This window comes from Verrucosispora sp. CNZ293, from assembly GCF_002754655.1.
This window is the reverse complement of record NZ_PEFR01000001.1, coordinates 3,605,115-4,064,977: the sequence shown is the minus strand read 5'-3', so window position 1 is coordinate 4,064,977 and position 459,863 is coordinate 3,605,115. Positions and strand designations below refer to the sequence as shown.

The window sequence follows — 459,863 nt, the reverse complement described above, 5'->3', positions numbered from 1 at the left end:
GTGCTGCACCTGCTCGCCGAGCTGCCCAGCCTCCGGCACGGGCTGGTGATGGTGCAGAAGGAGGTAGCCGACCGGCTCGTCGCCGGTCCCGGCTCCAAGGTGTACGGCATACCGTCGGTCAAGCTCGCCTGGTACGCGTACGCCCGCGCCGCCGGGAAGGTGCCGCCGAACGTGTTCTGGCCGGTGCCCAACGTCGACTCCGGCCTGGTCGCGTTCACCCGCCGCGAGCCACCCCGCGCCGACGTGCCCCGGGCGCAGGTCTTCTCGGTGGTGGACGCCGCCTTCGCGCAGCGGCGCAAGACGTTGCGGGCCGCGCTGGCCGGCTGGGCCGGCGGCGCCGACCGGGCCGCCGCCGCACTCACCGCCGCCGGTGTCGACCCCGGTGCACGCGGCGAGTCACTCACCGTCGAGCAGTTCGCCGCCGTCGCCGCGTCGGCCCCGAGCCGTACGCCGGCAGCCCAGTAGGCTGAGCCCGTGCCCGCCGAGGAGGTGTACCAGTGACCGCCCAGCTGATCGATCCCGACGGGTCCGGCATGTGGGGCCCGGACCCGGTTCGGCAACGCCTGGCCAACCACACGATCGAGGACGTGCTGGCCCTCCCCGACGACGCCCCCCGAAATCCCGTGCACGTGTACGCGTACGACCTCGTCGACGGCCGCTACGAGCTGGTCGCCGACTCCGCCGAGGAGCTGATCGTGACCAAGCCGTTCGACGTGCGGTTGCCCGTCCGGGACATCACCCCGTGACCGAGGCCTGGCGACCGGACGACGACGAGCCGCGCGGGGCGACCGGTCCGGTCCGGGTACGGGTGCCCGCCAAGGTCAACCTGCACCTGGGGGTCGGCCCGCTGCGCCGGGACGGCTACCACGAGCTGAACACGGTCTACCACGCGATCTCGATCTACGACGAGCTGACCGCGCGGCGCGGCGACACGCTGACCCTCACCATGGAGGGCGAGGGCACCGGGGAACTCGCCCTCGACGACTCCAACCTGATCATCCGGGCGGCGCACGCTCTCGCCGGTTACGCCGGGGTGATGCCGCACGCCCGGCTGCACCTGCGCAAGCAGATCCCGCTGGCCGGCGGGCTCGCCGGCGGCAGCGCCGACGCGGCTGCCGCCCTGGTCGCCTGCGACGCCCTGTGGGGCACCGGCCTGTCCCGTGACGAGTTGGCGAGCATCGCCGCCGACCTCGGCTCGGACGTGCCCTTCCTGGTCCACGGCGGCACCGCCCTGGGCACCGGCCGCGGTGAGGCGGTCAGCCCGGTGCTGGCCCGGCCCACCTCCTGGCACTGGGTGGTCGCCATCGCCGACGGTGGTCTGTCCACCCCGGAGGCGTACCGGGAACTCGATCGGCTCCGCGAGACCGGGGCCGCCGGGCCGCCCCTGGGCAGCACCGACGGCCTGCTGGCCGCGCTGCGACAGCGCGACCCCCGGGTGCTCGCACCGACCCTCGGCAACGACCTTCAGGACGCCGCCCTGGCCATGCGACCGTCGCTGGCGGGCACCCTGAAGGCCGGCGAGGCGGCCGGGGCGCTGGCCGGCATCGTCTCCGGGTCGGGGCCCACCTGCGTGTTCCTCACTGCGGACGCCGCTGACGCCGAACGCGTCGCCGCCGAGTTGGCGGCCGCCGGGGTGTGCCGGCAGGCCCGCGTCGCCCACGGTCCGGTGCACGGCGCCCGGATCACCTGAGTCCACCCGCCGACCCGGCGCGGGTCAGGTGGTGCTCGGTTGGGTCCGCCGGGGCCCGGTGTCCGGGACACCGCCGAGCAGCGCGGCCGTTTCACGCAGCGCCTCGTCCAGCGGCTGCGGACGTCGGCCGAAGGTGGCGGTGGCGGCGGTGGAGTCCATGACGAACGGTCGGGCTGGGCGCTGTCCAACCCCGCCGAGTACGCCCTGCTCTTCGGCAGCCCGGTGCCCGGGTACGCGGCCCCGCAGGAGACCACCACCGCGGCGGCCCGGACCCCGGCCGCACTGATCGGCATCCTCACCGACGGCCTCGCCACCGGCGCGCTTGCCGATCCCGGCCCGGGAGACTGCCCGGACCGGTCCGATCCGACCTCGCCGCCGTCCGCGACCGACTCTTCCCCGGACTACCCGAAGCGCTGCTGGCCCGAGCCACCACCGCCTGGATCCACTGCTTCGGAGCTGTCAGTTTCGAGGTCTTCGGCCAGCTCAACGGCGTGATCGAAGCCCGTGAGGAGTACTTCGACCAGCAGAGCCGCCAGATGGCCGACCTGATCGGCCTGCCCGACCCGGGATAACCGACCCGCAGCAACGGCGACCCGCCCGCGTACCCTGGAATGACAGGCGTCCCCAGGTGCCCCCGGCACCGGGACGCCTTGATCATGGAAGGTGGGTACGTGGCCAACATCGTCAACCTGGACCGGGTGTCCAAGGGCTACGGCGCGGCCGGGCCGCTGCTCACCGAGGTCTCGCTCGGCCTGGAGGACGCCGACCGGATCGGCGTCGTCGGGCTCAACGGCGCCGGCAAGTCCACGCTGCTACGCATGCTGACCCGTATCGAGGAACCCGACGACGGCCGGGTCACCCACCGCCGCGACCTGCGGGTCGCCTGGCTGCCACAGAACCTCACCCTCAGCCCCGAGGCCACCGTCCGCGACGTCGTCCTGGGCACCGAGTGGCTCGCCGAGAGCATGGGCGCGGAGCACGAATGGGCCGGCGACGCCGGCGTACGCGCCATCCTCGACGGGCTCGGCATGCCCCACCTGGGTCTGGACGCCCCGGTCGGGCCGATGTCCGGCGGCGAACGCCGCCGGGTCGCACTCGCCGCGCTGCTGGTCCGCGACGCCGACCTGCTCATCCTCGACGAGCCCACCAACCACCTCGACGTCAGTGGCGTCGACTGGCTGGCCCGGCACCTACTCAACCGCAAGGGCGCCCTGGTCGTGGTGACCCACGACCGCTGGTTCCTCGACGCCGTCTGCACCACCACCTGGGAAGTCGCCGACCAGAGCGTGCGGGCCTACGAGGGTGGCTACGCCGCCTGGATCCTCGCCCGCGCTGAGCGGGAACGCATCGCCGCCGCCACCGAGGCGCGCCGGCAGAACCTGCTCCGCAAGGAGATCGCCTGGCTGCGCCGTGGCCCCCCGGCCCGCACCTCGAAGCCGAAGTTCCGCATCGACGCCGCCAACGCGCTCATCGCCGACGTGCCGCCACCGCGCGACACCATGTCGCTGCAGCGGCTCGCCACCGCCCGGCTCGGCAAGCAGGTGTACGACCTGGAACACGTTCGGCTGCACGCCGGCCCCAAGACCATCCTCGACGACGCCACCTGGCAGGTCGGTCCCGGTGACCGGGTCGCCATCCTCGGCGCCAACGGCGCGGGCAAGACCACCCTGCTGCGGCTGCTCGCCGGTGTCACCCGCCCCGAGAGCGGGCGGCTGATCACCGGCAGCACCGTACGGGCCGCCTTCCTCTCCCAGGAACTCGCCGAACTCCCCAGTGAGCTGCGCGTCCTCGAAGCCGTCGAGGAGGTCGCCCGACGGGTCCGCCTCGGCGACCGGGAGATCTCCGCCGCCCAGCTCGCCGAGGTGTTCGGCTTCGACGACAAGCGTCTCTGGACCCCGGTCGGAGACCTCTCCGGCGGCGAACGGCGTCGACTCCAGATGCTGCGGCTGCTCGCCGCTGAACCGAACGTGCTGCTGCTCGACGAGCCCACGAACGACCTCGACACCGACACCCTGGCCGCGTTGGAGGACCTGCTCGACTCCTGGCCCGGCACCATCGTGGTGGCCAGCCACGACCGCTACCTCATCGAGCGGGTGACCGATTCGGTGTACGGCATGTTCGGCGACGGCCGGCTGGTGCACCTGCCCGGCGGTGTCGACGAATACCTCGCCCGCGCCAACGACCGGCCGGGACCCGGCCGTACCCCCGCGCCCACGGCGCCGACCACCACCCCGGCCGGCGGCGGAATGAGCGCCGCCGAGGCCCGGCAGGCCCGCAAGGAACTGGCCCGCCTCGAACGACAGGTCGGCAAGCTCGAACAGAAGGAAGCGGCGCTGCTCGACCAACTCGCCGCGAACGCCACCGACTACACCCGGGTGGCCGAACTGGACGCCCAGCTCACCCAGGTACGCGGCGAACGGGAGGAGGCCGAGCAGGCCTGGCTCACCCTGGCCGACGACATCCCCGCGAGCTGAACCGCCCTGCCCGACGGCGACGCCGTCCGGACGCGGCGTCCCCGGTACCCGTGTGCGGCGTCACACCGCCGGATGCGGGAGAATCGCCGTCGACCCTCACCCAAACGGCGTTGGAGACACAGACATGGCCCACACTCCCGTCAACCACCCCGCGCGGCCGATCTACCGGGCGATCGGCGGACTGATCGGTCTGTACCTGGTGGCCTTCGGTGTGATCGGCCTCCTGACCAGCACCGGCGAACCCTTCTTCAGCCAGGGCGACACCCAGGCCCTGGGGCAGGGCACGAACCTCGGCTTCTCCCTGTTCAACATCGTGGTCGGCGCGATCGTGCTGGCCGGCACCGCCATCGGCCGCAACCTCGACGTGCTGATCAACCAGTGGTCGGCGTACCTGATCATGGCGGTCAGCCTCGCGGGTCTCGCCTTCATCCGGACCGAGGCCAACATCTTCAACCTGAGCGTCGCCACGGTGATCGTCCACATGGTGCTCAGCCTGGTACTGCTGATGGCCGGTATGTACGGCAAGGTCGGCACCGACGACGAGCACGAGGCGTGGCAGAAGGCTCGGCTCGTGCTCTGAGGTTCTGCTTCTGGTTCCGGTTGTGGTTTTCGCCGGAGCCCGACCCGCTCCGGGCGGTCAGGCTTGATCCCTGCGCGGGTCGGGCTCCGGCGAGAACCTGTCGGGATTGCGCATCCGTCCGGAGCGCCCGGCCGGGGCGGGGGATCTTGAGGTGCATGGGTGCGTCTCGGTCAGCCTCGCGGTCGCTTCGGGCGGTGGGGCCGCAATTGGCGTTTGAGGGACGCGAAGCGCGTGATTGGGGGACAATGTCGTTGTTGTCCCGCTTTGCGTGGAGGAGCCGATGCCGCACTTTCCGGTCAACCATCCGGCGCGGCCGTTCTACCGGGCGCTGTCCGGTCTGGTCGGGCTCTACATCCTGATCTTCGGCGTCTGGGGCACCGCGCTCACCTGGGGCGACCCGCTCTTCGGCCGGAACGGCACCTGGGCGCTCGGCCTCCGCACCAACCTGGCCTTCTCGCTGGTCTCCATCGCCTTCGGCATCGTGCTCATCGTCGGTGCGTCGAGGAGCACCAACCTGGGCCACTACATGAACCTCACCGCCGGAGCCGTCTTCCTGGTCACCAGCATCCTGATGATGTCGGTACTCCAGACCGACGCCAACTTCCTGAACTTCTCCATGTCGACGGTCATCGTCTCGATGCTCTTCGGGCTGATCCTGCTCGGCACCGGCCTCTACGACAAGATCGGCCCGCACGAGGACGCCGAGGCCGAGCGGAACCGCCGGAGCCACCCCGTCGCCGAGATCCACCGCCGCCGCTGACCGGGCGCGGTGGACGGGTCAGCGTCCGCCCACGGTGATCAGGCCCGGCCTGGCCTCCAGATGCGACAACCCGTTCCAGGAGAGATTCACCAGGTGCGCGGCCACCGTCTCCTTGCGCGGCTTACGCACCTCCAGCCACCAACGGCCGGTCAACGCCACCATGCCGACAAGCGCCTGCGCGTACAACTCGGCAAGCTTCGGGTCGTAGCCACGACTGGAGAACTCCGCGCCGAGAATGTGCTCCACCTGGTGCGCCACGTCGTTCATCACGCTGCTGAAGTTGCCTGTCGCCGACAGCACGGGCGACTCCCGTACCAGCACCCGGAACCCGCTTGTCTCCTCCTCGATGTAGCCGAGCAGGGCCAGCGCGGCCTGCTCCAGCAACTCCCGCGGATGACCCGCGGTCAGCGCCGTCGTGATCCGCTCCAGCAGCGACCGGACCTCCCGGTCCACCACCACCGCGTAGAGCCCTTCCTTGCCACCGAAGTGCTCGTAGATAACCGGCTTGGAAACCTTCGCCCGCGACGCCACCTCCTCGATGGAGGTGGCGTCGAAGCCGCGCTCGGCGAAGATCTGTCGACCGATCGAGATCAACTGCTCCCGCCGCTGAGCCGCGGACATGCGTACCCGTGACGTCGGCTTGGCCGCGGCGGCGGGCACCGCCCGCCGCCGTTTGCCACCCACCTCGCGGGGAACCTCGGCCATCTCGTCACCTCGCTGGCGCTCGGTGACGCCCTGTTGTGGGATGCTGCCTGTTTTCCGACCGGTCACCCGAACATACTGCCAGGTAACTTGCGGGTTGGTCGCCCGATCACCCGGAGGCCGCCGGCTTCACCAGCTTCGCCGCGATCCGGTCCGGCTTCGGCCAGCGCACGTCCCACGCCGCGCCCACCTTCTCGAACAGCCAGATCACCCGGGCCGAGATGTCGATCTGCCCCCGCAGGACACCGTGTCGGGCGCTCGTCGGATCGGCATGGTGCAGGTTGTGCCAGCTCTCCCCGAAGGACAGCAGCGCCAGGGGCCAGAAGTTCGCCGCCCGGTCGCCGTGACGCATCATGAACGGCCGCTCCCCGTACACATGGCACACCGAGTTGATCGACCAGGTGACGTGGTGCAGCAGCGAGATGCGGACCAGGCCGGCCCAGAACAGCGCGGTCAACGCCCCCTGCCAGGACCACGTCAACAGCCAGCCCATCACCGCCGGCCCGAGCACCGAGACGATCACCAGCACCGGGAAGAACCGGTCCATCCGGCGGATGTCCCGGTCGGCCAGCAGGTCCGGCGCGAAGCGCTCCCGGTTGGACAACTCCCGGCCGAACAACCAGCCCATGTGCGCGTGGAACAGTCCCTTGATCAGACCCCGCACCGTGGTGCCGAACCGCCACGGGGAGTGCGGGTCGCCCTCCAGGTCGGAGAAGGCGTGGTGCCGCCGGTGGTCGGCCACCCACTGAATGATCTCGCCCTGCACGGCGAGCGAGCCCGAGGCGGCCAGCGCGATGCGCAGCCACCGCTTCGCCTTGAACGAGCCGTGGGTGAAGTAGCGGTGGTAGCCGACCGTGATGCCCAGGCCCGACACCACGTACCAGAACGCCGCGATGCCCACGTCGACCCAGCTGAGCCAGCCACCCCAGGCCACCGGTACGGCGGCGATCAGTGCCGCGAACGGGATCACCACGAAGGACCACAGCGCGATCAGGATGCCGCGTGACTGGGTGCCCTGGGTGAGGGGCTTGGGGCCGGTTGAATGAGGGTCGAGAACGGCGGCGGACATGGCACCTCGCAGGGGACGATCGGGTTCACGAATCTACGCCTACGTCACCGTAACTTACGGCCCTGGTAGATCGCATCAGACAGCGACACCAATGGATGCTGGACGTGTCGTACGCTCGTCCTAACCTGCTCCGCATGACTGGTTTCGACGCTGCCGAGGTGCGCCGGCTACGCACCGAGGAGCAGCTCTCGGTCCGCGAGATCCGGGCCCGTACCGGCCTCGGCCGGAACCGGATCCACGAGATGCTGCGGGGCGTCCCCGCGCCGGAACGGACCCGGCGCGTCAGGGCGAAGGACGACCTCCGGGCGGAAGCGGTGGCGCTGCGCTCGACGGGTCACCCGGTGCCGGAGATCGCGGGACGGCTCGGGGTGAGCCGGTCGACGGCCTACCTCTGGGTCCGGCACATCCCACTCAACCGCGACCCTGAGGAGGAGCGGGAACGCCGACGCGCGCACTCGAAGGTGATGACGGACGCGCAGTGGGAAGAGCATCGCCAGGCCCGCGATGCCGCCGGGCTACGACTGTCGACGCTACCGCTGCCTGGGTCAAGGGCCTGAGGTATCGCGAGCTTGTGCTGGTCGGGGCGGCCCTCTACTGGGCCGAGGGTGCCAAGGCCAAGCCCTGGCGACCGCACGACTGCCGGGTCCGCTTCGTGAACAGCGATCCGGGGCTGGTCGCCCTGTTCGTTAAGTTCGTGGAGGCGCTGGGTGAGCGACGTGAGGCATTGCGCTATCGGGTCGCGATTCACGAGTCCGCCGATGTCGCCGAGGCGGTCAGGTGGTGGGCTGAGCAGGTCGGCGTGTCGGCCGCATCGTTCCAGCCCACGACGATGAAGCGCCATCGCCCTACCACCGTGCGTCGTAACACGGCAGAGGCTTATCGCGGCTGCCTGAGTGTCGAGGTGCCGCGGTCCCGTCGGTTGTACTGGAAGATCGAAGGGATCATGAAGGGTATGACCGATGGCATCAGGACGGCGGGACGCTAAGGTGTAGGGGTCCAGCTAGCGACAGCTTTTGTCCGTTTAGCCCGTCCCGGGTCGTCTAATGGCAGGACGTCAGGTTTTGGTCCTGATTATAGGGGTTCGAATCCTCTCCCGGGAGCTTCCGCTGATCTGTGGTTGATGTCCGGTTAGCATGGCCGCGAGACTGTCCGCGTTCCGACGGGAGCCACGTCGTGTCCGAGCCCCACCCCCGTACCGTCGTCGTACTCGCCGCCGGTGAGGGCAAGCGGATGAAGTCCTCGTTGCCCAAGGTTCTGCACCCGCTGCTCGGCCGGACGCTTGTGGGTCACGTGCTCAACGCGGCCGACCCGCTGGGCGCGGCGCGCACCCTGGTTGTGGTCGGGCACGGCGCGGACCAGGTCCGCGCCCACCTCGCCGGGATAGCCCCGGCGGCCACTGCGGTGCACCAGGCGGAACAGCTCGGCACCGGCCACGCGGTCCGAATCGCGCTGGAGGCCGCCCCGGAGGTCACCGGGACCGTGGTGGTGCTCAACGGCGACGTGCCGTTGCTGCGCCCTGAGACGGTCGTCGAGCTGGTGACGGCGCACGAGAGCGAGGGTGCCGCAGCGACAGTGCTGGCTGCGGAGGTGCCGGATCCGACCGGGCTCGGACGCATCGTGCGGGACGCGGCGGGTCGGTTGGAGCAGATCGTCGAGCAGCGTGACGCGAGCGCTGCCCAGCTGGCGGTTCGGGAGATCAACGCGGGCATCTACGCGTTCGACGCGGCCCGGCTGCGGGACGTGCTCGGCAAGCTGTCGACCGACAACGACCAGGGCGAGGAGTACCTCACCGACGTCTTCAAGATGCTGGTGTCGGCCGGCGAACCGGTGGGCGTGCACCTGGCGGCCGACCACACCGAGACGCTCGGCTGCAACGACCGGGTGGAGCTGGCGGCGTTGCGCCGACTGCTGCGCGACCGGGTCAACGAGCGTTGGATGCGGGCCGGGGTCAGTCTGCTCGACCCCGCGACGACCTGGATCGACGTGACAGTGGCTTTGGACCGTGACGCGGTGGTGGATCAGAACACCCAGCTGTGTGGCGGTTCGGTGGTCGGCAGCGGTGCCGTGGTCGGGCCGGACGTGACACTGATCGACACGGTGGTCGGGCCGGGCGCGACGGTCCTGCGCAGCCACGCGGTGGGCGCCGAGGTGGGCCCGGGCGCAAGCGTCGGCCCGTACGCCTATCTGCGGCCGGCCGCGCGGCTGGCGGAGCGGTCGAAGGTGGGCACGTTCGTCGAGGTGAAGAACTCGGAGATCGGCGCCGGCTCGAAGGTGCCGCACCTGACGTACGTGGGTGACGCGACGATCGGCGAGCAGAGCAACATCGGTGCGGCGTCGGTGTTCGTGAACTACGACGGTGTGCAGAAGCACCGCACGGTGATCGGCAGTCATGCCCGTACCGGTGCGGACAACATGTTCGTCGCCCCGGTGCGGGTGGGTGACGGGGCGTACACCGCGGCCGGTTCGGTGATCATCGAGGATGTCCCGTCGGGTGCGATGGGCGTGGCTCGGGCGCGGCAGCGCAACATCGACGGCTGGGTACTCAAGCGGCGGGCCGGCACTGCCGCCGCCGAGGCGGCCGAGCGTGCCCTTCGGGGCGCGCAGGGTGCTCCGGCCGCGGCTCCGTCCGCAAGCGAAGGTGAGGCAATCCACGGCACCGCCGAGTCGGTGGGCGGTGCGCCCGGGGCGGGAGATACTGCAACCGAATAGTCCCCGGCCGACCACCACCGCAGGCCGGGTACCACCGACCAAAACGGGAGCAGACGGGCCCATGGGCAGCATCGTCGCCGAAAACCGCAAAAGCCTGATGCTCTTCTCCGGACGTGGTTTTCCGGAGCTGGCCAGAGAGATCGGTGAGGTGCTCGGCGTGGCGCCGACGCCGGCCGATGCGTACGAGTTCGCCAACGGCGAGATTTTCGTACGGTTCAAGGACTCGGTACGTGGTTCGGACGCCTTCGTGGTGCAGTCGGTCACGCACGGGGTGAACACATGGGTCATGGAGACCCTGATCATGGTCGATGCGTTGAAGCGTGGTTCGGCCAAGCGGATCACTGTCGTCCTGCCGTTCTATCCGTACTCCCGGCAGGACAAGAAGCACCGTGGTCGGGAGCCGATCTCGGCGCGGCTGGTCGCTGACCTGCTGAAGACGGCGGGGGCGAACCGGATCCTCACCGTGGATCTGCACACCGCGCAGATCCAGGGCTTCTTCGACGGCCCGGTGGATCACCTCTTCGCGATGGACATTCTCGCCGAGTACGTGGAACGCAAGTACGCGGGGCGGCCGATGACCGTGGTCGCGCCGGATTCGGGCCGGGTGCGGGTGGCCGAGCGGTGGACGGACCGGCTGGGTGGTTGCCCGCTGGCGTTCATCCACAAGACCCGTGATCCGATGAAGCCGAACCAGGTGGTGGCGAACCGGGTGGTCGGTGAGGTCGAGGGTCGGGTCTGCCTGATCGTCGACGACATGATCGACACGGGTGGCACGATCTGCCGGGCGGCGGACATCTTGAAGGAGTCGGGGGCGGCGGACGTGATCGTGGCGTCCACCCACGCGTTGCTGTCGGATCCGGCCACGGAGCGGTTGAAGAACAGCCCGATCAGCGAGGTGGTGGTGACGAACACGCTGCCGTTGCCGCCGGAGAAGCAGCTCGACAAGCTGACCGTGCTGTCGATCGCGCCGCTGCTGGCCCGGGCGATCCGTGAGGTTTTCGACGATGGTTCGGTGACCACCCTCTTCGGTGGGCTGAGCTGAGCGCGGTTCACGACTGAGTCGTCCGGCGGTGGCCGGGCGGGGGAGTGTGGGCGGGGTACGGGGACTGCCGGAAACCCGGGAAATCGCTCGGGTAGACTGGTGCGGTTGCCACGGCGAGGGTGCCCTGCGGGCCGCTGAGAAGCGCCGCACGGAGGCACCGTGATCGACGCGGTGCTCCGGGCAGTCTTCTGACGCATGAGCCCCTGCGAGCCCCCCGCCCAGCACCGCCAGACGACAAGCTGCCGCAGCGAAGCATCAGGAGTTTCCCCGTGTCCGAGGTAAAGATCAGCGCCGAGCCCCGCACCGAGTTCGGCAAGGGTGGTGCCCGTCGTACCCGCCGGGCCGGCAAGGTGCCCGCCGTGCTGTACGGCCATGGCGAGAAGCCCAAGCACATCGCGTTGCCCGCCCGCGAGTTCGCCGCCGCGATCCGCAAGGGTGGCGCCAACCAGCTCTTCGCGATCGACGTCAGCGACGGCACCCAGGCGCTGGCGCTGCCGAAGGCGATTCAGCGTGACCCGATCAAGGACACGTTCGAGCATGTCGACCTGCTGCTGGTGCGTCGCGGTGAGAAGGTCACCGTGGAGGTGCCGGTTCAGCTCACGGGTGAGGCGGCGCGCGACACCCTGATCGTGCACGACCACGACACCATCTCGGTGACCGCCGACGCCACGAAGGTGCCGGATCACCTGGATGCCTCGATCGAGGGTGCCGAGGCGGGCTCCCAGATCACCGCCGCCGACGTGGCGCTGCCGGCGGGTGTGGAGTTGGCCGTCGACCCGGAGATGCTCGTCGCCTCGATCACCGCCGCGCCGACCGCCGAGCAGCTCGAGGCGACGCTGCCCGAGGTCGAGGAGGCCACCGAGGAGGCCGAGGCCGAGGTCGGCGAGGTCACCGAGGGCGCTGCCGAGGCGCCGGCCGCCGAGGGCGAGGCGGACACCGAGGCTCGTACCGAGGCCTGATCGTCTCGCGGTTCAGTTTGCGGCAGGCGTCCCCGGTTCCACGGGGGCGCCTGTCGGCGTATCGGATGATCGGCGGCGCGGGCGGGTGGTGGACCGCCGGTGTGAGCGGGAGGGGCGGGCGGTGACGGACGAGACCGGGCCGTGGCTGGTGGTCGGCCTGGGTAATCCGGGCCGGGAGTACGCGGGCAACCGGCACAACGTCGGGTTCATGGTCGCCGAGCTGCTGGCCGGCCGGCTGGGCGGGAAGTTCGGCCGGCACCGGCGGGCGGTGGCGGAGGTCGCGGAGGGGCGGCTGGGGCTGGGCGGGCCGAAACTGGTGCTGGCCAAGCCGCTCACCTACATGAACCTGTCAGGTGGGCCGGTGGCCAGCCTGGCGCAGTTCTACAAGGTGCCGCCGGGGCAGGTGGTCGCGGTGCACGACGAGCTGGACATCGGTTTCGGTCAGGTTCGGGTGAAGTGCGGCGGCGGTGAGGGCGGGCACAACGGCCTGCGGTCGATGTCGAAGTCGTTGGGCACGAAGGATTACGTGCGGGTGCGGTTCGGGATCGGTCGACCGCCGGGGCGGCAGGATCCGGCGGACTACGTGCTGTCGGATTTCGGCACGGTGGAGCGCAAGGAGTTGGACTTTCTGGTGGACCGGGCCGCCGACGTGGTGGAGTCCGTGGTCGTTCGGGGTGTGGAGCCGACGCAGAACCTCTACCACGGGGTTTAGGCCCGGTGTCGAAGTCCCTGGCCGCTTACGGCGGGGTCCGGGGCGACGACCGGGTACTTCGACGTCTGTGTCAAGGGGCGGACTGCGGCAGTCGGGTCCGCCGATGGCCCGGTAGTGTGCGGGTTCGGCGGTCGGGCCGGGACCGGCCGCTCGGCGTACGCGGATCGTGGCGACGGGAGCGGGAGCATGAGCGGTCCACCGATGATCGACGGGGCGTTCGCGCGGTGGTTGGCGGATCGTGCCGGGCAGGCGTTGCTGGGCCTGCGGGCGGAGATGGGTTTCGCCGATGCCGGTGCGTTGAAGTCGGCGGGAGACAAGGTCTCGCACGACCTGATTCGTACCGAGCTGGCGCGGTGGCGCCCGGGCGACGCGGTGCTCTCCGAGGAGGACGAGGGGTCCCGACTGGCGTGGGCGGCCGAGGTGAACGCCGGTGCGGTCTCCCGGTTGACCGCCGACCGGGTCTGGATCATCGACCCGTTGGACGGTACGCGGGAGTTCAGCGAGGAGGGGCGCGCCGACTGGGCGGTGCACGTGGCGCTCTGGGCCCGTAACGCGACTGCCTCGCATGGTCTGGTCGCCGGTGCGGTCGGGCTGCCGGCGCAGCATCGGGTGCTGGGTACGGACCTTCCGCCGGCCTATCCGCCGATGACGCCGGAGGCGGCGAGGGCGGGTGGTGCTGGGCGGTTGAGGTTGGCGGCGAGTCGTAGCCGTCCGCCGGTTTTCCTTACCGATCTCGCTGCGGAGGTCGGGGCGCAGTTGGTGCCGATGGGCTCGGCCGGGGCGAAGATCGCCGCTGTGGTCACCGGTGAGGTGGACGCGTACATCCACGCGGGCGGGCAGTACGAGTGGGACTCGGCGGCGCCGGTGGCTGTGGCGACGGCCACCGGACTGCACGCTTCCCGGATCGATGGTTCTGCGCTGAAATACAACGAGGCGGATCCGCGCCTGCCTGACCTGTTGGTGTGCCGCAAGGATCTCGCCAGCCGGTTACTTGCGGCGTTGCAGCGGCATTGCGGGTAGCCTGTCGCTACTTCCTGACATCCCCGACCGGAAAGGTCTGGAAAGCGGATGACCGAGCGAATCGAGCCGGTGTCATGACCAGTGCTGCGTACCAGGTCACCCATCTCGACGCGCTGGAGGCGGAGAGCATCTTCGTGATGCGCGAGGTGGTCGCCGAGATGGAGCGGCCGGTGCTGCTCTTCTCCGGTGGCAAGGACTCGATCGTCATGCTCCGGCTGGCGCAGAAGGCGTTCGCGCCGGGCCACATTCCGTTTCCGGTGATGCACGTCGACACCGGGCACAACTTCCCCGAGGTGCTGGACTACCGGGACCGTCGGGTGGCCGAGCTGAGCCTGCAACTGGTGGTGGCGAGCGTGCCGGAGGCGTTGGCCAGCGGCCTGGTCCGGGAGGCCGCTGACGGCACGCGTAACCGGATCCAGACGCCGGTGCTGCTGGAGGCGGTGGAGAAGCACCGCTTCAACGCCCTCTTCGGCGGGGCCCGGCGGGACGAGGAGAAGGCCCGGGCGAAGGAGCGGATGTTCAGTTTCCGTGACGAGTTCGGTCAGTGGGATCCGAAGAACCAGCGGCCGGAGCTGTGGTCGCTCTACAACGGCCGGCATCACCCGGGCGAGTCGATCCGGGTCTTCCCGCTGTCCAACTGGACCGAGTTGGACGTGTGGCATTACATCGCCCGGGAGCGGATCGAGTTGCCGTCGATCTACTACGCGCACGAGCGTGAGGTGGTCGAGCGGGACGGGATGCTCTACGCGGTGAACGAGTTCCTGCCGGCGCGGGCCGGTGAGGACCGGTTCAAGGCGCGGGTGCGGTACCGCACCGTGGGCGACGCCTCCTGCACGGCGGCGGTGCGCTCCGACGCGGACACGGTCGAGAAGGTCATCGAGGAGGTCGCCGCGACCCGGATCACCGAGCGTGGCGCGACCCGGGGCGATGACCGGGTCAGCGAGGCCGCGATGGAGGACCGCAAGCGGGAGGGCTACTTCTGATGAGTACCGAGACGCTGGCCACGGCTTCCGTCGCCGAGGGCCGGCCGATGGACTTGTTGCGCTTTGCCACCGCCGGGAGTGTGGACGACGGCAAGTCGACGCTCATCGGTCGGCTGCTCTATGACACGAAGTCGCTGTTCACCGACCAGTTGGCGGCTGTCGAGGCGGTGAGCGCGGCCCGGGGCGACGAGTACACGAACCTGGCGCTGCTCACCGACGGGCTGCGGGCGGAGCGGGAACAGGGCATCACGATCGACGTGGCGTACCGCTACTTCGCCACGCCCCGGCGCAAGTTCATCATCGCCGACACTCCCGGGCACATCCAGTACACCCGGAACATGGTCACCGGGGCCTCCACCGCCGACCTGGCGCTGATCCTGGTGGACGCGCGTAAGGGCCTGGTCGAGCAGTCCCGCCGGCATGCGTTCCTCTGCTCGCTGTTGCGGGTGCCGCACCTGGTGCTCTGCGTCAACAAGATGGATCTGGTCGACTTCTCGCAGGAGGTCTTCGATCGGATCGCCGACGAGTTCACCGCGTTCGCCGCGAAGCTGGACGTGCCGGATCTGACGGTGGTGCCGATCTCCGCGTTGCGGGGCGACAACATCGTCAGCCGTTCGGAGAACATGCCCTGGTATGAAGGTCCGGCGTTGCTGCACCACCTGGAGCGGGTGCACATCGCCAGCGACCGCAACCTGGTCGATGTCCGCTTCCCGGTGCAGTACGTGATCCGGCCTCAGTCGACCACGGTGACCGACTACCGGGGTTACGCCGGTCAGGTGGCCTCGGGGGTGCTCAAGCCGGGTGACGAGGTGATGGTGCTGCCCTCGGGCTTCACCAGCCGCATCGCCGCGGTGGAGACCGCCGACGGGCCGGTCGCGGAGGCGTTCCCGCCGATGTCGGTGACGGTACGCCTGGAGAACGAGATCGACATCTCGCGCGGTGACATGATCTGCCGGCCGAACAATGCGCCAGCGGTGGCTCAGGACATCGAGGCGATGGTCTGCTGGATGGACGAGACCCGTCCGTTGCAGGTGGGTGGCAAGTATTCGATCAAGCACACGACCCGCGCGGCGCGGGCCATCGTCCGGGGCCTGCACTACCGTCTCGACATCAACTCGCTGCACCGCGACGAGTCGGCGAACGAGCTGGGGCTCAACGAGATCGGCCGGGTCCGCCTGCGGACCACGATTCCGCTGCTGGCCGACGAGTATCGCCGCAACCGCACCACCGGCGGCTTCATCATCATCGACGAGGCCACCAACCGCACCGTCGGCGCCGGCATGATCGTCGAAACCCCCTGAAACCCTGATTGATCAAGAGGTTCTGGTCGGGATCCAGCGCGATCCCGACCAAACCTCTTGACCAACGGGTACGGGGTCAGTCCAGGCGGGTGGCGCCGGAGGCGGGGGTGGCGGTGGTCATGGTTGGGGCGGGGAAGGCGCGGTCGGCGTAGGCGGTAGCGACGGCCGCGCCGACCCGGTCGGACTGGTCCGCCTCGACCAGGGCCAGCACGCAGCCGCCGAAGCCGCCACCTGTCATCCGGGCGCCGAGTGCCCCGGCGGCCAGTGCGGCCTCGACTGCGGTGTCCACCTCGGGAACGGTGATTTCGAAGTCGTCCCGCATGGACGCGTGCGAGGCGGTGAGCAGCGGCCCGATCTGCCGGACCTGACCGCTGCGCAGCAGCGCCACGGTGTCGAGTACCCGCTGGTCCTCGGTGACCACGTGGCGGACCCGGCGGCGGGTCTCGTCGTCGGGCAGCCGGGCCAGCGTCTCGTCGAGACGGACGGCCGGCACGTCACGCAGGGCGGGTACGCCGAGCAGCGCCGCCGCCTTCTCGCAGCTGGCCCGGCGGGCCGCGTACTCACCGTCGGCGTGCCGGTGCGGTGCTCGACTGTCGATCACCAGGATCGCGAGGCCGGCGCCGGCGAGGTCGAAGGGGATGTGTTCGACAAGCTCGGTGCGGCAGTCGAGGAAGAGGGCGTGCCCGCTGCGGCAGCGGATCACCGCCGACTGGTCCATGATGCCCGTGGGCGCGCCGACGTAGTGGTTCTCGGCGCGCTGGGCCAACCGGGGCTGCTGTTCGGGGGGCAGTTCCAGCCCGCCCAGGTCGACCAGGGCGGCGAGCACCGCGGCCTCCAGCGCGGCGGAGGAGGAGAGCCCGGCGCCGAGCGGTACGTCGGAGGCGACGGCCAGCCGGACGCCGGGCACCTGGTGGCCGGCCGCGCGCAGCGCCCACACCACCCCGGCCACGTACGCCGCCCAGCCGGTGACCTGGCCGGGGCGGGTCACCTCGTCGTCGCCGAAGCTGACCGTCTCGCCTGTCAACTCGGAGCAGACAGTCCAGCTTCCGAATGGCTGCGGCGCAGCCGCGACGACGGTACGCAGCGGCAGGGCGAACGGCAGCACGAACCCGTCGTTGTAGTCGGTGTGCTCGCCGATCAGGTTCACCCGGCCGGGAGCCGCCCAGCGGCCGGCGGGCGCCTGGCCGTACGCGTGCTGAAAGCAGGTGGTGGCGCGGTCGGCCACGTCGTCGGGACGGGTGGTCACCGGCGGTCCAGAACCTGCGCGCGGTAGAAGGCCCAGGCGTCGGTGACCATGTCGTGCAGGGTGGGCTTGCGGGGTTGCCAGCCCAGCTCGGCGCGGGCCAGTGCGGAGGAGGCGACCAGTTCGGCCGGGTCGCCCTCGCGGCGGGGTGCCACCTCGACCGGCACCGGGTGCCCGGTGACCTCGCGGACGACCTCGACCACCTGGCGGTTGGTGAAACCGTTGCCGTTGCCGAGGTTGTAGATGCGGTGCTGCCCGCCGGTGGCGGCGTCGAGGGCCAGCAGGTGGGCCCGGGCCAGGTCGGAGACGTGGATGTAGTCGCGGACACAGGTGCCGTCGACGGTGGGGTAGTCGTCGCCGAAGAGTTGCAGTTTGTCCCGCCGGTCGGCGGCCACCTCCAGCGCGATCGGGATGAGGTGGGTCTCGGGGTCGTGCCGCTCGCCAAGGAGCACGTCACCGTCGAGGTGGGCGCCGGCGACGTTGAAGTAGCGCAGTGAGACGGCGGCCAGGCCGTGCCCGACCGCTTCCGAGGTGAGTGCCATGTCGGCGGCGAGCTTCGTCGCTCCGTACGTGTTCGTGGGCGCCTTGACGGCGGTCTCCGGGATGGGCAGCTCGGTGGGGTTGCCGTAGACGGCGGCGGTGGAGGAGAAGACCAGCCGAGGTACCCCGGCCGCCCGCACCGCGTCGAGCAACGCCAGGGTGCCGGCCGTGTTGTTGTGCCAGTACCGCTCGGGCGCGACCATCGACTCGCCGGCGGCGATCAGCGCGGCGAAGTGCAGTACGCCGTCGAAGCCGGCCTGCGGGGTGAGCACCCTGGCCGCGTCGTGGATGCCGGCCTCGACGTGGGTGGCGTCGGGGGCCAGTGCGGCCCGGTGGCCGGTGCGCAGGTCGTCCAGCACGACCACCTCGTGCCCGGCGTCGAGCAGCATCCTGGTCACCACGCTGCCGATGAAGCCGGCCCCGCCGGTGACGAGCAGTTTCACGTCGCTTCCTCCTGCCTGGCCGGCGCGGTCGCGGCCTCGTGGTGGTCACCCTACGTGGCGCGGCTGGCTACCATCATTGCCATGCGGGCCTCGCGTCGGCGCGTGCCTCGGCGGCGTGGCCACGACCTGCACCGCCGTCAGCCAGGACCGCTGGCCCGAGCGGTGGCCCGGGTCGTGGTCCGGGCCGCCGACGGTGCCGTGCGGCTCGTCACCGACCTGCTCGGTGCCGGTCCGGCCGCCGGTCGGGAACGGATCAGCGAGGCGGAACTGCGGGATCTGGTCGCCGCCAACACGGTCCTCGACCCGGTGGGGCAGCGCATCATCGACGAGGTGCTGGTGGCCGGCGCGAGCCTGGTACGCGAGGTGATGATGCCCCGCACCGAGGTGGTCTTCCTCTCCGCGGCGCTGACGATCGGCGAGGCGGAACCGCTGGTACGGGCGGGCCCGCACACCCGTTATCCGGTGATCGACGGCACCCACGACGACGTGGTCGGCGTCGTGCACCTGCGGGACCTGCTGCTCGGCCCGGACCGGGAACGCGGCACCACTGTCGGGCAGTTGGCCCGCGAGGTCAAGCGCCTGCCGGCCAGCAAACGGGTGCTCGCCGCGTTGACCGAGATGCGACGGGAGGGGCACCACCTGGCCGTCGTCGTCGACGAGTACGGCGGCACCGCCGGCATCGTCACCTGTGAGGACCTCATCGAGGAGTTGGTAGGTGAGATCCACGACGAGCACGCGGAGCCTCCCGAGCCCGCGTACACCGGGCTGCCGGCGGTGGTGGACGGTCGGCTCAACCTCGCCGACTTCGCCGAACGCACAGGCGTGCCCCTGCCGGCCGGACCGTACGAGACGGTGGGCGGGTTCGTGATGGCGGCGCTGGGGCGGCTGCCGGCGCCGGGCGACGAGGTTCCGGTGGGCGCCGAACCGGCCGGCACGGCGCCGGGCGGCTGGCTGCTCCGGGTGTTGACCCTGGAAGGTCGGCGGGTGGCCCGGCTCGCGGTCACTGTCGCGCGCCTGCCCGAGCAGCGACGTGAGGTGCTGTCGGCCGTCGATCGGATCCGACCCGCCGGCCCGTCATGACGTGCGCCGGACGTAGCTGACAGAATTGCCGGCATGTCCGACGTTCCCGTCCGCCCCCGCGTCTTTTCCGGCATCCAGCCGACGGCCGAGTCGTTCCATCTCGGCAACTACCTCGGGGCGGTGCGGCACTGGGTGGCGTTGCAGGAGTCGCACGACGCCTTCTACTGCGTGGTCGACCTGCACGCCATCACCGCCGGGCACGACCCGAAGGTGCTGCACCAGCGTTCCCGGGTGGCCGCCGCGCAGCTGCTCGCGGTCGGGTTGGACCCGGATCGCTGCACCCTGTTCGTGCAGTCCCAGGTGCCCGAGCACGCCCAGCTGGCCTGGGTGCTCGGCTGCCTCACCGGCTTCGGTGAGGCGAGCCGGATGACCCAGTTCAAGGACAAGTCGCAGAAGCAGGGCAACGAGCGGTCCAGCGTCGGCCTGTTCACCTACCCGATCCTGCAGGCCGCCGACATCCTGCTCTACCAGGCCAACGCCGTACCCGTGGGCGAGGACCAGCGTCAGCACCTGGAGCTTTCCCGCGACCTGGCGCAGCGGTTCAACTCGTTGTTCGGCCGGACCTTCACGGTGCCGGCGCCGCACATCGTCAAGGCCACCGCGAAGATCACTGATTTGCAGGATCCGACCGCCAAGATGTCGAAGTCGTCCTCGTCGCCGGGGGGCATCGTCGATCTGCTCGACGACCCGGCGCGTTCGGCGAAGAAGATCCGGTCGGCGGTGACCGACACCGGCCGGGAGATCGTCTTCGACGAGACGACCAAGCCGGGGATCTCCAACCTGCTCACCATCTTCTCGGCGTTGAGCGGGCGGGGCATCGACGACCTGGTCGCGGCGTACGACGGTAAGGGTTACGGCGACCTGAAGAAGGACCTGGCCGAGGTGGTCCGGGAGTTCGTCAGCCCCATCCAGCAGCGCACCCGGTCGTACCTCGACGATCCCGACCAGTTGGACAAGCTCCTCGCGACCGGCGCGGAGAAGGCCCGCGCGGTGGCGGCGCCGACGCTGCGCACCGCGTACGAGCGGGTGGGCTTCTTCCCGCCGATTCGCGGCGAGTGACCGCCCGATCGAGGGTGGTGGTGCGGGCAGGGGTCGATGGCCGGAGGGGTGGCGCGGAGCGTGGATCAGGGGACCGGAGCGCCGGTGGTCGGCGACAGCGTCCAGATCGGCATCGCGGTGGACATTCCGGAGCCGTGGGGCAGCCTGCTGACCCGACGCCGGCTGGAGGCGGGTGACCCGAACACGGTGCCGGCCCACGTCACCCTGCTCGGGCCGACCGAGATTCCGGTGACCGCGTTGCCGGAGGTGGAGCGGCACCTCGCCCGGGTCGCCGCGGCGCACCTGCCGTTCACCCTGCATCTGCGGGGCACCGGCACCTTCCGGCCGGTGACCCAGGTGGTCTTCGTGGCGGTCGCCGCCGGCATCAGCGAGTGTGAGCTGCTCGCCGCCGCGATAAATGCCGCTCCCGAGCTGGGCCGGGAGCTTCGGTTCCCCTACCATCCGCACGTGACCGTCGCGCAGGACGTCGCGCCGGAGGCGCTGGACCGGGCGTACGAGGATCTCGCCGACTTCTCCGCGATGTTCGAGGTGGACCATTTCACCCTCTTCTCGCACAGCGGACAGGCGCGGTGGCAGCCGCGTCGGGACTTCCGGCTGGGCGGCTGACCGTCCCGGCCGACACGTCGGGTACCTCTGACACGGCGACGACGGATCGGTGAGGATGACGACGTGAACGTTCTGGGTCGGGTCGAGGCGGCCATCGACACTCGGCTCACCGCCGCGCGCCGCCGCTCCCCGACCTTCGGTCACCTGTGGCGTGCCGGGGTGCTCTACACCGATCTGCAGGGGGGCCGGCTGGCCGCCGCTATCGCCTACTACGGCTTCTTCGCGGTCTTCGCGTTGGCCCTGGTCGCGTACGCGATCTTCGGCGCGATCCTGGAGGACAACGACGAGGTGAGCGCGGCGGCGGATGAGTTCCTCGGTGAGAACCTGCCGTTCCTCGATCCGACCCAGGTCGCCGACAGCAGCGGCACCGCCGGGCTGGTCGGTCTGCTGATCCTGGTGTTGACCGGGATCGGGTGGGTGGAGACGATCCGTTCCTCGCAGCGGCTGATCCACGGGCTCAACCAGCACCCGGGCAACCTGGTCGTGCGTCGCCTTGTCGATCTGGGTGTGCTGGTGGTCGTCTTCGTGCTGCTCGGCCTCTCGGTGGCGGCCGTGGACGCCCTGGAGTCGCTGCTGCGGTTCCTGCTGCGCAGCACCGGCTCGTTCGCGCTGACCACGGTCAGCGCGCTGCTCAGCGTGCTTGTCAACGCGGTGCTGGCCACGTTGCTGCTGGTCGCGGTGCCCCGGGTGCGGATGAGCCGGTCCCGGCTGCGGCCGGTGGTGCTGATCGTCGCGGTCGGCATCACCCTGCTCAACACCGTCGGCCGGTACTGGGTGGGTCGGGTCGAACACAACCCGGCGTACACGGTGGTGGCCACCGCCGTCGGGCTGCTCGTCTATCTGTACCTGCTCAATCAGCTGGTGCTCTTCGGCGCGGCGTTGGCGGCGACGAGCCGACGCGGACAGACCGTGGACCTGGCCGGGCGGCGTCCACCTGTCGACCTCGACGTGGACACCGGTCCGGGCACCCCGGGCGGGGCGGGTTGAGGCACCCGGCACCGCCGGGCACCCGTTGGGCCGAACCCACCCCGACCTGGCCGAACAGCGACGATGATGGGCCCGTGGGGGCACTCGTGACGTTGGACCTGCCGGCCGACTCGCCGATGCTGGAGCTGCCGTGGATCATCACGTTCGGTCCGCTCAGCGACGCCGACGAGTGGGAGCCGGTGGTGTGCGGCCCGTACGAGCGAGCGCACGCGTTGGCCTTGGCCGAGGCGCTTGTCGCTGACGAGCAGCTGATGGCGGTGGTGGAGCCGCTGGTGCCGGCGGTGTCGGTGGAGCAGATCCGTGGTGAGATCGCCGCGGCGCAACTCGCCGCCCAGGACGAGGTGGCGCGGGTGGACCAGGCCGACCTGTACGGCGACTACGAGGACACCATCGACGAGGAGGAGCTGGAGGCGGCCGAGCACGACCGGGCGACCGGCCCGCTGCCGGCACCGGACGTGGCGGAGCTGCGTGCCGGGTTCGCCCGGATCGCGGCCCAGCTCACCCGCGGCTGACCCGGTCCGCCGGCGGTCGGCGGTGGGGCGGACGGTCCAGCACGCAGAACTCGTTGTCCTCCGGGTCGACAAGCACCACGAAGCCCTCGTCGCCCCGCTGCCCCACGTCGGCGTGTCGGGCACCGAGTCCGATGAGTCGGCGGATCTCCGCTGCCGGGTCACCGTCGGCGACCAGGTCCAGGTGTAGCCGGTTCTTTCCGTGCTTGGGGGTGCCCGAGCCCTGCAACCAGACGGTCGGGGACTCCGGCGGGCTGTCCGGCGGCGGGTAGAGCTTGGCGCTGCCGTCGTCGCCGCTGTCGACCCGGTAGCCGAGCGCCGCCGACCAGAAACCGGCCATCAGCTCAAGATCGGTGACGTCCAGGGTGTACTGCGCGACATGAAGGCCCATGGCCTGCCGGTACCCAGCGGGGTGATCGTCGACACCGACGACCGCCCGGTGCCGGTGCCCGGGGGATCGCCCTGGACACCGGCACCGTCGCACCCCCCACCACAAGGGGTCGTGCCCAGCCGCCCGGCGGCGCGCAGCACGCCGGACGGCCGAGTCGATGACGGGCGTACCCGTTCAGTACCGCTCGAACCACACAGCCGCGTCGACCGGCAGCAGGTGCCCGCCGTCGCGTTCGGTGAGCGGCGCGCTGGCGACGAGCGGTGTGCCGTAGCCGTCGATCACGACAGGTGCGTCGCTGATGTTCACCGCGCAGGTCAGCACGGTGCCGTCGGCCTCGCGCTGGAAGGCGAGCACCCCGGGGCCGGTCTCCAGCCAGGTGATGCCGCCGACGCCGGCCAGCGCCGGGTGGGTGTGGCGGATCCGCAGCGCCGCGCGGTACAGCTCCAGCGTGGAACCGGGCGTGCCGGTCTGTGCGGCCACCGAGAGGGCCTGCCAGGTCGTCGGGGCCGGCAGCCAGCTCAGCTCGCTGCCGGCGGGCCCGAAGCCGTACGGCGCGAGTTCTCCGCTCCACGGGATCGGTACCCGGCAGCCGTCCCGGCTCTCGCCGGTGCGCAGGAAGGCCGGATCCTGACGTAGCTCGTCGGGCAGGTCGAGCACCTCGGGCAGGCCCAGCTCCTCACCCTGGTAGAGGTAGGCGCAGCCGGGCAGGGCGAGCATCAGCAGCGCGGCGGCCCGGGCCCGGCGCAGGCCGACCTCACCGTCGCCGTAGCGGGTGACGTGCCGTTGCCGGTCGTGGTTGGACAGCACCCAGGTGGTCGGGGCGCCGACGATCGTCGACTCGGCGAGTGCCGTGTCGATCACCTTCCGGAACGAGTCGGCCGACCAGGTGGCGTCGAGGAAGTCGAAGCTGAAAGCCTGGTGCAGCTCGTCCGGGCCGATGTAGCGGGCCAGCCGCTGCGGGGTCTCGGCCCAGGCCTCGGCGACGGCCATCCGACCGCCCGGGTAGCTGTCCAGGATGGGCCGCCAGGCGCGGTAGATGTCGTGCACCTCGTCCTGGTCGAAGTAGGGCAGCCGACCCTTGCCGAGCAGTTCGGACTGGCGCTGGCCGGTGGTCATCGAGTTGAAACCGACGTCCGGCAGCCCTTCGGCCTTGATCATGCCGTGGGCCACGTCGATCCGGAATCCGTCGACGCCCCGGTCCAGCCAGAAGCGGAGGATGTCCTCGAACTCGGCGCGTACCTCGGGGTGCCGCCAGTTCAGGTCGGGTTGCGCGGGGTCGAACAGGTGCAGGTACCACTGGCCGTCGGGGACCCGGGTCCAGGCCGGGCCGCCGAAGATGCTCTCCCAGTCGTTGGGGGCTGCTCGCCGTGGTCGCCCTTGCCGTCGGCGAAGAGGTAGCGCGCCCGTTCGGGTGAGCCGGGGGCGGCGGCCAGCGCCGCGGCGAACCAGGGGTGCTTGTCGGAGGTGTGGTTCGGCACGATGTCGACGATGATCCGCAGGCCGAGCGTGTGGGCGTCGCCGATCATCGCCTCGAAGTCGGCGAGGTTGCCGAACATCGGGTCCACGTCGCGGTAGTCGGCGACGTCGTAGCCGCCGTCGACCATGGGCGAGGTGTAGAAGGGGGTCAGCCAGAGCGCGTCGACACCCAGTTCGCGCAGGTAGGGCAGGCGCTCCCGGATGCCCCGGAGGTCACCGATGCCGTCGCCGTCGGAGTCGGCGAAGCTGCGGACGTAGACCTGGTAGACGACGGCGGAGCGCCACCAGTCGGCGTCGGAGGTCAGCGGCGAGGGGGTGCTGACGGTCATCGGGTGTTCCCCGTTCTGTGGCGCGGGACGGCGGTACCCGGCGCGTGGGCGAGGTGGGGACGCACGGGTGTCTGAGAAGAATGCCGGGCCAGCCTTGCAAGAGTCAAGCATTTCTTGCGCAAGAGGGGCGGCGATACCCCTGGTGCGGGTTACGTCACGTCGGGACCGTCGGTGCGGTGGGGCGACGTCATGCCGGGACCGCGAGTGCGGGCGGTGCCGGCCGTTGCCGGCCCGGGCCACTCGGCGCGGACGCACTGTCCTGCCGTGCCACGGCGGTGGACCCCCGCACCACGAGCTCCGGCCGGAACAGGTACTCCGAGCGCGGGGCGCCGTGGCCGTTGATCTCGTCGACGAGCGACCGCACCGCGGCGACAGCCATGGCGGCCACCGGTTGACGCATGGTGGTCAGCGGTGGGTCGGTGAAGGCCATCAGCGGCGAGTCGTCGTAGCCGACCACCGAGAGGTCCTCCGGTACCGACATGCCCCGCTGTCGGGCGGCCCGGATCGCGCCGAGTGCCATCAGGTCGGAGCCGCAGACGATGCCGGTGGCGCCGCGCTCGATCAGCCGACCGGCCGCCGCCTCGCCGCCCTCGACACCGAACAGCGACAGCTCGGTCAGCTCGGCCAACTCGCTCTCGCCGACACCGGCGAGCCGTTCCATCGCCGCCTTGTAGCCGCTGACCTTGCGCTGCACCGGCACGAAGCGGTCGGGACCGGTGATCAGACCGATCCGCCGGTGGCCCAGGGCCACCAGGTGGGCCACGGCCAGCTCGGCGGCCTCCCGGTCGTCACAGGAGACGAAGGGCGCGGGGATGCCGGGCGCGTACCCGTTGATCATCACGATGGGCAGCGGGCGGGCGAGCAGGGTCCGGTACCGGTCGTGGTCGGCGGCGGTGTCGGCGTGCAGGCCGGAGACGAAGACGATCCCGGAGACCTGCCGGTCCAGGAGCATCTCGACGTACTCGTCCTCGCGGACTCCGCCGGGGGTCTGGGTGCAGAGCACCGGGGTGTAGCCGGTGGGGGCCAGCGCCGACTCGATGATCTGGGCGAACGCCGGGAAGATCGGGTTGTCCAGCTCCGGAACTACCAGCCCGACCAGTCCGGCGCTGCGCTTGCGCAGTCGGGCGGGGCGCTCGTAACCGAGCACGTCGAGGGCGGTCAGGACGGCCTGCCGAGTCTCGGGTGCCACGCCGGGGCGGTCGTTGAGCACCCGCGACACCGTGGCCTCACTGACATCGGCCTGCTGGGCGATGTCGGACAGACGAGCGCGCATGGCGGCACTGTAGCTCACCGCCAAGTTCTTGCGCAGTGGCCAGCAAGAACTTGCAGGATCGAGCAGCGGGCGTCGGGAGCGTGCCCACGGGGCTTGCCGGAGGTGCCTCATCCGGGGACGATGAGTGCGCGGCAGGTGTGCGAAGAGTGACCGTGTTTGGGAGTTCGGTCACCCCAGCCGGGGATGAAATGCCCAGACAGCGACACTTGTCGGCCATCGAAGTTGCGGATGGGGCACGGTTGTTGCAGGGGTGTTCGCAAGGGGTTTCTAGTTACGAAACTTCTTGCTACTGTCCCGCCGTTACCCGGCAGGCAACTTAGGAGCGAACATGCGCCGCACAGCCAGGGGTATCGCCGTACTCGCCTCTGCCACCCTCGCCCTTTCCGTCGCCGCGTGCGGCGGGGAGGACAAGGCGGCCGAGGAGCAGCCGGCGGTCGACCCCGCTTCCCTCACCGCAGAACTGACCTGGTGGGACACCTCGGATCCGAAGAACGAGGGTCCGGCGTTCCAGGAGCTGATCGCCAAGTTCAACCAGACCTACCCGAACGTGAAGATCAACTACCAGTCGGTCCCGTTCGGTGAGGCGCAGAACAAGTTCAAGACCGCCGCGCAGGCCAAGACCGGCGCCCCGGACATCCTGCGGGCCGAGGTCGCCTGGGTGCCCGAGTTCGCCTCGCTGGGCTACCTGTACGCGCTTGACGGCTCCGAGCTGCTCGCCGACGAGTCCGACTTCCTGGAGACCCCGCTCGCCTCGAACAAGTTCGACGGCAAGACCTACGGCGTTCCGCAGGTCACCGACAGCCTCGCCTTGATGTACAACAAGGAGCTGCTGAGCGAGGCCGGGATCAGTGCCCCCCCGACCACCTGGGCCGAGCTGAAGACCGCGGCGCAGACCATCAAGGAGAAGACCGACGCCGAGGGTGTCTACATCAACCCGGCCGGCTACTTCCTGCTGCCGTTCATGTACGGCGAGGGCGGCGATCTGGTCGACACCGCCAGCAAGAAGATCGTCATCAACTCGGAGCAGAACGCGGCCGGGCTGGCGATCGCCAAGGATCTGATCGACAGCGGTGCGGCCGCCAAGCCGTCCGCCAACGACGCCTACGGCACCATGATGACCCTCTTCAAGGAGAAGAAGGTCGCTATGATCATCAACGGTCCGTGGGAGGTCAACAACGTCAAGCAGGCGCCGGGCTTCGGTGGCCTGGAGAACCTGGGCATCGCCCCGGTGCCGGGTGGCTCGGCGAAGGCCGGTGGCCCGGTCGGCGGCCACAACTACGTGATCTGGTCCGGCATGCCGCAGGAGAAGGTCGACGCCGCCGTCGCGTTCGTCAAGTTCATGAGCTCCGCCGAGTCGCAGGCCTTCCTGTCGGAGAAGCTCGGTCTGCTGCCGACCCGTACCTCGGCGTACGACCTCGACGCGGTCAAGAACAACGCCACGGTCGCCGCGTTCCAGCCGGTCGTGGAGGCCGGTGTGGGCCGTCCCTGGATCCCCGAGGCCGGTCAGTTCTTCGGCCCGCTCGACCAGATGGCCACCGAGGTCCTGATCCAGAACAAGGACCCTAAGGCCGCGCTGGACACCGTGGCCAAGAAGTACAAGGCCGAGGTCGTCCCCTCCTACGAGAACTGATCTCACCGCCGGCTCTCCGCCGGTGACCTCTCGGCACCCGGCAGGGTCGCGTGACCGTCTCCGGTCGCGCGGCCCTGCCGGACCTCCCCGCATGGAGCGCAGCTGATGACCACCGTGACAGCCGATCCGGCGCCGCCCTCGCCGCCGTCCGGCCGATCCGCTCGTCCCTCCCGGCTGCGTCGCAGCTGGGAGAAGCACTGGTACGCCTGGGCGATGGTGCTGCCCGTCGTCATCGTCCTGGCAGTTCTGATCTTCTACCCGCTGTTCCGCGGGATCTGGCTCTCCTTCACCAACCTCACCGAGGCCAACCAGGTCGCCGAGATCTGCACCCGGTCGATCACCGGTGGTGAGGTCTGTGCCGAGAACCCCAACAAGTGGGAGTTCGTCGGCCTCGACAACTACGTCCGGGTACTGACAGGTGAGGTAGGCGACTTCTGGCAGTGGACCGGCACCACGCTGATCTGGACCTTCGTCTGCGTGGCCTTCCACTTCGGCCTCGGCCTCGGCCTGGCCACCATGCTCAACCGCCCGATGCGGTTCCGGAGCCTGTACCGGGTACTGCTCGTGCTGCCCTGGGCGGTGCCGGCCTTCGTCAGCGCCTTCGCCTGGAAGTTCATCTTCAACGAGCGCTTCGGCCTGGCCAACGCGCTGCTCACCGCGGTCGGCATCGACCCGGTGTCCTGGTTCGCCGACCGGTGGACCGCGCTGCTCACCGCAATCGTCACGAACATCTGGCTCGGCGTGCCGTTCATGATGGTGGCGCTGCTCGGTGGCATGCAGACCATCCCGTCGGAGCTGTACGAGGCAGCCGAGATCGACGGTGCCTCCGCCTGGCAGCGGTTCCGGAACATCACCCTGCCCGGCCTGCGGCCGGTAAGCATGACGGTGATCCTGCTCGGCACCATCTGGACGTTCAACATGTTCCCGATCATCTTCCTGGTGACCGAAGGTCAGCCGGCCGGGCAGAGCGAGATCCTGGTGACCGGCGCCTTCCGGGCGGCCTTCGAGGGCATCCGTAACTACTCGCTGGCCTCGACCTACGGCGTACTGATCCTGTCCATCCTGCTGGTGTTCTCGGTGTTCTACCGCCGAGCGCTACGCAAGCAAGGCGAGGTGTGGTGAGCATGAGCCAGGTGACATCGCCACCCCCGGCGGTCCCGGCGGTCGCCGGCCCGGCGCCGGTCAGCACCCGCCCGGCGAAACGGCCCGGGCGCAGTGGGCGCAGCCCGGCGCGGTCCCTGCTGCTGCACGGCACGCTGATCGTGGCCTCGTTGATCGCGATCGGTCCGATCGTCTGGGTGCTGCTCTCCTCACTGAAGCCCGGGTACGCGATCCAGAGCAGCGAGCTGACCCTGTTCCGGGACACCACGCTCGCCAACTACAGCTACGTGCTGACCGAGACGAACTTCCCCAGGTGGTTCCTGAACTCGGTGGTCGTGGCGGCCTTCACCATGAGCATCGGCATCTTCCTGTCGGCCACCACCGGGTACGCGGTGTCCCGGTTCAACTTCCCGGGCCGCCGGCCGCTGATGATGGTCTTCCTGGTCACTCAGATGTTCCCGGTGGCCATCCTGATCGTGCCGATCTACACGATCATGGCCCGGCTCGGGTTGATCAACACGATGCCCGCGCTCGTCATCGCGTACCTGACCATCGCGGTGCCGTTCTGTGCCTGGATGTTGAAGGGCTACTTCGACTCCATCCCGACCTCACTGGACGAGGCGGCGGCGCTGGACGGCTGCGGCCCGTTCGCCACGTTCTGGCGGGTGGTGCTGCCGCTGGCCCGCCCGGCCGTGGCGGTCACCGCCTTCTACACCTTCCTCACCGCGTGGGGTGAGGTGGCGTACGCGTCGGCCTTCATCCAGACCGACAACAAGTTCACCCTCGCGTACGGGCTTCAGCAGTTCGTGCCGCAGTTCAACCCGCAGTGGGAGTACCTGACCGCCGCGGCCGTGCTTGTCACCCTGCCGGCCGGCCTGGTCTTCTTCTTCGCCCAGAAGCACCTGGTCTCCGGCCTGACCGCCGGCGGCACGAAGGGCTGACCGGCGCAGCCGCGGGCGGGCGCGGGTGACGGCGGCGCCCGCCCGCGCCGACGGTGGTGGTCAGCGCTGTCGACCGAAAAGGACGCGGACACCGGAGAGGTAGGTCGCCACGTCCGGGCCGCCGGTGATGATGCGTTGCAGGAACCAGCCCGGCAAGAGGCCGAACAGTGCTGCCGCCACGGCCGCCGGGTCGGCGTCGGCGGGCAGCTCGCCGGCTTCCTGGGCCCGTCTGACCAGCACCTCGAAGTGACCGCGAAGCTTGGTGTACCTGCTCGCCGCGAATTCGCCAAGCGCCGGGTCCCGTTGAGCCTCGCCCCACACCTGGATCGCGATCCGCAGCATTCCGTCGTCGCCGGCCTGGCTCTCCATGTACGCCAGCGCGTACTCCAGCGCCTTGTCCAGCGGTAGCGGCGGATCCTGCCGGGCCATCTCGTCGAGGACCTGTTCGGCGCCGCCGATCGTCTCCTCGGCGATGGCGCTGATCAGGGACGCCTTGCTCGGGAAGTAGCGGTAGACCGCGCCGACCGAGAGCCCTGCCTCGGCGATCACGTCCTGCATCGTCGTGCGGTGGAACCCCTCACGCAGGAAGCAACGGCGTGCCGCCTCGACGATCTGGCGGCGGCGGGCGGCGAGATGTTCCTCCGAGACACGTGGCACGGCTTACATCCTAGAACGAGCGTTCGTTCTTGACAGGAATCGACGAGCGAGAGGACCCTGAGGATATAAAAGAACGAGCATTCGTTTTGGAGAGTGGAGCGATGTCGTCCAGGAAGCCGTCACCCCTACTGCTAGCCGTCCTCGTCGCCGCCCTCGCGGTCGTCGGGCAGGCGCTGCTCGTACCCCTGTTCGCGGCTCCGGCGGCGAACCTGGCCCCGCGCGATCTGCCGGTCGCCGTCGCGGGTCCCGCGCCCGCCGTGGCCGAGCTGGCCGGGCGGCTCACCGCCGCGCGTCCCGGCGCCTTCGCGGTGGCCAGGCTGCCCGACGCGGTCGCGGCTGACCAGGCGCTGCGCGACCGGACGGTGTACGCCGCGTTCGTGGTCGGGCCCGACGGTGTCGCCCTGCACACCGCGCCGGCGGCCAGTCCCACGGTTGCCGCGCTGCTCACCGAGGCGGCCGGTCAGGTGAGCGCGGGGCACCCGGTCACCGTGGTCGAGGTGGTGCCGACCGCCGCCGACGATCCCCGGGGCGCCGGGTTCGCCGCCGGATTCCTCCCTCTGGCGATGACGAGCCTGCTCGCCGGCGCATTGCTCGTCCTGCTGGTCGCCGGCAGCCTGGCACGCCTGGTCGGGCTGGCGGCGACCGGTGTACTGGCGGGTCTGGTCGGCGTGGTGGTCCTGCACGGCTGGCTGGGCGTCATCGACGGCGACTGGCGCACCGAGGGTGCCGCCATCGGGCTCTTCGCCATGGCCGCGTCGGCCGTCGTGGCCGGTCTCGGTGCACTCCTCGGGCGGCCCGGCATCGGACTGGGCGCGCTGCTGGTCTTCCTGGTCGGCAACCCGCTCTCCGGGGTCGGTGCCGCGCCGGAGCTGCTACCGCAGCCGTGGGGCGCGCTCGGGCAGTGGCTGCCGGTGGGTGCCGGTGGCACGCTACTGCGCTCGGTGGCGTTCTTCGACGGTGCCGGTGCCGGTCGCCCGCTCGCGGTGCTCGCCGGCTACGCGGTGGTCGGGCTGGCGCTGGTGCTGGTGGCATCCCGGATTCACCCGGGTGCCTCTACTACGAACCGTCGTTGATAGGGCAGGATGGGTCGGGTGGAAGCACTTCGACTCATCCTCCTCTACGTCCATCTGATCGGGTTCGCGCTGCTGTTGGGTGGCGCGCTGACCCAGTACCTCAGCGGCAAGATCCGGATCAACGCTGCCATGCTGTGGGGTTCGGTGATCGGTCTGCTGAGCGGCATCGGCCTGAGCGCGCCGCTGCGCGACGGTGACGAGCCGGCCCCCGCGAAGCTTGTGACGAAGCTGGTGCTCGCGCTGCTGATCTTCGTCATGGTTTTCTTCTCCCGCAAGCGTGCCGAGGTCAACCGGGGGCACTTCCTGGCCATCGTGGGATTGACCCTGGTCAACGCGGCAGTGGCGGTCTTCTGGCGGTAGCCGGTGGCCAGCGCGGTCGACGGAGAAAAAGGGCCTTTCCGGCACGCGTACGCCCGCCTGCCGGCACCCTGAGTGATGTGGCCCACCCAAGCATTACGTAGGGGTAACAGGCCTCCAACAGTCCTGCACGATTGTCGGTCGGCAGGTGGGCGCGGGCGTACGCTCTGCTCCCGTAACGTGGGACGCCGGCGGCAAGGCGCAGGCCGGCTCAAGGGCTGCCACCGCGTACCCCGCGGTGTGCAATGGGAAGGAGACGTCTTGCGCTCGGTGCGTGGGATGCGGATCGCCTCGATGATCGCGGCGGGTGGGCTCGTACTGAGCGCCGCCGCCTGTGGCGAGGCCCCGGATGAGGAGAACAACGCCGGCTCCGGCGGCGAGAAGTACACCGCCTGCATGGTCACCGATGTCGGCGGCATCGACGACAAGTCGTTCAACGCCTCCGCCTGGAAGGGCCTGGAAGACGCCAAGGCGGAGAACAGCAACATCGACATCAAGTACGTCGCGTCCAAGGCCGAGGCGGACTACGAGCCGAACCTCACCCAGTACGTGAACCAGGACTGCGACTTCATCCTGGCGGTCGGTGGCCTGATGGGTGACGCGACCAAGAAGATCGCCGAGGCGAACCCGGACCAGCAGTTCGGCATCGTCGACGCCGACCCGGGCGTGTCCAACGTCTACCCGATGCAGTTCGACACCGCCCAGGCCGGCTTCCTCGCCGGCTACGTCGCCGCCGGCATGACCGAGAGCGGCAAGGTGGGCACCTACGGCGGGCTGAAGATCCCGCCGGTGACCATCTTCATGGACGGTTACGCCGACGGCGTCGCCTACTACAACGAGGCCAAGAGCAAGGACGTCCAGGTTCTCGGGTGGAACAAGGAGACCCAGAACGGCTCCTTCACCAACGACTTCGTCAAGCAGGACGAGGGCAAGAAGGTGAGCGACGCGCTCGTCGCCCAGGGTGCGGACATCATCATGCCGGTGGCCGGCGGCGCCGGCCTCGGCACCACGGGCGCGGCCCAGGCCTCGGGTGGCAAGTACAACACCATCTGGGTGGACGTCGACGGCTGCGAGAGCACCCCGAACTGCCCGGCGATCATCACCACCGTGGTGAAGAACATCCCGGGCGCGGTCAAGGAGGCAGTGCTCAAGGCCGCCGGCGGCGAGCAGCTCCAGGCGGACCCGGGCTTCATCGGCACCCTGGCCAACGAGGGTGTCTCGATCGCCCCGTACCACGACTTCGACAGCAAGGTTCCAGCCGAGCTGAAGGCCGAGGTCGACAAGCTGAAGGCGGACATCGCCGGCGGCACCGTCAAGGTCGAGTCGGCAGCCCAGCCGAAGTGACCCGTCGCCGGCCGTCCCCGGTGAGACGATCACCGAGGGCGGCCGGCGAGCAGAGCCACACCTGATCCGGCCGCTGCGGCGCGGGGAGACCCGCCGTGCCGCAGCGGCCGATCCGCGCCACCGGTCCGGCCGACGCCGGGCCCGCTCGCCAGCAGCTACGCTGCACCATCGCTTCGCACTCCAGGAGGTTGCGCTGAGACTCGAACTGCGCGGCATCACCAAGCGGTTCGGTGATCTGGTCGCCAACGACCACATCGACCTGACGGTGGAGCCTGGAGAGATCCACGCCCTGCTCGGCGAGAACGGCGCGGGCAAGTCGACCCTGATGAACGTGCTGTACGGGCTCTACCAACCCGACGAGGGCGAGATCCTGGTCGACGGGAAGCCGCTGAAGCTGCGCGGCCCCTCCGACGCGATCGCGGCCGGCATCGGCATGGTGCACCAGCACTTCATGCTGGTGCCCGTCTTCACCGTCACCGAGAACATCATGCTCGGTGCCGAGCAGGTGCGCGGCGGCATCGCCGGGTTCCTGGACCGGCGCCGGGCCCGGCGCGAGGTCGCCGAGGTCTCCCAGCGGTACAACCTGCGGGTCGACCCGGACGCGGTCATCGAGGACCTGCCGGTCGGCGTCCAGCAGCGGGTGGAGATCGTCAAGGCGCTCACCCGGGACGTCGACCTGCTCATCCTCGACGAACCCACTGCCGTGCTCACCCCGCAGGAGACCGAGGAACTGCTCACCGTGATGCGGTCGCTCAAGGCCGCCGGCAAGTCGATCGTCTTCATCACCCACAAGCTCGGCGAGGTCAAGGCGATCGCCGACCGGATCACGGTGATCCGGCGCGGGAAGACGGTGGGTACGGCGTCGCCCGAGGCGAGCCGGGACGAGTTGGCCGCGCTGATGGTCGGCCGCACCGTCCGGCTCACCGTGGACAAGACCCCGGCCACCCCCGGCGAGCCCGTCCTGGAGCTGTCCGGCCTGGTCGTCGACGACGACCGTCAGGTCCGCGCGGTGGACGGAGTCGACCTGACCGTACGCGCGGGTGAGGTGCTCGGCGTCGCGGGCGTGCAGGGCAACGGCCAGACCGAACTCATCGAAGCCATCATGGGGCTGCGTCCGCTGCTCGCCGGCACGATCACGCTCGACGGGCAACGGATCGACGGCTGGTCGACCAAGAAGGTGCTCCGGGCGGGCGTCGGTTACGTGCCGGAGGACCGCAGCGTCGACGGTCTGGTCAAGGAGTTCACCGTCGCGGAGAACCTGGTGCTGGACATGTACGACAGGCCGCCCTTCGGCCGGGGCCTGTCGCTGCGGCCGGACGAGATCGGCAGGTCGGCACGGGAACGCATCGAGCAGTTCGACGTGCGTACCTCGTCGGCGGACGCGCCGGTCGGCACCCTCTCCGGCGGCAACCAGCAGAAGGTGATCGTCGCCCGGGAGCTGTCCCGGCCGCTGAAGCTGTTCATCGCCGCCCAGCCGACCCGGGGGGTGGACGTCGGCTCGATCGAGTTCATCCACAGCCGGGTCGTCCACGAGCGCGACATCGGTACCGCCGTGCTTGTCGTCTCCAGCGAACTCGACGAGGTGATCGGGCTGGCCGACCGGATCGCGGTGATGTACCGCGGGCGGATCATCGGTGTGGTCGGTCCGGACACGCCCCGCGAGGAGATCGGCCTGCTGATGGCCGGCATCATCCCGGACGCGACGGGTGGCTCCCCGGCCGACGGGACCGGGCCGACGGCGACCACCGACCCGGACATGGTGGCCACCACCGACGCGGATGTCGTGTCCGACACGGGGACCCCGGCGACCACCGACCGGGACGTCCCGGCCACCACCGACGGCGTGGTGTCGGCCGAGGGGCCAGGCAGCGAAGACGAGAAGGACCGATGAGCGAGCGAACCATCAGGCACGGCGGCCCTGCGGCGGCACGGAGCGGAGCGGAGTTGCCGGCATGAGTGACCCCAACGCCCAGCCGGGTTCCCCGGACAAGGAACCGGCGAGTGAGGACCAGGCCGCCCGGACCGCGCTCGGCAACACCGAACGCGCGGAGGCGGACACCACCCCCGGTGGGCCGGGACCGCGCCCCACGCTGGGGCGGCTCTTCCTGGAGAACCTGTGGGCCGCCAACACCTTCACGGTGACCCTGCTCTCGCTGGTGCTGGCGATGATCGTCGGCGCCATCCTGATGATCATCTCCGACCCGGAGGTGCTGGCCACCTACAGCTACATCACCGCCCGCCCCTCGGACGCGATAAACGCCAGCTGGACGCTTGTCAGCGAGGCGTACGCGAACCTCTTCAAGGGCTCGGTCTTCGACCCGGCCGCGAACAGCTTCAACTCGGCGCTGAGCCCGATCTCGGAGACGCTCACCTACACCGCGCCGCTGGTCTTCACCGGCCTGTCGGTGGCGCTGGCCTTCCGCGGTGGCCTGTTCAACATCGGCGCGCAGGGGCAGGCGACGATGGGTGTCATCCTGGCCGCGTTGGCCGGCTTCCTGCTGCCGCTGCCGCCCGGGCTGCACCTGCTGGTCGCCGTCCTGGCCGGCGCGATCGGCGGGGCCATCTGGGGTTTCATCCCGGGCATCCTCAAGGCGCGGACCGGCGCCCACGAGGTGATCAACACGATCATGCTCAACTACATCGCCGTCTACTTCCTCACCTGGTTGATCGTGCAGAACGGGGTGCAGGACCCGAACCGCACCGACGCGATCAGCCGGCCGGTGGAGGCCTCCGCCCAACTGCCGCGACTCTTCGGTGACGGGCTGCGCGCCCACGCCGGCATCATCCTGGCCGTGCTGGCCACCTGGGCGGTCGCCTGGCTGCTCAACCGCTCCACGCTCGGCTTCGAGCTGCGGGCGGTGGGCGCGAACCCGGACGCCGCCCGCACCGCCGGCATGAGCGTCACCCGGACGTACGTGTTGATCATGGTCTTCGCCGGAGCGCTTGCCGGTCTCGGCGGCTCGCAGATGGTGCTCGGCACCACCGCCGCCGCGCTGACCCCCCTGGTGGTCGCCCAGATCGGCTTCGACGGCATCCTGGTCGCCCTGCTCGGTCGGGTGAAACCCTGGGGCGTGGCGCTGGCCGCGCTGCTGTTCGGCGCGTTGCAGGCCGGCGGCAACCGGATGCAGTCGTACTCGGGGATCTCGCTGGAGCTGGTCACCGTGCTCCAGGCCCTGATCGTCATCTTCATCGCCGCGCCGGCACTGGTCAAGGCGATCTTCCAGCTCCGGGCCGCGCGGGCCGCCCGGTTGCAGACGAGCCTCGCGAAGGGCTGGTGAGGCATGTCCACCACGGCTGTTCCCGACGTCGCGGTCGCGGCGGTCGACGAAGGCTTCTGGACCCGTACCCGCAAGGTCGGTCTGGTGCTGGTGGCCCTCGGTCTGGTGGCCACCGTGCTGTTCGGCGCGTTGGCCACCGGCGAACAGGCCCGCTTCACGCTCAGCGAGGACGCCGCAGGTGCCGCGCTGGAGGTCAACGGCACCGTCGGCGCGATCGTCTTCGGCCTGATCGCGCTGGCCGCCGGTGCGGCAATGCTGGCCGGCCTGCCGAAACGCCTGTTCATCCCGGTGCTCGCCGTCGGCCTGGTCGCCTTCGTGCTCTCCTTCCTGTGCTGGCAGGTCTCCGCCGCGCCGACCGGGCAGAACTTCATGCCGCTCGTCAACATCGTGCGGGGCACCTTCCTGCTCGCCCTGCCGCTGATCTTCGGATCGCTGGCCGGCGTCCTCTGCGAACGATCCGGCGTGGTGAACGTGGCCATCGAGGGGCAACTGCTGATGGGCGCCTTCAGCGGCGCGCTTTTCGGCAGCATCTCCGGCAGCGTCTGGGCGGGCCTGCTGGCCGCCGCCATCGGCGGGTCGTTCATCTCGCTGCTGCTGGCCGTGTTCAGCATCCGCTACCTGGTCGACCAGGTGGTCATGGGCATCGTGCTGAACCTGCTCGCGGTCGGCATCACCGGCTTCCTGTACGAGCGGCTGATGCAGACCGACGCCGCCCGGTACAACAGCGCGCCACGCTTCAGCAACTGGGAGATTCCGCTGCTGTCGGACATCCCGGTGCTGGGCCCGGCGCTGTTCCGGGGCAACATCTTCCTCTACCTGGCGCTGCTGCTGGTGCTCGTGATCCACATCGCGCTGTTCCGTACCCGGTGGGGTCTGCGCACCCGGTCGGTGGGTGAGCACCCGACGGCGGCCGACACCCTCGGCGTGCGGGTGCTCGGCCTGCGCTACCGCAACGTGATCATGGCTGGTGCCGTCGCCGGCATCGGTGGTGCCTCCTACACGCTCGCCCTCTTCTCGTTCACCAAGAACATGATCGGTGGCAAGGGCTTCATCGCGCTGGCCGCGCTGATCTTCGGCCGGTGGAGTCCGACCGGCGCGCTGCTCGCCGCGCTCTTCTTCGGCTTCGCCGACCAGTTGGCCACCTACCTGGGGGCGATCAACAGTGTGATCCCCGGCCAGTTCCTGGCCATGCTGCCCTACCTGGCGACGATTCTGGCCGTGGCCGGACTGGTCGGCCGGGTACGGGCACCGGCCGCCGACGGCAAGCCGTACATCAAGGGCTGACCCAGGGGAGCGGACCATGGAGATCGACTGGGAGCGGCTGCGGACCGCCGCCACCGAGGTGATGCGGCACGCGTACGTGCCGTATTCGAAGTTTCCGGTCGGAGCCGCGGCGCTCGTCGACGACGGCCGGGTCGTGGTCGGCTGCAACGTCGAGAACGCCGCGTACGGGGTGGTGCTCTGCGCCGAGTGCGGGGTGGTCTCCTCGCTGCACGCCACCGGCGGGGGCCGGATCGTCGCGCTGTCCTGCGTCGACGCCACCGGCGAGCCGTTGATGCCGTGCGGACGCTGCCGGCAGTTGCTGTGGGAGCAGGGCGGGCCGGAGTGCCTCGTCGAGGCCAAGGGCGGTCCGCTGCGGATGGCCGAACTGCTCCCGCACGCTTTCGACGTGGCCGACATCGAGGCGGTCACCGGGGAGCGGCCGGTGCCTGTGGTGCCCGACCGGCTGGCCGCCTGGCGTGGCCGGGGCACCGTCTTCGTGCACCCGGACCTTTCCGACGGCCAGCAGGTCTGGACGGCCTACTGGGAGCGTTCGGCCGGTGACGACATGGGCGCCCAGACCGGGGTGCTGGAGGAGGGCCCGAGCTGGGACGATCCGGCGGATGCGATCGGCTGGGGGCTGGCGCGCACGCCCCGGGTGGTGGTGGTCGACGCGTCCGGCACGATCTTCTGGGCCGGCGAGGGTGAGCCGCCGTCGGAGATTCCGGTTCGCTGGGGTGGCTGAGCTTGGGGGATGGGCCGACCGTACCCGGCTCCGGGCGGTCAGGCTTGATCCCTGCGCCGGGCACGGTCGGCCCATCCCCTCGGTGGGCACGGTGCGCGAACCGGTATCGCCAAACGACGAGAAAAGATCGATCTGATGAGTGGTTTTGCGGCTGTTGATGTGATTCGGGTCAAGCGGGACGGGGGGGTGTTGTCGGACGGGCAGATCGACTGGGTGGTGGACGCGTACACCCGGGGGTGGTGGCCGACGAGCAGATGTCGGCGCTGGCCATGGCGATCCTGCTCAACGGCATGACCGGCCCCGAGATCGCCCGCTGGACGGCCGCGATGATCGCCAGTGGCGAACGACTCGACCTGTCCGCGGTGACCCGGCCGACGGTCGACAAGCACTCGACAGGCGGGGTCGGTGACAAGATCACTCTGCCGCTCACCCCCCTCGTCGCGGCCTGCGGGGCCGCGGTCCCGCAGCTGTCCGGGCGCGGGCTCGGGCACACCGGCGGCACGCTGGACAAGCTGGAGTCGATACCGGGTTGGCGGGCAGCGCTGAGCAACGAGGAGTTCACCGCGCAACTGCGTGACGTCGGCGCGGTGATCTGCGCTGCCGGCTCGGGGCTCGCCCCGGCCGACCGCAAGCTGTACGCGCTACGTGACGTCACCGGCACCGTCGAGGCCATCCCGCTGATCGCCAGCTCGATCATGAGCAAGAAGATCGCCGAGGGAACCGGCGCGCTGGTGCTGGACGTGAAGGTGGGCTCCGGCGCGTTCATGAAGTCGGTCGACGACGCCCGGGAACTGGCCCGGACCATGGTCGAGCTGGGCGGCGCACACGGCGTGAAGACAGTCGCCCTGCTCACCGACATGTCCACCCCCCTCGGCCGGGCCATCGGCAACGGCATCGAGGTGACCGAGTCGGTGGAGGTGCTCGCCGGTGGCGGGCCGGCCGACGTGGTGGAGCTGACCCTGGCGTTGGCCCGGGAGATGCTCGACGCGGCCGGGCTGCCGGACGCCGACCCCGCCGCCGCGCTGCGCGACGGGCGCGCGATGGATGCCTGGCGGTCGATGATCCGGGCACAGGGCGGCGACCCGGACGCGCCGATGCCGACGGCAGCCGAGGTCGAGGTGGTCCGGGCCGACACGGACGGTCACGTCGCGGCGGTCGACGCGTATGCCATGGGGGTGGCCGCGTGGCGACTCGGCGCGGGTCGGGCGCGCAAGGAGGACCGGGTCAGCGTGCCGGCCGGCGTGCTGCTGCACAAGCGTCCCGGTGACCCGGTGCGTGCCGGGGATCCCCTCTACGAGCTGCGGGCCGAGCGGGCGGAGCTGATCCCGGCGGCGCTGACGGAGGCGGCTCGGGCGGTGACCGTCGCGGCCCGACCGCCGGCCACGACGCCCTTGGTGATCGAACGCGTCGAGTGACGAAACCCTGGTCCCGCCCATGGTGTCGGAGCGTGAGGGCCGCTATTCTCGCAGGCCAGGGGGGACCGTCGGCGTCGAGCCAATGTGACCAGACAGGGATTTTGCCGTGATCGTGCCTGCCCCTGACCCCCGCGAGGTGCGTGAGGCGAGCCTGGACGAACTGTCCCGGTTGCGGCTGCCGCTGCCGCCGCCCCAGTTCCCGCTGGTCTGGGAGCCGGGCGATGACATCGAGTTGCGGCCGACGGCGGAGATCGAGGCGCGGATCGCGGTGCTGCACCTGATCCTGGCCCGGTGTTTCGGCATGCCGCCCCAGGCCGCGATGAGTTGGCTGCTCGCCTCGCATCTGGTGGAGATGGTCACGCCGCCGGAGTTCAAGTTCGTCACCGGGGCCAAGGGTGACCACCGCTCCTTCGTGCTGCACCATGACGCGCTGTTCTCGCTGGCCTGGGTGCTCGGCCTGACCAAGCAGCTGGACCCCACCATGCCGACCGACGACCGGCTGGTGGAGCGGCTGCCGCACATCGCCGAGGGGGAGACCTTCCGGCAGTGGCGGTCCCGGATCCTGGCCGCGCCGCAGCACCCGGCGGACGCGGCGGCCCTGCTCGACCTGCACTACTGCCTGGACTGGTCGTACCTGGAGGTGAGCCGCGCCGGCCGGACCCTGCCGGGCCTGGTGGACGCCAACGCGATAGGTCAGCGGCGGTGGGCGCTGGAGTGGGCGGTCATCCTGCGCGGGCCGTACCACGACGAGCCCCCCGGCTGGGAAGAGGTCGACCTCTCCACCTAGGCGGGACGGTATGCCCCGAGCCGGACCGCCACGGTCACCCGGACCGGCTCGCCGAGGGCGTCGATCCGGGCGGCCAACCCCGCCGGGTCGGTGTGCCAGGCGCTCGGACCCATGCCGACCAGGGTGGCCACCTCCCTGCCGGACAGCGCCAGCTCCTGCCGGTGCACTGTCGTCGACTCCTCGGTGAAGTGCCCGGCCAGGCTGGCCGCCACCCGGTCCGCCTTGGCCGGATCGACCCGGAGCAGGCCGAGTGCGGCGACAAGTTCGGTGAGATGGTCGGTGGCCGGGGTCACCACCAGCAGCCGGCCGTCGGGGGCGAGCACCCGGCGGAACTCGGCACCGTTACGGGGTGCGAAGACGTTGAGCACAAGCGCCGCCGAGGCGTCCGCCAGCGGTAGTCGCTGCCAGGTGTCGGCCAGCGCGGCGGTGACCCGTGGGTGCGCCCGGGCGGCCCGACGTAGCGCGGGTTTGGCGATGTCCAGCGCGAGACCCACGGCCGTGGGCACGGCCGTCAGCACCGCCGCGAGGTGCCGGCCGGTGCCCGCGCCCGCGTCCACCACCAGGGGGTACGCGTCGTCGGCCGCCTGGGCGGCGTCGGCGAGGGCGGCGGAGATGACGTCGTAGTGACCGGCAGCCAGGAAGTCCGCCCGGGCGGCGACCATCTCGGCGGTGTCGCCGCTGTGCGGGGCGCGACCGGTGAGCAGGTTGACGTAACCCTGCCGGGCGATGTCGAAGCTGTGCCGACGCGGGCAGCGCAGCGCCTGGCTGGTGCCGGCCGGGGCGAGGCGGAGCCCTTCGCCGCAGACCGGGCACCGCAGTCGTTCGACCACCTGTGGGTCCGGTCCTGCTGCGTTCACCTGGCCATTGTCCCTACCGCTCAGGTGTCGGCGCAGCGGCGGGGACTAGGGTCGACCCATGACCACGAGTCTGCGGTACGAGGACATCGTCAGGGCACCGAAGGCGCTGCTGCATGATCACCTGGACGGCGGCCTGCGCCCCGCGACGATCGTCGACCTGGCCGCGGAGGTCGGTCACGAGCTGCCCACCACCGACCCGGCGGAGCTGGGGCGCTGGTTCGTGGCGGCGGCCGACTCGGGTTCGCTGGAGCGTTACCTGGAGACCTTCGCGCACACCGTCGCCGTCATGCAGACCGCCTCCGCGTTGCGCCGGGTGGCCCGGGAGTGTGCCCTCGACCTGGCCGCCGACGGGGTGGTCTACGCCGAGGTGCGGTTCGCCCCGGAGCAGCACCTGGAGAAGGACCTCACCCTCGACGAGGTGGTCGAGGCGGTGCTGGCCGGCTTCGTCGAGGGCAGCACGCTCGCGGCCGAGGCCGGCACGCCGATCCGGGTCGGCACGCTGCTCACCGCGATGCGGCACGCGGCCCGTTCGCAGGAGATCGCCGAACTGGCCGTACGACACCGTGATCACGGTGTGGTGGGCTTCGACATCGCCGGCGCGGAGGCGGGTTTCCCGCCCACCCGCCACCTGGACGCCTTCGAATACCTGCAGCGGGAGAACTTCCACTTCACCATCCACGCAGGTGAGGCGTTCGGATTGCCCTCCATCTGGCAGGCGATCCAGTGGTGCGGAGCCGACCGCCTCGGCCACGGCGTACGCATCGTCGACGACATCACCCCGGGCTCGCCGCCGCAGCTCGGCCGGCTGGCCGCGTACGTGCGGGACAAGCGGATCCCGCTGGAGCTGTGCCCGTCGTCGAACGTACAGACCGGCGCCGCCCCGTCCATCGCGGAGCATCCGATCGGGTTGCTGCGGGACCTGCGCTTCCGGGTGACGGTCAACACCGACAACCGGTTGATGAGCGGCACCTCGATGTCCCGGGAGATGGCGCTGCTCGTCGACGCGTTCGGCTACGGCTGGCGCGAGATGCAGTGGTTCACGATCAATGCGATGAAGTCCGCCTTCATCCCGTTCGACGAGCGACTGCGGATCATCGACGACGTGATCAAGCCGGCGTACGCGAAGCTGCTGGGCTGACCGACCCGCGGCCGGTGGTCAGCCGGTCTGCGGCGGGTGGCCGGCGGCGAGCAACCGGGACACCCGGCGCAGTACGTCCCGGCCACGGGCGGCCTCCGCGCCGAGCCCGGTCTGCCGACGCAGCACCGCCGGCTCGGCGCGCAGCAGGGCGACCCCGCGCAGCAGCAGCATCCGTGGGCCCTTGCGCTGCTCGGCGAGGTCCCGGGCCAGCCGGCGGAGGAATGTCGCGCTACGCGGCCGACGCAGGGCGTACGCCCCGGCGAGGAGACCGCGACGCCGGCACTCCTCGACTATCTCGGCAGCGAAGATCCCTTCGGCCACGAAAAGTGGCGAACTGGCCAGCTCGAAGCACCGAGTGGCCACCCGCCGGTCCCCGTTGATGGCATACACCGGCACATCCGCCCGGCCGTGCCGGACCAATTGGTCAATAACCTCCACCGCCGCCTCGGCGTCCCACGAATCGGGCGACTCCCAATCGATCTGACCGTTCCGTGTCGGTAACGTTGGGTCATCGCCGTCCTTGTAGAAATCGTCCAAACAGAGCACTGGCAGCCCGGTTTGCTGGGCTATATACGACTTTCCGGAGCCGGAAGGGCCGGCCAGGAGGACGACTCGGTGCGGATGAATCATTACTTCCAGTAACTCCGAACAGACGGTCCGCGATCAAATTGCATCAACATCTCATCACACCTCCGGCTGGGGCCAACCTGGGCTTTCTCTTTCCGTGGCGGCGTGATGGAATCTCGGATGGTCCGACCCGCCGGGTCGGCTGCTGGGCGTTGTCCGGGGGCAACGCGGACGCTGCAATCACGAGGGCGGTGACGTGAGCAAACGGCCGAAGACGGCAGGTTCTCTCCTGTCGCGTCTACGCCGGCCGGCAGGTCGGCTCCGCGACATGCCGATCTGGTCCAAGCTCGGTCTCATCATGATCGTGCCGACCATCGCCACGGTCGTCGTGGGTACCAGCGGTCTGGTCGACCACCTGGACGCGCTCAACGACGCGAACCGGGCCGGCGACCTCGCCGAGCTCATCGGCCACTCCGGTGAGCTGGTGGACGGCCTTCAGGATGAGCGGACCGCAGCCGTGCTGCTGCTGGGCCTGGATCCGCAGCGCAGCACCGCGGCGCAGAAGGAGGCGGCGGCCAGCCGCTACAACGAGGTCTCGGCGCGGGTCGACCAGGACAAGGCCCCCTACTCGCAGCAGCGGTCCGACCTCAGCGATCTGCCCGTCAGCCTGAACGGGCTGCTCGGCCAGATCGATCAGGGGCTCGGTGACCTGCCCGGCGCCCGCAGCCAGGTGCTGAACGGAAAGTTCCGGATCACCGACGCGCTCCAGTCCTACGACGAGCTGATCAACCAGCTGCTCACCGTCCGGGACTCGGCCAGCCAGCTGGCCGGTGACAACGACCTGAGCGACCGGATGCGAGCCGCCGCAGCGGTGGCCCGGGAGAAGGAATGGCTCTCCGTCCGCCGGGTGGTCGTGCACCGGACGCTGATCCTGGGCGGCATGAGCTCGACCCTGCGGACCGACTACATCTCCAGCGAGACCGGTCAGCAGCAGGCGCAGCAGAGCTTCGACGCGGTGGCCACCGAGGCGGAGGCGGAGTTCCACGCCCAGACCATCGGCGGTGGTGACCGCCGGCAGGCGACGATCTACATCAGCCAGGTCAACGCCGACAACTCCCAGAACCTCGCCGGCATCTCGTTCACCCCTCAGCAGTGGGACGAAGCGCTCGTCGCCAACGGCAAACTGATCCGCGCGGTCGAGTCGAAGTTCGACTCCGACGTGGTGGATCAGGCCGGCGACCTCCGCTCCGAGGTGCAGCGCACGGTGTTCCTGGAGACCGGCCTGCTGCTCACGATGCTGCTGCTGGCCATCTTCCTGGCGTTCCTGGTGGCCCGCTCGATGGCCCGCTCACTGCGTGAGCTGCGTCAGGGTGCCCTCTCCATCGCCCAGTACGGGCTGCCCCAGGCGGTGGCCAGGCTGCGCGACCCGCAGGTCACCGGGCAGCTCTCGCCGGTGCAGCTGGCCAACCAGATCGCCGAACCACTGCCGGTCCGCAGCAAGGACGAGTTCGGCCAGGTGACCGAGGCGTTCAACGCGGTCCACCTGGAAGCCGTCCGTACCGCCGCCGAGCAGGCCGCGCTGCGGTCGTCGGTCGCGACGATGTTCGTCAACCTGGCCCGCCGGTCCCAGATCCTGGTCGACCGGCTGATCGGCCACCTCGACCGGCTGGAGCGCGGCGAAGAGGACCCGGACCGGCTGGCGGAACTGTTCCAGCTGGACCACCTCGCCACCCGGATGCGTCGTAACGACGAGAACCTGCTGGTCCTCGCCGGTGCCGACTCGACCCGTGTGCAGCGCGAGCCGGCCGCACTCATCGACGTGCTGCGGGCCGCCCAGTCCGAGGTCGAGCACTACACCCGGATCGAGTTCGGGGTGATCGACCGGGACATCGAGGTAGCCGCGCACGCGGTCAACGACCTCGTCCACCTCGTCGCCGAGCTGTTCGACAACGCGACGGCCTTCTCGCCGCCGGACTCGCAGGTGCTGGTCGAGGCTCGCCGGGTCGGTGACCGTGCCTCGCTGTACGTGGAGGACCGGGGTATCGGCATCAGCGGCGAGCAGTTGGCCGACCTGAACGAGCGGCTGGCCACGCCGCCCCAGGTGGACGTCGCCGTCTCCCGGATGATGGGCCTGGTCGTGGTCGCCCGCCTGGCCTCCCGGCACGGCGTCAAGGTGGAGCTGCGCCCGGGTAGCGATCGGGGCACGGTCGCCGAGGTCACGCTGCCGCCCACCGTGCTGGTGCCCCGGGCACTGTCCGGCCGTGGGCAGCTGCACCCCGCGCTGCCGCCGGCAGCCAGCCCATCGTCCGGGCCGAGCCCGGCGTTCGGCGCGCTGGCCGCGCTCGGTAACGGCGCGCACCCGCCGGCTCCGCCCGCCGCGCGCACTCCGGCTGGTTCGGGCAACCAGGTGACCCTGGGTGGCCGGCCCTTCGACCCGGCCAGCCGTAACGGTTCCGGTACGCCGACGACCGTGGGCAGCGGCGGCAACCTGCCCGCCTGGTCGGACCTGACCGGTGCCAGCGGCACCACAGGTGGCAACGGCAACGGCAACGGCTTCGCGCCACTCACCTCCAACGGTCACCCGATCGACCCGCTGCCGCAGCGCCGGTCCACCGACGAGCCCGGCGGCCAGCCGCCGGCGATCCCGCGTCAGCTGCCGAGCAGCCCCGAAGCCGGGCCGTACGCTCCGCCTGCGGTGTCCGCTCCGCCGGTGCCGCCGGTGTCGTCGCCGCCAGTGTCCGGTACGCCGTACTCCGCTCCGCCGGTCTCGGCGGCCCCGGTCTCCGGTCACCCGGTGTCGGCCTCCCCTGTCTCGGGCTCGCCCGTCTCGACGCCGCCCGGTGGGCAACTGCCGCAGCGGCCCGTGTCGGCGCCGAGCGCGGGTGCGGCCTCGGCGCCTCCGGCCTGGCCGCCGGTGGCTGGCGAGCCGGCCGCCCCGGCGGTGCCCGAGCGGCTGGCCGCCGCTCTGGACATGACCACCGAACTGCCTCGGGTGCAGCGTCAGACTCCGGCCCCCCGGCCGGCGCAGAACCAGCCGACCGCCCCGACGCCGCCGCAGGCCCAGAGCCGGCAGCGGTACGCGGACGAGACGATGGAGCTGCCGATCTTCCGCGAGCTGGAGTCGGCGTGGTTCCGTACCCGTCGCCCGGGCCCGGAGGAGTCGGCCGCTGCGCGTCAGCCGGCCACGGCCGGTGCGACGACCCAGCAGCTCTCCACTGTCGACGTCGGCAAACGGCCGGCCCAGCAGCAGACCCCGACCGGGACGACAGGTAACGCACCGATGGCACAGACTCCGACGGGGGCGGGCGCGTCCGGCGGGAACGGCGCGGCAGCGAGCGGCGGGCCCCGCCCCGGCGCTGCCGACAGCGCGCCCTCGCACCGCCCGACACCGCAGGAGAACATCTGGCGGACCGCGGCCGACGACGGTTGGCGGGCAGCCAGCGCCGCCAGCCAGGCGCCGCCAGCCGGTACCACCGAGACCGGGCTGCCGAAGCGTACGCCGATGGCACAGCTCGTGCCGGGCGCCGTGGAGAAGCCGACCACCTCGGTGCAGCGCCGTAACCCGGAATCGGTACGCGGTCTGCTCTCCGCGTACCACCGGGGTGTCCAGCGGGGACGCAGTCACCCCTCGGACAGCAACCCGACCGGCCCGGAGGGAACTCCGGGCGGGCAGCAATCCTCGCAGTCTGGCTCTGGCCCGGTGGCCGGGAGCGGGCAGAAGGAGCAAGAAGGATGACTAGTACGCAGGATCTCGGTTGGCTGCTGGCCAACTTCGCCGATCGGGTACCCGGTGTCGCGCACGCGGTCGCCGTCTCCGCGGACGGCCTGCTCCTGGCGTCGTCACGAGACCTTCCGCGGGACCGGGCGGACCAGTTGGCGGCGATCGCCTCCGGCCTGGTCAGCCTGACCCAGGGCGCGGCCCGCTGCTTCGAGGGAGGCGCCGTGCTGCAGACCGTGGTCGAGATGGACAATGGCTTCCTGTTCCTGATGTCGATTTCCGACGGCTCGTCGTTCGCGGTTCTCGCCGCGCGTAGTTGCGACGTGGGACAGGTCGGTTACGAAATGGCCCTGCTCGTTGACCGGGTGGGCGACGCCCTGACCCCGCAGCCGCGCACGGCTGTGGGGATGATGGGCTGATCGTCGCGCCGGCCGGTGGGGGCAGGCGGGGCGAAAACATTGCATACGACGGGTAGCACCGGTCCAACCGGTGCCGGGTACGAAGGAGGTGAGCGGCAACATGGCTGATCGTGACGAGCCGACCGGCGCGCTGGTCCGTCCATACGCCGTGACCCGCGGTCGTACCCGTCCCCGCCTCGACATCGCCCTGGAGGCGCTTGTCGAGACGACGGTGCGCGGTCGGGCCGCTGCCACTGGCAATGGTGGCCAAGGCCGTGAGCACCAGTACATCGCCGCGCTGTGTGACGGACGCGTGCAATCGCTCGCGGAGATCGCGGCGCGGATGCAGCTTCCGCTCGGCGTGGCCCGGGTGCTCATCGCCGACATGGCGACGGACGGCCTGGTCGCGGTCCACGAGCCGACCATCCTGGACGACTCGGACGACGCGGTGGGCACTGAACTGCTGGAGAGGGTGCTGAGTGGACTTCGCAGGCTCTGACATGTCGCACCGGCCGCCGGCCCCGAGCGGGCGCGTGACGTCGGCGAAGATCGTTATCGCCGGTGGATTCGGCGTCGGCAAAACGACGCTGGTCGGCTCGGTCTCGGAGATCACGCCGCTGACCACCGAGGCCATCATGACCTCCGCCGGAGTCGGCGTCGACGACACCCGGCAGGTGCCGGGCAAGACGACGACCACGGTGGCCATGGACTTCGGCCGCATCTCGATCGATCGTGACCTGATCCTGTACCTGTTCGGTACGCCGGGTCAGACCCGTTTCTGGTTCATGTGGGATGAGCTGGTACGGGGAGCGATCGGCGCGGTCGTGCTGGTGGACACCCGCCGGCTGGCTGACTGCTTCGCGGCGATCGATTTCTTCGAGCACCGGCGGCTGCCGTACCTGGTGGCCATCAACTGCTTCGACGGGATGCAGTACCACGACCCGCAGGACGTCCGGGATGCGCTCGCCATCTCCAGCGACGTGCCGGTGGTGGCCTGCGACGCCCGGAACCGGGAGTCGACGAAGCACGTACTGATCTCGCTTGTCGAGTACGTGCTCACGATGCGTCGCTCCCGGGCCGTCGCGCCCGCCTGACGATCGGCACCAGCGCCCGGTGACGGCCCCGCCGACACCGGGCGCTGGTTGGTGACCGGATCCACTCGGTGGGCACCCCATGGTGCCCACCGACGTCAGCTGAGCCGGTTCCAGGCACCGCCGTCGACGCGGTAGACCCCGAGAGAGTGGCGGTCCATGCCGCTGTGCCGGATCGGCGTGAACGAGTACATCCCGGCCATCCCGTCGGTGACCTGGTTCTGCAGGTACGCCCGCAGCCGGCCACGGTCCACACTGTCGGCCATCCGGGCCGCCGTGCTGATCAGCAGCAGGGCGTCCGAGGCGTACGGGGCGAACCCACGGTAGGCGCCGTGCGCGCGGATGTACGCCGAGACGAGATCGCGGTAGGCGCGCCCGGCGGCGCTGCTGTTGTTGGCGATCGTGGAGCCGCCCAGCGAGGACGGGTGGACCGCGTAGGAACCCTCGACGGCGGGCAGGTTCGGGGCGTCCAGGGTGTCGTCGGCCACCGCCCCGGCGTCGAAGAACAACTCGCCGTCGTGCCCGGCGGCGCGCAGCGCCCGAGCGGCGGCACCGGAGTTCGGCGCGGTGGCCCACACCACCACACCGTCCGCGCCGGCCGCGACGGCCTGTTCTGCGGCGCGGGCCACGCCGTCCTTCCCGGTGGGTAGCCGTACGGTGCGTGCCAGACCTACCTCGGCGGTGCGCAGCGCGCCCCGCATGGCCCGTACGCCCGAGTCGCCGTGCAGCCCGTCCTCGGCCAGCAGCACCACCCGGCGCAGCCCTTCGGCGCTCATCAGTTGGGCGAGCCGGCGGGCCACGTCCCCGGCGTCCGGGGTGACCTTGTAGATGAAGGCCCGCTGCGCCAGCGGCACCGCGATGGAGTCCCCGAACGCCAGTGACACGAACGGCAGCCGAAGCTTCTGTGCCACCCCGATGACCGACATCGAGGTCTCCGCCAGGGTGGCGCCGAGCAGGGCGTGCACGTCGTCGCGGCGGCCCAGCTCGGTCGCCTGTCGGGCGGCCAGCCGGGGATCGCTGCGGTTGTCCAGGACCTCGACGCGTACCGAGCGGCGTTGGTTGCCGACCGCCACGCCCTTCTCGTTGAGGGCTGCGACGCTGATGTCCAGCGCCCGCTGCTGAAGCACGCCCAGCGCCGCACCGGGGCCGGTCAGCTCCAGCGTGGCGCCGACGACCAGCTCGTGACCGGGGGTGGGCCGGGCGACGGCGTTCTCCCGCTCGCCGTCGCGCCCGCAGCCGCCCAAGAGAAGCGTGCCCGCAGCCGCGGCCAGTACGCCGCGTCGGGTGATCACGGATGGGCCGGTTACCGGTGTCGCCATGAGTCGCCTTCCCGCCCGGCGACCTGCCGCCGGCTGTTCCGCGGGTATGCTCCCGGCCCCGTCGACCCGGCGTCAAATTATCCGGGTGTGGGCATAAACACGCAGGTGAAGGCCTGTGCGGGAGCGCCGGTGGGCGTGGTGGGCACCGCCCCTGCCGACGTCGTCCTCAGGTCAGGAGCGGTAGCCGGCGGAGCGGTATTCGTACTCCCGATCGTCGTCGCGTTCGCCGGTGTCCCGGGTGAAGTCCCAGCCGCCGGCGGCTTCCCGCCCGGGGCGCCCGCCGACCGCGAAGCCACCGATCTCCTGCCCCCGGCGCCAGCCGCGGAAGTAGCCGGTGGTGTTCTCGGCCAGGCTGGCCGCGTCCCGGACTATCCGCAGTGGCCGCTCCTCGCGCAACGGCGAGCCGGGCACCAGGTTGGCCTGCGGCACGCGCTTGGGCAGCCCGGCGTTCGTCTCGGCGCCCACCGCGGGGCGGGCCGCCTGTTCGGCGGCCTGCCAGCCGCTGTCGGCGGTGGTCGACCAATCCAGGTCGGCCTCTTCGCCGTGTCCCACGAACCAGGCCGAGCGGGCCTGCGCGAAAATCAGCAGGTCGCCGTCGCCCTCGTCGGAGACCGGCGGTGTCCGGTGCTCGATCGGCGGCTCGGCCGCGCGACGGGCCGGTGGCAGGTCCAACCGCTCGGGTGCCCGGTTGCCGCGTTCCGGGCCGCCCCGATCGACGAGCCGTAGCGGCGGCGTCTCAGGTGACGGCTCGGTACCGTCGCGCAGCGCCCGGTCGGCAAGCGGTGGCGGCTCGACCAGCCGCAGCACGGGAGGCTCCGGCGGCAGGTCGTCGGCGAGCCACGGCGGGGTGACCCGGCGGTCGGCACTGTGCTCGGTCGGAGCCTCGGAAGCACTGCGCCGACCCCGGTCGTCGTACGAGCCGACGACGGGATTGCGGGGCGAGGTGTCCGCCGGGTTCTCCGGGTTGTTGACGAGCGGCCAGTTCGAGCGGGAACCAGGGGGAGCGGTCTTGTCCTGCTCCGGACGGGGCGTCGGCACCGGGACGCTGAGGTCGGTGGCGCTGAAGCCGCCGGCAGGTGCCGGTGGTTGGCCGTTGGTCTTCGGCCGGGGCGGGATCACCGTGCGCTGGCGCTCGGCCCGCGCGTGGTTGATCGCCGCGGTGGTGAGCGTCGGTCGGAACGGCTCGCCCGCCTCGGCGGGCGGGATCGAACCGCGCTGCGTCGGCGCGATCGGGGTGATCCCGGGCGGCGGCGGAGGCGGCGCGGAGATCGGTCGGTTGGTCGGGCCGTCGCCGCGGGCGGGAAGCGACTCGGCGCGCGATGGCGAAGCGGGCGGGCCGGCCACGGCGGCTGGCGTCATCGGGGCTGGCGCGACCGGCGGCGGAGCGACAGGCGCGGGCGCCACAGGTGGTGGCCCGAGCGGGCGCGGAGATGGCGGTGGGGCAGCGCCCGGCACCGGCTCCGGCCGGCTACGGCGGCCACCGGCCGGCTCGGGGCCGTTGGGACGTACCGAGCGAAGACCGGCCGTGGTGCCCGGGGCGCTTGCCGACAGTTCGCCGACCTGCTCGCCACGTCGCGCGGCGGCCCGTCGACCGGACGCCTGCACCGGCCCGGCGGTGCGGGCACGCAGGGCACCGACAAGCGCCTCGCAGCCGGCGTCACAGGCCCGCACCGAGGCGACCGCCTGCCGGATGGTCTCGGCGGCGGCGGAGGTGAGGGCTCGGTTGACAGTGGCCCGTCGGGGGGTCTCGGAGATGGCGACGCGCAGTGCGGTGACCGCCTCGTCGATCGCCTCCGCGTCACCCGCTCCTTCGGTGGCGAGCTGGGCGGCGACCGCGTCCGCCGTGACCGCGGCATCGCGGCCACGGCCGGCCGCGTCGGTCAACATCCCCGCCTCGGGCAGCGCGTCCAGCACGGCCAGCGGGATCGACTCGGCCGGGTCGGGGTAGGCGCGCAACGCGGCCGGGTAGAGCTCGCGGAGCACCTCGCGCAACGCGACAGCGGCGGAGTGCCGGCCGCTGGCCAGCGCGGCGTGCGCGGCGAGGACCTGCTTGTACCCGGCGAGGTCACGGGGGGCCGGCAGGGTCACCGCCGACAGTGCCCCGGCCTGCAACGCCCGGGCGAGACCGATGGCGCGCCGAACGGCGGGCGGTGACTGCATCTCGTCAAGCGAGTCGTCGTCAGCGAACCGCTCGGCGAAGTCGTCGACCGAGTCGTCGTCGGCGATCGCCAGGGGGCGACCGGCGGCACTGAGCAGAGAAGTGATCGTGTGGTCGTCGCTGTCGGCGGCTATCGCCGCACCGCTCGGCCCGCCTGAGCGTTCCACGAGCAGCGTGACCAGCCGGGCGTAGCCCGTCGGGTCGTCGCCGATCTCGCAGACATGCAGCAGACGGCCTGCGTCGTCGACCACAGCGGACGTCAGCGCCGATCCGGTCGAGACCGGTCGGTCGGCCGGGTCCGCCGAGGTCAGACCGCAGTACACGCGCACGAGCGCCACGGCGTCGTCCTCCTCCCGGGACACAGAGCTTTCTCTGCCAGAGACTGATGCTCCCTGGTGTGGGTCAGTCGCGCCAGTCCACGACCGCAGAGATCTTCCCGACAATGGTCCGCCAACCCAGACTTGCGGTTTGTGCCCCAATTTTCTTCAGCCTACGCCGTCCCATGAAGCCGCCGATGCCGCCGCCGACCGACGCCCGCAGCGCTTCGTCCAGGTCGTCGAGACTGGAGCCGGCGGAGAGCATGTCCAGCACCGCCGGCAACCGCAGGGCGTACGCCAGGTCGCGGGCCACCTCGCCGGCCTCGATGAGCAGCGTCGGGGCCCAGGAGTCGTGCCCGCCGCGGAGGTTCTCCACGACGAGATCGAGTTCGTAGACGTCATCGTCCAGCGGCGCGATGTCGGCCGGTTCCACCCGTTCGGACAGTTCATCCCAACTGTCCAGCTGGGACAGATCGTTGGGTGCGCCGGAGCGGACGAAACTGACAAGGGACTCGGGCGTCTTGAACAGCAGCAGCCGGCCCCGGTGGGTCAGGAAGATCGGCACCTCCTCGTCGCCCGCCTGGTCGGCGGCGACCTCGTCGGCCTCGTCCTTCCCGTCCTCGGTGTCGTCGTCGCCCTGTGCCCGCTTCTCCTCGTCCTCGCTCTCGGCGAACTCCCGGGCGACGTCCTCGTCGAGGATCACGACGTCACCCTCTTCCTCCTCGTCGTCGTCCGCAGCCGTGTCGACCTGCCGGCGGGCGAGGAAGGGATCGTCGGCGTCGCGCTCGGCCACGTCGGTCGGGGTCAGTTCACTGGCCGGCCGGTACGCCCGCAGAGTGAAACCGGTGCCGGCGGGCAGCGCGATCTCCACCGGATCGATCCGCAGCTCCTCCCAGAGCGCGCGGTTCGCGGTCTGCGCCGTGGCGACGTCGGGCTCGGCGTCGGCCGGCTCGGCGACGTCCGGCTCGCTGATGCCGGTCGTGTCGTCGAGCTCGGGCTCGGCGTCCGGCCGTTGGGGCGACTGGCGGGCCACGGTGACCTCCGTGTGCGTCGGGCTACCACCCCCGGCGCTGATGCCGGCGAGTGACTCTGGGCACATACCCTAGTTGGCTGCGCTCGGTAACCGCTGGCCGCACCCCGGTGGCCCACCACCCGGATAACAAGTAGCGTGTCTACCTATGAATGCGCAGGCGCTGCACGGACACCTCGACGCCCTGCTGCTGGCGGTGCTGGAACGGGGGTCGCTGCACGGCTACGCCATCATCGAGGCCCTGCGGGCGCGCAGCGACGGCCACCTCGACCTGCCCACCGGCACCGTCTACCCGGCGCTGCGGCGGCTGGAGCGCGCCGGACACGTGGTCAGCGCGTGGAGCACAGTCAACGGGCGGGAACGGCGGACCTACGAGTTGACCGACACCGGCCGGCGGGCCCTGGCCGACCAGCGGTCCGGATGGCGCGAGTTCAGCACGACGGTCGGCCGATTCCTGGACCCGGGCACCGCACCCACTGCGACGGGCTGAACGTCAACGGGTGGCCAGCAGCCAGGTGCGGGCGGCGCTGCCCAGCCAGGTGTGGGCGGCGGCGCCGACGACCATTCCGATGATCATCGGTGGCCAGGTCAGGGCGGCGTCCCACAGCAGGATGGACCAGGCGAACAGCCCGACGCCGGCCACCGCACCCAGCAGGGCGGCCCCGGTCAACGCGACACCGGAGCTGTGGGCCAGCACGGTCAGGGCGGGCCGCGCCGATCGGGCGGTGGCCGTGACCAGCACCAGCCCGGCCAGCCCGAGCAGGAACGCCCCTGCCCAGATCCACTCCACCGCCTGCGACAACAGCAGGTATCCGGCAGGCGGTCGCGGGCCGCCGCTCCAGCTCGACCCGTGCCAGGTGAGGTCACCGGCGATCGAGCCGGTCGCGGCGATGGCGACCACGCGCAGGGACAGCCCGCGCAACGCGGCCACCGCGAGTTCGGCCTGGTACGCCGGGGCAAGCTGATCCGGCGTACCGAAGTCGGCAACTGCCTGGCGGGCCGCCTCACGCGGCGGCAGGCCGCTGTCCCGGTACGCCTCGACGGCGTCGAGCAGCCCGTGCCGGGCCTCGGTCATCAGGTCGGCTCGCAGCCGGCGCGGCCCACGGAGCCGACTGCCGAGCTGCCGCAGATGCTCCTCGACACACACGTCGTCCCTGACCGGCATGGCCCCACCCTGCCATGCGGGTAGGCGTTCCGGCCTCGGGGACATCCCGGAGGCGCCCCCGACGGATCAGCCCGACACCGCGAGGTAGCCGTGCTCGGCGGCCTGCTGCAACACCCACTGTTCCCGGTACCAGCCGGGCGCCGCCACGAGCGCGGCGTGTCGGCCCCGCTGCACGACCCGGCCGGCGTCCAGCACCACGATCTCGTCGACGTCGGCGAGCCCGCTGAGCCGGTGGGTGATCAGCAGCACCGAATGCCCGGCCGGGGTCGCGGCCAACGCGGTGGCCAGCACCTGGTCGGCGGCGACCGGGTCGAGGCCCTCGGTGGGCTCGTCGAGCACCAGTACCCCGGGCGCGGCGAGCAGGGCGCGGGCCAGCGCGAGCCGCTGCCGTTGGCCACCGGAGAGCTGTGCGCCCTCCTCACCGACCACCGTGTCCCAGCCGTCCGGCTGCGCCCGGACCCAGTCCGCCAGCCCGGCGGCAGTGGCGGCGGCGGCCAGCGCGTCCTCGTCCGCACCTGGACGGCCGAGCAGCATGTTCTCCCGGACGGTGGCGTGAAAGACGTACGCCTCGGCGAGCAGCCCGCCGACCAGATCGGGCAGTTCCCGGGGCGGGTACGCCGACACGTCCCGCCCGGCCAGGGTTACCCGGCCGCTGGCGGGGGACACCGCACCGGTCAGGAGGGCGGCCAGGGTGCTCTTGCCCGCGCCACTCGGGCCGACGACCGCGACCCGCCGTCCGGGTGGCAGCTCAAGGTCGAACCCGTCGAGCGCGGCGGGAGCACCGACCCGGTACCGGACCGTCACCCCCTCGAACCGGACCGTCGCGGCCCGCCGCCCACCGGCGGCGTCACCCGGGTCGACCGGCCCGGCCACGCTCGTCCCCGCGGTCTCGGTTCTGGCGAGGTCGGTGGTGAGCAGCTGGGCCACCCGCGTCAGTCCGGACCGCAGACCGGTCCACTGGCGGGCGGCACCGACGAGCGCGAGGGCGATCTCCACGGCGGCCAGGGTGCCGACGGCCAGGACGCCGACAAGTACCCCGTCCACACCGGCGTCGAGGGCCACGATCACCACCGCACCGGCGGTGAGACCGGCCACCAGCACACCGGCCGCGTCGACGGCGAAGCCGAGCGCGGCGAGTCGCCGTTCCAACCGGGCCAGCCGGCGGGCCCGGCGATCGGCTGCCGTCAGCGCGTCCGAGGTGGCGCCGAAGGCGGCCAGGTCGGCAGCGCCGTGGGTGAGATCGATCGCGTCGGTGGCGAGCGCACCACGCAGCGGCGCCACCTCCGCACCGGCCCGTCGGGTCAACGCGGTCGCCAACGCCGGCAGGGCCACGGCGGCCACCAGCAGCCCGGCGGCGAGAACGAGCGCGGCCGGCAGCGAGACAAGCGCGGTCAGCCCGACGGCCAGTACGCTCACCAGCCCGGCCGCGGCCGCCGGCACGACCACCCGTAGCAACAGGTCCTGTACCGCCTCCACGTCGGAGACCAGTCGACTCAGCGCGTCTCCGCTGCGGGGCGGGTCACCACGGCGGGTCGCCAGGGTGTCGAAGACCCGGGCCCGGACGTCGGTGACCAGGCGCAGCACGGCGTCGTGCCCGGCCAGGCGTTCGGTGTAGCGCAGCACGCCCCGACTCACCGCCAGCGCCCGTACCGCGACGATCGCCACGGTGAGCCGATCCAGTGGTGGCTGACCGGCGGCGGTCATCAGCAGCCAGGTCGCGGTCGCCATCAGGGCGAGCCCGGCGAACTCGGTGGTCGCGGCGAGCAGCCCGGCGCCGATCAGGCGCTTCAGGTACGGCCGGGCCAGCCGCAGCACGACCAGCTCGGGCGGGTGTCCGCCGCTCATCGCGCCACCTCGCATCGCTCGGCGCGGCGACGAGACACCAGCGCGCTGGTGCGCCCGCTCATCGGCGCTCCCCGGCAGGCGCCGGAGTGAGTTCGGTGACCCGCCCGTCCTCGACCCGCAGGATCCGGTCGACCTCGGTGAGCAGCGCGGGCCGGTGGGCCACCAGGAGCGCGGTACGGCCGGCGACCAGCTCACGGGTGGCCGACAGCACCGCCGCCTCGGCGGCGGCGTCGAGGCGCGCGGTCGGCTCGTCGAGCAGGACCACAGGTGCGTCCCGCAGGAACGCCCGGGCCAGGGCGACCCGTTGCCGCTGCCCGCTGGACAGGCCGTGCCCCCGCTCGCCGAGCAGGGTGTCCAGCCCGTCGGGCAGGGCGGCGACCACCTCGTCCAGCGTGGCGGCGCGGACCGCGGCGGCCAGATCGGCGGCTGTGGCGTCGGGGGTGCCGAGCCGGATGTTGTCAGCGAGCGACGTGGCGAACAGGTGGGCCCGTTGGGGCACCCACGCCACCTGTCGCCGCCAGTCGTCGAGGTCGGCGCCGGCCAGGTCGACCCCGCCGACGGTGACCCGGCCGTCGGTCGGGCTCACGAAGCCGAGCAGCAGGTTGAGCAGGGTGCTCTTGCCGGCACCACTCGGCCCGATGATCGCGATGCGCTCGCCGGGCCGGATGGTCAGCGTCACGTCCCGCAGCGCCGTGGTGCGCTCGTACGCGACGGTTACCGACTCGAAGCGGATCTCGGCGCGCCCGTCCGGTCGCGGGCCCCGGTGGCCCGCCGGTGCCGGGGGCGCCGAACCGGAGAGGGTGAGCGCCTCGTCCAGCGCGGTGAGCCCTTCCATGCTCGCGTGGAACCGGCTACCGGCGGCCCGCAGCGGCAGGTACGCCTCCGGGGTCAGCAGCAGCACCAGCAGCGCGGTCTGCAGCGCCAACCCGCCGCCGAGCAGCCGGATGCCGACCGGCACGGCGACCAGCGCCACCGACAGGGTGGCGACGAGTTCCAGCACCAGCGCGGAGAGAAAGGCGATCCGCAGCGTCTTCATGGTGGCGATCCGGTGACCGTCGGCCATCCGTCGTACCGCGTCGGTCTGCGCCCGGGCCCGGCCGAACGCGCGCAGCGTGGGCAGACCGGCCACCATGTCCAGGAAGTGCCCGCCGAGCAGGGACAGCCGTCGCCACTGGCGCTCGGTGGCCGCCTGCGCCTGCCAGCCGAGCAGCGCGCCGAAGATCGGGATGAGCGGCAGCGTCAGCGCGATGATCACCGCCGAACTCCAGTCGGCGAAGAGGACCCGGCCCAGCACCGCGACCGGCACGGTGATGCTCAGCACGAGTTGCGGCAGGTAGCCGGTGAAGTAGGCGTCGAGCGCGTCCAGTCCCCGACCGGCGAGCGTGGCCAGCTGCCCGGCCCGCTGCCCGGCGACCCAGCCCGGCCCGTGTCGGGCGACCGCACCCAACAGGTCGGCCCGCAGTGCCGCCTTGACCGTCGCGGCCACCCGCGCGGACACCGCGCCCTGTGCCCAGACCACGAGCGAGCGGGCCGCGACGGCGGCCAGCAGACCGACGAGCGCGGCCCGGTCCAGTCGCCCGGTGAAGGCCGTGGCCAGCAGCACGGCCAGGGCGGTGGCCTGCGCCACGACCAGCCCGGCGGCGAGCACGCCGAGCAGCGCGAGCACGGCGAGGTCACGTCGGGCAGCGGGAACCCGACGCAGCAGCCGCGGGTCGAAGGGGCGGCGGCTCACCAGTACACCGGTGCCCTGCCGTCGGCCCGTCCCCGGAAAATCCACACGCACATCGCCTGGAAGCCTAGTAGGGCCGGCAGCAGCGGTACCGTCAGCCAGCCCAGCAGACGCAGGGTCGGCCCGCTGGCTGCCGCGTCGGTCACCGTCAGTGACGCGTTTTGCTCCACGGTCGACACCAGCACGTACGGCCAGAGGGTCGCGCCGATCAGCAGCACCGGGAGTGCGAGCGCCGTCGCGGTGGCCGCGAAGGCCACGCCGGGCCGTCGCCGCCCGAGCGCCACCCGCGCCGCCAGCAGGGCCGTCACCAGCAACGCCGCCAGCAGTACGCCGACCGCGGGGCGCTGCGCGGCGGCGCGTACCCGGTCGGAGAGCAGGCCGGCGACGGTGGCCGCGCCCACCGCGACGATCGCGGCGAGGAGCAGCCGGCGGGCCAACGGCCGGAGCAGGTCGCCCTCGACTGTGGGTAACCGGAGCGTGAGGAAGGTCGCACCGTGCGCCACGATCAGCGCCAGCACGGCCAGCCCGGTGGCGGCGGCGAACGGAGTGAACAGGTGCGTCACCCCGGCGACGTGTCCGTCGGCGCGCAGCGGTACGCCCTGGAGCAGTCCGGCGAGCACCACACCCCAGCCGAGCGCGGCGAGCAGGCTGCCGACCACGATCACCCGGTCCCAGGCGGCGCGGGCCCGTGTGCTGTCCGGCCGGCTGCGGAGTTGTACCCCGGCGGTCACCAGGATCACTCCGACGAGCGCGGCGGCCACCGCCGGGTAGCTGCCGGCGAGCAGTTCCCCCTCCAGCACGGGAAACGCGCCGAACAGGATGCCGGCGGCGGCCACCAGCCACACCTCGTTGCCGAGGAAGAACGGACCTACCGCGTTGAGGGCGGCGCGTCGGCGTGGCGCGTCGACGCCACGGGCGAGCAGCAGGCCGACGCCGTAGTCGTAGCCGCCGAGCACCAGGTAGCCGGCGAAGAAGAGGCCGAGCAGGGCGTACCAGGCGAGTTCCATCTCCGGCTCCTCAGGCGAAAGCGGGTTCGGGGCGTGGGTCGTCGGCCGGCGGTTGGGCCGGCGGGCGGCCGAGAGCGGGGTCTGCGGCACCCCGGGCGGCGTACCGGGCGAGCAGCATCCAGTTGGTGACGGCGAGCGTGCCGAGCAGCAAAGTGAAGCCGACAAGCGAGGCCGCCATCAGCCAGGGGCTGATCGGCGAGACCGCCTGCTCCACCGGCAGCAGCCCGTACGCCACCCAGGGATGGCGGCCCACCTCGCGGGCGATCCAGCCGAGGATCAGCGCGACGAACGGCAGGGGCAGGGCGAGCATCAGCAGCCACAGTGGGAATCGGAGGCGGATGATCCAGTCCCGCCACAGCAGCGGGACGAGCAGCCAGAGCAGGCCGAGGGCGAAGCCGATAAGGATCATGAAGCCGAGGCCGACGCTCGACAGCGCGGGAGGCAGGTAGTCGCCGGGGCCGAACCGGCTGGTCCAGTCGGCGATCAGCGCCTCGGCCTGCGGGCTGTCGCCGCCGAACTTGGTGGGTTGCACGCCGGCCACCGGCCCGAACTGGGCGAAGCCGAACCCCTGCACGAGGGTGATCGCCAGCGCGGCGGTGACCAGACCGATCCGCAGCGAGCTGCGGAACAGCGCATGGTCGGGGGTACGGCGGTTGAGGTGCCAGGCGCTTATCGCCGCCATCAGCAGGCCGCCGGTGAGCAGGGCGGCGGACACCACGTGCCCGAGGGCCATCCACAGGGCCGGGTTGGTCAGCAGCGCCGCGAAGTCGGTCAGGTGGGCGACGCCGTCGCGTACCTCGTAGCCGACCGGGTTCTGCAACCAGGAGTTGGCCACCATGATCCAGAACGCCGAGGCGTACGCGGTGATCGCGACCCCGTAGAGCAACGCGAGGTGCGCGCCACGGCGCAGCCGGTGCCAACCGAAGATCCACATGCCGAGGAATGTCGACTCCAGGAAGAAGGCGACAAGGGTCTCGATCGCCAGTGGAGCGCCGAAGACGTTGCCGACGTAGCGCGACAGCCCGCTCCAGTTCAACCCGAACTGGAACTCCATCACGATGCCCGTCGCGATGCCGAGCACGTAATTGATCACGTACAGCTGGCCCCAGAAGCGGGTCAGCCGCTCCCACCTGTGGTTCCCGGTGACCACCCAGGCGGTCTGCATCCCGACGAGCAGGGTGACCAGGCCGAGCGTGACGGCCACGAAGAGGAAGTGGACCGAGGCGGTGGTGGCGAACTGCAGGCGGGCGAGGAGCAGGGTGTCCATGGCGGCTCTCCCGGGACAGGATTCGATGCGAATAGGGAGCCTACACGTAGCGACGCTACCTATAGGTCCACGCTGCGGTCCGGGCCGACACGATCAGGGTTAGTTCAGGGTTGTCAGCTGAGGAAGAGCGATACCGGCAGGGCGGCCACCGTCACGGTCACGGTCAGGGCGGTGGCGCCGAGCAGCCGAGCCGGACGCTCGGTGACAAGCAACCGCTGCACCCGTACGTCCAGATCCCGGTCGCCCAGGCCGAGCGCACCGGCCGGCGTGATCCGGTTTCCGGCGGCGGCGAACCGGCGCAACGCACCGGCCAGCGGGGCCTCGGCGTGCAGTTCGCGGGCCTTGTCGTCGGCGCGCATCTCGACAAGCAGGGACACCCGCTCGTGGGCCTCGCGGACCCAGCGGAACCAGGGCAACGCTCGGCAGAGCGCGGTGAACGGCAGCAGCACCAGATCGTGTCGCTCCTGCGCGTGCGCCCGCTCGTGGGTCAGCACCGCCTCCAGTTCGGCCCGGTCGAGCAGGCTGAGCGTGCCGGCGCTGACCACCACCCGGGGCTTCACCCCCGGAAGGCAGTACGCGGCCGCACCCGGGTGGTCGAGGACAAGTGCCCCGGGCACCGTCGGATCCCGCCGGGCGACCAGGGTGAGCAGGTCCCGGTGCCGACGCTGGGCGCGTACCGTGCCGTGGATGCTGCGTACCGTCGTGGTCAGCAGCACCGCACCGATGCCGAGACCGACGCCGACCAGCCCCAGGTGCAGCGCACCGAGATCGGCGGGCAGGGTGCCGTGCCAGAGATCGTCGACCAGGGCCAGCAGGGCGCTGCCGGTGCCCCGCTGGTACGGGGCGAGGCCCAGCGCGATCGGTAGGCCCATCGCGGAGAGACCGACCCCGAGGCCGATCGCCTGCCAGCAGAGGATCGCCACCCGAGGGCTGCGCCACGTCCAGGTGGAACGGGCCAGCACCTGAGCGATCAGCCAGCACGCCACCATCGAGGCGGCGAAGTGCAGGGTGTGCGCCACGGCGTCGCCCCTACCGCTCTGCGGCCTCGTCGGCCAGGCCGGGGCGCGACGCCCGGTCGGCCTGCGGCGACTCGACCCGGTCGGTCAGCCCGCGACCCGGGCCGTCGGCCGATCCAGGTGCGTCGGCTGCCATCCCGGCCTCCGCCGCGAGCGCGGCACGCAGCACATCGGCCTCGGTGCCGGTGACCGAGTGGGCGAACCGGACAAGCGCCGCGTCGCGGCTGCCACCCAGGTCGAGCGCATCGAGCATGAGCTGGGCGATGTACGCCTCGCGGCTGGCCGAAGCGCGGTAACGCCAGGCCCGACCCTCCCGCTCGCGCTGCACCATGCCCTTGCCGGCCAGTCGGTCCAGCACGGTCATCACGGTGGTGTAGGCCAACTCCCGCCCGTCCAGGGCGTCGGCCACCTCGCGCACGGTGACACCATCCGACGTGGCGGGCACCAAGTCCCACAGCACGTCCATCACCGCACGCTCAAGATCCCCCAGCCGAGTCACCCCCGAATCCTACCCCCTGTAGTAGACCCACCCCACACGGGCGGGGCTCCCCGGAAACCCCAAGAGCAAGGGAAGTCAGACCCCTTTGGGATGCCAGACCGTCTTCGTCTCCAGCAGGGCCGTCATCCGACCGAGCCCCGGATCCGCCGACCAGTCGTGAGTTTCCGGCACCGGGCGGAGCACCCGCTTGAGGTTCTCCGCCGCCTTGACCTCCAGGTCGGCGGCCAGTTCCGGGTCGGTCACGCCGGTCAGGTCGATGGCGTTGACGTCCATGTGCGCGGCCAGCGTGGGTACGGTCTCCGACAGGCGACCGGTGAGGATGTTGACCACGCCACCCGGCAGGTCCGAGGTGGCCAGCACCTCGGCCAGGGTCACCGCGGCCAGCGGTGCCGCCGGCGAGGCGGCCACCACCACCGTGTTGCCGGTGACGATCGCCGGGGCGATCACGCTGACCAGACCGAGCAGCGCCGGTGCCTCGGGAGCCACCACCGCCACCACCCCGGTCGGCTCGGGCGCCGACAGGTTGAAGTACGGCCCGGCGACCGGGTTCGCGCCCCCGTACACCTGTGGGAGCTTGTCCGACCAGCCGGCGTACCAGACCCAGCGGTCGGTCGCCGCGTCCACCTCGTCGGCCGGCACGCCGAGCGCGACGAACTGCTCACGGCGGCCTTCCAGCATCTCGGCGACCCGGTACAGGATCTGACCCCGGTTGTACGCGGTCGCTCCGGCCCAGCCCTTCACTGCCGCGCGGGCGGCCAGCACGGCGTCCCGCGCGTCCTTGCGCGAGGCCAGTGACACGTTGGAGTCCTGCACGAGATACGACCGTCCCGACTCGCTACGCGGGAACTTCCCGCCGATGAAGAGCTTGTACGTCTTGCGTACCGCGACCCGCTCAGACATTGAGGTACGCCTCCAGCCCGTGCCGGCCGCCCTCGCGACCGTAGCCCGACTCCTTGTAGCCGCCGAACGGCGAGGTCGGGTCGAACTTGTTGAACGTGTTGGCCCACACCACTCCGGCGCGCAGCCGGTCGGCCATCCACAGGATCCGGGAGCCCTTCTCGGTCCAGATTCCGGCCGACAACCCGTACGGCGTGTTGTTGGCCTTCTCGACGGCCTCGGCCGGGGTGCGGAAGGTCAGCACGGACAGCACCGGGCCGAAGATCTCCTCGCGGGCGATCCGGTGGGCCTGGGTGACGCCGGTGAAGATGGTCGGCGCGAACCAGAAGCCCCGTTCGGGCAGTTCACAGGGGGGCGACCACTGCTGCGCACCCTCGGCGGCGCCGGCCTCGGTCAGTTCCCGGATGCGGGACAGCTGCGCGGCGGAGTTGATCGCTCCGATGTCGGTGTTCTTGTCCAGCGGGTCACCGAGACGCAGCTGGGCCATCCGCCGCTTGAGCGACTCCAGTACCTGCTCGGCGACGGACTCCTGGATCAGCAGCCGGGAACCGGCGCAGCAGACGTGCCCCTGGTTGAAGAAGATGCCGTTGACGATGCCCTCGACGGCCTGGTCGACCGGGGCGTCGTCGAAGACGATGTTGGCGGCCTTGCCGCCGAGTTCCAGGGTGAGCTTCTTGCGGCTGCCGGCGACCGCGCGGGCGATGGCCCGGCCGACGTCGGTGGAGCCGGTGAAGGCCACCTTGTCCACGCCGTCATGCTCGACAAGCGCCCGGCCGGTCTCGCCGGCACCGGTGACGATGTTCACCACGCCGGCCGGCAGGTCGGCCTGTTGGCAGATCTCGGCGAAGAGCAGCGCGGTGAGCGGGGTGGTCTCGGCCGGCTTCAACACCACGGTGTTGCCGGCGGCGAGGGCCGGGGCGATCTTCCAGGCCAGCATCAGCAGCGGGAAGTTCCACGGGATGACCTGCGCGGCCACGCCGAGCGGCTGCGGGTTGGACCCGAAGCCGGCGTGCGGCAGCTTGTCGGCCCAGCCGGCGTAGTAGAAGAAGTGCGCGGCGACCAGCGGCAGGTCGACGTCCCGGGATTCCCTGATCGGCTTGCCGTTGTCCAGCGACTCCAGCACGGCGAGTTCGCGCGAGCGCTCCTGGATGATCCGGGCGATACGGAACAGGTACTTGGCCCGGTCCCGGCCCGACATCGGCCCCCAGACCTTCTCGTACGCCCTGCGGGCTGCCCGGACGGCGCGGTCCACGTCCTGCGCGCCGCCCTCGGCGACCTCGGCCAGCACCTCCTCGGAGGCCGGGTTGATCGACTTGAAGCTGGACCCGTCGGCCGGGTCCACGAACTTCCCGTCGATGAAAAGCCCGTACGAGGGCTTGAGGTCTACCACCGAGCGTGACTCGGGGGCGGGTGCGTATTCGAACATCGCGGTCAGTCCAGGGTGAAGTAGTCGGGGCCGGCGTACACGCCGGTCGTCAGCTTGGTGCGCTGCATCAGCAGGTCGTTGAGGAGGCTGGAGGCGCCGAAGCGGAACCAGTCCGGGTGCAGCCAGTCCGGGCCGACGGTCTCGTTGACCATGACCAGGTACTTGATCGCGTCCTTGGTGGTCTTGATGCCGCCGGCCGGTTTCACGCCTACCTGCCGTCCGGTGGCGGCCCGGAAGTCACGTACCGCCTCCAGCATCACCAGGGTCACCGGCAGCGTGGCGGCGACCGGGACCTTGCCGGTGGAGGTCTTGATGAAGTCACCGCCGGCCAGCATCGCCAGCCACGAGGCGCGGCGCACGTTGTCGTAGGTGGCCAGCTCGCCGGTCTCCAGGATCACCTTCAGATGGGCGTCACCGCAGGCTTCCTTGGTAGCGACGATCTCGTCGTACACCTCGGAGTAACGGCCGGCCAGGAACGCGCCCCGGTTGATCACCATGTCGATCTCGTCGGCGCCCGCCTCGACGGCGGCGCGGGTGTCGGCGAGCTTGATCTCCAGCGGTGCCTGGCCCGACGGGAACGACGTCGCCACGCTGGCCAGATGAACTGCGCTGCCGCGCAGCACCTCGGCCACGTACGGGACCATCGCCGGGTAGACGCAGACCGCGCCGACGTGCGGGCAGGACGGATCGGCCGGATCGGGTCGCAGCGCCTTGGCGGCGAGCGCCCGCACCTTGCCGGGCGTGTCCGCGCCCTCAAGGGTCGTCAGGTCGACCATCCGGATGGCGAGGTCGATCGCCTGGGCCTTGGCGGTGGTCTTGATGGATCGGGTGCCGAGTTGGGCTGCCCGCTGCTCCGCGCCGACCTGGTCCACGCCCGGTAGGCCGTGCAGGAAGGTCCGCAGAGCGGTCTCGGATCGTCCCAGCTCGGAGAGGTCCGAGCGGGCCGACGTCGCTGTCGCCGTCATGCCCCGAAGTCTACGCAGGTTCCTGTCGCATGATCTTGGTCACCGTGGTCGTCGGAGCGCTCCCGGGTGAGCGACGTCGCTGGTCGTGCCCGGGGGCCGCGCGCCGGTGTCCGGGGCGGGTAGGTTGAGCGATCGTGGACGTACTCGTCATTGACCACCCGCTCGCCCAGTCCCGGCTGACCGCCATGCGGGACGAACGCACCGACTCCGCCATGTTCCGGGCGGCGCTGCACGAACTCACCACCATGCTGGTGTACGAGGCGGCGCGCTCCTTCCCGGTGGAGACGTACCCGGTGCAGACGCCGGTGACCGGCACCGAGGGCACCCGGCTGGCCAACCCGCCGCTGCTGGTGCCGGTGCTGCGGGCGGGCCTCGGCATGGCCGACGCCGCGCTCGGGCTGCTGCCCGAGTCCTCGATGGGCTTCGTCGGGCTGGCCCGGGACGAGGAGACGTTCGAGCCGCGCGCCTACATGGAGTCGCTGCCCCGGGATCTCGCCGGCCTGCCGGTGCTGGTCCTCGACCCGATGTTGGCCACCGGCGGCTCACTGGAGCACTGCTGCCGGCTGCTGGCCGAGCGCGGCTGCACCGACATCACGGTGCTCTGCGTGCTCGCCGCGCCGGCCGGCATCCAGCGGTTGGAGCGTTCCGGACTGCCGCTGCGCCTGGTCACCGCCGCCATCGACGACGGCCTCAACGACAGCATGTTCATCGTGCCGGGCCTCGGCGACGCCGGTGACCGGCAGTTCGGCGGCATGCCCCGCTTCTGAGCGGCGACCCCGCCGCCGACGCGGCCGACAACGTCGGCTGTGGGCCGACAACGCCGGCTGTGGGCCGACAACGCCGGCTGTGGGCCGACAACGCCGGCAGTGGACGACGGCCGTTCATCCGGCGGCGGTTTGTGCTGCGGGCGGTGGCGTCCAGCGGCTAGCGTCTCGGGCCATGACTGGTGTTCCGCTCGCCGAGGAACTGCTCCTGCTCGCCTACGACGACGAAACCGGCAAGGCGACCCTGCCGAGGATCAGCCTCGACCTGGGCATGGCCGCCGCAGTGCTCATCGAACTGGCCCTGGCCGGCCGGATCGCGTACGCCGACGGCGCCCTGACGGCTGTGGACCCGACGCCGACCGGTGAACCGGTCACCGACGCGGTACTGGCCAAGATCGTCGCGGACACGCCGCACAGCCCGTCGTCCTGGGTACAGCGGCTACGGCACGGCCTGCGCGACCGGATCCTCGGCGACCTCTGCGAGCAGGGCGTCGTCCGGGACGTCGACGAGACGGAGCTGGGCTTCATCCACGTGCACAGGTACCCGGTGGTGGACCCGTCGGTGGAGGAGGAGACCCGGCAGCGGCTCGCCGTGGTGCTCACCGGTGCCGCTCCGGACGAGCGGACCGCCGCCCTCGCGACCCTGGTCGCCGTGCTCCGGATGGAGTCCGCCCTCGGGGTCACCGGCGAGGACGCCGACGCCGCCCGCCAACGGCTGGAGGAGATCGCCAGCGGCGCCGGCTTCTCCGGCGAGGTCAGCCTGGAGGACTCGGTGATCCGCCCCTCGGTCGCCCTCGTGGTGGCCGCCCTGGGCCGCGCCGTAGAGCACGCCCTCGGCCCCCGCCGCTGATCAACCAGGGGAGTTGCTAGATGCCGAGGGCGTTCGCGATCTCGGTGCGTAGGGCCGCAACGGCGCTCGCGGCGCGGGTGCGGGCTGCGGTGGTGTCGCCGTCGGTGACGGGTTCCACGACTTCCAGGTACGCCTTGAGCTTCGGTTCGGTGCCGGAAGGGCGGATCACCACCCGGGCCGTTGCGGTACGCAGGATCACCACGTCGGCGTCGGGGAGCAGATCCTGTGTCTCGGTGACCGGCTGGCCGAGCAGGGTGGTGGGGGTGGCCGCGCGGATCCGGGCCATCGCGTCGGCGATCAGGCGCAGGTCGTCCACGCGTGCCGAGAGCTGGTCGGTGTGGTGCACGCCGAATTCGGCAGCCAGCTCGTCCAGCCGGTCGGTGAGCGTGCGCCCCTCCGCCTTGAGGCCGGCGGCCAGTTCGGCCACGGTCAGCGCGGCGGTGATGCCGTCCTTGTCGCGTACGTGGTCCGGGGCGACGCAGTAGCCGAGCGCCTCCTCGTAACCGAACACCAGCGGCTCACCGCCGTCACCGGCCCGGACGATCCACTTGAACCCGGTGAGCGTCTCCCCGTACGGCAACCCACGCGCGGCGCACATCGCCCGCAGCAGTGACGACGAGACGATCGTGGTGGCGTACAGGCCGGTGACCCCGCGTCGCATCAGGTGGTCGGCGAGCAGCACGCCCACCTCGTCCCCGCGCAGCATCCGCCAACCCGACCCGTCGGCGCCGCCGGCCGCGTCGCGGACCGCCACGGCGCAGCGGTCGGCGTCGGGGTCGTTGGCGATGGCCAGGTCGGCGTCCGTACGTTCGGCGAGCGCGACCAGGCGGTCCACCGCGCCCGGCTCCTCGGGGTTGGGGAAGCTGACCGTCGGGAAGTCCGGGTCCGGCTCGGCCTGGTCCGGCACCACCCCGGGCACCGGGAAACCGGCGGCGGCGAACGCGGCGGTGAGCACCGCCGCTCCGACACCGTGCAGCGGGGTGTACGCCACGGTCAGCTCCCGGGGGCCACCCGGCGTGACGACCTCGACCGCCCGTGCCACGTACGCGGCGACCAGGTCGTCACCGAGCACCTGGCCGGCGGGGCCGAGCGGTACCTGGGCCAGCGGCCCCACCGCGCGGATCGCGGCCTCGATGCCGGCGTCGGCCGGCGGCACGATCTGCGCTCCGGCGCCCAGATCGCCGCCCAGCTCAGCGCCGAGATACACCTTGTAGCCGTTGTCCTGTGGGGGTTGTGGCTGGCGGTCACCATCACCCCGGCGACCGCCGACAGGTGCCGCACCGCATACGCGAGCACCGGGGTGGGCAGTGGGCGGGGCAGCAGCAGCGCCGGGCGTCCCGCCCCGGTGGCCACCTGCGCGGTGCGCGCGGCGAACTCGCGGGAACCGCGCCGGGCGTCGTACCCGATCACCAGCGGACCGGTGCCGCCCTGAGCGGCGAGCCAGGCGACCAGCCCGGCGGCGGCCTGGGTGACCACCGCGAGGTTCATCCCGTTGGGACCGGCGCGCAGTGGCCCACGCAGCCCGGCCGTGCCGAAGGTCAACGGCCCGGCGAACCGGTCCGCCAGCTCCGGCGCGCTCGCCGGCAGCCGGTCGAGCACCGCCCGCAGTTCCGCCCGGCCGGCCGGGTCAGGATCGTCGGCGAGCCAACGTTCGGCCCGCTCGCGGATGGTGTCGAGGTCAGTGTGCTCCGCCGCCATGGCCTCTTGATAGCACGGCGGCGGATCTCCCCGGGCGTGCGCCCCGGCTCAGCCGGCCGCGGTGAGCTGGAAAGACTTGAGCATCTCCGCGTAGATCGGCTTGCTCTCCTCGAAGCGGGCGTCGTTCGAGGTGAGGTAGAACGAGTAGAGCCGCCCGTCGTGCGCGACTCCGTGCCAGATGCCGTGCCGCATGGCATCGCCGTCGCCGCAGGTGTACTCGAACTCTGCCGAGGGCTTGCCGGCGAGTTCCTTCTCGGCCATGGCGATCTGGGTGTACGGCTTGGCGCAGGAGGTCGACCGGGTCTTCAGGCCGTTCTCGGCGACCTCTGCCCAGCGGACCGAGGTGCCGCTCCACTTCTCGTTGAGGATGCGCACCCGGCGGCCGCTGTCCTCCGGGTCGGTGTAGTCGATGTAGACGCCGCCGGCGGCCCGTTTCCAGCCCTTGGGCACCAGCATCTGCACCCCACGCGCCGAGTGCTCCTGCATTTCGAGGCCGGGGCCCTCGTCCGCCGAGCTGGACGGCTCGGCGACCGGGGTGGTGGGCGTCTCGTCGCCACCGCTGGAGAAGGCCACTATGCCGATCAGCAGGAGCACCGCGAGGCCGCCGGCCGCCGCCAGCTGCATCTTGCGCGGCCAGCCCTTCACCGTGGAGACCACCCGGGTGCCGGCGGCCTTCGCCCGGTCGACCGGGCTGCCGCCGCCGTCGGGAGCGGGGGTCGGGGTGCCGTACGGCTGGTTCGGCGCGGCCGGCCACTGGGCGCCGCCGTAGCCACCGATCTGCTGCGTCGCCTCGGGTCGGCTGCCGTAGCCGCCGAGCTGCTGGGTGGCATCGGGCCCGGCGCCGTAGCCGCCGACCCGCTGGGTCGCGTCGGACGGCGCGCCATAGCCGAACACCTCCGGCCCGACACGCTGGGTGGCGTCCGCGCCGATGCGCTGGGTCGTCTCGGCGCCACCGTAGGTGCGGCCGGCGGGCGGGGACATCGCCGCGCCCCGTTGCCCCGGTCGGGCCAGTGCGTCGGCGCTGGTGTCCTCCATCGCGGCGGCGCTGGCCGCCGCAACCTGGCCGGGGCGCTCGCCCCGGCGCAGCGCGGCCAGCCGGTCGGTGAGCGACTCACCGGGGCCGAGCATCGCCCGGCCGCCGATCTGCCCGGACGGGACCGGCTTCGCCGGGGCGGCCGGCGCGCTGATCGGGATGGGCTGCGGCACCGGCATCACGGAGTACTGGTCGGTCATCGAGTTGACCCCGGCGGCACTGCTGCTCAGCGGGCCGGCCAGCAGCTCGCGCAGCATGGCGCGGGCGGTGTGCACGTCCAGCCGGCGGGCCGGGTCCTTCTCCAGCAGGCCCATCAGCACCCGGGTCAACGGGCCACTGCGCTGCGGCGGGGCGGGCGGATCCTCGACCACTGCGTGCATGGTCTCGATCGGGTCACCCCGGTCGAAGGGCGGCCGGCCCTCCACCGCGGTGTACAGCGTCACGCCGAGCGAGAACAGGTCGCTCGGCGGGCCGAACTCCTGCCCCATGGCCCGCTCGGGGGAGATGAAGTGTGGTGAGCCCAGCACCATGCCCGGGGTGGTGAGCTGCACGTCGGTGGGCATCCGGGCCACGCCGAAGTCGGTGAGCACGCAGCGGCCGTCCGAGCAGATAAGCACATTGGCCGGCTTGACGTCGCGGTGCAGCACGCCTATCGCGTGCGCCACCTCGAGCGCGCCGAGCAGCGCAATGCCGATCTTCGCGACCACCCGCTGGGCGATCGGCCCGTCCTCGATCACCATGTCGGCGAGGCTGCGGGCGTCCAGCAGCTCCATCACGATCCACGGCCGGCCGGCCTCGGTGACCACGTCGTACACCTGGACCACCGCCGGGTGGGCGATGGCGGCGGCGGCGCGGGCCTCGCGCAGAGTGCGTTCGTACATCGCGTCGCGGTCGCTCGGTGCCAGGCCGGGCGGGAGGATGACCTCCTTGACCGCCACGTCGCGGCGCAGAAGTGTGTCTGTGGCCCGCCAGACCGTACCCATGCCACCATTGCCCACCGCCGAGCGCAGCGAGTACCGGTCACCGATGACGGTGCCGGATGTCGCGCGTCCGTTGGTGGGAGTGCTGACTGGTCCGCCGCTCCACGTCGGGATCTGAGTCACAGAAAAGCCACCGGGGGAAGTCGAGAGGGCTGGGACACAACCCCCCTATCTTGCTGGTTCATACGCCCGATGCGAAAGCCGGCGCGGCGGACGTTTCCAGTACTCGACGGTACGTGTGCAGGTACTCACCTCTTGTCGCGGCAGGCGACGCGGTGTGCGGTATCCCTCACCCGGCACCTTTACCGCGCGTCCTACCATCCGTGGATGAGCGAACGGCGGTCAAGCGAGTCCGGTTTCCCGATCAAGGGCGTCTACACGCCTGCTGATCTTCCCGGCGACCTGGACTCCCGACTCGGCGCACCGGGCGAGTTCCCGTACACCCGTGGGGTCTATCCCACCATGTACACCTCCCGGCCGTGGACCATGCGTCAGTATGCCGGCTTCGGTACCGCCACCGAGTCCAACGCGCGCTACCACCAGTTGTTGCGGGCCGGCACGATGGGTCTGTCGGTCGCCTTCGACCTGCCCACGCAGATGGGCTACGACTCCGACGACCCGATCGCGCACGGCGAGGTGGGCAAGGTGGGCGTGGCCATCGACTCCATCGAGGACATGCGGCTGCTCTTCGACGGCATACCGCTGGACAAGGTCTCCACCTCGATGACGATCAACGCACCCGGTTCGGTGCTGCTGCTGCTCTACCAGCTCGTCGCCGAGGAGAACGGGGTGCCGGGCTCGGCGCTGAACGGCACCATCCAGAACGACATCCTCAAGGAGTACATCGCCCGGGGCACGTACATCTTCCCGCCCAAGCCCTCGCTGCGGCTGGTCGCCGACACCTTCGGCTACTGCCGTACCGAGGTGCCGAAGTGGAACACCATCTCCATCTCCGGCTACCACATGGCCGAGGCCGGTGCCTCGCCCGTGCAGGAGATCGCGTTCACGCTGGCCAACGGCGTGGAGTACGTCCGGGCGGCGATCGCCGCCGGGCTGGCCGTGGACGACTTCGCCCCTCGGCTGTCGTTCTTCTTCGTGGCCCGCACCACGCTGCTGGAAGAGGTGGCGAAGTTCCGGGCGGCCCGACGCATCTGGGCCCGGCTCATGCGCGACGAGTTCGGCGCCAGGAACCCGAAGTCGATGATGCTGCGCTTCCACACCCAGACGGCGGGCGTGCAACTGACCGCCCAGCAGCCCGAGGTGAACCTGGTGCGGGTGGCGGTGCAGGGGCTCGGCGCGGTGCTCGGCGGCACCCAGTCGCTGCACACCAACAGCTTCGACGAGGCGATCGCGCTGCCCACCGAGAAGGCGGCCCGGCTGGCGCTGCGGACCCAGCAGGTGCTCGCGTACGAGACGGACCTCACCGCCACCGTCGACCCGTTCGCCGGCTCGTACGTGGTGGAGGCGATGACCGAGGAGATCGAGACGGCGGCGGACGCGCTGATGGCCCGGGTCTTCGAGCACGGTTCGGCGGTGGACGCGATCGAGGTCGGCTTCCAGAAGCGGGAGATCGAGCAGTCCGCGTACCGGATCGCGCAGGAGATCGACTCGGGCGAGCGGGTGGTGGTCGGGCTCAACCGGTTCGCCATCGACGCCGAGGAGCCGTACGAGCCGCTGCGGGTCGATCCGTCGATCGAGGCGGCACAGGCGGAGCGGCTGGCGAAGCTGCGGGCCGAGCGGGACTCCGCGGCTGTGCAGCGGGCCCTTGTCGAGTTGCGGGAGACCGCCTCGGGCACCGGAAACGTGCTCCACCCGATGAAGGCGGCGCTGCGCGAGCGGGCCACCGTCGGCGAGGTGTGCGGGGCGCTCCGCGAGGTCTGGGGTCGGTACCAGCCCACTGACCGGTTCTGAGGACGGATCCTCAGTCGGCGGCCGGCCGACCGCGCAACCGGGGGTCCGGCCCTGTCGCGCGCGCGGTCCGGAGTGTCGACAGTTGCGCAGCGTGTCGAACGGCCCGTCCCCGGGTACTCCGCTTCCGGTGATCACGTGAACGCACACGGTGTGCGGTCGGACGGCTTCCGTGCGTGTGAATGTCCACTGGTGCACGTTGCCGGGAGTGGTCGGGTAATTGTCGTACCGTCAGTTCATTGGCGCGACTAATGCGACAATTCGGAACGACGACGATGGTTCCGAGAAGATTCTCGGCACCCGGGACGCGATTACGCGTTGTAGGAGGTGAGAGGTGGATGACGGCGTACGACCGCGATCTACCTGCTGTGCCGCTCACCTACGGACGCTCTCAGCAGGGCATACGTGACGCTGTGCTGTCCGATCATCACCGGAACGAGGTTGCGCAGAGTCACCGTCGGGGGTCTACGCTGTCTGCTGATCCCGATGATCCATCCATTTCTAGTGATCGAAGAGAATTCGACGTGACGAGTGCGTTGACGATGCCTACCGGTCACCAACTGGCGCCGTCCTGGCCGGAGGTGCCGACCGGTTCCCAGCCCCTGCCCTTCGAGTTGGATCACCTGCTCGCCCTCCGGGTACCGGGCCTGATCGCCACGCGCCGTCACATCCACTCGCACCCGGAGCTGTCCGGCGCGGAGTTCGAGACCGCCGCCCTGGTCGCCCGGGAACTCTCGTTGGCCGGGTTGCAGCCGCGGATGCTGCCCAAGGGCAACGGGGTGATCTGCGACATCAACGGCCGTCCGGACGGTCCCGTGATCGCGCTGCGGGCCGACATCGACGCGCTGCCGCTCACCGACGTCAAGGATGTGCCCTACCGCTCCACTGTCGACGGGGTCTGCCACGCCTGCGGGCACGACGTGCACACGACGATCATGCTGGGCGTCGGCATGCTGCTCGCGCAGCTGGCCGACCTGGGCGAGCTGCCCGGCCGGGTCCGGTTGATCTTCCAGCCCGCCGAGGAGATCCTGCCCTGCGGCTCGCTTGAGGTGATCGAGGCCGGCGGCCTCGACGACGTGGTGCAGATCTTCGCGCTGCACTGCGACCCGAACCTGCCCGTCGGCCAGGTTGGGCTGCGGGTCGGCCCGATCACCGCTGCCGCCGACAACGTCACGGTCCGTCTGACCGGCCCGGGCGGCCACACCGCCCGCCCGCACCTGACCGTGGACCTGGTCGACGCGCTCGGCCGGCTGATCACCGAAGTCCCGGCCCTGGTCAGCCGCCGGGTGCCGGCCAACAGCGGGCTGCTGCTGGTCTTCGGTCACGCCTCCGCCGGCACCCGCTACAACGTCATCCCGTCCGAGGCGTCCGCCTCCGGCACGCTGCGGGTGATGGACCGTGACGCCTGGGAGTCGGCCCCGAAGATCGTTTCGCAGGTGGTCCGGGACGTCATCGCACCTACCGGCGCCACTGTCGACCTGGAATACCTACGTGGTCGCCCGCCGGTCTGCAACGACGCGCGGGCCATCGGGGTGCTGAACGCGGCCACCGCCGCCGCGCTCGGCCCGGAGGGCGTCGCGGAGACCCCGCAGAGCATGGGCGGCGAGGACTTCTCCTGGTATCTGGAGTACGTCCCCGGTGCCCTGGCTCGGCTCGGGGTCGGCCGCTCCGGGCCGAACGTCGATCTGCACCGGGCGTCGTTCGACGTGGACGAACGAGCCATCCCGGCGGGCGTCCGACTCATGGTGCAGACCGCGCTCCAGGCACTGGCGGCGGCACGCTGACCCCCGGCGGTGGCGGCGCGCCGACCGGAGCGACAAGCGCCGGTGCCGCCGGTCGGTTCCGGCGGCGACGGCGGGCCAGCCACCACAGCGCACCCAGCGGTACGCCGAAGACCAGCAGCCACGGCAGGACCGCACCCAGCACGGTGAGCAGGACGGTCATCGAGGCCAGGAAGACCTGCCAACCGCCCTTGAGCCCCACCAGGAAGCCGATCTGGTCCTCCTCATCGGCGACAGTGACACCCGGCCCCACCAGGGTGACCGTGATGGTGGACAGTGCCGTGAGGTCGGCCAGCCGCCGCTTCTTCGCCTCCAGCGAAGCCAGGTCGGCCTCCCGCCGGGCCAGTTCGTTCTCGATGTTGACCAGATCAGTTATCGAGTCGGCCTGGGCGAGCAGCCGCCGGGCGCTCTCCACCCGGGCCCGCTGGCTGGCGATCCGGGCGTCGAGGTCGATGGTCTCCTCGGTGACGTCCTGCGTGCCGATCTCTCGACGCTCCTGCCGGCCGAGGCCGGCTAGCTCCTCCACCACCGCGTAGAACCGCGGCGCCGGCACCCGCAGTTCGAGATCGGCCACCGCGTCGGCGTCGGAGCTGCGGCGTTGGTCCCCGCCGACGAAGCCGCCGGCCCGGGTGGCCGCGGCGGCGGCGTCCCGGGCGGCGACGTCCACATCGTCCACCTGCACCCTCATCGATCCGGTGTAGATGATGGACCGCTGGTCGACCTGGGTGTCCGTCGCCGCGCCGGCACCACCCTGCGCCTCGGCGGCACCACCCTGTGCCTCGTCCGGGGCACCTGCGCCCTCCGGCGCCGCCGCGGGTGCCTCGGCCATCGAGCCGTCGGAACCCGAGTCGCTGCCACTGCCGCAGCCGGCGAGCATCAACAACGCGGCAAGCGTCGCCACAGTGGTGGTCGCGTGACGGCGGGCTCTTCGTGTTCTCATCCCCGTTCCCCTCTCTGTTGCCCGGGCGGGCAATGGCTCGGACGCCACACGACACCGCACAGGTTCCGGCAGACTGCGCTCAGGACGTCACGAATCGATATGGGAGGCATCACGATGCGGCTCACCAAGTACGCCCACTCGTGCCTGCGGGTCGAGCACGACGGGGGAGTGCTGGTCATCGACCCGGGGATGTTCAGTGAGCCGGCGCTGGCGTTGGACGGTGCCGACGCGGTCCTGGTCACCCACGAACACCCGGATCATCTCGACGTGGCCGCGGTGAACCGCCAGTTGGCCCGGCGTCCCTTCGTCATCCACGGTCCGGCGTCGCTGGCCGGCACCCTCGGCGACGCCGCCGACGTGCTGCACCCGGTGGCCCCCGGAGAGTCGTTCACCGCCGCCGGAGTCCCGGTACGCGCACACGGCGGTCGGCACGCGGTGATCCACCCCGACATCCCGGTGATCGACAACCTCGGCTACCTGCTGAACGATGTCGTCTACCACCCGGGGGACGCCCTGTTCGTCCCGGACGACGTCCAGGTCGACACCCTCTTCGCTCCGATCCACGCGCCCTGGTCGAAGTTCTCCGAGGTGGTCGACTTCATCCGGGCGGTGGCCCCACGCCGGGTCTTCGCGCTGCACGATGCCCTGCTCAACGACAACGGCTACGCGGTGCTCGACCGGCAGTACACGGCACTGTCCGGCAGCGAGTACCGGCGGCTGGAGCCGGGCAGTCGGATTGACGGCTGAGCCGATGCCCGAGCCCCCAGCCGACCTCGTCGAACAGCTGTACCGCACCCCACCGGACCGGTTCGTCGCCGCCCGGGACGACGCCGCCGCGCAGGCCCGCCGGGCCGGCGATCCACGTACCGCGCGGGAGATCGCCCGGTTGCGTCGGCCCACGGTGGCCGCCTGGCTGGTGAACCTGCTCGCACTGGAGCGACCGGAGCTGGTGTCCGAGCTGGCGCAGCTGGCCGAGGCGCTCCGGGAGGCCCAGCGCGAGCTGCGCGGCCCGCGCCTGCGGGAACTGTCCGCGCAGCGGCGGGCGGTGGTCGGCGCGCTGGTCACCGAGGTACGCCGGCTCGCCGCTGGCGTCGAGGGCGCTCCGGTGGGCGGGAAGTTGCCGCTGGCCGAGGTCGAGGCGACCCTCAACGCCGCGCTCTCCGACGTCGAGGTGGCCGAGCAGGTGCGTTCCGGGCGGCTGCTGCGACCGGCCCACTACGCGGGGTTCGGCGAGGTGCCCCGCCCGCAGTTGCGCCTGGTCACCGGTGGGGAGGAACCGCCACCCGCCGCTGCGGTGCGACAGCGTCCACCGGACCGGGGCGCGTTGCGGGCCGAGCAGGCGCAGCGGGCGGCCCGGGCCGAACGGACCCGTCGCCGCCAGGCGTTGGCGAAGGAACTGGACCGGGCGCGTAGCGACCAGGAACGGGCCGAGACGGACCTGGACGGCGCGGTGGCGGCCGAACGCGACGGTACGGCCGCGCTGGACGCCGTCGAGGCGGAACTGGCCGAACTGGAACGCCGTCGGGCCGTCGCCGAGCAGGAACTCAGCCGCTGCCGGCTGGCCCGCCGGGCCGCCGAACGGACGCTGAGCACCGCCCGGCGACGTGCCGGCGAGGCCGAGGCCGCGATGGAGGCGCTGGACGCCGAAGAGGGGGATGCCGACACCGACGGTTGACCGGCAGACTGGTCCCTCATGGACGGACCTTCGGGCGGATCCTTCACGTACACAGCGTCGAATGGACCTCGCGCGGGCGGGGCGGGATGACGCCGGAGCAGGTCGCGGCGGCGAGCAAGCCGGCGGTGCTCGCCCTCGGCGAGGCGTACAACAGGTGCCCGACCACGCTGCGCCGGGCGCGGCTGCTCGGCATCTCCGGATGGGCCTTCTACGTCACAGGTCGGGCCGGCGCGTTGGGTGACGTACGGGCGGAGACCGTCGCGGCCGCGCTCGGCTTCATCGCCCCCGAGGCCGTGGCCGACGGCTGGGACGCCGCCGCCCGCACGGTCCGGCCGTCCGAGGTGGCCGCTGCCAGCCTGGCGGAGTGCTGCCGGTGGGGCGAGGAGGTGCTGGGTGACCTGTCCCGTGTCGACCGACTCGCAGTGCTCGTGGAACGGGCTGTCGCGGCGGCCGACGCCAGCGCGATGCCGCTCTTCGCGGCCTGGCGCGCCATGCCGCTGGACGCGGCGACCCCGGGCGCCCGGGTCGCCGCCGGCCTACGCCTGCTGCGCGAGCACTTCACCGGCGCGCATCTGGTGGCCGTACGCGCCAGCGGGATGACGCCGTTGGAGGCAGTGCTGGCCGGGCCCGAGGGAGCCAGCGGCGCGATGGCCTGTGGCTGGCCGCCGCCCTACCCGCCGGTCGGACCGCTGGTGCGGCGGCGGTTGTGGGCCGAGGCGATGACCGACCGGCTCGTCGCGCCGGCCTTCACCGCGTTCGGGCCGACCGAGGGCGCGGAACTGGTCGAGCTGGTGACAGTGGCGCGGACCCACGCAGAGGGCTGAGAACCAGCCATCCCGGGACGATTCACCCCGGACCCGGGGTCGGCGCCCGGCACCACGACGACCGGTAGCAGACTGGGCAGGTGGGAGACGCGCTACGCCGAAGCGGTGCCGGTGGGCCGGGACCGCAGCTCGATGACGTAGTCGTCCGGCGCGCCGGCCTTCTCGGCGGCGTTCGCGATCTCCGAGAGGTACCAGGACGTGGGCAGGCCGCCCTCGTAGCCGTCGAAGACGTAGACCCAGGCGGTCACGTCGCCGTCAAGCGTCGAGACGCGGACGGTCAGCTTCCGGTACGTGCCGGCGGTGACGCCCTCGATCTCGTCCAACTGGGCCGCGTCGTAGGGGTGGATGTCGTAGAGCGCCACGAACACCCGGTCGCCGGGCGACTCGACAACTGTGCTGACCGCGCCCTCCCAGCCGATGACGTCCTCACCGGCGAAGGTGAGCCGCCAGCCTTCCAGCCAGCCGATGCCCACCATCGGCGAGTGCGGGCAGTAGGCACGCATTCGAGCGGGGTCCAGGTTCGAGCCGTAGGCGGCGTAATGACGCACGGCGATGACGATAGCCCGGCCGGAGCGTGGGGGAGAATACGACGGTGCGTGTCGGACCCGTCGGGGAGAAGAAAGTCACTGTGAGCATGGAGGAAGGTCGATCGTGGTGAGCCGGATCGTGATCATCGGCGGGGGGCCGGCGGGCTACGAGGCGGCACTTGTGGCGGCTCAGCTGGACGCCGACGTCACAGTCGTGGAGGCCGAGGGCGCGGGGGGTGCCTGTGTGCTGTCCGACTGCGTGCCGTCGAAGACCTTCATCGCCAGCTCGGAGGTGGTGACCAGCTACCGGGACACCGAGGTGTTCGGGGTGCACTCCGACGGGTTGGAGGCGGTAACCGTCGACGCGCGGGCGGTCAACGACCGGGTCAAACGGCTCGCTCTGGCGCAGTCCGGTGACATCCACGCGAAGCTGGTCAAGGCCGGGGTCACCTTCGTGTCCGGGCGTGCCCGTCTCGGCGAGGACACGCTCGGTCACACCCACCGGGTCATCGTCACGCCCGACGGTGAGGAGGCGGCGTACGCCATCGACGCCTCGACGGTGCTGATCGCCACCGGCGCCACGCCCCGCCAGCTACCCACCGCGCTGCCTGACGGCGAACGCATCCTGACCTGGCGACAGGTCTACGACCTGCCCGAGCTGCCGGAACACCTGATCGTTGTCGGTTCCGGCGTGACCGGCGCGGAGTTCGCCAGCGCCTACCTCGCGATGGGTGTCGAGGTGACCCTGGTCTCCAGCCGTGACCGGGTGATGCCGCACGAGGACGCGGACGCCGCGCAGGCGATCGAGCGGGTCTTCCGGACCCGGGGCATGAGCATCCTGAACAACTCCCGCGCCGAGAGCGTCCGGCGCGTCGGCGACGGCGTCGAGGTCGAGCTCTCCGACGGTCGTACGGTTTCCGGGTCCCACGCCCTCATCGCTGTCGGCTCCATCCCCAACACCGCCGAGCTGGGCCTGGCCGAGTACGGCGTCGAACTGGCCCGGGGCGGCTACGTGACGGTGGACCGGGTCTCCCGGACCAACGTGCCCGGCATCTACGCGGCCGGCGACTGCACCGGGGTGCTGCCGCTGGCCAGCGTCGCCGCGATGCAGGGGCGGATCGCCATGTGGCACGCGCTCGGTGAGGCGGTGCGACCGCTGCGGCTGCGTACCGTCTCCGCGAACGTCTTCACCGACCCGGAGCTGGCCACCGTCGGGGTCTCGCAGGACGAGGTGGACGCCGGAAAGGTGCCGGCACGTCAGGTGATGCTGACGCTGGGCGGCAACGCCCGGGCGAAGATGGACGAGATCGCGGACGGTTTCGTGAAGCTGTTCTGCCGTCCGGCCAGCGGTCAGGTGATCGGCGGCGTGGTGGTGGCTCCGAAGGCCAGTGAGCTGATCATGCCGATCACGCTGGCGGTGGAGAACAACCTCACGGTCAACGAACTGGCCCAGACCATCACCATCTACCCCAGCCTTTCCGGCTCGGTGACCGAAGCGGCCCGCCAGTTGATGCTCCACGAACTGGAGTAGGCGGCGACGACGGTGAGCAGGCCCACCTCAGCGAGGATGAGGCCACGTTCGATCAAGCCGTAGTAGGCGCGGTCGCCGGGATAGGCGGACCAGGCCATCACGACGGCCAGCAGCAGGCTGGTCACGGTCAGGGCGCGCAGCCAGCGACCGGCACGGGCGCCGGTGGGCAGCCGGGCGGCGAGCAACCAGCCGGCGATCGGCAGCGCCAGGAAGGCGACCACCGAGGCGTACCTGTGCACGTAGGCTGCCGTACCCATGTCGGTGCCGGGCGGATTTGTCGGCACCAGGCCGGACACCAGCAGCCCGCCCGCCCAGACCGCCAACAGCCACTCGGCCGCCCGGCCCCGGTGCTCGACCGGGGTGGGCCCACCCGCCGGCCGACCCGGCTCCCGGTGATTCAGCCGACCCAACGCCGGAATGAGCACTGCGGAAGCGCCGGCGAGCAGCAGCATCGCCACGTGGATGACCTCGCCGGAGTCGGAGACGGCGTAGTCGCTGACGGTCAGACTGACCGGGTCCAGGTCGCTGACGCCGGCATGACCGATGACGGTGAGCACCGCCGCGAGGAGGATCCCACCGAGGGCCAGTGCACCGCTGTTCCGGATTCCAGGCATGTCTCAGCCTGTCGTCGTCGGCACCTCAGGCGGATCCGGGACGAGCACCGAATTCCGACCCCGGGACCACCCCGACAGGACATCCGGCTTTTCCCCCCGGATGACCGACTCGACCGGGTGGTCGGCGGTCAGTCGACGGGGGCCTCCGCCGGGGTCAGCCGTGCGGTGACGGCCGCCAACGCCCAACCGGTCAACGCGAAACCGGCGGCGGCCACCGCCGCGACGACCACCATCCGCCAGGCGGACCCGGTCAACGCCGCGCCGCCCAGGTGGCCCACCAACCCGCCGTACGACGCCCAGCCCGCCGCCGCGACCCCGGCACAGGGCACGAAGAACCGCACCGGGTACCGGCTGCGGCCGGCGGCGAAGCAGGCGGCCATCCGGCCACCGGGCACGAAACGGCAGAGCAGGATCATCATCGGCCCGGGACGGCGCAGGCCCCGGGTGAGCCGGCCGGCCATCCGCCGGGCGGCACCGGTGCCCGGCGGTCGGGGCGGCCGGCGTCCCGACGCGTACCGGCCGAGCAGGTAACAGGCCAGATCCCCGGCGAGTACGCCGAGCGCGCCGACGGTGACTGTCGTGGGCAGGCTCAGTCCGCCGTACACGGTGAGTGCGCCGCCGGTGAGCATCAGGAGTTGGGTGGGCACCACCGGGACGAAGGCGTCCACGGCCAGCAGGGTGAACAACGCGAGGTACGCCAGGTCGGGCGATGCCACCTGGGTGAGCAGTTCAGGCACCGGGTCACCTCGCGGAGTTTCCGAACGAATACGTACCGAGCCTGACGCGGTGTCCGGCGTCACCCGAACCGGCCCTGCCCGGCCGTGACCAGTGACACCTCGACCCGGGCGGCGGAACAACGTCGGTACCGTCCGGTCCACCTGAGCATATCGATGAAGGTTGACGGCGAGGCACGGTCGCCGAAATCTCCTTCGGCGGCGTACCGTTGTCGACGCGCGGCCCGGCGAGCGTCGGGTCCCCCGTTCCTGATGCCCGGGCCGCCGCCGGGCCGCTGGCAGGTCCCGTGCCAGCGGCCCGGTTTTAACGAGGTGCGGCGGTGCGCGGGACGGGCGTACGCTCCGCGCATGAGCAGTGCGGTGCTGACGACGACGCCGGGGAAGCCTGGCGCGCCGCACTGACGTCTTCGTCTACGCAAGTGCCCCGGGCGATCCGCCCGGGGCACTCGTGCGTCGTGGGTGAAGGGTCGCGTCGGGGCATCCCCGTCAAGGAGCCTGACATGATCGACCATCGCCGACTCGGCCGTGACCTGGACCTGTTCGCCACCGACCCGCTCTCCGGCGCCGGCCTGCCGATCTGGCTGCCGGCCGGCGCCGCCGCCCGGCACGCCGTCGAGGAGTACCTGCGCGAGCTGGAACGCCGGGCCGGCTACCAGCAGGTGTACACCCCGCCGCTGGGCCGGCGGGAACTGTTCGAGGTCTCCGGGCATCTCGGCTACTTCGCCGCCGAGATGTTCCCTCCGATGCGGCCGGGGGAGGCCGACGACGAGTTGATGCTCCGCCCGGCGCTCTGCCCGCACCACGCGCTGGTCTACCGGTCCCGGGGGCGCTCGTACCGGGAACTGCCGCTGCGGATCTCGGAGATCGGGGGCATGTACCGGGCGGAACGCTCGGGGGTGCTCGGTGGGCTCTCCCGGGTACGCGCCATCACCCTCAACGACGCGCACAACTTCTGCGCCCTGGAGCAGGTCGACCAGGAGGTCTCGGAGATCCTGCGGCTGATCCGGGCCGCACACGCCGCGTTGGGCGTACGGCCGGCGGGGGTACGGCTGTCGCTGCGCGGGCCGGGGGAGAAGTACGTCGGCGACGACGCGCAGTGGGCGCGGGCCGAGGACCTGCTCCGCGCCGCCCTCGACGGGGTGTCGTACACCGAGGCGCCAGGTGAGGCCGCGTTCTACGGCCCGAAGATCGACATTCAGGTGCGGGACGCGGCCGAGCGCGAGTACACCCTCTCCACCGTCCAGCTCGACTTCGACAAGCCGGAGCGGTTCGATCTGTCGTACACCGACGCCGACGGTGCCCGACGACGTCCCGTGATGGTGCATCGCAGCCTGGCCGGCAGCATGGAACGCCTCTTCGCGTACCTGATCGAGGTGCACGCGGGTGCCTTCCCGCCCTGGTACGCCCCGGTGCACCTGGTCGTCCTGCCGGTCGGCGACGACCAGGCGGAGGCCGCTGCCGACCTGGCCCGACGGGCCACCGAGGCGGGGCTGCGGGTCGAGGTCGACCACGGCGGATCGCTCGGTGCCCGGATCCGCGACGCGGTACGCCGCCGGATCCCGTACGCCGCGGTGGTGGGTGCCCGGGAGGCGGTCGACGGCCGGGTGGCGTTGCGGCTGCGGGACGGACGCCTGCTGGAGCCGCAGCCGGTGGCGGCAGCGATCGGGCTGATCAACGCCGTGGTGGCCGCCCGCTCCGGCGATCTGCTGCCGGCCCGCTGAGATTGCCGGGTCGCGGTCGCGGTCGCGTCCGGGCGCGACCGCGACGGCGGCGGGTCCGGCTCATGGTCCGACCGCGACCGCGACGGCGGCGGCGAGAAACACGACCTGCAGCACGGTACGGATGCCGAGCGGTGTGACCGGGCGGCCGGCGAGGGTGAGTCGGCGGCGGGCGGCGGAGACGTTCGCGGGGAACATGACCAGCAGCAGCAGGGCCAGTCCGACTGCGGCCCAGCGGGCGGTGGCCGGCACGAGCAGCCCGACCGCGCCCGCGATTTCCAGCACCCCGGTCACCGTGACCAGCAGTTCCGGCCGGGGCAGCCGGGGCGGCACCATGGCGATCAGGTCCCGCCGACGAACGCCGACGAAGTGCACGATCCCGGTGGTGACGAACATGAGCGCCAGCCCGACGCGCAGTGCCGGATGCCATCCGTCGAGCGCGGAGAGCCCGGCCAGGCCGACCAACCGGGCCAGCGCGGTGCCGGTGATCAGGGCGATCAGCGGAGCCATCGATACCTCCCTCGAACCGCAAATCTTGTCGATGTCAAGATTGCCACCGAGCGTGCATCTTGTCAACGACAAGATAGGATGGGGTGATGAGCGACACTCGCGGCTACCACCACGGCGACCTGCGCCGCACTCTGCTCGCCGCCGCCGTGCAGGCGATCGAGGAGTCAGGTCCGGCGGCGCTGAGCCTGCGCGATCTGGCCCGCCGCGCCGGCGTGTCGCACGCCGCGCCGGCGCACCATTTCGGCGACCGTGCCGGACTGTTCACCGCGATCGCGGTGCAGGGCTTCGACACCCTCGCCGAAGCGCTCGCCGGGGCCGGCGACGAGCTGCTGGATCTCGGCGTGGCCTACGTGGAGTTCGCCGTCCGGCATCGCGCGCACTTCGAGGTGATGTTCCATCCCGATCTCTACCGGGCCGACGACGCCGAGCTGCGGGCCGCCCGGGAACGGTCCGGTGCCGTCCTGCGCGCCGGGCTGGCGCACCGGTCCGCCCGCCCCGCGCCAGCCGCCGGACCGTCGGTCGCCGCCGACCGGCGAGCCGGCGGCGACGACCGGGGCGGTGGTCCTGCCGGGGCGCAGGGGGACGTCCTGGCGGCCTGGTCGATAGTGCACGGTTTCGCCACCCTCTGGCTGGCCGGCGCACTCCCCGCCGGGCTGGGCGAGGACCCGGGTGACGCCGCCCGGTCGGTGATCCGGCACCTCTTCACCCCGGCGGCGGGCACCGACCGACCGTGAGCGGTAGCCCGCCCCGACCTCACCAGCTGGTCGGCAGAGGCATCCCCTCGGTGTAGCCGGCGGTGCTCTGCACACCGACAAGCACCCGCTCGTGGAACTCGTCAAGGGTGCGTGCACCGGCGTAGGTGAACGCGCTACGCACCCCCGAAATGATCTCGTCGATCAGGTCCTCCACGCCGGGGCGGGTCGGATCCAGGTACATCCGGGCCGACGAGATGCCCTCCTCGAAGATCGCCTTGCGGGCGCGGTCGTAGGGGCTGTCGTCACCGGTACGCGCGCTCACGGCCCGCGCCGAGGCCATGCCGAAGCTCTCCTTGTAGCGCCGACCGTCCTCGTCGGTGTAGAGGTCACCGGGGGACTCGTAGGTGCCGGCGAACCAGGAGCCGATCATCACGTTCGACGCCCCGGCGGCCAACGCCAGCGCCACGTCCCGGGGGTGCCGCACGCCGCCGTCGGCCCAGACATGGCGGCCCAGGCCCCGGGCGGCCGCCGCGCAGTCCAGTACCGCCGAGAACTGCGGCCGACCGACCCCGGTCATCATCCGGGTGGTGCACATCGCGCCCGGACCGACCCCGACCTTGATGATGTCGGCCCCCGCGTCGACCAGATCGCGTACCCCGTCGGCGGTGACCACATTGCCGGCCGCCACCGGGACGCCCGGGTCGAGGCCGCGCACCGTCCGCAGCGCCGAGATCATCCGTTCCTGGTGGCCGTGCGCGGTGTCCACGACCAGGGTGTCCACCCCGGCTTCCAGCAGGGCCTTCGCCTTGCCCGCCACGTCGCCGTTGATGCCCACCGCCGCCGCGATCCGCAGCCTGCCCTGGGCGTCCACCGCCGGCCGGTAGAGCGTCGCCCGCAACGCACCGGGCCGGGTGAGCACGCCGACCAGCCGGCCCGCGTCGTCGACCACCGGAGCGAGTCGCCGCCGGCCCGCCGAGAGCCGGTCGAAGCCGGTACGCGGATCCGCGTCGACGGGCACCGTGTGCAACTCGGTCGACATCACGTGCCGCAGCTGCGTGAACCGGTCCACGCTCACGGTGTCGGCCTCGGTCACCACGCCCATCGGCCGGCCGTCGTCGTCGACCACGATCACCGCACCGTACGCCCGCTTGGGCAGCAGGTGGATGGCGTCACCGACGGTGTCGTTGGGGCCCAGCGCGATAGCCGTGTCGTGCACCAGGTGCCGCTGCTTGACCCAGGCGACCACCTCCGCCACCACGTCTATCGGGATGTCCTGCGGGATCACCACGATGCCGCCACGTCGGGCCACCGTCTCGGCCATCCGTCGGCCGGCGACCGCTGTCATGTTCGCCACCACCAGCGGGATGGTGGTACCGGTGCCATCGCCGGTGGCCAGATCCACGTCGAGCCGCGAACCCACCTCCGAGCGGGCCGGGGCCATGAAGACGTCGTTGTAGGTCAGGTCGTATCCGGGCATCGCGCCATTGAGGAACCGCACCCGGCCATCATGACTCAGCCCAGCACCAGGGCCACCGCCACTGCGACCATCACCACCGCGATCACGCCGTCGAGCACCTGCCAGACCCGCCGGCGCGCGAGCAGCGGAGCGAGCCGGTACGCGCCCGCGCCGAGCACGGTGAACCAGAGCACACTGGCCACCGTCGCACCGACGCCGAACAGCCAACGGTGCGCATGCTGCTGGGCGATGCCGCCGAGGAGCAACACCGTGTCGAGGTAGACGTGCGGGTTGAGGTAGGTGAAGGCGAGGCAGGCCAGCAGGGTCGGGCCGAGCCGGGCCGGCGGCCGGTCGGCCGGCGTGAGTGCGGCGGGCCGCAACGCCCGACGGGCGGCGAGTGCCGCGTACCCGAGGAGGAAGGCCGCCCCGCCCCAGCGGATCGCGGTGAGCAGGACCGGGCGTCCGGCCACCACCGAGCCCACCCCGGCGATGCCCACCCCGATCAGCAGCGCGTCAGAGAGCGCGCAGGTCAGCACCACCGGCACCACGTGTTCCCGGCGCAGGCCCTGGCGCAGCACGAAGGCGTTCTGCGCGCCGATGGCGACGATGAGGGCGATGGACAGGGAGAAGCCGGCGACGACGGAGGTGAGCATGACGGTGACGGTAGAAGCGTCGCTGTTGATGAGTCCAGCTAAAGATTCTTCATCTGGTTAAGCTCAGCTACGTGAGCGGTCTCGACTCCACCCAGCTCCGTACGCTCGCGGCGATCGTCAGCGAGGGCAGCTTCGAGGCGGCGGCCCGACTGCTGCACGTCACGCCGTCAGCGGTCAGCCAACGGATCAAGGCGTTGGAGGAGACCGTCGGGCAGGTGCTCGTCCGCCGCCACCGACCCTGCGACGCCACCGAGGCCGGCCGGCCGCTGCTCCGCCTCGCCGGGCAGCTCGCACTCCTCGAACGGGAGGCGCTGGCCGATGCCCGAGGACCGCTCGGCGGCGACCGGGGCCGTACCCGGGTCGCCATCGTGGTCAACGCCGACTCGCTGGCCACCTGGTTCCCGGCTGCCCTGGCCCGGCTGCCCGCACAGCCGGAACTCTCCTTCGACATCCGGCAGGACGACCAGGACCACACCGCCGAGCTGCTGCGCGCCGGCACCGTCACCGCCGCGGTCACCGCCCAGCGCGAGGCGGTGCAGGGCTGCCGGGTACGCCGTCTCGGCGCGATGCGCTACCGGGCCCTGGCCACGCCCGCGCTTGCCGACCGCTGGTTCGCCGACGGGCTGACCCGCACGTCGGCAGCCGCCGCGCCGGTGGTGGTCTTCGACCGCAAGGACCGCATCCAGCACCGCTTCCTGCGTGCCGTGACCGGGCGTGCCCTCGACCCGCCCGTGCACTACGTGCCGTCGGTGCCGGCCTTCAACGAGTCGATCCGGCTCGGGCTCGGCTGGGGGCTGATGGCCGAGCAACTCGCCGACGCCGATGTCGCCGCCGGCCGCTGCGTCGACATCGCACCCGGCCGGGTGCTGGACGTCCCGCTCTACTGGCAGCACTGGCGACTCGACTCGCCGGTGCTGACCGCGCTGACCGCCGCCGTCTGCGGCGTCGCCGCCGAAACCCTCCGCTGAACCTTCCCGCCCGGGGCCGTCGTCAGGGTCGTCGTCGGCCTCGATCAGGTGGCCGTGACCGGCACACCTCAGGCGATGGTGCAGATCGCCGCACCAGCGGTGATCACCGCACCGACCTCGGCCGAGAGTCCGCTGACCGTGCCGGTCTTGTGGGCGTACAGGGGCTGCTCCATCTTCATCGCCTCCAGCACCACGACCAGGTCGCCCTCGGCGACCGTGTCGCCGTCGGCGACCGCGATCTTCACGATGGTGCCCTGCATGGGCGAGGCGAGCGAATCACCACTCGCCGCCGCGCCCGCCGTGGTCCCGCCACCCCGGCGGGTGGGCTTCCGCGCGGCCGGCGTGGCGGCGACCGTGCCGGCGCCGAGGCCGGCGGGAAGGCTCACCTCCAGCCGCTTGCCGCCCACCTCGACCACGACGGTCTCGCGCTCGGCCGGGCCGGCGAGGGCCCCGGCGACGGCGGTGAACGGCGGCACGGTGTTGTCGAACTCCGTCTCGATCCACCGGGTGTGCACGGTGAACGGTTCGGCGGTGAACGCCGGATCGCGCACCACCAGACGGTGGAACGGCAGCGCGGTGGCCATTCCCTCGACCACCATCTCGTCAAGCGCCCGGCGAGCCCGCTCCAACGCCTCGGTCCGGGTCTCACCGGTGACGATGACCTTGGCCAGCAGGGAGTCGAAGTTGCCGCCGATCACGTCCCCGGCCGAGATGCCGGTGTCCACCCGTACCCCGGGGCCGGTGGGCAGCCGCAGCGCGGTGACGGTGCCGGGGGCGGGCAGGAAGTTGCGGCCCGGATCCTCGCCGTTGATCCGGAACTCGATGGCGTGCCCGCGCGGGACCGGATCCTCGGTGAACCGCAGCTTCTCGCCGTCGGCGATGCGGAACTGCTCGCGGACCAGGTCGACGCCGGCGGTCTCCTCGGTGACCGGGTGCTCCACCTGGAGTCGGGTGTTGACCTCCAGGAAGGAGATGGTGCCGTCGTTGCCGACCAGGTATTCGACAGTGCCGGCACCGTGATAGCCGGCCTCCCGGCAGATCGCCTTGGCGCTGTCGTGGATCTGGGCCCGCTGGGCGGCGGTGAGGAACGGCGCCGGTGCCTCCTCGACGAGCTTCTGGTGCCGGCGCTGCAACGAGCAGTCCCGGGTGCCCACCACGATCACGTTGCCGTGCTGGTCGGCGAGGACCTGCGCCTCCACATGGCGGGGCTGGTCGAGGTACCGCTCGACGAAGCACTCGCCCCGCCCGAACGCGGCCACCGCCTCCCGGGTGGCCGACTCGAACAGTTGCGGAATCTCCTCCATCGTGCGGGCCACCTTCAGCCCGCGCCCGCCACCGCCGAAGGCCGCCTTGATCGCCACCGGCAGCCCGTGATCGATCGCGAAGGCCATCACCTCGTCGGGGCTGCCGACCGGGTCCGCGGTGCCGGGGACCAGCGGAGCGCCGGCCCGCTGGGCGATGTGCCGGGCGGTCACCTTGTCACCCAGGTCACGGATCGCCTGCGGGGTGGGACCGATCCAGGTCAGAGCGGCGTCGATGACCGCCTGGGCGAAGTCGGCGTTCTCGGAGAGGAAGCCGTACCCGGGATGTACCGCGTCCGCGCCGGAACGGCCGGCGATATCGATCAGCTTGTCGATGCGCAGGTAGGAATCCGCAGCGGTGTCACCGCCCAGTGCGTACGCTTCGTCGGCGAGCGTGGCGTGCAGGGCGTCCCGGTCGGAGTCGGCGTACACCGCGACGCTGCCCAGGCCCGCGTCCCGGCAGGCGCGGATGACCCGGACGGCGATCTCGCCACGGTTGGCGATGAGTACCTTGCGCACCTTGGTGGCTCCTCCCGGCGGGTTACTGACCGGGAGTTTATCGGTCACCCCGACGGCCCTAACGATCGCTCAGTGTGGGATGGCGCACTGTCGGGGCCAGGTAATTGAGCGGCGTGGTGTCGTACCGATGTGGTCGAGTGCCGGTGACGATGATGGCCGACACTGGCCACGAGCGGGGAGCAGGACATGATCGAGACCAGAGGGCTGCGGAAGTCGTTCCGCAGCCGGGCCGGTCGGGAGACGAAGACCGTCGAGGCGGTACGCGGCGTCGACCTGGACGTGCCGGCCGGTGAGATCTTCGGATTCCTCGGCCCGAACGGCGCCGGCAAGACCACCACGCTGCGGATGCTGGCGACGTTGATCGAGCCCGACGGCGGCCAGGCCACGATCGCCGGCGCCGACCTGCTCAAGGACCCGGGCGAGGTGCGTCGCCGCATCGGCTACGTCGCCCAGGGCGGGAGCACCTGGGACGAATCCACAGGCCGCGAGGAACTGGTGCTCCAGGCCCGGATGTACGGTATCGGCAAGGCCGAGGCGCACCGACGGGCCGCCCGCGCGCTGGAGGCGTTCCAGCTCGCCGAGTTCGCCGACCGCAAATGCAAGACCTATTCAGGTGGCCAGCGGCGTCGGGTCGAGATCGCGCTCGGCATCATCCACGAGCCGAAGATCGTCTTCCTGGACGAGCCGACCACCGGGCTCGACCCGCAGAGTCGGGCCCACATGTGGGACGAGATCCGGCGGCTGCGCGCCGACGGGATGACGGTCTTCATCACCACCCACTACCTGGACGAGGCCGACGCGCTCTGCGACCGCATCGCGATCATGGATCATGGCGAGGTGGTCGCCGAGGGCACCCCGACCGACCTCAAGCGGGAGATCTCCGGCGACGTGGTGCAGGTCGGCCTGGACGTCACCGCCACCGGCGAAGCCGAGAAGCTGCTCGACGGCGAGGAGTACGTGAACCGGTTGGAACTGCTTGACGAGGGCGGCCTGCGGCTCTTCGTCGACGAGGGCGCCACCGCCATCCCGCGGATCCTGCGCCGGATCGACGCGGCCGGGCTCGACCTCAAGTCGATCGAGCTGCACCGCCCGAGCCTCGACGACGTCTTCCTCACCAAGACCGGCCGCTCGCTGCGCGAGTCCTGACCCGACCCGGAGATCTCATGAAGCTCGCTCGCGACACCTGGCTGATCTTTCAACGGCAGCTCAACCTGCTGCTGCGCAACCCCGTGTGGGTCTTCGTCGGCGTCTTCCAGCCGGTGATGTACCTGCTGCTCTTCGCCCCGCTGCTCAAGCCGGCGCTGGGCGCGCCCACCCAGGCCGAGGCGTACAAGATCTTCGTGCCCGGTCTGCTGGTCCTGCTGGCCATCTTCGGCGGTCTGTTCCAGGGCTTCGGCCTCATCGCCGAGCTACGGGCCGGGGTCATCGAACGCTCCCGGGTCACCCCGGTCAGCCGACTCGCCCTGCTGCTCGGCCGGTCGCTGCGCGACGTGGTGTCGCTGATGACCCAGGCCGTCATCATCACGCTGCTCGCGCTCCTGTTCGACCTGCGCGTGTTCATCGGTGACCTGCTGCTGGCGTACCTGATGCTCGCCCTCATCGCGCTGATGACCTCGGCGGTCTCCTACGGCGTCGCGCTGAAGGTGAAGAGCGAGGACGCCCTGGCCCCGCTGATGAACACGGTGGCGCAGCCGGTGCTGCTGCTCTCCGGCATCCTGCTGCCGCTCGCCTTCGCGCCGGGCTGGTTGCAGGGCGTCGCCAAATGGAACCCGTTCTCCTGGGCGGTCGACGGCACCCGGGCACTGTTCAACGGCGACATCGGCAACGACCGGGTCTGGCAGGGGCTGACCATCATCGCGATCCTCGCTGCCGCAGGCGTCTACTGGGCCGCCCGCCAGTTCGCCCGTAGCGTCCGCTGACCCCGCGCCCGGCGCCGGCCGGTGGGCCGGGTTGCGTCGCGGCGGGGCGGGTTGCGGCATGTTGGGGTTTCCCGTCGACCGGAGGCCGCGACATGCCGCAACCGGAGTGGATCGACGCCTCCGTGGTCGGCGTCAGTGCACGTGGGCGAGGGTCAGGCCGTCGGCGATCGGCAGCATCACGGCGTCCACCCGTACGTCGGCCAGCACGTCCTCGTTGAACGCCGCGATCGCCCGGTCGTCGGCGCTCTGTGGCGCCACCACCCGGCCGTTACGCAGCACGTTGTCGACCGCGATCACCCCACCGGGCCGCATCCGAGGCACCAACTCGGCCCAGTAGACCGGGTAGCCCGTCTTGTCCGCGTCGATGAAGGCAAAATCCAGGTAGCGGTCGTGCGGCAGTTCCCGCAGCGTGTCGCCGGCCGGCCCGATACGCAGGTCGATCCGGTCGTCGACACCGGCCCGCGCCCAGTAGCGTCGGGCGACGCTTGTGTACTCCTCGGAGATGTCGAAGCAGGTCAACCGCCCACCCTCGGTCAACCCCCGGGCGATCGCCAGCGACGACAGTCCGGTGAAGGTGCCCACCTCCACCGCCTGCCGGGCACCGAGCAGCCGGGTCAGGAACGTCAGGAAGGCGGCCTGTTCCGGCGCGACCTGCATCGAGGCATGCTCGGGGAGCAGCGCCAACGTCTCCCGCGCCAGATCACTGACGATCTCGTCCGGCGGCGCGCCGTGCGCCACGAGGTAGCGGTGCAGATCGTCGGTGAGTGGAATCGACTTCAACGTCATGCTTCGGAACCTAACCGAGCGGTTCGACGATCTGGTTACCAGGCGCGACCTTCGTCCACAGATCGGTGATCCGCAGATCCAACTCGGCGAGCAGACTCCGCAACAACGGCAGGGAGAGCCCGACGACAGTTCCCGGATCCCCCTCGATCCGCTCCACGAACGGCCCGCCCAACCCGTCAATCGTGAACGCACCAGCCACCGCGAGCGGTTCACCTGTGGCGACATACGTGGCGATCTCGTGGTCGCTGATGTCGGCGAAGTGCACCACAGTGGAGGCCACCGCCTCGGCACGCCGCCCAGCCACAATGTCGAGCAGACAGTGACCGCTGTGCAGCACCCCGCTACGCCCCCGCATCCGCTCCCACCGCCGGGTAGCGTCAGCCTCGTCGTCGGGCTTGCCGAGAATCTCCCCGTCGAAGGCGAGCACCGAGTCGCAGCCGAGCACAAGGGTGCGCTCATCGTCGGTCGGACGCAGCCGACCCAGCACGGCCTGCGCCTTGAGCCGGGCCAGCTCCAGACAGAGATCCTCCGCCCGGTCCGTCACCACGAGCGATTCGTCAACCCCGCTTACCAGGACGTCCGGTTCGATGCCGGCAGACTGGAGAGACTTGCGGCGGGCAGGGCTCGCCGAGGCGAGCACGAGGCGGAGCGGCAGGGCATCAGGCACCCCGCCGACGTTACCGCCTGCCTGCGTGCGCCACGCCGCGCACCACCCACTCACCCGGTGGGAGAGTAGCGCCGCCGATGCGTCAACGAGTGATCCGAGGGGGAGGGTCATCGGAGCGCCGTCGACGCCTGATGAACAGCACCCACGTGACGCCCGCCGCCACCAGCACCCCCAACGTGACCAGCCCGCGGACCGTCGCCGCCCGCTCCCCGCCGCCGCGCGGCCCATCAGCCGCCGCCGTGGTTGGCCCAGTCCCGTCCGGCCCGGCCGTCGACCCGGGCCCGAAACCCCTCGGCGGTACGTCTGCCGTCAGCGCCGCCACCAGATCAATGACCCCGTAGCCGTACTGGTCATCCCGTCCCGGCGGCCCCTTGTCAATCGCGGTCGCAGTCAACCGATGAACCACCTCGTCAGCCGGTAGGTACGGGTACTTCGCCCTCACCAGCGCCGCCGCCCCCGCCACAATCGCCGCCGCCCCCGAAGTCCCCGTGCCTTTCGAGTAGAGGCCGTCGTAGCTCGTGCTGTAAAGATCGGTAGCGGGGGCTGCCAGGGTTATCTTCGGTCCTGTGACGGAGATGACGGCGTGATCGCCTGCTTGATCAACTCCTCCGACCGCAATGACGCCAGGATGCGATGCCGGATAGCTTACCTCTGAGTCTCTCGGCTCATTTCCTGCGCCCGCGACTACTACTATGTCTGCCGCGATGGCGGCTTCAAGTGCCCGAATTAGCTTCGAATTGGTGCCGCCAGCGCTGGATATACTGATGACATCGACCCCTGCGTCAACCGCAACTTCGATCGCATCGGCAAGGGCGTCGGGATGGCCTTCACCGTTCGCTGGCGTGCTAAACACTGGCAGGATCTTGGCTCCGGGGGCAATGCCAAGAGCGCCCTTTTGGGGGCCCTGGCCGTGTGCCGCAATCAGTCCTGCCATCGCCGTCCCGTGGCTGTCTCGGTCCTCCCTGCCGTCGCCTTTTCCGCCGGGTATGACATCTGTGCCGGAGAGGAGGTTATTCTCCAGATCGGGATGGGGAAACACTCCCGTGTCGGGTACGGCGACAATCGAACCATGGCCCTGGGTTAAGACGTGCGCTTTTTCTACCTTCAGGTATCGAAGGTGCCACTGGTCGCCCCGAATGCGATCCACGCTTTCTTGTCTCGATGTCCCTATTGCGCTAGCTGTAGGCGTGGTCGAAACGGCGATTGCCGCAATCAGGAATAACGCGGCGATGAGAAGAGATCTCCTTCTCACCTGTGCAGGCCGATGGCGGGTCCGGGATCGATTGGTCCATCCTCGTCCGGAGGCGTGACTATCGGGGCAACTCCATTTGTAGTGGCCCACGGATGGTCTGGGTCCCAAGTTCGTGAGGCACTGTCGCCCTGGGCGCATCGTGTTGAGAGACCTGGCCTTTCACCAGCACCTGTCACGTGAATAGTTCCGGGTGGGCTGCCGATGGGTGGCAATAAAGGGGTTCCTCCTGATGAGCCTCTTCCTCCACCGGGTCTGGATCCGGCTCCCCCCGTGGGGGCTGTGCCTGCTGATCCACCACCGATTAGGCCCCCAAAGGGGTTGACTCGACTGGCGGGCCCATTGTTTGGTGCCGGATGGCTAAAACCCATGGCAGGCGAACCGCCTATCAGGCCGCTAGTTGGTGTCGGGCGGGACCAAATGGCCCCTCCAGTCTTCGGGAGTTGGCTATCGGAATAGCTTTGCTTGTTTCGACCATTCCGCGGGACCATGGGCGGGCTGGCACTCTTCGGCAGCGGCGTCGGATAGGTATCGGTGTTTGGTGGCGGATTTGAAGCTGGAGCAGTCGGGCTGCTGAGTGAAGGACTATTCGGTGAGGACGTTGGACCTGGGACTACTGCCCCGAGAATTGGTCCTACTGGGCGGCCTGCTTCGGGTTCAAAGTATTGTGAACGGGATGAGCGTGGAGTGGGTCGTGCTGCCGTCCCAGTGGCCGATGTTGGAATGACTGGAGGAATAGCGGGAACCGGTAGGTTCACCGAATACGCGTCGGGATCGTTTGCCTGAATGTTAGCCCGAGGGGTGGGAGGTGGGTGGCGGAGTTGGGTTTGGGCTTGTTGGAGTTCGGTGCTGAGGCCGTACATGATGGTGCGGGCCTGGGCGTTCAGTCTTTCCAGGTCGGAGTCGCTCACCGGTGGCTGGATGGCTCGGCTGGCCGCAGCGGCTTTCGGGTCGGCGGCGGTTTGTTCCCAGGATCGCTTCTGTTGCAGTTTGCTGGCGTACTCGTCGTAGATTTCCTGAATCTTGGCGCGGCTGCTGCTGAGGGCCTGGGTCGCGGCGGACAACGCCGTCTGGTTGGTGGCGGCGGCGTCGTGCGTACGGCGCACCTGCTCGATCAGTTCGTCGAGTTTGGCGAGGTAGGCGTGGGAGGCCGCGTTCGTCTCGGGGGGCCAGGCATGGGCGAGGCGCTCGCGGTAGTGGCGCAGCCGTCCGAGGTGCTGGCCGGACAGCTCGGCGACCTTGCGCCAGCCGGCGACGTGACGCCAGTGGTTGTCGGTGGGGTGGCTGTGGAGGCAGGCCCACATGTCGGCGACGTTCATCAGGTGCCAGTCGGTCAGGCCGCCGGTGCGACCGATGCCTGGTTCCCTCACGGCATCACCGCCGGGTCGGTGCCGGTGGGGTCGAAGAGCGCTGGCGATGCCACGGCCGGCTGCGGCGACGTGCCGCCGGTCTGCGGGAGTGCCTGTTGGTTGCTCGGTGTGGGCGGGACGGCGTGTTGACCGAGTGCCCGGTGGATGTCGGCCACGCGGGCCGCGACGAAGGCGTCGGTGTCGGCGTACTGCTCGGCCACGAGTTTGGCGGCCTCGGCGAGGTGGCCGGTGGCGTCACCGACACCCCAGACCGCGTTCGTGGTCGCCTGCTGGGTTTCCCAGTGGGTACGCAGAAAGTGGACCAGCTCGATGAACGCGTCGGCCGGGTTGGGCACCGTGGTGAGCATGTCGTCGGCGATGTACCGCAGGTGCGGTGCGTAACTGCTCTCCACCTCGGCGCGGAGCTGCTCGGCGAAGTCTCGTAGCTGACGGATGTCGACCTCGACGCCCCCGGAACCGCTTAGCCAGGACGCTTGTCGATCCTCCTCAGGGATCATCGGCCCTCCCAATCTGTCACGGGCTCGCTCCCCTGAGTGAGGTTAGACGGTCGGCGCCCCCTCCGGCAGCCCCGGCGGGCCGAGGCCGCGTGGCCGCGTATCAGATTGGGTCAGCGAGGTAGGCCGGAGGCGCGCCAGGCGGCGGCACCGGGAGTCGGTGCCGCGCCCATCGGACGGCCGCTGCGCGCCCAGATCGACGCCGGAGCCGGCGCGGGTCGGGCTGCCGGGCGGGACCGCACGGCGATCACACCCACCAACGCGGCAAGTTCCTCGACGGTCGGCACGCCGCGCACGATCCGGAACAGCGGCTCCTCGACAGACATGGGCCCAGAGTACGCGCCGTGACCTTGATCTTCGTTGCAGAGTGGCGTGCCGGCGGTGTGACCGTCTGCGCTGCCGGGTACCGTCTCAGCGATGTCAGAAGCGTCCCCCCAACTCGTCGCCGACCGGTACCGGCTCATCTCGCCGCTCGGTCAGGGCGGCATGGGTCGGGTTTGGAGGGCGCGCGACGAGGTGCTGCACCGCGATGTCGCGATCAAGGAACTGGTTCCGCCGCCGGGCCTGACCAGCGACGAGCGCCGCGAGATGCGCGAGCGCTCGCTGCGCGAGGCACGCGCCATCGCGCGGCTCAACAACATAAACGTGGTACGCATCTTCGACGTCCTCCGCACCGACGGTGACCCGTGGATCGTCATGGAGTACGTGGCGTCCCGATCGTTGCAGGACACCATCGCCGAGGACGGTCCGGTGTCACCGGCGCGGGCGGTGGAGATCGGTCTGGGCGTGCTGAACGCGTTGAAGGCCGCGCACAAGGCCGGCATCATGCACCGCGACGTCAAGCCCGGCAACGTGTTGCTCGGTACCGACGGTCGGGTGGTGCTCACCGACTTCGGGCTGGCCACGATTCCTGGCGACCCGAACGTCACCCGTACCGGCATGGTGCTCGGCTCGCCCGCGTACATCGCGCCGGAGCGGGCCCGCGACGGCACCTTCGGGCCGGAGGCCGACCTGTGGTCGCTCGGTGCCACCCTGTACGCCGCAGTGGAAGGCAAGTCTCCCTACGCGCGTCCCTCCGCGATCAGCACCCTGGCCGCGCTGGCCACCGAGCCGGTGCCGCCGGCCCGTAACGCCGGTCCGCTCAAGCAGGTGCTCGCCGGGCTGCTCCGCAAGGATCCGCAGGAACGGATCACCGCCGAATCGGCGGAGCGCATGCTGCGCCGGGCCAGCGGTCGCCGCGCCCGGGGCATCTCACTGCTCGACGGCGTACGCCGGCCGGGGCCGAACGGGCCGCGCGAGCCGCGCCCGCCGCTGGTGCCGGCGCCGCGCCCGTCCGGCGAGCGACCGTCGACCCCGGTCACCCCACCCGCGCCCCGCACGCCACCCACCTCCGGGCTGCTGGCCGGTGGCGCGGCGGCAGCCGGCGCCGCAGCCGACCGTTCGACAGGTACCCAGTCCGGCTCGGACGTCGACCCGACGGCGAAGGTCGCCGGCCCGGCCGGCGGTGACGATGCCGCGCCACCGGCGAAGGTCGCCGCCCCGGGCGGTAGCGCCGGTACCGACCCGACGGCAAGGGTCACCCCGACCAGCCCAGTGGACGCCGCGCCGGAAGACCTGGACAACGGCCGATCCGGTACCGCCACGTCGAGCCCGGCTGAGGAACGGGACACCGCCCTGGCCGCCGCTGCGGGTACCGCCTCGACGGCTGGGGCAGCAGCCGGAGGGCCGGGGGAAGGCGCTGCTGACGGGCAGGCCGCGCCCCCGAACGACCACGCCGGATCGGACGCCACCATCGGTGAGCGGACCGACCCGGGTCAGACGGGACCGGACGTCGACGCCACGGAGAGCACCGGCACCGGGGACGGGTCCGCCGCAGCGACGCCTACCGCGACGGAGACCGGCACGACCGGTGGCGGGGCCGCGCAGGCGGAAAGGCCGGCGGTCGAGGGTACGCGGCGTACGTCGCAGCCGACGTCGGTCATGCCGGCCGCGCCGGTGAGTCCGGCCCCGAACCGCGGCAACGTCTTCAAGGCCGGGCAGTTCCGTTCCGAGCGGACCCGGCGTGCGGTGCTGGTCGGTGCCCTGGTCGCGCTGCTGCTGCTCGGCCTGGTGGTGGCGGTACCGCTGCTCACCAGCGGCGACGAGGACGGCAGTACCCCGCCGGCCACCGGTGGCACCAGTAGTGCACCGCCGCCGGCCAGCTCGGAGCCGGCCGCCCCACCACCGAGTGACCCACCGGCCAGCCCGTCGGCGTCACCCAGCCCGTCGGCCTCGCCGAGCCCTTCGCAAACAGCCGGTGGCCTGCCCGAGGGGTGGACGCTGAAGACCGACCCGGTGGGCTTCAAGCTGCCGGTACCCGACGGCTGGCGGCGCAGCGCCAGCGGCACGTCGGTGATCTACCGGGAGCCGGGCGGGGTCGGGGAACTGCTCATCGACCGTACCGACACGCCGAAGCGGGACGCCGAAGCCGACTGGCGGTCGCAGGAGCCGAACCGGAAGAACCTGGTCCGCAACTACGAGTACATCGACATCTCGTCGTTCGACTGCAAGTGGCGGACCTGCGCGGACTGGGACTGGCGGGAAACCCGCGACAACACCCGGATCCGGGTCCGGAACCGGGCCTTCGTGCCCGCCAGCAACCGGGGCTTCGCGCTGCGCTGGGAGGTCGCGGACCGGGACTGGGACGCGCAGCTGGAGAACTTCGAGATGATCTTCCGCGAGTTCGTGCCGGACCGGCAGGACTGATCGACAGGCATGGCCTCCGGTCGTTCGGGGTATCTGATCTTCGACGACGGAAGGGAGGCCCGAGATGGGTTACCGAGGAAGGGACGCCCGGCCCCGGCTGGCACTGTGGACGGCCGTGGTGCTGGGCAACGTCGTACTGCTTGTCGCCACCGTCGGAGTCGCGGTGCTGGCGACCATGTTGAGCCTCGTGACGCTCGCCGGGGCCGCGTTCGCCGGCTGGCACCTCACCCGCCGGGGCAGTGTGTCCCGTGGCGCGGGGATGAGCGCGCCGGTCGCGCTGGCCGCGCGGCGGCGGGCCTGAGCTTCCCGGCGACACCCGACGCGGCGACAGCGGTCCGGGTACGGCGCGACGGCAGGCTGACGTCCGCTCCGAGCGAAGGACGCCGGCCCGCCGTCGCGGCGTACGTCAGGTGTTGTTGGCCAGTGCGATCAGCCGGCTGCGGTCGCCGTTCCAGTAGTTGCGGTCGACGCGCCGCTGATGCCCGGGACAGTGCCGGAGTCGGTGTACTGCCAGAAGCTCCAGAACGGTGCGCCGGCCGGCAGCGCGCCGACGGAGGACGACCAGCGGGCCACCCACAGCGGGTGGTTGTTCCACGGTCCGCTCCAGGAGCCGGTGCACTGGTTCCAGAAGCTCGTGGTGGTGTAGATGACCGCGTAGCGGCCGGTGCGGGACCGGTAGGTGTTCAGGAAGTCCTGCACCCAGTTGCGCATGCCGGTGGTGCTGAGGCCGTAGCAGTAGCCGCCGCTGTACGGGTTCGCCTCCAGATCCAGCGCGGCCGGCAGGGTGCGGCTGTCCGCCGACCAGGCGCCTCCGTTGGAAGCCAGGAAGTTCGCCTGGACCGCGCCGGAGGAGATGTTGGGCCGGGCGAAGTGGTACGCGCCGCGGATCACCCCGGCGTGGTACGCGTTCACGTAGTTGGTGTTGAAGTTCGGGTCCTTGTAGCTCGTACCCTCGGTGGCCTTGATGAAGGCGAACTGGATGCCGGAGTTGCGGACGCTCGTCCAGTTGATGGTGCCCTGGTAGCGCGAGACGTCGATGCCCGGCACGGTGGCGGCGGCGGCCGGGGTCGCGGTGGCGACGAGACCGGCGGCAGCGGTGGCGAGTACGGCGAGTGCGGCGGCGGTCAGCCGGCGCAGCGTTCTGGTTCGACCCATGGCGTCCTCCTGAGACGACTGTCGATAGACAGACATCTTTGAAGGCGCCCGCCCGTCGGGGCAAGAGGGATCACGATAACTTTCGATGTCCCGGTTGTGGCGACGACCCACCTGGTGATCAACGCAGCGTGGCCGGATCAATCTGCCAGCGGAACGGCTCGGTGAGGGTGAGCGTCTCCCCGCCCTTGGCCACCCGGTCCTCGACGTAGTGTCCGCCGTCGAGGTGGTACAGCCGCAGCGACTGGGTGTCGCCGTCCTGCTCGACAAGCAGATACCAGGGGATCCGGGCGATCGCGTAGAGCTGCATCTTGAGCACCCGGTCAGCGGCGGCGTTACCCGGCGACACGATCTCTCCGACGAGGTAGACCCGGTCCGCGTCAAGCACGGTTCCCTCGTCACCGGCATCGGTCACCACGAGGTCGGGGATGACGATGCGGTCGACGCCCAGTCGAACGTTGATCGCGTCGTATACCAGGAGGCCGCTGCTTTCTGCGGCGGCCTCGATGCTGTTCGCCAGCCTCCGGGCCACTCTCTGATGCCTCAGGCTCGGGGCAGGGCTCACGATCAGGCTCCCGTCGAGCAACTCGATCCGGTCACGGGTTTCGCCCATGGCGAGGTATTCGGCCTCCGTCCAGAGGCCGATGTGGGGTTCCAGGGGGGCCGCGCTCACCTGCGTTCACCTCCCGCTCCGATCGCCACCCGGTCAGTCTCACACGATACGACCGGTTGGCCCGGCATCGACAGCGGAACTGTCGCCCGGCCCAGGGTCGATGCCGGAACGCGGGCGGTAGGCTCGCGCCTCATGGTGTCGATCGAGGGCATGACCGAGTTCTGGGACCGCCTGTTCGGCGCGCAGCCCGACCCACCGCCGCTGCTCGTGGTGCTCACCGGCCTGGTCGCGCTGCTCGTCGTCGTCACCCGGCTGCCGTGGCGGGTCGCCCGCAACGCGATCACCATCGCCCACGAGGGCGGTCACGCGCTTGTCGCCGTGCTCACCGGGCGCAAGCTGCACGGCATCCGGCTGCACTCGGACACCTCCGGACTGACGCTGTCCGCCGGTCGTCCCAGCGGCCCGGGCATGGTGCTGACCCTGCTCGCCGGGTATCTGGCCCCGCCCCTGGTGGGCCTCGGCGGGGCGTGGCTGCTCGCCGGCAACCGGATCACCCTGCTGCTGTGGATCGCGGTGATCCTGCTGCTGGCCATGCTGGTCATGGTCCGCAACCTCTACGGCGCGTTGACGCTCGTGGTGACCGGTGGTGCGGTACTCGCCGTCTCCTGGTACGCCAGCCCGCAGGTCCAGGCCGCCTTCGCGTGGACCGGAGTGTGGTTCCTGCTGCTCGGCGGCGTACGCCCGGTGGTGGAGTTGCAGCGGCTGCGCGCGCGGCGCGGAATGCCGGCCTCCGACGCCGACCAGTTGGCCGGGATCACCCCGCTGCCGGCGTTCTTCTGGGTGGTCCTCTTCGGCCTGGTCAACCTCGCCGTGCTGGTGACCGGCGGCCTGATGCTGGCCGGACCGCTGCTCGCCGAGGCCGGCCTCACCTGATTCCGTCGGCCGGTCGGCAACCAGACCCACCCCCCGGTGCGTGTGCTCTGTCAGGTACGGGGAGGTGCGGGTGGCGGACGTCGAGGGGTTCGACGAGTTCTACCAGGGCAGCCGGCAGCGGTTGCTCGGCTACGTCTACGTGTTGACCGGTGACCTCACCGAGGCTCAGGACGCGGTGCAGGAGGCGTTCATCCGGGCCTGGCAGCGCTGGTCCACCGTGGGCGGCTACGACGACCCGGAGGCATGGGTACGCGTGGTGGCCGCCCGGATCGCGGTCAGCCGATGGCGCAGCCTGCGCAGCCGGGCCCGGGCCTACCTGCGGCACGGCGCGGTCGACAGCGTGCCAGGACCCACCACCGACACCGTCGAGGTGGTCGCCGCTCTGCGCCAGCTCCCCGAGGAACAACGCGTCGCGATCGCGCTGTACTACCTGGTGGGTATGCCCGTCGCCGATGTCGCCCGGGAGACCGACGCGCCGGTCGGCACCGTCAAGGCCCGACTCGCCCGGGGACGTGCCGCGTTGGCCGGACTGCTGACCGTGTCCGATCTGGAGGAGGCCACCGATGCGGCCTGACGACGACATCCGCCTGGTGGAACGGGTGCAACAGGAGCTGCGGGCCGTCCGTTGGCTGGACACCGCAGAGGTGCGTGCCGTGGCGCGGCGACGCAGCCGGTTCAGGGCGGCGGCCGTCGCTGTCGGCGTTGCCGTGCTGTCCATCCCACTGGTGGCAGTCGTCGCACTGCCGTCTCGGCAGGCGACGATGCCGGGGGAGGGCGGTGCGATCACGCGGGCGGAGATTCCGTTCGAGGCGCTGTTGCAGCCCGAGGATCTGCCGATGGAGGTCGACGCCCCGATCGTCGAGGCGGGCCTGGCCGAGCCGATCGTGATCAATCCTGAGTTGGCGAGGTGTCTGCAGGCGAAGGGAGCGTCTCCCGACTGGGAAACGTCCCGTTACTCCCGTTCGCAGTTCATGCATCGTCCGGCGGATATCCGGGTCGAGGACGGGATGGCGCTGGGACGCGGCATATCGATCGTGCTCATGCAGGACGTCTACCGCATCACTCCGGAATCGGAACGGACCCTCTTCGCCCGCATCGATCGTCAGGTGAGCACCTGTCTGAACTGGGAGAGCATCGAGGTGGGCTCGATCGACGACATGACGGAGTGGGCCGACTTCCACGCGATGCAGAGCTGGGCGGTGGTCGACAGGCAGTTCGCCGGAGACGAGTCGGTTCTGATCCGCCACACGGTCGGTGAGACGCGTCGAGGCGACGCCAACGGTGAGGTGCTCGCCGCGCCGATGCCGCCGAACGTCATCGCCGTGGTGCGGGTCGGTGACCTGGTCACGGTCGTCGGGGTCGAGTCCGGCGCGAGCGAGTCGGAGCTGAGACGGCTGGCGACCATAGCCGCCGGGCGAATGTGCGTGGCGGCCAACCCACAGTGCTGACCGGCCCCTCCCGACGGGCTGACGTGCGGGAGGGGCCCGTACGTGGCGACTACAGCGGGATGTTGCCGTGCTTCTTCGGCGGGAGGGTCTCCCGCTTGGTCCGCAGCACCCGCAGCGCCCGGACGATCTGGGTACGGGTCTCGTGCGGCGGGATCACCGCGTCGACGTAGCCACGCTCGGCGGCCACGTACGGGTTGGCGAGGGTGTCCTCGTACTCGGCGATCCGCTCGGCCCGGACGGCGGCCGGATCCTCGGCGGCGGCCAGCTCCTGCCGGTAGAGGATGTTCACCGCGCCCTGCGCGCCCATCACCGCGATCTGGGCGGTCGGCCAGGCGAAGTTGAGATCGGCCCCCAGGTGCTTGGAGCCCATCACGTCGTACGCCCCGCCGTACGCCTTGCGGGTGATCACTGTGACCTTCGGGACGGTGGCCTCGGCGTACGCGTAGATGAGCTTGGCGCCCCGGCGGATGATGCCGTCCCACTCCTGGCCGGTGCCGGGCAGGAAGCCGGGCACGTCCACGAAGGTGAGTACCGGGATGTTGAAGGCGTCGCAGGTGCGGACGAAGCGGGCGGCTTTCTCGCTGGCCGCGATGTCCAGGGTGCCGGCGAAGTGCATCGGCTGGTTGGCCACCACGCCTACCGGCCGGCCCTCGACCCGGCCGAAACCGACCACCATGTTCTGCGCGTAGAGCGGCTGGACCTCCAGGAACTCCCCGTCGTCGAGCACGTGCTCCAGCACCCGGTGCATGTCGTACGGCTGGTTGGCCGAGTCGGGGATCAGCGTGTCCAGTTCCCGGTCGGAGTCACTGATCTCCAGGTCGGCCGGCGCGTCGAAGACCGGCGGCTCGTCCAGGTTGTTCGACGGCAGGTGGGACAGGAGCGCCCGGACGTAGTCGATCGCGTCGGCCTCGTCGGTGGCGAGGTAGTGCGCGTTGCCGCTGCGGCTGTTGTGGGTCCGGGCACCACCCAGCTCCTCCATGCCGACGTCCTCGCCGGTGACGGTCTTGATGACGTCCGGGCCGGTGATGAACATGTGCGAGGTCTGGTCGACCATCACCGTGAAATCGGTGACCGCGGGGGAGTAGACCGCGCCGCCCGCGCACGGGCCCATGATGAGCGAGACCTGCGGGATGACGCCGCTGGCCCGGACGTTTCGGAAGAAGATCTCGCCGTAGAGGCCGAGCGAGGCCACGCCCTCCTGGATACGGGCGCCGCCGGAGTCGTTGATGCCGACGACCGGGCAGCCGATCTTCATGGCCAGGTCCATCACCTTGACGATCTTCTCGCCGAAGACCTCGCCGAGGGAGCCGCCGAAGACCGTGAAGTCCTGGGCGAAGACGCAGACCTGCCGGCCGTCGACGGTGCCGTAGCCGGTGACCACGCCGTCGCCGTACGGGCGGGTCCGGTCCAGCCCGAAGTTCGTGGACCGGTGCCGGGCGAACTCGTCCAGCTCGACGAACGACCCCTCGTCGAGCAGCATCTCGATGCGCTCCCGGGCGGTCTTCTTGCCGCGCGCGTGCTGCTTCTCCACGGCGCGGGCCGACCCGGCGTGCACCGCCTCGTCGACCCGTCGTGCCAGGTCCGCCAGCTTGCCCGCGGTGCTGTGGATGTTGGTCCCGGTCTCGGTAGTCACCCTGGGAATATAACGATGGTTCAGGTCGCCGCCGCTGTGCACTTCGCCTCACCGGCCTACCCGTAGGCTGGTGGGGTGCCGGGTTCTCCGTACACCGATCTGGATCGCCCGCCGCTGTCGGTGGTCCGGCTGCGTCGGGCGCTTGTCGAGCCGTACGGTCCGTGGTCCCGGCTGGAACTGCGCACGGAGACCGGGTCCACGAACGCCGACGTCGCCGACGCGGCGCGCAGCGGCGAGGCGGAGGGCCTGGTGGTGGTGGCCGAACGGCAGACCGCCGGTCGGGGACGGCGCGGGCGGGTGTGGCAGTCGCCGCCGCGCGCCGGCATCGCCACAAGCGTGCTGCTGCGACCCGGCGAGGCCGTGCCGGCCCGCGGCTGGTCGCCGGCACCACCTGCGGGGTACGGCTGGTTGCCGTTGCTGGCCGGTGTGGCGCTGGTCGAGGCGGTGACGCTGCTGGCCGAGCTGGACGCCACCCTGAAGTGGCCCAACGACCTGCTCATCGGGGGCGCCAAGTGCGCCGGGATCCTCGCCGAGGGGGTGCCCGGACCGGGGCTGAACGACCCACCCGCGGTGGTCCTCGGCATCGGGCTGAACGTGACACTGCGCGCCGACGAACTGCCCGAGCTGCCGACCGGCCTACCGGCCACCTCGCTGCAACTGGCCGGCGCGACGGCCACCGACCGTGATCCGCTGCTACGGGCCCTGCTCCGCTCGGTCGCCGACTGGTACGCCAGGTGGCGGGACGCCGGTGGAGACGCGACGGCAAGTGGGCTGCGCGAGGCGTACCTGGCGGTGTGCGGCACCATCGGCCGCGAGGTCAACGCCCTGCTCCCCGACGGCACCACCCTCACCGGCACCGCCACCACCATCGACCCCCACGGCCAACTCCTCCTCACCACCCCCACCACCCAGCACCCCCTAGCCGCCGCCGACATCCGCCACCTCCGCTGACCCTCCCTCCCACCCCCACTCTCGCCCCCGCGATCTTGCACTTCTGGTCGGGCCAGAGGGGTGCAAAAGGGGCATTGCGGCGACCGTAAGTGCAAGATCGCGGGGGCTTGGGGTGGGTGTAGGCGCTGGGGCTGGGTGGACGAGCCGCGTGGCGGATGTGGGGCGGTGGCGGTGGGGGGTTACGGTCTGCGCGTCCGTTCCTGCGAGGAGGTTTCCGTGGCGTTCCCCGAAGACGTGCTCACCGAGGATGAGCACGTCGTGTTGCACCTGCACCCGCACTGGAAGGCGCTGATCCGGCCGGTGGCGGTGCTGGTGCTCGCCATCGCCGCGGTGGTGGCCGGCGTGCTGTTCCTGCCCTCGGGCGGGAGCGGTTCCGTGACGCTCGCGGTGATCGGCGGGCTGGCCCTGCTGGCCGTGATGATCCTCGCCGTGTGGCCGTACGTCTCCTGGCGCACCACGCACTACCTCTTCACAAACGAGCGGGTCCTGCTCCAGCACGGCGTGTTCTCCCGGGAGCGTCGGGACATCCCGTTGAGCCGGGTCAACGACCACTCGATGAGCCAGCAGTTCGCCGGGCGGGTGCTCGGCTACGGCACGCTCACCATCGAGTCGGCCGGTGAGCGTGGGCAGTCGGTCCTGCACGACGTGCCCAAGGTCGACCGGGTCCAGACAAAGCTCTACGAACTCGTGGAGGCGTTCCACGACCGGCACTCGCTCGGTGACGGTGAACTGCGCGAGATCCTCAGCGAGCGCGACAAGAGCGCCGGAGCGTAGCTGCCGGGATCTCCCGGCACCGTCGGAACGACCGGTCAGCGGCGGCGGAGACGGCGGGGGGCCGGGGCGGGCTGCAACTGGGCCTCCAACTCGGCCTCCAGCTCGGCGTCCAACGCCGCCGCCAGCTCGGCTTCGTCGGGCAAGGACGCGGACCTCGGCTGGAGCGGCCGGGGAGTCACGCCGGGCCGGGCGGCTGGTGGTTGCTCCTCTTCCAGCTCCGTCACGGACTCGGCCAACTCGGCCACCGGGTCCATGCCGGCCATCGTGTCCCACTCGTCGCGGGGCAGGCCGTGCCAGCGCTGCGTGGCCTCGACAGGCGCGGCGGGCTGGAAGACGAAGGTCCGGTACGACCAGAAGCGGAACAGGGTGGCCAGCACCACGCCACCGGTCTTCGCGACGTTCAGGGCCAGCAGCCCGGTCACGCCCAGGCCGTACTTGGCGGCGGCGAGCACGCCGAGTTCGATGAGCAGCCCAGCCCCGTTGAAAAGGAAAAACAGGGCGTATTCCCGCTGCATCGCAGATTTCGGACGATCACGGTACGTCCAGTGTCGATTCATCAGATACGACGTGATCGTGGCGACGATGGTGGCGACGACTGTCGCCTTCAGCTGACCGTCAACGAAAACCGTGAGTGCGAGCGCGTTGAACACGGCGTAATTGATGACCGTGTTGATGCCACCGACCAGGCCGAATTTGAGTGCCTCGTGGATGAACTTCTGCCAGCGCTCAGGTAGCAGACGGACGAGAGGCATGCGCAACACCTTAGGGCAGTGGGTCGGGGTCGGCTGGCTCCGACCGAACGAGTGGGCGGCAGGTCACGCCCGGCGGTCCTGGTTCGCTTCCGCGACCGGTGGCGTTCCCGCTTCGACGAAGACGAACCGTCGGTACGACCAGAATCGGAACAGCGTGCCGAACCCGGTGCCCACGATGAAGCTGGCCACGTTGTCGGCCAGTCGGGTCTGGAAGACGGCCGGCCAGATGCTGCCGAGCCCGTAGTGGCTGATGGCGAGGCAGGCCACCGCGATGCCCAGCCCCACCGTGTTGAAGAAGAAGAACAGCGCGTACTCGCGGGCCGGGTGGGAGCGCTTGCGGTGCCGCCAGGTCCAGAACCGGTTGCCCAGGAAGGCGAAGGTCGCGGCGATGACCGTGGCGATGGTCTTCGCGGTGATCTGCTCGACGCCCTGCGGGCCGATCAGGTAGTTGAACAGGGCGAAGTCGATGAGGAAGGCCACCCCGCCGACGGTCGCGAACTTGCTCATTTCCCGGATGAGGTGACCGAAGCGGTCGATCAGGGAGTGAACCAGACCCGGGCGGGTCTGCCGGGAGCCTGGCTCCCCGGTCATTGTGGCGGCCACCGTGCGAGCGTACCGGTTGGCCGCCCCGGGAGCGGGTAGCAACGGGCACCGGGGTGCACCGGTGCGGCGGCACGGACGGGCACGAACGGAGCGTAACCGGATCCGTGCGATCGGGTGTTCTTTTCCGCTTCGGTACTCCGGGTCGTAAATCGCCGTCGCCGGTTCGGCCCGGGTGCCGTCACCAGGAGGTCCGCCGAAGGATTTGCGTGAAACTGCGCGTGAAAGCGGGTAAAGGCTCGTGATGCCGCAGCGTGACCGCACCTTGTGCAGTTCTTCACAACCAGTCCCACTGACTGGAGAGGTCCTCCGGTTTACGCTGAGGCCAATCCCAGGTTTCCACGAAGGCGACGCGCATCGCGCCGCTGAGACTCGTGCACTCCATAGACCGGTCAGCGTCGACCACAAGGAGATGTGTCATGGTTGCTCCGGCCACCGTTCGGGGTATCGATCAGGCCCCTACGTCCCACCCGAAACTGCTCGCCTGGGTCCGTGAGGTCGCTGAACTGACCACCCCTGACCAGGTCGTCTGGGTGGACGGGTCCGACCAGGAATGGCGTCGCCTCACCGACGAGCTGGTCGAAGCCGGGACACTCGTCCGGCTGAACCCCGAGAAGAAGCCCAACTCCTTCTACGCGCGTACCGACCCGACGGACGTCGCCCGGGTCGAGGAGCGCACCTTCATCTGTTCCGTGGACGAAGCGGACGCCGGGCCCACGAACAACTGGATGGCGCCGGCCGAGATGAAGCGGACCATGACGGATCTGTACCGCGGCTCGATGCGCGGGCGCACGATGTACGTCATCCCGTTCTGCATGGGCCCGATCGAGGCGGAGAGCCCGATGTTCGGCGTCGAGATCACCGACAGCCCGTACGTGGTCGCCTCGATGCGGATCATGACCCGGATGGGCGCCTCGGTCCTGCAGGCGATGGGCGACGACGCCGACTTCGTGCACGCCCTGCACTCGATCGGCGCCCCGTTGGCCCCCGGTCAGCAGGACGTGGCCTGGCCGTGCAACGAAACCAAGTACATCTCCCACTTCCCGGAGACGAGGGAGATCTGGTCGTTCGGCTCCGGGTACGGCGGCAACTCGCTGCTCGGCAAGAAGTGCTACTCGTTGCGGATCGCCAGCGTGATGGGGCGCGACGAGGGCTGGCTCGCCGAACACATGCTGATCCTGAAGATCACGTCGCCGGAGGGGCAGGTCTACCACATCGCCGGGGCCTTCCCATCGGCCTGCGGCAAGACCAACCTGGCCATGCTGGAGCCGACCATCCCGGGTTGGAAGGTCGAGACGATCGGTGACGACATCGCCTGGATGCGGTTCGGCCCCGACGGACGGCTCTACGCGATCAACCCGGAGTACGGCCTGTTCGGCGTCGCCCCGGGCACCGACTGGAAGACAAACGCCAACGCCATGCGGACGCTGGAGCGGGGCAACTCCATCTTCACGAACGTGGCCCTCACCGACGACGGCGACATCTGGTGGGAGGGCATGGGCGAACCGCCGGCCCACCTGATCGACTGGAAGGGCAACGACTGGACGCCGGAGAACGAGAACCTCTCCTCGCACGCGAACAGCCGGTTCTGCACCCCGATCACCCAGTGTCCGATCCTGGCGGAGGACTACTACAACCCGAACGGCGTACCGATCGACGCGATCCTGTTCGGTGGCCGGCGTCGCGACACCGTGCCGCTTGTCACCGAGGCACGGGACTGGGTGCACGGCGTCTACATGGGTGCCACGCTCTCCTCGGAGACCACGGCCGCCGCCTCCGGTGCGGTGGGCGTGGTCCGCCGCGACCCGATGGCGATGCTGCCGTTCATCGGCTACCACGGTGGCGACTACTTCCGGCACTGGATCGAGATGGGCAAGGGCGCCGACGGCGACGAGTCGAAGCTGCCAAAGGTCTACTACGTCAACTGGTTCCGTAAGGACCCGGAGGGCGGTTTCCTCTGGCCGGGCTTCGGCGAGAACTCCCGGGTGCTCAAGTGGATCATCGAGCGGATCGAGGGCCGGGCCGATGCCGTCGAAACCCCGATCGGCATGGTGCCGACCCTGGACGCCCTGGACGTCGAGGGGCTGGACATGACGCCGGAGGACGTCCGCATCGCGCTGAAGGTGGACCCGGACGAGTGGCGCAACGAGTTGCCCCTGGTCACCGAGTGGTTCGAGAAGTTCGGCGACAAGCTGCCCGGTGTCCTCTGGGCCGAGCTGGACGCCCTGCGCGCCCGACTCGACGCGGAGCAGCCGCAGCGAGGGGTGTGATCGACGACGGATCCGGGCATCATCGGATCCCATGAGGACGGCCGCCGAGACCGAGGTCCGGCGGCCGTTCGCCGTCCGGACGCTTACCGCACTGTTGGCGGTGACGGCCGCGGCCACCGTCGTGGTCGAGGTGCTCAACTGGTGGTACGCGCCGGAGCAGGGGTTCGGGCTCGCCGTGCGTACCGGCTGGGCGATGCTGCGCTCGTTCGGCTTCCTGCTGCTCATCGGGCATGTACGTCGCGGCCGGACAGTGGCCCGTCCGTTCGGTCTGATCCTCGCCGTCACCACGGTCTTCGCTGTCGGTCGGCTGATCGTGCCCCGCCAGGGCGTACCACCGTTGCCCGGCCTGCTCGGCTTCGCCCTGCTCACCGCGCTCTGCGCGACAGTCGTCTGGCTGTTGTACAGGTCGTCGGCGCTCGCCGGGCACCTGGTGCGGCACCGCTCCCGGCTGGTCATCGACCGTTCCGGCATCTCCTGGCGGGAAACGCCGCCGAGCCGGCCGGAGGCGAGCGCCTGGCTGCTGACCAGCCGGGTAGCGGCGTTCACGTACAGCCCGCTGATGCTGGTGCCGGCGCTTGTCGCCACCGCCGCGATCCTGGACGGACAGTTGCTCGCCGTACCCGCCGTGCTGCTCTGGCTGGGTGCCGGCATCGCGACCAGCTACCTGGTGCTGTTCTGCACGGCGTTCCTCCTGCGCGGTAGCCGCTGGGCGGGCACGCTGCTGATCGTGGTGACGGTCGCCGTGCTCGCCGTCGATCTGCCGTTGTGCTGGTGGCTGCTCGGCGTCGACGGCCTGATACGCGACGGTGCGCCGCTTGTCGTCGCCGCCGTCCTCACCGTCTACGGCATCCGCCGCGCCGCCCGCCCCACCCCACTCCCTGCCTGACCCATCCCCGGCGCCCCTCCCGTCCGCCGCCACCTCCCGCCATGCCCCTGCCCTGCTTCAAGATCCGAGCAACTTCGGCGATATTGCTGCCTCAGCCCGAGGTGGAGGCAGCAGCATCAGGGAAGTTGCTCGGATCTTGAAGGCGCCAGCAGACGCGCGGGGAGCTCCCTGCTTGCTCTGCTTCAACTGGCGCACTGGATCCGGGACGATCGCAGTGCGTCAGTTGAAGCAGAGCTGAGGGGGCGGAGCAAGGGGGAAGGCAACAAAGGCAGAGCCGGCAGTGCAGGGCAGGCAGGGCGGGAGGAGAGGCTGTGCGCGACGAGTTCGACGTGGTGGTGGTCGGGGCCGGGCCGGCGGGGTGGCTGCCGCTCTGGCGGCCCGCCGGGCGGGTGCCGAGGTGTTGCTGTTGGACCGTGCCGAGTTTCCCCGGGACAAGGCCTGCGGCGACGGTATCGCCGCGCACGCGTTGGACGTACTCGCCGAACTGGGTGTGCGCGACGCGGTGGCCGGCTTCTCGCCGGTGCCGGCGTTGCGGCTGGTGGCACCGGACGGCGGTGCCGTGGCGCGGACGTTGCCCAGACCGGCGTACACCGTGCCGCGGCAGGTGTTCGACGCGCGGCTGGTGGCGGCGGCGGTCGGGGACGGCGTGCCGTTGGGCCGGCGGGCGGTGCGCCGGGTGGAGGTGCGCGCCGACCGGGTCGTGCTGGACGGGGAGATCTCCGCCGGGGTGGTGGTGGGTGCCGACGGCGCCGGGTCCGTCGTGCGCCGGGCGTTGGGCGAGCCGAACAACCCGGACCGCCATCTGGCGCTGGCCATCCGAGGGTACGCACCCGCGCCGCCCGGACCGCCGGCCCAGCTCATCGTCACCTCGGCCGCCCGCTGGCCGGCGTACGCCTGGTCGTTCCCGATCGGTGACGGTCGGGCGAACGTCGGGTACGGGGAGGTGCTGCGGGGCGAGTCGCTGACCCGCGCGCACCTGCTCGACCGGCTGGCGGCGCTGTTGCCGGGCACGGATCCGGCGGCGGTCAGCTCGCTGCGTGCCCATCACCTGCCGCTGTCCACCTTCCGGCCGACGCCGGGACGGGGCCGGGTGGTGCTCGCCGGCGACGCGCTCTCGCTGATCAACCCGCTGACCGGTGAGGGGATCTTCTACGCGTTGCGCTCCGGGGCGCTGGCCGGGCAGGCCGCGGTCGGTGCTCCTGAGCATGCCGCGCGGCGGTACGCGAGCGAGCTGCGTAGCCGACTCGGCACCCACCTGCGGCACAGCTCGGCGGCGGCCTGGCTGGCCCGACGGCGGCGGGTGGTGGACGCGGCGGTGCGGGCGGCCGATCGGGACGGACGGGTCTTCGGCAGGGTGGTCGAGCTGGGACTGGGCGATGGTCTGCTGGACGGCCGGACGCTCGGTCTGATCGCCCTCGGCCTGCCGGTGCGGCATCGGCCACCGGCACACTGATCCGTAGGGCGGCTCGCTACCCTGCTAGGTGATGACTCTGCGGAAACTTCTCTACTCCGTCTACGAGCGGCGGCTGACGGCCAAGCTCGCGGGCCGTCCGGTGCCCCGCCACGTGGGTGTGATGTGTGACGGCAACCGCAGATGGGCCCGGGAGATGGGCTTTGTCGATCCGAACGACGGGCATCGGATGGGTGCCGAGCGGATCAAGGAACTGCTGCGCTGGTGCGACGCCGCGGGTGTGGGGCACGTGACCCTGTGGCTGCTCTCCACCGACAACCTCTCGCGCCCGGCGGCGGAGCTGGACCCGCTGCTCCAGATCATCGAGGATCTCACCACCGAGCTGGCCGCGGATGCCAACCCCTGGCGGCTGCGGATGGTCGGCGCACTCGACGTGCTGCCGACGCGCCTCGCCACGGCACTCAAGGCCGCCGAGGAACGGACCAGGGAACGTACCGGCAGCGCTCAGGTCAACATCGCCGTCGGGTACGGCGGCCGGCGGGAGATCGCCGACGCGGTGCGCTCGTTGCTGCTGGAGCGCGCGGCGAACGGCGGCACGCTTGAGGAACTGGCCGGGTCGCTCGACGTCGACGACATCTCCGAGCACCTCTACACCCGTGGGCTGCCGGATCCGGATCTGATCATCCGGACCAGCGGGGAGCAGCGCCTCTCCGGCTTCATGCTCTGGCAGTCGGCGCACTCGGAGTTCTACTTCTGCGAGCTGAACTGGCCCGATTTCCGGCGCGTCGACTTTCTCCGCGCGCTGCGCTCCTACGCCACCCGCCAGCGCCGCTACGGGGTCTGAGAGCGGCGCCGGACGGGGTCGGTTGCTCAGCTGAGGCGGTGGGTGGCCTCGGTGAGGAAGTCACCCAGGTCGGCCGGGGAGTCGATGGTGAGGTCGGCGGCTTCGGCGACCTCGTCGCCGGTCTCCGGGTTGGCGACGGCGACGCAGACACCGAGAAAGTCCGGGTCGGCGGCGGCGCGGGCCCGCAGCGCGGCGAAGGCCTTGATGTCGGAGACGTCGTCGCCGAAGTACCAGGCCGCGCGTACCCCCTGCACCAACTCGTCGATCACCATGCCCTTGTCCCGGTCGACCGGTGGCTTGATCTCCAGGACCATTCGTCCGACCTGTACCCGCAGGCCGAGGCGCTCGGCCTGATCGCGGCCCCACTGCTCGACGGTGTCGGCAAGTTGCGGCGCGGTACGCCAGTGCAGGGCGACCGACAGCCGCTTGTACTCCACAAGGGTGCCGGGCGGCAGTTCGGTGCGGGCCAGTTCGGCGAGTTCGGACATTGTGGGCACCCACGGCAGGGCGGCCGGCTCGGTGACCGTGTCGCCGCCGGAATGGCTGTGCTCCAGGCCGTAGAGACCGTACAGGTCGACACCGGTGAGCCCGTCGAAGTGCTCGCGCAGGAACTCCACAGGTCGGGCCGAGACGATCGCGATGCGCCGCACGACCGGGGCGAGTGCCTCGATGGCGGCCAGCACCTTCGGCGCGGGCTGTACCTGTGTCGGATCGTCGGCGACCGGCGCGAGGGTGCCGTCGAAGTCGAAGAAGAGGACGGTCTCGGCCGCCCGGTCGGCGGTCGCCCGCCAGGCATGGTCGGCGTTCAGCGGGATCTTCGGCTGCTGGTTGCCCAGATTCAACGGCGGCACGCGCGACAGCGTACCCCGGGTTCGGTCGGTCAATCCTGACGTGAATCCGGTGTGGGCGACAGGTGTGATTCAGCGTTCGGCGGCTCCACGTCCCCGGCGTCCGAACGGCACCACCGCCGCTTCCTGGCCGTGGCTCAGCAGGTAGCCCTCCACGAAGCCGGAGTTCCGGTCGCCGGTGTGTGCCTCGATTTCCCGCAGCCGCTCCACCAGGAACTCGGTGAGCGCGGTGAGCCGATCGTTGAGCCGGTCGTGCAGTTCGGCGACGACGGCCAGGACGATCGCGGTGCCCGCGGTGGCGAGCGCGAAGAGGTTGACGAGCAGCGGAAGCTGCCCGCCGTTCAGGGTCAGGGTCACCGCGTTGCCGGTGACGCACAGCGTCACCGAGACCGTCGCGACCACGACAGCCAACCATTTCAGGGTCATGGAGAGACCCCTTTCTGTCCCGCAGGGCTGGGTTCGGCCTTGTCCCGTCCCCCCGCCGACGACGAGCCCAAGCAGTACGAATACGGACGCTAGCGCGCCCGATCCCGCCCCGTAGCGAAACGAATCAGGCTGACCTGCCGTTCTTTCGCCATCTGAGGAACTAGCTGGCCGCGTCTCCTCGTTTTCGGACACTCAGCGGCAGCGTCGGGCGATATGCGAGGTAACGAATGGTTTCCCGGATGTGGAACTTCTCCGCGTCCGAGACGTCGGGGTCGACCAGCCGGCGGAGCAGCGCCTCGACGTCGGGGTCCATCGGCGGTGGTGACGGCGAGGTTCGGCGCGAGGTCGTCCGGTCCCAGCCCAGCGCCGCGAAGGCCACGGCCGGGTCGAGCCCGAGGCCCTCGCAGAAGGCCACCACCCGTTCCGCTTCCGGGTCGCTGGCCCAGTCGCCGCGTACCCACCGGTTGATGGTCTGTCGGGAGACGCCGGTGCGCCGGGAGACCTCGGTGCCGCTCCACGCCCGGGTCGCGCGGGCCTCGTCGAGGGCGCGCCGGACGAAGGTGGCGAAGGCGATCTTCCGCGCGTTGGCCGTCTCGGTCACCTCGTGACCGTACGACCGTTGAGCCTGGGTGACAGCGCCTGCCACGCGTCTGTCACGCTTGCGTGACGTCGTTGCAATGTGGCCGGAGGGGGGTCCGGCGCTCTTCCTGAGGGGTGCCACCTGGGCAGGATAGATGTACGTAGGTGCGGAGGCAAACGAACGAAAAGCTGATACTGTCACGTTCATGGGACAACCTACGGTGTGTCACGTGCATGAGACGACCAGTGCTCACCTGCGTCACGCGCCCGGTGCGAGGGGGACGCGGTGACCGAACTCGCAACCCGTGCTCAGGCGTTCAGCCTGGTGGCCGAGGGGGTCGCCGCCGGGCTGAGCGCGCCGTGGCGCCTCTACCTCGCCCACGGCTGCCGCTACCTGTCGCTGAGTGTCGGTGACCGAGCCGAGTGGAACGCCTGGCGGACCCACCTCGGCTGCCCGGAACTGAGCGTCCGGGTCTACGACGCCGGCGGCGAGATCCGCCGTTCGTCAATGGCTGAGGTGGTCATGGACGGCTGCCGGATCAGCGTCGAACTGGTCGAGGAGATCGGCACCGACGACCTCGACCGGCTGCTGGTGGCCGACCCCACCACCGTCGAACCGGAGGAACGATGACGTCCGCGCGGGGAACCGGAGCCGCCGGATGAGTCCGTTCCTGGCGATCTTCCTGGTGCTCGTGCTCGCGGCGACGAGCTACGCCGCAGGGCGGCTGCACGGGCAGCTCAGTTACCGGATCGGTTACCGCTTCGGCTACCGGCAGGGCTACTTCGACGGGGACCGTGGTGCGTGGAACCGGCGTCGCCGGGACGCGCAGGCGGCCATCGCCTCCGCTCTCGCGGTCGCGGCACCATCGTCGCCGCCGGCCCGGGTCACCGCCACCGTGAACCCGCTCCCGCCACGCGGCGCGAGCCCGGCGCCGTCAGCCCTACGGTCCGAGGGACCGCAGGGGGAGATCGAGAAGGCCGGGGCAGCCCGGCCGGGCACCACGTACACGGGTTCGTCCTTCGCGGAGCCGGCCGCCTCGGTCACCGGGCGGCACCCGACCGGCACTCTCGTACGACGGACCGGCTGAACCGGTCGACGGGCCCAGGCCCGTCCACAGGCGCGGCGCGTACGCCCTTCCGGGTGGCGCCGCTGGGGCCACGTCAGACCGGTGGCGGTGGTCCCACCGGCCGGGATGCGCGCAGGGGGCATGCATCCCGGCCGGTTCGTTCCCGGCCTCGCCGTCCGGCGGTGTCGCGGCACCGCCCGGCGCTGCCGGATGGCCGTGGGGTCCGCAGTGGCACCGCCGCAGGCCGAGTCCGGGGGCGTCCGGGCACGATCTTTGAAACGTGACCTAGCCGGGACGGGTGCGGGGAGCTAGCGTCTAGGCATGGCGCGGGGTTGTCCCGAGCCAGCCGGCCCGCCCGGCCTGCGACCTCGCGCACGGGGCCCGCATCCGACCCCGTGTCAGCCGGGCATCCGGAGGAGGCGGACCGCGGGTGGCCGGGTGCCCATCCGCCGGAGCAGGCCTGTGACGACTCGCCGTACGACCGCCGGTGCCGACCAGGGCCCGGCCGCGACTACCACGACCCGCCGCAGCACCCGGAGCCGCCGTACGGCGGCCTCCGGTTCGGCCGACCCCAGGGAGCCCCGACCAGCGGGCCAGTCCTTCGTTCTGGACACCTCCGTACTGCTCAGCGACCCGGCGGCGTTCCACCGCTTCGCCGAGCACGAGGTGGTGCTTCCGCTGGTGGTGATCTCCGAGCTGGAGGGCAAGCGGCAGCACCCGGAGCTGGGCTGGTTCGCCCGACAGTCGCTGCGCATGCTGGACGAGCTGCGGGTGCGCCATGGTCGGCTGGACCGGCCGGTGCCGGCCAACGATGTCGGTGGCAGCCTGCGGGTGGAGTTGAACCACACCGATGACGGGGTGCTCCCGCCCGGCTTCCGCAACGAGTCCAACGACGCTCGGATCCTTTCCGTCGCGCTGAACCTCGCCGCTGAAGGACGGGAGGTGACGCTGGTCAGCAAGGACATGCCGTTGCGGGTCAAGGCCGCCTCCGTGGGGTTGCGCGCGGACGAGTACCGGCACGGCCAGGCCAGCGACCCGACCTGGACCGGGATGGCCGAGTTGGAGCTGGCCGAGGACGACATCGCCCGGCTCTACGCGGGAGAGGTCGTCGACGTGGACTCGGCGGCCGGTCTGCCCTGCCACACCGGTCTGGTGCTGCACTCGTCCCGGGGGTCGGCGCTCGGCCGGGTGCTGCCGGACAAGACCGTGCGGCTGGTCCGTGGTGACCGGGAGGCGTTCGGCGTGCACGGCCGCTCGGCCGAACAGCGGATCGCGCTCGACCTGCTGCTCGACGAGTCGATAGGCATCGTCTCGCTCGGTGGCCGGGCCGGCACCGGCAAGTCCGCCCTGGCGTTGTGCGCGGGGTTGGAGGCGGTGATGGAACGTCGCCGGCACAAGAAGGTGATCGTCTTCCGCCCGCTGTACGCCGTCGGCGGGCAGGAGCTGGGTTACCTGCCCGGTTCGGAGTCGGAGAAGATGTCGCCCTGGGCCCAGGCGGTCTTCGACACCCTCGGTGCGGTGGTGCACGAGAACGTGCTGGAGGAGGTCACCTCGCGCGGTCTGCTGGAGGTGCTGCCGCTCACCCACATCCGGGGCCGCAGCCTGCATGACGCCTTCGTCATCGTCGACGAGGCGCAGTCGCTGGAACGTGGCGTACTGCTGACCGTGCTCTCCCGGATCGGCCAGGGCTCCCGGGTGGTGCTGACCCACGACGTCGCGCAGCGGGACAATCTGCGGGTCGGGCGGCATGACGGTGTCACCGCGGTGATCGAGGCGCTGAAGGGTCACCAGCTCTTCGCGCACGTGACGCTCAGCCGTTCGGAGCGTTCACCGATCGCCGCGATGGTGACCGACCTACTGGAGGACGTGCCGACCTGACAGCCGTTTTGGGCGGATTGCGTTGATATTTGGCGTGACCCACGTCACAGTTGAGGTCCGTGGTTTCCCATCGGCCTCACTGTGCGCGATGGTGTCCCACGGGCGCCCACGCACCGGGCGCATCGTTGGTCGTCGTTCGTCACTCCAGCAGAGGAGCGGGCGACGCCGGCAGGCGACGCGGTGCGTCCACGGTGGCCGGCACGCCGGCCACGGGCGCCCGTGGCGCGCCACGACCCAGTGGGTCGCGGCACGCCACGTCCCTGAACCCGACGAAGGGATCACTTCGTGAGTCGGCCGTGGAGCCGGTTCGCCGCCCGCACCGCAGCCGTCGCGCTGCTCTCGGTGGGCGTAGCCGGCGGCTTCTATCTGAGCGAGGACCGCCAGTCGCAGCGCTCAGGCCCCGGCGCACAGGTGGCCGGCAGCGTCAGCGAACTCGACGTCAACGTCGAATACCGGCAGCAGGAGGCGGTCTCCCGCCAGGTCCGCACCGCCCGGCAGCAGGCCACCGAGGTCAGAAAGCAGGCCAAGGCCGCCGCCGAGAAGGCCCGCAAGGCCGAGGAAGCGGCTCGCAAGAAGGCCGCGGAGAAGGCTGCCAAGGAGGCCGCGGCCCGGGCCGCGAAGCCGTACGACGGCCCGATCCCCGAGTCCTGCGAGGAGTACAGCGGCAACCGTAAGGTCGGCTGCGCCCTCATGATCGACGCCGGCTTCAAGATCGACCAGTTCCCCTGCCTGGACCGCCTCTGGAACAAGGAGAGCGGCTGGAACCACAAGGCCCGTAACCCGTCCTCCGGGGCGTACGGCATTCCGCAGGCGTACCCGGGGAACAAGATGTCCTCCGTCGGTGACGACTGGCAGACCAACCCGGTCACCCAGATCAAGTGGGGGCTCGGCTACATCAAGGGTCGCTACAGCACGCCCTGCGCGGCGTGGAACCACTCACAGGCCAAGGGGTACTACTGAGCTGAGTCACGGCGGCGGGGCGCGGGCGACCGACCCCGCCGCCGTGTGTCTCGTACCGGGAAAAGTGGCGGCTGTCGGCGTTTACTGATAGCTGTTGACGGGTGACCCTGCTCCCCGGAAGTGGCGACCCGCACCGGTTCGGCACCGTGGCCTTCTATGCGTCCATCGGCCGGGCGTTCGTCGCCATGTGCGCGGTGGTGCCGGTCCTCTTCCTGATCGAGGGCCTCGACGTCTGGCTCGGTGCCGGCTTCGACTCCGCCGCCGGGATCATCCCGCAGCGCATCGACGGGCTGGACGGTGTCTTCTTCTCACCGTTCCTGCACCACGGCTTCGACCACCTCTACAGCAACAGCATCCCGCTGATCCTCCTCGGCACCTTCGTGCTGGCGGCGGGTGCCCGGCGTTTCCTCTGGTCCACCCTGGTGATCGTCCTGGTCAGCGGGCTCGGCGTGTGGTTCACCGGCTCGCCCGCCACGATCGTCGTGGGTGCCAGCGGGGTCATCTTCGGCTACCTCGGCATCCTGCTCACCCGGGGCATCTTCGAGCGGAGCTGGTGGAACTTCGCCGTCTTCCTGCTGGTCGGGCTCCTCTACGGCGGCCAGTTGGTGGGCGTGCTGCCGACCGACGAACGGATCTCCTGGCAGGGGCACCTGTTCGGGCTGCTCGGCGGTATCGTGGCCGCCATCATCTTCCGTCGACGCCGGTCCGACCTCGACGGGCCGTACCGTTCCGAGTCCCCGATGACCATGCCCTGACGCGTCCGCCGAGCGCGGCGACCGCCACCGCGACCAGGGTCAGGAGGGCGCCGAGCAGGGTCGTCGCGTCCGGATGCGCGGCCGCCGAGGGCAGCAGCATGTCCAGCAGGACCGCACCCACCACCTGCCCGGCGACGGTGGCCAGGCCGAGCAGCAGCACGCCGGTGAGACGGACCACCGCGGCGGCCACCGCGATGAAGGTGACACCGATCGGCCCGCCCAGGTAGAGCCAGAGGTCGGTGGGCAGCCCACCGGGCGGCAGCCCCCGCAGCACGAGGCTGACGACGAACGCGACGAGCAGCACCGCCGTACCGACCGCGAAGTTGACAAGGGTGGCGGTGAGCGTGCTCTCGGTGACCACCCGGACCCAGCCGTTCACCGCCTGCTGCCAGGCCACCGCGACCCCGGCGAGCAGCGGCAACACGGCCAGACCGAGGGTCGCCGGTTCAGCGAACCGGTCGCTCACCGCCAGCAGCACCGCGATGACGGTCAGCACCGCCCCGGCCAGCCGGGCACCGGTCACCGGTCGCCGGCCACCCGGGCCGACCCCCGCCCGGTCGACGAGCAGGCTGCTGGCGGACTGCCCGGCCACGATCGCCACCGTGAACACCGCGACTCCCAGGGTGCCGACAGTGGCGCCCTGGGTGAACACCAGGAACGCGCCACAGGCACCGCCGAGACACTGCCAGGGGCGAAGCGTCCCCCGGCTGAGGCCGGTACGCAGCGTCGCCAGGCCGCGCCGCCCGGCGCCGGTGGCCGGCACCAGGATCAGCAACAGCAGCAGGCCCGACCCGAACGAGATGACGGCGGCGGTAACCCCGTCACCGAGGCGTACGCCCAGCTCGCCGTTTATCCGTGACTGCGTCGCCACGGCGATCCCGGCCACGGCGGCCAGCGCCACCGCGCCGAACCGGCGACCCGCCGACACCGTCGGCCGGGTCGCCGTCGGGGCACTCAAGCCTGTTCGTCCAGCGGCCGGCCGTCGAAGTCCACGGCCGAGTAGAGCGCGAGCTTCTCCAACCGGTGGTACGAGTCGATCACCCGGATCGTGCCGCTCTTGGAGCGCATCACGATCGACTGCGTGTACGCCCCACCGGCCCGGTACCGCACGCCGCGCAGCAGGTCACCGGAGGTGACGCCGGTGGCCACGAAGAAGCAGTTGTCGCCGGTGACCAGGTCGTCGGTGGTGAGCACCCGGTCGAGGTCATGGCCGGCGGCGATCGCCTTCTCGCGCTCGGCGTCGTCCTGCGGCCAGAGCTTGGCCTGCATCATCCCGCCCATGCACTTCAGGGCGCAGGCGGCGGTGATGCCCTCCGGGGTGCCGCCGATGCCCATCAGCACGTCGACGTCCGACTCGCCGCGCGCTGCGGCGATCGCACCGGCGATGTCACCGTCGGAGATGAAGCGGATGCCAGCCCCGGCGCGGCGGATCTCGTCGACCAGGCCGTCGTGCCGGGACCGGTCGAGCACGCAGACGGTGACCTCGGAGACGCTTGTGCCCTTGGTCTTCGCGATGCGGCGCAGATTCTCGACGGTGCCGGCCTCGATGTCGACCACGTCCGCGTAGGCCGGGCCGACGGCGAGCTTCTCCATGTAGAAGACCGCGCTGGGGTCGAACATCGCGCCCCGTTCGGCCACCGCCAGCACCGCGAGGGCGTTCGGCATCCCCTTGCTCATCAGCGTGGTGCCGTCGATCGGGTCGACCGCGACGTCCACCTCGGGGCCGTCTCCGTCGCCGACCTCCTCACCGTTGAAGAGCATCGGGGCGTTGTCCTTCTCGCCCTCGCCGATCACCACGATCCCCTTCATCGGGATCGAGTTGATCAACTTACGCATCGCGTCGACGGCGGCCCCGTCGCCGCCCTCCTTGTCGCCCCGGCCGACCCACCGGCCGGCGGCCATCGCTGCCGCTTCGGTGACCCGGACAAGATCGAGGGCGAGGTTACGGTCGAGGTTCTGTGGGGTTCGCGTCCTGGCGGTGGTCATGAAAACGGCTCCTCCTCGCGGCGGTGCGGGGCGGGCCGGCGCTGCCGGCTTCGTTGCTGATCCTCACACGATGGCGGACGCAGAGCCGGGTCGGGGCGGTGATGGCACGGATACCGCCGGTCGGGCGGCTGCGAGAATGGCCGGGTGGAACCTGCACAGCCTGCCGACCGCGCACCCGCCGATGAGCCCGTGCCACCGCCCGCAGCCGCCGCGAAGTCCGAACGGTCGCCGCGGGACATGGCCATCTCGCTGCTGGTGCTGCTGATCCCGATCGCCCTGCTCCTCGCCTTCTACCGGGGCTTCCTGGGCGGGGACGAGCCGAACACCGTCGATCCGGCACCGGCCTTCGAGCAGGCGAAGTCGGCAGGTGCCTTCCCGGTGAGCGAACCGGCCGAGCTGGGCGACGGCTGGCGGGCGATACGCGCGGCCTACCGGACGGCCGAGGACGGGGCGATCCTGCGGGTGGGATATGTCACCCCGGAGGGGCGTGGCCTGCAACTGGTGCAGAGCAACGTCCCGCCGGAGCGGCTGCTGCCGGCCGAGCTGACCGACGAGGGACGGCCCCAGGGGCAGACCGATCTCGGCTCCGGCACCTGGCAGCGCTACACCGCCCGGGGCAACGAGCAGGCGCTGGTGCTGCTCCAGCCGGAGCGCACGGTGATCGTGGTGGGCGACGCCCGGGACAACGAACTGCGGGCCCTCGCCACCGCCGTGGATTGACAGTCCTCGGCCCGGCCGGGCATCCGCCACATCAGCGTGAGCGTGACCGGCGGCGCGGTGCGGGTGCCCCCTGCATGTCGGCCCGATCCGCTACGCTCCCCGGGTTCGATGCCTGGCCGGCCCCGGTCGGTCGGGCTTTCCTGCTTGAAGAGAGACGATCTGTGAACATTCGACGGTGGAGCGTCGGCCTCATCGCCGCCACGCTGCTCGTTCCCGGCCTCGCCGCCTGCAACAACTCCGGCGGCGACTCGCCGTCCACGGGCTCCTCGCCCGAGTCGGTCATCCCGGCCGACCCGAAGGCGGCGCTTGTCGCCTCCACCAAGGGGCTGGCCGAGGGCAACTTCACGTTCACCATCGCGGCTGACTCGATGACGGGCAAGGGCACGTTCCACAAGCCCAGCAACAGCGCCCAGATGTCGATGACCATGGGTGGCGAGGACTTCACCATGGACTTCGACCTCATCCAGATCCAGCCGGACACCTGGGTGAAGGTCGACCTGGGCGAACTTTTCGCCGGCATCCCGGGGATGGAGGCGATCAAGGACAAGTACCAGCACCTCGACGCCGCCAAGGCCAAGGACGCCAAGAACCTCGACATCTTCAAGGACGGCACCGACCCGGCCGACGCCGCCGGCATGTTCGAGGGCCTCGCCGAGGTGCAGAAGACCGGCGAGGGCACCTACAGCGGCACCTTCGACCTGACCACGGTGAAGGACTCGGTCGCCGCCGACGAGGACATGCTCAAGGAACTGGGCGACAAGGCGAAGGCGATCCCGTTCACCGCGAAGCTGGACGCCGAGGGCCGGCTGAGCGAGCTGGTCATGTCCCTCCCGGGGGCGGGTGAGACCAAGGCACAGGACATCAAGGTCACCTACGCCGACTACGGTGCCGCGACGGCGGTGCAGAAGCCGCCGGCGGACCAGGTCATCGAGGCGAGTGAGCAGACCTACGAGATGTTCAAGTAGGTCGAGCGGTAGTGCTGCGGGGGTGGGCTCAGCCCGCCCCCGTTCGCGTTCCGGCGGACGGTCCCCGCCGGATCAGGGGGATGTCGCTGGTTTCGGGTGATTGCGTGGGCGGGCGGCAGGGAACAGAAGAGAGGAGCCTCCGGCGCGAGAACGCACCGGATGACCCTGCTGGGAGACACCGATGACCGTTCGACGACTGAGCGCCGGCCTCGTGGCCGTCGCCCTCTTCACGCCCGGAGTCGCCGCCTGCACCGCCAACGGTGACGCCGGGCCGACCGCCACACCGTCCGCCACCGCATCCGGTGCCGCACCCGAGGCCGACACCGATGCGAAGCAGGCGTTGCTGGACTCGACCCGGGAGATTCGCAACGGCAACTTCAGGTTCACCATGTCCGGTGCCGGCTCGGTGGCGGAGGGGCAGGTGCACCAGCCGAGCCAGAGCGCCGAGATCCGGGTACGCCTCGGCGAGTCGACCGACGACCTGGCGATCAGCCTCGACCTCATCCACGCGAAGCCGGACAGCTGGGTGAAGCTCGACCTCAAGGGCCAGGCGGCGACGAGCGTGCCCGGGGTGGACCGACTCAACCTCGGCAAGTACCAGCACCTCGACCAGAACCGGATCAAGGGCAACCGCAGCCTCGGCTTCGACTTCGAGAAGGTCGACCCGGCCGGCAGCGAAGCGTTGACCCAGGCTGTCACCGACGTCCAACGCACCGGCGACGGCGCGTACGCCGGCACCCTCGACCTGTCCAAGGCAGCCGACGCCGGGTCGCTCGACCCGACGCTTGTCACCGCGCTCGGCGCGGAGGCGAACTCCGTACCGTTCACCGCGACCACCGACGCCCAGGGGCGACTCACCGAGCTTGTCATCAAGCTGCCCGAGGCTGGCCGGGCTGCCGGTCAGGAGATCAAGGTGACGTACGCCGACTACGGCAACGCGACCGAGGCGACCAAGCCGTCGGCCGACCAGGTCGTCGAGGCGCCGCCGGAGCTGTACAACCTCCTCGACTGAGCGCGGAGGGCGGCGACGCGCGGCCGACCGGCGGACGCCGACCCACCTCGCTGATCATGAACGTACGCATCGCGGCGGGAGCCCACCGGCTCCCGCCGCGCCCTACCGGTGGCCCTGCTCGTAGCTTCGGCGGGCGGGTCGGTCAGTGAGGCGGCCCGGCTCGTCGCTTCGGCGGCCTGGTTGGTTGCTGAGGCGGCCGGGTCGTCGCGCTGAGGTGGATCGGGGAGCGGCGGCGCTGCTCGGCCTGAGTCAGCTGGCCGGGTCCGGTCGCGCGGCGTCGATGCGGGCGCGGGCCCCGTCGAGCCAGCGCTGGCAGATGACCGTCAGGGCCTCGCCGCGCTCCCACAGCGCCAGCGACTCCTCCAGCGACGTGCCGCCGGCCTCCAGCCGCTCCACCACCGAGGCGAGTTCAGCGCGGGCCTGCTCGTAGCTGAGTCGCTCGTCCGACCCGCTGGTCTTCTCGTCAGTCATCGCACCCATCTCAGCACAACCGCCTGACACCCCGGACGACCGCACCGCCGTTCACGCGCGCCGGACGGCAGGGTCGGGCTGCCACCCGGTGCGGGATCACCAGGCGGGGCCGGTCAGGTGTCGACAGTGGCGGCCAGTTCGCCGTCGGCGAGGCGTACCCGCAGCGGGTCGCCGGGAGCCACCTCGGTGGCCGCGCGTACGACGTGACCGTCGGCGCGTTGCACGATGGCGTAGCCGCGGTCGAGGGTGGCGGCCGGGGAGAGCGCGCGCAGCCGGGCCAGGGTGTGCCGGAGGTCGTCGTCGGCGGCGGCGAGGCGGTGGTCCAGGCAGCGGCCGGCGCGCTGGCGCAGCGCGGCCAGCTCGGCGGCGCGCTGCTCGACCATCACCTGCGGGCGGGCCAGCACCGGCCGGGAGCGTAGCGCGTCGATCCGGTGGGACTCCCGATCGACGAGGTTGTGCACGGCCCGATGCAGCCGGTGCCGGGCCTGCTTGATCAGGCGTACCTCCTCGGCCAGGTCGGGCACCACCCGCTTGGCCGCGTCGGTGGGGGTCGACGCCCGGACGTCGGCCACGTAGTCGACGAGCGGTGCGTCCGTCTCGTGGCCGATCGCACTGACCACGGGCGTACGACAGGCGAAGACGGCCCGGCACAGCGCCTCGTCGGAGAAGGGGAGCAGATCCTCGATGCCGCCCCCGCCCCGGGCCAGGATGATCACGTCGATGCTCGGGTCCGCGTCCAACACCTTGAGTGCGTCCACGATCTGGGGGACGGCGCTCGGGCCCTGGACTGCCACGTTCACCGTCCGGAACTCCACAGCAGGCCAGCGGCGGCGGGCGTTCGTCAGCACGTCCCGTTCGGCTGCGCTGGCCCGACCGGTGATGAGCCCGATGCGCTGCGGCAGAAACGGTGGACGGCGCTTGCGGGCCCGGTCGAACAGTCCCTCGGCGGCCAGCAGCTTCTTGAGCTTCTCCAGGCGGGCGAGCAGTTCACCGAGGCCGACCTGGCGGATCTCGTCCGCACGCAGGCTGAGCGTGCCCCGGGCGGCGTAGAACTCGGGCTTGGCGTGCAGCACCACCCGGGCGCCCTCGCGCAGCTCCGGCGCGCCGGAGTCGAGGACGTCACGGTTGGTGGTGACGGTGAGACTCAGGTCGGCGGACGGGTCACGCAGCGTCAGGAACACCGTGCTGGCGCCGGGGCGTCGACTGATCTGCGCCACCTGCCCGTCGACCCACACCCACCCGAGCCGGGCCACCCAGGCGCCGATCTTCTGGCTGACCACCCGCACCGGCCACGGCTCATCCGAGCTGCTCTTCCCGACCGCCCCGCCATTCTCACCCGCACTCACCCGATCACCCTACGGTCCGCCACCCCGACAGCGTTGATCATGAGGTTGTTGTTGCCGGCACGGCGTGTCGCGGGTGACAACTTCATGATCGACGGGCGGTGGGCGTCGTCTCGCGCGCTGCTGGGTCGGGGAGCGGCACGTACGATGGGGGGGTGATTGAGGCTGAGGTGACTTCCCGGACCGGCAAGCGCGTGCTCCTGGCCAAGCCCCGTGGCTACTGCGCGGGCGTGGACCGGGCGGTGCAGACCGTCGAGGAGGCGCTCAAGCTCTACGGTGCCCCCATCTACGTCCGCAAGCAGATCGTGCACAACAAGCACGTGGTGCGGACGCTTGAGGCCCAGGGCGCGATCTTCGTGGAGGAGAACGAGGAGGTGCCCGAGGGCGCCACGGTGATCTTCTCCGCGCACGGCGTCGCACCCGAGGTCTACGAGCAGGCGAAGCAGCGGTCGCTCAAGGCGATCGACGCCACCTGCCCGTTGGTGACGAAGGTGCACCACGAGGCGAAGCGGTTCGCCGCCGAGGACTACGACATCCTGCTCATCGGCCACGAGGGGCACGAGGAGGTCATCGGCACGGCCGGCGAGGCGCCGGAGCACATCCAACTGGTGGACGGCCCCGAGGACGCCGACCGGATCACCGTGCGCGACCCGAACAAGGTCGTCTGGCTGTCGCAGACCACGCTGTCGGTGGACGAGACGATGGAGACCGTGGCCCGGCTCAAGAAGCGACTGCCGATGCTCCAGTCGCCGCCCAGCGACGACATCTGCTACGCCACCAGCAACCGGCAGCACGTGATCAAGGAGATCGCACCGGAGTGCGACGTGGTGATCGTCGTCGGCTCCCGCAACTCGTCAAACTCGGTACGCCTGGTCGAGGTGGCCCTGGACGGCGGTGCCCGTGGCGGTCACCTCGTCGACTTTGCTCACGAGATCGAGGACGCCTGGCTCGCCGACGCGCGGACCGTGGGTCTGACCTCGGGCGCGAGCGTGCCGGAGGAACTGGTGCAGGAGGTGCTGGCACACCTCGCCGAGCGTGGCTTCACCGACGTCGAGGAGGTGGTGACCGCGAACGAGCGGCTGACCTTCTCCCTCCCGCAGGAGCTCAAGCGCGACATGAAGGCCGCTGCCGCTGCCGCGGCGCGCGACTGAGCGCGATGGAACTGTTCACCGCTCCGGTGCGTCAGAGCTTGGTATGAGGACCCTTCGGATCGCCGCCACCGCGTTGATCGTCTGCACGGCGCTCGCCGCCTGCGGCGGCCAGGATGCGGGGGACGGCACCACCACCCCCACCCCGACGGGAGCGTCACCCGTGACCGAGCTGCCGACCCCGGACCCGAGCCTGCCCGCACCCTCGCCCTCCGATCCGGTGGACCCGACGGCACCGACCACCCGACCGACGGTTCGGCCCAGCGCCCCGTCCAAGCCGCCGACTACCGGCGAGATGACCCTTACCGGTCGGATCGAGTCCGGCGTCGAGCCCGGCTGCCTGCTGCTCGACGGCTACCTGCTGCTCGGCGGCCCCCGCGACGTGCTGACCGCGGGCTCGTCGGTGACGGTGACCGGCCGTCCCGACCCGACCATGATGTCCACCTGCCAGCAGGGCACCCCGTTCGTGGTGGCTTCCGCCAAGCGCGGCTGACCGAGGATCCGGGGGACCTCGCCGGCACGGGACGATGAGCTTGATCAGTTGATGGCAGGATGCCCCGGTGCGGTACCGACCGATCCTTGCTGCGGCGGCCGGTGCTCTCGCCGTCGTCCACGTCGTCGGCATTCTGACCGGTGTGCCCCTGCTACGCCAGGCCGAGCTGGCCGCGTTGCTGCTGCTGTCGGCGTACGCGTTGACCGCGCGGCCACCGGGCCGGTCCTGGGTGGTGCCGGTAGCGCTCACCGCGCTGGTCGTCGACGCCTGGGTCACGATGCCCGCCGAATCCGCCGACCAGGGCTGGCAGGTGCTTCGGCCCGGTGCGGCTGACGCCACCCAGGGATTCGTCACCGGCGCCCGCCTGAGCTGGGCGGCGCTGGTCTTCGTCCTGGTTCTACTGCTGACCGTGCGGTGGCGGGAGGCCCGCCCGAGCCGTCCCACTTTCGCCGGGACGGTGCTGGCGGCGGTCCTGGTGACCGGGTACGCGGTGGTCCGGCTGGTCGAGATCCATCGTGCGGTACCGGACGCTCAGCGGCTCCGGCCCGGCTTCGGCGGCCAGCCCGACCTGGCGGTGACCGCCGCTGTGCTGGCACCCCTCACCCTCGCCCTGGGTGCGCTCGTCCTGGCCGCCCTCCTGTCCGGACGCCGGCAGCGGCTCGCCGCCGGTGGTGCCGCACTGCTGGCCCTGGTCGCCCTGACGTACCTGGATGCGGCGCTGTCCCTGACGCCGCTACCGTCGTACCTCGAACGAGGCACGCTGTCCACTGCCGCGTTCCAGGGCACCGAGAGGCTGCCCGCGCTCGGACCGGCAATCGTCGCCGCCGTCGAGTTGAGCGCGTACCTGCTGCTCGTGGTGGGTGTGAGCGCCCGTCAGGCGGTACCGGCCGGGCCGGGCGGCCGGTCGCACCGGTAGTCATCCCGCAAGGACGGAAGCCCGTCTCCGGGGGACCGGAGACGGGCTTCCTGGTGGTGCGGGTGGTGGGTCAGTTCACCGCGCCGACGGAGACCGCGCCGCGGCCGACGACCGCGCCTTCGGTGGTCACCACGGCCAGCTCACCGAAGAGTGTCCGGCCCGCGGGCGGGGCCGCCAGGGCGGTCACCGTACCCGAGATGGTGCCGGTGGCGCCGTGCGCCAGGGTGAGGGTGCCGCCCGACGCCGCGAGGGTGCCGAGCGCCGGGGAGGAGAACGAGTCCCGGTAGTCGTACTCGGTGCTGCCACCGGCACCGTCGACCGAGTACGCCTCCACGACGACGGTGTAGGTGCCCGCCGGCGGGTTGGCGATGGTCACGAACTCCTCGGAGTCGCCGTCGGCGTTGTACTGGACCAGTGCGCCGTCCCGGTACACGAACAGGTCGAGGTCGGCACCGGCGTTCGACGGGTTACCGATGCGGGCGGTGAAGCTGGTGGCTCCCGCCGGCACCTCCACGGTGAACTCCTGCGTCGCGTACTCGACGATCGTCGGCCGCTCAGAGTGCGAGCTGGCCAGTGCGCCACCCTGACCGGTCACCGTGACCGGGCCGAAGGTGTTCTTCAGTGTCCAGGTGACCGGGGTCGGGGTGCCGGTGGTCACCGACGGCAGTTCGACAACTGCCGGTTCGACGGCGACGCCCTGCACCCGTGCCTGGAGCTGGTACGGGTTGTTCAGCGCCGGTGAGGTCCGCCGGGACTCGACCTCGATCTCCCAGACACCCGGCATCGGGTTCTGGTAGTCACGCTCGAAGGCGTTGCAGGCGCTGGCGAAGTTGGTGTAGCAGGTCAGGCTTGAGGTGCTCTCCACCGGAACGCCGTACGGGTTGAACGCGATGAAGCGGGTCTGCGAACCGGTGGCGATGCCGGAGAGGTTCACCTGCAGCGCACCGGCACCCGGGGGAACCGTCACGAAGTACGACGTGGTGCTGTTCCGGTCCACCGAGCCCTGCGCCGAGTAGGCGAAGTTGGGCTTGCTGACGTCGTTCGAGGCCACCACGACGGCGGAGACCTCGAAGTCGATCGTGTTGGTGGCCGGGTCGTCGACGGTCACGATCGTGCCGTGCGCGCCGGCGGTCTTCGGCTTGGCGGTGATCGTGATGGTGACGGTGCTGTTCAGCGGCAGCGTGACATTCTTCGGCGCCGAGAAGGTGCCGTCGTTGCCGCGCAGGCCGACGTTGTGCTTGACGTTGCCGGCCGGGCCGCTGGTCCGGGTCAGCTTGACCTGGTACGACTTCGACTGGTTGACCTTGTGGCCGCCGTCGGCGGAGCCGCAGCGGTTGTAGACGCCGGTGCCGCGGTGCGGGGTGGCCAACTGGCCGGAGAGCACCGTGCAGACCGGGGCGTCGGAGGTGTACGAGCGGGTCTGCACACCCTTCTTCAGCAGCTTCCAGGCACCCGGCACGTCGAACATTCCGTAACCCTGCCCGTAGGTCGGGGTGTCGGCGATCGGCTTGGCCGAGGTGTAGATCGCCCGGCGCAGCATCTCCGGGGTGATGCCCTTGTCGGTCGCCTTGGCGGCCGAGAGCAGCAGCGCGGCGGCGCCGGCGGCCTGCGGAGAGGCCATCGACGTGCCGTTGAACATGCCGTAGCCCGGCGGCAGCGCGTAGCCGGCCTCGGCGACGGGGCTGCCGGCCTGCCACACCGGGGTGGTGGAGATGGCCGAACCCGGCGCCGCGATGTTCGGCTTGGCGCCACCATCCTCACGCGGGCCGCGCGAGGAGAAGTTGAACAGGGCGTTCTTCTTCTTGACCACCGAGCCGTAGTTGGCCAGCCAGGTGTCCTTGCTGACGCTCGCGGCGACACTCACCACGTTCGCCGACGCGGACGGGTCGCCGATGGTGTTCACACCCGGGCCGGAGTTGCCGGCCGAGATGAACATCTGCACCCCGTACGTGGTGATCAGGTTGTTGTAGAGGGTGGCGCGGGCGTTGTTGCCGTCGTTGAGCGCGGGCAGGCCACCGATCGACATGTTGATCACGTCGACCCCGCGGTTGATCACCAGATCGGCCATGCCGGTGGTGAGTGCGGCGGCCGTGCAGCCACCGCCCCAGGAGCAGGCACGGGAGGAAACGATCTTGGCGCCGGGGGCGGCACCGTCGAACGCGCCGTTGCCCAGCATGTCGTTGGCGGCGGTGATGCCGGCGACGTGCGTGCCGTGCGCGCTCTCGATGATGCCGATGTTGACGTAGTCGACCAGGCCGGGGCCGCCGATCGGAGTGGTGTTGACGTTCTTGCGGTACTCGACGACGAACGACATCCGCTCCTTGACCGGAGTCGCCGGGTTGTCGGTGCCGAAGTGGCCGACGTCGAACTTCTCCCTGTACGGCCGCATCACGGCCTCGTCGGTGAAGTCGCCGTCCTGGTCGGTGTCGACCCAGGTGTTGTTGGTGGCCGGGTCGAACAGGATGCCGAACTGGTCGGTGTTGTCCCCGTCGCGGTTGACGTCACCGCCCGGTTCGCTGTTGTTCGTGGTGTTCTCGCTGAACAGGTTGAACCGGTAGGTGCCGGCCGGCGCGGTCCAGGTGCGACCGGCCAGGGAGAACGAGGGCCCGGTCACCTGGTTGACCATCGGCCGCCAGGTGAGGTCCTCGAACGGGTCGGTCGCGGTCACCCAGTCGACGATCTTGCGCTCGCCGGTGGTGGTCTTCTGCAGCGCCGGGTGCTCCAGGTCCACGCCGGAGTCCATGATGCCGATGGTGACGCCGCGGCCGTCCCACTTCTTGTTCTGCTTGACGAACTTGACCGCACCGGTCTCGTTCGTGGGCATGTACGGGTTGTCGGCCTTGGTGTTGGCACCCGGCCCGCTCAGCGTGCTGCCCTGCTTGGCGGCCTTCTTGCCGCCCGGGGCGACCTCCGGCGACGGGTCCGGCAACTGGATCTTCTCGTCCAGGTCGATCGAGGCGACGCCCGGCAGAGTGGCGGCCTTTACCGCCTTGCCGGTCGGCACCGTGGCGAGCACGTATCCGATGGTGTCGTAGCGCTCGGTGACGGCAGCGCCGAGGTCGGCGAGGTCGTCGGCGACGTCCTTCGCCTTGCCCTTGTCGGTGGCGACGATCATCGTGACGGTGGGGGCCTTCTTGGCCTCCGCCTCGGCGAGCAACTTGGCGTCGTGCTGGTCCAACGCTTCGGCGGGGGTGGCCTGCGCGGCGTCGGGTCCGGCAGGAGCGGCGCTTGCGGTGGCGGCACCGCCCGCCACGGTCACGGCGCTGGCCGCCATCACCGAGGCGAAGAGCGCGGCCGAGGTACGCCGGCTCAGGTTTCGGGGTTTACTCACGTTCTCTTTCCTCCAGAGAACAGGGCGCCCTCAGATGCAGGGCACGCGTGAGCGAAATCCTTCGTGGTGCCGACCGTCGATGTCACTACCGCCAGGTACGTTGTGACCATCTCGTGATATGCGAGACGCTCATTGTCACATCGAAGATGATAGGGGCTGTTTTCAGTTAGACCGAGTTCGATCATCTGAAGTGGATTCCGGGAGCAGTTCCGGCGCTTGCGGCTGCCGGGGCGCCAACTCCACCTGCCCCGGCGTCGGCAGTTCCTGATCCGATACGCCCAGCTCCGCCAGCTTGCGGGCGCTGACCAGCACCCGCGCCTCCAACGAGCCCACCGCCCGGTTGTACGCGGTCACCGCGCCACCGAGCGAGGCGCCGAGCTTGCCCACGTGGTCACCGAGCGTCGACAGCCGGCCGTACAGTTCCCGCGCCAACGTGTGCACCGCCATCGCGTTGCGGGTCAACTGTTCCTGCCGCCACGACCAGGCGACAGTACGCAGCAACGCGACAAGGGTGGCCGGGGTGGCCAGCACCACGTTGCGGGCGAACGCGTGCTCCAACAGCGTCGGATCGCGTTGCAGGGCGACATCCAGGAACGGATCGGCCGGTACGAAGAGCACCACGAACTCCGGAGTGGACTCGAACGCCGACCAGTAGGACTTGGCGGCCAACGCGTCGACGTGCGCCCGGAGATGCTTCGCGTGCGCGTCGAGGTGGCTGTCCCGCCCCCGCTCGTCGCGCGCCTCCATCGCGGTGAGGTACGCGTCGAACGGCGCCTTGGCGTCCACCACCACACTCCGGCCGCCGTGCAGGCGGACCACCAGATCGGGGCGTACCGTCTGCTGGTCGGTGGCGGCGGTGACCTGCTCGGCGAAGTCGCAGTGCTCCAGCATGCCGGCGGCCTCGACGATGCGGCGCAACTGGTGCTCGCCCCACCGGCCGCGTACCTGGGGCGCGCGCAACGCCGCCACCAGCTGTTTCGTCTCCGTCCGCAGTTCGCCGGAGACCGTGCTCATGGCGCGGACCTGCTCGCGCAGTTCGGCGTACGCGTCGACCCGCTCATGTTCGAGGTCGGCGACCCGCTGCTCGTAGCGTCGCAGTGTCTCGTGCAGCGGTGCCACCGCGCGCGCGACCGCCTCCTGCGACTGGGCTGTCGCCTCGTAACTCAACGCCCGCATCGACTGCTCCAGCCGCCCTTCTCCCTCACGGGTGGCGCGCAGTGTGGCGTCCAACCGGGCGATCTCGGTCGTCGAGCGGGACCGGGCGGCGAACCAGCCGATCGCACCGCCGGCGCCGAGACAGACGACGACAACCGCCAGGGTCGAGAGCTCCATCCTCACGAGCTTGCCAAAGGCGGGCCCTCCGCGCCCGGACGGGTGCGCGGTGATTCACCGAGCCGGGCTCGTCGCACCGGGGACCGTCGGCCCAGGCTCGTGCGTCGAGCTGGTGACGGGGACTTCTGACACACCCGTTCGCTACGGTCGGCGCAGGGAAACGCAGGAAGGCTTCGAATGGCGCGAGTTCTCTTGGACGTCACGATGTCACTGGACGGCTTCATGGCCGGCCCCAACGTCAGCGTCGAGCACCCGATGGGCAAGGGCGGCCTTCGTCTGCACGAATGGCTTTTCAACACCTCGACCAGCGAGGTGGACGCTGCGATCGAACGGGAGATGTCGGAGACCACCGGCGCTGTGGTACTCGGCCGCCGAACGTTCGACGTGGGCGTCAACGTCTGGAACGACACCCCCTACCCGGTGCCCTGCTTCGTGCTGACCCACGACCCGCTGGCCGAGCGGGTGGAGAAGAACGGCACGTTCACCTTCGTCACCGACGTGCACGAGGCCCACGACCGCGCCACCGCCGCCGCCGGCGAGCACGATGTCCGGCTGATGGGCGCAACGGTCGGCCAGCATTTCCTGACCGCCGGTCTGGTCGACGAGATCCGGGTCCAGCTCGCTCCCGTACTGCTCGGCGCGGGCCGTCGGCTGTTCGAGCAACTGGGCGACGAGCACATCGAGTTGGAGCGGCTGGCCGTGGTCGAATCACCGTACGTGACGCACCTGCGCTACCGGGTCCGCCGGGACGCCGCACCACGGTCCTGAGCCTCCCGGTGGTCGCGACGGGCCCCTCCTGCGCCGAGGCGTGCCGAGGGGCCCTTCCGTACACCTCAGCCGGTGTTGCGCATTCCGGCCGCGATGCCGTTGACAGTGGTGAGCAGGGCCCGCTCCAGGGCGGTGCCGTCGCTGGGTGCGCGTCGGCCGCCCGGCGCGGTGGCCACCGCCCGCCCGGCCGCACCCGAGTCGCGGTACTGCCGCAGCAGCGCCACCTGGAGGTGGTGCAGCGGCTCCAGGTAGGTGTCGCGCACGGCGAGGGTGCGTTGCAGCACCGGGGAATTCTCCAGCAGGTCCGGTGAGTCGGTGACCGCGAGCACCTCGCGCCGGGTCAGCTCGTACTCCTGCTCGATCTTGTCGAAGATCGGGTGCAACTGCTTCGGGACCAGGGTCTCCACGTACCGGCGGGCGATGCCGAGGTCGGTCTTGGTCAGCATCATCTCCACGTTGGACAGGAACGTGCGGAAGAAGTGCCAGTTGCGGTGCATCTCGGCCAGCACGTCGGCCAGCCCGGCCTCCCGGGCGGCGGCCAGGCCGGAGCCGACCCCGAACCAGCCGGGCACGATCTGCCGGGTCTGGGTCCAGCCGAACACCCACGGGATGGCCCGCAACCCGGACAACCCGGCACCGGTGTTCGGCCGCTTCGCCGGCCGGGAGCCGATGTTCAGCGCACCGAGCAACTCGGTAGGAGTGGACGCCCAGAAGTACGCGGGCAGGTCCGGGTCCTCCACCAGCGAGCGGTACGACCGGAACGCCGACTCGGAGACCACGTCCATCGCCGCGTCCCAGCGTTCCAGCATCTCGGCCGGTTGCCGGGGCGCGGTGTGCAGCAGCGTCGCCTGGAGCACAGCGGCCACGCTCAGCTCCAGGTTCTCCCGGGCCAGCGCCGGCAGCGTGTACTTGTCGGAGATGACCTCACCCTGCTCGGTCACCTTGATCGCGCCATCCAGGGTGCCGTACGGCTGGGCCAGGATCGCGTCGTGCGTGGGGCCGCCGCCGCGCCCGACCGTGCCGCCCCGGCCGTGGAAGAGCCGCAGGTGCACCCCGTGCCGGGCGGCCACGTCGCGAAGTGCGCGCTGGGCCCGGTGGATGGACCACTGGCTGGTGGTGATGCCGGCCTCCTTGTTGGAGTCGGAGTAGCCGAGCATCACCTCCTGCACGTCACCTCGGGCCGCCACCAGCGCCCGGTACGCCGGCAGCGACAGCAGTTCGTCGAGCAACTCGCCGCCGGAGTTCAGCTCGGCCGGCGTCTCCAGCAACGGCACGATGCCGATCCGCGCCCGGCCGCTGTGCACGTCCACAAGGCCGGCCTCGCGGGCGAGCACCACCGCGGCGAGCACGTCGTCCACACCGAGGGTCATCGAGATGATGTACGACTCGATGATCTCGGAACCGAACCGGTCCTGCGCCTCACGAATGGTGCTGAACACGTCGAACGTCTTGCGGGCCGACTCGCTGAGCGGGGTGTCCGCCGTCGACAGCGGCCGGCGACTGGCCAGCTCGTCGGCGAGCAGCTTGGTGCGCTCCAACCGGCTCAGCGACGGGTAGTCGTCGACCTCGCCGACCGCCGCGTACAGCTGGGTGAGCACCTCGTGGTGCTTCTCGGCGTGCTCGCGCACGTCCATGGTCGCCAGGTGCAGGCCGAACGCGGATACGGTACGGATCGTCGAGGCGAGCCGGCCGACGGCGGTGAGCTGACCGGAGTTGCGGGCCAGCGAGGCACGCAGCAGATCCAGGTCGGCGATCAGCTCGGCCGAACCTCGGTAGTCCCGACCCGGTACGTGCGGGGTGCCCTGGCGCAGCCGGGCCCGGGTGTTGGCGAGCTTGGCGCGGACACAGCGGGCCTTGAGCCGGTAGGGCTCCTCGGCGTTGACCCGGCGGAACCGGGCTGCCACCTCGGGCAGCGCGTCGAGGTCGGCGGCGAGGCTGGCGGACAGGTCGAGCGACACCCCGCGCAGTCGCCGGGACACCGACACCTCGTTGATCAGCTCCTCCATGGCCGCCTCGGTGGCGGTCAGGCCATGCTCGTGCTGAATGGCCAGCACCTCGCGGGTCACCGCCGGGGTGACGAACGGGTTACCGTCCCGGTCACCGCCGATCCAGGTGCCGAAGGTCAGTGGCCGGGCCGTCGGCGAGGTCTCCACGCCGAGCGTACGCAGCGTCTCGGCGAGGTCGTCGAGCACCTGCGGCGCCGCCTCGGCGTACAGGTCGCGCAGGTAGTAGATGGCGTTACGCGCCTCGTCGGTCGGGTCCGGTCGGTCCAGCCGCAGCTCGTCGGTCTGCCACATCAGGTCGAGCAGCTCGGCCAGCCGCCGGTTCGCCGGACCCTCGTCACTGGCGCCGTAGAGAATCGCGTTCGCCGTCTCGGCGTCCAGCTCGTCGGCGATCGCGCGCAGCTTCGACAGGATCGACCGGCGGGCCGCCTCGGTCGGGTGGGCGGTGAAGACCGGACGTACCGCCAGCCGACGGGCCACCGACGCGATCTCCTCGGCCGGCACCCCGCGCTCGGCGATCATCTTGGCCGCCTGGTCCAGCCAGCCGCCCTGGATGGCGCGGCGGCGGCGCAGGTCGCGGGCCCGGTGCACCTGTTCGGTGATGTTGGCCAGGTGGAAGTAGGTGGAGAAGGCGCGGGCCAGCTTGGTGCCGGTGGTCACATCGAGCCCGCCGAGCCGCCGGGCGGCGGCCGGGGCATCGGTGCGGACCTGGGCGCGGATCTCCTCGACGAGGTCGAGCAGCGGGCGCCCCTCCTGGCGGGCCAGGGTCTGCCCGAGCAACGTGCCCAACCTGCGGATGTCGGCGCGGAGGGCGGCGTCGGGGCCGTCGTGATCGTGCTGGTCGGTCACCATGCGCTCCTCACGTCAGGTACGAAGGACAGCGCTGTCCGACTCCCCCGATCGTATCCACGTGAACCCGCCGGAAAGGAGGGGCCCCAGGTTGTCGCGTTCATCATGTTCCGAGGGCGTTGACCCCGGCGACCGGATGTGAGGTCGACCTTCGGCAGGGCGTACCCGTGTCGTCACCCCTCCCTGGGCGAAGCGGAAAACCGCTGGCTGCCGCCGATAACGTCGGCACATGACAGCGCTGCGCCAACCGCCGAAACCCCGGCCCGGTGACCGGGTGGCGGTCGTCTCACCCTCCGCCGGCCTGCCGGGTCTCTTTCCGCACGTGTACGAACTGGGGCTGCGCCGGCTGCGCGAGGAGTACGGCCTGGAGCCGGTCGAGTATCCGACCACCCGGATCATGGGGGCCGACCCGCGAGACCGCGCCCGGGACCTGACCGCCGCCTTCGCCGACCCGACGATCACCGCAGTGCTGGCCACCGTCGGCGGCGACGACCTGATCACCGTGACGCCGCACCTGGACGACGAGGTGCTGCGGGCCAACCCGAAGCCCTACTTCGGGTACTCCGACAACACGAACCTGCTCAACCACCTGCACCGGCTGGGCATCGTCAGCTACCACGGCGGGTCGGTGCTCGTGCATCTCGGCCGCCCCGGGGCGCTGCACCCGCTGACCGCCGAGTCGCTGCGCGCGGCGCTGTTCAGCACCGACTGGTACGAGCTCGTCCCGGCGGCCGAGTGGGGCGACCAGCCGAACGACTGGAACGACAGCGGGTGCCTGGCGGACGAGCCGGTGATGTTCCCGGGCACGGGCTGGCACTGGCAGGGCCCCGAGACGGTGGTCGAGGGCCGGACCTGGGGCGGCAACCTGGAGGTGCTGCACTGGCTGCTCGCCGCCGACCGGGTCGCCCCCACCGCCACCCTCGCCGGTTCGGTCTTCCTGATGGAGACGTCGGAGGAACTTCCGCCGGCCGTCGAGGTCTACCGGATGCTGCGCAATCTCGGCGAACGTGGCCTGCTCGGTGGTTTCCCCGCCGCGCTCGTCGGTCGCGCCAAGGCGTGGGAGTTCGGCCGCCGACTCACCCAGCAGGAGAAGACGGAGTACGCCCGGGACCAGCGCGCCGCCGTCACCCGGGCGTTCGCCGAGTACGCCCCGGCCGCGGTCCTGGTCTTCGACGTCGACTTCGGTCACACCGACCCGCAACTGATCATCCCGTACGGCGGTGCGGTCCGGGTGGACGCCATCCAGCGACGCATCTCGGTCCGCTACTGACGGCCGAGCCAGCCACCGAGGCGCGAGATCCACTCGACCTGCGGGATGTCGTGGTATCCGCGCCTGACGGAAGCCGCGACATCCCGCATCCGGAATTGTTCTTGCCGGTCAGTCGACGACGGCGAAGGCGCGGACGGGGAAGGTGCCCATGCCGGCCACCCTCGGCGGGGCGGCGGTGAACCGGAAACCGTCAGGCGGCAGGGCGGCCAGGCCGGTCAGGTGCTCCACGATCGGGACACCGGCGGCAAGCAGGGTGCTGTGCGCGGGGCGTACACCACCGGCCGCCGGGCCCATGTCGTCAATGTTGATCGAGTCGATGCCGACCAGGGCGGCTCCCGCGTCCACAAGCGCCTGCGCGCCGTCGGCGGTCAGGTAGGGGGCTTCCGGGGCGCCGTACCCGGCGGTGCCGAAGTGCGTGTCCCAGCCGGTGTGCAGCAACACCGCCCGGCCGGCGACGTCGTACGGCGCCAGCAGCAGGCGGTCCACCGCGCGAGTGCCGGCGGGCAGCCGTACGACGAGTCCGGGCAGGTCGGCGAGGCGGTCCAGCGGGAAACCGGACAGGTCGGCACCATCGGCGTACCGGTGGGCTGGCGTGTCCAGGTAGGTGCCGGTGTTGGCGATCATGTCGATCCGGGCCACGTGGAACTCGGTGCCCGGGGCGTAGTGCTTCCGGGACGCCTCGCGGGTCAGCCACTCGGTGATCTTCGGTGCCGGCCAGCCGGGCAGGGTGGTCATCCCGTCGGTGACCAGGTGACTCAACTCGATCAGCCGCCGACCGGTGGTGCCGTCTGCGGCAGTCGGGACGGCGCGACCGCCCTTGCGCGGCTCCTCGATGATCGTCTTGTTGGCGATCCGTACGTCGGACACCATCAGCAGGCCGAGATGTCTGACGAAGAGCGCCGCCAGGTCGGTGTCGTCGATCCGGTCGCCGGGGATGTCCAGCCGGAACCCCTCGGTCTTCAGGCCGCCGCCGTTGGCGAAGGCGACGTCGGCGTCGAACTGCGCACGATATTCCCCGTTCATTCGGGCAGCCGACCACAGGCCGGCACGGGCGTCAATCGCGTTCGGTGTGCCGGCCGGGGGTCACCGCTCGGTTTCCCCCCGGACGCGGGGCCGGTGCCGGTGAACCGTCTGTGCGGTCAGCTCGACAGGGCACCGGCAACCAGCACCCTGGCGTCGGCCGCCCACCGTGCTCGCCTGGGCGGCGGTGGCCGTGGGCGGCGGTGATTCGTCGGTCCGGAGAGATAGTGTCAATCGGTAACGACCCCCCGTCCGGTCCGGACGCGGGGTGATCGTCGTGTCCCCACCTCGGAAGTGATCATGACTGCGCTCACCGGACTGTTCGCCGCCGCCCTGGCCGACCCGGGCCTGGCCCGCGTCCGTGACCTGGCGCGCTCCGGTGCGGCCCAGGTCGACGGGCTCGACCTGACCGCCCCGTCGGCGCTGCGCCCGTTCGCGGTCGCCGCGGTCGCGGCGGACCCGGGTGCCGACCAGCCGACGACCGGCGGAGCGGGGCGGCCGGTGTTGGCGGTCACCGCCACCAGCCGCGAGGCCGAGGACCTGGTCGCCGCGCTTGGCAATCTGCTGCCGGCCGAGCAAGTGGCGATCTTCCCGAGCTGGGAGACGCTGCCACACGAGCGGCTCTCCCCGCGCTCCGACACGGTCGGCCGCCGGCTGGCCGTGCTGCGCCGGCTCGCGCATCCGGACTCGGCGGACGCGCACGGGCGTACCGGGCCGCTGCGGGTGGTCGTCGCGCCCGTCCGGTCGGTGCTGCAACCGCAGCTCAAGGGGCTCGGGGACCTGGAACCGGTACGGCTCGCCGCCGGTGACGAGGCCGACCTGGAGCAGGTGGCCCGTCGGCTCACCGACATGGCGTACGCCCGGGTCGACCTGGTCACCAAGCGGGGCGAGTTCGCCGTGCGCGGCGGCATCCTCGACGTCTTCCCGCCCACCGACGAGCACCCGTCCCGGGTCGAGTTCTGGGGCGACGAGGTGGAGGAGATCCGCACCTTCGCCGTCGCCGACCAGCGCACCATCGAGCAGATCTCCCAGCTCTGGGCGCCACCCTGCCGGGAACTGCTGCTCACCCCCGAGATCCGGGAGCGGGCCGCCACGCTCGCGCAGCAGCACCCGGAGCTGGCCGAGATCCTCGACAAGCTGGCCGGTGGGATACCGGTGGAGGGCATGGAGTCCCTGGCGCCGGCGCTTATCGGCAACGACTCGATGGAACTGCTGCTGGACTGCATGCCGGCCGGCACCCACGTACTGCTCTGCGACCCGGAGCGGATCCGCACCCGGGCGCACGACCTGGTCCGTACCTCGGAGGAGTTTCTCCAGGCCAGCTGGGCCGCCGCCGCCGTCGGTGGCCAGGCCCCGATCGACCTGGGCGCGGCCGCCTTCCACACCCTCGCCGACGTACGCGCGCACGCCGCGACCCTGCGTCAGCCCTGGTGGACGCTGTCCCCGTTCGGCCTGGCCGAACCGGCTGGCCCGGCCGCGACCCGGCAGCCGTGGGAGGACGAGCCGGAGGCGGTCGACGTCACGCCCGACGACGCCATCGCGGTGGCCCTGACCGCCCAGCCCGCCCCGCTCTACCACGGCGAGACCGCCCGCGTGGTCGACGACCTGAAGCGGTGGGCCGGCGAGGGCTTCTCGATCGTGCTCGTCTTCGAGGGGCACGGTCCCGCCCAGCGGGCCGTCGAGGTGCTCCGCGACGGCGGTCTCGGGGCCCGGATGACCGACGAGGTGCCGGCCGCGCCCGCCCCGGGCGAGCTGCTTGTCACCTGCGGCAGCCTGACCGGCGGCTTCGTCGCCGAGGCGGCCCGCTTCGTGCTGCTCACCGGCAGCGACGTGACAGGCGGTCGGGGCGTGTCGACCCGCGACATGCGGAAGATGCCGAGCCGGCGGCGCAACACCATCGACCCGCTGGAGCTGCGCGCCGGTGACCACGTGGTGCACGAGCAGCACGGCATCGGCAGGTACGTCGAACTGGTGCAGCGCACCGTCAACGGCGCCTCCCGGGAGTACCTCGTCATCGAGTACGCCCCGAGCAAGCGCGGCCAGCCCGGTGACCGCCTCTTCGTCCCCACCGACCAGCTCGACCAACTCTCCCGCTACGTCGGCGGCGAGCAACCGACGCTGCACAAGATGGGCGGCTCGGACTGGCAGAAGTCGAAGGCCCGGGCCCGTAAGGCGGTCAAGGAGATCGCCGCCCAGCTGATCCAGCTCTACGCCGCCCGCAAGGCGTCCAAGGGGCACAACTTCGGGCCGGACACCCCGTGGCAGCGGGAGTTGGAGGACGCCTTCCCCTGGCAGGAGACGCCCGACCAGCTCGCCGCCATCGAGGAGGTCAAGCGGGACATGGAACAGAGCATCCCGATGGACCGACTGATCTGCGGCGACGTCGGCTACGGCAAGACCGAGATCGCGGTACGCGCGGCGTTCAAGGCGGTGCAGGACGGCAAGCAGGTAGCCGTGCTGGTGCCGACCACCCTGCTGGTGCAGCAGCACTACAACACCTTCGCCGAGCGGATGAGTCAGTTCCCGGTGGCCATCCGGCAGCTGTCCCGTTTCCAGACGCCGAAGGAGGCCGAGCAGACCCTCGCCATGGTCGCCGACGGCACCGCCGACATCGTCATCGGCACCCACCGGCTGCTCGCGGCGGCGACCCGGTTCAAGTCGCTCGGGCTGGTCATCGTCGACGAGGAGCAGCGCTTCGGCGTCGAGCACAAGGAGCACCTCAAGTCGATGCGGGCCGCCGTCGACGTGCTGAGCATGTCGGCAACCCCGATCCCGCGCACCCTGGAGATGGCGATCACCGGCATCCGGGAGATGTCCACGATCGCCACCCCACCGGAGGAGCGGCACCCGGTGCTCACCGCCGTCGGGGCGCAGGACGACCGGCAGGTGGCCGCCGCGATCCACCGGGAGCTGCTCCGCGACGGCCAGGTCTTCTACCTGCACAACCGGGTCGAGTCGATCGAGCGGACCGCCCGCCGGCTGCGGGAACTGGTGCCCGAGGCGCGGGTGGCGGTGGCGCACGGCCAGATGGGTGAGGACGCCCTGGAGAAGGTGATGGTCGGCTTCTGGGAGAAGGAGTACGACGTCCTGGTCTGCACCACGATCGTGGAGTCCGGCATCGACATCCCGAACGCCAACACGCTTATCGTGGAGCGGGCCGACCTGCTCGGCCTCGCCCAGCTGCACCAGATCCGGGGCCGGGTCGGTCGGGGCCGGGAGCGGGCGTACGCGTACTTCCTCTATCCGCCGGACAAGCCGCTCACCGAACACGCCCACGAGCGGCTGGCCACCATCGCCCAGCACACCGAGCTGGGCGCCGGCATGTACGTGGCGATGAAGGACCTGGAGATCCGGGGCGCCGGCAACCTGCTCGGCGGTGAGCAGTCCGGGCACATCGAGGGCGTCGGGTTCGACCTGTACGTGCGGATGGTCGGCGAGGCGGTACAGGCGTTCAAGGGCGAGCGGCCGGAAGAGGAGGCCGACATGAAGATCGATCTCCCGGTGGACGCGCACCTGCCGCACGACTACGTGGCGGTGGAGCGGCTCCGCCTGGAGATGTACCGCAAGCTCGCGGAGGCGCGCGACGAGGAGCGGCTGCGCGAGGTGGCCGCCGAGATGACCGACAGGTACGGCGAGCCGCCCGCCCCGGTGCAGAACCTGATCGCGGTGGCCCGGTTCCGGCTGCTGGCCCGCCAGTACGGCCTCACCGACGTCAGCATGCAGGGCAAGCACCTGCGCTTCGGCCCGCTGCCGCTGCCCGATTCCAAGCAGCTACGGCTCAAGCGCTACCACCCCGACTCGGTCTACAAGGCCGCCCTCGACCAGGTCAGCGTGCCCCGACCGGCCACCCGTCGGGTCGGTGGCGAGCCGTTGCGCGACCAGGCCCTGCTGGAGTGGTGCGCCCAGTTGCTCTCCGACGTTCTCGGCGTACCCGCCGGTGTCAGCGGTGGGTAAGGGGCATGAGAGAGTGACGGGCATGCGTGCTCGCCGTCTTGTCGCCGTCGCCAGCGTGGCGGTCGGCCTCATCGCCCTCGCCGGTTGCCGTTCCGAGCCTGGTGTCGCCGCCTATGTCGGTGACCACCGGATCACCGAGGACGCGGTCACCGAGGTCATCGAGGACGCTCAGGCGAAGAACCCGACCCCGACCGGAGCGGACGAGGCGCCGCCCGGCGAGGAGCCCCAGCTGCCCGGCCAGGAGCCTCAGCTGCCCGGGCGCAGCCAGGTGGTGAGCACCCTGGTGCTCAGCGAGGTCTGTGAGCGGATCTCCGCCGCCGAGGGCTACCGCTCGCAGAGTCAGGTCGACCCGGGGCAGGTGGCCCAGGGGCTCGGGCTCAGCCCGGAGACCGGGTACGTGCGGCAGGTCGCCGAGCTGTACACCTGCCTCTCCGGCATTCCGATCGGCGCTCCGGTGGCCCCCACCGAGCAGGAGTTGATCGACCTGGTCGCGGCCGGCAAGCGGGCCGGCGCGGTGCCGGCCGAGGTGACCGTCGAGGAAGCCGCCGCCCAGCTCGACGGCGAGCAGCTGCGCCAGGCCCTGGCCAACCGGGACTCGCTGCGTGAGGCCGTCGAGACGTACGACGTGACTGTCAACCCCCGGTACCGGCCGCTGGTGTTCCCGGTGCTGAGCTTCAGCGGGCAGGCCGTCGCGGTGGGCGTGCCGCTGGGTGAGCCCGCCTCCGACGCGGTGAACGACATCTCCACCCCGAGGCCGCGGCCCGAGCCGTCGGCACCCACCGACGGCTGAGCATGCCCCGCATCGTCCTGCTGGTGACCTCACCCCGGTTGCCGGCCGGTCTGCTGACGGCAGCGGCCTGGGATGTCGTACGCGCGGCTCCGGTGCTGGCCGCCGAGGACAGCGAGCTGACCACGGCGCTGCGGTCGGCGGGTGCCGAGGTGCGGGTGCTCGACGGGCCGCCGGTGCCGGCGCTGCTGGACGCGGTGGCGGCACAGGACACGGTGGTCTGGCTGGCCGGGCCGGCCGGGGACGAGGCGGTGGCCCGGGAGCTGGGGCTGCGCCTGGCCCGCGAGCCGGGGCTGGCGGAGCTGGAGCTGATGTACGGCTCGTGGGATCCACCGGGCGCACGGTTGCTGGACGCGGTGGCGGTGCTCGACCGGCTGCTGTCGCCCGGCGGGGATCCGTGGAAGCGGGCGCAGACCCACCGCAGCCTGGCCGGGTTCCTGCTGGAGGAGAGCTACGAGGCGTACGACGCGATGAGCGCCGGGGACACCGACGCGCTGCGCGAGGAGTTGGGCGACGTGCTGCTCCAGGTGGTGCTGCACGCCCGGCTGGCCGAGGAACTGCCCGAGGACGAACGCTGGACCATCGACGACGTGGCCGCTGGGCTGGTGGACAAGATGATCCGGCGCAATCCGCACGTCTTCGCCGGTGCCGAGGCGGGCACCCTGGAGGAGATCACCGCCAACTGGGAGCGGATCAAGCAGGCGGAGAAGGCCCGTGACTCGGTGCTCGACGGCATCGCGTTGAGCCAACCGGCGCTCGCCCTGGCGGCGAAGATCCTGGAGCGGTCCGCCCGGGCCGGCATCACCGTGCCACTGCCGTCACCGGAGGCGCAACCCGACCCCGAGACCGCCCTCGGCGCCCATCTGCTCGCCGCGGTCGCCCAGGCCCGCGAGGCCGACCTGGACCCCGAAGCCGCCCTCCGCCGCACCACCCTCGCTCACGCCCAAACCCTCCGCACCACCGAAACGCCACCCCCCACCTCGCCACGTTGATCATGAGGCTGACGGCACCGAATCCGACAATCCGCGCCGCCAACCTGATGATCAACGCGGGCGGGAGGGGGTAGGGGGCGGGCTGGTGGGGGTGGGTAGGGTCCGGGGGTGGAGCGGTTTCAGGTGGTGGGGAGCGGGTTGTCGAGGCGCTGCTGGGGAGTCGGCCGGTGCTCGCCGCGACGGCGGGGGACCATCGGGCCGACGATCGGCTGCCGGATTTCTCGGCGGACGCGGTCGCGGGGGACCGGGCGATGCTCGTCGACGCGGCGAGCGCGCTGGTCGAGATCGACTCCGACGACCTCGACGTCGAGGAGCGCGTCGACCACGCCCTGCTCTCCGCCCTGGTCGACCGGGAACTGTTCGAGCTGACCGAGATCCGGGGACACGAGTGGGATCCACTCGCGCACAACCCCGGCCCACTGCTGCACGCGCTGCTGTCCCGCCCATACGCGCCGGCCGAGGTGCGGCTGACCGCCCTCGCCGGCCGTCTCGCCGCCGTACCGGACGCGTTGGCCACCGCGCGTGCGACGTTGCGGGACATGCCCCGGGTCCACGCCGAGACGGCGGTCGGGCAGTTCACCGGCGTGGCCGCACTGATTCGCGACGAGGTGCCCGCGCTGCTCGCGCAGGCTCCCGCCGCCGTCGACCGGATCGAGCCGGCCGCCACCGGGGCGCTGGCCGCACTCGACGAGTTCGTCGCCTGGCTGCGCGCCGGCCTGGCGGCCGACGCCGGGCCGGGCCGTGACCCCCGGCTGGGTCGGCGGCGCTGGGAGGCGCGCCTGTGGCACACGCTCGACACCGAGCTGGGTGCCGCCGAGATCCAGCGCCGGGCCTGGGCGAACCTCGACCGGGTCACCGACGAGATCCGCGCGGCGTCGGTCGAGCTGGTCGGCGGCCCCGCCGACGACGAGACCGTACGCCGGGCGCTGGACCTGCTCGCCGCCGAGCACCCCGACGACCACACGATCGTCGACCTGGCCTCGATCACCCTGGACGAGGCGAGCGACTTCGTCCGGTTGCACGATCTGGTGAGCGTGCCGGCGGACCCCTGCGTCATCCAGGTGATGCCGCAGTTCGCCCGAGGTGTGGCGGTGGCCTACTGCGACGCGCCCGGCGGTCTGGAGACGGCGGACGTGCCGACGTTCTACTGCATCGCGCCGACGCCCGCGGACTGGCCGGCAGGCCGGGTGGAGTCGTTCTACCGCGAGTACAACGACCACATGATCCGCAACCTGACCGTGCACGAGGCGATGCCCGGGCACTTTCTCCAACTCGCCCACGCCCGGCGCTACACCGGCTCCACCCGGGTACGGGCGTTGATCCGGTCCGGCCCGTTCGTCGAGGGCTGGGCGGTCTACGCCGAGGAGCTGATGGTCGGTCGCGGCTTCGGTGGCCTGCCGGTGCGATTGCAGCAGCTCAAGATGCAGCTGCGGATGACCCTCAACGCCCTGCTCGACCAGCTCACCCACGCCGAGGAGCTACCTGAGGCCGAGGCGATGGCGCTGCTGACCGGACGCGGCTTCCAGGAGGAGGGTGAGGCGGCGGGCAAGTGGCGTCGCGCGTTGCTGACCTCGGCGCAGTTGTCGACGTACTTCGTCGGCTACAGCGAGATGGCCGGGATCGCCGCCGCCCGCCCGTCCGACGTGCCGCTGCGCGACTGGCACGACGAGATGCTCGCCCACGGCAGCCCGCCGCCGCGCCACCTACGCACCCTGCTCGACCGGTAGGGACGCCGACGGCAGCTCAGGGGCCGGCGGTTCGCCGGTCCACCACGTCGGCGCCCGCCGGCAGGTCGAAGGCACCGCCCTCGACCTGCTCCTGGTAGCGGCTCAGCGCCAACTCGACAGGTTGCCCGTCGAGCTGTCCGGTGAAGCTGCCCAGCGTGCCCTCCCCGGTCACGCAGGCGGTGAAGCTCTCCGCGTTCTGGCGTACGTCGACGCAGGTGGCGTGATGGCCGACGACGGTGCTGCTGCGCTCGGTGATGACCGCGTCCGGATCCAGCGCCGCAGAGGTGAGCCGACCCATCACCATCGGGGGTGTGACCAGCCCCTGTAGCTCGGCCTCGGCGAACACCACGACCGAGGGCTTGCTGTTGGGCGCGGGCGGTGCCTCCACCGTGCAGACGGTCCGGTCACCATCGGTGTCGCACCGGGTGGTCGCCTCGTCGGTGACTGTCAGCTTGCCCCCCGGCCAGGTGTAGCTGGACCGGGCCGGGTCCTGCGACTGGACGAACGAGGCGCGCTGCCCACCGGCCATCTGGTACTCCGCCGAGTAGGTCAGCTCCAACGCCCGGTCCATCCGGGCGGCGAGATCGTTGACGATGTCGGCTCGACCCATGGCCCGCCCGGCGTCGTCCAGGGCCTGACAGCCGGTGACGGTGAGCAACGCGATGACCGACACGGCGAGCGTACGGAGAGTGGTCGAGGCGGCGGGCATGGCGACCAGCCTTGTCGATCGGGTCCCGCTCGTGCAAACCGGTTGCCGGTTGAGGTACGAGAATCCGGGAATGTCCGACCCGTCGGTACCGGAGCGTGGTCGTTGACCCGCCCGGTCGCCGTACCGGCGGGCGGGGACCGATACGCTGCGTTCAACACCTGCCTCTGCCGCACCGTCGCGGCCGATACCGGACGAGACCACACGAACGAGGAGCAACTCAGTGGCAACCATCGAGGTAATCGAGGCTCGGGAGATCCTGGACTCGCGGGGCAACCCGACGGTCGAGGTCGAGGTCGGGCTCGACGACGGCACGATCTCCCGGGCGGCGGTGCCCTCCGGCGCCTCGACCGGCGCCTTCGAGGCGATCGAGCTGCGCGACGGTGACAAGGGCCGCTACCTGGGCAAGGGAGTGGAGAAGGCGGTCGCCAACATCGAGGACCGGATCGTCGACCAGTTGATCGGCTACGAGGCCAGCGAGCAGCGGGCGATCGACCAGAAGATGCTCGACATCGACGGCACCGACAACAAGGCCGAGCTGGGGGCCAACGCGATCCTCGGGGTGTCCCTGGCGGTGGCCAAGGCCGCGGCCGGCAGCGCCGACCTGAGCCTCTTCCGCTACCTGGGCGGGCCGAACGCGCACCTGCTGCCGGTGCCGATGATGAACATCCTCAACGGCGGGGCGCACGCCGACAGCAACGTCGACATCCAGGAATTCATGATCGCGCCGATCGGCGCGCCCAGCTTCCGTGAGGCGCTGCGTTCCGGTGCCGAGGTCTACCACGCGCTCAAGTCGGTGCTGAAGAAGAAGGACCTGTCCACCGGGCTCGGCGACGAGGGCGGCTTCGCGCCGAACCTGCCGACGAACGCCGCCGCGCTGGACCTGATCGCGGAGGCGGTGGAGAAGGCCGGCTACCGGCTCGGCACTGACATCGTCTTCGCTTTGGACGTGGCCGCCACCGAGTTCTTCGCCGACGGCAGCTACACCTTCGAGGGCGCGGCCAAGAGCGCCGCGGAGATGAGCGAGTACTACACCAAGCTGGCCGACGCGTACCCGATCGTCTCGATCGAGGACCCGCTGGCCGAGGACGACTGGACCGGCTGGCAGACGCTCACCGCCGCGATCGGCGACCGGGTCCAGATCGTCGGTGACGACCTGTTCGTCACCAACCCGCAGCGCATCGCCCGGGGCATCGCCGAGAAGGCCGCGAACGCGGTGCTGGTCAAGGTGAACCAGATCGGTTCGCTCACCGAGACGCTGGACGCGGTGGACCTGGCCCACCGGGCCGGCTTCAAGTGCATGATGAGCCACCGCTCCGGCGAGACCGAGGACACCACAATCGCCGACCTGGCGGTGGCCACCGGCTGCGGTCAGATCAAGACCGGTGCGCCGGCCCGGTCGGACCGGGTGGCGAAGTACAACCAGCTCCTGCGTATCGAGGAGGAGCTGGCCGACGCGGCGCGGTACGCCGGGGCGGGCGCCTTCCCGCGCTACCGTTCCGCCTGACGGATGCCGGACCTCGGGGGAGGGGTGTGATGGAGCAGCGCCGCACGCCGGGTGGTCAGCGTCCGGTCCGCCGGCCGGCACGCGCCGGCCGGCCCGGCGCGGCCCGGGACAGCGGTGTCCGCGCCGAGTCGCGGTCCGCCGCCGGCCGGGCGCCGTCGGCCACCCGCGGCGCCGAGGGCGTACGCTCCGCCAAGCGTCCCGCCGCCGCCCGGCGTGCGGCGGCCGGCGGCGCGGTGACGCGGCTGTCCGCACCCCGTTCCCGAGGTCTCACCGGCCGGGCCACAGTGCTGTTCGCGGTGCTGATCGCCCTCGCCCTCGCCTACACCTATCCGGTCCGGGTCTACCTCGACCAGCAGGCCGACATCGAGCGGATGGAGGCTTCGCAGGCGGCCCAGCGGAAGCTGATCGCCGAGCTGACCACCGAGGCGGAGAAGTGGCAGGACAACGCGTACATCGAGGCCAAGGCGCGGGAGCGGTTCTTCATGCGGCGGCCCGGTGAGAAGATGCTGATCCTGCTCGACGACCCGGCCGGCGCGGCCCGCGAGGCGGGCACCGGCGAGGCCCCGGCGAACCCGGTCACCCCTGATCCCTGGTACGACACTCTCTGGTCCAGCGTGCGGGCCGCCGACGCCCACCAGACCGAAGACTGAGCACCGACGAGAGATGGCATCGTGACTGTCGTACCACCGCAGGAGCCGGCGGCGGCTTCCGTACCTCCGCCGAAGCGGGAGCCGGCCACGGAGGCCGACCTGGCCGCGGTGGCCGCGCAGCTCGGACGCCCGCCCCGAGGCACCAGGGCGGTGGCGCACCGCTGCCCCTGCGGGCTGCCGGACGTGGTGGAGACGACCCCCCGGCTGGCCGACGGCACTCCCTTCCCGACGCTGTTCTACCTGACCTGTCCCCGGGCGACAGCGGCGTGCAGCCGGTTGGAGTCGGCAGGTCTGATGAAGGAGATGGCGGACCGGCTGGCCGCTGACCCGGAGCTGGCCGCCCGGTACCGCGCCGCCCACGAGGACTATCTGGCCCGCCGGGACGTCATCGCCGAGGTGCCCGAGATCGCCGGCATCTCGGCCGGCGGGATGCCCGGTCGGGTGAAGTGCCTGCACGTCCAACTCGGCCACGCGCTCGCCGCCGGGCCGGGGGTGAACCCGTTCGGTGACGAGACCCTCGACCTGGTCGAGCCCTGGTGGGCGGCCGGACGCTGTGTCGACGTGCCGGAGGCCGGGTGAGCGACGGTAGCGTCGTGATCCGCCGAGCCCGGACCGCCGATGTGCGGGCCATCCGACGACTTGTCGACACCTACACCGACGATCGCCGGCTGCTCAGCAAAGCCACCGTGACGCTCTACGAGGATGTGCAGGAGTTCCGGGTCGCCAGCCGGGTCTCCGACGGCGTGGTGGTGGGCTGCGGTGCGCTGCATGTGATGTGGGAGGACCTGGCTGAGATCCGTACGGTGGCTGTCGATCCCCGTTGCCGGGGGCAGCGGATCGGGCACCGGCTCGTCGCGGAGCTGATCGACGCGGCGCGGGACCTGGGGGTGGCCCGCATCTTCGTGCTGACCTTCGAGACCCGGTTCTTCGCTTCCTTCGGCTTCACCGAGATCGACGGTGCCCCGGTGCCGCACCCGGTCTACGAGCAGTTGCTGCGCTCCTACGACGAGGGTGTCGCCGAGTTCCTCGACCTGGAACGGGTGAAGCCGAACACGCTTGGCAACACCCGCATGCTGCTGCGCCTCTGACGCCTCTGGCCCACCCGCGCCTCGCCCGCCCACGCCTCTGCCGACTCACGCCCTCACTCGCTGTGGCGGCCTGCGCCGGTGGGTGCCTCGGCTGCTCGACTTCGGAGAGTCACCCCAGGTTTGGCTACTGTCCGTGATTATGGTGTCCGGAGGGGTGGGCTGGCGGTGGCGGTAGGGTTTCCGTCGTGACGACGCGTGTGGCGGCCATCGACTGTGGCACGAACTCGATCCGACTGCTGGTGGCCGACCTGCCCGACCCGTCGGCCGGGCCGGACGCACCGCTTGTCGACAGGAGCCGGCGGATGGAGATCGTGCGGCTCGGCCAGGGGGTGGACGCCACCGGCCGGCTTGCTCCGGAGGCGATCGAGCGGACCCGGATCGCGCTCGCCGGCTACGCCGAAGAGATCGAGAAGCTGGGTGCCGAGCGGGTGCGGATGTGTGCCACGTCGGCCAGCCGGGACGCGGAGAACGCTGCTGACTTCCGCGCAATGGTCGAGCGGACGCTCGGCGTCGCGCCCGAGGTGGTGAGCGGTGACGAGGAGGCGCGGCTGAGTTTCACCGGGGCGGTACGCGGGCTGCCCGCCGACGCGCCGTCGCCGTACCTGGTACTGGACATCGGTGGCGGTTCGACCGAGTTCGTGGTGGGCACCCGGGACGGTGGGGTCGACGCCGCGATTTCCATGGACATCGGCTGCGTGCGGATGACCGAGCGGCACCTGCACGGTGACCCGCCGGGCCTGGACGAGATCGCCGCCGCCCAGGCCGACATCGCGGTGTCGGTGGAGCGTGCGTTGACGGCCGTGCCGGGGCGGCAGGCGGCGACCCTTGTCGGGCTCGCCGGCTCGGTCACCACAGTGGTCGCGATAGCTCAGGGCCTCACCGGGTACGACCCGACCCGCATCCACCACGCCCGGGTGTCCTACGACCGGGTGGCGGAGGTGACCGCCGACCTGCTTGCCATGACCCGTGAGCAGCGGCTGGCCATCCCGGTGATGCATCCCGGCCGGGCGGACGTGATCGGTGCCGGCGCGCTGGTGCTGCGCGTGGCCATGGAACGGGCGGGCATGACCGCCGTGATCGCTTCCGAGCACGACATCCTCGACGGCATCGCCTGGAGCCTGGCAAACGCGAACGGGAGGTATCGGCGCTAGCGCGAACAGGAGGTGAATGCCACTGTTCCGGCATCTTCCCGGCGATGGTCACCGCGTGGCAGGCTACCCGCACGTAGGACCACTGGGCGACCAGCCAACGATGACTGACCGCTAGGAGGACGGGCCGATGGGCGAGATGGTGACCTACCGTGGCGATGGCGGTACGGGTGAGGGATATCTCGCGATACCCGCCACCGGCGCGGCAAGCCCGGCAGTGATCGTGATTCAGGACTGGTGGGGCCTCGTACCGCACATCAGGTCGGTGGTGGACCGCTTCGCCGAGGCGGGTTTCGTCGCCCTCGCCCCCGATTTCCGGCACGGCGAACCGGCCGGGAAACCGAGCGAGCCCCGGCGGCTGCTCAACGGGCCGCAGATGGACGAGACGGCACGGGAGATCGCCGCCGCCGCCGACTACCTCGCCGGCCGCGCCGAGGTGACCGGCAAGGTGGGCTGCGCCGGTTTCTGCGCCGGGGCCAGTCTGGCGCTGTGGGCAGCGAACTTCTCCGAGCGGATCGTCGCCACCGCCGCCTTCTACCCCCGGTTGCCCTGGGACGGCATGCGTACCGAGTGGTCCGACTACGCCGGCAAGGATGCGTTGGTGCACTGCTCGGAGGCGGACGGCACCTCCGCGGACCCGGGTGTGCAGGCGGTACGTCGGGCCATCGAGAACTCCGGCGGCAGCTGCCAGCTGCACGACTATCCGGGCACCGCGCACGCCTTCTTCAATGAGGACCGGCCGGAGAAGTTCGACCAGCGGGCGGCCACCAGCGCCTGGGCGCGCACCCTGGAACTCTTCCGGGCCAAGCTTGGCTGAGACGCGTACCCCCGCCGAGGTCGTCGCGCGCGCCGCGCGGGCGACGGAGCTGGCTGAGCTGGACGTGGGCGTCGCCGACTGCTTCGCCTGCCCGCGCCTGGTCGACTGGCGGGAGGAGGTGGCCCGCACGAAGCGGGCGGCCTTCCGCGATCAGGAGTACTGGGGACGACCGGTGCCCGGCTTCGGCGATCCGACGGCCCGGATCGGCATCCTCGGACTGGCCCCGGCCGCACACGGCGGCAACCGCACCGGCCGGATCTTCACCGGCGACCGGTCCGGGGACGTGCTCTTCGCCGCGCTGCACCGGGCCGGCCTGGCCAATCAGCCGACAAGCGTGTCCGCCGCCGACGGACTGGCGCTACGCGAGACGAGAATCTTCGCCGCCGTACGCTGCGCCCCACCGGACAACAAGCCCACCCCGGGCGAACGGGACACCTGCGCGCCCTGGCTGCATCGGGAGGTCGAGCTGATCCGGCCGACGCTGCGGGTGGTGGTGGCGTTGGGGGCCTTCGCCTGGGCCGCGTGGTGGCCGACGTTGCGCGCCGGGTACGGCGTCCGTCCGCCCAGCCCGCGACCGTCGTTCGGGCATGGGGCACACTGGTCCGGCAAAGCCGTACCGGAACTGCTCGGTTGCTACCACGTCAGCCAGCAGAACACCTTCACCGGCCGGCTGACACCAGAGATGCTTGACGATGTGTTCGCTCGGGCGAAACTGCTGGCCGGGGTGGACTGAGGTGACCGATGGACATGCTTCGCAGGTGGTGGCCGGTGACGGCGGTGGTCGCCCTGCTCGCCGCCGTCAGTCTGGCCACCGCGCACTCGTCGATCGGTGCGAGCCGGATACCGCCCGCCGTCAAGGACGCACCATTCGTGCTGGAGTACCCGAGCGGGGAGCCGCGTCCGTCGATTCCGGCCGAGCCCCGTGAGGCCGCCGAGGAGACGCGTACCCGGATTCCCTCCTGGCTCGGCACGTTGGCGGTGGCGGTGCTCGGGTTGGCCCTGCTGGCCGCCCTCAGCTATCTGATCTGGACCGTGGCGCGGGGCGTGGCGCGGCGGGTCACCCGGGCGCTGCCCGCGCAGCCGACCCGGCGCAGCGCCGAGGGCACCGCCGCGGAGGTGGTGGCGGCCGTCGACGCCGGCCTGGTCGACCTGGACGACCGCGCCACCGACCCACGAACCGCGGTGATCGCCTGCTGGGTACGCCTCGAAGAGGCCGCAGCCGCCGCCGGGGTGCCCCGACTGACCGGCGACACCCCCACCGACCTGGTCACCCGGCTGCTCCGCGGCGATCCGGCCACCGGGGTGCCGGCGATCGTGAGCGCCGACGTGCTGGCCGAGTTCGCGGACGTCTACCGCGAGGCCCGGTACGCCACCCGACAGGTGGACGAACGGACCCGGGACCAGGCTCGGGTGGCCCTACGCCGGCTGCGTGGCGAACTCACCGCGGTGGCCGAGCGGGAGACGGCGTGAGCAGTACCAGCATCGACGACCTGCTCAGCTTCTCCGAGGAGCGGCCGGTCCAGTCCGAGCCGCGCCAGGGCGGGCGGGTGCGTACCGTCGCCGGGTTGCTCGGTGTCACCGCAGCCGTGACCGTCGTGGCGGTCGCCGGGCTGCGCGCGGTCGGGCTGCGGGTGTCGCTGCTGGTGCTGGTCGCCGCCGTGGTCGCGCTGCTCGTGGTACGCCGGCTGGTGGCCGCCCTCGCCCCACCACCGAAGTCCGGCCAGCGCGGGTCGTCGTCGCGGGGCGGCGAGGAGCCCGGCACCTACAACTGGGATGCCCGGGACGCGCTGCGAGTCGCGATCAACGGCTGGGCGACTCCACTGGAGTGGTCCAAGACGCGCCCCGAACGGTTCACCACAGTGATCCTGCCCCGACTGGCCGAGCTGGCGGACGAGCGACTGCGCCTGAAACACGGCGTCACCCGCGAGTCGGATCCGGCCCGGGCGCAAGCTTTGCTGGGCGACCGCCTGTCCACGTTCCTGGAGACCCCACCCCGCCGCACCCCTTCGCCGCGCGACCTCGCGGCGATCGTCGCCGAACTGGAGAAGATCTGATGAACGACGTCGGCCGGACCATGCCCCCCGCCGAGGTGGGTCGCCTCGCCCGGGCGGTGCTGGACGCGGTGGGCCAGGTCGTGGTCGGCAAGCGGGACGCCCTGGAACTGGTACTTGCCGGCATCCTCGCCGGCGGACACGTGCTGTTGGAGGACCTGCCGGGGCTGGGCAAGACGCTCACCGCGCGGTCCTTCGCCCAGGCGCTGGGGCTGGATTTCCGACGCCTCCAGTTCACCCCCGACCTGCTGCCCGCCGACGTCACCGGTTCGTTCCTCTACGACCAGCGCAGCGGCGACTTCACCTTCCGGGCCGGGCCGGTCTTCACCAACCTGCTGCTCGCCGACGAGATCAACCGGACTCCACCGAAAACCCAGTCGGCTCTGCTGGAGGCGATGCAGGAGAAGCAGGTATCGGTGGAGGGTGTGACGTACCGGCTGGACGAGCCGTTCCACGTGCTCGCCACCGCCAACCCCATCGAGTACGAGGGCACCTATCCGTTGCCGGAGGCGCAGCTGGACCGGTTCCTGCTGCGGGTGTCGTTCGGCTACCCGGCGCAGGATGAGGAGTGGGAGGTGCTGCGCCGACGGATGGCGCGCCGCCGGGAGGAGGCCGAGATCAAGCCGGTGGTCGACGCCGGCACGCTGCGCGCCATGCAGGCGGCGTTGGAGGACGTCGTGGTGGAGGACTCGGTGGGCCGCTACATCGTGGCGCTCACCGCGGCCACCCGCGAACATCCGTCGGTGCTTGTCGGTGCGTCGCCGCGCGGCTCGCTGGCGCTGCTGCTGCTGTCCCGGGTGCGGGCGGTGTTCTCCGGGCGGGACTACGTGATTCCCGAGGACGTCAAGAGCGTCGCGGCTCCGGCGTTGGCGCACCGGATCACGCTGCGGCCGGAGATGTGGCTGCGGCGGGTCGATCCGTCCTTCGTGGTCGGTGAGGTCCTTGACGGCACTCCGGCTCCGGCCAGCGGCGCGCTGCCGAGCTACGCCGCAGGCCGGCAGGGGGACTGACCCGGCGTGAGCGAGCGGGGCGAGCGAACGGCATCCACCAACTGGACGCCCACCTGGGCGTTCGGCCGGGCGGTGCTGCTCACCGGCCTGCTCCTGGTCGCCGCGGTGATGCTGGGGCGGGTGGACCTGATCGTGCTGGCCGTTCCGTTCGCGCTCGGCACCGCGTACGCGTTGCGGAGCCGGCCCGTCGAGCTGCCCCAGGTGTGGCTCAGCGCCGACGAGGGGCACCTGGTGGAGGGCGGTGCGATGGCCGGGACGGTCACCGTCGGCAACCCGGGTGCGGCGCCCTACGACGTGGCGGTGCTGCGTACCCGGGTGTCACCGTGGCTGCGGGTCGAACGCGCGGGTCTGGCCGGCAGTGCTGTCGTCGGGTCCGGTCGTGCCGCCGGCGCCGGTCAGCCGACAGTGGCGGACCGTCCGTTCGTCACGTCTGTCGCCCCGGACACCGCCGTCGACCTGGAACTTTCCGGCACCGCGCTGCGGTGGGGTCGGCATCCGTTGGGCCCGGCGGGCGCGCGGGTGGCCGCCGCGCAGGGCCTGCTGGTCTCGCGTGCGGTGATCGTCGAACCGGTCCGCTCCAAGGTGTACCCGAAGACCGAGCCGTTCGAGGCGGTCGAGGTGATGCCGCGGGCCGCCGGGCTGGTCGGGGCCCACCACTCGCGTCGTCCCGGTGAGGGCGGCGAGCTGGCCGGGGTGCGGGTCTTCGCCCCCGGTGACAGGTTGCGCCGGATCGACTGGCGGGTGTCGCTGCGGGCCCGGCAACTGCACGTGGCGGCCACTCTCTCCGACCGGGACGCCGAGGTGGTGGTGCTGCTCGACGTGCTGGCCGAGGCGGGTCGCTCGGGCGGGGTCAGCGGCACGGCATCGGTGTTGGACACCACTGTCCGGGCGGCGGCCGCCATCGCCGAGCACTATCTGCACCGGGGTGACCGGGTGGCGCTGCTGGAGTACGGCCCGAGCGCCCGACGGTTGCGCCCGGCGACCGGCCGCCGGCAGTACCTGACGGTGCTGGAGTGGCTGCTGGACGTCAAGGCCCAGTCCTCCCCGCACGAACCGTACGACCAGGTGTTCGGACCTCACCTGCTCAACGCTGACGCGCTCGTGGTGGTGCTCACTCCGCTGCTGGAGGAGCGGTCGGCGCAGATGTTGGCCCGGCTGGCCCGTTCGGGACGGTTCGTGGTGGCCGTCGACACGCTTCCGGCGGACCTGGCACCACCCAACGATCGGGGCTGGGCCGAGGTGGCGTACCGGCTGTGGCGGCTGGACCGGGACACGATGATCGCGCAGTTGCGCGAGCACGGGGTGCCGGTGGTGCCGTGGGCCGGTGCCGGCAGCCTCGACCAGGTGCTACGCGACGTGGCGAGGCTGGCCACCGCCCCTCGGGTCGGTGGCCGGTGAGCGCGAGGAATGCAGCGCAGCGGAGTCCCGCAGTCGCGAACGGAAGGTCGGCTCGGTGAGCGCGAGGAATGCAGCGCAGCGGAGTCCCGCAGTCGCGAACGGAAGGTCGGGCCGGTGAGCGCGATCATGGGGTCGGCCCTCGGGCGGGTCCGAGCGTTGCGGACGGCCGCGGCGCGGATCTCCCTGGCTCCGGTACTGGTCCGGGTGGGGGTCTTCCTCAGCGCCCTTGTCGGGTTGCTGCTGGCGTACCCCGCCGAGGTCGTGGTCGGCGAGGCGCTGGGTCCGCTGGTGGTGGTCGCGGTGCTGCCGGCCCTGATGCCGCGCCGGCTCTGGCCGACCTTCGCCGCGCTGGTCACGGTCGGCGGGTGGCTGCTCGCCACCGAAGGGTACGGCCGGCCTATCGCGTTGTGGCGGCTGATGGCGGTGGCGGCGGCGCTCTACCTGACCCACACGCTCTGCGCCCTGGTGGCGGTGCTGCCGTACGACGCTGTGGTGGACCCGGACGTGATAGTGCGTTGGCTCACCCGTGCCGGCGCGGTGTTGCTCGCCACGTCGGTGCTCGGTGTGCTGCTGCTCGAACTGTCCGGTCTGCGGGCTGGCGGCGACGGTTGGCAGGCGGTCACGGTGGCCGGTCTGCTGCTCGCCGTCGGGGTGACCGCGTTGCTGGCTGGGCTGCTGCGACGCAGGTGATCCGGGGGTTCTCCGGGTCTGCCGCGACAGTTGGTGTCGGCGCGTCGAGGGTGCTGACGATGCCCTCGTTACCGCCGTCACAGTCGCGTTGTGCTCGGTCACAGAAGGGGGCCGCGCGCGGGATTACCGCTGCCGGTGGGGGAAAGATGGTAGGCGTGAATCCGAAGCGGATCCTTGTGGTGGGCGCCGGGCATGTCGGTCTCTACGCGGCGCTGCGCCTGTCGAAGAAGCTGAGTTCCCGGGAGGCTGAGGTCGTCGTCGTCGACCCCCAGCCGCACATGACGTACCAGCCGTTCCTGCCGGAGGCTTCGGCGGGAAACATCTCCCCACGACACTCCGTGGTGCCGCTGCGTCGGGAGTTGCGCAGGTGCAAGGTGGTGGCCGGTGCGGTCACCCGGATCGACCACGCAAGCAGGACCGCCACGGTGCAGCCGATCATCGGCCCGCCCCGCGAGATCACCTACGACCACGTGGTGGTCGCCCCCGGCTCGGTCTCCCGGACCCTGCCGATTCCCGGCCTGCACGAGCACGGCATCGGCTTCAAGACCATCGGTGAGGCCATCTACCTGCGTAACCACGTGCTCGAACAGCTCGACGTGGCCGCCGCCACGACCGACCCGGAGGTACGCCGTCGGGCGCTGACCTTCGTCTTCGTCGGTGGCGGGTACGCAGGCATCGAGGCGCTGGCCGAGATGGAGGACATGGCCCGCCACGCGCTCAAGTACTACCCGGAGCTGGACACGTCGGACATGCGGTGGGTGCTTGTCGAGGCCACTCAGCGGGTGCTGCCCGAGGTCGACCGGGACATGGGTGCCTACACGGTGCAGCAGTTGCTGAAGCGGGACATGGACATCCGCCTCGACACCCGGCTGGAGTCCTGCGTCGACGGGGTGGTCAAGCTCTCCGACGGGGACAGCTTCAGCGCGGACACCATCGTCTGGACCGCCGGGGTGAAGCCGTCACCGATGCTGGACGCGACCGACTTCCCTCGCGAGGAGCGGCGTCGGGTCACCTGCCTGCCGACCCTCCAGGTGGTCGACGGTGACCGGGTGGTCGAGGGTGCCTGGAGCGCCGGTGACTGTGCCGCCGTACCTGACCTGACCAAGCCGCCGGGCAACTACTGCTCGCCGAGCGCGCAGCACGCGGTTCGCCAGGCCCAGCGGATGGCCGACAACATCGTCGCCGTGATCCGGGGTCGGGAGCCGGTGCCGTACAAGCACAAGCACGCCGGCAGTGTGGCCAGCCTCGGCCTGCACAAGGGGGTGGCCCAGGTCTACGGCATCAAGATGACCGGCTGGCCGGCCTGGTTCATGCACCGGACGTACCACATGAGCCGGATCCCGTCGTTGAACCGTAAGGTCCGCGTGGTGGTCGACTGGACGCTGGCGTTCGTGCTCAAGCGTGAGGTGGTCGCCCTCGGGCAGCTGCACGACCCGCGTGAGGAGTTCGCCGAGGCGTCCCAGCCACCGTCGAAGGTGTGAGTGAGCGGTAGCCCTCGTCTCCGGACGAGGGCTACCGCGTTTCTCGGACCCGCCAGTACCAGGCGTCGCTGAGTCGGGTCGACGGGCCGTACAGCGCCTCCACCGTCAGCCGCAGGCTGTCGGCGTGCGCGGTGCCGGCCGGCAGTACCACGCACGAGGCACCCCAGTGCTCGACGTCCGCCGCCGCCCGGCGGCGCTGCTCGTCCCCGACGACCGGCCGCAGGCCACTGCGGGCCACCTCGGCCAGGAGCGCGGAGGTGGGTCGCGGGGCGACGCCCATCGCCGCGCTGCCGCCCCGGCCGTGCGGGCCGATGAAGAAGCCCTCCGGCATGCTGAACTCGGCGTCGGCGGCGGTCGCCCACCGCATCGGCCAGGGTTGCTTGGGCGTGGCCAGTGGCACCGGCACCAGGACGCCGCCGGGCTCGACACAGGTCCGCCAGTGGCCGGCGGTGATGAATTCCGGAACCGGTGGTCGTTGCGTGGTGGGCAGTGGCGCCGGGACCAGCGGCACCAGCGCCACAGCGACCGCGACCAGGGTCAGTCGGCGGGTACGGCCGGCGGCGCGGAGCGCCCGATCGACCGCCAGCACGAGGAGCGTCGCCATCAGCGGCGGTACGGCCAGGGCGAACCGCATCGGTAGCGCGCCGTCGACCACCGGCAGACCGCCGAGCAGTGCGTACGGCCCGGGCAGGCCGGTGCCGTCGCCGTCGAAGACCAGCTCCGGGCCGAGCGAGAGCGCGCCCATCACCAGGATGCCGGCGGTGCAGGCCAGCACCAGTGGACGGCGTCCCAGCCAGCTGGCGCAGCCGGCGGTCACCACCAGCAGCGGCCAGCCCAGGAAGGTGTTGTACTCGGCCGGGCCGGTGCTCAGCCGGGCGGAACCGTCGTCTCCGAGCAGGGAGAGCGGTGAGATCGCCCACCAGCTGCGCAGGTCGGCCGAGAAGTAGTGCGGGCTGAACATGCCGTCGGCGACGCCGAGAGGCCCGGCGAACTGGAACCACAGCGGGCGGGCGAGCACCAGCAGGGCCGTCCCGGCGGCGAGAGCCATCGCGCCGACGAAGGCGGGCAGCGCGCGGCGGGCCAGGTCGCGGTCCACGACGATCATTGTCACCGCCATCACCAGCAGGGTGAGCGCGGCGAGGAACAGCACCTCCTCACCGACGAACACCTGGACGGAGACGGCGGCGGCGAGCCCGATCGCGGAGGTGGTCAGCCGGCGTCGGTCCGGAGCGCCGGTCGGCACACCGGCGGCCGGCGTGGGCCGGGCGGTGGGGTCGGCGGCCCGCAGCAGGCGTACCACCAGCCAGACGATCACCGGCAGCAGCCACTGCGCCGTCATGTGCAGGTGGCTGTTGCTCTGGGACACCATCCCCGGCGCGAAGCCGCACAGCGCGCCGCCAAGCGTCGCAGCGGCCCGGCGGGCCCGCAGCGCACGGCTGAAGAGCAGGTACCAGGCGGTCGCGGTGCCGGCGAGGTTCAAGGTCGTCAGCAGGGCGAAGGTGACCGGAGCGCCGAGCAGCAGGGTGACCGGGGCGAACAGCACACCGAGGGCGATGACCGACGTGTTGGCCATCAGGTTGACTCCGACCGGGGCGTTGAGCCGGTCGGTGGACAGACCGAAGTCGCCGAGCAGCGCTCGCGCGTCGACGGCCAGGAACCACTCGTACAGCACCTGGTCCTCGGGGTTGAGGGCGAGGAACAGCCCGCTCGGGTCGGCCCAGAGCCGGTGGGTGAGCGCGCCGGCGATCGCCGTGAAGAAGAGCCCGACCAACAGGTCGGTCCGGTGCCGGGCGGTGGTCCGGACCAGCCGGGTGAGCCACCGTGCGGGTACCCGTACGACGGGGTGATTCGCCTGCGTTGCCCTGTCGTCGGTGGAGGCGATGGGTGCGCGGCTGCTCACGGCCTCGACCCTAGTGGCGGTGCCCGGCGGGGGACGCCGCAGTGTCGACGAACCCGCTACCGTGGCACTGCACCGTGCGTACCGGCACGGCGGTGTCACCCGCCCGGGTGGTGGAAAGGCAGACACGGCCGCCTTAAAAGCGGCTGCCGCAAGGCATGCGGGTTCGACCCCCGCCCCGGGCACGCAACCCAGCCGCGTCGAGACCGTCACGGACCGGCAGAGCTGGGCCCGATGCTTCCGGCCGTGGCCAACTTCATGATGTGGGCAGCTTGATCGGCAAGCAACGGCGACTGCGCCTTGTTGATCAGATTGAGCGCGCTTGTGCAGTTGGCTACCGCCTCTTCTGGACGGCCGTCGATCAGACAGGCGTTCCCCTGGGCGAGCAGGGCCTCGCAGTGCAGGTTGCGGTAGCCGGAACGCTCGGCGATGTCTCGAGCCCGGCCTGCATACCGCTCGGCATCGGCGACCCTGCCGGCAGCAAGGTGCGTCTTGGTCAAGCCGATGAACGCCTGTGCCTCCAGGTACGGATAAGAGCAACTGCTGGCCAACTCCTGGGACTCGCGGAACCGTTGCTCCGCCTCTGCGGCGGCACCGGAAGTGAGCAGTGCGGCACCGAGCGCGCTCAACAGGGCCGCTTCCGTGCGCGGATTGTGCAGCCTGCGGCTCAGCTCCAGGCCACGCTGGGCGGCTTCGATGGCGGCGGTCGACTTGCTCATTTGGGTATGCAGCCAGCTGAGCTCATCGAGCACCGCAATTTCCTCGTAGTGCGAACCGGCTCTCCGGTAGTGGGTGAGCGCCGATTCCAGATGTTCGCGTGCCTCCGCGTACCGGCCGAGTTGTCTCAGCACCATTCCGAGGTTGCTGCGATTTACCATCGTCGACTGATGGCGAGAATTTCTGGCGTTTATCTCCAGTGCTGCCGAGAACTGCTCGGCCGCCTCCCTGAGCAGGCCTCGCTCGTGGTAGAGCGAGCCAAGGTCGTTCAGCGTGACCGCGCGAACATGATCGAATTCGCTCTCCTGGCTCATCGACAGGACGCGTTGGTAGTTCGCCTGCGCTTCGTCCAGATGGCCGAGTTCGACATGAACAAGGCCGATGTTGTGGACCTGGTAGGCCAGCCCGACGCGCCAGCCACTCTCTTCGGCAAGGGAGGCGGCGCGCCGATACTCGGCCAATGCGGACTCGTGCTTCCCCACCGACCAGTGGGCCTGGCCGATCGTCTGGTGCATCGCGGCCTGTGCCCGTTTGTCGCTATCTGCCTCGGCAGCGGCTAGGGCGACTCGTCCGCTGGCCAACCACTGCAGGGCGTGACGCCGGATGAAGAAGTAGCCACGTAGTTGATCAGCCAGCCGCCAGGCATAGGATCGGTGCTCCCCTCGGGCTGCAGACTCGATCGCGGCGAGCAGGGAGTTCAATTCGGCATCCACCCATGTCAGCGCCGCGTCCGGGTCGGGAAAGGTCACCACGTGATCCGTGTCGATCGGTAGCCGGATCATGCCCGGGTAGATGGAATCGATCGCCGCCGCGATGTTTGCGACGTACCAATCGAGCACGCGTCGCTCAGCGGCGGAGCGGATTTCCGCGCTGTCCTCGACGTTCAATTTTCCGACCGCATACAGCCGGAGCAGATCGTGATACCGGAACCGTCCATCAGCGGATGCCTGCAACAGGTTGCCGTCGACCAACTCGTTGAGGTCCTCCTCGGCGGCGGACACGTCGGTCTTGAGAAGGGCGGCGACGGTAGAGACGGTGAACGAGGTTCCCGGCGTGACAGCAGACATCCGAAAGGTGCGCGCCTCCCGGTGTCCGAGCTCCTGATAGCTCAGCTCGAAGCTCGCCTCGACGGAGACATCGCCAGTCTGTAGGCGGTCCAGCCGATGTCGCTGGTCTGCCAACCGATCGACGACCGTCTGCACGGTCCAGTAGGCTTTGCTCGCTACTCGGCTACCGGCCACCCGCAGTGCCAGGGGAAGCCGGCCACAGGCCGCTGCCAGCTGAGCAGTCGCCGCGGGTTCATCGGCCACTCGCGCCGGACCGGCGCACGAGGCGAGCATGTCGACCGCCTCATCCAGCGACAGCACATCCAACTCGATGAGCGTCGCGGCCGCCAGGTCAGGCATTCGGTTACGGCTGGTCACGAGCACGGCGCAGGAACCGGTGCCCGGCACGAGGGGCCGGATCTGTGCCGCGTCGCACGCGTTGTCCAGGATGACCAGAATTCGGCGGTCGGCGAGGCGGCTGCGGTACAGTGCGGCACACTCGGCTTCGTCGCGCGGGATGTTGCGTCCGTCCACCCCGAGTGCTCGTAGGAACCGCGCCAGCGCGTCCAGCGGTGCAATTGGTTGCTGGCGGCCAGCGCCAAGAAGGTTGACATAGAGCTGCCCGTCGGGAAAGCCGGGGCGCAGTTCCTGGGCGACGCGCAACGCCAGACTCGTTTTCCCGACGCCGGCGACGCCCGAAAGGACGCAGGTCGTTACCGCCTGCGGCGCCGGTTGGCTCGGATCCCGATCTAACAGCTCCACGAGTTGCCGGAGATGATCGGCGCGGCCGGTGAAATCCGCTGGTGGGGCCGGTGCTTGAAACGGACGCGTCATGGTGGTCGACGGACGCTGTTCGCCCGGCTCCTCGCGGAGTACTGCCAGGTGGGCTTCGGTGAGTTCGGGCCCGGGGTCGATGCCGAGGTCGTCGGCGAGGCGGTGGCGGGTCTCGTGGTAGATGTCGAGAGCGGCTGCTCGTTCCCCGCTTGCGGCGAGTGCCGTTACGAGGCGGGCCCGCAGGCGCTCGTTTAGGGGGTGCTGCCGAGCCAACTCACGCAGCCGGGGCAAGGCGGTCGCCTGACGCGACAGCGCTTCGGACAGTTGGGCGAGCCGAATCGTCACGGCGACCCGCTCCTCCGTCAGCGCGGTGACCGTCACGTCGTCTCGCAGCTCGGGGATATCCGCGAGGGCGGCGCCGCGCCAGAGGCTCAACGCGTTGTCGAGCAATTCGAGCACGCTCTCCGGCTCGTCGCCCACCGTGGCGCGAGTCACCAGATCGCGGTATTGCAGCAGGTCGAGTTGATCTTTGTCGACGTTGAGCCGATAACCACCGGGAATCAGGGTCAGCATGCCGGGATCTTCCCGAGGGGTACGGCGTGGTTCGAGAAGGCGACGCAGCCGGCTGACGTAGGTCTGTACGAGATTGGTCGCGGACGCCGGCGGTCCGTTTTCCCACAGCAGCTCGACGAGTTCGTCGCGGGAGACCGGTGCGTTGGGCGTGAGCGCCAGGCGTGCCAGCACCAGCCGGTGTCGCCCGTCACCGACCGCCACAGCGGTGGCTCCGCGGCGGACGACCAGCGGACCGAGTACATCGAATCGAATCGACGCACTGTACTGATCGGCCGGAGCAGCATCCGGTGCCCCGGTCCTGGGTAGGGTCGCCCGCATAAGACCGGCGGTGTCCTGCGAGGACAGCTGCAGCGCGGCCCCCAGCGCGCGGACGGTGCCCGGACGTGGGCTGCGGCTCCGTCCCTGCTCTAGATCGCGGAGCGTGCCTGGGCTGATCCCTGCGCGTTCGGCCAGTTCGAGCTGCGTGAGTCCGGCCAGTTCCCGGCGCTCCTTGAGCAGCGAGGCGAAATCCGCGGCAGCAGCATGCGCGGCATTGATCATCGCAAAACCCCCGTAGGTCGTGCGGGAGCAGACTACTACGGGTTCGGTACGGGCAGCATCCCTCCAGCGTTGAAGCAGAGCCTCGCTCGACACTTACCACGCACGTACTCTCAAGATCCTAAAAGGAGCGCGATGAATCCCCCCGACCGGCCCGATTCTGGCCCTTCAACGGCCGTACACGCTCAGTCCCACCCGCGACCTTCGCGAGGCCGCTGGCTGGTGAGAGGTGCGATCGCGGCGGTGGTCGCCCTCGCCACACTGGCCGTGCCCGGTGTGGCTGCTGCCGACGACACCCTGCGGCCGCAGGGTGTCGATCCGAAACGCGTCTCGGTGCTTGCGAACGAGCTCGGTCCGCCGATCACCCGAACCGAGATCCTTGCCCGAGCGGCGACCTGGATGAACCCGCCAGTGCCCTACAGCATGTATGCGTACAAGGACGGGTGGCGCACCGACTGCTCCGGCTATGTGTCGATGGCCTGGAAGTTGCCGCAGAACCTGTGGACCGGCAACCTCGATCAGGTCGGCGTGAGGATTGGCTACAACGATCTTCAGGCCGGCGACATGTTGCTCTACCACAACGCCGCTAACCCCACGGTCGGTTCGCACGTCGTCCTCTTCGACCGCTGGACCGGCTCCGTCGGCGGCGACTTCTACATCTACGAGCAGACGCCTCCCGCTACCAAGCACCGACTGTGGTCGCAGGCCGGCTACTCGCGGAGCCTCTACACGCCCTATCGGTACCAGAACGTGGTGGCGGACTCCGGTGGTTCGGACAGTCGGGTTCAGTTTGCTGATGTGACCGGTGATGGGCTGGACGAGTTGATGCAGGTGCGGCCGAATGGTGATGTGGTCGCGTTCGTCAACACGGGTGCGAATCCGAACTACAACTGGCAGACGAATCGGGTGGTGTTGACGGGGATCACTGATCCGGCTCGGGTGCGGTTTGGTGATGTGACCGGTGATGGGTTGGATGATCTGGTGCAGGTGCGGCCGAATGGTGATGTGGTCGCGTTCGTCAACACGGGTGCGAACCCGAATTTCAACTGGCAGACGAATCGGGTGGTGTTGACGGGGATCACTGATCCGGCTCGGGTGCGGTTTGGTGATGTGACCGGTGATGGGTTGGATGATCTGGTGCAGGTGCGGCCGAATGGTGATGTGGTCGCGTTCGTCAACACGGGTGCGAACCCGAACTACAACTGGCAGACGAACCGGCTCGTGTTGACGGGGATCACCGATCCCGCTCGGGTGCGGCTCGCCGATACCAGTGGCGACGGACTCGACGAGTTGATCCAGGTGCGGCCGAATGGTGATGTGGTCGCATTCATCAACACCGGTGCGAACCCGAACTACAACTGGCAGACGAACCGGGTGGTGCTGACGGCGATGGACCAGCCCGGACGAGTCCAGATGGGCGCCATCGACGCCGGTGGGCTCGACGATCTCATCCAGTTCCGCGAGGACGGAAACGCAGTGGCTTTCATCAACACTGGTGCGAATCCGAACTTCAACTGGCAGACCAACCGAGTCGTCCTGACCGGCATCCAACCCTGATCGCACGAACGTGACCGACGTCGGCGAGGGCACCTCCTGAAGGAGCCCTCGCCGATTCCCCACCACGTCTGGGCCGGCGTCGGCCTCGCTGTGCTCCCGGGCACTCTCAGCGTTCACTCAGCAAGCCGAGGAACACCGGGCTGGCCCGGGCGTTTACTCTTGATAGCGCGCGTTGACGTGCCACGACCCCCTTAGGGAGGCCAGACAGTGAAGACTTCGAACCCGGTGCTCGCCCGGCTCGGTCAGGCGGCCGAGCGGGAGCGGGCCGCCGGGTACGCCCCGTCCGGGCCGTACGGACAGCCCGGCTACCCCCAGCAGGCTCCGCCGCAGGCCGGCTACCCCGGCGCGCCGGGCTTCCCGTCGGCCCCGCCGGCGGTCACCCCCATGTCGATCGACGACGTGGTGGTCAAGACGGTCACCCTCCTGGCCATCGTCGGTGTCGCCGCCGCCGCGGCGTGGGCTCTGGTGCCCGACGAGCTGCTCGGCGTCGCCTGGATCGGCGCGGCCATCGTCGGCCTGGTGCTGGGCTTGATCATCTCGTTCTCCCGGATGGCGAACCCGGCGCTCGTCGTCGCGTACGCCGTCGTCGAGGGTGTCCTCGTCGGTGCGGTGAGCAAGTTCTTCGAATCGCTGTACGACGGCATCGTGCTCCAGGCGGCGACCGCCACCTTCGGTGTCTTCTTCGTGATGGCCATGCTCTACCGGGCGCGGGTCATCCGGGCGACGCCGAAGTTCGTCAAGGGCATGATCGCGGTGATGGCGGGGTTGTTCGCCGTCATGCTGATCAACCTGGTGCTGGCGATGTTCGGGGTCAACACCGGTCTGCGCGACGGCAGCCCGCTGGCCATCGGGTTCAGCATCGTGTGCATCGTGGTGGCCTCGCTGAGCTTCATCCTCAGCTTCAAGGAGGTCGAGGACGGCGTCCGGATGGGCCTGCCGCAGCGCTACTCCTGGGTGGCCGCCTTCGGCATCCTGGTCAGCCTGATCTGGCTCTACATCGAGATGCTGCGCCTGCTCAGCTACTTCCAAGGCGACGACTGACCTCGCCGCCCAACGACCGACCGGCGCCCGCCCCACCCGGGGCGGGCGCCGTCGTCTCTCTCCCCACCCCCACCCCCACCCCCACCCCCACCCCCACCCCCACCCCCACCCCCACCCCCACCCCAGCCTCGTCGATCTTGCACTTTTCGTCCCCGCAAAAGCGGTCAGACCGGGTATCTCGGCGACCGAAAGTGCAAGATCGACGAGGTTGGGGGTGGGGTGCGTAGAGTGCGGAGGGTGGCGGGTGGAGAGGGCAGCGAGCGGGGGGTGGCGGTCGCGCGGGGGGTGGAGCTGTTGGTGCGGCAGGTCAGCCACTGGCAGCAGCCCCGATGGTCGGCCGCCGCGTCGGTAGGCAACGTGTCCCGAGCGGATCTGGTGCACCGGCTGGTGCAGGAGATCGCCAACCTCGCCGCGGACGCGGAGGGACAGCCACGACGAGCCGTGCCCCGGCTCGACAACGACCTTGCGCTGCCCGACCAGCTCCGGGTGGTCACCGCCGACCTGCTCACCGCAGACGCGAGCGAGGAGGCCCTGGCCCGGGCCGCCACCGAGGTGGCCGCGACCCGGACCGCGCTCTAGCCCTGGCCGTACGGGTCGGCCGGGTGGCCGATCCGTGGCGTCAGCTCAGGCGCTCGACGACCATCGCCATGCCCTGCCCGCCGCCGACGCACATGGTCTCCAGGCCGATCGTCTTGTCGTGCCATTGCAGGGCGTTGAGCAGCGTGCCGGTGATCCGGGCGCCGGTCATCCCGAAGGGGTGACCGATGGCGATCGCGCCACCCATCACGTTCAGCTTCTCCTCCGGGATGCCGAGCTGGCGGTACGACGGGATCACCTGGGCGGCGAACGCCTCGTTGATCTCGACCAGATCCACGTCGTCGATAGTCATGCCGGCGCGCTCGAGCGCCTGCCGGCTCGCCTCCACCGGACCGAGACCCATGATCTCCGGTGACAGCGCTGTGACACCTGTGGAGACGATCCGGGCCAGCGGGGTGATGCCCAACTCCTCGGCCCGCTGGGCGCTCATCACCACCACGGCCGCGGCCCCGTCGTTGAGCGGGCAGCAGTTGCCGGCGGTGATCCGGCCGTCGGGACGGAAGACCGGCTTGAGCGCGGAGACCGCCTCCAGGGTGACCCCGGCCCGGGGGCCGTCGTCGGTGCTGACCACGGTGCCGTCGGGGGTGGTGACCGGGGTGATCTCGCGGGCCCAGAAGCCGTCGACGATCGCCTTCTCGGCCAGGTTCTGGCTGCGTACGCCGAAAGCGTCCATGTCCGCGCGGCTCACGTCGTGCACCTGGGCGAGATTCTCGGCGGTCTGCCCCATGGCCAGGTAGACGTCGGGCAGGGCGTCCTGCTCGCGCGGGTCGGTCCAGACCGGCGCGCCAGCCTCGGCGCGGGCCTCGGACCGCTCGCGCGCCGGCGCGAAGCGGGGGTTCTCCCAACGGCCGAGCAGCGCCTGCGCCTCGGGCGGCAGGCCGTCGGAGCTGCCCCGGGCGTACCGGGAGACCATCTCGACACCGGCCGAGACGAAGACGTCGCCCTCGCCGGCCCGGATGGCGTGCATCGCCATCCGGGTGGTCTGCAACGAGGAGGCGCAGTAGCGGGTGAGGGTGGCGCCGGGCAGGCCGTCGAGACCCATCAGTACGGCGACCACGCGCGCCATGTTGAAACCCTGCTCGCCGCCGGGCAGGCCGCACCCGAGATAGAGATCATCGATGTCACGCGGGTCGAGCTGAGGCACCTTGTCCAGGGCCGCCCGCACGATGGTGGCGGCCAGGTCGTCCGGGCGGACTTCGCGTAGGGAGCCCTTGTGGGCCCGGCCGATGGGGGAGCGGGTGGTGGCGACGATGACGGCGTCGCGGGACGACTCAATCGGCATACGGTCACGTTAACTCGCCGGTAACTTGCAGCGGAAGTTTTCCGGCGGCCGGGAAATGTCACCCTGCGCACCCGGAGGACAGGTGAGCAGCACCCGACCGGTCAGCGACGCGGGGTGACGGCAGCCGCGGCGATCACCGCGGGCAGCAGGGCGTGTGCCCAGACCCGGTAACCGTCGGCGGAGGGGTGGTAGCCGTCGTGACAGAAGGTGCCCGCGTCGGCTCGGAACACCGGGCCGGTCTCGGTGGCGAGGTCGACCACCGTCCCACCGGCGTCGAGCACCGCACCGGTCTGCGCCCGGGCCACGCGTCGCCCCATCCATCCGACGACCTGTCGCAGAGGCGACGCGATCGCGCGTACGGCGCCGAGATCCGGGCAGGTGCCGACCACCACCTCGACGCCGGCCTGCCGCAGCCGGTGCACGGCCGCGCCCAGGTAGGCGGCGGCCTCGGTCGGGCGACGCATGCTCGTGACGTCGTTGGCACCCACCAGGATGACCGCCACGTCGGGTGGCTCGCCGAGCAGCGCCCGGGCCACCTGGGTGGCCAGGTCGGTGGAGCGCGAACCGGAGACGCCGACGCTGGACAGATACACCCGACGCCCGCCCGGCCCCTCGGCGAGCAACTCCGCCAGTTGCCCGCCGATGGTGTCGCCGAGGCGGTCCACGCCGACGCCGAGGGCGGAGGAGTCACCGAGCAGCACCAGGCGCACCGGCGGGGCACCGGCACGGCCGACTGTCGCCCGCAGCGCCAGCCCCAGCTCCGGTTGTGCGTAGCGGCGGTTGCGCGCCACCACGGCCTCGCCGGCCAGCACCGCAGCCCCGCCAAGTGCCCCAGCGAGCAGGGAGAACGCGGCGGTGCGGGCGACCCGCGCGGCGGCCCGGGAGCCGGCAGGGAGGCCGGTCATGGCGTCACCGCCAAGCCGGCGACGGAGCCGTACCGGCCCGTGATCCGCTCGTTCATGAGAATCCCTCCACTGCGGGTGAGTCGACGGTGGGGGCTGGCTGTGGCGTCGGACCGACACCGAAAAGCCCTCGCCGGCGTAGCTGCGCCCAACGGCCGGCCGGACCGCTCTCGCTGCCACGAACCTGCGTGCCGCTGACCTCCGTCCCCGGATGCCGAGCCGCCTCCTGCGCGGCCTTCGGCAAAGACCGTACGCCTTCGAGGCGCGTCGGCGAAGGCCTGCGTTCGGCGCCGTGCCCCAGCGCGGAGAGCACCGTTGGCAACAGTGCGGCGGCAGCCGCCGCGTATCCGTCGGCGGAGGGATGAAACCGGTCCCAGCCGAACATCCGCCCCGGCTCGGCGTTGAACCGGGGACCGAGCAGGTCGCCGAGGGAGACCGTCCAGCCGCCGGCCGACACCACAGCCATCGTCTGCGCGGCGGCGAGTTGCCGGCTCCACCGGCGGGCCAACCAGCGCAGCGGCGGTTGGATGGGTCGGATCGCGCCCAGGTCCGGGCAGGTCCCGACGACCACCTCGGCACCGGCCGCGCGCAGCGCCCGAACCCCCTCGACGAGATAGCGCACGGCCAGGGCCGGCGGCGTACGGTTGGTGACGTCGTTGCCGCCGATGAGGATGACGGCGACCTCGGGGTCGCACTCCAGGGCCGCCTCGACCTGGAACTTCAGCCCGGCCGAGATGGCACCCACCACGGCGAAGCGGTGCAACCGGACGGGACGCTGGAGACGTCGGGACAGGCCGGTGGCCAACAAGGCGCCGGGCGTCTCACGGCGGCGGTGCACCCCGTAGCCGGCGGCCGACGAGTCGCCGAGTATGACCATGGTGATCGCAGGTCCGGGAAACTTCGCGCCGTAGGTGCCGTCGCAGCGTGGTGGCGGTGCCTCGGCCATCGGAATGGTGCGTCGGGCCTGCCGCGCCTGACCGAGGAGCACGCCCGTCCCCGCCGCCGCGGCGGCCACCGTGGCACCCGTGCCGATGGCGGCCAGACGGGCCACCCGCAGGGCGCGCTGCCAGCGCGGACGATCCGGTACGACGGAACCAGCGACCCCCATACCGTGACACTAGCGCGCCTGTCTGACGCCCCGCTGTCGTCGTCGCGGCGCTCCGGTGCCTGGAAAACGACCGTGTTGGGTACTTGGATGGACGGTGTTGCGGCGGCGCGTCACGCTGCACGTGGAGAGGAGCACGACGATGGCGAAGACGTTGAAGCGAGGTGCCGCGTTCGTGGCCCTGGCGCGGGCGATGACCGCCGGTGCCCGGGGCGGGCCGTCGCTCGGCGCCCGGATCGGGGCGCTGCCCAGGATGATCGCGGCCACTGCCCGTGGCCAGTACGACGGTGGGCTGCGGCTGGCCATGATGACGGCCGCCACGGCCTACATCGTCTCGCCCGTCGACGTGGTGCCGGAAATGTTCCTCGCCATGTTCGGGCTGATCGACGACGCGGTGATGGTCACCTGGCTGGCCGGTGCGGTGCTCGCCGAGACCGAGCGCTTCCTGGAGTGGGAGGCACGTCGCAGCACCGTGGTCCCCGGCCACGTGGTGCCCTGACCGACGTACCCTGGGCGGGAATTCCACCTGATCCCACCCGCCCGGCCTGGCGTGCCGGTGCCGGAGCAGAAGGGCACAACGAGGTGCAGTACTACGACAACGTCGTCGAAATGATCGGCAACACGCCGCTGGTACGGCTACGCAACGTCGCCGAGGGCATCCAGGCGACGGTGCTGGCGAAGGTGGAGTACCTCAACCCCGGCGGGTCGGTGAAGGACCGGATCGCGCTGCGCATGGTGGAGGACGCCGAGGCGGCGGGGATCCTCCGCCCGGGCGGCACCATCGTCGAGCCGACCAGCGGTAACACCGGCGTCGGGCTGGCCCTGGTGGCCCAGCTCAAGGGCTATCGCTGCGTGTTCGTCTGCCCGGACAAGGTCAGCCAGGACAAGCAGGACGTGCTGCGGGCGTACGGCGCGGAGGTGGTGGTCTGCCCGACCGCCGTGGCCCCGGAGGACCCGCGCTCGTACTACAACGTCTCCGACCGGCTGGCCCGGGAGATCCCCGGCGCGTGGAAGCCCAACCAGTACGCCAACCCGGCGAACCCGCGCTCGCACTACGAGACGACCGGCCCGGAGCTGTGGAAGCAGACCGAGGGACGGATCACCCACTTCGTGGCCGGGGTGGGTACCGGCGGCACGATCTCCGGCATCGGGCGGTACCTGAAGGAGGCCTCCGGCGGCGCCGTCAAGGTCATCGGCGCCGACCCTGAGGGCTCGGTCTACTCCGGCGGCACCGGCCGGCCGTACCTGGTCGAGGGGGTTGGCGAGGACTTCTGGCCGGAGACGTACGACCGGGACGTGGCCGACGAGATCATCGAGGTCTCGGACAAGCAGTCCTTCGAGATGACCCGGCGGCTTGCCCGCGAGGAGGGGCTGCTTGTCGGTGGCTCCTGCGGCATGGCGGCCGTCGCGGCGTTGGAGGTGGCCCGCGCCGCCGGCCCGGACGACGTGATCGTGGTGCTGCTGCCGGACGGTGGTCGGGGCTACCTGTCCAAGATCTTCAACGACGCCTGGATGGCCCGTTACGGCTTCCTCGACGCCTCCGGCTCGGAGCCCACCGTCTCGGAGGCACTGGCCGGCAAGCCCGGCGGCCTGCCCGAGCTGGTCCACGTGCACCCGACCGAGACGGTCCGCGACGCGGTCGACTACATGCGCGAGTACGGCGTCTCGCAGCTGCCGGTGCTGAAGGCCGAGCCGCCGGTGGTGACCGGCGAGGTGGCCGGCTCTATCGCCGAGAAGGACCTGCTCGACGCGCTCTTCACCGGCCAGGCGCAGCTGCACGACACGATCGAGCGGCACATGGCGCCCCCGCTGCCGATGATCGGTGGCGGCCAGCCGGTCAGCGAGGCGGTGAACCTGCTGGAGAAGTCCGACGCCGCGCTGGTCCTCATCGACGGCAAGCCCAAGGGCGTCCTCACCCGCCAGGACCTCCTGGCCCACCTGGGCGCCCGCTAAGCCCAAACCCCCCACCCCACCCACCCACTCGCCAACCAGGGTGGATGGGGTGGGGGGCTAGAGGGGGCGGGTGTAGCGCAGTTGGGGGGTGTGCGTGGTGCCGATCAGGTCGAGACGTTCCAGGCCGGTGGGGGACCAGCCGCCGCGTTCGTAGAAGTGGCGGGCGTGGGTGTTGTCGCGCAGCACCCAGAGCACCGCACGACGCCAGCCCCGCGCGCGCATGCTCGCCAGAGCGTCGACCATCAGCGCCCGGCCGACGCCGCGACCTCGCTCGGTCGGCTCCAGGTGGATGGCGTTGAGCAGGCCGGTCGTCGGGTCACCCTCGTCGTCGGGGCCCAGGTAGCTGAAGCCGGCAAGTGCCCCGTCCCGCTCGGCGACAGTCATCACGTGGTCGGCCCGCTCCCAGATCCACCGCTCGGCCCAGTAGCGACCCATCGCCTCCGGCGTCGGGTCGGCCAGCGCCTCCGGCGGCAGGAACGACGAGTACGCGGCGACCCGCGAACGCTGGTGGAGCCGCCCCACCGCCAGCAGATCGTCAGCGGTTGCGACACGCAGCGTGACAGTCACCCGGCCGAGGGTACCCGCCGGGACGGCACCTGAACCGTGGCCAGATCCTCGGCGATCACCAGGTCCCCGTCGAAGTGCCGGCGGGCCTCGTCGGCGAAGCGGGCCGGATCGGCGTACCGCTGGGAGAAGTGGGTGAGCACGAGTCGGCGTACCCCCGACTCGGCCGCCACCCGCGCGGCCTGGCCGGCGGTGAGGTGCCCGACCTCGGCGGCGAGCGCCGCCTCCGACTCCAGGAACGTCGACTCGATGACCAGCAGGTCGGCGTGCTCGGTGAGGGCGTACACCCCGTCGCAGAGGCCGGTGTCCATCACGAAGGCGAACCGCTGACCTGGCCGACGCACGCTCACCTCGTCGCGGGTGACGCGACGCCCGTCGAGGTCGAGATGGCCGGTGCGGTGCAGCTCACCGACCGCCGGCCCGGCGATGCCGTACGCGGCCAGCTTCTCCGGCAGCATCCGGCACCCGTCCGGCTCCACCAGCCGATAGCCGTACGTCTCGATCGGGTGCCGCAGCCGCCGCGCCTCAAGCGTCCCGCAGCGCAGCTCGATCCGTTGCCCGTCCGCCTCGATCGGGGTGACGGCCAGCTCGGCGGTCTCGTGGAAGGAACTGGCGTGCCGCAGCCGGGCGAAGTAGTCGGCACCCCCGGCCGGGAAGTGCACCGCCACCGGATGGGACACCCGGTCCAGGGACAGCCGTTGGATGGTGCCGGGCAGGCCGAGGCAGTGGTCGCCGTGGAAGTGGGTGACGCAGATCCGGGTCAGGTCGGTGGCCGTGACGCCGGTGTGCAGCAGTTGCCGCTGGCTGCCCTCGCCGGGGTCGAAGAGGATCACCTCGTCGTCCCAGCGCAGCACGTATCCGTTGTGGTTGCGGGCCCGGGTGGGCGCCTGGCTCGCCGTGCCGAGCACCACCAGCTCGCGCATGGACACGGCCACCTCCGGTACGGATGAAGCGACCCCCGGGGCTTCCGCGCGGACGCGGGCCGGCTGGACTGGGCCGGCACCCCGGGGGTCGGGTGGCTGTCGTGGTTTCGCCGCACCGCTGCCACACGGTCCCGACGATTCTTACCGTGCCCGTCCCGGAGGACGAGCTGTGTCACTGTCGAGGACAGCGGCTAGCGGACAGCCACCTCACGAGTCCGATTGCTATACAAGTCTGGACCACCTCCTTTCCCGTGTACCGCCACGCTATCCAGCCGCCGGCCCACCGGCAACGGATTTCGATCACACTGCCGGCCGACCCGCTGTCAGGCGCTCTGGGCGATGCCGATCGGGCCCTCGCGGGGGCCGTCCGCGTTGGCCGGCTGCACCGCCAGCGACGGGAAGTCGGCCAGGTCGCCCTCCGGCTCGGCGTCCCATTCGGGGAACACCAGATCGCTCTGGAGGTAGAGACAGATCAACTGGGCCAGGTGACGCAGCCCTTCCAGGTGGGTGCGCTCGTGACCGTGGGTGGCGTCGACGCCGAAACCGAGCAGCGCCACCCGGGCGTGCGCCCCCGCCTCCACCGCCGCCGCCACGTCCGAGCGGTAGTAGTCGAAGACGTCCCGGACGAGATCCACGTCGTGTTCCCGGGCGATCGCCGCCAGGTTGCGGGTCAGGTGGTAGTCGAACGGCCCCACGCCGTCGCCCATCGCCAGGGTGGCGGAGTGTTCCCGGGACTGCTGCCCGGGAGCGACCACCGCCGCGTCCACCGAGACGATCTCGGCCACGTCGGGGTCGAGGCCGTGGGACGCGCCGTGGCCGATCTCCTCGGTCACGGTGACCAGCAGGTGCGCGGTCACGGCGGGCTTCACCCCGGCGTCGACCATCGCCTTCATGGCGGTGAGCACCGCCGCCACGCCGGCCTTGTCGTCGAGGTGGCGGGACTTGACGTACCCGCTGGGAGTGACAGTCGGGTTGGGCAGGAACGCGACGAAGTCGCCCGCGTCGATGCCGAGAGCGCGCAGGCCGGCGATGTCCTCCACCGGCTCGTCGACGCGTACCTCGACCTGCTCCCAGCCGAAACCCTGCAGGTCGACGCCCTCGTTGTAGCGGTGGCCGCTGGCCTTGAGCGGCAGCACCTGACCGGTGACCACCCGGTCCAGGTCGTCGGTGAAGATCCGTACGTGCGCGCCCTCGGCGAACCGGGCACTGTGCGTACCGATCGGCTTCAACTCCAGCCGGCCGTTCTCCTTCAGCCGCTTGACCATCCCGCCGATGGTGTCGGTGTGTACCACGATCGCCCGGTCCGCACCGGTCTCCCGGGGCCCGGGCAGGCAGGCGCTCAACGCGCCCCGGCGGGTGAGCGTCGACGGGATGCCGAGCGCCGACAGCCGCTCGCCCACGTACTGCTGCACATGGTCGGTGCGCCCCGACGGGCTCGGGATATCGAGCAGCTCGACCAGAACCTGACGGAGATAGTCCAGGTCAATGGGGAGCGGAGTGGTCTTGCGTACGGTCATGCCCCAGATGGTGCCGCACCCGCCGGCGTCCACAGCCGTTGCGGTGCCCGAGTCCCGGGAAAGAGCAGGTCCACGAAGCGTTCGGCGGTGGGCTGTGGCTCGTGGTTGGCCAGCCCGGGCCGCTCGTTGGCCTCGATGAAGACGTGCTCCGGTTGGTCCGGCGCCGGTACCAGCAGGTCGAGCCCGGTGACCGGGATGTCGATGGCGCGGCTGGCGGCGACACACGCCTCGGCGATCGCCGGATGCAGCTCTCCGGTCACGTCGTGGATGGTGCCGCCGGTGTGCAGGTTCGCGGTGCGCCGCACGGCCAGCAGCTGACCCTCGGGCAGGACGTCGTGCAGTTGGAAGCCGGCCTCGGTGACCACGTCCCGGGTCATGTCGTCAAGCGGGATGCGGGACTCACCGCCGGTGGCGGCGGCCCGGCGACGACTCTGCCGCTCGATCAGCTCGGCGATGTCGTGCACACCGTCGCCGGTGATCGAGGCGGGCCGGCGTACCGCGGCGGCCACCACCTCGTGATCGATCATGACGACCCGCAGGTCCTCACCGGAGCACAGCTCCTCCAGCAACACCTCGGGGCAGAACCGGGCGGCCAGCTCGACGGCGGCGGCCAGCGCTTCCGGGGTGCGGACGCCCACGGTGATGCCGTTGCCCTGCTCGCCCCGGGCCGGCTTGACCACCACCTGGCCCACCTCGGCCAGGAAATCCGCGTCGGCGGTGTCGCCGGTGGCGGTACGCCCACGCGGCACCGACAGTCCGGCCTCGGTCAGGATCCGGCGGGTGACCCGCTTGTCGTCGCAGCGGCTCATCGCCACCGCCGAGGTCAGCTCGGACAGCGACTCCCGGGTGAGGATGGTCCGACCGCCGCTGGTCAGCCGGAGTTCGCCCCACTCCGGGTCGGTCACCTCAACCCGGATGCCCCGCCGCATCGCCTCGTCGGCGACGATCCGCGCGTACGGGTTGAGCCCGTCGTAGCCGACCGGCATGGCCGGCAGGAACAACCGCTCGTTGATCGGGTTCTTCCGCTTCACGCAGAGCGTGGCGGTGCGGTAGAAGCCGAGCCGTTCGTAGAGCCGGATCGCCCCGTTGTTCTCGGCGAGCACGGACAGGTCCACGTACGCGCGACCCCGGGCGACCAGCCGGGCGGCCAGCTCGGTGATCAGCGCCTGCCCGGTGCCGGGCGGGGCCTGGTTGAAGTCGACGGTCAGGCACCACAGGCTGGCACCGTTGTCCGGGTCGTCGAAGACCGCGACGTGGTCGATGCCGGTGATGGTGCCGACGATCTCGCCGGTGGCCGCCTCCGCCACCAGGTGCAGGAAACGGTCGGTCGCGGCGTTGTCGACGAGCACGTCGACCGGGGCGGTGACCATGCCGTTGGCCGCGTAGATCCGGTTGACCGCGTCGGCGTCGGCGGCGTCGCGCAACCGGCGGATGCGTACGCCGGGCAGCTCGGTGCGGCCGTCGAGCGGTGCCGGCGTCTCGGCGCTACCGGCCTCCTCGGTGGTGCCGGCACCGGGACGGGGCCCGCGACGGTCCCCGCCGAGCGGCAGCCGGTAGGTGAGCGACGGGTCGATGAACAACTCGTCGGGGAGCCGGGAGACCAGCACGTGCGGATCCCGCAGGTAGATGCAGATGTCCCGGGCGCCGGCCGCCTCGGAGCGCAGCACGTCGGCGACCGCGGACTGGTCGGCGAAGGTCTGGCCGAAGACCAGCCGCCCCCAGCCGCAGTCGACTATGACGTCCGCACCGGTGCTCGGGTGCTCGTCGGTGGTCGGTTCGGCGGTGCCGCCCATGGCGATCGGATCACCGCCCGGCCCCACCCGCTCGTACCGTCTGCCCGTGCCGCGGCCCCGGTCTGTCCGGGCGACGCCGGTGGCCAGGGTGTCGGTCACGGTCAGTCGATTCCGTGGCTCTGGAGCCACATTTCCAGGAGTCCGAGTTGCCACAGCTTGTTTCCGTTCAACGGGGTCAGTTCGGCGTTCGGGGCGTCGAGCAGGGCGTTGACGTAATCGGCGCGGAACAGGTCGCGGCGGCGGGCCTCGGGCGCGGAAAGCGCGTCGCGTACCCGGTCGAGGAGCTTGCCTTCCAGGTGCGTCAGGCCCGGCACCGGGAAGTAACCCTTGGGCCGGTCGATCACCTCGTGCGGCAGCACGCGGCGGCCGATCTCCTTCAGCACACCCTTGCCACCCTGCGCCAGCTTCAGCTCCGGTGGGCAGGCGGCGGCAAGCTCCACGAACTCGTGATCCAGGAACGGCACCCGGGCCTCCAGCCCGTGCGCCATGGTCATGTTGTCGACCCGCTTGACCGGGTCGTCGGTGAGCATGATCTGCGTGTCGATGCGCAGGCCGGCGTCGACAGCTGTCTGGGCGCCCGGCCGCGCCAGGTGCGCGGCGACGAACTCCCGCGCCGGGTCCCCGTCGGCGAGCCAGTCGGGGTTGAGCACCCGGGCCAGGCCGGTGCCGTCGCGGTCGAAGAAGGCCCGGGCGTACGTGTCGAGGGCCTGTTCCCGGCCGACCTGGGCCAGCGGCGGGTACCAGTGGTAGCCGCCCAGGATCTCGTCGGCGCCCTGGCCGGACTGCACCACCTTGACGTGCCGCGACACCTCCTGGCTGAGCAGGTAGAAGGCGACGCAGTCGTGGCTGACCATGGGTTCGCTCATGGCCGCCACCGCCGCCTCCAGCGGCGGGACCAGATCCTGTGCGGCGACCCGGATCTGGTGGTGGTCGGTGTCGAAGGTCTTGGCGACCACGTCGGAGTAGCGGAACTCGTCACCCTCCCGGCCGCCGACCGCGTCGAAGCCGATGGAGAAGGTGGAGAGCCCGCGCTGCCCCTCCCCGGCCAGCAGGGCGACCACCAGGCTGGAGTCCAGTCCGCCGGAGAGCAGCACACCGACCGGTACGTCGGCGACCATCCGTCGGCGTACGGCGGTGGTGAGCGACTCGTGCAGCGCGTCCTGCCACTCCCGCTCGGACCAGTTGGCGTGCTCGTCGCGGCGGAGGAACGGAGGGTCCCAGTAGACCCGCTCGTGGCTGCGGCCGTCGGCCTCGTATACCCGGACGGTGGCCGGGGGCAGCTTGGTGACGCCGCGCAGGATGGTGCGTGGCGGCGGCACGATGCTGTGGAAGCTGAGGTAGTGACCCAGCGCGACCGGGTCGATTGTGGTGTCCACCCCGCCGCCGGCCACCAGCGCCGGCAGGGTGCTGGCGAAGCGCACCACGCCGGCGGACTCGGCGAGGTAGAGCGGCTTGATGCCGAGCCGGTCCCGGGCCAGCACCAGGCGACCGGTGTCCCGTTCGCTTATCGCCACGGCGAACATGCCGATCAGGTGATCGACGAAGTCCAGCCCCCACTCGGCGTACGCCTTGACGACGACCTCGCTGTCCCCGGTGGAGAAGAAGTGGTGGCCCTTGGCCTGTAGCTCGGCGCGCAGCTCGCGGTAGTTGTAGATGCAGCCGTTGAAGACGCCGGTCAGGCCCGCGGCGGAGTCGACGATCGGCTGGCCGCTGGCCGCCGAGAGGTCGATGATTTTCAGCCGGCGGTGGCCGAGGGCGACAGCCCCCTGTGACCACACTCCGCTGCCGTCAGGCCCCCGATCGCACATGGTGGCGGCCATCCGTTCCACCGCTGCGACGTCGGCACGCGTCGCGTCCCGTCGGAACTCCCCAGCCAGTCCGCACATGTGAGCCCATGCTGCCAGAGGATGTTGCGATTAGCCTGTTGAGGCTATGACGGTCGTGTAACAGCATTGCTAGAATCCGCGCCCCGTGATCAAGCTGCGGTCATCGCGGCCGGGCACTGTGCTGTTTCGTGCCGTCCTGGTGTCCCTTGCGGCGTTTGCGGGGCAGCGCCAGGTGTGACGAATGCCGCAATACGTACCGCATCGATGTGCTCACGGCCTCGGTGGTCTGGCGCACACACGGCGGCCGGCCCGCCGCATCGGCGGGCCGGCCGTCCGGGCGCGCGCTGCTCAGCCTGCGGTACGTGCCACGCCGACCGGGCAGCTCAGCCCGTTCGGGCCGTGGTTGCAGTACCCGTTCGGGTTCTTGGTGGGGGCGAGGTACTGCTGGTGGTAGTCCTCGGCCAGGTAGTAGTCACCGAGCCGGGCGATCTCCGTGGTGATCTCGCCCTTGCCGGCGCGGGCCACGATCGGCGCGAACGCCTCCCGGGACGCCTCGGCGATCGCGAGCTGCTCGTCCGTGCTGGCGTAGATCGCGGACCGATACTGGGTGCCCACGTCGTTGCCCTGGCGCATGCCCTGGGTCGGGTCGTGGTTTTCCCAGAAGACCTTCAACAGGTCCTCGTAGCTGATCTTCGTGGGGTCGTACACCACCTCGACCGCCTCGGTGTGCCCGGTCATCCCGGAGCAGACCTCCTCGTAGGTCGGGTTCGGGGTGTAACCACCCGCATAACCCGCAGACGTGGTGAAGACGCCGGGCAGGGTCCAGAACAGGCGCTCGGCGCCCCAGAAACACCCCATGCCGAACACGGCGACCTGGTAGCCCTCGGGGAACGGGCCCTTGAGCGGGGTCCCGAGCACCTCGTGCCGGTCGGCCACCGGCATCGCGATGGGACGGCCGGGCAGGGCCCGGTCGGGTGAGATCATCTCGGCCTTCATGCGGCGGAGGAACACGGTGGAACTCCTTTCGTACCCTTCCCCGCGTGCAACACCGGCGGACCCCGCTTCCTTACCCGCCCCGCCGCCGCTCAGGCCCGCCGGCTCAGGACGCCAGGGCGGTGTGGATCCGTTCGGCGTAGGACGTGGCTTCGGCGTCGTCGGCGTAACGGGTACGCGGCCAGAAGAAGCCACGTAGCCCGTCGCCCTTCGTCCTGGGCACCACATGGGTGTGCAGGTGCGGCACCGACTGGGACACCCTGTTGTTCATCGCCACGAACGTGCCGCCGGCACCCAGACCGGACTCGACAGCCACCGCGATCCGGCGCACCAACCCGAAGTAGCCGGCGAGAGATGTCGGTGGCAGGTCGGCGAGGGTGACGAGGTGGGTGCGGGGCACCACCAGCACATGGCCCTTGAACACCGGCCGGGTGTCCAGGAACGCCACCCCGTCCGGCTCGTCGGTCACCCGGAACGCCGGCACCTCACCGGCCACGATCCCGCAGAACACGCACCCCGCCACGCTCAGGTGACGAGCTCGGGAAGCCGACGTTCCCAGATCGCGACCAGGCGCCTTGAGGTGAGCCGCTTGATCCGTGGCCAGTCCTGCCGCAGCAACTCCGCGTTGACATAGCGCACGATGTCATCGTGCTGCCCGCAATCCATAAGTAGGCAATACAGCGTCAACCGCTCACGAGAATCTTCGACGTCGAACTCGGTCAGGCCGGACCAGGCAAGTCGTACCGGTAGGACGACGCGACCGTGATCGGGACCGGCGAGCACACCAAGCGAGGCCGGGATGCGGTCGACCACTCCGATCAGGCGGGATGGAAGGCTCTTGGTCGAGGTCACCCAGCCAGTATCACTCAGCGGTCCGACAGCGCTCCGGAGGCGAGCCGGGTTGGGTTCCAGTCGATCCGGCAAGCAGGGCGACTAACGTCTGCGGGATGACCCACGGCTTCGAGACGCTCGCCATCCATGCCGGCCAGGACCCCGAGGCCCGCACCGGCGCGGTGATCCCACCGATCTACCAGACCAGCACGTACGCCCAGGACGCGGTCGGCGCGCCGCGACTCGGCTACGAGTACAGCCGCTCCGGTAACCCCACCCGGGACGCGCTCCAGGAGTGCCTGGCCGCGCTGGAGGCCGGCCAGGTCGGCCTGGCGTTCGCCAGCGGCCTCGCCGCCGAGGACACCCTGCTGCGTACCGTCTGCGGACCGGGTGACCACGTCGTGATCCCCGACGACGCCTACGGCGGCACGTACCGGCTCTTCGCCAAGGTCGCCGAGCGGTGGGGGTTGGCGTACACCCCGGCCAAGGTCTCCGACGCGGACGCCGTGCGGGCCGCGATCCGGCCCGGCGTCACGAAGGTGGTCTGGGTGGAGACCCCGACGAACCCGCTGCTCGGCATCGCCGACATCGCCACCCTCGCCGCCGTGGCGCACGACGCCGGGGCGCTGCTGGTGGTCGACAACACCTTCGCCTCGCCGTACCTGCAACAGCCGATCACCCTAGGCGCGGACGTGGTGGTGCATTCGACCACCAAGTACGTGGGTGGGCACTCCGACGTGGTCGGTGGTGCGCTGGTGGCTGCCGACGCCGAGCTCGGCGAACGGTTGCGATACCACCAGAACGCGATGGGCGCGATCAACGGCCCGTTCGACGCGTGGCTGACCCTGCGCGGCATCAAGACCCTCGGGGTACGGATGGACCGGCACTGCGACAACGCCGAGCGGATCGTGGCGTACCTGGACGGGCACGCCAAGGTCGGTCAGGTGCTCTACCCGGGACTGCCGACGCACCCCGGTCACGAGGTGGCGGCCAAGCAGATGCGCCGGTTCGGCGGGATGATCTCCTTCCGCGCCGCCGGGGGCGAGGAGCACGCCGTCGAGATCTGCAACCGGGCCCGACTCTTCGTGCTCGCCGAGTCCCTCGGTGGGGTGGAATCCCTGATCGAGCACCCCGGGCGGATGACACACGCGAGTGCTGCCGGCTCGCCGCTTGAAGTTCCCTCCGATCTCGTGCGACTGTCTGTCGGCATCGAGACGGTCGAAGACCTGCTCGCCGATCTGGAGCAGGCGCTGGGCTGACCGCTGGCTTGGGAGGGTGGCCGTGCAGGACATCATGCCGACCTGGGTGGGCGCGACCGCCAAACAGATCGCCCGGGGCGTACGCCGGGGTGACGTCTCCGCCACCCAGGTGCTCGCCGACCACCTCGACCACGTCGCCAAGGCCGACGTCGACCTCGCCGCGTTCCGCGCGGTACGCGGCGGGGAGGCGGTCACCGAGGCGGAGAAGGTCGACGAGCAGGAGGACCTGGGTAATCTGCCGCTGGCCGGGGTGCCGGTGGCGGTCAAGGAGAACACTGCGGTCGCCGGTGTGCCGACCTGGAACGGCTCGGCCGCCGTGCGGACCGCCGTGGCGGAGGCCGACCACGAGGTGGTCCGTCGGCTACGCGGTGCCGGCGCGGTGATCCTCGGCGTCACCCGGATGCCCGAGCTGGGCCTGTGGGGCCTCACCGACGACGAGACAGCCGTCACCCGCAACCCGTGGGACCTGTCCCGTACCCCGGGTGGGTCTTCAGGTGGTGCGGCCGCGGCGGTGGCCGCCGGACTGGTACCGATCGCCCACGGCAACGATGGTCTCGGCTCGATCCGCATTCCCGCCGCCTGCTGCGGGCTGGTCGGCCTGAAGCCCGGTCGCGGTGTGGTGCCCTGTCAGCTCGGTGCGGAGGACTGGTTCGGCCTGACCGAGCACGGCATGCTCAGCACCACCGTCGCCGACGCGGCGGTCGGCTTCCAGGTGCTGGCCGGCCGGGCCCAGAGCAAGCTCGTCCCACCGCAGCGGCTGCGGGTCGGCGTGTCACTACGGTCGCCCGTGCGGGGCGTCTCACCGGACGCGCCGAACCGGGACGCGGTCGCCGCCGCCGGCCGGTTGCTGGCCGGTGCCGGTCACGACACCGTGCCGGCCGATCCGATCTACCCGACCGCGTTGGGCCTGAAGGGCATCGCCACCTGGTTCGCCGCCGCTGCGGCGGACGTGCGCGCCGCCGGGGTCGACAGGCGTGCCCTGCAACGCCGCAGTCGCCGGCACGTGGCGCTCGGCGAGTGGGCGTGGCGGCGCGGGTACGTCCGGGAGGCCGACCGGCTGGCCTGGCGCGAGCGGTCGATCGGTTTCTTCACCGACCACTCGGTGGACCTGCTGCTCACCCCGGCACTGGCCAGCGCGCCGCCGCCGGCCGCCGGCTGGTCGACCCGCTCCTGGCAGGCGAACATGCTGGCCAGCATCAGGTACGCGCCGTACGCCGCGCCGTGGAACATCGCAGGTCTGCCCGCCCTGGTGGTGCCGGTGGGTCGTCGCCCGGACGGGCTGCCGCTCGCCGTGCAACTTGTCGGCCCACCCGGCTCGGAACTGCTGCTGCTCGGCGTCGCCGGTCAGTTCGAGATGGCGAACCCGTGGCCCCGGCACGCCCCCGGTTACCCGCGCGTCGGAACGGGGTCGCCCGCCAACGCGTGATCATCTACCCTCCCGGTGCCATCACACGGGAGGTCGACCGACCATGCGCTGCCACACCTGCGACACCGACAACGACGTACGCACCGGAGAATGCCAGACCTGCCGTACGCCTGTCGGGTCGCCGGCTCTGCGTCCGGGCGTCCGGGTACGCCCGGTCCAGGGCGTCGGTCGGGCCGCGTCGGTCGCCGTCGCCGCGACCACCCTGTTCCTGCTGCTGACGGTGGCGGTGCAGCCGGTCAACGCGGTGCTCGCCGGGCGGGCCGCCGACTCCGGGGACGGCGAGGGTTTCCTGCTCACCGCGGGGATGCTGGAACTGGCGGCGGCTCTGCTGTACCAGGTCGCGTTCCTGGTCGCGGTGGTGCTCGTCATCGTCTGGACCTGGCGGGCCCGGATGAACCTGGACGCCTTCCCGGGTGTCGGGCCCACCAACTCCGCCGGCTGGGCGATAGCCGGGTGGCTGGTGCCGTTCGTCAACTTCGTGATGCCGCACCGGGTGGTGGCCACCATCGCCCGGGAGAGTCTCTGGCGGCCGAACACCCCGGTACTGGTGCACCTGTGGTGGGGCGCCTGGCTGGTGTTCCTCTTCGCGGAGCGGTTCATCGCGCGCTCGGCAGCCGAGTACGAGGCGCTGCCGGCCCCGCAGACCTCGGCGGACTTCCAGGCGTACGCCGACCACTACGTGTCGGCGACCGGCGAGTACCTGGTGCCGGCGGTGTTCTGTGTGGTGGCCGGGGGGTCGCTGGTCGTACTGATCCAGAGCATCTCCGCAGCCCAGACCGCGCGGATCGCACGGTCGATGCCCACCGGCCCGATCCTGCCCGGCATGACCATCGTGACCCCCGGGGGAACGCCGGAGGCAGTCGTCGCCGATGCCGCTCCGGCACCGGACGGACCGACCGGATCGCCCGCCGCGTCCTCGGCCGCACCGGTCGTGCCGGCGCCGGCCGCGCCGGGCCCGGCCTCGCAGGTCGAGCCCGGTCCGGCCGCTCCCGCCGCCCCGGCCCAGGCGCCGCCGGAGACTGACCGGCCGGGTGGCACGATCTAGGCATGACGGAACTGGTCAGCCTGGACGACGTGCGTGCGGCACGGGAACTGCTCGACGGAGTCGTCCGTACCACTCCGCTGGAGCCGTCCCGCCCGCTCAGCGCCGCGCTCGGCGGGCCGGTCTGGTTCAAGTGCGAGAACCTCCAGCGGGCCGGGTCGTACAAGGTGCGTGGCGCGTACGTGCGGATCTCGCGGTTGTCGGCGGAGGAGCGGGCCCGGGGCGTGGTGGCGGCCAGCGCCGGCAACCACGCGCAGGGTGTGGCACTCGCCGCCGGGCTGGTGGGCACCCACGCCACCGTGTTCATGCCGGTGAACGCGCCACTGCCGAAGGTGGCGGCGACGAAGGGGTACGGCGCGCAGGTCGAGTTGGTCGGTGCCACCGTCGACGAGTCGCTTGTCGCGGCGCAGACGTTCGCGGAGCGCACCGGGGCGGTGCTGATCCATCCGTTCGACCACCGGGACGTGATCGCCGGGCAGGGCACCGTGGCGCTGGAGATCCTGGAGCAGTGCCCGCAGGTCACCACGATCGTCACGGGCGTCGGCGGGGGAGGACTGATCTCCGGGCTGGCGGTGGCGGCCAAGGCGCTCCGGCCGGACGTACGGGTGATCGGGGTGCAGGCGGCAAGCGCGGCGGCCTTCCCGCCGTCACTTGTCGCGGGCGAACCGGTCCGGCTGCCGGCCTTCAGCACCATCGCGGACGGCATCGCTGTGGGCAGGCCGGGTGACGTCACCTTCACTCACGTCCGCAAGCTCGTGGACGACGTGGTCACCGTCACCGAGGAGGACATCTCCCGGGCCCTGCTGATGCTGCTCGAACGCGGCAAGCAGGTGGTCGAGCCGGCCGGTGCGGTCGGCGTGGCCGCCCTGCTGGCCGGTGCGGTCGAGGTGACCGCGCCAGTGGTGGTGGTGCTCTCCGGTGGCAACATCGACCCGCTGCTGATGTTGCGCGTGATCGAGCACGGGCTGGCGGCGGCAGGGCGCTATCTGCGGGTGACGGTGCGCTGCTCGGACCGGCCGGGACAGTTGGCCTCGCTGCTGAGCGAGATCGCCGAGCACCGGGCGAACGTGGTGGACGTGGTGCACCAGCGGGCCAATCCGCACCTGCGCCTGGGCGAGGTCGAGGTGGCGCTGTCGGTGGAGACCCGTGGTGTCGAACACTCCGACATGCTGATCAGTGCCCTGCGGGCCAGCGGCTACCAGGTGACGATCGCACCAGAGGCGTGACGCTGCCGCGTCACGCCTCTGGGTGGAACGGATGTGCCGGCCCGGCCGGCGGAGGACGATCAGCCGGAGAAGGGCTCGAAGCTGACCACTGTCACCTTGATGTCGGCGCCGCTCGGGGCGGTGTAGGTGCAGGCCTGGCCCGCCTTACCGCCCAGGATCGCCCGGCCGAGAGCCGACTCGGGGCTGTAGACCGTCAGGTCCGTGGTCGAGGCGATCTCACGCGAGCCGAGCAGGAACGTCTCTGTGTCGTCGGCGTCGTCGTCGAAGTAGATCGTCACGACCATCCCGGGCGCCACGGCGTCGACGGTCGGCGCTTCGCCGACCTGGGCCGTGCGGAGCAGCTCCTTCAGGTAGAGGATGCGCCCCTCGGCCTTGCCCTGCTCCTCGCGGGCGGCGTGGTAGCCGCCGTTCTCGCGCAGGTCGCCTTCCTCACGCCGGGCGTTGATCTCGGCGGCGATGACCGGCCGGTTGGCGATCAACTCGTCGAGCTCGCCCTTCAGGCGGTCGTACGCGTCCTGGGACAGCCAGGTGGCGGGCGCCTCGTTGCCATTGGACACAGGCGGTCCTCCTCGGTTGTGCGTGCTGGCTGACAGGTGAACCTCCAAGTTACCAGTGCCCTACGACAAGGAGTGTCGGCGATCACGCCGGCCGGGCGCGGGGCGGCCAGCGACGGGAGGTCGGCGATCCGCCGGCGACCGGCATGATTGGCTCCGGTGGTCACCGCCTCAGGCGGGCGGCCGGCAGCGGACGACCTCACCGATGAACGGTCGCGCCTCGGTGGCCAGCCGGTGCCGCACGGTGACGTGCCGCTGTCCGGCGGTGGCGGCGACCGGAACCTCCTCGCGGGCCACCTCGGCGCCGGCGTGGTCCCGGGCGCGCAGCACGCACACCGCCGAGCCGCCGTCCGGCAGGTTCACCCGGAAGTCGACGACCACCTGCGTGTCCGTGATGTTGCCGTAGCTGATCACCTGGGCGTCGTACGCCGGATCGCCGTACTGCCGGTAGAGCCGGACCGAGACGGCGGTGAGCGCCGCGACCACGACGACGACCAGCAGCGCGGCCAGCATCGGCCGGCGGCGCCGGAGCGCGCGGCGGCGGCCGTACCGACCGGGCGGGAAGATCGGTGCGTCCGGTCCAAGTGTGGCGTGCGTCTCGGTCACCGGCGGGTATCTCCCTGGCGTTGTTGTCAGCGGTATCGGCAAGAATGGCAGAGTCCGCCATTCCTCGTTCGGCTCGGTCGCCGGATCTGGCTCAGCGTCGCGTACGGCCGGGGTCAAATATGACAGGCCGGCGCGGTCCGGTGCCGCTACGGGGAGGAATTCGGCAGGTCAACGGGGGCCCGGGGTGGGTCGCCGGTGGGCAGAGACGAGGAGCGCCAACCTTGGCAGAGCAACTTCGACTCATGGCCGTTCACGCGCACCCCGACGACGAGTCGAGCAAGGGCGCCGCGACGATGGCGAAGTACGTCGCCGAAGGGGTGGACGTACTGGTCGTGACGTGTACGGGCGGTGAGCGGGGCAGCGTGCTCAACCCCAAGCTCGACCGCCCCGACGTCTGGGCGAACATCGCCGAGATCCGGCGCGCGGAGATGGACGCGGCGCGCGCGATCCTCGGCATCGAGCAGGCGTGGCTGGGTTTCGTCGACTCCGGTCTGCCCGAGGGTGACCCGCTGCCGCCACTGCCCGAGGGCTGCTTCGCCCTCCAGGACGTGGAGGTGGCCGCCGGTCCGCTGGTGCGGTTGATGCGTGAGTTCCGGCCGCACGTCGTCACCACCTACGACGAAGAGGGTGGCTACCCGCACCCGGACCACATCATGTGCCACAAGATCAGCGTGGCGGCCTTCGACGCGGCCGGCGACGCCGAGCGCTACCCCGAGCTGGGTGCGCCGTGGCAGCCGCTCAAGCTCTACTACGACATCGGCTTCTCCAAGGGCAAGATCCTGGCGTTGCACGAGGCCGTCGTCGCCACCGGGGTCGAGTCGCCGTACGCGGAGTGGCTGACCCGCTGGGAGGACCGGCCGGACAAGGGTCCCCGGATCACCACCCGGGTGCCGTGCGCCGAGTACTTCCCGGTGCGCGACGACGCGCTGCGGGCGCACGCCACCCAGGTCGACCCGGACGGCTTCTGGTTCCAGGTGCCGATGGAGTTGCAGCAGCGTGCCTGGCCGACCGAGGATTTCGAGCTGGTCCGCTCCTCGGTCGACAGCCCGATGCCGGAGTCCGACCTGTTCGCGGGGGTACGGGGGACGGGCCATGCCCGCTGAGCGGGCACCGGGCTACCCTGGGCGCACACCGCGAACCGGAGGAATCCCATGCTGACCGCTGTCCAGGTGCTCGCCCAGAACAATTTCGGGGACACCCGCACGGGTGGTCTGGCCGGGCCGATGGGGCTGTTCCTCATCCTCGTCCTCGGTGCCGCGACCGTGCTGCTGATCCGGAACATGAACGCCCGGCTGCGCCGGCTCCCGGACCGTTTCCCCGGCCAGGAGCCCACCGCACCAGGCCCGGAGGCGATGGACCGCTCGGTCGGTGATCCGACAGGTGGGATCGTGACGGAGGATTCATCCACGGATGCCCCCAACGGGCACCAGCAGCACCGCGAGGGCTGATCGGAGCATGATTCACGCCGAACCGGATGGTCGACCCCTGTTGCGACCATCGGGTTTGGCTTAGCCTTCCGCCGGGGGGACCAGAAGTCCTCAAGCTGCGCGGGAGGGGGCGCTGATGACCACCGCTGTCATGTCCGCCCGCCGCGTGGCCTGTTCCAGGCCGGCGGGAGGGGGTCGGTGACCTCCGGCAGGGCCGGTCAACTGTTCGACCGGCCCCCGGGCCGTGGCACGTCGATCGGGTTGCACCTGCTCACCGCCGTCCTGGTGGGCACCGCGCTCGTCACCGCGGTCGTGGGGCTGAGCCTGCCGGTCGGGTTGCCGGCGGACGACCGGCTCGGCGGGCCCGCCCGGTTCGGTCTCGCGGTCGCCCTCTTCGCCCTGTCCCAACTGGCCCGGCTGCGATTCCGCGCCGCAGCCGGCGTGGTCAACGTCACCTGGGCCGAAGCCGCGCTGATCGTCTGCCTCTATCTGGTACCCCCCGGCTGGCTGCCGGCGGCCGCGCTGCTCGGCGTCACGCTCGCCTGGACGGCACTCTCGGCGGTGGACGAGGGCCGAACCACAGCCGACGTGCTCCGCGTAGCGGGCGCGCAGACCGCCGCAACCGCGCTGGCGGTGGCGGTCACCACCGCCCTGGGCCCGCCGATGCTGGCCACGCCGACCCCGTCACTCGCGCTCGCGGTGGCCGCCGGTGCCGCTGCCTACCTGCTGGCCGGCGCCGGGCTGGGCGCGATGATGCTGGCGCTGCGGCACGGCATGCCGATCGGGCGTCCGCTGCTCGCCGCGCTCCGCGGCAAGCTGCTGATGTTCGTCGGCAACGTGGTGGTCGGCCTGCTGGTGGTGGTGCTGATCGAGATCGACCCACGCTGGCTGCTGTTGCTGCCTGCTCCACTGTGGCTGTTGCAGCAGACGTACCGGCAACGGCTGCGGGAGGACCGCGATCGGCGTACCTGGCGATCCCTCGCCGAGGCCACGAACGCGCTCAACCAACTCGACGAGCGCGGCGTCGCCACGGCGGGTGTCACCGGGGCGCTGGCACTGTTCGAGGCCGAGACGGTCGACGTGGAGGTGGCCCGAGGCGACGGACGGTGGCGCCGCTACCGGGGCGACCCCGGCGGCCAGGTCGTCGACCGGGAGATCGCCCCGCCCGGCGATGACGAGCCCGACCCGGAGGAACTGGTCCGTGACCTGTCGGTCGGTGAGACCCGGGTGGGCCGCCTGCGGGTGCGGTTCCCCCGTACCGCGCCACCCACCGGACGGGAACGCGACGCCCACGCCGCCTTCGCCGACACCCTCGCGGCGGCACTGCACGATGCCGCCACCCACCGCGAGCTGCGTCTGGTCACCGCCCGCTCGTCGTACGAGGCGGTGCACGACCCGCTGACCGGCCTGGCCAACCGGGCGGCGATGCTCGGCAAGGGCGACCAGGCGTTGCGGCAGTTGGCCCACGACCATCCGGTCGCCCTGCTGCTGCTGGACATCGACCAGTTCAAGGAGGTCAACGACACCCTCGGGCATGCTGCCGGCGACCAGCTGCTGCGGTTGACCGCGAACCGGTTGGGCTCCCTGGCCCGCGCGGGCGACCTGCTGGCCCGCCTCGGTGGCGACGAGTTCGCCCTGCTGCTGAGTTCGGTCCCGGTGGTCGGTGACCGCGCCGCACCCATGGCGTACGCGCTGCGCCAGGCTCGGGACATCGCCGAGCGGCTGGCCGCGCCCACCGAGGTGGCCGGGGTGCGGATGTCCGTCGAGGTATCCGTCGGGGTGGTGGTGGCCCCAGCCGGTACCGCCGATCTGACCGAGCTGCTGCGCCGGGCCGACATCGCGATGTACCAGGCCAAGTCCGGTGGCGTCAGCGTGGCCGCGTACGACAGCTCACGCGACGCGGCCAGCACCGATCAGCTCGCCCTGCTCGCCGAGCTGCGGGAGGCGTTGCAGGCCGACGACCAACTGGTGCTCGTGTTGCAGCCGGCCGTGGACCTGGTCACCGGAGCACCGACCGGCGTGGAGGCGTTGATCCGTTGGCGGCATCCACGGCGTGGCTGGCTGGGGCCCGCCGACTTCATCCGGCCGGTGGAGAACAGCGAGCAGCTCGGCGCCTTCACCCGCTACGTGCTGGACAAGGCGCTGGCCGTGGCCGCCGGTTGGGCCCGGGAGGGCCTGGACGTCCCCATCTCGGTGAACCTTTCCGCGCGTAGCCTGCTGGATCCGCGGCTGCCGGCGGAGATCGCCGAGGCGCTGCGTCGACACCAGGTGCCAGCGGACCGGCTGGTCCTGGAGATCACCGAGACGGTGGTGATGAGCGAACTGGAGGTCATCGACCAGGTGCTCACCACGTTGCGGTCGATGGGCGTGCAGTTGGCTGTGGACGACTTCGGCACCGGCTTCTCGTCCCTGGCGTTCCTCGCCCGGGTCACTGTGGACGAGCTGAAGGTGGACCGCTCCTTCGTGCTCCAGATGGCCGACTCACCGGAGGCGGCGGCCATCGTACGCAGCACCGTCGGGTTGGCCCACCAGTTGGGCCTGCGGGTGGTGGCCGAGGGGGTGGAGACGGCCGCGCAACGCTCGGCGCTCGTCGAGCTGGGCTGCACCGCCGCCCAGGGCTACCACTTCTTCAAGCCGATGCCCGCCGACAAGATCGCCGCCGTTCTCGGCTCGCTACGCGACACCGCCCCCAACAACGTCCTCCCCCTCCGCGCCGACGGCGCCTCCTGACCACCCCGTCTCCGGGTTGATCAAAAAGTTTTGGGGTGGGGTGGATATGGTCGTCGGGTGAATCGACTTGCGGAGGCGACGAGCCCGTACCTGCTCCAGCACGCCGACAATCCGGTGGACTGGTGGCCCTGGTGTGACGAGGCGTTCGCCGAGGCGAAACGGCGCGACGTGCCGGTGCTGATCTCGGTCGGCTACTCGGCCTGCCACTGGTGCCACGTGATGGCGCACGAGTCGTTCGAGGACGAGGCGGTCGGCGCGCTGCTCAACGAGGGCTTCGTGTCGATCAAGGTGGACCGCGAGGAGCGGCCCGACGTGGACGCGGTCTACATGACCGCCACCCAGGCGATGACCGGTCAGGGCGGCTGGCCGATGACGGTCTTCGCCACCCCGGACGGCACCCCGTTCTTCTGCGGCACGTACTTCCCCCGGCCGAACTTCGTCCGGCTGCTGGAGTCGGTCGGGACCGCCTGGCGGGAGCAGCGCGACGCCGTGCTGCGCCAGGGCGCCGCCGTGGTGGAGGCGATCGGCGGCGCGCAGGCCGTCGGCGGTCCCACCGCGCCGCTAACCGCCGAGCTGCTCGACGCCGCCGCCGACCAGCTCGCCAAGGAGTACGACGAGGTCAACGGCGGTTTCGGCGGGGCACCGAAGTTTCCGCCGCACATGAACCTGCTCTTCCTGCTGCGCCACCACCAGCGCACCGGCTCGGCCCGGAGCCTGGAGATCGTCCGGCACACCTGCGAGGCGATGGCCCGAGGTGGCATCCACGACCAGCTCGCGGGCGGCTTCGCCAGGTACGCGGTGGACGGGCACTGGACCGTGCCGCACTTCGAGAAGATGCTCTACGACAACGCACTGCTGCTGCGGGTCTACACCCAGCTGTGGCGGCTCACCGGCGACGCGTTGGCGCTGCGGGTCGCCCGGGACACGGCCCGGTTCCTCGCCGACGAGCTGCACCGGCCCGAGCAGGGTTTCGCCTCGGCGCTGGACGCGGACACCGAGGGCGTCGAGGGTCTCACCTACGTCTGGACGCCCGCCGAGCTGGTCCAGGTGCTGGGCGAGGAGGACGGCCGGTGGGCCGCGGACCTCTTCGCGGTGACCGACACCGGCAGCTTCGAGCACGGCACCAGCGTGCTGCGACTGGCGCGCGACGTCGACGACGCCGATCCGGCGGTACGGGAGCGCTGGCAGGGAGTGGTCCGCCGGCTGCTGGCCGCCCGGGACAGCCGGCCCCAGCCGGCACGCGACGACAAGGTGGTGGCCGCCTGGAACGGTCTGGCGGTGACCGCGCTCGCCGAGTTCGTCCGACTTGTCGAGACCAGCGGTCGGATCGGCACCGAGGGCGAGGCGAACCTGCTGGAGGGGGTCACCATCGTCGCCGACGGGGCGATGCGGCACACCGCCGAGTACCTCGCCCGGGTGCACGTCGTCGACGGACGGTTGCGCCGCGCCTCCCGGGACGGCCGGGTCGGCGATCCGGCCGGCGTGCTTGAGGACTACGGCTGCGTGGCCGAGGCGTTCTGCGCCATGCACCAGGTCACCGGTGAAGGCCGCTGGCTGGAACTGGCCGGTCAGCTGCTCGACGTCGCGCTGGCACATTTCGCCGCGCCCGGCGGGGCGTTCCACGACACCGCCGACGACGCGGAGCAACTTGTCGCCCGGCCCGCCGACCCGACGGACAATGCCACTCCTTCCGGCCGGTCCGCGATCGTCGCGGCGCTTGTCGCGTACGCGGCGCTGACCGGGGAGAACCGCTACCGCGAGGCGGCGGAGGCGGCGGAGGCCACTGTCGCGCCGATCGTCGGGCGGCACGCCCGCTTCACCGGATACGCGGCCACCGCGGGCGAGGCGCTGCTCTCCGGGCCGTACGAGATCGCGGTGGCGACCGACGACCCGGCGGGTGATCCGCTGGTGGCGGCGGCGTACCGGCACGCCCCGCCCGGTGCGGTGATCGTCGTGGGCGCTCCGGACCAGCCGGGGATTCCGTTGCTCGCCGGCCGTCCGTTTGTCGACGGGCGGGCAGCCGCGTACGTCTGTCGGGGTTTCGTCTGCCAGCGTCCGGTCACCGGTGTCGAGGAGCTGGTGGAGCAGCTACGTTGAGCCGGATCCGCCGCAGGGTGCCGCGACCGGCCCGGATAGGCTGACGCCGCTATGGATTCCCGTACCGGTCTGCCCGTTGTCGGCATGGTGGGCGGCGGCCAACTGGCCCGGATGACCCACCAGGCCGCCATCTCCCTCGGCCAGTCGCTGCGTGTGCTCGCGCTCACCCCGGACGACGGCGCGGCCCTGGTCGCCGCCGATGTCCAGTACGGCGACCACGCCGACCTGGCCGCGCTGCGTACCTTCGCGAAGGGATGCGACGTGGTCACCTTCGATCACGAGCACGTCCCGACCGAGCACATCCGGGCCCTGACCGGCGAGGGGGTGAAGCTGTTCCCGCCCGCCCACGCGCTCGTGCACGCCCAGGACAAGCAGGTGATGCGGGAGCGGCTCGGCACCCTGGGCGCGCCGAACCCGCGTTGGCGACCTGTCACGTCCCCCGCTGATCTGGTCGCGTTCGGCGCGGAGGTCGGCTGGCCGGTCGTGGTCAAGGCCGCCCGTGGTGGGTACGACGGGCGGGGGGTCTGGCCGGCCACCGACCCGGCCGCGGCGGCCGAACTAGCGGACACACTGCTCGCCGGCGGCACCAAGCTGATCGTCGAGGAACGGGTGGCGCTGCGCCGGGAACTCGCCGTGCAGGTGGCGCGTTCGCCGTTCGGGCAGGTCGCGGTCTACCCGGTGGTCGAGACGGTGCAGCGCGACGGGATCTGCGTCGAGGTGCTGGCACCGGCTCCCGGCCTGGCCGAGGAACTGGCGGTCGCCGCGCAGCAGCTCGCCATCGACCTGGCCACCGAACTCGGCGTGGTGGGCCTGCTGGCCGTTGAGCTGTTCGAGGTGGCCGATCCGGCGGGGCCGGGCGGTAGCCGGCTGGTGGTCAACGAGCTGGCGATGCGTCCGCACAACTCGGGGCACTGGACCATCGAGGGGGCCCGGACGTCGCAGTTCGAGCAGCACCTGCGGGCAGTGCTGGACTACCCGATGGGCGACACCTCGTTGGCCGCTCCGGTGGTGGTGATGGCGAACGTGCTGGGCGGGCAGCCCGGCGGCATGTCGATCGACGAGCGGCTGCACCATCTCTTTGCCGCCGAGCCGACCGCGCGGGTTCACCTGTACGGCAAGCAGGTGCGCCCCGGCCGCAAGATCGGCCACGTCACGGTGCTCGGTGACGATCTGGACGAGGTGCGCGCCCGGGCTGCCCGGGCCGCCAACTTGCTGCGGGACGGAACAGCGGAGGAATGAGCAGCGTGAGCACGGTCGGTGTGATCATGGGGAGCGACTCGGACTGGCCGACGATGAAGGCCGCCGCCGAGGTGCTGGCCGAGTTCGAGGTGCCGTACGAGGTCGAGGTGGTTTCGGCGCACCGTACCCCGGTCAAGATGATCGACTACGGTCGGGCCGCTGCCGACCGTGGGCTCAAGGTGATAATCGCCGGAGCCGGCGGCGCGGCGGCCCTGCCCGGCATGGTCGCCTCGGTGACCCCACTGCCGGTGATCGGCGTACCGGTGCCGCTGAAGCACCTCGACGGCATCGACTCGCTGCTGTCGATCGTGCAGATGCCGGCCGGGGTGCCGGTGGCGACCGTGTCGATCGGCAACGCCCGCAACGCCGGGCTGCTCGCCGTCCGCATCCTCGCCACCGCTGACCGCGCGCTGCTCGACCGGATGTCGGCGTACCAGGCCGACCTGGAGCAGTTGGTCGCCGAGAAGGACGCCGCACTCCGCGCCTCCCTGGCCTAGCAAACACCCGTTCGCCTGCCGGCCTGCTCGCCTGCCGCCCATATGCTGCCAGCGCGGCCTCGTGTGCCGGCGCGGCCTTGCATGCCAGCGCGGCCTGCGTGTCAGCCCGTGTCTGCGTGCCAGCCTGTCCTTGCGTGCCGACCCGGTTCAGCGCATGCCGCGTAACGCCGTCTGCAGCCGTTCCTGGGCGCGGCGACGGCGTTCGTTGCTGGCGCCGAGAATCAGCAGCAGGAAGCCGACCGGGATCAGCGCCAGCCACGGTCCGAGGCTGAACAGCGCGTGCACGGCCGCGATCGCGGTGACCACCGCACCGACGATGACAGGTGCCTGCTGCTGGGTCATCGAGCCGAAGACCAGTACGGCGACCGCGCCGAGCAGCAGCAGCACCTGGCGCATCGTGCTCGAATCGGTGGCCAGCACGATCGCCAGGGTCGGCACGAAGGCGGCGAGCAGTGCCGGTCCGTACGCCACCCAGCTGCTCATATCGGTGCGCTGGCGCAGCTCCAGCACCCCGACGAGCAGGGCCAGCGCGGCGAACGGCAGCGTGTATGCCTCGGGCAGGGCCACGTCGGCGACCCGCATCAGGATCCACCAGGCGGTGATCTCGCAGAGCACCACCGCCCAGAACAGGATCCTTCGCTCCGTCGGCCGGCGTCCGGGTCGGGTCGCGGCGAGGCCGAGAACCGCACCCCAGGCGGCGAGCAGCGCGGCGATGTGCCGGGGCGAGTCGAAGGCCAGTGCCAGCGCGATGAGTGCTGCGGCATGTCCGCTCCACTCCACGGTCGCCGCCTCGCGACGTGCCTCGGGGCGGCGAAGCCGGGGCAGCGTGGCGGAGAAGACCTGCAACGCCGCGCCGACCGCCAGCACCCCGAACGCCGACCAGACCGGGGCGAGCCCGGCGACCAGGCCGGCGGTGAGCACGAACAGCTGCGCCATCAGTGAGGCGAACAGCCAGCCGAGCAGACGGGCCCGGGAGGTCAGGCCGTAGAGGGCGGCCACCAGCCCCACCCCGACCGCACCGCCGAGAGTGAACAGGGTCAGCTCCCGGGTGGCGAGGCTGCCGGCCAGGCCGGCTCCACCCGCTGCCAGTCCGATCACGAAGACCAGAACCCGGGCCAGCCGTAACGAGCGGGCCGGCTCCACCAGGGCCGGCGGTGGCGTCAGCGCCAGCCCCAGCATCGAGATGGTGAACACGGCCAGGGCCGACAGCGTGCTCGCCGGCCAGCCGCCGCCGAGCGCGATCGGGGCGATGAGCAGGGTGACGGCGGCGCCGGGCAGCACCACCGGCACGGCTCGGGACCGGCGTCCGCCACTGAACCCGGTGGCGGCCAGGGCCGCCGTCACGGTGAGCAGCAGCGCGGTGAGCACATGGGTCGGGTTGACCGCTGCCGGGGGCGGGTCGAGCAGAACCGCAGGTGGTCCCTGCCAGATCCGGCCGACCGTGCGGTGCGGGTCGGCGAGGGCCGCGACGAGCGCTGGGGCGATGGAGACCAGGGCCAGGACTGTCGGTAGGGCGGCGGCGGCCAGCGCACCGGCGGCCGGGCTCACCCGCCACCGGCGCCGGTTGTCGTCGGGCAGTCGACGCAGCGCACCGTCGAGCAGCACGGTCCAGCGGCGCACCGGTTGGGCCGCGCCGGCCGGCGGCTCGGTCGCCCCCCGCACCAGTTCCGCGAGCACCCCGAGCAGGGCCGCCGCTGCCGCGTAGACACCGACGGGCAACGCGACAGGTACGGCGGCGAGCGCTGTCACGCTCGCCCCGCCGACCACCCCGGCGCTGGCCCAGGGCAGATACTGGGGGACCTGCCGGCGGACCGTGGCCACCGCGGCCAGGCCGAGACTGGACGCGGCAAGGCCGGCGGTGAGCACCACCTGGGGGGCGTGGCCGAACTCGACGGCAAGGGCGGCGGTGGCACCCGGCAGCGCCAGCAGGGCCGCGCCCACGCCGGCGCCACCGATCTGCGCCAGGTGCGGCGGCATGCCCTCCGCCTCGATGTCCTCGACGAGCGGCTCGGCCATGTTGCGGGCCAGCACGGCCACCACCGCGCCGATCAGCGCGATGCTGCCCAGGGCCAGCGCGGTGGTCCACGGTCGTACCAGGCCGGCGCCGGCGGCGTGCAGCGCGACCACCCCGGCCACCGTGATCCGGGACAGTGCCGCCCGGGGCTCGATCGTGGCGACCGCGGCCATTCCGAAGATGGTGGCGACCATGCCGCCGATCAGGACCGGCGACCACCAGGACAGCTCGAACGCGGCGGGAGCGCCGATGGTGGCGAGTACGACCGCCACTCCGGCCACGTCGTATCGCCAGGGCGGTGGCAGCAGGATGCCCGCCGCGATCGCGAGCAGCACCAGGGCGATCGGGCCCTGCCAGGTCGTACCGCCGGTCGGCGCGGCCGGCCAACCGCTGAGGTCGCCGTTCCAGATCGGGCCGGGTGTGGCCAGCACGCCGACACCGCCGCGTAGCGCCATCCAGCCGGCGAGCAGCCCGATCAGCACCCCACCGATGGTGAGGCCGAGCACCGGCCCTCGGCGCCACTCCTCGGGCATCGCCCGGGCCGCCACGGCTACCACCAGGACCAGTGCGGCGGCGACGGCGAGCTGCCCGGCCGGTGCGAGTACCGTGCCGATCCGCAGCAGAGTGGCGACAAGCGCGGCGGTCACCGCGGCGGCTGCCAGGTCGGAGCCGTCCAGGGAGAGATCGGAGCGGCGACCGGTGTCGATCGAGGGGGCCAGGAACAGCAGCACTGCGGAGACCAGTAGCAGGGCGCTGACCCAGGCGTCCGCCACGGTGGCGCCCGGTGAGCCGAATCCGGCCGCGGCGACCACCAACGCGCCCAGGCCGGTGCCCACCGACAGCGGTACCGGGATCTGGCGTTGCGACACCTGCACGATGGCGGCGTAGCCGAGCGTGACGCAGACGGCGAGGAAGCTCGCCGCGAGCACCGGCACGGTCGCCTCGCGCAGGCTCGCCGGGGTGGGCGTGGCGTCGACCGGGAGGGTGGCCGCGACGAAGGCGGCCACCGCGCCGGGGAGGGCGAAGGCGGCACCTCCGGCAGCCCAGGCCGAGACGGTGTCCGCAGCCGCCGGGGCGAGCCGGATCCGGGGGGTGGCGGCGATCAGCGCACCGGCCACGACGACTGTGAGCAGCACCGCGGCGGTCAACGCCGGCCGGGCGAGGGCCGCCCCGGCACCGGCGAGCCCGACCACGGCGGCGGCCACCGCGTGCGCCAGCGCGGCGCGAGGGGTACGGGCGGAGAGGCCGGCCGCTCCGATACCGATCGCGGTCAGCACCATCGGCCACGGCGCCCATGCCCAGGCCAGTCCGAAGGCGGCCGGTACGGCCAGCGCGGTGAGCGCCGCGCCGGTCACCGCGAACTCGCGTCGGATCTCCGGCGGCAGGGCCAGCACCGCGGCCACGGTCAACAGGAAGGCGCTGGCGGCGAGCTGCCAGGCGGCCGGTCCCACGGCGGCGGCCAGCTCGGCCGGGTACCGGTCGAGGTCCGCCGCCCAGGCCGGCAGCGCGGCCTGGATCGGGGCGATCCCGGCGCGCAACGCGCTGCCGGCGACCACCACCCCGCTGACCGTAAGCGCCACCGCGGAGGCCAGCTGCGGGCCCCGCCGGGCGGATTCGGGTACCGCCCGGACGGCGAGCCCGGTGGCCGTGATTACCAGCGCGATCAGCAGCAGGGCGCGGCCCGGAAGTGCCACCGAGGCGACCCGACCCAGGGCGCCGATGACGGCGAGGGTGAACACGCCAGCGCCCAGGTCGGGCAGGGGCGGACGGCGGAGCACGAGCGTCCCGGCCAGGCAGACCGTGGCGGCGAGGAGCAGCACCAGCCCGGTGCCGGCCGCGCCCGGCACGGTGGTGGTCCGCAGCAGGGCGGTCACCGCGTACGCCAGGGCGACGGCGACCGCCACCCCGTGCAGCGCCCAGGTCAGTTCCCGCAGCCCCGGCACCGGTCGGGTCGGTGCGGTCGCGGCGCTGCCGACGGTGAGGTCCAGCAGCTCACCGCCCTCCTCCGGGGCCGCCTCCGGCCTGCCGTCGGTCGGGTTCTCCTCGGTCGAACGCTGCCGGGGCGCGCTCGGCCGGCCGGAGTCGGCCACCGCGTCGGTGAGCGGCTGCTCCACGGTGACCGGGGAACGGGCCAGCCACAGGTCGAGCAACGCGACAACTGTCAGCACCAGGGCCCAGCCGGCCGGGCCGGTGATCCGGTCGTACGCCAGCAGTGGCACCACCGGCTGGGCGGCCAGCACGGCGGCGAACCGGGGCGCGCGCAGCCTGGTCCACCCGGCGTAGCCGACCGAGACGGCGGCGGTGACCGCGAAGATCACTCCGGCGAAAACCGCTCCGGAGGCGCCGCCGTTGCCGATCCGGTCCACCGCCCAGAGGGCGTACCCGGTCAGGGGCACCAGGAGCAGACCCACAGCCGCGATGGTCTCGGCCGTGGAGGTCAGTCCGCGCCGGACCAGCACCGGCGGAGCGAGCAGCATGAGGACTGTCGCCAGCAGCAGGATGCCGAGGCGGGCCAGCGCGTCCATCGAGCTGGTGGCGACCACGGCGAACACCACGGCGGCGACGCCGAGCAGCAGCGCGCCGAGGCCGAGCGGGATGTTCTGGACCTCCCGGGAGGACGCCTCCGGCGGGTGCTCAGGGTCGTCGACGTCCAGCCAGACAGGTTCGGTAGGTGGTGGTGGCGGATCCTGGTCGCCGGCGGCGGCGCCCTGCCGGGGCACCCGGGGCGGCGCGGTGGCGCCGTCGCGGGGCGGCGAGGCACCCTCGGACGTGGGGCGGCGTGGCGGACGACGGCGCAGCACACGGCGGGGACGGGTGGCCTGCCGGAGCCGTTCGTCACCCTGACTGCCGGCGTGCGAGAGGATGTCCCGCTGGAAGAGCGCCGCCTGCATCTTCGCGGCGAGTTGCCGTTGTTCCCGGGCGATGGCGGCCTCGCGGGCCTTCAACTCCGCGATCGAGCGTTCGATCTCCGCCAGGTGCTCGGACCACTGTGGTTGATGCGCACCACAGTGCGGGCAGCGAACCGCCGGCTTGATCTCCCGGCCGCACGAAGGGCACTGAAAGTTCGCCACGACACCCCTCCACCCGCACTGTGGATTCCCACTGTCGCAGCATGCCCAAAGCGGGCCGGGAATTCGACAGTTGTCGGCGGGTCAAGCGCCAATATCACCGGAGAACGCGATCATGGCCGCCCCATGCCCCGGTACTCCCAGCCGGCCTGGGTCCACAGTGCCGGGTCGAGGCAGTTGCGGGCGTCGACCACGCGGCGGCCGGCGACGAGGTCACCGAGGAGGCCGGGGTCGGCGTTGCGGAAGTCGGCCCATTCGGTGAGGACGCAGACCAGGTCGGCGCCGGTGACCGCCTCGGCGATGTCGGATTCGTAGGTGAGTTCCGGTACGGCCCGGCGGGCGTTGTCCATGCCCTGCGGGTCGTAGACGTGGACGTCGGCGCCGGCCTTGTGGAGCAGGGCGGCGACGGCGAGGGCGGGGGCGTCGCGTACGTCGTCGGTGTTGGGTTTGAAGGTGGCGCCGAGCACGGCGATCCGGGTGCCGGACAGGTCCGGGCCGGCCGGCCCGGAGCGACGGCCGAGCAGGTCGGCGGCGAGTTGCAGGACGCGGGTGCGGCGACGCAAATTGATCAGGTCGACCTCGTGCAGGAAGCGCAGCGCCTCGCCGGCGCCGAGTTCCTGGGCGCGGGCCTGGAAGGCGCGGATGTCCTTGGGCAGGCAGGCGCCGCCGAAGCCGAGCCCGGCCTGGAGGAAGCGGTTGCCGATGCGGGGGTCGTAGCCGATGGCGCGGGCGAGCTGGGTGACGTCACCGCCGGAGGCCTCGCAGACCTCGGCCATGGCGTTGATGAAAGAGATCTTGGTGGCGAGGAAGGCGTTCGCGGCGACCTTCACCAGCTCGGCGGTGGAAAAGTCGGTGACCACCAGAGGCACCTCGCGGTCCTCGGTGGCGGCCAGGTCGAACACGCCCTTGTGGGCGGCGTAGAGCATGCCGTTGGCCCATTCGCTCTTGACGCCAACCACGATGCGGTTGGGTCGGAGCACGTCGTCGACGGCGAAGCCCTCCTGGAGGAACTCCGGGCTCCAGGCCACCTCGACGCCGAGGTCGGCGGGGCTGTGCTTGCCGACGAGCTGCTCCACCCACTCGGCGGTGCCGACCGGGACCGTGGACTTGCCGACGATGAGGGCCTTGCGGGTCAGGTGCTGGGCCAGGCCGGTGACCGACGCCTCGACGTACGACAGGTCGGCGCCCATCCCGTCGGCCCGCTGAGGGGTCCCGACGCAGATGAAGTGCACGTCACCGAAGTCGGCGGTCTCGGCGATGTCGGTGCTGAAACGCAGCCGGCCGGCGGCCAGGTTGCGCCGCAGCAGTTCGTCGAGGCCAGGCTCGTGGATCGGCACCTCACCGGCGTTCAGCTTGGCGATCTTGTCTGCGTCGACGTCGAACCCGAGCACCTCGTAGCCGAGTTCGGCGTAACAGATGGCGTAGGTAGCGCCAAGGTAGCCGGTGCCCAGGAAGGTCACCCGCGGCCGGGACGCGCCCGAGGGGGGCGTGACCGCCGCGATGGCGGGCACCGGCTGGGTGTTCGGGTACGGGATGGTCACGCGTGTCTTCTCCGCTCGCACTGGCGCCGCGTGGTTGCGTCGCGTTCCGCTGCGGCGCCAGGGCAGGGCGCCGGAGAGGTGGTTCGTCTGCTGGGTTCCATCATCGCCGAGCGGCATCGGGGCGTCGTCATCGCCCAGCCTACGCGCCGGTAACATCACCTGAACTGTGGTCGTTATCCTTCAGTCTGCGCGGTGGGCGTCCAGGTGACGCTACAGACTGCGCATGATAGCGGTGAAGGGGAGGAGCTGACATGGCCGCAGAGCAGTCGTTCGACGCGTACCGCCTGCCCGAGGAGCACGAGGCGATCCGGGAAGCGGTCCGTGAGGTCTGTGCGGCCAAGGTGGCTCCGCACGCCGCCGAGGCGGATGAGACGGGTGAGTTCCCGAAGGCGTCGTACGACGCGCTACGTGCCGCCGACTTCCACGCCCCGCACATCCCGGTCGAGTACGGCGGTGCCGGCGCGGACGCGCTGGCCACGGCGATCGTGATCGAGGAGGTTGCCCGGGCCTGCGCCTCGTCGTCGCTGATCCCGGCGGTGAACAAGCTGGGCACCATGCCGCTGCTGCTGGCCGGCTCCGACGAGCTCAAGCGCCGCTACCTGACGCCGGTCGCCAGCGGTGAGGCGATGTTCTCGTACTGTCTGTCGGAGCCGGAGGCCGGCAGCGACGCGGCGGCGATGACCACCCGGGCGGTACGTGACGGCGATCACTGGGTGCTCAACGGTGTGAAGCGTTGGATCACAAACGCCGGCGTCTCGGAGTTCTACACCGTCTTCGCGACGACCGACCCCACCGCCCGGTCCCGGGGCATCTCCGCCTTCGTGGTCGAGAAGTCCGACTCGGGGGTGAGCTTCGGCGCGCCGGAGAAGAAGCTGGGCATCAAGGGTTCGCCGACCCGCGAGGTCTACCTGGACAACGTGCGGATCCCGGCGGACCGGATGATCGGCGCCGAGGGCACCGGCTTCGCCACCGCGATGAAGACCCTGGACCACACCCGGGTCACCATCGCCGCGCAGGCCGTCGGCATCGCGCAGGGCGCGCTCGACTACGCCAAGGGGTACGTCGCCGAGCGCAGGCAGTTCGGCAAGGCGGTCGCCGAGTTCCAGGGCGTGCAGTTCATGCTCGCCGACATGGGGATGAAGCTTGAGGCGGCCCGGCAGTTGACGTACGCGGCGGCCGGCCGGTCCGAGCGCGGCGACGCCGACCTGACGTACTTCGGTGCGGCGGCCAAGTGCTTCGCCTCGGACGCCGCGATGGAGATCACCACCGACGCGGTGCAGTTGCTCGGTGGGTACGGCTACACCCGCGACTACCCCGTCGAGCGGATGATGCGTGACGCCAAGATCACCCAGATCTACGAGGGTACGAACCAGGTGCAGCGCATCGTGATGGCCCGCCAACTGCTCAAGGGCTGACCGCCCGCACGGACGCCCACCGTCACCTCCGCCCGACGACCACGGGCGGAGGTGACGGTCGGTGGTACCGGGGTCAGTTGGTGGCGTCGTCGCGTCGGGGCAGGTTGCCCGGTGGTGCCGACCAGGGCGACCCGCCGCCGGTCCGCCGGGGCAGCGGCTCGGTGGGCGTCGTATCCGGATCCGGATAGCCCAGGCTCAGTGGCGCGGTGTCACCTTCCGATGACGGAGTAGGTGACCAGTCGGTCAACGTCGGCTCCGACATCGACGCGTCAGGTGCCCCCGCCGGCTGCGGCACCGGGGCCGGCCAGCGTCGCCAGCGTTGCCCGCTGAACGTCGCGATCAGCAGCAGCACGCCGATCAGGAAGAGCGTTCCGTTCTCCACCGGCTGCCCCAGCGGCAGCGGGTCGCCGAGGAAGCCCCAGTCGGACGGGATCCGTTCGCGTACCCGGAACGGCGCGATGAACAGTCCGACGTACGGGGTGACCAGTAGCAGTCCAGCCACCAGCGGGCCGAGCGGTGAGATGCGCAGCGTGCCGAGCAGGCCCAGCACGATGCCACCGACAGCGAGATATACGGCCGGTTCGATGAGGTTGGCCGTGTTGGACGTGCCGATCTCCACCCACCTGTTGACGGTGTCGGCCGACCCGTCCTGACCGAGGGTGACCAGCACCCACGTGACCGGCACCACCACCAGCCCTGCGAGGAAGCTCCACAGATGTCGCATCCGCGCACCGTACCGTTTCCGACATGACCGAGCACCCCGCCACTGCCCTGCCGGGCAAACCGACCTCGTACTCCCGGGTAACCCTCAGTCGGATCATGACCGCAGTGGATGTGAACCTGTACGGAACGGTGCACGGTGGGGTGCTTATGAAGTTCGTCGACGACGTGGCCGGCGCGGCGGCGGCGCGGCACAGCGGCGGTACCGCGGTGACCGCCGCGATCGACGAGATCGTCTTCTCCGAGGCGGTCCGGGTGGGCGACCTGGTGCACGCGTACGCCCAGGTGAACTGGACCGGGCAGACCTCGATGGAAGTCGGCGTACGGGTGATGGCCGAGCGCTGGGACTCGGCCGACGAGTTGCCGGTGCGGGTGGCCACCGCGTACCTCGTCTTCGTCGGGGTCGAGGTGGGCGGCGCACCCCGGCCGGTGCGTCCGGTCCTGCCGGAGACGCCGGAGGACGAGCGACGGTGGCGCGAGGCCGAGATCCGCCGCGCGCACCGACTGGCCCGCCGTCGCGCGATCCAGGCGGCCCGCAGCGAAGCCTGAGGCGCCGCTGCGGTACCGGCCGCGCGCCTCCATGCGTCACGGCCACACCCCTCGGCTGCGGGGGATGTGGGGTGGGCACATGCGTCTGCCGGGCTCGGGTGCGGAGAATGGCGCTTCGAGGTAGGGCAAGATGGCGCCACGGCCCACCGCACAGCGTCGTGCCGGGCCAGGGGAGGAGTGGACCAGTGACGGACGTGCTGTGGACGCCACCGGCGGACGTGCTCCAGCGGTCGCGGATCGGGGCTTACCTGCGTTGGCTCGCCGAGCACCGGGGGTTGACGTTCGCCGACTACGACGCCCTGTGGCGATGGTCGGTCACCGACCTGGACGCCTTCTGGCGGTCGATCTGGGACCACTTCGGCGTCGTCGCGCACACCCCGCCGACCGCCACTCTGGCCGACCGGGGCATGCCGGGCGCCAGGTGGTTCCCCGGCGCCACCCTGAACTACGCCGAGAACGTGCTCCGGATGCCGGGCCGGACCGACGACGAGCCGGTGGTCGTGGCGCACGGGCAGACCCGCGAGCCGGTCACCCTCACCGCCGGGCAGTTGCGCGAGCAGGTCCGGCGGGTCGCCGCCGGACTGCGCCGGCTCGGGGTCACCACCGGCGACCGGGTGGCCGCGTACGCGCCGAACATCCCCGAGACGTACGTGCTGATGCTGGCCACCGCCAGCCTCGGTGCCATCTTCTCCTCCTGCGCGCCGGAGTTCGGCACCCGCAGTGTCACCGACCGCTGGCAGCAGATCGAGCCGAAGATCCTGGTCGCCGTCGACGGCTACCGCTACGGCGACAAGCCGGTGGACCGGCGTGCCGAGGTGGCCGCGATCCGGGCCGCGCTGCCCTCGCTGCGGCACACCGTGTCGATTCCCTACCTCGACCCCGGGGACTCGCCGGCTGACGGGGCACTGGCCTGGGCAGAGCTGGCGGCCGAGACCGGCGAACCGCTGGCCTTCACCCCGGTGCCGTTCGACCATCCGCTGTACGTGCTCTACTCCTCCGGCACCACCGGGCTGCCCAAACCCATCGTGCACGGGCACGGCGGCATCCTGCTGGAGCATCTGAAGATGCTCGCCCTGCACCACGACCTGGGCCCGGCGGACCGGTTCTTCTGGTTCACCACCACCGGCTGGATGATGTGGAACTTCCTGGTCTCCGGGCCGGCGGTGGGCGCGACGATCGTGTTGTTCGACGGCAACCCAGGTCATCCCGACCTGGGCGCGATGTGGCGACTCGCCGAGCAGACCGGCACCACGTACTTCGGCACCTCAGCGCCGTTCCTGCTGGCCTGCCGCAAGGCCGGCCTGGTCCCGGGCGAGATCGCCGACCTCGCCGCGCTGCGCGGGCTCGGCTCCACCGGCGCGCCACTGCCCGCCGAGGGCTTCACCTGGGTGTACGACACGGTGGGCAGCGACCTTCAGCTCCAGTCGCTGTCCGGCGGCACCGACGTCTGCACGGGCTTCGTCGGCGGTGTTCCGCTGTTGCCCGTGCACGCCGGTGAGATCACCTGCCGGGCGCTGGGTGCCAAGGTGGAGGCCCGCTCGCCCGACGGCACCCCGGTGATCGGGGAGCTGGGCGAGCTGGTGATCACCGAGCCGATGCCGAGCATGCCCGTGGGTTTCTGGAACGACCCGGACGGCGTCCGTTACCGGGAGGCGTACTTCGACGTCTATCCCGGGGTGTGGCGACACGGCGACTGGATCACCATCAACTCGCGGGGCGGGTGCGTCATCACCGGCCGCTCCGACGCCACCCTCAACCGGGGCGGGGTAAGGCTCGGCACCGCCGAGTTCTACTCCGTGGTGGAAGGGCTTGACGAGGTCGTCGACTCGGTGGTGGTGCACCTGGAGGACGACGAGGGCGGCGCCGGTGAGCTGCTGCTGTTCGTGGTGCTCGCCGACGGGCTCTCCCTCGACGACGAGCTGCGGAAGAAAATCTGTCGCGAGCTGCGTACCGCCTTGTCCCCCCGGCACGTCCCCGACGAGATCCACCAGGTCCGGGCGGTCCCACGCACCCTGTCGGCGAAGAAGCTCGAGGTGCCGGTAAAGAAGATCCTCACCGGCACCCCTGTCGACCAGGCCGCCGCCAAGGGCGCCCTCGCCAACCCCGATTCCCTGGCCGCCTTCGCCACCCTGGCCCAACACCGCGCCCCGACCCACCCCGCCCGCTGAATCAGCCGGACCCCGACGGGCCCTGTGGCTGGGCGTCACTGAGCGTGCCCTCGCCGGCCCACCGACCCATACCCCTTCGCATCCTTTGCTCTGCTTCAACCCACGCAACAGTCACTCTCCGCAGTGTCTCGCGCCCGCCGGCCTCCCGCGCCCGCCGCGTCGACCCAGCTCAGGCGGTTGTGCGTCGGTTGAAGCAGAGCAAAGCGTGGAAGTGGGTTGGTCTGCTCGCGTCAGGGGGGCGACTATGGGTGACTATCGCTAGGGTGATGGTTCGGGCCGCAGCTCGATGGGCACCCGCCGGTTGCCCGTCCGTTCCTGATCAGATCGGGCGCGCGCGGATCAGGTGAGGGTGCGGGTGACCCGCTCCGTCGATTGACGGTCGGCCAGGCGCGCCGGGTCCGGGTGGGCGCAGAGCACCATTGTGGCGCCCGCGCTCAGCGGGGCCAGCAGCCAGTCGAGCGGGTCCGGGTGCCGGTCGACGTCCACCAGGAGCCGGTCGGCCGGAGAGATGCCGAGTTCGAGGACGCGGTCGGCGGCTCGGGTACGTAGCGCGGTGTGGTCGGGCCCGCCCGGCGGGTACGCCGTGAAATGGTCGCCGTGCGCGCGTACCTCGGTGACGTAGTCCGCGAAGCCTGCCGGCACCTCCCGCAGTGGGAGCGCGAAGGGGTGCAGCGCCAGTGCGTACCGGTCACCCGCCGGCCAGGCGTCAGCCTCGGCGAGACGGTCGGTGGCGGCGAAGAGCACGTCCACCTCGCCCGGTTGCTCGGCGAGCGCCGACCCGGCCGGCTGAACTGCTGACCTGGCCGGTCGGACCGCCGACCCGGCCGTCCGGACCGTCAAGCCGGCCGACCAGCAGCCGAGCAGCACGGCAGCGCTCTGCCAGTGCGGCGGCAGCAGCACCGCCGCGGTGTCGCCCGGCCCGAGGGCCAGTTCGTCGACGAGCAGGTTGGCCGTCTTGGCCACCCAGTTCGCCAACGTCGCGCCGGAAAGTTCGGTGCGCTCGCCGGTCGCGTCGTCGTACCAGGTCAGCAGCGGGCGGTTCGGGTCGCTCGCGATCGCGTCGGCGAAGACCCGGGCAATGTTGTCGGCCATCGGCGCGAACGATACGCGCCCGTCGGCCGTACTCGATGGCAGCGACAAGTCGGCGTACCGTCGGGTCGCAGTCAGCGTCCGTGCCCGGCTCCGGCGTAGGCTTGCCGGAGTGTTGTTCCCCACAGTCCCGCCACCACAAGGAGTCGCCCCGTGACCGCCGGTCGCCCGCCCCGCGTGCTCATCGACGCCACGAGTGTTCCCGCCGATCGCGGCGGCGTCGGTAGATACGTCGACGGCCTGCTCGGCGCCCTCGGCAAGGTGTGCGGATCGGCGGTGGACCTGGTGGTGGTCAGCCTCCGCACGGATCTGGAGCGCTACCGCCGGATGCTGCCCGGCGCGGAGATCGTTCCAGCGCCGGCCGCTGTCGCGCACCGGCCGGCCCGGCTGGCCTGGGAGCAGACCGGCCTGCCCCTGCTCGCCCAACAGGTCGGCGCTGAGGTGTTGCACTCACCCTTCTACACCTGCCCCCTGCGCGCCGGCTGCCCGGTCACCGTGACGGTGCACGACGCGACGTTCTTCACCGAGCCGGAGCACTACGACAAGTCCCGCCGCACGTTCTTCCGCAGCGCCATCAAGACCTCGCTGCGGCGCGCCGACCGGGTGATCGTGCCCAGCAAGGCCACCCGCGACGAGCTGATCCGGCTGCTGGACGCCGACCCGACCCGGATCGACGTGGCTTATCACGGTGTGGACCATGACGCCTTCCACGCGCCGGGTGACGAGGAGAAGGCCCGGGTCCGCGCCCGCCTGGGGCTCGGCGGCAGCAGTTACGTCGCGTTCCTCGGGGCCAAGGAGCCCCGCAAGAACGTGCCGAACCTGATCCGTGGCTGGGCCCGGGCGGTCACCGACCGGCAGGATCCACCCGCGCTGGTGGTGGCCGGTGGGCAGGGGCACGACGAGGACATCGACCGCGCGGTGGCCGAGGTTCCCTCGCACCTGCGGTTGCTGCGCCCCGGCTACCTGCGCTACGGCGACCTGCCCGGCTTCCTCGGCGGCGCACTGGTGGCGGCATACCCCTCCTACGGCGAGGGGTTCGGGTTGCCCATCCTGGAGGCGATGGCGTGCGCCGCCCCGGTGCTCACCACCCCCCGGCTGTCGCTGCCCGAGGTCGGTGGCGACGCGGTGGCGTACACCAGCGAGGATCCTGACCAGATCGCCGCCGACCTGGCCGCGCTGCTCGACGACGAGCCGCGCCGGCTGTCACTGGCCAAGGCCGGCTTCGACCGGGCGAAGGAATTCACCTGGGGGTCCAGCGCCGAGGTGCACATCGCGGCGTGGACCAGGGCGCGGGCCTGAGGTCGGCAACCGAGGCGCCCGGTCCGGGTGGTTCGGGCATGATGTCCTGGTGATCTATGTCGTCATTCCGGCCGGTGGCAGCGGCACAAGGCTGTGGCCGCTGTCCCGCGCCGGCCACCCCAAGTTCCTCCACCCGTTCACCGGTACGTCCGCGTCGCTGCTCCAGGCGACGGTCGAGCGGCTGGGCCCGCTGACCACTGCCGAACGCACAATGGTGGTCACCGGCGCCGCGCACGCCGCGGCCGTGGCCCGCCAGCTGACCGGTCTGCCGGAGGAGAACATTCTGGTCGAACCGTCGCCCCGGGACTCCTGCGCCGCCATCGCGCTGGCCGCGGCGGTGATCGCCGTACGCGACCCGGACGCCGTGATGGGTTCGTTCGCCGCCGACCACCTGATCGGTGAGCCGCAACGGTGGGTGGACACCGTCCGGGAGGCGGTCCGGGGCGCGGAGCAGGGGCTGCTGATGACGGTCGGGATCACCCCGACCCGGCCGGAGACCGGCTACGGGTACCTGCGGACCGGCGAACCCGTCGCTGGTGGTCCGATGCGCCCGGTGGTCGAGTTCAAGGAGAAGCCGAGTGCCGAGGTGGCCGAGACGTATGTGCGGTCGGGCCACTACCTCTGGAACGCCGGCATGTTCGTCTGGCGGGTGTCGGCATTCCTCGCCGAGTTGGCCCGCCAACAGCCCGACCTGCACGCCGGGGTCACCGCTATCGCGAGGGCGTGGGGTTCGGACGAACAGGACGACGTGCTCGGTTCGGTCTGGCCGACGCTGACGAAGATCTCGGTGGACTACGCGGTGATGGAGGGCGCGGCCGCGGCCGGCCGGGTGGCGACCGTACCCGGTGACTTCCGGTGGAACGACGTGGGTGACTTCCACACCCTCGGCGAGGTGCTGCCGGCGGATGCCGACGGCAACGTGGTGCTCGCGGGCGACGTGAAGACCGAGGTGCTGCTGCACGACAGCAGCGGCATGGTGGTGGCACCGCAGGCCGGTCGGCTGGTGGCCGCCGTCGGCGTACGTGACCTGATCGTGGTCGACACCGTGGACGCGTTGCTTGTCTGCCCGCGGGACCGCGCCCAGGACGTCAAGTTGATCGTGGACGAGCTCAAGAGACGGGGCGAGGACAAGCTCGTCTGAAGGCTGCCAGGCCCGGCGTGACGAGCCGGGCCGTGCCGCCGGCCAGCGGATGCGGTAGGTGCTGCGGTGGGAACCAGCCGAGCGCCTCGGACTCGACGCTCACTCGTTCGGTCGCTCCGGCCGGAGCGAAGACGGCGAACCGTACGTCGTGGTGCAGTGACCCGCCCTGGCAGGCCACCGGGTGCACGTCCACGTCGATCGGCGTCGGATCGATCCGCAGGCCGCTGATGCCGGATTCCTCGGTGGCCTCCCGCAACGCCGCGCCGGCAAGCGTCCGGTCACCGGGCTCGCAGTGCCCGCCCAACTGCACCCACTTGTGGAACTTTCCGTGCAGGCAGAGCAGCACCTGGGTGCCGGTCGCGTCGAACACCAACGCGCTGGCGGTGACGTGGCCGGCCCGGTGCTCCCGGCTCATCGCGACCGGCCCGGCGCCGAGCAGCTTGAGGGTGCTGTCGCTGGCCTCCGCCGCGTCCGGACCCGTCGGCGTCCAGTCGGTGAGCACCGCCACGGCGTCGGCGTGCAGCGCCGTCCAGTAGTCCGCGTCGCCGCGCGGGGAATCGTTCACCAGTTCGGGCGTCGACAACTGCCGCTCCTTCCGTCCGTGCCAGCGTACGGGTGCTGGTGGGTACGCTGGTGCGGTGCGTCGGAGCGGCGCGGATGTGCCGGAACCGAGCCCAGCGAGATCGGGCGGCACCACCTGCGGAATGTGAGCCGCAGACCCTCGTATGGCACCGCCCGCTCGCGGGCACCCAGCGGGGCGGACACGTTCGACGTGGGTCGCCCCCTGCGGCACGGGAAGCATGGCGGATTCACATGTTGGGCGTCGAGGTCTTTTAGCTGAGGCTTAACTGCCCGAGGCTGACGTGGCCGGGTAGAGTTCGAAGGTCGCCGGGTGACCCCCCAGCCGGGCGACGGGAGTCTGCCCATGCTGAGGATTCATTTCTCCGGCGAGGACATCCTCCGGACCCGGGTGGCTCCGGCGGCTGATCCGGTCTGGGAAGTGGTGCTGAGCCTGCATCTGCTGCCCGGGCGCAGCCGTGACCCGCTGCTGGCCGGTTGGCGCCGCGAGGTCTCCCGTGGGCTGCGTCGCCAGGTGGACTCCGAGGCGCTGCGGCTGCTGTCCACGTTGAGCCCACCGCGCGGCTACTTTCCGGACTTCCTCACCCCGTACGACAGTGTGCACGGTTTCGAGGCGGGGATGGAGGCGCTGCGGCGTACCCCGGTGACGTTGCTGCACCGCGATCTGACGCTGCTCGCCAACAGCAACCGGAACCTGCCCGCCGGTGTCGCCGCCATCGCGCGCGGCGAGCCGGAGGCGCTGACCCGTCTGACGGAAACGATGGGTCGCTACCGGGAGCTCGCTCTCGGCCCGTACTGGACCCGGGTCCAGGGGGCGGTGGAGGCCGATCGTGCCCGCCGCGCCCGGGCCATGCTCGACGGTGGCGTCGAGGGGTTGCTGACCACGCTGCGGCCGGGCCTGCGCTGGGAGTCGGGCGTCCTGGAGATCCCGACCTATCCGCGGAGCCGGGAACTGCATCTGGGTGGCCGAGGGCTGCTGCTGGTGCCGTCGTTCTTCTGCGCGAACACGCCCGTCGCGCTGCTCGACCCGGAACTACCGCCGGTGCTCGTCTACCCGGTCGACAAGCTGGGTGGGCTGACCGGGGACGTGCCCGGTGCGGGCGACACCGGCCGCGAGGCGCTGGCCGCGCTGCTCGGTCGCACCCGCGCGGCGGTCCTCGCCGCCAGCGACGACGGCTGCACCACTGGCGAGCTGGCGCGCCGGTTGCACATCTCGGCGGCGGCGGCCAGCCAGCACACCACAGTGCTGCGGAACGCGGGGCTGCTGGTCAGCCACCGTGACCGCAACACCGTCCTGCACACCCTCACCCCCTCGGCCGCGCCGTGCTGAACCCCTGAGGTCCCAACCGCGAGGGGGCGAGTCAGAGGGCGAGGGTGGCGGCGGCGGTGGTGCCACCGGGTGGGGGGAGGAGCTGGGTGGGGACGCCCGCTGTCGCGAGGGCGGTGCGCAGACGTTGCACGTCGGTGCCGAAGCGGACCAGCTGGAACGGGCCCACCGGGGTGGGTGGGGAGCAGAGCACCAGGCCTGTCGCGTGAGCCGGCCAACCCGGCACGATGGCGACAAGTGCCGTGCGTACGCCATCGTCGGTGATCTGGGTGAAGACCGTGCCGGGCGCGATCACGTCGGCGACCGAGGCGATCGCCCGGTCGACGGCGGCCGGGTCGGGTGCGGCGTCGCCCGGGTGGTCCGGCAGGGTGGCGGCGGCGGCCAGGCCGGCCGCGGTCGCCTCGGCCGTGCCGAGCGAGAACAGGTCCATCGAGGCGTCCCGGACCAGGACCCGCGCACCTTCGCCGTCACCTGACAGCGGCGGCGTCAGGTAACCACGGATCACCGCGACCGGCATCTGGTCACACTTGCCCTTGATCAGCTCGCCTGCCGCGGCCAGCTCGTCGATCACCGCCATCTGGGTCAGCACCAGCTCGTTGCCGTACGGGTCGACCTCGCCCCGGTGGTCCCGGATGGCGTCCATACCGGCGACGCCGAGGGCCACGTCGGTGAGGCCGTTACGCCAGGGGCGACCCATCGTGTCGCTGACCACGATCGCCACGTCCACGCCGTACCGCTCGCGCAGACCGGTACGCAGCGCGCGGGCCGAGGCGTCCGGATCCTCCGGCAGCAGCACCAGCCGGGTCTTGTCGACGTTTGAGGCGTCGATGCCGGCGGAGGCCATCACGAAGCCGTGGCGGGTCTGCACGATCCGGGTCGCGCCGCGCGCGGCCACCACCCGTACCGTCTCCGCAGCCAGTACCTCGTCCCGGACGACCTGCCGATCCGGACCGTCGGCGGGTACGTCGACAAGTCGCCCCTCGGCCTTCGAGATGATCTTGCTGGTGACCACCAGCACGTCCCCGTCACGCAGCCAGGGCGCCGCGCTTCCGATCAGGACCGCCAGGTCGTCGCCCTCGGTCACGTGCCCGATGCCGGGTACCGGCAGGATCTCCAGTCTCACGTCAACTCCACCGCGGCGCGGACCATGGCCGCCGTCGCCACCTCGTCGGTCATCAGCAACGGCACCGCGCGGACCGTCACGTCCGGCACCACTGTCGCCGCGTCCTCCTCGGCCACCAGCCAGCCGTCGAGCAGACCACCGGTGGCCCGGCTGCCGTACATCCCGCCGACCCCGGCAGCGGTGCACGCCACGCCAACGACCGCCAGGCAACTGTCGGCCATCCCGCGAACCGGCGCACCACCGATGATCGGCGACACGCCCACCACCGGGGCGGGACCGTCCGTCACCGCCTCGCGCAGACCCGGTACGGCCAGGATCGGTGCGATGCTGACCACCGGGTTGCTCGGTGCCACGAGCACCACGTCGGCACCGGCGATCGCCTCCGTCACGCCGGGCGCCGGCTTCGCCGACTCCGCCCCGACGAAGACGAATCTGTGGGTCCGGATCCGCGCCCGGTACCGCACCCACCACTCCTGGAAGTGGATCGCCCGCTGGCCACCGTCGATGGAAGCGGGGCCACCCTGTCCGCCGGTCGCGTCGCCGGCGACCGGGGAGCCCGCAGGCTCGCCGGCCCCGCTGACGACCACGTGCGTCTCCAGGCGGTCGTCGGTCGCCGGCAGCAGGCGTACGCCGGGCTGCCAGCGGGTCGCCAGCGCCTCGGTGACCTGGTGCAGCGGATAGCCGGCGTCGAGCATCGTGGTGCGGACCAGGTGGGTGGCGATGTCCCGGTCACCCAGCCCGAACCAGCTCGGCTCGACGCCGTACGCGGCCAGTTCGTCCTTGACCGTCCAGCTCTCGTCGACGCGCCCCCAGCCCCGCTGCGGGTCGGCACCGCCGCCGAGGGTGTACAGCACGCTGTCCAGGTCCGGGCAGACCCGGAGCCCGTGCAGCCGTAGGTCATCGCCGACGTTGACCACAGCGGTCACCTCGGCGCCCACCTCACGGGCGTACGCCCGCACCCCCAGCAGGAACCGGGCACCGCCGATTCCGCCGGTCAGAACCACGATGCGCATCAGCCCATCCTCGCCTACGTGACGCCTGCGGCAGGCAGGTGCCTCGGGAGACTAGGCTCACGTCGGCATCTGTCCGCTTTCGCCCCAGGGAGAGTTCGTGACCAGCCCCGCCGAGCCCCCGCCCACCGACCCGACCCCGGCCCGACAGGTGACCGGGCCGCTGCGTGAACTCGTCGCCCTGGTGCTGCTGGGCGCGAACGCCGTCTTCCTCTTCGTGGGGTTGATCCGGCTGTTGACGCCGCAGGGTGCCTACAGCACGGTGACCGGACGCGCCGCCAACTCGTTCTTCGCCTTCATCGGCATCGAGGCGGTCGTGCTGCCGTTGCTGGCGGTACTGCTGGCCACGCATCTGGCCCCGACCGTCGGGCGGGCGAAACTGATCACGCAGGTGGCGCTTGTCGAGTACGCGGTGAGCGCCGTGCTCGGCGGTCTGACCCTGTTGATCTGGGTGGTCGGCCGGCTGGCCGAAGCGCAGCTCTTCGACGCGATGACCGGCCTGCTCACCCGGGTCGCCTGGGTGGCGTTGTTCGCGGCAGCCGGGTACGTGGTGTGGAGCGTGTGGCAGCGGCTCTACCACGTGCCCCGGCCCAAGCCGGAGCCCGGCCTGTACGGCACGCCGCAGCAGGGCTGGCCGCAGCCGGGTGGCCCGGGTCAGTTCGGTGGCCAGCCCGGCCATCAGGGTGGCGGTTGGATGCCGCCCGGCCAGTCACCGGGTCAGTCGGGCGGTTGGTCGGGGGGCGACCGGGCCGCCGGCTACCCGGCCGGCCACCCCGGCACCGGTCACCCGGGCCCGGGGCAGCCGTACCAGTCCGGTGCCGGCCAGCCCGGCGGCTACCCGGCGGGCGGCGCGACCCAGGGCGGGCATGGCCACCAGGGCGGGCATGGCCACCACGGCGGTCAGGGCCAGCAGGGTCACCAGGGCGGTCAGGGTCAGCCGGGCTGGCCGGTCGCCGGGCAGACGCCCTCCGCCGGCGGGCCGCCCGAGTCCCCGCACACCTGGCCGCCGCACGGTCAGCCGGCGGTGCCACCGCAGGCGGCGGCACCGTCCTCGCCGGCCGCGCCGCCGTTCGGACAGCCGGCCTCGACCGATCCGACCCAGAGCATCCCGCGCCAGGGCGACCCGGCCGGGAGCATCCCGCGCCCGGGCGACCCGGCCGGTGCCGCCGAGCCGACGCAGGCGATCCCGCACCAGAGTGCCGAGCCGACTCAGGCGATCCCCCGGTCGGTCGACGGTGACGCCGGCCCGTCGGATTCCCGGTCGGGTGACGCGGAGGCCGACCGCACCCAGCGGATCGACCCGGGGGAACAGCCGCGCTGAGCGAGCCCCGCCAGGACACGTGCGGTTGCCCACGGGCGGGGGCCGGACCGGACCGCAGCGCATAGGCTGAGCGGATGGTTGATCAGAGCGAGCGTGGGCCGGGTGACGGCGGCGTACGGCGGGCACTGCGCCGCGCCGCCACCGGGCGGGCGCTCGACGTCGACGAGGCGTCGATCCTGCTGACCGCCCGGGGCGCGGCCCTGGACGAACTGCTCGGCATCGCCGGTGCGATCCGCGACGCGGGTCTGCGGGACGCCGGCCGGCCCGGCGTGGTGACGTACTCGAAGAAGGTCTTCATTCCGCTCACCCGGCTTTGCCGGGACCGCTGCCACTACTGCACGTTCGCCACGGTGCCGCACCGGCTGCCGGCGGCCTTCCTCGACCGCGACGAGGTGCTGGCCATCGCCCGGGCCGGCGCGGCACAGGGCTGCAAGGAAGCTTTGTTCACCCTCGGTGACCGGCCGGAGGAGCGGTGGCCGGCGGCCCGCCAGTGGCTCGACGAACGCGGCTACGGCTCCACCCTGGACTATCTGCGGGCCTGCGCGGTGGCGGTGCTGGAGGAGACCGGCCTGCTGCCGCACCTGAACCCGGGCGTGCTCTCCTGGGCGGAGCTGCAACGGCTCAAGCCGGTGGCGCCGAGCATGGGCATGATGCTGGAGACCACGGCCACCCGCCTGTGGTCCGAGCCCGGTGGTCCGCACTACGGCTCACCGGACAAGGAACCGGCGGTGCGGTTGCGGGTGCTCGACGACGCCGGACGGGTAGGCGTTCCGTTCACCACCGGCATCCTGATCGGCATCGGCGAGACGCTCGCCGAGCGGGTCGACGCGATCTTCGCAATCCGGCGTACGCAGCGCGAGTACGGCCACCTCCAGGAGGTGATCGTGCAGAACTTCCGGGCCAAGCCGGACACGGCGATGCGCGGGATGCCCGACGCCGAGCTGCACGACCTCGCGGCCACCGTGGCGGTGGCCCGGGTGCTGCTGGGCCCGAAGGCCCGCATCCAGGCCCCACCGAACCTGATCGCCGGCGAGTACGACCTGCTGCTGCGGGCCGGTATCGACGACTGGGGTGGCGTCTCCCCGGTGACCCCGGACCACGTCAACCCGGAGCGTCCCTGGCCGCAGCTCGACGAACTGGCGGCCCGCACCGCGACGGCCGGCTTCACGCTGCGGGAGCGGTTGACCGTCTACCCGGAGTACGTCCAGGCCGGCGATCCTTGGCTGGACGCCCGACTGCTGCCGCACGTGACAGCGCTCGCCGACCCGACGACCGGGCTGGCGGTCGAGGCGGCCCGCCCGGTGGGCCGGCCGTGGCAGGAGCCCGACGAGACCTTCGGTGGGCGGACCGACCTGCACGCCACGATCGACACGGCGGGGCGTACGGACGACCGGCGGGGCGACTTCGACCACGTCTACGGCGACTGGGCGGAGGTAGCCGCGAAGGCGGCTGTGCCTCCGGCGCGGGCGGGTGTCGAGGACGGTCCGGCACCCGAGGCGGGGTCCGCTGTCGAGGCCGGCCGGCAGGCCACCGCCGGCTCCGGCGACGCCGACCTGCGGGCCGGGTTGCGGTTGGCCGCCGAGGACCCGGCGGCGCTGTTGGAGGCCCGGCACACCGAGGCCGCGCTGGCGCTCTTCGGCGCGGACGGCGCGGCCCTGGACGAGTTGTGCCGCACCGCCGACGAGCTGCGCCGCACCGCCGTCGGTGACGACGTGACCTACGTGGTCAATCGCAACATCAACTTTTCCAACGTCTGTTACGTGGGCTGCCGGTTCTGCGCCTTCGCCCAGCGGGAACGGGACGCCGACGCGTACCGGCTCTCGGTGGAGCAGGTCGCGGACCGGGCGCAGGAGGCGTGGGAGGCCGGTGCCGGTGAGGTCTGCCTCCAGGGTGGCATCGACCCGAAGCTGCCGGTGACGATCTACGCCGACCTGGTCCGGGCGATCAAGGCCCGGGTGCCGCAGATGCACGTGCACGCCTTCTCCCCGATGGAGATCGTCACCGCCGCCGCCAAGGCCGGTGTGTCGGTGCGGGACTGGCTGGCCGGGCTGCGCGAGGCGGGACTGGACACCATCCCGGGCACCGCTGCGGAGATCCTCGACGACGAGGTGCGCTGGGTGCTCACCAAGGGCAAGCTGCCGGCCGCCGCCTGGGTCGAGGTGGTCAGCACGGCCCACGAGCTGGGCATCCGGTCCAGCTCGACGATGATGTACGGCCACGTCGACCATCCCGCGCACTGGTTGGCGCACTTCCGGGTGCTGGCCGGGGTGCAGGACCGCACCGGCGGGTTCACCGAGTTCGTGGCGCTGCCGTTCGTGCACACGAACGCCCCGATCTACCTGGCCGGCATCGCCCGGCCCGGCCCGACGTGGCGGGAGAACCGGGTGGTGCACGCGATGGCGCGGGTGCTGTTGCACGGCCGGATCGACAACATCCAGTGCTCCTGGGTGAAACTGGGCGACGCCGGCACCGCGGAGCTGCTGCGCAGTGGCTGCAACGACCTGGGCGGCACGCTGATGGAGGAGACGATCTCGCGGATGGCCGGCTCCGGCAACGGGTCGGCGCGCACCGAGGAACAGTTGCGGGCCATCGCGGCGGCGGCGGGCCGACCGGCGCGTAGGCGTACGACCGCGTACGGTCACATCACGGCCTAGCGTCGAACCTTCGCCCGCCGCCGGACGTACCTGTCGATGCCGGCGGCGGCTCGGCGAGGACCGCCGCCGGCACCCCTCTCGGGGGCCCGGCGTGGTCTGTCGTGACCCCCGTCCGTCATCGCGGAGCGTGCGCGCCGCCGCCGGAAAGGTTGGTCATGATCATTGAGAAGCGTAAGCGGCGTTTGCCGAAACTGACCCGCCGCCAGACGATCACCGCCGCGGCCAGTGCCACCCTCGGCGCCGCCGCGCTCGCGGTGCCGGGGCTGTCCCTGGCCGGTGACGGCGACGACAAGGCGGCGGCCGGCCCCGACGAGACGATCGTCGTACATCTGCGTGACGCCCGGTCCGGCACCATGGACGTGTTCGTCGGCCAGTCCCGCATCGAGGTACGCGACCGTGGCCTGGCGGACCGGCTGCGTCGCGCCGCCGCCCGGCGCTGAGCCCGTGCCGACCCGCCCCTGCGCCGTGCCGCCCGTTCGCCTCGCAATCGCGCCGCTCGCCGCGACCGTGCCTGCCGACCGGCGCGTCGTGCCTCGCCGCCGGCCCTGAGCGTTTCCGTCGTCCGCCGCAGTGCGCGGGTTCGGCGTTTCCCGGCGGGCCCCGGTGCCCGGCCGGCCATCCCGATTGATTCTTTCGCCCAGTGAGGGGGGTCCGTCATGTCTTCACACCGCGAGGCACCGGAGATCGCCAAGGATCCGGTCGCCGATTCCGCCGACCTGTACGCGTTCGTCACCCCGGACCGCCCGGAAACGGTGACGCTCATCGCCAACTACGTGCCGCTGCAGTTGCCGTCCGGCGGCCCGAACTTCTTCGAGTTCGGCGACGACGTGCGGTACGAGATTCACATCGACAACGACGGCGACGGGCGGCCGGATGTCACCTACCGCTTCGAATTCACTACCGAGATCACGAACCCGAACAGTTTTCTCTACAACACCGGTCCGATCGACTCGCTGGACAGCGCGAACTGGAACCGCCGGCAGTTCTACAGCCTGACCCGGATCGTGCGGGGCAAGGAGGAGCGGCTGGCTCGCAAGCTGCCCTGCCCGCCGTGCAACGTCGGTCCACTGTCCACTCCCAGGTACGGAGAGCTGGTGCGCCAGGCCACCTTCAAACTCTCCACCGGCGAGCGGGTGTTCGCCGGCCAGCGCGCGGACGGGTTCTTCGTGGACCTCGGCGCGATCTTCGACCTGGGTACGCTGCGGCCGTTCCAGCAACTGCACGTCGCCGGGAAGAAGATCTTCCAGGAGGCGGGCGAGCCGGTGAACGCCACGGACCGGTTGAACGTGCACAGCCTGGCGTTGCAGGTGCCGCTGGAGCGGGTGCGCCGCCGCGCCGACCGCTACCACTGGCAGGAGCCCGCCTCGGTCATCGGGGTGTGGACCTCGGCGTCCCGCCGGCAGGTGCGGGTGCTCGGCGACCGGGTGGCGGCCGACACCAACGCCGGACCGTTCACGCAGGTGTCCAGGTTGGGCAACCCGTTGTTCAACGAGGTCATCGTGCCGATGGCGCAGAAGGACCTGTGGAACACCCTGCCGCCGTCCGAGGACAAGCGGTTCGCCCAGTTCGTCGAGCGGCCCGAACTGGCGGCCCTGCTGCCGGCGCTGTACCCGGACGTCTTCCCGAACCTGGACAAGCTGAACAGGTCGAAGAAGGCCCGCGCGGACCTGGTCGCCATCCTGCTCACCGGCATCCCCGAGGGGCTGATCGACGGCTTCACCAACAGCACCGGGGACCTCCAGGCCGACATGCTGCGGCTGAACACCGCGATCCCGCCGGCCCGCCGTCCCAACAGGTTCGGTGTGCTCGGTGGCGACCTCGCCGGCTTTCCTAACGGTAGGCGGGTGACCGACGACGTGGTGACAATCGCGCTGCGCGCCATCGCGGGGCTGACCGTGCCGCTTGTGGACCGGAAGTTCCAGCCGGACGAGGCGGCGGGGGCGGTGACGCCGGGGCTCAGCGCGGCCGACGTGACCGCGCCGTTCCTGCGTAACTTCCCGTTCCTCGGTACGCCCTACGACGGGTTCAACAATCCATCGGCGCAGTCCTGACGCTGGAGGTGGGAGAGATGACCGGACACGAGCATTCGCACACGTACGGCCCCTCGGGAACCGGGACCGTCGTCCTCGACCTGGGCGGCGACACCGGCGCGCTGATCATCTACACCGGACGGCAGCTGCTCGGTCGGGAGATCGAGGTGAGCCGGGTCGACCGGGACGGCGAGCCGCGTACGCACTCCGCCGTGCGCGAGCGTCGGGTCCAGGACGGCACGTTCCACAGTGCGGTCTACCCGGACCTTCCGGCGGGGGTCTATACCGTTTGGTGGGACGACGACACGCCCGTCGGGTCGGTCCCAGTGGCGGGCGGCGTCGTCGCCGAATTCGCGTTGCCGACCAGCGTAACCACGACAACCGACTGACCGTCGCCCCTTCTTGCCCACCGCGTCCCGTCCACAATGTGGACGGGACGCGGTCGTCGTTCACCCGCTCGGCGGGCGGGGTTGGCGAAGTCGGGATAACCTTGCGGCTCAAGATCAACGGATCTTGGTGAATGGCTTCTCCGGTGTCGGCGCGAAGCTCGATCACTCCTGTGGCGCCTTGCGCGCCACGGGAGAAAACTCGGGCAACTCGCCGGGGAGGGCGTTACTCGGCCGGGGTCTGAATCGATAGGGCAGGGCGAGACCGGGTGGTACTGACGGCCGTCCGGGACGCGTGTCGGGAGGGCGACTCCATTATCAAGTTTGGCTTGACGGCGCACGCATTACACGCGTGTAATTTGAATGGGGTTGTTCGCACGGAACGCACGATAACCGGACCGGACGGACAAAAGCACGCCTTTCGCGTGGGGGGTTGCAGCGGCGACGACGCCGGTGCGCGACAAGGAGGCAACTGAATGGACGGCCAGCTCGAGGCGGCCGACCTGCTCGGAAACGCGCCGGAGTGGCAGGAGCGGGCCCTGTGCTCGCAGACCGACCCGGAGGCGTTCTTCCCCGAGAAGGGCGGCTCGACCCGCGAGGCGAAGCGCATCTGCTCGCGGTGCGAGGTCAAGACGGAATGCCTCGAATACGCTCTCGGCCACGACGAGCGGTTCGGGATCTGGGGTGGGCTCTCCGAACGGGAGCGGCGCAAGCTCAAGCGCCGGGTGGCCTGATCCGACGTGGGCGGGACGGTTGGGGGCCGTCCCACCCGGATCGGCCGGACCCTGCACGGACCGATTCAGGGCTGAGCCTGCCGCGATCAGGCCAGCTCGTCCGGGTCGACGCCGAGCAGGTTCGCCACCTGCTCGATGATGACGTCGTGGACCAGGTCGGCGAGATCCTCCCGGTCCATGGCCCGGAACTCCAGCGGTCGCCGGTACAGCACGATGCGGGGCGGCACCTCCTGGCGGCCGGGTCGCCCGGGCAGCAACCGGGCCAGCGGCACCTCGCCGTCCTCCAGCACGTCGGAGTCGTAGACGTTCAGATCGGGCGGGACGTCCTCGACAGCGAACTCGACCCCGGCCAGCTCCTTGGCGAACCGGCGCTCCAGCGTCTCGACGGTGTCCAGCACCAGATCGTCGAAGATCTCCGCCTTGGTCCGCGCCAACGGCACCGTGGCCGGCACCAGCCGCCCACGCAGGCCGCGCCCGTGTCGGTCGCGGTGCGTCCGCCGGCCGGTGCCGGGGCGGCGGTTCTCCGGGCTCGTCATGAGCCACAGACTAGCTCCCGGTCCACCCCGAGCCGGGTCAGCGCCGACCACCTGGCGCGTTGTGGCACCGGACGGGAAATGTGATCACCAAGACGGGCGTGTCGTAACGCGAACCGGTGCGCCGGAGCCGGTAATGGAGATACCCTGCGCCGGTGAGGTCACCACGGCGCTGCTCCCGCAACGGCTGCCCCCGGCAAGCGGTCGCCACGCTGACCTATGTCTACAACGAGTCGACAGCCGTCGTGGGTCCGCTGGCCGCCTTCGCCGAGCCGCACACGTACGACCTCTGTGAACCGCACGCCCGTAGCCTGACCGCCCCGCGCGGTTGGGAGGTGGTCCGGCACGAGGGCGAGTTCGAGCCGCCGCCGCCCACCACCGATGACCTGGTAGCCCTGGCCGAGGCGGTCCGCGAGGCCGCCCGCCCCGCCCCCCGTCCACCCCAGGACGACCAGAGCCACCCCACCGCACCCCCCGCCGGCTCGCCCACCTCCCGCCGTGGCCACCTCCGCGTCATCCCACCCACCCACTGACCCCCTCGCGGGTTAGAGGCGGGACCAGGCGTCGGTGAGTACGGTTCGCAGGATCTGCTCGATCTCGTCGAACTGTTGCTGCCCGGCGATCAGTGGTGGGGCGAGCTGCACCACCGGGTCGCCGCGGTCGTCGGCGCGGCAGTAGAGGCCGGCGTCGAAAAGGGCGCTGGAGAGGAAGCCCCGTAGCAGCCGCTCCGACTCGGCCTCGTTGAACGTCTCCCGAGTCGTCTTGTCCTTGACCAGCTCGATGCCGTAGAAGTAGCCGTCTCCTCGTACGTCGCCGACGATCGGCAGGTCGTGCAGCTTCTCCAGGGTGGCGCGGAACGCCGCCTCGTTGGCGCGTACGTGCCCGACCAGGTCCTCGCGGGCGAAGACCTCCAGGTTGGCCAGGGCCACCGCGCACGAGACCGGGTGCCCGCCGAAGGTCACCCCGTGGGCGAACATGCCGGTCTCGGTCAGGAACGGCTCCATCAACCGGTCGCTGGCGATCATCGCGCCGAGCGGCGCGTAGCCGGAGGTGATGCCCTTGGCGGTGGTGATGATGTCGGGCTGGTAGCCGTAGCGCAGCGCGCCGAAATACTCGCCGAGCCGGCCCCACGAGCAGATCACCTCGTCGCTGACCAGCAGCACGTCGTACGCGTCGCAGATCTCCCGGACCCGCTCGAAGTAGCCGGGCGGCGGCGGGAAGCAGCCGCCCGAGTTCTGCACCGGTTCGAGGAAGACCGCCGCCACGGTGTCCGGCCCCTCCCGCTCGATGGCCCGCCCGATCTCCTCGGCCGCCCACCTGCCGAACGCCACCGGGTCGTCGCCGTGCTCCGGCGCACGGTAGAAGTTCGTGTTCGGCACCTTGATGCCCCCCGGCACCAGCGGCTCGAAGTCGGTCTTGATGCCGGGCAGCCCGGTGATCGACAGCGCGCCCATGGAGGTCCCGTGGTACGCGATGTACCGGCTGACCACCTTGTGCTTGGTCGGCTTACCGACCCGCTTGAAGTACGCGCGGGCCAGCTTCCAGGCCGTCTCGACCGCCTCGGAGCCGCCGGTGGTGAAGAAGACCCGGTTCAGGTCGCCGGGGGTGAGTGCGGCGATCTTCTCGGCCAGTTCCACCGCCTTCGGGTGGGCGTACGACCAGAGCGGAAAGTAGGCAAGCTCGCCGGCCTGCTTCGCGGCGGCCTCGGCCAGCTCGGTGCGCCCGTGGCCGGCGTTGACCACGAACAGCCCGGCCAGCCCGTCCAGATAGCGGCGGCCCTGCGCATCCCAGACGTACGTGCCCTCGCCGCGCACGATCATCGGCACCTCTGTCTCGGAGTAGCTCGCCATCCGGGTGAAGTGCATCCAGAGGTGGTCTGTGGCGTTGGCCATGTCAGCCCCATCGGGTCTCGGGCCGGTCAGGGGTCACCGGCCGCTCGTGCCACGGTTATCCCACAGCCTCACGCCTGAAGGCAAGTGCTATCGGTTGAAGATCGGCACTTACGCAACGGATTTAATGTTCCTGGACGGCTATAAGCAACGGAATCCGCACTGCGGCCGACCGCTCCTCTGCGCCCCGACCGACCCCCGGCTGTCGTCGCCGACCCGGCCGGAACGTTGCCGGAGTGCTCGGGGGGGAGGTGCCAGGGAGAAGGCGGACCAGTGGCAGTTGGATGGCGTGGCGGTGTCGAGGAAGGCGTGGATGGGCCGGCGTCGGGTGGATGGGGGCGTGGCGGTGTCGAGGAAGGCGTGGGTGGACCGGGGCCGGGCGGATGGATGCGGCGGCGTCGACGGAGGCTTTGGCCGATGGTTCGGTCACGGCCGCCGCCATCCGGATCGACCGTGATCGGTGCCGTTTCCAGGGCGTCTCGGGGGCATCTGGAGCGCATCTCGGATGCGCGAAACAGTCCTGTCCGCAACACGCCGGTAGTGGGCGGACACGGCCACCCCTGGTGACTAGCGTGCGCCGGAGTGTGATGCGAGTCGGGAGGGCGCGATGGGCAACGGTGCGGCGGGCAACGAGGCGCTGCGGGTGGCGATGGCGGACAAGGGTGAGACGGTCGAATCCCTGGCCGGCAAGGTGGGCGTCGACCCGAAGACGACCGCGCGCTGGCTGGCGGACGGGCGGATTCCGCACCCGAGGACCAGGATCGCGGTGGCCAACCTCCTCGGGCGACCGGCCAGGGAACTCTGGCCGGAGCCGTTCCGCCGCCGGGATCTGCCCTGGTTCCGGGAGTGGGCGGAACTGGAGCAGGACGCCCGGTCCATCCGGTGGTACGAGCCGCTGCTGGTGCCGGGCCTGCTCCAGACCGAGGCGTACGCCCGGGCGGTGCTGGCCACCGGCGGCCTGCTGTCGCCGACGGAGGCCGAGGAGATCGTGGCGGCGCGGCTGGCCCGGCAGCGGGTACTGGAGCGGGATGTTCCGCTCCAGTTCATCGCGGTGCTCGACGAGGTGGTGCTGCGTCGGCGGGTGGGCGGCGAGCGGGCGGTGATGGCCAGGCAACTGACCCACCTGGCTGACCTGGGCGAGCGAGAGTGCGTGCAGGTCCGGGTCATTCCGGCGGAGAATCCGTGGCACACCGGCCTGGCCGGGCCGTTCGTGCTGGCCCGGATGGCGGACGGTGCCGAAGCGGCCTATCTGGACAATCAGCTTCGCGGTCAGGTGGTGACCGAGAGTGCCGACCTTGCTAGCCTGGGCGCGAGATGGGAGAGCGTCACGGGTGAGGCGCTGCCCCGTCGAGGGTCCATCGAGCTGATCAGGGAAGTGGCGACGACATGGACATGACCGACGCCCGCTGGCGCACCGCCACTCGCAGCAGCAACAACGGCGGTGCCTGCGTCGAGGTGGCCGACAATCTGCCCGGCCGCATCCTGGTGCGCGACAGCAAGGACCGGGCCGGTGGCACCCTTGCCTTCACCCCCGGCGCCTGGCGGGCCTTCGTCGCCACTGCCGCACGCGGTACGGACTGAGCCCCCGCTCGCTCTCGGCCTGCCAGAGCTGGTGGCCGCACCCGGCTCCGTCGCCGTCGGATGCGGCATGTCGCGGTCTCACGGGACCCGGATGGCGCGGGATGCGGCATGTTGAGTGGATCAAACCGTCGGGGTGGGTGCCAAGGCGGCGCGGGTCAGGCGGTGCCCCAGCTGTAGGTCTGCTTGCGCAGCTTGAGGTAGACGAACGCCTCGGTCGACAGCACCCCGTCGACCGCCCGCAGTCGTTGCAGGATCTCCAGCAGGTGCTCGTCGTTGCGGCAGACCACCTCGGCCAGGAGGTCGAACGAGCCGGCGGTGATCACCACGTAGTCGACCTCGTCCAACTCGGCGAGGCGGTCGGCGACGCTCTCCAGGTCACCGTCGGTGCGTAGCCCGATCATGGCCTGCCGGGGGAAGCCCAGTTGGAGCGGGTCGGTCACCGCGACGATCTGCATCACTCCGGCGTCGAGCAGGCGCTGTACGCGTTGGCGTACCGCCGCTTCGGAGAGCCCCACCGCCTTGCCGATCGTGGCGTACGGGCGGCGGCCGTCCTCCTGCAACTGCTCGATGATCTGCTTCGCCACGTCGTCGAGCAGGGCGTGGCTGGCGCCCTCGCGCACGCTGACCCGGCGTCCACCGTTGCCGCCGTCCTGCTGCCGGTTCGTCATCGACCGCTCCCCATGTCCGTCACCGGGGTGAGCCTAGCGTCATCGGTCACTCTGGCGTAATTCGTCGTGAGGAGCTATCCCGGCAACGGAATCCCTTGTGAGTGAGGTTCTCTCATGTCAGGATCAGTCGTCTATCGCCACTGACCCTCCAGCCTCAGCCGGCGCGCCCGCCCCCGTCCCGGCGCCGACGATCACCCATAGGAGTCGTCATATGCGTAGTGCCTACCGACCCCTCACCCGGCGTGGTCTGCTCACCGGCACTCTCGGCTCGGCCGCGCTGCTCGCGGCGGGCGGCACCCTGGCCGGCTGCGGCACCCCTGCCGCTCAGCAGACCGAGGAGGGATGCGTCAGCGAGGATCTGTCCGGCACGGAGAAGACGCTCGCCTTCTCCAACTGGCCGCAGTACATGGACGTCGACGAGGACGACGAGTCGAAGCGTCCCAGCCTGGACGGGTTCGTCAGCAGGACCGGCATCCAGGTGACCTACACCGAGGACGTCAACGACAACAACGAGTTCTTCGGCAAGGTGCAGAACCAGCTTGCCGCCTGTCAGAGCACCGGACGCGACATCATGGTGCTCACCGACTGGATGGCCGCCCGGATGATCCGGCTCGGCTGGATCCAGAAGCTCGACAAAGCGAAGCTGCCGAACGTCGAGGCCAACCTCCTGCCGTCGCTGCGTAACCGCCCCTTCGACGCCGACAACCAGCTCGCCGTGCCGTGGCAGTCCGGCCTCGCCGGACTGGCCTACAACGGCCGGGTCACCGGGGAGATCCGTACCGTCGACGAACTGCTCACCCGCCCCGACCTCAAGGGCAAGGTGACAGCGCTCAGCGAGATGCGCGACACGATGGGCCTGCTGTTGATGTCCAACGGCCACAACCCGGCGGACTTCACCGCCGCCCAGTTCGACGACGCGCTCGCCAAGCTCAAGCGGGCCGTGGACTCCGGCCAGATCCGCCGCTTCACCGGCAACGACTACGCCCCGGACCTGGCCAAGGGGGACATCGCCGCGTGCGTCGGCTGGTCCGGCGACATCATCCAGCTCGGCTTCGAGGACGAACGGATCAGGTTCGTGGTGCCCGACTCCGGCGTGATGCTCTGGTCGGACAACATGCTGGTGCCGAACCAGGCCAGCCACAAGGCCAACGCCGAAGAGCTGATCAACTACTACTACGACCCGGCGGTCGCCGCCCAGCTCGCCGCGTACGTCAACTACATCTGCCCGGTGCAGGGGGCGCAGGCGGAGATGGAGAAGATCGATCCGGAGCTGGCGGCGAACCCGCTGATCTTCCCGGACGAGGCCATGCTCGCCAAGTCCCGGGTCTTCATGGCCCTGGACGAACAGCAGGAACGCGAGTACGAGACCAAGTTCCAGCAGGTTATCGGAGCGTGAGATGGCGCGGGAGACTCCGGCCGGCGACCTGAGGCTGGCCAACCTCACCAAGACCTTCGGCGCCTTCACCGCGGTCGACGACCTGAGCCTGACAGTTCCGCAGGGCTCGTTCTTCGCCCTGCTGGGCGCGTCCGGCTGCGGCAAGACCACCACGCTGCGGATGGTCGCCGGGCTGGAGGAACCGACAAGCGGGCAGGTGCTGCTCGGTGACCGGGACATCGCCCGACTGCGACCGTACAAACGACCTGTCAACACGGTGTTCCAGAGCTACGCCCTCTTCCCGCACCTGGACATCTTCGAGAACGTCGCATTCGGGCTGCGGCGGCGCGGCATCCGCTCGGTCGACGGCCAGGTGCGCCAGATGCTGTCCCTGGTGCAGCTCGACGGGTACGAGCGACGCCGTCCGGCTCAGCTCTCCGGCGGCCAGCAGCAGCGCGTCGCGTTGGCCCGGGCCCTCATCAACCACCCGCAGGTGCTGCTGCTCGACGAGCCGCTCGGTGCGCTCGATCTCAAGCTGCGCCGCCAGATGCAGATCGAACTCAAACGCATCCAGACCGAGGTCGGCATCACCTTCGTGCACGTCACCCACGACCAGGAGGAAGCCATGACCATGGCGGACACGGTCGCGGTGATGAACGCCGGCCGGATCGAACAACTCGGCGCACCGGCCGAGATCTACGAGTTCCCGGCGACCGCCTTCGTGGCCAACTTCCTCGGCCAGTCCAACCTGATCGCCGGTGACGTCTCCGGCGGCAGCGGGGACGACCTGCTGGTCACCGCGCACGGCGCGCGGTTCTCCGTGCCGTCGGCGCGGTCCCGCACCGACCAGGGCCCGGTCTTCCTGGGCGTACGCCCGGAGAAGCTGCACCTGGTCGGGGCGGCCGTGCAGGTGCCCGGCGGCAACCAGCACCTCGAAGGCGTCGTCACCGACGCCTCCTACGTCGGGGTGAGCACGCAGTACCTGCTGCGCACCGGCTGGGGCACCGAGCTGAGCGTGTTCGTCGCCAACAGCGGGGCCCAGCAGCGCTTCGCGGTCGGCGAGCGGGCCGTGGCGTACTGGGATCCGCGGCACGCCTTCCTGCTCGGCCGGGATGCCGACGACCCCGACCGGACCGCCCCGGTCCTGGACGAGCCGGTAGGTGCGTCCTCATGAGCCGGCGAAGCGAGGTGCTCCGGTGAGCGCGAGGAGTGAGCCGGTTCTGCGAGCCCCGCAGTCGCGAACGAAGGCGGTGCTCCGGTGAGCGCGAGGAGTGAGCCGGTTCTGCGAGCCCCGCAGTCGCGAACGAAGGCGGTGCTCCGGTGAGCGCGAGGAGTGAGCCGGTTCTGCGAGCCCCGCAGTCGCGAACGAAGGCGGTGCTCCGGTGAGCGCGCTGGCTCACGTACCCGTCGGCTCCGGGCAGTCGGCGTCGCCGCCGCCGGCTGCCCGATCGGGGCGGTACCGGCTCCTGCCGTACCTGCTGTTGCTGCCGGGCGCGGCCTGGCTGGTCCTGTTCTTCGCCGTGCCGTTGGTGCAGCTCGCCGCAGCCAGCCTCTACGACCCCACCGGCTCGATCTCCACCGGGTACGTGCTGACCTGGGCGTTCGACAACTACCCGACGGCGTTGCAGGCGTACTGGCCGCAGTTCGCGCGATCCTTCCTGTACGCCGGCATCGCCCTGGTGCTGGCGTTGCTGATGGGCTACCCGCTGGCGTACGCGATCGCGCAGAAGGCCGGCCGGTGGAAGAACCTGCTGCTGGTCTGCGTGATCGCACCGATGTTCACGAGCTTCCTGGTGCGCACGTTGGCCTGGAAGACGATCCTGTCGGACAACGGCTGGCTGGTCGGGCTGCTGCGTGACGTGCACCTGCTCGGGCCGGACGGGCGGCTGCTGGCCACCCCGATCGCCGTGGTGCTCGGCCTGACGTACAACTTCCTGCCGTTCCTGGTGCTCCCGCTGTACGCGAGCCTGGAACGGCTGGACTACCGGCTGCTGGAGGCGTCGAGCGACCTGTACGCGAGCCCGCTGAAGACGTTCCGGCGGGTCACCCTGCCGCTGTCGATGCCCGGCCTGATCGCCGGCACCCTGCTCTTCTTCATCCCGGCGACCGGCGACTACATAAACGCGGAACTGCTCGGCACCCCGAACGAGTACATGATCGGCAACGTCATCGACTCGGCGTTCCTGGTCCGGCTCGACTACCCGCAGGGTGCCGCGCTGTCGTTCCTGCTGATGTCGGCGATCCTCGCGGTGGTCTTCGTCTACCTGCGCCGCGCCGGCACGGAGGACGTCCTGTGAGCGCGAGGAGTGCAGCGCAGCGGAGCCCCGCAGTCGCGAACGAAAGGCGGGCACCGTGAGGATCTCCCGTTGGTTCGCCGAGCACTGGGTGATGGGCGTGGCGCTGCTGGTGCTCGGCTACCTGTTCCTGCCGATCGCCGTGGTCGCCGCGCTGTCGTTCAACCGCCCCTCCAGCCGGCTGTCCTACGACTTCAACGAGTTCACCCTCGACAACTGGCGCAGCCCGTGCGCCACCTCCGACATGTGCGACGCGGTGCTGCGCAGTGTGCAGATCGGGTTCCTCGCCACCGTGGCGGCCACCGTGCTCGGCACGCTCATGGCGTTCGCCCTGGCCCGGCACCGGTTCCGGGGCCGGTCCGGGCTGAACGTGCTGATCTTTCTGCCGATGGCGACGCCGGAACTGGTGATGGGTACCTCGTTGCTCGCCCTCTTCGTCTCCGGTGGTGTGCCCCTCGGCTTCTGGACGATCGTCATCGCCCACGTCATGTTCTGCGTGTCGTTCGTGGTGGTGACGGTGAAGGCCCGGCTGAGCGGGATGGACCGGCGGCTGGAGGAAGCCGCGATGGACCTGTACGCCAGCGAGTGGCAGACGTTCCGGCGGATCACCCTGCCGCTGGTGCTGCCCGGCATCGTGGCCGCCGCACTGCTGGCGTTCTCGCTCAGCTTCGACGACTTCATCATCACGAACTTCAACTCGGGCACCACCGTCACGTTCCCGATGTACGTCTGGGGCGCCGCCCAACGGGGCATCCCACCGCAGGTCAACGTCATCGGCACAGCCATGTTCCTGGTCGCGTTGCTGCTGGTGCTGGCCACCTCGGTGCGCGGCCGGCGGGCCCGCCGGGCGACGATCGTGCCGGCTCCCGCCCAGGGGAACGGCCGGCCATGAGCCGGGCCCTGGCCGACGCGGCGCGGATGCCGTACTGGCTGGACCGACCGGACCGGCCCGCGCCGCTGCCGCCGCTGACCGGCGCGACGAGCGCCGACCTGCTGGTGATCGGCGGTGGCTACAGCGGGTTGTGGGCGGCGTTGCTGGCCCGGCGGGCCGATCCCGGGCGGGACGTGCTGCTGGTCGAGGCGGGTACCTGTGGCTGGGCCGCCTCCGGACGCAACGGCGGGTTCTGTGCCGCCTCACTGACCCACGGACTGGCCAACGGGGCCCGGCGGTTCCCCGACGAGATCGGTGAGCTGGAACGACTCGGTCGGGAGAACCTCGACGCGATCGAGGCGACGGTGGCCGAGTACGGCATCGACTGCGACTTCGAGCGCACCGGCGAACTGGCCGTCGCCGTCGAGCCGTACCAGCTCGCCGGGCTGGCCGAGGAGGTCGACCTGGCTCGCCGGTACGGGCACCAGGTGAGCCTGCTCGATGCCGACGAGGTACGCGCCGAGGTGAACTCGCCGACGTACCTCGGCGGGTTGTGGGACCGGGACCGGGTGGCCATGCTCGACCCCGCCCGGCTGGCCTGGGGTCTGCGTCGGGCCTGCCTGGCGGCGGGCGTACGGATCCACGAGCACACCCGGGTCGCCGGGCTCCGCCGGGACGGGGCCGCGCTGTTCGCGCGTACCGTCGGGGTCGAGGGGGTGCCCGGGGCGGTGCGGGCCGGGCGGGTGGTGCTGGCCACCAACGCCTTTCCGCCGCTGCTGCGCCGGCTGCGGGCCTGGACCGTGCCGGTGTACGACTACGCGCTGATGACCGAGCCGCTGAGCACCGAGCAGCGGAACGCCGTCGGCTGGCGTCACCGGCAGGGGTTGGCGGACAGCGGCAACCAGTTCCACTACTACCGGATCACCGCCGACAACCGGATCCTGTTCGGCGGCTACGACGCCGTCTACCACTACGGCAACCGGGTGGCGCCCGCACTGGAGCAGCGGGACGCCACCTTCACCACCCTCGCCGATCATTTCTTCAGCACCTTTCCGCAGCTCGACGGCGTGCGATTCAGTCACCGCTGGGGTGGGGTGATCGACACCTGCACCCGGTTCTGCCAGTTCTTCGGCACCGCGTACGACGGTCGGCTCGCCTACGCGGCCGGCTACACCGGGCTCGGTGTCGGCGCGACCCGGTTCGGTGCCCGGGTGATGCTCGACCTGCTCGACGGCGCGGACACCCCGCTGACCCGGCTCAACCTGGTCCGCGACCGGCCGCTGCCGTTCCCACCCGAACCGGCCCGCGCGGTGGGCATCGGGCTGACCCGTTGGTCCCTGGCCCGCGCCGACGCGCGGCAGGGGCGGCGCAACCTGTGGCTCCGTACGCTCGATCGGTTTGGTCTGGGGTTCGACTCGTGATGCGTATCCTGCTCGTCGGTGCTGGTGGCGTCGGCTCCGCGGTGGTCGCCATCGCGGCCCGGCGCGCGTTCTTCGAGACCATGGTGGTCGCCGACCACGATCCGGTCCGCGCCGCGCGGGCCGTCGCCGGCCACGACTCCCGCTTCGTCGCGGCGTCCGTCGACGCGGCCGACGCGGACGCGGTCGCCGCGCTGTGCCGGGAACACCGGATCACCCACGTGCTCAACGCGGTCGACCCGCGCTTCGTCATGCCGATCTTCGACGGGGCGTACGCGGCCGGCGCCGACTACCTCGACATGGCGATGTCGCTGTCCCGGCCGCATCCGGCCCGGCCCTACCAGGAGACCGGCGTCAAGCTCGGCGACGAGCAGTTCGCGGTGGCCGACAGGTGGGCGGCGGCCGGCCGGCTGGCGCTGTGCGGCATCGGCGTCGAACCGGGCCTGTCCGACGTCTTCGCCAGGTACGCCGCCGACGAACTGTTCGCCGAGATCGACGAGATCGGGGTACGCGACGGGGCCAACCTGTCCGTCGACGGCTACGACTTCGCCCCGTCCTTCTCCATCTGGACCACGATCGAGGAGTGCCTCAACCCGCCGGTGATCTGGGAGGCCGGGCGGGGCTGGTTCACCACCGAGCCGTTCAGCGAACCTGAGGTGTTCCACTTCCCGGCCGGCATCGGGCCGGTGGAGTGTGTGAACGTCGAGCACGAGGAGGTGCTGCTGATCCCGCGCTGGGTGCCGGCTCGACGGGTCACCTTCAAGTACGGGCTCGGCGACGAGTTCATCGAGGTGCTGAAGACGCTGCACCGGCTCGGCCTGTCCGGGACGTCACCGGTGCGGGTGGGCGGCGCGTCGGTGTCACCCCGGGACGTGGTGGCCGCCTGCCTGCCCGACCCGGCCACCCTCGGCGAGCGGATGCGTGGCAAGACCTGCGCCGGCACCTGGGTACGGGGCACCGGAGTCGACGGCCGACCACGCGAGGTCTACCTCTACCACGTGGTCGACAACGAATGGTCGATGCAGGAGTACGGCCACCAGGCGGTGGTCTGGCAGACCGCAGTCAACCCGGTCGTGGCACTGGAACTACTGGCCGGCGGCGCGTGGTCCGGTGTCGGCGTCCTCGGCCCGGAGGCGTTCCCCCCAAAACCCTTCCTCAACCTGCTGACCGCCCACAACTCCCCCTGGGGCCTCGAGGAACGCTGAGCTGTCGCGGCCCGATCTTCTCCGCGCGTCGGCTGCTCCGTCAGGGCTCGTCCTTTCGCAGGAGCGACGCTACCGATCGCGATGACAGTCAGCAGCCAGTTGTGCCGACGGCATGACAATCGATGCCGAGTCGCCGACGTGATGGTTACCTGACCAACGCATTCGGTGAGGGTGATCGACGTGCCAGGGGATAGCGCGGTGAGTACCGCCGACGAGACTCATGTATGTGACAACTCCGATCGCCTTTCCGGGCCAGCCGCAGCCTGCCCCACCGCCGAACTGGTTCAGCCGGCTCAGCCCTGGCCACCGGGTAACCCTGATCCTGGGTGGAGTGCTTATGTCGTTCGTGCTGCTCTGCTGCGCGGGCGGCACCTTCGTGGGTGCCCTCATCGACGAACCGGAACCGCTGCGCACCGGCACGGCCGCCGAGGAGTCCGCCCCGGCCATCGTCGCCACAGTGGCACCCGCGCCGGACACGTCCACTTCCGACGGTGCGGAGCCGGTACCGGCCACTTCCGGTGCACCAGTACCGGATGCCACAGGCACGCCGGCACCGGCGCCGACGTCTAACGGTGCGTCGGCGGTGAGCGAACTTTCTGAACCAAGCGACATCACCACGAGCCCTACCCCCGTTGTGCAGACGCGCAGCGAGGTCGAGAAGAAACCCATCCGGCACGGCACCCGCACCGTGCAGGACTCGTCGCTGGCCGAGGGAAAGCGGGTGGTCCGGACCCGAGGCGTGGATGGCATGCGCACCCTGACCTATCAGGTGACAGTGGTGGACGGGGTCCAGACGGACAAGGAGCTGGTCAACTCGGTCGTGACGAAGAAGCCGGTCACCGAAGTCGTCGCTGAGGGCACCAAACCGGCCTCCCGATGCGACCCCAACTACACCCCCTGCGTGCCGATCGCCAGCGATGTCGACTGTGCCGGCGGCAGCGGCAACGGACCCGCGTACGTGACTGGTCCGGTCAAGGTCATCGGCACGGACATCTACGACCTCGACCGCGACAACGACGGCTGGGGCTGCGACTAACCCACCCCACCGCCCCGGCCCCTCCCGCCCTCTCTGCGCGCCGATCATGCAGTTGTGGTTGTCGTTACATCACGTATAGCCCTTTTTGGGGGTGCCACAACTGCATGATCGGCGGGACCGATCGCTGGGGCTAGCAGAGACAGGTGGTGGGGTGGGGGTTTTCCACAGGACCTCTGGCTGTCCACAGGGGGCAGAAACCGGCTCGGTGTTGGAGCACAGTGCGGTGCTGTGGCGGACGTGTTTCGATACTCCGAGTTACTGGCGTCGGGTTGGAGCCGTGGGCGGGTCAGGTGCCGGGTTGAGGCGGGCGCGCTCGCTCGGTTGAGCCGAGGGGTGTACGGGCCGATGACCGACCCCGGACCGGATGAACGTCTCGCTGCGGTTTTTGACCGGCTGCCGAAGGGTTGCGCCCTGGGCTACCACAGCGGCGCGTCATTGCACGGGTTCGGCGACGCCCGCTCCGACGATCTGCACGTAATCGTGCCTGCCGGTCTGGTGGTGCCGCGATTGCGGGGGGTCGTGACGCACGAGTCCATCGTGCCGGTCCGGGACCCGATGTGGATCGGTGACGTCCCGTGTGCGCCCGCCTCCCGGTGCGCGATCGACCTTGCGCGGACGTTACGGCGGATGGACGCCCTGCCGGTGTTGGATCTGTGCCTACGGGTCGGTGCCTGCACCCTTGAAGGGCTGCGAGGTGAACTTGTCGCCCACCGAGCCTTGCGTGGTGTCCGGCAGGCGCGGCGCCTGGTCGATCTGGCCGACCCCCGCCCCGAGTGCCGCCAGGAGAGTCAGCTGAGACTGCTTCTCGTGGATGCCGGACTGCCGGTTCCCGAGCCGCAGTGCTGGGTGCACGACCGGGACGGCCTGGGGATCTACCGACTCGATCTGGCGTACCGCGAGTATCGGATAGGCATCGAGTACGACGGAGTTTCCCACCTTGACCCTGACCGTCTCCGGCAGGATCGGGCGCGGATGAACTGGCTGGCCGCCGAGGGCTGGCGGATGCGGCATTTCACTGCCCATGACCTCTACCGTCGCCCCACCCACATCGCCGCCACCATCCGTACCCTCCTCACCCGCTGACCCCCCGCCCAACCCCACTGGGCCTTCGCGCCGGGGCCTTTGCCCCGCCCACGCCGCCTGACCTTCGTCGATCATGCAGTTGTGGTACCTGCCATAAGTGGCTAATACGTACATAACGGGTGCCATAACTGCATGATCGCGGACCTGTGGGGCGAGGGGTGGGGGTGGGGGGTGGTTACGTGGAGTATTGGTGGGGCGGGCGCTTACGGAACCCTTAACTCGTGCCTGAGAACGTATGCCCGACAGCGAGAACCATGGGGGAGCGGAAGCGTGCGGGTGCTGGTGGCGGACGACGAGCGGTTGTTGGCGGACACCGTCGCCGAGGGGCTGCGTCGCCTCTCGATGGCGGTGGACGTCTGCTACGACGGTGACGGAGCGTTGGAGCGGGTAGGGGTGAACCGGTACGACGTCGCGGTGCTGGACCGGGACATGCCGGGGCAAACCGGGGACGAGGTGTGTCGCAGCCTCGCCGCGTCCGGCTCCGGTACCCGGGTGCTGCTGCTCACCGCCGCCGCCGGGATCCGGGACCGGGTGGAGGGTCTGGGGCTGGGTGCTGACGACTACCTGACCAAGCCGTTCGCCTTCGCCGAACTGGTCGCCCGGGTCCAGGCGTTGGGTCGGCGTTCCGCCCCGGCCGTCCCGCCGGTGCTGGCGGCGTACGGCGTCGTGCTGGATGTGGCTCGGCACTCGGTCACTCGGGACGGCCGGTCGGTCAGCCTGAGCCCGAAGGAGTTCGCGGTGCTGCACGTACTGCTGCGGGCCGAAGGCCGGGTGGTAAGCGCTGAGGAACTGCTGGAGCAGGCGTGGGACGAGTTCGCCGACCCGTTCACGAACGTGGTCCGGGTCACCGTGATGACGCTGCGGAAGAAGCTCGGTGAGCCGCAGGTCATCCACACCGTGCCCCGGGCCGGGTACCGCATCGGCGGTGCCGGATGACCCCGCGCCGACGTGTCGTGCTGGTCGGCGTACTCGCTCTGCTCGTCGGGTACGCCCTGCCTGGTCTGACCAAGTCGGTGCTCGGCGAGCTGTGGGTGGGTGCCAGCGGGCTGTGCCGGACCGGCCTGCCCGGTGTGGGATTCGTGTGCCAACCGGCGCGGGACTTCGCCGTCCTGGCCGTCCCGCTCACCGGGCTGGGCATCCTCGTGCTCTCGATCGCCGGGATCTGGGCCGCCGCGCTGTGGTGCCTGCGCCCGGTGCGGGATCTGGCCGGGCCGATCGCGCAGGTCGGACCACAGAATCTGGGTCACCGACTCCGGCCGCGCGGCAACGACGAGTTGGCCCGGCTGGCCCGGTCCATCGACGCGATGATGGAGCGCATCGCCGCGGGCTACGAGGGGCAGCGGCGGTTCGCCGCGAACGCCTCCCACGAACTGCGTACGCCGTTGGCGGTGCAGCGGACGCTCATCGAGGTCGGCATGGCCCGGTCGCTCAGCGGTGAACAACTGGAACTGCTGACCGGGCAACTGCTGGAGACAAACGAACGTAACGAGCGGCTCATCGAGGGGCTGCTCGCGCTCAGCGAGAGCGACCAGGGGCTACGTTCGCGTACGCCCCAGCGCCTCGACCAGATCGTCACCGGGGTGCTGGCCGCGTACCAGGACCGGATCACCGAGGCCGGGGTGACGGTGCAGAGCCACCTGGAGCCCCGAATGGTGACAGGTGAGCGGGTGCTGCTGGAACGCCTGGTGACGAACCTGGTGGAGAACGCGATCAAGTACAACCGGCCGGGCGGCACCCTCACCGTCACGGTCGGACACAACCCGACCCTGACCGTTGTCAACACGGGCCAGGTGGTGCCGGCGGAGGCGGTGGCAGGGCTCTTCGAGCCGTTCCGGCGCCTGGCCCGGGACCGGACGAACCAGAGCGGTGGCGCCGGCCTCGGCCTGGCCATCGCCCGCTCGATCACCCAGGCGCACGACGGCCTGATCGCCGCTCGACCGGCCGAGTACGGCGGGCTGCGGGTGGACGTCCAACTGCCCACCGCATCCTGACCCGGCCGCCCGGCCGGCATCGAACCACAGCCCAGAAATCGGGGCCGCACACCGCGGCAGCCCGACCTTCGGCGTGCCCGCCGGCCGACCCGGCGTGCCGGAAGCCAACTGGCCGGCGTGCACCGCGACGGAGAGGAGAGAGCATGACCACCCGGGAACAGGCCGCGGTCGATACGGCCGTCGGCCGGCCCACCCCCGGCGGCAGCACCGCCCCGGGCTCGGCCGGCACCGCCCCGGGCTCGGCCGGCACCGCCCCGGGCTCGGCCGGCACCGCCCCGGGCTCGGCCGGCACCGCCCCGGGCTCGGCCGGCACCGCCCCGGGCTCGGCCGCCATGGAGTCGGGCTCGGCCGGCACCGGGTCGGCTTCGGTCGGCGCCAGGCTGGCCTGGGCTGATGTCGCGAAGGGCGGCTGCATCCTGCTGGTCCTGCTCTGGCATGTGATCGTCAAGGACTACCTACAGATCGACTGGCGGCTCGACGTGCCGGTGCCGGGTGCCTGGGGAACCTTCGGCGAACTGCTGCTACCGATGCGGATGCCGCTGTTCTTCACCATCTCCGGCATGTTCGCGGCGACCGCCGTGCAGCGGCCCTGGCGGTCGGTCGCCCGGCCCCGAGCCGCCCGCTTCCTCTACCTGTACGGCGTCTGGCTGATGATCCACACTGCCGTGCTGGCCCTCGCCCCGGACTTCCCGACCGACCGGGCGCGCGACCTCGGTGACCTGCTGACACAGCTGACGGTCACCCCGTCCAACCTCTGGTACCTGTACGCGCTGGCGCTGTACTTCGTGCTGGCCAAGGCGCTGCGACGGGTTCACCCCGCAGTGCTGCTGGTCGCCGCCGGGACGTTGAGTGCGGTCGCCGCGGCGGGGCTTGTCGACACTCCGGGCAACCGGGCCGGTCTCTACCAGAACCTGGTGTTCTTCCTGGCCGGGCTGCACCTGCGCGGGTACGTCCGGCAGTGGGCCGACGCGGTCACCGGCCGCCGGCTGCTGCTGGCCGCAGGGGCGTACGCCGCCGCGCTGGTCGCCGTGGCGGCGACCGGCACCGCTCGACTGCCCGGCGTGGCGCCGCTGGTCTCCGTCCTCGCGATTCTGTTCGGCGTCGCCGTTGCCGTCCGACTGGCCCGGTGGCCTGCGGTCGGGGAGCCGCTCGCCGCCCTCGGCCGCCAGACCCTGCCGATCTACGTCATCCACATGCCGGTGCTGGCGCTGCTGCATCTCCTGGTCGCCGATCCGATCGCCGGCCTGGACGACTCCGCCCGGTTGGCGCTTGCCCTGGGTTTCCCGTTCTCGGTCACCGTCGCCGTGCTGGCGCTCAGCCTCGGCCTGCACCGGCTGCTGCTGGCGGCCCGCGCGACGTGGCTGTTCGACCTGCCCGGCCGGGGCCTCCACCTGCCCGACCCAGCCGACGTCACTCCCAGCCCGCCCGCGCCGAAACCGCCCGCGCCGAAACCGCCCGCGCCCGAGCCGCCGGCGTCGAGCAGCTCGGAACCGCCCGCGCCGAGAGTGCCGAGTGGGTCGGAAAACCCGTGCCGACGGCACCTCACTGATCGACCGCAGAGGAGAGGACATGTCTCACACTGATCCGTCCGGAGCCGTCCCGGCTTCGATCGACGTGCCGGAGGCGGCCAACTGGCTCGCCGGCCGGGTGCTGCGTACCCCGGTGCTGCGGGTCCCCGCCATCGACCGGCTGGCCGGTGCCCGGGTGCTGCTGAAGGCGGAGAACCTGCAGGCCGGGGGCTCGTACAAGATGCGCGGCGGGTTGTTCGCGGTGGGCCGGCTGGCCACGGCCGGGCACGCCGGGGTGGTCGCGCAGAGCACCGGCAACCACGCGGTGGCGGTGGCGCTCGCGGCCCGGCGGTTCGAGTTGGCCGCCACGGTGGTGCTTCCGGTCGACGCGGCACCGACGAAGGTGGCCCGGGCCCGTGCGGCGGGAGCGCGGGTGGTGTTCGCCGGCACGACCGTCGAGGAACGGTTGGCCGTGGCCCGCCGGGTGAGCGACGAAAGCGGTCACCCGGTCGTGGACGCGTACGACCATCCGGACGTCATCGCCGGGCAGGGCAGCGCCAGCCTCGAACTGATCGAGGAGGCCGAGCGGGCCGGCACCCCGCTGGATGCCCTCGTGCTGCCGGTGGGCGGTGGCGGCGGCGTGGCCGGTGCCTGCCTGGCCGCGACCGGCCGGCCGATCGAGGTGTACGGCGTGGAGCCGCACGGCTGCGACTCGCTGGCCCGCAGCCTGGCCGCCGGTCGCCCGGTTCCGGTCACGCCGGCACCGACGATCGCCGACGGACTACGTCCGTCCTGTGTGGGTGAGCTGCCGTTCGCCGTCCTACGCGACCGTTTGCGCGGGGTGGTGCGGGTGGACGACGACGAGATCGCCGAGGCGTTCCGGCTGCTCCTGCTGGAGCTGAAGGTACTTGTCGAACCGTCGGGCGCGGCCGGCCTGGCCGGCGCGTTACGGCTCGCCGCCGACGGAACGCTGCGGTCGCTCGGCGATGACGGGGCGCTGTGGGCGTCTGCCGCCGAGCGGTTGCCGGTGGCGGCTGCCGGTGGGCATCGGCTGCGCACGGTCGGCGTGGTGCTGACCGGCGGAAACGTGGAGGCGGACCTGGTCGCCCGGCTGGCGGCGACCGCCCGACTTGAGGAAGAGGTGGCAGTGGCATGAGCAAGTTGATCATCGGAGTGTCGGGCCTGGGTTGCCGGCCGGGTGGCGAGCGAAGCGAGGCGACGGCATGAGTGCACCAGTGCGGATCGGAATTCTGTTCGGCGGCCCGTCGGCGGAGCACGACGTTTCCTGCGCCTCTGCGCTCGGGGTGGCGCGCGCGCTGGCCGGCGGTGGGTACCGCATCGTCGCCATCGGGGTCACCCGGGGTGGTGAGAAGCGGCTGGTTCCGGACGCGGCGCTGGCCGGGTTTCTCGCCGGTACGGCGGCCGAGCGGGCCATCGACGACAGGTTGACGGTGATCGGTCCGGCCGTGGAACTGCGGGCCGGGCCGCGCCCGGGTACGGCCGTGGTGACCGCGATGGACGCGCCCGGCGCGGTGCACGCCGAACTGGACGTGGTCTTCCCGGTGCTGCACGGCCCGTTCGGGGAGGACGGGGTGGTGCAGGGACTGCTCGAATCCCTGGGCGTGCCGTACGTCGGGTGCGGCATCCTGGCCTCCGCCGTCGGGATGGACAAGGTGGCGATGAAGCGGGCGTTGCGTGCCGAGGGGGTGCCGATCACCCCGCACGTCTCCTTCGACGCGACCACCTACCGGACCACCGAGGATCCGGAGAAGCTGGTGTTGGGGCTGCGCCGTCCGCTGTTCGTCAAGCCGGCCCGGATGGGTTCCTCGATCGGGATCTCCCGGGTTGCCGAGGGTGACGACCTGGGGGCGGCGGTCGAGGAGGCGCTGCGACACGACACGGTGGTCGTGGTGGAGCAGGGGGTGAACGGCCGGGAACTGGAGTGCGGGGTGCTCGGCGGTACCCGCCCGGACGCTTCAGCGGTCGGCGAGGTGCGGGTCAGCGGCGGCTGGTTCGACTACCGCCAGAAGTACTTCGGCGACAGCGATCCGATGGTCGTCCCGGCCCCGCTACCCCGGGAGGTGACCGAGCGGATCCGGGAGCTGTCGGTGCGGGCGTTCGCCGCGATCGGTGGCTGGGGGCTGGCCCGGGTCGACTTCCTCTACGACGAGGTGGCCGGCGAGTTGTACGTCAACGAGTTGAACACCATGCCCGGTTTCACCGCCCACTCGATGTACCCGAAGGTGTGGGCGGCGGCCGGCGTCGACTACCGGGAGATCCTGGACCGCCTCGTCGCACTGGCGTTCGCCCGGCACGCGGAGCGGCCCGGCGGGGAAGGTGTGCGGTGATCCTGCTCTGCGATCCACGGGTCGCGGCGGTGCCCGGTGCCGACGACGGTGCACCGCTTCTCGACCTGCGCGAGATCCCCGAGCTGCGGTTGGACGAGCGGGCGGCCGACCCGGCCGGCGCGTACGCCCGGTTGCGCAAACCTGTGGTGGACCGGCTGCTGGCGGCGCAGCGCGCGTTGCCTGACGGGTTGCGCCTGCTTGTCGTCGAGGGGTACCGGCCCTACCAGGCGCAGCTGGACATCTTCACCGGCTACCGGGAGGAACTGCGGCGGGCCCACCCGGACTGGTCGCCGGAGCGGCTGTACCGGGAGACCACCAAGTTCGTCTCGCCGGTGGAGGTGGCGCCGCACAGCACCGGTGGTGCGGTGGACCTGACACTGTGCACAGTGGACGGGATCGAGCTGGACATGGGCACCCCGGTCGACGCCACCCCGGAGGCGAGCGGCAACGCCTGCTTCACCGCCGCGTCGTCGATAGGTGCCGAGGCCCGCCGGCATCGGCAGATCATGGCGGGGGCGCTGCGCGGTGCCGGCCTGGTGAACTACCCGACCGAGTGGTGGCACTGGTCGTACGGGGACCGCTACTGGGCGTTGTTGACGGGCGCGTCGAACACCCGTTACGGGCCGGTATGACCGGCGCTGTCGCCGGTTCACTCGAAGGCTTGTTTCGATAAGTGTCACGTAGATGAACTGGAAAGCGCTCCCACGCCGTACCAGCCCCCGAACACAAGGGTGTGAGGACGGGAGGAACAGGTGAAGCTGCAGCGGAAGCACGTGCTGGCGGCGGGGGTGGCGGTGGTCGCCGCGGCGACGGTGGCGGTGGGCACCGGACTGGGGTTCGCTGACAGCGCACCGACCCGACAGAGCGCCTGCTCGGGATCGATCACGTTCTCGGCCGACGGCGGCGGACCGGCCGCCACCAGCAACCAGTTTCCCGTCGGTACCCGACTGCGGGTGACGAACCTGGACAACGACAAGGTGGCGGAGGTGACAGTCGTCGGTCCGTCGGGCAGTTGCGTGCTGCTCAACACCGCCGCCATGGAACTCGTCCGCGAACCGGGCAAGAACGTGATCCGGCGCAACGTGGTCGAGCGGATCGGCGACGCCGCCGCGCAGCCGGACGCGGGACAGCCGGACGTGATCGGCGACCGGCCCGGCTCGGCCTCACCGCCGGCGGCCCGCCCGGTCACCGGCTCGGCCTGCCAGGGTGCGATCACCTTCTTCGACGAGGCCGCCGGGCCGGCTGCGACAAGCGACCGCTTCCCGGTCGGTACCCGGTTGCGGGTGACGAACCTGGACAACAACAAGGCGACGACCGTCACCATCACCGGCCCCTCGGGCAGTTGCGTGCTGCTGAACTCCGCCGCGATGGAGCAGATCCGGGAGCCGGGCAAGAACCTGGTGCGCAACAACACCGTCGAGCTGCTGCGCTGAGGTCTGCGACGGCTTGAGGCCGGGTGGCTGCCGCGCGGTGCGGACGCGGCAACCACCCGGCCGGTCGGTCACCCGAAGGCGGCGTCGAGGATGTCCAGGCCGCGGGCGAGTTCGTCGTCGGAGATGACGAGTGGTGGCAGGAAGCGCAGCACGTTGCCGTACGTGCCGCAGGTGAGGGTGAGCAGGCCGGCGGCGTGGCAGGCCGCCGAGACCGCTGCCGTGGCGCTCGGATCGGGGGTCAGGGTGCCCGGCGTGACGATCTCCACGGCGAGCATCGCGCCGCGCCCGCGTACCTCGGCGATGCGCGGGTCGCGGGCGGCGACGGCGCGCAGCCGATCAGCAAGCACCGTCCCGATCCGCCGGGCCGCGCCGGCCAGGTCCAGCTCCCGCATCGTCTCGATGGTGGCCAGGGCGGCGGCGCAGGCGATCGGATTGCCGCCGTAGGTGCCGCCGAGCCCGCCGACGTGCACCGCGTCCATCAGCTCCGCCCGGCCGGTGACCGCGGCCAGCGGCAGCCCACCGGCCATGCCCTTGGCCAGGGTCACCAGGTCCGGTTCGACGCCCTCGTGCTGGCAGGCGAACCAGTCGCCGGTGCGGCAGAACCCGGTCTGGATCTCGTCGGCGACGAAGACCGCTCCGGCCGCCGTCGCCCACGCGCGCAGCGCCGGCAGAAAACCCTTCGCCGGTACGACGAAACCGCCCTCGCCCTGGATCGGCTCGATCAGCAACGCGGCGACGTTCTCCGCCCCGACCTGCTTCTCGATGGTCTCGATGGCGCGGGCCGCCGCCGTGGCGCCGTCCAGACCACCGTCGCGCAACGGGTACGACATCGGCACCCGGTAGACCTCGCCGGCGAACGGCCCGAACCGGTGCTTGTACGGCATGTTCTTGGCGGTCAACGCCATCGTCAGGTTGGTCCGCCCGTGGTACGCGTGGTCGAACACCACCACCGCCGGCCGTCCGGTGGCGTGCCGGGCGACCTTCACCGCGTTCTCCACCGCCTCGGCGCCCGAGTTGAACAGCGCCGAACGCTTCTCGAACCCACCCGGGGTCAGCGCGTTCAGCTGCTCGCAGACCGCCACGTACGACTCGTACGGCGCGACCATGAAGCAGGTGTGGGTGAACCGTTCGACCTGCGCCCGAACGGCCTCGACCACCCGCGGCGCGGAGTTGCCGACGTTCGTGACGGCGATGCCGGCGGCGAAGTCGATCCACCGGCGGCCGTCGACGTCGGTGAGCGTGCCACCCGACGCGGAGTCCACGTAGGAGCTGATGACGCTGCCGACGCCCCGGGCGACGGCGGCACCCCGCCGCTTGTGCAGTTCTTCCGAGGAGGTCATCGGGGTCAGCCCTCGATGTTGTGCATGACGTGCTTGATGCGGGTGTAGTCCTCCAGGCTGTAGACGGAGAGGTCCTTGCCGTGGCCGGAGTGCTTGAAGCCGCCGTGCGGCATCTCGGAGATGAACGGGATGTGGGTGTTCACCCAGACGCAGCCGAAGTCGAGCCGTCGGGTCATCCGCATCGCCCGGCCGTGGTCGCGGGTCCAGACCGAGGCGGACAGGCCGTAGTCGACGCCGTTGGCCCAGCGGACCGCCTCGTCCTCGTCGGAGAACCGCTGCACGGTGATGACCGGCCCGAACACCTCGTCCTGGATGATCTCGTCGTCCTGCCGTACGTCGGAGACGACTGTCGGCGCGTAGAAGTAGCCGCGCTCGCCGACCTGGGCGCCCCCGGTCCGCACCGTCGCGTGGTCCGGCAGGCGGTCCAGGAAGCCACGTACCCGGGCCAACTGGTTGGCGTTGTTGAGCGGACCGTAGAGAACGCCCTCGTCGTCCGGCGCGCCGGTCCTCGTGTTGCGGGCCTGCTCGGTGAGGGCGGCCACGAAGTCTTCATGCACGCCGGGGCCGGTGAGCACCCGGGTGGCCGCGGTGCAGTCCTGGCCGGCGTTGAAGTAGCCACCTACCGCGATGGCCTCGGCCGCCGCGGCGATGTCCGCGTCGTCGAAGATCACAACCGGGGCCTTGCCGCCCAGTTCCAGGTGGGTCCGCTTGAGGTCGGGTGCGGCGGCGGCGGCGACCTCCATGCCGGCCCGGGTCGAGCCGGTGATGGAGACCAGTTGCGGGGTGGGGTGCGCGACCAGGGCGCGTCCGGTGTCCCGGTCGCCGCAGACCACGTTGAACACGCCCGGCGGCAGGTACTCGGCGGCGATCTCGGCGAGCAGCAGCGTCGACACCGGAGTGGTGTCGGACGGCTTGAGGACCACCGTGTTGCCGGCCGCCAGCGCGGGAGCGATCTTCCAGACCGCCATCATCAGCGGATAGTTCCAGGGCGTGACCTGGGCGCAGACCCCGATCGGCTCGCGCCGTACGTACGAGGTGTGCCCGGCCAGGTACTCGCCGGCCGAGCGGCCCTCCAGCAGGCGGGCGGCCCCGGCGAAGAAGCGGAACTCGTCCACCGCCGGCGGCAGTTCCTCGTCGGCGGTGAGCTGGCGTGGCTTGCCGGTGTTGCGTACCTCCGCGTCGACCAGGTCGGCGGCCCGGGCCTCGACCGCGTCGGCGAGCTTGAGCAGCGCCCGCTGCCGCTCGGCCGGGGTGCTGTCCCGCCAGCCGTCGAAGGCGGTGGCGGCGGCCCGCATCGCCGCGTCCACGTCGGCGGTGCCGGAGACCGGCGTCTGGGCGAAGACCTCCCCGGTGCACGGGTCGATCAGGTCGGCGTAGCCGCCGTCGACCGGCTCGACGTACTCGCCGTTGACGAAGTTGCGCAGCCTCTGCTTGTCACTCATGACTGGATCACTCCGAGGGGTCCGGGGGTCTCGCTGCGGCGGTTATCGCAATCTTGCTGCCATCTTCGCTACTGAATTCGCGGCAGACAAGGGTTAAGGCGACTGTTTCCGTGGACGAGGCGGTCGTCTAGGCTGCGCACGTGGAGCCCGCAGCGTTCTTCGTCGCCGGTCGGCCCGTCCACGGTGCCGACGAGGTGACAGTGCACCACCCCTACGACTGTCACCCGGTCGGGCGTACCACTGTCGCCACCGCCGACCAGGTCGAGGCAGCAGTGGCGGCGGCGGCCGAGGTGGCCGCGACCGCCGCCGCGCTGCCCGCGTACGTCCGCGCGGCGGCCCTGGACCACGTCTCACGCCGCCTCGCCGAGCGGGCCGAGGAGGTCGCTCAGCTGATCACCGCCGAGAACGGCAAGCCGGTCAAGTGGTCGCGGGCCGAGGTGAGCCGGGCCAGCTCGACATTTCGGTGGGCGGCCGAGGAGGCCCGTCGGTTCTCCGGTGAGCTGCAACGGCTCGACACCGACCCGGCCGCCACCGGTCGCATCGCGCTGGTCCGCCGGGTGCCCAAGGGGCCGGTGCTCGGCATCACGCCGTTCAACTTCCCGTTGAACCTGGTGGCGCACAAGGTCGCCCCGGCGATCGCGGTCGGTGCGCCGATCATCGTCAAGCCGGCACCGGCCACCCCGCTGTCCGCGCTGCTGCTGGGGGAGATCCTGGCCGAGACGGAACTGCCGGAGGGCATGTTCTCGATACTGCCGCTGCCCAACGAACGCGCCGCCGAGCTGGTCACCGACCCCCGACTGCCGGTCGTCTCATTCACCGGCTCCGGACCGGTAGGCGCGGCGATCCGCCGCTCCGTTCCGGACAAACACGTGACCCTGGAGCTGGGCGGCAACGCGGCGGTGCTGATCTGTCAGGACTGGGCCGAGGACGAGGACCTCACCTTCGCGGCGCAGCGCGTCGCCACCTTCGCCAACTACCAGGCCGGCCAGTCCTGCATCGCCGTGCAGCGGGTCTACGTGCACGAATGGCTCTACGACGGCTTCCTGCCCCGACTGGTCGCGGCGGTGCGCGAGCTGCGTACCGGAGACCCGACCGACCCGCTCACCGACGTCGGCCCGCTGGTGTCCGAGGCCGCGGCCCGTCGGGTGGAGGCGTGGGTGGACGAGGCGGTGACGGCCGGCGCGACAATCGAGACCGGCGGCCGGCGTGACGGCGCGACCTACCCGCCCACAGTCCTCAGTGGAGTGCCCCGGGACACTAAGGTCCACGCGGAGGAGGTCTTCGGCCCGGTGCTCGTGGTGGACCGGGTGGTCGACGACGCCGCCGGCTTCGCGGCGGTGAACGACTCGGTGTACGGGTTGCAGGCCGGCGTCTTCACCCGCCGCCTCGACGTCGCGTTCGCCGCGGCGCGCACCCTCCAGGTCGGCGGAGTGATCGTCGGTGACGTGCCCTCCTACCGCGCCGACCAGATGCCGTACGGCGGTGTGAAGGGCAGCGGGGTGGGTCGCGAGGGACTGCGCAGCGCCATGGACGACTACACCGAGCCCCGCGTCACGGTCCTGACCGGTGTGCGGCTCTGACCGTCGGCGTCACCAGCCGCCGTCGTCGCGTACCCGGGCCGGGGCGCGGCCGAGCAGCAGGGTGGTGAGCGCGGTGTCGATGTTGCCCCCGAGGAACCACTCACCCGCCTGGTCCAGCGCGAAGATCCGGCCCTGCTCGTCGACCGCGACGATGCTCTGCCCGCCCTCGGTGCCGAGCGGGAACAGCCGGGCGCCGATCACCGCCGCGAAGTCGCCGAGCAGGTCGGCGGTCTGGGCGAGCTGGCGCGGGTTGATGTCGAACCGTGAGATCCACACCTGCTCGCCGGGGCCACGTCGCAGGCTGAGCAGTCGCGGGAACGCGGTGAGCGTGGCGATCGCGGCGGGGAACGGGGCGTGCGCGTACGTCCTGCCACCAACCGTACCGACGCCGTGAACCGTCGCCGTCGCCACCGCTGCGTCGCTGGCCTGCGGTCGCCAGCCGGCGGCGACAAGCGCCCGCGCCACCTCCGGGGGAAACCGGCCGGGGGCCGGATCGGGAGCTGGTTCCGGAAACCAGGGCTCGGTGTGGGCCCGTTCGGCGCGGGGCAGGACGTTGAACTCCACGAGCATGGTCAGGCACGAGTCACAGGGCCGGTCGGCCGGTCCGCCGTGTCGATCGCCCGGGTCGCGGACCCGGGACACCTCGATGCGGGCGGAACTCAGCAGGTCCCTGGCATCGCCCAGGCTCATGGTGGCGATGCCTTCGGCGGTGCGGCGACGGTCGTACTCGTGCAGGACATCGGAGACCACCACGACCTCCGCGTGCCGCTCTCCGCCCCGGACCAGCCGGCCGGCTGGCAGCACGTCGAGGTACGCGCGGACCAGCGGGTGATGGTTGAGCACCACGTCGCCCTTGGCGCCCTGGGCGGTGAAGATCCGCCCTTCGACGGTGAGGCGCGCGGTGGTGGTCGGTGCGGGCAGCCGGTGGATCTCCCGCAGCAGCTGACCGGCCGGGTCCACGGTGCGCTGGGTCGGCGGGACAGCGACCCGGCTGCGGCGGTAGAGGCGTGCCACCACGTCCGGCGGCACCCTCGGCCAGGTGCTCACCTCGCCGGTCCGCTTGTCGACCACTGTCGAGGGCAGATCACCGGGAAGCGCACCGACATGTGTGGACGGGGTGGAGATGATGACGTAACCGAGGTCGAACTCGGCGACCACCGGCCGGCACTCGCGCCCCAGGCGCAGCGAATCGCGACGTGCCCACACCGCTGCGAGCTGCTCGGCCTGGTCGCGGTCAATCACACCCGGAACCTATCGGACTACGTCGTTTCGTGGCGCTGCGTGCGGTCGACCCTACCGAACGTGAGACGAGCGGTAGTTCTGCCGCGCCGAACGGCGCGGACGTCGCCCACTGCGGGCCTCGACGGGGCGCAATAGGCTCGCGGCATGGCAGCACCGGAGAAGCAGGACGGTGACCGAAAGCTCTGGGCCTGGCCGGTGGGAATCCTGCTCGGCGTGGTGATAGGTGTGGCGGCGCTGGACGGCGTCGCCGGCGTCGGCATCGGGGTGGCCTTCGGTATCGCGTTCGCCCTGGCGCTAGGCGCGACGGGCGGCGGGGACGACGCGGACGGCACCGACGCCAGCGGGGACGCCGACGGCGCCGACACGGACGGGGGCGATGCGGGCGGCACCGCCGAACCCGGGTCCGAGGCGGGTCCGGACCGCCCCGCGTGAGCGCCGAGCGCCACCGTGACGTGGTGCGGCACACATGCGGGGTGCTCGATGACCAGCCGAGGTCGGGTCCCGGTAGTAGCCTGACCGGCGTTCCCCCGTCGGGGGAGGAACGGTGGTTGATCATGTCGGTACGTCGGCACACGGCGCGGCTCGCGACGGTCTGCGTGTTCCTGGGCGCCCTGGTGGCGCTCGGTGGCGCGCCCGCGCACGCCGACGAGGACCGGGTGCGGGTGCGTTCGGCTGGCAGCTTCACCGCGGGCCGTTCCGCCGCAGGGGTGACCGTGGAGGTGCGCAAGCGCACCGACGGGTGCGTGCGGGTACGCACCGCGCTGGGTCTCAGCCTGCCCGACGTCCGGGCCGACCAGGTGGCGGTGCAGGCCAACGTGGGAGGTCGCTGGGTGCCGGTGGGCGTCTCCGGCGAAGCGGGACTCGTCACCACCACGCCGGTGGCCCCGGCCAGAGACGAACTCTGCAAGGGCAAGGGTGTGGCGGTGCGGTACCGGGTCGCCTTCGCCGCGGCCGCCCCCGGTGGTCGACTGGTGCTGACGGGTGAGGCGACCACGGCGCGGGGCGCCGTGCTGGGCCGGGCAGCCGCGTCGTCGCGGGTGGTGGGCGGGCGGGTCCCGGTGTCGCCCTCCCCGTCACCCACGCCCTCCCCGTCGCCGAGCGAGCAGGTGGCCGAGGAACCGTCAGTCGAGGCGACGCCGACCGTGGCGCTGGCCGCCGAGGCGACTGACGACCTCGCCCAGACCGCCGGCGAGTCCTCCGGCGGATCGCCGGTGATGTACTTCGGCATCGCCATGGTGGCCGCCGGTGCGCTGCTCATCGGGCTGCTGATCCACCGTTCCCGCAAGGATCGCAGGAACCGGGGACGACCGGCCGACGGATTCGAGATCCCGCCGCCGCGCAACCCGGGCGGCACCACCTACCGTTCCGGCGGCGGTCCGGGTGCCGCGCCGGTAGTGCCCGTCCCGGGCGCCGTACCGGTCCCGCCGGGTCTGGGCACCGTGCCGGGTCCGCCCGCTCCAGGTGCCGTGCCGCCGGTGGCGCCCGGTCAGGCGTACGGGACGAGTCGGCCCGGAACGCCTCGGGTCTACGGCGGTGCCCCGGCATCCCGCCCGACCGGCGGTCTGTACGGTGCCCGGCCGGCCGACCCGGGCGACGCGACCCGGCCCGCCGACCCGGTCGAACCGACCCGCCCGGTCCCGCCCGGCACCTCCGCCCGCGCGGCGGTGCCACCGGCGCGTACCGTTCCGCCCACCTCCGCCCCGCCGGCCCCGCCGACGCCCGGTCTGGCCGCGCCGACCCCGGGTTTTCCGCCCGCGCCGACCCCGGGTCCGGCCGTGCCGCCCGCCGGCCCGCCGGCCGTTCCGCCCTCCGGCCCACCCGCCGGGCCCGGTCAGGGCAGGGTGTCCGGGCGCCCGGACGGTTCACCGGGGGCCGGCAAGGGGGACGAACCGGAGTACGGGCGCGGGCTCGGCGGCTGAGCCGGGGTGGGCGCCGCCGCTCCGATACGCTCAGGTTCGTTGACGACCCGCAGGCGAGGAGTGGAACCGGTGTCTGATCTGTCCCGGATCGTGAAGGCGTACGACGTCCGTGGGACGGTGCCGGACCAGTGGGACGAGCGTGTCGCCGGTGCTCTCGGCGTCGCCTTCGCCCAGATGCTCGACGCCGCTGGCGAGCCGGGGCAGGCGGTGCTGATCGGGCACGACATGCGGGCCTCCGGGCCCGGGCTGGCCGCCGCCTTCGCCACCGGCGTACGCGCCGAGGGCCGCCCGGTCATCGAGATCGGCCTCGCCTCGACCGACATGGTCTACTACGCCTCCGGCGCGCTCGGGCTGCCCGGGGCGATGTTCACCGCCAGCCACAACCCGGCGCAGTACAACGGCATCAAGCTGTGTCACGCAGGTGCTCGCCCGGTCGGGCAGGACAGCGGGCTGGCCGAGGTCCGCGACCGGGCCCAGGCGCTGCTCGACAAGGACGAGCCGCTCGGCGAGCCGACCGCACCGACGCAGCGGCGGGACCTGCTGCCCGACTACGCGGCACACCTGCGCACGCTCGTGGATCTCGCCGGCATCCGGCCGTTGACGGTGGTGGTGGACGCGGGCAACGGGATGGGCGGGCACACCGTGCCGAGTGTGCTCGGCGATGCCGCCCTGCCGGCCCTGCCGCTGCGGATCGTGCCGTTGTACTTCGAGTTGGACGGCACGTTCCCCAACCACGAGGCCAACCCGTTGGACCCGGCGAACCTGGTCGACCTGCAACGGGCGGTGGTGGCGCACGGCGCCGACATCGGGCTGGCCTTCGACGGAGACGCCGACCGTTGCTTCGTGGTGGACGAGCGCGGTGAGCCGGTCTCCCCGTCGGCGATCACCGCGTTGGTGGCGGCCCGGGAACTGGCCAAGCACCCCGGCTCGACGGTGATCCACAACCTGATCACCTCCAGTGCGGTACCCGAGATCATTCGGGAGCACGGCGGTGAGCCGGTGGTGGCCCGGGTGGGCCACTCGTTCATCAAGGCCGAGATGGCCCGCACCAACGCGGTCTTCGGTGGGGAGCACTCGGCGCACTACTACTTCCGGGACTTCTGGTTCGCCGACACCGGGATGCTGGCGGCGATGCACACCCTGGCGGCGCTCGGTGAGCAGCCGCTGCCGCTGTCCACGCTGGCCGCCGAGTACGAGCGGTACGTCGCCTCGGGTGAGATCAACTCCACCGTGGCGGACCAGGCGGCGAAGGTCGCCGAGGTGCGTGCCGCGTACCCGGACGCCGAGGCGGACGAGATGGACGGGCTCACCCTGCGTTTTTCCGACGGGGCGTGGTTCAACCTGCGCGCCTCGAACACCGAGCCGCTGCTGCGGCTCAACGTCGAGGCACCGACGGCCGAGCGGATGACCGCGCTCCGCGACGAGGTGCTCGACCGGGTTCGCCGATAAGATCGCTCGCGCCGGTCGGCACCCCCGACCGGTGAAGCCGCACACGTGGAAGGAGCCGCGCAGTGGCCCTCGACCCGCAGTTGCTGGAAATCCTCGCCTGCCCGGACACGCACCATGCCCCGCTGACCTACGACGCGCAGGCCCAGACGCTCACCTGCACCGAGTGTCGCCGGATCTTCGAGGTCCGCGACGACGTACCGGTGCTGCTGCTGGACGAGGCGCGCGGCCCGGCGGAGGGATCGTGATCGACGGAACGGCCGGCGTCAGTGGCCACCGCAACGCCGACGAGCGGCTCCTCGACGACCCGCAGGCACTCGCCGAGCGGGATCCGGGCGGCATGCTGCGGCACACCGCCTCGGCGGGCGCACAGGTACGCGAGTCGGCGGCCCTGGCCGCCGAGGCGAACCTGTCCGTACTCGCCGACGACGGACGTCCGCGGGCGGTCGTGATCGCCGGCATCGGCACCGCCGGGCGGACCGGTGACGTGCTGGCCACCGTCGCCGGGCCACGCTGCCCGGTACCGGTCATCGCGCACCGCCTCGCCGGAGTGCCGGGCTGGGTCGGCGCGGCCGACGTGGTGATCGCGGTAAGTGCCTCCGGTCGCAGCCCCGAGGCGTTGGGCGCCGCCGAGGCCGCCCACCGGCGGGGCGCCCGACTGGTCGCGGTGGGCCCGGCGGACTCGCAACTGCACTCGGTCGCCGAGCGGGCCCGCGCCCCGTTCATCCCGGTGCCCCGGCGGGCACCCGCGCGGGCCAGCCTGTGGGGGCTGACCGTGCCGGTCCTGCTCGCCGCCCGGGCCCTCGGCCTGGTCAAGGTGAACGAGGCGGATCTGGCGGAGACGGCGGCCCGGCTGGACGCCGACGCCGACCGCAGCCGCCCGACGGCGGAGTCCTTCGTCAATCCGGCGAAATCCCTCGCCCTCGGGCTGGCCGGGTCTATCCCGATCGTGTGGGGCTCGTCTCCGCTGGCGGCGGTCGCCGCGCGTCGCTTCGGCGACACCCTGTCGGCAAACGCCCGGTACCCGGTGGTCACCGGTGCGCTCGGCGAGGCGGGCCGGGGCCGGGTCGGGCTGCTCGACGGGGTCTTCGGGGGCCTGGCCGAGGGGGAGCGGGACATCTTCGCCGATCCCGACGAGTCGGACGGTGAGGGCACCCGACTCCGGTTGGTGCTGCTGCGCGACGGCGGCCTGAACGCCGAGGACGACGCCGATGAGCCACTCGCCGTCGAGGAGCGGCGCGCGGACGCGGTGCAGACCCTCGCTGAGCGGCGGGGCGTCAGGTGCGACGTGGTCACCGCCGAGGGCGGCTCGGCGTTGGAGCGGCTCGCCTCCCTGGTGGCGGTGCCGGACTTCGCGTCGATCTACCTGGCGTTGGCGCACGGCCTGGACCCGATGGCGGTGCCGGCGATCACCGAGATGAAGGAACTGGCCAACCAGTGAGCACCCAGGGTGGCATCAAGGCGATCATCGCCGCGCTGCTCGCCAACGTCGGTATCGCCGTGACGAAGTTCGTGGCCTACCTGCTGACGAGTTCGTCGTCGATGCTCGCCGAGTCCATCCACTCGGTCGCCGACGCGGGCAACCAGGCTCTGCTGCTGCTCGGCGGCAAGCGGGCCCGGCGCGCCGCCACCCCGCAGCATCCCTTCGGCTACGGCCGGGAACGCTACGTCTACGCGTTCATCGTCTCGATCGTGCTGTTCAGCCTGGGTGGCCTGTTCGCGCTCTACGAGGCGTGGCACAAGTGGTCCGACCCGCACGGCATCACCAACTGGCAGTGGGTGCCGGTGACCGTGCTGCTCGCGGCGATCGTGATGGAGTCCTTCTCCTTCCGTACCGCCATCAAGGAGTCGAACCTGGTCCGGGGCCGCGAGTCCTGGACCAGGTTCATCCGCCGGTCGAAGGCGCCGGAGCTGCCGGTGGTGCTGCTGGAGGACTTCGGCGCGCTCGTCGGCCTGGTCTTCGCCCTGTTCGGGGTGGGCATGACCCTGGCCACCGGCAACGGCAGGTGGGACGCGGCCGGCACCGCGATGATCGGTCTGCTGCTGGTGACAATCGCGGTCGTGCTGGCTGTGGAAACCAAGAGCCTGCTGCTGGGCGAGGGGGCCGAACCGGCCGATGTGTCGGCCATCGAGCAGGCGGTCACCGCCGGCCCCGAGGTGGAGCGGATCATCCACATGAAGACTCTCTACCTCGGCCCGGAGGAGCTGATGGTGGCGGCGAAGATCGCGGTGGGGCGGTGTGAGAGCGCCGAGGAGGTCGCCCGGGGCATCGACGCGGTGGAGAAGCGGATCCGCGCGGCCGTGCCGGTCGCCCGGGTCATCTACCTCGAACCGGACATCTACCAGGCCACCGCCGGGTCCTCCAGCACGTCCGGGCACGCTGGGAGCTGACCTGTGGAACCGCTGTACGGTCCGATCAAGGACTACGCCTGGGGTTCCCGTTCGGCGATCGCCGAACTCCAGGGGCGGCCGGTGCCGAGCGCGGCGCCCGAGGCGGAGCTGTGGCTCGGGGCACATCCGTGCGCGCCGGCCGCCGTCGAACGCGACGGCGCGCGGATCGCGCTCACCGACGTGCTCGCCGCCGAGCCTGTCGACTGGCTCGGCCGGCCGGTGCTCGACCGGTTCGGGACCCGCCTGCCGTTCCTGCTCAAGGTGCTGGCCGCGGCGGCCCCGCTGAGCCTCCAGGCGCACCCCGACGCCGAGCAGGCGCGGGCCGGTCACGCCGCCGAGCAGGCCCGGCCCGGTGGACACCGCAACTACGTCGACCCGTTCCACAAGCCGGAGCTGCTGGTGGCGCTCGGGCCGATGGAGGCGCTGTGCGGGTTCCGTGATCCCGCTGTCTCGGTGCGGGTGTTCGCCGCGCTGGGCGTACCGCAGCTGCGGCCGGTGCTCGACGCGTTGGCCGCCGGGCCGGCGGGGCTGGCCGACGCCGTACGCCTGCTGCTGGAGTGGCCGACGGCGGAGCGTGCGGGCCTGGTGGCGGCTGCCCGGGTGGCGGACGGGCCGGACGCGGACCTGGTGGCGCTGCTGGCCGAGGTCTACCCGGCCGATCCCGGAGTGCTCGTGGCGTTGCTGCTCAACCGGGTGCGGCTGGCCCCCGGTGAGGCGATCTGGATGCCGGCCGGGAACCTGCACGCCTACCTGCGCGGTACCGGCGTGGAGGTGATGGCGGCCAGCGACAACGTGTTGCGGGGCGGGTTGACCCCGAAGCACGTGGACGTGGCCGAACTGCTGCGGGTGCTCCGTTTCGAGGTGCTCGACCAGCCGGTGGTCGCGCCCCGGCAGGTCGCCGACGGGGTGGTGACCTGGCCGGTGCCGGTGGACGACTTCGCGTTGCACCGGGTGACAGTGGGCGACGGGCGGCGCGAGGTGACGCTGAGCGTCCCGGGCCCCCGGGTGGTGCTCTGCACGGCCGGTCGGATCACCGTGACCGACGGGGTGGGGCCGGTGATTCTCGGCCCCGGTCGGGCCGCGGTCGGGCCGGCCGTTGGCGGTCCACTGACGGTCACCGGCGAGGGTGAGACGTACATCGCCTCGACCGGACTGGTCTGAGCCTGCCGGGCGCCCAGCGTCAGGATCAGTGCAACCAATAAGTCCGACATTCCCGGAATAGCTTGACTCCGTGCTTGCTTAGTGTGACTCTATGAGTGCGCAGCGTTATCGCGACGATGGTCCGAGAACGCGCGGGGGAACCAAACCGGGGGGATGCACGGGGCGGACGGAGTTGGACGGCACACGTCCACACCGGCCGCCCCGTGCGCTGTCCGTAACCACCCCGGCCGCCTGTGCCGAGCGCGCGTAAGGTGGGAGGTTGCGCAGCACCATCGTCCGACAGGAGCTTTCATGACCAGCACCCTCCCGGCGTCCGCCAGTGGCACGTCGTCCGAGGTCCGGCCGCGTACTGTCGCCGAGGGCGACTACAAGGTGGCGGATCTGTCGCTCGCCGAGTTCGGTCGCAAGGAGATCCGCCTCGCCGAGCACGAGATGCCCGGCCTGATGGCGATCCGCCGTGAGTTCGCCGACGCGCAGCCCCTCGCGGGCGCGCGGATCACCGGGTCGCTGCACATGACGATTCAGACCGCCGTGCTGATCGAGACCCTGGTCGCGCTCGGCGCGCAGGTCCGCTGGGCGTCGTGCAACATCTTCTCCACCCAGGACCACGCCGCCGCCGCGGTCGTCGTCGGCCCCGAGGGCACCGTCGACGCTCCTGCCGGAGTCCCGGTGTACGCGTGGAAGGGCGAGACCCTTCCGGAGTACTGGTGGTGCACCGAGCAGGTGCTGGACTGGCCCGAGGGGGACGGCCCGAACATGATCCTGGACGACGGTGGCGACGCCACGCTGCTCGTCCACAAGGGCGTCGAGTTCGAGAAGGCCGGGGCGGTGCCGGCTGTCGAGTCCGCCGACTCCGAGGAGTACGCGGTCATCCTGGAGCTGCTGCACCGCTCGCTGGCCGCCAACGGGCAGCGGTGGACCCGGATCGCCGCCGGCATCAAGGGCGTCACCGAGGAGACCACCACCGGCGTGCACCGGCTCTACGACATGCACCGCGCCGGCACGCTGCTCTTCCCGGCCATCAACGTCAACGACTCGGTGACCAAGAGCAAGTTCGACAACAAGTACGGCTGCCGCCACTCGCTGATCGACGGCATCAACCGCGCCACCGACGTGCTGATCGGCGGCAAGATGGCAGTCGTGCTCGGCTACGGCGACGTCGGCAAGGGCTGCGCCGAGTCGCTGCGTGGCCAGGGTGCCCGGGTCGTGGTGACCGAGGTCGACCCGATCTGCGCGCTCCAGGCGGCGATGGACGGCTACCAGGTCGCGACCCTGGAGGACGTGGTCGAGCAGGCCGACATCTTCATCACCGCCACCGGCTGCTTCGACGTCATCACCAACGAGCACATGGCCCGGATGAAGCACCAGGCCATCGTCGGCAACATCGGCCACTTCGACAACGAGATCGACATGGCCGGCCTGGCGAAGCGCTCGGACGTCACCCGGGAGAACATCAAGCCGCAGGTCGACGTGTGGCGCTTCGACGACGGTCACGCCATCATCGTGCTCTCCGAGGGCCGCCTGCTGAACCTGGGCAACGCCACCGGCCACCCGAGCTTCGTGATGTCGAACTCGTTCGCCAACCAGACGATCGCCCAGATCGAGCTGTTCACCAAGCCCGACGAGTACCCGATCGGCGTCTACGTGCTGCCCAAGCACCTAGACGAGAAGGTCGCCCGGCTGCACCTGGACGCCCTGGGCGCCAGGCTGACCACGCTCACCAAGGAGCAGGCCGCCTACCTCGGCGTCACCGTGGACGGCCCGTTCAAGCCGGACCACTACCGCTACTGAGCATCGACGCCACCTCCGGGGCTGACCGCGACGGCCGACCCCGGAGGTGGCCCTGCGGGTCTGCCGTGCGTCCGGGAGGCGGTGCGGCCCGGTGGCTCGGTCAGCGGGGACGTTGCCGGGTGGGGCGGACCCAGGTCCAGACACACCAGATCAGCCAGGCCACGGAGACCAGCGCCGCGAGGGTGCGCAGCCGTAGCGCGCTGAGCAGCAGCACCACCGCGAGCACTGCCAGCCACGGCACGAAAGCCCTCATTCCGCCCTCCCAGGTGGATCGTCGGCCGGTGCCGCCCGGAACTGCGGCCACAGCGACTCGGTGAGCGCGCGTTCCCCGGCCAGCACCCGGCGGGCCCGCCGATGCCGCTCGGCGATGACCGCGGCCAGACAGGCCGCATCCGACTGCCCGGGCGGTGGCGGCGGGCTGGTCACCACGGCGACCTGCTGCCACAGCAGTCGGGCCAGGTCGCCGCGCGCCGGCTGGCTGAACCCGGCGGCCCGGGCCAGGTACTGCCGCACGGCGAGCGCCAGCTCCGCGTCCAACCGGCTCAGGTCCAGGGAGTACGCCCAACCGGCCAACGCCGGCACCGTCGCCGGCACCGGACGCCACCTCGTCGCGGGCCGGGTGTGCACGACCAGGGTGCCGGCTGCCAGGTCCCCCAGCCGCCGGCCACGGCCGTCGCTGAGCATCACGGTCAGCCCGACCGCCCAGGACAACAGCGGCAGCACCAGACCGGGCCACTCCACAGCGACCCCGACCAGCGCCCGGGTCAACGACTGCCGGAACCCGACGGGGGCCCCGTCGGCGCTCACCACCCGCAGCCCGACCGCCGCCTTGCCCGGCGTGCGGCCGTCGTTGAACCGCTCGCAGAGCACGGGATAGCCGACCAGCAGCAGGACGAGCCCGATGGTGAGCAGCGCCCGTTCCATCGCCGCGTCGAGCAACCCGTACGGCAGTGCGGCCAGGACCAGCCCGGCCAGCGCGGCGAGCAACAGCCCGGCAGCCAGTTGGACCAGCACGTCGAGCAGGAGTGCGAGCACCCGGGAGCCGATCCGCGCGGCCCGCACGTCCAGCTCGACCGCCTCGCCGCTGACCAGCCCGGCGTCACCCCAGCCCGGGGCGGTCCACGCTCGCGCCGCTGTGCTCACCCCGACAGTGAACACTATGATCGCGCGGTCGGAGGTGGCTGGTGGATGTCGACGCGTACGTCGCGGAGCACGGCGGACAGTGGCGTCGGCTGAATCAGCTCTGTGCTCAGCGTCGGCTCGACCCGGCCGAGGTCGACGAGCTGGTGGCGCTCTACCAACGGGCCACCACCCAGCTGTCGGTGCTGCGGAGCCGCTCGCCGGACCCGGCGCTGGTGAGTGAGCTGTCCCAGGTGGTGCTCCGGGCGCGGGCGCGGCTGACCGCGCGGCCCCACCCCACCTGGGCGGCGGTGCGGCGGTTCCTGCTGGCCGGCCTGCCCGGCGCGATCTGGCGGGCCGCGCCGTGGTGGTGTGCGGTGGCGACCGCCTTCACCCTGCTCACCTTCACCCTGATGTGGTTCGTGGCGGACAACCCGGAGACGGCGGCGGCGTTCATCGGTGACGACGAGGCCGCCGAACTTGTCGAGTCCGGCTTCGCGGGGTACTACACGGAGTTCTCCGCGCCGACCTTCGCCTTCCACCTGTGGACGCACAATGCCTGGCTGGCGGCGAAGTGCCTGGCGGCGGGCGTGTTGATCGTCCCGGTCGGCTACCTGCTCTGGCAGAACGCGGTGAACATCGGCGTGGTCGGTGGGGTGATGGTCTCCTACGGCCGGGCGGACGTCTTCTTCGGCCTGATCACCCCGCACGGCCTGCTGGAGCTGACCGGGGTGTTCGTCGCGGCCGGGGTGGGGCTGCGCATCGGGTGGGCGTGGATCGCACCGCCGGAGCAGTTGACCCGGGGGCAGGCGGTGGCCCGGGCCGGCCGCGACGGCGTCCTGGTCGCCGTCGGCCTGGTCGCCCTCTTCGCCGTAGCCGCGGTGATCGAGGCCTTCGTAACCCCCGCCCCCCTCCCGACCCCCCTACGCATCGCCATAGGCGCCACCACCTGGCTCGCCTTCCTCACCTACGTCCTCCTCCTCGGCTCCCGCACGACCAGCCCCGCCACCAACCCCGCCACCAACCCCGTTGATCATGAAGTTGTTGCCCGCGACACGCCGTCCGGGTGGCGATAACTTCATGATCAACGGGGTTGGTGGGGGTGGGGGGAATCAGAGTTGGGCTTTGGATTTGAGGGTTAGGTAGGCGTCGGCCAGGGCGGGGGCCAGGTGGGGGGCGGGGGCGTCGAGGACTGTGACGTTGTGGCGGGTGAGCGCCTGGGTGAGGCGGTCGCGTTCGGCGAAGGTGCGCCAGGCGGCGGCTGCGGCGTAGGCGTCCTCGGCACGCCGTGGGGGTGTGGCGGTGAGCCGGGCGAGGACGGGGTCCTGTGCCGCAGCCACCAGCACCCGGTGCCGGGCGGCCAGTCGTGGCAGCACCGGCAGCAGTCCCTCGCCGAGCGCGCCGGGTTCCAACGCGGTGAGCAGCACCACCAGGCTGCGTGGGCGGTGTCGCCGCAGCAGCTCACCGGCGATCAGGCGGAAATCGGTCTCGACAAGCGTGGGTTGCAGCGGGGCCAACGCGTGCGCCAGCCGGCTCCACTGACCGGGACGTTCGACGCCACCCACCGAAGCACGGGACACGGCGTCCGCCGCGAGCACGTCCACCCGGTCGCCGGCCCGCGCCGCCAACGCGCTGAGCAGCAGCGCCGCCTCGATCGAGGCGTCCAGCCTCGGCTCGTCGCCCACCCGTACGGCCGAGGTGCGGCCGGTGTCCAGCACGCAGATCAGCCGGCGGTCCCGCTCCGGACGCCAGGTGCGGACCAGCACCTCCGCGCGCCGGGCGCTGGCCCGCCAGTCGATGGAGCGGACGTCGTCGCCGGACACGTACTCACGTAACGCGTCGAACTCGGTGCCCGGCCCACGTCCCCGGCCGACCTGTGTGCCGTCGATGACGCGCAGCCGCGACAGCCGCTCCGGCAAATGTCGGCGGGAATCGAAACGGGGCAGCACCCGGAGAGTCCACTGTGGGGTGGCAGGCCGGTCGTCCAACTGCCGGAACGCCAGCCCGAGCGGCCCGAACGAGCGGACGGTCAGGGCCACGGCGGGCCGGTCGCCACGGCGGGTGGGAGTGAGGTGGCTGGGCAGTGCGAGCACCTCACCGGGGGCGGCGCGCACCACCCGGGTCGGCGGCACCTCCGGTCGGGCTCCGGCCGACGGCACCCAGGCGTCGCGGACCCGGGCGCGCAGTGGCCGGCTTGAGGAGTTGCGCAGGTAGAGGGTGACAGTTGCGGTGCCGCCGAGCCGTACCGCCCGTTCTCCGGCCCGCTCGGCGGTCAGCGCCCGCAGCGGCGCGGCGAGCGCGAGGTCGATGCCGACGAGCAGCAGCACCACGCCGACCATCACCGCCACCCCGACGAAGGGCGCCGGCCATCCGGGCAGGGTCAGCGCGCCCACCGCCAGCAGCGCCGCCGCCCGCCAGGTCATCGCGGGGTCGGCACGGTGGCCAGCACCGTGTCCAGGACCGGATCCACCCCGACACCCTCAAGTTCGGCCTCCGGCCGCAGGCGCAGCCGGTGCCGCAGGGTGGGTCGCGCCATCGCCTTGACGTCGTCGGGCACCACGTGGTCGCGTCCGTTCAGCCATGCCCACGCCTTGGCGGTGCCGAGCAGGGCTGTCGCACCGCGCGGCGAGGCGCCCAGCTCCAACGCCGGGGTGGCGCGGGTGGCCCGGCACAGGTCGACGACGTAGCCGAGCAGCGGATCGGCAACGTGGACGCGACCCACCGCCGCACGCGCGGCGGCCAGCTCGGCCGCGTCCGCCACCGGCCGTACGCCGGCAGCGGCCAGGTCCCGGGGGTCGAAGCCGGCATGGTGGGCGCGGAGCACACCCAGCTCCTCGTCCCGGTTGGGCAGCGGCACGGTGAGCTTGAGCAGGAACCGGTCCAGTTGGGCCTCCGGCAGCGGGTAGGTGCCTTCGTACTCCACCGGGTTCTGGGTGGCGGCGACGATGAACGGATCGGGCAGCACCCGCTGCTCGCCCTCCACGGTGACCTGCCGCTCCTCCATCACCTCCAGCAGCGCGGACTGGGTTTTCGGCGGGGTGCGGTTGATCTCGTCGGCGAGCAGCAGGTTTGTGAAGACCGGCCCCTCCCGGAAGGTGAACGCCGCGGTTCGCGCGTCGAAGACCATCGAGCCGGTGACGTCGCCGGGCATCAGGTCGGGGGTGAACTGCACCCGCCGCGAGGTCAGGTCCAGTGCGGCGGCCACGGTACGCACCAGCAGCGTCTTGGCGACCCCCGGCACGCCCTCCAGCAGCACGTGACCACGGCAGAGCAGGGCGACGATCAGTCCGGTGACCACGCCCTCCTGGCCCACGACCGCCTTGCCCACCTCGGCGCGGAGCCGGTGCAGCGCGGCCCGGGTGGGGTCGGCGGCGAGTGGGTCCACGGTCAACGGGGGTCGGGTCACCGGAGGTCTCCTTCGGATCGGGGCTTCGGCAGCCGGGTCGGGGCCGGCCGGTCGGCGACGGGCCGCGCGGGCGACGACCCGCCGGCACGGGTCACCCGGTCCAGGTCGCCGGCCAGTTCCAGCAGGTCCCGGTCGGTTCGCGGCGCGTCGCCGTAGAGCAGCTCGTGGATGGCGTCGGGTCGGTCGCCGGTCCCGGCGGCCACGGCGGCGGCGACGGTGCCGGGCGGGGCCTCGGCGGGCAGGTGCAGCCGCCGGGCCAGTCGGGCCAGCGTGGCGCTGCGGAGCACCCGGGCGGTGCTCTCCCGGGCGTGTGCCCGCTGGTAGAGCCGGCCTCGGCCGAGGACCGTCTCGGCGGCCGGTACGGACACCGGCAGCGGTTCCGGGGTGGGCGGGCCGAGGCGGCGGGCCCGGCCGACGGCGATCAGCAGCGCTGCCAGGGCGAGTTGCAGCAGCAGCGCCCAGAACCACGGCGGGAAGGCCGACCAGAGAGGGTTGGGTTCTCCGGAGGTGCCTCGCCCACCGGGGCCGGACGCCTCACCGCCCGGACGACCCCCCGGGACCGTCTCGCCGTTCCCCCCGCCGTCCAGGTCCTCAAGATCGCCGGGCTCGTCGATGTCGTCGTCGCGGTCCGGCAACGGTCGGGTGGGCGCTGGGCTGGGTTCGGGTGGCGCTGGTGCCGGGCCGTCCAGGTCGAGCCAGACCACCCGGCCGGAGGTGGCGAGCAGGCCGGTGGCGAAGGCGAGGTTGTCCCATTCGTCGATCCGGCCGTTGCGGAACGGGTCGCTGGCGCCCACCACCACGCTCTCGGCGGCACCGGGCAGGCGGGCCAGACCGGCGGCGTAGCAGAGGTCGACGCTGCCCGGAGCACCCGTGGGCGCGTACCGCTGGCGGGCGACGGCGGCCGTGGCGGCGGGGACGACCTCGGTCAGCGGGCAGGAGCTGTCCTGCCCGTGTGGTGGCACCGCCCGGGTCGCCCACCGCCGGCCCGCCGGGCGCAGCGGCAGGCCGGCTGCGGCCAGCACCCGCCGGGGTGGGTCGACGAGCACCAGTCGGGTGCCGTCGGGCAGCAGACCCAGGTAACCGACGGTCCGCGGGTGCAGCAGCTCGGGCGCGGGCACGAACAGGGTGGTCGGGCCGGGTCGGGTGGCCACCAGGGCGCGGATCGTGTCGGTCTCCCGCTGCACCACCACCCCCCGCTGGACCAGACTGGCGGCGAGCCGGCTGCCGCCGTGGTCACCGGTCGCGGCGGGGGAGAGGAAGCCACGGTCTGTCTGGTCCGGCTGGTCGATCTCACGGGTGACAAGCGTGATCGCCGTCAGCAGCACCGCCACCAGCACCGGTATCACGATCCGGTGGCGGCGTCCGCGCGCGCTCACCTGTCGTCGCCCGTCGGACGGGTGACCGTGGCGAGCACGTCGCCGAGCTGACCGGCGTGGCCGCGCATCCGGTGATCGTGGTCGGCGGTGGCCGGGCGTTGGGCGTACCACAGCTCGGAGAAGATGGCGGCGGCGGCGGTCAGCGGCGGTCCAGCCGGTGGGTGGTTGGCGGTGGCCTCGGTGACCACCTCGGTGACGGTCATGCCGGGCCGCACCCGTACCACCTGTCGCTCGGTGAGTTGGTGGAGCATGACGCGCAACCGCTCGCGAACCGCGTCACCGTAGCGCCCTTCCGCGGCCAGCCGGTCGGCCGTCACGACCGTGCCGACCGGGCCCGCGGGCGGCCGCGGGATGACTGTCACCGGCGACTCGGTCTCCGGCTCCCGCTCCTGCGACCGGGCGGAGCGGCGTCGGCGAGGCCGGGGGAGCCGGCGGGGCAGCCAGGCGGGGAAGGTGTACCAGGCGGTCGCGGTCAGCGCCGTGGCCAGCACCAGCAGCAGCGCGGCCAGCGGCAACGGCAGGTGGTCTCCGAGGGCGGCGGTGGTCTCGGTCCACCACCGGCTGAAGTTCATCCGCCGACCGCCAGTAGCTCCGTGGTCGCTGGTGCGCCGGGCGTGCGGGAGAGCCGGATGTCCAGGCCCTCGGTGCGGATCCGGGTCTCCAGGTGTACGACCGCGTCCAGGCAGGCCAGCGCGGCGTAGGCGACGGTGTTCACGGCCGCCCAGGCCAGCATCGCCAGGGCGGTGGCCCAGCCCTCGGTGATCAGGTCGAGTGCGGCCAGCCCGGTGAACAACCCCCAGCCGAGCCCGACCCGGATCATCCACCAGACCAGGTACCCCAGCAGCCGCAGCGCGGCGGCCCGGCCGCCCAGACGCGACGCGAGGGCGACAGCGCGGCTGATCGCCCGTACCGGCGCGACCCGGTCGATCACCAGTGCCGGTGCCACCGCGCCCAGCAGCGCGAACCCGACGAGCCAGGCCGGGCCGAGCAGGGACGCGAGCAGCATGACCGCGCCGACCACCAGGCAGAGCAGGGCGGTGGCACCCCAGCGGCTGCCGCTGGAGCCCAACAGCTCTGCGGTGGCGGGGCGGCGGCCGACGAGCGCGCCGGCGGCGGCGCGGGCGGCCGGGTTGCCGAGCAACAGGATGATCATCGCTTCGGTCGCGGCGCCGAGGGCGAGCAGGAACCAGAAGAGACCGATTTCGTCCATGCCGGCCGGCCACCACAACGGCCCGGTGGCCCCCATGGCGGTCCGCAGCGGCAGCAGCAGGAGCTGTTCACCGGCGGCCAGTACGGCGGCCAGGGGCAGCAGGACCGCCGCCCGGCCGCGCAGCAGCAGCACTGCCGAGTCGAGCAGTTCGCCGATGGTGAGCGGGCGGCCGGGGAGTACGACTGTCGGGCCTGTTTCGGGCACGCGTACTCCTGATGGGCGGTGACGGTGGCGCGCTGCGGCGCACCCGGGGATCATGTTGACACGCGCGGTCGCCCGGGGCGCAGTCCCGCCCCCCGGGATGGCACGTGTGGGCGGTACAACCGAGCGGTGCTGGGCACGGCCCCCCTGACGGCAGTAGCGTGCGGGTGACGCCGAGTCCACCGAACTGACGGGATGGAACCATTAACCCCATGAGAGCCCGGGTACTGGTGGTCGACGACGACCCCGCGCTCGCCGAGATGCTCGGCATCGTGCTGCGCAGCGAAGGCTTCATGCCCTCGTTCGTGGCGGACGGGGAACGGGCACTTGCCGCGTTCCGTGACAATCGGCCCGACATCGTCCTGCTCGACCTGATGTTGCCCGGAATGAGCGGTATCGACGTGGCGCGAGCGATCCGGGGCGAATCCGGGGTGCCGATCGTGATGCTGACCGCCAAGAGCGACACCGTCGACGTCGTGCTCGGCCTGGAGTCCGGCGCCGACGACTACGTGGTCAAGCCGTTCAAGCCGAAGGAACTGGTGGCCCGGATGCGGGCCCGGCTGCGCCGTGGCGAGGACGCCGCGCCCGAACTGCTCACCATCGGCCCGCCCGGCAACCAGATCGCCATCGACGTACCGGCGCACACCGTCAGCCGCAACGGCGAGGAGGTGAAGCTGACGCCGCTGGAGTTCGACCTGCTTGTCGCGCTCGCCCGCAAGCCGCGTCAGGTCTTCACCCGCGAGGTGCTGCTGGAGCAGGTCTGGGGATACCGGCACGCGGCCGACACCCGACTGGTGAACGTGCACGTGCAGCGACTGCGTGCCAAGATCGAGCCGGATCCGGAGCGACCGGAAATCATCCTCACCGTTCGCGGCGTGGGCTACAAGGCGGGTACCGGATAGCCTGGTCGCACTGTGACCACCTCCCCGATCCCCGATCTCGACCCGACCTCCCGCCGGCGTGGCCCCGGGTGGGAGCTGTGGCGTGGGGTCAGTGGTCGGCTGGCCCGGTCGCTGGCGCGGCTGCACCAGACCTGGCGTCGCTCGTTGCAGGTGCGGGTGGTGACCATCACGTTGGTGACGTCCAGCCTGCTGGTCGGTGGCTTCGCCTACCTGATCGCCGACAAGATCACGAGCATCCTGCTGGACAATGCCAAGACCGACGTCCAGCTGCGGCTGCTCAACGGCGCGGAGTACGCGGCGAAGCAGTTCAGCCTCTACAGCCAGCCCCAGGAGGCCCAGCTCCAGGAGACGATCGACGGCACCGTCACCTATCTCGCCGGCGGCGATCCCCAGCAGAACAGCGGCGTGGTGGTGGCCCTCACCGCGGAGAACTGGCCCGGGGTGATCGAGGCGCGTACCTCGCCGTCGGCGGACGTCCGGCCATTGATCAGCCCCGAGCTGCGGGCCGCGGTGGCCGACGGCAACGTGGCCAACCAGATCCGTACCGGCCGGCTCACCGGCGACGTCGAGCGGAAGTACCTCGTCTACGGCTCTCCGGTGCCGACCCGGTTCGGTCAGGTGGAGCTCTACTACTTCGTGCCGCTGACTCTCCAGGACGCCACGGCGGCACAGGCGCGGGCCACCGTGGTGGCCACCGGAGTCGCCCTCGTGCTGCTGCTCGGTCTGCTCGCCGCGCTGGTGACCCGGCTGGTGGTGTTCCCGGTACGGGTGGCCGCCCGGACCGCCCAGCGACTCTCGGCGGGCCTGCTCGACCAGCGGATGGCCGTCAACGGTGAGGACGACCTGGCGCTGCTCGCCGCCTCGTTCAACCAGATGGCCACGAACCTGCAACGGCAGATCCTGCGCCTGGAGGAGATGTCCCGGCTGCAACGCCGGTTCACCTCGGACGTCTCGCACGAACTGCGGACCCCGCTGACCACGGTACGGATGGCCGCTGACCTGATCTTCGCCGAGCGGGACGGTTTCGATCCGGCGGTGGCCCGCAGCGCCGAGCTGCTCCAGGCCGAGCTGGACCGCTTCGAGGAACTGCTCACCGACCTGCTGGAGATCAGCCGGTTCGACGCGGGCTTCGCGGTGCTCGACGCCGAGCCGACCGACCTGGTGCCGGTGGTCCACCGGGTGGCCGACCGGTTGGCCGGCCTGGCCGAGCGGGTCGGGGTGGGCATCGAGCTGGAAGTCCCGGCCGCCCCGGTGATCGCCGAGATAGATCCGCGCCGGGTCGAACGGGTGCTGCGCAACCTGGTCGGCAACGCTGTCGAGCACGGCGAGGGCCGGCCGGTGCGGATCACCCTGGGGATGGACGAGACAGCCGTCGCGCTGACCGTCCGCGACCACGGCGTCGGGCTCAAGCCGGGCGAGGAGAAGCTGGTCTTCAACCGGTTCTGGCGGGCCGACCCGTCGCGGGCGCGGCAGACCGGCGGGACCGGGCTGGGCCTGTCGATCAGCCTGGAGGATGCCCGGTTGCACGGCGGCTGGCTGGAGGCGTGGGGCGCGCCGGGGCAGGGCGCGCAGTTCCGGCTCACCCTGCCGGCGCGCGCTGGTGACCGGCTGACCACCTCGCCGTTGCGACTGGTGCCGGCCGACGCCGAGCTGCCGTTCGGCGGCACGCCCGCCGGGGGACTCCTGGCCATCGGGCCCGGCCCGGCCGGCGCGCTCGCCATCGGCCCGGCGCCCGGTCCGACACCGCCTGCGGAACAGCGACGCGCGGAGGTGGGCTCGTGAGGCGACTGCTGACCGGAGCCCTCGGCGGCGCGCTGGTGCTGGCCGTCGCCGCCGGCTGCGGGATCCCCGACCGCAGCGAGGTGCAGGTCGAGCAGCGCGGCCCGGCCGCGGAGACGAACTGGTCGCTGGGGCGCGGTACCGAGCCGCCGACCCGGGAGGCCAGCGGCAGTGACGCCGAGGCGTTCGTGCGCAACTTCCTGGCCGCGGCGGCCGGCGAGCCGGACCGGGCGTACGAGCGGGTCAAGCGGTTCATCGCCACCTCCGAACGCAGCGGGTTGCCGGAGAAGCAGGGCAGCGAGGTGGCGCTGTCGGTGGTGCGGCTCACCGACGATCCGGTGATCGAACCGGACGTCGACAGCATGAAGGTCACCATCAGCGTGCAGCAGGTCGGCCTGTTGCGGACCAACGGCATGCTGGTGCCGCCGGTGGCCACCGAGCCGACGTACGAGTTCCGGCTGGTCAGTGCCGGTCCGGTGGGCGATGAGGACGCCGGCTACTACGTCAGCGACCCGCCGAACGTGCTGCTGCTCAGCGACGACGCGCTGCGCCGGTTCTACCAGGCGGAGGCGATCTACTTCTGGAACTCCGACCGCACCCGGCTGGTACCCGATCAGCGGTACCTCTCCTCGGCTGTGCCGGCGGAGCGTCGGGTGAGCGAGGTCATCAGGTGGTTGACCGCCGGTCCCTCGGACTGGCTGCGGGTCGGCGTCTCCGGTCTGCCCGACCGCACCGAAATGATCAACAATGCCACCGGTTCGGACGGCCGGTGGGAGGTCAACCTCGACATGCCGGGTGCTGACGAGCGGCGGTTGGAGCAGCTCGGCACCCAGTTGGCGTGGTCGCTGCGGGAACTGCACGGCACCGTCGAGGTGAAGATCCTCAACCAGTCCCGCAAGGTGATCGACCTTGAGGAGCAGCGCCGGCTGAACCCGCTGGACCTGATCGACGTCAACGCCCGCCGATACTGCGTCTACGAGGGGGCCATCCACTCGCTGACCGTGGCCGGTGAGGCCGCCGGGCCGGTGCCGGTCGCCCCCGAGGTGAACCGGAAAATCGTCTCCGCCGGGCTGCGCCGCGTGGACGCGGACGTCCTGGCCGCCGTCGTGGTGGCAGGTGAGGACGGGCGGCAGCGGCTGGCCGTGGGCCGTGGCGGCGGCACGGTGGAAACCCTGACCACCGGGCCCAACCGGTACGCCGCGATGAGCCGCCCGGTCTGGATCCGCAGCGACGGTGCCCGCCCGGCCGGCCTGGTGGTCGCCGACGGCCGGCTCTACCGCTTCGATGACCAGGCGGCGACCCGGCAGGTCCAGCTCGGTCTGCCGGGCCGGGTCAGCGCCGTGTCGGCGGCGCTGGACGGGCACCGGCTCGCGCTGATCATCGACGGCGCGCTGCACGTCGCCACGATCAACTGGGAGGGCGGGGTGCCGACGGTGGGCCCGGCCCGGCGGTTGGTCAGCTCGCTGACCGGCGCCACCGCTGTGGACTGGTCGGCGGCGAACCGCCTGCTGGTGGCCGGCTCGGCCGGTCGACCGGCGATCTACGAGGTGAGCGTGGACGGTGCCCTGGAGACCCCGCTGCGGGAGGACACCGGCAGCCAGGTCGACCACCTCGCCGCGTACCCCGCCACCCCCGAGCGGTCCCCGCTGGCCGGCTCGTTCATGTACGAGGCAAACGGGGTGGCGTACCGCAGCAACCCGTTCGAGCGGATCAACCGGGAGCAGGTTCAGGACGTGACACCGCCGCCGGCGGGCGTCCGGCCGGGCAACCCCACCGCACCCGTCTTCCTCTACTGAGCCGACCGTGACGGGCGGGCTCTGGGCAGACCTGGCCGACCTGCTGCTGCCCACCGAGTGCGCCGGCTGCCGGGAACGCCGCCCGGGGCTGCGGCACGGAGTCTGCCCGGACTGCGTCGACGCGCTACGGACGCTGCGCCCGGGGCCGGTGCGGCCTGTCCCCGCCCCGCCGGGCCTGCCGCCCTGCCACGCCCTGGGCCCGTACGGCGGGCCGTTGCGGGAGACGCTCCTGGCGTACAAGGAACACGGCCGGCACGGCCTGGCCCGGCCACTCGGTGCGCTGCTCGCCGAGGTCGTCGCCACGGCGGTCGGTCCGGTCGGGCCGGTACTGCTGGTGCCGGTGCCGGACACCCCGGCGGCGGCCCGGGCCCGCTACGGCGACCACCTGGGTCGGCTGACCCGGTACTGCGCCCGCCGGCTGCGGGCTGCGGGCTGGCCGGTGCGGGTGCACAACGCGGTACGCGCCCTGCCCCGACCGGATTCGGTCATGCTGGACAGCGCGGGCCGGGCGGCGGCGGCCACCGCCGCCTTCCGGGCCCGGTCGGGCCGGGGCCCGGCGGTCGCCGGGTCGCGGGTGGTGCTGTTGGACGACATCGTCACCACCGGGGCGACCCTCGCCGCGGTCAGTCGGGTACTGACCGTGCGGGGGTTGTCGCCGTTCGGAGCGGCGGTGCTGGCGGCGACACAGAAAAGGCACCAACAGTGACCGATCGTGTTTCCGTTTCACCCCTTCGTGTATGAGGTGTGGAAATTCTCCGGGCGGTTGTGGCGACCGGGGGTGACTGTCGGGCTAACAGGAGTTAGCGTTTGGCTGTCGGGGGTAGGAAGGCCATCCCACCCGCTCCCGGCGGTGAGAGGAGGCGTAGCCGATTGACCGGTCGACGCCGAATGGGGCCGTCCCCCGGGCGCGACCGGAGTTCCGGATCGAAGACCGTCCGAACGAGGGAGGTCACGTGGACATCGTGGTCAAGGGCCGTAACGTCGAAGTGCCGGATCATTACCGGGTGCACGTAGCAGACAAGCTTGCGAAGATCGAACGCTACGACCACAAGCTCATTCGTGTCGATGTCGAACTGTTCCACGAGCGCAATCCGCGCCAGGCCGATCATTGCCAGCGGGTGGAGATCACCTGCTATTCGCGTGGCCCGGTGATTCGGGCCGAGGCCTGCACCAGCGACTTCTACAGCGCGCTTGACTCGGCGATCGCCAAGCTCGACTCCCGGCTGCGTCGCGCGGCCGACAGGCGGCGGGTACACCGTGGCCGGCACGCGCCGCTGTCGGTCGCCGCCGCGACCGCCGGCCTGCCGGTGGCCGACCTCCCCGCGCTCTCCGCCCCCGCGGAGACCAGCAGCGCCGCGGAGACCAGCACCGCCACCGCGGTGGCCGAACGGCCCGAGGAAGAGTACGCCGACGACCAGCCGTGGCACATCGCCCGGGAGAAGGTGCACCCGGCCGAGCCGATGACCATCGATGACGCCCTGTTCCAGATGGAACTGGTGGGCCACGACTTCTATCTGTTCCAGGACAAGGAGTCCGGCCGCCCGAGCGTGGTCTACCGGCGGCACGCCTACGACTACGGCATCATCTCGCTGGACATCTGACCGGGACGGCGGCCCGGGTCGGCACCCACCGACCCGGACCGTCGGCGGGGTGCCGGACCTGGGCCGTCCGCCCGTACCACCGGCCCGCGTCAGCCGATCGGATCCGTCGGTAGCAGGCCGTAGACCGTGGAGTCGACCCGGCTGCCGGCCGCGCCGGGCAGTCGACCGCGCAGCAGCCCCTCCCGCCGGAAGCCGGCCTTGTCCAGTACCCGCTGGGAGGCGGCGTTCTCCGGCAGGGTGCCGGCCCACAACCGGGACAGCCCGACGTGGTCGAACCCCCACCTGGTGAGCAGCCGTACGGCGCGGCTGGCGTGGCCGCGTCCGCGCCATCGTGGCAGCAGGCTGTAGCCGATCATCGCCTGGCCGCTGTCGGGCTGGTCGGGGAGGAGCATGCAGTTGCCGGCGAACTCCCCGGAGACGGCGTCCAGGATGGTCATGGCGGCGGCGGTGCCGACCAACCACTGACTCTCCGCACCGTGGCAGCGTCGCTCGATCTCGTCCCGGGTCGGTGCCCCCGGCGGCACCCGGCTGGCCACCACCTCCGGGTCGCTGTGCAGGCGGTACGTCTGCTCGGTGTCCTCCGGCCCGAGCCGGCGCAGCACGACCACCCCGTCGGTGAGCCGGCCGTCGGGCAGGTCCGGCAGCGGGCGCTCCGCCGGTCCAGGCGGGTCGTCGGAGAGTCGTACCCACACCATCCGGTCCCGCCGGCCGCCGCCTCGAACTGCCAACGCGGCTCGGCGTACCCCCTCGGGACGGAAGCCGGCGGCCAGCGCGACCCGTTGGCTGGCCGTGTTCTCCACCCGGGTGAGCAACTCCAACCGGGCGGTGCCGGTGGCGAACGCGTGCTCGGACAGGGCCCGGGTGGCGGCGGTCGCGACCCCAGCGCGGCGCGCCCACGGTGCCACCCAGTAGCCGATCTCGGCCTGGCCCCGCTGCGGCACCACATGGCTCAGACCCACGGTGCCGAGCAGCCGGTCGGTCGCGGGGTCGGCGATGGCGTAGGCGGCCCCGCCACCGGCGAAGGCGGCCGGCGCGCTCTCCGTGATCCACAGGCGGGCGTCGGCCTCGGTGTACGGGTCAGGCAGGCCGTCGAGGAACCGCTGGGTGAGCGGATCAGCGCAACCGGCGACGACGTCGGCCACGTCACCGAGGTGGAACGGCCGCAGCCGCACCCCGTGGGCTTCGATCCGCTGCGCGCTGCGGTGCGGCGCGGTCATGACAGGTCCTGCGCGAGCAGCGCGCCGACCCAGGCGTCGATGCGGGCGCCCCGGTGGTTGAGGGCCCCGCGAGCGGTGCCCTCAATCGCGAAGCCCGCCTTCTCGGCGGCCCGGCGGGAGGCGACGTTGCCGACGTTCGCCCGCCATTCGATCCGGGCCAGCCCGAGGGCGGTGAAGCCCCAGGCGCAGAGTGCCGCGAGCCCCGCCGGCTGGTAACCACGCCCCCGGGCGTGCGGCGCGGTCATGAAGCCGACGTCGGCCAGCAGCGGGTCGGTAGGCGACAAACGCAGGTCCACCGAGCCGGCGTAGCGGTCCGTGGCGTCGGCGATGACGAAGTGCGCGGACGTGCCCGACGCCCAGGTGCCCCGTACGAACCGCAGGAAGTCCTCGGCGTCCGGGCGGGTGTAGTTCTCCGGCACCGTCGTCCAGCGCAGCGTATCCGGGTCCTGGCAGGTGGTGACGATCGCGTCGAGGTCGCGTTCCTCCATCGGGCGCAGGCTCAACTCCTGCGGGCCGGCGGTCGCGAACAGGGTCGGTTGCGGCCGGCCGAAGACGACCGCGCGTCGGGCGTCCAGCGTTCCCGGACCGGCCGGACCGGCCTCGCCGGGTGCCGGTACGTCACCGGGCAGCAACGTGCCGAACCACTCGTGGACGCCGCCCGCCGGGTCGGCGGCCCGCAGCCGGCCCTCGATCCGGAAACCGGACCGGAGCGCGACCAGCCGGGAGGCGTGGTTGCCCACCTGGGCGCCCCAGAGCAGCCGTCGCAGTTTCAGCTCGTCGAAGGACCACCGGGCGACGGCCCGGACGGCCCGGACCGCGACGCCCTGTCCACGCGCCCACGGCACGGTCCAGTATCCGATCTCACTGAGTTCGTGGTGACGGTCGATGGTGTTCAGCCCGCAGGCACCGAGCAGCTCGCCGGTCGCGGCGTCGCAGACCGCGAAGGGCGCGGCGGTGCCGAGTTCCCACTGCCGGGCCCGGTCCGCGACGAAGCTCCGCGCGTGTTCATGCCCATACGGGCGAGGTACGGTGGTCCAACGCTGAATGTCCGGATCCTGGCAGGCGCGGTGGACGGCGTCGGCGTCGGTCGCCCGCCACGGTCGCAGTGCCAGGCCCTCCTCGATGATCTCCACGGGCTCCACCCGAGTCATCGTGCCGGATCGTTCGCCCACGGCGTAACCGGATAACCGGGACGCGGAAGGGAGCGGGGAGTGTTATGTCGGTTTCGCGATGGCCGACCACCGCCACCAGTGACCATCGGCCCGATGGAACGCCTACGATGGTTCGAGACTGTCTAGGGGAGCGTTGATCCGTGTCGATTCTGGAAAAGGTCCTCCGCGCGGGCGAGGGGCGCATGGTGCGCCGCCTCAAGGCGATTGCCGCCGCCGTCAACTCGATCGAGGACGACTACGTCAACCTCACCGACGATGAGCTGCGCGACATGACCGAGCAGTTCAGGGAACGCCTCACCGACGGCGAGACCCTGGACGACCTGTTGCCTGAGGCGTTCGCGGTCTGCCGGGAGGCGGCGGCCCGGGTGCTCGGTCAGCGGCCGTACGACGTGCAGGTGATGGGTGGCGCGGCGTTGCACTTCGGCAACATCGCCGAGATGAAGACCGGTGAGGGCAAGACCCTGACCTCGGTGATGCCTGTCTATCTCAACGCGCTGTCCGGCAAGGGCGTGCACGTGGTCACGGTGAACGACTACCTGGCCCAGCGCGACGCCGCGTGGATGGGCCGGGTGCACGAGTTCCTCGGCCTGACCGTCGGTGTGGTGCTGCCCAACCGGCCGGCGGCCGAGCACCGTGCGGCGTACGAGTGCGACATCACCTACGGCACGAACAACGAGTTCGGGTTCGACTACCTGCGCGACAACATGGCCTGGTCGAAGGAGGAGCTGGTCCAGCGCGGCCACAACTTCGCCGTGGTCGACGAGGTCGACTCGATCCTGATCGACGAGGCCCGTACCCCGCTGATCATCTCCGGCCCGGCCGAGCACTCCGCCCGCTGGTACGGCGAGTTCGCCGGGGTGGTGGCTCGTCTCCAGTCGGGCAAGGACGGCGCTGGTGACTACGAGGTCGACTACTCCAAGCGCACCATCGCGGTGACCGAGCGGGGCGTGGCGAAGGTCGAGGACCGGCTCGGCATCGACAACCTCTACGAGTCGGTGAACACTCCGCTTGTCGGCTACCTGAACAACGCGATCAAGGCCAAGGAGCTGTACAAGCGCGACAAGGACTACATCGTCAGCGACGGTGAGGTCCTGATCGTCGACGAGTTCACCGGCCGCATCCTGCACGGTCGCCGCTACAACGAGGGCATGCACCAGGCGATCGAGGCCAAGGAGGGGGTGGAGATCAAGCAGGAGAACCAGACCCTGGCCACCATCACCCTCCAGAACTACTTCCGCCTCTACGACAAGCTCGCCGGCATGACCGGTACGGCGCAGACCGAGGCGGGCGAGTTCAACAAGGTCTACAAGGTCGGCGTGGTGACGATCCCGACCCACCGGCCGATGGTCCGCGAGGACCGGGCCGACGTGATCTACAAGACCGAACAGGCCAAGTTCAACGCCGTGATCGAGGACATCGCCGAGCGGCACCAGGCAGGCCAGCCGGTGCTTGTCGGCACGGTCTCGGTGGCGAATTCCGAGATCCTGGCCAAGCTGCTGACCCGCCGGGGCATCCCGCACTCGGTGCTCAACGCGAAGTTCCACGCCCGGGAGGCGGAGATCGTCGCCCAGGCAGGTCGCAAGGGCGCGGTCACGGTGGCCACGAACATGGCCGGCCGGGGCACCGACATCCTGCTCGGCGGCAACCCCGAGTTCCTCGCGGCAAACGAGCTGCGCCAGCGCGGGCTGGACCCGCTGGAGAACGCCGAGGAGTACGACAAGGCCCTCGAAGAGGTCCTGCCGAAGTGGAAGCAGGCCTGCGACGCGGAGGCCGAGGAGGTCGCCGCCGCCGGTGGGCTCTACGTGCTGGGCACGGAGCGGCACGAGTCCCGGCGGATCGACAACCAGCTGCGTGGCCGGTCCGGCCGGCAGGGCGACCCGGGCGAGTCACGGTTCTACCTGTCCCTGCAGGACGAGCTGATGAAGCGCTTCCGTTCCGGTGCGGTGGAGGCGGTCATGGACCGCTTCAACATCCCGGAGGACGTGCCCATCGAGTCGAAGATGGTCACTCGCCAGATCAAGAGCGCCCAGGCCCAGATCGAGGGGCAGAACGCCGAGATCCGTAAGAACGTCCTCAAGTACGACGAGGTCATGAACAAGCAGCGCCAGGTGATCTACGCCGAGCGGCTGCGCGTGCTCAACGGAGAGGATCTCTCCGAGCAGGTGCGCAACATGATCGACGACACCATCGAGGCGTACGTGCGGGGGGCCACCTCGGACGGCTACGCCGAGGACTGGGATCTTGATCAGCTCTGGTCCAGCCTCAAGCAGCTCTACCCGGTGGGCATCACCATCGAGGAGCTGGAGGAGGAGGCCGGCGGGTCACGGGCCAGCATCGACGCGGACTTCCTGCTCTCCCGGCTCAAGGAGGACGCGAACGCCGCGTACGACAGGCGTGAGGAGCAGCTCGGCGCCGAGGGCACCCGGCAGTTGGAGCGGATGGTGCTGCTCCAGGTCATCGACCGCAAGTGGCGTGAGCATCTCTACGAGATGGACTACCTCCAGGAGGGCATCTCGCTGCGGGCGTACGCCCAGCGCGACCCGGTGGTGGAGTACCAGCGGGAGGGCTTCGACATGTTCGCCACCATGATGGACGGCATCAAGGAGGAGACTGTCGGCTTCCTCTACAACCTCGAGGTGCAGGTCAACGAGCCGGAGCCCGAGGCCGAGGAGGTCCAGCTGCTGGACAAGCCGGTGGAGATCCGGGCCAAGGGCCTGGATCGGGCGCCGCAGCAGCAGGGTCTCCAGTACTCCGCGCCGACAATCGACGGTGAGGCCGGTGCCGGTGGCGTCGCCGTGCAGCGTGAGGAGCAGCGGGCTCCCGCGCTCGGCATCGGCCGCCCGGAGCAGGCCGCACCCGCCGGGCCGGGGCGGACGGCACCCACCGCGCCGCAGCGTCCGGCCGGCGGCCTGCGCGGCCCGGCGGTTCCGGTAAGCAGCGCCCGTCAGGCCGCACCCGGGCAGGCGAGCGCCAGCAACGGCCCGTCCCGCAACGCGCCGTGCCCCTGTGGCTCGGGCCGTAAGTACAAGCGCTGCCACGGTGCCCCCGGCGGCACCTCGGCCGGCTGAGGATTCACCTGCGCCACAGCTCGCGCCCGATCCGGGATCGAGTGGCCCCGACCAGGGTCACCCGGTCAGGGATCGGGCGCGAGCTTGTCTGACCCGGTGATCCGGCGTCGGGCTGCCCGCCCGCGAGAGCGGCAGGTCACAGGACCCGCAGGTCCGTGCAGAGCCAGTTGCCGCGCCGGTGCTCCAGACGCAGCGCCATCGCCCAGCTGCGCCCACCGACACCGGTGAACACCGCCGCTGCCTCGATGGCGGTGGGGCGGGGCTCGCAGACCCGGAGCCGTCGTAGCCGCACCCCGGGGCGCGGTGAGCGTCGCCGAGGCGGTGCCGCGTGGGCGGTGGCGCGGGCCAGTTCGGGTAGCAGCAGCGCGGCCCGGGTCGGGTCGAGTTGACGCCGTAGCTGCACCGGGGGCCGGAAGCCGTTGAACACCTCCAGGCAGGTGGCGATGAAGCGGTGGGCGACCCGGGTGGCCGCCGCGGTGGCCGTGGCCAGCGCCTCGGGCGGCAGGTGTCGGGTCGGGTCCTGGCCGCGCCCGGGCCAGCCCGGCCCACCGGCTCCGGTGGGCCGGCCGGGCTCACCGGAGCTCGGCGCACCCGGGACGATCGGCCGGCGGCCGGAGCGGGCGGCCCCCCACGACGGCGGTGGCCGCTCCGGACCACGGCCGACCGACAGGGGGCGGCCGGTGGCGAAGAGGTCGAGAGCGAGCTGACCGTCGGTCGGGCGGGGCCACCCGGCGGTCTCCTCGTCGACCCAGGGCGGCTCGAAGGCGGGTGCCGGTCGCAGTCGCACGGGTGGGCGCGTCGGCCCGGGCCGCCGGAGGTCGGTCATCGCGCTGCCCCCTGCCGTCTAACCACTTTTCTTGCGTTTGCCTTCGTTTGCCTTCGACAGGGTTGATTCTCGGGCATGACAACGCTGACGGTCAATGCCGCCGCACGGTCCTACCGTTCCTCGGGATCGCGTTCGGCGAGCGGATTGCCGCGTACCCACTCGGCGGTCTCCGCGTACTTGCGCTCGATGTACTCCTCCAGGCGAGCACGCTCCACCCGCCACTGCCCCCGGCCGCCGATCTTGATAGCGGGCAGCTCGCCGCTGCGCACCATGTGGTAGACCTGCGAATCCGACACGTTCAGCTCGGTGGCCACGTCGGACAGGAGCAGGAACCTCGGTTCCACCAAAACTCCCCGGGTTGACGTCGTTCGCCTCAGTTTGCCACCGGACGGCACCTCCGACCAATCCGTCCCCGGCCGGCGGGACACACCGGCCAACCGCCGGAACTTCCACGGAAGCGGTACGGGGTGTATGACGGTCAGGGCGAACGGGCAGGGCCGTACGCCTGCCCGGCGGTGTCGCCGCCGGGCGGAGCAGAGCGGGGGAGAGACCACGGTGACCGACGAACTTGTCCGGGTCTACGTGCCGGCGACCGTGCCCATGCTGGCGAGACTGCCGGAGCAGGGACTCGCCGCGACGCAGGCGCACGCGGTCACCCCGACGCTGCGGGAGTGGTACGCGGAAGGCGACGAGGAGGAGTTGGAGTACGTCGCCTTCACCCGAGCAGCCCAGGACGCCCTGCAACTGATCCGCCACGACCCGGCCGCGCCGCGTCGACGGGTGGTCGTCTCGGCGGACCTGCCCGCCGCCGTGATCGGTCGGGGCGCCGGGGAACTGGGCTCCAGTGTCGTGGAGTTGCGGGGCCCGGTGCCGGTGGCGGCCGTCGCTGCCGTGCACATGGACGGGGTGGACGCCGCCACCGACGTCGCCGCCGCCGTCCAGGTGGTGTCGGAGGCTCTGGCCGGTGACCCCGATGCCCAGTTCACTGTCGATGGTGCCGAGGACCATGAACTGGAGTGGTACGACCCCAGCGAGCTGGAATCGCTGCTGCGCGCCACCGCCGCGGAGAGCTGACCGCCGCCCCGGCCGCCGACTACGCCTCGTCGTCCGCGGGTGAGCCGAGCGTACGGCCGAAGCTGACCACTGCGGTCAGCGCGCCGACGAACAACACCCAGATGGCGTTGTCCACCCGCGACGTGCCGAGTGAGGTCTGCGCGACCGCGTCCGCCTCGCTGAGCGCGGCGGCCAGGTCGATGAGCGAACGCCCGCCGATCCGGATGATCACCTCGGTGAGCAGGAGCAGCAGGCCCGGTCCCGCGCCCGCCACCAGGTACCCAGGCCAGCGCGGCCCGTCCCCGCCACCGTCGCGTACGGCTCGTCGCCGCGCCCAGGTGAGATAGCCGAAGGCCAGCCCACCGGCGATGAGCCCGGCCAGCAGGGACTCGGTCCGGGACACCCAACTGGCCGCGTTGACAAGCGACTGCTGGCTGTCGCCGGCACCGAAGAGGTTGAACAGTGGGTCCCGGGCCACGCTGAACGCCACCACGAACACCAGGGTGCCCAGCGCGGCGGCGGCAACGGCTCCCACCACGGCACCGTTGCGGGCGCCGGCGAGCGCGCCGCCGATGACGGCCGCGGCGGCAGTGGTGCCGGCGATCGTGCGGGTGGTGACATCGCCGGCGTAGCTGAGGTCGATCGCGAGCGCGGCGAGCAGTCCGACAAGCAGGCCGGCGCCGACCGCCACCGCGAAGCGCAGGGTCACCCGTTCGCTCCGGCGGGTGACAGGTTCGGCGACGGCCAGCCCGACGGCGGCACCGGCCACCAACGCGGCCGAGATCACGCCGGGCAGCGCGAAGGCGGAGAGACTGACAGCTGTGACACCTGCCGTCGCCGAACTGATCGCCTCCCGGGTCGACCAGAGCATCGCGGCCAGCCAGCCGATGGCCAGCAACGCCAGCGCCGTCGCTCCCGGCGCGGGGGCCGGCCGGCCGGTGTCGGGGTGGCCGTCGACATCTGGGTCGGTGGCCTCGGACTGGTCGGGCCGAGCGGCGGTCGGCCCACCGGGCTCGTTGCTCATGGTCTCCCCTTGGATGCCGGGCCCGACCGGGCCGGAACGTCACCGGCAACCCAGCGTACGCGGCCGGGGCAGGCGTGAGCCCGAAGCCCGCAGGGCCTGCATTTCTTCGGTGGTATGCCCCCTCCGGGCACGAATCGGATCCAGGGGGCCTGAGCTGCCTCCTGATCAATGGTCTATGGGCGGCCAGGGTGTGATCGACCGACGCTGGGCGTGGGAGGATTGGCGCAGGTCCCGTCACCGCGGGGCCGGTTTCGCCACCGCCGTCGAGATCGCCAGGAGCCCTGATGGACGCCGTGTTCTCCGTACCCGAGCCGCGTAACGAGCCGGTGCGCACCTACGAGCCGGGTAGCGCCGACCGCGAACGTCTCCAGCGGCGGCTCACCGAGCTGGCCGCCGAGCGGATCGACCTGCCGATGACCATCGCGGGTGAGCAGCGGATGGCCGGTGGCGAGCCGATCCCTGTGGTGCAGCCGCACAAGCGCGAACACGTACTCGGGATGACCGGGCACGCCACCCACGACGACGCGCGGGCGGCGGTCAGGGCCGCCAAGGACGCCGCGCCCGGCTGGCGCGCACTGCCCTTCGAGGAGCGGGCCGCGATCTTCCTGCGCGCCGCCGAGCTGCTCTCCGGACCGTGGCGGGACACCCTGAACGCGGCCACCATGCTCGGCCAGTCGAAGACCGCCGTGCAGGCCGAGATCGACTCGGCCTGCGAGTTCATCGACTTCCTGCGGTTCAACGTGCACTTCGCCCGCAACCTGCTGGCCGAGCAGCCGATGTCGTCGCCCGGCGTGTGGAACCGGTTCGACCACCGGCCGCTGGAAGGCTTCGTCTACGCGGTCACCCCGTTCAACTTCACGGCCATCGCCGGCAACCTTCCCTCGGCGCCGGCGCTGCTCGGCAACACGGTGGTCTGGAAGCCCGGCCCGACCCAGCAGTTCGCCGCGCACTTCACCATGCGCCTGTTCGAGGCGGCCGGGCTGCCCCCCGGCGTGATCAACATGGTGACCGGTCGGGGCGAGGAGGTCTCCGACGTGGTGCTTGCCGATCCGGATCTGGCCGGCATCCACTTCACCGGGTCGACAAAGGTCTTCCAGCAGCTCTGGCGCACGGTCGGCGAGAACATCGCCAGCTACCGGGGCTACCCCCGGCTGGTCGGCGAGACCGGTGGCAAGGACTTCGTGGTCGCGCATTCCAGCGCCGACGTCGACGCGCTGCACACCGCGCTGATCCGGGGTGCCTTCGAATACCAGGGGCAGAAGTGCTCGGCGGCCTCCCGCGCGTACGTCCCGCGCTCGCTCTGGGAGGGTGGCCTGCGGGACCGGCTGGCCGCGACCGCCGACGGGCTGGCCTACGGCGACGTCACCGACTTCCGCAACTTCGGCGGCGCGGTCATCGACGACAAGGCGTACTCCCGGCACACCGCGGCACTGGAGCTGATCTCCTCGGACGACAGCTGCCGGATCATCGCCGGCGGCACCGCCGACGACTCGGTCGGCTGGTTCGTCCGACCGACGATCTTCGAGTGCGGCGACCCGGGGCACGAGACCTTCACCACCGAATACTTCGGTCCCATCCTCGGCGTGCACGTCTTCGACGATGCCCGCTTCGACGAGGTGGTCACGCAGGCCGAGGCGATCGCACCGTACGCCCTGACCGGGTCGATCTTCGCCACCGACCGCCGGGTGGTCGACGCGGTGGCCGAGAAGATGCGGTACGCGGCAGGCAACTTCTACATCAACGACAAGCCGACAGGTGCCGTGGTCGGGCAGCAGCCGTTCGGCGGTGCCCGGGCCAGCGGCACCAACGACAAGGCGGGCTCCTGGCACAACCTGGTCCGCTGGACGTCCCCCCGGACGATCAAGGAGACGTTCGTTCCGCCGACCGACCACACCTACCCCCACATGGGCTAAAAATGTAACGACCAGCCCCGACCCGACGCCATTCATGGTGTGACAGGAGGGGCCCTTGTCGACCCCGCGCCCGCAGAGCCGGGCCGGGGGCGGCCGGGGGTGACGCCTGTCGGGCCGGTGTGGGTGGACCGTCGCGCGCCGACAGTGCACATAGGAAACCCCAACGGGTGGCGAAAAGGGGAAATCCTGGACGCCGGCCCGGCAAAGTGGCAGCGTGAGGGGCATGGCGGAATCCGGAGTGAACCCCACGGCGGCGGCCCTGCTCGGGCTGCTCCATGAGGGTCCCATGACAGGTGGCCAGTTGATGGCCGCCGCCGAGCGCCGACTGGCGCCGTACTGGTCGATGACCCGAAGCCAGGTCTACCGGGAGTTGCCGGTACTGGCCGAGCGAGGTTTCGTCCGAATGGGTAAGCCCGGGCCGCGGATGAGTCAGCCGTACGCGATCACCGCAGCCGGAAAACGGACATTCTCCCGCTGGCTGGCCGAGGATCCGGGGCGGGACACCATCCGTAACCCGATCGCCCTGCGGATCGCCTTCGGGAACCTGCACTCCCCGAGTCAGCTGAAGAACCTCCAGGCCGCGGCCAACGAGTACCACACGGACGCGCTGGCCCGGGTCCGTGAGCAGGTCAAGAACGCCAAGAAGGACGGCGACACGTACGACGCGAGCGCACTGGAGTTCGCCGTGGCGTACCACCGCGCCGCCCTGTCCTGGCTCAAGAGCGCCGCCGCCGGCTGAGGCCGCCCGGCTCGCCTCCTCGTCCGAGCTGGGTTTGTTTGGCTCGGACTGCGGGGCTCGCAAGCTCACTCCTCGTCCGAGCAGTACCCTTGTCTGTCGTGACCGCTGCCGACTTCTCCGAACAGCTCAAGGACCTCGACGCCACCCTGCGCAACATCGAGGCGGTGCTCGACCTCGACCGTCTCCGCGAGGACAAGGCCCGCCTGGAGCAGGAGGCGTCCGCCCCGGACCTCTGGGACGACCAGGCCCGCGCCCAGCAGGTGACCTCGCAGCTGTCGTACGTCAACGGCGAGATCGACAAGCTCGGCAGCCTGCGGGCGCGGCTGGACGACGCGCACGTGCTGCTGGAACTGGCCGAGGCGGAGTCCGACTCGGGGGTGCTCAACGAGGTGGAGTCGGAGATCACCGGGCTGACCAAGGCGATCCAGGAGATGGAGGTCCGCACGCTCCTCTCCGGCGAGTACGACTCCCGGGAGGCGCTGGTGGCCATCCGGGCGGGCGCCGGGGGGGTGGACGCGGCCGACTTCGCCGAGATGCTGCTGCGGATGTACCTCCGCTGGGCCGAACGGCACGGCTACCCCACCGAGGTCTACGAGACCTCGTACGCCGAGGAGGCCGGCCTGAAGTCGGCCACCTTCACGGTCAAGGTCCCGTACGCGTACGGCACGCTGAGCGTGGAGTCCGGCACTCACCGGCTGGTGCGGATCAGCCCGTTCGACAACCAGGGGCGGCGGCAGACCAGCTTCGCCGGGGTCGAGGTGCTGCCGGTGGTCGAGCAGACCGACCACATCGACATCCCCGAGAACGAGATGCGGATCGACGTCTACCGCTCCTCGGGCCCGGGCGGGCAGAGCGTCAACACCACCGACTCGGCGGTACGGATCACCCACATTCCCACAGGCATCGTGGTGACCTGCCAGAACGAGAAGTCGCAGTTGCAGAACAAGGCCTCCGCGCTGCGGGTGCTCCAGGCCCGGCTGCTGGAGCGCAAGCGCCAGGAGGAACAGGCCAAGCTCCAGGGCCTCAAGACCGACGCCGCCGGCTCCTGGGGCGACCAGATGCGTTCGTACGTGCTGCACCCGTATCAGATGGTGAAGGATCTGCGGACCGAGCAGGAGACCGGCAACCCGAGTTCGGTCTTCGACGGTGAGCTGGATTCGTTCATCGAGGCGGGGATCCGCTGGCGCAAGCAGCAGCAACTGGCCGGCGACCGTGCGTGATCGATCGTGGGCGGAGCGCGCCGGCGATCTCTACCTGACGTGCTGATTTGATGACTCGACCCGCAACGGCGGGGCGTGGGACTTGGCACCGCAGTTACACGGCGTAGACTCACCACCCGTGATTCAGCTTGAGCAAGTGACGAAGACGTACCCGAAGGCGTCGCGGCCTTCGCTCGACAACGTGTCCGTGTCGATCGACAAGGGCGAGTTCGTCTTCTTCATCGGCCCATCCGGCTCCGGCAAGTCCACGATCATCAAGATGCTGCTGCACGAGGTGACCCCCAACAAGGGCCGCGTCGTCGTCAACGGCAAGGACGTCACGTCGATGCGGTCCTGGAAGCGCCCGCACTTCCGTCGTTCGATCGGCTGTGTCTTCCAGGACTTCCGGCTGCTGCCCAACCGCACCGCGTACGAGAACGTGGCCTTCGCGCTGGAGGTGATCGGCAAGACCAAGGCGGTGGCCCGCCGGGTCGTGCCGGAGGTGCTGGAGCTGGTCGGCCTCGGCGGCAAGGAGCACCGCTACCCGCACGAGCTCTCCGGTGGTGAGCAGCAGCGTGTGGCGGTGGCCCGGGCGTTCGTGAACCGGCCGCTGATCCTGCTGGCGGACGAGCCGACCGGAAACCTGGACCCGGACACCTCGATCGAGATCATGCGCCTGCTGGACCGGATCAACCGCACCGGCACCACCGTCGTGATGGTCACGCACGACTCCAACATCGTGAACCAGATGCGCCGTCGGGTCATCGAGATCGAGAGCGGCCGCATCGTTCGCGACCAGGCCCGCGGCGTCTACGGGTGACGGCACCTACCCCCACCGCACCCCGATCTGACGACGAACACCTCACGCCGGAGAGCCGGAGGAAATCCCGATGCGGATGAAATACGTCATGTCCGAGGTACTGGTCGGACTGTGGCGCAACGTGACCATGACCGTCGCGATGATCATCACGATGGCGGTCTCGCTGACCATGCTCGGTGCCAGCGGCCTGATCTACACCAAGGTCGCGGACATGAAGCAGCTGTACTTCGAGAACATCCAGGTCTCGATCTTCCTCGAAGCCGACGTGACGGACGAGGAGCGCAGCGCGATCGCTGCCCAGCTGGAGTCCGACCCGCTCGTCTCCCAGGCCACGTACGTCAACAAGGACGAGGCCTTCCAGCGCTTCCAGGAGATGTTCCGGGACTCGCCGGACCTGCTCAGCGCGGTCAAGGCGGACCAGCTTCCGGAGTCGTACCGGGTCAACCTGGTCAACCCGGAGGAGTACAAGACCATCTCCGACCAGTACACGGCGGTCGAGGGCGTCGACCAGGTGGTCGACCAGAGTCAGGTGCTCGACAAGATCTTCAACCTCTTCACCGCCGGGCAGAACATCGCCCTGGTCGCCGCGATCGCGATGGCCGTCGCCGCGCTGCTGCTCGTCGCCAACACCATCCAGGTGGCCGCGTACAGCAAGCGCCGGGAGGTCGCGGTCATGAAGCTGGTCGGCGCGTCCAACTGGTTCATCCAGGCACCGTTCGTGCTGGAGGCGGTGGTCGCCGGTCTGATCGGCTCGATCCTGGGCCTCGGCGCGCTGGCCGCGCTCAAGGTGTTCCTCTTCGACGGTGCGCTCAGCGCCCTGCAAGGGCTCTTCGCGCCGGTGAGTTGGGGCGAGGTGTTCCTGACCTTCCCGGTGATGGCCGGGGTCGGCGGTCTGATCAGCGCGGTCACCGCCTGGGTCACGCTCCGCTTCTACCTGCGGGTCTAGTTCGCTGACCAAGGGCCCTTCCGCGCTGGAATAAACGGCGCGGAAGGGCCCTTGTCGTTCGGGTAGCATGATCTCCGCTCTGCGGCCGGCCAGGTCGGCCACGGACGGCAACGAAAGGAGGTGGCGCGGCGATGCCACGGGAGAAGGGGCGCAAGGTCGTCGCCTCCAACAAGAAGGCGCGTCACGACTACGCCATCCTCGACACGTACGAGGCGGGCATGGCACTCACCGGCACCGAGGTGAAGTCGCTGCGGGCCGGACGAGCCTCACTTGTCGACGCGTTCGCCCAGGAACGGGACGGCGAGCTGTACCTGCACAGCATGCACATCCCCGAGTACGTGCAGGGCACCTGGACCAACCATGAGCCCCGGCGCACCCGGAAGCTGCTGCTCAAGCGGCTGGAGATCGACCGTTTGATCGGCAAGCTCCGGGAGAGCGGGCTGACCCTGGTGCCGCTCCAGGTCTACTTCTCCGACGGCTGGGCCAAGGTGGAGATCGGCCTGGCCAAGGGCAAGAAGGCGTACGACAAGCGCCAGGACCTCGCCAAGCGGGACGCCGACCGGGAGATCCAACGGGCGGTGGGCCGGCGTGGCAAGGGGATGAACGACTGATTTGTCCGGATTCTCTCGCTCTGGCGCGTCGGCGTGGGCTCGGGATGAATCCGGTTGCGGCAGGCGTTAGGCTTGTCGAAGCCGCCGGAACCCGGCGGCCTGTCGAGGGGGTGACTGGTTTCGACTTCGTACGTTGCGGCAGGGGAAGCGAGCCGAGGAAGCCGACGTCGTCTCGAGAATCGTTCGTCGGAAACCAATAAGCGCCAAGAACAATCGCGCTGACTTCGCTCTCGCCGCCTGAGGCGAGTAGCAAGTCTGTCGGCCTGGGAGCGCCTTCGACCCAGATAGCCGGCATCAGCTAGAAGGCTGGCCAATCGGACCCGGTCGCGGGGTCCGTGCGGCGAGATCAATCAGCGACTGGGCCCGTCACACCGACTCGCTCGCGTGATCGGAGGGGCCGAGTAGAGGCACAGCGAGCTGCGCTCGGAGAAGCCCTGACAAGGCGGCGAAGGACCCGGGTTCGATTCCCGGCACCTCCACCACCTGACTGCGCGCCCCGGTCATTCGACCGGGGCGCGCAGACGTCTCTCCAGCCCGGAACCGGCCGGCGTGCCGCGCCGTCAGACAGGTATGCGCCGCACCCTCGCCCTTGTGGGCCTGCCACTGCTGATGATGGCCATCGGTTGCGCCCCGGCGGGCAGCGAACCGACAGGTCCGAGCATCCCGACCGACCGGCACGAGGCGTTCGAGCAGCGGGCCACGGCGGTCGCGCAGGCGTGGCGTCCGGGTGCGGCGTGGACCACCGGCTACGTGCCGCTCCAGGAGCCCACAGCGCTCCTCGGCGACCCCGCGTTCACCGAGGAGACCAAGCTCGCCTTCCACGCCGGTTGGTACCGGGAGCAGGTGCCGATCCCACCCGGGCGGCCGGACGACGGCACGGTCCGCTTCCCCGACGGGGAACTCCGCGTACCACTGATCACCGCTGCTGAGGCGTACCGGCAGATCGACAAGGGTGACCCGCCCCCCTGTCCCGGGCGACCGAAGGACCCGGGCACGCCGCCACCGGCCAACCCGCCGGACGGGCCGGACGCTCCGGTGAGCAGCGAGCCGCAGGCCGCCTGCATCCCGCTCACCGTCACCAACGTCGAACTGGGCTCCGCGCCGGTGCGCACCACCCGGGGCGAGGCGCAGGTACCGGCATGGCTGTTCACCGTCGAAGAGATCAACGCCGTGGTGGCCCGGGTCGCTGTCGCACCCGACGCCGTCGATGCCCTGCCCGGACCGGTCGCGCCGGCCACGCCCGCCCCACAGGGGTTGGTCAGCGCGCAGGACATCGAATTCGTCGACGGTACGACGCTCAACTTCCGGCTCGGCGTCGGCAGTTGCGACACCGGGATCACTCCGCTGGTGCAGGAGCATGACCATCTGGTCGTGGTCGGTGGCACCGTGGTGCGGTCCACCGGCGTCTGCGACGACATGCTCAAGCTGGAGCCGGTGGCCGTGACGCTGCGGGCGCCCTTGGGATCCCGTCCGGTCCTGGACGTGGTCAGCGCGGCGCCGCTGCGCTTCGCCGCGAGCTGACCGGACACGACCGCTCAGAGGATCGGCGGCACGTCGGTGCGGATCGGTACCGGAAGCACCGTCGGCCCGTCGGTCCGGAGCGCCGTGGCCAGCGCCTCGCCGAGCTGATCGGCGGTGTCGACAACTGCGGTGGCGCAGCCGTAGCCCCTGGCGATCGCCGCGACATCGATGCCGGGCAGGTCCAGGCCGGGTACCCCCGGGGTCTGCTTGAGTTCGGCGAACGCCTTGAGGATCGCGTACTGCTTGTTGACCGGAACGACGACGACGAGCGGCAGCCGCAACTGGGCGGCGGTCCAGAGCGCCTGGACCGAGTAGTGGAACGAGCCGTCGCCGATCACCGCGACCACCGGCCGGTGGCGGCCGGTGTCGCGCTGCGCCAGCGCGATGCCGACGGCCGCCGGCAGGCCGTAGCCGAGACCCCCGCTGGCCATCGTGAAGTACGACCCGGGGGTGTCGAACCGCAACCGGCGACGCAGCGCCGACAGGTTGGACGGGGACTCCTGCACCAGGACGCCGTCCTCGGGCCAGTGCCGGGCCAGCGCGGCGAAGAGCGCGTCGGCGCTGAGGGGGACCGAATCCTCCACCGGCGACGGTGCGGGCCGGGCGGCAGGTGGCGGCCGGTCCGCCGGTGGCATCAGGTCGGTCAGCGCGGCGAGGGTGAGCCCGGCGTCGCCGAGGAGGCTGTCACCGACAGGCGCCCGGGCCGCCTCCTCCGGATCGTCGGTGACGTGCAACAGCCGGGCACCGTCCGGCAACGTCTCGCCGGGCACGTGCGGGTAGTACCGGAACACCGGGGCACCGACCACCAGCACGATGTCGTGTCCCCGGAGTTGCTCGGCCAGCGGGCCGATCGCGAAGGGCAGCACGCCCCGGAAGTACGGGTGATTCTCGGGGAAGGCGGTCCGTTCGGGTGCGGGGGCGGACCAGACCGGGGCGACCAGCCGCTCGGCCAGGGCGACCCCGGCCGCCCACCCGTCGGCCCGGTCCACGGCGGCACCGAACACCAGCGCCGGCGACCGGCTCGTCGCCAGTGCCGCGGCGAACTGACGCAGCCGCTCCGGATCGGGAGCGAACCGGGTGGCCACCGTACGGACCTGTGGCGGCGGGTCGGCGGGCTGCGCCCAGTCGTCGAGCGGCAGGGAGAGGAAGACCGGGCCGGTCGGCGGTTGGACCGCTGTGGCGTACGCCCGCATGAGCGCCGCCGGGACGTCCTGGGCCCGGACCGGCTCGTGGGCCCACTTGACGTACGGCTGGGGCAGTTCGGTGGGATGGCGGGCGGTGAGCCGGGGTTCGAGCAGCAGCATCTCCCGGGTCTGCTGGCCGGCGGTGACGATCAGCGGGGTCCGGTTGTGCCAGGCGGTGACGATGGTGCCCATGGCGTTTCCGGTGCCCGGGGCGGTGTGCAGGTTGACGTGCGCCGGAGCCCCGGTGACCTGAGCGTAACCATCTGCCATGCCCACCGCGGACGCCTCGTGCAACGCGAGCACGTACTGGAAGTCGTCGGGGAAGGCATGCAGGAACGGCTCCTCGGTGGAGCCGGGGTTACCGAAGACTGTGGTCATGCCCAGGGCCCGGAGCAGGTCGTAGGTGGTGTCGCGGACCGTTGCCATCGCTACTGAATGTATCGGGGCCACTCGGGTGTACAGGGCATTTCGCCACTGCTCCGGCGCTGGCTTCCCCCGTCGCCTGGTGCGGTGCCATCACCCGGATGGTGAGTCGGCCACCGGGGCCGCCAGCCCCGTCTGTTCCGTCTGTCGATCACCCGACGCTCAGATCTTCGCCTGGGTCGGGGACGCAAGCTATGGTGCCAGGCATGGCGATGACAGTGCGGATGTCACCGGTTGGGCCGACCGTCGACGAGTGTGACCGGTTCCGCCTCGCTGTGCACGACTGACGGGTGCGCGTGATGCAGGGAGAGGGGCAGGCGATCGGCGGGCGGGCGACGGAGTCGATGACCGGGAAACTGCTGGTCGCGACACCGGCGCTGAAGGACCCGAACTTCGACCGTACGGTCGTGCTCCTGGTCGCGCACGAGCCCGGCGGCGCGCTCGGTGTGGTGCTCAACCGGGCCACCGAGGTGCCGGTCGCGGACGTGCTGCGCGACTGGGGCGACCTGGCCCGCCACCCGGCGGTGCTGTTCGAGGGCGGCCCCGTGCAGCCGGACTCCGCGATCTGCCTGGCCCGGATGCGTCCGCCGGTGCGCCGCCTCAAGGGCTTCCACCAGGTCTCCGGTGCGGTGGGCACGCTCGACCTGTCGGTCGACCCGCAGCGGCTGCGGGAGAACGTGCAGAGCATCCGGGTCTTCGCCGGTTACGCGGGCTGGGGCACCGGGCAACTGGAGCAGGAAATCGGGGACGGCTCCTGGTTCGTGCTCGACGCGCTGCCCGGTGACGCGTTCGTCGACCGCCCCGACGACCTGTGGCCGATGGTGCTGCGCCGACAGGGCGGCATGATGGCCGCGGTCGCGCACTTCCCACCGGACGTGGCGCTGAACTGACAGGCGGCGGCGGGCACCCCCGCGAGATGACCATGCCCACGGGCGTGTGTATAGTTCTTCCAGTGCCCGGGCAACCGGGTCGACAGCAAGGGGCCGTGGCGCAGCTGGTAGCGCACCACACTGGCAGTGTGGGGGTCAGGGGTTCGAGTCCCCTCGGCTCCACCCTTGTTTACGCAGTTCAATCGGCATCAGTCATCGACTGGTGCCGATTTTCTGTGATCTCATGATCATAGCCGTGGTCACCCAGCGCCCCACACTGCACCTCGACGATCGGTGTTGAGACTTCGCCAGAAACCGCCTCTGAGCAGGGATCTCTCTACTGCTCTGACTGCCCGGGTGTCGTTGGGGCGAAATGGCCGATGTGCTGGCTGGGTGCCCGGCGAGGCGGTTGTCGAGCTTCTCCTCGGCTGAGCGACTGGTCCGCGGCCACCACCCGCCGTCCAGAACCGCCCGGGTCGGGGGAGTGCGAGGACGACCCGGGGTGCGGAGGGCACCGGTGTGGGGATCGTGGTGATGGACAGGACTCATTCGTCCCGATTCTCGGGGCGGGGCGACAGCGGGACGGTGGCGATGCCGGTTGTCGGTGGGGGAGTCGGGTCGGGCCCGGGCCGGCCGTCCGGCTGCGTGGCGGGACGGCGGTCGAGCATCCTGAGCTGCACGATCCGGGCGGTGCCGGGCAGGGCGACGAGCAGGACCCCGAAGACGGCGGCCAGCAGCAGCGCCACCCCCATCGGCAGGGTGCCGTGTGCGCCGAGGAAGGACACCTCGGCACGTTGTCCGTTCTGCAGTACGAAGATCAGGAGCAGCAGGAGCACGAACGCGAACACCACGGCGGCGACCCAAACGCCGCCGATCCGTGAGCGCTTCACCGCCGGCCGCCTGCGCATCGCACGAGGAGCATCGGTGCCGCTGCGGCCGTTTGTCGGGAAGAATCGAACATGACTGTTCCGGGGTGCGGTCATCACGAACCGCCGCCTTTCGATGAAGGTCTGGCATGCCTGGAAAGCCGTCTTGCACTGACGTGCCTGGATGATGGTGGGCCTGCGACGAGCTGTCGCGGTCCAGGGTGCCGGTGCTACGTGGATGCCTGGCCAGGAATGCGACGGAGATCCGGCGACCTGACCGGCGGATGTGGTGTGGCGGGTGGCCAACACGGTGACCTCGATCGGTGGGGTGCGTCCGCCAGCGGCGAACTGTCAGCCACCGGGGTCCCGAGCGACACTGCGAGCGTACGCCTCCGCGACCGGATCGGCAGCCGCTGGCACCGGCGCGGTCCGGTGGGCCGCCGGTCGTGCGGTGGCGTCACGCGGGAGTACGGTGTGACCGTCGCCCGAGACTTCGGCGCCGTACGGCAGCGCGTCCGTTCGACTGATCCGGGTCGGAGTCAGCAGTGGACAGGAACAACCTTCCGATGACCGCCGATCGCTGGCGGCGGCTGTGGGCCGGTGTCGTCGATGCCGCCCGGGGTGGTGCCGTCACGGTCGATCATGTCTGCGCGGCGGCGGTATCGGTCGCCGGTGTCGATTCGGGGGCTGTCGCGGTGATCCTCGACGCCACGCCGCGCGAACTGGTGTGTGCCACGGACCGGACGGCCTTGGAGCTGGAAGACCTGACCCTGACGCTCGGTGAGGGGCCGTGCGTGGACGCGACCACCGGTGGACCTGTCCTGGTCGGCGATCTGACCGTGCCGGAGTGCCGGAACCGCTGGCCGGTGTTCGCGCCAGCCGCGGTGCTCGCCGGGACCGGCGCGGTGTTCGCGTTGCCGTTACGGGTGGGCAGGATCCGCCTCGGTGTCCTGGACCTCTACCGGGCCTGCGCCGGTGGCCTAGGGGCGGAGCAACTGGCCGACGCGCTGGTCCTGGCGGACACGGCATGCGCGGTGCTGCTGGGCGACGCGACGCGCCTCGGGGTGGACCGGGACGATCAGTGGCCCGAGCGGACCGGCCTGCACCACCCTGAGGTGCACCAGGCAACCGGAGTGATCACGGTCCAGTTGGGAGTTTCCGCGGCGGTGGCGCTCATCCGGTTGCGCGCCTACGCGTACTCCCAGGACCGGCGCCTGCGGGATGTGGCGGCTGACGTCGTCGCCCGGCGCCTGCATCTCGGACCGGCCGGGGCACCTGGTGACCGACTTCGGTGAACTAGCGGTCGGCGCCAGGCCGGCGCGTTACGGACCATCCCGTCGGGCGACCGGTGGGACGACTGATTGACGAGGTGACTGAGATGGCCGAGACCCCGCTGGTCGATGTTTTCGTGGAGTTGGCCGACACTCTCGTTGACGACTTCGACGTGATTGAGTTCCTGCACGTGCTGTCTGAGAGATGTGTCGAGGTGCTGGGTGTGTCGGCGGCCGGGCTGCTCCTGACCGGGCAGCGGGACAGGCTGCAGGTGGTCGCCGCCTCCTCCGAACGCACCCGGCTGCTGGAGCTGTTCCAGCTTCAGACCGATGAGGGGCCTTGTCTCGACTGCTTCCGGACGGGGCAACCGGTGTCGGTCGCTGATCTGACCCGGGCCACTGCCCGTTGGCCGAGGTTCACCGCGGCTGCGGCGGAGGTCGGTTTCGCCGCGGTGCACGCCCTGCCCATGCGCCTGCGCTCCGAGGTGATCGGTGCGCTGAGCCTCTTCGACGTCCGGCCGGGGGACCTCGACGAGGACAGGCTCCGCATCGGTCAGGCGCTCGCCGACGTGGCCACCATCGGACTGCTGCAACACCGCGCCATCCACCGGCGCGACATGCTCACCGAACAGCTGCAAACCGCCCTGAACAGCCGGATCCTGATCGAACAGGCCAAGGGGATCCTCGCCGAACGCCTCCAGGTGGACGTGGGTCAGGCCTTCGCGATACTGCGTGACGGCGCCCGCAGCCGCAACCGGCGACTGTCCGAACTGTCCCAGGCGATCGTCGACGGCTCCGAGCAGCTCGCGCCCGGACCGGTCGCCCACCGGCCCGGCTGACGAGCGGCTTCACCGCCGAGTCGGCTGCAGAGAGCGGCGGCTTCCAGGGGTGTCGGTCGGCAAGGTGAAGGCGTACGGTTGCAGTGTCGCCCGGGTCCCCGGTGGCCGCCAGTCTCGCCGCCACCAGCCCGTTAGGGGCGTTGAACCAATGGTCACCCCCATCGTGACACCCACGGCCGTTTCCTCCCCTCCGACGCTGAACCTGGCTACGGGAGACAGCGAACAACTGTTGCGTCGGCGCGCAGCCCTGAACGTCGACGATCCCGACCGGGCACGACTGCGAGCCCGGATCATCGAGGCGAACCTGCCGATCGCCAGTCGGTTGGCCCGCCGCTACACCGGCCGCGGGGAGCCCTACGAGGACCTGGCTCAGGTTGGTGCGCTCGGCCTGATCAGGGCCGTCGACGGATACGACACCAACCGGGGCGTGCCGTTCGCCAGCTACGCCATTCCGACAATCCTCGGCAGCATCCGACGGCACTTCCGCGATTCAGCCTGGGCGATCCGGGTGCCGCGAGCGGCGCAGGAACTGGCCGCCCGAGTGCCCGAGGCCCGGGGCAAGCTCGGGCAGCAGCACCGTCGCGAACCGACTGACGGAGAACTCGCCGACCACCTGGAGGTGACCGTCGCCCAGCTCATGGCCGCCGTCGCCGCCTCCGATGTCTACCGGCCGCAGTCGTTGAACGAGCCACGGCCCGGGGGCAACGGCATCGAGCGGCACGCGTACATCGGCACCGCCGATCCGGGATACGCGTCGGTGGACGACCACCTCACCCTCCGACTGCTCCTCGCGGCGCTTCCGCCGCGTGAACGTCGAATCCTGACCATGCGGTTCTACGGCGACCTGACCCAGGCGCAGATCGCCACCCGGGTCGGCCTGTCCCAGATGTACGTCTCCCGGCTGCTGAAGCGCTCTCTGGCTCAGATGAGGGCCGGGATGCTTCAGTAGCGCGAGCTTCCGGACGGCCTCACAAGGAGCATCCGATGAACATCGACAGGCAGAAGATCGTCAGCATTCTTCGCCAACGCGGCCAGCAGGTCAGGGCCGACTGGGTCGAGCGCGAGCTACCGGAGCGGGTGGATCCCGAAGAGCACGCTGGGCTGTTTGCCATCCTGCATCTGGATCTGGCCGATCTCGTTGACGCGCCGTCCCCGTGAGGCGCGGCTGCCTCATCCGATGCCGGGCCATCGGCATGTTCCGCATGCGGGACGAGAAGGGGCCCGACCCGAAGGTGCTGTGCGTGCCCACGGTGACCCCCGGCAAGAGCGTCGACACCGAACGCGGGATCTGGGCCGGCCGGATGTGACCCTGTTCGCGACGCTGGATTCCGTCACCTCCGCCGCCCTTGACGGTGTGTTCCCCCGGGGGTAGGCCGACGACGCGGCCATGGACGGCCGGGTGTGGGAGGCGATGCACGTCTCCCACGCGATGGCCAGGGCGCCGAATCCACCCTCACCCGGATCTCCACCCGGCAGCACGCCTGGCGCTGGTCGTGACCGGCACCACGATCCGCCAGCCGATCACCCGTTCCAGGAGTACATCTCGCGATACCGGCACGTCCCGATTAGCGCCTTTTCAGACTATTTGCCGTTTTGAAGCTATTTTGCGTGGATACACTCCGACCGACGCTTTGGGGGCGCTCGTCGCAAGCGTCAGTACAACTTTCGCATTCTGGAATCTGCCCGCTGGCGGGCTCTTGGTTGGTGGGGGCATCCCGTGTCGAGATCTGCTTGGCTCGCGTATCGCGTGCGCCGTCGTTCTGCTGCAATGTTGATGGCGGGGGCTGTCGCCGCTACGACGATCCTTGTCGGTGTCGTGGGGACACCGGCCTGGGCCCAGTCCCCGGTGCCGTTGGGGGTTGCCGAGACCTACGGGGTGTTGGCCGGTCAGGAGGTCACCGACGTTCCGCCCCCCGTCGGTCCTTCGGTCATCAACGGGGACCTGGGTGTTTGGCCGGGTACGTCGGTCACCGGGGCTCCCGTGGTAAACGGCGAAACGCACGTCGGTGACACAGAGGCGATGCAGGCCCAGTCCGATCTGACCACTGCGTACAACTTCGCCGCGGCTGAGCCCACGACCAGTACGGTCGGCGAACTCGGCGGCCAAACCCTGGTCGCTGGGGTGTACACGTCGCCTGCCACCATGTCTCTGACCGGCACCGTGACGCTGGACGGGCAGAACGATCCCAACTCGGTGTTCATCTTTCAGGCAGGATCCGATCTGATCACCGCGGTCGACAGCCGGGTCAGCCTGGTCAACGGCGCTCAGGCGTGCAATGTTTTCTGGCAGGTCAGCAGTTCGGCGACCCTGAACACCCGGTCCGTCTTCGTTGGAAGCATCTTGGCGCTGCAGTCGGCGACCCTGGGTGAGGGAGCAACCGTCGCTGGGCGGGTGTTGGCCCGCAACGGTGCCGTCACGTTGATTAGCAATACGATCACGCGACCGTTCTGCGCCGCGTCCATCGCGCCACCGACCATCTCGAAGGCTTTCGGGGATGCGACGATCCCGTTGGACGGGACGACGTCGCTGAGTTTCACTCTCAGCAACCCCAACGTGGGTACGGCGTTGACCGGTGTCACCTTCAGCGATGCGCTACCCGCCGGGCTGGTGGTGGCCACGCCGAATGGTCTGACTGGTTCGTGCGGTGGTGGCACGATCGCTGCGACGGCCGGTGGTGGCAGCATCAGCTTGACTGGTGCGACGTTGCCGGCTGGTGGGAGTTGCACGTTCTCGGTGGATGTCACCGGCACGACCAGTGGCACGAAGGTCAACACGAGCAGTCCGGTGGACTCGAACGAGAGCGGCCCGGGTGCCGTCGCGTCGGCGAGCGTCACGGTCGGCGCGGAGGTCGTCGCGCCACCGACGATCGCCAAGGCTTTCGATGACGCGACCATTCCGGTTGGCGGGACGACCTCGCTGGGTTTCACTCTCACCAACCCGAACGTGGACACGCCGCTGACCGGGGTCGGTTTTTCTGACGCGCTACCCGCCGGGCTGGTGGTGGCCACGCCGAATGGTCTGACTGGTTCGTGCGGTGGTGGCACGATCGCTGCGACGGCCGGTGGTGGCAGCATCAGCTTGACTGGTGCGACGTTGCCGGCTGGTGGGAGTTGCACGTTCTCGGTGGATGTCACCGGCACGACCAGTGGCACGAAGGTCAACACGAGCAGTCCGGTGGACTCGAACGAGAGCGGCCCGGGTGCCGTCGCGTCGGCGAGCGTCACGGTTGCCGTCGCCACACCACCGACGATCTCCAAAGCCTTCGGGGCCACGACCATCGCCGCCGACGAGACGACATCGCTGAGCTTCACCCTCAGCAACCCCAACCCGAGCACCTCGCTGACCGGTGTCACCTTCAGCGATGCGCTACCCGCCGGGCTGGTGGTGGCCACGCCGAATGGTCTGACTGGTTCGTGCGGTGGTGGCACGATCGCTGCGACGGCCGGTGGTGGCAGCATCAGCTTGACTGGTGCGACGTTGCCGGCTGGTGGGAGTTGCACGTTCTCGGTGGATGTCACCGGCACGACCAGTGGCACGAAGGTCAACACGAGCAGTCCGGCGGACTCGAACGAGAGCGGCCCGGGTACGCCCGCCGCGGCGAGCATCACCGTCAGGGTTGCGGAGGCACCGACGATCGCCAAGGCATTCGGTGCCACGACCATTCCGCTCAACGGAACGACGGCGCTGGAGTTCACCCTTACCAACCCCAACGCGAACACGACGCTGACCGGTGTCAGTTTTGTCGACAACCTTCCTGCGGGGTTGGTGGTCGCTACTCCCAACGGCGCGCAAACCGACTGCGCCTCCGGCACGATCGCCGCGACTGCCGGGGGCAGCAGCATCAGCCTCTTCGGCGCTAGCCTGCCGGCCAACGCAAGCTGCACCGTCTCAGTCGATGTCACCGGCACAACCACCGGAACGAAGGTCAACACCACCGCTGCCGTCACCTCGGTCCAGAGCGGTCCGGGCGTGCCCGCCTCGGCGAGTGTCACGGTCGTCGCGGAGGTCGTCGCGGCGCCGACGATCTCGAAGGCTTTCGACGATTCCACCATCCCGGTTGGCGGGACAACCTCATTGGTTTTCACCGTCAGCAACCCCAACGCGAGTACGTCGTTGACGGGGATCAGCTTCGTCGACAACCTTCCTGCGGGGCTGGTGGTAGCCACTCCCAACGGTTTGAGTGGCTCGTGCGGTGGTGGCACGATCACCGCGACCGCCGGTAGCAGCAGTATCCGGCTGGCCGATGCGACATTGCCGGCTGGCGAGAGCTGCACGTTCTCGGTGAACGTCACCGGCACGACCAGCGGAACGAAGTCAAATACGAGCGGTCCGGTGGACTCGAACGAGAGCGGCCCAGGTGCTACCGCCTCGGCAAGCATCACAGTCGGCGCTGTCGCGGCACCGACGATCGTCAAGGCCTTCCGGGATGACATCATCCCCCTCAACGGGACGACGTCAGTGCGCTTCACCCTCCGCAACCCCAACCCGGCTATGTCGCTGACCGGAGTCAGTTTCGTCGACAACCTTCCTTCGGGGCTGGTGGTCGCCACTCCCAACGCCGCGCAGACCAACTGCGCCTCCGCAACGATTGCCGCGACTTCCGGCGGCAGCAGCATCAGCCTGGCCGGAGCGACCCTGCCGGCCAACGGGAGTTGCACGGTGTCGGTGAACGTCACCGGCAAGACTGCGGGGAAGAAGGTCAATACGACGGCCGCCACCTCGATCGAAAGCGGTGCAGGCTCTCCTGCCTCGGCAAGCATTACGGTCCGTAAGAGCATCTTGCCCGTTACCGGTAGCCGGATCTCCATCTACGCCGCGATCGCACTGACCACGCTCGGCCTGGGTGGAGTGCTCATCGTGATGAGTCACCGGCTGGCCCGGCGTAGGCGCCAAACCGCCTAGGCAGTGTCTCGAAGTCGGGTGCGGCGTGTCGGTGATCGATAGATAGCGAGGTCTCCGGTAGAGGGTTCACCAAGAAGAACCTGAATACCGGAGACCTCGCGGCCGCCATAGCGGTGACGAGGCGGCACGACCTGACTGGCGCCCAGTGGAGGGTGCCGGCGTCGCTGCTGCGCGGACGCGGCCGGGTTGATCACCTGGGATGTGACGTCAGGGCATGGACCGGCGGGGTGCCACCTACCTGCCACGGACGACAGAGGTCGTCGCGGCGTATCTCGTGGTCACATCGATGGTCACAGCTCAAGATCAAATAGTCGCCGTGTGCCTCAGGGGCCGGACCTGCCGTGGCCGGCACGGGTTGCCCGTGCCGGCCACGTCGGTGGTGGTTCGGCTCAGCTGGCGTACGCCTCCAGCTCCCAGAGCGAGTGACCCCAGGCGCTACCCCGGGCGGTGCCGTAGATCCGTAGGTAGCGGCCATTGGCACCGAGCGCGGTGTGCTCGTCCACCCCGCCGTCGGCCCCGGTCACCGTCTTCACGTCGGTCCAGGTGGTGCCGTCGTTCGAGGTCTGGATGCGGTACGCACTGCTGTACGCCGCTTCCCAGCTCAGTTTGACCCGGCCGATCGCGGTCGGGCTGCCGAGGTCGACCCGGATCCACTGCGGGTCGGAGAACGTCGACGACCAGCGGGTGGTGAGGCTGCCGTCCACCGCCTGGGCGCCGGACATGCCGGCTCCCTCGTTGCTTGACGTCAACGTCGGCTTGTTCAGCAGCAGGTTGGTGCCCGGCTGGGGCCCGCTGGTGCCGCCGTACACCTCGAACTCGAAAAGCGAGTAGCCCCAGCCGGTGCCCCGGGTGGTGCCGGTGAGCCGGACGTACCGGCCGGAGCCGGTCAGTCCGGTGAGGTCGTCCACGCCACCGTCGCCGCCGGTCACGGTGCGGATGGTGGTGAAGTTGACCCCGTCCGGCGAGGTCTGGATCTGGTACCCGCTGCCGTACGCCGCCTCCCAGGTCAGCTTGACCCGGTTGATGTCGTAGCTGGCACCGAGGTCCACGTCGATCCACTGCGGGTCGCTGAACGCGCTGGACCACCGCGTGCCGGGCAGGCCGTCGAACGCGTTTCCGGCGACGAAGGCGTCCTGCACGCTGGAGGCGCGGGCCGGCTTGCCCTGAGCCAGGTTGGCGCCCGGTTCCGGGCCGGGTCCGGGGCCGCCGCCCGGGCCGGTCGAGAGGGTGAACTCGTCGATGTCGAAGTACGGTCCGGTGCCCTTGAAGACCAGGTACAGGGTTCGGGTACCGGTCGGGGCGGTGATCCCGCCGGTGACCGTGGCGAACGTGGCGTACCCGCCGGTCGGCACCACAGTCGCCTGACCGACGAGCGGTCCGGTGGGCGAGTCGACCCGTAGTTCGAGGGTGCCGCCGCCGTCCGCCGGGGCACCGACCCGGGCGCTGAACGACTGGATACCCGTCAGGTTGTACGGGTGGAACGAGATCCAGTCGTTGTTGTCGATGTATCCGATCGCCGCGCCGCCGTGCGCGCTGCCCGGGGTGACGACCTGGATGCCTGACGAGTCGCCGAAGTGCTCGGCCTGGCGTACCCGTGGCTGGAGGACGGCCTGGGTGTGCGTGGTGAGCGGTGGCTGACCGGCGCCGCCGAGGTCGGTGTACTCGGCGTCGATGATGCCGAAGATGTTCGCCGCGGTGTCGTGCTCGCCGTCGACCGAGGTCTGGATGACCCCGGAGCAGCCCTGCACGCTGCTGAGCTGGTGGCCGTGGGAATCGTGGCCGAGAACGTAGTTGACTTTCACCCGGGCACAGTTGATCGGGCCGTCCTGCGCGTCGGTGACCGTGACAGAGAACGGTATGGCGTCCCCGAAGGAGAACGTGGACCCGTTCAACGGCGTGTTCACGGTGACCACCGGGGCGCTGTTCCCGACTGTGATGACGGTGCTCGCCGTACCGACCTTGCCGGTGGTGTCCCGGACGGTGAGGGTCGGGCTGAACGTGCCGTTCGCCGTGTAGGTGAACGTCGGGTTCGCCGCCGTCGAGTCGGTGGTGCCGTTGTTGTCGAAGTCCCAGGCATAGGTGAACGGGTCGCCGTCCGGGTCGAGCGTGCCGGCCGACGAGAACCGTACGGTCAGCGGCGCGACGCCGCTGGTCGGGGTGGCCGAGACGACCGCCCGTGGGGCTCTGCCCTCGCGGGCGTACTCGATCCGGTAGAGGGCCGAGTTGGCGTCGCCGTTGAACCAGCCGGTGCCGTAGTCGAGCACGTAGAGCGCGCCGTCCGGGCCGAACTCCATGTCCATGACCTGGGTGCCGGTCCACGGAAACGGGTTGATCTTCAACGGCTGGCCGGACGAGTCGAGCTTGATGTTCTTGATCCAGCGGCGGCCGAACTCACCGGCGAAGTACGTCCCGTCGTAGTACTCGGGGAACGCCACGGCTGAGGTGTTGTTCGGGTCGAACCGGTACACCGGGCCGCCCATCGGGGACAGGCCGCCACCGGTGAACTCCGGCGGGGAGCCGGAACCGCCGTACGGCAGCCAGGCCGGGACGGCCGGCGGCAGCTGGGTGAGACCTGTGTTGTTGGGCGAGTTGTTCACCGGGCCGTTGGCGCAGTCGAACTTCGGGCCGGACGGGCCGGACGGGAAGGTGTAGTCGTTGTACGCGTCGTTGCGGGCGGTGCAGTACGGCCAGCCGTAGAAGCCGGGCTTGTCGATCCGGGCGAACTCCACGTTGCCCGCCGGACCCCGGTTCGGGTCGGCGGTGCCCGCGTCCGGACCGTAGTCACCCAGGTAGACGATGCCGGTCTCCTTGTCCACGCTCATCCGGAACGGGTTCCGGAAGCCCATCGCGTAGATCTCCGGGCGGGTCCGCGCGGTGCCCGGCGCGAACATGTTCCCGGCCGGGATGGTGTACCCGCCGGCCGCGCTCGGCCTGATCCGCAGCACCTTGCCGCGCAGGTCGTTCGTGTTGCCCGAGGTGCGCTGGGCGTCGAAGGCGGGGTTGCGGCCGCTCCGCTCGTCGATCGGGGTGAACCCGCTCGACTCGAACGGGTTGGTGTCGTCGCCTGTGGACAGGTACAGGTTGCCGACCGCGTCGAAGTCCATGTCACCGCCGACATGGCAGCACATGCCCCGGCTGGTCGGCACGTCCAGGATCAGCGTCTCGCTGGCCAGGTTGATGGTGTTGTCCGCGTTGGCGGTGAACCGGGACAGCCGGTTCACGCCGTCCCACCGGGCGAAGTCCGCTGGCGTACCGGTGGCTGGTGCCCCGCCACCGGGGGTGTCGAGCGGTGGCGCGTAGAACACGTACACCCAGCGGTTGGTGGCGAAGTTCGGATCCACCTTGATGCCCTGCAGGCCCTCCTCGTCGCCGGTGTAGACCGGCAACGTGGCAGCGACCTTGGTGTTGCCGGCCGCGTCGGTGTGTCGGATGACGCCGTTGCGGGAGGTGTGGAACACGCCCCGGTCCGGCAGCACGGTGAGGCTCATCGGCTCGCCCGTCTCGGCCGCGCCCTTCGCCAGCTCGACCTGCTGGAAGTTGCTGGTCACGGTGCCGCCACAGTCGGCTTCGGCCGCGCCGGCCGCGCTCATGATGCCGCCGAGCAGGTGGCCACGGAAGTTCGGTTCGGCGTACGACTCGTCGGTGTGCCCGAGGCCGGTGTACCAGGCCCGGCCGCCGGAGTAGTTCTGGCACCAGGAGATGGGGTGGTCGTACCCGTTGCCACCGCCGGTGTAGGTGCTCTCGTCCAGGGTGGCGAGCACGTGCACACTGCCCCGGGGGTTGGTGCGGTAGTTGTACCACTCGTCCAGTCGGGTCCACCGTTGCGGCAGCGAGGCGGTGGACGGGTGCACCTGGTCGGCGACCTTGATGGTCGCGGTCTGGTTGGCGGGATGCGAGGCGAAGTACGCCCCGACCAGCCCGCCGTACCACTGCCACTCGTACTCGGTGTCGGCGGCGGCGTGTACGCCCACGTACCCGCCACCGCCCTGGATGTACCGCTCGAACGAGGCCTGCTGGGCGGCATTGAGCACGTCACCTGTGGTGGACAGCCAGATCACCGCGGCGAACCGGTCCAGGTTGGCGTCGGTGAACTGGGCCGCGTCCTCGGTGGTCTCGACGGTGAACCCGTTCGCCGCACCGAGCTGCTGGATGGCGGCAATGCCGGGGACGATGGATCCATGCCGGAATCCGGCGGTCTTGCTGAAGACCAGCACGGTGAAGGGTGCGGCGCTGGCCGCCTGTGGCACGGCGACGATGCCGCCGGCCACGAGGATCGCGCTCAGTACGGCGCCGAGCCACGATCTCAGAGATCTGCGCACGGTGGTCGTCCTTTCGAGGACGGCGTGCGCCGATCACGCCTGGCTGGGGTGGCGGTGGTGCCGAGCATGCTCGCGGCCCGCTCAACGCGCCGTCGCCGGTGCGAGCGTGAGGCATGCAAATACATCGTTGCGGTTGCCTCGCTGGCGCGTCAAGCATTCCCGGCAACTTCGTGAGAGCGTTATCTCGGCAGGTCAGGGAGTTTCAGTATCAACCGGCAGTCGCTGCGCGATCGAACGCGTGAACCGGTGAACGGCTGCGGCCCGCCGTGGCAGGGGTCCGCTCAGGAAAGCGTGAAGTCGATTCGGGTGACCTGGTCGGCGGTCACGGTCGCGGTCTGCGGGGCGCTTCTCCGATCGCCGGTGCGCACCGCGATCTCGTACCGGCCCGGCGGAAGTCGCCACTCGTAACGGCCGGTGTCCCCGGTGAGGACGCCGATCTCGGGGATCGCGGGCGCCGGCTCGTCCAGCGGGGTGACCTGCACGGACGCCTCACGTACCGGTTCGCCCGTCGGGGTGGTCACGGTGCCGGTCACGGTTCCGGTCGGGTTGGTGCGACCGGGCGGAGGCGGCGGTCCGTCGTCTGAGACGGGGGTGTCGCCGCCGAACGCCAGCAGGCTCGCCCCGATCAGCAACGGCGCGGCGATCAGGAGTGCGAGCACCCCGAGACGCGTCCTGCTCATGACTGCCCCCTCTTCAATGACGGACAGTAGCTGAGACGTGCTCCGGGTGACGTCGGTTCCGTGCGGGTGGGTGGCTCGCGCGCACCCACCCGCCCGGGCGGCTCGGTTCAGCTGTTACGCCAGGTGATCAGATTGTTGAAGACGCTCTCGGTGATGCGGGTGCCGTGGTTGTTTGTGGAGTGTGGTGATGAGCCGTGCAGGCCGTACGCGTGGATCGCCATCACGCACTGCCCGACGCACCAGGAACTGCCGGTGGCCCGGGTCTGGTAGACCGGGCTGCCGCTCTGGCAGCCGAAGGTGTCGTTCTGGTAGAACACCTGCCGGTCGTGGGTGACCGCGACGGTCTGCCCGGCGTGCCGCCACTGCTGGCCGAAGGTCTTGTCGCACGGGTAACCGCTGACGGTGGTCGCGGTGCCGGTGAGCGACGCGCCCTGCCACCACATGCCGAACCAGCCGGTGCTGTTGCCGGCGGCGCAGCTCAGCCGGATGGCGCCGTAGTCGTACGTCTCGTCGCCGCTCTGGGTCCAGCCGTTGACCGAGAGGAGTTGGGTGGCGGTGCAGGTGCCGTACGGTGTCGACGCACCGTTGCGGCCCGGGATGATCTGGAAGTCTCCGCGCGGGTAGAAGTTGTTGCCGCCACCGCCGTTCTGGCCGCCGCCCGGGTGCACGCAGTGCCCGGCGGTGGCGATGATGCTCGGCCCGTAGAGCCAACCGGTGCAGCCCCAGGTGCTGCCGTTCGTGGTGCGGACGATCTGCACGATGGCGCTGGACGGGAAGACGGTGGTCGGGTCGACCCGGACCCGGTTGTCGGTGCCGATGACGCTCTGGATGCCGATCGAGTCGCCGTCGGACGCGGCGGGACGACCACCGGCGTCGAAGCGGCTGCCCCCCGGTCCGGCCTTGCCGGTGCCGGCGGAGCCGGAGCTGCCGGAACCCCGTACCCCGTTGAGGCCCCGCTGCGTGGGCAGCGCGACGGCGGCGGGTACGGCACCGGTGTCGGCGACCGCGCCGTGCACCTCGGTGCGGGCGGCGGTGGTCGGCGCCTCGGTGGTCGGCGCGGCGGTGGCCGGTGCGGCGGCGAGCGCCGAGGCCAGGACGGTGGTGATCCCGATCGCGAGGATGATCCTCGGTCGGGTTCTGCTGGACGGTGTGGACCTCACGAGAGCCCTCCTCATCGAAGCTGGACGCTTCCGATGGGCAAGGTATATCGACCAAATTGATCCACACTCGTGTCTGTCTGTCCGTCGACAGCGCTACGTTCGGTTTCGGACAGATTGTGCGCCGTATCGGGTGGCGCGACCTCGGCTCAGGCGAGAGCGCCCTCAGCGTCGCCGTCAAGCGAGTCACCCCCCCACACCCCCACCCCCGCCCCCTGGCCCCCGCGATCTTGCACTTTCTGTCGGGGTGGATCCGCTGTTTCCCGGCATTTCGGCGACCGAAAGTGCAAGATCGCGCGCGGGGGCGAAGGGGGAGGGGTCAGCAGACGTGGGCTGGGGTGGGGATGGCGGTGGGGCCGTCGTGTTGCACCGTGGTCAGGTTGGCGAGGGTGGTGGTGGCGATGTTGTGCAGGCCGTCCTCGGTGAAGAACGCCTGGTGCCCGGTGATGAGCACGTTGGGGAAGGTGGTCAGACGGGCGAAGTCGTCATCACCGAGGACCCGTTCGGAGCGGTCCTCGAAGAACAGGTCGCTCTCCTCCTCGTACACGTCGAGGCCGAGGTAGCCGATCCGGCCGCTCTTGAGCCCGTCGATCACGGCCCGGGTGTCCACGAGCGCGCCCCGGCCGGTGTTGATCAACATGACGCCGTCCCGGAGCAGGGCGATCCGTTCGGCATCGATCAGATGCTGGGTGTCCGGGGTGAGCGGGCAGTGCAGGGTGACGATGTGCGACTCGGCGAGCAACCGTTCCAGCGGGACGTACTCGACCCCGGCGGCCTTGGCCGCGTCGTTCGGATACGGGTCGCTGGCCAGCACCCGGCAACCGAAACCCGCCATGATCTGGGCGACGCAGACACCGATCCGCCCGGTGCCGACAATGCCTACCGTACGGCCGTGCAGGTCGAAGCCGAGCAGACCGGCGAGGGCGAAGTTGTGTTCGCGTACCCGGTTGTAGGCCCGGTGGATCTTGCGATTCAGGGCGAGGATCAGGCCGGCGGTGTGCTCGGCAACCGCGTGCGGCGAGTACTCCGGCACCCGTACCACGGTCAGGCCCAGCTTGCGGGCCGCGGCCACGTCGACGTTGTTGAAACCGGCCGAACGCAGCGCGACCACCCGGACGCCCACCTCGGCGAGATGGTCGAGGACCTCGGCGCAGAGGTCGTCGTTGACGAAGGCGCAGACCGCCTCCGAACCCTCGGCGAGCCGGGCGGTCTGCGCGGTGAGCCTCGGCTCCAGGAAGGTCAGCTCGTGACCGGCTGCGGCGTTCGCCTCGGTCAGGAACGTCCGGTCGTACGGCTTGGTGCTGAACACTGCCACTCGCATGGTCCACCTCCACCACTCACGCTAAGGCCGGACACCGGTTCGGGGCAGGGTCCTGCGACCCGTCGATCCGTGTCGGGTGACCCGCGCGGATGTCGAACTGTTCGCCCCCACCGTCCGTACCAATGCGTGGGGAGGTCGCACAAGCCATGGCCGTACGTCGGATCGTCGTCATCGTGCTGGGCACCGCAGTCGTGCTGGCGGCCGGTGCGGTGCCCGCGACCGCGCACGGCGCGCCCACCTACCCGCTCAGCCGATCCGCCGCCTGCGCCCCGGACGGCGACCACGCCGACAAGCCGGCCTGCCGGGCGGCGGTCAAGGCGGGCGCGGCCCTGCGCGAGTGGGACAACATCCGGGTGTACGGGGTCAACGGCCGGGACCGGGAGCTGATCCCCGACGGCGAGTTGTGCAGCGGCGGGTTGTCGGCCTATCGCGGCCTGGATCTGGCGCGATCCGACTGGCCGACGACGCCGTTGACGGCAGGTGCCGAGTTCCTCTTCCGCTACCGCACCACGATCCCGCACCGAGGCAGCTTCCGGCTCTACCTGACCCGCCCCGGGTACGCCCCCACGAAGAAGCTGACCTGGGCGGATCTGGACGCGGCTCCGTTCCTGCGAGCCACCGACCCGCCGGTTCGCGACGGGGCGTACCAGTTGACCGGGCGGCTGCCGGACGACCGCACCGGCCGCCACCTGATCTACACGGTCTGGCAGAACTCCGACAGCGCGGACACCTACTACTCCTGCTCCGATGTGGACGTCCAGCAGGCCGGCGTCGCCGGGTCGGACCCGGCGGACGCGGTCACGAAGGGCACCGGCCCGGACGACACGACGAAGAACGGCCCGGAGCAGGGCGGCGGTGCGGACGGGTCGACGCGGGTCGCCGGCGCCACCGGGGGCGAGGCGGCGGAGAGCAACTTTCCGGTCGCGTCGGTGGCCCCGCTGGACTCCCGACGGTGGCTGATGATCGCCGGTGGCGCGCTTGTCACGTTGCTGATCCTGCTTGTCGGCATGCGGCTCCGCGGATCCCGCAGCGGCCCGTCACCCGGCAGGCCCTGCACGGTACGCAACCACCGGGCCAACCCCCGCGTCTGGTGACGGCGGTCGGCCGGACCGCCCGCCCGACGGTGAGCGCCGGACGGGCGTCCGCTCCGGTCAGGCGAGCTGGGCGTCGATGTCGGCCAGTTCCTCGGCGGTCAGGTCGAGGTTGTCCAGCGCGGCGATGTTCGCCTCCAACTGCGGCACGCTGCTGGCGCCGATGATGAGGCTCGTCATCCGGGGATCGCGCAGCGCCCAGGCGAGCGCGAGCTGGGCGAGCGACTGGCCGCGCCGCTGCGCGATGGCGGCCAGTCCACGGATGGTGGCCAGCCGCTGCTCGCTCACGTCGCTCTCGTCGAGGAAGACGCTGGTGCGGACCCGGGAGTCGGCCGGGATACCGTCGAGGTAACGGTCGGTCAGCAGACCCTGGGCCAGCGGGCTGTAGGCGATGCAGCCGGCGCCGACCCGCTCCAGCGTGTCGAGCAGCCCGTCGTCCTCGGTCCACCTGTTGAACATCGAGTACGCCGGCTGGTTGATCAGCAACGGGGTACCCAGGTCGCGCAGGATCGCCGCGGCCCGCTCGGTCTGCTCCGAGGTGTAGTTGGAGATGCCGACGTAGAGGGCCTTGCCGGAGCGGACGGCGGCATCGAGGGCGCCCATCGTCTCCTCCAGCGGGGTGTCCGGGTCGTACCTGTGGCTGTAGAAGACGTCGACGTAGTCCAGGCCGAGCCGGCGCAGCGACTGGTCGAGCGAGGCGATCAGGTTCTTGCGGGACCCCCACTCGCCGTACGGGCCGGGCCACATCAGGTAGCCGGCCTTGCTGGAGATGATCAGCTCGTCGCGGTACGGCTTGAGGTCCCCGGCGAGCATCCGCCCGAAGTTCTCCTCCGCCGAGCCGGGCGGTGGTCCGTAGTTGTTGGCCAGGTCGAAATGGGTGACACCGAGATCGAAGGCGCGCCGGACGATGTCCCGCTGACGCTCGACGGGGCGGTCCGGACCGAAGTTGTGCCACAGGCCGAGGGAGATCGCAGGAAGCCGAAGCCCGCTGGCTCCGCTGCGCCGATAGGTCATCTGGTCATAGCGCGTGTCAGCGGCGAGGTAGGTCACGATCATGACCATAACCCGAGGTCGGACGGGCGACACCCGGGTGCATGGGCGAGGCCGACGCCGGAGTCAGGTCGGGGGTAGCGACGCTGTCGAGCTGAGAGCGTGAACGCATCGCGACTTCCCGGCTGCGGGCCCGACCCCCGACCGGCTGACGGCCGCCCGGCCAGAGGCGGCCAAGTGTCGGTGGAGCCGGTTCAGCCCGGCTCGTACTCCATGCCGCGCGCCGTCGTGTGCCGCGCCGGGTAGCGTCAACCCATGCGCTACGTGCGGCTCGACACCCCGAAGCCCCTGTCCAGGATCGGCCTCGGTACGTGGCAGTTCGGTTCGCGGGAGTGGGGCTACGGTCCCGACTACGAACGGTTGGCGGCGGACATCGTCCGGCGTGCCGTCGAGCTGGGCGTGACCCTCTTCGACACCGCCGAGATCTACGGCTTCGGTCGTAGCGAACGGCTGCTCGGCGCGGCGCTGGCCGCCGACCGGGACAAGGTGGCCATCGCCACCAAGATCCTGCCGGTGCTGCCGGTCGCGTCGGTGGTCCAGCAGCGGGCGGTCGCCTCGGCGGCTCGGCTCGGTGTCACGAGCATCGACCTCTACCAGGTGCACCAGCCCAACCCGGTGGTCAGCGACCACCGGACCATGCGCGGGATGCGCGCGTTGCAGGACGTCGGCCTGGTCGCCGAGGTCGGGGTGAGCAACTACAGCCTGCGTCGCTGGCAGGTGGCCGAGGCGGCGCTGGGTCGGCGGGTGCTGAGCAACCAGGTCCGCTACAGCATGCTCGACCGCAAACCGGAGGAGGATCTTCTTCGGTACGCGGAGCAGGCGGGACGGCTGGTCATCGCCTACAGCCCGCTGGCGCAGGGGTTTCTCTCCGGGCGGTACGACGCCACCCATCCACCCGTCGGCGCGATCCGCCGGGCCAACCCGTACTTCCTGCCTGAGAACCTGGAACGCGGCAGCGCGCTTATCGAGACCCTGCGTCAGGTGGCTGCCGCGCACGACGCGACGCCGAGCCAGATCGCCCTGGCGTACGTACTGCGTCACCCGAACGTGGTGGCCATCCCCGGTGCGTCCAGCGTGGAGCAGGTGGAGCGCAACGCCGCCGCCGCCGAGATCGACCTGACCGAGGACGAGTACGCCGCGCTTGTCAACGTGGCCCGGGCGTTCCGTCCGGTCACCGGCCTGGCCGCGATACCGAAATTCGTCAGGTCCCGGACCCGCGGTTGACCGAGCGGACGATGTCCACCGCACCATTGGAAGCGTTGAACCGGGTGACCCACCCGAGTCGCCGCGTTGCGCGATGCCGTTACGATGGCCCGGTTCGTTGGCGGGTTCGGCGGTAGGGACGGGCTCTGGTCCGGCGGCTCCCGCACAAGTCATCGCTCATTCGGGCGCGAGTTTCCTTCGCGGGTGGACGGATCACTATGGATACGACCGAAGACGGCTCCCTGGGAGTCCTGGTGGACCTCAGCGACGTGAGCCTCGCCGATCTGCCGGAGCTGGACGGGTCTCCGTTCGCCTGCTCACTCCGGCGCATCCTGGATGAGATCGACCGCCCGCAGGACGCGGTCGCCGGGTGGAACTCGGCGATGTGACAGTGCCGGGCGAGGGGCGTGGTCAGGCGGTGGTGGACCCTCCGGCAGCGGTGCGGCCGGTGCCCTTCTCCGAGTTCATTCTCAAGGTCCACAGCAGGTGCAACCTGGCCTGCGACTACTGCTACATGTACGAGTTGGCGGATCGCCGCGCCCGCACCGACCCGCCGCTGATGTCCACCGACATCTTCGACCTCACCTGCCGCCGGGTGGCGGAGCACGTCCACACGCACGAGCTGAGCGCCGCCCGCATCGTCCTGCACGGTGGTGAACCGTTGCTGGCCGGGGCCGCGACGCTGGCGCGGATGGCCGAGCGGCTGCGGGCGGCCGTGCATCCTGCCGTCGCCCGGGTCAGCGTGCAGACGAACGGCACCCTGCTCGACGATCGGGCCCTGTCCGTGCTGGCCGACGCGGGCGTGCTGATCGGGGTGAGCCTGGACGGTGACCGGACCGCCAACGACAGGCACCGCCGGTACGCGTCCGGCCGCGGCAGCTTCGACGACGTCGACCGGGCGCTGCGGCTGCTGGCCGGCCGTCCCGGCGCGTACGCCGGCATCCTCTGCGTGGTCGACCTCGACGCCGACCCCCGGCGGACCTACGAGGCCCTGCTGGCGTACCGCCCGCCGATCGTGGACTTCCTGCTGCCGCACGCCAACTGGGACGCTCCGCCGCTCCGGTCGCGGCCGGCCGCGAGAGCGGACGCGTACGGCAGATGGCTCTGCGACGCCTTCGACGCCTGGTACGACGTGCCGGTGCGGCTCACCCGGGTCCGGCTCTTCGAGGAACTGATAAACCTGTTGCTCGGCGGGAGGAGCCGCACCGAGTCGGTGGGGTTGAGCCCGGTCGCCGCCGTCGTGGTCAACACCGACGGCGGGTACGAACAGGTCGACACGTTACGGTCCACGTATCCCGGCGCTGTCGACACCGACCTCACGGTCTTCGACAACTCCCTGGACGACGTGCTGCGTCATCCCGCCGTGGCGGTACGCCAGGCGGGCCTGTCGGCGCTGGCCGCCGACTGCCGGGCCTGTCCCGTCCACCTGGTCTGCGGCGGCGGCAACTACCCGCACCGGTACCGGGCCGGCAGCTTCCGCAATCCCTCCGTGTACTGCCGGGATCTGCGCCTGCTCATCGAGCACGTCTCGGGCCGGCTGCGGGCGGATCTGACCGGCCTGCGGAGCCGGGACCGGTGAGCGGCTACCACCGGCTGCGGCCGGCGGATCTCGACGCGCTGGCCGCCGGTCCGGGCAGCGCCGACCTGGTGCGTACGCTCCGCGCCGGGCAGGTGAGCAAACGGATGCTGCAGCTGCGCGCGCTGCTCGACCTGGCCGACCCGGGGCAGACCGCGGGGTCCTTCGCGCTGCTCACCGCCGCGGCGCGACGGAATCCGGCGGTCGGCCCGGAACTGCTCGCGCTGCCGCACACCGGCGCGTGGCTGGCGGTCACCCTGCGCCGGTTGCGTCAGCGGCCGGACCGTCGCACCATGCCGGCGATGTCCGGCCGCACCACGGCGGGGCTGGATCTGCCGCCCGACGCGGACCGCCCGGCCGAGGCCGACCTGGGATATCTCGGGGCGCTGGCCGCGACGGCGGCGATCCGGGCCGGCCTGGATTTCGAACTGACCCTCGCGGCACCCGACGGCGCGGTCTTCCTGCCGTCCCTGGGGCGGGCCCGCTGCGGCGGCGGCCCGGTGACCGTGTCCCGGTCCGGTCACCGGGTACGGGTGGGGTCGGTGGAGGTGCCGGTGCCCGATGGCGACGAGCCGCCTCGCGCGGGTGCCGACGGTGCTGACTGGTCCGGTCTGCACCGGCTGGCCAGCAGCGCCGACGGCCTCGGCATCGAACTCTGGCTCGACGACCTCGACCCGTACCGGGACTGCCACCGGCTCTGCGCGACCGGGCGGCTGGACACGACAGTTGTCGGGCGCTGGCAGCGGATGCTCGACGAGGCCTGGCCGATCCTGGTCCGGCACCACCGGGGCCACGCGGAGGCCATCTCGGCAGGGTTGCGGACAGTCGTGCCGTTGCAGTCCGACTCGGCCAGCGCCGGGGTGAACGTCACGAGCATGGACGCGTTCGGCGCGGTCTCGATGACCCCGCCCGCCGACGGTACGGCGCTGGCCCTCGGCCTGCTGCACGAGTTCCAGCACGCGAAGCTCGGTGCCGCCATCGACATCGAGCCGCTGCACGACGCCGAGGACCGGCGGTACTACTACGCGCCCTGGCGCGACGATCCGCGCCCGCTCGGTGCCGCCCTGCACGGGGTCTACGCCTTCGTCGCGGTGACCGAGTTCTGGCGTACCCGGCGGACGGTGCTGTCGCCCGACCGGACCCGGCTGGCCGAGGTGGAGTTCGCACGTTGGCGGGACCGGGTCGGCCGGACCTGCGCCGACATCCGGGCGTACGGGCGGCTGACGGCGGCCGGTCACCGCTTCGTGGCCAGGCTGGGTGAGGTCATCGACGGCTGGCAGGACGAGGTGGTGCCGGCCGAGGCCACCGCGCTGGCCCGGGAGGCGGCCGACGACCACTGGACGGTGTGGCGGCTACGCAACCGGCGGCCGGAGGCACGGCTGGTGCGGCAGCTCGCCGAGGCGTGGCGGGCGGGATCCGCCTGTCCCGCGATCACCGTGCCGGTCGCGGTGCGCCCGGCCGACGGCAGGTGGCTGAGCCGCAGTCCCCGACTGGACCTGGTCCGGCTGCGGCTGGCCGACCCGGCGCGCTTCGAGCGGCTGCGTAGCGGGGCCGAACGCCTCGCCGACGCGCTCGCGGAGGCATCGGAAGGCGACCTGGCGCTGGCCGCCGGTGATCACCTCGCGGCGCGAGCCTGGTACCAGCGACAACTGTTGCAGCAGCCGGACCAGGTGGCGGCGTGGGTCGGCATGACACTTGCCGACGGTCGGCTGCCGACCGCCGAGGCGGCGATGCGCGCCGACCCGGAGCTGTGCCGGGCCGTGCTGTGCGCGGTCGCGGAGTCCACCGCGACACCGGACCCGCTTGAGCTGTCCCGCTGGCTCGCCCCGGTGACGTGTGTGGCCGTTGCGGACGGCCCGTCACCAGCCGGGTCAGCACCGGGCGAACCGTCACCGGGCGAAGCTGCCCCGGGCGTGGCGTCGGACACGGTTCGGCAGGGCGGGCCGGTCAGGTCGGTGGCGGCTCAAGATCGCAGTTGAGCCGGTTCGCCTCGACCAGGGCGATGGTGTTCGGGTGTTCCTCGCCGAGCACCCGACGGAACAGCGGCATGACCTGTTCCCGTAGCGACCGGGCGCCGCCGTGGTCCCCGGTGACGCTCAGACTTGTGGCGAGGTTGTTCGCCACCGCCAGAGTGTCCGGGTGCCCCGGCCCGAGGATCCGCCGGCTGCGCTCGTACGCCTCCCGGTCGCTGGCCAGGGCCTCGGCGAACTGCCGGCGCCCGAACCGGCAGTTCGCCAGGTTGATGTTGGCCGCCAGGGTGTACGGATGATCCGCCCCGATCCGCTCGCTGAGCCGGGCGACCACCTCCTCCGAGACGTCGAAGGCGGCCTCCGCGTCGCCCGCCTTACGCAGGAAGATCGCCAGATTGTTGGCGTACGCGAGGGTGAACAGGTGGTCCTCGCCCATGTTGTCGCGGTACCAGCGGTGCACCGGCCGGGCCCGGCGCAGCGCACCCACGTCATCGCCGATCGCCGACTCGTCGCAGGCCAGGTTCATCGCGCTGGCCTGCACGTCCGGGTGGTCCGGGCCGTGCCGCCGGCGGGAGCGCACCAGCACGTCGGCGCTCAACGTGTGCGCCCGCTCCAACTCGCCGAGCTTGCGTAGCGTCACCGCGTAGTTCTTCAGCGCCCGCAGCGTCTCCGGGTCCTCCTCGCCGAGCACCAGTCGATTCGCCTCCACCGCGGCCTCCAGGACCCGACGGGACTCGACGAGGTCACCGGTGTCGCGCAGGTCGCGGCCGTACTGGCCGGCCGAGAAGAGGGTGAACGGGTGCATCGGGCCGAGCGTCTCCCGGCGGCGGGCCAGGGTGCGTTCGTTCCGGCTCAACGCACCGCGCAGGTCGCCGACCAGTCGCAGTGAGATGGCCAGGTTGTGCGCCGCGATGAGCGCGCGGGGGTGGTCCTCCCCGAACACCTCCCGGGCCAGTTCCTCGGTACGGGTGTCCAACTCGCGGGCCCGCTCGAAGAAGCCGAGCGCCCGCAGGTCGGCGGCGAGGCTGCCGGCCGCGATCACCGTGTATTCGTGGTCCTCGCCTAGGCTGCGGCTGAGCCGGTCGTAGACGTCCCGGTCGATGTCGTAGGCGTCCTGGTACCGGGCTTCCAGGCGCAGCGCGTTGGCCAGCTGGAACCGCATCATCAACGTCTGCGGATCGTCCGGTCCGTACCGCCGCTGCCACAGCGCGATCGCCTGTTCGGCAAGCTCGGCGCAGGTGGCGAAGTCCACCCGGATCCACATGTAGCGGGCCACGTCGAGCAGCAGTTGCCGGACCTCCGGCTGGTCCGAGGTGAGGGTCCGCGACGGCAGCAGGTGTGGCCACAGCTCCGCGTAGATCGGCCAGTTGTCGGGCCTGTCGGGATCCTTCGGGTTGGCGGCGGCGAGGATGGCGTGCACGTGCTTGCGGTTCTCGTCCTTCTCCTGCTCGGAGAGGGACTCCCGGATCAGCTCCTGCACCAGCGGGTGCATCCGCAGGCTGGTCTGACCGGCCTCGTCGGCGCGCTCCTGACCGCGCCCCCGGCCGCCGCCCCGCACGCTGTCGATGCGGGCCAGCGCGTAGCGGCCGATGTCGCGCAGCGTCCTGCCCATCAGCAGCGGATCGCGCAGCGACCCGTCGTAGGAGAGCAGCACGTTTATGAAGCGGTCCCCGTTGACAAGGGACATCGGGATCGGTTCGCTGGCGAAGAAGGCGCAGACCTCCAGCAGTTTGGCCGCCGCCGGGTTGCGCTCCCGCAGGCTGTCCAGTGAGACCAGCCACGGCTGGGCACCTGTCTGCTGGTAGTCGGCCGGCAGTTCCTCGGCGAGCATGTCCGGCAGGTAGCGCCGTACCCGGGTGAGGTACTGCGCGGGTGTCTCGCCGGTGGTGGCCAGCCACGCGCCTGCCTGCTCGATGGCCAGCGGCAGGTCGCCGAGCCGGTCGGCGATCAGGTCGGCGTCGCCGTCGGCCAGATGCCGGGCCCGTCGCCGCAGCAGGGCGACGCTCTCCTCCCGGTCGAACGCACCAACCTCCAACATCCGGGCGGGCCGCGCCCAGGCGTGGTTGCGGGTGGTGACCAGGATGTGCCCGGGCCCCTGCGGAAGCAGGTCGAGCAGTTCCGACGGCTCGTCGGCGTTGTCGAGGACGAGCAGCCACCGTCGGAACGGCACGCCACGGCGCAGCACGTCGAGGACCCAGCTGACCCGTTCGCTGACGCTGCCGCTCAGCGGGGCATCGAGTTCGGCGGCCAGCCGGTCGGCGAGCGCGCCCAGGGCGAGCCGCAGGACGCTCGGCTGTTGCGCCGAGATCCACCAGACGATGTCGTACTCGGCGCGGAACCGGTACGCGTACTCCAGGGCGATCTGGCTCTTGCCGACGCCGCCGAGACCGTGCAGCGCCAACGGCACGTGTCCGGCCTCCGTACTGGACAGCCAGTCGCGCATCTCCTCAAGCAGCGGACCACGGCCGACGAACTGGACGTTGCGGGGTAGCGGAACCCGCCAGACCGGTGGCTCGTTGCCCGGGAACCGGCGGCGTCGCTGGGCGTCCTCCGGGTCGGTGGCGGGCCGGGCGGGGTGGTCCAGCGCCTCCATGAGCCGGGCCGTCGCCTCCTGCTCGTCGATCCCCACCAGGTCGACAGGTATGCGTTCCAGGAACAACCCGGGAGCGCGGGAATTGTCCAGCCGGACCGGCACCAGGTAGCTGGTGCCGGTGGTGGGATCGTGCGCGGTGGCCTGACTCCACAGCTCGGCCGCGTTCGGCGACTGCATGTACTCCTGGGACAGCAGCACGACGAGCCGGGCGGCGTCGTCGAGGCCGACGGTGGCCCGATCACCGCCGGACGGGTTGGCGGGGAAGTCGACCTCCCGCATGACCGCCCGCAGGCCGGCGGCGCGAAGCTCGTCGCAGATCCACTCCGCCCAGGCCCGGTCCAGCGCCGCGTAGCTGACGAAGACGTCCGGGGCGGCACCGACGAGCCGCTGCCGCTCGAACTTCGCCAGCCAGGTCCGGCGGAGCCGGTCGTCCAACGGGGGCAGGTCCTCGACCGCACCGTCGGTGATCGCGCGGGTCAACCGTTCGTACGCGGCGAGCAGGGTCCCCTCGTGGTGGGCCCGGTCCCCGAACGTGGCCAGGATCTCCTCGTAGGCGTAGTAGGGCTGGTAGGGAATCTCCACCTCGCCCCAGTACCTGTCACTTTCCTCGGGCGAGAGCCGGGGCAGCAACGGGGTGAACCGTCGACGTGCCTGATCCCGGCCCGCCTCCAGCTTGAGCTGCTCGGCGTTGTCGACCCGCATCGGCACCGGCAGGATCCGTACCGGCCGGTCGCCGCGTTGCCTGACGATCGACCTGGCGACCGCGGCGGCACCGTCGATGCTCTGCTCGTTGAGGGTGAAGGAGGTGACGACCGCGTCGGGCAGCCGCACCGTGCAGATGCCGGCTCCATCGCTGACTCCGGTCCGGCTGTCGATGAGCACGTAGTCGTAGTTCGCCCGCATACTGGCCGCCAGCGCGTCCAGGAAGCCGTTGCCGCCGAGCTTCTCGAAGAACGACTGCCAGTCGAAGGTGCTCACCGCCTTCGTGTACGACGGGTCCTGTCGCCCGGCGGGGAGCAGATCCAGAAATCCGGGCCGGACCGGGCGGGCACCGCCTGTGACGTCGCGGTGCGGGGTCGGGAAACGCCACTCCAGCGACACCGCGTGCCGCAGCACGTCGGCCGCCGTGCCGATCCAGTCCGGGTCCTCCGTCTCGTCCATCGGGCGGACCGCGGCGTCGGCGTAGTCCCGGGCCATGTCGATCACCCCGCGCGAGGTGCGCAGGTCCTTGTCCAGCAGGAACGGGTGGAAGTAGCGGTGCAGACCTGGGGATTCCAGGTCCCAGTCCACGGCGAGCACCCGGTGACCGTTCGCGGCGAGAATCCAGGCCACGTTCGCCAGCGCCATGGTGCGTCCGGTGCCGCCCTTGTACGAGTAGAAGGTGATGATCCGGCCTTCTCCGCTGGCGGCCACCGCGACCGGGTCGCTGCTCGTCACGCTGGTCCTCCCGTTCCTGGCTGGTCGTCGTCGCGCGCCCACGGGCCGTCCAGTCGGGGCGGCGAGGGGTCCGTCGACGGGTCGGGCGGCCGGTGCACCGAACCTCGGCTGAACACCCGGTTCCGGGCGACCTCAAGCACCTCCGGCAGCTCGTCCTCGAAGGCCCGGTGGGTGATGATGTTCGACCGGTAGAGCTCGTCGTCCGAGGTGAACTCGTTGAAGATCTCCCGGCAGGCCCGGGAGAGGGTCTGCCAGTGCTCGCGGGTCTCCGGGTCGTCGCGACTGCTGGGGATGAGGACCGCGGTGGCGGCACTCCTGTTGCCAAGCGCCGCCGAGGCGTGCTCGACCAGGGCCTGCCGTCGTTGCGGCAGGCGGGTCATCCAGGCGTCGACGATCAGCACCAGGATCTGGTTGTAGCGGGCGGCTAACTCGGCACTGTGCGGCAGTCTGTCCATCTCCACCACCGTGGACTGGTAGCTGTGGTCGGCGGCGATCTCGCGGGCGTAGTCGATGAGCGGCTCCGGCATCGGCGGCCGGTACGGTGCCCACTGCAACGCGTCGTCGCCGTACACCGTGACGTGCTGGCGTATCCCACGCATCTCGTCCCGGTTGGACGCGGCCACGACGAAGTGCACGAGCATCGGGTTCGTGGCGTCCCCGGGGGCGGTGCCGCGGTCGACGCCGTTCGTGGCCTGCTCCGGGTGGAAGGCGCTGTCCACGGCCTGGAGGTCGACCGGGCGGTGCTGTTCCGGTAGGGGGTTGGCCTCCACGCTTGCCACGATCTGGCTGGCCAGCTCGAACAGGAAGGTGCGGTAGTCGTCGCTGTGCCGTTGCAGTCGCATCAGCTGCCGCACGCCGAGGCGCTGGTAGAGGTCACCGAGGCTGTCGGAGGTGTACTGCAAGGGGTGGGCCACCGAGTGGATCCGCCCGGGCTGCGCGGGAATCCACATCAGTGGCTTGAGCAGTGAGGTGTCCACCCGCCGCTGGCTTTCGAACCGGGCGGTGCGCTCGGCGAAGAGCTGCCACTCCTGTCCGCACACCCGACTCTGGAAATATCTGGGTGTCATCAGCGCGAGAAAGGACCGGCAGCTACCGAGCGCCTCGACGAGCCGTTGCGGCCACCGTTCACCGAGCAGGATCGTCCGGTCGACGAACCCGACCCGTTCGTCCCGGGACAGACCGGCGATCAGCCGCACCTCCGCACTGAGATCCTCGTAGAACTTCTGGACGAGTGCGTCCTCGTCGCCTCTGGCGTAGCTGAGGAAGAAGTACAGCACCGCACCTCCGCGCCTGGGACTCTGGCCATGGGGTGGCTGGGTCGTGGCTGTCGCCGGTGGGCCAGGTGCCGACGGCCGTGGCGGCGGGAGCTTCACCGCGAGTATAGGTGCGGAAACGGGGCGTGGCAGCCCGCCGAACTGTCGTATCCCAGGTGGCGGTGACCGGCCGGGCGGGGCACCGGCATCATGGGGCGATGGATCCTCGCGCGCCGCTGCGTCCGTTGGTCGCCGGCTCCACCTGGCGGCGCGGGGTGTTCCTGTTGCTCGGTGGGGTGCTCGCGCTGCCGTACGCGTTGCTCGCGGTGGCGTTCGCGCAGTTGTTCGCCACCTCCGGCGCACCCCGGCTGCTGGTGCTGATGCTGCTGGTGCCGGCGGCCACCATCGCCGTCGTGCCGGTCTTTCTCGGTGGTAGCCGGGCGCTGGAGATAGCCGCGGTCCGGGGGCTGCTCGGGGTCGACCTGCCCGAGCCGCTGCCCGGTCGGCGGCTCGACCGGGAGACCCGGCTGCGCGCCGCGCTCTGGATCGGACTACACCTGACCAGCGGTGCGTTGGTGGTGGCCGCACTGTTCAGCGCGGTGCCGATGGCGCTCGCCTTCATCGCCGCGCCGACCGGGGTGGACGTCGGCCTCACCGGAGCCGAGCGGTTCGGGCCGTTCGACGGTGGGGACACCGGCTGGTTGGCGCTCGTCGCGGTGCTCGTGCTCGCCGCTTTCGGCTACGTGGTGGCCGGGCTCGGCGCGCTGGCCGCGTCGATGGCGCCGGCGCTGCTCGGGCCGGCGTCGGCGGAGCGGATCGCCGCGTTGGAAGCCCGGGCCGCACGACTGGCCGAACGCAACCGGCTGGCCCGGGAACTGCACGACTCGGTCGGCCACGCGCTCACCGTCGCGACCCTCCAGGCCGGTGCCGCCCGGGAGGTGCTCGACACCGACCCGGAGTTCGTTCGCCGGGCGCTGACCGCGATCGAGGAGACCGGCCGACGGGCGATGGACGATCTCGACCATGTGCTCGGGTTGCTCCGGGAGACCGGGGAGCCGGCCATCGTCGCTCCCCAACGGACCCTGTCCGATCTGGACGACCTCATCGCCGACAGCCGGGCCGCCGGCTTGTCGGTACGCAGCCGCAACCGGGGCTCGTTGGACACCCTGCCGCCGGCGGTCTCCCGCGAGGGCTACCGGATCGTGCAGGAAGCGCTGACAAACGCCGCCCGGCACGGCCACGGTCCGGTGACCGTGCGGGTGGACGTGACGCCGGACGGACTTGAGATCGAACTGGTGAACGCGATGGCCGAGCAGGCAGGTGGTGCGGCGGTGCCGGTGGGCGGGCGCGGGCTGGTCGGCATGCGGGAACGGGTGCTGCTGCTCGGCGGCCGGATCACCGCAGGTGCGGACGGGGAGCGGTGGCGGGTACGGGTGCGGCTACCGGTCGGGGCGGTGCGATGAGCGTGGACGTGCTGATCGTCGACGACGACGAACTGGTCCGGATCGGGCTGCGGACCATCCTCGACGCCCAGCCGGATCTGCGGGTCGTCGCCGAGGCCGCCGACGGGGCGGAGGTGCCGCCGCTCGTCGCCCGGCACCGCCCGCAGGTGGTGCTGATGGACGTGCGGATGCCCGGGATCGACGGCATCCAGGCCACCCGACGCCTGCTGGCCACCTCCGCCGAACCGCCCCGGGTGCTTGTCATCACCACCTTCGCCAACGACGAGTACGTCTACGACGCGCTGCGCGCCGGAGCCAGCGGGTTCCTGCTCAAGCGGGCCCGACCGGCCGAGGTGGTGGCGGCGGTACGGGTGGTGGCGCGGGGTGAGTCGCTGCTCTTCCCGGCCGCGATCCGTCGACTGGTCGGGGCGTACGGGCGACGCAACGCCGACGGGCTGCGCGCGGCCCGGCTCACCGAGCGGGAGGCGGAGGTGCTGCGGCTGATGGCCGCCGGACTGTCCAACCCGGAGATCGCGGCCCGTCTGGTGGTGGGCGTCGAGACGGTGAAGACGCACGTCGGCAACGTGCTGACGAAACTCGGGGTGCGTGACCGCACCCAGGCGGTGATCGCCGCCTACGAGTCGGGGTTCGTCACGCCAGCCGGCTGAGGTCTCCCCCACGTGGGGGAGACGGTTCCCCGCCGCACGGGAGGGCTGGGCGGGCGCTTCGGTCGAGGCTGGGAAGCATGACGAACGTAGCCGTACCCGAACACCGCGACACTTCCCGTCGGACCGGTCTGCTCGCCCCACTCGCCGCCGGCTGGCTCGGCCTGTGGGGCCTGCTCGCCCTGGTGGCGGCCATCACCGGCACCGGCTACCCGTTCGGTGCCAACGATCCGCACCTCGACTCGACACTGCTCCGGCTGCTCCCGACGGACGCCGGGCCACAGTTCTTCGCCGGGATGCTTCTCACGGCCGCCGCGTTGATCCTGGTCAGCCGCACGAGCACGCCTGCCGGCCCGCTGCGGACACTGCTGCTCGGCTACGGCTGGGCCGTCGCGTTCGTGCTGACCGTCGTGGTACCCGGCGTGCAGGTGCTGGCGCTGGTCGGGTACGCGCCGATGCTGCTGCTCGGCGCACCGTTCGGCTGGCCACCTGTGGACTACGCCGACGTCTTCACCTGGACGCTGGCCGCCCGGGTCGCCGCGATGGCGGGTGGCGTGCTCCTGGGCGGGGCGCTGTTGGCGTGGCAGCGGCGTACCGCCGGCTCCTGTGTCGGGTGCGGACGCGACGGCACGGGCCGGGGCTGGACCACCCCGGCGGCCGCCGCCCGCTGGGGCCGATGGGCCGTCTGGGTCGCGGCCGTGATCCCCTTCGGCTACGCGCTGACCCGGTTCGCCTGGCTGGCCGGCATCCCGCTCGGCATCTCGTCCGCCGATCTCGCCGACCTGTGGGAGAACGGTGCGGTCTGGGCGGGGGCCGGGCTGGGCGCTTTCGCCACCGTCGGCTCGGTGCTGACTCTGGGGCTGGTACAGCGCTGGGGTGAGCGGTTCCCGCGCTGGATGCCGGGGATGGCGGGCCGGCGGGTGCCGGTTCGGCTGGCCGTGGTCCCCGCGACTGCGGTCGCGGTCCTGGCCACTGCGGCCGGCGTGAACGCGCTGAGCCTGCCCGAGTTCTGGACGGTGGGCCGGGGGCTCAGTGCGGCGGGTGCCCCGCTGATGTTCTTCCCGGTGTGGGGGCTCGCGCTCGGTGCCGCCACGTACGCGTACCACCTGCGCCGCCGGGATGTCTGCGGTCGCTGCAACCTGGGGTGACCGGTGGCTCCGGTCCGTCGTCCGGCACGGGGGCGGGCGGCGGGCCGGGCTGTCACGGCAGGTCGCGGGCGTAGCAGACGGAGAGCGGCTCGCCCCGGTACGGCCCGAAGTTGTCGATGCGCCGGTAGCCCTCCCGCTCGTAGAAGCGCATCGCGTCGGGCTGGGCGGTGCCGGTCTCCAGCAACAGGGTGCGTACGCCGGCGTCGCGGGCAGCCTGCTCCAGGGCGCGCAGGACGGCTGTCGCGACGCCGGTGCCCCGGGCCGGCGGACAGACGTACATCCGTTTGATCTCGGCGGAACCGGCGGCCAGGAAGCGCAGCCCACCGCAGCCCACGGCGGTGCCTCCGGCGTCGCGGGCGACCAGGAAGATGCTTACCGTCTCGGCCGTGGGCGGCGCGCCCGGCTCGTGGTCGTCGCAGCCGTAGCGGGCGTCGAGTTCGGCCCGTTGGGCGGCACGTAGCCGGGTGGCGTCGGTCGACTCCCAGGGTTCGCGAACGATGCTGAGCACCTGTCAACCTTTCCGTAACGAGCGTTACCGTAACGTACGCTACGGTATGGGTCGTCGATCGGGAAGGGGTACGGATGGCCAGACGCCGTGATCTCGCCGACCAGCAGCGACGCCTGTCGGCAGCCACCTGGTCGGTGCTGGCCGAACGCGGCCTGCCCGGGCTCACCCTGCGCGCCGTCGCCGAGCGGGCCGGGTGCACCACCGGCATGGTGCTGCACACCTTCGCCGACAAGCAGGCCCTGCTGGTACACGCCCGCGAGCTGCTGCACCGGCGTACCGGCCAGCGTGCCGACGCCGCACAGGCCGCGGCCGGCAGCCCCCTGGAGGCGCTGCGGGCCGTGCTGTTCCAGGCCGCCTCACCCACCGAGGAGGAGCGGGAGGAGGCGCGGGTCTGGGTCGGCTTCCTCGCCGCCGCGCTGGCCGACCCGGTCCTGGCCGACCTGCACCGCGACTACAACCGCCGGTTCGTCACCCGGGTCCGTGGGCTGGTCAGCGCCGCCCAGCCGGAGCTGGGCCCGGCCGAGACGGCCGACACGGCCACCAGCCTGGTGGCCCTCGTCGAAGGGCTCAACACGCTCGCCTGCGTCGACCCGGAGACCTACGGTGAGCAGGCCCAACGGAGCGCCCTCGACGCCGCACTCGCCGCGCTCGACACCGAGCCCTGAGCCTCGGGCAGGCGGGTGCGGTCGCCCGCCGAACCGCACTGTTCATCATCGAGCCAGGCTGGCGGCGACTGACCCGGGCGGTGGCGAGCTAGCGTGGGCGGGTGAGTGAGTCATCGCCAGTTCCGCCGCTCCCACCCGCCGACCTGCCCGCCACGCTCGGTGGGCTACGCGCCGCCGGGCACCGCTACCGCACCGTCAAGCAGGAGCTACGCGACAACCTGCGGGCCCGGATGCGGGCCGGCGCTCCGCGCTTCGCCGGCATCGTCGGGTACGACGACACGGTGCTGCCGGAGGTGGAGCGCGCCCTGCTCGCCGGCCACGACATGGTGCTGCTCGGCGAACGTGGCCAGGGCAAGACCAGGCTGATCCGGTCGCTTGTGACGCTGCTCGACGAGTGGACGCCGGTGATCGCCGGTTCGGTGCTCAACGAGCACCCGCTGCACCCGGTCACCCCGGCGTCGCGGGCGCTTGTCGCCGAGGCCGGCGACGACCTGCCGGTCGGCTGGCTGCACCGTTCCATGCGCTACGGGGAAAAGCTGGCCACCCCGGACACCAGCGTCGGTGACCTGATCGGCGACGTGGACCCGGTCCGGCTGGCCCAGGGGCGCACGCTCGGCGACCCCGAGACGATCCACTTCGGGTTGGTGCCGCGTACCAACCGGGGCATCTTCGCGGTGAACGAGCTGCCCGACCTGGCCGAGCGGATCCAGGTGGCGCTGCTCAACGTGCTGGAGGAGCGGGACATCCAGGTACGCGGCTACCAGTTGCGGCTGCCGCTGGACCTGCTGCTGGTGGCCAGCGCCAACCCGGAGGACTACACCAACCGGGGCCGCATCATCACCCCGCTCAAGGACCGCTTCGGCGCGGAGATCCGCACCCACTACCCGACCGACCTGGAGCTGGAGCTGGACCTGATCCGGCAGGAGGCCGACCTGGTCGCCGAGGTGCCGGAGCACGTACTGGAGGTGCTGGCCCGGTTCGCCCGGGCGGTACGCGAGTCGCCGTCGGTGGACCCGCGTTCCGGTGTCTCCGCGCGGTTCGCCATCGCCGCCGCGGAAACCGTCGCCGCTGCCGCGCTGCGCCGGGCGTGCCTGCTGGGCGCCGACTCCGACCTGCCGACCGCCGAGGCGGTGGCGCGGGTGGGGGACGCGGTGTCGGTGACCTCGACGCTGCGCGGCAAGGTGGAGTTCGAGAGCGGCGAGGAGGGTCGGGAGATCGAACTTCTCGGTCACCTGCTGCGTACCGCCACCGCCGAGACGTTCCGGGCCCGGCTGGCCGGGCTGGACCTGTCCGGCTTCACCGCGCTCGTCGACGAGGAGCAGGTGGTCGAGACCGGCGAGTTGGTGTCGGCGGCTGAGCTGCTGCGGCAGGTGGGCACGGTGCCGGGGCTGGCCAAGGTGCTCGACCGGCTCGGTATCGGCGACGCGCCGAGCACCGGGCAGGCCGCGGCGGCCGTCGAGTTCGTGCTGGAGGGGCTGCATCTGAGCCGTCGGCTGGGCAAGGACGTCACCGACTCCGGGCGGACCCGCTACGGCGGCCGGGACTAGCGATGGCCGGCAACCGGTTCCGGTACGGGCAGTGGCGTGGCGGTCCCGATCCGCTCGCGCCGCCGTACGACGTGCAGGCCGCGGTGGACCAGGTCGGCGAAGAGGTGCTGGCCGGCGGCAGTCTCCGCGACGCGCTGCGGGACCTGCTGCGCCGGGGCCCGCAGGGGCGGGGCGGGCTGGACGGGCTGATCGCCCGCGCCCGCCGGCTACGCCGCGAGGCGCTGCGCCGGGGCGAGCTGGACGGCGCGGTCACCCGGGCGCGCGCGCTGCTCGACCAGGCCCTGGCCGCCGAACGGGACGAGTTGGCCCGCCGGGACGACGAGGCGGCCCGGTTCGCCGAGACGATGCTCGACGATCTGCCCCGCTCGACCGCGCAGGCGGTGCGCGACCTGTCCGACTACCGGTGGGCCAGCGACGAGGCCCGGCAGACCTACCAGCGGATCCTCGACGGGCTGCGTGACGACGTGCTCGGCCAGCGCTTCGCCGGCCTGCGCGACTCGACGCGGCTGGCCGGTGACCCGGCGGTGCAGGAGCGGGTCGCCGAGATGATGCGGGACCTCAACGCCCTGCTGGCCCGGCATGCCCGGGCCGAGGACACCACCGACGCGTTCGCCGAGTTCATGCGCCGGCACGGCGATTTCTTCCCGGAGCGGCCTCGTGACGTGGACGAACTTGTCGACCTGCTGGCCCGACGGTCGGCGGCCGGGCAGCGGCTGATGAACTCGCTGTCGCAGCGGCAGCGGGAGGAACTGGCCGGGTTGATGCGCGAGTCCCTCGGTGACCGGCTCGCCGGTGAGCTGGCCGCGCTGGAGGGTAACCTGCGGGCGCTGCGGCCCGACCTGCGTTGGGGGCGGGGCGAGCGGATGCAGGGCGGCCAGCCGCTCGGCTACGGCGAGGCGACCGGAGCGCTGGACGAGATCGCCGAGCTGGACGACCTGCTCGACCAGTTGGGCCAGGCACACCCCGGCGCCACCCTTGACGACATCGACGTCGACGCGGTGTCCCGGACGCTGGGCCGGGACGCGGCCGACGACGTACGCCGGCTGCGGGAGCTGGAGCGGGAGCTGCGCCGGCAGGGTTGGGTGACCCGCGACGCCGACGGGCTGACCCTGAGCCCGAAGGCGCTGCGTCGCCTCGGCGGCACCGCGCTGCGGAAGGTCTTCGCCGAGCTGACCGCCGGCCCGCGAGGCCAGCACGACCTGCGCTCGGCCGGTGCGGCAGGCGAGGTGACGGGCGCGTCGCGGCCCTGGGAGTACGGCGACGAGCAGCCGCTGGACGTGGTGCGGACGTTGACCCGGGCGGTCCGCCGCACCGGCCCCGGGGTGCCTGTACAACTGGCCGTCGAGGACTTCGAGGTCGTCGAGACCGAACGACGAGCGTCGGCGGCGGTGGCGCTCTGCGTCGACCTGTCGTACTCGATGATCTCCCAGGGGCGGTGGGGTCCGATGAAGCAGACCGGGCTGGCCCTGGCCCACCTGATGGCGACGCGGTTTCCGCAGGACGCGTTGCAGATCATCGGGTTCGGCCGGCGGGCGGAGACGCTTACCCAGCAGGAACTGGCCGCCGTCGAGCCGGACCTGACGCAGGGGACCAACCTGCAGCACGCGTTGCGGCTGGCTGGCCGGCACCTGCGGCGCCATCCGGACGCCGAGCCGGTGGTGCTTGTGGTGACCGACGGGGAACCGACAGCCCACCTGGACCCGGACGACGGTGAGGCGCTGTTCGCGTGGCCGTCGTCGCCGGAGACGATCGAGGCGACGGTCCGGGAGGTGGACCGGCTCGGCCGCTACGGGGCCACCCTGAACCTCTTCATGCTCGGCGACGATCCCGGGCTGCGCCGCTTCGTCGATGCGGTGGCCCGCCGCAGCGGCGGCCGGGTGTTCACCCCGGACGCCGACGACCTCGGCGAGTACGTGGTCAGCGACTACCTGCGGGCCCGCCGGGGCCGCCGATAAGCTCGGCCGGGTGGAGGTCGACGGGCTGCGACGGGCGTACGACGAGGTGCTGGCCGAGGTCGACGCGGGCGGGTTCGGGCCGCCCCCGCGCGACCGGTACAGCGCCGAGCAGATCGTGGCGCACCTGGTCGCCAGCGACGAGCTGATGCGCGAGGCCACCGAGGCGGTGCTGGCCGGCACGCCCTACGCCTTCTACGACCTGGCCGAGGTGCACCGGCCGGAACTTGACGAACTGGCCGCCGAGTGCGGCGGCCTCGACGGCCTCGCCACCCGGCTGCGGGCCACGAGTGACCAGCTGCTCGCGCTGGTGGCCCAGCTCGGTGCGGCGGCGGACACCCCGGTCGAGACGCACCTACGCGAGGGGTTCGAACTCGTCATCGACGAGCCGCTGCCGTGGGGCCGCACCATCGACCTGCACGCCCGCGTGCACCTGCCCCGACACCTCAGCGAGCTACGCGCGCTGCGCGGCAACACCTGACCGGGACGGCCGTGCGGCCACTGCGCCGTCGGCGGTCCTCGTCGCCGCCTCCGGTAGCTGTTCCGCTGCTCCCAGGGCCGGGACCTGCCAGGACTGGCGCGAACTAGAGGCGGAAGATCCGCACGATCAACGGGGTGTCGACAAGGGTGTGGGGTGCGATCGCGTGATACGCCCACAGATGGACCCACGCGTTACCGGTCCGGACCGTGAGGAATGTCTTGAACGCGCCGGGCATGGTGTAGACGAGCAGCACCAGGCCGATCGAGGTGACGGCTTCGCCCACGCTGGTGAAGCGGGTCCAGGCGTCGCCGAGGTGCAGTGCGGCGTAGGTGAGTCCACCAAGGATGACGGCACCGGGGATGCCGACCAGGCGGACGAACCTCGGTACGAGGATCGCCTGGACGAAAACCAGGGTCGGCAGGCCGGTCCCCAGCAGATACAGCACGAAGGTCAGCGGTACGCCCAGCGCCAGCTGGCGGCCGTCGAGAGCGAGAATCGCGGCGCTCAGACCGAGGAGCTGGGTGATGCTGCCGACCGCCAGGACGACCGCGACGATCAGGCTGTCCCGGCGACGGTTCGTCGAGCGCAGACACAGTTCCGTCGAGCTGTAGCGGCGGCGGAACCAGAGGAAGGGTACGACGGCGAAGGCGGTGAAGTTGTAGCCGGCCCAGCCGATCGTCTCCGCCACACCGACGTGGTCGTGGGGACCGACCAGGGTGCCGGCCAGGTGGAAGCTGATCGGGTGCCAACCGAGGGCCTGCCCGAGCGCCACGCCCAGCAGCTGGGCCAGCAGTCCGTAGAGCAGCAGGGCCAGCGTCTCGAAGCGGGCCACCGGATGAGCTGGTGCTCGGTCTGCGATCGCCGGAGCGGATCTTCGGGTGAGCAGCCAGACGATCGTCGCCAGGACGACTACCTCGACGGCGGCGCTGACGCCGATCAGCCCCAGATTTATTTGATACGACTGTGTCATAAAGATTATTTAACACGGTCGTGCTATAAAGGTCCATGCCCAAAGTCGTGGATGCCGCCGCCCGTCGGGTGGAGCTGGCCGAGGCCGTCTGGCGGGTGGTGCGCCGCGACGGCCTGGCCCACGCCTCGGTGCGGAACGTGGCGCTGGAGGCTGGCTTGTCGACCGGGTCGTTGCGCCACTCGTTCGGCTCCCAGTCCGAGTTGACGCTGTTCGCCATGCGGCTGGTCGCCGAGCGCATCCAGGCCCGGGTCGAGGCCGTCGAGGTCACCGGCGACCCGACGGAGGTCGCCGTACGCATGATCGAGGAGATGTTGCCACTCGACGAGGACCGGCTGGCCGAGTGTCAGGTATGGCTCTCCTTCTCAGCCCAGTCGGTGGTGGATCCGCAACTCGGAGCGCTCCGAGCGGAGATGCACGGGCTGCTGTGGCACGCCTTCAGATCAATTGTTGACCAGGTTGCCGGCCCGGCGGCGGACCGGGACCTGGAAGCCCGCCGCCTCTACGCCCTGGTCGACGGACTCATCCTGCACACGGTGCTGCACGGCGAGGACCCGGCGGGCTCCCGTTCCTTGATCAGCGCGCACCTTCGGCAACTCGCCGAGTCACTGTAGGGCCCAGCGCTGGGCCGGGTTGCCGTCGCAGGGGGCCTGGACGATGTCGGTGCCGGCGTCGGCGCCACCGTCGCGGGCCTGGGCGCACTTGCCGCTGTGCACGGCCACCAGCACTGTCGCGCCGCCGTCGACAGGTTGCAGCCGCCACTGCTGGTTGCCCTCGCCGTGGCAGCCGAACTGCTGCAACCGGGCACCGTCGTCACCGCTGCCGCCCTCGACGTCGAGGCACTGGTTGTGGGCGGCGTTGGTAAGCGTCACCGTGTCCGGGCCGAAGGCGTTGACCACCCACTGCTGCTCCGGCCCACTGCTGCAATCGGCCAGCTTGGCGGCGGCCTTCTCACCGTCACCGTCGAGCCCGAGGCAGCGACCCGAGCCGACCCCCCGGAACACCTTCGGTCCGACGACCGCGTCCGGGTCCTGGCTGGGGCTCGGTGTGGGGGAGGGTTCGGACGTGGTCGGGCCGGGTTCCGGTTCGCTCTCCGTCGGGCTGGGCTGCGCCGCGCTCGGGCTGGGCGCGGCCACCGTCGGTGCCGGCTCCGGATCGTCGTCGCCACCGAGCACGCCGGTGGCGAACAGCACCCCCAGCAGTACGCCGACCAGTCCGACCGCCAGTGCCGTGACGAGCAGTGGATCGCGGGACGGCCCGGCTCGGCTGGTGCCGTAAACGTTGCCCGACCCATCGGTGTGCGACATGCCGGCATCCTGTCCCACCGCGCGCGGTGCCGGCCAGCCACCCCCGGCGTCCAGCCTGATAGGGGCGAGAAACGCCTCTGATGGACATCCCGCCAGGCGCTCCCGGGGCGCGTAAAGTGATCCCATGCACGCCCTGCGTGATCATGACCTGGCGGTGGCCCAGCTGCGACGGTCGTACGCGGCGGTGCCACCCGGCCAGCCGGTGCGGCTGGCCAAGCGCACCTCCAACCTGTTCCGTCCGCGCAGCGCCCCCGCATCCGGGCTGGACGTCAGCGGCCTCGGCGGGGTGCTGGGCGTCGACCCGGTCGCCCGCACCGCCGACGTGCAGGGCATGTGCACCTACGAACGACTTGTCGAGGCGACCCTGCCGCACGGCCTGATGCCGTTTGTGGTGCCGCAGTTGCGCACCATCACCCTCGGTGGGGCGGTGACCGGGCTGGGCATCGAGTCGACCTCGTTCCGCAACGGCCTGCCGCACGAGTCGGTGATCGAGCTGGACGTGCTCACCGGCGCCGGCGACCTGGTCACCGCCCGCCCCGACGGCGAGCACGCCGACCTGTACGCGGCCTTCCCCAACTCGCTGGGCAGCCTCGGGTACGCCATCCGGCTGCGGATCGAGCTGCAACCGGTCCGCCGCTACGTGGCCCTGCGCAACCTGCGGTTCACCAACCTGACCGCGTTGACCGAGGCGATCGGTGAGATCACCGCGACCCGCCGCTGGGCCGGCGAGAGCGTCGACGCGATGGACGGGGTGATGTTCAGCCCCGGTGAGGCGTACCTGGTGCTGGGCAGCTTCACCGACGACGCGCCGGCGGTCTCCGACTACACCGGCCAGGAGATCTACTACCGCTCGCTGCGCCAGCGCACCCACGACGCGCTGACCATCCACGACTACCTGTGGCGTTGGGACACCGACTGGTTCTGGTGCTCGGCGGCGTTCGGCGCGCAGCACCCGGTGGTACGGCGGTTGTGGCCGGCACGGTGGCGGCGCAGCGACGTCTACCACCGCATCGTGCGCCTGGAGCACCGGCACCGGGTGGCGGCCCGGATCGACAGGTGGCGTGGTCAGCCGGCCCGGGAGCGGGTCGTGCAGGACGTGGAGATCCCACTGGACCGTACCGCCGAGTTTCTGCACTGGTTCGCCGCCGGCGTCGGGATGACGCCCGTGTGGTTGTGTCCGCTGCGGCTGCGCGAGCCGGCCGGCGCGGGATCGGCGCGGTCCTGGCCGCTGTATCCGCTACGGCCGGGGCTGGACTACGTCAACATCGGGTTCTGGGGGAGTGTGCCGATCGCCGAGGGCGCCGCCGACGGCGACGTCAACCGGGAGATCGAGCGCGCGGTGTCGGAGAAGGGCGGGCACAAGTCGCTCTACTCCGACGCGTACTACGACCGGGATTCGTTCGACCGGCTCTACGGCGGCGGCGCATGGCGCGCCGTGCGGGACCGGTACGACCCGGAGCATCGGCTCACCGGACTGTACGAGAAGGCGGTAGCACGAGCATGAACGAGCGGAGCGGAGTGTTGGCATGAGTCTCACCGACCGAAGCCAGGGAGCGGCAGGCGCTCCCGCCACACCGCCCCCGGGGGGCCGGCGGTATGGGTTGACCGTGGCGGACATCGTCCGGGCGGTGACCTCGGGCCCTCTGCCGGTACGCGTCACCGGGTACGACGGCAGCTCGATCGGCCCGGCCGACGCCGGGATCACCCTGTCGATCCACTCCGAGCGAGGGCTGTCGTATCTGCTCACCGCACCGGGCGACCTGGGCATGGCACGTGCCTACGTCAGCGGTGACCTGACCCTGGAGGGTGTGCACCCGGGCGACCCGTACGAGGCGTTGCGGGTGCTCAGTGGGCTGCGGATGCGGGCCCCGGCGCTCGCCGACGGGTTGGCGCTGGTGCGGGGGCTGGGCTGGGAGCGGCTGTTGCCGCCGCCGGCACCGCCACAGGAGGCGCAGCCGCGCTGGAAGCGGATCATGGGCGGTCTGCGGCACTCGCGGACCCGCGACAGCAGCGCCATCTCACACCACTACGACGTGTCGAACGCCTTCTACGAGAAGGTGCTCGGCCCGTCGATGACGTACACCTGCGCGGTGTACCGCAGCCCGGACGACACGTTGGAGCAGGCTCAGGCGAACAAGTACGACCTGGTCGCCGGCAAGCTCGCGCTGCGGCCGGGGATGCGGCTGCTGGATGTGGGCTGCGGGTGGGGCGGCATGGTCCGGCACGCGGCCCGCGAGTACGGCGTCAAGGCGCTCGGTGTGACGCTGTCGCGGGCGCAGGCGCAGTGGGCGCAGGCGGCCATCGAGCGGGAGGGGCTGTCCGCGCTGGCGCAGGTGCGCCACCTGGACTACCGCGACGCCCCGCGCGAACAGTTCGACGCGGTGTCCTCGATCGGCCTGACCGAGCACATCGGAGTCCGCAACTATCCGGCCTACTTCGGGTTCCTGCGGGACCGGCTGCGCCCGGGGGCCCGGCTGCTCAACCACTGCATCACCCGGGCGGACAACCGGGCGCCGCACCGGTCCGGGGCGTTCATCGACAGGTACGTCTTCCCGGACGGCGAACTGGCCGGCCCGGGCCGGTTGATCAGCGAGATCCACGATGTCGGGCTGGAGGTGCACCACGAGGAGAACCTGCGCCAGCACTACGCGCTGACCCTCGCGGCCTGGTGCCGCAACCTGGTGCGGCACTGGGACTCCTGCGTCGCCGAGGTGGGTGCCGGTACGGCCCGGGTGTGGGGGCTCTACATGGCCGGCTCGCGGTTGGCCTTCGAGCGCAACGGCATCCAGCTGCACCAGGTGGTGGCGACGCGCAACGGCCCGGACGCGGTGAACGGCTACCCGTTGCGCCCGGACTGGCTGCCCTGACCGGGGCACCTTAGGACTGCGCGAGGCCGCGCCGGGAACCGCCGGCGCGGCCTTTCCCGAACCCATTGACAAAGAAGTTTTTTACGTACAAACTGATTTTGCCATGAGAGATGTCCTGTACCTGGAGCAGATCGAGCAGGCCGAGGCGCTGCTGAAGCCGCAGCGCGTCGAGATCCTGCGGCAGTTGGCCGAGCCACGCACCTGCACCGAGGTGGCCGCCCGGCTGGAGCAGACGCCACAGCGCGTCTACTACCACGTCAAGCAACTCGTCGCGGCCGGGCTGGTCGAGCAGGTCGACAAGCGCAAGGTCCGTGGCATCACCGAGGGCATCTACCAGGCCGCCGCCCGGTCGTACTGGCTCTCGCCCCGACTGGTCGGCCGGATCGGGCTGCGTCGCACCCGCGACGAGCTGAGCCTGGGCTACCTGCTGGACCTGATGGAGGAGGTCCAGGCCGACGTCGCAGCCCTGGACCGCGCCGCCCCGGAGCTGCCGTCGATCGGCGTCTCCGGCGAGATCCGCGTGCCGGCCGAGCGCCGGCAGGAGTTCCTGCACGACCTGCAGTCCGCGCTGCAGGAGTTGTTCACGCGCTACGGCGGCGCCGAGGGAGACGCCTTCAAGCTCGCCGTGGCCTGCTACCCGAAGGGGACCGACAGTGACTGAACCGATGACCCTCGCCGCCCGCCTCGCCGCGCCGATCGCGCGGGTGCGCCGGGCCCTGACCGACCCCGCCGAGCTGCGCGTCTGGCTGGCCGAGCACGCCGAGGTCGAGCTGCCCGAGCGGTACGAGTTCTGGGGCCGCTACACGCCAGAGGGTGATGCCCCACATCAGCGGCTGCTGCACGCCGACGACGACCGGCTGCGCTTCGCCTGGCTGCTCGACGGGGTGGAGACCACCACCGAGATCACGCTGAGCGCGGACGGGCCGGACGCCACGGTGCTGCGGCTGTCGCAGACCCACTTCGACTTCAACGACGTGATCAACGGCACCAGCATCCGGGGCGTGCTGCAGACCTACTGGTACCTCTCGACCGCGAATCTCGAGGCGTACCTGACCGGCAAGCCGCTGCTGCCGAAGGTGGACTTCACCAGCGCCGACTTCCGTGGCGAGCTGGAGATTGCCGCGCCGGCCGACAAGGTGTGGGAGTCCCTGATCGACTCCGAGCAGGTCAGCGCCTGGTTCGGCTACCCGATCGGGATCGAACCCTGGGTCGGCGGCCGGTACGCCATGGGCGGCTTCGACGCTGGCTTCGCCGCAAAGGTGGTCGACCTGGAACCCGGCCGCAAGATGTCCGTCGACTGGGGACCGAACGGAGTGACCAGCTGGGAGCTGGCCGAGTCGGACGGGAAGACGAAGCTGACCTTCGTGCAGAGCGGCTTCGACGAGCAGAACCCGCCCTACGCCGCATGGGCCGGGTCGGTCTCCGGGCTGGCCGATCTGCGCCGCTTCCACGAGGTGCCGGACTGGCAGCCGATCTGGCTGCCTGAGGAGTCCGCCGCCACGGCCGGCTGAGCCGTACCGGCACGGGCGGTCACCGGGGCAGCCTGGTGGCCGTCCGTGCCCTTGGCATCAACAGGCGTGCGACGGGGTAATTGCCGGCGGTGTTCCTCATCTTCGGACTCCGGACCAGGGTCACCCGGTCGGCTGTGGTGCAGCAGGTCTGCCGCCACTGCGGGCAGCAGGCCGCCCAGGTGCTCACCCGTCGCTCGACGAAGTTCAGTCTCTTCTTCATTCCGCTGATCCCGGTGCGTACCCGCCACCTGCAGCAGTGCACCTTCTGCGCCGCCGAGTACCCGGTGGCCCGAGCCGAGGCCGAGCGCCTGATGGCCGCCTGACGGCCACCTCCGGGCGTGGCCGCGACGGGCCGGAACTCGTCACCGCGACTATCGTGGCCTGTCGTGACGGACACCGAGCAGCGCCTGGCCGCGATCCGGGGCGACGCACCGCCGAAACGACACAACGCCCGTACGCTCGCCGCGTTGACCGGCAACCCGGGCTGCACCCGGCGAGCGGTCCTCGACGGTGCCGGGGTGGACAAGCCGGCACTGGCTGAGCGGGTCGGCTTTCCCGCCCGGTTCGGGCAGTCCCGATTCGCCATCACCCGGGGCAACGTCTTCGAGGCGCAGGTGAAGGCCGACGGTGGGGCCGAGCTGCTACGACTGGTCGCGGAGCGGCTGGGCGTACCGGTGCCGGCGGCGGCCAGCTGGACGGACCTCGGCGACGGCGACGACCCGGCCACCCGGGCCCGACGGTCGGCGACCCTGCTCACCGAGGCGCTGTCGCCCACCGGATCCCACCCCGCCGAGCCGCCCGGCACTCCCGAGCCGGCCGGCCCTCCCGAGCCGTCCGGTGCCGGGGAGCAGCCCGGCGCCGACGAGCCGGCGGCGCTGTTCGACCATCCGATGCTCGGCCTGTCGGTCGCCGGGCAGCGGGTGCACCTGGAACCGGACCTGGTGGCCGCCCGGTTGGGTGGCCGGTTCCACGTGGTCGAAATCAAGTCCTTCCCGGTGATCGACGGCCAGGCCGACCCGGCGAAGCTGGCCGCCGCGGCGGTGCAGTCCGCCGTCTACGTGCTGGCCCTGCGGGAACTGCTCGCCGCCCGGGGCCACGACCCGCAGCTCGTGTCGCATGAAGTGGTGCTGGTCTGCCCCCGGGACTTCAGCAACGAGCCGGTCGCGCACCTGCTCGACGTCCGCCGGCAACTGCTCGTGGTACGCCGGCAACTGGACCGGATGGACCGGCTCGACACGCTGCTGGCCGGCGTGCCGGCCGACTTCACCGCCGATCCCGCCGCCGATCCGGCGGCCCTTGCCGATTCGCTGGCGCGGGTACCGGCCAGGTACGCCCCCGACTGTCTGGCCAGCTGCGAGCTGGCGTACTTCTGCCGACACGAGGCTCGCGGGCAGACCGGGACGCTCGGCCGCCCGGTCCGCGAGGCGCTGGGCGGGATCGCCGACGTCGGCGAGGTGCTGGCACTCGCCAGTGGGGAACCCGCCACCGACCCCGAGCGGGCGGAGGCCGCGGCGCTGCTGCGGACCGCGGCCCGCCTGCGCGCCGACGCTTTCGCCACCGCGCCGGCATGAGCGAGCGGAGCGAGGGAATCATCGGGCTCAGTGTTGGGGTGCCTCATGTCGGCACGCAGCGCGGCACGCAGCGCGGCGGAGTGCCGGCATGAGTACGTTGCGGGCGTTGGCGGCGGCCCAGGCGGTCGCCGCAGGGGTGGCCCAACCGGTGGCCACCGTCCGGCATCTGCACCTGTCGAGACGGCCGCTGGTGCTGGTGCCGCTGGCGATGGCGGGGGAGGCCAACGCGCCTCTCGCCGCGATGGTCGGCTCGGCCCCTGGCGACGCGCGGCTGCTGATCGTGCCGCAGCCGCGCAACCGGGACCAACGGTTCGCGTTCGCCGCCGAACTGGCCGAGATCGTGCTCCCCTATGTGGACGGACACCGTACGGCGAACGAGGCGGTCGCCGTGGACCGGGGCCGGGACGTCAGGTACCGGTACCTCGACGCGCCGCAGCTGCTGGTGCCGAATCCGGCGGGCGTGACGTTCCTGCGGCTGCTCGGCCGTTCCACCAGGTTCCGGCGGGTCGACGGCGAGTATCCGGTACCGCCGCAGGTGCCGCTGCTGGGCCGTTGGCTCACCTACTTCGCCGAACGGGCCGAGCACCCCGGCTCGTCGGCGCTGGTGGCGATGACGCAGGCGTTGACGCTGCACTGGGCGACCGGGCAGAGCGCGGTGGAGGATCTGCACCTGCCGGCGCTGCTGGGGTGGATCGCCCCGCCCGGCGGGCTCTCCGGCGCCGAGGCGGCCGCCCGCGCCGAGGACCCGTCGACCTGCCCGCCGGCCGGCCCGGCCACCGATCCCGAGTTCGACAACCGGCTGCTGGCGCCGGCCATCGAGGCGTACGCCGCCGCCGACGAGTCGACGCGCGTCGAGGCGTACGCGGAGCTGGAGCGGCTGCTGCGGGACCAGCTGACGCCCACCTGGGAGCTGATGTGGCGCGGCCTGGGGTTGCTGCGCGCCCTGCCGCCCGGCGCGCGGGTGGCCACGCGGTGGGACGGCGACCGGGACGCCTTCACCGCCCACGCCGAACACCTCGACGCGGACGGCTCCCCACAGCCACGCCGTGACGGTGCGGTGGCCGCCGCGGCCCGGCTGCACCGCCTGGAACGGGCCGCCGCCACCTACGCGGTGCAGCGCGCCTACGACGACCCGCTGGTGATGGCGGAGTACCGGCTGACCGGGGAAGCTTTCGTCGGCGAGGTGCTGCTGGCCGACCCGACCCGGGTCGACGACAGCGGCAAGCGGCCGGTACTGCGCCCGCGCATCCAGCTGATGACCACCGACCCGGTGCTGGTACCGGTAGGCGCGACGCTGTCCAGCCCGTCCCGCCCCGGGCAGAAGGCGCGGACGGTGTTCGTCACCCCGGCGGCGGACGGCAAGACCGAGGTGGTGCTGGAACTGTCCGGCGGGATGGGGCGTGGCCTGACGGCCAGCCCGGGCAGCGTGCCGGAGGTGGGGGAACGGCTCTGCTACACCACGCTCAGCGACGCCTACGTCCCGGGCGCGGCGTTCCCGACGGCGGATGAGACCCCGTGGACCCACGGCGGTCCACCCGCGACCGGAGCCGCGGCACCCGACGAACAATGGGCGTGAGCGCAAGCGCCCACCCACCGTTCCTGACAGACCCACCCCATCGCCGAGCCGACCGCCGACCGCCGACCGTCGGTCGCCGGTCGCCGGTCGCCGACGGTAATCATCCCCCGACCGCGAGCGGGTCGTTGCCCGCGTCGCCGCACCGGGAGTCGTCAGGTTGTGGACTTGCGTACCCGTTGGATCTGGCGGGGCGGCTGCGGGCGTGGCTAGGCTTTCGGGGTTTGCCAGGGCCGATCCCCGCCGTCCAGGGTGTACGCACGAGAGAGAGCCGGAGCGATCACTGTGTCGCGGAAGGACGTCGAGCAGGCTGCCGCGCGCTCGCCCGGACAGGACCGGGTCGGCCGTGTGGGGTTGGTCGGTGCCGGTGTCGTCGTCGCGGTCGAGGCGTTCTGGCTGGTGCTGGGGCTACCCGCTGGCGCGCTGGCGAGCGATGTGGGTGCGCTCACGGTGGCGGGCTGGGCCGCGGTGGCCTGTGTCGCGGCGGCCCGCCGGCACCCGGTGACGTTGCGCCGGTTCTGGCTGCTGCTGGCCGCCACCATGGCGTTGTCGCTGGCCGGGCGGGCACTGTGGACGTCGCAGCGGCTGCTCGGGGAGAGCCTGCCGCACACCCTGCCCGTCGGGCTGATCTTCGCGGCCAGCCTGCTGACCGGGACCGCTGCGCTGTTCTGTTCGAACACCGCACCGCGTACCACTGTGGGGCGGGCCCGGACCCTGCTCGACGGGGTGATCGTCGGGCTGGCGCTGATCCCGATCGGCTGGCTGCTGATCTTCCGCAACGTCAGCCTGGCCGACCTGGACGAGCCGTTGCGTACCGCCGGCCTGCTCTACCCGATGTTCGATCTGGTGCAGCTGACCATCCTGGTGGCGGTGGTCGGCCCCGGCCGGCCGGTGTGGCGGCCGATGGCGCTGCTGGGGGTGAGCCTTACGGTACGGGCGGTGGCCGACACGGTATACGTGTCGCTTGTGGCCGCCGGCACCTACCAGCCCGGCACCCCGGTCGACGTGCTCTGGCCGCTGAGCTACCTGCTGATCGTGGTGGCTACCCGGATGTCCCCGCCACGGGACCACGGAGCTGCTGCGGAGACCGGAGAGGCCGGGGAGGCGCCGCTGCCGCCGTGGTGGCGGGTGGTGCTGCCCTACCTGCCGGTGGGCGGGGCGATCGGGGCGACAATGCTGGCCCGCGACGCCAGCGGTCACACTCCGATGCCGATCTTCCTGGCGATGATGGCGCTGTTGGCGACGCTGGCGCTGCGGCAGGGGCTGGCGGCCAACGAGAACCTGCGCCTGGTGGTGCAGCTACGCAAGCTGGCCTACGTCGACCAGCTCACCGGGCTGCCGAACCGGCTGGCGTTCACCCGCCGGCTGCGTGGTGCGCTGCGCGGTACCAACCGGGTCGCCGTGCTGCTACTGGACCTCGACGGGTTCAAGCAGGTGAACGATCGGTTCGGGCACACCACAGGTGACACGCTGCTGTCCGGCCTGTCCCGACGGATGCGTCGGGCGGTCGGCGACGACGGCATGATCGCCCGGATCGGTGGCGACGAGTTCGCCGTGCTGGTCACCGACGGGCGGCCGTTGGCGCCGGAGCGGCTGGCCGAGCGGCTGCTGGCGGCGCTGCAACCGTCACCGGGCGAGGAACTGGTGGGGGTGCACCCGTCGGCAAGCATCGGCATCGCCGAGTACGGGCCGCAGCACATCTCCCACACCGACCTGCTGCGCGACGCGGACATCGCCATGTACGCGGCGAAGGCGGCCGGCAAGTCCGCGTACCGGCGGTGCACGCAGGGGCTGCGGGAGTCGGCGGTGAGCCGGGCCGAGCTGATCGCCGACCTGCGGCGGGCCGTCGACGAGGAACAGTTGCACCTGGAGTTCCAACCGATCGTGGATCTGGCCACCGGGGCGGTACGCAGCGCGGAGGCCTTGGTGCGGTGGCGGCATCCCCGGCTGGGCATGCTCAGCCCGGCGCGGTTCCTGCCGCTGGCCGAGGAGACCGGGCTGATTCTGCCGATCGACAGGTGGGTCATCCACGAAGCCTGCCGGGCGGCGGCCACCTGGCAGGACCGGGTTCCCTCGGCGACGGTGGCGGTCAACATCGCCGCGTCGCACCTGCGCCGGCCCGACCTGATCGCGACGGTCACCGAGGCCACCGCGGGTGCCGGGTTGGCGCCCCGGGCACTGACCCTGGAGCTGACCGAGTCGGCGCTGATCGAGGGCAGCGACGCGGTACTGGACCGTCTCGGGCAGTTGCGGGAGTTGGGCATCCGGATCGCCATCGACGACTTCGGCACCGGGTACTCGTCGTTGAGTTACCTGCACCGGATCCCGGCGACCGAGTTGAAGATCGACAGGTCGTTCGTGGCCCGGCTCCCCGAGGACGCCCGGGCGTACGCGACTGTGGAGATGGTGACCCGGCTGGCTGGCGCGTTCAACCTGGGCGTGGTGGCCGAAGGGGTGGAGACCGAGCGGCAGCACGACGCGGTGGCCGCGATCGGCTGCGTGCAGGGGCAGGGCTACCGCTACGGTCGCCCGACCGCCCTGGCGGAGCTGCGGGCCGTCTTGGCGAAGGCCGACCCACCGGGTGTGTCCGGCGTCGCAGAATCGGGCTTGACCCTCACGTAACGGCAGGCGGGACCGTGGTTCCGGAAAGGGGGAACCATGGCCCACACGGTTGGTCAGGTGGCGAAGCTCGCCGGCGTGACGGTCCGGACGCTGCACCACTACGACGAGATCGGTCTGCTGACGCCGAGCGGGCGTAGCGGCTCGGGATACCGCCGCTACTCCGAGGCGGACCTGGAGCGGTTGCAGCTGATCCGGTACTACCGCGAGCTGGGGTTCCCGTTGGACGAGATCGCCGTGATCCTCGACGACCCGGCGAGCGGTCCCGAAGGGCACCTGCGCCGCCAGCACGAGCTGCTGACGGTGCGGATCAAGCGCCTTCAGGAGATGGTCGCGGCGATCGAATTCGCGATGGAGGCGAGCAAGATGAACATCCAGCTGACCCCGCAGGAGCGGTTCGAGGTCTTCGGGGACTTCGACCCGGACGCGTACGCCCAGGAGGCGGAACAGCGGTGGGGTGACACCGAGGCTTACCAGGAGTCGACCCGGCGGACGTCGCGCTACCGCAAGGAGGACTGGCAACGGTTCAAGGCGGAGACCGAGGACTGGGGGCGGCGGATCGTCGCGCTGCTGACCTCGGGCGCGCCGGCCGACGGGCCGGCGGCCATGGAGTTGGCCGAGGAACACCGGCAGCAGATCAGCAGGTGGTTCTACGAGTGCTCGTACGAGATCCACACCGGGCTGGCCGACCTGTACCTGGCCGACGAACGGTTCACCGCGCACTACGAGGCGATGGCTCCCGGTCTGACGGAGTACCTGGCTGAGGCGATTCACGCCAACGCGATCACCCGTGCCTGATCGGGCGTGCGGACCGTGAAGGATCGGGAGAGTATGACTGGCGTCCGCTCTCCCGATCTTCGGAGGTTGCATTGCTGATCGTCGCCGGCACACTGCACGTCGACCCCGCCGAGCGGGACGACTACCTGGCCACCTGCGCCGAGATCGTTCGCCAGGCGCGCAAGGCGCCCGGTTGCCTCGACTTCGCCATCAGCCCGGACCTGACCGAGCCGGGGCGGATCAACGTGTACGAACGGTGGGAGTCCGAGGAACAACTGCTCGACTTCCGCGGCTCCGGCCCGGAACCGGAACAGCAGGTGGCGATCGTCGAGGCCGAGGTCAACAAGTTCCTGATCAGCGCGGTCGAGTCACCCTGATCGTCGGTTGAGCGGGCGCGGGGCCGGACGGGTCGGGGAGAACCCGCCCGGCCCCGCTTGGTGGTGGGCGTGTGTTGCAGCCCTCGTCTACCCCCACGACTGATCGGCGTACGAGTGGCCGGTTACGTCACAGCCGCCGGAACGGAAGGCGAACGGGGCAGAGCGAAACCGCCGTCTCGTCCGTATTGCTCCACCGATCGGGTAATTCACACCCTTCTGCCCGTGTCCATGCCGGTGCCCGCAGCCGTTAACACTGTGACACCCCATTTGGTGGCCTGCGGTTGGTGGCATGCGCGGCGAAGGAGTCGGCGTGGCAAGGACTGATTCGACGGGTTCGACATGGCGGTACCGGTGGGCGCGCCGGCAGAACGAGCGCCGGCTGCGGCTGTTCCGCAGCGCCGAGGGGACCTGGCGGCGACGCGACGACGAACTGCGCCGCCTGCGTACGCTCGCCGAGCAGTGTCAGGGCTCGGCCACGGCCGGCGACGGCCTCCCGCTGGAACTGACAGCCGACGAGGTCGTGCTGCGGGTGGTACCGGCCGCGCAGCTTGTGGAGATGCGGCACGACGCCGTGCTGCCCGCTCCCGACCTGACCGTCGGTGCGGCCACCGGTCGGCTGCGTCGACGCCTTCCCGACGGGGTCCGGGTCGCCGACGCCGGCATGGCGGTGATCACCAACCGGCGGTTGGTGCTGCTCGGCGGGCGAGGCCGGCGCGACTGGGCGTACGGCAGGATGACAGGTCTGGCGCACGACCCGCACGCGTCGGTCACTCTGATCCAGGTGCTGGACCGGCGGCGTGCCTCCGGGGTGCTGCTGCGCCCGGACGTGGCGGCCGAGTTCCGGTTCGTGCTCACCCTGGCCTTCGCCGACGCCATCGAGCAACGGCAGGCGGTCATCGACCAACTCGACGAGTTGATCAGCGAGCACGCCCGGCTGCGCCCGTCCCGGCCCGGCATCGCCACCCCCGGGCAGGCCCGGCTGTCGGCACTCATTCCCGGCGGCCGACGGACCGCCGTGGTCGCCGTCGCGCTCGCCGTGATGGTGCCGGTCGCCCTGGCCAACTCCGGCCCGTCCGACCCGACAAGCACCGAAACCGCTGTGGCCGCCACCCCCGCGTCCGCCGCAGCCAGCGCCTCGACGACACCGCGCGCCACCGGCTCAGCCAAGCCGCGCCGGGCCGTCCCGAAGCCCGAGCGGCGCTGCGGCGCCCCCGAGAACCCCATGGGTTACGACTTCTGCGGCGGGGACCGGGTCCGCGAACCCGCCCGCGAGGTGTGCGACCACTTCGACTGTGTGCCCGGGTTCTGGGAGGGACGCGGCTACCTGGTGCAGTGCGAGAACGGCAAGATCAGCCTGGCCGGCGGCAGCCCTCGGGCCTGCGGCCTGCACGGCGGCGTACGCGGCACCGTCTGGGACTGACCGGCCGCCTACCCGGGTGCGTGGCAGACCGCTTCGACGTTGTTGCCGTCCGGGTCGCGGACGAACACGCCGAAGTAGTCGGCGTGGTATTCCGGCCAGACGCGAGGCTCGTGCAGCACCCGCGCCCCGGCGGCCACCGCCGCGTCGTGGAACGCCCGCACCGAGGCGCGGTCGGGTGCGGTGAAGGCGATGTGGCTCTCCTGCCCCGTCGCCTCGGCGGGGGCCGGGCTGAGCCAGAAGTCCGGCTTGCCGCTGCCGTAACCGACGGCCTCGGGGTACTGCAACATCCGGCGGGCACCGAGCGCGGCCAGGACGGCGTCGTAGAACGTGATGCTGGCGTCGAGGTCACGGACCTGAATGCCGAGATGGTCGAGCATCTGCTGCCTCCGGCGCGCGGGAAGGGCTCGGACGAAACAGAGGCTAGGGCCCGGGTACGACAGGAGCCGAGGTTCGCCGTCGAGTCACCCGACGCGGCGGGGCGCGGCCACGGACGGCCGCGCCCCGCCCGGCAGGCGACGGGACACGATCAGGACGCGGGCGCCGCGTCGGCGGCCAGCCGTTCGGCCCGGCGCTGCCCCCACTCGCCCAGCGGGCCGAGCGCCTCGTTGAGCGACAGGCCGTGCTCGGTCAGGGAGTACTCCACTTTGGGTGGGACCTCGCGGTAGACCTCGCGGTGGACCAGACCGTCCTGCTCCATCTCCCGCAGATGCTGGATGAGCATCTTCTCGCTGACGCCTGGCAGGCCCCGTTTCAGCTCGCCGAACCGGCGGGTGCCGTGGTTGTCCAGCTCCCACAGGATCAGCGACTTCCACTTCCCCGACACCACGTCCATCGCCGCGTCGATCCCGCAGATGTACGGGCCGCACCTGTCGCCCGATGCCATGGATCCGCCTCCTCGGTAGTCGATCTTCATCACTTACCTTCAGGTAAGTATTGAACAAAATAGTGGGTACTTGCCCGCTCGATTGTGGTCGCCAAGCATGGTGATCGGCGCGCCCGTCGGATCACCGGACAGAGCAGAGGACCACCGAATGACAGTCAGCACCACCTTCCTGGGACTGGGCGCGATGGGCAGCGCGCTCGCGAGAACGGCGTCGGACGCCGGCCACCGGATCGTCTGTTGGAATCGCACAGGTCACCGGGCGCAGAGTCTCGGCGAGCAGGGCGCCGTCATCGCCGACAGCGTCGAGCAGGCGATCGTCGGTACGCGCACGGTCGTCGTCTGCCTCTTCGACGCCACCTCCGTACGGGACGTGCTCGAACCCGTGGCGGCCGGCCTGTCCGGTCGCACCGTGATCAACCTGACCACCACGACGCCGAATCAGTCCCGTGACCTCGCCCGCTGGGCCGGCGAGCGAGGCATCGACCTCCTCGACGGCGCGATCATGGCCGTCCCGGAGACGATCGGCGGCCCCGAGTCGGCGATCTTCTACAGCGGATCGGCGGAGAGCTTCGCGCAGCACCGACAACTGCTCGACCTGTGGGGCGAGAGCAGCTACCTCGGGCCGGACGCGGGCATGGCGGCGCTCTACGACACGGCGATGCTCGCCGGCATGTACGCGATGTTCGCCGGCTTCCTGCACGGCGCGGCGATGGTCGGCTCCGAGGGGGTGCCGGCCGGCGAGTTCGTCCGGCGGCAGGCGCCGTTCCTCGCCGCGATGACCGAGCAACTGGCCGACTACGCCGTGACCATCGACGAGCAGGACTACCTCGGGCCGGGCCAGCAGAGCCTGCGGTTCACCGAGACGGCCCTCAGCACGGTGATGCAGGCCAGCACCGGGCAGGGCGTCACCGACGAGGTGCTCAAGCCGGCGCACGACCTGGTCCGTCGGCAGCTCGCCGCCGGGTTCGGGGAGCACGGCACCGCCCGCATGTTCGAGGAACTGAGGAGTGTCCGATGAGCGGGAACAACGATCTCCGACCGGTGACCGTCATCGGTCTCGGGCCGATGGGGCAGGCAATGGCTGCCGCCCTGATCCGCGCCGGACATCCGGTCACGCTGTGGAACCGCACCCCGAGCCGGGCCGACGCGCTGGTCGCCGGGGGAGCCACCCTCGCGCCGACGCCGGCAGCCGCCGTGGCCGCAAGCGAACTGACGATCCTCAGCCTCACCGACTACCCGGCGATGTACGACATCCTCGGCCCGGTGGCGGACGATCCCGGGGCCCTGGCCGACCGCACCCTGGTCAACCTCAGCTCCGACACCCCCGACATCTCCCGCGAGGCGGCTGCCTGGGCCGCTGGTCACGGCGCGCGGTTCGTCACCGGCGGGGTGATGGTGCCCGCCCCCATGATCGGCACCGGGGACGCGTACGTCTTCTACAGCGGGCCCCGCGACACCTTCGACAGCAGCGAACCGGTGCTGCGCATCATCGGCGAACCGAGGTACCTGGGTGCCGATCCGGGGTTGGCGCAACTGTTCTACCAGGCGCACCTCGACGTCTTCCTCACCTGCCTGTCGAGCCTGCTGCACGCCACCGCACTCGTCACCGCGGCGGGCGTACCGGCGGCCGACTTCCTGCCCGGCGCGCTCACCACCCTCACCGACATCCCGGCGATGATCGGCGACGGCCTGGAGTTGGCGCGCGCACTGGAGGCCGGCGAGCACCCGGGCGACCTGAGCACGGCGCGGATGATGGGTGCCACGGCCGAGCACATCCTGCGGACCAGCGAGACAGCCGGCGTCGACACCGAGTTGCCGAAGGCGGTCAGGTCACACTACGAGCGGGCGGTCGCCGCCGGCCACGGCGACCAGGACTGGACCGCCCTGTACGAGGTGATCAGAGCGAGCGACTGACCCGGCTTCCGGCCGCACCCGTCGGGGCGGCCGGGGACGGCGCGGTCAAAGTGTGGCGCTGACCCGGCTTGCGGCCGTAACCGTCGGGGCGGCCGAGGGACGGCGGTCAGGGCGGGGCGCTGACCGGGCTTGCGGTCGTATCCGCTCCGGGCCGCCCGGGGACGGCGGTCAGGGCAGCTCCGCGGCGTGGTCGGCCAGGCGGGACAGGGCGGGTGTGGCGGCGCGCAGCCGCTCCCGGTCGGTCGTGTCGAGGCCGGCCAGGGCGGCGGCGAGCAGTTCGCGGCGGTGCTGTCCGTAGGCGGCGATGCGCTCGCACGCCACGTCGGTCAACTCCAACCGGACGGTACGCCGGTCGGCCGGATCCCGGTCCCGGCGCAGCAGGCCGGCGCTGGTCAGCTCGCCGACCAGGGTGCTCACCGTGTTCGCGGCGGTGCCCAGTCGCTCGGCGGCCTCCCGGACGCTGATCCCGGGCTGGCGCTGCACCAGCCGCAGCACCTCGACCTGCGCGTCCGGCAGGGCGGCCCGCCCGGTCCGCTGAATGGCCCGCCGGCGCAGCACCCGATGCAGGTCACTGAGGGCGGCACCGAGCTGGTCGAGCGTCTCGTCGGTCACAGTGCCGCCCTTCCACGCTGCAACACCTCTGTAGGCAGAGCTATCGTAGCCGGACGCCCCCGGCAGCCGGCCACGCCGTGGTGGCGCCGACCACCGAGGGGACACCGATGCCGCAGACCGACGTGCCCGTACGCCCGCCGGAGCGCATCACCCCACCCACCGGCCGCGCCGCACTCGCGCTGCTGGTGCTGCTCGGCTCGCTCACCGCGATCGGTCCGCTGTCGCTGGACACCTACCTCCCGGCGTTTCCCGGGATGACCCGCGACCTGGCCGCCAGCCAGGCCCAGATCCAGCTCTCCCTCACCACCTGCCTGATCGGCATGGCCCTGGGCCAACTCGTCACCGGCCCGCTCAGCGACCGCTGGGGACGACGCCTTCCGGTGCTTGTCGGCGTCGCCGCGTACACCCTGTTGTCGCTGGTCTGTGCTCTCGCGCCGTCGGCGGAGACGCTCGCGGTGGCCCGCTTCGCGCAGGGTTTCGCCGGTGGCATGGGCACCGTCGTCGCCCGCGCCGTCGTGCGTGACCTGTACTCCGGCCGGGCCGCCGCGAAATACTTCTCCCGACTCGTACTCATCTTCGGCATCGCGCCGATGGTCGCCCCCGCCCTCGGCAGCCTGGTGCTCAACGTCGGCGACTGGCGCACCATCTTCGTCGCCCTCGCCCTGGTCGGTGCCCTGCTCGCCACCGCCGTCGCGCTGCGGCTGCCGGAGACCCTGCCCGCCGAGCGGCGCAACACCGGTGGCCTGGCCGCGACCGCCGCCGCCGGCCGCGCCCTGCTCGCCGACCGCGTCTATCTCGGGTACGCGCTGACCCAGGGCCTCGCCTTCGCCGGCCTCTTCGCCTACCTCTCCGGCTCCTCGTTCGTCCTTCAGGACGTCTTCGGCCTCTCCGCCGGCACGTTCAGCATCATCTTCGGACTCAACGCGCTCTCCTTCGTCGCCGTCGGTCAGCTCAACGCCCGCCTGCTCGACCGCTACGATCCCCGACCACTGCTGGTCAGCGGCCTCGGTCTCGGCCTGATCGCCGCCCTCGGTGTGCTCGCCGGGGCACTGCTGAACAACCTGCCGGTGGTCATCGCCGCGCTCTTCGTCTTCCTCGGCTCGCTCGGCCTGGTGATGCCCAACGGCACCGCCCTCGCCCTGGACCGGCACGCCTCCCGCGCCGGCACCGCAGCGGCGCTGCTCGGCGGCATCCAGGCCGTCATCGCCGCCAGCGCCGCACCACTTGTCGGGCTGGGTGGCGAGGGCAGCGCACTCCCGATGGCCGTGGTACTCAGCGCCGCAGCCGCCGCCTCCCTGCTGATGCTGCTGACCCTCGCCCGCCCGGCCCGCGCCCGATAGCTCCGGCCACCTCGGCTGCGCTGACTATTGGGCTGGACTGCTGCCCGGCTGTTGGGCTGCGTCGGCTGTTTGGGGCTGCGGCTACTCGGCCTGCGCCGGCTACTCGGGCTGCGTCCGCTACTCGGGCTGCGGTTGCTGCGACTGCGGCTGTTCGGGCTGCTCCGACTCGTTGGCGAGGGCGGCGGCGAGCCGCTCCAGGAAGGCATCGACCTGCCCCATGTCGTAGCCACGCAGCGCGACGGTGAGCGTCGTCGGATCCAGCTCCGCGCTAACCGCCTGACGTTGCGCCCCAGTCCCCGAGGCGAGCACGTCCAGGCCCCGCAGGACCAGGTCGTCCACCATCCGCTTCTCATAGCCGCGCAGCGCCGTCTCGAAGACCGGCTCGGGGACACCCCGCTCACCTTGTCGGGCGTCGCTTCGGTCTTGCCGGGCGTCGGTGAAGCGACCACCGCTGACCCGGGTCAACTCGGCGGCCACCTCGTCTGCCGACTCCCGCACGTCGGCGAGGTCGAGCAGGACCAGAGCGGGCCGGCCGTCCACCGGGCTGCGGCCGGTGAGTGGCCTGTCGATCGTCGACCCGACGCCCGGGACCAGCAGCAACGACGGGGTGGGTGGTGTCGCGCCCGCTGCCCGCGCCGGCCGGTCCAGCACTATCGCCCCGATCTCGGCCCACGGCACCAACCGGTTGAGCCCGGCGACCCTCAGGTCCAGCCCGTCGGCGCCGATCCGGAACCGGAACGGCCGCAGCGACCGGGCGGTGATCCAACCACCCGTCAGCAGTGCGGCTCCGGCGAAGATCCAGACACCGGTCCCGGGAGAGTCCTTGCCCAGCAGCAGCGACACCCCGAACGCGAGCAGCAGCACCCCGAGTGCCAGCGAACGCCGATTCCTGCGCAGCTCCACAGCGACACCTCGATCATCTGAGCGGCCGTGCAGAGCATGCCACGCCCACGCAACCGACGCTGACCCCGCCCGCGCCGGCCCACCGTCGATCGCTGACGCTCAGTCGGACGGGGCGCCCTGGCCGCGCTGGTCGGGTGGGTTGCCTGGGTGGCGTCGGTCGTCCAGGTCCGGCCAGCGGGCGATCAGGACCGCGAGTTCGTCGAGTACCGCGTCCACAGCGGTGCGGTCGTAGCCCAGCTCACGGGTGGTCAACTCCCCCCGGGCCTCCTCGAAGCGCACCCTGGCCCCCCAGCGCGGCAGCCACTCGTCGATGAGCAGCCCGTCCCGCCCCTGTCGGATCAACTCGTCCACCCGGGCCGGGTCGTAGCCTCCCGGCCCGACTGCGAAGTCCAGCGACTCGAAGCGTGTGCGCCGGTGGTGGCGGACGTCGATGAAGCGGCTCCCGGCGAAGCGGGCCAGGGCTGCCGTCACCTCGTCCAACGACTGCGTGACGCCGTCGAGATCCAGCAGTACCAGCGCCGGCCGCCCGTCGATGGGGCTCTGCCCGTCGAACGGGCCGTCGATCGTCGAATCCGCCGCCGGCACCAGCAGCAGACCGGAGTAGGGAGGCTTCTTCACGTTGATCGTCGGCACATCCTGGTCGAGGATTATCGCGTCGATCTCGGTCCACGGCACCGCCCGGTTGAGCCCGGCAACCCGGACGGCCAGTCCGTTCGGCCCGATGTCGAATTTGAACGGCCGGCGTTCGGCGAGGACGATCCCGCCGCCGATCAGCAGGGCGAGAAGACCGATGATCCAGCCAATTACGGTGAGCTCGAAGCACCCCAGCAGGAACACGCCGGCCACGAAGAAGAACAGGCCGAGCACCAACGGGCCACGGCTTCTCCGCAACTCCACATCGACCCCCTCGAATCAATGAGGCGTTGGGGAGAGCATGACATGGGCCGACTGGTCGGGCTGTCCTCCCGGCGACTGTGATGCCAGGTGGGCCCGGCGGCCTGTCCCGAAGGCCGTCCGGTGCGCCCGCAGCGGAGGTGGTCAGGCCGTGCCGAAGTCGGGGACGGTGATGGTGCCGTCCGCGGCGATCGGGAAGCCCGGATTCCAGGCGATCTCCCAGAGGTGACCGTCCGGGTCGGTGAAGTAGCCGGCGTACCCGCCGTATGAGGTGTCCCGGGCCGGTTGGGTGACCACGGCACCGGCCTGGGCGGCGGCGGCCATCAGCTGGTCCACCTCGGCGCGCTCGCGTACGTTGTGGGCCAGCGCCACCCCGGCGAACCCGGCGGCGCCCCGGTCCTCGACACCGGCGTCCTCGGCCAGCGACTGTCGCGCCCACAGCACCACGGCCAGCCCGCCGGCCTGGAAGAACACCGTCTGCTCGACCTCCTGGCCCTGCCAGCCGAGCTGCCGGTAGAAGTCGCGGGACCGGGCCAGGTCGGCGACGCCGAGCGTGATCAGGCTGAGTCGCTGTTCCATGGCAGCAAGGTAACCCGGATATGCGACGGCTACCCGAGGGGGACCTGGACGGCGACGTCGTGTTTCGGGTAGAGCGAGGCGATCTGGTCGGCACCGTACTTGTCGCGGAACATCGCCACGACGTGGTCGACCCGGTCGGCCTCGGTGATCGGGGTGGCGCTCGAACTCAACGCGGTGCCGTTGACGGCCAACTGGACCATCGGGGTCTGCTGGACGTTCTTGTACCACTGACTGTCCGAGCCGGTCACCGGCACCAGGAACACGTTGTCGTCCTCCTGCACGAACCACACCGGCTGGGTGATCTGCCGCCCGCTCCTGCGGCCGGTCACGGTCAGCTCGACCTCCTGTACGCCATCAAGTGCGTCACCTATCGCGTTGGTCATGGTTCCCCCGCTGCTCGCCCCCGACGATGCCTCTGCTGGTCAGGCTAGGGACCGACGCCGCTCCGCGTCACCGGATCCGGCAGCTTCGACCAGCCGAAACAGAGAACTCCCGGTGCCGCGTCGCGCGACACCGGGAGTTCCTGATCAGGTCAGCTCAGCGGTGCGCCCCCGGGCTGCACCACGTTGTTCACCGTCAGGGTGTACGGCGCGTACTGCGTGACCTGCTCGGTCGGCTCGTCGTACGCGACGATGGCGACCACCTTCGGGAAGGCGGTCAGCAGCGCCGTCTGGATCAGACCGAGGGTGAAGCCGGACTTGCCGTCGACCTCGACCTGGTAGGCCAGCTTGAGCTTCTCGTCGATGCCGACGAACCTGACGTTCCAGTTCGCCACCGGCGTCGGGTTGATCTCCGACGGCGAGTCGAACGGCTCCAGGCTCGAACCGTCGCTGACAAGCGTGCCGCCGACCGAGATGTCGTCGATCAGCAGACCGCCCTCGTTGACCCCGCCGTCGCTGACGTACCGGAAGCTGACAAGCACGTCCTGCCCGGCGTACGCGGACAGGTCGAACGAGTGCGGCTCGAAGCCGTCGGTGGTGCCGTTCAGCGCCGGGCCGAGCGGACCGGCGACGGTCTCCTCACCGGGGATGACGGTGTAGGTCTCACCACCGTCGGTGGAGACGCTGACGTAGCCGTAGTCGTAGCCGGCCTCGGCACCGTACTTCGCCAGGAAGGTGAGCGTCGGGTCGGCGGCCGGCACGGTCACCTCGGTGACCGCCGCGACGTCCAGGCTGTTGCCGTTGCCCGACCACAGCACCGGGTTGCCGCTCCGGTCCGGGTCGTTGCTGACGACCTGCCAGGCCAACGGGACCGCCGGCAGCGTCTTCGCGCCCTGGAACTTGATCGAACGCAGGTCGCCCCGGCTCAACGGCTTGCCGTTGGCCTTCTGCAAGGTGACGTAGTCGGCACCGTTCGGTGCCGCGCCGCCGGCCGCGAACGAGGCCGGGTTGGCCAGGTTCACCGTGGCGTCGAGGCTGGCCGTGGTGACCCGGCGCTTGTCCACCCCGAGCATGACGCCCAGCTTGGAGTTCCCGACGATCCGGTCCACCAGGTTCATCGTCTGGTAGTCGTGGATCACCTTGTACATGTCCTTGACGCCCTCGGCCTTCAACGCCGCCTCAAGGCTGGCGAAGCCCTGAAGCTCACCGTCGCGGTGCAGCCGCGAGATGAAGTCCAGACCGTAGCGGTCGTACAGGAACAGCACGAACGAGTAGACGTTGCCGTAGTCGGCGAGCACCCCACTTGAGGTACTGCCCTCGTTCCACAGGTTTATCGAGTTCTCCGGGCCGCCGCAGTCCCGTGGATTCGTGTTGTAATCCGTCTGGACGATGCCGAAGCCCTGGAAACAGTAGATGTGGCTGTCCGTGCCGGGCTCGTCGACCCGGGCCGTGGCGTCGACGTACCCGGCGAGGGTCTGCACGAAGTCGGAGAGACCCTCGTTCAGCCAGGTCGTCTCGAACGGGTCGGTGTAGTAGTGCGCCAGGTGCTGCCACTCGTGGATGAACGTGCCCTCGTACAGCTGCGGGCGGGCCGGCCGGCTGGTGCACAGGTCGTCGGTCGGCTCGTTCGGCGGGTTCGCGCCGGTGCGGTGCGCCCAGTCGAACGCGTCGACAGTCATGATGTTGCGGTCGAGCAGCTCGTTGAAGAGCGAGAAGTGGAACCCGGCGATGTAGCTCGGGGCCGCCGGGAAGTCGTAGAAGTTGTCGTCGCGTACGTTGTCGACGAGCGTGACCGTCCGGTTGCCGGCACCGGTGAAGTCCCCGTCGATCTGCGCGTTGCTGCCGTCCCGCTCCGGCGGGGTGCTGAACGCGGCAGTCGACTTCGGGTACATGTTCGTGTCGAACTCGTTGACCAGGCCCGCGACCTGCTCGTCGGTGACCACAGTCGAGTTCGGGACCTGCCGGCGGCAGTCACCCTCCGGGAACTCCGTGTCGTTGGCGACCCACACCTCGATGTTGTCGCCCACGCCGCGCAGCGTGTAGTCCTTCAGGTAGATGATGCCCTGGTAGTCGTCGAGCGCGAGCCACTGCCGGACCGTACCGACCGGCGGCGTGTCGGCCGCCGCGGCCTTCGACCGGGCCTGGGTACGCGGCTGATACTGGGTCGGGGCCTCCAGGCGCTGGCCGTTGAAGGTGAAGTCCTTGCGGGTCAGCTCCCGGACATCGCTGGCGATCCCGGTGGCCGGCGCCGGTACCGGCTTGACGGTCGCGGCCTCCGGGGTGGCCGAGGCCGGAGCCGGCTGGGCGATAACGAAGAACGGTAGGACGATGGCGCTGGCTGCTATCCCCGCGAAGCGGCGTCGTGCCACGAAACCTCCTCATAGGTGGAAGACCACCCGCCCCAGGGTCGCCCAGGCACCGGTGGATCTACGCACGCTGATCGAGCGTCCCCGTATCCTGTGCACGTCGCCCCCGATCAGGCAACCCTTCACCGCCATCGATCAGCAAGAACAAACCAGTTGACCGCCTCTGGCTGTGTTAGTAGGCGTCGCCCAAGCTGTCGTTAGCGCCAGGCTCAGAAACCAGACGAGCGGTACCACCAGCAGCTTGACGGACAACTGTACGAGCACAAATCATTCGGACACCGCTTGGGTGAACGGACATTCCATTCGGAAAAGTGTCAAGTTGCGCTGGATGGTCCACGAACCCATAGCGCTTTAATGGAGAAACCGACCGAATCAGCCTAGCCGACACGACCGGTGATGATGTTATCGACGCGACGCTACCCGTGGAACGTTAACGCCGATGGTACAACGTTCTGCTGGCGAGTTGTGTTTGCCTGACACGGGCGCGCGGGTGCCCATTGGTCATGGTGCTGACCGATGGACACCCGCATTTGCTCTCTAGGCCGTGATCGAGAGTGACTCGCTTCGTTGTCGGTCAGCTTCGCCTCAACGTTTGGGTGCCTCGACTATCGGCAACCGACGAACCGACCGTCCTGACGGCACTGCATGTCGAACTCAAAGACGTAGGCGGCTTGGTCTGCTGTTATGCGTTCACTGACGCGCTGCATCCTACGTTTCTCTCGCATACGTAGAACCAGTCAACGCCGACGCTAAAGCTTGCGCTGCCGCCGCCAGAGCTGCAGCCGTTTGGATCACCGACGGTTTGAGAGGTGCCATTATTGAGCCAGAAGAATCCGTAAACTCCGTTGTTGTCGCACTCTTTGTCGTGAACTTCCACGAAGGTGTGACCCGAGGAAACGCTTGCGTAGTCGGAGCCGTGATAAGCTACGGCGACATGTGCCTGTGCTGGCGATGACCAAATTCCTAGCATCAGCGGAATGCTGATCAGGGCAGTCAGGGTCAGTCGGAATTTGGGTAGACGCATCTACTCCCCCGCTTTCGATCGTGGCTGTGGTGCAGAATGCTACGGCGTCCAGTCTCCTGCGTCAATGGCTGTTCGCGAGCGATTGCCTACAACGTGCTGCGCGGATTTCCGATCTGTCCGGTGCGCAGCATGCAATAGTGGGGCGTGAAGCGCAGGGTTCAGCCTCGCCCTGCCCCGTTGGTGAGGGCGTCCGGTGTGATCATCAGTTGATGAAGGCCGTCGTCAGGCGGCGATGGCGCGGGCGGCGGCGTACATGTCGGCGGGCAGCGGGTGCCTCAGCTCCCAGGTGACCCGCATTGGGTGGTCGCCGGTGTGCTCCTGGTACGTCATCGGTCCGGCGTACAGGTAGGCCGGTGCGCCCAGGTCACGGTCCGGCACCCGGGTTTCCCGCACGAAGAGATGCACCGTGGAGCCCCGCTCGGCGTGGTGGATGTAGCGTTGCCCCGTCGCTGATGCCGACGAGGTGGTGCTCTGCGACTCCCACTGGAACAGGGTGTCGGTGATGGCCCGATCGGCGTACATCGTGGTGGGGGAGTAGTGCTGCTCGGATTTGACCAGGGTGACGAAGAAGATGTCGGCCCTGGCGTCCGGCAGCCACTTCACCCCTTCCCGCAGCGACCCCGGGTTCGGCATGCCGAAGGCGGCACACGCCTCGTTGCGGCTGTACCGGGCGTGCACGTTCAGCGGCAGCCCGTCGACCGGCATCGTCACCCGGTGGATGCGGTCGCGCAGCACCTCGGCCACCTGCCGCAGCTCCGCGCAGCGCGCCCGCTCGGCCCGGAGCCGCGCCAGCCGTTCCTCACGCTGGCTCAGTGACGCGTTCGGCCCCCACAGGTCGAAGTGCAGCATGTCCCAGAGCCGCCCGTCCGCCGGCCGCTCGCCGGCCGCCACCCGGGCCAGCAGGTCGAGCCGGTCCGGATCGTCCAGGTGCAGCAACCGCCCGATGGCCCGGCCCAACTCGCGGTCATCCGCGCCGCCCGGCGAGCTTTCCAGCCCGGCGAGCCGCCGCAGCCCGGTCCACCCGCCGACGCTCGCCGACCGGTAGACGTCCTCGATCTCCACGCCGGCCTCACGCAGGAATTCGCCCAGGCTTACATCCCCGAGCAGCCGCAACTCCTTCGCCAGCCCGGTCTTCGAGGTCGGCATAGCCGAGCGCAGGTTGGCCAGCACGATGTCCTTGGCCACTCGGTCGAGCTGGATGTGGCAGCCGCTCGGCAGGGACGGGAAGTCGTCGCGTACCGCCTCGGTTATCGCGCGGCGGCTGACCCCGGTCAGAGCCCGCCAGCGTAGGTCGAAGCGGAAGTTGGCATGCTGCCCGCCGATGAAGTCGAGCACGGTTAGGCATGGTTTGTCGTCGTCCAGACGCAGCCCACGGCCCAGCTGCTGAAGAAAGATCGTGGCGCTCTCGGTCGGCCGCAGCATCAGGATCGTGTCGACCATCGGCAGGTCGACACCCTCGTTGAACAGGTCGACTGTGAACAGCACCTTGACCGTGCCGTCCCTGAACTCCCTGAGCAGCGCCTGCCGCCCGGCGGCATCGACGCGAGACGTGATCGCCGCCGACGGCACGCCATGCCTGCCGAACCAGTCGGCCATGAACTCGGCGTGCCCGATGCTCACGCAGAACCCGAGCGCCCGCATGCGGTCGACGTCGACGCTGTCCCGTACCGCCCGCAGCACCATCCGCGCCCGCGCGTCGTTGCCGGTGTAGACGCCGTCCAGCTCCGCCGGGTCGTACCCCTGCCCGCGCTTCCACCGAAGCTGCGACAGGTCGACATCGTCGTGCAGCCCGAAATACTGGAACGGCGCGAGCAGTTGCCGCTCCAACGCCTCCCACAGGTGCAGCTCCACTGCGGCGCGACCATCGAACCACCGCCGCACGTCACCGCCGTCACTGCGGTCGGGCGTCGCCGTCAATCCCAGCAGTACGCGCGGCTTCAGCCGCTCCAACAATCGGGCGTACGTCGGCGCTTCCGCGTGATGGAACTCGTCGACAATCACCATGTCGTACGCCTCGGGGTCGATCTCCCGCCGGTGCAGCGACTGGATCGAGGCGAAGACGTGCCGCCAGTGCTGCGGCTCCCGGCCCCCGACAAGCGTTTCGCCGAAGCTACCGTCCCCCAAGACCTGCCGGAACGTCGCCAGGCTCTGCCGCAGGATCTGCTCCTGATGCGCCACGAACAGCAACGAGTCGACGGCCTTCTCCCGGTGCAACCGGCGATAGTCGAGCGCCGCCACCACCGTCTTTCCGGTACCGGTGGCCATCACCACCAGGTTCCGCCAGCGGCCGTGGACCTTCCGCTCGGCGTCCAGGTCGGCAAGCACCTCGGCCTGGTACGGGTACGGCCGCACATCCAGGTTGGCGATCTGCGTCGGTGCTTCGTCGCGCCGCTCCCCGCGCAGCGCGGTGCGGAGTCGCTCGGCGTCCCTGCCGGGGTCGTAGCCCTCGAACGCCGGATCGTGCCAGTAGTCCTCGAAGGTGGCGGTGAACGTGTCGATGACGTAGGGCTGCTCGATGTTGGAGATCCTGACGTTCCACTCCAACCCGTCGACAAGCGCCGCCTTCGACAGGTTCGACGACCCGACGTACGCGGTGGTCATGCCGTTGTTGCGACGGAACAGCCACGCTTTGGCGTGCAGCCGGGTGGTCCGCGTCTCGTAGGAGATCTTGATGTCTGCGCCGAGTTCGGCGAGGCGGTCGAGGGCGCGTTGGTCGGTCGCCCCGAGGTACGTCGTAGTGATGACCCGGAGACGGCCACCTCGGTCGATCAGGTCGCGGATGGCCGGCTCGATGATGCGCAAGCCGTGCCACTTGATGAAGGCGCAGAGCAGGTCGACGGACTCTGCGGAGGCCATCTCGTGGGTGACCTCGTGACCGATGCGCGGCTGGTGCCGGCCGTTTACCAGCAGTGCGCCGGTGGAGAGTGGGGTGGTGGGGCGCGGCGGAAAGTTGGGTTGCGCGGGTGGTTTCGGCGGGGCCGCGATGGCGTGTAGCAGGCGCTGAGCATCGGCGACCTGGTCATTGGCTCCGACTGCACGCGGCTCCAGGGAGGCGATGTACTCCGCAATGCGGTTGACGAAGTCGACCTGGCGGACGATTTTGTCATCGCCACCACCGACCGCCAGCAGCGCTCGACGGGCCAAAGCGGCGATGTGCATGGAGAGCAGGTCGTGCGCGTCGGCGGCGTCGAGTTTGGCATGCTGAGCCAGGCTCGCGTCCACCTGCTGGAGCCGCCCGACCAAGCCCTTAGTCAGTATGTGCTCGTAGATGCCGGGAGCATGATCAGCCACAGTGGGAGGCTAATCAGCTGCATCAGCTTGCGCTGTCCCCGATCAGTCACGACACGCGGGAGCATCAACGAAAGTCGACCACGGCTCTGGGGGTAGTCTGCCGCGACCGCTCGCCGTCGGGAGGCCACCGCATGCCGTCCCGCCACCACTGGCATGACGTTCCCGACAAGATCCGTCGCCAGGTCGAACAGCACGTCGGCGCAGTCCACGCTGCATACTCAATCCCGGCTGGAGCCTCCTGCCAATTGGCCGCCGTCCTCGACACGGACACCGGGCGGATCTTTTGCAAGGGCGGAACGAGTGACAGCCCTACCGCCTGGCTCTACCGCAACGAGGCCCGCGTCAATCCCTACCTGCCGGACGTGGTGCCGCGCCTCCGCTGGACGATCAACCAGGATGGTTGGGTTCTTCTCGGGTTCGACTACGCGGCCGGTCGACACCCGGATCTCGCGCCCGGATCGCCTGACCTACGTCTGGTGGCGGAGTTGCTGACCGCCCTGAACCAGCAACTGACGCCCTCTCCGCTGATACCGGTGCAGCGGTTCGCTGACCGGTGGAAGGACCTCGTTGCACCCGAACTGGTCGACGGCCAGACGCTGCTGCACACCGATCTGACGCCGCGAAACTTTCTGCTCTCCGACTGTCTGCGGCTTGTCGACTGGTCCAGCCCGGCTTTGGGTGCGGCGTGGATCGACATCGCCTTCGTGCTGGTGCGTCTTATCCGTGCCGGGCACACCCCGGCTGAAGCCGAGGCATGGGCTCGGCAAGTACCGGCGTGGGCACACGCATCCGACAGCGCTGTCACCGGCTTCGCAAACGGGTTGGTGTATCTGTGGGAGCGGCGGCAGCACTCCGATCCTGCTTCTCATCGCGGCCCGTTGCTTACTGCGGCAAAGAGTTGGCTGAACCATCGGGATCTGGCGGACCGTTGGTAGTCGTTAGCCGCCTATCTCGGGACACTGAACTGGTCAGCCACCGCTCGCCAATTCAGCTCGGCCTCAAGTGGTTCCACGGCGACGCCTGCATCCCGGAGTATTCGCATGTGTCTGTCGTAGCTTGGATGCCTGGTCAACACCGGCTTGACGTTCGGGAGCGCGTGTACCGGGATTCCCGCGCCGAGCGCCTCGTTGAGGATGCCGAGTGCGAGGGTGTCGTTGATCCCCTGAGCCCACTTGTTGATGACGTTGAAGGTGGCGGGCACGACGGCGACGGCTGTGGCCGGTGGGTGCGGCTCGGTCTCGCCGGGCTTCCGCCATTCCGCCCGCACGGGGTACCCGGTCTGCTCTGCCAACGCCTCCCGGTCGATCCAGGTGGCGGCGGTCGGGGTGGCGGTAAGGCAGACAGTCCAGCCGTCTTCCTGTAGCAGGTCGATCAATTCGCCGATCCGTAACACCGGAGGAGCCGCACAAACGACCAGGGCGAGCACTCGTGGCTGGCTCATGCCAGCAGTCCGGCCCGCTCCGCGAGTGGCCGTAGCCCTGGTGTCGCCGTCCTGCGCTCCTTCGCTAACAGGTCGAGCAGAAGCGTGCGGGCATGCACGTTCGCGTACACCATTTCGGCGGCAACCCGCTCGGCTTCGAGCAGGTGTAACACCGAGACTGATCTGTCGCCGGACGACATCAGCGCCGCTGCGGCTAGGTCGACATGCACCTGCGCCCTTCGGCCGATCAGCACGATAGGCAGTCGTGACGTGTCGAGACGAGTGCCGATTTCCATCGCCTGGTCCGCGTTACCGGCTCGCACGGCGGCCGACACCGCGTGGATGACGACGTTCGTCGGGCCGAAGCCGGTCCACAGCCGGTTGCGGTCGGTGCCCAACGTCGTTGCCAGCCCTTCGGCCCGCGTGAGGAAAAAGCCCGCTTGCTTCGGGTTGCCCTGACCAGCAGCCACGACGGCAGCAAGGAGCAGTAGCGCTCCCTGAGCGGATAGCAGGTCAGGATCGGAGGCTGGAGCAGCCGAAGCCAGGGAGTCGATGCTGGTTCGTGCCACCTGCTCGGCCTCTGCCGATCTTCCGGGCTGTCCCATCAATCCGCAGGCTGCCTGGTAGGCGGCAACAGCAGCGAGCGCCCGGTCGTCGGCAATGCGGGCGGCGGTGGATGCCCGATCAGCCGTCAGTAGGGCCGCCTCACCGTCACCCACCTTGGCCGCGAGCTTGGATGCGGCGATGTAGGCGGCGGCGAGCAGCCGAAACGCACTGGTGCGGTGTATGCCGGCGGCGCTGTTAGTCAGGGCCGTCGCTTGGCTGAGCACCTCCGGCATCAGGCGGGCCGCCGACGTATAGCTCGCTCGCTGGTAGAGGTTGTGCACCCTGCCCACAGCACGCCGGACCTCGGGCAGCGGTGGTGCCGGTCGTGCTGAGTCCGTGAGATAAGCGCTGAGGAAGGTCCGAAGACCGTTCAAGAGATCAGACCTAGCGGCGGCGGAAACGGGCTCACGCTCCATGTCCCTCACGGCCTGTCCTCGATGCGCTGCCACTGACACGTCGACGAGCATGTCGTCGAGCTGTTCGAGCGTAACGCCCAATGCGGAAGCGATGCGGGTGCGATGCCACGGCTGCGGGTCGGTCTCCGCATTCTCCCACCGCACCACAGTGGACCGCTCCACGCCGAGAAGGTCGGCCAGACGCTCCTGGCTGTATCCGATCGCCTTACGCCGCTGGCAGAGCCGGTGTCGCTTCAAGGCCACTGCCGATCTCCCTTCCCTTTGCGGTCACTGTAGTAACCCTGCGTCGACCAGGTGGGTACGCAGATGCCTCATTTCTGCGTCAGGCAGGCTCCTTCGGCGCTGTAGTTCCTGGTCAATTGCTCGTCGAGGCTGAACGTATGGCCCGGGGCGGGTGCTGGGCTCCGGCGGTGCCGACCCCCGACGGTGCGCCGTCCCCGCCCGCCTCGGTGCCGCAACCACAGCAGGGGAGGGACATGGATTCGATTGACGAGGTGCTCGGCGAGCTGCCGATGCCGCCGTACGTGACAGCAGAGGATGTCGGTTTCGCGGTGCGGGCGGTGACCGTACACGCTGCGGAGCAGTGGCCCGAGGGGCCGCGCTGCCGGAACGACCGCGCGCCGCATCCGTGTCGGTTGCATCGGTGGGGGCGGCGGGTGCTGGACCGGCGTGGCCTCAGCGGCCGGCAGGTGCAGGCGCTCATCGCCGAGCAGGAGGCACCGCGGCGATGATCTACCTGTCCGGGGAACGCCTGCAATCGCATCACGTCCGCGCCGCCGAGTTCGACAGGCGCTGGCGGGGTCTGGACCCCGCCCAGGTGTACGACTATCTCGACCGGGTCGCCGACGAACTCGCCCGGCTGCACCGGGAGTTGACCACCGCGAACACCGAGTCGGAGCGGATCCGGCAGGCGTTGCGGCAGTGGCAGTCCCGGCACACCGATTGTCGACCCCACGGGCATTCGGCGGGGGAGCGCAGGTGACCGGGGCGGCTGGCGACGACGCGGTGATAGGCGAGGTTGCCGCGAGCTTCCGGGCCGGGCTGGAGGCGTACTCCCCGGGGTTGCTGCCGGAGCGGGCGGCGGCGCTCGTCATGGCCGCGTTGGCCCGGCTGGTCGGCGGCGGTGGTGACCGGGCCGGGCGGTTGGCGCTGCTGGCGGTGCTCGGCCGGGCCCACCGCCGGTACCGGCTGCGCCCCGAGCACGGCCCGCTTATCGGTGCCGCGTTGGCCACTGTGGCGCCACGACTGTGCCCGCAACAGGCCGGCTGGGAGCGACGGTGGCGGCGGGCCTGGGCGCTCGTCGAGCGCGCCGCCGGCCGGATGGGCGACGGGCCGGCGTTCTGGCCCGCCGAGGTGGTCGGCCGCGACCTGGCCGCCGAGGGCATCGCCATCCTGACCGTACGGCCGTGGCGGCGGCTACCGTTCCGACCCGGTCAGGCGGTGCCGGTCTGCCTGCCGCAACATCCCGGCCGGTGGCGCTGGTACTGCCCGGCGAACGCGCCGCGCCCCGATGGCACCGTCGAGCTGCACGTCCGCGCGGTCCCCGCCGGCACCGTCTCCCGCACCCTCGTCCATGAGGTACGCCCCGACGACCTGCTCCACCTCGGCCCACCCGTCGACATCGGCCTCAGCCTGCCCACTGCCCCGGAGTCGTCTCATCCTGGCTGCCCCGAGGCAGCCTCCACCAGGGCAGAGCTGGCCGGGGCAGGACGAGCCACTGCCCGGGACCTGCTGCTGGTGGCCGGCGGTACCGGGCTGGCCCCGCTGCGCGCCCTGGTCGAGCAGGTCGCCGCCGCGCCGGCCGGTCGCCGGGTGACCCTGATCGTCGGCGCACGCACCGTGGCCGACCTCTACGACGCGATCGCCCTCGACAAGCTCGACCAGGCCCATCCCTGGCTGACCGTCGTCCCGGCCTTCTCCCACGACCCGTTTGTCGCCCCCGCCGAGCAAGGCGACGCGCTGACCCTGGGGCTCTATTACCACCGCTTCGGCCAGGACATCTGTGTGTGCGGCCCGCCCGCGATGCTCGACCTCGCCCGGCAACTACTTCCCGCGATCGGGATACCCACCGGCCGGATTCACCTGCCCAGGATTCATTGACTACCGCGTCCTCGGGGGCTGTTACTCACATCGAGAGATGTGAGACCTTGTATCGGTCAGTGACCGCCTCGATACAAGGGGTGATTGGCGTGGGGGTTGATGACGAGCCGTCGGGATGGTCGGTCGAGAAGTTCGGCCCTGACCTGGTCCGTGACCTGCGGGCCCGGATACCCAAGGCCCTGCAACGGGCCGTCGAGCTGGCGCAGAACGCACGGGAGGCGTCAGCGCTGAACACGGATCATGCCTTCGGCCCGACCCGCTGGAAGCAGCAGTACGAGTCGCTGCACGAGCATCTCCAGGACCTGCCGGATGTGCAGGACGTGCATCCACCCGGCGCGCAGGTGCGCGTCACCATCTGCCGCAACCACCTGCTGTTGCCCTGGATGTATGCCAAGCGCCGCGGTCTCGACATGCGGCGCGTCCGGGGGCGGCTCAAGAACCAGCTCGTCCGTGACCTGCTGATTCTCTTCGGTCCGGAGCCTGGCTACGACGAGCCCACCCTGCCGGGCATGCCGGCGACGCCGGACGAGGCCCGGGACCGGACGCTGCTGCGCGAGGCGATCGAAGAACTCACCCCGCAGCCCAGGACGCTGCTCGTCGGCTTCGCCTGCAACTCGGACGATGGGTTGCTCGGTGTCTCCTGGGGTGAAGCCGCTCTCGCTCCTGGTGGCGGGCTGGATTGGGGACCGGTCGAGGAGTTGTTCCGGCTCGCCTGACCGTTCTGCGTGATGTGCTGGCCGCGCCGAGGCTGGCGACGGCTCACGCGTTGGTGTCGCCGTACTCGCGGATGTCGCCGACGTCGAGGGTGATCCGGCTGTTGTCGGCCCACTCGCCGGTGGCCTGCTGCCAGCTACGGTCGTCGCGCTCGTCGATCGCCGTCCAGTTCGGGCGGTGGTGGCGGAGGTAGATGGGGCCTGTCGACTCGCCGGGGGCCAGCTTCCCGGCGGCGAAGGTCAGCTCGATCCAGCCGGGGATCGGGGTGCCGGGCGGCGGGAAGACAGTGGGCGTCGGAGTCGGCGGCAGCGGCGACGTGGTCGTCGCGGGGAACAATGGCGATCCCGAGGCGGGCGGCGACGGCGCAGTCGGCGGTGGCGAGACAGGTGTGCCCGGCGGGCCCGGCGGCAGGGGTGGTGGGAAGTACTGGATGTGGCGTTGCACGTTCGCGCAGCCGATCGCCGCCCAGTCGCAGTTGGTGACAAGCGAGGTGTTACCGCCCTCGAACGTCAGGTGGTAGCGGATCCGCACGTCCGCCAGGTCGAGCGGGGCGGTGCCCGTGTTGACGACCTGGAGGACGTGCTGGATCTGGTTGTCCGTCGGTGACCAGCTCAGGTTCCGGTAGCTGACCCGCGCCTTTCCGTACGCGGTCCGGACCGGGGTCACGGGCGAGTCGAGCGAGTACCCGCCGTCGGTGTACGCCCAGACGGTGAGCCGGTATCCGGTGCCCGGTGCGAGGTCGGTCAGGGTGAGGTCGGTGCCGGTGGTGGTGCCGAGGCTGCGGTAGACGTTGGGGCCGAGCCAGGCGCGCACCTCGTGCCGGATGGGCGTCCCGCCCGGCTCGCCGATCCAGGTCGACGGCGACCAGGTCAGGGTGAGCAGGTGCGGCTCGTTCGCCACCACCACCGGTGCGCCGGGGGTGGTCAGAACCGGATCGTCGGCCGCATGGGCGACGGCGGTGCCGGAGAGCCCGAGCACGATGCCGAGGACTGCGACAAGGGTTACCCGACGAGCACGCATAGTGCGCATGCTAGAGAGTTGTATGCATGAATATCAATGGCCGGAGTTTGCAGTCCCGCTCGGCTCAGATCCCTGGTTGTGGTGTGGCGGTGATCTGGGTGACGAGGAAGTCGAGCCGCTCGGCCTGGCCGTTCGGGGGGATGCGCCCGCTCTCGGTCAGGGCGGCAATGCCGTGCAGCGCGCTCCAGGTGACCTCGGCGAACAGTTCGCGTCGCTGATTGTCCGGGTGGAAGCAGCTCACGAACTCGTCGAATGCCGCGCGCAACGGGGGCGGAGTCTCGGCGTGCGCGAACTTCACGTCGGTCGGCAGCATGAACATGGCCTGGTAGAGGGCCGGCTGCTCGGTTGCGAACTCCAGGTAGGCGCGGCAGACGGCGTGCAGTGCCGCAGGCCGCTCGGGGGCGGCCAGCCGGGCGCGGCGCAGGCGGGCTGCGAGTTCGCCGAAGCCTTCGATGGCGACGGCGCGCATGATGTCGTCCTTGCCGGTGAAGTGGCTGTAGAGCACCGGCTGGCTGTACTCGACGCGCTCGGCCAGCCGCCGCGTTGTCACCGCCTCCCACCCTTCGGCCTCGGCGAGTTCGCGGGCCGCCGTGATGATCATCTGGTGGCGCTTGGCGCGTTCGCGTTCACGGCGTTCGGAGATTGCGGACATGGCGTCATCCTAGCAGCGCTAGACATGCTGCCGACGACAACGTATCGTCGCTACAACATCTAGCGCCGCTAGAAATCAAGTGGGAGGAACAACCCATGCTCAGCAACATCGCCACTGTGCTCGCCGGACTGGTCGGTGTGGCAGTCATTCTCATGGGCGCCCGCGCCTTCTGGGCGCCGCAGGCCGCAGTCGGCTTTGGCATTCCCGACACGCCGACCGAGGATCCGGCCTTTCACGCCTGGCTGTCCGTCAAGGCGGTGCGTGACATCGCCGCAGGGCTCTTCATCCTCATCGTGGTGATCGGCGGGACGACCCACCTGCTGGGCGGGCTCATGCTGGCCGCCACCCTCATCCCCGTCGGCGACGCGCTGATCGTGCGGCGCAGCGGTGGGCCCAGGTCGGCCGTATTCGGCATCCACGGCGCTACCGCAGTGGTGATGCTGGCGATCAGCGTGCTCCTGCTCATCGCGTAACCGATCACGCTCGTCGCCGGCCGACCGTTCCCCCTGCGGGTGAACCCCGACGCGATCCCGGGGCGTCAGGGAGTGACCTGAGCAAATTTCACTACTAGCGTCGGTCGAGCCTGGACAGACACATCCCGGGGGAGGACGTTCCACGTGCCACCACCACCTGCGAGCCGCCAAATGAAGCGCCGTCCACTCATCGCTGCGGCCACCGCCACCGTACTGGTCGCCGCCGGCCTCGCCGTGACCGGCGGGACCGCCGTCGCGCACGGAAACGGCTACTCGGCCCTGATCCAACGGGCCTCGTACGGCGTACCGCACATCACCGCCCGCGACTTCGCCAGCCTCGGCTACGGCGTCGGGTACGCCCAGGCGGAGGACAACATCTGCCTGATCGCCGAGAGTGTGGTGACGGTCAGCGCGCAACGGTCCCGGTTCTTCGGTGCCGACACCGACAACGTCGGCAGCGACCTGTTCCACCAGAAGGCGATCGACGATCGGGCCGCCGAGCGCTGGCTCGTCGGCCGGCGCGACGGCCTCCGCGCACCCTCAAACGAGGTACGCGACCAGATGCGCGGCTTCGCCGCCGGCTACAACGCCTACCTGCGGGGTGCGCAGAAAAAGATCAACGACCCGGCCTGCGCCGGGCAGGAGTGGGTGCGTCCGATCACCGAGCTGGACCTGTGGCGGGCCAACTGGGCCCGGATGGTCCGGGCCAGCTCCGGTGCACTCTCCGACGGCATCGTCGTCGCCGCGCCACCAGGTGCGCAGGGAACGAGCGATCCGGTGCGCGCCCCGCGGGCGGAAGCCGTGGTCACCGCCCGCGACGGAGCGCCGGCCGGGGTGGGCAGCAACGCGTACGGTCTGGGACGCGGCGCCACCACCAGCGGTGCCGGCATGCTGCTGGCGAACCCGCACTTCCCGTGGGACGGCGACGAGCGTTTCTACCGGATGCGGCTGAAGGTGCCCGGCCGGTACGACGTGGAGGGCGCGGCCCTGATCGGTGACCCGATCGTCGAGATCGGACACAACGGCAAGGTCGCCTGGTCGCACACCGTCTCCACCGCCCGCCGCTTCGTCTGGCACCAACTCTCGCTGGTGCCCGGCGACCCGACGAGCTACCGCTACGACGGTCGGACCCGGAAGATGACGGCCCGCACGGTCACCGTCCAGACTCCCGCCGGGCCGGTCAGCCGTACCCTCTACGACACCCACTTCGGCCCGGTGGTCGTGGTGCCGGGCCGCTTCGACTGGACCACCGACACGGCGTACGCGATCACCGACGTCAACGCCACGAACAACCGTGCGCTCGACGGCTGGCTCGCCATGGGCCGGGCGAAGTCGGTGGGTGAGCTGCGGTCGGTGCTGGACCGGCGGCAGTTCCTGCCCTGGGTCAACGTCATCGCCGCCGACCGGTACGGGCGGGCCCTCTACGCGGACCACTCCGTCGTGCCCCGGGTCACCGACTCCCTCGCGGCCGCGTGCATTCCAGCTTCCTTCCAGAGTTTGTACACGACGAGCGGCCAGGCCGTCCTCGACGGCTCCCGATCGTCGTGTGATCTGGGTCGGGACCGCGATGCGGCGGTGCCCGGCATCCTCGGGCCGGCGAACCTGCCCACGCTTGTCCGCGACGACTACGTGACCAACTCCAACGACAGCTACTGGCTGGCCAACCCCGCGCGCCCGCTCGTCGGGTACCCGCGCATCATCGGCGACGAGCGGACCGTCCGCAGCCTGCGGACCCGGCTCGGCGTGCACCAGGTGCGGCAGCGCCTCGCCGGCACCGACGGGCTGCCCGGCCGGGGATTCACCACCGGCCGGCTGTGGGACGTGACGCTCGGCAACCGGGCGTACGGCGGCGAACTGGTCCGCGACGACCTGGTCCGGCTCTGCGAAGCCCAGCCGACGGCCACCGCCTCGGACGGCACCACTGTCGACCTGACGGCCGCCTGCGCCGCGCTACGTCGCTGGGACCTCCGCGTCGACCTGGGCAGCCGGGGCTCGCACGTGTTCACCGAGTTCGCCCGCGCCGGTGGCCTGCGTTTCGCCGACCCGTTCGACCCGGCCGCCCCGCTGACCACGCCGAACCGACTCGCCGTCGACGACCCGAGGGTCCGCACGGCACTCGCCGACGCCGTGAAGCTGCTCGGCGCGATCCCACTGGACGCCCGCCTCGGCGACATCCAGACCGAACCGCGCGGTGCCGAACGCATCCCGATCCACGGTGGCTGGCCGGACGCCGGCGTCTTCAACATGATCATCAACCAGGTGCAGCCCGACGTCGGCTACCCGAAGGTGCGGCACGGCACGTCGTACCTGATGGCCGTCGAGCTGGGCCGCGACGGGCCGTCGGGCCGGCAGCTGCTTACCTACTCGCAGTCGGCAAACCCGAACTCGCAGTGGTACGCCGACCAGACCCGGCTGTACTCGGCCAAGGGGTGGGACACCATCAAGTTCACCCAGAAGCAGCTACGGGCCGACCCGAACCTGGTCACGTACCGGGTGGGGGAGCGCCGCCGCTGACCAAGACTCCGACCCGGCGTGTTGGGCTGTGGGGGTCGCTGTTGGGCTTACTGGTTCGTGGGAAGCCCCGAAATGCCGCATGTCGTGTTGGGCGGCACCCGTCGGGCGTTCGGTGGCCTGGGTGGGTCGGGCTGGGCGGCGAGTTGCCGTCCGGCTCGACCCGCGTCACGGAGCTGGTGGCTGGTAGGTGACCGGCAGCCGAACCGCGGCGTCGATCTCCTCCGTGGTCAGCAGCGGCACGATACGGGCGTCAACGCCGCCGGCCGCCCGCACGGCGATGCCGAGTGCGGCGGCGGTGAGGTTGTCCGGCACCTCGCAGAGCACGTACAGGTCGAACTCGCCGAACGCGTAGTACAACGCCTCCACCTGCCCACCGGCGTTCTCGATCAGGGCCCTGACCACCTCGGCCCGTGCCGTCCCGCCGTCCTTGGCCAGCCCGGCCATGCCCGGGATCGTGTAGGTCGCCGTGACCAGGAACTTCGCCACGCTGGCACCACCTTCCCACCTCCGCCCTGCCCTGCCGCGCGTGCCGCGCCTACCCGTTTCCGGCCCGGCCACGCCTCGCGGCGCAGAGTCACCGTGGCCGTGCTCACAGAAAGCTCTGCTGGTCGCTAAACGGGCGGCGAATTGTCATTGGCGGGAGCTACTGTGCCGTGCGGGCTTCACCACCGCCGTCGCGCCGGCCCGGGTGCCACGTCGGCCACCACCGCTCGTCCTTCGGACATTCCGACAACAGGAGACCTCGTGACACAGCAATCCGTCGCGGCACCGCAGCCTGTCCCGACCTCGGACAAGCTCGACGCCGCGGTGCTCAAGGTGGCCGGCGTCGTCGTGCTCGGTGCGCTCATGTCGATCCTCGACGTGACGGTGGTGAGCGTCGCGCTGCCGACGTTCCAGAGCGAGTTCGACGCCTCGTACGCCCGCGTCGCCTGGACGATGACCGGCTACACGCTCGCCCTGGCCACGGTCATCCCACTCAGCGGGTGGGCCGCCGACCGGTTCGGCACCAAACGCCTCTACATGATGGCCCTGGCGCTGTTCACCATCGGCTCCGGTCTCTGCGCCACCGCCGACACGATCGGTGAGTTGATCACGTACCGGGTGTTGCAGGGTCTCGGTGGTGGCATGCTCATGCCGATCGGCATGGCGATCATGACCCGGGCGGCCGGGCCGAACCGGATCGGCCGGCTGATGGCCGTGCTCGGCATCCCGATGCTGCTCGGCCCGATCGGCGGCCCGATCCTGGGCGGCTGGCTGATCGACGTGGCGAGCTGGCACTGGATCTTCCTGATCAACCTGCCGATCGGCGTGGTCGCGCTGGTCTACGCCCAGCTGGCCCTGCCGAAGGACAGCCCGCAGCCCTCCGAGTCGTTCGACTTCCTCGGCATGCTGATGCTCTCGCCGGGTCTCGCCCTGTTCCTGTACGGCGTCTCCACGCTGCCCGAGGCCGGCACCTTCACCGACTCCGAGGTGTGGGGGCCGATGCTCATCGGTGCCGTACTGGTGGTGGCGTTCGTCCTCTACTCGTTCAAGCCCCAGCATCCGCTGCTCGACCTGCGGCTGTTCCGCAACCGTAGGCTGACCGTCGCGGCGCTGACCATGTTCGTCTTCATCATCGCCTTCATGGGCGCCGGGCTGCTCTTCCCGAGCTACTTCCTCCAGGTGCGCGGTGAGTCGACGCTGCACGCCGGCCTGCTGATGGCCCCCCAGGGCATCGGCGCCATGGTCACCATGCCAATCGCCGGCATGCTCGCCGACAAGGTGCCGGTCGGCCGCACGGTGCCGTTCGCGCTGGTGCTCATCCTCGCCGGGTTCTTCACCTTCACCCAGCTCGACGCGGACACGTCGTACGTGCTGCTCTGCGGCTCGCTGTTCGTGATGGGCCTGGGCATGGGCGGCACGATGATGCCGATCATGACCTCGGCGCTGAAGACGCTCACCGGGCACGAGGTGGCCCGAGGCTCCACGCTCGTCAACATCCTCCAGCAGATCGGCGGTTCCGTAGGTGCCGCGGTGATGTCGGTCATCCTCACCAACGAGCTGAACGGCTCCCGGCCGATCCCGGGCCTCACCGACGAGAACGGCAACCCGATCACCGAGGCCGGCCTGGCGATCGCCGCCCAGCAGCGGCCGGAGTTGGCGCAGCAGCTTCCCGATCCGTCAATCATCGAGCGCGGGCTGGACTTCGCCGCGAACTCCTTCGCCACCACCTTCTGGGTGGCGTTCGCCCTGGTGGCCGCGACGTTCATCCCGGCCGCGTTCCTGCCGAGGCGACGGGAACGGTCCCACCTGCTCGACGACCAGCCCGGAGGTCAGGCGGGCGAACAGCCGAAGACCCCGGTCATCGTCCACTGACCGCTCGCCCTGCTCCGCCGCTCGCCCTGCTCGCCCCTGCTCCGCTTCGGCGTGCTCGGCCGCCTCTCGGCGTCGCTGCTCACGACATGCGGCATGTCGGGCTTTCCGGTTCGTGGGAAGCCCCGACATGCCGCATGCGGTGTCGGCTGCCGAGAGTGAGGGCGGGCGCGGAAGGAAACAGCGGGCGGTAGGGTGCGGCCGGTGGGGGAGATCGGATTGACGCCGGAGCTGGCCGTGCCGCCGGCGGTCGAGGCCGAGCGCGTGATCACTGCCGTGCTGGCTGACCTGCGTTCGGGTGAGCACCGGGGCGTGGTGGTCGACTCGCCGCCGGGGGCCGGTAAGTCGACCCTTGTGGTACGGGCCGCCATCGAACTGGCGAGAGCCGGCGAGCCGCTGATGATTATTGCGCAGACGAACGAGCAGGTTGATGACCTGATCGACAGGCTCGCCACGAAGGCGCCGCAGCTGCGGATCGGGCGGCTCTCGGCCGGCGACTACCGGCCGTCGCACCGGGTGCGGGCGCATCCGCAGGTCCGGGTCGCCGCAAAGGTCAGCGACCTGGCCGCCTCGGCAGTGGTCATCGGTACGGCCGCCAAGTGGGCCACGGTCACCGAGGGCTGCTGGCCGTGGGCGATCGTGGATGAGGCGTACCAGATGCGCTCGGACGCCCTGTTGCGCGTGGCCGGCAGGTTCGAACGGGCCCTGTTCGTGGGTGATCCGGGGCAGCTCGACCCGTTTTCCACTGTGGACACCGGTCGGTGGGCGGGGTTGACCTGGGATCCGATGCAGTCGGCGGTGGCGGTGCTGCTGCGGCACAATCCGCAGCTGCCGGTGCACCGGTTGCCGGTCTCCTGGCGGTTGCCGGCCTCGGCGGCCCCGGTCGTGTCCCGCGCGTTCTACCCGTTCACCGGGTTCCGCGCGGGTACCGGCCCTACCGACCGGGCACTGCACCTCACCGGGTCCGGGCGGGGTGACGCCGTCGACCGGGCTGTGGAGTCGGCCGTCACCACCGGCTGGGCGCTGTACGAGTTGCCGGCCCGGCACACCCTGCGTACCGACGGGGAAGCCGCCGCCGCGTGTGCCGCGCTCGCGCTGCGGGTGCTGCGGCGCGGGGTGGTCGCGGTCTGCGAGCAGGCGCCCGGCGGCGCGCCGGTAACCGCGGACCGGATCGCCGTCGGCGCCGCCCACCGCGACCAGGTGGCGGTCATCCGCGCGCACCTCGGCGAGGCCGGTGCGGACGTCACCGTCGACACCGCCAACCGACTCCAGGGCCGGGAGTACGACGTGACGATCGTGCTGCACCCGCTCTCCGGCCGGCGGGACGCCACCGCCTTCCACCTGGAATCGGGGCGGCTCTGCGTGCTCACCTCCCGGCACCGGCAGGCCTGCCTGGTGGTGGCCCGCGCCGGCATCGGCGAGCTGCTGGACGCCCACCCCTCGACCGAGGCGCCCCAACTGGACGTGCCGGTCAGGTTCCCCGACGGCTGGGAGGCGAACCAGGCCATCCTCGCCCATCTCACCACGGTGACCCAGCCGTTGCGTTGACCAGCACGACGCGATGCAGGATGAACGTGTTCACGCCGTCGTCGATCACCGGGATTCATGTCGGCGTCCCGATACAACGGCGATTCAGATGATCTGTCGCCGTCTATAGCGTGGGATGCCTAGGCCGTCGGAGAAAGGCGGACCATGTCATCCCCATCTGTCTCATTGTCCCGGCGCGGGCTGCTCGCCGGCACCGCGGTCGCCTCGGCCGTAGCCGTGACCGCAACCGTCGCCACCTCACCCGCCGCGGCGGCCGTCCCGATCCGCGCGGCAGCGTCGGCGGTCACCCACAACGGGATCGCCACCGCACGACTGGCCGCCCCGGCGGCCCTGCAACCGGACCTGCACGAGCGGCTGGGCGCCTGGTTGGCGTTCTGGTCGGCGAACTCGCCGCGTCAGTGGAGTGTCCCCACCGAGGTGGTCGGCGCGGCCGACTCCGCCGGGGCGGCGTTCACCCTGCGCGCCGTCCGGGTGGTGGTGGACGACCGGCCACTCGACGCGTTCCTCGCCGGCCGAGCCGACCACGCCCACCTGGGCACCCTGGCCAGCCTGCATCACCACTTCGGGCAGGTGACAGTCGCCGCCGACGGCGGGCTGCGCGTGGTCGACGGTGCGGCCGGGTTCACCGGGTCGCCCGAGCAGGTCGCCTTCGCGGTCGCGGCGTGCCGCGAACTGTGGGGCGTGCGTACCGACGGTGCCACCAGGTGGCGCCACCAGGTGGGCCGCCTCGACGCCGCCTCCCGTTCCGGCTGGGCGGCCTTCACCAGGACGGCACTGCGGCGCGGGCTGCGTACCGACACCTACTGAACGAACCGGAGGAAACACCATGGCACGCCACGAGTTCCGTTTCGTGGTCGACGGCGTCGACCTCACATCCGAGCAGCAGAGCCAGATCGCCGGTGAGATCCAGAAGGCCGGCCTGGCCGCCCTCTCGGTCGCCGGCACCAAACTCAGCAACCCGCTCGCCCTCGGCCACGCCAACCTACGGCTGCGGCCCGAGTGGTACGGCCTCTGGGTGATCGACGGTCCGTTCGCCCAGGACCTCGGCGAGAAGATCAACGACATCGGCTTCTGGTTGCAGAAGTGATCCGACAATCGGAGGGACCGGCCGCGACGCCGCGGCCGGTCGCATCGGAGGGGCCGCCGGGCGCGGCCGGGTCGGTGGAGCGGATGTGCCCGAGTACGCCGGCGTCGAACGCCACGGTCTTCCTCGGCATGATCACTCCGGCCGGCCGGGTCGCTTACGTGACTCCGGCTCTGCCCGCCGAGGTCGCCGTCACCGCGGCGGAGGCGGAGGTCCCGGTGGAGGCCCGTTACCGGCTCGCCGGTCCCTGCGTCACCAGCAGGTGCGGCTTCTGGACAGGTGACCACTGCGGGCTCGGTGAACGCCTGGTCACGTCGTACGCGCAGACCGTCGGCGAGCCGGAGGTGGAACTGCCCCGGTGTGCCATCCGGCGTACCTGCCGCTGGTTCGCCGAGCAGGGGCCGCCAGCCTGCGTCGCCTGCGCCCACGTGGTCACCGACGCCCGCTGAACCACGACGGCCCCGGCGTGTCGGCCCGGTCGGCTACCGTCGGTTGCCATGAGGGCGCAGGCGGGCGGATTCATGATCGGGCGGGATCATCCGGCCGGTCTGTTGCGGGCCGAGGTCGACCGGGCCACCGCCAGCCACGGCGGCCTGGTCCTGGTCGCCGGTGAGCCCGGCATCGGCAAGACCACCCTGGTGACCGCGGCTGCCGACGAGGCCCGCAGGCAGGGCGCGCTGGTGCTCGGTGGCGCCTGCTGGGACTCGGCGAGCGCCCCCGGCTACTGGCCCTGGACCCAGGTGCTGCGCAGGTTGCGCCGGTCGCCGCAGGACTGGGCGATGGCTCGGGAATCCGCCGAGCCGGCACTCGCCCTCCTGCTCGGCGAGGCGGGTGCTCTGGTGCCGGCGACCGCCCGCAGCGAGGCCGGCTCGCTGGTACCGGGCATCGCGCACGGCGAGGCGGGTGCTCTGGTGCCGGCCACCGCCCGCGGCGACGTCGGCTTCTCGCTGCCGGTGGCCGTCGCTGACCTGGGCGATGCGGCCGAGCAGGACGAGTTCGCCCTGTACGACGCGGTCACCACGGCCCTGGTCGCCGTGTCGCAGCGTCGGCCGGTCATGGTGATCCTCGACGATCTGCACTGGGCTGACGCGGCATCGGTGCGACTGCTGCGGTTCGCCGCCCAGCACACCTGGTTCGAGCGGGTGCTGTTGGTCGGGACGTACCGCGACGCCGAGGTGGAGGCCGTCGACCACCCGCTGCGACAGTTGCTGATGTCGCTGGTGGCCAAGGCCACCACGGTCAGCCTCACCGGCCTGTCCCGTGACGAGGTCGGCGCGCTGATGGCCCGCACCGCCGGCCGGGTGCCCGACTCCAACTGCGTCGACGATGTGCACCGGCGCACCGGCGGCAACCCCTTCTTCGTGGAACAGACCGCCCGGCTGTGGCACGCCGACGGCGCGCTCGCCACCATCCCACCCGGCGTACGGGAGGTGGTGCGGCGTCGGCTGGACCATCTGCCCAGCATGGTGAGCGAGGCGCTCACCGTCGCCGCCGTGCTGGGGCGGGAGTTCCACGGCGAGGTACTGGCGGCCAGTGTCGGCCTGCCGCCGACCCGGGTCGGCGAGCTGCTGGATGTCGCGGTGACCGCGCGACTGCTGCTCAGCGTCGGTGACGGCCGGTACGCCTTCGTGCACGACCTGGTCCGGGAGACGCTCTATGACGCGCTGACCGACGACGACCGTGGGGCTCGGCACGCAGCGGTGGTGCGGGCCGTCGAGGAGCATCACGCGCTGGACCAGTTGCTGATCCCCGCCGACGTTGCCCGCCACGCCTGGCTGGCGGGCGCTCAGCTGGACCCGACGCGGGTGACCGAGCTACTGGTCGAAGCCGCGCGGGACGCCAGGTGCCGACTGGCGCTTGAGGAGTCCACGGTTCATCTTCGGCGGGCGCTTGAGGTGGTGCGGGACGACCTTCAGCGGGTCAAGATCATGACGGCGTTGACCGATCAGCTCTTTCACTGCGGTGACCGGGAGGAGGCACGTCAGCTGCTCGGCGACGCGACAGCGCTGGCCATGACGGTCGACGACCACGCGACGCTGGCCCGGTTCGCGCTCAACGCGCGTCGCCACTGGCAGCTGGAGCCGATACCGGGCGTCGACGGCGAGGCGCTGCTGCGCGAGGCATACCGGCGGCTCATCGGCGAACCCGACGACAGCGTCGGACCGGCCGTCCTCGAAGCGGATCTGATGACCGCCACCGAGACGCTCGCCCGGTCGACGCGGGACGACGAGGCACTCACCTTCAGTCTGTGGGCACGCCACGACTCCACCTGGGGGTTGGGCACCGCCCCCGAACGGGCCGCCCTCACCGGCGAGATCCGCGACGTCGCGCGCCGCAACGGCGACCGGGAGACCGAGCTGTGGTCCACCTCCCTGCGCTGGGTGGCGCTGTTGGAACTCGGTGATCCCCACTATCTCGCCGAACTCACCGCCTTCGTCACCGGCGGACGACAGACCGGCAAGCCCCGGCACCAGATGGCCGCGGCCATCGACAACGGCATCATCGGCGCCTTCCGGGGCGACTTCGCCGGTGCCGAGGTCTGCTACCGCGAATTCGGTGAGCTGGACGAGTGGGAACACTCCGACCACGCCTTCCTCGGCCACCACCTGCGCTGGGCGTTGCTGCTGCTGCGGGGCCGACTCGACGATGCCGACGCACTGCTCGACGGGCTCACCCGGGCCGAACATCCGCACCTCGACCTGCTGCGGGCGATCACCGCCGCCGAACGCGGTGACCACCGCAGAGCGACAGACCTCATCGCGGAGCTCGAAGCCGTGGGTACCCGGTACGCCGGGTCGATCTCGCCGATGTGGTTGCGGGCGCGCGCCCAGGCCACGGTCGCCGACCCGAGCCGCTGCGCCGAGGCCCGTCAGGCTCTGTCGCCGTACCGGGGTCAGTGGCTCGTCTCGCTGTACGGCTGCGACGTCAGTGGCCCGGTGGATCATTGGCTCGCCGTGATCGACGCCGCCGAGCAGCGTTGGGACGACGCCGTCGCCGGATTCTCCGCAGCCCGCGCCGCTGCTGACCGGATGGGCGCCCGCCCGTGGTCGCTGATCGCCCGGGCCGCGCTGGTCGACGTCCTGACCGCTCGTGGTGCCCCGGGTGACGCCGCGAGTGCCGCTGCCCTGCGCGCCGCTGCCGAGCAGGAGGCCCACCAACTCGACATGCCGCAGGTGCTGGCCCGGCTCGCCGCCGCCGGATCGGCCCTGCCGTCCATCGAGGCACCCGAGCGGTCCGCCGAGGCGGGCCCACCGACGGGCCCGGCCGCAACGGACCCGGCGACGGCTGGCTCGGCCATGACTGTCCCGGCGACGGCTGGCTCGGCCACGGCTGTCCCGGCGACAGCTGGCTCGGCCCCGGTGCCGGGTGGGAACGGTGCTGCGGTGGGACCGGCGTACGAGTTCCGGCGCGACGGTGCCGTCTGGCGACTCACCTTCGACGGCAGCACAGTGCATCTGCCCGACGCCAAGGGGCTGCACGACCTGCGCCTGCTGCTCGGCCGTCCCGGCGTCGACGTGCCCGTGGTCGAACTGCTCGATCCGGCCGCCGGGCCGGAACTCGTCGCCGCCCGCCGGATGGGCGGCGACCAGGTGCTCGACGACGAGGCGAAGAACCGGTACCGGCGCCATCTGGAACGGCTTGACGACGAGATCGACCTGGCGGCCGGACGCGGCGACGAGGCCAGGGTGTCGGCGCTGGACACCGAGCGGCAGGCGCTCATCGACCAGTTGCGGGCCGCCGCCGGTCTGGCCGGACGTACCCGTCGGCTCGGTGACGAGGCGGAACGGGCCCGCAAGACGGTCACCGCCCGCATCCGCGACACCCTGCGACGCCTCGACCAGCGGCACCCACCACTCGCCGCCCACCTGCGCGGCACGGTCTCCACCGGCTCCGCCTGCCGCTACCTCCCACCCACCCCTCTCCCCTGGCACCTCTGACCCACCCAAACCCCACCCCCGCTCCCGGATTGTTGCTCATGAGGTTGGCGGCGGTCTTGATCTCCATGAGTGCCGCCAACCTCATGAGCAACGGGGTGGGCGCGGGGTGGGGTGGGTGAGATTAGCGGCGGTTGTAGCGGTACATGGTCAGGGTGCCGAAGATGATGATGAAGGCGGCGCTCCAGAGCACGATCCACATCATCGCCGAGGCGTCCGTGGTGCCGGCCATGGCCGCGCGTACCGACGAGACCAGGTGCGTGATCGGGTTGGCCTTGACGAACGCCTGGAGCCAGCCGGGCATCGTGGACGGGTCGACGAAGACGTTGCTCAGGAAGGTCAGCGGGAACAGCACCATCATGCTGACCCCCATCACCGACTTCTCGCTGCGCAGGATCAGCCCGAAGAACGTCCAGACCCAGGAGAACGCGAAGGAGAAGACCACGAGCAGGCCGATGCCGGCGAGGACGCCGAGCACGCCGCCGTCGGGGCGGAAGCCGAGCACCAGCCCGACGGTCAGGATCACCAGCGCGGCGAGGATGTAGCGCAGCACGTCGCCGACGATCATGCCGACCAGCGCGGCGGGCCGCCACACCGGCAGCGTCCGGAACCTGTCGAAGACACCCTTCTCGATGTCCGTGTTCAACCCGACGCCGGTGTACATGGTGATCATCACGACGCTTGTCACCATGATGCCCGGCAGGAAGAACTGCAGGTAGTCACGGGGGCTGTCGGCGAGCGCGCCACCGAACAGGTACGTGAACATCAGCACCATGATGATCGGGAACGCGGTCACGTCGAAGAGTTGCTCCGGGACGTGCTTGATCTTCAACAGGGCACGCCAGCTGAAGGTCAGCGACGCCGACAGCGGGCTCGGCCGGGGCGGTCGGGCACCCGGCGCGAGGACCGTCGCGAGCGCCTCGGACGAAGGTACGTAGACCGTCGGCGCCCGGCCGGTCGAGGTGGCGGTGTCGCTGCTCATCGGGCTGCCTCCAGCTCGTCGTCCCGCTCGTCGGTGGCCGGTACGGCGGGGTGGTCGGTCAGGGCCAGGAAGACCTCGTCCAGGCTCGGCTGGCCGAGGGAGAAGTCGTCGACCACGATGCCGGCGCGGGACAGCTCGCCAAGTGCCCGGGCGGCCTGCGCGCTGGCGTCCAGCTCGGTGCCGTCGCCGCCGACGCGCGCGGTGATCGCCACCGGGTCGGCCTCCAGTTGGACCGGCACGCTCAGCGTGGCCTGCAACACCCGCTCGGCCTCGGGCCGCTGGTCCGCGTCGCGTAGCCGCAGGTGGACCGTGCCGGAACCGACAGAGGACTTCAACTCGCCCGGGGTGCCCTCCGCGATCACCCGGCCGTGGTCGACCACCGCGATCCGGCTGGCCAGCTTGTCGGCCTCGTCCAGGTACTGCGTGGTCAGCAGCACTGTCGTGCCGTGCGCGACCACCGCCCGGATGATCTCCCACACCTGGTTACGGCTGCGCGGATCCAGCCCCGTCGTCGGCTCGTCCAGGAAGAGCAGGTCGGGGGTGTTGAGGATGCTCGCCGCGATGTCGATGCGGCGCCGCATGCCACCCGAGTACTTCTTCACCTGCCGTCCGGCCGCCTCGGTCAGCCCGAACGCGGCCAACAGCTGCTCCGCCCGTTGCCGGGCGGCGGACTTGGGCAGCCCGAGCAGCCGACCCAGCAGGATGAGGTTCTCCGTGCCGGTCAGGTCCTCGTCCACCGAGGCGTACTGGCCGGTCAGGCTGACCCGGGAGCGGACCGCGTCGGCCTCGGAGACCACGTCGTGACCGAACACCCGGGCCTGCCCACCGTCCGGGCGCAGCAGGGTGGCCAGGACGCGTACCGCTGTGGTCTTGCCGGCGCCGTTCGGCCCGAGCAGCCCGTACACGGCTCCGGCCGGAACCTGGAGGTCGAGGCCGGCGAGCGCGCGGGTCTCACCGAAAGACCGGGTCAGACCCTCGGCCTCGATGGCGAGGCCGGTGGTGCGTCTACTCATGATTGCGAAGTTTCCTTCCGTTCGTCACGCCTGTGAGCCGGGCCGCCGCGACCCGACGCCCCACCACACCCCACGGGTACGACAGGATGCTCCCTTCCCGTGGTCATCCGCCAGCTTCAACGACGCTGGGCGGCGGGAGTGGTCGGCTCACCCGACAGGCGCGAGACGGCGGACAGCCGCCGCTAGATCAGATCTAGCGGCGGCTGCCCCGACACCTCCTGTCGGCAGTGATCCGGACCGTGGTCGGCCCGGCAGGCTGCCGGCCCCCGTTACCAGGCGGTGTCGAGCCGGTGCCGTTGCTCGGGCGTCAGCGTCAGGTCCACGGCGGCGAGGCTCTCGTCCAACTGCGCCACCGAGGAGACGCCCACCAGCGGGATGGTGGGGATGTCGCCGTCGATCAGCCAGGCCAGCACCACCTGGTTGACAGTCGCACCTGTCTGCTCCGCGACCTCCCGCAGCGCGGCCAGCCGCACCGGCGCGCTCGGCAGGTCGTGATCCGGCCCCAGCGGCTTGTCCGGCCGGACGTAGGCGCCCCTGAGCAGTGACCCGTACGACACCAGGGTCAGGCCGGGCTCGGCCCGCAGGTAGCTGGTCAGCTCGCCACCGACCGCGCCCACGTTGCCGTCGATGTCGAGGTCGGTCGGCCCGTCCTGCCGGGCCGGCAGGTAGCTGCGGTGGTACTGCAGCACCTCGTACCCGGGCAGTCCGGCCGCGGCGGCCAGCGCCCGGGCCCGTTCCACCCGCCAGGTGCGGTGGTTGCTCGCACCGAGCAGCCCCACGGTGCCCTCGGCGACCAGCTCGGCGAAACCCTCGACGGTCTCCCGCAGCGGCACCCGGTGATCCTCGATGTGGGCGTAGAGCAGGTCCAGCCGGTCCACGCCGAGCCGTTCCCGGCTGCGCTCGGCGGACTCCCGAATCACCTTCGCCGACAATCCCTCCGGGTTGTCCAGGTAGCTGGTGCCGGGGGCCAGCGGTCGCGCGCCGAGTTTGGTGGCGATGACGATCTCGTCGCCGATGCCCCGGCTGCGCCGCCACCGGCCGAGCAGTTCCTCGCTGTCACCGCCCTGCCCGCCGGTCATCCAGAACGCGTAGTTGTTCGACGTGTCGATGAAGGTGCCGCCGGCCTCGACGAACCGGTCCAGGATGGCGTACGAGGTGGCCTCGTCGGTGTTCGTGCCGAACAGCATCGCGCCGAGGCTGAGCACGCTCACCTCGCGGCGGGTACGCCTGTCGCTGCCGATGGTGCGGTACCGCATGGGGTACTCCTCTCCTGCGTCCGGACGACGTGGACGCGGCACCAGCCTGCGTCTTCGAGCGCACTCGAGGTCAACCCCGGAGCGAGCGGTCGATTCGGGATCACCGTGCGGCCCGTTCCGCGACCCGGGTGACCTGACTCCCTCGTCCGAAGGTCCATCGCCTGCGGCACCGGAGCCCGGTGCGCAGCGGCACGCCCACCCATACGGTGTGTTCCTGCCCGCTCTCACTGCGTAGAGGAGTTGCCTCGTGCCACAGTTGCCGGACCTGCCCTTCGGCCTGGAGTACGCGGCAGTCGGGGTTTCCCTGTTGGCGGTGCTCGTCGCGGTGATCCAGCAGTTCTTCGCCGACTGGATCAAAGCCCTGCTGGCCCGGCTCTGGGGCCGCGTGGCCGGCCGGCGACGCGGCATCCGGGCCGACGAGTGGCGCCGCTACCGGGCCTGGGTCGCCCGCACCTACAACCGGATGGAACTCGGCTTTCTCCGGGATGTCTCGGTCACGCTTGACGAGGTGTACGTGCCGTTGGAGTACGAGCAGGACGGCCGGCGGGTCGACATCTACCGCGACGTCCAGGGCCGCCGCCGCACGGTGATCCTCGGTGCGGCCGGGGCGGGAAAGTCCATGCTGCTGCGGCACTCGATGGTGCGCTGGGCGGCGGCGCCCGAGCGGTTCGACCGGGTGCCGGTGCTCGTCGAACTCGCCAGGTCCAACCGGGACGGACGTACGATCCGGCAACTGATCGCGGAGGCCCTCGGCCGGCTCGACGACGAACCGGAGAGTCGCCGCCGGCCCCGCCTCGCCCCTCCGCTCGTCGCCGACGCGGAGCAGGTCGTCGAGGTGGCGCTGGCCAGTGGCCGGCTCTGTGTCTTCCTCGACGGGCTCGACGAGGTGGTCACCGAACGACGGGGCGCTGTCGCCGAGGACATCAAGGAGTTCGCCGAGCGCCATCCGACCACGCAGATCGTGGTGACCTGCCGCGACGCGGTCTACGACGGTGACCTGCGGCCGGTCTTCGACCGGGAGATCCGGGTGGCCGGCTTCGACGACGCCGGTATCCGGCACTTCCTACGGCTCTGGTTCACCCGCCGGCCTGGCGCGGAGCAGCACGCGCCCGGCCGGGAACGCGACGAGGTGGCCGCCGATTCCCGGCACATCGTCGAGCAACTCCTGGCGGAACTGCGGTCGAGCCCGACGGTGATGCGGCTGGCTCGTAGCCCCCTGATGCTCACCATGATCAGCACGTTGTACGAGGCGGACGCCGGTGCCGGTTCGATGTTGACCAACTCGCGGGCGGAGTTCTACCAGCAGGCCGTCGAGCACCTGCTGCGTCGGGACCGGGATCTGGGCCGACACCGCAATCTGGCCCGCTACCAGGCCGGCCACAAGCTGATGGCGCTGCGGGCGGTCGCGCTGGCCGCCCAGGGCGGCCGGTCCCAGGGCACCGACCGCCGGGTGATCGGCGAGGCGGAGGTGTACGCCGAACTCGCCCGCATCCTGCCCCGGTTCCGCCTGGCCGAGGAGCACCTGCCGCGCATGGTCGACGAGATCGTGGAACGCAGCGGGCTGTTGATCCGCATCGACGACAACAACCTGCTCTACGAGTTCGCCCACCTGACCCTGCAGGAATACCTCGCGGCGGTGGAACTCGCGGACGACCCCGAGCGGTTGCTCCAGCTCTACCGGGAGAACCCGGGCCGGTGGCGGGAGACGGTGAAGCTCTGGTGCGCCGGGGCCAACCGCGACGCCTCAGGTGTGGTCCGGCAGATCTTCGCCGGTGACGACCGGGACAAGCTGCTCGCCCTGGAGTGCGTCGCCGAGGCCCGGCAGATCGACGACATTCTCGCTGCGACCATCGTGGACAGCCAGGTTCGGTTGCTCGGCAGGCCGGTGGCGGACAAGCATCTGGTGCTGGCGGCGCTCGGCGCGGTGGCCGGTGATCCGGGGTCGTTCGGTCAGCGGCTGTTCGACAGCCTGGCGCAGCAGGCGCGTTCCGGCGGCCCGGTGGCCGAGGACGCCGTGGTGGCCCTCGCGGAGTCCCGCCGCCGAGAGGCGATCGAACTGCTCAGTGAGATGGCGGTACGGGTACCGGCGGCCCGTACCGCCTTGCGGGCCACAGGTGAGCTGGCCATCCCGACCCTCGCCGCCCGGGCCGGTGCCGGCTCGGTTGCCGCCGTCGACGACCTGGCCGCCGTCGGCACCCCCGCCGCCGCGGTGGCCCTGGCGGAACAGTTGTGGGCGAGCGACCCGCAGGTCGCCGTACGCGCGGCGTGGCGGCTGGCCGTTCTGGTCGGCGCGCCGGACGTGGAGAACGAGCTGCGCACCTTCGACCCCACGGCCGTGGAGGCCGCGTCGGTGGCCGCCGAGGCGGTGCGGTCGGCCGACCGGCGGTCGGGACGACTACCGGGCGCGGACTGGTACGACTGGCTGTGGGCTCCCTTCGAGGCGGGTACCCCGCTGGCCCGGACGATGGGCCGCCTCGGTTGGTTGATCTCCAAGTCGAAGGGCGACGCCCCGAGTGATCTCGGCACTGTCGACGTCCGTCTCGCGGTCGGCCTCATCGCGCAGCCCGGTGTGCTCGTACGGCCCGGCATGTTCACCACGGGCAAGGTGTCCAAGGAGCTGACCGAGGAGCTGAGTCGCAAGGCACACGGTTTCGGTCACAAACGGCTGCTCTCCGGTGCCTTCGGTGCGTACGAGATCCGCGACATGCTCGACCTGGTGGCCCAGCGGGAGCCCGGGGCCGCCCGCGAGATCGCGATGCGGGCGCTGGCGCCTCGGATGCCCGGCTGGCGGGCGGCGGTGCTGACCAGCCTGCCGACGCCGGTACTGACGGAGCTGGCAAGTCGGCTGTGGAGCAGCACCACCCTCGACGCCGACCTGCGGGACTGGCGGACGCACAACGAGCGGCCGGAGGCGCCCACCGTCCTGACCTTCCTGCGCAACGTCGCGGTCACGCTCGGGACGCTGGCCTGCGTGGCCCTGACCGGCATCGCGATCACCCGTTCGGTCGGCACGCTCATCGGCTGGTGGTCCTGGGGGCCGGTGGTCGCGGCAGCGGTCGTGGTGCTCTGCACGGCAGCCGTGGTGGTGTCCTTCGTGATCGTAATGATCATGTCGACTGACAACGACCAGTTCTGGATACCTGTCGTCGTCATGCTCATCGCCGTGGTCGGGTTGGTGGGGGTGGGGGCGCCTGTCGCGTTCGCCACGGTGGCCGGTTGGCTGGGCGTCGAGTCCACGGTGGTGCTGGTGGCGGGGCTGGTGGGCGCGATGGTCCTGCTGGTGCGCTTGACCCGGCTGCGCGAACGGGCGTTGCGCAACCCGTACCGCGCCCTGCTGGACCGGGTGCCCACGGTCCGCACCGCCGAGCAGACCGTGATCGGTCGTCAGGCCACCGGGGGCAGCGGCCCGCCACGGCAGGCGGTGAGGACCCGCGGCTGACGGGGGTGCCGCGTCCGGATCAGCGGCGGCGCAGCGCGGTGGAGGCGAGCCGGTAGCCGATGGTGTGCTCGACGAGCCGCTCGACCAGGTCCGCCTTGCGCAGCCCACCGACGCCGCGCAACCCCAGCTCCGCAGCCAGCTCCCGCAGGTCACGAAGCGGCCAGGGCGAGAGGTACGCGGTGCCGTCGGCGCGGCTCGCCATCGTCGCCAACTGCTCGACGGCGTCGGTCAGGTCGTCCCGCTCGCTGAGTTGATGATTCGCTCGCTGCCGCTCGCTCATGCCGGCTGCCGGTCGGGCTGGAGGTGGTCGAGGAACTCGGTGGCGAGGCGACGCAGTTCGTCGCGTACGGCGGGCACCGTGACGCGGTCGCGCAGCACCACCGGCACGCCGCGCGGGGTGTTCGTCGCATAGAGGGTGACGTTCTCCCGCAGCGCGGTGGGGAAGACCGGCAGGCCCAGGTTGCGGACCTGGTCCATGTAGCTCTGGTGGGTCGCGATGGGCTGCTGCGACAGCAGCTGGATCATCGTGAAGACCACGCCGGCCACGCCGGGGGCGACCTTCTGGTGCCGGCGTACGGTGGCGAACCGGCGGGCGTCGGCGTTGTACTGCTCGACCAGTTCCCGCACGTTGCCGTACAGGTAGTCGATGCCCAGCGTGCTCAGGTAGTCGGCTCTGGCCGGAATGACCAGGTGGTCGCTGGCGATGATGGCCGACTGGGTGACCACGTTGAAGTTCGGCGGGCAGTCGATGAGCACCATGTCGTACGGGTCGAGCCCGTCGGCGAGCAGCCCCTCGGCGAGCGAACCACGGACCCGGAACAGTTCGGCGTCGTACTCCTCGCCACCGGCGACGCTGCGGGCCAGGGCCAGGTCGATGTCCACGAGTTGCAGATGCGACGCGATCAGGTCGAGCCGTCCGGCACCGGTGAGCCGGGCGTTCGCCGCGCCTGGCGACACCACGAGTTCACCGAGCGTGACCGACGGGCTGCCCTCCCGCAGGGCGTCGTACCACCGTTTCACGGTCCGGCTGTCGCGTAGCCGCTCCCGCCAGTCGTCCGGGTCGTAGAAGCCGAAGGTCAGACTTGCCTGCGGGTCCAGGTCGATGAGCAGCACCTTCATCCCCCGGTTGGCCAGTTCGGCACCGAGGTTGGCGGTCACCGTGGTCTTGCCGACCCCACCCTTGTAGTTGATCACGGACACGACGTACATCGACGTACCTCCCCAAGACGACTGACGGTAGCGGGCCGTCCGGCGGAAAGTCGATCATCCTGCGTTTGCACGTAACTACGTAAGTTCGTAGAATCTAAGAATGGCGGACGTAGAGGAACGGTTGGCGGCGCTGGAGGCGCAGGTCGCCGCCCTTGTCGAGCGGTTCGGCGGCGCGGAGGAGCCGACCCTGCCGCCGGCGGGGGTCTTCTGGGCGCTCGACGGGCTCAAGCAGCGACTGCCGAGCGACGGCTCCGGAGCCGTGCTCTACACCGGCGCTGTCCGGCTCGCCGGGCAGCACTACGACTGGCAGTACGGTCGGGCCGTCGAGGACCTGCTGGACGAAGACTGGGCCGACCTGCCGGCCGTCCTGTCCGCCCTGGCCCACCCGGTCCGCCTGCGCCTGCTGCGCGAGATTCTCGGCGGCCGGCAGGGCACCGCCGAGCTGGCCGGCATCGAGGATCTCGGCACCACCGGCCAACTGCACCACCACCTGCGTCAGCTCACCGCCGCCGGATGGCTGCGCAGCGCCGGCCGGGGCCGGTACGCCATCCCCGCTGAACGGGTGGTGCCGTTGCTGACCATCCTCACCGCCGCCGGTCGCTGACCCGCCCCACCAACCGGCCGTGCCGGGTCACCACGGCCTTCCGTCAGGCCCGGCAGGAACGGAAGGAGCCCCTCATGCGTAAGACGTCCGTCATCCTCCTGGTTGCCGGGATGGTTGCCGGCCTGATCGGGCTTGGCCTCATGCCCCGGCAGCCCCGGCTGACCACACAGACCACCGGCGACGCTGACCTCGCCGCCGCCACCCGGGCCGCTGTGGACGACCCGGGCGGCTACCGAGGGCTCGCTGTCGCCCTGATCGACGGAGGTCGGATCCGCACCGCCGGCCTCGGGGACCGTGACCGCGCCGGCAACCCGGTCGGGCCGGACACCCCGTTCGAGATCGGCTCGGTGCCCAAGGTGCTCACCGGCATGCTGCTGGCCCGCCAGGCCGGCGTCGGGGCGGTACGCCCCGACGACACCCTCGGCGCGACCTGGCCGGCGATCACCGGTGCCGCCCGGGAGGTGACCCTGGTCGAACTGGCCAGCCACCGCGCCGGGCTGCCTCGGATCGTGCTGGGCTCGGTCACCGACTGGGCTCGCACGATCTGGGCCAACTACGCGGCCGGCAACCCGTACGCCGGCCAGGACGTCGACCGGGTCCGCGCCGCCGCGAACGACCAGACACCCGGCGACGGGCGGGGCGAGGTCGGCTACTCGAACCTCGGCATGGCGGTGCTCGGCCAGGCTCTCGCGGCGGACGCCGGCCTCGGCTATCCCGAACTGCTCGACCGGGAACTGCTGACCCCGCTGGGCATGACCGCGACCATCCAGGTCACCAGCGCGGAGGCCCTGCCCGCCGAGCGGGCGGAGGGCACCATCGGCAGTGGCCGCACTCCCGACCCGTGGATCGGCACCGGATACGCCCCCGCCGGCCTGGGTTACTGGTCCACCGTGGAGGATCTGGCGCGACTCGTCGCGGCCACCGCCGCCGGTACCGCACCCGGCGTCGAGGCCCGGGACCCGCGGTTCGACGACACCGACCGCACCCGCATCGGGTACGGCTGGCTCACCACCCGCTACGGCGACCGTGAGATCACCTGGCACAACGGCGCCACCGGCGGCTTCTCCTCGTACGTCGGCTTCGACCGGGCCACCGGCCGGGGCGTGGTGGTGCTCGGCAACACCGACATGGGAGTGGAGCCCGTCGGGCTGCGGCTGCTCGGGGTACCCGCCGAGGAGGCCGGCACCGCCTCGCCGGCTCGGCCCATGTGGATCGGCATCGGGATCGGGCTGCTGTTCACCTTCATCGGTGGCCTGTCCCTGATCGGCACCGCGCGGCGCCCCGTGGCAGACCGGCTCACCGTCCTGTCGGGAGGCGTCTGGGCGCTTGTCTACCCGGCCCTGGGGCACCAGCTCGGTGACTGGTCGGCCGTGCCCGGATGGCTCTGGCCGCTCGGGTTGGCGGCCTCCGGCGTCGGGCTGGCCCTGGTCGTACAGCGCTGGCGAACCCTGCCGCTGAACGGCGCGGCCCGGCCGTGGCTGCGGGTGGCGGCGACAATCGGCTCCGTTGTCGTCGCCACGGCGCTCACCGCCGCGCTGGTGCGCTGAGCGGGTGCGGCTGCCGGCTGGGCATCGATCGGCGTAGCGGCCGAACGTCGATGCGTACCGGCTGATCAGGCGCTGTGCGACGGCATCGAGATGTATCAGGATGGCGGGACGTCCGGCGCACGGGGGTAGGGAGCCGGACATCCATAGAGGAAGGACGTGGCACATCGTGGTGCCTTTCTCCGGCAGGAAAGTGCTCGCCGCCATCGCAGCCGGCACCCTCCTGGGCACGACAGCGCTGGTAAGCCCGGCGCTGGCCAGCCCGAACAACAACTCGGCCAAGAAGTTGACCAAGGCGGTGACGGTCAAGGGGGTACTCAAGCACCTCGACAGGTTCCAGGCCATCGCCGACGCCAACGCCGGCACCCGCGCCTCCGGCACCCCTGGCTACGACGCCAGCGCCGACTACGTGGCCAAGCTGTTGAGGAAGGCCGGCTACCAGGTGACCCGGCAGCAGTTCGACTTCGCGTTCTACGAGGAGTTCGGCTCGTCGTTCGCCCAGGTGGCACCGAGCCCGGCCACGTACACCGAGGGCGTCGACTACGAGCTGATGGACTACTCCGGTGCCGGCATCGCGGAGGCGGCGGTCGTTCCGGTCGACCTCGCCCTCGACCTACCACGCGCCTCGTCCTCCGGCTGCGAGGCCAGCGACTTCGACACCGTCGACGTGGCCGGCAAGGTCGCGCTGATGCAGCGGGGCACCTGCGGCTTCGGTGTCAAGGCCGCGAACGCGGAGGCGGCAGGCGCCATCGGCGCGATCATCATGAACCAGGGCAACGGTACGCCGGAGGCCAACGCGGACCGCTACGACCTGTTCGCCGGCACCCTCAGCGCACCTGTGGGCATCCCCACCGTCTCGGTGTCCTACTACAGCGGTGAGCAGTTCGCCGCCACCGCCGGCCTGGTGGTACGGATCGAGGCCGACACCACGTCGGAGATCCGCAGCACCGAGAACGTCTTCGCGCAGACCCGGCACGGGCGTACCGACAACGTGGTGATGGCCGGGGCGCACCTCGACTCGGACCCGGCCGGTCCGGGCTACAACGACAACGGCACCGGCAGCGCGGCGCTGCTTGAGGTGGCGCTGCAGATGGCAAAGGTGAAGCCGAAGAACGCCGTCCGCTTCGCCTGGTGGGGAGCGGAGGAGGCGGGCCTTGTCGGTTCGCAGTACTACGTGGACAACCTGACCGAGCAGCAGGTCGCCGACATCGCCCTCTACCTCAACTTCGACATGGTCGGCTCGCCGAACTACGTGTTCGGGGTGTACGACGGCGACGACTCCGCCCAGCAGGGCTCGGGCCCGGGGCCGGCGGGCTCGGCGGAGATCGAAAAGGTGTTCGAGAGGTTCTTCACCTCCCGCAAGCTGCCCACCGTGCCGTCCGACTTCACCGGCCGCTCGGACTACGGAGCGTTCATCGCCGCCGGTGTGGACATCCCGGCCGGTGGCCTGTTCACCGGAGCTGAGGGAGTCAAGACGGAGGCCGAGGTGGCGCTCTTCGGCGGGCTGGCCGATGTCTCCTACGACCCCTGCTACCACCAGGCCTGCGACAGCCGTACGCCGGTCGCCGACGGTGCCGACGCCGCGATCTACCAGGCGTTGGGCAAGAGGTACCGGCTTCAGGGCAACGTGAACGTCTTCGCGCTCGACGTCAACGCCGACGCGATCGCCACCGCCGTGATCACGTTCGCGTACGACACCTCGACGGTGAACGGCGTGACGACGCCCGGCAAGGGCAAGCCCGGCAAGGGCAAGCACGGCCCTGGCCACAAGCACGGCCACGGCCACCACTGGAGGTAACCGGCGATCCGCCGGGCGGGCCGGACCCTGGCACCAGGGTCCGGCCCGCCCGGTCAGTCGGGCAGTGCGGCGCGGCGGGTCAGCCGGACGTGCTGTCGCTTGCCGTCGTCGCGGACCACCACCCCGTAACGGGCCAGCTCGGCGCGCAGCTCCCTGGCCTCGCCGCCCCGGTCGTGCTCCACCGCCGCCCGCCGGGCCCGCAGCAGCGCGTCCGCTCCCGCCGGCAGGCCGGGCAGGTCGGGCACCCAGAGCCGGTACGCCTCGCGGTGCGGATCCGACTCCGCCCACGGCCAACCGTGCTCCCGGAAGGCGTCGGCCAGTTCCTTGGCCGGCAGGTCGCTGGACTGCCGGGCCAGCTCGGCGTCGTCCGCGTCGAGCAGCACCAGGTGCTTGCCGTCCAGGTAGACCGCCCGGGTGTCGCGCCGTTCGATCTCCCGTTCGGAGCTGCCCTCCCGCAGCCGCACGCCGGTGCCGGACACGGTCACGCGGACCCGCTCGGCGGTGCCGATGGCGGCGATCACCAGCCCGACCAGGATGCCCACCCCCACCCCACCGGGTAGCGCGTACCTGTCGGGCAGACCGTCGATCGCTCGGAACAGGCCCTGCACCGGAGCCCAGGGCAGGTCGGCGACCCAGCCCGCCCCGGCCACCAGCAACCCACCGAGCGCGCCGCCGACCAGCGGGATACCGGCCCAGAGCACGACAAGTTCGGTGATGCCACCACTGACCACTGTCGGCGTCCCGTACGCCCTCACGCCACCTCCCGCCGCATGGTGCGGACCATACCGGCGACCACCGGCACGACCAACCACAGCAGCAGTGACACCACCAGTCGCTGCCACTGCCCGGCGGTCACCTCGGCCGTGAACAGCGGCTCCATGGTCCGCCCGGTGTCCAGCCACTCGGCCGCGCGGTTCAGTGGCCGGACCAGTTCTCCCACGATCGACCAGATGATCGGCAGCACCAGGTAGCTCACGATGGCCAACGGAGTGTTCAACAGCAGCAGCCCGAACCCCGCGCCCATCAGCACGCTCGCCACCTGGAACACCACGGCGTGCGCCACCAGGGCCGCCTCGATCCGCCAGGTGCCCGCGCCACCCGTGGCACCGGCGATCGCCGTGCCGACGGCGGCGAACGCCAGGCTGCTCAGCACCGCCCCGAGTGCCGCCAGCACCACCGCGACGAGTTTGGCGGTGATCACCCGTTCCCGCCGGGGCACCAGGGCGAACGTGGTGAGTGCGGTGCGCTGGGACCACTCACTGGTGATCGACAGGATGCCGAGCACCGGAAGGAGCACCCCGATCGGCAGCAGGGCGGTGGTGAAGAAGATCGTGAAGTTCTGTTCCGGCGCTTCGGCGTACACCAGGAGGAGCGCGACGATCACGGCGCTGATCAGGCCGATGGTGATCAGCAGCCAGCGGCCGGCCCGGGTGTCGACGAGCTTGCGCAGCTCCACGGCGGTCAGCCGGGCCAGCGACGGTCGGTGTTCGCCCGGGCGGTGACCCGGGGTGACCTCTGGTGCGGTGCTGACGGTGGTCATCGGACGACCTCCCCGGTCGGTTCGGCGATGGTGGTGGAGTGCGTGACGGGGCCCGGTGCGGTGGCGGTCAGGGTGAGGAACAGCTGTTCCAGGCCGCCGCCGCCGGCCGGACGTAGCTCGCTGAGGGCCACCCCGGCGGTCCGGGCGATCTCGCCGACCGCGTCGGTGTCGGCTCCGACGAGCAGGCCCTCGGAGCCCTCACTCACCGTCAGGCCGGCCCGCTGCAACGCGGCCCGCAACGTCGCACCGTCGCGGGCCCGCACCACTGTGCCGGCACCGGCCAGCAGTTCGTCCTTGCCGCTCTGGGCCACGATCCGGCCGCCCCCGATGACCACCAGCCGGTCCGCGACCGCTTCCACCTCGCGCAGCAGGTGCGAGGAGAGCAGCACGGTGCCGCCCCGGTCGGCGAAGTCCCGGAGCAGGCCACGCATCCAGAAGATGCCTTCCGGGTCGAGGCCGTTGGCCGGCTCGTCCAGGACCAGCACCCGGGGGTCACCCAGCAGCGCGTGTGCCAGGCCGAGCCGCTGACGCATGCCCAGCGAGTACGACCGCACCCGCCGTCGGGCCGCCGTCGGGCCCAGCCCCACCCGGTCGAGCACCGCACCGACCCGACGGCGATCGACACCCATGGTGGCTGCGGCCACGGCCAGCGCCTCCCGGCCGGTCCGCCCGGCGTGCTGGGCGGAGGCGTCCAGGAGCACCCCGACGGTGCGGCCCGGGTTGGGCAGGTGCCGGTACGGGCGGCCGTCGACGGTCGCCGTACCGGCGGTCGGCGGGGTGAGCCCGCAGATCATTCGCATCGTGGTGGACTTGCCGGCCCCGTTGGGGCCGAGGAAGCCGGTGACGGTGCCCGGCTCGCAGTGGAACGACACGTCCTCGACGGCGGTGTGCCGTCCGTACCGTTTGGTGAGCTGATGTACGGCGATCATGGCTGCCAGCGTGTCCGAGCCGGTCGGCCGTCCGCAGCGGCCATCGGGCTGGCCCCGCACCGACAAAGGTCGACGCCGAGGTCTCGACTTTGGTAGCTGGTCCGGTGCCCGATCGGCTGCCTACCATTGCGCCTGTGACCAGCGCCGTCGTACTCGATCACCCGGGTCTGCTGCCCGGGGCGCTGGGCCCTGGGGTGGGCCGCCGGTCCCGGCGTACCACCCGCGACTGGCTCGTCGACTGCTTCGCGTTCCTGGCCTCCCTGGCCTGGGTGACGCTGGCCAGCTTCGACGCCGCCTCCCCGAGCCCGGCGCTCGCCGAACGGCTGCCGTACGACTGGATGGTCGTCGCGGACGCGTACCTCGGCCTGGCCTGCACGGCGGCGCTCTGGCTGCGGCGCCGCTGGCCGGTGGGGGTGGCGCTGGTGACGCTGCCGCTGGGGCTGTTCTCCATCGCGTCCGTCGCCGCCCTGGTGATCATCTATTTCACGGTGGTGGTGCACCGCCGGACGGCTGTCGCCCTGGCCGTCACCGCTGGCGGTCTGTTCACGAACCTGTTCTTCGCCCTGCTGCGTCCCGAACCCGGCAGCCCCTACTGGGTCTCCACCCTCTGGGGTGTGGTGATCACCCTGCTGGTGCTGGCCTGGGGGATGTTCGTGCGGGCACGCCGGCAACTGGTGCTGTCGTTGCGCGAGCGCGCCGAACGGGCCGAGGCCGAGCAGCAGCTACGGGTCGCCCAGGCCCGGCAGTTGGAGCGCACCCGCATCGCCCGGGAGATGCACGACGTGCTCGCCCACCGGATCTCGCTGCTCAGCCTGCACGCCGGGGCGCTGGAGTACCGCCCCGACGCGCCCGCCCAGGAGGTGGCCCGGGCGGCCGGGGTGATCCGGGGCAGCGCGCACGCCGCCCTCCAGGACCTGCGCGAGGTGATCGGCGTACTGCGCGCCGAGACCTCGCTCTCCGACGACCCGGAACGCCCTCAGCCGACCCTCGACGACCTGCCCGCCCTGATCGCCGAGTCCCAGGCGGCCGGGATCCGGGTCGACCTGCGGGAGCAGATCTCCGCGCCGGACCGGCTGCCGGTGGCCGTGGGGCGCAGCGTGTACCGCATCGTGCAGGAGGGGCTGACGAACGCCCGCAAGCACGCCTACGGCGCCGCCGTCACCGTCGGCCTCAGCGGGGCCCCGGGGGACGGGCTACGGGTGGAGATCCGCAACCGTAGGCCGGTGGGTGAGCTGCCCGGCACGGGCATCCCGGGCTCCGGTACCGGCCTGGTCGGCATCGCCGAGCGGGTCAGCCTCGCCGGTGGCCGGTTGGAGCACGGCTGCGACGAGCGGGGCGACTTCCGGCTGGCCGCGTGGCTGCCGTGGCCGGCGACGTGACCGGCCCGGTGCCGGCCGCAGCCGAGGAAGGGCGTGCGGTGCCGGTCGCCGATGGCCGTGGTGCGATGCCGGCGGCCGAAGCGGGCAGCGGTGCGGCGTCGGCGGCCGGCGAGGAGCACCAGGTACGGATCCTGATCGTGGACGACGACGCGCTGGTCCGCGCCGGGCTGTCGATGATCCTCGGCGGTACGCCCGACCTCAAGGTGGTGGGCGAGGCGGCGGACGGCACCGAGGTCGTCCGGGCCGTGGCCGCGTGCCGGCCGGACGTGGTGCTGATGGACATCCGGATGCCCCGGCTGGACGGGCTGGCCGCCACCGAGGCGCTGCGTGCGTTGCCCCAGCCGCCGGAGGTGCTGGTGCTCACCACCTTCGACGCCGACGAGCACGTGCTGCGGGCGCTGCGGGCCGGTGCCGGCGGGTTCCTGCTGAAGGACACTCCACCTGTGGAGATCGTGCGGGCGGTGCGGCGGGTGGCGGCCGGCGAGGCGACCCTGTCGCCGACCGTCACCCGGACGCTCATCGAGCACGTCACGGCGGGGCCGGCGGCCGACCCACGTCGGGACCGGGCCGCGCGGCTGATCGGCAGCCTCACCGAGCGGGAACGGGCCGTCGCGGTGGCCCTGGGCATGGGTCGCACCAACGCCGAGATCGCCGCCGAGCTGTACATGAGCGTGGCCACCGTCAAGGCGTACGTCTCGCGACTGCTGACCCGGCTCGGACTCAACAACCGGGTGCAGGTGGCCCTGCTCGTACACGACGCCGGACTGGTCTGAAACCGTTTGAACCATCCCGCTTCGATGGCCGTACCACTGCCCGAGGTGCGGTGCTCAAGCGCACCGCTACCGGAGCTGCGGGAGGTCTGCCGTGCGAGTTGATGAGCAGTCGACGGATCCCATCGATCAGATTCTGGGCGAGTTGCCGGTCCCGACGCCGTTGACACCTGAGGACGTCCGGCTGGCCGTCCGGGCGGTGGTCGTGCACGCGGCCGAGGAGTGGCCGTCCGGGGCGCTGTGCCGCAACGACGGCGCCCGGTTCCCCTGCCGGCTGCACCGGTGGGGTCGGCAGGTACTGCTGAACCACGGGCTCAACGAGCGACAGCTCGACGCCCTGATCCGGCACGGCAATCCGTTCGTGCACGTGCCGTTCCCGTTCCTGATCAACGGACCGTCGGCGGGACGTACCCCCGCCGCCCGTCCGGCGGGCACCGACCGTGCCGCCGGTTACCCGTCGCGGTCCGCCGGTCTTCCGGTACGACCCGACCGCGCTGCCGGCTACCCGGCTCGTGGACCGGCACCCCGGGTGGCCGCCCCGGCAGCGCGTACCGGGGTCCGGGCACCCGGCTCCGGCCGGCCGGTGGCACCCCCGCCACCGCGCCGCGCTGGCCGCGGGCGAGCTGAGGGCGTGTTCGAGGGGGCTCGCCCGCCTCCTCGAACACGCACTGAGACGGGCTCGCCCGCCGGCGGTACGACGCCGGCCCGGAGCGCGCGGTCATTCCCCGCCCGCGCCCGGGCCGGCGTCGCGATGAGCCCTGCGCTCAGCGGTTCCCGGCCGGGATTCCGCAGCTGGGCGCCGCCCAGTAGGTGCTGTTCGCACTGCGGTCCTGGTTGTTCTCCCGCCGCGAGTCCACGTGGACGTGGCTGTTGTGGCCGGAGACGCCGGGCCCGATGATGCCGCTGAAGCCGTGGTTACGTGCCTGGCGGGCGATCTGGCACAGCGACTTGTCGTTCGAGATGAGGTCGGCGGCGTTGCCGTAGAGGTGCTGACTGTCCGACGCACCGCCGACCCGGTTGTTGCAGCTGCGGCTGCGGAACCCGCTGGTCACGATCAGTGGGTCGTCGCCGAGGCTCTTGCGCAGCGCCTCCAGCTTCCACATGGTGCGTAGCGCGTTCTGGCGGGTCTGAGTGGTGCTCAGCGGGCCGCCGTCCCAGCCGCTGCCGCCGCAACCGTCATCCATCTCGCGGTAGGCGAAGTGCCGGGGCGTACAGTTGTTGTCCTGGATCTGGTACAGCTTCCGGAAGGTCTGGGGGCCGGCGACCCCGTCGACTCTGATGCCGTACGCGGCCTGGAAGCGACGCACCGCGGCGGCCGTCTTCGGGCCGTACCGTCCGTCGAGTTCCACGATGTTGTTGTTGCCGGCCCAGCCAGCTATCCGTAGTTGCAGCTCACGTACGTCGCTGCCGGAGCGCCCCTGGTAGAGGTTGCGGTTCCAGGTGTAGCAGCCGTCGGCATGGGCCGCTGGCGCGGCGACCACCGAGGCGATCGCGGCGCCCGGCAGCGCCAGGGCGAGGGCGACGACTGCCCGTTTCAAGGTGTGTACGCGCACAGAAGTCCTCCCGATAGGAGAGCGGATGAGGTGGCATCCGGGACTTCGACCGGGCCGTCCCGTGGATCCACCCTCGCACCGGAGCAGCCGATTGGAGGCGATTAACGAGAATTGTCCTCACAATCCGCCGTACCTGAGCATTGCCTGGGAATTAGGTCCGTTTGCGAAACGGGCAGTCGGCGATGCGGCGGCGTAGAGAAGCCATTTCGGCGCGGAAAGTCGCAACCTGTGACACGGAGGGTGATGTTCTCCGGCTTGGCCGGCCCGGTAACGTCACTCGGGCGACGACGGGGAGGTGGGCGTGGCGCGCGGTGGCATCTTCTGTGTCGAGGGTCAGTGGCACCGTGATCTCAACGAGCGCGGATCCGTGCTGCCCACCCTGGAACTGCTCGAACGGCTGGGCAAGGTTCGCTTCATCCACAAGGACGCGGCCACCCGCGACGAACTCTTCTACTTCATCGACCGTTGGCTGCTGAAGCAGTACGCCGACCACCGCCTCGGCTTCTTCGCGATGCACGGCGAACCGAATCGGCTGTGCCTCACCGACTGGCACTCGGTGGAACTCACCGAGGTGGCCGAGTTGATGGCCGGGCGCTGCGAGGGGCGACGCCTCTACTTCGGCAGTTGTTCGGTGCTGCGCGCCCCCGAGTCGGTGCTGCGGGAGTTCCTCGACGTCACCGGCGCCGCGTTGATCTGCGGATTCACCCGCGAGGTGGACTGGGTCGAGTCGGCGGCGTTCGAGACCGTGCTGCTCGACGTGCTCGCCAACGGCCGTCGGCACAACGCCGCCGAGCTGCGGATGGGCTCAGCGCACTGGGCGCCGCTCGCGTCGTACCTGGGTTTCCGGATCATCTACGCCAACGGCCGGGCCTGGCGACCGTCGCTGCGCCCCCGCGTACCCAGCCAGCCGTCCGCCGGCCAGCACGCCTGAGAGCTGGTAGAAACGAGCGATGTCACCCACTATCGCTCGTAACACCCGGGTGGACCGGGACGAACTTCTCGACTTCCTCCGCCCCCGGCACCGGGTGGTGCTGATGACCACCCGTGCCGACGGCCGGCCGCAGTCCTCACCCGTGACCGCCGGGGTGGACGCCGCCGGGCGGCTGGTGGTCTCCAGCTATCCGGAGCGTGCCAAGGTCGCCAACATCCGCCGCGACCCACAGGTGTCGGCCTGTGTGCTCTCCGACGACTGGAACGGCCCGTGGGTGCAGATCGACGGGCACGCCGAGGTGCTCGACCTGCCAGAAGCCCTCGAACCACTCGTGGAGTACTTCCGGGTCATCTCCGGTGAGCACCCGGACTGGGACGAGTACCGGCAGGCGATGCGGCGACAGGGCAAGTCGTTGATCAGGGTCACCATCACCGGGTGGGGGCCGATCGCGACCGGCGGCTTCCCGGCCCGGCTGGCCGACTGACGCGGGCGGGGCGCGACGAACTGCCGCGCCCCGCCCGGGGTCAGCATCGGGCAGTCGCGTACGTGGCGCAGCCGATCAGTTCCATCGACACCTGGAGCCGCTCCAGGCTGATGTTCTTGGCGATGGTGTCCTCCGGGCTGTGGTACGGCGGTTCCAGCAGCGCCGGCGACTCCTCACCCCGCCAGGAGAAGTTCGCACTGGCGATGCCGACCTCCTGGAACGACTGGTGGTCGCTGGCCCCACGCTGGGTGACCGGCGAGATCTGCGGTTCGTAGCCGAGCCGTCGGGCGGCGGCGGCCACCTCGTCGGTGGCCCGGTTGCTCTCGCCGGTGAACGACAACAGCCAGTACCGGGTCGCCGGATCCCAGCTGGTGGCGACCATGTCGTTCTGGTAGACGGCGAGGATCCGGTCCCGCTCGGGCTGGGGGAGCTGGGCCACGTAGTAGCGGGAACCGATGAGTCCCTGCTCCTCCGACCCCCAGAGGGCGAACCGCAGCGTGGCGTTCATCGGCACCGCCTTCAGTACCCGGGCCAGTTCCAGGCAGAGCACGGTGCCCGAGCCGTCGTCGTTGGCGCCCGGCGCGCCGATGACCGAGTCGTAGTGGGCGCTGACCATGACGACCGGGCCGTCGCCGCCCGCCCGGCCGCGTCGCTCGGCCAGCACGTTGTGCGAGGTCAGCCCCCGGTGGGCGGTGGTGGCGATGGTCAGGGTGAGCGGACCGGCGGCGAGCAGCGCCCGGAGCCGGTGCTTCTGTGCCTGGGCCACCCCGACGACCGGGATGGGCAGCGGGGCGGCGGCGGAAGCGGGCAGCGTGGGGGAGAACGCCGACGCCCGGCGCGGCTCCACCAGGTCGGCCGGGAGGAAGACCACAGCCGCCGCGCCAGCCGCCACGGCGGTGGCGGCGAGCTGCTCGCGCTGGGCCGCGACATAGTCGACGAGCACGATCCGGCCGGTGACGTCGGCCGGGTAGTCGCCGGGCGTACCCGCGCCGACGTCGACCACCGGTGCGGTGACCCTGGTGTCCAGGGCGGCCTGCCCGCTCGCCCCGGCCTGCCAGTTCAGATCCCGGGGCAGCCGGGACGGCGAGCTGAGCTGGGCGAGGAACTTGTCGGCCACCGGGAAGGGTTGCAGGGTGGTCTCGTAGCGCAGCTTGTCGAGCTGGCCGGCGATGTAGTGCGCCGCCCGCCGCTCAGAGTCGGTGCCGCCGATGCGGGGGCCGATGTCCTCGGAGAGCACCTTCAGGTGGTGCAGGGCGCGCTTCGCCGACAGCTGCGCCACGACGACCCGGTCCTGCGGAGTGAGGGCCGGGGGTCGGTGGGTGCCGGGGCGCTGGCCGTCGGCCGCCCAGGTGGGGGCGGGCAGCGCCACGGTGGCGGCGCCACCGAGGGCGACGGTCAGCATTCGTCGCCTGTTGAGCAAGCCTGATCCGGTGGAGCGGGACGATTCGTGCGGGGATGTCACGGTGTCGTCGAGCGAAGCCAAGACGGCGCCCTCCTGATTCGAGGTCCGACCCGCGCGTCAGGGGTGTGACGCCCGGATCACAGAGACTCGAATCTATCCGGTGAGCTGCCGCCGCTCAAGATCAGAGATCAGTACCCGGCGGTGAAGCGCATGTTCCGGAAGCGCCCGTTCTCGATCTCGTCGACCACCGCGACCGCCAGATCCTCGTAGCTCAGCACGCTGCGGCCCTGCGCGTCGGTCACCGGCTGGTCGGTGCCGGTGCGGTACCGGCCGGTCCGCTCGCCCGGGTGGAACTCCAGGGGCGGCGGCGAAAGGTAGGTCCAGGTCACCCCGTCGGCCGAGGAGCGGTAGACATCCAGGGCCGCCGCCTGCCCCAGCGCGGAATCGCGGTACTCGTCGGGAAAGTCCGGGTCGTCGAGCAGTCGGGTACCCGCCGGAGTGAGCAGGGTGGCACCGCCGCCCACGTGGATCACCCGGGGTGCGGCCGGCATTCCGCGCAACGCGTCGAGCACGGCCCGCGCCGCGTCGGACCAGAGCGTACGGCCGCCGCCGCCGATCGCCAGCACCAGCGCGTCCGCCTCCGGTGCCAGCTCCCGCACGCTCCGCTCACTCGTCGCGTCCCCGGTGACCACCCGGATCCCGGCCGGCAGGTAGGTCACGTCCGCCTCGGGGCGACGTACCGCGGCCACCACCCGGTGCCCGCGGTTGAACGCTTCCCTGGCGATCCGGGAACCCGCGGTGCCGCCCGCACCGAACACGACGACATCGCTCACGCCGCCGCCCGCTTCGCGGATCGGCGGCGCGAGGCGCCCGCTGCTGTGCCTGATGGTTCGCTCGCAAGCTCGCTCACGCCTCCAGGCTAGTGCGGTGTCCATTAATGTTGGCCGGGTTGGTCGTGGTCGGGGAAATGTCGTACCGGTGGTGTTGACTGCGGTTCGTGCCTCGTCGTCGGGATCGTGTCGCGCCCGCAGTGGTGTATCGCACCGCTCGGATGGGGCTGCGGGTGACGGCGGGGCAGCGGCGGCGCTGTATTGGTCTGCTGCGTTCGGCGGGTGATGTGTGGGCCTGTGTTCTGGAGGTCAACGCCTGGCGTCGCCGCCGCCGCGACTTTCCCTTAGTGGGCTATCAGGAGTTGTGCCGTGAGTTGGCGGCGTCTGGTCCGGGGACGTTCGGTGATCTGGATTCGACGGGTGCCCGGTCGGTGTTGCGGCGGTTTTCGGATGCCTGGTTCGCGGCGGCGAAGCGCCGTAAGGCCGGTGACGCCACAGCGCGGTTTCCGCGTCGGCGGCGTGCTCTGGTGCCGGTGCGCTGGTATCACGGCACGTTCACCGTCACCGGCCGGCGGGTGCGGATCCCGTGCGCGAAGGGCAGCCGTCCGTTGTGGGTGCGGCTGGCCCGCGACCTGCCCTACCCGGTCGAGCACATCCGATCGATCACGCTGGGATACGAGGGTGGCGGGCTCTTCCTCGACGTCACCGCCGAGATTCCGATGACCGTCTATCCACCTGGGGAGGAGCCGGATCCGGGCCGGGTCGCCGGTGTGGATCTGGGGATCATTCATCCGTACGCGGTGGCCGCCCCGGCCGGGCAGGTGTTGTTGGTGTCCGGCAGGGGCATCCGTGCCGAGCATCGGATGCACCTGACCGACACGAAAGCCCGCCGCCGGGCGGTGGCCCGGCGGGCACCGAGACCCGGGCAGAAGGGTTCGCGGCGGTGGCGGCACTACCGCCGCCGCGCACGACTGGTGGAGGGCCGGCATCGGCGGCGGGTCCGGCAGGCCCAACACGAAGCCGCCAAAGCCGTCATCACCTGGGCCGTCCAGCAGCGGATCGGTGTCCTGCACGTCGGCGATCCCCGGGGCGTCCTCGACCTGCCAGCCGGGCGGCGGCACAACCTGCGGTTACGGCAGTGGCAGATCGGCCGGCTGATTTAGGTCCTCACCGACAAGGCCACCCTCGCCGGCATCACCCTGCGGCTGGTCGACGAACGTGGCACCTCCTCCACCTGCCCCACCTGCCACCGGCGGGTACCGAAACCACGAGGGCGGGTCTTCACCTGCCCATACTGCAGATACACCGGGCACCGCGACCTGACCGCGGCCGCCATCATCGCCACCCGGGCACCGGGCGGCGGACCCATCACCAGCCCAGCACACGTCGTGCTGCCGCAGGTGATCACGCACCGTCGAGCCGGCCGACACCTCCCCGGTGCAGGTCAGTCCCGACGTGACCCCCGCCGCCCACCCCGGGCGGCACCACGGGATCGGTTGGCCAGCGGTGGCCCGCCCCACCCATCCGGGAGGGGAGTCGCTCGCCCAGCAGGCGAGGATCCACAACACCCACCACAAACCCGGTGAACGTTAGTGGACACCGCACTAGGCAGGAGAACCCGGAAACGTCGGCGGAACCGTTCAGTCGACGAGGGCGGAGTAGACCAGTTGGCGGAGCTGCGGCCGGATGGGCCAGGTGCTCGACGGCATGAGCTGGGTGAAGAACATGGCGGTGATCTCTTCGACCGGGTCGACCCAGAACGCGGTGCTGGCCACGCCACCCCAGTAGTACTCGCCGACGCTGCTCGGTACCCGGCTCGGCACGGGGTCGTCGACGACCGCGAAGCCGAGGCCGAACCCGATGCCGTCGAGGTTGGTCTCGGCGAACCCGCCGGTGGACAGCGCGCCCAGGTCCTGCCCGCCGGGCAGGTGGTTGCGCGCCATGAACCGCACCGTGCGGGGACCGAGCAGACGGGTGCCGTCCAGCTCACCGCCACGCAGCAGCAGCTGGGTGAAGCGGTGGTAGTCGGCGGCCGACGAGATCAGCCCACCGCCGCCGGAGAGCAGCACCGGCTTCTCGTACGCCAGCGCACCGAGCGCGTCGTGACGCACCGCGCGGCCGGACGCCGGGTCCGGTACGTACAGGGCGGCCAGCCGTTCGGCGTCGGCGCCGTCGACGTGCCAGCGGGTGTCGCCCATGCCCAGCGGGCGCAGGATCCGTTCGGTGAGGAAGGTGTCCAGGCTCTGGCCGGAGACCACCTCGATCAGGCGGCCCAGCACGTCGGTGGCGACCGAGTAGCCCCAGGCGGTGCCGGGCTGGAACAGCAGCGGCAGTTCGCCGAAGACCCGGCAGGCCTCGGCCAGGTCGACCTCAGCCGGTGGGTACAGGTCGTAGCCGGCGGCCCGGTACAGCCCGTCAACCACCGAGGTCTGCATGAAGCCGTAGGTCAGCCCGGCGGTGTGGGTGAGCAGATGCCAGATCCGGATCGGCTCGATCGCCGGCACGGTGTACGGCTTGAGCGTCGAACCCTTCGAGTAGACCCGCATGTCGGCGAACTCGGGCAGCCAGCGGCCGATCTCGTCGGTCAGCTCGAAGCGGCCCTCCTCCCAGAGCATCATCGCCGCCACCGAGGTGATCGGCTTGGTCATGGAGTAGATCCGCCAGAGGGTGTCCGGCCGCACCGGCGTGCCGGCCTCGCGGTCCCGGAGCCCGTACGTCGAACTGTGCGCGATCTCGCCGCGCCGGGTGACCACCACCTGCCAGCCGGCCAGCCGGCCAGCGTCGACGTACCCGGCGAAGTGCTCGTCGATCCGGGCCAACCGGGTCGGGTCGAATCCGGCCTGCTCGGCCTCGATGCTGGGTGCCATGCTCACCCCAGGCAACCTACCGGCCGGTACGCGAGGCGGGGAAGGTGTGTTGTCGGGGTCACTGGTTAGCCTGCAAGGCATGCCGGAGCCGACCGAGGACGCCACCTTCCGCGACGAGGACTGGTACGCCGAGGACCTGGCTGACCGGCACTTCGTCAACTGTGCCTTCCACCGGGTGGATCTGACCGAGGCGGCCAGCCGGGGCGCGATCTTCGAGGGCTGCACCTTCGGCGACGTGGCGTTCAACGTCTCCCGGCACACCGACTCGGCCTTCACCCGCTGCGTCTTCACCAGGTGCAATCTGTTCGAGGCGGAGTTCACCGGCTGCAAGCTGGTGGGCAGCACCTTCGACCGGTGCGACCTGCGGCCGCTTACCGTGTCCGGGGGCGACTGGTCGTTCCTCACGCTCGCCGGTGGCGACCTGCGCGGCGCGCGGTTCACCGGCGTACGGATGCGGGAGACCGACCTGTCCGGGGCTGACCTGACGGGCGCTGAGCTGACCGGGTGCGACCTGTCCGACGTGCAGTGGCGCGGTGCCCGACTGTCCGGTGCGGACCTGCGCGGCAGCGACCTGGCCGGGCTGGACCCGACAACTGTGCACCGTGCCGGGGCGGTCATCGACGTGATGCAGGCGGCGACCCTCGCCCGGGCCCTGGGCTTCGACATCCGAGGCTGACGTCGTCGCGACGCACACATGAATTCTCTGTCTTCTATGTGAATCGGTCTCCTTCTCCCGGCACCGGGCGCTACGTGGCCAGGGCAGCACGCTCACCGAGGCCGCTCAGATCGCCCGACTGACGGCGGCGCTCGGCTGAGCACCGACGGCCCGCAGATGGGCCGAACGGGCCATGGTTGCTCGTCCGACTAGCGCGGAAGGTCCCGGCAATGCCAATGTGAGTCGCCCACACAATCGGGTGGAGTGTGCCGGTGCGAGCCCGGTCCGGGAGAAGTGGAGCGTCGGTGGCGGAGGACCATCCACCACGGCCAGCTCACCGGGACAGGGCCGCCCGGCACCGGTGGCCGGCGCCCGGTCGGCCGCCCACCAGCCCGGACGGCGGCACCCGCACCGCCACCCGCCGGCACGCCCGCAGCCGCCGGCGTCGCCGCTGGGCGGTCGAGGCGGTCGCCGCAGCGGCCGGCTTGTTGGCGCTTGTCGGGTACGTCCACTGGTGGTCGGAGCCCGGCCCGGAGGAACCGGCCGAGCCGGACGGCCTGCCGGCGGTGGTCGGCCGGCCGAGCCTGCCCAGCGGCCAGCCCACCGCGCCCGCGGTGCCCGGCCTGCGCCCCCGGGAGCGCCCACCGAGCCCCAGCCCGGTCCCCACGCCCAGTTCCCCGGAAGCCACCGCACCAGCGGAGTCGGTACTGCTCACCGTCGATCGGACGGACATCCCGGCCACGGTGGACCTGACCGAGGCGGGTGACCGCGACTGGGTGCACTGGGGCCTGGGCGGTGCCGGGACGACAGTGCGCAAGCGCGACGGCTCAGCCGAGATCCGCGACCTGGGCGGCCGGGGTGAGCGGGGCGGCTGGGACGGCAACCAGGAGCTGTTCCGGTGGCGCGACGGCACGCCGGTACGGTCCACCGACGTCACCCCCGACGGGCTCTACACCTGCGGGGAGGGCAACGGGTTCAGCCTCGCGGTGGTCGCCGACGGCCGACCGCGTACCGCCACCGTCTACCTGGGCGTGTGGATGGCCCGGGGTCGGTTGGAGGCGCGGCTGAGCGGCGGTGGCCCGAGCCGTACCCTGCGGCTGGAGGAACGGCACACAAGTCAGTCCACCGGCGCGACGATCCGGTTCAACGCCCCGAGGGGCACCCGGCTGCTGCTCACCTGGACCGTGGAGGAGAGCTTCACCCCGCACTGTGGCAACGTCGGTCTCCAGGCCGTCGCGTTACGCTGACCGATGTCCGCAGCGCACGCCTGCTGTTGCCCGGCCGGCGATCCGGTTCGGCAGTAGCCTGGTCGGCGACCGTTCCACAAGACCGGAGGACTTCATGACCACGGGCGACGGGGTGCTGGACAGTCCCACCGAGTGGGTGGCCGAGCACATCAACCGGTACGTCGACACCGACGGTGCCGAGGGGCACGAGTGGCGACCGGGCGTCTTCACGCTGCTGCTGACCACCCGTGGCCGGCGCAGTGGCGCGTTGCGGCGCACCGCGTTGATCTACGGCCGGGCCGGCGACGCGTACGCGGTGGTCGCCTCGCAGGGTGGTGCCCCGCAACACCCGGCCTGGTATCTCAACCTGCTGGCCGAACCGCAGGTCCAGGTGCAGGTCGGGGCGGATCGGTTCACCGCCCGGGCGCGGACCGCCACGCCCGAGGAGAAGGCGCGGCTGTGGCCGACCATGACGGCAATCTGGCCGGCGTACGACGACTACCAGGCGAAGACCGACCGGGACATCCCGGTGGTGCTGCTCGAACGCGACTGACGAGACGGAACGGGGAGGACGGACGATGCCCGCCTACGCACTTGCCCACCTGCACAATCCGCAGGTGAACGAGGACATTCTGACCTATCTGGAGCGGATTCAGGCCACGCTGGAGCCCTTCGGCGGCCGGTTCGTGGTGCACGGCCCGGAGGTGGACGTCCGCGAGGGCGAGTGGCCGGGCAGCGTGGTCATCCTCGAGTTCCCCGACCGGCAGCAGGCGCACGCCTGGTACGACTCGCCGGCGTACCAGGAGATCCTGCCGTTGCGCACGCGCCACATCGACGGTACGGCGATCATCTTCGACGGGGTGGGACCGGGCTACGATCCCGGCCGGACCGCGGCGGCACTGCGGGCACAGGCGGCGGCCGGCTGAGCGCTCGGGACAGTTTGTCCGTCACTCCCGGTCCACCGGGTCGTAACGTCCTGCTGTCCGTGTTCCACCGTCCTGTGTGGAGGCCAGGCCGATGAACAGCAGCAGCAGTACCGTCCGTCCCCACCCGCCCACCGGCGAGCGGACCGGGGTGGGGCTGCGGGATATTCCCCTGCCGCCGTACGTGACCGCCGAGGATGCCCAGTTCGCCGTACGGGCTGTCGTGGTGCACGCACCCCGGAGCTGGTCGGGGGGCACGGTCTGTCGTAACGACGCCAGCCCGCACCCGTGCCGACTGCATCGGTGGGGCACCCGGGTGCTCGCGCTGCGCGGCCTGCATGACGCGGACATCGCCGCGCTCATCGAACGCGGCGACCCCGCCGCCCCGCTCCCGCCCCCGTCCCCGGCCTGAGCGAGGTGGCGGGCAACCGGTTCGGATACCCCGGAAGCGGGCTGTCATGCCTCGTGTCGTGCTGACATCGCTCTATTTGACGGACGCCTCGACAGCGGGCACCGTGGAGGGCTGGAGGGGCCTTGAGCTGCCCCGATGTGGCGGTGGCCAGCGCCGCCCGGGAGCCCAGAACACCCACGAGGAGTCCCACCATGCTCACGATGACCGACAACGCCGTCCTGGTGATCCGTGATCTCGCCGCGCAGCAGGACGTTTCCGAGGACGGTGGTGTACGCATCGCCGCGGACACCACCGCCGGCTCGCTCACCGTCGAGCTGGTCCCCGCGCCGGCCGAGGGCGACCACGTGGTCGACAACCAGGGGGCCCGGATCTTCCTCGATTCCGACGCGGCCGACCTGCTCGGTGACGCCTCGGTCGACGCGACAGTCGACGACGAGGGCGTCGTGCAGTTCGGCTTCACCGAGAAGGAGTAGAGCGGGCGGGGTGGGCCAGCGCGTCCAGTACGTGGGCCAGATGGTGCGACGTGCTCCACGCCATCCAGTTGGTTGCCGAGCCCGCCCCGGCACCCCGCCGTGCCCGACGCGAGATCTCCTGGTCGCCCCAGGAGAAGCTCGCGCCCGTCGTCGGCCAGTGCGGTCCCGACACCAGCGTGCGGCACAGGTCGGCGACCCGCTGGTCGCCCTGGCCACGGCGTCGCGACCAGCGGTGGATCCACCAGGCGCCGTGGCCGGTGTAGGTGACCGTCAGGTGTCGGTCGCCGGCCGGCTCGGCCGCGATCGCCGCCGGGGCCACCCCGTAGTCCCCGAAGGCGACGCCCAGATCGGTGAGCCGTTGCCAGAGCAGCCAGTCCCAGCGGTCCACCCGCACCGGCACGTCGATTGGCAGTCGGGACAGGGCCGGCGGCATACCTCCGGCCACCACGCTGACCGAACGCCAGGCATGCCGCCGGGCCCAGTCCAAGGTCCGGCGGACCCGGGGCTCGGCCAGCCGGACGTCCGCCGGGCAGCACACGTCACCGCAGTCGACCACCAGGTCGCACTGCTCGGGGCCGAGTCGTGCGTACCGGCCGATCCGCTCCACCGCCGTGGTGGTGGAGTCGGGGCCGGCCCGGTCCCGACGGAGCCGTAGCCGCACCACGGCCCGCTGGGTGTGTTCGCGGGCCGTGACACCGAGCGCCGCCAACCGCCGGTCACCGTCCGTCAGGCCGATGACCGGCACCAGCGGTACGCCCCGGCGGGCAAGTGTCGATGCCATCGTGTCGGGCAGAGCGCCGATGTCGACGGCGGGAAGCAGCCCGGGCGGAAGCCGGGTCAGGGAGTCGATGAGGGATCTGTCAACGTCGGACAGTTGCAGGATCGGACTGAGCATCGGGGCGAGGGCGTCGTCGAGGTGGCCGAGTGCCTCCAGTTCCCCGCGCCGTGCGGCGAGGACGGGACGGTAGACCGGCTCCTCCGCCCGACCTCCGAGGACGGGCATCATAATTCAATGTAGCCAGACGATTACCCGCCTCCCAGGACGGGACAGCGGGAATTCGCCGGACAGGTGTCAGCTCCCCGACTATCCTCGCGCGGTGTCTGACGCACCGACCCGGTACCGGTCCGCCGACGAGGACAGCGCCCGCTGGCTGGGCTTCCCCTTCCGTCCCGGGGACATCGTGATCAGTACGCGGTCCAAGAGCGGGACGACCTGGATGCAGATGATCTGCGCCCTGCTGGTGCTGCGTACACCGGAACTGCCGGCACCGCTCAGCGAGCTGTCGCCCTGGCTCGACTGGTTGGTCGAGCCGCCGGAGCGGGTGTACGCACGGCTGGCCGCTCAGCGGCACCGTCGCTTCATCAAGACCCACACTCCGCTTGACGGAGTACCGGACGATCCCCGGGTGCACTACGTGGTGGTGGCCCGCCATCCGCTCGACATGGCGGTCTCGCTGCACCACCAGGGCGCCAACCTGGATCGCGCCCGGCTCGCCGAGCTGACCGGTCGGTCCGTGCCGCCGGAGCCCGCCAGCCCTCGGCAGCCGGTCGAGCGGGCGCTCGTACGCTGGATCGACGCCGATCCGGACCCGAGCGCCGAACTGGACTCGCTGCCGGGCGTGATGTGGCACCTGCGCGACGCCTGGGCCCGCCGGCACCGGCCGAACGTGCACCTCGTCCACTACGACGACCTCCAGGCCGACCTGTCCGGGCAGATGCGGCGTCTGGCCGAGCGGCTGGACCTCGAACCCCCCGGACCCGATCTGGTGGCGGCGGCGACCTTCGCCCGGATGCGGGCCCGCGCCGACCGGCTCGCGCCGGACTCCGCCGGAGTCCTGAAGGACCGCAACGCCTTCTTCCGTAGCGGCCGGTCCGGCCAGGGCAGTGCGCTGCTCGACGACGCGACGCGGGCCCGCTACCACTCCCGGGTCGCGGCACTGGCCCCGCCGGACCTGCTGGCCTGGCTGCACCGCGCCGAGGAGTGAAACGCCGGCACCCCCCGGGCGGGTGTACCGCTCCGGGGGTGCCGGTGGGCCGTCACCGGCCCGAGACGCTCGGGTCAGTCATCGTCCCGGTCGTCATCGTCATCGTCATCGTCGTCATCGTCGTCGTCCCGGTCATCGTCGTCGTCCGCCGGCTCCTGCTCGGCCTTGACGATCTCACCGGACTGCCGGTCGATGTCGATCTCGTGCTCGGTGCCGCCGTTGACGATCTCGATCTCCCAGACATCCCGGCCGTCCTCGCGGTCCCGGTCGGTCTCGGTGATCTGCCCGCCACCTGCGTGCGCCAGCGCGATCTCGCCGGCCCGCTCCCGGCTCACCGCGTCACCCTCGGTGGCCGGCTGGCTCTGCTGTGCCGGAGCGCTCGTCGTCGCGCCGGTCGGGACGGCCGGGGTGGTGGCGGTGGGATCGGCGGTGGTGGCACTCGGCTCCGCGGTGGTGGTGTCGTCGGGAACACCTGCTGTCGTCGGGGCGGCGGTCGCGGCGGTCAGGGTCGTCTGCCGCGCCCGATTGTCGTCCGCCGCCGCGACGCCGAGGAACACCCCGGCGACCGTGAGCACCGCCGCCGCGCCGCCGACCGACGCCAGGATCAGGGGATTGCGCTTCATCGTCTGCACCTCTCCTCGGTTGTTGCATCGAGGATCGGTCGTGCCGCGATAGCGGCGCGCTGTCCGAACCCTAAGCCCCGGTTAACACCATTTCGACCACGAAGAGTGACGGCACCGCCAGCCGCTGCCGAGGCACCGGAGCCCGGAGGGGTCACGCCCGGCCGAGCCACAGCCTCACTTCGGCCCCACCGCCGGGCCGCTCGCCCAGTTCCAGCCGGCCGCCGCTGGCCTGGGCCGCCCGGCGGGCGATGTCCAGCCCGAGTCCGGTCGACCCGGCCTGGCTCGCTCCCCGGCGCACCGAGTCGGCGGTGATACCGGGGCCCTCGTCGGCCACCGTCAGCACCACGTGGTCGCCGAGGGTACGGAGCCGGACGGCGAAGGGGGTGCCGTCCGGGGTGTGCGCGAAGACGTTGCCGAGCAGGGCGTCCACCGCCGCGGCCAGCTCGTCGGCCGCGACGCCGATCGGCACCGGGCCGGGCGCCAGGTCGAGGTCGACCGCGCGGCCGGTCTCCTCGGCCAGCACCGACCAGAAGGCGACCCGGTCCGCCACGGTGGCCACGGCGTCGGCGACCACCGCGCCGTCGGTGGGGGTACGCCAGCGGGCCTGCCGGATCAGACCGGTGACCGCCCGTTCGAGTCCGTCCACCGCGTCGATCACCCGGGCCGCGTCCTGCGGGTCGCGTAGTGACTCGGCCTCCAGACGCAGCGCGGTGAGCGGCGTACGCAGCCGGTGCGACAGGTCGGCCACCTGTTCGCGTTCCTGCACCAGCAACTCCTGGATCCGGCCGGCCAGGTGGTTGAGGGCACTGCCCACCTCGCGCAACTCCGCGGGCCCGGACGGGTTCACCCGCGCGTCAAGTTCGGCGTTGGCCAGCCGGTGCGACACCTCGGACAGCTCGCCGATCGGGCGGACCAGGGTGCGGGCCAGCCGGTCGGCGACGGCCAGGGCGATCAGCACCAGCAGCACTCCGAGCAGGGCCAGCACCAACCAGGCCCGGCCCACCCCGGCGGCCATCTCCGCCCGCGGCACGAATGTGCGGATCACGGCGGTGCCGTCCGCGCGGCCCTGCACCGCGATGACCACCTCCCGGCCGTCGGTCGTCTCGGCGGTGAGGCTCTGCCCGCGTCCGGCCAGCTCCACCGCCGGGGTGCGGGTGGCGGACGAGCCGAGCACCTCACCGTCCGGCAGGAACACGCTCACCGGTCGGGCCGATTCGGCGGCGAGCTGTTCGACGGTCAACCGCACGGTTTCCGTGTCGGCGGTGCCGACCACGGGGGCGAGGCTCTGCGCGTCGGCGGTGGCCCGCACCGTTGCCCGGTCCTCGGCGGCGGTGCGCAGCAGCAGCGCCAGCGGCACCAGGAAGGCGATCACGATGAGGACGCTCACCGCGGCGACGAGCAGCGCCAGGCGTGCCCTCACCCGCCGACCTCCGGGGTGACCAGCCGCACCCCGACCCCGCGTACGGTGTGCAGGTAGCGGGGACGCTGGGCGCTCTCGCCGAGTTTGCGGCGCAGCCAGGACAGGTGCACGTCGACGGTCTTGTCCGCCCCGCCGTACGGGATCTGCCACACCTCGGTCAGCAGCTCCCGTTTGGTCACCACCTGGCCGACCCGGGTGGCCAGGTGCCGCAGCAGGTCGAATTCACGTGGGGTCAGTTCGACAGGCTCGCCGTCGAGGCTGACCTGCCGGGAGCGGGGGTCGATCCGCAGCCCGCCGACCACCACCGTCGGATCCTCCTCGGCCGGCCCGCCCGGTCCCCGGCGCAGCACCGCGCGTATCCGCGCGTCGAGCTGGGCGGCGGTGAACGGTTTGACCACGTAGTCGTCGGCCCCCGCGTCGAGCACCCGGACGATCTCCCGCTCGTCGTCGCGGGCGGTGGCCACGATGACCGGGACGGCGCTCACCGCGCGCAGCATCCGCAGCAGCTCGCGGCCGTCGAGGTCGGGCAGTCCGAGGTCGAGTACGACGAGATCGGGGCGATCGTCGAGGGCGTCGCGTAGCCCGGTCATCGCGGTGGAGGCGGCGGCCACGGCGTGTCCCCGCTCGCGCAGCGCCCGCGCCAGCGGGGCGCGGATGGTCAGGTCGTCCTCGATCAGCAGCAGGCGGGCCACAGCAGGAGGGTATCCCCGACGATCGTCGCCGGCCGGCTTCGTTAACCGTCCCTTAGCGTTGCCCGAAGGTCGCGCCAACAGGTGATCGGGGATAGTCGGTGGATGGGCCGTCGAACCTTCCTCGCCGTGGCCGGGTGGCTGGCCACCGCGGTCGTCGCCACGCTGATCGGGCTCGCCGCGATCAGGGTGGTGGGTGAGAGCCTCACCGGGACGCCAGGCGGGATCCGCAGCCAGGAGGAGATCGCCCGCGCGCTCGCCGAGCCGGCACCGGCCGGCACCGGGTCGCCGGCCGGCACGCCGACCGGTACCCCGCCCGGCACCGGCCCGAGTGCGTCGTCATCGGGACCGGTGCCGCCGGCCAGTCCGAGTGTGGAGCCGGGTAACCGGCGCAGCTTCTCCACGGCGGGGGGCAGCGCGGTGGCCGAGTGCGTGCCGGGTGGGGTCTTCCTGAAGTCCTGGAGCGCCCGGCCGGGTTACCGGGTCGACGACGTTGACCGTGGCCCGGACGACGACGCGGACGTGACGTTCGTCGGCCCGAGTGGTGAGTACGAGCTTGCGGTGCGGTGCGTGGGCGGGGTGCCCGTCCTCGATCCCGACGACGACTGATCCTGGGCCCGTGTACAGGACGTATGCCCAGGTCAAGGCCATCGCCGGGCAGCACGCATGTCCATGATCGGACAGCTGTTCGCCTGGCTGTCGAAGGGGAACGCGACATACCTTCGAGGCACAAAGGGGGCTGATCGGCGCTGATCCCTCTTTAGTCACCGCAAACAACTCAACATGCAGGGCCCCGGGCGGGCTGGGAAGGAGTGCGATGTCCAGCGCGAGAGCCAGGAATAGAGGTGCGCCCCAGCCGGTGCCGGGGGACGAGGCCACGGCCAACGCCGAGGCCGAACACACCACCTGCGCCGGCGCCGGCATGCCGTTGACCGCGAGAGTCCTGTTCGCCGTGGTCAGTGCCGACGGCCTCCTGGTCCGAGGGCTGGGCGCGGCAGCGGCCAGCCGGTTGCGGACCGGGATGTACCAGGTGGTCTTCGACCAGGACGTGACAGGTGCCAGTGTGGTCGGCACCGTCGGCCTGCCAGCCAGCACCGGCCTCGCTCCGGCGGGGCAGATCGCGGTCGCGGGCCGCACCGGCATTCCGAACGCCGTCTTCGTGACCACCTTCGACGCTGCCGGGTCAGCCGCCGACCGGCCTTTTCACCTGGCCGTGCTCTCCTGAGCGGCGCTCACGGTAGGGGCGCGCGCACGAGCGCGCGGCGCCGTTGACCCGAGGGTCGAAACCGCGCCGCGCTCGGCCGTCTCCCACCGCCGCAGCCGTACGGCGGTACGTCAGCGGGGACCTGGCATGACCTGTCGTACCGGTCGCTGGTGTCGATCCCCGCTCGGCATCGGTCCAAACCCTCCGGCGGCGGTCTGTTCCACCATTTGCGAACCCCGGCGTGGCGCGGCCCGCCACGGGGTATGTGTCGGAGCATGGAGCACTTCACTATCGCGACAGTCGCCGAGAAGAGCCCGGACTTCCGGCGGGTGCTGTGGACCGGGAACCACACCCAACTGGTGATCATGACGATTCCACCCGGCGGTGAGATCGGTGAGGAGGTCCATGAGGACATCGACCAGATCCTGACCTTCGTCAGCGGTACCGGTGAGGCGCAGGTGGCCGGTGAGAAGCGTGAGGTGGTGCAGGGCGATCTGGTGGTCGTACCGGCCGGCACCCGGCACAACTTCGTCAACACCGGGCCGAACCCGCTCGTGCTCTACACCGTCTACGGGCCGCCGGAGCACGCCGACCAGGCCGTCCACCGCACCAAGGAGGAGGCCGACGCCGCCGAGGAGGCCGGCGAGGACGAGCCGCCGACCTCCTGACCCGTCCGCCGGCCCGGCCCGGCCGGGCCGGCGGACACCCGTGCGGGGCGTGATGAGCCCCGGAATCCCGGGTACGCCGACCGCATGCAGCAGCCGGCGATCTCCGACTACGGGTACCTCTCCGACTGCCGCTCGGGTGCGCTGGTCAGCCGGACCGGCTCGATCGACTGGTGGTGCCCGAACCGGTTCGACTCGCCCTCGGTCTTCGGTCGGTTGCTCGACCCGGACGGCGGCCACTGGCTCCTGGCACCGGTGGCCGTGGGGCAGCCCGGGCACCGGGTGCAGCGTGCGTACCGGCCGGACACGCTGATCCTGCGTACCGTGCACCACACCCCGGAGGGCAGCGTCGCGGTCACCGACGCCCTCGCCGCCGAGGAGGGCGCCCGCGCCCACGACTTCGGCATGCGCTCACCGGCCGTACTGCTGCGCGTCGTCGAGGGACTGTCCGGCCGGGTGCCGATGGTCCTGGACTACCGCCCGCGACCGGAGTACGGCCTGCTCACCCCGTACCTGCGGGAACTGCCCGACGGTACGGTGACGGCCGCGGCCGGCCCGGTGGAACTGGCGCTGCGCTGCGACGGGTTGCGCCTGCGCGCCGAGCACGACCGGGTGCGGCACACCTTCACCGTCGAGCAGGGGCAGGTGCTCGGCTTCGACCTGGCCTACGCACCGGCGTACGGTGATCCACCGGCCCGGCTGGATCCGGCCCGGACGTTGGCGGACACGGCGTTGGCCTGGCAGGCGTTCCGCGAGAGCCACAGGTACGACGGCCGCTATGCCGACGTGGTGCGGCACAGCGCCACGGTTCTCACCGGTCTCACGTACGCCCGCAGCGGCGCGGTCGCCGCGGCGCCTACCACCTCGCTGCCGGAACGGATCGGCGGCGACCGCAACTACGACTACCGGTTCTGCTGGCTGCGGGATTTCGCCATGACCATGCGGGCTCTGTGGGTGGCGGCCTGCCCGACCGAGGCGTCCCGACTGTTCGACTGGGCGGCCCGCTCGATCGGCCGGGTCGGCCCCGATGCGGTCCCCGTGCTGTTCGGGCTGGAGGGGGAACGGGACGTCTCCGAGCACGCCTGTCCCCACCTCATCGGGTACGCCGGAACCGGACCGGTACGCGTCGGCAACGACGCCTGGCGGCAGCGGCAGCTCGACGTGCCGGGCGAGGTCATCTCGGCGGTCTGGCGGTTGCGCGACTACCTCGGCGAGCAGCTCCCGGCCGAGCTGCGCGACATGGTGCTCGGTCTCACCGAGCAGGTGGCGGCCACCTGGCGACTGCCCGACCGGGGCATCTGGGAACCGCGCGACCGTGAGCGGCACTACCTGTCGTCGAAGGTGCTCTGCTGGGTGGCGATGGACCGGGCGGTGCGGCTGGCCCCGCAGCTGGGCGGGCAGGCAGACGTCCGCCGCTGGGCCGGCATCCGGGACGAGATCAGGGCCATGGTGCTCCGGGACGGTTTCGACGAGCGTCTGGGCATCTTCACCACTGCCTTCGGGTCGTCGACGTTGGACGCCTCAGCCCTGTACCTGCCGGTGGTGGGCTTCCTACCGGCCACCGACCCACGGATGTGGGCGACGATCGAGGCGGTCGAGCGGGAGCTGGGCGGTGCCGACGGGCTGATCCGCCGCTGGGACGGCGACCCGGCCGGCTTCGTGCTCTGCTCGTTCTGGCTGGTGGAGTGCCTGGTGCTGGCGGGCGAGCGGGAGCGGGCCGCCCGGCTCTTCGAGCGGGTCAGCGGGCACGCCAACGACGTCGGGCTGTTCAGCGAGCAGATCGACCCGACCACCGGGGCGCACCTGGGCAACATGCCCCAGGCGTTGTCCCACATCGGCCAGGTAAACGCCGCGTGGCGGCTGACCGAGCCCACAGCCGAGTGACCTGCAACATTCCTGCAAGTCCTTGTCATTGACGCCCGTATATGCGCAGGCCTAGCCTACGTCTTGTAGGAAAGCCCTTTCCCGGCGTGTTTTAGCTGGTCATCCCGTGCTGCCCAGCCGCATCCAGCCCTGCCGCGTCGGGGGATAGCCACCACCGCATCGAGGAGGACAAACCGTGCGACACAGACACGTCAGAGGACGCCGACCACTGCTGCTCGCGGTCGGCGCCGGCGCGACAGTGGCCGCCCTCGCGCTCGGCATGGGCACGTCGGCTCTCGCCGCCACGGTCTTCACCGACAACTTCGACGACGGCGACGCGTCCGGCTGGTCCAAGTCCGGCGGCACCTGGACGGTGACCAGCGGGGCGCTGCACCAGTCGAACACCGGCAGCGAACTGGCCCGCCAGTTCGCCGGCCAGACCGGTTGGACCGACTACCAGGTCCAGGCCCGGGTACGCCCCACCGCCTTCGGCTCGTCCACCGCCCTGGTCGGCCTGGCGGCCCGCGCCAGCAGCAGCACCAAGATGTACCGGCTCGCCCTGCTCGGCTCCGGCCGGGCCGAACTCCAGGCCGTCAACGGCAGTCAGATCACCACCATCGGCTCCGCCTCGCTCGGCGTCACCGCCGGCACCTGGTACACGCTGCGGATCGAGGCCAGCGGCAGCACCATCCGTGGTCTCGTCAACGGCACCCAGGTGGCCTCGGGCAGCAACAGCCTGGTCGCGGCGGGCCGGGTCGCCCTGGTCACCGCGTACGCCGGCGGCAGCTTCGACGACGTCACTGTGGACTCCGGTGGCGGCCCGACCCCGACCACCCCGCCGGGAACCACCCCGCCGCCGTCACCGACCACCCCGCCGCCCACCACGAACCCGCCCCCGGCCAACTGGCCCACGCCGACCGCAAACCAGAAGGTGGACGCCACCATCCAGGTCTCCGGCACCTTCGACGGTGGCCTCCGGCGCTACTACGGCATCGGTGACGGCGGGCAGAGTGAGAGCCAGGACCCGATGTTCGTGCTGGCGAACGGGGCCAGCCTGCGCAACGTGATCATCGGTGCCCCGGCCGGCGACGGTGTGCACTGCGAGGGCAACTGCACGCTGACGAACGTCTGGTGGGAGGACGTCGGCGAGGACGCGGCGACCTTCCGGGGCGGGTCGACCTACACCGTCGACGGTGGCGGGGCGAAGCTGGCCAGCGACAAGGTGTTCCAGCACAACGGCGGCGGCACTCTGACCATCCGCAACTTCCGGGTGGAGAACTCCGGCAAGCTCTACCGCGCCTGCGGCAACTGCTCCACCTCGTACCAGCGGCACGTGGTGATGGACAACGTCACTGCCACCGCCACGAAGGCGCTCGCCGGCATCAACACCAACTGGGGTGACACCGCCCGGTTCAGCCGGATCACCATCCTGAACGACCCCAACCGCAACACGGTCATCTGCGAGAAGTACCGGGGCGTGCCGAAGGGCAGCGAACCCACCAAGATCGGCGAAGGTGCCGACGGGGTGAACTGCTTCTACTCCGCGTCCGACATCACGTACCGCTGACCCAGCGGTGCGCCGACGCCCCGGGTGCTGGTCCCGGCCCCGGGGCGTCGTGCGTCAGCGCGGCAGCACCGGCACGCCGGAGACGTCGATCGTCTCCGGATACTTCACGCCCGCGCCGGTGTTGAGCACGACCACCCGTTCGCCCGCACGGATCCAGCCACCGGCCCGCAACCGGCGGGCGGCCGTCAGGCAGGCGGCACCCTCGGGACAGAGCAGCAGGCCCTCCCGGGCGGCGAAATCACGCAGGTCGGTCAGGATCTCGGCGTCGTCCACCGCGACCGCGGTGCCGGCGGTGGCCCGCAGCGCGTCAAGGATCAACTCGTCGCCCAACGGCGCCGGAACGGTGATGCCGAACGCCACGGTGTGCGCGTTCTCCCACGGTCGCGCCCGCTCGTCACCGGCGGCGAACGCCCGGACGATCGGCGCGCAGCCGGTGGACTGCACCGCCACCAGTCGGGGCAGCTTGTCCTCGACCCAGCCCAGTTCCCGTAGCTCGCCGAGAGCCTTGTGGATGCCGATCAGCCCCACCCCACCGCCGGTCGGGTAGATGATCACATCGGGCACCTGCCAACCCAACTGCTCGACGATCTCGTACCCCATCGTCTTCTTGCCTTCGAGGCGGTACGGCTCGCGCAGCGTACCGGCGTCGAAGACGGTGCCGTCGGAGGCCGCGACCAGCGCGGCCACCTGGCGCCCGGCGTCGCCGATCAGCCCGTCGACCAGGCGCAGGTCGGCGCCGGCGGCCACGCACTCCCGACGGCAGATGGTCGGTGCCGACAGCGGCATCACGATCGTGGCGCCCAACCCCGCCCGGGTGGCGTAGGTGGCCCACGCCGCGCCCGCGTTGCCGTTTGTCGGCATGGCGATCCGGCGTACGCCCAGTTCCCGGGCACGGCTCACGCCCACGGCCGCCCCCCGCGCCTTGAACGAGCCGGTCGGGGTCAACCCCTCGTCCTTGACCAGCAGCTCGTCGATGCCGATGTCCGCACCGTACGCCGGCACCCGCAGCATCGGCGTCCATCCTTCGCCGAGCGTGGTGACACACCTCGGATCGGCCACCGGGAGCAGCTCCCGGTAGCGCCACAGGTCGGCCGGACGCAACCCGAACCGCTCCGGCTCGATCACCCGCGCCGCCGCCGCGAGGTCGTAGCGGGCCAGCAGCGGTGAGCCACACTCGCAGAGGTTCTGCGGCACACCGGCGTCGTGTTCCCGGCCGCAGCGCGGGCACTCGAGGTGGGTCAGATACACGCCGCTCCTCGCCGTCTCAGCTCACGTCCACGCTGCGCCACGCGCGGCTGCGGCGACCCGGCTCGTAGCTGGAGTCCAACCGCTTCGCCACCACCCCGGGCAGGCCCTGTTCACGCGCCGCACGCAAGGTCTCGGCACCGGCGCCGGGAAACCACGGCGGAGTCTGCCAGTGCGGCCCGGACAGTGCCAGCGAGTCGAGCAGCTCGCGGCGCTGCGGGTACGGCACCTCCAGGCTGCTCACCCCCTCCAACCAGAGCAGGTCGACAAGCAGGTACTGGGCGTCGGCGGTACTGCGCCCACCCGGTGCCGGCCGGACCTGCCCGGCCCTGTCGATACGGACCAGGACACCATCCAGCACGACCTCCGTCGGGGCCAGCGTCTCGGCCATCGGCCGCAGCCACGGGTACCTTCCGGTGATCTCCTCACCGGTGTCGGAGAGCAGCCGCAACCGTCCGCCGGAGACGTACGCCACCGCGCGTATCCCGTCCCAGCGCAGTTCGTACCCCCAGGCGGCCTGATCGGTGGGGAGCCGGCCGGCCGGCGAGGGACGCATCGGCTCGACCAGCTCGGGCATGCTGGTCCAGCCCGGCGGCGGCGGGTCGGTGCGCCGCACCATCCAGTCCCGGCCGTCGCGGCCGCCCGTGGCGAAGAGCACGTACCGTCCGTTGGTCCGCTTCCCCCGCAGCTCTACCACCACCTCGCGGTCCTGCCACTTCTCGCAGCGGTAGGTGCCCCGGTCGTGGATGAGCATCCGGCCGCCGCCGTACTCGCCGGCCGGGATGTCACCGGCGAAGTCGAGATACTCCATCGGGTGGTCCTCGGTGTGCACGGCGAGGTGGTTGCGTCCCGGATCGCGCGGCAAGCCGCGCGGCACCGCCCAGGAGACGAGCACCCCGTCGCGCTCCAGCCGTAGGTCCCAGTGCAGGCTCCGGGCGTGGTGCTGCTGGATGACGAACCGGGCGCGGTCGTCCGCCCGGGACCGTCGGGGCCGCCCGGCCGGCACCGGTTCGGGGGTACGCGCGGCGTCCCGCTTGCGCCGGTACTCCTCCAGCCGGTCAGCCACATCCCGCATTCTCCGGCAAATCGCGCCGACGCGCCCGGCGGCGGGTGGACGCGCCTTATCCCGGGCATGCCGAGCGTCAACGGGGGTAGAACGGTCGGTATGAACCACAGTGACCACCCCACCGCAGTTCTCCCCGGTGACGTCCGGATCCCCCTGCTCGGCTTCGGCACCTGGCAGGCGACCGGCGAGGAGGGCTACAAGGCCGTGCTCGCCGCGCTCGACGCCGGCTACCGACACATCGACACCGCCACCATGTACGGCAACGAGGAGGAGGTCGGCCGCGCGATCCGCGAGAGCGGGCTGCGCCGGGAGGACGTCTTCATCACCACAAAGCTGCCACCCGAGCGGGTCGGCCGGGAACGGGAGACGATCGAGGAGAGCCTGCGCGCCCTCGGCGTCGACCACGTCGACCTGTGGCTGGTGCACTGGCCACCGAACGATCCCGGTGACCTGATCCCGGTCTGGCGGGAGATGCTCGCCGCCCGCGACGCGAACCTGGCCCGGGCGGTCGGGGTCAGCAACTTCAGCACCGCCCAGATCGACGAGCTGATCCAGGCGACCGAGGAGAACCCCGCGGTCAACCAGATCAAGTGGGGACCCCGGCTCTACGACCGGCAGCGGCACGCCGAGCACCGGGACCGTGGGGTGGTGCTGGAGGGCTACAGCCCGTTCAAGACCACCGACCTGTCCGACCCGGTGCTGACCCGGATCGCCGGCGCGCACAACGTCTCGCCCGCCCAGGTGGTGCTGCGCTGGCACCTGGACCACGAGATCGTGGCGATCCCGAAGTCGGTGACGCCGGAGCGGATCCGCGCCAACGCGGACGTTTTCGGCTTCTCGCTGACCGCCGAGGAGATGCGCGACATCGACGCCCTCGGCTCCTGACCCTGTCGCGGACGGTGGCGCGAGTTGCGGCAACTCGGGCTCTCAGCGCTTCCGGAGAGCCCGAGTTGCCGCAATCCGTGCGAGTGGCGGCTCCCGTTGTCAGGTGACGGATGGTGGCGTCGGGTCGGTGTGCGCCCAGCGGTGCAGCGCGTATCGGCGGCCCTTGTCCTCGACGAAAACCGGTTCGTCGTCGGTCGGCCGGTAACCGCCGGACCGGGCCACGGCCACACTGCCGGTATTGTCCGATTCGATCTCCAGGTACACCGTCGGCAGGCCGATCACCTGGTGGGCGTACCCGGTCATCAGCCGAAGAGCGCGGCTGGCCAGGCGTTGACCGCGATAGGCCGGGCCGATCGCGTAGCCGATGGTGCCCGTGGCCAGGTTGAGCATCGCCTCGCCACGGGCCAGGTCGTCGCCGCTGGTGACGGCGAGGTAGACCCGGGCGCCGGCCTGCTGGGCACGCCGGGCGGAGTTCAGGTACGCCTCGGCGGCAGCCAGGTCGAACGGGGTCGCCACCGGCAGGCGGTACGCCATCTCGGCATCGTCGAAGAGCGTGACCAGTTGGTCGAGATCCTGCTCGGACCACTGGCGCAGGACTATCCCGTCACCTTCCAGGCGTACGTCCACGTCAGCTCGGCCCCCGTCGTCGTGGCTGCCAAGTCTGCGATCTCTCGACACCACTGAGCAACCCCGGGTGAGCCACCGGTCGGTGGACGTCAGTCGGCCTGATCGGTGCCGGGGTGCGGCGAACCCACACCCCGGCACCCGCTCATCACGAGCGCGAGCAGGCGGTGCCGTTGAGGGTGAAGCTGGACGGGTTGGCGTACGATCCGTTGAGCGTGCCCTGGTAGCCGAAGCTGGCCGTGCCGCCGGGCGAGATCGTGCCGTTGTGGCCGACGTTGCGGGCGGTCACCGACGAACCGCTCTGGCTCACCGTGGCGTTCCAGGAGTTCGTCACCTGCTGCCCGGACGGCAGCGAGTAGGCCAGGGTCCAGCCGTTGATCGTGCTCGACCCGGTGTTGGTGATCTGCACGTCGGCGGTGAAGCCGTTGTTCCACGCGTTGGCCGTGTACTTCACCGCGCAGGCGCCGCTGCCGGAGGGCGGCGGAGTGGTGGTGGGCGGCAGGGTGGTGGTGGGCGGCGGGTTGTTGTTGCCACCACCGTTCACCGCGGCCGAGAAGTTCGTCACGGCCAGACCGACGCCGCCCTGCCAGGGCTCGAACCCGGCCTGGATGCTGGTCAGGTACCAGGAGTTGGTGATCGCGCCCCGGTTACGGGTGTCGTTGATGAACGCCAGCAGGTTCAGGTTGGCGCTGCTGATGGCCGACGGTGCGACGTACGAGATGACGTTGTTCGAGCCGTTGCTGCCCCGCCAGACCTCCCAGTTGCGCCCGTCGATGTTGGCGTTGCCGACGGGGGAACCGATGGGCTGGATCGGGCCCTGCCGGTTGAACCAGATCATGATCTCCATCTGGTTCACGCCGTCCCGCTTGGGCGACGGGTCGAGCCAGATGTCGTACGAGGCGTTGTAGATGCCGTTGCTCACGTACCGGTAGTTGATGCTGCTTGTCGCGCTGCTGATCTGGCTGACCTGGATCGGCAGGTTGGTGCCGGGGGAGCAGTTGGTGTAGTGGCAGCCGAGGAAGACCGACGGGTACGCCGTCGGCGCGCCGTTCGTCGGGCTGCTGCCGTTCTGGGTGATGATCTCGAAGCCGTTGTTCGTGACGTTGATGCACTGCTGGGCGGTGGTGCCCCAGCGGTTGTTCTGCACCACGTACCGGTTCTGGATCACGGTCGAGCCGTACTGCTCACAGATCTGGGTGTCGGCGGAGGCGGTGCCGCCGAGGGCCACGGCGACGATCGAGCCGGCGGCAACCAGCCCGACGGCCATGATGGCCCGCAAGGTACGTCTCATGATGCTCCTAGCGCTGCGGCGTCGCCCGGACGCCTCCTACGGATGCGGACGGAGCTGTCGGGAACGCGCCGCCGATAGTTGCGGGAGCGCTCCCACGCTCATCGTCACATTTACATCCTTGAAACAAAGGGCGCAACAGGTGAGGGTGATTGGCGTCAAATGCGACGTGTGTCACGGACGCCACGATCGGCTATCCGCCCGACTCCGGGTGGCTGGTGACCGGCACCGAGGGGCGGATCCGGCGGTGCCGAGAGATGTCGGGGGTGGGCCGGTTGCCTCTGGTGTGCGCCGATTGCGCCGAGTAGTCTCTTGCCTTCAACGCGTGCCGAACCCCTCCGGAGGCGTACACCCCCATGCGTGGCTCCCCCCTGCGCATCCTCGTCGTCGGCGCGGGCATCGCCGGGCTGGCCGTGGCCCGGGCGCTGCGCCTGGCGGGCTTCCGGCCGGACCTCACCGACAAGGCGCCGCCGCACGACCTCACCGACGCCGGCCTCTATTTGCCCGGCAACGCGGCCCGCGCACTGCGCCGGCTGGACCTCGACGACCCGGTCCGCCCGTACGGAAAGGTCATCCACCGGCAACGCTTCCTCGATTCGACGGGCGCGCCGCTGTGCGAGGTCGACCTCGACGCGCTCTGGGCCGGGGTCGGGGAGTGCCGCGCACTCGCCCGCTCCGACCTGCACCGGGTACTGCTCAGCGGCGCCGGCGGCGCGGTCCGGCACGGCGCTGAGGTACGCACCATCGACCTGCTGCCGTCCGCCGTCGGTGTCACCTTCGTCGACGGCACCCAGACCGAGTACGACCTGGTGATCGGCGCCGACGGGCCGCGTTCCTCGATCCGGGCGCTGGCCGCGCTCGGCGGTCCGCCCCGCCCCGCCGGGCAGGTGGTCTACCGCGGCGTCGTCCGCGACGGCCCGGCGGTCGACGAGTGGACCGCACTGCTCGGGCGGCGCTGCGGCTTCCTCGTGGTGCCGATCGGCGCCGGCCGGCTGCACTGTTACGCCGACGAGGCCGGCACCGACCTGCCGGCCGACCCGCTGGCCCGGCTACGCGAACTGTTCGGCGAGTACGGCGGACCGGTGCCGGAGGTGCTCGACGCGCTCGACGGGGTGTACGCCACCACCACCGACGAGGTCGAACTCGGGCGCTGGTACCGGGGGCGGGTGCTGCTCGTCGGCGACGCCGCGCACGCCACCGCGCCGACCCTGTCCCAGGGTGCCGCGATGGCGCTTGAGGACGCGGTGGTGCTCGCCGAGTCGTTGCACGCGGCAGGCAGCGTTGAGGCGGCACTCACCGCGTACGAGAGCCGCCGTCGCCCGCGTACCAGATGGGTGCAGGACCGGACCCGGGACCGCAACCGCACCCGCGACGTGCCGCCGGCGCTGCGCGACCCGCTGCTGCGCGGACGCGGCGACCGCATCTTCGGGGAGCATTACCGGCTGCTCCTCGGCCCGCTGTGATCCACCTCGGGGCGACCCCACGCGGTGATGTCACCTGCCGGGGACTATCCTCCTTGCGGATGACGGCCCGCTGAGTCAGCGCGCGCCGAGCGGGACAACCCAGAACCGGAGGCCACTCGTGACCACCGTCGCACCCAAGCCGGTCGTGACCCGGCCCTGGCCGGTCCGGGAACCGGTCAAGGGGTCGGCCATCGCGCGGATGCTGCGGACCACGGACGCGAAGCAAATCGGGATCATGTACATGGTCACCGCGTTCGTGTTCTTCATGATCGGTGGCCTGATGGCCCTGATCATGCGGGCCGAGCTGGCCCGGCCCGGGCTGCAGTTCCTGTCGCCCGAGCAGTACAACCAGCTGTTCACGATGCACGGCACGATCATGCTGCTGTTCTTCGCGACGCCCATCGTGTTCGCGTTCGGCAACTACGTCGTGCCCATCCAGATCGGTGCTCCGGACGTCTCCTTCCCGCGTCTGAACAGCTTCGCCTACTGGCTGTACCTGTTCGGCGGCACCATGGCCACCGCCGGCTTCCTCACCCCGGGCGGCGCGGCGGACTTCGGCTGGACCGCGTACACCCCGCTGAGCACCAGCGAGCACGCCCCGGGCGTGGGCGCCAACATGTGGGTGGTCGGTCTGGCCATCTCCGGTCTGGGCACCATCCTCGGCGCGGTCAACCTGATCACCACGATCCTGACCCTGCGTGCGCCCGGCATGACCATGTTCCGGATGCCGATCTTCACCTGGAACATGCTGGTCACCAGCCTCCTGGTGATCCTGGTCTTCCCGCTGCTGGCCGCCGCGCTGTTCGCGCTGGCCGCCGACCGGCTGCTCGGTGCGCACGTCTACAGCCCGGAAACCGGCGGGCCGATGCTCTGGCAGCACCTGTTCTGGTTCTTCGGTCACCCCGAGGTCTACATCATCGCGCTGCCGTTCTTCGGCATCATCAGCGAGATCATCCCGGTCTTCTCCCGCAAGCCGATCTTCGGTTACAAGGGTCTGGTCGCCGCCACCATCGCTATCGCCGGCCTGTCGATGAGCGTCTGGGCGCACCACATGTTCGCCACCGGCCAGGTGCTGCTGCCCTTCTTCAGCTTCCTGAGCTACCTCATCGCGGTGCCCACCGGTATGAAGTTCTTCAACTGGATCGGCACCATGTGGCGGGGGCAGATCAGCTTCGAGACACCGATGCTCTGGTCCGTCGGCTTCCTGGTCACCTTCCTCTTCGGTGGTCTGACCGGAGTGCTGCTGGCCGCCCCACCGCTCGACTTCCACCTGCACGACTCGTACTTCGTGGTGGCGCACTTCCACTACGTGCTCTTCGGCACGATCGTGTTCGCGGTCTTCGCCGGGATCTACTTCTGGTTCCCGAAGATGTTCGGCCGGATGCTCGACGAGCGGCTCGGCAAGATTCACTTCTGGCTCACCATGATCGGCTTCCACACCACGTTCCTGATCCAGCACTGGCTGGGCAGCGAGGGCATGCCCCGGCGGTACGCCGACTACCTGCCCGGCGACGGCTTCACCACGTTGAACATGATCTCCACGATCGGTGCCTTCACCACCGGCATCTCGACGCTGCCGTTCATCTACAACTGCTGGAAGTCCTACAAGGCCGGCCCGGTGGTCGAGGTGGACGACCCGTGGGGTCACGGCAACTCGCTGGAGTGGGCGACCAGCTCGCCGCCGCCGCTGCGTAACTTCGACCGGATGCCGCGAATCCGCTCCGAGCGACCCGCCTTCGACCACAAGTTCCCCGAGTTGGCTGCCGGACAGACCCTGGCCGGTCCCCCCGAGGGCGGCTCCAAGCCGTTGACAAGCGAGTCCGACGGTGGAGCCAGCTACACCGAGGACGTGTCCAGCGACATCGATCGCCGCTGACCCACCGCGTCACCCGAGCTGAAACACCGCGTTCCACGACGGGCGCCGACCCCCACCCCGGGGTCGGCGCCCCGTCTCATACCGCCCGCCGCCCGCCGTCTCGTGTGGGCAGCCGGTCCGCTTAAGTGGCTGATGCGTAGGCGGTAGTCCGCCTGCGCTGGCTACCCGAGGTGTCTGCGACACCGCTGTCACTACAGCGGATATCGCGCTGTGTAACGAGCACGTCCGGTAGGCGCACAGGGGAGAGGGCGGGTAGGCGCGGACGGTTACGCACTGCAACGAGCGGTTGATGCCCGCGGTGGGGCGGGGTGCGGAGGGGTGGGCTACAGGGCGCGGGGGTGGGTGCGGAGCGGGGGTGGGTGGTGGCGGGGCCGGCCCTGGGCGGACGGGGCCGAGGGGCGGCGCGAGAGGGGGTGTGGTCAGGAGGTGGTGGTCGGGGTGAGGGCGGTCGGGGTGGGCTCGTCGCTGGCCTGGGCGGTGGCTGCGATGTCGGCGCGGCGGTGGCGAAGCTCGATCGGCAGCACCGCCAGGGCCACCAGGGCGCCGACCGCGCCGGTGACCGCGAAGCCCCACAGCGGTGCCGAGGCGTCGATGACCGCACCCGCCAGTGGGGCGCCGACGGCGATGCCGACGGTGACCGCCGAGCCGTGCATGCCCATGGCCTCGCCGCGCACGCTGGCCGGGGCCAGCCGACTGACCGCGTCCGAGGTGGCCGCGATGGTGGGAGCGCAGAGGACGCCGGCCGGAATCAGGGCGAGGCAGAGCAGCCACCAGTGTGACCCGCCCAGCCCGACCGGGATGGTGCACAGGCTCAACGCGCCCATCAGCGCCACCGCGGAGAACGAGCGGTGCACAGCTCCGTATGCGAAACCGCCGGCCAGCGACGCCACCGCCCAGACGGAGAGCACCACGCCGGTGAAACCGACGTCACCGTTCTCCCGCAGCACCGCGATGACCGCCACGTCGGTGCCGCCGAGCACCAGGGTCGCTGCGGCGCTTACCGCGAACACCGCGACCAGCCGCGAGGTGAGCCACTGCCGTCGAGCGACGCGCGGCTGCGGTCCGGACGACGCCTCGGCGGCGCTGCGTACCGGCGGGTTGAGCAGCCACAGCACCACCCCGGCGACGACGATGCCGGCACCGACGAGGTAGAGCGTGTGGCGGGCGGAGATGGTGGTCACACCCACCGTGGCCAGGGCAGGACCGATCATGAACGACAGTTCGACCGACATGGAGTCCAGCGCGTACGCCGGCCGACGCTTCTCCGCCGGTACCAGCGCGGCGATGGACTGCCGGATGACCGAGAAGATCGGCAGCGCCAGCAGGCCGGCCAGGAACGCGGCCGGCAGCAGCAGGTAGTACGACAGCATCGGTGCGGTGGACCAGAAGACGGCCTCGGCCACGGCGGTGAGCACCAGCACGGGCCGCAGGCCGCGACGATCCACCAGGCGGCCGAGCAGTGGACCGCCGACCGCCGCGCCGACGGTGATCGCCGCGCCGACCAGGCCGGCCGCACCGTAACCGCGGCCGAGATCCTGTACGACGTAGAACGTCAGCGTGACGCCGGTTGCGGTCAGCGGGACGCGGGCCAGCACCGCCACGAGCAGCAGCGACCGCAGACCGGGCAGGGCGAGTGCCTCCCGGTAAGGCTTCATGTTCACGTCGGTCCGTACCTCCGCCGGACATCCTCGACCCGCGGCCGGACGGCTGCCAACGAATTAACTGCTCATGCGGCTTGGATCACAGGGGCGCCGATCGTGGTGATCCCGGCCCCCTCGAAGGCGCGCAACGCGACATCCGTGGTGTCCGGCGCGACGGCCGCCGTCAGGTCCAGCAGGACGGTGGTGGCGAAACCCTCGCGGGCGGCGTCCAGGGCGGTGGCCCGCACGCAGTGGTCGGTGGCGATACCGACCACGTCCACCCGCTCCACACCGCGCCGCCGCAACCAGTCGGCCAGACCTTCGCCGTCGTCGGCGTTCCCCTCGAACCCGGAGTACGCGGCGGCGTACTCGCCCTTGTGGAAGATCGCTTCGATCCGGTCGGTGGCCAGCTCCGGGTGGAACTCGGAGCCGGGCGTGCCGACCACGCAGTGCCGGGGCCAGGTGCTCACGTAGTCCGGCGACTCGGCGAAGTGCGTGCCCGGGTCGATGTGGTAGTCCTTCGTCGCGACGACGTGATCCCAGCGGTCCGGCTCGGCGGCCAGCAGCCGGGAGATCCCGGCCGCGACGCCCGCGCCGCCGGCCACAGCCAGCGAGCCGCCCTCGCAGAAGTCCTTCTGCACGTCCACGATGATCAGCGCGTTGCTCACCGACTCCACTCCTCTCACTCGGCGGGTACCACGGTGACCGGGATGGCCGGGTCGCCCGCGGAAAGCTTGAGACCCTCCCACGGGATCGAGATGAGGCACTGTCGCAGGTGCTCCCGTGACTCGTCGAGGGTCGGCAGGCCGACCGGCTCGCCGTCCACGACGTACGACCGTTGCAGCAGCCGGTCGTTGGGGCGGTGATCCGGCACACCCTGCGGGACCACGATCTCCTCGATGGCGGTGCCGGTCGGCTTGTGCCGGCGGACGGCGACCTTGCGTCCGCCGATTGTCGCCTTCTGCTCGGACCGCTTGACCACCGGTCGGCCCTCGACCTCGACCAGCTTGTAGACCAGCCCGGCGGTCGGTGCGCCGGAGCCGGTCACCACAGCGGTGCCGGCGCCGTACATGTCCACCGGCTCGGCGGCCAACGCCGCGATGGCGTATTCGTCGAGGTCACCCGAGACGATGATCTTTGTTTCGGTGGCGCCGAGCGAATCCAGCAACTGCCGGGACTGCTGGGCGATCACGGCCAGGTCGCCCGAGTCGATGCGGACCGCCCGCAGCTCCGGCCCGGCCACCTCGATCGCGTTACGGATGCCCTGGCTGATGTCGTACGTGTCGACAAGCAGCGTGGTGTCCTTGCCCAGCGTGGCGACCTGCGAGGCGAACGCGGCCCGCTCGTCGTCGTGCAGCAGGGTGAAGGCGTGCGCGGCGGTGCCGGCGGTCGGAATGTCGTACCGCTGGCCGGCGGCCAGGTTGGAGGTGAACCGGAAGCCGGCCAGGTAGGCAGCTCGGGCCGCCGCGACTGCCGCCTCCTCGTGTGCTCGCCGTGACCCCATCTCGATCAACGCCCGCCCCCGGGCGGCGGTGACCATCCGCGCCGCGGCGGCGGCCACCGCGCAGTCGTGGTTGAGCACCGACAGCACAAGCGTCTCCAGCACCACGCACTCGGCGAAACTGCCGGAGACGGTCAGGATCGGCGAGCCGGGGAAGAACAGCTCACCCTCGGCGTACCCGTCGATCTCGCCGGTGAACCGGTAGCGGGACAGCCACTCGGCGCCCGGCTCGTCCACCACGCCGGTGCGGCGCAGGAACTCGATGTCGGCCGGGTCGAAGCGGAACTCGCGGATCAGGTCGATCAGGCGTGCGGTGCCGGCGACCACCCCGTACCGGCGACCGGCGGGCAGCCGTCGGCTGAAAACCTCGAACACGCAGCGCCGGTCAGCCGTACCGTCCCGTAGGGCGGCGCTGACCATGGTCAGCTCGTAGTGGTCGGTCAGCAGCGCAGGACGAAGGGTGTGCACCCCCTCAGACTAGGGTTCACGTCGTCGTCGTGCCGTCGTGCCCCGGGATCGTGCCGAGGGCCACCCTCAGCTCCGCCCGGCTGGTCACGCCGAGCTTGCTGTACACGCGCTGCAGGTGGTTCTCCACCGTGCGAACGGAGAGAAACAGCTGCTCAGCGATGGCGCGACTGGTGCCGCCCTCGGCCGCGAGCCGAGCCACCTGCCACTCCCGGTCGGTCAACGCGGGGGTGGCCGCCTGCAGCGCCGGAGTGTGCACCATGTCACAGCAGGCGAGCAGCGCGCCGAGCCGTTGTCGGGCGTGGGCGACCTCGGGCGAACGGCGCTGCCGCAACAGGTGCACGGCCTCGGCCGCGGCCTCGGCGGCGAGCAGGTCGAGCCCGCGCTCCGCGAAGCCGTCGGCGGCGCTGAGCAGCCCCTCCGGCAGACCGTCGGCCGCCGCCCGCGCATGCCGGGCCAGCAACGGTGGCAACTCCCCGTCGACCTGCTCGGACAACTCCGTCAACCGCTGCGCGACGGTCCGGCGGCTCCCGTCGGAACACCTCGGGCCGGTCTGGGCCCCGGCGTGGCCCAGCCGCACCAGGTCGTGCAGCACCAGTGCCTCATGCCCGGCGAAGCCGTCAGCTCGCAGCCGGTCCACCAGGCTGTGCAGCCGACTCACGGCTGAGGACAGGTCACCGCCGGCGGCCAGCGTGGCCACCCGGGCCTGCTCCAGCCACGGATACAGCACACCCATGCTCGGTGAGTGGAGGCGGTCCGCCTCGGCCATCGCCTCGGCCGCCTGCCGGGCGTCGCCGCGCAACGCGGCGGCCTGGGCCCGCTCCGACTGGGCCAGCCCCGCGTAGACCCGGCTGGTCGCCAGGACCGCACAGGCACTGAGCGCGGCCTGCAACGCGGTGTCGCTGCGACCACGCAGCCGCGCCGCGTACGCCCGCAGGATCGCCAGGTAGCCGGTGCCGAGCCGGAAATCCCCCGCGTCGGCGAGGTCGGCGAACTCGTCGGCGACCAACGCGTCGATCCCGGCGAGATCTCCGGAGAGGGCCAGTCGGGTGCCCCGGGCCAGCTCCACCGCCAGTTGCAGGTACGGCATGTCCGCCCGCCAGCTGGCCACCTTCGCCTGCACCAGGTCCACCGCAGCCGCGCTGCGGTACAGCTGCCCCTGTACGGCCTGGAGGTGCGCGATCGTGCAGCGCGCCAGCTCGCGCGCGGCGACGCTGGCCGCCGGCCGGTCCAGCACACCCTGCGCGAGCCGGAGCGCGGTCGGCGCGTCCAGCCGGTGCAGCCGCATGATCGCCTCGAAGGCGCGGACCCGGGCCTGGGCGGCGGAGTCGGTCAGTTTCGTGCCCTGGGCGGCGATCTCCTCCACGGTGGACGCCTGGCTCAGCCCCCAGTAGCTGACCATGCCGCGCACCGTCAGCCATCGGCTGAGCCGCTCCTCCTGGCCGGCGTCGGTGGCGACGGCATCGAGCACGCCGAGCGCCTCGGCGGGCCGGTCGGCGAACATCAGGATGGTCGCCAGCAGTTCGGCCGCGTCGAACCCGCCACCGGCGTCCAGCGCCGCCCGGGCCAGCCGGGTCGCCAGGGGTACGTCGTACCGTGCGAACGCCTCACCGGCGGCGGCGATCAGCATCGCCGGATCGTGCGCGGTGCCGGAGGCCAGGCGCCATCTCGCCACCCGCAGCAGGTCCTCCCGTCGCCGCTTGCCGACCTTCTCCAGCAGGTCCGCCAGGTGCGCCTGCAACCGGCGGGTCCGGCTCACCGGGCACTGCCGGCGCACCACCTCGCCGTAGAGCGGGTGCGCCAGCCGGACGTCGAGTCGCCTGTCGGACTCGACCATGGTGATGAGGCCGCGCTCCTCGGCGTACTCCACGTCGTGCTGTTCCACGGCCTGGTGCAGCAGCCGCAGGCCGAGTGGCTCGCCGAACGCGACAAGCTCGACCACCGCCCGTACCCCGGGGGTGAGCTGGCCGATCCGGATGTCGATCAGCTCGGTCAGGCTGGGCGCCAGCTCCAGCCGTCCGGTCCAGGTCCAGACGCCGTACTTCTCGACGAGCTCGCCGCTGTTTGTCGCCGCGTGCACCAGCTCGCGCAGCAGCAGCGGGTTGCCGGCGCTGAGCCGACCCAGACGGTCGGTGGAGCCGCTGTCCACCTGGCCGTCGACGATGGCGGTGAGCATGGCGGCCGTCTCGTCCGGGGTCATCGGCCCCAGCTCGGCCCGCTCGACCAGACCGTCCGTCCACAGTGCCCGGATGGGCAACGGTATCTGTTCCCCGTCGCGCAGGGTGCCGACCACTGAGGCGTTCTCGGCCCGGGCCACCAGGTGCACCAGCGCCGCCGACGGCGGGTCGAGCAGGTGCGCGTCGTCCACCGCGAGGACGATCCGCCGGCCGGCGGCCTGCTGCTGCAACACGTCGACGGCCCACCGCAGGATGCCGGCCGGTGACAGGCCCTGCGGCTGCTCCGGAAGCACCTGGACCAACCCGCCGAAGGCCATCGCGGACGTGGTGGCACTGGCCGCGATCCGCCAGACCGCGTACTTCTCGCCGGGCAACGTGTCGACACCCTCGTGCAACAGCCGGCTCTTGCCGATGCCGGCGCTGCCGGTGAAGAGGATTCCCCGGCCATGGACACCGGCCACCGCCACCCGGAGACGGTCGAGTTGCTCAGCCCGGCCCACGAAGCTCCACCGACTCATTCGCGCAGCATATCGACGGAACTGCGGCCGGCACGGTAGCGCGCGACGGCGAACTTGAGTAGTCGTAGGGTTACCGGTGAGTATCGCAATTGTCCCGTTCCCGACGGTCGCACCCTTACTCTTCCGGAATCCGAGTGTCGTCGTCGGATGTTCACCGCGGCCGGTCCACCGGCCGCCCTGCCTCGGAGGCCGCCGCCTGATGAAGCCCGGCCCGATCCACCACCTCGGTACGCCGGACGACGCCGCAGGGCCGCCCGGTCGTCGGCCCTTTCCCGAGCGGCTCGGTGTGTCGACCACCGACGGGCGTGAACCGGTCGCGGTGGTCGCGGCCGGTCCGGCCGCCGCCGGGCGGACCGGCGTGCTCGCCACGCTGCTGGAACTCGACTCCGGGCTACTCGCCGTGCCGGGCGGTAGCTGGCTGGTGGTACGGCACAGTGCCGAACCGACCCGGGCCGCCTACGTCCCCGGCTACCGCACGCCGCATTCGTACCGGCCCGATCTTCCGACTGCGGGCCCGGCGCTGGCCAGGCCACCCCGTCGGGTGGAGCTGAGCCTGCCCCAGCCGTTGCTGAAACGCTTCGTGCTTGTCGACACGCCGGACATCGCCACGCTGGGCCCAGCCGGTTGCGGCGTGCTGCTCGACGCGGTGGGCCGGGCCGGCGCGCTGCTGTTCGTGATCGCGGCGGACCAGCCGTTCGGCGCCGCCGAACTTGACCTGCTGTCCGACATCGCCGGGACGCCGGTCCGGGTCTTCTTCGCGGTCACGCCGGGCGCCGACGGCTGGGCGGCGGGTGACGGCACGGCGGCGGTGCGGGGCTCGGGGGAGCCCGGCGGCCCGGCGGTTGATCCGGTCACGGTCACCGTCGAGGCGCACCGGGCCGCGCTGCTCGCCGCCGTGCCCGGGCTGGCCGATGCCCGTTGGTTCCCCATGGTCACCGGTGCCGAGGCAGATGTGCGGCGGGCGCTCGTGGACTGGGCCTCCGCCGAGGAGCTGCGGCGGGGCAGCCTTGAGCCGCCCGAGCTGCCGGGTGAGCGCGGTCGGGTGCCGGTGCTGGCTGAACCGGGCGAATGGTCGGAGCACCTCGACCGGCAGGCCCGCACCGCCGCTCGGCGTATCCGACAGCACCTCGCCCTGGAGCTGGCAAACATGCACATGCGGGTGGTGCAGGAGATCGTCTTCGGTGTCGGCTGTGCTGGTCTGCCCCAACTGCTCGACCGGGAGATGGCGGCGCTGTCGCTGCTGGCCACCGCGCAGTGCGACCACCATGCCGGCGAGCTCGTCGATGACACCGCGGGCCGGCTCTTCGGCGCGCCACTGCCCGAGGGGATCCGCAGGCGGATCGACAAGGCGGTCCGCTGGAGTCTGGTCGACGACCCCACCGGGCAGGAACTGGAGCGGGCGTTCCTCGTCACCAGTACCGCCGGCGTGGCGCCGCTGACCGGTGTGACAGCTGTCGACATGCTGTCCGTCTACCCCGCGCCGCCCCGTACGGCGGTGCTGCCGCCGGTGGCCGTGGCGTTGTCGGGAGGATGCTGGCAGCACTGGCGTTCGCCCGGCAACAACGATCCGAGCGCGGCGCGGGCCTGGGCGCAGCGGGCGTTGCGGGAGATCGAGTTGGAGCTGTCGCGGGAGGTCGCCCGCCGGTTCGAGGCGGTCCGTCTCTCGCTCGGCACGGTGCTGTCCGATGCTGCCGAACACGGCATCCTGCTCGCCTGAGCGGGCGGCCGTTCACCCCGCCGGCGATGCCGGCGGGGTGCCCTGCTGCGCCCGGGACGCGACCGGCGGTGGCGAGGCTGCGTCCGTGGGTGGTGATCCCGGGTGGTCCGGCGTTCCGGTTCCTCGATTCCCCGGATCCGGTGGCACGATGGGGGGCATGGCGGCTCCGCAGGTTGCACCGGTCGAGACCCCGGACACCGATGAGGTGCCGGCAGCCGACCGACCGTGGGTGACGATCGTGTGGGACGACCCGGTCAACCTGATGACCTACGTGACCTGGGTGTTCCAGAAGCTCTTCGGATACAGCCGGGAGAAGGCCGAGCAGCTCATGCTGGATGTGCACCACAAGGGCAAGGCGGTGGTCTCCAGCGGGGCCCGGGAACGCATGGAACACGACGCCTCCCAACTGCACGCGTACGGTCTCTGGGCGACGGTGGACCGGTCGTGAGCATGTTCCGTCGCCGGGGAGACCGGTACGTCGCCACCTTCGCGGTGGACGAGGTGCGTGTGCTCCGTAAGGTCGCCTCCGAGGTGGTCGGCCTGCTCACCGATGGTTTCGACCACTCCGACCCGGTTGTCTGCCGGCTCTTTCCGGAGGCGTACCCGGACGACGCGGCAGGCACCGCGGAGTTCCGCCGGTACACCGAGGGTGATCTGAAGACCGCGAAGATCGACCAGGCCGGTGCGATCCTGGCCGCGCTGCCCGGCGACAGCGGCGGCGAGGTCCGCCTGGACGCCGAGGCGGCCGAGGCGTGGTTGCGCGCGCTCAACGACGCCCGGCTGGCGATGGGCGTGCGGTTGGAGATCAAGGACGGGACGGATCTGGGCGCGGAACTCGATGACGCGGTCGCCGACGATCCCAGTTCCAGCCGGGTGTTCCAGCTTTCGGTCTACGCGTATCTCGGTTATCTCCAGGAGTCCCTGCTCAACGCCTTGATCGACTGACTGTGACCGGTGCCGCCTCGCGGTTGGCGGCACTCGGGCGCTACCCTTGGCGACGTGCTGAGCATCGACCGGTCGATCGTTGACGCGATCGTCGCCCACGCCCGTCGGGATCACCCCGACGAGGCCTGCGGCGTGGTCGCCGGTCCCGTCGGCAGCGACACGCCGACCCGGCACATCCCCATGGAGAACGCCGCCCGGTCGATGACGTTCTACGAGTTCGACTCGATGGAGCATCTGCGGGTGTGGCGCGAGATGGACGACCGGGACGAGGAACCGGTGGTCATCTACCACTCGCACACCGCAACCGAGGCGTACCCGTCGCGTACGGACATCTCCTTCGCCGGTGAGCCCGGCGCGCACTATCTGCTCGTCTCCACCCGGGAGCCCGACACGGAGGAGATCCGCTCCTTCCGCATCGTGGACGGCGTGGTGACCGAGGAGCCGGTGCGGATCCTCGACGCCGGGGTGGATCCGCACGCCGTGCAGTCATACATGTTCGGGCAGAGCCCGGCGACGGTCGACTACGAGTGTTCGGGCCGCTGACCAACCTCAGCTCCCCGCACGCCCTTCCCGTCACCGAGCACCCACCCGATCGAGGAGTACGACACCATGGCCATCGAGGTTCGCATCCCCACCATCCTGCGCAGCTACACCGGCGGCGCGAAGGTCGTCGAGGGCAGCGGTGACACGCTTGCCGACCTGCTCACCGACCTGGACTCCCGGCACAGCGGGCTGCGTGGCCGGCTGGTCACCGAGGCCGGCGCGCTGCACCGCTTCGTCAACGTCTACGTCAACGACGAGGACGTCCGATTCCTCGGTGCGCTGGACGCCAAGCTCAACGACGGCGACAGCGTGACCATCCTGCCCGCGGTGGCCGGCGGCGCCTTCGGCTTCGCCGCGGCGGCGGCCATGGCGCAGCACGTCGCCTCCGCGCCGGCCGGGGGCCGGACGCGCGTCACCGCGGGCTGAGGCGGCCGCGATGGCGCGGTACGACAGCCTGCTGGACGCCTGCGGCGGGACACCGCTTGTGGGTCTGCCCCGACTGTCGCCGACGGTGCCCGAGGGCGCGCCGCCGGTACGGCTGTGGGCGAAGCTCGAGGACCGCAACCCCACCGGCAGTGTCAAGGACCGGGCCGCCCTGTTCATGGTCCGGGCCGCGGAGGCCGCCGGCCGGCTCCGGCCCGGCGACACCATCCTGGAGCCGACAAGCGGCAACACCGGCATCTCCCTGGCCATGGTGGCCAAGTTGCGGGGGTACCGCCTGGTCTGCGTGATGCCCGAGAACGTCTCCACCGAGCGGGTGCAGCTGCTGCGGATGTACGGCGCGGAGATCATCTTCTCGCCGGCCGCGGGCGGTTCCAACCAGGCGGTGGCCACGGCCAAGCAGATCGCCACCGAGCATCCCGACTGGGTGATGCTCTTCCAGTACGGCAACGAGGCGAACGCCCGGGCGCACTACGAGACGACCGGGCCCGAGCTGCTGCACGACCTGCCGACCGTCACCCACTTCGTGGCCGGGCTCGGCACCACCGGCACCCTGATGGGCACCGGGCGCTACCTGCGCGAGAAGGTCGAGGGCATCCAGATCGTCGCCGCCGAGCCCCGCTACGGCGAGCTGGTCTACGGGCTGCGCAACATCGACGAGGGATACGTCCCGGAGCTCTACGACGCGACAGTGCTGACCCGCCGCTTCTCGGTCGGCACCCGGGACGCGGTGCTGCGGACCCGGCAACTGGTCGAGGTGGAGGGGCTGTTCGTCGGTTTCTCCACCGGGGCGGTGCTGCACGCGGCGCTGGCCGTGGCGCACGAGGCGGTGCGGGCCGGCCGCCGTGCCGACGTGGCGTTCGTGGTCAGTGACGGTGGCTGGAAATATCTGAGCACCGGGGCGTACGGCGGCACGCTAGCCGACGCGGAGGAGGCGCTGGACGGTCAGCTCTGGGCCTGACCTGCGGCGCGATCGACATGTGACGAGGGCCACCGGCATCGCGCCGGTGGCCCTCGTCGCGTCGGCTCGTCCGAACCGGCCACTCCGGTGACGGGTGGTCGATCGGACGGGCGAAACCGGTGTCACGTTGATGACAACTTCCAGCAGATCATTCTTGCCCTTGCATGCGCGGGCGTAGGCTGCGCAGCGTGGCGTACGCGTCGGTAGTGATCATCGCCGGAGCGGCGGCCGGCACGTTCACTACCTACCGTGACAGCGAGACAACTCGATGCGACTGACCGTCCTGGGCTGTGCGGGCAGCTTCCCCGGACCCGAGTCCCCCTGCTCGGCCTATCTGGTCGAGGCCGAGGACTTCCGGCTCCTGGTCGACTTCGGCTCGGGTTCACTGTCCACCCTGCAACGCTATGCCGGGCTGCACGCCCCGGACGCCATCCTCCTGACCCACCTGCACTGCGACCACATCCTCGACGCCGCGACCTACGTGGTGGTGCGCCGGTACGCCCCGGACGGGCCGTACCCGCCGCTGCCGGTCTACGCGCCGGCCGGCGCCCCGGACCGGCTGGCCGCCGCGTACGGGCAGGAGGACAGCACCGTCGAGGACGTCTACCAGTTCTACGCGCTGCAACCCGGCACCTTCCCGATCGGCCCGTTCACCGTCACCGTCGACCGGGTGCTGCACCCGGTCGAGACCTACGGTGTACGCCTTGAGCACGGCGGCCGGGTGCTCTGCTACTCCTCGGACACCGCCCCCTGTGAGGCGTTGCTGCGGCTGGCCCAGAACGCCGACGTCTTCCTCTGCGAGGCCAGCTACCTCGACGGCGTCGACAATCCGCCGGACCTGCATCTCACCGGCGGCGAGGCGGGTGAGGCGGCCGCCAAGGCCAACGTCGGGCGACTGCTGTTGACCCATCTGGTCCCCGCCTGGGGCAGCGAGGCGCTCACTGTCGCTGCCGCGTCCGCCGCTTACGCCGGCCCGCTGGAAGTGGTCCGCCCCGGCGCCAGCTACGACGTCTGATCCACCGGGCGCGGGTTCGTGCCGCACTGTTCGCCGAGCGGTCAGGTGGACGTCTCCTGGACCTTCGCTGCCACCACCACCGTGAAGGCATGCGGATCGCCATGGTGACCGAGTCGTTCCCGCCCGACGTCAACGGAGTCGCACACTCGGTCGTGCGGGCCGCCGAACACCTCGTCACCCGCGGCCACGAGCCGTTGGTGATCGCGCCCGCCCCGCCGGGGACGCTGCGCCGCGACCCCGACCGGTACCCGTACCCGGTGGTCCGCATCCCGAGCGTGCCGTTGCCGCGCTACCAGGGCTTCCGGCTCGGCGTACCGACGAACAACCGGCTGGCCGGAGTGCTGCTGGACCACTCGCCCGACGTGGTGCACCTGGCCAGTCCGTTCATCCTCGGCGCCCGGGCGGCGACGCTGGCGGCCCGGCACGACCTGCCCACCGTCGCCGTCTACCAGACCGACGTCGCCGCCTACGCCAGGGCGTACCGGGTCGGCTGGGGTGAGGCAGCGGCCTGGCGGCGGCTGCGAGAGATCCACAATTCGGCCCGCCGTACGCTCGCCCCCTCCACCCGGGCCGCCGAGGATCTCGCCGCGCACGGCGTGCAGCGGATCTGGCTGTGGCGTCGAGGCGTCGACGCTGAGCGCTTCCACCCCGCCAAGCGCTGCCCGAGCCTGCGCCGGGCCTTCGCGCCGGACGGGGAACTCCTCGTCGGGTACGTCGGCCGGCTCGCCCCGGAGAAGCGGGTCGACCTGCTCGCCGCCACCGCCCGACTGCCAGGTGTCCGGGTCGTGGTCGCCGGTGACGGCCCCGCCCGCCGCCAGCTCGAACGGGACCTGCCCGGGGTGCGGTTCCTCGGCGTCCAGCAGGGCGAGGCACTGGCCCGCCTCTACGCCAGCCTCGACCTGTTCGTGCACACCGGCCCGCACGAGACCTTCGGCCAGACCGTCCAGGAGGCGTTGGCCAGCGGGGTGCCGGTGGTCGCGCCGGCCAGTGGTGGTCCTGTCGATCTGGTCACCCCGGGGGAGACCGGCGTGCTGGTGCCACCCGGGGACGACTCGGCGATCGCCACAGCGGTGGCCGGGCTGGCTGCCGACACGGCACGCCGGCAGGCGTACGGGCTGGCCGCCCGGGCCGCCGTGCACGGACGTAGCTGGGCGACGGTGGGCGACGAACTCGTCGGGCACTACCGGGCCGCCCTCACCACCACCTCGGTCGTCGACCTGCCGGCGGCGTCGTGACAGGCGTCCACCCGGACCACACCACCACGCTCCGGACCACCACGACGCAGGTCGCGGGTACCCCTACCGAGTCGCTCCGGATCGTCCGGCTGGCCAGCTTCGTCACCGGGACCTCCGGCGGGCTGCGCACCGCGTTGCAGCAGCTGGGCGAGGGCTACCGGGCGGCCGGCCACGATCCGGTGCTGGTGGTGCCGGGCCGCCGCGACGACGACAGGCGACACCCGTGGGGTCGGGTCGTCACGCTTGCCGGCCCACCGCTGCCGCACAGCGGCGGCTACCGGTTGCTCACCGCCCGACGCCGGCTGTCGCGGCTGCTGACCACGCTCGCGCCCGACCGGCTGGAGGTGTCCGACCGCTCGACGCTGCGCTGGACCGGCGACTGGGCGCGGGCGAACGGCGTGCCCTCGTTGATGGTCTCGCACGAGTCCCTCACCGGCCTGCTGGGCGCCTGGGGGGTACCCGGCGCGCTGGGGCGGCGACTCGCCGACCGGCTGAACGCCGAGACGGCCCGCCGTTACGACCGGATCGTCTGCACCACCCGATGGGCGGCCGAGGAGTTCACCCGCATCGGCGTACCGCACGTGGACCTGGTGCCGCTCGGCGTCGACCTGGCCACCTTCCACCCCGGCCGGGCCGACCCGGCGGTGCGGGAACGGTACGCCGGACCGGACGAGGTGCTGCTTGTGCACTGCGCGCGGCTGTCCGTGGAGAAACGGCCCGAGCTGGCCGTCGACGCGTTGGCGCAGCTGCGCCTGGCCGGTGTGCCGGCGGTGCTGGTGATGGTCGGCGACGGACCGCGCCGCAGCGCGGTGCGGCGGCGGGCGGCCGGCCTGCCAGTCACCTTCACCGGCTTCCTGCCCGACCGTCGGGCCCTGGCGGCGGTGCTGGCCAGCGCCGACGTGGTCCTGGCCCCCGGCCCGGTGGAGACCTTCGGTCTGGCCGGTCTGGAGGCGCTGGCCTGCGGCACCCCGGTGGTGGTCAACGCGGCAAGCGCGCTGCCCGAGGTGATCGGCTCGGGTGGGCTCGCCGCCGAGGGCTCCGCGGCGGCGATCGCCGGGGCTGTCCGTCAGCTGCTGACCCGACCCGAGGCCCGGCGGCGGGCCGCCGCCCGGGACCGGGCGGAGCGGTTCGGCTGGCCGGCGGCGGTCGCCGGGTTCCTCCGCGCGCACGACGCCGACCGCTGACGCGGCCGGTCACGGCCTCGACGCCGGAAAACTTTCCGCGTCGACCTCGCTGGCGGACACCCGGGGAGGGTTAGTTCAGCGCACCACATAGGGTGCAGGCATGGCGCGACCTGACGGGCGGCGACCCGACCAACTTCGACAGGTGACCCTGACCCGCGGTTGGAGCACCCACCCCGAGGGGTCGGTGCTCGTGGAGTTCGGCGGCACCCGGGTGCTCTGCACCGCGAGCGTCACCGAGGGGGTGCCGCGCTGGCGTCGCGGTTCCGGGCTGGGCTGGGTGACCGCGGAGTACGCGATGCTGCCCCGGGCCACGAACACCCGTTCGGACCGGGAGAGCGTCAAGGGCCGGGTCGGTGGGCGTACCCATGAGATCTCCCGCCTGGTGGGCCGGAGCCTGCGGGCCGCCATCGACCTCAAGGCGCTCGGGGAGAACTCGATAGTGCTCGACTGCGACGTCCTGCAGGCCGACGGCGGCACCCGGACCGCCGCGATCACCGGCGCCTACGTGGCGTTGTACGACGCGGTCAACTGGCTCGCCGCCCGCAAGGCCCTGAACGGGAAGCCGGAGAAGGTGATGCACCGTTCGGTGGCGGCGGTGAGCGTCGGAGTGGTTGACGGCGAGCCGCGCCTCGACCTGTGCTACGACGAGGACGTGGCCGCCGAGGTCGACATGAACGTGGTCTGCACCGGCACCGGCGACTTCGTCGAGGTGCAGGGCACCGGCGAGGCAGGCGTTTTCGCCCGCGACCAGCTCGACGCCCTGCTCGACCTGGCCATGGTCGGCTGTCTGGACCTGGCCGAAGCCCAGCGGAAGGCGCTACTCCCATGAACAAGGTGCTGCTCGCCACCCGGAACCAGAAGAAGCTGATCGAGTTGCAGCGCATCCTGGACGGGGCGCTCGGCGCGCACCGGGTCGCCCTGATCGGGCTGGACGACGTCGAGGCGTACCCGGAGTTGCCGGAGACCGGGCTGACCTTCGGCGAGAACGCGCTGATCAAGGCTCGGGAGGGCTGCCGGCGTACCGGGCTGCCGACGATCGCCGACGACTCCGGGCTGGCCGTCGACGCGCTCAACGGGATGCCCGGGGTGTTCAGCGCCCGCTGGGCCGGGCGGCACGGTGACGACCGGGCCAACCTCCAACTGGTGCTGGACCAGATCGGCGACGTGCCGGACGAGCACCGGGGCGCCTCCTTCGTCTGCACCGTCGCGCTGGTGCTGCCCGGTGGCAAGGAACACCTGGTCGACGGCCGGCAGGCGGGTCGGCTGCTGCGCGCCCCGCGCGGCGACGGCGGGTTCGGCTACGACCCGATCTTCCTCGGCGACGGCCAGGATCGCACGAACGCCGAGCTGACCCCGCAGGAGAAGGACGCGATCAGCCACCGGGGCAAGGCGTTGCGCGAGCTGGCCGCCCTGGTCGCCAAGGTGCTCCCGCCGATCAGCTGAGCGCCCCTGCCCGAACCATGGTCGGCGCTGCGGTCTTGAGGCCGCCCCTTACCCTGACGGCACCTTCGGCGGGGGAGGCGGCGGTGCAGGTCACTGAGGTCACCGACTTCGGACTGCGGTCCGCCGTGTTGACCCTGGCGCGCACCGGGTCGCCCCTGCGTTTCGTACTCTTCCCGATGGTCCACATCGGAATGCCGAGTTTCTATCAGCAGGTTGCTCGCCGGTTGGCCGGATACGACCTGATCGTCGCCGAGGGGTACGACGGGCCGAGCAGCACCGGGCTCGCGTACGCCATCGCCTTTCGACTGACCCGGCAGCGCGGCGCCGCCCGGGTCGTCCATCAGGACATCAACTACGACGCGCTCGGCGTGCCGGTGGTGTGGCCGGAACGACTGGTCCGCGACGGCCGGCGCGACCGGCTGCCGTGGTACGGCTGGCTGGACGTGCTCTTCCTCATACCGGTGCTGACGGTGACCGCGGCCGTCGGCGGGCGGAACCGGTTCCTGCGTCGTACCGCCGAGATCAGCGATGACAGCGAGTTTCGGATCCGGTTCCTGCAGAAGATGTTGGTCAACGACCGCGACGAGGAACTCCTCGCCGAGTTGGCCCGGATCCACGACGAGTGTGGCCACGAGGCGATGCAGGTGGCGGTGGTCTACGGCGCGGGCCACATGCCGGCCGTGATCCAGACCCTGCGCGAGCGGTACGGCTACCGCGTCCTCCGCGGGGCGGAGTGGCTGGACGTGGTCGAGGTGTGAGGCCCGCGCCCTGGCCGGCCTGGGGCGTCCGGGCCGGCCGGGGCATCCGGACTCAGCCGAGGGGTCCGATCTCCTGCTCGATCGCGGCGCGCAGGTCGGGGCCGACCAGCACGGCGCGGGCGGCCTCCATCAGCGGGGCGAGGAAGACGTCCGGGCCGGGGTCGCCGACGGCCCCGCCGAGCGCGGTGATCGCCGCCCGCCCGGCCGGTGAGGGGACAAGCGGTGCCCGCAACTGCAACCCGCGTACGGCGGCGAGCAGTTCCACCGCGAGCAGGCTGGCCAGGTTGTCCAGGACGGTGCGCAGCTTCTTTGTCGCCGCCCAGCCCATCGAGACGTGGTCCTCCTGCATGCCGCTCGTCGGCAGCGAGTCCACCGAGGCCGGCGCGGCCAGCCGGCGGTTCTCCGCGACGATCCCGGCGGCGGTGTACTGCGCGATCATCAGCCCGGAGTTGACCCCCGCGTCGGGGGAGAGGAACGCCGGCAGGTCCCGGGACCGGGTGACGTCGAGCAGGCGGTCCACCCGACGCTCGGCGATCGCGCCCACCTCGGCGGCGGCGATGGCCAGGAAGTCCGCCGCGAAACCCAGGGGCGCGCCGTGGAAGTTCCCGGTCGACTCGACCCGGCCGTCGGGCAGCACCACCGGGTTGTCCACCACCGAGACCAGTTCCCGGGCGGCTGTGGTCCGGACGAACTCCAGGGTGTCCCGTGCCGCGCCGGCCACCTGGGGTGCGCAGCGCATCGAGTAGGCGTCCTGCACCGCGTGCGCCAGGTCGTCGCGGTGCGAGTCCATCACCGCGGAGTCCTGCAACAGTCTGTGGATGTTGGCCGCCGAGACGCCCTGCCCGGGGTGCGGGCGGATGGCGTGCAGTTCCGGTAGGAACGGCCGTTCCGAGCCGAGCATCGCCTCGATGGCGAGGGCGGCGGTCACGTCGGCCATGGTGAACAGGTGGGCGGCGTCGGCGATGGCGAGCAGCAGCATGCCGAGCATGCCGTCGGTGCCGTTGATCAGCGCCAGCCCCTCCTTCGCGGCCAGCTCGACCGGGGCGAGGCCGGCCCGGCGCAGCGCGTCGGCGGCGGGCAGCCGGCCGCCGTCCGGGCCGAGCACCCAGCCCTCGCCGAGCAGCACCAACGCGCAGTGCGCCAGCGGGGCCAGGTCACCTGAGGCACCCAGCGAACCGTGTTCCGGCACCCACGGGGTGACCTCGTGGTTGAGCAGGTCGACAAGGGCCTCGGCGACCAGCGGGCGTACCCCGGAGTGGCCGAGCGCCAGCGAGCGGACCCGCAGCAGCATCATCGCCCGCACCACCTCCCGGGGCATCGGCGCGCCGACCCCGGCGGCGTGCGACCGGATCAGCGCGTGCTGCAACTCGGCGCGGCGCTCGGGGGCGACGAAGGTGTTCGCCAGGGCCCCGAAACCTGTCGACACGCCGTACACCGGGCGGCCGGCGGCCTCGATGCCGTCCACGATGGACCGGCTGGTGGCCATCGCGTCGACGGTGGCCGGGTCGAGGACCACCTTCGCGCCGCCCCGCGCCACGGCGAGCACGTCGGCGGGGGAGATTCCGGTGGGCTGGATGGTGACGGTCATCGCGGTACTCCGTTGTGCAGAACCTGGCGGACGAGAGGCACCCCGGGCCGGTAGGCCAGGTGCCTGTGGGACGGTGCGTCGAGGATGATCAGGTCGGCTCGGGCACCGGGTCGCAGCACGCCGATGTCGTCGCGGCGCAGCGCCCGCGCGCCGCCGGCCGTCGCGGCCCAGACCGCCTCCGCCGGGGTCATCCCCATCTCGCGTACGGCCAGGGCGATGCAGAACGGCATCGACGAGGTGTACGACGAGCCGGGATTGCAGTCGGTGGCCAGCGCCACGGTGATCCCGGCGTCGAGCAGCCGGCGGGCGTCCGGGTAGGGCGACCGGGTGGAGAACTCGGCACCCGGCAGCAGCGTCGCCACGGTGCTGGTGTGCCCGCCGTCCATCGCGGTCGAGGCAAGCGCGTCGACGTCGGCGTCGGTCAGGTGGGTGCAGTGGTCCACACTTGCCGCTCCCAGCTCCACCCCGAGTCGCACGCCGGGGCCGGGGCCGAGCTGGTTGGCGTGCACCCGCACCCCGAGCCCCATGGCCTGCCCGCAGGCGAGGACCGCCCGGGCATGGTCGGCGTCGAAGGCGCCCCGCTCGCAGAACACGTCGATCCAGCGGGCGTACGGCGCGGCGGCGGCCAGCATCGGCCCGCAGACCAGCGACACGTAGTCGTCGGGACGGGCGGCGTACTCGGCCGGGACCACGTGTGCGCCGAGGAATGTGGTCTCCGTGCTGACCTCGGCGGCGATCCGCAGCGAGCGGGCCTCGTCGGCGACGGTGAGGCCGTACCCACTCTTGATCTCGATAGTGGTGGTGCCCTGCCGCAACGCCTCCGCGTGCAGCCGGCGCACGGTGGCCCGCAGCTCGCCGTCGGAGGCGGCCCGGGTGGCACCGACAGTGGTGCGGATACCGCCGCCGGTGTACGGCTCACCGGCCATCCGGGCGGCGAACTCGGCGGCCCGGTCCCCGGCGAAGACGAGGTGGGCGTGACTGTCCACGAAACCGGGCAGCACTGCCGCGCCGGCGGCGTCGATCCGTCGGTCCGCGGCCGGCGCGTCGGCAGCCGGGCCGATCCAGGCCACCTCACCGTCCTCGACCAGCACCGCGACGCGTCGCCGGATCCCCAGCGGCCCGCCCTCGCCCAGACCGGCCTGGTTGGTGACCAGCTCACCGATGTTGTCGACAAGCACACTGATCACGGCTGCACCTCCGAGATCGCGGTCGCCAGTTCCCGGGGCGCGTCCACGCGTACGTGCCGGCCGTCGCGGACCAGCACCTGCCCGTCCACCACCACCTGCGCGACGTCGGCAGCGCTCGCCGCGAACCAGACGCCCGCCGGGCTCACCCCGGCCGTGCGGACGCTGTCCAGCCGTACCGTGACCAGGTCGGCGCGGTCCCCGACGGCGATCCGGCCGGCGTCGGTCCAGCCCAGCGCGGCGTGCCCGGCGCTGCTCGCGGCGGTCAACAGTTCCGCCGGGGTGAAGTGGCCCCGCCTGCGGGTCCGCAGCCGCTCGTCCAGTTCGACCGCCCGCGCCTCCTCGAACATGTCGATCACGGCGTGGCTGTCGCTGCCCAGGCTGAGCGGAATGCCGGCGTCGGCCATCCGGCGGGCCGGCCCGATGCCGTCGGCGAGATCCCGTTCGGTGGTCGGGCAGAGGCAGACCCCGGTACGGCTGTCGCCGAGCAGACCCACGTCGGCGCTTGTCGGGTGGGTGGCGTGCACCGCCGTGGTGGCCCGGCCGAGCACTCCGTGGTCGGCGAGCAGGCGCGTCGGTGTGCACCCGTGCACCGCCCGGCAGGCGTCGTTCTCGGCTGGCTGCTCCGACAGGTGCACGTGCAGTGGCGCGTCGCGGCGCTGCGCCCAACCGGCGACCGTGGCGAGCTGCTCGGCCGGCACCGCGCGTACCGAGTGGATCGCGGCACCGAGGCGGACGTGCCCGCCGGCCGGAGTGAACGCGTCGACCCGCTCCGCCCAGCGCAACGCGTCGCCGTCGCCGAAGCGCTGCTGCGGCCCGGTCAGCGGCCGGCCGTCCACCGAGGCGGTCAGGTAACAGGCGTCCAGCAGGGTCAGCCGGATGCCTGCCTGCGCCGCCGCCTCGACGAGCGCCGCGCCCATCGCGTTCGGGTCCGCGTACGGGGTGCCACCCGGGCCGTGGTGCAGGTAGTGGAACTCGCCGACGCCTGTGACGCCGGACAGTGCCAGCTCGGCGTAGACCGCCCGGGCCAGCGCCAGGTAGGAGTCGGGGTCGAGATTGGCGGCGACCGCGTACATCTGGTCGCGCCAGCTCCAGAAGTCGCCGCGCCCGGAGTGGGTGCGTCCGCGCAGCGCCCGGTGGAAGGCGTGGGAGTGCGTGTTGGCCAGCCCCGGCAGGGTCAGCCCCGGCAGCCGCACCGCGTCGACGAGCACGTCGACTCCGGCGTCGGGACCGCCGTCCGTGGCGAGCGGGGTGACGCCGGTGATCCGGTCGTGCACGGTCTCGATGAGCACGTCCGGGGTGGGCTCGGCCGCCTCGGGCAGCCAGGCGTACTCCGCGAGCCAACGCGTCGACGTCATCGCAGCAGCTCCCCCAACACCCTGGCCAGGGCGACCACCCCGGCGGCGCAATCGGCGTCGGTGGCCGATTCGGCGGGGGAGTGTGACACCCCTGTCGGGTTACGCACGAAGAGCATCGCGGTGGGTACGTGCGCCGCCAGCACCCCCGCGTCGTGCCCCGCGCCGGTGGGCAGCACCGGAGCGGCCAGCAACCGGGCCAGCCGGTCGGCCAACCCGCCGTCGAAGGCCACCAGCGGGGTCGCTGACTCCTCGGTCAGCGTCACCTCGGTGCCGTCGCGGCGGGCCCGTTCGCCGGCCTTGACCCGTACCGCCTCCACCAGGCCGTCGAGCGTGTCCGGTTCGGCGGCGCGGGCGTCCAGCCAGCCGATCACCCGCGACGGGACCGCGTTCGTCGCGTTCGGCTCCACCACCACCCGGCCCATCGTGGCGTGGGCGTCGCGCAGCCGGGCCTCCTTGTTCGCCGCCAGCACCGTGAACGCGTACGTGAGCATGGGATCGCGACGGTCGGCCATCCGGGTCGTACCCGCGTGGTTGCCCTCGCCTGAGAAGTCGAGACGCCAGCGGCCGTGCGGCCAGATCGCGCTTGCCACCGCGACCGGCGCGGCCTGGTCGACAAGCGCGCGGCCCTGCTCGACGTGCAGCTCCACGAAGGCCGCGAAGCGGCCGAGCAGCCCCGGATCGGCACCCGCCGGCCGGGCCCCCAACGCCTCGGCGAAGCTCACCCCCGCCGCGTCGCGCAGCCCGCCCGCGCGATCGGCGTCGATCTGCCCGGTGAGCAGCCGGGAACCCAGACACGGTACGCCGAACCGGGCCCCCTCCTCCTCCACGAACGCGCCGACAACCAGCGGACGCGCCGGCGCGACACCTGCCGCCCGCAGCTCGTCCACGGCCAGCCAGGCGCTGACGATGCCCAGTGGTCCGTCGTACGCGCCGCCGTGCGGCACCGAGTCGAAGTGGCTGCCGGTCAGGATGGCATCCCCGGCGTCCGGGTCACCCCACCAGGCGAACAGGTTGCCGTTGCCGTCCCCGGTGACCGGCATCCCCCGCGCGTCGGCCTGCTCCCGGAACCACTCCCGCAGCCGCAGCTCCGGCTCGGTGAACGCGTACCGCAGGTAGCCGCCGCTGCGCTCGTCCCGCCCGATCGGGGCGATCTCGTCCCAGAGCTGCCGGAATCTGTCGGGCCGGAGCCGGTCCTGTGCCGTGTGCGTCAACAAGAGCCTGCCTCACTCCGCCATCGGGACGCGGACGCCGGTGCGGTCGGCCACCGCGCGGGCCTCGGGGTAACCGGCGTCGACGTGCCGGATCACGCCCATCGCCGGGTCGTTCGTCAGCACCCGCTCGATCTTCTGTCCGGCCAGCGCGGTGCCGTCGGCCACGCAGACCTGACCGGCGTGGATGGACCTGCCGATGCCGACCCCGCCGCCGTGGTGGATGGAGACCCAGGACGCCCCGCTGGCGGTGTTGACGAGCGCGTTGAGCAGCGGCCAGTCGGCGATCGCATCCGAACCGTCGGCCATCGCCTCGGTCTCCCGGTACGGGCTGGCCACGCTGCCGCAGTCCAGGTGGTCACGGCCGATCACCACAGGCGCGCTCAGCTCACCGGAGCCGACCATCTCGTTGAACCGTACGCCGGCCTTGTCCCGCTCGCCGTAGCCGAGCCAGCAGATGCGCGCGGGTAGGCCCTGGAAGGCGACCCGCTCGCCGGCCATCCGGATCCACCGGCCGAGGGACTCGTTCTCCGGGAAGAGGTCCAGGATCGCCCGGTCGGTGGCGGCGATGTCGGCCGGGTCACCGGAGAGCGCCGCCCACCGGAACGGCCCCTTGCCCTCGCAGAACAACGGCCTGATGTACGCCGGCACGAAGCCGGGGAAGTCGAACGCGCGCTCGTACCCGCCGAGCTGGGCCTCGCCCCGGATCGAGTTGCCGTAGTCGAAGACCTCCGCGCCCGCGTCGAGGAAGCCCACCATCGCCTCGACGTGCTTCGCCATCGACGCCCGGGCCCGGTCGGTGAACTCGGCAGGTTTGGCGGCCGCGTACTCCCGGGCGTCGGCCAGCTCGACCCCCTCCGGCAGGTACGACAGCGGATCGTGCGCGCTCGTCTGGTCGGTGACGATGTCCACGGGTACGCCCCGGCGCAGCAGCTCCGGGAAGACGGTGGCGGCGTTGCCCACGACACCGACGCTCAACGCCCGGCGCTCCCGCTTGGCGGCGAGCACCCGCCGCACCGCGTCGTCCAGGTCGTCGGCGATCTCGTCCAGGTAACGGTCGTGCACCCGGCGGGCCAGCCGGCTGCGGTCCACGTCCACGATCAGGCAGACGCCGCCGTTCATGGTGACCGCGAGGGGCTGCGCCCCGCCCATGCCGCCGCAGCCGGCGGTGAGCGTCAGCGTGCCGGCGAGGGTGGCGTCGAACTTCCTGGCGGCCACGGCGGCGAACGTCTCGTAGGTGCCCTGGAGGATGCCCTGGGTGCCGATGTAGATCCACGAACCGGCGGTCATCTGCCCGTACATGGTCAGGCCGAGCTGCTCCAGCCGACGGAACTCCGGCCAGGTCGCCCAGTCGCCGACCAGGTTCGAGTTGGCCAGCAGCACCCGGGGCGCCCACTCGTGGGTCCGCATCACGCCGACCGGGCGACCCGACTGCACAAGCATCGTCTCGTCGTCACGCAGCTCGGTGAGGGTCCGCACCAGGGCGTGGTACGACGGCCAGTCCCTGGCGGCCCGGCCGGTGCCGCCGTACACGACGAGATCGTCGGGGCGTTCGGCGACCTCGGGGTCGAGGTTGTTCATCAACATCCGCAGGGCGGCCTCCTGCGGCCACCCTCGGGCGGTGCGCTCCGCGCCCCGGGCGGCCCGAACGGGTCCGGGAGCTGTCTGGTCGGCGTTCATGGCGGACTCCTCCTAACCGAGGAACAACTGTCGACGGGCCGCCGAGGCTTCGAATGCCTCCAGCCGCCGCTGGGTCTCGGCCGGGGCGGCGTCGCAGATCGCCTGGAGCAGCACCATGGCCAGGGTCATCGGAGCGGTGTGCAGGTCGAACACGAGTTGCGCGCCGACCGCGGCCGGCAACACCACGTCGGCGTGCTCGGTCGCCGGGCTCACCGGTGAGTCGGTGATCGCCACGACCGTCAGCCGCGCCGCGCGGGCCTCGCGCAGCGCCTCCAGGGTCTCCCGGGGATAGCGCGGCAGTACGAACGCCAGCAACGCCCGCGCTCCCGCCTCGGCGGCCTGTTCGATCCGGTCGGTGAGCAGGCTGCCGCCGTCGTCGAGCACCCGCACGTCAGGATGCACCTTGGCGGCGAAGTACGCGAAGTACGCGGCCAGCGGCGCGGCGGACCGCAGGCCGAGCACCGGCAGCGGCCGGCTGGCCGCCAGCAGGCGTCCGGTCTCGGCGATCCGCTCCCGGTCGGCCAACTGCCCGGCCAGCCGGTCCAGGTTGCCGATCTCGGCGCGTACCGCCTGCTGAAGCTCGTTACCGGCGGGGGCCGGGCCGGGCGCGGCGGTGGTCAGCTCGCGCAGCCGGCGACGCAGGGCCGGGTAGCCGTCGTGGCCCAGCGCCACCGCGAACCGGGTGACCGACGGCTGGCTGACCCCGGCCAGCTCGGCGACCTCGGCGGCGGAGAGGTAGCCGACGGCGGGGGCGTGCTGCACCAGGCAGTGCGCGATCCGCCGCTGCGTCGGGGTGAGCCGGACACCGTCGAACAGGCCGACGACCCGCTCCGTCGACGCCGTGGTAGCTCCCTCATTCACCCGGTGACTCTATGCATGAAAACTTTCACTTGGCAAGCTTGCCGCACCGCTCCACGATGGAACGTCCTGGCCTGCGGGTATGGCGACCGTCGCCGAGCCGTGGGCCCGGCCGGCCAGGCAGCGAGCGCCGGGTCGATAGGATCCCGCTCGGCGGTCGAGCAGAGGAGTGGGACATGCAACCGGACGGCCCCTACCGGTACACCCACATGCTGGGTGGGTCACCGGTCGGGAAGGCATGGGCCGCCGTCGACGGGCAGGGCCGATTCGTCACGGTGGCCGTCCTCGACGCCACGGTCGCCGCCGCTCCGGGCTGGCGGGAGGCCTTCGCCGGCACCGCCAACAGTCTCGCCCAGGCTCCCGGCGGCTCGCCCTTCACGTACGCGGACTTCTCGGCCGCCGCGCCCTGGGTCGCGTACGCGGCGGAGGCCGGGCCGGCGGCGGAGAAGTTGTTCCGCGCCCTCGGCGTCGACTACCAGCCGGTACCCCCAGTTGGTGCACCGGTCTCCGGGCCACCCCAACCTGTTTCGGGCGCCCCGCAGTCCGTGTCCGGTCCGCCTGTGCCGACCTCCGGCCCCCCGGTCTCCATCTCCGGCCCGCCGCAGCCGGTCTCCGGATCTCCCCAGCCGGTCTCCGGCCCGCCCCAGCCGGTGTCGGGCGGTCCCCAGCCGGTGTCCGGCGCTCCTGCTCCTGGCCAGGGCGGGCCGATCGCCGCGACGCCGCACACGCCGTGGCACGGGCCCGCGGGTCCAGCCCCGATCCAGCCGCCCGCCTCGGGTCCGGTCTCCGGTGCGCCGATGTCGCCCGGCCCCGGCGTGGCCAGCGACGATTTCGGTCTGGACCCATTCACCGCACCGGTGCGGCGGATCCAACCCTCGGCCCGACCCAAGCGACGCACCGGCCTCTGGGCCGCCGTCGCAGCGCTCGCACTCGTGGCGGCCGTCGGTACCGGTGCCGCCGTCTGGGCGCTCACCGGCGACGATGACCCGGAGCCACCGCAGACGGCACCGACCGGGGTCGAGGGCTCCGGCAGCAGCTTCCCCAATCCCGCTCAGGTCAACCCGGGCATCAAGCCGTGGGCGCAGGTCGCGCCGTACAGCCCGGAGGAGCGGGCGCTGGCGATCGCGGCGCCTTCGCTCGTCTTCGTGGAGGCGGTGTTCACCGGGTTCGTGCGGGAGGCCAAGTCGAACGTGCCCCTGAGCGCGACGCCCGTGACGTTCAAGCGGCGGTGCAGCGGGTTCGTGGCCAATCCGGACGGCCATGTGGTGACAAATGGTCAGTGTGTCCAGCCGAGCGCCGAGGTCGCCCGTGAACGCGCCCTGTACACGCTCGGGCGCATCCTCATCGAGCAGAACAAGCTCTCCGCCGCCGAACTTGACGGCTACGTTCGCAGCAAGATGGGGACGACCACCTTCACCGGCAATCAGCCGGACGTCGACCCGGCCATGCAGGTGTTCGCCCAGTTCAACATCGCACGGGGCGATCTGACCGCCAACCCGGCGGTGCCCGCGCAACTGGTCGACGTCCTTGCCGCGGACGGCGGCAATCTGGCGCTGCTCAAGCTCGCGCAGTCCGACCTGCCGACGGTGGAGCTTGACTCGTCTGCCAGGCCCGGTCCCGGCACGGCTCTGCTGCTGATCGGTTACCAGACGGGGGACAGCGACTTCCGGGCGGCGACCTACACAGTGGAGGCCAAGCAGGTCCAGGTGTCGAGCACCGGAAAGCAGGGCACCGTCGAGGTGGCAAGGGTCAACGACGACCTCGGGATCTACTCGCACGGCGGCATCGCCATCGACACCCAGGGGCGGGTCGTCGGCGTCATCGACAACGATCGAGCTGCCAACGGCGGCGCCAACCGGGCACTGGTACCGGTGTCCGCCGTTTCCGGGCTGCTCGACGAGACGGATGTCCGGAACGAGCTCGCCGATGCCGACCGGGCCTACCGGAGCGGCCTCGACGCCTTCTTCGCCGGCCGGAGTGACGATGCGGTCGCGCAGTTCAACGCGGTGGCCGAGGCGTCACCGGCGAATCTCGTCGCACAGGCGTACCGACAGAACGCCATCGACCGGAGCCGGCTCGAGCGGGACTCGTCCGAGTCATCGAACCTGTTGCCGATCCTGCTGGCCGGGCTCGGCGGTGCCCTGGTGGTCGGACTGGTCGGCGCGGCGGTACTGGTGCTGCGCCGTCGACCCACGTACTGAGCGGCAGTCGCGGCCAGGGATCGTCAGCGGGTGGAGTTGTCCCGCCCCCAGGCGTCACGCGGGTGTCGACGGGCGCGTACCGTGGCCAGCAGGGTGATCGTCACGTACACCACCGACGCGGGCGCGAGCCACGGTCGGGGAAGCACCACATCCCGCAGCCACGATGACGGCACCGAGGCTCGGATCCCGTCGTGGCTGGCGCGCAGCATGGTGTTGCCGGCACGGACGCGCGCGAGGGTGCGAACCAGGTCGCCCGTGCGCCGGGGTGCCTGAACGAAACTCGTCGCGGCGGTGACCTCTCGTTTCTCCGCCGAGCTGAACTGCGAGTCGAGGAAAAGATCGTCCGCGATCTGCTCCGGAAAGCGTTCGAAGCGTTGCCGGCCGGTGGCCGAGACCGCCATCGCACCCCTGCCGAACAGCGCGTCGGCGAAGATCGGGAGTCGGGTGTTGATCGCGTAGTAGGCCCGCACCGCGAGTGGCCGATGCTCGGTCACCATGGCCCGGCGGGGCGTCACCGCCAACGGCGGCCGGTCACCGGCGGAGAGCTCCGCCGCCATCGCGCGCAGTGCGCCGGGGGAGAGGACCACGTCCGCGTCGAGGTACACCCGGGGAAACCCGCGAGCCGCGGCGTCACCCACGTTGAGGGCGTGGGCTTTGCCGGGCTCGGCGACCTCGATCACCCGTACGCCCGGGCGTGCCGCCGCCACCTCGGCGGTGTCGTCTGTGCAGCCGTTGGCCACCACCACGATGTCCAGCTCGCCGGGCGTGGCATCGGCCAGCAGCGCGTCCAGACACCCGCCGATCACCGCGGCCTCGTTGTGCGCGGCGATCACCACGCTGATCATCGGTCGCTCATGGCTCGTCATCAGCCTCACCCGTCGATGCAGGGCGCCACCTGCCGCATCGGCCGGCGGATCACCCTTGGTGGAGGCGCGCCCCGGTCACCTGCCGGCACGCACGGCCGTCAAGCTTGCCGGAGCCGATCGTCAGGTCGCAAGCAGGCACCGGCGTGACAGATCCCCTTTGGGCGTTGCCGTACGACGGTTTGCCCGTGGGAATCCGTCTTGCCCGAAGTGCGTCCTGACTGTGCTGCCAATCACAGCCGTCCGGATGAATCTGCGGGACACCGTGGACGGTTGGCCCGCTGGTATCGTCCTCGTGTTTTCCGGGGCCGGGCGGGGGCCGACCACAGTGGGCGTCGATGTCGAGCTCCCAGTCCCCCGTCGTCACCGCGGCGGATACTGATGGGAGACGCACCCGCATGGGAAGCTTGACCGCTCCGGCCCGTAGGCCCTGGTTCCGGCAGCCGGGCCAGGACGGTTCGGCACCCGCGCATCTGCGGCTGGCACGTAACCTGACGACCGCCGCGCTGGTGCTCGTGGCGGTCAAGCCCCTGCTCGACATCGGCGAGGGCCGCGGAGACGGCCTCGACCTCGGTGCGCTGCTCACCGCCCTGGGAGCCGTGCTGATGGTGGCCGCTCTCGGTGTGTTCGCACTCGGCTCCCGGCGGCTGCCCTCCCGACCGCTGCTGCTCATGGCCGCAGGGATCGGGCTGCTGCTCGTCCTCTCGGCGGTGAGCTACCTGGCCGTGGACGCCCGAGCTGATCTGCTGGCGGCCTTCGACGTCCGGCGATACTCGATCTACGGGCCGCCCCAGGAGCCGACGGCTGCGATACCCGCCGAGGCGGTCCGACTGCTTGTCGGGTTCGCCCCGCTCGCTCTCATCGGCCTGATGCTGCTGCGCCGGGACTGGTTTCCGGTACGCCGTCTCGCGCTTGTCGCGGGAGTGGTGGTGATCGGTGCGGTAGTGCACTCCGTTCTGGCGTGGTTGCAGGTCGCCGAGGTGATTCCCTACTCCTTCCACTTCGAACTGGCCGGATGGCAGAAGATCGGTCGAGCCTCCGGTGGTTACTTCCACCCGATGTCACTCGGCCGGTTGTTGATGTTCTCGGTCTTCCTCGTTTACGTCCTGGGCGAGCGGATGGGCGTGCCCGCCGCCGTGCGGTACGGACTGATCGGGCTCTTCGTCGCCACGGGAGTCGTGTCGCTGCACCGCTTCACCATTCTCTGCCTCGTGCTGATCGTCGCGGCGTTCGAGCTGCAACGCGTGCGCGCGCTGGTCACGGCGCGCCGCCGCGGCGACGTGAACCGGCGGGGTGTGCTGCTGGTCGGCGGTGGACTCGCCGCTGTCGCCGCCCTGGCCAGCGTGCTCTGGGGAGACGCGATCTGGCGGCGGGCCGAGGTCGTCGTCACCGAGGTCGGTTCCCTCGACGTGCGTTCCGACACCTTCATGCACGGTCGGGGAGCGATCTGGAACGACGTGGTGGAGATTCTCGGCCGCGCCCCGGTCGACGTGTGGCTCTTCGGGTTCGGCTACGAGCCCTGGGACATGCACAACGACCTGCTGCGACTGATGGTGGTCTGGGGACTCGTCGGCGTGATCGTGACCGTGGCGATCCTCGTGACGGTGTACCGCGTCGTGCGTGCCCACTCGGACCGCTCGCACCGGGTGGCGCTGATGGTGCTGTTCGGGGCTCTGGTCATCTTCGGCCTGACCCAGAAACCGCTGGCGTACCCGTACTTCCTGTGGCTCTTCTTCTTCGGACAGATGGTGATACTCGCACTCGCCCCCGTTGAGCAGGACGACGCCGGGGAGGCCTCGCCCATGACCGAGCCGACGGCGGCGTGAGGCCGCCATCGCCCGCCCAGGTGCGCGGGCACAGTCAGAATCAGCAGCTCCGCGACGTTGTGCACGAACCGGCGGAGCGCGACGCCCCCGACAGCCGAGGCGCAGCTGTGGTGCAGCCGACCTTCACGGTCTGCATCGTGGTGCGCGACCGCGCCGTGCTACTCGTCAACGCGGTACGCAGCGTACTGGCAAACACCTTCGCGGACTTCGAGCTGGTGGTCGTCGACGATGGCTCGCGGATTCCGGTGACTACCGTGCTGGCGGAGGCGAAAGTCGCCGGGGACCATCGGGTGCGGGTGGTGACGCAGCCCCCCACCGGCATCGCCGAGGCACGTAACCTGGGTCTGCGCACCGCGACCGGCCGGTACCTCACCGTCCTCGACTCCGACGACGAGTTGACCCCTGACGCACTGGCCCAACTGCACCGGCTGCTCGCCGAGACCGGCGGGAGCTGGGTCTATGCCGACTACACCGAGGTCAGCCGTGGTTCCGGCCGGCTGATCCGGCTACCCGAGTACGCCTCGGCGCGGCGGATGCTGATCGGGGTCCTGACGCGGCCTCGGCTGCCGTTCAAACACTCCGGCACCACAATCGATCGTCGCCTGCTGGACCGGATCGGTGGGTACGACGAGAGCTTCCGGCTCTTCGAGGACATCGAGCTGATGCTGCGAGCCTTGAAGTCCGGGGTGCACCCCTGTCACCTGGCCCATCCCATCGTCCGGTTCCACAGGCACGACGGCAACGTGACAAGGGGCAGACTCGCCGGTCTGGTCTTCTGGTTCCGCCTGATCGAGATGTACCGGCCGGTGCGGTGGCCCGGGGTGGGGCTGGCCATAAAAGCGCTGCGGACATTGAGCGAGACGGGCAAGTGGCTTGTCACCCTCGGCCGTTGATCGACTGACCGGTGACCCACTACGGCCGGGTGCCGCTCCGAACCGGCTCGTCCGGATCCTCGGACACCTGGGCATGCTCGGCCTGAGTCAGGTCGGCGTCACCGTTGCCGCCTTCTCCGCGCAGATCTTGCTGGCTCGCACCCTTCCGCAGAGCGCTTTCGGCACGTTCAGCGCGGCCCTGGCCGTCATGGCGCTGGCCGCGCCGCTTGTGGTCTTCGGCGTCTCCGAGCTGTGGTTGCAACGGTTCGGTCTGGAGGGCCATGCGGCCAGACGGTGGGTACGACCGTCGCTGCGGCTCGTCGCGGGCCTCTGCGTCGGGGTGCTCGCCGCGGCGCTCGTGTGGAGCCTCGCCGGGAATTCCGACCCCGCCGCCACGTCGGTCCGCGCGCTGCTCACCAGCGTGATCGTCGCCCAGGTTGGGCTGACCCTTGTGGCTTCGGCGCAACAACTGCGCGGCGACTACCGTGGGCTGTCGGTGCTTCAGGTCGCACCGCACGTCGGACGAGTGCTTGTGGTGCTCGCCAGCTGGGCCGCCGGACTGTCCGTGGTGGCCGTCGCCGCTGGTTACGCCGTCGTCGCACTGCTTACCGTGGTCGCCTGCATCGCGGTGATGCGACCCTTCGTCGCCGGCACGATGCCGCTGGAGGGGCATAGGAACATCGCACCTGCCGCGATCACCGACGTGCCGGTGAGTCGGGTGCTCACGGCCGCCACCCCGTTCGTCCTGGGCAACGTGTTCTACCTGATGGGCATCTATCTCGGCACCATCATCGCGGCTGAGGTACTTGGTCCCGAGGCCGCGGCTCTGCTGGCCGTTCCGATGGCGGTGATCACCGCGGCGTACCTGGTCCCGCGCGTCGTCTACCAACAGTACTTTCTGGCCAAGCTGCACCGGTGGGCGCACGGCGACCGGGACGCTGTGCTGCTGGCGTACCGGTTCGGCACCTCGGGAATGGTCGTGCTCGGGATCCTGGTCGCGGGGCTGGTCGCGCTCGGCGGTCAACTGCTGCCGGTTCTGCTCGGCCCCGGGTACGGGGAGACCGCTGCGGTACTGGCCGTGCTGGCCCTCGCCGTACCCTTCCGGTTCGGCGGAGCCGCCGTAGCCGCGCTGCTGACCAGCGGCGGACTGCTCCGCCGTAAGGTGATCCACCAGGGAATCGGTGCCCTGGTGCTGCTGGCCGCCCTCGCGGTCGCCACTCCCATGTGGGGGGTGCGGGGTACAGCTTCCGCCACCGTGGTGGCCGAAAGCACGCTCTGTGTGCTGTTCTGGGTCACGGCCCGGCGCCACGTGGTGCGCGGCGGGGCCCTGCCGTCGTGGCACGATCTGCGCCGACGTCTGACGAGGGGAAGTCCGAGTGCGTCCTGAAGCCGATCCCGCCGCTCGCCGGCCGCTCGTCGTCGGCTACTACGGCATGGAGAACGTCGGCGACAACGCCTTCTGCCTGGTGACCGACTGGGCCAGTCGGACGTACTGGGGCAGTGAGCGACCCGTGTTCGCGGCCCCACCCATGGTCGACCTGCCGCCCGAGAGCACCGGGATGAACCCGCGCTGGTACCGGTCCCGCAGCATCCCGGACCGGATGGGCTGGGTGCTGAACAAAGCGACGCTGCTGCGTGACTCCTCGATGGTCGTCTTTGGCGGTGGTTCGGTCTTCCGGGACATGGGGCCGCTCAGCGAGAAGCGGCTGTTCTCCCTCTTCTCCCGCCTCTCCGGGCATCCGATGGCGGCGGTAGGCGTCTCCGTCGGGCCGTTCCTCTCAGCCTCTGCCGAACGCCGTCTACTTGAGGTGCTCCGCCGGATCAACTTCATCGGGGTGCGTGACCGGGCCTCCGCCGAGCTTCTCCGGCGTGCGGGACATCCCGGAACGCTCGTCGCCGCCGGAGACCTCGCCGGGCTACTGCCCGAGGCGCTCGGGGAGAGCATCGGGCAGCAGGCCGGGCGGGCGCAGGGTACCCGGGCGCGGCTCGGTGTGACACTGCTCGGGGTCGACTACGAAGCCGCTGCCCCTCAGGCGCAGCGCCGCGAGGACGCGCTTATCGACGGGGTGACCGAACTGGTCCGCCGGGAACCTGTGGACGTCACCGTGTTCGTCTTCAACACCCACCCCGTTCACGGCGACGAACGGGTCAGCGATCGACTCCGCCGTGCCCTGGACGGGCGATGTGATGTCCGTGTGGTGACCGCACGCGACGGTGTGCGCGCGTGCTGGGACGAGATGAAGCGCTGCGACCTCGGCCTGCACATGCGGATGCACGGCGCTGTCTTCGCCTACCTGGCTGATGTTCCATTCGCCCTCGTGCCCTACCAGCAGAAGTGCGACGACTTCCTGGACGAGATCGGCCAGCCGAACTCTCGGCGGCTCACCCGGGTGCCGGAAGACCCGATCGAGGTGACGAAGGTGCTGGCCAGCCTGCTCACCGACGAGACGGCCCCGCGACTGGCTCGGGAGGAGTTCGCCGAGCGAGCCCGATGGAACTTCACCCGAGCGCCGTGGGCGCTCCCGGGATCGACCCCCTCGTGATCGACCAACTCTCCGCCCGGCGCGACGTGTCCCGGCCACCACCTGCTGATCCGGCCCGGTCACCGACCGGCAGATCCCGGGCCCTCCGCCTGCCGATCGTGCTGGTGTCGCTGGTGCTGGTGCTCGCCGCGCTCTTTGCGACGGGTCTGGCCCTGGTCGTCAAGGCGCGCGGCGACGGGCCGGCCGGAGTGGTCGGATCACCGCCGGTCGCCTCGGAACCCGCGGCACCGGGCCGTAAGACGCTCCGGGAACTCGCGCCACCGGGAGTGCGCATCGGTTCGGCCGCCGACGGTCGCGGCCTCAGCCTGGATCCGGCCTACAGCTCCCTGCTCGGCACCGAGTTCAACGCCGTGACCACCGAGAACGCGATGAAGTGGCGCAACCTGGAGCCACTGCCCGGCGTGTACGCCTGGCCGGGCGCTGACCAACTTGTCGAGTTCGCCGAGCGGCACGGTCAGCAGGTGTACGGACACACCCTGGTGTGGCACAGCGACATGCCGAAGTGGGTGTCTCCGGACTGGCCGGCAGAGCGGATCCGGACGGAACTGCGCGACCACGTCACCGAGGTCGTCTCGCGGTACCGGGGACGCGTGTGGGCCTGGGACGTCGTCAACGAGGTGCTGGACGAGGACGGCTCGCTGCGGGAGACACTGTGGCTGCGGAAGCTGGGCCCCGGCTACATCGCCGACGCCTTCCGCTGGGCGCACGCGGCCGATCCCGGAGCCCGGCTGTTCATAAACGATTACGGCATCGAGGGACGTACCAGGAAGGCCGACGCGCTGCTGGCTCTGGTGCGGGACCTGCGCCGTGACGGGGTCCCGGTGGACGGGGTGGGCTTCCAGAGTCATCTCGCCTGGGACGAACCGCCTCGCGAGCTGACCGGCAATCTGCGCCGCTTCGCGGACGTGGGAGTGTCAGTGGCGATCACCGAGCTCGACGTCCGGGTCGAGCTTCCGGTGACACCGGAGAAACTCAAGCGCCAGGCGGCGGTCTACCGGCAGGTGCTCAGATCCTGCCTCGCGGTCCCCGCGTGCGTGTCCTTCACGGTGTGGGGCTTCACCGACTCGCGTAGCTGGATTCCCGGCTACCACCGCGGGTACGGGGCGGCCTGCCTCTTCGACGCGGACCTCACACCGAAACCCGCCTACCAGGCGCTTGTCGATGAACTCAGCCGGCATGCCGGCACCGCCAGAGCCGGCCCCACGCCGAACTGAACCCCTCAAGTCAGGGCGGGCCGTCCCCGCCGCCCTCGCTGCCTCGGATACGAGGCTGGTGAAAGGAAGAACGTGTCCGCGCACACGCAGATCATGGCGACCGTCGCGCCCTCGCCGAGGTTCGACCCCGACCTGGGCGTGATCATGCCGCCGTCCAACGGCATGCCGCGATCGGTGTTCGGCCGACCGGTCGCGCCGCGAGCGAAGTGGCGCCGTCGCTACGCGGCCTGCCTGATCGTGCTCGACTTCGTCGCCGCGGTGGCGGCCAGCCGCACGGTCGTGGCCCTGTTCCAGGACGCTGACGCCGGGTTCTGGGACGATCGGGTGCTCGGCGGCGCGGTGAGCGCCTTCGCGCTGGTGGCCAATCTCGGCGTACCGCTGCTGTGGCTGGCGATCCTGGCCGGTGCCGGCGCGTACGACCGGCGGGCCCTCGGCCGCGGCACCGAGGAACTCAACCGGGTGGTACGGGCCAACATCGCCATGGCCGCGGCGGTCTCCTTCCTCGCGCTCGGCTTCAAGAAGGACGTCTCCCGGGCCACGGTCGCCGCCATCATCGTGGGCCTGCTCGTCTACACCGTGTTCGTCCGGATCGTGGCCCGGATCGCGCTGCGGCGGATCCGCCGGGTGAACCAGCGCGCCTCCCAGAAGGTGCTCCTGGTCGGGCGGCTGGCCGACGCGCTGGCCGTGCACGAGGTGGTCACCCGCAACGCGGGTGCGGGGCTACGTCCGGTCGCCATTCACCTGCCGCACTATCCGCGCACGGGAGAACGGGTGAACGCTCCCGTTCCGGTGTACGTGGGCTGGGACCTGGTGCCGTTGGTGCAGCAGTTGCGTGCGGACACCATCGCCGTCTGCGGGCCGGCCAGCTTGGAGTCGTACGAGTTGCGCAAGCTGGCCTGGCAGTTGGAGGGAACCGGCATCGACCTGGTGGTGGTGCCTCAGGTGACCGACGTCACCGGGCCGCGCATCCACGTGCGGCCGATCGAGGGACTGCCGCTGCTCAACGTCGAGGAACCGACCATCTCCGGCCTGTCCCTGCTGGCCAAGAGCATCCTCGACCGGGGGGCCGCGCTGGCCGGGCTGCTCGTGCTGAGCCCGCTGCTTGTCGGCATCGCGCTGGCCATCAAGCTGACCGACCGGGGTCCGGTGCTGTTCCGGCAGACCCGCATCGGTCACCAGGGCAAGGCATTCAAGGTGTGGAAGTTCCGCACCATGTACACCGACGCCGAGCAGCGCCTGGAGGCCCTGCGCGACCGCAACGAGAGCGACGGTCTGCTGTTCAAGATCAAAGATGATCCCCGGGTCACCCCGATCGGTCGGCACCTGCGCGGGCTGTCCCTTGACGAGTTGCCCCAGCTGGTAAACGTGCTGATGGGGCAGATGTCCCTGGTCGGTCCGCGGCCGTTGCCCACCGAGGACGACGACTACCGGGGCGACGTGCGACGGCGACTGCTGGTCCGCCCGGGCATCACCGGGCTCTGGCAGATCTCCGGGCGTTCGGACCTGAGCTGGAACGACGCCGTACGCCTCGACCTGCACTACGTTGACAACTGGTCCCTCGTCTACGACCTCGGCATCCTGTGGCGGACGGTCAGGGTGGTCCTCGCCCGGCGCGGCGCCTACTGAACTGCGCCCGTACCGAGCAGGCGTTCGGTACAGCGCCGCCTGCCATGGAGGCGGCGCCGGTCTACTTCCGATCGGCGCGGGCGATGATGTCCTTGGTCGCGTCGTCGCGGACCGCCTCGTAGAGGGCGCGGGACCGCTCCGGGTCGGCGAAGACCACGCTCTCCGAGCCGACCCGGCCGGTGCCCTTCGTCGGGGTGGTCAGGAAGAACAGGTTGCCGCTGCGCAAGTTGCGGTTCTCGGTGGCCATGTCCAGCAGAGACAGTTCCCGGTCAACGGACAGGCTGTCTGAGGTGGCCTGCAGGAACGAGTTGAGCTTCACCGGATTGGTGAGGAGGCCACCCGAGGTCGCCTTCTCCATGATGGCTCTGATCACCTGCTGCTGATGCCGGATACGGGCGAAGTCTCCGTCCGGGAACTGCTTGCGCTGGCGTGCGTAGTCCAGGGCCGCTTCGCCGTCCATCCGCTGCGTCCCCTGACGGAAGGTGCGAAATGGCGGGTGGATGGAGGTGAACTCCTTCTCCGAGTCGATCTCGATGCCGCCGAGGGCGTCGATGATTTCCTTGAACCCGGCGAAGTCGACCATCACCACGTGGTCGACGCGCACCTTCGTGAACTGCTCCACGGTCTGCACCATCAACGGCACGCCGCCCCAGGCGTAGGCGGCGTTGATCTTCGCGTCACGACCGCCGCGGCCCTCCTTCGAGCGGGGCACCGCGACCCAGGTGTCCCGGGGGATCGAGATGAGCTGGGCGCTGGAGCGATCCTTCGGGAGGTGGGCCAGGATGATCGTGTCGGCCCGCGAGCCGGCGGTGTTCTCCGGATCGCGGGAATCGCTGCCCAACACCAGGATGTTCATCGCGCCGGTCGCCACTACCTGCGGTCTGCTCTCCTCGGGAACACTGTCGAACGCGTCGACCCGCTCGATATCCGACTCGACCGACTTGAGGTAGAAGCCGCTCGCCACCACGGCACCCACACCGATCAGGGAGAGCACCAGCAGCACAATCAGCGTGATCCGCAGCCACCGGCGGCGCGGCTTCCGAGCCGGTGCGTCCGTCGTCTCCGAACCGTCGGTGTCCCCCGTCGGCAGGGTCTCGTCCGGGGAGATCGTCCCCGCCTGCTCACCACTCGACATGGCGGTGATGCTACTGACTTCGCGTTTCGGTGGGGGCCCCGGATCCGGGCGCATCAAAGCGCGCATTGTTACTTCGCTGTTTCCATGCGTCTGGTAGAACGCAGCGGTGGATGCCGTCAAGCTGCGTCGGGCGATCGCCCGCACCCGCCTCGCCCCCGTCGCCGCCTTTCCGAAGCGCCTGGTCGCCGTCGCCCGGCACGACGCCAAGGTGCTGCGTACCTCAGCCCGCTGGCTGGTCGCCTCGCGGGAGCATCACAACTACACGTACGAGCTGACCAAGCTCAGCCGCAACCATCTCGCCTGGTTCGTCAGTGTCGTCTGCGAGCTGCCGGTCAAGCAGGTCCGCGGGTACCTCGCCGAGATCGAGTCGGACGACGCGCTGCGGGAACACATCAGCTCGGCCATCGCAGGGGCGGCCCGCCGTGGGCTGGCCGACAAGCAGGTCCGCTACGCCCGCCGCATCGGCTGGTACGCGATCGTCCGGGCCCGGCGGCCGAAGCACATCGTGGAGACCGGTGTCGACAAGGGGCTGGGCAGTTGCGTGCTGGCCGCCGCGCTGCTGCGCAATGCCGGCGAGGGGCACCCCGGCCGGGTGAGTTCCATCGACATCAACCCCGAGGCCGGCTACCTCGCCCGTACCGCGCCCTGGTCGGAGGTGATCGACCTGGTCATCGGTGACTCGGTCGAGTCGATAAACGCGCTGGACCGGCCGGTGGACCTGTTCCTGCACGACAGCGACCACAGCCGGGCCTACGAGCGACGTGAGTTCGCCGCCGTCGAGCCGAAACTGGCAGCGGGCGCGATCCTGCTCACCGACAACGTCACCCACACCAACGTGCTGGCCGAGCACGCCGAGCGCACCGGGCGGCGGTTCCTCGCCTACCGGGAGACCCCGGCGAACCACTGGTACCCGGGGGATGGCATCGGCGTGGCATGGTGACCGGGTGCGGCTGAGCGGGATCACCACCTATCCGGTGAAGGGCTGTCACGGCCTGGTGCATGACGAGGCCGGGGTACGACAGTGGGGCCTGGAGGAGGACCGACGCTGGATGCTCGTCGACGCCGAGGGGATCGGCGTCACCCAGCGGGAGGTCACGTCACTGGTCCGGGTGCACGCCCGGCCGCGCCCCGGCGGGCTGCTGCTGCGCGCCGACGGCCACCCCGACCTGCTGGTGCCCGAGCCGACCGACGTGCCGGCGGTGCCGGTGCGGACGTTCCGTCGACGGGTGCTGAGGGTCGACGCGTTGCCGGCCGGCCCGGCCGCAGACGACTGGTTCGGCGCGGTGCTCGACCGGCCGGTCCGGCTGGTCCGGCTCGCCCGTCCGGCCCGGCACATCCGGCGGGAGGACAAGGAGTACGACCCCGGTGACCAGGTCAGCTTCGCCGACGCGTACCCGGTGCTGCTGACCAGCACGGCGTCGCTTGCCGCCCTCGGCGACTGGCTCGTCGCGGGCGCCGCGCAGCCGGTGCCGATGACCCGCTTCCGGCCCAACCTGGTGGTCGACGGTGCCCCGGCCTGGGCGGAGGACGACTGGGTCGGGCGCGGGCTACGCATCGGGGGCGTCCGGTTCCGCGCCGCCGGCCCGTCGGCCCGCTGCCTGGTGGTCACCACCGACCAGGAGACCGGGGTACGCGGTCGGGAGCCGCTGCGCACCCTCGCCCGGCACCGCAACATCGATCGCAAGCTCCTGTTCGGACTCAACCTGGTGCCGCTGGAGGCCGGTCGGGTGAAGCTCGGCGACCCGGTGGAACTGGCCGACTGACCGGGTGGACACGGCTCGGCGACGACCGATGGACACCTGTTGCCGCCTGTCGGTCGACGGATAGATGATTACCGAAGGGGACCTCGACCAGGGAGTCTGAGATGTCGGTGATCCATCATCCCCGGGTGGCGTGGGACGCGGCCCGGACGCTTGTCGGTGCGGTACCGGACGACGAGCGCTTCACCAGAGTCGTCGGTGAGTTGGAACGCGTGCTGGGCGGGGAGTTCGCCCGGTCGCTGCGCGAGACACGGGACCGGCTGCGCTCGGCTCCCGAGGACGGCCGCGACCTGGTCGAGGCCGGCGTGTGGCGGGTCCGGATCGAGGACGCGCTGCGCAGCCACCCGGACGCCGTGGAGCCGCTGCGCCGGCTGGCCACCGCCGGGCAGTCAAGATGGGTCGCGTCTTAGCTTTCGCTTAGCTCGCTTGTCCCGACGGTCGGCGCTCGGGCAGCATGTCTGCACGTGACCGACGGAACCGACGGCCCCGCCGACCAGACCCCGGCTCAGCGTTTCCCGCTGCGTCGTTGGCTGGCTGGCGGGGCCGTCGCCACACTCGCCACCGTCGTCGGGCTCAGCCTCGCCCTGCGGTCCGGTGCCGCGCCCGCCTGCGCCGCACCGCCCCCTCCCGACGTCGCGCCGGTGGCTGCCGGCGCGTTGCTCGCCCCACCCGCCGCCGGCACCCTCCACAAGGGAAAGGCGACCTTCTACGACTCGAAGGGCGCTGGCGGAAACTGCTCCTATCCGGCCGCCCCGGCCGACCGGCGTTACGTCGCGCTCGGCCCCACCGAGTACGCCGACGGCGCCGCCTGTGGCGGCTACCTCGACGTGACCGGGCCGAAGGGCACGGTGCGGGTCATGGTGATGGACCAGTGCCCCGAGTGCGCTCCCGGCCACATCGATCTGTCCAAGGAGGCGTTCGCCCGCATCGCCGACCCGGTGCAGGGCATCGTCAACGTCAGTTACCGCCTGGCCGTCGATCCGTCGCTGTCCGGCCCGCTCACCTTCCGAATCAAGGAGGGTGCGTCGCAGTGGTGGTTCGCGGTGCTGGTCGCCAACCACGGCAACCCGCTGCGCTCGGTCGAGGTGCGTCAGGGCAGCTCAGGCCAGTGGCGGTCGGCCGCTCGGGAGAGCTACAACTACTGGCTGATCGACTCCGGTGCCGGGCCCGGCCCGTACCAGATCCGGGTCACCGACACCCGGGGTCACCGGGTCACCGCCACCGGCATCAAGATGGCACCCGGCCAGGTGCAGCGCAGCTCCGTGCGGATGTACGGGGCCGGCTCCAGCGGGTCGGTCACCTCCACCGGCACCCCGTCGGCGCGTCCGAAGCCGTCCGCGAGCGCGTCGACCCGTGCCTCGGCCCGACCGACGCCGTCGGCAACGGTGACGGCCGACGCGACCGCGTCGGTCGAGCCGACCGCCGCCGACGCGTTCGCGCAGGCGCCGCTCCCCGAGCCGTCGCCCCGCTGCGGCTGACCGTGCCTCGACCGGCCGTTGGCTGACCGGGCTTTGACCAGCCGGCGGCTGGACCGCGCCCGCTGCGGCTGGTCGAGCCCTGACCGGTTGCCGGAGCGACCGCCAGGGTCGGTCAGCCGCCGGTCGGGTGACCGGGCCGGTGCTCGGTCAGGCCGAGCCACATGAGGATCTCGTCGCGGTCGTCGCTTGGGGCGACGCGCAGCGCCCCGGGCCAGCGGCCCACCTCCCGGTACCCGAGCCGCCGGTAGAACCGGTCAAGCCCGAGCCCGTCGCGCACCGTCACGTGCAGCGCCGCCAGCCCGAGGTCACGGGCGATCCGTTCGGCCTCGCGCATCAACGCCTCGCCGAAGCCGTGCCCCTGCCTGTCGGGATGAACCATCACCCGGGTGAGCACCCGCAGGTGCGTCTTCAGGTGGAACCGGGGATCGGTGAAGATCGCCATGGCGGCGAGCCGATCTCCGTCGTAGCCGAGCAGCAACCGGTCCGGTCCGTCCGCGATGCCGGCCAGCGTCGGGTCGGCGATGGTGCGGACCTCGTCGGCGGTGACAGGTGCCACGAAACCGACCGCACCGCCGGCGTTTGTCACGTCGACCCAGAGCGCGACGATCCGTTCGCGCAGCTCATCGGTCATTTCCGGGTCGAGGATGAAGCGCAGACTCACATCGCTCATCCTGACCGGGTTCGACAGTGAATGCCGATGATCGTGATGCTCCCGACAGGGAGTCGTGGTGCGGGAGGGGGGATTCGAACCCCCACGTCCTTTCGGACAATAGGACCTAAACCTACCGCGGCTGCCGTTACGCCACTCCCGCCTGCCTGGAGA

405 protein-coding genes, 4 tRNA genes, 1 other RNA gene and 8 pseudogenes (1 of these 418 only partly in view) are annotated in these 459,863 nt (G+C 71.2%); 262 read left to right on the top strand and 156 right to left on the bottom strand.

The genetic code is table 11. The features are described from left to right. The 8 genes from rsmA to CLT74_RS18385 all read left to right on the top strand — a co-directional run. Nucleotides 1–465, top strand: the 3' portion of a protein-coding gene (gene rsmA, locus CLT74_RS18410; RefSeq protein ID WP_099847637.1) for a 16S rRNA (adenine(1518)-N(6)/adenine(1519)-N(6))-dimethyltransferase RsmA. The gene continues 408 nt to the left of window position 1, outside the view; 465 of the gene's 873 nt are visible here — the last part of the coding sequence; its start codon lies beyond the left edge, outside the window; the stop codon is at nucleotides 463–465. A 32-nt stretch (nucleotides 466–497) separates the two neighbouring features. Then, nucleotides 498–746: a hypothetical protein gene (locus CLT74_RS18405; protein WP_486582399.1), complete on the top strand. Its 249-nt coding sequence runs from the start codon at nucleotides 498–500 to the stop codon at nucleotides 744–746. Further along, the gene (locus CLT74_RS18400; RefSeq protein ID WP_099847636.1) at nucleotides 743–1,690 is read left to right on the top strand and encodes a 4-(cytidine 5'-diphospho)-2-C-methyl-D-erythritol kinase; all 948 of its coding nucleotides are present in this window, start codon (nucleotides 743–745) and stop codon (nucleotides 1,688–1,690) included. The genes CLT74_RS18405 and CLT74_RS18400 overlap by 4 nt, the downstream gene beginning before the upstream one ends. A gap of 39 nt (nucleotides 1,691–1,729) precedes the next feature. Then, a complete protein-coding gene (locus CLT74_RS30250; protein WP_143697179.1) occupies nucleotides 1,730–2,185 on the top strand; it encodes a TetR-like C-terminal domain-containing protein in 456 nt (151 codons plus the stop codon). Continuing rightward, entirely contained in the window at nucleotides 2,131–2,262 is a 132-nt protein-coding gene (locus CLT74_RS31425; RefSeq protein WP_486582742.1) for a hypothetical protein, read from the top strand. Before CLT74_RS30250 ends, CLT74_RS31425 begins: the two co-directional genes overlap by 55 nt. A gap of 99 nt (nucleotides 2,263–2,361) precedes the next feature. After that, nucleotides 2,362–4,164 carry an ABC-F family ATP-binding cassette domain-containing protein gene (locus tag CLT74_RS18395; RefSeq protein WP_099852315.1) on the top strand — a complete coding sequence of 601 codons (1,803 nt, stop codon included), beginning with the start codon at nucleotides 2,362–2,364 and terminating at the stop codon, nucleotides 4,162–4,164. 124 nt (nucleotides 4,165–4,288) lie between these two features. Continuing rightward, a complete protein-coding gene (locus CLT74_RS18390; RefSeq protein WP_099847635.1) occupies nucleotides 4,289–4,744 on the top strand; it encodes a DUF4383 domain-containing protein in 456 nt (151 codons plus the stop codon). Between the two features lie 280 nt (nucleotides 4,745–5,024). Continuing rightward, on the top strand, nucleotides 5,025–5,504 hold the full coding sequence (locus CLT74_RS18385) for a DUF4383 domain-containing protein (protein ID WP_099852311.1): 480 nt from the start codon (nucleotides 5,025–5,027) through the stop codon (nucleotides 5,502–5,504). A gap of 18 nt (nucleotides 5,505–5,522) precedes the next feature. On the opposite strand, the gene CLT74_RS18380 is transcribed toward CLT74_RS18385, so the two are convergent. Both CLT74_RS18380 and CLT74_RS18375 read right to left on the bottom strand, forming a co-directional pair. Continuing rightward, on the bottom strand, nucleotides 5,523–6,209 hold the full coding sequence (locus CLT74_RS18380; RefSeq protein WP_099847634.1) for a TetR/AcrR family transcriptional regulator: 687 nt from the start codon (nucleotides 6,207–6,209) through the stop codon (nucleotides 5,523–5,525). A 106-nt stretch (nucleotides 6,210–6,315) separates the two neighbouring features. Continuing rightward, on the bottom strand, nucleotides 6,316–7,275 hold the full coding sequence (locus CLT74_RS18375) for an acyl-CoA desaturase (protein WP_099847633.1): 960 nt from the start codon (nucleotides 7,273–7,275) through the stop codon (nucleotides 6,316–6,318). A gap of 134 nt (nucleotides 7,276–7,409) precedes the next feature. Between CLT74_RS18375 and CLT74_RS31420 the strand changes: the two genes are divergently transcribed. The 10 genes from CLT74_RS31420 (at nucleotide 7,410) to cysN (ending at nucleotide 16,001) form a co-directional block, all read left to right on the top strand. Continuing rightward, a complete protein-coding gene (locus tag CLT74_RS31420; protein WP_486582398.1) occupies nucleotides 7,410–7,832 on the top strand; it encodes a helix-turn-helix domain-containing protein in 423 nt (140 codons plus the stop codon). A 14-nt stretch (nucleotides 7,833–7,846) separates the two neighbouring features. Further along, nucleotides 7,847–8,260 (top strand): hypothetical protein, encoded by a 414-nt coding sequence (locus CLT74_RS31415; RefSeq protein ID WP_486582397.1) that lies wholly within the window; start codon nucleotides 7,847–7,849, stop codon nucleotides 8,258–8,260. 44 nt (nucleotides 8,261–8,304) lie between these two features. Further along, nucleotides 8,305–8,375: transfer RNA gene (locus tag CLT74_RS18365), tRNA-Gln, on the top strand. A gap of 73 nt (nucleotides 8,376–8,448) precedes the next feature. Beyond that, nucleotides 8,449–9,984, top strand: coding sequence for a bifunctional UDP-N-acetylglucosamine diphosphorylase/glucosamine-1-phosphate N-acetyltransferase GlmU (gene glmU, locus CLT74_RS18360; RefSeq protein WP_099847632.1), 1,536 nt, complete (start codon nucleotides 8,449–8,451; stop codon nucleotides 9,982–9,984). 61 nt (nucleotides 9,985–10,045) lie between these two features. Beyond that, nucleotides 10,046–11,026, top strand: a complete 981-nt coding sequence (locus CLT74_RS18355; protein WP_099847631.1) for a ribose-phosphate diphosphokinase — start codon at nucleotides 10,046–10,048, stop codon at nucleotides 11,024–11,026. A gap of 269 nt (nucleotides 11,027–11,295) precedes the next feature. Continuing rightward, nucleotides 11,296–11,985 carry a 50S ribosomal protein L25/general stress protein Ctc gene (locus CLT74_RS18350; protein WP_099847630.1) on the top strand — a complete coding sequence of 230 codons (690 nt, stop codon included), beginning with the start codon at nucleotides 11,296–11,298 and terminating at the stop codon, nucleotides 11,983–11,985. 121 nt (nucleotides 11,986–12,106) lie between these two features. Further along, entirely contained in the window at nucleotides 12,107–12,697 is a 591-nt protein-coding gene (gene pth / locus CLT74_RS18345) for an aminoacyl-tRNA hydrolase (protein WP_099852308.1), read from the top strand. Between the two features lie 186 nt (nucleotides 12,698–12,883). Next, entirely contained in the window at nucleotides 12,884–13,717 is an 834-nt protein-coding gene (locus CLT74_RS18340; protein WP_099852305.1) for an inositol monophosphatase family protein, read from the top strand. A gap of 74 nt (nucleotides 13,718–13,791) precedes the next feature. After that, complete coding sequence (gene cysD, locus CLT74_RS18335) at nucleotides 13,792–14,700, top strand: sulfate adenylyltransferase subunit CysD (protein WP_099847629.1); 909 nt, start codon at nucleotides 13,792–13,794, stop codon at nucleotides 14,698–14,700. Further along, entirely contained in the window at nucleotides 14,700–16,001 is a 1,302-nt protein-coding gene (gene cysN / locus CLT74_RS18330; RefSeq protein ID WP_099847628.1) for a sulfate adenylyltransferase subunit CysN, read from the top strand. The genes cysD and cysN overlap by 1 nt, the downstream gene beginning before the upstream one ends. Nucleotides 16,002–16,077: 76 nt before the next feature. On the opposite strand, the gene galK is transcribed toward cysN, so the two are convergent. Further along, on the bottom strand, nucleotides 16,078–17,247 hold the full coding sequence (galK, locus tag CLT74_RS18325) for a galactokinase (protein WP_099847627.1): 1,170 nt from the start codon (nucleotides 17,245–17,247) through the stop codon (nucleotides 16,078–16,080). Further along, on the bottom strand, nucleotides 17,244–18,227 hold the full coding sequence (galE, locus tag CLT74_RS18320; protein WP_099847626.1) for a UDP-glucose 4-epimerase GalE: 984 nt from the start codon (nucleotides 18,225–18,227) through the stop codon (nucleotides 17,244–17,246). The genes galK and galE overlap by 4 nt, the downstream gene beginning before the upstream one ends. Before the next feature lie 81 nt (nucleotides 18,228–18,308). Between galE and CLT74_RS18315 the strand changes: the two genes are divergently transcribed. From CLT74_RS18315 to CLT74_RS18295, 5 genes are all read left to right on the top strand, one after another. After that, entirely contained in the window at nucleotides 18,309–19,307 is a 999-nt protein-coding gene (locus CLT74_RS18315; protein ID WP_099847625.1) for a hemolysin family protein, read from the top strand. Nucleotides 19,308–19,340: 33 nt separating this feature from the next. After that, nucleotides 19,341–20,366: a tryptophan--tRNA ligase gene (gene trpS / locus CLT74_RS18310; protein ID WP_099847624.1), complete on the top strand. Its 1,026-nt coding sequence runs from the start codon at nucleotides 19,341–19,343 to the stop codon at nucleotides 20,364–20,366. A gap of 36 nt (nucleotides 20,367–20,402) precedes the next feature. Further along, nucleotides 20,403–20,972, top strand: coding sequence for a 2'-5' RNA ligase family protein (locus tag CLT74_RS18305; protein ID WP_099847623.1), 570 nt, complete (start codon nucleotides 20,403–20,405; stop codon nucleotides 20,970–20,972). Nucleotides 20,973–21,035: 63 nt separating this feature from the next. Continuing rightward, nucleotides 21,036–21,959: a YhjD/YihY/BrkB family envelope integrity protein gene (locus tag CLT74_RS18300; RefSeq protein WP_099847622.1), complete on the top strand. Its 924-nt coding sequence runs from the start codon at nucleotides 21,036–21,038 to the stop codon at nucleotides 21,957–21,959. A 74-nt stretch (nucleotides 21,960–22,033) separates the two neighbouring features. Continuing rightward, on the top strand, nucleotides 22,034–22,471 hold the full coding sequence (locus tag CLT74_RS18295; protein ID WP_099847621.1) for a hypothetical protein: 438 nt from the start codon (nucleotides 22,034–22,036) through the stop codon (nucleotides 22,469–22,471). Here the strand turns inward: CLT74_RS18295 and CLT74_RS18290 are convergent. The 3 genes and pseudogenes from CLT74_RS18290 to CLT74_RS18280 all read right to left on the bottom strand — a co-directional run bounded on the left by CLT74_RS18290 (nucleotide 22,458) and on the right by CLT74_RS18280 (nucleotide 25,937). Next, nucleotides 22,458–22,859, bottom strand: coding sequence for a VOC family protein (locus CLT74_RS18290; protein ID WP_099847620.1), 402 nt, complete (start codon nucleotides 22,857–22,859; stop codon nucleotides 22,458–22,460). The genes CLT74_RS18295 and CLT74_RS18290 overlap by 14 nt on opposite strands. Nucleotides 22,860–23,033: 174 nt before the next feature. Beyond that, a pseudogene (locus CLT74_RS18285) lies at nucleotides 23,034–24,664 on the bottom strand (glycoside hydrolase family 13 protein). A 187-nt stretch (nucleotides 24,665–24,851) separates the two neighbouring features. Then, nucleotides 24,852–25,937 (bottom strand): LacI family DNA-binding transcriptional regulator, encoded by a 1,086-nt coding sequence (locus CLT74_RS18280; protein WP_199172212.1) that lies wholly within the window; start codon nucleotides 25,935–25,937, stop codon nucleotides 24,852–24,854. Nucleotides 25,938–26,265: 328 nt separating this feature from the next. Between CLT74_RS18280 and CLT74_RS18275 the strand changes: the two genes are divergently transcribed. The 3 genes from CLT74_RS18275 to CLT74_RS18265 all read left to right on the top strand — a co-directional run bounded on the left by CLT74_RS18275 (nucleotide 26,266) and on the right by CLT74_RS18265 (nucleotide 29,609). Continuing rightward, a complete protein-coding gene (locus tag CLT74_RS18275) occupies nucleotides 26,266–27,567 on the top strand; it encodes an extracellular solute-binding protein (protein WP_099847618.1) in 1,302 nt (433 codons plus the stop codon). Between the two features lie 105 nt (nucleotides 27,568–27,672). Further along, nucleotides 27,673–28,689: a carbohydrate ABC transporter permease gene (locus CLT74_RS18270; protein ID WP_099847617.1), complete on the top strand. Its 1,017-nt coding sequence runs from the start codon at nucleotides 27,673–27,675 to the stop codon at nucleotides 28,687–28,689. 2 nt (nucleotides 28,690–28,691) lie between these two features. Continuing rightward, nucleotides 28,692–29,609, top strand: coding sequence for a sugar ABC transporter permease (locus tag CLT74_RS18265; protein ID WP_486582396.1), 918 nt, complete (start codon nucleotides 28,692–28,694; stop codon nucleotides 29,607–29,609). Between the two features lie 60 nt (nucleotides 29,610–29,669). Here the strand turns inward: CLT74_RS18265 and CLT74_RS18260 are convergent, their stop codons facing one another. Continuing rightward, a complete protein-coding gene (locus CLT74_RS18260; protein WP_199172211.1) occupies nucleotides 29,670–30,266 on the bottom strand; it encodes a TetR/AcrR family transcriptional regulator in 597 nt (198 codons plus the stop codon). Between the two features lie 101 nt (nucleotides 30,267–30,367). Here CLT74_RS18260 and CLT74_RS18255 point away from each other — a divergent pair, with 101 nt between their 5' ends. The 9 genes and pseudogenes from CLT74_RS18255 to CLT74_RS18215 all read left to right on the top strand — a co-directional run bounded on the left by CLT74_RS18255 (nucleotide 30,368) and on the right by CLT74_RS18215 (nucleotide 40,525). After that, on the top strand, nucleotides 30,368–31,339 hold the full coding sequence (locus tag CLT74_RS18255; RefSeq protein WP_099847616.1) for a hypothetical protein: 972 nt from the start codon (nucleotides 30,368–30,370) through the stop codon (nucleotides 31,337–31,339). An 18-nt stretch (nucleotides 31,340–31,357) separates the two neighbouring features. Then, the gene (locus CLT74_RS18250) at nucleotides 31,358–31,699 is read left to right on the top strand and encodes a hypothetical protein (protein ID WP_099852298.1); all 342 of its coding nucleotides are present in this window, start codon (nucleotides 31,358–31,360) and stop codon (nucleotides 31,697–31,699) included. A 276-nt stretch (nucleotides 31,700–31,975) separates the two neighbouring features. Continuing rightward, nucleotides 31,976–33,040, top strand: a complete 1,065-nt coding sequence (locus CLT74_RS18245; protein ID WP_099847615.1) for a BMP family ABC transporter substrate-binding protein — start codon at nucleotides 31,976–31,978, stop codon at nucleotides 33,038–33,040. Nucleotides 33,041–33,200: 160 nt separating this feature from the next. Next, on the top strand, nucleotides 33,201–34,931 hold the full coding sequence (locus CLT74_RS18240; RefSeq protein ID WP_486582741.1) for an ABC transporter ATP-binding protein: 1,731 nt from the start codon (nucleotides 33,201–33,203) through the stop codon (nucleotides 34,929–34,931). Between the two features lie 61 nt (nucleotides 34,932–34,992). Further along, a complete protein-coding gene (locus CLT74_RS18235; protein WP_099847614.1) occupies nucleotides 34,993–36,318 on the top strand; it encodes an ABC transporter permease in 1,326 nt (441 codons plus the stop codon). A 3-nt stretch (nucleotides 36,319–36,321) separates the two neighbouring features. Then, the gene (locus CLT74_RS18230) at nucleotides 36,322–37,602 is read left to right on the top strand and encodes an ABC transporter permease (protein WP_099847613.1); all 1,281 of its coding nucleotides are present in this window, start codon (nucleotides 36,322–36,324) and stop codon (nucleotides 37,600–37,602) included. Between the two features lie 16 nt (nucleotides 37,603–37,618). Then, nucleotides 37,619–38,323, top strand: a complete 705-nt coding sequence (locus CLT74_RS18225) for a cytidine deaminase (protein WP_099847612.1) — start codon at nucleotides 37,619–37,621, stop codon at nucleotides 38,321–38,323. Between the two features lie 135 nt (nucleotides 38,324–38,458). Then, nucleotides 38,459–39,738: pseudogene (locus CLT74_RS18220) on the top strand (thymidine phosphorylase). A gap of 106 nt (nucleotides 39,739–39,844) precedes the next feature. Further along, complete coding sequence (locus CLT74_RS18215; protein WP_099847611.1) at nucleotides 39,845–40,525, top strand: DUF4272 domain-containing protein; 681 nt, start codon at nucleotides 39,845–39,847, stop codon at nucleotides 40,523–40,525. On the opposite strand, the gene CLT74_RS18210 is transcribed toward CLT74_RS18215, so the two are convergent. Then, entirely contained in the window at nucleotides 40,522–41,382 is an 861-nt protein-coding gene (locus CLT74_RS18210; RefSeq protein WP_099847610.1) for a putative RNA methyltransferase, read from the bottom strand. The genes CLT74_RS18215 and CLT74_RS18210 overlap by 4 nt on opposite strands. 58 nt (nucleotides 41,383–41,440) lie before the next feature. Here CLT74_RS18210 and CLT74_RS18205 point away from each other — a divergent pair, with 58 nt between their 5' ends. Further along, on the top strand, nucleotides 41,441–42,520 hold the full coding sequence (locus tag CLT74_RS18205) for an adenosine deaminase (RefSeq protein ID WP_099847609.1): 1,080 nt from the start codon (nucleotides 41,441–41,443) through the stop codon (nucleotides 42,518–42,520). A gap of 18 nt (nucleotides 42,521–42,538) precedes the next feature. Here CLT74_RS18205 and CLT74_RS31410 read toward each other — a convergent pair whose 3' ends face one another. Then, entirely contained in the window at nucleotides 42,539–42,910 is a 372-nt protein-coding gene (locus CLT74_RS31410) for a hypothetical protein (RefSeq protein WP_486582395.1), read from the bottom strand. A gap of 433 nt (nucleotides 42,911–43,343) precedes the next feature. Between CLT74_RS31410 and CLT74_RS18195 the strand changes: the two genes are divergently transcribed. From CLT74_RS18195 to CLT74_RS18180, 4 genes are all read left to right on the top strand, one after another. Then, nucleotides 43,344–46,823: a nitrate- and nitrite sensing domain-containing protein gene (locus tag CLT74_RS18195; RefSeq protein ID WP_099847607.1), complete on the top strand. Its 3,480-nt coding sequence runs from the start codon at nucleotides 43,344–43,346 to the stop codon at nucleotides 46,821–46,823. Continuing rightward, a complete protein-coding gene (locus CLT74_RS18190; RefSeq protein WP_013731521.1) occupies nucleotides 46,820–47,224 on the top strand; it encodes a roadblock/LC7 domain-containing protein in 405 nt (134 codons plus the stop codon). Before CLT74_RS18195 ends, CLT74_RS18190 begins: the two co-directional genes overlap by 4 nt. A 100-nt stretch (nucleotides 47,225–47,324) precedes the next feature. Next, entirely contained in the window at nucleotides 47,325–47,702 is a 378-nt protein-coding gene (locus CLT74_RS18185; protein ID WP_091634396.1) for a DUF742 domain-containing protein, read from the top strand. Nucleotide 47,703: 1 nt separating this feature from the next. Next, a complete protein-coding gene (locus tag CLT74_RS18180; RefSeq protein WP_091260490.1) occupies nucleotides 47,704–48,297 on the top strand; it encodes a GTP-binding protein in 594 nt (197 codons plus the stop codon). A 95-nt stretch (nucleotides 48,298–48,392) separates the two neighbouring features. Here the strand turns inward: CLT74_RS18180 and CLT74_RS18175 are convergent, their stop codons facing one another. The 3 genes from CLT74_RS18175 to CLT74_RS18165 all read right to left on the bottom strand — a co-directional run bounded on the left by CLT74_RS18175 (nucleotide 48,393) and on the right by CLT74_RS18165 (nucleotide 53,187). Next, nucleotides 48,393–49,613 (bottom strand): ABC transporter substrate-binding protein, encoded by a 1,221-nt coding sequence (locus CLT74_RS18175; RefSeq protein ID WP_099847606.1) that lies wholly within the window; start codon nucleotides 49,611–49,613, stop codon nucleotides 48,393–48,395. 171 nt (nucleotides 49,614–49,784) lie between these two features. Next, a complete protein-coding gene (locus CLT74_RS18170; protein WP_099847605.1) occupies nucleotides 49,785–52,133 on the bottom strand; it encodes a transposase in 2,349 nt (782 codons plus the stop codon). Nucleotides 52,134–52,173: 40 nt separating this feature from the next. Continuing rightward, nucleotides 52,174–53,187, bottom strand: a complete 1,014-nt coding sequence (locus CLT74_RS18165; RefSeq protein WP_099847604.1) for a DNA primase — start codon at nucleotides 53,185–53,187, stop codon at nucleotides 52,174–52,176. 79 nt (nucleotides 53,188–53,266) lie between these two features. Here CLT74_RS18165 and CLT74_RS18160 point away from each other — a divergent pair, with 79 nt between their 5' ends. Further along, nucleotides 53,267–53,608 (top strand): helix-turn-helix transcriptional regulator, encoded by a 342-nt coding sequence (locus CLT74_RS18160; RefSeq protein ID WP_099847603.1) that lies wholly within the window; start codon nucleotides 53,267–53,269, stop codon nucleotides 53,606–53,608. Between the two features lie 3 nt (nucleotides 53,609–53,611). On the opposite strand, the gene CLT74_RS18155 is transcribed toward CLT74_RS18160, so the two are convergent. From CLT74_RS18155 to deoC, 10 genes are all read right to left on the bottom strand, one after another. Further along, entirely contained in the window at nucleotides 53,612–54,283 is a 672-nt protein-coding gene (locus tag CLT74_RS18155; protein WP_099847602.1) for a permease prefix domain 1-containing protein, read from the bottom strand. Between the two features lie 66 nt (nucleotides 54,284–54,349). Continuing rightward, a complete protein-coding gene (gene cydC / locus CLT74_RS18150) occupies nucleotides 54,350–56,128 on the bottom strand; it encodes a thiol reductant ABC exporter subunit CydC (protein WP_486582394.1) in 1,779 nt (592 codons plus the stop codon). A 58-nt stretch (nucleotides 56,129–56,186) separates the two neighbouring features. Continuing rightward, complete coding sequence (gene cydD, locus CLT74_RS18145; protein WP_099847600.1) at nucleotides 56,187–57,860, bottom strand: thiol reductant ABC exporter subunit CydD; 1,674 nt, start codon at nucleotides 57,858–57,860, stop codon at nucleotides 56,187–56,189. Continuing rightward, nucleotides 57,857–58,864 (bottom strand): cytochrome d ubiquinol oxidase subunit II, encoded by a 1,008-nt coding sequence (cydB, locus tag CLT74_RS18140; RefSeq protein ID WP_099852294.1) that lies wholly within the window; start codon nucleotides 58,862–58,864, stop codon nucleotides 57,857–57,859. The genes cydD and cydB overlap by 4 nt, the downstream gene beginning before the upstream one ends. A gap of 10 nt (nucleotides 58,865–58,874) precedes the next feature. Next, nucleotides 58,875–60,131: a cytochrome ubiquinol oxidase subunit I gene (locus CLT74_RS18135; RefSeq protein ID WP_099847599.1), complete on the bottom strand. Its 1,257-nt coding sequence runs from the start codon at nucleotides 60,129–60,131 to the stop codon at nucleotides 58,875–58,877. Between the two features lie 113 nt (nucleotides 60,132–60,244). Next, nucleotides 60,245–61,150, bottom strand: coding sequence for a M56 family metallopeptidase (locus tag CLT74_RS18130; RefSeq protein ID WP_099847598.1), 906 nt, complete (start codon nucleotides 61,148–61,150; stop codon nucleotides 60,245–60,247). 10 nt (nucleotides 61,151–61,160) lie between these two features. Next, the gene (locus CLT74_RS18125) at nucleotides 61,161–61,646 is read right to left on the bottom strand and encodes a BlaI/MecI/CopY family transcriptional regulator (RefSeq protein ID WP_099847597.1); all 486 of its coding nucleotides are present in this window, start codon (nucleotides 61,644–61,646) and stop codon (nucleotides 61,161–61,163) included. Nucleotides 61,647–61,721: 75 nt separating this feature from the next. Continuing rightward, entirely contained in the window at nucleotides 61,722–62,546 is an 825-nt protein-coding gene (locus tag CLT74_RS18120) for an aldehyde dehydrogenase family protein (RefSeq protein WP_099847596.1), read from the bottom strand. After that, nucleotides 62,539–63,969, bottom strand: a complete 1,431-nt coding sequence (locus CLT74_RS18115; protein WP_099847595.1) for an aldehyde dehydrogenase family protein — start codon at nucleotides 63,967–63,969, stop codon at nucleotides 62,539–62,541. The genes CLT74_RS18120 and CLT74_RS18115 overlap by 8 nt, the downstream gene beginning before the upstream one ends. 5 nt (nucleotides 63,970–63,974) lie before the next feature. Next, nucleotides 63,975–64,934 carry a deoxyribose-phosphate aldolase gene (gene deoC, locus CLT74_RS18110; protein ID WP_099847594.1) on the bottom strand — a complete coding sequence of 320 codons (960 nt, stop codon included), beginning with the start codon at nucleotides 64,932–64,934 and terminating at the stop codon, nucleotides 63,975–63,977. A gap of 134 nt (nucleotides 64,935–65,068) precedes the next feature. Between deoC and upp the strand changes: the two genes are divergently transcribed. Both upp and CLT74_RS18100 read left to right on the top strand, forming a co-directional pair. Continuing rightward, nucleotides 65,069–65,701 carry a uracil phosphoribosyltransferase gene (gene upp / locus CLT74_RS18105; RefSeq protein WP_099847593.1) on the top strand — a complete coding sequence of 211 codons (633 nt, stop codon included), beginning with the start codon at nucleotides 65,069–65,071 and terminating at the stop codon, nucleotides 65,699–65,701. 172 nt (nucleotides 65,702–65,873) lie between these two features. After that, nucleotides 65,874–66,548 carry a GOLPH3/VPS74 family protein gene (locus CLT74_RS18100; RefSeq protein ID WP_099847592.1) on the top strand — a complete coding sequence of 225 codons (675 nt, stop codon included), beginning with the start codon at nucleotides 65,874–65,876 and terminating at the stop codon, nucleotides 66,546–66,548. 16 nt (nucleotides 66,549–66,564) lie between these two features. Here CLT74_RS18100 and CLT74_RS18095 read toward each other — a convergent pair. Together CLT74_RS18095 and CLT74_RS18090 are read right to left on the bottom strand one after the other, a co-directional pair. Further along, nucleotides 66,565–68,246: pseudogene (locus tag CLT74_RS18095) on the bottom strand (phospho-sugar mutase). 48 nt (nucleotides 68,247–68,294) lie between these two features. Then, nucleotides 68,295–70,382, bottom strand: a complete 2,088-nt coding sequence (locus CLT74_RS18090; protein ID WP_099847591.1) for a protein kinase domain-containing protein — start codon at nucleotides 70,380–70,382, stop codon at nucleotides 68,295–68,297. A gap of 204 nt (nucleotides 70,383–70,586) precedes the next feature. Here CLT74_RS18090 and CLT74_RS18085 point away from each other — a divergent pair, with 204 nt between their 5' ends. Continuing rightward, nucleotides 70,587–72,170, top strand: coding sequence for a methylmalonyl-CoA mutase family protein (locus CLT74_RS18085; RefSeq protein WP_099847590.1), 1,584 nt, complete (start codon nucleotides 70,587–70,589; stop codon nucleotides 72,168–72,170). A 521-nt stretch (nucleotides 72,171–72,691) separates the two neighbouring features. Further along, a complete protein-coding gene (locus CLT74_RS18080) occupies nucleotides 72,692–73,951 on the top strand; it encodes an amidohydrolase (protein WP_099847589.1) in 1,260 nt (419 codons plus the stop codon). Here CLT74_RS18080 and CLT74_RS18075 read toward each other — a convergent pair. Further along, complete coding sequence (locus CLT74_RS18075; protein ID WP_099847588.1) at nucleotides 73,908–74,888, bottom strand: DUF4349 domain-containing protein; 981 nt, start codon at nucleotides 74,886–74,888, stop codon at nucleotides 73,908–73,910. The genes CLT74_RS18080 and CLT74_RS18075 overlap by 44 nt on opposite strands. A gap of 114 nt (nucleotides 74,889–75,002) precedes the next feature. Between CLT74_RS18075 and CLT74_RS18070 the strand changes: the two genes are divergently transcribed. The 3 genes from CLT74_RS18070 to CLT74_RS18060 all read left to right on the top strand — a co-directional run bounded on the left by CLT74_RS18070 (nucleotide 75,003) and on the right by CLT74_RS18060 (nucleotide 77,387). After that, complete coding sequence (locus CLT74_RS18070; protein ID WP_099852291.1) at nucleotides 75,003–75,635, top strand: MBL fold metallo-hydrolase; 633 nt, start codon at nucleotides 75,003–75,005, stop codon at nucleotides 75,633–75,635. A 4-nt stretch (nucleotides 75,636–75,639) separates the two neighbouring features. Continuing rightward, complete coding sequence (locus CLT74_RS18065) at nucleotides 75,640–76,563, top strand: hypothetical protein (RefSeq protein WP_099847587.1); 924 nt, start codon at nucleotides 75,640–75,642, stop codon at nucleotides 76,561–76,563. Nucleotides 76,564–76,649: 86 nt separating this feature from the next. Next, complete coding sequence (locus CLT74_RS18060; RefSeq protein WP_099847586.1) at nucleotides 76,650–77,387, top strand: SCO6745 family protein; 738 nt, start codon at nucleotides 76,650–76,652, stop codon at nucleotides 77,385–77,387. Between the two features lie 92 nt (nucleotides 77,388–77,479). Here the strand turns inward: CLT74_RS18060 and CLT74_RS18055 are convergent, their stop codons facing one another. Then, nucleotides 77,480–77,935, bottom strand: coding sequence for a gamma-glutamylcyclotransferase family protein (locus CLT74_RS18055; RefSeq protein WP_099847585.1), 456 nt, complete (start codon nucleotides 77,933–77,935; stop codon nucleotides 77,480–77,482). Nucleotides 77,936–78,041: 106 nt separating this feature from the next. Between CLT74_RS18055 and CLT74_RS18050 the strand changes: the two genes are divergently transcribed. Further along, nucleotides 78,042–79,445: an NAD(P)H-quinone dehydrogenase gene (locus tag CLT74_RS18050; RefSeq protein WP_099852288.1), complete on the top strand. Its 1,404-nt coding sequence runs from the start codon at nucleotides 78,042–78,044 to the stop codon at nucleotides 79,443–79,445. Here the strand turns inward: CLT74_RS18050 and CLT74_RS18045 are convergent. Beyond that, entirely contained in the window at nucleotides 79,379–80,059 is a 681-nt protein-coding gene (locus CLT74_RS18045; RefSeq protein WP_099847584.1) for a DUF998 domain-containing protein, read from the bottom strand. The two genes, CLT74_RS18050 and CLT74_RS18045, sit on opposite strands and share 67 nt — an antisense overlap. A 128-nt stretch (nucleotides 80,060–80,187) precedes the next feature. After that, nucleotides 80,188–80,796, bottom strand: a complete 609-nt coding sequence (locus tag CLT74_RS18040) for a DedA family protein (RefSeq protein WP_099847583.1) — start codon at nucleotides 80,794–80,796, stop codon at nucleotides 80,188–80,190. Nucleotides 80,797–81,293: 497 nt separating this feature from the next. Between CLT74_RS18040 and thrS the strand changes: the two genes are divergently transcribed. Further along, nucleotides 81,294–82,514 (top strand): threonine--tRNA ligase, encoded by a 1,221-nt coding sequence (gene thrS, locus CLT74_RS18035; RefSeq protein ID WP_099847582.1) that lies wholly within the window; start codon nucleotides 81,294–81,296, stop codon nucleotides 82,512–82,514. Nucleotides 82,515–82,574: 60 nt separating this feature from the next. Here thrS and CLT74_RS18030 read toward each other — a convergent pair whose 3' ends face one another. Then, a complete protein-coding gene (locus CLT74_RS18030) occupies nucleotides 82,575–83,021 on the bottom strand; it encodes a DoxX family membrane protein (RefSeq protein WP_099847581.1) in 447 nt (148 codons plus the stop codon). 86 nt (nucleotides 83,022–83,107) lie between these two features. Between CLT74_RS18030 and CLT74_RS18025 the strand changes: the two genes are divergently transcribed. After that, nucleotides 83,108–83,755 (top strand): TetR/AcrR family transcriptional regulator, encoded by a 648-nt coding sequence (locus CLT74_RS18025; RefSeq protein ID WP_099847580.1) that lies wholly within the window; start codon nucleotides 83,108–83,110, stop codon nucleotides 83,753–83,755. A gap of 19 nt (nucleotides 83,756–83,774) precedes the next feature. On the opposite strand, the gene CLT74_RS18020 is transcribed toward CLT74_RS18025, so the two are convergent. Together CLT74_RS18020 and CLT74_RS18015 are read right to left on the bottom strand one after the other, a co-directional pair. Further along, complete coding sequence (locus tag CLT74_RS18020) at nucleotides 83,775–85,214, bottom strand: GuaB1 family IMP dehydrogenase-related protein (RefSeq protein WP_099847579.1); 1,440 nt, start codon at nucleotides 85,212–85,214, stop codon at nucleotides 83,775–83,777. A 14-nt stretch (nucleotides 85,215–85,228) separates the two neighbouring features. Continuing rightward, the gene (locus CLT74_RS18015; protein ID WP_099847578.1) at nucleotides 85,229–85,825 is read right to left on the bottom strand and encodes a LysE/ArgO family amino acid transporter; all 597 of its coding nucleotides are present in this window, start codon (nucleotides 85,823–85,825) and stop codon (nucleotides 85,229–85,231) included. A gap of 71 nt (nucleotides 85,826–85,896) precedes the next feature. Here CLT74_RS18015 and CLT74_RS18010 point away from each other — a divergent pair, with 71 nt between their 5' ends. Next, entirely contained in the window at nucleotides 85,897–86,793 is an 897-nt protein-coding gene (locus CLT74_RS18010; protein WP_099847577.1) for a LysR family transcriptional regulator ArgP, read from the top strand. 68 nt (nucleotides 86,794–86,861) lie between these two features. On the opposite strand, the gene CLT74_RS18005 is transcribed toward CLT74_RS18010, so the two are convergent. Next, nucleotides 86,862–88,613: an ATP-binding protein gene (locus CLT74_RS18005; protein WP_099852285.1), complete on the bottom strand. Its 1,752-nt coding sequence runs from the start codon at nucleotides 88,611–88,613 to the stop codon at nucleotides 86,862–86,864. 186 nt (nucleotides 88,614–88,799) lie between these two features. On the opposite strand from CLT74_RS18005, the gene CLT74_RS18000 reads away from it, so the two are divergent. After that, nucleotides 88,800–89,759 (top strand): ATP-binding cassette domain-containing protein, encoded by a 960-nt coding sequence (locus tag CLT74_RS18000; RefSeq protein ID WP_099847576.1) that lies wholly within the window; start codon nucleotides 88,800–88,802, stop codon nucleotides 89,757–89,759. A 17-nt stretch (nucleotides 89,760–89,776) separates the two neighbouring features. Further along, nucleotides 89,777–90,532: an ABC transporter permease gene (locus CLT74_RS17995; RefSeq protein ID WP_099847575.1), complete on the top strand. Its 756-nt coding sequence runs from the start codon at nucleotides 89,777–89,779 to the stop codon at nucleotides 90,530–90,532. A 132-nt stretch (nucleotides 90,533–90,664) separates the two neighbouring features. Here the strand turns inward: CLT74_RS17995 and CLT74_RS17990 are convergent, their stop codons facing one another. The 5 genes from CLT74_RS17990 to CLT74_RS17965 all read right to left on the bottom strand — a co-directional run bounded on the left by CLT74_RS17990 (nucleotide 90,665) and on the right by CLT74_RS17965 (nucleotide 95,424). Further along, nucleotides 90,665–91,318, bottom strand: coding sequence for an O-methyltransferase (locus CLT74_RS17990; protein ID WP_099847574.1), 654 nt, complete (start codon nucleotides 91,316–91,318; stop codon nucleotides 90,665–90,667). Nucleotides 91,319–91,328: 10 nt separating this feature from the next. Beyond that, nucleotides 91,329–91,985: a Maf family nucleotide pyrophosphatase gene (locus tag CLT74_RS17985; RefSeq protein WP_099847573.1), complete on the bottom strand. Its 657-nt coding sequence runs from the start codon at nucleotides 91,983–91,985 to the stop codon at nucleotides 91,329–91,331. A gap of 82 nt (nucleotides 91,986–92,067) precedes the next feature. Next, complete coding sequence (locus CLT74_RS17980) at nucleotides 92,068–93,237, bottom strand: S8 family serine peptidase (RefSeq protein ID WP_486582393.1); 1,170 nt, start codon at nucleotides 93,235–93,237, stop codon at nucleotides 92,068–92,070. 1,363 nt (nucleotides 93,238–94,600) lie between these two features. Next, on the bottom strand, nucleotides 94,601–95,101 hold the full coding sequence (locus CLT74_RS17970) for a hypothetical protein (RefSeq protein ID WP_099847572.1): 501 nt from the start codon (nucleotides 95,099–95,101) through the stop codon (nucleotides 94,601–94,603). A gap of 110 nt (nucleotides 95,102–95,211) precedes the next feature. Beyond that, the gene (locus CLT74_RS17965) at nucleotides 95,212–95,424 is read right to left on the bottom strand and encodes an acyl-CoA carboxylase subunit epsilon (RefSeq protein ID WP_099847571.1); all 213 of its coding nucleotides are present in this window, start codon (nucleotides 95,422–95,424) and stop codon (nucleotides 95,212–95,214) included. Between the two features lie 91 nt (nucleotides 95,425–95,515). Between CLT74_RS17965 and CLT74_RS17960 the strand changes: the two genes are divergently transcribed. Together CLT74_RS17960 and CLT74_RS17955 are read left to right on the top strand one after the other, a co-directional pair. Next, nucleotides 95,516–97,843 carry a serine/threonine-protein kinase gene (locus CLT74_RS17960; RefSeq protein WP_099847570.1) on the top strand — a complete coding sequence of 776 codons (2,328 nt, stop codon included), beginning with the start codon at nucleotides 95,516–95,518 and terminating at the stop codon, nucleotides 97,841–97,843. A gap of 64 nt (nucleotides 97,844–97,907) precedes the next feature. Next, on the top strand, nucleotides 97,908–98,144 hold the full coding sequence (locus CLT74_RS17955) for a hypothetical protein (RefSeq protein WP_099847569.1): 237 nt from the start codon (nucleotides 97,908–97,910) through the stop codon (nucleotides 98,142–98,144). A 105-nt stretch (nucleotides 98,145–98,249) separates the two neighbouring features. Here CLT74_RS17955 and CLT74_RS17950 read toward each other — a convergent pair. Then, nucleotides 98,250–98,998 (bottom strand): annotated as a pseudogene (locus tag CLT74_RS17950) (GH25 family lysozyme). A 118-nt stretch (nucleotides 98,999–99,116) separates the two neighbouring features. Beyond that, nucleotides 99,117–99,668, bottom strand: coding sequence for a Uma2 family endonuclease (locus CLT74_RS17945; protein WP_486582392.1), 552 nt, complete (start codon nucleotides 99,666–99,668; stop codon nucleotides 99,117–99,119). 132 nt (nucleotides 99,669–99,800) lie between these two features. On the opposite strand from CLT74_RS17945, the gene CLT74_RS17940 reads away from it, so the two are divergent. From CLT74_RS17940 to CLT74_RS17930, 3 genes are all read left to right on the top strand, one after another. Beyond that, nucleotides 99,801–100,541, top strand: coding sequence for a M50 family metallopeptidase (locus tag CLT74_RS17940; RefSeq protein ID WP_099847568.1), 741 nt, complete (start codon nucleotides 99,801–99,803; stop codon nucleotides 100,539–100,541). Nucleotides 100,542–100,611: 70 nt separating this feature from the next. Beyond that, on the top strand, nucleotides 100,612–101,115 hold the full coding sequence (locus CLT74_RS17935) for a SigE family RNA polymerase sigma factor (RefSeq protein WP_099852269.1): 504 nt from the start codon (nucleotides 100,612–100,614) through the stop codon (nucleotides 101,113–101,115). After that, nucleotides 101,105–101,989 (top strand): hypothetical protein, encoded by an 885-nt coding sequence (locus tag CLT74_RS17930; RefSeq protein WP_099847567.1) that lies wholly within the window; start codon nucleotides 101,105–101,107, stop codon nucleotides 101,987–101,989. The genes CLT74_RS17935 and CLT74_RS17930 overlap by 11 nt, the downstream gene beginning before the upstream one ends. 49 nt (nucleotides 101,990–102,038) lie before the next feature. On the opposite strand, the gene CLT74_RS17925 is transcribed toward CLT74_RS17930, so the two are convergent. Next, complete coding sequence (locus tag CLT74_RS17925) at nucleotides 102,039–103,622, bottom strand: acyl-CoA carboxylase subunit beta (protein WP_099847566.1); 1,584 nt, start codon at nucleotides 103,620–103,622, stop codon at nucleotides 102,039–102,041. A 75-nt stretch (nucleotides 103,623–103,697) separates the two neighbouring features. Here CLT74_RS17925 and CLT74_RS17920 point away from each other — a divergent pair, with 75 nt between their 5' ends. Both CLT74_RS17920 and CLT74_RS17915 read left to right on the top strand, forming a co-directional pair. Beyond that, nucleotides 103,698–104,573 (top strand): biotin--[acetyl-CoA-carboxylase] ligase, encoded by an 876-nt coding sequence (locus tag CLT74_RS17920; protein WP_099847565.1) that lies wholly within the window; start codon nucleotides 103,698–103,700, stop codon nucleotides 104,571–104,573. Between the two features lie 216 nt (nucleotides 104,574–104,789). Next, nucleotides 104,790–105,347, top strand: a complete 558-nt coding sequence (locus CLT74_RS17915; protein WP_099847564.1) for a PH domain-containing protein — start codon at nucleotides 104,790–104,792, stop codon at nucleotides 105,345–105,347. 35 nt (nucleotides 105,348–105,382) lie between these two features. Here the strand turns inward: CLT74_RS17915 and CLT74_RS17910 are convergent, their stop codons facing one another. The 3 genes and pseudogenes from CLT74_RS17910 to CLT74_RS31405 form a co-directional block, all read right to left on the bottom strand. After that, on the bottom strand, nucleotides 105,383–106,099 hold the full coding sequence (locus CLT74_RS17910) for a GtrA family protein (protein WP_099847563.1): 717 nt from the start codon (nucleotides 106,097–106,099) through the stop codon (nucleotides 105,383–105,385). Between the two features lie 63 nt (nucleotides 106,100–106,162). Further along, complete coding sequence (locus tag CLT74_RS17905; protein ID WP_099847562.1) at nucleotides 106,163–106,690, bottom strand: GtrA family protein; 528 nt, start codon at nucleotides 106,688–106,690, stop codon at nucleotides 106,163–106,165. Nucleotides 106,691–106,898: 208 nt separating this feature from the next. After that, nucleotides 106,899–106,980: pseudogene (locus CLT74_RS31405) on the bottom strand (GtrA family protein); the annotation flags it as partial. Nucleotides 106,981–107,118: 138 nt separating this feature from the next. Between CLT74_RS31405 and CLT74_RS17895 the strand changes: the two are divergent. The 4 genes and pseudogenes from CLT74_RS17895 (at nucleotide 107,119) to CLT74_RS17880 (ending at nucleotide 112,110) form a co-directional block, all read left to right on the top strand. After that, nucleotides 107,119–108,969, top strand: a complete 1,851-nt coding sequence (locus CLT74_RS17895; protein ID WP_099847560.1) for a phosphoenolpyruvate carboxykinase (GTP) — start codon at nucleotides 107,119–107,121, stop codon at nucleotides 108,967–108,969. A 31-nt stretch (nucleotides 108,970–109,000) separates the two neighbouring features. Next, on the top strand, nucleotides 109,001–109,855 hold the full coding sequence (locus CLT74_RS17890) for a hypothetical protein (RefSeq protein WP_099847559.1): 855 nt from the start codon (nucleotides 109,001–109,003) through the stop codon (nucleotides 109,853–109,855). A gap of 311 nt (nucleotides 109,856–110,166) precedes the next feature. Further along, nucleotides 110,167–111,308, top strand: a pseudogene (locus CLT74_RS17885) (NAD(P)/FAD-dependent oxidoreductase). A gap of 31 nt (nucleotides 111,309–111,339) precedes the next feature. After that, nucleotides 111,340–112,110, top strand: coding sequence for an isoprenyl transferase (locus CLT74_RS17880; protein WP_099847558.1), 771 nt, complete (start codon nucleotides 111,340–111,342; stop codon nucleotides 112,108–112,110). Between the two features lie 26 nt (nucleotides 112,111–112,136). Here the strand turns inward: CLT74_RS17880 and otsB are convergent, their stop codons facing one another. From otsB to CLT74_RS17865, 3 genes are all read right to left on the bottom strand, one after another. After that, a complete protein-coding gene (gene otsB / locus CLT74_RS17875; protein ID WP_099847557.1) occupies nucleotides 112,137–112,961 on the bottom strand; it encodes a trehalose-phosphatase in 825 nt (274 codons plus the stop codon). A 69-nt stretch (nucleotides 112,962–113,030) separates the two neighbouring features. After that, entirely contained in the window at nucleotides 113,031–113,384 is a 354-nt protein-coding gene (locus CLT74_RS17870) for a hypothetical protein (RefSeq protein ID WP_099847556.1), read from the bottom strand. 160 nt (nucleotides 113,385–113,544) lie between these two features. Then, nucleotides 113,545–113,985, bottom strand: coding sequence for a helix-turn-helix domain-containing protein (locus CLT74_RS17865; protein WP_099852266.1), 441 nt, complete (start codon nucleotides 113,983–113,985; stop codon nucleotides 113,545–113,547). Between the two features lie 264 nt (nucleotides 113,986–114,249). Between CLT74_RS17865 and CLT74_RS17860 the strand changes: the two genes are divergently transcribed. The 5 genes from CLT74_RS17860 to CLT74_RS17840 all read left to right on the top strand — a co-directional run bounded on the left by CLT74_RS17860 (nucleotide 114,250) and on the right by CLT74_RS17840 (nucleotide 118,623). Then, nucleotides 114,250–114,594, top strand: a complete 345-nt coding sequence (locus CLT74_RS17860) for a hypothetical protein (protein ID WP_099847555.1) — start codon at nucleotides 114,250–114,252, stop codon at nucleotides 114,592–114,594. Between the two features lie 28 nt (nucleotides 114,595–114,622). Beyond that, complete coding sequence (locus CLT74_RS17855; protein WP_099847554.1) at nucleotides 114,623–115,051, top strand: hypothetical protein; 429 nt, start codon at nucleotides 114,623–114,625, stop codon at nucleotides 115,049–115,051. A 441-nt stretch (nucleotides 115,052–115,492) separates the two neighbouring features. Next, nucleotides 115,493–116,908, top strand: a complete 1,416-nt coding sequence (gene phoH2 / locus CLT74_RS17850; RefSeq protein ID WP_099847553.1) for an RNA 5'-3' helicase PhoH2 — start codon at nucleotides 115,493–115,495, stop codon at nucleotides 116,906–116,908. A gap of 285 nt (nucleotides 116,909–117,193) precedes the next feature. After that, nucleotides 117,194–117,868: an aggregation-promoting factor C-terminal-like domain-containing protein gene (locus tag CLT74_RS17845; protein ID WP_099847552.1), complete on the top strand. Its 675-nt coding sequence runs from the start codon at nucleotides 117,194–117,196 to the stop codon at nucleotides 117,866–117,868. A 101-nt stretch (nucleotides 117,869–117,969) separates the two neighbouring features. Beyond that, a complete protein-coding gene (locus CLT74_RS17840) occupies nucleotides 117,970–118,623 on the top strand; it encodes a rhomboid family intramembrane serine protease (RefSeq protein WP_099847551.1) in 654 nt (217 codons plus the stop codon). Here CLT74_RS17840 and CLT74_RS17835 read toward each other — a convergent pair. Both CLT74_RS17835 and glpX read right to left on the bottom strand, forming a co-directional pair. Next, complete coding sequence (locus tag CLT74_RS17835) at nucleotides 118,553–119,581, bottom strand: DMT family transporter (RefSeq protein WP_486582391.1); 1,029 nt, start codon at nucleotides 119,579–119,581, stop codon at nucleotides 118,553–118,555. The two genes, CLT74_RS17840 and CLT74_RS17835, sit on opposite strands and share 71 nt — an antisense overlap. Next, on the bottom strand, nucleotides 119,578–120,609 hold the full coding sequence (glpX, locus tag CLT74_RS17830; RefSeq protein WP_099847550.1) for a class II fructose-bisphosphatase: 1,032 nt from the start codon (nucleotides 120,607–120,609) through the stop codon (nucleotides 119,578–119,580). Before glpX ends, CLT74_RS17835 begins: the two co-directional genes overlap by 4 nt. Nucleotides 120,610–120,753: 144 nt before the next feature. Between glpX and CLT74_RS17825 the strand changes: the two genes are divergently transcribed. The 3 genes from CLT74_RS17825 (at nucleotide 120,754) to CLT74_RS17815 (ending at nucleotide 123,306) form a co-directional block, all read left to right on the top strand. After that, a complete protein-coding gene (locus tag CLT74_RS17825; protein WP_099847549.1) occupies nucleotides 120,754–121,329 on the top strand; it encodes a DUF4245 domain-containing protein in 576 nt (191 codons plus the stop codon). A 161-nt stretch (nucleotides 121,330–121,490) separates the two neighbouring features. Further along, nucleotides 121,491–122,294: a hypothetical protein gene (locus tag CLT74_RS17820; RefSeq protein WP_486582390.1), complete on the top strand. Its 804-nt coding sequence runs from the start codon at nucleotides 121,491–121,493 to the stop codon at nucleotides 122,292–122,294. A gap of 181 nt (nucleotides 122,295–122,475) precedes the next feature. Then, nucleotides 122,476–123,306, top strand: coding sequence for a hypothetical protein (locus CLT74_RS17815; protein ID WP_099847548.1), 831 nt, complete (start codon nucleotides 122,476–122,478; stop codon nucleotides 123,304–123,306). A gap of 249 nt (nucleotides 123,307–123,555) precedes the next feature. On the opposite strand, the gene CLT74_RS17810 is transcribed toward CLT74_RS17815, so the two are convergent. Beyond that, entirely contained in the window at nucleotides 123,556–123,786 is a 231-nt protein-coding gene (locus CLT74_RS17810; RefSeq protein ID WP_486582389.1) for an exodeoxyribonuclease VII small subunit, read from the bottom strand. Between the two features lie 104 nt (nucleotides 123,787–123,890). Further along, on the bottom strand, nucleotides 123,891–125,123 hold the full coding sequence (xseA, locus tag CLT74_RS17805) for an exodeoxyribonuclease VII large subunit (protein ID WP_099847547.1): 1,233 nt from the start codon (nucleotides 125,121–125,123) through the stop codon (nucleotides 123,891–123,893). Nucleotides 125,124–125,275: 152 nt separating this feature from the next. On the opposite strand from xseA, the gene CLT74_RS17800 reads away from it, so the two are divergent. The 3 genes from CLT74_RS17800 to CLT74_RS17790 all read left to right on the top strand — a co-directional run bounded on the left by CLT74_RS17800 (nucleotide 125,276) and on the right by CLT74_RS17790 (nucleotide 127,677). Then, nucleotides 125,276–126,271 (top strand): 4-hydroxy-3-methylbut-2-enyl diphosphate reductase, encoded by a 996-nt coding sequence (locus tag CLT74_RS17800; protein WP_099847546.1) that lies wholly within the window; start codon nucleotides 125,276–125,278, stop codon nucleotides 126,269–126,271. Nucleotides 126,272–126,314: 43 nt separating this feature from the next. Continuing rightward, nucleotides 126,315–126,761 carry a hypothetical protein gene (locus CLT74_RS17795; protein WP_099847545.1) on the top strand — a complete coding sequence of 149 codons (447 nt, stop codon included), beginning with the start codon at nucleotides 126,315–126,317 and terminating at the stop codon, nucleotides 126,759–126,761. A gap of 67 nt (nucleotides 126,762–126,828) precedes the next feature. Further along, nucleotides 126,829–127,677: a hypothetical protein gene (locus CLT74_RS17790; protein WP_099847544.1), complete on the top strand. Its 849-nt coding sequence runs from the start codon at nucleotides 126,829–126,831 to the stop codon at nucleotides 127,675–127,677. Between the two features lie 70 nt (nucleotides 127,678–127,747). Here the strand turns inward: CLT74_RS17790 and CLT74_RS17785 are convergent, their stop codons facing one another. Then, entirely contained in the window at nucleotides 127,748–131,008 is a 3,261-nt protein-coding gene (locus CLT74_RS17785; RefSeq protein WP_099847543.1) for a S8 family serine peptidase, read from the bottom strand. Nucleotides 131,009–131,170: 162 nt separating this feature from the next. Then, nucleotides 131,171–132,340: a DNA recombination protein RmuC gene (locus tag CLT74_RS17780; RefSeq protein ID WP_099847542.1), complete on the bottom strand. Its 1,170-nt coding sequence runs from the start codon at nucleotides 132,338–132,340 to the stop codon at nucleotides 131,171–131,173. Between the two features lie 177 nt (nucleotides 132,341–132,517). On the opposite strand from CLT74_RS17780, the gene CLT74_RS17775 reads away from it, so the two are divergent. Then, on the top strand, nucleotides 132,518–133,108 hold the full coding sequence (locus CLT74_RS17775) for a dihydrofolate reductase family protein (RefSeq protein ID WP_099847541.1): 591 nt from the start codon (nucleotides 132,518–132,520) through the stop codon (nucleotides 133,106–133,108). Between the two features lie 65 nt (nucleotides 133,109–133,173). On the opposite strand, the gene ppc is transcribed toward CLT74_RS17775, so the two are convergent. Continuing rightward, nucleotides 133,174–135,960: a phosphoenolpyruvate carboxylase gene (gene ppc, locus CLT74_RS17770; protein ID WP_099852252.1), complete on the bottom strand. Its 2,787-nt coding sequence runs from the start codon at nucleotides 135,958–135,960 to the stop codon at nucleotides 133,174–133,176. A gap of 229 nt (nucleotides 135,961–136,189) precedes the next feature. Between ppc and CLT74_RS17765 the strand changes: the two genes are divergently transcribed. Next, nucleotides 136,190–137,230 (top strand): S66 family peptidase, encoded by a 1,041-nt coding sequence (locus CLT74_RS17765; RefSeq protein ID WP_099847540.1) that lies wholly within the window; start codon nucleotides 136,190–136,192, stop codon nucleotides 137,228–137,230. A gap of 108 nt (nucleotides 137,231–137,338) precedes the next feature. Here the strand turns inward: CLT74_RS17765 and CLT74_RS17760 are convergent, their stop codons facing one another. After that, nucleotides 137,339–138,253 carry a cyclase family protein gene (locus CLT74_RS17760; RefSeq protein ID WP_099847539.1) on the bottom strand — a complete coding sequence of 305 codons (915 nt, stop codon included), beginning with the start codon at nucleotides 138,251–138,253 and terminating at the stop codon, nucleotides 137,339–137,341. A gap of 297 nt (nucleotides 138,254–138,550) precedes the next feature. Between CLT74_RS17760 and mfd the strand changes: the two genes are divergently transcribed. From mfd to CLT74_RS17740, 4 genes are all read left to right on the top strand, one after another. After that, nucleotides 138,551–142,204 carry a transcription-repair coupling factor gene (mfd, locus tag CLT74_RS17755; RefSeq protein ID WP_099852248.1) on the top strand — a complete coding sequence of 1,218 codons (3,654 nt, stop codon included), beginning with the start codon at nucleotides 138,551–138,553 and terminating at the stop codon, nucleotides 142,202–142,204. A 22-nt stretch (nucleotides 142,205–142,226) separates the two neighbouring features. Next, nucleotides 142,227–142,994, top strand: coding sequence for a hypothetical protein (locus CLT74_RS17750; RefSeq protein ID WP_099847538.1), 768 nt, complete (start codon nucleotides 142,227–142,229; stop codon nucleotides 142,992–142,994). A 2-nt stretch (nucleotides 142,995–142,996) separates the two neighbouring features. Then, nucleotides 142,997–143,983, top strand: a complete 987-nt coding sequence (locus CLT74_RS17745; RefSeq protein WP_099847537.1) for a nucleoside triphosphate pyrophosphohydrolase — start codon at nucleotides 142,997–142,999, stop codon at nucleotides 143,981–143,983. Between the two features lie 167 nt (nucleotides 143,984–144,150). Beyond that, entirely contained in the window at nucleotides 144,151–145,710 is a 1,560-nt protein-coding gene (locus CLT74_RS17740) for a DUF885 domain-containing protein (protein WP_486582388.1), read from the top strand. 16 nt (nucleotides 145,711–145,726) lie between these two features. On the opposite strand, the gene CLT74_RS17735 is transcribed toward CLT74_RS17740, so the two are convergent. Next, nucleotides 145,727–146,419, bottom strand: coding sequence for a hypothetical protein (locus tag CLT74_RS17735; protein WP_099847535.1), 693 nt, complete (start codon nucleotides 146,417–146,419; stop codon nucleotides 145,727–145,729). 220 nt (nucleotides 146,420–146,639) lie between these two features. Between CLT74_RS17735 and eno the strand changes: the two genes are divergently transcribed. The 13 genes from eno to CLT74_RS17670 all read left to right on the top strand — a co-directional run bounded on the left by eno (nucleotide 146,640) and on the right by CLT74_RS17670 (nucleotide 158,256). Beyond that, nucleotides 146,640–147,923, top strand: a complete 1,284-nt coding sequence (eno, locus tag CLT74_RS17730; RefSeq protein WP_093406354.1) for a phosphopyruvate hydratase — start codon at nucleotides 146,640–146,642, stop codon at nucleotides 147,921–147,923. Nucleotides 147,924–147,952: 29 nt separating this feature from the next. After that, nucleotides 147,953–148,573, top strand: a complete 621-nt coding sequence (locus CLT74_RS17725; protein ID WP_099847534.1) for a septum formation initiator family protein — start codon at nucleotides 147,953–147,955, stop codon at nucleotides 148,571–148,573. Between the two features lie 21 nt (nucleotides 148,574–148,594). Beyond that, a complete protein-coding gene (locus CLT74_RS17720) occupies nucleotides 148,595–149,152 on the top strand; it encodes a DUF501 domain-containing protein (RefSeq protein ID WP_099847533.1) in 558 nt (185 codons plus the stop codon). Next, on the top strand, nucleotides 149,149–149,661 hold the full coding sequence (locus CLT74_RS17715; RefSeq protein ID WP_099847532.1) for an amino-acid N-acetyltransferase: 513 nt from the start codon (nucleotides 149,149–149,151) through the stop codon (nucleotides 149,659–149,661). Before CLT74_RS17720 ends, CLT74_RS17715 begins: the two co-directional genes overlap by 4 nt. 197 nt (nucleotides 149,662–149,858) lie before the next feature. Then, nucleotides 149,859–150,812 carry a Ppx/GppA phosphatase family protein gene (locus CLT74_RS17710; RefSeq protein ID WP_099847531.1) on the top strand — a complete coding sequence of 318 codons (954 nt, stop codon included), beginning with the start codon at nucleotides 149,859–149,861 and terminating at the stop codon, nucleotides 150,810–150,812. Between the two features lie 127 nt (nucleotides 150,813–150,939). Continuing rightward, nucleotides 150,940–151,626, top strand: coding sequence for a dienelactone hydrolase family protein (locus CLT74_RS17705; protein WP_099847530.1), 687 nt, complete (start codon nucleotides 150,940–150,942; stop codon nucleotides 151,624–151,626). After that, a complete protein-coding gene (locus CLT74_RS17700; protein WP_486582387.1) occupies nucleotides 151,619–152,359 on the top strand; it encodes a uracil-DNA glycosylase in 741 nt (246 codons plus the stop codon). Before CLT74_RS17705 ends, CLT74_RS17700 begins: the two co-directional genes overlap by 8 nt. 14 nt (nucleotides 152,360–152,373) lie before the next feature. Next, nucleotides 152,374–153,096 (top strand): DUF4129 domain-containing protein, encoded by a 723-nt coding sequence (locus CLT74_RS17695; RefSeq protein ID WP_486582740.1) that lies wholly within the window; start codon nucleotides 152,374–152,376, stop codon nucleotides 153,094–153,096. After that, complete coding sequence (locus CLT74_RS17690) at nucleotides 153,093–153,680, top strand: hypothetical protein (protein ID WP_099847527.1); 588 nt, start codon at nucleotides 153,093–153,095, stop codon at nucleotides 153,678–153,680. Before CLT74_RS17695 ends, CLT74_RS17690 begins: the two co-directional genes overlap by 4 nt. Beyond that, nucleotides 153,680–154,687, top strand: a complete 1,008-nt coding sequence (locus CLT74_RS17685; protein WP_099847526.1) for an AAA family ATPase — start codon at nucleotides 153,680–153,682, stop codon at nucleotides 154,685–154,687. The genes CLT74_RS17690 and CLT74_RS17685 overlap by 1 nt, the downstream gene beginning before the upstream one ends. A 6-nt stretch (nucleotides 154,688–154,693) precedes the next feature. Continuing rightward, a complete protein-coding gene (locus tag CLT74_RS17680; protein WP_099847525.1) occupies nucleotides 154,694–156,085 on the top strand; it encodes a DUF58 domain-containing protein in 1,392 nt (463 codons plus the stop codon). Nucleotides 156,086–156,211: 126 nt separating this feature from the next. Continuing rightward, nucleotides 156,212–156,775, top strand: coding sequence for a hypothetical protein (locus CLT74_RS17675; protein ID WP_099847524.1), 564 nt, complete (start codon nucleotides 156,212–156,214; stop codon nucleotides 156,773–156,775). Between the two features lie 155 nt (nucleotides 156,776–156,930). Next, nucleotides 156,931–158,256 carry an NAD(P)/FAD-dependent oxidoreductase gene (locus CLT74_RS17670; protein ID WP_099847523.1) on the top strand — a complete coding sequence of 442 codons (1,326 nt, stop codon included), beginning with the start codon at nucleotides 156,931–156,933 and terminating at the stop codon, nucleotides 158,254–158,256. Between the two features lie 31 nt (nucleotides 158,257–158,287). Here the strand turns inward: CLT74_RS17670 and CLT74_RS17665 are convergent, their stop codons facing one another. Further along, on the bottom strand, nucleotides 158,288–160,156 hold the full coding sequence (locus tag CLT74_RS17665; protein WP_486582386.1) for a hypothetical protein: 1,869 nt from the start codon (nucleotides 160,154–160,156) through the stop codon (nucleotides 158,288–158,290). Between the two features lie 101 nt (nucleotides 160,157–160,257). Here CLT74_RS17665 and CLT74_RS17660 point away from each other — a divergent pair. Then, nucleotides 160,258–160,338, top strand: a tRNA-Leu gene (locus tag CLT74_RS17660). 24 nt (nucleotides 160,339–160,362) lie between these two features. Here the strand turns inward: CLT74_RS17660 and CLT74_RS17655 are convergent. Further along, nucleotides 160,363–163,803: a BTAD domain-containing putative transcriptional regulator gene (locus CLT74_RS17655; RefSeq protein WP_099847522.1), complete on the bottom strand. Its 3,441-nt coding sequence runs from the start codon at nucleotides 163,801–163,803 to the stop codon at nucleotides 160,363–160,365. Nucleotides 163,804–164,043: 240 nt separating this feature from the next. Between CLT74_RS17655 and CLT74_RS17650 the strand changes: the two genes are divergently transcribed. The 3 genes from CLT74_RS17650 (at nucleotide 164,044) to CLT74_RS17640 (ending at nucleotide 166,977) form a co-directional block, all read left to right on the top strand. After that, nucleotides 164,044–165,357 carry an FG-GAP-like repeat-containing protein gene (locus CLT74_RS17650; protein ID WP_143697177.1) on the top strand — a complete coding sequence of 438 codons (1,314 nt, stop codon included), beginning with the start codon at nucleotides 164,044–164,046 and terminating at the stop codon, nucleotides 165,355–165,357. 207 nt (nucleotides 165,358–165,564) lie between these two features. Beyond that, complete coding sequence (locus CLT74_RS17645) at nucleotides 165,565–166,398, top strand: Bax inhibitor-1/YccA family protein (RefSeq protein WP_099847520.1); 834 nt, start codon at nucleotides 165,565–165,567, stop codon at nucleotides 166,396–166,398. Nucleotides 166,399–166,635: 237 nt separating this feature from the next. Further along, nucleotides 166,636–166,977, top strand: a complete 342-nt coding sequence (locus CLT74_RS17640; RefSeq protein ID WP_486582385.1) for a hypothetical protein — start codon at nucleotides 166,636–166,638, stop codon at nucleotides 166,975–166,977. A 40-nt stretch (nucleotides 166,978–167,017) separates the two neighbouring features. Here the strand turns inward: CLT74_RS17640 and CLT74_RS17635 are convergent, their stop codons facing one another. From CLT74_RS17635 to CLT74_RS17625, 3 genes are all read right to left on the bottom strand, one after another. Continuing rightward, entirely contained in the window at nucleotides 167,018–168,277 is a 1,260-nt protein-coding gene (locus CLT74_RS17635) for an acetyl-CoA C-acetyltransferase (RefSeq protein ID WP_099847519.1), read from the bottom strand. Between the two features lie 101 nt (nucleotides 168,278–168,378). Beyond that, nucleotides 168,379–169,182, bottom strand: coding sequence for an SGNH/GDSL hydrolase family protein (locus CLT74_RS17630; protein WP_099847518.1), 804 nt, complete (start codon nucleotides 169,180–169,182; stop codon nucleotides 168,379–168,381). Between the two features lie 52 nt (nucleotides 169,183–169,234). After that, nucleotides 169,235–170,287, bottom strand: a complete 1,053-nt coding sequence (locus CLT74_RS17625) for an SGNH/GDSL hydrolase family protein (protein WP_099847517.1) — start codon at nucleotides 170,285–170,287, stop codon at nucleotides 169,235–169,237. Nucleotides 170,288–170,426: 139 nt separating this feature from the next. On the opposite strand from CLT74_RS17625, the gene CLT74_RS17620 reads away from it, so the two are divergent. After that, on the top strand, nucleotides 170,427–170,783 hold the full coding sequence (locus CLT74_RS17620; protein WP_099852240.1) for a YkvA family protein: 357 nt from the start codon (nucleotides 170,427–170,429) through the stop codon (nucleotides 170,781–170,783). Between the two features lie 83 nt (nucleotides 170,784–170,866). After that, nucleotides 170,867–172,237, top strand: coding sequence for a cystathionine beta-synthase (locus CLT74_RS17615; RefSeq protein WP_099847516.1), 1,371 nt, complete (start codon nucleotides 170,867–170,869; stop codon nucleotides 172,235–172,237). A 57-nt stretch (nucleotides 172,238–172,294) separates the two neighbouring features. On the opposite strand, the gene CLT74_RS17610 is transcribed toward CLT74_RS17615, so the two are convergent. The 8 genes from CLT74_RS17610 to CLT74_RS17575 all read right to left on the bottom strand — a co-directional run bounded on the left by CLT74_RS17610 (nucleotide 172,295) and on the right by CLT74_RS17575 (nucleotide 180,705). Beyond that, nucleotides 172,295–172,804 carry a GNAT family N-acetyltransferase gene (locus tag CLT74_RS17610; RefSeq protein WP_099847515.1) on the bottom strand — a complete coding sequence of 170 codons (510 nt, stop codon included), beginning with the start codon at nucleotides 172,802–172,804 and terminating at the stop codon, nucleotides 172,295–172,297. Continuing rightward, complete coding sequence (locus CLT74_RS17605; RefSeq protein WP_099852237.1) at nucleotides 172,801–173,730, bottom strand: ribonuclease Z; 930 nt, start codon at nucleotides 173,728–173,730, stop codon at nucleotides 172,801–172,803. The genes CLT74_RS17610 and CLT74_RS17605 overlap by 4 nt, the downstream gene beginning before the upstream one ends. Nucleotides 173,731–174,047: 317 nt before the next feature. Further along, a complete protein-coding gene (locus CLT74_RS17600) occupies nucleotides 174,048–175,241 on the bottom strand; it encodes an osmoprotectant NAGGN system M42 family peptidase (protein WP_099852234.1) in 1,194 nt (397 codons plus the stop codon). Further along, nucleotides 175,238–177,133, bottom strand: coding sequence for an N-acetylglutaminylglutamine synthetase (gene ngg / locus CLT74_RS17595; protein ID WP_099847514.1), 1,896 nt, complete (start codon nucleotides 177,131–177,133; stop codon nucleotides 175,238–175,240). Before ngg ends, CLT74_RS17600 begins: the two co-directional genes overlap by 4 nt. Nucleotides 177,134–177,135: 2 nt before the next feature. Continuing rightward, a complete protein-coding gene (locus CLT74_RS17590; protein WP_099847513.1) occupies nucleotides 177,136–178,920 on the bottom strand; it encodes an N-acetylglutaminylglutamine amidotransferase in 1,785 nt (594 codons plus the stop codon). 288 nt (nucleotides 178,921–179,208) lie between these two features. Further along, nucleotides 179,209–179,871 (bottom strand): peptide-methionine (S)-S-oxide reductase MsrA, encoded by a 663-nt coding sequence (msrA, locus tag CLT74_RS17585; RefSeq protein WP_099847512.1) that lies wholly within the window; start codon nucleotides 179,869–179,871, stop codon nucleotides 179,209–179,211. Between the two features lie 88 nt (nucleotides 179,872–179,959). Beyond that, nucleotides 179,960–180,376, bottom strand: coding sequence for an HIT family protein (locus CLT74_RS17580; RefSeq protein WP_099847511.1), 417 nt, complete (start codon nucleotides 180,374–180,376; stop codon nucleotides 179,960–179,962). Nucleotides 180,377–180,378: 2 nt separating this feature from the next. Beyond that, nucleotides 180,379–180,705 (bottom strand): hypothetical protein, encoded by a 327-nt coding sequence (locus CLT74_RS17575; RefSeq protein WP_099847510.1) that lies wholly within the window; start codon nucleotides 180,703–180,705, stop codon nucleotides 180,379–180,381. 95 nt (nucleotides 180,706–180,800) lie between these two features. Here CLT74_RS17575 and CLT74_RS17570 point away from each other — a divergent pair, with 95 nt between their 5' ends. Genes CLT74_RS17570 through ilvA form a run of 4 tightly spaced genes read left to right on the top strand, consistent with a single transcriptional unit; the run spans nucleotide 180,801 to nucleotide 185,637 of the window. Further along, nucleotides 180,801–181,943, top strand: coding sequence for a cystathionine gamma-synthase (locus CLT74_RS17570; protein WP_099847509.1), 1,143 nt, complete (start codon nucleotides 180,801–180,803; stop codon nucleotides 181,941–181,943). A 16-nt stretch (nucleotides 181,944–181,959) separates the two neighbouring features. Continuing rightward, nucleotides 181,960–183,369, top strand: coding sequence for an amidase family protein (locus CLT74_RS17565; protein ID WP_099847508.1), 1,410 nt, complete (start codon nucleotides 181,960–181,962; stop codon nucleotides 183,367–183,369). Between the two features lie 43 nt (nucleotides 183,370–183,412). Beyond that, nucleotides 183,413–184,414: a DUF4328 domain-containing protein gene (locus tag CLT74_RS17560; protein WP_099847507.1), complete on the top strand. Its 1,002-nt coding sequence runs from the start codon at nucleotides 183,413–183,415 to the stop codon at nucleotides 184,412–184,414. A 2-nt stretch (nucleotides 184,415–184,416) separates the two neighbouring features. Further along, nucleotides 184,417–185,637: a threonine ammonia-lyase gene (gene ilvA, locus CLT74_RS17555; protein ID WP_099847506.1), complete on the top strand. Its 1,221-nt coding sequence runs from the start codon at nucleotides 184,417–184,419 to the stop codon at nucleotides 185,635–185,637. A 59-nt stretch (nucleotides 185,638–185,696) separates the two neighbouring features. On the opposite strand, the gene greA is transcribed toward ilvA, so the two are convergent. Beyond that, a complete protein-coding gene (gene greA, locus CLT74_RS17550; protein ID WP_099847505.1) occupies nucleotides 185,697–186,194 on the bottom strand; it encodes a transcription elongation factor GreA in 498 nt (165 codons plus the stop codon). A 168-nt stretch (nucleotides 186,195–186,362) separates the two neighbouring features. Next, complete coding sequence (locus CLT74_RS17545) at nucleotides 186,363–186,797, bottom strand: DUF4307 domain-containing protein (protein WP_099847504.1); 435 nt, start codon at nucleotides 186,795–186,797, stop codon at nucleotides 186,363–186,365. 221 nt (nucleotides 186,798–187,018) lie between these two features. On the opposite strand from CLT74_RS17545, the gene mca reads away from it, so the two are divergent. The 6 genes from mca (at nucleotide 187,019) to purE (ending at nucleotide 194,787) form a co-directional block, all read left to right on the top strand. After that, nucleotides 187,019–187,900 carry a mycothiol conjugate amidase Mca gene (mca, locus tag CLT74_RS17540; RefSeq protein WP_099847503.1) on the top strand — a complete coding sequence of 294 codons (882 nt, stop codon included), beginning with the start codon at nucleotides 187,019–187,021 and terminating at the stop codon, nucleotides 187,898–187,900. Between the two features lie 48 nt (nucleotides 187,901–187,948). Next, nucleotides 187,949–188,245 carry a hypothetical protein gene (locus CLT74_RS17535; protein WP_099847502.1) on the top strand — a complete coding sequence of 99 codons (297 nt, stop codon included), beginning with the start codon at nucleotides 187,949–187,951 and terminating at the stop codon, nucleotides 188,243–188,245. A gap of 201 nt (nucleotides 188,246–188,446) precedes the next feature. Continuing rightward, complete coding sequence (locus CLT74_RS17530; RefSeq protein ID WP_486582739.1) at nucleotides 188,447–190,954, top strand: putative bifunctional diguanylate cyclase/phosphodiesterase; 2,508 nt, start codon at nucleotides 188,447–188,449, stop codon at nucleotides 190,952–190,954. A 57-nt stretch (nucleotides 190,955–191,011) separates the two neighbouring features. Further along, nucleotides 191,012–193,051 carry a thioredoxin domain-containing protein gene (locus CLT74_RS17525; protein ID WP_099847500.1) on the top strand — a complete coding sequence of 680 codons (2,040 nt, stop codon included), beginning with the start codon at nucleotides 191,012–191,014 and terminating at the stop codon, nucleotides 193,049–193,051. A 51-nt stretch (nucleotides 193,052–193,102) separates the two neighbouring features. Then, nucleotides 193,103–194,290: a 5-(carboxyamino)imidazole ribonucleotide synthase gene (locus tag CLT74_RS17520; RefSeq protein ID WP_099847499.1), complete on the top strand. Its 1,188-nt coding sequence runs from the start codon at nucleotides 193,103–193,105 to the stop codon at nucleotides 194,288–194,290. Nucleotides 194,291–194,295: 5 nt separating this feature from the next. Further along, on the top strand, nucleotides 194,296–194,787 hold the full coding sequence (gene purE / locus CLT74_RS17515) for a 5-(carboxyamino)imidazole ribonucleotide mutase (protein ID WP_099852231.1): 492 nt from the start codon (nucleotides 194,296–194,298) through the stop codon (nucleotides 194,785–194,787). A 147-nt stretch (nucleotides 194,788–194,934) separates the two neighbouring features. Here purE and CLT74_RS17510 read toward each other — a convergent pair whose 3' ends face one another. Together CLT74_RS17510 and CLT74_RS17505 are read right to left on the bottom strand one after the other, a co-directional pair. Then, nucleotides 194,935–199,872: an SCO7613 C-terminal domain-containing membrane protein gene (locus CLT74_RS17510; protein WP_099847498.1), complete on the bottom strand. Its 4,938-nt coding sequence runs from the start codon at nucleotides 199,870–199,872 to the stop codon at nucleotides 194,935–194,937. Nucleotides 199,873–199,982: 110 nt separating this feature from the next. Next, on the bottom strand, nucleotides 199,983–201,410 hold the full coding sequence (locus CLT74_RS17505; protein WP_099852229.1) for a UDP-glucose dehydrogenase family protein: 1,428 nt from the start codon (nucleotides 201,408–201,410) through the stop codon (nucleotides 199,983–199,985). Between the two features lie 251 nt (nucleotides 201,411–201,661). Here CLT74_RS17505 and CLT74_RS17500 point away from each other — a divergent pair, with 251 nt between their 5' ends. Further along, nucleotides 201,662–202,825, top strand: a complete 1,164-nt coding sequence (locus CLT74_RS17500) for an acyl-CoA dehydrogenase family protein (RefSeq protein ID WP_099847497.1) — start codon at nucleotides 201,662–201,664, stop codon at nucleotides 202,823–202,825. Between the two features lie 73 nt (nucleotides 202,826–202,898). Here the strand turns inward: CLT74_RS17500 and CLT74_RS17495 are convergent, their stop codons facing one another. Further along, a complete protein-coding gene (locus CLT74_RS17495) occupies nucleotides 202,899–203,549 on the bottom strand; it encodes a hypothetical protein (protein WP_099847496.1) in 651 nt (216 codons plus the stop codon). A gap of 23 nt (nucleotides 203,550–203,572) precedes the next feature. Between CLT74_RS17495 and CLT74_RS17490 the strand changes: the two genes are divergently transcribed. Together CLT74_RS17490 and CLT74_RS17485 are read left to right on the top strand one after the other, a co-directional pair. Continuing rightward, nucleotides 203,573–204,094 carry a hotdog domain-containing protein gene (locus CLT74_RS17490; RefSeq protein ID WP_099847495.1) on the top strand — a complete coding sequence of 174 codons (522 nt, stop codon included), beginning with the start codon at nucleotides 203,573–203,575 and terminating at the stop codon, nucleotides 204,092–204,094. A gap of 185 nt (nucleotides 204,095–204,279) precedes the next feature. Further along, on the top strand, nucleotides 204,280–206,262 hold the full coding sequence (locus CLT74_RS17485; protein ID WP_099847494.1) for an acetoacetate--CoA ligase: 1,983 nt from the start codon (nucleotides 204,280–204,282) through the stop codon (nucleotides 206,260–206,262). Nucleotides 206,263–206,601: 339 nt separating this feature from the next. Here the strand turns inward: CLT74_RS17485 and CLT74_RS17480 are convergent, their stop codons facing one another. Then, nucleotides 206,602–207,354, bottom strand: a complete 753-nt coding sequence (locus CLT74_RS17480; RefSeq protein WP_099847493.1) for a TIGR03089 family protein — start codon at nucleotides 207,352–207,354, stop codon at nucleotides 206,602–206,604. A gap of 150 nt (nucleotides 207,355–207,504) precedes the next feature. Here CLT74_RS17480 and CLT74_RS17475 point away from each other — a divergent pair, with 150 nt between their 5' ends. Both CLT74_RS17475 and CLT74_RS17470 read left to right on the top strand, forming a co-directional pair. After that, the gene (locus CLT74_RS17475; RefSeq protein WP_099847492.1) at nucleotides 207,505–208,650 is read left to right on the top strand and encodes a glycosyltransferase family 4 protein; all 1,146 of its coding nucleotides are present in this window, start codon (nucleotides 207,505–207,507) and stop codon (nucleotides 208,648–208,650) included. A gap of 49 nt (nucleotides 208,651–208,699) precedes the next feature. Next, the gene (locus tag CLT74_RS17470; protein ID WP_099847491.1) at nucleotides 208,700–209,791 is read left to right on the top strand and encodes a sugar phosphate nucleotidyltransferase; all 1,092 of its coding nucleotides are present in this window, start codon (nucleotides 208,700–208,702) and stop codon (nucleotides 209,789–209,791) included. Here the strand turns inward: CLT74_RS17470 and CLT74_RS17465 are convergent. Next, nucleotides 209,760–210,374 (bottom strand): NUDIX hydrolase, encoded by a 615-nt coding sequence (locus tag CLT74_RS17465; protein ID WP_486582384.1) that lies wholly within the window; start codon nucleotides 210,372–210,374, stop codon nucleotides 209,760–209,762. The two genes, CLT74_RS17470 and CLT74_RS17465, sit on opposite strands and share 32 nt — an antisense overlap. Before the next feature lie 342 nt (nucleotides 210,375–210,716). On the opposite strand from CLT74_RS17465, the gene CLT74_RS17460 reads away from it, so the two are divergent. Continuing rightward, nucleotides 210,717–211,700: a winged helix-turn-helix domain-containing protein gene (locus CLT74_RS17460; protein WP_486582383.1), complete on the top strand. Its 984-nt coding sequence runs from the start codon at nucleotides 210,717–210,719 to the stop codon at nucleotides 211,698–211,700. A 31-nt stretch (nucleotides 211,701–211,731) separates the two neighbouring features. Here CLT74_RS17460 and CLT74_RS17455 read toward each other — a convergent pair whose 3' ends face one another. Together CLT74_RS17455 and CLT74_RS17450 are read right to left on the bottom strand one after the other, a co-directional pair. Continuing rightward, the gene (locus CLT74_RS17455) at nucleotides 211,732–212,820 is read right to left on the bottom strand and encodes a coenzyme F420-0:L-glutamate ligase (RefSeq protein ID WP_099847490.1); all 1,089 of its coding nucleotides are present in this window, start codon (nucleotides 212,818–212,820) and stop codon (nucleotides 211,732–211,734) included. Then, nucleotides 212,817–213,833: a 2-phospho-L-lactate transferase gene (locus tag CLT74_RS17450; RefSeq protein ID WP_099847489.1), complete on the bottom strand. Its 1,017-nt coding sequence runs from the start codon at nucleotides 213,831–213,833 to the stop codon at nucleotides 212,817–212,819. The genes CLT74_RS17455 and CLT74_RS17450 overlap by 4 nt, the downstream gene beginning before the upstream one ends. A gap of 97 nt (nucleotides 213,834–213,930) precedes the next feature. Between CLT74_RS17450 and CLT74_RS17445 the strand changes: the two genes are divergently transcribed. From CLT74_RS17445 to CLT74_RS17420, 6 genes are all read left to right on the top strand, one after another. Then, complete coding sequence (locus CLT74_RS17445; protein WP_099847488.1) at nucleotides 213,931–215,151, top strand: hypothetical protein; 1,221 nt, start codon at nucleotides 213,931–213,933, stop codon at nucleotides 215,149–215,151. A 74-nt stretch (nucleotides 215,152–215,225) separates the two neighbouring features. Beyond that, nucleotides 215,226–217,805 (top strand): bifunctional FO biosynthesis protein CofGH, encoded by a 2,580-nt coding sequence (locus CLT74_RS17440; RefSeq protein WP_099847487.1) that lies wholly within the window; start codon nucleotides 215,226–215,228, stop codon nucleotides 217,803–217,805. A gap of 155 nt (nucleotides 217,806–217,960) precedes the next feature. After that, nucleotides 217,961–218,245, top strand: a complete 285-nt coding sequence (locus tag CLT74_RS17435; RefSeq protein WP_099847486.1) for a hypothetical protein — start codon at nucleotides 217,961–217,963, stop codon at nucleotides 218,243–218,245. 216 nt (nucleotides 218,246–218,461) lie between these two features. Next, nucleotides 218,462–219,856 (top strand): DUF4331 domain-containing protein, encoded by a 1,395-nt coding sequence (locus CLT74_RS17430; protein ID WP_099847485.1) that lies wholly within the window; start codon nucleotides 218,462–218,464, stop codon nucleotides 219,854–219,856. 17 nt (nucleotides 219,857–219,873) lie between these two features. Beyond that, a complete protein-coding gene (locus CLT74_RS17425) occupies nucleotides 219,874–220,224 on the top strand; it encodes a phospholipase (RefSeq protein ID WP_099847484.1) in 351 nt (116 codons plus the stop codon). A 473-nt stretch (nucleotides 220,225–220,697) separates the two neighbouring features. Next, nucleotides 220,698–220,955, top strand: a complete 258-nt coding sequence (locus tag CLT74_RS17420) for a WhiB family transcriptional regulator (RefSeq protein ID WP_092380743.1) — start codon at nucleotides 220,698–220,700, stop codon at nucleotides 220,953–220,955. An 86-nt stretch (nucleotides 220,956–221,041) separates the two neighbouring features. Here the strand turns inward: CLT74_RS17420 and CLT74_RS17415 are convergent, their stop codons facing one another. Next, the gene (locus CLT74_RS17415; protein ID WP_099847483.1) at nucleotides 221,042–221,491 is read right to left on the bottom strand and encodes a metallopeptidase family protein; all 450 of its coding nucleotides are present in this window, start codon (nucleotides 221,489–221,491) and stop codon (nucleotides 221,042–221,044) included. A gap of 152 nt (nucleotides 221,492–221,643) precedes the next feature. Between CLT74_RS17415 and CLT74_RS17410 the strand changes: the two genes are divergently transcribed. Continuing rightward, complete coding sequence (locus tag CLT74_RS17410; RefSeq protein WP_099847482.1) at nucleotides 221,644–222,021, top strand: DUF3499 domain-containing protein; 378 nt, start codon at nucleotides 221,644–221,646, stop codon at nucleotides 222,019–222,021. A 12-nt stretch (nucleotides 222,022–222,033) separates the two neighbouring features. On the opposite strand, the gene CLT74_RS17405 is transcribed toward CLT74_RS17410, so the two are convergent. Next, nucleotides 222,034–223,380, bottom strand: coding sequence for an aspartate aminotransferase family protein (locus CLT74_RS17405; RefSeq protein WP_099847481.1), 1,347 nt, complete (start codon nucleotides 223,378–223,380; stop codon nucleotides 222,034–222,036). A 604-nt stretch (nucleotides 223,381–223,984) separates the two neighbouring features. Here CLT74_RS17405 and CLT74_RS17400 point away from each other — a divergent pair. Both CLT74_RS17400 and CLT74_RS17395 read left to right on the top strand, forming a co-directional pair. Then, nucleotides 223,985–224,773, top strand: coding sequence for a Scr1 family TA system antitoxin-like transcriptional regulator (locus CLT74_RS17400; RefSeq protein ID WP_099847480.1), 789 nt, complete (start codon nucleotides 223,985–223,987; stop codon nucleotides 224,771–224,773). Next, nucleotides 224,764–224,958, top strand: a complete 195-nt coding sequence (locus tag CLT74_RS17395) for a DUF397 domain-containing protein (RefSeq protein WP_099847479.1) — start codon at nucleotides 224,764–224,766, stop codon at nucleotides 224,956–224,958. The genes CLT74_RS17400 and CLT74_RS17395 overlap by 10 nt, the downstream gene beginning before the upstream one ends. Nucleotides 224,959–225,113: 155 nt before the next feature. Here the strand turns inward: CLT74_RS17395 and CLT74_RS17390 are convergent, their stop codons facing one another. Continuing rightward, a complete protein-coding gene (locus CLT74_RS17390; protein ID WP_099847478.1) occupies nucleotides 225,114–225,626 on the bottom strand; it encodes an Lrp/AsnC family transcriptional regulator in 513 nt (170 codons plus the stop codon). 211 nt (nucleotides 225,627–225,837) lie between these two features. Here CLT74_RS17390 and CLT74_RS17385 point away from each other — a divergent pair, with 211 nt between their 5' ends. The 15 genes from CLT74_RS17385 (at nucleotide 225,838) to CLT74_RS17315 (ending at nucleotide 242,188) form a co-directional block, all read left to right on the top strand. Beyond that, complete coding sequence (locus CLT74_RS17385) at nucleotides 225,838–227,022, top strand: polyamine ABC transporter substrate-binding protein (RefSeq protein WP_099847477.1); 1,185 nt, start codon at nucleotides 225,838–225,840, stop codon at nucleotides 227,020–227,022. Nucleotide 227,023: 1 nt separating this feature from the next. Further along, nucleotides 227,024–228,175 (top strand): ABC transporter ATP-binding protein, encoded by a 1,152-nt coding sequence (locus CLT74_RS17380; RefSeq protein WP_099847476.1) that lies wholly within the window; start codon nucleotides 227,024–227,026, stop codon nucleotides 228,173–228,175. Between the two features lie 208 nt (nucleotides 228,176–228,383). Continuing rightward, nucleotides 228,384–229,298: an ABC transporter permease gene (locus CLT74_RS17375; RefSeq protein WP_099847475.1), complete on the top strand. Its 915-nt coding sequence runs from the start codon at nucleotides 228,384–228,386 to the stop codon at nucleotides 229,296–229,298. Nucleotides 229,299–229,353: 55 nt separating this feature from the next. Beyond that, entirely contained in the window at nucleotides 229,354–230,187 is an 834-nt protein-coding gene (locus CLT74_RS17370) for an ABC transporter permease (RefSeq protein ID WP_486582380.1), read from the top strand. Next, complete coding sequence (locus CLT74_RS17365) at nucleotides 230,184–231,587, top strand: FAD-dependent oxidoreductase (RefSeq protein WP_099847474.1); 1,404 nt, start codon at nucleotides 230,184–230,186, stop codon at nucleotides 231,585–231,587. Before CLT74_RS17370 ends, CLT74_RS17365 begins: the two co-directional genes overlap by 4 nt. After that, nucleotides 231,587–232,789 carry a saccharopine dehydrogenase C-terminal domain-containing protein gene (locus tag CLT74_RS17360; protein WP_099847473.1) on the top strand — a complete coding sequence of 401 codons (1,203 nt, stop codon included), beginning with the start codon at nucleotides 231,587–231,589 and terminating at the stop codon, nucleotides 232,787–232,789. The genes CLT74_RS17365 and CLT74_RS17360 overlap by 1 nt, the downstream gene beginning before the upstream one ends. A gap of 226 nt (nucleotides 232,790–233,015) precedes the next feature. Beyond that, on the top strand, nucleotides 233,016–233,825 hold the full coding sequence (locus tag CLT74_RS17355) for a G5 domain-containing protein (RefSeq protein ID WP_486582378.1): 810 nt from the start codon (nucleotides 233,016–233,018) through the stop codon (nucleotides 233,823–233,825). A gap of 228 nt (nucleotides 233,826–234,053) precedes the next feature. After that, nucleotides 234,054–234,908, top strand: a complete 855-nt coding sequence (locus CLT74_RS17350; RefSeq protein WP_486582376.1) for a type IV toxin-antitoxin system AbiEi family antitoxin domain-containing protein — start codon at nucleotides 234,054–234,056, stop codon at nucleotides 234,906–234,908. Nucleotides 234,909–235,178: 270 nt separating this feature from the next. After that, nucleotides 235,179–235,844 (top strand): response regulator transcription factor, encoded by a 666-nt coding sequence (locus tag CLT74_RS17345; RefSeq protein WP_099847471.1) that lies wholly within the window; start codon nucleotides 235,179–235,181, stop codon nucleotides 235,842–235,844. Beyond that, a complete protein-coding gene (locus CLT74_RS17340; protein WP_099847470.1) occupies nucleotides 235,841–236,899 on the top strand; it encodes a sensor histidine kinase in 1,059 nt (352 codons plus the stop codon). Before CLT74_RS17345 ends, CLT74_RS17340 begins: the two co-directional genes overlap by 4 nt. Before the next feature lie 143 nt (nucleotides 236,900–237,042). Continuing rightward, nucleotides 237,043–238,482 carry an acyltransferase family protein gene (locus CLT74_RS17335; protein WP_486582373.1) on the top strand — a complete coding sequence of 480 codons (1,440 nt, stop codon included), beginning with the start codon at nucleotides 237,043–237,045 and terminating at the stop codon, nucleotides 238,480–238,482. After that, nucleotides 238,469–239,563, top strand: coding sequence for a pyridoxal-phosphate dependent enzyme (locus CLT74_RS17330; protein WP_099847469.1), 1,095 nt, complete (start codon nucleotides 238,469–238,471; stop codon nucleotides 239,561–239,563). Before CLT74_RS17335 ends, CLT74_RS17330 begins: the two co-directional genes overlap by 14 nt. Nucleotides 239,564–239,630: 67 nt before the next feature. Then, the gene (locus tag CLT74_RS17325) at nucleotides 239,631–240,755 is read left to right on the top strand and encodes a D-alanine--D-alanine ligase family protein (protein WP_099847468.1); all 1,125 of its coding nucleotides are present in this window, start codon (nucleotides 239,631–239,633) and stop codon (nucleotides 240,753–240,755) included. Then, nucleotides 240,752–241,387 (top strand): M15 family metallopeptidase, encoded by a 636-nt coding sequence (locus CLT74_RS17320; RefSeq protein ID WP_099847467.1) that lies wholly within the window; start codon nucleotides 240,752–240,754, stop codon nucleotides 241,385–241,387. Before CLT74_RS17325 ends, CLT74_RS17320 begins: the two co-directional genes overlap by 4 nt. A 120-nt stretch (nucleotides 241,388–241,507) precedes the next feature. Continuing rightward, nucleotides 241,508–242,188 (top strand): hypothetical protein, encoded by a 681-nt coding sequence (locus CLT74_RS17315; protein ID WP_099847466.1) that lies wholly within the window; start codon nucleotides 241,508–241,510, stop codon nucleotides 242,186–242,188. Between the two features lie 68 nt (nucleotides 242,189–242,256). Here the strand turns inward: CLT74_RS17315 and gabT are convergent, their stop codons facing one another. Together gabT and CLT74_RS17305 are read right to left on the bottom strand one after the other, a co-directional pair. Beyond that, nucleotides 242,257–243,528: a 4-aminobutyrate--2-oxoglutarate transaminase gene (gabT, locus tag CLT74_RS17310; protein ID WP_099847465.1), complete on the bottom strand. Its 1,272-nt coding sequence runs from the start codon at nucleotides 243,526–243,528 to the stop codon at nucleotides 242,257–242,259. A gap of 5 nt (nucleotides 243,529–243,533) precedes the next feature. Next, nucleotides 243,534–244,970, bottom strand: coding sequence for a gamma-aminobutyraldehyde dehydrogenase (locus tag CLT74_RS17305; protein ID WP_099847464.1), 1,437 nt, complete (start codon nucleotides 244,968–244,970; stop codon nucleotides 243,534–243,536). 140 nt (nucleotides 244,971–245,110) lie between these two features. Between CLT74_RS17305 and CLT74_RS17300 the strand changes: the two genes are divergently transcribed. Further along, nucleotides 245,111–246,550: an aldehyde dehydrogenase family protein gene (locus CLT74_RS17300; protein WP_099847463.1), complete on the top strand. Its 1,440-nt coding sequence runs from the start codon at nucleotides 245,111–245,113 to the stop codon at nucleotides 246,548–246,550. Nucleotides 246,551–246,559: 9 nt separating this feature from the next. Here CLT74_RS17300 and CLT74_RS17295 read toward each other — a convergent pair whose 3' ends face one another. Continuing rightward, nucleotides 246,560–247,792 carry an SUKH-3 domain-containing protein gene (locus tag CLT74_RS17295; RefSeq protein WP_099847462.1) on the bottom strand — a complete coding sequence of 411 codons (1,233 nt, stop codon included), beginning with the start codon at nucleotides 247,790–247,792 and terminating at the stop codon, nucleotides 246,560–246,562. A gap of 144 nt (nucleotides 247,793–247,936) precedes the next feature. On the opposite strand from CLT74_RS17295, the gene CLT74_RS17290 reads away from it, so the two are divergent. The 8 genes from CLT74_RS17290 to ahcY all read left to right on the top strand — a co-directional run bounded on the left by CLT74_RS17290 (nucleotide 247,937) and on the right by ahcY (nucleotide 256,500). Next, a complete protein-coding gene (locus CLT74_RS17290; RefSeq protein WP_099847461.1) occupies nucleotides 247,937–248,224 on the top strand; it encodes a hypothetical protein in 288 nt (95 codons plus the stop codon). 122 nt (nucleotides 248,225–248,346) lie between these two features. After that, nucleotides 248,347–249,711, top strand: a complete 1,365-nt coding sequence (locus CLT74_RS17285) for a hypothetical protein (RefSeq protein WP_099847460.1) — start codon at nucleotides 248,347–248,349, stop codon at nucleotides 249,709–249,711. 69 nt (nucleotides 249,712–249,780) lie between these two features. Further along, nucleotides 249,781–251,160 carry a phosphomannomutase/phosphoglucomutase gene (locus CLT74_RS17280; protein ID WP_099852216.1) on the top strand — a complete coding sequence of 460 codons (1,380 nt, stop codon included), beginning with the start codon at nucleotides 249,781–249,783 and terminating at the stop codon, nucleotides 251,158–251,160. A gap of 62 nt (nucleotides 251,161–251,222) precedes the next feature. Then, nucleotides 251,223–251,405, top strand: coding sequence for a Trm112 family protein (locus CLT74_RS17275; RefSeq protein WP_099847459.1), 183 nt, complete (start codon nucleotides 251,223–251,225; stop codon nucleotides 251,403–251,405). Beyond that, a complete protein-coding gene (locus CLT74_RS17270) occupies nucleotides 251,402–252,598 on the top strand; it encodes an SIS domain-containing protein (RefSeq protein WP_099847458.1) in 1,197 nt (398 codons plus the stop codon). The genes CLT74_RS17275 and CLT74_RS17270 overlap by 4 nt, the downstream gene beginning before the upstream one ends. Next, nucleotides 252,595–253,548: a cation diffusion facilitator family transporter gene (locus CLT74_RS17265; RefSeq protein WP_099847457.1), complete on the top strand. Its 954-nt coding sequence runs from the start codon at nucleotides 252,595–252,597 to the stop codon at nucleotides 253,546–253,548. The genes CLT74_RS17270 and CLT74_RS17265 overlap by 4 nt, the downstream gene beginning before the upstream one ends. 3 nt (nucleotides 253,549–253,551) lie before the next feature. Next, a complete protein-coding gene (manA, locus tag CLT74_RS17260; protein ID WP_099847456.1) occupies nucleotides 253,552–254,709 on the top strand; it encodes a mannose-6-phosphate isomerase, class I in 1,158 nt (385 codons plus the stop codon). 291 nt (nucleotides 254,710–255,000) lie between these two features. Then, nucleotides 255,001–256,500: an adenosylhomocysteinase gene (ahcY, locus tag CLT74_RS17255; protein ID WP_099847455.1), complete on the top strand. Its 1,500-nt coding sequence runs from the start codon at nucleotides 255,001–255,003 to the stop codon at nucleotides 256,498–256,500. A gap of 100 nt (nucleotides 256,501–256,600) precedes the next feature. Here the strand turns inward: ahcY and CLT74_RS30850 are convergent, their stop codons facing one another. Both CLT74_RS30850 and CLT74_RS17250 read right to left on the bottom strand, forming a co-directional pair. Further along, nucleotides 256,601–256,753, bottom strand: a complete 153-nt coding sequence (locus tag CLT74_RS30850) for a hypothetical protein (RefSeq protein WP_199172210.1) — start codon at nucleotides 256,751–256,753, stop codon at nucleotides 256,601–256,603. Further along, a complete protein-coding gene (locus CLT74_RS17250) occupies nucleotides 256,750–257,643 on the bottom strand; it encodes an RDD family protein (RefSeq protein WP_486582371.1) in 894 nt (297 codons plus the stop codon). The genes CLT74_RS30850 and CLT74_RS17250 overlap by 4 nt, the downstream gene beginning before the upstream one ends. A 41-nt stretch (nucleotides 257,644–257,684) precedes the next feature. On the opposite strand from CLT74_RS17250, the gene CLT74_RS17245 reads away from it, so the two are divergent. Beyond that, nucleotides 257,685–258,695 (top strand): stage II sporulation protein M, encoded by a 1,011-nt coding sequence (locus tag CLT74_RS17245; protein ID WP_099847453.1) that lies wholly within the window; start codon nucleotides 257,685–257,687, stop codon nucleotides 258,693–258,695. A 36-nt stretch (nucleotides 258,696–258,731) separates the two neighbouring features. On the opposite strand, the gene CLT74_RS17240 is transcribed toward CLT74_RS17245, so the two are convergent. The 5 genes from CLT74_RS17240 to CLT74_RS17220 are packed head-to-tail and all read right to left on the bottom strand — an operon-like array spanning nucleotide 258,732 to nucleotide 263,815. Beyond that, on the bottom strand, nucleotides 258,732–260,042 hold the full coding sequence (locus tag CLT74_RS17240) for a DUF58 domain-containing protein (protein WP_099847452.1): 1,311 nt from the start codon (nucleotides 260,040–260,042) through the stop codon (nucleotides 258,732–258,734). Then, on the bottom strand, nucleotides 260,039–261,025 hold the full coding sequence (locus tag CLT74_RS17235; RefSeq protein ID WP_199172209.1) for an AAA family ATPase: 987 nt from the start codon (nucleotides 261,023–261,025) through the stop codon (nucleotides 260,039–260,041). Before CLT74_RS17235 ends, CLT74_RS17240 begins: the two co-directional genes overlap by 4 nt. After that, a complete protein-coding gene (locus tag CLT74_RS17230; protein WP_199172208.1) occupies nucleotides 261,022–262,401 on the bottom strand; it encodes a DUF4350 domain-containing protein in 1,380 nt (459 codons plus the stop codon). The genes CLT74_RS17235 and CLT74_RS17230 overlap by 4 nt, the downstream gene beginning before the upstream one ends. Continuing rightward, nucleotides 262,398–262,973: a DUF4129 domain-containing protein gene (locus CLT74_RS17225; protein WP_099847451.1), complete on the bottom strand. Its 576-nt coding sequence runs from the start codon at nucleotides 262,971–262,973 to the stop codon at nucleotides 262,398–262,400. Before CLT74_RS17225 ends, CLT74_RS17230 begins: the two co-directional genes overlap by 4 nt. Beyond that, on the bottom strand, nucleotides 262,970–263,815 hold the full coding sequence (locus CLT74_RS17220; protein ID WP_099847450.1) for a hypothetical protein: 846 nt from the start codon (nucleotides 263,813–263,815) through the stop codon (nucleotides 262,970–262,972). Before CLT74_RS17220 ends, CLT74_RS17225 begins: the two co-directional genes overlap by 4 nt. Before the next feature lie 209 nt (nucleotides 263,816–264,024). On the opposite strand from CLT74_RS17220, the gene mtrA reads away from it, so the two are divergent. From mtrA to hpf, 5 genes are all read left to right on the top strand, one after another. Next, entirely contained in the window at nucleotides 264,025–264,714 is a 690-nt protein-coding gene (mtrA, locus tag CLT74_RS17215) for an MtrAB system response regulator MtrA (RefSeq protein ID WP_093406568.1), read from the top strand. A gap of 12 nt (nucleotides 264,715–264,726) precedes the next feature. Then, nucleotides 264,727–266,496, top strand: coding sequence for an MtrAB system histidine kinase MtrB (gene mtrB, locus CLT74_RS17210; RefSeq protein ID WP_099847449.1), 1,770 nt, complete (start codon nucleotides 264,727–264,729; stop codon nucleotides 266,494–266,496). Further along, entirely contained in the window at nucleotides 266,493–268,289 is a 1,797-nt protein-coding gene (locus CLT74_RS17205) for an LpqB family beta-propeller domain-containing protein (RefSeq protein WP_486582370.1), read from the top strand. The genes mtrB and CLT74_RS17205 overlap by 4 nt, the downstream gene beginning before the upstream one ends. A 43-nt stretch (nucleotides 268,290–268,332) precedes the next feature. Next, entirely contained in the window at nucleotides 268,333–268,995 is a 663-nt protein-coding gene (locus CLT74_RS17200; protein WP_099852205.1) for a phosphoribosyltransferase family protein, read from the top strand. Between the two features lie 247 nt (nucleotides 268,996–269,242). Further along, nucleotides 269,243–269,890 (top strand): ribosome hibernation-promoting factor, HPF/YfiA family, encoded by a 648-nt coding sequence (gene hpf / locus CLT74_RS17195; RefSeq protein ID WP_099847448.1) that lies wholly within the window; start codon nucleotides 269,243–269,245, stop codon nucleotides 269,888–269,890. Between the two features lie 89 nt (nucleotides 269,891–269,979). Here hpf and CLT74_RS17190 read toward each other — a convergent pair whose 3' ends face one another. After that, nucleotides 269,980–271,107, bottom strand: coding sequence for a GNAT family N-acetyltransferase (locus CLT74_RS17190; protein ID WP_099847447.1), 1,128 nt, complete (start codon nucleotides 271,105–271,107; stop codon nucleotides 269,980–269,982). Then, complete coding sequence (locus CLT74_RS17185) at nucleotides 271,104–272,258, bottom strand: GNAT family N-acetyltransferase (protein WP_486582369.1); 1,155 nt, start codon at nucleotides 272,256–272,258, stop codon at nucleotides 271,104–271,106. Before CLT74_RS17185 ends, CLT74_RS17190 begins: the two co-directional genes overlap by 4 nt. A gap of 161 nt (nucleotides 272,259–272,419) precedes the next feature. Between CLT74_RS17185 and secA the strand changes: the two genes are divergently transcribed. After that, nucleotides 272,420–275,347 carry a preprotein translocase subunit SecA gene (secA, locus tag CLT74_RS17180; RefSeq protein WP_099847445.1) on the top strand — a complete coding sequence of 976 codons (2,928 nt, stop codon included), beginning with the start codon at nucleotides 272,420–272,422 and terminating at the stop codon, nucleotides 275,345–275,347. Between the two features lie 136 nt (nucleotides 275,348–275,483). On the opposite strand, the gene CLT74_RS17175 is transcribed toward secA, so the two are convergent. Together CLT74_RS17175 and CLT74_RS17170 are read right to left on the bottom strand one after the other, a co-directional pair. Further along, nucleotides 275,484–276,173 carry an Rv3235 family protein gene (locus CLT74_RS17175; protein ID WP_099847444.1) on the bottom strand — a complete coding sequence of 230 codons (690 nt, stop codon included), beginning with the start codon at nucleotides 276,171–276,173 and terminating at the stop codon, nucleotides 275,484–275,486. Between the two features lie 110 nt (nucleotides 276,174–276,283). Then, nucleotides 276,284–276,520 (bottom strand): helix-turn-helix domain-containing protein, encoded by a 237-nt coding sequence (locus CLT74_RS17170; protein ID WP_199172207.1) that lies wholly within the window; start codon nucleotides 276,518–276,520, stop codon nucleotides 276,284–276,286. Between the two features lie 208 nt (nucleotides 276,521–276,728). On the opposite strand from CLT74_RS17170, the gene CLT74_RS17165 reads away from it, so the two are divergent. Further along, complete coding sequence (locus CLT74_RS17165; RefSeq protein ID WP_099847442.1) at nucleotides 276,729–277,247, top strand: DUF6912 family protein; 519 nt, start codon at nucleotides 276,729–276,731, stop codon at nucleotides 277,245–277,247. 19 nt (nucleotides 277,248–277,266) lie between these two features. Here CLT74_RS17165 and CLT74_RS17160 read toward each other — a convergent pair whose 3' ends face one another. Continuing rightward, on the bottom strand, nucleotides 277,267–278,250 hold the full coding sequence (locus tag CLT74_RS17160; protein WP_099847441.1) for a hypothetical protein: 984 nt from the start codon (nucleotides 278,248–278,250) through the stop codon (nucleotides 277,267–277,269). A 284-nt stretch (nucleotides 278,251–278,534) separates the two neighbouring features. Between CLT74_RS17160 and pruA the strand changes: the two genes are divergently transcribed. The 8 genes from pruA to CLT74_RS17120 all read left to right on the top strand — a co-directional run bounded on the left by pruA (nucleotide 278,535) and on the right by CLT74_RS17120 (nucleotide 285,999). Continuing rightward, the gene (pruA, locus tag CLT74_RS17155; RefSeq protein ID WP_099847440.1) at nucleotides 278,535–280,163 is read left to right on the top strand and encodes an L-glutamate gamma-semialdehyde dehydrogenase; all 1,629 of its coding nucleotides are present in this window, start codon (nucleotides 278,535–278,537) and stop codon (nucleotides 280,161–280,163) included. Nucleotides 280,164–280,386: 223 nt separating this feature from the next. After that, entirely contained in the window at nucleotides 280,387–280,902 is a 516-nt protein-coding gene (locus CLT74_RS17150) for a PadR family transcriptional regulator (RefSeq protein ID WP_099847439.1), read from the top strand. A gap of 98 nt (nucleotides 280,903–281,000) precedes the next feature. Further along, a complete protein-coding gene (gene prfB, locus CLT74_RS17145; RefSeq protein WP_099847438.1) occupies nucleotides 281,001–282,122 on the top strand; it encodes a peptide chain release factor 2 in 1,122 nt (373 codons plus the stop codon). A 118-nt stretch (nucleotides 282,123–282,240) separates the two neighbouring features. Beyond that, on the top strand, nucleotides 282,241–282,921 hold the full coding sequence (gene ftsE, locus CLT74_RS17140; RefSeq protein ID WP_013731749.1) for a cell division ATP-binding protein FtsE: 681 nt from the start codon (nucleotides 282,241–282,243) through the stop codon (nucleotides 282,919–282,921). A 70-nt stretch (nucleotides 282,922–282,991) separates the two neighbouring features. Continuing rightward, the gene (gene ftsX / locus CLT74_RS17135) at nucleotides 282,992–283,867 is read left to right on the top strand and encodes a permease-like cell division protein FtsX (RefSeq protein WP_099847437.1); all 876 of its coding nucleotides are present in this window, start codon (nucleotides 282,992–282,994) and stop codon (nucleotides 283,865–283,867) included. A gap of 131 nt (nucleotides 283,868–283,998) precedes the next feature. After that, nucleotides 283,999–284,478, top strand: coding sequence for an SsrA-binding protein SmpB (smpB, locus tag CLT74_RS17130; RefSeq protein WP_093406601.1), 480 nt, complete (start codon nucleotides 283,999–284,001; stop codon nucleotides 284,476–284,478). A gap of 106 nt (nucleotides 284,479–284,584) precedes the next feature. Continuing rightward, nucleotides 284,585–284,960, top strand: a transfer-messenger RNA (tmRNA) gene (gene ssrA, locus CLT74_RS17125). Nucleotides 284,961–285,048: 88 nt separating this feature from the next. Beyond that, nucleotides 285,049–285,999, top strand: a complete 951-nt coding sequence (locus CLT74_RS17120) for a hypothetical protein (protein ID WP_099847436.1) — start codon at nucleotides 285,049–285,051, stop codon at nucleotides 285,997–285,999. Nucleotides 286,000–286,013: 14 nt separating this feature from the next. Here the strand turns inward: CLT74_RS17120 and mdlC are convergent, their stop codons facing one another. Then, nucleotides 286,014–287,609, bottom strand: coding sequence for a benzoylformate decarboxylase (mdlC, locus tag CLT74_RS17115; RefSeq protein WP_099847435.1), 1,596 nt, complete (start codon nucleotides 287,607–287,609; stop codon nucleotides 286,014–286,016). Nucleotides 287,610–287,905: 296 nt separating this feature from the next. Between mdlC and CLT74_RS17110 the strand changes: the two genes are divergently transcribed. Then, nucleotides 287,906–288,496, top strand: a complete 591-nt coding sequence (locus CLT74_RS17110; RefSeq protein WP_099847434.1) for a YqgE/AlgH family protein — start codon at nucleotides 287,906–287,908, stop codon at nucleotides 288,494–288,496. Between the two features lie 89 nt (nucleotides 288,497–288,585). Next, nucleotides 288,586–288,658 (top strand) — tRNA-Ala (locus CLT74_RS17105). Between the two features lie 362 nt (nucleotides 288,659–289,020). Here CLT74_RS17105 and CLT74_RS17100 read toward each other — a convergent pair. Next, nucleotides 289,021–289,365, bottom strand: a complete 345-nt coding sequence (locus tag CLT74_RS17100) for a lipopolysaccharide assembly protein LapA domain-containing protein (RefSeq protein ID WP_199172206.1) — start codon at nucleotides 289,363–289,365, stop codon at nucleotides 289,021–289,023. A gap of 542 nt (nucleotides 289,366–289,907) precedes the next feature. On the opposite strand from CLT74_RS17100, the gene CLT74_RS17095 reads away from it, so the two are divergent. The 6 genes and pseudogenes from CLT74_RS17095 to CLT74_RS17070 all read left to right on the top strand — a co-directional run bounded on the left by CLT74_RS17095 (nucleotide 289,908) and on the right by CLT74_RS17070 (nucleotide 296,354). Continuing rightward, complete coding sequence (locus tag CLT74_RS17095; protein WP_099852201.1) at nucleotides 289,908–290,636, top strand: GAF and ANTAR domain-containing protein; 729 nt, start codon at nucleotides 289,908–289,910, stop codon at nucleotides 290,634–290,636. An 83-nt stretch (nucleotides 290,637–290,719) separates the two neighbouring features. Further along, a complete protein-coding gene (locus tag CLT74_RS17090) occupies nucleotides 290,720–291,451 on the top strand; it encodes a GAF and ANTAR domain-containing protein (protein WP_099847432.1) in 732 nt (243 codons plus the stop codon). A 229-nt stretch (nucleotides 291,452–291,680) separates the two neighbouring features. Further along, entirely contained in the window at nucleotides 291,681–292,400 is a 720-nt protein-coding gene (locus CLT74_RS17085; RefSeq protein WP_486582368.1) for a SigB/SigF/SigG family RNA polymerase sigma factor, read from the top strand. A 35-nt stretch (nucleotides 292,401–292,435) separates the two neighbouring features. After that, a complete protein-coding gene (locus tag CLT74_RS30845; protein WP_199172205.1) occupies nucleotides 292,436–292,609 on the top strand; it encodes a hypothetical protein in 174 nt (57 codons plus the stop codon). Continuing rightward, nucleotides 292,603–292,754: pseudogene (locus CLT74_RS30840) on the top strand (inorganic diphosphatase); the annotation flags it as partial. The gene CLT74_RS30845 and the pseudogene CLT74_RS30840, both read left to right, overlap by 7 nt. 414 nt (nucleotides 292,755–293,168) lie before the next feature. After that, the gene (locus CLT74_RS17070; RefSeq protein ID WP_486582367.1) at nucleotides 293,169–296,354 is read left to right on the top strand and encodes a DUF7933 domain-containing protein; all 3,186 of its coding nucleotides are present in this window, start codon (nucleotides 293,169–293,171) and stop codon (nucleotides 296,352–296,354) included. A 389-nt stretch (nucleotides 296,355–296,743) separates the two neighbouring features. Here CLT74_RS17070 and CLT74_RS17065 read toward each other — a convergent pair whose 3' ends face one another. From CLT74_RS17065 to CLT74_RS17050, 4 genes are all read right to left on the bottom strand, one after another. Further along, nucleotides 296,744–300,673: a ThuA domain-containing protein gene (locus tag CLT74_RS17065; protein ID WP_099847429.1), complete on the bottom strand. Its 3,930-nt coding sequence runs from the start codon at nucleotides 300,671–300,673 to the stop codon at nucleotides 296,744–296,746. Nucleotides 300,674–300,954: 281 nt separating this feature from the next. Further along, on the bottom strand, nucleotides 300,955–301,353 hold the full coding sequence (locus tag CLT74_RS17060; RefSeq protein WP_099847428.1) for a carboxypeptidase-like regulatory domain-containing protein: 399 nt from the start codon (nucleotides 301,351–301,353) through the stop codon (nucleotides 300,955–300,957). 107 nt (nucleotides 301,354–301,460) lie between these two features. Then, nucleotides 301,461–302,513, bottom strand: a complete 1,053-nt coding sequence (locus CLT74_RS17055; protein ID WP_099847427.1) for a trypsin-like serine protease — start codon at nucleotides 302,511–302,513, stop codon at nucleotides 301,461–301,463. A gap of 316 nt (nucleotides 302,514–302,829) precedes the next feature. After that, nucleotides 302,830–303,831, bottom strand: a complete 1,002-nt coding sequence (locus CLT74_RS17050; protein WP_099847426.1) for a 2-hydroxyacid dehydrogenase — start codon at nucleotides 303,829–303,831, stop codon at nucleotides 302,830–302,832. A gap of 122 nt (nucleotides 303,832–303,953) precedes the next feature. On the opposite strand from CLT74_RS17050, the gene CLT74_RS17045 reads away from it, so the two are divergent. Beyond that, nucleotides 303,954–304,925 carry a lytic polysaccharide monooxygenase auxiliary activity family 9 protein gene (locus CLT74_RS17045; RefSeq protein ID WP_486582366.1) on the top strand — a complete coding sequence of 324 codons (972 nt, stop codon included), beginning with the start codon at nucleotides 303,954–303,956 and terminating at the stop codon, nucleotides 304,923–304,925. Nucleotides 304,926–304,982: 57 nt separating this feature from the next. Here CLT74_RS17045 and mgrA read toward each other — a convergent pair whose 3' ends face one another. After that, entirely contained in the window at nucleotides 304,983–305,978 is a 996-nt protein-coding gene (mgrA, locus tag CLT74_RS17040; protein ID WP_099852198.1) for an L-glyceraldehyde 3-phosphate reductase, read from the bottom strand. Between the two features lie 249 nt (nucleotides 305,979–306,227). Between mgrA and CLT74_RS17035 the strand changes: the two genes are divergently transcribed. The 4 genes from CLT74_RS17035 to CLT74_RS17020 all read left to right on the top strand — a co-directional run bounded on the left by CLT74_RS17035 (nucleotide 306,228) and on the right by CLT74_RS17020 (nucleotide 310,730). Beyond that, complete coding sequence (locus tag CLT74_RS17035; RefSeq protein ID WP_099847424.1) at nucleotides 306,228–307,196, top strand: aldo/keto reductase; 969 nt, start codon at nucleotides 306,228–306,230, stop codon at nucleotides 307,194–307,196. Nucleotides 307,197–307,393: 197 nt separating this feature from the next. Continuing rightward, the gene (gene fxsA / locus CLT74_RS17030; protein ID WP_099847423.1) at nucleotides 307,394–307,564 is read left to right on the top strand and encodes an FxSxx-COOH cyclophane-containing RiPP peptide; all 171 of its coding nucleotides are present in this window, start codon (nucleotides 307,394–307,396) and stop codon (nucleotides 307,562–307,564) included. Next, nucleotides 307,546–308,754: an FxsB family cyclophane-forming radical SAM/SPASM peptide maturase gene (locus CLT74_RS17025; RefSeq protein ID WP_486582365.1), complete on the top strand. Its 1,209-nt coding sequence runs from the start codon at nucleotides 307,546–307,548 to the stop codon at nucleotides 308,752–308,754. Before fxsA ends, CLT74_RS17025 begins: the two co-directional genes overlap by 19 nt. Next, entirely contained in the window at nucleotides 308,751–310,730 is a 1,980-nt protein-coding gene (locus tag CLT74_RS17020) for an aKG-HExxH-type peptide beta-hydroxylase (protein ID WP_158240275.1), read from the top strand. The genes CLT74_RS17025 and CLT74_RS17020 overlap by 4 nt, the downstream gene beginning before the upstream one ends. On the opposite strand, the gene fxsT is transcribed toward CLT74_RS17020, so the two are convergent. Further along, nucleotides 310,699–314,751 (bottom strand): FxSxx-COOH system tetratricopeptide repeat protein, encoded by a 4,053-nt coding sequence (gene fxsT, locus CLT74_RS17015; protein ID WP_099847421.1) that lies wholly within the window; start codon nucleotides 314,749–314,751, stop codon nucleotides 310,699–310,701. The two genes, CLT74_RS17020 and fxsT, sit on opposite strands and share 32 nt — an antisense overlap. Further along, nucleotides 314,748–316,028, bottom strand: coding sequence for a TIR-like protein FxsC (locus CLT74_RS17010; protein ID WP_158240274.1), 1,281 nt, complete (start codon nucleotides 316,026–316,028; stop codon nucleotides 314,748–314,750). The genes fxsT and CLT74_RS17010 overlap by 4 nt, the downstream gene beginning before the upstream one ends. A gap of 194 nt (nucleotides 316,029–316,222) precedes the next feature. Between CLT74_RS17010 and CLT74_RS17005 the strand changes: the two genes are divergently transcribed. The 3 genes from CLT74_RS17005 to CLT74_RS16995 all read left to right on the top strand — a co-directional run bounded on the left by CLT74_RS17005 (nucleotide 316,223) and on the right by CLT74_RS16995 (nucleotide 319,259). Then, entirely contained in the window at nucleotides 316,223–317,467 is a 1,245-nt protein-coding gene (locus CLT74_RS17005; RefSeq protein ID WP_099847419.1) for a histidine kinase, read from the top strand. After that, nucleotides 317,464–318,114, top strand: a complete 651-nt coding sequence (locus CLT74_RS17000) for a response regulator transcription factor (RefSeq protein ID WP_099847418.1) — start codon at nucleotides 317,464–317,466, stop codon at nucleotides 318,112–318,114. The genes CLT74_RS17005 and CLT74_RS17000 overlap by 4 nt, the downstream gene beginning before the upstream one ends. Nucleotides 318,115–318,191: 77 nt before the next feature. Next, nucleotides 318,192–319,259, top strand: a complete 1,068-nt coding sequence (locus tag CLT74_RS16995) for a hypothetical protein (RefSeq protein ID WP_099847417.1) — start codon at nucleotides 318,192–318,194, stop codon at nucleotides 319,257–319,259. Between the two features lie 52 nt (nucleotides 319,260–319,311). Here the strand turns inward: CLT74_RS16995 and CLT74_RS16990 are convergent, their stop codons facing one another. Then, nucleotides 319,312–319,767, bottom strand: coding sequence for a GNAT family N-acetyltransferase (locus CLT74_RS16990; protein ID WP_099847416.1), 456 nt, complete (start codon nucleotides 319,765–319,767; stop codon nucleotides 319,312–319,314). Between the two features lie 74 nt (nucleotides 319,768–319,841). Between CLT74_RS16990 and CLT74_RS16985 the strand changes: the two genes are divergently transcribed. The 4 genes from CLT74_RS16985 to CLT74_RS16970 all read left to right on the top strand — a co-directional run bounded on the left by CLT74_RS16985 (nucleotide 319,842) and on the right by CLT74_RS16970 (nucleotide 324,412). Then, on the top strand, nucleotides 319,842–320,432 hold the full coding sequence (locus CLT74_RS16985) for a TetR/AcrR family transcriptional regulator (protein ID WP_099847415.1): 591 nt from the start codon (nucleotides 319,842–319,844) through the stop codon (nucleotides 320,430–320,432). 101 nt (nucleotides 320,433–320,533) lie between these two features. Then, nucleotides 320,534–321,979 carry a sigma 54-interacting transcriptional regulator gene (locus tag CLT74_RS16980; protein ID WP_099847414.1) on the top strand — a complete coding sequence of 482 codons (1,446 nt, stop codon included), beginning with the start codon at nucleotides 320,534–320,536 and terminating at the stop codon, nucleotides 321,977–321,979. A gap of 2 nt (nucleotides 321,980–321,981) precedes the next feature. After that, nucleotides 321,982–323,934, top strand: a complete 1,953-nt coding sequence (locus tag CLT74_RS16975; protein ID WP_099847413.1) for a VWA domain-containing protein — start codon at nucleotides 321,982–321,984, stop codon at nucleotides 323,932–323,934. Nucleotides 323,935–323,944: 10 nt separating this feature from the next. Further along, a complete protein-coding gene (locus CLT74_RS16970; protein ID WP_099847412.1) occupies nucleotides 323,945–324,412 on the top strand; it encodes a DinB family protein in 468 nt (155 codons plus the stop codon). 103 nt (nucleotides 324,413–324,515) lie between these two features. Here CLT74_RS16970 and CLT74_RS16965 read toward each other — a convergent pair whose 3' ends face one another. Next, the gene (locus CLT74_RS16965) at nucleotides 324,516–325,382 is read right to left on the bottom strand and encodes a hypothetical protein (RefSeq protein WP_099847411.1); all 867 of its coding nucleotides are present in this window, start codon (nucleotides 325,380–325,382) and stop codon (nucleotides 324,516–324,518) included. Between the two features lie 35 nt (nucleotides 325,383–325,417). On the opposite strand from CLT74_RS16965, the gene CLT74_RS16960 reads away from it, so the two are divergent. Next, on the top strand, nucleotides 325,418–325,993 hold the full coding sequence (locus CLT74_RS16960) for a TetR family transcriptional regulator C-terminal domain-containing protein (RefSeq protein ID WP_099847410.1): 576 nt from the start codon (nucleotides 325,418–325,420) through the stop codon (nucleotides 325,991–325,993). Here the strand turns inward: CLT74_RS16960 and CLT74_RS16955 are convergent. Next, nucleotides 325,985–326,686, bottom strand: coding sequence for an RICIN domain-containing protein (locus tag CLT74_RS16955; protein WP_099847409.1), 702 nt, complete (start codon nucleotides 326,684–326,686; stop codon nucleotides 325,985–325,987). The two genes, CLT74_RS16960 and CLT74_RS16955, sit on opposite strands and share 9 nt — an antisense overlap. 124 nt (nucleotides 326,687–326,810) lie before the next feature. Here CLT74_RS16955 and CLT74_RS16950 point away from each other — a divergent pair, with 124 nt between their 5' ends. The 11 genes from CLT74_RS16950 (at nucleotide 326,811) to CLT74_RS16900 (ending at nucleotide 339,401) form a co-directional block, all read left to right on the top strand. Next, complete coding sequence (locus tag CLT74_RS16950) at nucleotides 326,811–328,190, top strand: FAD-binding oxidoreductase (protein ID WP_099847408.1); 1,380 nt, start codon at nucleotides 326,811–326,813, stop codon at nucleotides 328,188–328,190. Between the two features lie 22 nt (nucleotides 328,191–328,212). Then, entirely contained in the window at nucleotides 328,213–329,553 is a 1,341-nt protein-coding gene (locus tag CLT74_RS16945) for a class I SAM-dependent methyltransferase (protein ID WP_099847407.1), read from the top strand. A gap of 103 nt (nucleotides 329,554–329,656) precedes the next feature. Next, the gene (locus CLT74_RS16940; protein WP_099847406.1) at nucleotides 329,657–330,214 is read left to right on the top strand and encodes a helix-turn-helix domain-containing protein; all 558 of its coding nucleotides are present in this window, start codon (nucleotides 329,657–329,659) and stop codon (nucleotides 330,212–330,214) included. After that, nucleotides 330,207–331,064 (top strand): SRPBCC family protein, encoded by an 858-nt coding sequence (locus CLT74_RS16935; RefSeq protein ID WP_099847405.1) that lies wholly within the window; start codon nucleotides 330,207–330,209, stop codon nucleotides 331,062–331,064. The genes CLT74_RS16940 and CLT74_RS16935 overlap by 8 nt, the downstream gene beginning before the upstream one ends. 89 nt (nucleotides 331,065–331,153) lie before the next feature. Continuing rightward, entirely contained in the window at nucleotides 331,154–331,387 is a 234-nt protein-coding gene (locus CLT74_RS16930) for a zinc-ribbon domain-containing protein (protein WP_099847404.1), read from the top strand. Between the two features lie 63 nt (nucleotides 331,388–331,450). Beyond that, nucleotides 331,451–332,635 (top strand): hypothetical protein, encoded by a 1,185-nt coding sequence (locus tag CLT74_RS16925; RefSeq protein WP_486582364.1) that lies wholly within the window; start codon nucleotides 331,451–331,453, stop codon nucleotides 332,633–332,635. A gap of 88 nt (nucleotides 332,636–332,723) precedes the next feature. After that, nucleotides 332,724–334,211: a hypothetical protein gene (locus tag CLT74_RS16920; RefSeq protein ID WP_099847403.1), complete on the top strand. Its 1,488-nt coding sequence runs from the start codon at nucleotides 332,724–332,726 to the stop codon at nucleotides 334,209–334,211. Between the two features lie 282 nt (nucleotides 334,212–334,493). Next, nucleotides 334,494–336,830: an EAL domain-containing protein gene (locus CLT74_RS16915; protein ID WP_199172203.1), complete on the top strand. Its 2,337-nt coding sequence runs from the start codon at nucleotides 334,494–334,496 to the stop codon at nucleotides 336,828–336,830. Between the two features lie 36 nt (nucleotides 336,831–336,866). Beyond that, nucleotides 336,867–337,625, top strand: coding sequence for a MerR family transcriptional regulator (locus CLT74_RS16910; protein ID WP_099847402.1), 759 nt, complete (start codon nucleotides 336,867–336,869; stop codon nucleotides 337,623–337,625). 71 nt (nucleotides 337,626–337,696) lie between these two features. After that, entirely contained in the window at nucleotides 337,697–337,981 is a 285-nt protein-coding gene (locus tag CLT74_RS16905; RefSeq protein ID WP_099847401.1) for an antibiotic biosynthesis monooxygenase, read from the top strand. A 310-nt stretch (nucleotides 337,982–338,291) separates the two neighbouring features. Then, nucleotides 338,292–339,401: a hypothetical protein gene (locus CLT74_RS16900; RefSeq protein ID WP_099852184.1), complete on the top strand. Its 1,110-nt coding sequence runs from the start codon at nucleotides 338,292–338,294 to the stop codon at nucleotides 339,399–339,401. Between the two features lie 8 nt (nucleotides 339,402–339,409). Here the strand turns inward: CLT74_RS16900 and CLT74_RS16895 are convergent, their stop codons facing one another. Then, nucleotides 339,410–339,778, bottom strand: a complete 369-nt coding sequence (locus CLT74_RS16895; RefSeq protein WP_099847400.1) for a VOC family protein — start codon at nucleotides 339,776–339,778, stop codon at nucleotides 339,410–339,412. A gap of 149 nt (nucleotides 339,779–339,927) precedes the next feature. Next, a complete protein-coding gene (locus tag CLT74_RS16890) occupies nucleotides 339,928–340,284 on the bottom strand; it encodes a winged helix-turn-helix transcriptional regulator (protein WP_099852181.1) in 357 nt (118 codons plus the stop codon). A 148-nt stretch (nucleotides 340,285–340,432) separates the two neighbouring features. Between CLT74_RS16890 and CLT74_RS16885 the strand changes: the two genes are divergently transcribed. Both CLT74_RS16885 and CLT74_RS16880 read left to right on the top strand, forming a co-directional pair. After that, entirely contained in the window at nucleotides 340,433–341,302 is an 870-nt protein-coding gene (locus CLT74_RS16885) for an imine reductase family protein (RefSeq protein WP_099847399.1), read from the top strand. Then, nucleotides 341,299–342,198, top strand: a complete 900-nt coding sequence (locus tag CLT74_RS16880) for an imine reductase family protein (protein WP_099847398.1) — start codon at nucleotides 341,299–341,301, stop codon at nucleotides 342,196–342,198. The genes CLT74_RS16885 and CLT74_RS16880 overlap by 4 nt, the downstream gene beginning before the upstream one ends. A gap of 168 nt (nucleotides 342,199–342,366) precedes the next feature. Here the strand turns inward: CLT74_RS16880 and CLT74_RS16875 are convergent, their stop codons facing one another. Next, complete coding sequence (locus CLT74_RS16875) at nucleotides 342,367–342,810, bottom strand: winged helix-turn-helix domain-containing protein (protein ID WP_099847397.1); 444 nt, start codon at nucleotides 342,808–342,810, stop codon at nucleotides 342,367–342,369. 107 nt (nucleotides 342,811–342,917) lie between these two features. Between CLT74_RS16875 and CLT74_RS16870 the strand changes: the two genes are divergently transcribed. Then, nucleotides 342,918–344,150 carry a multidrug effflux MFS transporter gene (locus tag CLT74_RS16870; protein WP_099852179.1) on the top strand — a complete coding sequence of 411 codons (1,233 nt, stop codon included), beginning with the start codon at nucleotides 342,918–342,920 and terminating at the stop codon, nucleotides 344,148–344,150. A 117-nt stretch (nucleotides 344,151–344,267) separates the two neighbouring features. On the opposite strand, the gene CLT74_RS16865 is transcribed toward CLT74_RS16870, so the two are convergent. From CLT74_RS16865 to CLT74_RS16840, 6 genes are all read right to left on the bottom strand, one after another. Continuing rightward, entirely contained in the window at nucleotides 344,268–345,053 is a 786-nt protein-coding gene (locus CLT74_RS16865) for a DivIVA domain-containing protein (RefSeq protein WP_099847396.1), read from the bottom strand. Nucleotides 345,054–345,152: 99 nt separating this feature from the next. Then, nucleotides 345,153–345,950, bottom strand: coding sequence for a hypothetical protein (locus CLT74_RS16860; RefSeq protein ID WP_143697176.1), 798 nt, complete (start codon nucleotides 345,948–345,950; stop codon nucleotides 345,153–345,155). A 141-nt stretch (nucleotides 345,951–346,091) separates the two neighbouring features. Further along, a complete protein-coding gene (locus CLT74_RS16855) occupies nucleotides 346,092–346,526 on the bottom strand; it encodes a VOC family protein (RefSeq protein WP_099847394.1) in 435 nt (144 codons plus the stop codon). Between the two features lie 29 nt (nucleotides 346,527–346,555). Further along, nucleotides 346,556–346,909, bottom strand: a complete 354-nt coding sequence (locus CLT74_RS16850) for a nitroreductase/quinone reductase family protein (RefSeq protein WP_099847393.1) — start codon at nucleotides 346,907–346,909, stop codon at nucleotides 346,556–346,558. A gap of 149 nt (nucleotides 346,910–347,058) precedes the next feature. Continuing rightward, nucleotides 347,059–349,275, bottom strand: coding sequence for a choice-of-anchor J domain-containing protein (locus tag CLT74_RS16845; RefSeq protein WP_486582360.1), 2,217 nt, complete (start codon nucleotides 349,273–349,275; stop codon nucleotides 347,059–347,061). Nucleotides 349,276–350,518: 1,243 nt separating this feature from the next. Then, nucleotides 350,519–353,587: a DEAD/DEAH box helicase gene (locus tag CLT74_RS16840; RefSeq protein ID WP_099847392.1), complete on the bottom strand. Its 3,069-nt coding sequence runs from the start codon at nucleotides 353,585–353,587 to the stop codon at nucleotides 350,519–350,521. 131 nt (nucleotides 353,588–353,718) lie between these two features. On the opposite strand from CLT74_RS16840, the gene CLT74_RS16835 reads away from it, so the two are divergent. After that, complete coding sequence (locus CLT74_RS16835) at nucleotides 353,719–354,522, top strand: phosphotransferase (protein WP_099847391.1); 804 nt, start codon at nucleotides 353,719–353,721, stop codon at nucleotides 354,520–354,522. Nucleotides 354,523–354,533: 11 nt separating this feature from the next. On the opposite strand, the gene CLT74_RS16830 is transcribed toward CLT74_RS16835, so the two are convergent. Further along, nucleotides 354,534–355,013, bottom strand: coding sequence for a flavoprotein (locus tag CLT74_RS16830; protein ID WP_486582358.1), 480 nt, complete (start codon nucleotides 355,011–355,013; stop codon nucleotides 354,534–354,536). Between the two features lie 11 nt (nucleotides 355,014–355,024). Further along, entirely contained in the window at nucleotides 355,025–356,272 is a 1,248-nt protein-coding gene (locus tag CLT74_RS16825) for a helix-turn-helix domain-containing protein (protein WP_099847389.1), read from the bottom strand. A gap of 233 nt (nucleotides 356,273–356,505) precedes the next feature. Here CLT74_RS16825 and CLT74_RS16820 point away from each other — a divergent pair, with 233 nt between their 5' ends. The 4 genes from CLT74_RS16820 to CLT74_RS16805 all read left to right on the top strand — a co-directional run bounded on the left by CLT74_RS16820 (nucleotide 356,506) and on the right by CLT74_RS16805 (nucleotide 358,845). Continuing rightward, nucleotides 356,506–356,760, top strand: a complete 255-nt coding sequence (locus tag CLT74_RS16820; protein WP_099847388.1) for a hypothetical protein — start codon at nucleotides 356,506–356,508, stop codon at nucleotides 356,758–356,760. Continuing rightward, nucleotides 356,757–357,011: a DivIVA domain-containing protein gene (locus CLT74_RS16815; protein WP_099847387.1), complete on the top strand. Its 255-nt coding sequence runs from the start codon at nucleotides 356,757–356,759 to the stop codon at nucleotides 357,009–357,011. The genes CLT74_RS16820 and CLT74_RS16815 overlap by 4 nt, the downstream gene beginning before the upstream one ends. Continuing rightward, nucleotides 357,008–358,129 (top strand): FAD-binding oxidoreductase, encoded by a 1,122-nt coding sequence (locus CLT74_RS16810; RefSeq protein ID WP_486582357.1) that lies wholly within the window; start codon nucleotides 357,008–357,010, stop codon nucleotides 358,127–358,129. Before CLT74_RS16815 ends, CLT74_RS16810 begins: the two co-directional genes overlap by 4 nt. Nucleotides 358,130–358,218: 89 nt before the next feature. After that, on the top strand, nucleotides 358,219–358,845 hold the full coding sequence (locus CLT74_RS16805; protein ID WP_099847386.1) for a hypothetical protein: 627 nt from the start codon (nucleotides 358,219–358,221) through the stop codon (nucleotides 358,843–358,845). A gap of 43 nt (nucleotides 358,846–358,888) precedes the next feature. On the opposite strand, the gene CLT74_RS16800 is transcribed toward CLT74_RS16805, so the two are convergent. Together CLT74_RS16800 and CLT74_RS16795 are read right to left on the bottom strand one after the other, a co-directional pair. Next, nucleotides 358,889–359,863: a cellulose binding domain-containing protein gene (locus CLT74_RS16800; RefSeq protein WP_099847385.1), complete on the bottom strand. Its 975-nt coding sequence runs from the start codon at nucleotides 359,861–359,863 to the stop codon at nucleotides 358,889–358,891. A 64-nt stretch (nucleotides 359,864–359,927) separates the two neighbouring features. Then, complete coding sequence (locus CLT74_RS16795) at nucleotides 359,928–360,515, bottom strand: TetR/AcrR family transcriptional regulator (protein ID WP_099847384.1); 588 nt, start codon at nucleotides 360,513–360,515, stop codon at nucleotides 359,928–359,930. Nucleotides 360,516–360,610: 95 nt separating this feature from the next. Between CLT74_RS16795 and CLT74_RS16790 the strand changes: the two genes are divergently transcribed. Together CLT74_RS16790 and CLT74_RS16785 are read left to right on the top strand one after the other, a co-directional pair. Beyond that, the gene (locus CLT74_RS16790) at nucleotides 360,611–360,988 is read left to right on the top strand and encodes a DUF4267 domain-containing protein (protein ID WP_099847383.1); all 378 of its coding nucleotides are present in this window, start codon (nucleotides 360,611–360,613) and stop codon (nucleotides 360,986–360,988) included. A 171-nt stretch (nucleotides 360,989–361,159) separates the two neighbouring features. Continuing rightward, complete coding sequence (locus tag CLT74_RS16785) at nucleotides 361,160–363,502, top strand: acylase (RefSeq protein ID WP_099847382.1); 2,343 nt, start codon at nucleotides 361,160–361,162, stop codon at nucleotides 363,500–363,502. 165 nt (nucleotides 363,503–363,667) lie between these two features. Here the strand turns inward: CLT74_RS16785 and CLT74_RS16780 are convergent, their stop codons facing one another. After that, nucleotides 363,668–363,988, bottom strand: a complete 321-nt coding sequence (locus tag CLT74_RS16780) for a GYD domain-containing protein (protein WP_099847381.1) — start codon at nucleotides 363,986–363,988, stop codon at nucleotides 363,668–363,670. Nucleotides 363,989–364,246: 258 nt separating this feature from the next. On the opposite strand from CLT74_RS16780, the gene CLT74_RS16775 reads away from it, so the two are divergent. The 6 genes from CLT74_RS16775 to CLT74_RS16745 all read left to right on the top strand — a co-directional run bounded on the left by CLT74_RS16775 (nucleotide 364,247) and on the right by CLT74_RS16745 (nucleotide 372,424). After that, nucleotides 364,247–365,857: a DHA2 family efflux MFS transporter permease subunit gene (locus CLT74_RS16775; RefSeq protein ID WP_099847380.1), complete on the top strand. Its 1,611-nt coding sequence runs from the start codon at nucleotides 364,247–364,249 to the stop codon at nucleotides 365,855–365,857. Nucleotides 365,858–366,058: 201 nt separating this feature from the next. Beyond that, nucleotides 366,059–367,402: an AAA domain-containing protein gene (locus CLT74_RS16770; protein ID WP_486582356.1), complete on the top strand. Its 1,344-nt coding sequence runs from the start codon at nucleotides 366,059–366,061 to the stop codon at nucleotides 367,400–367,402. Between the two features lie 144 nt (nucleotides 367,403–367,546). Beyond that, nucleotides 367,547–368,209 (top strand): hypothetical protein, encoded by a 663-nt coding sequence (locus tag CLT74_RS16765; protein ID WP_099847379.1) that lies wholly within the window; start codon nucleotides 367,547–367,549, stop codon nucleotides 368,207–368,209. A 19-nt stretch (nucleotides 368,210–368,228) separates the two neighbouring features. Beyond that, a complete protein-coding gene (locus CLT74_RS16760) occupies nucleotides 368,229–368,489 on the top strand; it encodes a hypothetical protein (RefSeq protein ID WP_093401959.1) in 261 nt (86 codons plus the stop codon). An 83-nt stretch (nucleotides 368,490–368,572) separates the two neighbouring features. Beyond that, entirely contained in the window at nucleotides 368,573–368,935 is a 363-nt protein-coding gene (locus CLT74_RS16750) for a hypothetical protein (protein ID WP_099852167.1), read from the top strand. A gap of 48 nt (nucleotides 368,936–368,983) precedes the next feature. Next, nucleotides 368,984–372,424, top strand: coding sequence for an AAA family ATPase (locus CLT74_RS16745; protein ID WP_099847378.1), 3,441 nt, complete (start codon nucleotides 368,984–368,986; stop codon nucleotides 372,422–372,424). A gap of 121 nt (nucleotides 372,425–372,545) precedes the next feature. On the opposite strand, the gene CLT74_RS16740 is transcribed toward CLT74_RS16745, so the two are convergent. The 3 genes from CLT74_RS16740 to CLT74_RS16730 form a co-directional block, all read right to left on the bottom strand. After that, nucleotides 372,546–373,403 (bottom strand): ABC transporter permease, encoded by an 858-nt coding sequence (locus tag CLT74_RS16740; protein ID WP_099847377.1) that lies wholly within the window; start codon nucleotides 373,401–373,403, stop codon nucleotides 372,546–372,548. After that, nucleotides 373,400–374,416, bottom strand: coding sequence for an ATP-binding cassette domain-containing protein (locus CLT74_RS16735; RefSeq protein WP_099847376.1), 1,017 nt, complete (start codon nucleotides 374,414–374,416; stop codon nucleotides 373,400–373,402). Before CLT74_RS16735 ends, CLT74_RS16740 begins: the two co-directional genes overlap by 4 nt. A 269-nt stretch (nucleotides 374,417–374,685) precedes the next feature. Then, nucleotides 374,686–375,672: an aldo/keto reductase gene (locus CLT74_RS16730; protein WP_099847375.1), complete on the bottom strand. Its 987-nt coding sequence runs from the start codon at nucleotides 375,670–375,672 to the stop codon at nucleotides 374,686–374,688. Between the two features lie 247 nt (nucleotides 375,673–375,919). Between CLT74_RS16730 and CLT74_RS16725 the strand changes: the two genes are divergently transcribed. Next, entirely contained in the window at nucleotides 375,920–379,111 is a 3,192-nt protein-coding gene (locus CLT74_RS16725) for an NACHT domain-containing protein (RefSeq protein WP_099847374.1), read from the top strand. Nucleotides 379,112–379,130: 19 nt separating this feature from the next. On the opposite strand, the gene CLT74_RS16720 is transcribed toward CLT74_RS16725, so the two are convergent. Both CLT74_RS16720 and CLT74_RS16715 read right to left on the bottom strand, forming a co-directional pair. Then, nucleotides 379,131–379,391 (bottom strand): Rho termination factor N-terminal domain-containing protein, encoded by a 261-nt coding sequence (locus CLT74_RS16720; RefSeq protein WP_099847373.1) that lies wholly within the window; start codon nucleotides 379,389–379,391, stop codon nucleotides 379,131–379,133. Further along, on the bottom strand, nucleotides 379,388–380,320 hold the full coding sequence (locus CLT74_RS16715; RefSeq protein ID WP_099847372.1) for an AAA family ATPase: 933 nt from the start codon (nucleotides 380,318–380,320) through the stop codon (nucleotides 379,388–379,390). Before CLT74_RS16715 ends, CLT74_RS16720 begins: the two co-directional genes overlap by 4 nt. Before the next feature lie 100 nt (nucleotides 380,321–380,420). On the opposite strand from CLT74_RS16715, the gene CLT74_RS16710 reads away from it, so the two are divergent. The 3 genes from CLT74_RS16710 to CLT74_RS31400 all read left to right on the top strand — a co-directional run bounded on the left by CLT74_RS16710 (nucleotide 380,421) and on the right by CLT74_RS31400 (nucleotide 384,266). Beyond that, nucleotides 380,421–380,924, top strand: a complete 504-nt coding sequence (locus tag CLT74_RS16710) for a winged helix-turn-helix domain-containing protein (RefSeq protein ID WP_099847371.1) — start codon at nucleotides 380,421–380,423, stop codon at nucleotides 380,922–380,924. A 74-nt stretch (nucleotides 380,925–380,998) separates the two neighbouring features. Beyond that, the gene (locus CLT74_RS16705) at nucleotides 380,999–382,471 is read left to right on the top strand and encodes a serine hydrolase domain-containing protein (protein WP_099847370.1); all 1,473 of its coding nucleotides are present in this window, start codon (nucleotides 380,999–381,001) and stop codon (nucleotides 382,469–382,471) included. A gap of 166 nt (nucleotides 382,472–382,637) precedes the next feature. Further along, the gene (locus tag CLT74_RS31400) at nucleotides 382,638–384,266 is read left to right on the top strand and encodes a M28 family metallopeptidase (protein ID WP_099847369.1); all 1,629 of its coding nucleotides are present in this window, start codon (nucleotides 382,638–382,640) and stop codon (nucleotides 384,264–384,266) included. Between the two features lie 53 nt (nucleotides 384,267–384,319). On the opposite strand, the gene CLT74_RS16695 is transcribed toward CLT74_RS31400, so the two are convergent. Genes CLT74_RS16695 through CLT74_RS16685 form a run of 3 tightly spaced genes read right to left on the bottom strand, consistent with a single transcriptional unit; the run spans nucleotide 384,320 to nucleotide 386,735 of the window. Beyond that, the gene (locus tag CLT74_RS16695; protein ID WP_099847368.1) at nucleotides 384,320–385,021 is read right to left on the bottom strand and encodes a YqeB family protein; all 702 of its coding nucleotides are present in this window, start codon (nucleotides 385,019–385,021) and stop codon (nucleotides 384,320–384,322) included. Further along, nucleotides 385,018–385,806, bottom strand: a complete 789-nt coding sequence (locus tag CLT74_RS16690) for an ABC transporter permease (protein WP_099847367.1) — start codon at nucleotides 385,804–385,806, stop codon at nucleotides 385,018–385,020. Before CLT74_RS16690 ends, CLT74_RS16695 begins: the two co-directional genes overlap by 4 nt. Then, the gene (locus tag CLT74_RS16685; RefSeq protein WP_099847366.1) at nucleotides 385,803–386,735 is read right to left on the bottom strand and encodes an ATP-binding cassette domain-containing protein; all 933 of its coding nucleotides are present in this window, start codon (nucleotides 386,733–386,735) and stop codon (nucleotides 385,803–385,805) included. The genes CLT74_RS16690 and CLT74_RS16685 overlap by 4 nt, the downstream gene beginning before the upstream one ends. Before the next feature lie 134 nt (nucleotides 386,736–386,869). Here CLT74_RS16685 and CLT74_RS16680 point away from each other — a divergent pair, with 134 nt between their 5' ends. Both CLT74_RS16680 and CLT74_RS16675 read left to right on the top strand, forming a co-directional pair. Next, nucleotides 386,870–388,114, top strand: coding sequence for a histidine kinase (locus CLT74_RS16680; RefSeq protein ID WP_099847365.1), 1,245 nt, complete (start codon nucleotides 386,870–386,872; stop codon nucleotides 388,112–388,114). Then, the gene (locus tag CLT74_RS16675; protein WP_486582355.1) at nucleotides 388,090–388,887 is read left to right on the top strand and encodes a response regulator; all 798 of its coding nucleotides are present in this window, start codon (nucleotides 388,090–388,092) and stop codon (nucleotides 388,885–388,887) included. Before CLT74_RS16680 ends, CLT74_RS16675 begins: the two co-directional genes overlap by 25 nt. A 761-nt stretch (nucleotides 388,888–389,648) precedes the next feature. Here CLT74_RS16675 and CLT74_RS16665 read toward each other — a convergent pair. After that, the gene (locus tag CLT74_RS16665) at nucleotides 389,649–390,437 is read right to left on the bottom strand and encodes a M15 family metallopeptidase (RefSeq protein ID WP_099847364.1); all 789 of its coding nucleotides are present in this window, start codon (nucleotides 390,435–390,437) and stop codon (nucleotides 389,649–389,651) included. A gap of 301 nt (nucleotides 390,438–390,738) precedes the next feature. Between CLT74_RS16665 and CLT74_RS16660 the strand changes: the two genes are divergently transcribed. Both CLT74_RS16660 and CLT74_RS16655 read left to right on the top strand, forming a co-directional pair. Next, entirely contained in the window at nucleotides 390,739–391,368 is a 630-nt protein-coding gene (locus CLT74_RS16660) for a DUF6642 family protein (RefSeq protein ID WP_099852162.1), read from the top strand. A gap of 19 nt (nucleotides 391,369–391,387) precedes the next feature. Then, nucleotides 391,388–391,852, top strand: coding sequence for a PPOX class F420-dependent oxidoreductase (locus CLT74_RS16655; RefSeq protein WP_099847363.1), 465 nt, complete (start codon nucleotides 391,388–391,390; stop codon nucleotides 391,850–391,852). Nucleotides 391,853–391,892: 40 nt separating this feature from the next. On the opposite strand, the gene CLT74_RS16650 is transcribed toward CLT74_RS16655, so the two are convergent. Together CLT74_RS16650 and CLT74_RS16645 are read right to left on the bottom strand one after the other, a co-directional pair. Then, nucleotides 391,893–393,254 (bottom strand): M20/M25/M40 family metallo-hydrolase, encoded by a 1,362-nt coding sequence (locus CLT74_RS16650; protein ID WP_099847362.1) that lies wholly within the window; start codon nucleotides 393,252–393,254, stop codon nucleotides 391,893–391,895. Between the two features lie 188 nt (nucleotides 393,255–393,442). Then, nucleotides 393,443–394,087 (bottom strand): NAD(P)H-binding protein, encoded by a 645-nt coding sequence (locus tag CLT74_RS16645; protein WP_099847361.1) that lies wholly within the window; start codon nucleotides 394,085–394,087, stop codon nucleotides 393,443–393,445. Nucleotides 394,088–394,515: 428 nt separating this feature from the next. Here CLT74_RS16645 and CLT74_RS16640 point away from each other — a divergent pair, with 428 nt between their 5' ends. Both CLT74_RS16640 and CLT74_RS16635 read left to right on the top strand, forming a co-directional pair. Then, nucleotides 394,516–395,247, top strand: coding sequence for a transposase (locus CLT74_RS16640; RefSeq protein WP_158240273.1), 732 nt, complete (start codon nucleotides 394,516–394,518; stop codon nucleotides 395,245–395,247). A gap of 15 nt (nucleotides 395,248–395,262) precedes the next feature. After that, a pseudogene (locus CLT74_RS16635) lies at nucleotides 395,263–395,670 on the top strand (zinc ribbon domain-containing protein); the annotation flags it as partial. A gap of 54 nt (nucleotides 395,671–395,724) precedes the next feature. On the opposite strand, the gene CLT74_RS16630 reads toward CLT74_RS16635, so the two are convergent. Beyond that, nucleotides 395,725–396,951, bottom strand: a complete 1,227-nt coding sequence (locus CLT74_RS16630; RefSeq protein ID WP_486582738.1) for a serine hydrolase domain-containing protein — start codon at nucleotides 396,949–396,951, stop codon at nucleotides 395,725–395,727. 79 nt (nucleotides 396,952–397,030) lie between these two features. On the opposite strand from CLT74_RS16630, the gene CLT74_RS16625 reads away from it, so the two are divergent. The 6 genes from CLT74_RS16625 to CLT74_RS16600 all read left to right on the top strand — a co-directional run bounded on the left by CLT74_RS16625 (nucleotide 397,031) and on the right by CLT74_RS16600 (nucleotide 400,640). After that, nucleotides 397,031–397,627 carry a pentapeptide repeat-containing protein gene (locus tag CLT74_RS16625; protein ID WP_099847358.1) on the top strand — a complete coding sequence of 199 codons (597 nt, stop codon included), beginning with the start codon at nucleotides 397,031–397,033 and terminating at the stop codon, nucleotides 397,625–397,627. Between the two features lie 284 nt (nucleotides 397,628–397,911). Further along, complete coding sequence (locus CLT74_RS16620; RefSeq protein ID WP_199172202.1) at nucleotides 397,912–398,853, top strand: hypothetical protein; 942 nt, start codon at nucleotides 397,912–397,914, stop codon at nucleotides 398,851–398,853. Nucleotides 398,854–398,947: 94 nt separating this feature from the next. Beyond that, nucleotides 398,948–399,385 (top strand): nitroreductase family deazaflavin-dependent oxidoreductase, encoded by a 438-nt coding sequence (locus tag CLT74_RS16615; RefSeq protein WP_099847357.1) that lies wholly within the window; start codon nucleotides 398,948–398,950, stop codon nucleotides 399,383–399,385. A 25-nt stretch (nucleotides 399,386–399,410) separates the two neighbouring features. Continuing rightward, on the top strand, nucleotides 399,411–399,758 hold the full coding sequence (locus CLT74_RS16610; protein WP_099847356.1) for a DUF1330 domain-containing protein: 348 nt from the start codon (nucleotides 399,411–399,413) through the stop codon (nucleotides 399,756–399,758). A 91-nt stretch (nucleotides 399,759–399,849) separates the two neighbouring features. Continuing rightward, the gene (locus CLT74_RS16605) at nucleotides 399,850–400,167 is read left to right on the top strand and encodes a hypothetical protein (protein ID WP_199172201.1); all 318 of its coding nucleotides are present in this window, start codon (nucleotides 399,850–399,852) and stop codon (nucleotides 400,165–400,167) included. A gap of 191 nt (nucleotides 400,168–400,358) precedes the next feature. Next, nucleotides 400,359–400,640, top strand: a complete 282-nt coding sequence (locus tag CLT74_RS16600; RefSeq protein WP_099847355.1) for an adhesin — start codon at nucleotides 400,359–400,361, stop codon at nucleotides 400,638–400,640. On the opposite strand, the gene CLT74_RS16595 is transcribed toward CLT74_RS16600, so the two are convergent. Beyond that, nucleotides 400,624–401,643, bottom strand: a complete 1,020-nt coding sequence (locus CLT74_RS16595) for a beta family protein (protein ID WP_486582353.1) — start codon at nucleotides 401,641–401,643, stop codon at nucleotides 400,624–400,626. The two genes, CLT74_RS16600 and CLT74_RS16595, sit on opposite strands and share 17 nt — an antisense overlap. A 94-nt stretch (nucleotides 401,644–401,737) precedes the next feature. Between CLT74_RS16595 and CLT74_RS16590 the strand changes: the two genes are divergently transcribed. After that, nucleotides 401,738–402,625: a sulfotransferase domain-containing protein gene (locus CLT74_RS16590; RefSeq protein ID WP_099847353.1), complete on the top strand. Its 888-nt coding sequence runs from the start codon at nucleotides 401,738–401,740 to the stop codon at nucleotides 402,623–402,625. Nucleotides 402,626–402,699: 74 nt separating this feature from the next. Here CLT74_RS16590 and CLT74_RS16585 read toward each other — a convergent pair whose 3' ends face one another. From CLT74_RS16585 to CLT74_RS16575, 3 genes are all read right to left on the bottom strand, one after another. After that, on the bottom strand, nucleotides 402,700–403,248 hold the full coding sequence (locus CLT74_RS16585) for a PepSY domain-containing protein (RefSeq protein WP_099852156.1): 549 nt from the start codon (nucleotides 403,246–403,248) through the stop codon (nucleotides 402,700–402,702). Between the two features lie 151 nt (nucleotides 403,249–403,399). Continuing rightward, the gene (locus tag CLT74_RS16580) at nucleotides 403,400–404,668 is read right to left on the bottom strand and encodes a sensor histidine kinase (protein ID WP_099847352.1); all 1,269 of its coding nucleotides are present in this window, start codon (nucleotides 404,666–404,668) and stop codon (nucleotides 403,400–403,402) included. Next, nucleotides 404,665–405,360, bottom strand: a complete 696-nt coding sequence (locus CLT74_RS16575; protein WP_099847351.1) for a response regulator transcription factor — start codon at nucleotides 405,358–405,360, stop codon at nucleotides 404,665–404,667. The genes CLT74_RS16580 and CLT74_RS16575 overlap by 4 nt, the downstream gene beginning before the upstream one ends. Nucleotides 405,361–405,462: 102 nt before the next feature. Between CLT74_RS16575 and CLT74_RS16570 the strand changes: the two genes are divergently transcribed. The 5 genes from CLT74_RS16570 (at nucleotide 405,463) to CLT74_RS16550 (ending at nucleotide 410,656) form a co-directional block, all read left to right on the top strand. Further along, on the top strand, nucleotides 405,463–405,966 hold the full coding sequence (locus CLT74_RS16570; protein WP_099847350.1) for a septum formation initiator: 504 nt from the start codon (nucleotides 405,463–405,465) through the stop codon (nucleotides 405,964–405,966). A gap of 208 nt (nucleotides 405,967–406,174) precedes the next feature. After that, a complete protein-coding gene (locus tag CLT74_RS16565; protein WP_099847349.1) occupies nucleotides 406,175–406,582 on the top strand; it encodes a hypothetical protein in 408 nt (135 codons plus the stop codon). A gap of 254 nt (nucleotides 406,583–406,836) precedes the next feature. Next, a complete protein-coding gene (locus CLT74_RS16560; RefSeq protein ID WP_099847348.1) occupies nucleotides 406,837–407,229 on the top strand; it encodes a cupin domain-containing protein in 393 nt (130 codons plus the stop codon). A gap of 84 nt (nucleotides 407,230–407,313) precedes the next feature. After that, nucleotides 407,314–409,110, top strand: coding sequence for a glycoside hydrolase family 15 protein (locus CLT74_RS16555; RefSeq protein WP_099847347.1), 1,797 nt, complete (start codon nucleotides 407,314–407,316; stop codon nucleotides 409,108–409,110). Between the two features lie 175 nt (nucleotides 409,111–409,285). Further along, the gene (locus CLT74_RS16550) at nucleotides 409,286–410,656 is read left to right on the top strand and encodes a pectate lyase (RefSeq protein WP_099847346.1); all 1,371 of its coding nucleotides are present in this window, start codon (nucleotides 409,286–409,288) and stop codon (nucleotides 410,654–410,656) included. Nucleotides 410,657–410,710: 54 nt separating this feature from the next. On the opposite strand, the gene CLT74_RS16545 is transcribed toward CLT74_RS16550, so the two are convergent. Next, a complete protein-coding gene (locus CLT74_RS16545; protein WP_099847345.1) occupies nucleotides 410,711–411,904 on the bottom strand; it encodes a threonine synthase in 1,194 nt (397 codons plus the stop codon). Nucleotides 411,905–411,920: 16 nt separating this feature from the next. Continuing rightward, the gene (locus CLT74_RS16540; protein ID WP_099847344.1) at nucleotides 411,921–412,967 is read right to left on the bottom strand and encodes a DNA polymerase ligase N-terminal domain-containing protein; all 1,047 of its coding nucleotides are present in this window, start codon (nucleotides 412,965–412,967) and stop codon (nucleotides 411,921–411,923) included. Between the two features lie 99 nt (nucleotides 412,968–413,066). On the opposite strand from CLT74_RS16540, the gene CLT74_RS16535 reads away from it, so the two are divergent. After that, nucleotides 413,067–413,852, top strand: a complete 786-nt coding sequence (locus CLT74_RS16535) for an aldo/keto reductase family protein (RefSeq protein WP_099847343.1) — start codon at nucleotides 413,067–413,069, stop codon at nucleotides 413,850–413,852. A gap of 99 nt (nucleotides 413,853–413,951) precedes the next feature. Here the strand turns inward: CLT74_RS16535 and CLT74_RS16530 are convergent, their stop codons facing one another. Both CLT74_RS16530 and CLT74_RS16525 read right to left on the bottom strand, forming a co-directional pair. After that, nucleotides 413,952–414,479, bottom strand: coding sequence for a GNAT family N-acetyltransferase (locus CLT74_RS16530; RefSeq protein WP_099847342.1), 528 nt, complete (start codon nucleotides 414,477–414,479; stop codon nucleotides 413,952–413,954). A 145-nt stretch (nucleotides 414,480–414,624) separates the two neighbouring features. Continuing rightward, entirely contained in the window at nucleotides 414,625–415,767 is a 1,143-nt protein-coding gene (locus CLT74_RS16525; protein ID WP_099847341.1) for a glycoside hydrolase family 12 protein, read from the bottom strand. A gap of 353 nt (nucleotides 415,768–416,120) precedes the next feature. Between CLT74_RS16525 and CLT74_RS16520 the strand changes: the two genes are divergently transcribed. Further along, a complete protein-coding gene (locus tag CLT74_RS16520; protein ID WP_099847340.1) occupies nucleotides 416,121–417,227 on the top strand; it encodes an FAD-dependent monooxygenase in 1,107 nt (368 codons plus the stop codon). Between the two features lie 118 nt (nucleotides 417,228–417,345). Further along, nucleotides 417,346–419,103 carry an aa3-type cytochrome oxidase subunit I gene (gene ctaD / locus CLT74_RS16515; RefSeq protein ID WP_099847339.1) on the top strand — a complete coding sequence of 586 codons (1,758 nt, stop codon included), beginning with the start codon at nucleotides 417,346–417,348 and terminating at the stop codon, nucleotides 419,101–419,103. A gap of 419 nt (nucleotides 419,104–419,522) precedes the next feature. Here the strand turns inward: ctaD and CLT74_RS16510 are convergent, their stop codons facing one another. The 4 genes from CLT74_RS16510 to CLT74_RS16495 all read right to left on the bottom strand — a co-directional run bounded on the left by CLT74_RS16510 (nucleotide 419,523) and on the right by CLT74_RS16495 (nucleotide 425,404). Next, nucleotides 419,523–420,758 (bottom strand): MFS transporter, encoded by a 1,236-nt coding sequence (locus CLT74_RS16510; RefSeq protein WP_099852154.1) that lies wholly within the window; start codon nucleotides 420,756–420,758, stop codon nucleotides 419,523–419,525. Nucleotides 420,759–420,829: 71 nt separating this feature from the next. Continuing rightward, nucleotides 420,830–421,411, bottom strand: a complete 582-nt coding sequence (locus tag CLT74_RS16505; protein WP_099852152.1) for an isochorismatase family protein — start codon at nucleotides 421,409–421,411, stop codon at nucleotides 420,830–420,832. Nucleotides 421,412–421,425: 14 nt separating this feature from the next. After that, nucleotides 421,426–422,712, bottom strand: a complete 1,287-nt coding sequence (locus CLT74_RS16500) for a nicotinate phosphoribosyltransferase (RefSeq protein ID WP_099847338.1) — start codon at nucleotides 422,710–422,712, stop codon at nucleotides 421,426–421,428. 16 nt (nucleotides 422,713–422,728) lie between these two features. Then, the gene (locus CLT74_RS16495; RefSeq protein ID WP_099847337.1) at nucleotides 422,729–425,404 is read right to left on the bottom strand and encodes a LuxR family transcriptional regulator; all 2,676 of its coding nucleotides are present in this window, start codon (nucleotides 425,402–425,404) and stop codon (nucleotides 422,729–422,731) included. A gap of 199 nt (nucleotides 425,405–425,603) precedes the next feature. Here CLT74_RS16495 and CLT74_RS16490 point away from each other — a divergent pair, with 199 nt between their 5' ends. From CLT74_RS16490 to CLT74_RS16435, 12 genes are all read left to right on the top strand, one after another. Then, on the top strand, nucleotides 425,604–427,121 hold the full coding sequence (locus CLT74_RS16490; protein WP_099847336.1) for a hypothetical protein: 1,518 nt from the start codon (nucleotides 425,604–425,606) through the stop codon (nucleotides 427,119–427,121). Nucleotides 427,122–427,278: 157 nt separating this feature from the next. Continuing rightward, nucleotides 427,279–427,569: an ATP-dependent Clp protease adapter ClpS gene (gene clpS, locus CLT74_RS16485; protein WP_093401920.1), complete on the top strand. Its 291-nt coding sequence runs from the start codon at nucleotides 427,279–427,281 to the stop codon at nucleotides 427,567–427,569. A 2-nt stretch (nucleotides 427,570–427,571) separates the two neighbouring features. After that, entirely contained in the window at nucleotides 427,572–428,066 is a 495-nt protein-coding gene (locus CLT74_RS16480) for a DUF2017 domain-containing protein (RefSeq protein WP_199172393.1), read from the top strand. A gap of 54 nt (nucleotides 428,067–428,120) precedes the next feature. Next, complete coding sequence (locus CLT74_RS16475) at nucleotides 428,121–428,609, top strand: M67 family metallopeptidase (RefSeq protein ID WP_093401918.1); 489 nt, start codon at nucleotides 428,121–428,123, stop codon at nucleotides 428,607–428,609. A gap of 66 nt (nucleotides 428,610–428,675) precedes the next feature. Further along, nucleotides 428,676–429,035, top strand: coding sequence for a MoaD/ThiS family protein (locus CLT74_RS16470; protein ID WP_099847334.1), 360 nt, complete (start codon nucleotides 428,676–428,678; stop codon nucleotides 429,033–429,035). Between the two features lie 10 nt (nucleotides 429,036–429,045). Next, nucleotides 429,046–430,011, top strand: coding sequence for a PLP-dependent cysteine synthase family protein (locus CLT74_RS16465; RefSeq protein ID WP_099847333.1), 966 nt, complete (start codon nucleotides 429,046–429,048; stop codon nucleotides 430,009–430,011). Nucleotides 430,012–430,279: 268 nt separating this feature from the next. Further along, nucleotides 430,280–431,026 carry an MBL fold metallo-hydrolase gene (locus CLT74_RS16460; RefSeq protein ID WP_099847332.1) on the top strand — a complete coding sequence of 249 codons (747 nt, stop codon included), beginning with the start codon at nucleotides 430,280–430,282 and terminating at the stop codon, nucleotides 431,024–431,026. Nucleotides 431,027–431,115: 89 nt separating this feature from the next. Continuing rightward, the gene (locus tag CLT74_RS16455; protein WP_099847331.1) at nucleotides 431,116–432,261 is read left to right on the top strand and encodes a glycosyltransferase family 4 protein; all 1,146 of its coding nucleotides are present in this window, start codon (nucleotides 431,116–431,118) and stop codon (nucleotides 432,259–432,261) included. Further along, nucleotides 432,258–433,445: a glycosyltransferase gene (locus CLT74_RS16450; RefSeq protein ID WP_099847330.1), complete on the top strand. Its 1,188-nt coding sequence runs from the start codon at nucleotides 432,258–432,260 to the stop codon at nucleotides 433,443–433,445. Before CLT74_RS16455 ends, CLT74_RS16450 begins: the two co-directional genes overlap by 4 nt. Before the next feature lie 100 nt (nucleotides 433,446–433,545). Further along, complete coding sequence (rph, locus tag CLT74_RS16445; protein ID WP_099847329.1) at nucleotides 433,546–434,274, top strand: ribonuclease PH; 729 nt, start codon at nucleotides 433,546–433,548, stop codon at nucleotides 434,272–434,274. Continuing rightward, complete coding sequence (rdgB, locus tag CLT74_RS16440; RefSeq protein ID WP_099847328.1) at nucleotides 434,271–434,888, top strand: RdgB/HAM1 family non-canonical purine NTP pyrophosphatase; 618 nt, start codon at nucleotides 434,271–434,273, stop codon at nucleotides 434,886–434,888. Before rph ends, rdgB begins: the two co-directional genes overlap by 4 nt. 83 nt (nucleotides 434,889–434,971) lie before the next feature. Then, nucleotides 434,972–435,646: a hypothetical protein gene (locus CLT74_RS16435; RefSeq protein WP_099847327.1), complete on the top strand. Its 675-nt coding sequence runs from the start codon at nucleotides 434,972–434,974 to the stop codon at nucleotides 435,644–435,646. Between the two features lie 52 nt (nucleotides 435,647–435,698). Here CLT74_RS16435 and hutH read toward each other — a convergent pair whose 3' ends face one another. From hutH to CLT74_RS16405, 6 genes are read right to left on the bottom strand one after another with little or no spacing between them, the layout of a single operon-like run. Next, on the bottom strand, nucleotides 435,699–437,234 hold the full coding sequence (gene hutH / locus CLT74_RS16430) for a histidine ammonia-lyase (protein ID WP_099847326.1): 1,536 nt from the start codon (nucleotides 437,232–437,234) through the stop codon (nucleotides 435,699–435,701). Next, nucleotides 437,231–438,421 carry an imidazolonepropionase gene (hutI, locus tag CLT74_RS16425; RefSeq protein ID WP_099847325.1) on the bottom strand — a complete coding sequence of 397 codons (1,191 nt, stop codon included), beginning with the start codon at nucleotides 438,419–438,421 and terminating at the stop codon, nucleotides 437,231–437,233. Before hutI ends, hutH begins: the two co-directional genes overlap by 4 nt. Beyond that, nucleotides 438,418–439,776, bottom strand: a complete 1,359-nt coding sequence (locus CLT74_RS16420) for a formimidoylglutamate deiminase (RefSeq protein WP_099847324.1) — start codon at nucleotides 439,774–439,776, stop codon at nucleotides 438,418–438,420. The genes hutI and CLT74_RS16420 overlap by 4 nt, the downstream gene beginning before the upstream one ends. Further along, nucleotides 439,773–440,987, bottom strand: coding sequence for an allantoate amidohydrolase (locus tag CLT74_RS16415; protein ID WP_486582349.1), 1,215 nt, complete (start codon nucleotides 440,985–440,987; stop codon nucleotides 439,773–439,775). The genes CLT74_RS16420 and CLT74_RS16415 overlap by 4 nt, the downstream gene beginning before the upstream one ends. 12 nt (nucleotides 440,988–440,999) lie before the next feature. Then, entirely contained in the window at nucleotides 441,000–442,664 is a 1,665-nt protein-coding gene (gene hutU, locus CLT74_RS16410) for a urocanate hydratase (protein WP_099847322.1), read from the bottom strand. 12 nt (nucleotides 442,665–442,676) lie between these two features. Then, complete coding sequence (locus CLT74_RS16405) at nucleotides 442,677–443,525, bottom strand: MurR/RpiR family transcriptional regulator (RefSeq protein WP_099847321.1); 849 nt, start codon at nucleotides 443,523–443,525, stop codon at nucleotides 442,677–442,679. Between the two features lie 173 nt (nucleotides 443,526–443,698). Here CLT74_RS16405 and CLT74_RS16395 point away from each other — a divergent pair, with 173 nt between their 5' ends. Continuing rightward, the gene (locus CLT74_RS16395) at nucleotides 443,699–445,723 is read left to right on the top strand and encodes a trypsin-like peptidase domain-containing protein (protein ID WP_158240272.1); all 2,025 of its coding nucleotides are present in this window, start codon (nucleotides 443,699–443,701) and stop codon (nucleotides 445,721–445,723) included. A gap of 23 nt (nucleotides 445,724–445,746) precedes the next feature. Here CLT74_RS16395 and CLT74_RS16390 read toward each other — a convergent pair whose 3' ends face one another. Continuing rightward, nucleotides 445,747–446,589, bottom strand: a complete 843-nt coding sequence (locus CLT74_RS16390) for a glycosyltransferase family 2 protein (RefSeq protein WP_486582348.1) — start codon at nucleotides 446,587–446,589, stop codon at nucleotides 445,747–445,749. A 395-nt stretch (nucleotides 446,590–446,984) separates the two neighbouring features. Here CLT74_RS16390 and CLT74_RS16385 point away from each other — a divergent pair, with 395 nt between their 5' ends. The 6 genes from CLT74_RS16385 to CLT74_RS16360 all read left to right on the top strand — a co-directional run bounded on the left by CLT74_RS16385 (nucleotide 446,985) and on the right by CLT74_RS16360 (nucleotide 454,667). After that, on the top strand, nucleotides 446,985–448,412 hold the full coding sequence (locus tag CLT74_RS16385; protein WP_099847317.1) for a hypothetical protein: 1,428 nt from the start codon (nucleotides 446,985–446,987) through the stop codon (nucleotides 448,410–448,412). A gap of 107 nt (nucleotides 448,413–448,519) precedes the next feature. After that, nucleotides 448,520–449,305, top strand: coding sequence for a glycosyltransferase (locus tag CLT74_RS16380; RefSeq protein WP_158240271.1), 786 nt, complete (start codon nucleotides 448,520–448,522; stop codon nucleotides 449,303–449,305). A 73-nt stretch (nucleotides 449,306–449,378) separates the two neighbouring features. Beyond that, on the top strand, nucleotides 449,379–450,671 hold the full coding sequence (locus CLT74_RS16375) for an oligosaccharide flippase family protein (RefSeq protein ID WP_099847315.1): 1,293 nt from the start codon (nucleotides 449,379–449,381) through the stop codon (nucleotides 450,669–450,671). After that, a complete protein-coding gene (locus tag CLT74_RS16370; RefSeq protein WP_099847314.1) occupies nucleotides 450,661–451,827 on the top strand; it encodes a polysaccharide pyruvyl transferase family protein in 1,167 nt (388 codons plus the stop codon). Before CLT74_RS16375 ends, CLT74_RS16370 begins: the two co-directional genes overlap by 11 nt. Continuing rightward, a complete protein-coding gene (locus CLT74_RS16365; protein WP_099847313.1) occupies nucleotides 451,776–453,041 on the top strand; it encodes a glycoside hydrolase family 10 protein in 1,266 nt (421 codons plus the stop codon). Before CLT74_RS16370 ends, CLT74_RS16365 begins: the two co-directional genes overlap by 52 nt. A gap of 144 nt (nucleotides 453,042–453,185) precedes the next feature. Beyond that, nucleotides 453,186–454,667 carry a sugar transferase gene (locus CLT74_RS16360; protein WP_099852150.1) on the top strand — a complete coding sequence of 494 codons (1,482 nt, stop codon included), beginning with the start codon at nucleotides 453,186–453,188 and terminating at the stop codon, nucleotides 454,665–454,667. A gap of 61 nt (nucleotides 454,668–454,728) precedes the next feature. On the opposite strand, the gene CLT74_RS16355 is transcribed toward CLT74_RS16360, so the two are convergent. Further along, on the bottom strand, nucleotides 454,729–455,802 hold the full coding sequence (locus CLT74_RS16355) for an LCP family protein (protein WP_099847312.1): 1,074 nt from the start codon (nucleotides 455,800–455,802) through the stop codon (nucleotides 454,729–454,731). A 106-nt stretch (nucleotides 455,803–455,908) separates the two neighbouring features. Between CLT74_RS16355 and CLT74_RS16350 the strand changes: the two genes are divergently transcribed. The 4 genes from CLT74_RS16350 (at nucleotide 455,909) to CLT74_RS16335 (ending at nucleotide 459,040) form a co-directional block, all read left to right on the top strand. Then, complete coding sequence (locus tag CLT74_RS16350; RefSeq protein ID WP_099847311.1) at nucleotides 455,909–456,742, top strand: class I SAM-dependent methyltransferase; 834 nt, start codon at nucleotides 455,909–455,911, stop codon at nucleotides 456,740–456,742. A gap of 4 nt (nucleotides 456,743–456,746) precedes the next feature. After that, nucleotides 456,747–457,565 (top strand): MOSC domain-containing protein, encoded by an 819-nt coding sequence (locus tag CLT74_RS16345; RefSeq protein WP_099847310.1) that lies wholly within the window; start codon nucleotides 456,747–456,749, stop codon nucleotides 457,563–457,565. Nucleotides 457,566–457,666: 101 nt separating this feature from the next. After that, a complete protein-coding gene (locus CLT74_RS16340) occupies nucleotides 457,667–457,972 on the top strand; it encodes a hypothetical protein (protein ID WP_099847309.1) in 306 nt (101 codons plus the stop codon). Between the two features lie 54 nt (nucleotides 457,973–458,026). Further along, nucleotides 458,027–459,040, top strand: a complete 1,014-nt coding sequence (locus tag CLT74_RS16335) for an expansin EXLX1 family cellulose-binding protein (RefSeq protein ID WP_486582347.1) — start codon at nucleotides 458,027–458,029, stop codon at nucleotides 459,038–459,040. Nucleotides 459,041–459,152: 112 nt separating this feature from the next. On the opposite strand, the gene CLT74_RS16330 is transcribed toward CLT74_RS16335, so the two are convergent. Together CLT74_RS16330 and CLT74_RS16325 are read right to left on the bottom strand one after the other, a co-directional pair. Further along, nucleotides 459,153–459,701 carry a GNAT family N-acetyltransferase gene (locus CLT74_RS16330; protein WP_199172199.1) on the bottom strand — a complete coding sequence of 183 codons (549 nt, stop codon included), beginning with the start codon at nucleotides 459,699–459,701 and terminating at the stop codon, nucleotides 459,153–459,155. Nucleotides 459,702–459,766: 65 nt separating this feature from the next. After that, a tRNA-Leu gene (locus CLT74_RS16325) sits at nucleotides 459,767–459,852 on the bottom strand. Nucleotides 459,853–459,863: the final 11 nt, after the last annotated feature.

What these genes read in the sequence shown, in the direction of transcription:
- CLT74_RS18390 (WP_099847635.1), top strand. Translation starts at nt 4,289, where the DNA reads ATGGCCCACACTCCCGTCAACCACCCCGCGCGGCCGATCTACCGGGCG.
- CLT74_RS18385 (WP_099852311.1), top strand. Translation starts at nt 5,025, where the DNA reads ATGCCGCACTTTCCGGTCAACCATCCGGCGCGGCCGTTCTACCGGGCG.
- CLT74_RS18380 (WP_099847634.1), bottom strand. Translation starts at nt 6,209, where the DNA reads ATGGCCGAGGTTCCCCGCGAGGTGGGTGGCAAACGGCGGCGGGCGGTG.
- CLT74_RS18375 (WP_099847633.1), bottom strand. Translation starts at nt 7,275, where the DNA reads ATGTCCGCCGCCGTTCTCGACCCTCATTCAACCGGCCCCAAGCCCCTC.
- CLT74_RS31420 (WP_486582398.1), top strand. Translation starts at nt 7,410, where the DNA reads ATGACTGGTTTCGACGCTGCCGAGGTGCGCCGGCTACGCACCGAGGAG.
- CLT74_RS18355 (WP_099847631.1), top strand. Translation starts at nt 10,046, where the DNA reads ATGGGCAGCATCGTCGCCGAAAACCGCAAAAGCCTGATGCTCTTCTCC.
- CLT74_RS18340 (WP_099852305.1), top strand. Translation starts at nt 12,884, where the DNA reads ATGAGCGGTCCACCGATGATCGACGGGGCGTTCGCGCGGTGGTTGGCG.
- cysD (WP_099847629.1), top strand. Translation starts at nt 13,792, where the DNA reads ATGACCAGTGCTGCGTACCAGGTCACCCATCTCGACGCGCTGGAGGCG.
- cysN (WP_099847628.1), top strand. Translation starts at nt 14,700, where the DNA reads ATGAGTACCGAGACGCTGGCCACGGCTTCCGTCGCCGAGGGCCGGCCG.
- CLT74_RS18315 (WP_099847625.1), top strand. Translation starts at nt 18,309, where the DNA reads ATGCGGGCCTCGCGTCGGCGCGTGCCTCGGCGGCGTGGCCACGACCTG.
- trpS (WP_099847624.1), top strand. Translation starts at nt 19,341, where the DNA reads ATGTCCGACGTTCCCGTCCGCCCCCGCGTCTTTTCCGGCATCCAGCCG.
- CLT74_RS18305 (WP_099847623.1), top strand. Translation starts at nt 20,403, where the DNA reads ATGGCCGGAGGGGTGGCGCGGAGCGTGGATCAGGGGACCGGAGCGCCG.
- CLT74_RS18290 (WP_099847620.1), bottom strand. Translation starts at nt 22,859, where the DNA reads ATGGGCCTTCATGTCGCGCAGTACACCCTGGACGTCACCGATCTTGAG.
- CLT74_RS18280 (WP_199172212.1), bottom strand. Translation starts at nt 25,937, where the DNA reads ATGCGCGCTCGTCTGTCCGACATCGCCCAGCAGGCCGATGTCAGTGAG.
- CLT74_RS18275 (WP_099847618.1), top strand. Translation starts at nt 26,266, where the DNA reads ATGCGCCGCACAGCCAGGGGTATCGCCGTACTCGCCTCTGCCACCCTC.
- CLT74_RS18270 (WP_099847617.1), top strand. Translation starts at nt 27,673, where the DNA reads ATGACCACCGTGACAGCCGATCCGGCGCCGCCCTCGCCGCCGTCCGGC.
- CLT74_RS18265 (WP_486582396.1), top strand. Translation starts at nt 28,692, where the DNA reads ATGAGCCAGGTGACATCGCCACCCCCGGCGGTCCCGGCGGTCGCCGGC.
- CLT74_RS18255 (WP_099847616.1), top strand. Translation starts at nt 30,368, where the DNA reads ATGTCGTCCAGGAAGCCGTCACCCCTACTGCTAGCCGTCCTCGTCGCC.
- CLT74_RS18245 (WP_099847615.1), top strand. Translation starts at nt 31,976, where the DNA reads ATGCGGATCGCCTCGATGATCGCGGCGGGTGGGCTCGTACTGAGCGCC.
- CLT74_RS18235 (WP_099847614.1), top strand. Translation starts at nt 34,993, where the DNA reads ATGAGTGACCCCAACGCCCAGCCGGGTTCCCCGGACAAGGAACCGGCG.
- CLT74_RS18230 (WP_099847613.1), top strand. Translation starts at nt 36,322, where the DNA reads ATGTCCACCACGGCTGTTCCCGACGTCGCGGTCGCGGCGGTCGACGAA.
- CLT74_RS18225 (WP_099847612.1), top strand. Translation starts at nt 37,619, where the DNA reads ATGGAGATCGACTGGGAGCGGCTGCGGACCGCCGCCACCGAGGTGATG.
- CLT74_RS18205 (WP_099847609.1), top strand. Translation starts at nt 41,441, where the DNA reads ATGACCACGAGTCTGCGGTACGAGGACATCGTCAGGGCACCGAAGGCG.
- CLT74_RS18190 (WP_013731521.1), top strand. Translation starts at nt 46,820, where the DNA reads ATGACTAGTACGCAGGATCTCGGTTGGCTGCTGGCCAACTTCGCCGAT.
- CLT74_RS18185 (WP_091634396.1), top strand. Translation starts at nt 47,325, where the DNA reads ATGGCTGATCGTGACGAGCCGACCGGCGCGCTGGTCCGTCCATACGCC.
- CLT74_RS18180 (WP_091260490.1), top strand. Translation starts at nt 47,704, where the DNA reads ATGTCGCACCGGCCGCCGGCCCCGAGCGGGCGCGTGACGTCGGCGAAG.
- CLT74_RS18175 (WP_099847606.1), bottom strand. Translation starts at nt 49,613, where the DNA reads ATGGCGACACCGGTAACCGGCCCATCCGTGATCACCCGACGCGGCGTA.
- CLT74_RS18165 (WP_099847604.1), bottom strand. Translation starts at nt 53,187, where the DNA reads ATGTGCCCAGAGTCACTCGCCGGCATCAGCGCCGGGGGTGGTAGCCCG.
- CLT74_RS18160 (WP_099847603.1), top strand. Translation starts at nt 53,267, where the DNA reads ATGAATGCGCAGGCGCTGCACGGACACCTCGACGCCCTGCTGCTGGCG.
- CLT74_RS18155 (WP_099847602.1), bottom strand. Translation starts at nt 54,283, where the DNA reads ATGCCGGTCAGGGACGACGTGTGTGTCGAGGAGCATCTGCGGCAGCTC.
- cydC (WP_486582394.1), bottom strand. Translation starts at nt 56,128, where the DNA reads ATGAGCGGCGGACACCCGCCCGAGCTGGTCGTGCTGCGGCTGGCCCGG.
- cydB (WP_099852294.1), bottom strand. Translation starts at nt 58,864, where the DNA reads ATGGAACTCGCCTGGTACGCCCTGCTCGGCCTCTTCTTCGCCGGCTAC.
- CLT74_RS18135 (WP_099847599.1), bottom strand. Translation starts at nt 60,131, where the DNA reads ATGGACACCCTGCTCCTCGCCCGCCTGCAGTTCGCCACCACCGCCTCG.
- CLT74_RS18120 (WP_099847596.1), bottom strand. Translation starts at nt 62,546, where the DNA reads ATGTCTGAGCGGGTCGCGGTACGCAAGACGTACAAGCTCTTCATCGGC.
- CLT74_RS18115 (WP_099847595.1), bottom strand. Translation starts at nt 63,969, where the DNA reads ATGTTCGAATACGCACCCGCCCCCGAGTCACGCTCGGTGGTAGACCTC.
- deoC (WP_099847594.1), bottom strand. Translation starts at nt 64,934, where the DNA reads ATGACGGCGACAGCGACGTCGGCCCGCTCGGACCTCTCCGAGCTGGGA.
- CLT74_RS18100 (WP_099847592.1), top strand. Translation starts at nt 65,874, where the DNA reads ATGACTGGTGTTCCGCTCGCCGAGGAACTGCTCCTGCTCGCCTACGAC.
- CLT74_RS18085 (WP_099847590.1), top strand. Translation starts at nt 70,587, where the DNA reads ATGAGCGAACGGCGGTCAAGCGAGTCCGGTTTCCCGATCAAGGGCGTC.
- CLT74_RS18075 (WP_099847588.1), bottom strand. Translation starts at nt 74,888, where the DNA reads ATGAGAACACGAAGAGCCCGCCGTCACGCGACCACCACTGTGGCGACG.
- CLT74_RS18070 (WP_099852291.1), top strand. Translation starts at nt 75,003, where the DNA reads ATGCGGCTCACCAAGTACGCCCACTCGTGCCTGCGGGTCGAGCACGAC.
- CLT74_RS18065 (WP_099847587.1), top strand. Translation starts at nt 75,640, where the DNA reads ATGCCCGAGCCCCCAGCCGACCTCGTCGAACAGCTGTACCGCACCCCA.
- CLT74_RS18060 (WP_099847586.1), top strand. Translation starts at nt 76,650, where the DNA reads ATGACGCCGGAGCAGGTCGCGGCGGCGAGCAAGCCGGCGGTGCTCGCC.
- CLT74_RS18045 (WP_099847584.1), bottom strand. Translation starts at nt 80,059, where the DNA reads ATGCCTGGAATCCGGAACAGCGGTGCACTGGCCCTCGGTGGGATCCTC.
- thrS (WP_099847582.1), top strand. Translation starts at nt 81,294, where the DNA reads ATGATCGACCATCGCCGACTCGGCCGTGACCTGGACCTGTTCGCCACC.
- CLT74_RS18030 (WP_099847581.1), bottom strand. Translation starts at nt 83,021, where the DNA reads ATGGCTCCGCTGATCGCCCTGATCACCGGCACCGCGCTGGCCCGGTTG.
- CLT74_RS18025 (WP_099847580.1), top strand. Translation starts at nt 83,108, where the DNA reads ATGAGCGACACTCGCGGCTACCACCACGGCGACCTGCGCCGCACTCTG.
- CLT74_RS18015 (WP_099847578.1), bottom strand. Translation starts at nt 85,825, where the DNA reads ATGCTCACCTCCGTCGTCGCCGGCTTCTCCCTGTCCATCGCCCTCATC.
- CLT74_RS18000 (WP_099847576.1), top strand. Translation starts at nt 88,800, where the DNA reads ATGATCGAGACCAGAGGGCTGCGGAAGTCGTTCCGCAGCCGGGCCGGT.
- CLT74_RS17995 (WP_099847575.1), top strand. Translation starts at nt 89,777, where the DNA reads ATGAAGCTCGCTCGCGACACCTGGCTGATCTTTCAACGGCAGCTCAAC.
- CLT74_RS17990 (WP_099847574.1), bottom strand. Translation starts at nt 91,318, where the DNA reads ATGACGTTGAAGTCGATTCCACTCACCGACGATCTGCACCGCTACCTC.
- CLT74_RS17970 (WP_099847572.1), bottom strand. Translation starts at nt 95,101, where the DNA reads ATGATCCCTGAGGAGGATCGACAAGCGTCCTGGCTAAGCGGTTCCGGG.
- CLT74_RS17965 (WP_099847571.1), bottom strand. Translation starts at nt 95,424, where the DNA reads ATGTCTGTCGAGGAGCCGCTGTTCCGGATCGTGCGCGGCGTGCCGACC.
- CLT74_RS17960 (WP_099847570.1), top strand. Translation starts at nt 95,516, where the DNA reads ATGTCAGAAGCGTCCCCCCAACTCGTCGCCGACCGGTACCGGCTCATC.
- CLT74_RS17955 (WP_099847569.1), top strand. Translation starts at nt 97,908, where the DNA reads ATGGGTTACCGAGGAAGGGACGCCCGGCCCCGGCTGGCACTGTGGACG.
- CLT74_RS17940 (WP_099847568.1), top strand. Translation starts at nt 99,801, where the DNA reads ATGGTGTCGATCGAGGGCATGACCGAGTTCTGGGACCGCCTGTTCGGC.
- CLT74_RS17930 (WP_099847567.1), top strand. Translation starts at nt 101,105, where the DNA reads ATGCGGCCTGACGACGACATCCGCCTGGTGGAACGGGTGCAACAGGAG.
- CLT74_RS17910 (WP_099847563.1), bottom strand. Translation starts at nt 106,099, where the DNA reads ATGCCTCTCGTCCGTCTGCTACCTGAGCGCTGGCAGAAGTTCATCCAC.
- CLT74_RS17905 (WP_099847562.1), bottom strand. Translation starts at nt 106,690, where the DNA reads ATGACCGGGGAGCCAGGCTCCCGGCAGACCCGCCCGGGTCTGGTTCAC.
- CLT74_RS17895 (WP_099847560.1), top strand. Translation starts at nt 107,119, where the DNA reads ATGGTTGCTCCGGCCACCGTTCGGGGTATCGATCAGGCCCCTACGTCC.
- CLT74_RS17890 (WP_099847559.1), top strand. Translation starts at nt 109,001, where the DNA reads ATGAGGACGGCCGCCGAGACCGAGGTCCGGCGGCCGTTCGCCGTCCGG.
- CLT74_RS17880 (WP_099847558.1), top strand. Translation starts at nt 111,340, where the DNA reads ATGACTCTGCGGAAACTTCTCTACTCCGTCTACGAGCGGCGGCTGACG.
- CLT74_RS17870 (WP_099847556.1), bottom strand. Translation starts at nt 113,384, where the DNA reads ATGACCCTGAAATGGTTGGCTGTCGTGGTCGCGACGGTCTCGGTGACG.
- CLT74_RS17855 (WP_099847554.1), top strand. Translation starts at nt 114,623, where the DNA reads ATGAGTCCGTTCCTGGCGATCTTCCTGGTGCTCGTGCTCGCGGCGACG.
- glpX (WP_099847550.1), bottom strand. Translation starts at nt 120,609, where the DNA reads ATGACCACCGCCAGGACGCGAACCCCACAGAACCTCGACCGTAACCTC.
- CLT74_RS17815 (WP_099847548.1), top strand. Translation starts at nt 122,476, where the DNA reads ATGACCGTTCGACGACTGAGCGCCGGCCTCGTGGCCGTCGCCCTCTTC.
- CLT74_RS17810 (WP_486582389.1), bottom strand. Translation starts at nt 123,786, where the DNA reads ATGGGTGCGATGACTGACGAGAAGACCAGCGGGTCGGACGAGCGACTC.
- CLT74_RS17795 (WP_099847545.1), top strand. Translation starts at nt 126,315, where the DNA reads ATGAGGACCCTTCGGATCGCCGCCACCGCGTTGATCGTCTGCACGGCG.
- CLT74_RS17780 (WP_099847542.1), bottom strand. Translation starts at nt 132,340, where the DNA reads ATGGAGCTCTCGACCCTGGCGGTTGTCGTCGTCTGTCTCGGCGCCGGC.
- CLT74_RS17775 (WP_099847541.1), top strand. Translation starts at nt 132,518, where the DNA reads ATGGCGCGAGTTCTCTTGGACGTCACGATGTCACTGGACGGCTTCATG.
- CLT74_RS17765 (WP_099847540.1), top strand. Translation starts at nt 136,190, where the DNA reads ATGACAGCGCTGCGCCAACCGCCGAAACCCCGGCCCGGTGACCGGGTG.
- CLT74_RS17760 (WP_099847539.1), bottom strand. Translation starts at nt 138,253, where the DNA reads ATGAACGGGGAATATCGTGCGCAGTTCGACGCCGACGTCGCCTTCGCC.
- mfd (WP_099852248.1), top strand. Translation starts at nt 138,551, where the DNA reads ATGACTGCGCTCACCGGACTGTTCGCCGCCGCCCTGGCCGACCCGGGC.
- CLT74_RS17750 (WP_099847538.1), top strand. Translation starts at nt 142,227, where the DNA reads ATGCGTGCTCGCCGTCTTGTCGCCGTCGCCAGCGTGGCGGTCGGCCTC.
- CLT74_RS17745 (WP_099847537.1), top strand. Translation starts at nt 142,997, where the DNA reads ATGCCCCGCATCGTCCTGCTGGTGACCTCACCCCGGTTGCCGGCCGGT.
- CLT74_RS17735 (WP_099847535.1), bottom strand. Translation starts at nt 146,419, where the DNA reads ATGCCCGCCGCCTCGACCACTCTCCGTACGCTCGCCGTGTCGGTCATC.
- CLT74_RS17725 (WP_099847534.1), top strand. Translation starts at nt 147,953, where the DNA reads ATGGAGCAGCGCCGCACGCCGGGTGGTCAGCGTCCGGTCCGCCGGCCG.
- CLT74_RS17705 (WP_099847530.1), top strand. Translation starts at nt 150,940, where the DNA reads ATGGGCGAGATGGTGACCTACCGTGGCGATGGCGGTACGGGTGAGGGA.
- CLT74_RS17695 (WP_486582740.1), top strand. Translation starts at nt 152,374, where the DNA reads ATGCTTCGCAGGTGGTGGCCGGTGACGGCGGTGGTCGCCCTGCTCGCC.
- CLT74_RS17685 (WP_099847526.1), top strand. Translation starts at nt 153,680, where the DNA reads ATGAACGACGTCGGCCGGACCATGCCCCCCGCCGAGGTGGGTCGCCTC.
- CLT74_RS17675 (WP_099847524.1), top strand. Translation starts at nt 156,212, where the DNA reads ATGGGGTCGGCCCTCGGGCGGGTCCGAGCGTTGCGGACGGCCGCGGCG.
- CLT74_RS17655 (WP_099847522.1), bottom strand. Translation starts at nt 163,803, where the DNA reads ATGATCAATGCCGCGCATGCTGCTGCCGCGGATTTCGCCTCGCTGCTC.
- CLT74_RS17635 (WP_099847519.1), bottom strand. Translation starts at nt 168,277, where the DNA reads ATGCCGATTGAGTCGTCCCGCGACGCCGTCATCGTCGCCACCACCCGC.
- CLT74_RS17630 (WP_099847518.1), bottom strand. Translation starts at nt 169,182, where the DNA reads ATGACCGGCCTCCCTGCCGGCTCCCGGGCCGCCGCGCGGGTCGCCCGC.
- CLT74_RS17625 (WP_099847517.1), bottom strand. Translation starts at nt 170,287, where the DNA reads ATGGGGGTCGCTGGTTCCGTCGTACCGGATCGTCCGCGCTGGCAGCGC.
- CLT74_RS17620 (WP_099852240.1), top strand. Translation starts at nt 170,427, where the DNA reads ATGGCGAAGACGTTGAAGCGAGGTGCCGCGTTCGTGGCCCTGGCGCGG.
- CLT74_RS17600 (WP_099852234.1), bottom strand. Translation starts at nt 175,241, where the DNA reads ATGACCGTACGCAAGACCACTCCGCTCCCCATTGACCTGGACTATCTC.
- CLT74_RS17590 (WP_099847513.1), bottom strand. Translation starts at nt 178,920, where the DNA reads ATGTGCGGACTGGCTGGGGAGTTCCGACGGGACGCGACGCGTGCCGAC.
- CLT74_RS17570 (WP_099847509.1), top strand. Translation starts at nt 180,801, where the DNA reads ATGACCCACGGCTTCGAGACGCTCGCCATCCATGCCGGCCAGGACCCC.
- CLT74_RS17560 (WP_099847507.1), top strand. Translation starts at nt 183,413, where the DNA reads ATGCGCTGCCACACCTGCGACACCGACAACGACGTACGCACCGGAGAA.
- ilvA (WP_099847506.1), top strand. Translation starts at nt 184,417, where the DNA reads ATGACGGAACTGGTCAGCCTGGACGACGTGCGTGCGGCACGGGAACTG.
- CLT74_RS17535 (WP_099847502.1), top strand. Translation starts at nt 187,949, where the DNA reads ATGCTGACCGCTGTCCAGGTGCTCGCCCAGAACAATTTCGGGGACACC.
- CLT74_RS17520 (WP_099847499.1), top strand. Translation starts at nt 193,103, where the DNA reads ATGGATTCCCGTACCGGTCTGCCCGTTGTCGGCATGGTGGGCGGCGGC.
- CLT74_RS17500 (WP_099847497.1), top strand. Translation starts at nt 201,662, where the DNA reads ATGGCCGCAGAGCAGTCGTTCGACGCGTACCGCCTGCCCGAGGAGCAC.
- CLT74_RS17495 (WP_099847496.1), bottom strand. Translation starts at nt 203,549, where the DNA reads ATGCGACATCTGTGGAGCTTCCTCGCAGGGCTGGTGGTGGTGCCGGTC.
- CLT74_RS17490 (WP_099847495.1), top strand. Translation starts at nt 203,573, where the DNA reads ATGACCGAGCACCCCGCCACTGCCCTGCCGGGCAAACCGACCTCGTAC.
- CLT74_RS17480 (WP_099847493.1), bottom strand. Translation starts at nt 207,354, where the DNA reads ATGGCCGACAACATTGCCCGGGTCTTCGCCGACGCGATCGCGAGCGAC.
- CLT74_RS17460 (WP_486582383.1), top strand. Translation starts at nt 210,717, where the DNA reads ATGCTGAGGATTCATTTCTCCGGCGAGGACATCCTCCGGACCCGGGTG.
- CLT74_RS17450 (WP_099847489.1), bottom strand. Translation starts at nt 213,833, where the DNA reads ATGCGCATCGTGGTTCTGACCGGCGGAATCGGCGGTGCCCGGTTCCTG.
- CLT74_RS17440 (WP_099847487.1), top strand. Translation starts at nt 215,226, where the DNA reads ATGGTTGATCAGAGCGAGCGTGGGCCGGGTGACGGCGGCGTACGGCGG.
- CLT74_RS17435 (WP_099847486.1), top strand. Translation starts at nt 217,961, where the DNA reads ATGATCATTGAGAAGCGTAAGCGGCGTTTGCCGAAACTGACCCGCCGC.
- CLT74_RS17430 (WP_099847485.1), top strand. Translation starts at nt 218,462, where the DNA reads ATGTCTTCACACCGCGAGGCACCGGAGATCGCCAAGGATCCGGTCGCC.
- CLT74_RS17425 (WP_099847484.1), top strand. Translation starts at nt 219,874, where the DNA reads ATGACCGGACACGAGCATTCGCACACGTACGGCCCCTCGGGAACCGGG.
- CLT74_RS17420 (WP_092380743.1), top strand. Translation starts at nt 220,698, where the DNA reads ATGGACGGCCAGCTCGAGGCGGCCGACCTGCTCGGAAACGCGCCGGAG.
- CLT74_RS17415 (WP_099847483.1), bottom strand. Translation starts at nt 221,491, where the DNA reads ATGACGAGCCCGGAGAACCGCCGCCCCGGCACCGGCCGGCGGACGCAC.
- CLT74_RS17405 (WP_099847481.1), bottom strand. Translation starts at nt 223,380, where the DNA reads ATGGCCAACGCCACAGACCACCTCTGGATGCACTTCACCCGGATGGCG.
- CLT74_RS17400 (WP_099847480.1), top strand. Translation starts at nt 223,985, where the DNA reads ATGGGCAACGGTGCGGCGGGCAACGAGGCGCTGCGGGTGGCGATGGCG.
- CLT74_RS17395 (WP_099847479.1), top strand. Translation starts at nt 224,764, where the DNA reads ATGGACATGACCGACGCCCGCTGGCGCACCGCCACTCGCAGCAGCAAC.
- CLT74_RS17390 (WP_099847478.1), bottom strand. Translation starts at nt 225,626, where the DNA reads ATGACGAACCGGCAGCAGGACGGCGGCAACGGTGGACGCCGGGTCAGC.
- CLT74_RS17385 (WP_099847477.1), top strand. Translation starts at nt 225,838, where the DNA reads ATGCGTAGTGCCTACCGACCCCTCACCCGGCGTGGTCTGCTCACCGGC.
- CLT74_RS17380 (WP_099847476.1), top strand. Translation starts at nt 227,024, where the DNA reads ATGGCGCGGGAGACTCCGGCCGGCGACCTGAGGCTGGCCAACCTCACC.
- CLT74_RS17365 (WP_099847474.1), top strand. Translation starts at nt 230,184, where the DNA reads ATGAGCCGGGCCCTGGCCGACGCGGCGCGGATGCCGTACTGGCTGGAC.
- CLT74_RS17360 (WP_099847473.1), top strand. Translation starts at nt 231,587, where the DNA reads ATGCGTATCCTGCTCGTCGGTGCTGGTGGCGTCGGCTCCGCGGTGGTC.
- CLT74_RS17340 (WP_099847470.1), top strand. Translation starts at nt 235,841, where the DNA reads ATGACCCCGCGCCGACGTGTCGTGCTGGTCGGCGTACTCGCTCTGCTC.
- CLT74_RS17335 (WP_486582373.1), top strand. Translation starts at nt 237,043, where the DNA reads ATGACCACCCGGGAACAGGCCGCGGTCGATACGGCCGTCGGCCGGCCC.
- CLT74_RS17330 (WP_099847469.1), top strand. Translation starts at nt 238,469, where the DNA reads ATGTCTCACACTGATCCGTCCGGAGCCGTCCCGGCTTCGATCGACGTG.
- CLT74_RS17325 (WP_099847468.1), top strand. Translation starts at nt 239,631, where the DNA reads ATGAGTGCACCAGTGCGGATCGGAATTCTGTTCGGCGGCCCGTCGGCG.
- gabT (WP_099847465.1), bottom strand. Translation starts at nt 243,528, where the DNA reads ATGACCTCCTCGGAAGAACTGCACAAGCGGCGGGGTGCCGCCGTCGCC.
- CLT74_RS17305 (WP_099847464.1), bottom strand. Translation starts at nt 244,970, where the DNA reads ATGAGTGACAAGCAGAGGCTGCGCAACTTCGTCAACGGCGAGTACGTC.
- CLT74_RS17290 (WP_099847461.1), top strand. Translation starts at nt 247,937, where the DNA reads ATGGCAGCACCGGAGAAGCAGGACGGTGACCGAAAGCTCTGGGCCTGG.
- CLT74_RS17285 (WP_099847460.1), top strand. Translation starts at nt 248,347, where the DNA reads ATGTCGGTACGTCGGCACACGGCGCGGCTCGCGACGGTCTGCGTGTTC.
- ahcY (WP_099847455.1), top strand. Translation starts at nt 255,001, where the DNA reads ATGACCAGCACCCTCCCGGCGTCCGCCAGTGGCACGTCGTCCGAGGTC.
- CLT74_RS30850 (WP_199172210.1), bottom strand. Translation starts at nt 256,753, where the DNA reads ATGAGGGCTTTCGTGCCGTGGCTGGCAGTGCTCGCGGTGGTGCTGCTG.
- CLT74_RS17240 (WP_099847452.1), bottom strand. Translation starts at nt 260,042, where the DNA reads ATGACCTGGCGGGCGGCGGCGCTGCTGGCGGTGGGCGCGCTGACCCTG.
- CLT74_RS17225 (WP_099847451.1), bottom strand. Translation starts at nt 262,973, where the DNA reads ATGAACTTCAGCCGGTGGTGGACCGAGACCACCGCCGCCCTCGGAGAC.
- mtrA (WP_093406568.1), top strand. Translation starts at nt 264,025, where the DNA reads ATGAGAGCCCGGGTACTGGTGGTCGACGACGACCCCGCGCTCGCCGAG.
- CLT74_RS17190 (WP_099847447.1), bottom strand. Translation starts at nt 271,107, where the DNA reads ATGACCGCGCCGCACCGCAGCGCGCAGCGGATCGAAGCCCACGGGGTG.
- CLT74_RS17185 (WP_486582369.1), bottom strand. Translation starts at nt 272,258, where the DNA reads ATGACTCGGGTGGAGCCCGTGGAGATCATCGAGGAGGGCCTGGCACTG.
- CLT74_RS17175 (WP_099847444.1), bottom strand. Translation starts at nt 276,173, where the DNA reads ATGACCGACCTCCGGCGGCCCGGGCCGACGCGCCCACCCGTGCGACTG.
- CLT74_RS17160 (WP_099847441.1), bottom strand. Translation starts at nt 278,250, where the DNA reads ATGAGCAACGAGCCCGGTGGGCCGACCGCCGCTCGGCCCGACCAGTCC.
- pruA (WP_099847440.1), top strand. Translation starts at nt 278,535, where the DNA reads ATGGACGCCGTGTTCTCCGTACCCGAGCCGCGTAACGAGCCGGTGCGC.
- CLT74_RS17150 (WP_099847439.1), top strand. Translation starts at nt 280,387, where the DNA reads ATGGCGGAATCCGGAGTGAACCCCACGGCGGCGGCCCTGCTCGGGCTG.
- ftsX (WP_099847437.1), top strand. Translation starts at nt 282,992, where the DNA reads ATGCGGATGAAATACGTCATGTCCGAGGTACTGGTCGGACTGTGGCGC.
- smpB (WP_093406601.1), top strand. Translation starts at nt 283,999, where the DNA reads ATGCCACGGGAGAAGGGGCGCAAGGTCGTCGCCTCCAACAAGAAGGCG.
- CLT74_RS17120 (WP_099847436.1), top strand. Translation starts at nt 285,049, where the DNA reads ATGCGCCGCACCCTCGCCCTTGTGGGCCTGCCACTGCTGATGATGGCC.
- mdlC (WP_099847435.1), bottom strand. Translation starts at nt 287,609, where the DNA reads ATGGCAACGGTCCGCGACACCACCTACGACCTGCTCCGGGCCCTGGGC.
- CLT74_RS17110 (WP_099847434.1), top strand. Translation starts at nt 287,906, where the DNA reads ATGCAGGGAGAGGGGCAGGCGATCGGCGGGCGGGCGACGGAGTCGATG.
- CLT74_RS17095 (WP_099852201.1), top strand. Translation starts at nt 289,908, where the DNA reads ATGACCGCCGATCGCTGGCGGCGGCTGTGGGCCGGTGTCGTCGATGCC.
- CLT74_RS17090 (WP_099847432.1), top strand. Translation starts at nt 290,720, where the DNA reads ATGGCCGAGACCCCGCTGGTCGATGTTTTCGTGGAGTTGGCCGACACT.
- CLT74_RS30845 (WP_199172205.1), top strand. Translation starts at nt 292,436, where the DNA reads ATGAACATCGACAGGCAGAAGATCGTCAGCATTCTTCGCCAACGCGGC.
- CLT74_RS17060 (WP_099847428.1), bottom strand. Translation starts at nt 301,353, where the DNA reads ATGAGCAGGACGCGTCTCGGGGTGCTCGCACTCCTGATCGCCGCGCCG.
- CLT74_RS17050 (WP_099847426.1), bottom strand. Translation starts at nt 303,831, where the DNA reads ATGCGAGTGGCAGTGTTCAGCACCAAGCCGTACGACCGGACGTTCCTG.
- CLT74_RS17045 (WP_486582366.1), top strand. Translation starts at nt 303,954, where the DNA reads ATGCGTGGGGAGGTCGCACAAGCCATGGCCGTACGTCGGATCGTCGTC.
- mgrA (WP_099852198.1), bottom strand. Translation starts at nt 305,978, where the DNA reads ATGATCGTGACCTACCTCGCCGCTGACACGCGCTATGACCAGATGACC.
- CLT74_RS17035 (WP_099847424.1), top strand. Translation starts at nt 306,228, where the DNA reads ATGCGCTACGTGCGGCTCGACACCCCGAAGCCCCTGTCCAGGATCGGC.
- fxsA (WP_099847423.1), top strand. Translation starts at nt 307,394, where the DNA reads ATGGATACGACCGAAGACGGCTCCCTGGGAGTCCTGGTGGACCTCAGC.
- CLT74_RS17005 (WP_099847419.1), top strand. Translation starts at nt 316,223, where the DNA reads ATGGATCCTCGCGCGCCGCTGCGTCCGTTGGTCGCCGGCTCCACCTGG.
- CLT74_RS17000 (WP_099847418.1), top strand. Translation starts at nt 317,464, where the DNA reads ATGAGCGTGGACGTGCTGATCGTCGACGACGACGAACTGGTCCGGATC.
- CLT74_RS16995 (WP_099847417.1), top strand. Translation starts at nt 318,192, where the DNA reads ATGACGAACGTAGCCGTACCCGAACACCGCGACACTTCCCGTCGGACC.
- CLT74_RS16985 (WP_099847415.1), top strand. Translation starts at nt 319,842, where the DNA reads ATGGCCAGACGCCGTGATCTCGCCGACCAGCAGCGACGCCTGTCGGCA.
- CLT74_RS16975 (WP_099847413.1), top strand. Translation starts at nt 321,982, where the DNA reads ATGGCCGGCAACCGGTTCCGGTACGGGCAGTGGCGTGGCGGTCCCGAT.
- CLT74_RS16965 (WP_099847411.1), bottom strand. Translation starts at nt 325,382, where the DNA reads ATGACACAGTCGTATCAAATAAATCTGGGGCTGATCGGCGTCAGCGCC.
- CLT74_RS16960 (WP_099847410.1), top strand. Translation starts at nt 325,418, where the DNA reads ATGCCCAAAGTCGTGGATGCCGCCGCCCGTCGGGTGGAGCTGGCCGAG.
- CLT74_RS16955 (WP_099847409.1), bottom strand. Translation starts at nt 326,686, where the DNA reads ATGTCGCACACCGATGGGTCGGGCAACGTTTACGGCACCAGCCGAGCC.
- CLT74_RS16950 (WP_099847408.1), top strand. Translation starts at nt 326,811, where the DNA reads ATGCACGCCCTGCGTGATCATGACCTGGCGGTGGCCCAGCTGCGACGG.
- CLT74_RS16945 (WP_099847407.1), top strand. Translation starts at nt 328,213, where the DNA reads ATGAGTCTCACCGACCGAAGCCAGGGAGCGGCAGGCGCTCCCGCCACA.
- CLT74_RS16940 (WP_099847406.1), top strand. Translation starts at nt 329,657, where the DNA reads ATGAGAGATGTCCTGTACCTGGAGCAGATCGAGCAGGCCGAGGCGCTG.
- CLT74_RS16920 (WP_099847403.1), top strand. Translation starts at nt 332,724, where the DNA reads ATGAGTACGTTGCGGGCGTTGGCGGCGGCCCAGGCGGTCGCCGCAGGG.
- CLT74_RS16910 (WP_099847402.1), top strand. Translation starts at nt 336,867, where the DNA reads ATGGCCCACACGGTTGGTCAGGTGGCGAAGCTCGCCGGCGTGACGGTC.
- CLT74_RS16895 (WP_099847400.1), bottom strand. Translation starts at nt 339,778, where the DNA reads ATGCTCGACCATCTCGGCATTCAGGTCCGTGACCTCGACGCCAGCATC.
- CLT74_RS16890 (WP_099852181.1), bottom strand. Translation starts at nt 340,284, where the DNA reads ATGGCATCGGGCGACAGGTGCGGCCCGTACATCTGCGGGATCGACGCG.
- CLT74_RS16885 (WP_099847399.1), top strand. Translation starts at nt 340,433, where the DNA reads ATGACAGTCAGCACCACCTTCCTGGGACTGGGCGCGATGGGCAGCGCG.
- CLT74_RS16880 (WP_099847398.1), top strand. Translation starts at nt 341,299, where the DNA reads ATGAGCGGGAACAACGATCTCCGACCGGTGACCGTCATCGGTCTCGGG.
- CLT74_RS16870 (WP_099852179.1), top strand. Translation starts at nt 342,918, where the DNA reads ATGCCGCAGACCGACGTGCCCGTACGCCCGCCGGAGCGCATCACCCCA.
- CLT74_RS16855 (WP_099847394.1), bottom strand. Translation starts at nt 346,526, where the DNA reads ATGGAACAGCGACTCAGCCTGATCACGCTCGGCGTCGCCGACCTGGCC.
- CLT74_RS16850 (WP_099847393.1), bottom strand. Translation starts at nt 346,909, where the DNA reads ATGACCAACGCGATAGGTGACGCACTTGATGGCGTACAGGAGGTCGAG.
- CLT74_RS16835 (WP_099847391.1), top strand. Translation starts at nt 353,719, where the DNA reads ATGCCGTCCCGCCACCACTGGCATGACGTTCCCGACAAGATCCGTCGC.
- CLT74_RS16820 (WP_099847388.1), top strand. Translation starts at nt 356,506, where the DNA reads ATGGATTCGATTGACGAGGTGCTCGGCGAGCTGCCGATGCCGCCGTAC.
- CLT74_RS16815 (WP_099847387.1), top strand. Translation starts at nt 356,757, where the DNA reads ATGATCTACCTGTCCGGGGAACGCCTGCAATCGCATCACGTCCGCGCC.
- CLT74_RS16800 (WP_099847385.1), bottom strand. Translation starts at nt 359,863, where the DNA reads ATGCGTGCTCGTCGGGTAACCCTTGTCGCAGTCCTCGGCATCGTGCTC.
- CLT74_RS16795 (WP_099847384.1), bottom strand. Translation starts at nt 360,515, where the DNA reads ATGTCCGCAATCTCCGAACGCCGTGAACGCGAACGCGCCAAGCGCCAC.
- CLT74_RS16790 (WP_099847383.1), top strand. Translation starts at nt 360,611, where the DNA reads ATGCTCAGCAACATCGCCACTGTGCTCGCCGGACTGGTCGGTGTGGCA.
- CLT74_RS16785 (WP_099847382.1), top strand. Translation starts at nt 361,160, where the DNA reads ATGAAGCGCCGTCCACTCATCGCTGCGGCCACCGCCACCGTACTGGTC.
- CLT74_RS16765 (WP_099847379.1), top strand. Translation starts at nt 367,547, where the DNA reads ATGTCATCCCCATCTGTCTCATTGTCCCGGCGCGGGCTGCTCGCCGGC.
- CLT74_RS16760 (WP_093401959.1), top strand. Translation starts at nt 368,229, where the DNA reads ATGGCACGCCACGAGTTCCGTTTCGTGGTCGACGGCGTCGACCTCACA.
- CLT74_RS16750 (WP_099852167.1), top strand. Translation starts at nt 368,573, where the DNA reads ATGTGCCCGAGTACGCCGGCGTCGAACGCCACGGTCTTCCTCGGCATG.
- CLT74_RS16745 (WP_099847378.1), top strand. Translation starts at nt 368,984, where the DNA reads ATGAGGGCGCAGGCGGGCGGATTCATGATCGGGCGGGATCATCCGGCC.
- CLT74_RS16740 (WP_099847377.1), bottom strand. Translation starts at nt 373,403, where the DNA reads ATGAGCAGCGACACCGCCACCTCGACCGGCCGGGCGCCGACGGTCTAC.
- CLT74_RS16735 (WP_099847376.1), bottom strand. Translation starts at nt 374,416, where the DNA reads ATGAGTAGACGCACCACCGGCCTCGCCATCGAGGCCGAGGGTCTGACC.
- CLT74_RS16730 (WP_099847375.1), bottom strand. Translation starts at nt 375,672, where the DNA reads ATGCGGTACCGCACCATCGGCAGCGACAGGCGTACCCGCCGCGAGGTG.
- CLT74_RS16720 (WP_099847373.1), bottom strand. Translation starts at nt 379,391, where the DNA reads ATGAGCGAGCGGCAGCGAGCGAATCATCAACTCAGCGAGCGGGACGAC.
- CLT74_RS16715 (WP_099847372.1), bottom strand. Translation starts at nt 380,320, where the DNA reads ATGTACGTCGTGTCCGTGATCAACTACAAGGGTGGGGTCGGCAAGACC.
- CLT74_RS16710 (WP_099847371.1), top strand. Translation starts at nt 380,421, where the DNA reads ATGGCGGACGTAGAGGAACGGTTGGCGGCGCTGGAGGCGCAGGTCGCC.
- CLT74_RS16705 (WP_099847370.1), top strand. Translation starts at nt 380,999, where the DNA reads ATGCGTAAGACGTCCGTCATCCTCCTGGTTGCCGGGATGGTTGCCGGC.
- CLT74_RS16690 (WP_099847367.1), bottom strand. Translation starts at nt 385,806, where the DNA reads ATGACCACCGTCAGCACCGCACCAGAGGTCACCCCGGGTCACCGCCCG.
- CLT74_RS16685 (WP_099847366.1), bottom strand. Translation starts at nt 386,735, where the DNA reads ATGATCGCCGTACATCAGCTCACCAAACGGTACGGACGGCACACCGCC.
- CLT74_RS16655 (WP_099847363.1), top strand. Translation starts at nt 391,388, where the DNA reads ATGTCACCCACTATCGCTCGTAACACCCGGGTGGACCGGGACGAACTT.
- CLT74_RS16650 (WP_099847362.1), bottom strand. Translation starts at nt 393,254, where the DNA reads ATGCTGACCGTCGCCCTCGGTGGCGCCGCCACCGTGGCGCTGCCCGCC.
- CLT74_RS16630 (WP_486582738.1), bottom strand. Translation starts at nt 396,951, where the DNA reads ATGGCACCCAGCATCGAGGCCGAGCAGGCCGGATTCGACCCGACCCGG.
- CLT74_RS16625 (WP_099847358.1), top strand. Translation starts at nt 397,031, where the DNA reads ATGCCGGAGCCGACCGAGGACGCCACCTTCCGCGACGAGGACTGGTAC.
- CLT74_RS16615 (WP_099847357.1), top strand. Translation starts at nt 398,948, where the DNA reads ATGACCACGGGCGACGGGGTGCTGGACAGTCCCACCGAGTGGGTGGCC.
- CLT74_RS16610 (WP_099847356.1), top strand. Translation starts at nt 399,411, where the DNA reads ATGCCCGCCTACGCACTTGCCCACCTGCACAATCCGCAGGTGAACGAG.
- CLT74_RS16605 (WP_199172201.1), top strand. Translation starts at nt 399,850, where the DNA reads ATGAACAGCAGCAGCAGTACCGTCCGTCCCCACCCGCCCACCGGCGAG.
- CLT74_RS16600 (WP_099847355.1), top strand. Translation starts at nt 400,359, where the DNA reads ATGCTCACGATGACCGACAACGCCGTCCTGGTGATCCGTGATCTCGCC.
- CLT74_RS16595 (WP_486582353.1), bottom strand. Translation starts at nt 401,643, where the DNA reads ATGCCCGTCCTCGGAGGTCGGGCGGAGGAGCCGGTCTACCGTCCCGTC.
- CLT74_RS16585 (WP_099852156.1), bottom strand. Translation starts at nt 403,248, where the DNA reads ATGAAGCGCAATCCCCTGATCCTGGCGTCGGTCGGCGGCGCGGCGGCG.
- CLT74_RS16570 (WP_099847350.1), top strand. Translation starts at nt 405,463, where the DNA reads ATGGGCCGTCGAACCTTCCTCGCCGTGGCCGGGTGGCTGGCCACCGCG.
- CLT74_RS16565 (WP_099847349.1), top strand. Translation starts at nt 406,175, where the DNA reads ATGTCCAGCGCGAGAGCCAGGAATAGAGGTGCGCCCCAGCCGGTGCCG.
- CLT74_RS16560 (WP_099847348.1), top strand. Translation starts at nt 406,837, where the DNA reads ATGGAGCACTTCACTATCGCGACAGTCGCCGAGAAGAGCCCGGACTTC.
- CLT74_RS16555 (WP_099847347.1), top strand. Translation starts at nt 407,314, where the DNA reads ATGCAGCAGCCGGCGATCTCCGACTACGGGTACCTCTCCGACTGCCGC.
- CLT74_RS16535 (WP_099847343.1), top strand. Translation starts at nt 413,067, where the DNA reads ATGAACCACAGTGACCACCCCACCGCAGTTCTCCCCGGTGACGTCCGG.
- CLT74_RS16525 (WP_099847341.1), bottom strand. Translation starts at nt 415,767, where the DNA reads ATGAGACGTACCTTGCGGGCCATCATGGCCGTCGGGCTGGTTGCCGCC.
- CLT74_RS16520 (WP_099847340.1), top strand. Translation starts at nt 416,121, where the DNA reads ATGCGTGGCTCCCCCCTGCGCATCCTCGTCGTCGGCGCGGGCATCGCC.
- CLT74_RS16510 (WP_099852154.1), bottom strand. Translation starts at nt 420,758, where the DNA reads ATGAAGCCTTACCGGGAGGCACTCGCCCTGCCCGGTCTGCGGTCGCTG.
- CLT74_RS16495 (WP_099847337.1), bottom strand. Translation starts at nt 425,404, where the DNA reads ATGAGTCGGTGGAGCTTCGTGGGCCGGGCTGAGCAACTCGACCGTCTC.
- CLT74_RS16490 (WP_099847336.1), top strand. Translation starts at nt 425,604, where the DNA reads ATGAAGCCCGGCCCGATCCACCACCTCGGTACGCCGGACGACGCCGCA.
- clpS (WP_093401920.1), top strand. Translation starts at nt 427,279, where the DNA reads ATGGCGGCTCCGCAGGTTGCACCGGTCGAGACCCCGGACACCGATGAG.
- CLT74_RS16480 (WP_199172393.1), top strand. Translation starts at nt 427,572, where the DNA reads ATGTTCCGTCGCCGGGGAGACCGGTACGTCGCCACCTTCGCGGTGGAC.
- CLT74_RS16470 (WP_099847334.1), top strand. Translation starts at nt 428,676, where the DNA reads ATGGCCATCGAGGTTCGCATCCCCACCATCCTGCGCAGCTACACCGGC.
- CLT74_RS16465 (WP_099847333.1), top strand. Translation starts at nt 429,046, where the DNA reads ATGGCGCGGTACGACAGCCTGCTGGACGCCTGCGGCGGGACACCGCTT.
- CLT74_RS16460 (WP_099847332.1), top strand. Translation starts at nt 430,280, where the DNA reads ATGCGACTGACCGTCCTGGGCTGTGCGGGCAGCTTCCCCGGACCCGAG.
- CLT74_RS16455 (WP_099847331.1), top strand. Translation starts at nt 431,116, where the DNA reads ATGCGGATCGCCATGGTGACCGAGTCGTTCCCGCCCGACGTCAACGGA.
- rph (WP_099847329.1), top strand. Translation starts at nt 433,546, where the DNA reads ATGGCGCGACCTGACGGGCGGCGACCCGACCAACTTCGACAGGTGACC.
- rdgB (WP_099847328.1), top strand. Translation starts at nt 434,271, where the DNA reads ATGAACAAGGTGCTGCTCGCCACCCGGAACCAGAAGAAGCTGATCGAG.
- hutH (WP_099847326.1), bottom strand. Translation starts at nt 437,234, where the DNA reads ATGACCGTCACCATCCAGCCCACCGGAATCTCCCCCGCCGACGTGCTC.
- CLT74_RS16420 (WP_099847324.1), bottom strand. Translation starts at nt 439,776, where the DNA reads ATGACGTCGACGCGTTGGCTCGCGGAGTACGCCTGGCTGCCCGAGGCG.
- hutU (WP_099847322.1), bottom strand. Translation starts at nt 442,664, where the DNA reads ATGAACGCCGACCAGACAGCTCCCGGACCCGTTCGGGCCGCCCGGGGC.
- CLT74_RS16395 (WP_158240272.1), top strand. Translation starts at nt 443,699, where the DNA reads ATGCAACCGGACGGCCCCTACCGGTACACCCACATGCTGGGTGGGTCA.
- CLT74_RS16390 (WP_486582348.1), bottom strand. Translation starts at nt 446,589, where the DNA reads ATGACGAGCCATGAGCGACCGATGATCAGCGTGGTGATCGCCGCGCAC.
- CLT74_RS16385 (WP_099847317.1), top strand. Translation starts at nt 446,985, where the DNA reads ATGGGAAGCTTGACCGCTCCGGCCCGTAGGCCCTGGTTCCGGCAGCCG.
- CLT74_RS16375 (WP_099847315.1), top strand. Translation starts at nt 449,379, where the DNA reads ATGCTCGGCCTGAGTCAGGTCGGCGTCACCGTTGCCGCCTTCTCCGCG.
- CLT74_RS16365 (WP_099847313.1), top strand. Translation starts at nt 451,776, where the DNA reads ATGGAACTTCACCCGAGCGCCGTGGGCGCTCCCGGGATCGACCCCCTC.
- CLT74_RS16360 (WP_099852150.1), top strand. Translation starts at nt 453,186, where the DNA reads ATGCCGCCGTCCAACGGCATGCCGCGATCGGTGTTCGGCCGACCGGTC.
- CLT74_RS16355 (WP_099847312.1), bottom strand. Translation starts at nt 455,802, where the DNA reads ATGTCGAGTGGTGAGCAGGCGGGGACGATCTCCCCGGACGAGACCCTG.
- CLT74_RS16340 (WP_099847309.1), top strand. Translation starts at nt 457,667, where the DNA reads ATGTCGGTGATCCATCATCCCCGGGTGGCGTGGGACGCGGCCCGGACG.